Raw genomic sequence first — 338,494 nt, 5'->3', positions numbered from 1 at the left:
GTTGAGCGAGCAGATTTCCCAACGGACCTGTTCAGCTGGCTACGGACGCTTTAGGCCCAATAATATCGGCCATCACTCGGGCTGCCGGTGTTACCGCGGCGGCTGGCACCGGTCTTGCCCAGCCCTTATTCTTGTACCTCCCTACGGTACAGAAAAGCGAGGACGATATGCCCTCGCACTCGGAGTTCCCTTATCGCACTGTCGTGCAGTGTAAAGTTTTCGCGCCTGCTGCGCCCCGTAGGGCCCGGTATCTTGTCTCAGATACCGTCTCCGGGCTCTTGCTCTCACAACCCGTACCGATTATGGGCACGGTGAGCCGTTACCTCACCGTCTACCTAATCGGCCGCAGCCACATCCTATGGCGCCGTAACGTTTGGTGCTTCCCCCTATTCCAGGTGGGAAGCGGTATCAGGAATTGGCCTCAGTTTCCCGAGGTTATGCCTGTCCATAGGGTAGTTTGGCCACGTGTCACTGAGCTATCTGCCACGGGTCTAAACCCGTGCGACTAGCATGGCTAAATCGAACTCCGATAGCAATGGCCTCCGGCAGGATCAACCGGAATGGTCCCGAGCTCAAGGCTCGGGGGGTGGCGGGACACACCCGAATGGGTGTGTTCCTTATCTCATTGCAAATGGATCTGGTTCGACGCATCCGATCGGATGTCGCCGAACCGTCGAGGCTAACATCAGATTCCGTCTTGACGGCGGACCGCAGGGGCGGAATCCTCATACGTTGGCATCCCGGGCGTCCCGGGGCGCCGTTCACATTATTTTGAAATGGCTGGTCCATACTTAACCCCGTTGTTTCGGTCGTCCGCCTGCTACGGGTTCCCACCATCTTGGATGGTTAACCCCGTCGGTTTGAGTACATAGTCTGCGTCCTTTGGGCTCGTTTTCTCGGTGGAGAACGTATCTTCCGGGGTAGGTATATATCTAGAAGCTGCCGAGGCTCGCCTGGACGTCGCGCGTTGCTGGTTCGGGCGTGACGTCGTGGCCGACGAGGTCGCGGAGGTCGGTGACGTAGGTGGTGTCGTTGTGGTCGAGGACGAGGAGTCGGCCTTTGGTGCCGCGGACGGCGCCGGTTGCGAGGGCCTCGGCGATGGGTTCGGTGTCGAGGGCGATGCCGTGGTCGTAGGTGTAGGTGTCGAGTGCGTGGTGTTCGTCGAGGAGCGTGTTCCAGGCGTGTTCGTCGACGGTGGTGGCGAGGCTGCGTCGTTTGGTGGGGACGCGGACGCGGTCGGTGAGGGTTTCGGCGATCTCGGCTTCGAGCTGCCGTGCGATGCGGCCGTCTGGGACGGTGTTGATGTGGGCGCCGCGGTCGGCGCCTTGTTCGTAGAGGCGTGTCTGGAGGCGCCAGCTGCGGGTGACGCCGACCTTGAACGTGTCTGGGGCGAAGGCGGCGAGGTAGATGGCGTGTTCTTCGGTGCACGTGCCGAGTGGGAGGTCGCAGGTGCCGGTGCAGCGCGCGCAGGCCCACGTGCGGGTGTGTTGGGGACAGTGAGGTGCGTCGTCGTTGGGGCAGGGGTGGTGGCCGGTGTCGTCGTGGTGTCCGGCGCAGTGTCGTTCGCGGAGGGTGTAGGCGAGTTCGGTCCCGGGTGTCAGTTCGACGTGTTCGACGTTGCCGTCGTCGGCGACGTGGAGGGTTGCAGGTCGAGCGGGCTGGTCGGTGGGTGGTCGTGCGGGGTCGTAGCCGACGATTTGCACGTGAGTCGGTTGGGGCGGATGTCGTTTAGCGGTACCGTTCGGGTGGGCTGATTGCGTTGAGGCTGGGGCAACTCCGATGTGCTGCCGATGGAACAGTCTTTTAGCATAATCCGGCCCAGCGGACAGCTTTTTTCCAGCACGCTGCGTGAAACATGGATATTTTTAAATACCATTGGTTATCACCGTTGATGTGCATGTCTGGTAAGGGCAAGCATACCTCGCGACGGGACGTACTGAAGGCGGCAACTGGAGCACTCGCGGCGACGGGCATCGTCGGGATGGCCGAGGCCCGACCTACGGACAAGGTCGAGGTGAACGTCGGGTTCGACGACGCGCGTGGGAAGGCTGCGGTGGAGCGGAAGGCGGACGCCGTCGTCCGAGAGTTCAACTTCGAAGCGATGACGGTGCGGCTCCCGAAGAAGGCGGCCGATGCACTCCAGCGGAACCCGAGCGTCCGGTACGTCGAGGAGAACGGCCAGATGCACGCGCTCGCGCAGACGACACCGTGGGGCATCGATCGCACGGACTCGGAGGTGGCTCACGCGAACGGCGACACGGGGTCGGGCGCGGACGTCGCCATCATCGACACGGGTATCGACAGCGACCACCCCGACCTCCAGTCGAACCTCGGGACGGGCAAGTCGTTCGTCCAGTGCTCGACGAAGGGCGGGTGTCGCTACGGCGCGAAGCCCGCAGACAACACGTGTTACTCGTCGTGGGACGACGATAACAACCACGGCACGCACTGCGCGGGTATCGCCGGTGGCGTCGACAACACGGAGGGCGTCGTCGGTGTGGCGCCGGACGTGACGCTGCACGCGGTGAAGGTGCTGGACAAGTGCGGGTCGGGGTCGTTCAGCGACATCGCGGCGGGCGTCCAGTGGGTCGCGGACCAGGGGTACGACGTCGGGTCGATGAGCCTGGGCGGTTCGTCCGGGTCGTCGGCGCTGAAGGACGCGGTCCAGTACGCGGCGGACAAGGGCGTGTTCCTGGTCGCGGCGGCGGGGAACTCCGGGCCGTGTAGCGACTGTGTCGGCTATCCGGCGGCGTACTCGGAGGTCGTCGCGGTCTCCTCGACGGCCAGCGACGACTCGCTCTCGGACTTCTCGTCGACGGGACCGGAGGTCGAGCTCGCGGCGCCGGGAACGGACATCTACTCGTCGGTGGCGAGCAACGGCAGCTACGACACGTTCTCGGGGACGTCGATGGCGTGTCCGCACGTCGCGGGTGCGGCCGGCCAGTTGATGGCCGATGGGGCGACGGCGTCCGACGCGCGGAGTACGCTGAAATCGAGCGCCGAGAACATCGGCCTGGCGAGCAACGAATCGGGCGCGGGCCTGCTGGACGTCGCGAGCGCGCTCGGGCTGGATTCGAGCGATAACTGACCGCGTAGCGCGGTCGAGTACCCTCTCGCGTGTCCGCTGGGCGCGGGCACGGTCGGTCCGAGGGCGTCAGTGAGGCACCCAAACTCGTCTTGTTTCGTTGGACTTCTCGGCGTTATTTTCTTCGAAGACGATTGTTTTTCGCCCTTTTCGACGAAAGCTTTAATTGCCGTCCGCTATCACCGTTGGTTGCATGGCAGACAATGGCACTCAACTGAGTCGGCGACAGGCACTCAAAGGCGCGGGGACGGCACTCGTCGGGGCATCTGCGGCGGGCATCGCGAGCGGGGAACCGGCGGAGAAGGTCGAGGTGAACATCGGGTTCACCGGCACGCGAGGGCGAGCGGCGGCGGAGAAGGCGGCCGATTCGGTGAGTCGACGGTTCGGTTTCGACGCGATCACGGCCGAGCTCCCGCGGAAGGCCGCGAAGGGGCTCCGGAACAATCCCAACATCCGGTACGTCGAGAAGAACGCTCTGATGCACGCCATCGACCCCGTGGAGTCCAACGGTGGCCCGCCGGGGTCGTGCGACCCGTGGCCGGACTGCAAGGGCAGCGACGGCGGCGGCGGCGGTGACACGAGCCAGTCCCTCGAGTGGGGTGTCGACCGCGTGGACGCGGAGGTTGCCCACGCCAACGGCGACACGGGTGCGGGCGCGGACGTCGCCATCCTCGACACGGGAATCGACAGCGACCATCCGGACCTCCAGGCGAACCTGGGCGCGGGGAAGGCGTACGCGACGTGTAGCGGCTGTAACCAGTCGTGGGACGACGACAACGACCACGGCACGCACTGCGCGGGTATCGCGGGCGCGGACGACAACACGGAGGGCGTCGTCGGCGTGTCCACGGAGGCGACCCTGCACGCGGTGAAGGTCCTGGACAGCCAGGGCTCTGGGTCGTTCAGCGACATCGCGGCGGGCGTGGAGTACGTCGCGAACCAGGGCTGGGACGTCGCGAGCATGAGCCTCGGTGCGTCCTCCGGCTCGTCGGCGTTGCAGGACGCGGTCCAGTACGCGGCGAACAACGGCGTGTTCCTGGTCGCGGCGGCGGGGAACTCCGGGCCGTGTAGCGACTGTGTCGGCTATCCGGCGGCGTACTCGGAGGTCGTCGCGGTCTCCTCCACCGCGAGCGACGACTCGCTGTCGTCGTTCTCCTCGACGGGCTCGCAGGTCGAGCTCGCGGCGCCGGGGTCGGACATCCGGTCGACGGTTCCCGGCGGCTACGACACGTTCTCGGGGACGTCGATGGCGTGCCCGCACGTCGCGGGCGCGGCCGGGCAGTTGATGGCCGGCGGGATGTCCGCGTCGAACGTCCGGAGTACGCTCAAATCCAACGCGGAGGACATCGGGCTGGGTAGCAACGAGTCGGGCTCGGGCCTGCTGGACGTCGCGAGCGCGCTCGGCTACGACTCCAGCAACAACTGAGTCGCGACCGGGGCGTCGAGAGTCCGTGTTCCGCGAGCACGCAGCGGCTCCGGCGCGCTCGCGTGCACGCGGAATCGGGATATTTTTCGTCGAGTTACGTTCGAGGTCTCGGTGCGCGATCGCGAGGGACGTGTGGCGTGATGCGTACGGTACAGTGCGGTGAGGACGCCGCGGGGAAAGGGTTACGTCGCGTCCGGGGGTACGGCTGGACATGACGCTCTCCGGGTCCTTGTCGGCGACTGTGGCGGACGGGACGGTCGAGTTCAGGTACGAGGTCACGAACGACGGCGACGAGCCGGTCGAACTCCAGTTCTCGGACTCCCAGACCCACGACGTGGTGGTGTTCGAGGACGGCGAGGAGGTGTGGTCGTTCGCGGCTGGTCGGATGTTCGCGCAGATGCTGCAGTCGGAGGCGTGGCCGGCCGGTGAGTCGTTGTCCTATGGGGCGACGTGGGAGGGTGCGCCGTCGGGCGAGTACGAGGCGCGGGCGTGGCTCGCGTCGAACGACGTGGACGCGGAGGCGGCGACGTCGTTCTCCGTGTGAGGTGGTCGACGGCTCGGTCGGCCCGGTTACGTCTCGCTGAGTTCGGCTGCGAGCTGGCGCGTGGCCTTCTCGACGGAACCGTCGCTGGAGCGCGGTGGCTCCCAGCCGAGTGCGCCGAGTTTCTCGATGGAGAGGCGCATCTTCGGGACGTCGCCGGTCCAGCCGCGGTCGCCGCCGGTGTACTCGTAGTCGGGGTCGCAGTCGAGTTCGTCGGCGACGATGTCGGCGATGCGGTTGACGCTCGTCGTCGTGCGCGTCCCGAGGTTGTACGTGTTGAGGTCGGCGTCGGCGTGCTCGACGACGTGGACCATGGCGTCGATGCAGTCCTCGACGTGCATGTAGGACTTCTCCTGGCGGCCGTCCCCGAGTATCTCGAGGGTGTCGGGGTCGTCGAGCAGCTTCTCGATGAAGTCGGGGATGACGTTCCCGCGCTGGTTCGGGCCGACGATGTTCGCGAACCGGTACACCCACGCCTGGATGCCGTAGGAGTGCGCGTACGTCGAGATGATCGCTTCGTCGGCCAGCTTCGAGGAGCCGTAGATGCTGATGGGTTCGAGCGGCGCGTAGTCCTCGGGCGTGGGCATCGGCGCTTCGCCGTAGATCGTCGAGGACGACGTGAACGCGAGCTTGTCGACGCCGACGTCGTGCATGCGTTCGAGGACGTTGTACGTCATCCCGCCGTTCTCCTCGAAGAGCCGTCGGTCGTCGTCGTAGTTCGTGTCGGTGTACGCGGCGAAGTGGAAGACGACGTCGACGTCGCCGGTGATGGTGTCGGCGACGTCGTCCGCGTCGGTCATGTCTCGCTGTCGGAACTCGACGGTGTCGGGGACGCGTTCGCGCGCGCCCTTGGAGAGGTCGTCGACGGCGAGGACGTCGTTGTCGGCGGCGAGTTCCGCGGCGAGGTGCGAGCCGACGAGACCGGCGGCGCCGGTCACGACGACGCGCTTGTCGGTGAGGTCCATGCCTGGGACGTCGCCGGAGCCGCGTAAGAGATTTCTGGTGTCGTGACGCGGCCGTTGCCGGGGTTCGATGGCCGGGTGGGTGGGTCGCGGTCAGTCGTCGGTCGCTGGCGTGGGTGGGTCGGCGACGAGCGATTCGGTGCGCTCCCAGAGCTCGCGGGCGAGGTCGTCGTCGCGGGCGGTCGCGGACGGCGTCTTCGGCGTGCAGTTCGAGAAGTACTCGCCGGTGACGTCGTAGTCGTCGGCGGCGGCGAGGTAGACGCTCGTCGCGGCGGCGGTCTCGACGGTGTCGGCGATGCGTTCGAGGAGGAACGCGGGGAGGACGCCGAGTGCTGGCATGAGGACGGAGACGGGGAAGGAGGCGTCGCGCCAGAGTTCGCTTCCCGGGACGAACCCGGGATGCAGCGAGTTCACGAGCTTGTCGGGGTTCCGTGCGGCGAGTTCGCGCGAGAAGAGGACGTTCGCGAGCTTCGAGCGCGCGTACGCCTGGAAGCCGTCGTAGTCGTCGACCGTGGTGACGGCGTCGGTCGTGAGGTCGCCGGCCCCCGCGCGACCGTGGACGCCGCTGGCGACGGTGACGACGCGGCCGCCGTCGGCGAGGTCGTCGAGGAGTTCGCGCGTGAGTTCGAACGGCGACAGGTGGTTGACGCGGAACGTGCGTTCGACGCCCGCGGCGAGGGTCGGGCCGTCGAAGTGCGCGCCGGCGTTGTTGACGAGGACGTCGAGTTCGTCGACGCGGTCGGCGACGGCGGCCGCGAGTTCGCTCGGGGCGTCGGGGTCCGCGAAGTCCGCGCGGACGAAGACGGGGTCGGCGTCGAGTTCGCGGAGTTCGTTCGCGAGTGCGCGTCCGGCGGTACGGTCGCGACCGTGGACGAGGACGCGCGCGCCGAGACGGCCGAGCGCGAGCGCGGTCTCCCGGCCGACGCCGTGCGTGGCGCCCGTCACGAAGACGGTCCGCCCGTCGAGGTCGGCGTCGGCGACGCCGGCGACGGCTTCGGGTCGTGTCATGCCGGGGGATTCAGTCGCTCGCGGGATAAGTCCCCGGTCGTGCGTCGACGGCCTCGCTCGCGACGACGCGCCATGGTGAGCGGCCGTAGCGTGACCGCTGGTGCGGGCGTTCCCGAGAAGCGTAACCCGCTTACGCGCGCCAGCCGAATCCCGCGGCATGCAGGGTACACACGAGGTCGTCGTCTGTCGGCTGGAGCACCGGCCGGGGCGCGACGACCGGATGACGACGCACGTCGGGCTCACGGCGCGCGCGCTCGGCGCGGACCGCGTCGTCCTTCCCGATAACGCGACGCAGGCGGCGGAGACCGTCGCCGACATCACGACTCGCTTCGGCGGCCCGTTCGACGTCGAATGCACCGACAGCACGGTGGCGCTCGTCCGGAACTTCGAGGGGACCGTCGTCCACCTCACCATGTACGGCGAGCGCGTCCAAGACGTCGAAGGCGACGTCCGGAAAGCCCACGCCGACGAACCGGTGCTCGTCGTCGTCGGCAGCGAGAAGGTCCCGTTCGACGTCTACGAGCACGCGGACTTCAACGTCGGCGTCACGAACCAACCCCACAGCGAGGTCGCCGGCCTCGCGGTCTTCCTCGACCGCCTGTTCGACGGCCGCGAACTCGACCGCGAATGGGCAGACCCGGAGGCGGTCGTCCTCCCAGAGGACACCGGGAAACGCGTCGTCGACCCCGAAGACGCCCCCGCGGACCGCATCGCGGACACCGACGAAGACTAGCGACCGCGGATCCGAGGTCGTCGCGGACGCCGTATGCCGGTGCGGCCGGAAGTACATCCGGAAACGGCGTCCTGACGGACGCCGTATGCCGGTGCGGGCAGTAGTACTCGTGCGGGCGGGGCGTTCGGTAGTTTTAAACTCACGAAAGCCCCGGTTTCGTACAAGATGGCTTTTGAGGATCTCCTCGAAGACCCCGTAATCCAGAAGTACCTCCACGAGTTGGTCGGGCCGAAGGGGATGCCGGTCGCGGCGGCACCCCCGGACGGCGAAGTGACCGACGAGGAGCTCGCCGAGGAGTTGGACCTCGAACTGAACGACGTCCGACGCGCGCTGTTCATCCTCTACGAGAACGACCTCGCGGAGTACCGGCGCCTGCGCGACGAGGACTCCGGGTGGCTCACGTACCTGTGGACGTTCCACTACGAGAACATCCCGGAGAACCTCGAGGAGGAGATGCATCGGCTCCTGGAGGCGCTTGAGGACCGCGAGGAGTACGAGCGCAACCACGAGTTCTACCTCTGCGAAGTGTGCTCGATCCGCTTCGAGTTCGGTGAGGCGATGGACTTCGGGTTCGAGTGCCCCGAGTGCGGGTCGCCCCTGGAGTCGATGGACAACGACCGCCTGGTCACGGCGATGGACGACCGGCTCGCGGCGCTCCGCGAGGAACTGAACGTGGAGTCGGGCGCATAATGGTCGTCCTTGCGACGAAAGTCTACGTCTCCGGGGATGCGCGCGACCGCGTCGTCGACAGCCTCACGAGTCTCGTCGGGAACGAGCTCGCGGACCTCGACGTCGACTTCGAGGTCGGCGTCCGCCAGGACGGCTTCCCGTCCGTGACGGTCACCGGCGAGGACGAGGTCGTGGCGCGGAACGTCCTCGCCGAGGAGTTCGGCGAGATCGACGCGCATATGGACGCCGGCGAGACGTACGTCGGAACCTTCGACTCCTGGAGCGAGGAAGGGTTTGTGCTCGACGCCGGGCAGGACGTGTACGTCCCCGCCGAGGACATCGGCCTCGGTCGAGGGTCGCCCTCGCAGGTCCGTGAGCGGTTCGGGCTCGTCCAGCACATGCCCATGGAGTTCGTGTACGGCGGCGACGGCGAACCCAGTCGGTTGAGTGACGCGCAACGCGACGAGATCTACGAGTGGACGCGCGGCGACGGGCGCGTGAACGTGAACTCGGCGACGCGCGCGGAGGTCCGCGCGACCGTGAACCGCGCGGGGCACGCTCGTGACATCGTGACCGTGGAACGCATCGGCCTCCTCGAGCAGAGCATCGTCTGCAAGGAAGGCACGGACCCGCCGGGCTTGCTCGCGGCGATCGGCGAGTACCTGCCGGCCGAGATCCGCTGCGTCATCCCCTGAGGTATGACTCGGAAACGACTCGTCCTCGCGGTGCTGTCGCTCGCAGTGCTCGCCGCTCTAGCGGGGTGTACGTCACCGTTCGGCGGCGGCGTCGATCAGGACCGCTTGAACGAGAACGCGACGTACGAGTGGAACGACTCCGCGGACGTCTACGTGAACGCCACCGGCGGGCAATTAAAGGCGGTGTACGACGTCTCCGGGTTCGAAGGGACCGAGTTCGAGCTGTGGCGGCCGGGTATCGAATCGCGGAATCCGCGCCCGATAGCGGCACTTGAGTACCGGTATCCGAACGGGACGACGGTGACGGCGGAGAATCTCTCCGTGGAACGCAGCGGCGGGGCGACGGTGGTGACGCTCCCGCAGTCGTCGGGGAAGGTGGCGTTCACGACGGCCACCGACGACAAGTCGCTGCTCCTCCCGTCGTACATGGAGGGGTCGTATCACGTGGTGCTCCCGGAGAACATGCGCGTCGGGTTCCCGCTGTTCGGGCAGGTGTCGCCGGGTGCCGACGACCGGTCGCTCGACGAGGCGACGAGCCGCGTGCACCTCCGGTGGGAGGAGCTGTCGCGGACGCTGTCGCTCCAGTGGTATCTGGCGCGGGACATCTGGCTGTTCGCGGGACTCGTGCTCGTGCTCGCGGCGATCGGCGCGGTCGGCGTGTCGTACTACGTCTACCAGATTCGGCAGTTGGAGCAGCAACGCGAGGACCTCGGGTTGGACATGAGCGACCAGGACGACGGCCGCGACCCGCCGCCGGGGATGGGGTGACCGGCTCGCTCCCTGTCGGTCCGCGGACCCGGCCGGTCGGGGTCGGCTCGGGCCGGTTGGCGTCGCACTCGTTTTGAACCTCGACCGCCCAGTCTCCGGTATGGACGTTGCCGTGGTCACCGTCGGTGACGAGTTGCTCTCCGGCGAGACCGAGAACACGAACGCGACGTGGTTGTGTCGTCGACTCACCGAGCGCGGTACGCGCGTGCGACGCGTGACGACGCTCCCGGACGACGAGGCCGCTATCGCGCGGGTCGTCAACGAGTTCCACGCCGAGTACGACGCGACGGTCGTGACGGGCGGGCTCGGACCGACGCACGACGACCGGACGATGGCGGGGGTCGCCGCGGCGTTCGGCCGCGAGCTCGCGCACAGCCAGGTCGCGGAGGACTGGCTCGTCGAGCACGGCGGGTACGCCGCGGACGACCTCGCGGACGGTACCACGGCGGTTCCGGCGAACGCGCGCGTGCTGCACAACGACCCAGGCGTCGCGCCGGGCGCGGTCGTGGAGTCGACGTACGTCCTCCCGGGCGTGCCGACGGAGATGCAAGCGATGTTCGAGCGCGTCGCCGACGAGTTCGAGGGCGAACGCCAGCACGTCGAGACGGTGTTCGCGGCGGAACCGGAGTCCGAACTCGTCGGGCGCTTCGAGCGAGTGCAGACCGAGTTCGACGTGACCGTCGGGAGTTATCCGGGCGACGGCGTCCGGATCCGCGTCTCGGCTACGGACGCCGAGGAGGTGGCGGCGGCGGCCGCGTGGCTCCGCGAACGCGTCGACGAGGGCGACGAAGGAGCGCGTCGCGACGAGTAGGTGGCCGTAGCTGTCGGGGTTTCTGCGGTGACTCGGGAGAGCCGCGACGACCCGGTCAGGAGTAGATGCGGTACAGCCAGGCGCCCGTGATGGCGAGCGAGAGGACGAGGACGACCGTTCCGAGTGGCGTGTTCCCGATGAGGTCCGCTGTCAGAGGCACTGGATTCATAATCTGGCGTAGTCACCGCCGTGGCTTAAGGATTGATACGTCGAGCGAGCATCGTTGGCCCCACGCATCGTCCGCCTGCGGGTCGTTCGGCGCTGACGGCTCGTTCGCCTTCTGCGCGGCACGCGCCGCGCGCTCGTCTCGGACCGGCCAGTAGGAACCGACTCCTTTTCCCGGCGACGGGCGTACGAGTCCGTATGCGAGTCGGGTTCGTCGTGAATCCCATCGCGGGGATGGGTGGACGCGTCGGGTTGAAGGGGACCGACGGGCTGGTCGAGGAGGCCCGCGAGCGGGGTGCGCAGCCGCGGGCGCCGGAGCGCGCCAGAACGGCGCTGTCGGCGCTTCGTGCTCGGAGCGACGACGTGACGGTCGTGACGGCGGCCGGCGAACTGGGCGCGGACGCCGCGGTCGACGCGGGGTTCGACCCGGAGGTCGTCTACGAGTTCGAGCGCGAAGAGGACGAGCCGGCGGCGACGTCGGCGGCGGACACGCGCGCGGCGGTGCGCGCGTTCGTCGACGCCGGCGTCGACCTCGTCCTGTTCGTGGGCGGGGACGGGACGGCGGTGGACGTGGCGCGTGCGCTCGAGGACGTCGGCGGTGGGTCGGCGGCGGTGCCGATGCTCGGCGTGCCCGCGGGCGTGAAGATATACTCGTCGGTGTTCGGGGTGACGCCGAGCGACGCCGGCCGCGTCGTGGCGTCGTTCGACACCGTCGAGGACCGGGAGGTGAACGACATCGACGAGGCGGCCTACCGGGAGGGCGAGGTCCGGACGACGCTCCGCGCGGTCGTGCCGGTGCCGGTCGCGGAGGCGGTGCAGTCATCGAAGCAGGTCGCTGGCGGGAGCGTCGACGGGGTCGCCGCGGGGTTCGCGGGCGACGTCCGCGAGGACGTGACGTACGTCCTGGGCCCGGGGAGTACGGTCGGGGCGATCAAGCGCGAGCTCGGGTTCGAGCCGTCGCCGCTCGGCGTCGACGTGTACCGGAACGGCGAGGCGCTGGTACGGGACGGCACGGAGGACGAGATCCTGGCGGCGCTCGGCGAGGAGAACGTCGTCGTGGTGTCGCCGATCGGCGGCCAGGGGTTCGTGTTCGGCCGCGGGAACCACCAGATCTCGCCGCGGGTCATCGAGCGGTCGACCGTCGAGGTGGTGGCGTCGCCGAGCAAGCTCGACGACGTCGGCGTGCTCCGCGTCGACACCGACGACGAAGCCGTCAACGAGGCCCTGCGGGGCTGGCAGAAGGTCCGCGTCGGTCGGTACGAGCATCGGCTCCTGAAGGTCGTCTGATCGCCGGACGCCCCCAGTACGAAACATGACTTGACTGTCAGTAGTGTCCGGATTCGCCCGCCGAAGAGACCTAGAGGACAGGTGAAGGTATATTATGAAGCGAGGGGCAAATATAAGGTATACCGTTGCCTAGGCGGGGGCATGGAAACGCGTAAAGTGCAGCGGCTCGGGCCGTCCACGCTGGCGATGACGCTCCCGGCCGAGTGGGCGAAGGAACAGGACGTGGAGAAGGGCGACGAGGTGTCCCTGCGGATGGGTGGCAAGGGCACGCTGACGGTGATGCCGGAGTCGGCGAACAGCGAGGAGACGGAGGCGGTCATCCACGCTGACGACCTGGACGCCGACGCCGTCGAGCGCGCGATCGTCGCACAGTACGTGCTTGGCCGTCGCGTCATCCGCATCGAGAACGAGTCGGGCGCGCTCGACAGCGAGCAGATAAACGCCGTCTACCGTGCGGAGACCCAACTCATGGGTCTGGGCGTCATCGAGGAGACCCCGGAGAGCATCGCCATCCGGTGCTCTGTCGACCCGGAGGACTTCACGCTCGACAACCTCCTCGAGCGCCTCGAGTCGACCGGGTCGACGATGCGCGGCGAGGCAGTGAAGGCGCTCGCGCACGGGAACCCGGACCTCGCGCAGCGCGCACTCAACCGCGAACGGCAGGCGAACAAGATCTTCGTCCTCCTCCTGCGCCTCATCTTCACGGCGTACCAGAACCCGAACCTCGCTCGCGCGGTCGGGCTCGCGGACGGCTTCCCGCTCATCGGCTATCGCTCCATCGCGAAGAACCTCGAACTGACGGCCGACAACGCCGAGGACATCGCGGAGATCGTGCTCGAAGCCGAGGGGCACACGTTGAACGTCGACCAGTCGACGATGCGTCGTATCCGGGAGTTCACCGAGCAGGTCGACGACCTCACGGCGCTCGCAGTGGAGTCCGCGGTGATGCGCGACTACGACAAGACCATCGAGGCCCGCGAGCTCTTCCACGAGATCAGCGACCGGGAGCGCGAGATACTCAACGACCTCCCGGAGATGGACAACCAGGACCTCCTGCAGGTCCGCGAGGTGCTCGTGAGCCTCCAGCAGACCGCGCAGTACGCGATGCGGAACGCGGAGATCGCGGTGAACCTCGCGCTGAACGAGGAGTCCGACCACACCACGATCAACTGACCGCACGAGACGACCGGCCGTTCACGGTCAGTGATTGCGTCAGTCGCTCGCGATTACCTCCTCTCGCCCGTCGTCGTCGGGGCCACGAGCGTCCTCGTCGGTCTTCGCGACGCGGAGCGGACTGCGACTGGTTATCTCGCAGTCGAACGCGGGGTGTTCGGCGAAGTGACGGACGAGCATGTGGCGTCGCGACCCCGTGATGCCGGTGCGGGAGACGTCGTCGGCGTCGAACGTCGCGGGCAGCCGCTCGTAGAGCCGTTCGACGGCGTCGAAGTCGCGGAACACCTTCGCGTTCCCCGTGGAGTCGGCGCCGCGACGGCGGACCTCGTAGGTCCCGTCCTCGCGGTGGCGGCCGGCGGTCCGGAAGAACTCGCGGTCGGCGACGACGGCCTCGCCGAGGCGTTCCTTGAGCGCGACGGCGTCGGCTCTGGACAGTTCCACGCACGCGCCGTCGACGGTGATCTGGATGCGCTCGCTCGATTCGTCGGTACGTACCTCGGGGTCACCCGAGAAGAACTCGATCCGGAGAGTGAGTACTCCGTTCCATACGACACCGCAGCGCCGCCATCGACTAAACGCTTCCGCCGACCCGTCACCGCGTCCGACGCGCCACGGCAACCAAGCGTCACCGCGTCCGTGGCGTCACCACATCCATGGCGTCACCGCACTCGCCGCGTCGACTGTGACGTCGTCGACGCCGTGCCGGTCGAGGCGAGCGTGCGGGCGAGCGCGGGGAGGACGCCGCCGTCGTCGGTCGTCGTTCCATCGTCGTCGTTCGTCGTCGAACCGTCGTCGTCGGTCGTCGCGTCCTCGCCCGCGGTGGTGGTGTCTTCGCCGCCAGTCGCCTCGTCGTTCGAGCCGTCGTCGCTCCCGTCGGCGTCGCTCCCGTCATCGTCGGTTTCGTTCCCGGGAGCGCCCCCGCCTTTCGTGCCGAAGACGTCCGTCTCGATGGTCTCGCGGTGCGTCATCCCCTCGAGCGGGATGTCGAGCTCGGTGCCGGCGACCTCGACGCTCGCCGCGAAGTCGATGACGACCTCGGTGCGCTGGTTGCGCTCGACGTGCGTGACCCACCAGTCGTCGAGGTTCTCGTTCCGGATGTACGTCACCGTCCGCACCCGCGTGAGCGAGTTCGGTTCGAGTACCTTCTCGTCGGTGTTCTCGCCCGCGCCGACGCGCACCTCGTTCATCTCGATGGTGTAGTTCAGTTTCGAGACCGGGACCGCGTAGTCCTTCGGGTTGTAGATGTAGAAGTCGACGACGATACCCGTCCGCTCCTGCGTGACCTCGCCCCACTGTGCGCGCGTCTCGTTCACGTACAGGACCGGGTCGCTGACGAGCGGACTGCTCGAGTTCACCGACCGGGTCTCCGTGGAGTTGAACGACGAGAGCATGTCCGTCTCGATGGACCGCGTCTGCGTGACCGGAACGGACCGACCGAGGAGGTCGGAGTCGACGGTCGCGTTCACGTTCACGGTCGTCTGCTCGCCGTTCGGGACGTGACTCACCCACCAGTCCGGGATGCGGTCGTTGTCGAGGGCGGTCTCCAGGTCGATCGTCGAGTTCCCGGGCGCCATCGCGATGGCGCCCGTCGACCCGTTCGCCATCCGGACGTCGTTCATCGCTATCGCGTACTCGCCGGAGACGCCGAGGAAGCTCGCGCCGACCGGGTTCGGGTTCGTCACCTCGATCGTCGACCCGATGGTCGTCGTGGAGTCGTTCACGTCCGTGAACTCGTTCTGGAACTCGTTCACCGCGGGAACGCCGAGGAACCCGGCGGCGAACGCCACGCCGACGGCGACGACGAGCGCGAGCGCGCCCGTGCCGACGACCCGGGGGACGCTCCCGAGGAGGAGAGACCTGAGTGTCGCGGCGAATGACGAACCTGTACCACCGCCGCCCGTGGAGTCGGTGCCCATCTCGTCCTCGCTTCAATCGGCGAGCGCTAAAGGTCTTGTCGCAAGGTGATTCGGTGGTCGCTGACCGGAGACGGTGGTACTAAGTCGGCCGCGTGGATACGGGCGAGTATGACTGCAACGGACACCGGTGGGTCGGACAAGGGCGTGGGGTTCACGATGCTGTTCGGCATCGGGACTGCCCTGGGCGCTATCGTCATGGCGGCCGCGGGTTTCGTCGCGACGGCGTCGCTACGCGGCGGACTCGACGTCTCGGAGGCGGCGACGAGTGGGATGGAGACGAACGCGTCGATCGGGTTCGCGCTCGCGATGGTGTTCGCGATTCTGGCGGTCGTCGCCGTTCAGGTGTACGACGCCTGAGAGAGCGGGAAACCGTTAATACGCTAAGTCACGTACTTCAAGCATATCGATGAGTGAGTATTCCGAAGAGGAACAGCGCATTCTCGCGTATCTCCGCGATAGCGTCTCGCGCGGACAGCAGTACTTCCGCTCGAAGAACATCGGGGATGCGCTGGGGCTCTCTTCGAAGCAGGTGGGCGTTCGACTCCCGAACTTGGACGAGAAGTCCGAGGAGGTCGATATCGAGAAGTGGGGGCGCGCTCGCTCGACGACGTGGAAGGTCACGGTGAGTTAGTTCTCGATGACTGTTACCGTCGAGCGAACGTTCACGTTCGATGCCGCACCGGAGGACGTCTGGGCGTTCATCTCGGATGCGGGGCGCCGTGCGGAGGCGATCAGCGTCGTCGAGTCGTACGACATCGACGAGAGTTCGGGGGGCGACCGGGCGACGTGGCACGTGAGCCTCCCGATTCCGGTCATCTCGCGGACGGCGGCGGTCCAGACGCGGGACGTGGACCGTCGGGACGGGGAGTACGTGAAGTTCGTGGGGCGGTCGAAGGTGATGCGCGTGGTCGGTGAGCACGAGGTCGTGCCGACCGAGGGCGGCTGCGAGCTGGTGAACCGGTTCCGCGTGGAGGGGAAGCTCCCCGGCGTGGAGCGCTACTTCAAGAAGAACCTGGACGGGGAGCTCGACAACCTGGAGGCGGCGTTGCGCGCCGACCTCGGGCTTCCGGCATGACCGCGACCGTGAACGACCGCGAGAGCGATGCGGGCGGCCTCCGCGTCGCGCTCGTGCAGTTCGCTCCCGACGCGGGGAAGGTGGCTGCGAACGTCGAGCGGGCGCTCTCGGAACTCGAGGTGGCCGTGGACGCGGGTGCGGACCTGGTGGCGTTCCCGGAGCTGTTCGACGTCGGGTACTTCGCGTTCGATTCGTACGCCCGCCACGCGACGGGGCTGGACGGGGAGCGGTTCGAGCGGTTCGCTGCGGCGGCGCGCGAGCACGACGTGTGGGTGCTCGCGGGGACGATGATGGAGGACCTCGCGGCGACGGCGGCGAGCGACGTGGACGTCCCGGTCCCGGCTGCCGAGGGGCTGGCGAACACGGCGGTCGTGTTCTCGCCGGCCGGCGAGCGCGAACTCGTCTACCGCAAGCATCACCTGTTCGGGTACGATTCCGCGGAGGCGGAGTTGCTCGTCCCCGGTGAGCGGCGGCCGACGGTCGACGTCGGCGGGTTCTCGCTCGCGGTGTCGACGTGCTACGACCTGCGGTTCCCCGAACTCTACCGCGAGTACCTGGACGCGGGCGCGGACCTGGTGCTCGTGCCGTCGGCGTGGCCGTACCCGCGCGTCGAGCACTGGAAGACGCTGCCGTCGACGCGCGCGGTCGAGAACCTGAGTTACGTCGCGACGATCAACGGCGCTGGAACCGTCGGCGGGACGGACCTCGTCGGTCGGTCGACGGTGTTCGACCCGTGGGGGACGCCCGTCGCGACGACGGACGACCGCGAGACGACCGTCTACGCGGACGTCGACCCCGAGCGCGTCGCTGCGGTCCGCGAGGAGTTCCCGGCGCTCGACGACCGTCGGCTCTGACTCGCGGCCGCCTATAGCGACCGCGCGTAGTCGTCCCATACCGACGTATGCGATGGCGTCGCAGACGTTGTCGTGGAACCAACCATTTATAAGGTAGGCGGCAGTATGTACGGTTGCCGGACGCAGACGCTTTTCACGTCTATTCCGGCACTAACGCCCGTCGCACCTACGCCCGCGCCCAACTGCGGCACCTCGGGGCTACCCGGGAGCCTATTCGAGGTGTCGCATCTCTCGTCCTCACGCTCGCCAGTGTCGCCGATTCTCGTCCGTAGCCGGTGCTTTCACTTGCGTGACCGCTGAAGACCGGGCGTGCGCTTCCGGAAGGCCACGCTCCCCGTTGGGTTCCTCGTACTCTCGGCCGCGTGGCCCGCCACGCTGTACGTCGTCGCCTTCTCGTGGCGGACCCTCATCGAGGGCGGCCTGTTCTTCGGTACCGTCGGTGCGGGGGCGTGTACGCTCGCGTGGCTGAGCGTCGCCGAGGAGACGCCATCCCCGCGGAGAGGTGCGGTGGTGGGAGCGTTCGCGTCCCTCTTCGGTGCGGTCGTCGTCCTCCCCGCGCTCACGACCGGCATCTGGCTGGTCGACGTCGTCGTCCTCCGGAGCGACGCGGGCCCGGAGGTCGTGCTCGGCTCCGTCCTCGCCGGGGTCGTCGCGCTCGCGCTGTCGCCCCTCGCCGCGGCCCTGGGGTACGCGGTCGCGGCCGACCGGTCGCGCTCGCTCCCCGGGGTCGAGCGCCTCGAGCGGTTCCATCCCGGTCGCGTCGTCCCAACGCCAGCGACGCGAACGCTCGCCGTCGCGTTCGCGGTCCTCGCGGTCGCCGTCGTCGCGGGCGCCGGCGTCCAGTACGTGGACCCGGTCACCCCGAAGACGGACGACGGGCCGGCGTACGCTGGCCCCGACGCGCCCGCCGCCGCCCAGGTCGAGCAAGCCCAGGCTCGCACGCGGTCGGTGTCGCACACCGTCGTCTGGACGGTGCCCGCCGAGAGCGCGGACGCGCCGCCACGGATGGACGACCGGCTCGTGCTCCGACACGACATGCGACGGGACGCCCTCGTGTTCACGACGCGATTGGCCGGCGAGTACCAGACGAACCTCGTCACCGTCGACGGCCACTGGTACTGGCCGGGCAACGAGACGACCCCACCGCCGGACGTCGAGCTGACGCGGCGAACGACCGGGAGCGGGACGTTCCCCTACTTCACGCAGGTCGCGCTGGATGCACCGGCGACGGTCACCGACCGGAGCGACGGCCACGTCGAGGTCACGTACGAGGCGGCAGGTGGACCCTGGACCAGCCGCGCCCCGAGGCCGAACGGGACCAGAACGGTCAGGATCGACGCGACGACCGGTCGAGTCGTCGCCGTTACCGACCGCACCGCGAACGGGACGGTCTTCGCGCGCATCCGCTTCGAGGACTACCGCGCGACGAACGTGGACCCGCCGCGGACGCCGGTCGGACCGATAGCCCACGTCGTCGAGGACCTCTTCCACGGCCCACTCAACGGCGAAGGGACGCTCTACTGAGTCCGAAAGCAGGAGCGATATCCGAGGGAGAAGAACCCGCAGGCTACGGGCGCTTCAGTCGTCTTCGGTCTTGATGTCCGCGGAGAGGCCCTGTGCCATCTCGATGTCCTTCGAGTTGTTGAGCGTCCACGCGGTACGCTCGGTGACGGCTTCGATCGCCTCGCGCGCGCTCGGTGCGCCCTTCCCGGACTTCTTCATGCCGCCGAAGGGCAGCTGAACCTCCGCGCCGATGCACGGGAGGTTGCCGTACGCGAGGCCGACCTCGGCCTTGTCGCGGTAGTAGTTGATCTGCCGGTAATCCTCGCTGATGACGGCGCCCGCCAGGCCGTAGGGGACGTCGTTGTGGATATCGACCGCGTCCTCGATCGACCCGCTGTACTTCACGAGCGCGACGTGCGGCCCGAAGCACTCCTCCTTGAGGCAACGCAGGTCGGTGTCGTAGTCGATCTCGTACACGAACGGCCCGACCCAGTTCCCGTCCTCGTGGCCCTCCGGAATCTCGTCGTCGTCGAGCTCGAAGCGGTCGACGAGGACGTTCGCGCCTTCCTTGCGCGCCATCTCGTTGTGGCGCGCGATCTTCTCGACGTGCCCTTCCTCGATGGCGGGCCCCATGAACGTGTCCTCGTCGAGCGGGTCGCCGACGGCGACGTTCTTGGCGATCTCGACGTAGCGCTCCTTGAACTCGTCGTAGACGTCCTCGTGAACGATGAGGCGCTCGCTGGAGACGCAGCGCTGCCCGGTCGTCTTGAAGCTCGACATCACCGCGGAGTGAACGGCGGTGTCGAGGTCCGCCTTCTCCGTGACGACGATGCCGTTCTTCCCGCCCATCTCGCACGCACGGTTCTTCCCGGGCATGCCGCCGACCTTCGAGGAGATCTCGTGGCCGACCTCGGCGCTGCCCGTGAAGAGGACGGTGTCGGTGATGTCGTTCTCGACGATCTCGTTCCCGGCGTCGCCGAAGCCCTGCACCATGTTGAAGACGCCTTCGGGGACGCCCGCGTCCTCGAGCATCTCCGCGATGATCTGCCCGCACCACGGCGTCTGCTCGGCGGGCTTCCAGACGACCGTGTTCCCTTCGACGAGCGCGATGGCCATGTGCCAGAACGGGATAGCGACCGGGAAGTTCCACGGCGTGATGCAGCCGACGACGCCGTTGGGCTTCCGCCGCATGTACGCGTCCTTGCTCGGAATCTCGCTCGGGACGATGTCGCCGTGGGGGTGGCGGGCGTTCCCGGCGGCCCACTCGACCATGTGCCACGCCTCGGTGACGTCGGCTTTCCCTTCGCTGATTTCCTTCCCGCACTCCTTGGTCACGATCTCGCCGAGTTCCTGGTGTCGGTCCTTGAGCTCGTGGTAGACGTCCCAGAGGTACTCGGCGCGGTCGATGTGCGAGAGGTCGCGCCATTCCTCGAAGGCGTCCTCGGCGGCGTCGAGCGCTCGCTGTACGTCCTCGGGTGTTCCGCGGTGGAATTCGCCGAGGGTCTCTCCTGTCGCTGGATTCTCGCTGGTGAACGTCTCGTCGCCCGAGCCGCTTGTCCACTCACCGTCGATGTAGTGCTGGAAGGTGTCGGTCATGGTGTTCGGCAAAATTTTCGCGGGACGGCTTCAAAAAGCCACCCCTTCCGTGGTCGGGTTCCGGCGAGTACCGCACGACCTTGGTCGGGTCTCGACGCCCGACGGCAGTCCGTGCTAACATGCGGCAAGGGATTTGCGTGAGCGACACGTACGTTCGACTAGGTCGATGACCGTGACCAGACGAGACCTCCTCGCGGCGGCGGCCGGCGGTGGCGGCGCGCTCGCGGGATGTCTCAGCGACGGCGGTGGCACCGACGGGACGACCACGGACGAGGTGACGACCACTGCGTCGACGACGGCCGTGGCGGAACCGACGACGGCGGACGGCGAGTCGACGACGGCGGAGACGACGACGACCGGCGGCGCGACGGTCGTCATGCAGGACCGGTCGTTCACGCCGCGGACGGTCGAGGTCGAGGCGGGCGCGACGGTGACGTGGTCGAACGCGGACAGCTACGCACACGACGTCACGAGCGCACGGTTCCGCGACGACGCGACGGCGTGGGACTACGAGTCCGAGAGCGTCGAGTCCGGCGGGACCGCGACGTACACGTTCGAGGAGGCGGGCGTCTACGAGTACTACTGCAGCATCCACGGCCAGTCCAACATGTGCGGTGCGGTGCTCGTCGGCGGGACGACGCTCCCGAGCGACCTGCCGTGCTCGGGCGGATACGGCTGATTCGAGGAGCGCCGGCTCGACCGAGCGCTCCCTTCGAGAGGCACGACGCACGCGGTCAGGTCGCTGCCTTCTCTATCTCGCCCTTGAGCGCGTTCGCGTCGAAGTCGTGGTCGGGGCGGAGGGCGACGAAGTCGAGGAACTCGCGGGCCGCGAGGACGTCCGCGACGCTGTAGGCGGTCGTGGCGGCGGCCACGGCGTCGCGCGCGCCGATCCGCGGGGCGAGTTCGGCGAGCGCGCACGCGAGGTCGTACGAGCGCGCGCCGACGAACCCCTCCTCGCGGACGGTGGTGGCGTCGATGACGTACAGCTCGTCGTCCTGGAGGAGGACGTTCTCGCCGCGGACGTCGCCGTGCGCGATCTTCCGGTCGTGCATCCGCGCGAGGAGCGCGAACAGGTCGGTCGCGTGCACGCGAGCCTCGGCGTCGGTGAGGTCGTCGAACGTCCGGAACTCGGGGAGGTACTCGAGGACGAGGACGCCGAGGCCGTCCACCTCGAACGCGTCCAGGGGACGCGGGACGTTCAGCCCGACGGCGTGCATCCGGTCGACGGCCTCGAGTTCGCGTTCGGCGAGCGCGAGCGGCGTCCCGACGTGGTCGAAGAACCCCTCGGTGCCGGCGGTGAACGCGCCGAGGTTCCGGCCGGCGGTGAACAGCGCGTGCACGACGGAGTTCTGCGGGGTGACGACCTTCACGAACCATTCGTCGTCGACGACCATCGGCGTGGACAGCCAGTTGTCGGCGTCGAGGAACTCCACGCGGACGCTGTCGCGGTCGTTCCGTTCGGCGACCGCTCGCGCGACCGCCTCCAGTCGCGTCCAGTCGACGGTCCCCCTGAGGAACTCGCGGATGGCCACGGTCGAACGTCGGTCCCCCGCGTCAAAACTCCCTCGCCGTCCCGCCCCGTTATGGTGGGACCGTCGGCGCCGGAACCGAGAAGGAGCGGTCAGGTCCGTCCGGGTGTCCGCGAGCGTCAGGCGACGGCGAGCGTCAGGCGCCCGTCTCGGTGACGGTGAGCGTGTACTCGCCGCTCCCGCTGTAGGCGTCGACGAGGATGCCGAGTTCGCCCTCGGGCGTGACCGCGTCGACGACGACGGTCTCGGTGCTGGATTCGCCCGTCCCGGCCGCGTCGTATTGCGCGGTCGTGGGGCGATGCCCCGACCGCGTGACGTAGAGGTCGAAGTCGGCGTTCGAGGGGCCGTCGAGTGCGATTTCGACCTGGCAGGGGTCGCTCAGGTCGGTCGTGTACGTGAACGACTCGTCGTCGTGCCAGCCCGCGAGCTCGCCGCTGATGCTGTCGGTGGTGGTGACGCGCCCGCAGCCCATGTCGCCGTTCGCGTGGAACGGCTCGCGGAGGTTCCACGGGTCGGGTCCGAAGTTCGTGGTCGTCGGGAGCGACTCGTCGCCCGCGAGGTTGTTCGTCCCGTCGGTGACGGCCGTATCGGAGAGGCGGAGCGAGCTCCCGAACGCGCTCGCGATGGCGTTCAGGCGCTCGCGCGCCTCGCTCGACGCGTTCGACCCGGAGGCGAGGACGACCGCGCCGCCGTCCGCGGCGAACGCGTACAGGGCTTCGAGTTCCGCGTCCGTGAACTCGGCGAGGGGCGTGGTGACGAGAATCGCGCGCGCGTCGTCGAGCGCGTCGCCCGTGACGTCGTTCACGCCCGCGAGGTCGATATCGAACCCTTCGAGGTACCGCTGGAAGTACGCGACGTCCTCCGCCGACAGGCCGCCGCTCGCGTTGAACTGGCCGTGTCCGCCCTCGACGAGCACGCGCCCTTCGAGGCGGTCGCCGAGGCCGTCCAGGAGGTTCGCGACGAACGCGAAGTTGTCGTACGCGCTCGTGTCCTCGTCGAACCCTTCGGCTCGCTCGTAGCCCTCGTCGAGGACGAGGCCGCCGAGGACCGCGAGGTTGTGGTTCGGGTCGATGCCGGCGAGCGGCGCGCGCGGCGTCGACGCGTCACGGCTCGCCCGTATCGGCGCGAACGGCCCGTTCAGGCGTCCGCGCGTCGTCTCGACCGCGGTCGCCTTCGGGACGTACACCTCCTCGACGCCGTCGTTCCGGATCGGCCGCGTGAGGTTCGGGTTGCTGTTCGCCCAGATACCCTTCGCGGCGTCGCGAGCAGCGTCCTCCGCGGTCTGGAACGCGTCGAGCTTCGAGAGACTGGAGGCGTACGAGCGCGCGTACCCCTCCTCGACGAGCCGCTCGTTGTAGAGCGTGTCGCGGCTCCCGGAGCCGTCGTCGTAGTCGATGTACGCGAGGACGCGACCGAACGGGTCCTTCACGCCGTCGTTGAACTCGCTGCCCGCGGGGTCGAAGGAGATGTCGACGGTCTCGCCGGCGAGCTTCTCCGTGGCGAACCGCGTCGCGAGTTCGGCGTGGTACGCGAGGTAGGGGTACTCGGCGTCCCAGAAGTCCTGGACGTCGTCGACGCCCCGGCGCTTCGCGAACCAGGGGCCGAACCCGCTCGCGTTCAGGTTCGTGGTCGCGGGCGCGAACGGCGCGCCGGCGTTGTTCTCCTCGTCGACGACCTGCGCGTCGCCGAACCGGAAGCTGAGGCCGAGTGCGTCCGCGATGGCGTTCAGGTTCCCGGTCTCGTCGTAGTCGTTGTAGTCGTCCTGGTCGTGCAGGAAGACCGCACCGCCCGCGTCGACGAACGACGAGAGCGCGGCCAGTTCGCTCTCGCTGAACGACCCCGGTGAGGTGACGACGAGCGCGTCCGCGTCGCTCGTGTCGCTGGGAATCGACGAGCCGGCTTCGACCTCGAACCCGGCGTCCTCGGCGTACGCGGCGAACTCGCCGAACTTGTCGAGCGAGTAGAACTGGTCGTGGCTCTCGTCCCAGCGGACGGTCCCGGAGCCGACGACGTCGCTCCAGACGTTCAGGAGGAACTCCTCGTTGTCGGCCGCGGCGTCGTAGCCGTCGGCGACGAGCGGCGAGGGGAACCCGACGACGTTCCCGTCGCGCGCGACGAGCGGGACGTCGGTTCCCTCGGGGTACGTGACGGCGTCGCCGTTCCCGTCACCGTCCTGGACGACCGCGGACGACTCGGCCCAGACGGCGACGGTGCCCGCGTCCGCGAGCAGTTCGCCGTTCGCGGAAAGCAGCGGCGCGGCGCCCTCGCCGAAGACGAGGCGGGAGACGGGGTCGCCCTCGCCGCCGACGACGAGGTCCGCGCCAACGCCCTCGCGGGGCGCGAACACGTCGAAGTCGGGGTTGAAGCGGCGCGTCACGGGGCGGAACGGCGCGCCCGTGTTCGAGGACTCGTCGACGACCTGGTCGTCGTTGAACCGGAACGGCGCGTCGAGTGCGCTCGCGACCGCGTTCAGGTCGCTCGTCGCGTCGTAGTCGTCGTAGTCCGCGCGGTCGTGGAGGAACACGGACCCGCCGTTCGCGGCGAACTCGGCAAGCGCGGACAGCTCCGCGTCCGCGTAGGACTCGCTCGTCGACGGGACGACGACCGCGTCCGCGTTCGAGAGGTCGCTGGCGACGTCGGTCGTCGACTCGACCGTGTAGCCGTTCGAGCCGGCGTAGTCCACGAACGTCGAGAACCCGCCGAGGCCGTTGTACTCGTTGTGCGTCTCGTCCCAGAGGACGGTCCCCGACCCACCGAGTTGCTGGTCCCAGACGTTCAGCAGCAGTTCCTCGTTGTGGAGGTCGGCGTTGTAGTCGAGAGTGTCGTCGTCGACGAGCATCGAGCCGACGGCGACGACGCTGCCGTCGACGGCGAGCAGCGGGATGTCGCCGTGATCGCCGTAGTCGACGGCGTCGCCGTTCCCGTCGGCGTCCGTGTTCGTCGCGGACTCCTCGGCCCAGACGGCGACGACGGAGTCGTCGGTGAGGCGGCCGCCGTCGGCGTTCAGGAGGCTACAGGCCGTCCCGAACTGGACGTCAGTGAGGCCGACGCGGTCCGAGAGCCCCTCCCACTCCTCGGGGCGTTCGGCGTCCGCGGCCGTGCGCTTCTCGGATGTGTCGACGCCGAGCACGCGGATGGACTCCACGCGCCCGTCGTCGAACTGGACGTCGACCGTGTCGCCGTCGGAGACGCCGACGACGTCGACGGTGTACGTCTTCGAGGGGTCGAGCTCGTTCGCCTCGTCGATACCCGGTCGGTTCTCGAAGTACGCCGCGAACTCCGCGGTGTTGAAGTTCGCGGTCTTCGGGACGAACTCCGCGCCGGCGTTGTTCTCCTCGTCGACGACCTGGTCGTCGTTGAACCGGAAGCCGGCGTCGACGGCCGCGGCGAGCGCGTTCGAGTTCGCGGTCTGGTCGAAGTCCCGGAAGTCCGACTGCGAGACGAGGAAGACGACGCCGCCGTCGGCGACGAACTCCGCGAGCGCGGCCTCCTCGGCGTCCGTGAACGCCTCGCTGGGTGGCGTGACGACGAGCGCGTCCGCGTCCGGGAGGTCCGCGGCGACGTCCGTCGTCGACTCCAGGCTGTAGCCGTTGCGTTCGGCGTACGCCTCGAACTGCGCGAACCCGGGACCGTTCCCCCCGTTCCCGCTGGAGTCGAGCTGGTAGAACTGGCCGTGGCCGTCGTCCCAGAGGACGGTGCCCGAGCCGACGGTCTCGTCGAGGGCGTTCAGGAGGAACTCCTCGTTCCCGGCGCCGAAGTCCGTGTCGTTCGGGACGAACGGACAACCGAGGCCGACGACCGTCCCGGCGCTCGACGCGTCGACGGCGACGAGCGGCACGTCGGTGCCCTCGGGGTACGTCGTCGCGTCACCGTTCCCGTCCGAGTCCGCGTTCGACGCGGTCGGTTCCGCCCACACGGGAACCAGGGACGCGTCGGTGAGCGGTTCGCCGTCGGCGTTCAGGAGACTCGCCGTGGAGTCGAACGCGAGCGGGTCGACGGTCGCGGCGAGCGCTCTCGCCTGGTCTGTGCCCAGTACCCCGAGTCCGCTGGCGACCCCTGCGCCAGCGACCCCCGAGAGGAAGTTTCGTCGTTGCACACGGTGAAGCCACGGACACAATCTAATAAAACAAGCGGAACGGTACTGAAAATTTATACCATCTCTGCCGATAGATACTGTGATATCCGTTCGCATCGACAGCTCGGGCGCCAGCGACCACGGGGACGCGACCGTCGACGGCGACGAGTGGAAGGTCCGAGTGTAGAAGCCTTTATTTTCGGTCTGTGCAAGTTTCGCGTATGGACTTCGACCTGCCGACCGAGCACCAGATGATACAGGAGGAGGTACGGCGGTTCTGCGACGAGGAGATCGAACCGATCGCTCAGGAGATCGAGGACGAGCATCGGTTCCCCGAGGAGGTCTTCGACCAGCTCGCGGACCTCGACGTGATGGGCGTCCCCATCAGCGAGGAGTACGGCGGGCTCGGCGGCGACACGCTCATGTACGCGGTCGTCGCGGAGGAGCTCGGGCGCGTCTCCGGGTCGGTCGCGCTGTCCTACGTCGCACACACCTCGCTCGCGAGCAAGCCCCTGGAGCTGTTCGGGACGGACGCGCAGAAGGAGGAGTGGCTGGAGCCGCTCGCGTCCGGCGACGAGATGGGCGCGTGGGCGCTCACCGAGCCCTCCAGTGGGAGCGACGCGAGCGACATGGACACGATGGCTGAGAAGGACGGCGACGAGTACGTCCTGAACGGCACGAAGCAGTTCATCACGAACGCGAACGTCGCGAACTCCGTGCTCGTGAAGGCCGTCACGGACCCCGGTGCGGGCTACGACGGTATCTCGACGTTCATCGTGGACCCCGAGAACGACGACGGGTTCGAGGTGTCGACGGTCTGGGACAAGATGGGGTTGAACGCGAGCCCGACGTGCGAGATCCAGCTGGACGACGTCCGCGTGCCGGAGGACCGCCTGCTCGGCGAGGAGGGGGAGGGCTGGAAGCAGACGATGAAGACGCTCGACGGCGGCCGCATCTCCATCGCGGCCATCTCGACGGGGCTCGCGCAGGGCGCGTACGAGGCCGCGAAGTCCTACAGCAAGGAACGCGAGCAGTTCGGGAAGCCCATCAGCAAGTTCGACGCCATCCGCGACAAGGTCGTGCACATGGAGCGCCAGGTCGAGCGCGCGCGCCTCCTGACGCACAAGTCGGCGTGGCAGTACGACCAGGGCGAGTCCGTGACGAAGTCGAGTTCGCTCGCGAAGCTCGACGCGAGCGAGGCGGCGCGGAAGGTCGCCGAGGAGGCCGTGCAGGTGCTTGGCGGCTACGGCTACACGGAGGACTTCGCGCCCCAGCGGTTCATGCGGGACGCGAAGCTCATGGAGATCGGTGAGGGAACGAGCGAGATCCAGCATCTCGTCATCGGTCGCGAACTCGGGCTCTGAGGTCGCTCCGCGACCGGCTCTCTCAGAAGGCGCGGCGCTCGTCGCCGTGACCGACTTTTCTCAGAAGCCGCGGCGCTCGTCGCCGTGACCGACTTTTCTCAGAAGCCGCGGCGCTCGTCGTTCTGGACGTTCTCGCGGGCGGCCTGCGCGTTCGCGACGGTGACGAGGATGACGCCGCCGAGCATCGCGACGCCGCCCGCGAGCCCGAAGCCCTCGTAGCCGTTGTCGTAGAGCCACGGCATCACGAGGAACCCGTACAGGAGGACCGCCGCCGTGAACACGCGCTTGTGCTCGACGAGCACGGCGGTTATCCGGTCGACGAGCGCCGGTTCCTCGTCGCCGTCCGGGGCGTTCGCGCGCGCCTGCGCTGCTGCCTCGTCCGCTCGCGGCGGCGGGCCACCGTCACCGTCGCCGCTCCCGCCCCACGCGGCGTCCAGTCCGTCGCCCGCGTCGGCGTCGTCGTCCCGGTCCGCTGGCATACTGCACGCTCACGGCCGGACGGTGATAAATCCACGCGGACGAACCGGGGGCGTCCCGCGCCGCGAGCCGACGGCTGGGGGGCTTCGGCGTGGAGGGGTCGAAACGGCGAGACCCAGAAGCGAGCCGCGAGTCAGGGCCAGTTGCCGGCGTCGTCGTAGGCGCTGAGGACGCGCTGGATGGCGTTGACGTAGCACGCCGTTCGGAGGTTCGGCGTGTCGAAGGACTCGTAGGCGTCGGTCATGCGGTCGAACGCGTCGACGATGATGGTCTCCAGTTCGTCGTTGACGCGGTCCTCGTCCCAGTAGAAGCGCTGGCGGTTCTGGACCCACTCGAAGTAGCTGACGGTGACGCCGCCGGCGTTCGCGAGGATGTCCGGGACGACGTGGACGTCGCGCTCGGTGAGGACGTCGTCGGCGTCAGGCGTCAGCGGGCCGTTCGCGGCCTCGACGATGACGTCCGCGGAGACGTCGCGGGCGAGGTCCTCGTCGATGGCGTTCTCGAGGGCGGCGGGGACGAGGAGGTCGACGTCCATCGTCAGGAGGTCCTCGTTCGTGAACTCCTCGTCGGCGTCCTCGTACCCCGATACCGAGCCGGTCTCGCGCTTGAAGTCCTTGACTGCGACGGGGTCGAAGCCATCGGCCTTGTGGATGGCGCCCGAGGAGTCGGAGACGGCGACGACGTCAGCGCCGAGGTCGTCGATGAGGTTCGCGGCGATCCAGCCGGCGTTCCCGTACCCCTGCACGGCGACGGTCGCTTCGCTGATGTCGCGGTCGAGGTAGTCGAAGACCTCGCGCGCCGCGAGCATCGTCGAGCGCCCGGTCGCCTCGACGCGGCCCTCGCTCCCGCCGGACTCGATGGCCTTCCCGGTGACGACGCCCGGTTCGGTCTTCCCTTCGAGCGTCTCGTACGTGTCCTTGATCCAGTTCATCTCGCGCTGGCCCGTGTTCACGTCGGGCGCGGGGATGTCCTCGTCCTCGCCGACGAAGGGGCGGAGTTCCTTCGCGAACGCTCGCGTGACGCGCTCGACCTCGTCCGCGGAGTACTCGCTCGGGTCGATGACGATACCGCCCTTCCCGCCACCGTAGGGGATGCCGACGGTCGCGCACTTGTAGACCATCCAGCCGGAGAGCGCCTTGACCTCGTCGCGGTTGACGCCCGGGTGGTAGCGGATACCGCCCTTGTACGGGCCGCGGTCGCCGTTGAACTGCGACCGGAACGCTTTGAAGCGTCCCGTCGTCCCGTCGTCCATGTCGATGGTGAGGTTCGTCTCGAGGACGCGTTCCGGGTGCTTCAGGCGGTCGATGACGTCGTCGTCGGCGTCGATGTACGCCGCCGCGTCGTCGATCTGCTCCTGCAGGCTCTCGAAGGGGTTCGCTTCTTGGGACATCGTTTGAAGAAACTCGCAGCCTCGGGTTAAGCGTGGCGGAATTATAGGACTAGATATTCCCTATAGCTGACCAAGGTCCCTTATATGTATCGTGCTAGCATGGGCCGGTCTGATGGTGGGTGGCGAGCGGTTCGCCTTCAGGTGTCGTCTGCCGCGCGTGCGCGGTCGACGATACGTTTCGCTTGGGCGACGAGCGGGGCGTCGATCATCTCGCCGTCGACCTGGAAGACGCCGCGGCCGTCGGCGTCCGCGTCGGCTTTCGCGTCCAGGACGCGCTCGGCCCAGTCGACGTCCTCGGGGGCGGGCGAGAACGCGTCGTTGATGGGGTCGACCTGCGAGGGATGGATGGCCATCTTCCCGTCGTAGCCGAGCTGGATTGCGAAGTCGGTCTCCTCGCGGAGTCCGCTCGCGTCCGAGAAGTCCGTGTAGACGGTGTCGATGGCGTCCACGTCCGCGCTCGCGGCGGCGAGGACGACGTGCTCGCGAGCGTACAGTACCTCGGTTCCCTCGCTGGTGCGGGTGGCGCCCACGTCGGCGGAGAGGTCCTCGGCACCGAAGACGAGCGCGTCCGTCGCGTCCGCGAGACCGATGGATTCGGCGTGCAGCACGCCGCTGGCGCTCTCGACGAGCGCGAGCACGGGCGGCGTCTGCCGCGGGAACAGGTAGTCGAAGCTCCGGACGTCGTCGCCGCTCGCGCACTTCGGGAGCATGAACGCGTCCAACCGCATGTCGTCGAGGTGGCTTTCGAGCGCGTCGACGTCGGCCTCGGCGGTCGCGCCGTCGGCGTCTGGCTCGTCGCCCGCGACGGGGTTGACGCGCACGCAGACCTCGCAGTCGGGGTCGAAGTCGTCGTCGGTGAGGACGTCCACGACCGCGTCCCGTGCCTCGGCCTTCCGAGCGGGCGCGACGGCGTCCTCGAGGTCGAAGACGACGACGTCCGCGCCCGTCGCGGGCGCCTTCCGCATCAGTTCCGGTCGGTCCCCCGGCGAGAACAGCACGCTACGTCGAGCCATACGACCGCCTGGGTGCCGGACCGCCGTAAGTGTCGGCGGTTCCACGCGGGCCGAGCGGAGCCGAAGGCCTCGGACCGACCGCGTTCACCGGACCGAGCAAGCAGATATATCCGTCCGCTGGTACAAGAGGTGGTCGTGCTGGACAGTTCTCGCCGCGAGGTCCTGAAGAACGCGCTCCTCAGTCGACCGCGGGACTTCCTCGTCGGCGCCGCGACCGCGCTCGTCGTCCGCCTCACGGGCGTCGAGGCGCTCGAGGACGACGACTCGACCGACGAGTAACGGGCTCCCGGCGACGAGTCGCCTGGGTCTCATCGCGACCTCCGTCCTGTTCTCGGCCGGGCGTCGACCGGTGTCTCGACCGCGGTCAGCCACCGACGGCGCCCGGGTTACGGCCAGAGGCCGCGGGCCTCGTGCGCGTCGGCGACGCGGGAGAGCGCGACGACGTACGCGGCGTCGCGCCACGTGCAGTCCCGCGCCTCGACCTCCTCGCGGACGGCGTCCCACGCCTTCAGCATCTCGGTCTCCAGTTCCTCGTTGACGCGTTCGAGGCTCCACTTCCGGCGGTTGATGTCCTGCAGCCACTCGAAGTAGCTGACGGTGACGCCGCCGGCGTTCGCGAGGATGTCCGGGATGACCTCGACGCCGCGTTCCTCCAGCACGCGGTCGGCGGCGCTCGTCGTCGGGCCGTTCGCGCCCTCGACGACGATGTCCGCCTCGATGTCGTTGACGTTGTCGGCGGTGATGACGTTCCCGACGGCGGCGGGGATGAGGACGTCGACGTCGAGCTCGAGCAGTTCGTCGTTCGAGAGGGCGTCGGCGTCGGCGTACCCCGAGACCATGCCCGGGCGTTCGTCGTGGTCCTGGACGTCACGGGTGTCGAGGCCGTCGGGGTCGTAGATGGCGCCGTCGACGTCGCTGACGGCGACGACGTCCGCGCCGCGGTCGTCGAGGTAGCGCGCGGCGTTCGCGCCGACGCTCCCGAAGCCCTGGACGGCGACGGTGACGTCGTCGAGGTCGTAGTCGTAGTACTCGACGGCCTCCTTCGCGACGATGCCGACGGAGCGACCCGGCGCCTTCTCGCGACCGTAGCTCCCGCCGACGACCGGCGGTTTGCCGGTGACGACGCCGGGCGTCGTCTCGCCCTCCTGCATCGAGTACGCGTCCATGAACCACGCCATCTCCTGCGGGCCGGTCCCCATGTCGGGCGCGGGGATGTCGTGGTTCGGCCCGATGGAGTCACGCAGTTCCTCCGCAAATCGGCGCGTGAGGCGTTCGACCTCGCCCTCGCTGAGGTCCTTCGGGTCGACGACGATGCCGCCCTTCCCGCCGCCGAACGGGAGGTCCATGACGGCGCACTTCCAGGTCATCCACATCGAGAGGCCGATGCACTCGTCCTCGCTGACCTCGGGGTGGAAGCGCAGCCCGCCCTTGAACGGCCCGCGGACGCTGTCGTGCTGGGCGCGGTAGCCCGTGTACACCTCCCACGACCCGTCGTCGCGTTCGAGCGGGACGCTCACGCGCTGGACGCGGTCGGGGTGTTCGAGTCGCTCGATGACGCCCTCGTCCACGTCGAGGTGGGCGGCGGCGCGTGCGAGCTGACGGCGTGCTGTTTCGAGGGCGGTCTCTTCGTCGGTGTCGTCGGGTTTGTTATCGGTGGCTGTGGCCATGTGATCACCTCTGGCGCGGCGTGCGTGCTCCCGGCCCGTAACCGATTGACCTGCCGTGCGAGGAGTTAGCACACGTCGCGCCGAGAACTGCCGACGTCGGATACGCGTCTGGTGCGACGCCGGGCATCGCGTCCCGATACCTCGTTCTCCGAGTTAACCCTTGTGATAAGGATTCGGGTCGTGCCAGTATCTGCCAACGGGAAGCGATAACACGCCACCATCGACGCCCGCCCGCGGATGGGACGGATACGCATGGACAAGTCGGCCGGAACCGTTCGAGACGGGGCGGACCGCGAACGTCCACGGCGTCCCCACCGCTGTCGTCACCGTCCTCCATCTCTCTGGACCCGCCATCTCCCTAGAGTCGTCTATCGCCGTGGAATCCGAACCGTCGCCGTCCATCGCGGTCGTCCCCGAAACCGAACCGTACTTGGGATTCGTGGGCGCCAGTTCTCGTATGCCGGGACTGTACTACGAGGGGTTCGAGGAGGGACAGACCATCGAGCATCGACGCCGCCGCACGGTCTCCGAGAGCGACAACCAGCGGTTCTGCGACATGACGATGAACCAGCAGCCGCTGCACCTCGACGAGGACTTCACCGCCGACACCCAGTTCGGGCAACGACTCGTGAACGGCCTCTACACGATGAGCCTCGCGGTCGGCATCACCATCCCCGAGACCACCGACGGGACCATCGTCGCGAACCTCAGCTACGACGACGTCTCCCACCCGAACCCGGTGTTCCACGGCGACACCATCCGCGTGCAGTCGACGGTCACGGACAAGCGCGAGACCAGCAGCGGCGAACGCGGACTCGTCACGATGCGCGTCGAAGCGTTCGTCGTCGACGCCGACGACGACCGACTCGAGCACGCCGGCGACGACGAGACCGACGCTGCGAGCGGTGCCGACGACGAACTGCTCGTCTGCGAGTTCGAACGCACCGTGCTCTCCCTGAAGCGCGAGAACGAAGACTAGGCGGTCCATCCCATCGGCGCCGCCGCCCCCGAAGACGCCAGCATCCGTCGTTTTCGATAAAAAGGGGGAACGGTTATGTCGAATCCATCTGAACGCCAACGTCAGGTGCGAGAAACGACGTGGCACCGGTCGACGGGCTTCGTCCTCGTCCTCGGAGCGACGCTGTTCCTGATCGCGGTCGCCCACCACGCTCGCGAGTACGTCGCTCTGGGCGGCGGCGTCGGCCCGGTCGTCGCGCTACTGCTAGACGGCCTTCCCGCACTCGCCCTCGCGTACGGCGGATACCGGCTCGCTGGCAGCGGCCTCTCAGCGCGACAACGACGGCTGGCGGCCACCTGGTGCGCCCTCGGCGGGGCCCTGTTCGGCAGCGTCATGATCGCGACGTTCGTCGTCCGGTCGCTGGAGGGAAGACCCCTCATCGAACCGGTGTTTCCGCTCCTCATCGCGTTCGAGGCCGGCGCCACCGCGGGGCTGATAGCGGGGTACAGCAGGGCGAGTGCACGGGCGGAAGCCCAGCGCGCGAGGACGGTCAGCGACGCTCTGACGTTCGTCAACAGGCTCATGCGCCACGACCTCCGCAACGACCTGGCCACGATCCAGATGTACGCGAACCTGGAAGACGGCGACGACGCGGAGGCTCCAGCGGGGCACGGACGCGCGGCCGTCGTTGGAGAGAAGGCCGAGGAGGCCCTCGACCGCATCGAGACGAGTCGCTCGATAACGGAGACGTTCGTCGGCGACCCGGAGTTCGACGCCGTGGACCTCGTACCGATGGTCGAAGCGCTCGCTGCTCGCGTCGAGGACTCCTTCGGCGTGTCCGTAGAGACCGAGTTCGCCGGGAGCGGGCTGGTGCGCGCGAACGCCGGCTTACAGTCCGTGGTCGACAACCTCCTGGAGAACGCCGCCGAGCACAACGACGCTGCGGAACCCGTCGTTCGCGTCCGCGTGGAGTCCGACGGGGACACCGTCCGACTGCTGGTCTCGGACAACGGACCGGGAATCCCGGACGAACGGAAGCGGACGCTCTTCGAGCGGGACGACGGCGAGCCCGGTAGCGGGCTGTCGCTCGTGAACCGGTTGCTCGGGCAGTACGGAGGCGACGTTCGGGTCTCGGACAACGACCCGCAGGGAACGACGTTCGTGGTGACCCTCCCACGAGCGACGCGGGGGCCGTCGTGACTGGACGGACCGACGGGAACGACGGCGACGGCCGCCTCGGCGTCCGCGGTATCGCGGCTCGTGCGCCCGCGAGCGAGACCTTCGCCCGCTGGGGACTGGGCGCGATGCTCGTCGCCGCGGGCGCACACAAGCTCGTCGACCCCGCGGGCTGGACGGTGTACGTCACCGACTGGCTCGCGCCGTGGCTCGTCGTCTCCCCGACCGCGTTCATGCTCGCGAACGGCTACCTCGAACTGGCGTTCGCGGGCGCGCTCCTCGCGGACCGCTACGTCGCGTTCGCGTCGTTCGTCGCGACCGCCTCGCTCGCCGCGACGACGCTCTACCTCGCGGTCGTCTGGGCGACGACGGGCGCGTTCGGGGACGTCGTCGCGCGCGACGTCGGTCTCACCGCGCTCGCCGCTGCGGTGCTCGTCGACGAACTCCGTCCGCCCGCGGAGTAGCACCCGCTCGTCGGGTTCGAGATGTCGCACGCGAACGCGCTCCGGGGACGCCGGCGGTCGAGGTCAGATGACGGTGCCGTGCTTCTTGTCCGGGAGGTCCTTCTCGACGGTCTCGTAGAACGCGAACCGGTTCTCGAGCTCCTCGCGGAGCGTGCTCGGCGGCACGATCTCGTCGATGACGACCTCGCTCGCCATCCGATGCACGTCGATGTCCTCGCGGTACTCCTCGCGGAGCTCGGCCTCGCGCTCGGCGCGCTCCTCCGGGTCCTCGATGTCGTTGAGCTTGTTCGCGTACACCGCGTTGATGGCGGCCTCCGGCCCCATGATCGCGATCTCGCCCGACGGCAGCGCGATGGTGCTATCGGGGTCGTACGCCGGCCCCGACATCGCGTAGATGCCCGCACCGTACGCCTTCCGGACGACCACGCACTGCTTGGGGACCGTCGCGCTACTCGTCGCGTAGATCATCTTCTTGCCCTTCTCCAGGATGGCGTCCTTCTCCACGCCACTCCCCGCCATGAACCCGGGCGTGTCCGCGAGGTACAACAGCGGGACGTTGAACGCGTCGCTCTTCCAGATGAACTCCGCCGCCTTCTCCGCGGCGTCCGGGAAGATGGCGCCCGCTCGCTGCGCGGGGTTGTTCGCGACGATACCCACCGGACGGCCGTCGATGCGCGCGTACCCCGTGACGATCTCCTTCCCGTAGTCCGGCTGGAGTTCGAAGAACGACTCCGCGTCGACGACGCGGTCGATGAGGTCGCGGATGTCGTACCCGCGATTCGGTTCCTGCGGGATGACGGAGTCGATGCCCTCGGGGGACCGCTTGGGCGGCTTGCCCTCCGTCTTCGGCGGGTCCTCGTCGCTGTTGTTCGGGAGGTAGCTGACGAGGTCTGCGACGAGTTCGCGCGCGTGCTCCTCGTCCTCGGCGACGAGGTCCGCGCTCCCGGACTCCTCCGCGTGCATCGCGGGCCCGCCGAGGTCCTGCATGCTGATGTCCTCGCCGGTCACCATCTGCACCATCCGCGGGCTCGCGATCGCCATCGCGCTCATCTCCTCGACCATCACGGTGAAGTCCGCGAACACCGGCGTGTACGCCGCACCGGCGATACACGGGCCGTACAGCACGCAGACCTGCGGGACGCGCCCGGAGAGCATCGAGTGGTTGTAGTAGTACTTCCCGATGCCCTCGCGGTTCGCGAAGAACCCCGTCTGCTGGTCGATGCGGCCGCCCGAGGAGTCCATCAGGTACAGGACGGGTTTGGCGGTCTTGAGCGCGCGCTGTTGCATGCGCAGGAACTTCTCGACGCCCTTCCCCGCCATCGACCCCGCCTTCACGGTGAAGTCGTTCGCCATGAAGTGGACGTCCCGTCCGTCGAAGTCCGCGGCGCCCGTGATGAGGCCGTCCGCGGGAATCTGGTCCTCGTTGTCGAACTCCGCGAACTTCCCGTCCTCGAACAGCATCCCGTCCTCGCCGAACCAGAGGTCGATGCGGTCCCGGACGAACAGCTTCCCCTGCTCGGAGAGTCGGTCCTTGTACTTCTCGGGGCCGCCCTCGAGTATCTCCTCGATCTCCGTCCATAGAGCGTCCTCGCGCTCGGTCGGGCCGAGTTCGTCCTCGACGGCGGCGGCGACCTCGCCGACGTCCTCGGGCGTCTCCGCGGTGGCGTCCTCGGGTGCCTCCTCGACTGCGGCGGGCTCGTCGGCGTTCCCGACGAACACCTCGACGTCGTCGCCGAAGCGTTCGGCGAGCGCGCCAGCGATCGCCGACGCCTCCGCCTCGGTCGCCCCGTCGCTGATTCGGACCTTCATGCACGGGGATGCTCGCGGCGGCGAGAGAAAGGTTTCCCTTTCGGTCGCGGCGACTCTCGCCGCGCAGCCGCGAGGGAGCCGTCTCGGCTATCGGTCGTAGAGCGCTCAGCGAGTGCTTTCTCGGAGCGTTCGTCGCGCTCGCCGGACGCCCATCCGGAGACAGATGGCGGCGGTGCCGACGGCCGCGACGGCCGCGAGCGAGAGCAGCATCCCGAACGCGACGTAGTGGAACGCCGATTCGCCGAGGAAGGGGATGACGCCCGCGAGCGAGAGCAGTATCGCCTCGAACGCGAGGAATCGGGCCGCCCACGGGTGCCGGACGAGCAGCGTCCCGAGGGTCTCCCGGTCGAGGGACAGGTCGAGGGAATCCGTTGAGTCCTGATGCTCGTGTATCTGAGCCATCGTGTACGACGACGTCCCGACGCCAACCGGGTATGAATCCGGCCAAGACTATGCTCCGTGAAGCTCCCTCCCGGCCCTCTCGGGGAGGCTCGTGGCCGTCGCGGACGTTCACCCCGGCGAACGGGCCGGTTCGACGCTCGACCGCGTTCTCGCTCCGTGAAACTGCCGCGAATCGACGGACAGCGCCCACGTCTCTTGGCCCAGGGTTTTTACCGCCGGAGGCGATGGCTCCCGACGTGCCCGGTGACTGGGACGCAGACACGCTGTTCGACGTGTTCGAACGCGAGACCGCCCGCGAGATACTGGCGTTGACGTCCGTCGAGCCGATGGCAGCCCAGGAGCTCGCCGAACGCACCGACGAGTCCGAACCGACGGTCTACCGTCGACTGGACGCGCTCGAGGAGTACGACCTCGTCGAGGAACGCACGCACATCGACGCCGACGGCAACCACTACAGCGAGTACGAGACGAACCTCGAGGCGGTCTGCTTCCAGCTCGAGGACGGCGGCTTCACCATCGACGTGACCTACCGGAAGGAACTCGTCGACTGACCGGCGCGACGCGGCTTCCGGCCGGCGGTCAGTCCAGCGCGGCTTCGAGCCGGTCGATGAGCGCTTCGTTCCCGACGTGCAGCGGGACGCGCTGGTGGACGTCGCCGTCGGGTTCGACGTCGAGGAGCGACCGCGTACCGTCGCTGGACGCGCCACCGGCGGTCTCGACGATGTGCCCGATGGGGTTGCCCTCGAACTGTAGACGGAGCTTCCCGTCGGGCGCCGATTCGAGGCTCGGGTACGCGAACACGCCACCGTACTCGACGACCTGGTTGACGTCGGCGATCATCGCGCCGCCGTACCGGAGCTTCAGCTCCTGTTCGATCTCGCGGACGTACGCCTCGAAGTCGTCGTGCCAGTCCGGCACGCGTCCACCGAACCCGTAGACGACGGGGTCGTCGGGAATCGTGACGTCGGCGTCCCGGACGCGACGGTCGCCGTCGACGACCTCGTACTCGACGACCTCGCCGTCCCGCGCGACCGTCATCGTCGTGATGGGGCCGTAGAGGACGAACGCGCTCGCGACGAGGTCGCGGCCGCGCGCCGGAATCGAGGCGTCGTACACCGCGAGGATGGTCCCCATCGCGTTGTTCGACTTCAGGTTCGACGACCCGTCGAGCGGGTCGACCGCGACCGCGAGCGCACCGTCGACGTCCGCGTCACCTTCGCCGACGTCGACGACGCCCTCGCGCTCCTCGCTCGCGTACTCGGCGACGCCGTCGATGGCGCCGAGGCGCTCCTCGAGGAGCCGGTCGGCGTAGACGTCGGCGGCGAGCTGGCGCTCGCCGCTCTCGTTCTCGGTGTCCTGGTAGCTGCGTCGGCCGACGAGCCCACCGCGGATGTCGGGCGTGGCGCTGGCGACGGCGTCGAGCACGGCGTCGACGGTGTCCTCCATCTGCACGGACATCTACTGGACGGCGTCGAGTGCGTGCTCCGCGGACTCTTCCTCGAAGATGACCTTCTCGAGCGCGTCGAGGATCTGGACGGGGTTGTCGCGCTGGAAGACGTTCCGGCCGACAGCGAGGCCCTTCCCGCCGGCGGCGATGCACTCCTCGACCTGCTTGAGGAACGCGTAGTCGTCGCTCTTCGAGCCGCCGCTCATCACGACCTTCGTCTTCCCGGCGGCGTCGACCGCCCACTCCATCGCCTCGACCGAGCCGGGGTACTTGACCTTCGCGACGTCAGCGCCGAGTTCGAGCGCGAGACGCGCGGCGTACGCGATGGTCTCGGGGTCCCGGTCGCTGCGGAGGCCCTGACCGCGCGGGTACGACCACATCACCGTCGGGAGGTCGTGCTCGCGCGCCTTCTCCTGGGCTCGCCGGAACTCCTCGGCCATCTCTATCTCGTTGTTCGAGCCACCGTAGAGCGTGAATCCGACGGCGTCCGCGTCGAGCTCCTCGGCGGCGTAGTCGACCGAGCAGTTCACCGCGCTGTCGGGTTCGCCGCGCCAGAGGTTCGAGGTGCCGTTGAGCTTCGCGAGCAGGTTGACGTCGTCCGCGTAGCTCGGGTAGTACGCCTCGGCGACGCCCTTCTGGACGGCCATCGCGGTGACGGCGTCGTGGGTGCCGACCTCGAAGACGGTCTCGGGGTCGATGGTCTCCGGAACGGGCTCGAAGTCGACGGGGCCGTGTTCGAGGCCGTGGTCCATCGCGAGGATGAGTATCTTGCCGTCGCGCACGAGCGGGGTGTCGTCGATGGGTCGCATTCTACCCGAGAATCCGCAAACTGACTACTAAGGTTTGACGGTCGTTCCGGACCGCGTCGATGGTTCCCAGACCGGTAGGAGCCGGCTTCTTCGGGCGGGAATCACTGGAATCCGCTTCCGAGAAACTGACTACGAGTGTAGTTAATCGTACTTAAACGTGGGTGGGTGTGGTCAGTCGGCGAGTTCGCGCGCCTGGAACCGCCACGTCCGCACCGCCATCACGTTCATGCCGAGGAGGTCGGCGACGGTGCTCGCGGACGCGAACCCGAGCTGCCGGACCGAGGTGATGCCGACGGCGGCGAGGCGGTCGGCGTCGTCGGGCCCGACGCCGGGGACGGCGGTGACGGGCGTCGGTCGGTCGCGGTCGGCCCAGACGTCCGCGGCCTCGCGCTCGACGGGGTCGTACTCGGGGACGCCCATCGCCTCCCAGTCGCTCGCGCTCGCCGCCACCCACTCGCGCTCGCCGTCCTGCAGCCCGGAGACCTCCGCCGAGCGGTCCTCGATACCCTCGCCGAACGTCGCCGAGTACGGGAGCGAGAACTCGCGACGGAGCGCGGTCGCCGTCTCCGCGTCGACGCCCGCCGACAGGAGGTCCCTGTAGCTCACCGCGCGTTCGCGGACGTCGACGGTCGCGATGTCGGCCTCGGCCATCGCGCTCGCGTTCGACTCCTCCACCCCGGGGAGCGCGGTCCGGTCCACCACGGCCTCACCCACCCCGCGCTCTGTCTCCTCGCTTGCCACGTTGCCCTACCCAAGACCGCACGTGGCTTGAATCTTGTTCAGCGCAACCAACTGGTCTCCTCGCGTATGATATCGAGAACCAGCCCGCGACATCGGGTGCGGATTCGCCGACTGCACGGTCGCGTCGGTGGGCGCGCGGTCGCCAGTGCACGGGGACCGGCAGGCTTACGCCGAATCCGCGAGACGCGCCGAACATGGTTCACGCACTCGACGAGATAGAGCGCGTCGGCGTCGTCGGCGCGGGCACGATGGGTAGTGGCATCGCGCAGGTCGCGGCGCAGGCGGGGTACGACGTGACGATGCGGGACATCGAGCAGGAGTTCGTCGACTCCGGATTCGGGACCATCGAGGACAGCCTCGACCGGTTCGTCGCCCGGGACAGCATCGACGCCGACGAGAAGACGGCGATACTCGACCGCGTCTCGGGCACCACCGCGCTCGACGACCTCGCGGACTGCGACGTCGTCGTCGAGGCGGCACTCGAGGACATGGACGTCAAACAGGATATCTTCGCCGACCTCGAGAACGTCGTGGACGACGAGTGCCTGCTCGCGACGAACACGAGCACGCTCTCGATCACGACCATCGCGAGCGCCATCGACAGCGAGGAGCGCGTCGTCGGCCTCCACTTCATGAACCCCGTTCCCGTCATGGAGGGCGTCGAGATCGTCGAGGGCGAGAAGACGGGGCAGTCGGTGCTCGACGTCGCACACGAGTTCGCCGAGGACCTCGGGAAGACGACGTGGGAGTCAGACGACAAGCCGGGGTTCGTCGCGAACCGCATCCTGATGCCGTGGATCAACGAGGGCATCCGCGCGTTCGACGAGGGCGTCGCGACGAAGGAGGACATCGACACGGGGATGGAGCTCGGGACGAACGTCCCGATGGGGCCGCTGACGCTCGCGGACCACATCGGCCTCGACATCTGCCTACACGCGAGCGAGACGCTCCACGAGGAGCTCGGCGACCGGTACAAGCCCGCGTACCTCCTGAAGCGGAAGGTCGACGCCGGCGACCTCGGGAAGAAGACCGGCGAAGGGTTCTACGAGTACGAGTGAGTCGCCGCCGGTGAAGCGGTGGTCGGTGGAACGGCAGTCGGTGAAGTGGCAGTCGGTGAAGTCGGCGTTTCACTCTCGGATGGTTTCTTGTCCGTGCGGTGAGACGATGGAGTCGTGACTCGCAGGTTGGTCCCCGTGGTCGCAGCGCTCGCGGTCCTCGCGCTCGTCGTCGCGCCGACTCTCGCGGTCGGCGCGCATCCGCCGGTCCCGCTCTGTGGCGGATGCACGGGCGGGTTCGAGGACGCGGCCGCGGCCCACGACGCGAACGCGACCGTCCAGCATAGCGAACTCGACCTCCGGTTCCACGAGAACGGGACGGCGACCGGCGAAGCACGGCTCCGCGTCGACGAGCGCGCCGCGGACCGCTTCCGCGAGAACGCGTCGCTGCTCGACGCTATCGCGCACGATGCGTTCGTCACGCCCGAGCGGAGCGAGGGCTCGCACTGGGCGAGTGACGCCGTCGTCCGCGACGTCGAGCGCGTCCGTGCCAGCGTCTACGCTCGGACGGTGACGGTCCGGTTCGTCCATCCCGACGCCGCTCGCGGCGGGTACGGTGACGTCGTGTACACCGACATGTTCCTGCGGAACGGCACCGTCGGCGGTATCGAGCTCCAGGTCGACCGGGCGACGGTCCGCGGACCGGACGGCTATCGGATCGTGCGTGCCCCCGACGGCTGGGGTGGCGACGCGATCAACTTCGAGGCGACCGACGAGTCGTGGTTCCTCGGATACGGCGGGTACGTCGCGTGGGCGCCCGACGCCGGCGCGGCGAGCTACGTGAGCGCGGCGGCGAGCATCTGGACGGCGGAGGCGACCACGGAGGTCCCGAACGTCCTGTCCACGTCGTGGCTCGCGGCGGTGCTCGCGGGCGCACTCGCGGGGGTGCTCTCCCTCCTGTCCTGGCGGTTCGACGACGCCGACTGGGCGTCACCGGGACGGCTCGCGGTCGGGTACGCCGCGACCGCGGTGGCGCTGCTGGGCGGAACGTACGCGGCGCTGGCGTGGGCGGGCCTGGGCGGGCTCGGGATGACGCTGCTCGCCGCGGTTCCCGGCGTGGTGGTGGCCGCCGTCGCGGCGGCGGCGCTCGCGGTCGTCGACAGTAATTCCGGATCGCCGCTCGCGCGCCTCCCGACCGCCGCGTTGTACGCGCTACCCGTCCTCGCGGTCGGGTCGTTCGCGACGGCGGTTGCCGCGCCGGGGACGGGCGTGCTCTGGGCGACGGCGGCGGGCGTCGTCCTCGTCGGCACGCTCGGCGTGGCGACGACCCGCGGGACGCTCCCGACGATAGCGGTCGCACTCGCGCTCGCGCTCGCCCCGGTGTGTCTGGCGTTCCCGTCGTTATCTCCGGCCAACTTCGCGCCACCGTTCGGGATGGGGTGGGTCGTCCTCGTGACCGTCCTCGGCGTCCCCCTGTTCGCCCTCGGTCGACGCACGGGCAGACCCGGCGGCCGGCGGCCGACAGCGGACGCCCCGGCGTCGGCTGGCGCAGCGGGCGAGGACTAGACGGCGAGCGAGGACTGGACGGCGAGAGATGGCTAGAGGTAGCCGGCGCGTTCGGCGAGCAGGAGCGGTGTGAGCGTCCACCCGGTCGCGTCCCCGGTGGTCGCGACCCGCATCGCCTCTGCGGGGTCGACGACGTGCACGTCGAGGAACTCGTCGGCGTCCGGGTCCGCGCCCGCGGCGCTGGGTTCGACGTCCGTCGCAACTACGATGGCCCGCCTGACCCTCGCGACGCCCATCGGCCGGTACGTCTGAAGTACCTCGACGCCGTCAACGGGGGCGTCGTACCCGGTCTCCTCGCGGAGTTCCCGGCGCGCCGCGGACTCGAACGACTCGTTCTCGCGGACGCCGCCGGCGGGGCACTCGACGCACGCCTCGCCGAACGTCGGCCGGTACTGCTCGACGACCACCACGTCGCCCGCCGGCGTGAGCGCGACCACCGCGACCGCTTCCGGGGTGTCCTCGTCGCCCGCGTCGACGTACGCGTGCTCGTCCCGGACGCCGTCCGGTCGCCGCACGCCCTCGCGGACGAGCGCGAGCGACCCCGCCGTCGCGACGCGCTCGCGGTCGTCGTCGTGGACCCACTCGTCGACCATGGTCGAGCGCTGGTGGTGCCCGGACAAGACACTTACCGTCCGCGGACGCATCGACGACCCATGAGCGCCCTCCATCGCGCTGCAGCCGTCGCGTTCGCGGTCCTCGCGGTCGCGGCCGTGCTCGCGCCCCTCGGGGTTGTCTCCGTCGCGGCGAGCACGCCCCCGGACCCGGTCTGTCCGGTTTGTGCTCGGCACGTCGAGTACGCGAGCGAGGACGCGGGCGTGGAACTGGACGTCGTCGAGAGCACCGTCACGATGCGGGTCCGGGACGACGAGAGCGCGCGGTTCAGCGCTCGCGTCCGCGTCACGAACGACACCGCCGCGGCGCTCCGCGGAAACGAGAGCGCGGTCGACGCGGTCGTCGCGCAGTCCTTCGAGTACGGGTACGTCGGCGACGACCGCGGCGCGCGCGAGGTCACGGCGTCGTTCGCGGACGACCGACTCGTCGTCGAGTGGACCATCCCGGACGCCGCACGCGACGGCCCCGGTGGGACGACTATCGTCACGCTGTTCGGCGAGTCCAGGTACGGCGTCCGCCTCGACGCGGACCGACTCGTCCTGTACGGCGACGACGACGGGCGCGTGGTGAACGCACCGCGTAGTGGCGTCGTCGAGGACCTCGCGGCGACCGGGAACGGGTCGCTCGACGGCGAGCGCGTCGTCTGGAACGGGAGCGCGGACTACGACGCAGCGAGCCATCTCCAGACCGGGACGTACGTCGCGTTCGCACCCCGCGAGGGCGTCGTCGCGAGCGCCGCCGGCGAGCTCGGGGTGGCGCTCGCGGTCGGCCCGTCGATGGTGTCGGACGCGGTCGTCGCTGGCGGTCCGAGCGCGCTCGTGCTCGCGGTGACGCTGGCCGGCTGCCTGTTCGCGCTCGGCGGCAGCCCGAACCCGGGACGGGCCGCGCGCTGGCTCGCCGCCGTCGGCGGCGTCGTCACCGTCGGCGGCCTCGCGTACGCGCTCCTCGCCGGGTACGGGCCGCTCGCCGACAGGAACCTCGAACTGCTCGCGCTTCCCGCCGGCATCGCCGCGTTCGGCGTCCTCACGGCTCGCGCGCCAGCGGTCGCGAACCTCCGCGAGGCCGCGCTCCGCGTCGCCGGGACGGTCGGCGTCGGCGGCGCCGTCGCCGTCGCGCTCTCGCCCGCGTTCCTGACCGTCGTCGTCGCGACGTTCACGGTCACCGTCGGCGGGTTCTACCTCGTCGGGGTCTACGACCAGCGCGTCGGCTGGCCGGTCGCACTCGTCACCGCCGTCGTGCTCGCGACCCCCGTCCTCGGCGTCCTCCCCACGACGCCCGTCGGCGGATTCGGTCCCAGATTCGTCGCGTTCATCGTGACGCCGGTCGCGCTCGTCGCCGCGGTCGTCGGCGTCGCCGCCTACCGCATCGGCGCCGGGAAACCAGTCACTGGTGAACGCGTCGTCGAACGCGCACAGACGGCGTGACGACGCCGTCGGGCGCCACGCCCGCCGCTCCGGGGAGAATCAGTACTTCCGTGCGAACATCAGGTAGCCGGTGTGGCCGACGCCGCCCGTGGCCGGGCGGCTCCCGCGGTCGTCGAAGTCCATCGGCCGCTGGATGGTCTCCTGCGTTCGAACGTCCTGGAGGCCGGCGTCGCGCGCCGCCTCGACCGCCTCGCGAGTCTGTTCGACGAACGGCGAGTACACCGCGACGAACCCGCCGTACCGAAGGACCTCGGGGGCTCGCGCGACGACGTCGGCGGCGTCGCCCGTGTCGAGCGTGAGCACGTCGTAGGACTCGTCGGCGTGCGCGTCCAGTTCCGCGGTGAGGTCGCCAGTGCGGACGTCGACGGTGTCGTCGACGCCCGCCAGTCGCATGTTCTCCCTGGCGACGTCCGCGAACTCGGGGTCGCGCTCGTACGTCGTCACCTCGGCCCCCATCCGGCCGAGGTACGCCGACAGCACGCCCGTCCCGGTGCCGGCGTCGAGCACGCGGTCGCCCTCGGCGATACCCGTCCGGCCGACGACGAGGCCGACGTCTCGCGGCATCATCGGCGCGCCGGTGCGCTCGAAGTGCTCGAAGAGGTCCGGGCCGCGGAGCGGCCGAACCGTGAACGCCTCGCCGAGATGCGTCTCGAGGACGTCGCCGTGTTCGACGTCCTCGGGGACGTCGAGGACGCCGAGGTCCGTGTGGAGTTCGTCCCCGGGAGCGCGGAGGTACTCGCGGTCCTCGTGGACGAGGAGGACGCTCACTCTTCGAGCTCGGAGACGGCGGCGGCGAGGTCGCCGTCGTTCGCCTCCAGAGCCTCGCGGGCCTGGTCCTCGGGGACGCCGGCGCGCATCGCGACGAGTTCGACGTCGTCGTCCGGGATGCCCGCGTCGTCGGAACCGCTAGCTCCTGCATCGCCGTCGCCGGACTCGACCGCAGGCGCGTCGCCGCTGCCTTTCTCGCGCGTGTCGGGCGACCCGACGACCTGGTAGGTCTCCTGGCCGCGGGCGTCCATCTTCGTCACCTGCGCGTCCGAGAAGTACATCTCCTCGTCCGCGGTCCGGATGATGACCTCCTCGACGTCGAGTTCGTCGACGTCGATACCCATCTGCTTCATCATCTGCTGCATCTTGCGCGGGTTCATCCCGCCGCCGCCTCCTCCAAACATACCTCTGAATCCTGCGTCGACGAGCAAAAGGGTGACGAACGCTCGCGTGACGCCCGAAGCGGACGCGCGCCGGGCGGACCCGCTACTCGTCGGCGCCTTCGCGGACCTGGACGGCCATCCCGGCGTCGAAGTCGAGCATTGCGTCGGCGGGGAGTTCGGCGCGGCCGACGGCGAGGACGTCGCCGCTGTCCTCGTGGACGACGGTGACCTCGTCGTAGGGGCGGATCTGGGGGTCGGCGTCGGCGACGAACTTCGCGAAGACGTTCTCGCCGTCGCGGACGAACGGCTCGCTCTCGTCGCCGACGACGACCTGGTAGGCGTCGTCGTCGAGGCCGGCGACGAGGCGGCGGCCGGCTTCGATGCCGAGCGTGTACCGGCCGTCGGTCCCGAGCGTGACGAGGCGGCCGTCGTCGACGGCGACCTGCTCGATGCGGCCGCTGGACGTTCGTTTGACGTCGTATCGTTCGTCGCCGGGGAACAGTGCGTCGCCGGCGCCGGCACCGAACTGGTACGTGGCGACGGTTCGGGCGCGGACGGCGTCCGCGAAGGCGTCCGTGGTCATGACCCCGGGTTCGGGACGCGGTGGTGAAAGCGTGTCGAACCCCGGCCGTCGCGTCGACCGTGCTGGAGTGCACCGGGGGAGCGCGCCCGAGAATCAACCACGGTCTTGCATGACACACGTTACCATATTTCTCAGGTGTCTCGAGAGAGAAAGATATAACCTTGGAGAACCGCGCTAGAACTGTACGCATGGACACAACGAAAGTCGCACTCGGTGCGCTCCTGCTCGTCGCGAGCACGGCAGCGCTCTTCGCACTCAGCCCGACGGACAGCGCCCTCCCGATGGTCGTCGGCGGCGTCGCCTCACTGACCATGGCAGCTGGCGCACTCCTCGTCGGAACGTCCGGCGAAGGCCGTCCGGTCTGAGCGCTCTTCCTTCTCGCCGCACGCGGCACGCTCGATAGCTTCGCGTCCGGTTCCTCGACGGTACCGCCTCCGCTCCCGTGGTAGTCTCACGTCCGCTCCGGTCGCGGGTGTCGACCGCGGTATCGACGACTCGCGGCCCCGGCTACCCGGACGACGTCGACCGCTTCGCGGTCAGAGCAGGAACGTCTCGTGACGCTCCTCGAGGTCGATGAACTCGTCGACGGCGTCGACGAGGTCCTCGCTCGTCGACGTCTGGAACCCCATCGCCTCGACGCGCACGCCCTCGTGACGGAGGTGACTGCAGAGCCGCGAGAAGTCGCCGTCGCCCGTGCAGAGGACGACCGTGTCGACGTGGTCCGCGAGCGTGACGGCGTCGAGACTCATCCCGACGTCCCAGTCGGCCTTCTTCGAGCCGTCCGCGAACGTCTTGATGTCCTTGATTTTCGTCTCGAACCCGATGTCGACGAGCGCGTCGAAGAACGACTCCTCCTCCTCGTGGTCCGCGCGGATGACGTACGCGATGGCGCGCGTCAGCGTCCGGTCCTGCACTGCCTTCTCGAGGAGCGACGAGTAGTCGATGTTCCGCGTGTACTTCGACTGCGCCGTATGGTAGAGGTTCTGCGAGTCGGCGAGCACCGCGACGCGCTGACCCGGATGGATGTCGGTCATACCTCGAACTGCGGCCGTCTCCCTGAAGGGTCTTGCTACCGACCCGGTACCAGCGGTCGACCTGGGCCCTCGACCCGCCCCGTACAGCGCCCCATGTGAGCACGAACCACGGTATCGGCGGCGGACGCGGGCAGGTTCTGCGGTCGGCACAAACATTATGCCGTTCGGCCCCCCTCGACCTGATGATGCGGCGTGACACCTCGCGACCGGTTCGCTCCCGGCCCGAGAGTGCCACAGCTCGTTTTACATTCGGCAAACGGACGCGATAGCCGCTCGCAGCGGGCGTAGCACCCCCGTTCCGGGCGATTCTGATTGTTCGACTCGCGTTCCACCATCCGACAGCCGACGTTCCCGACCCGACAGCCGACATCAACGTAATGACAGCTCACATCGACCTGCGCGGCGTCTATCCCGCGCTCACCACGCCGTTCGCCACGGACGGCAGTATCGACTTCGAGACACTCCGCGCGAACGCCCGACGCGTCGAAGCCGCGGGCGTCGACGGCGTCGTCCCCGTCGGTTCGACGGGCGAGTCCGCGACGCTCACGCACGACGAGCACGTCGCGGTCGTCGAGGCCGTCGTTGACGCCGTCGACGACGTCCCCGTCATCGCCGGCGCCGGCTCGAACAACACCCGCGAGGCGCTCGCCCTCGGCGAACGCTCCATCGAGGCGGGCGCCGACGCACTCCTCCTCATCTCGCCGTACTACAACAAGCCCGAGCAGCGCGGGCTCGTCTCGCACTACGAGACGCTCGCCGCCGAGATCGACGCGCCACAGATCGTGTACAACGTCCCCTCGCGGACGGGGCGGAACATCGACCCCGACACCGCGGTCGCGCTCGCCGAGCGCGAGAACGTCGTCGGGTTCAAGGCCGCGTCGGGCGACCTCGCGCAGATCGCGGAGATAATCGAGCGGACGCGAGACGAGGCGTTCGCGGTGCTCTCGGGCGACGACGCGCTCACGCTCCCCATCTGCTCGATGGGCGGCCGGGGCACCATCTCGGTGGTTGCGAACGTCGAGCCCGAGCGAACGACCGCGATGGTCGGTGCGGCGCTCGCGGGCGACTACGAGACCGCGCGCGCCATCCATCACGAACTCGGCGAGCTGAATCGCGCGCTGTTCTGGGAGACGAACCCGATTCCGGTGAAGGAGGCGATGCACGTCCGCGGCCACCACGCCCCCACGTTGCGGTCGCCGCTCGGCCGACTCGCGCCGGAGTACCGCGACGACCTCGCGGCGGTGCTCGACGACCTCGACGACTTCGAGCGCGAACGATACGACGACCCAGGCGACGACGCGGGCCGAGTACCGGAGGTGGACCCCTGATGCGCGTGGCCGTCACGGGCGCGACCGGCCGGACGGGTGGCGAGACCCTCGCGGCGGCGGTCGACCGCGGGTGCGACGTGGCGTTCGCGACGGCGCGCGACCCGCCGGCGTCGCCGGTCGCGGGCGTCGACGTCGACGCGAGCGAGGAGTTCGCGGCGCTCCTCGACGCGCACGAGCCGACCGTCGTCGTGGACTTCACGGGCCCGGAGTCCTGCGTCGAGTACGTCGACGCGTGCGCCGACGCGGGCGTGGCGTTCGTCACCGGAACGACGGGACTGACCGACGACCAGCAGGCCGCGGTCGAGGCGGCGAGCGAGGAGGTTCCGGTCCTGCAGGCCGCGAACTTCGCGCGCGGCGTCCAGGCGTTGCTCGGTCTCGTCGGCGACGCGGTCGCCGCACTCCCCGGGTACGACGTCGAGCTCGTCGAAGCCCACCACGACGGGAAGCGCGACGCGCCCAGCGGGACCGCGGAGGCGATGCTCGACGCGGTCGACGACGCCCGCGAGACTCACGGGGTCGACGCGGGCGAGGCTGCGGGCGAGCGCGTCCACGGTCGCGAGGGCGAGGCGACCCGCGCGCCCGGCGAGGTCGGCGTGCACTCGCTGCGCGCCGGCGACGTCCCGGGGGAGCACGAGCTCGTCGTCGCGGACAACCACGAGGAGCTTCGGCTCCAGCATCGCGCGACCGACCGCGGCGTGTTCGCCGCCGGCGCGCTCGACGCCGCCGAGTGGCTCTCGGGGCGAGCGCCGGGCTGGTACGACTTCGCGGACGTCGTCGGTGCCGACGGCGCGGGAGCGGCAGCATTGGGCGGTACCGGCGACGGTCAAGTAGCCGCGGACGCTGGAGGCGAGCAATGAGTCTGGAAGCGGACGTCGCCGACCTCTGGGCGCGACACGAGGCCGGTGACCTCGACGCGGACGCCCAGCACGTCCACGACGTCCTGCACGCGTTCCTCGACGCGCTCGAAGTCGGGGACGTGCGTGCCGCGGAACCGACCGGAGACGACGCGGGCGCGGACCGCTGGGAGGCCAACGAGTGGGTGAAGCGAGGCATCCTCCTCACCTTCGCGACGCACGACATCGAGGGGTACGAGTACGGCGGCGTGACGTACAACGACGTCCTCCCCCTGCAGGACACGAGCGAGTACGGCGCGCGCGGCTCGCGGAACACCCCGGACGGCACGGTCGTCCGGACGGGCGCGCACGTCGGGAGCGATTGCATCCTGATGAGCCCGAGCTTCGTGAACGTCGGCGCGTACGTCGACGACGGGACGCTCGTCGACTCCTGCGACACCGTCGGTTCGTGCGCGCAGATCGGTGCGGACGTGAAGCTCGGCGCGAACACCCTCGTCGGTGGCGTCCTCGAACCCGTCGAGGGGACGCCGGTCGTGGTCGAGGACGGCGTGAGCCTGGGCGCGGGCTGTCGCGTCACCTCCGGGTTCGTCGTCGGCGAGAACTCGGTGGTCGGCGAGAACACGCTCCTGACGCCGCGCATCCCCGTGTACGACCTCGTCGACGACGAGGTGCACTACGGCGAGCTCCCGCCGGAGCGACGGGCGTTCCAGCGGTACGTCGAGTCGAGCGTGAGCGACGAGGACCTGATACCCGGCAGCGCGTACAAGCCCGCGGTCGTCGCCACGGACCTGAGCGAGGACACCCTGGAGGCGACCGAGCGCGAGGAGGTGCTCCGGGAATGACCGAGGAGTCCGCGAGCCACACCGACGGCGCGACCGACGACCGGGGCGGCGGTGCCGCCAGCGACGGCGGCCCGGACGTCCGACGGCTCGCGGACTGGGACGCCGAGGCCCTCCTCGACGTGCGCCGCCGGTACGGCAGTCCGTGCTACGTCCTCGACCTCGACCGCGTCCGCGAGAACTACCGGCGGCTCGACGCGGCGTTCGCGGACGCGGACGTCCACTACGCCGCGAAGGCGAACGCGCTCGGCCGCGTGCTCGACGCGCTGCACGACGAGGGCGCCGGCGTGGAGTGCGCGAGCGCCGGCGAGGTCGTGCGTGCGCTCGACGCCGGCGTCGACAGCGCTCGCGTGCACTACACCGCGGTGAACCCGCCCGCGGTCGACCTGGACACGGTCGTCGAGCTCTGGAACGACGGCGTCGCCGCCGACGTCACCGTCACCGTCGGCGCCGAGGACACCGTCGCGCGCCTCGCGACCCGGGGCTACGACGGCCGGTGCTGCGTTCGCGTCAACCCGGGCGTCGGTGCCGGCCACCACGAGAAGGTCCGGACGGGCGCGAACGCGAAGTTCGGCGTCCCGCTCGACCGCGCGGGCGCGGTGGCTCGAACCGCCGCCCAGGCGGGCATGGACGTCGTCGGCGTGCACGCCCACGCCGGCTCGGGCATCCACGACGCCGACGACCTGGACGCTCACCGCGAGATGGTCGCGCGCGTCGGCGACGTCGCTCGCGACCTCGACGCCGCGCACGACGTCGAGTTCGTCGACGTCGGCGGCGGCCTCGGCGTGCCCTACCGCGAGGCCGACGACCCACTGGACCTCGACGCCGTCGCGGACGCGACCCGCGACGCACTCGGCGACGTCGACGCCACCCTCGTCCTCGAACCCGGGCGGTACCTCGTCGCCGACGCCGGCGTCCTCCTCACCGACGTCAACACCGTCAAGGACACGCCCGAGACCCTCGTCGTCGGCGTCGACGCCGGCATGACGACGCTCGCCCGCCCCGCCATCTACGGCTCCTCTCACGCCCTCCGCAACGTCTCCGCGGACGCGGTCGACGACGCGGCCCGCGAGGCCGACGCGACGCGAGGGGGTGACGGTCGCGGCGAGGTGCGTGCGACCGTCACCGGCCCCATCTGCGAGAGCAGCGACGTGTTCGCCGAGGACCGCCCGCTCGCCGAACCCGTCCGCGGCGACGTCCTCGCGGTCGGGAACGCCGGCGCGTACGGGTACGAGATGGCGAGCACGTACAACTCCCGGCCGCGACCCGCGACCGCCGTCCTCGAGGACGGCGCGGCGACGCTCGCACGTCGCCGCGAGACCCTCAGCGACATCACGACTCTGGAACTATGAACGTACAGCGACACATCCACCATCGACGCAGTCACGCGCCGCTTCGAGCCGAACAGCCAGCAGCCGGACGCTCCGGGACCGGAACCACCGCCGGCGAACGTGGAGGTGGCCGATGAGCGTCCACGACGAGGTCGGGTTCGAGAAGTACCACGGCACCGGGAACGACTTCCTGGTCGTCGACGCCGACGAGTACGTCCCGGACCGTGCGGCGTTCGCGACCAGGCACTGCGACCGGAGCGACGGCGTCGGCGCCGACGGCGTGCTCTTCCTCGCGCTCGAGGACCGCTTCGACCCGCCGCGGGTCGTCATGACGCTCGTCCAGCCCGACGGGTCGACCGCGGCGATGTGCGGGAACGGGGCGCGCGTCGCCGCCGAGTGGGCGATGGAGCGCACGGGCGCGTCCGAGGTCATGATCGACACGCAGGCCGGGACGCGGCACGCGTGTCGCGAAGGCGGGGACGTCGCCATCGAGATGGGGGAACCGCGGTTCGAGCCCGAGGTGGTCCCGCTCGCGGACGAGTACGACGAGCCGATGCTCGGCGCGGAGCTCGAAGGGTACGCGGTGACCGCGTTGAACACGGGCGTCCCGCACGCGGTCGTGTTCGTCGACGACGTCGACGCGGTGGACGTCGACGCGGTCGCCCCGCCGATCAGGAGTCACGACGCGTTTCCAGAGGGCGCGAACGTGACGTTCGCCTCGCGGCGCGACGACGGCGGGTTCGACCAGCGGACGTACGAGCGCGGCGTCGAGGGCGAGACCGCGTCCTGCGGGACGGGCGCTGTCGCCATCGCCGCGGCGGCGCGCGTCCGCGACCGCGTCGCGGTGGACGTCGTTCACGTCTCGCCGCCGGGCGGGGACCTCGTCGTGTCGTTCCCCGAGGACGGCGCGGCGACGCTGACGGGGCCGGTCGTCCACGAGTTCGACGGTGAGGCCGCGGCGACCGTCGAGCGCGTGCCCTCGCAGCCGTGACCGAGCACGACGGCACGTCCGGTCCGGCGGCGTTCGACCCGGTCTCCTTCCTGGAGTCGCTCGCGGCGTTCGAGACCCACGAGCGCGTCGACGACGCCCGCGAGTACCTCGTCGAGACGGTTGACGAGCACGCGGCGTCGGGCGTGGCGGCGTCGGTCGACGACGCCGGGAACGTGCTCGCGACGACCGGCGACCCGTCCGCTGGCGCGCACGTCGTCCTGAACACGCACGTCGACACGGTCCCGCCGGACGTCCCATTCGAGCGCGACGGCGACGTCCTCCGCGGTCGCGGGACCTGCGACGCCGGTGGGCCGCTCGCCGCGCTCCTGGCGGGGTTCCTCGCGGTCGACCGCACGGTCGCGTCCCGGGACGACGACGCGGTCTCGGGTGCGGTGACGCTCGCGGTGACGCCCGACGAGGAGACGCTGAGCGAGGGCGCACACCACCTCGTCACCGCCGGCGGGACCGACGCGGCGCCCGCACCGGTGGCGGCCATCGAGGACGCGGACGCGTTCGTCGTCGGCGAACCGACCGGGCTCGCAGCGTGCACGGCCGCGAAAGGCCGATTCCAGGGGACGCTGACGCTCGCCGGCGAGAACGCGCACGCGGCCGAACCGGCGTCGGGGACGAACGCCGTGGCGGCGCTCGAGGACGCTCTGGGGGGAGTCAGGGCGTTCGACGACCGCGCGGACGCCCCGCCCGTCCACGACCGGCTCGGCGCGGCGACGCTCACGCCGACGGTCGTCGACGGCGGCACGGCGACGAACCAGGTGCCTGCGAGCGCGAGCGTCGTGCTCGACCGACGGTCGGTTCCGCCGGAGACCGCCGACGGGTTCCGGGACGCACTCCTCGCGCAGGTCCGCGAGGCCGTCCCGGGCGACGTCGGCGTCGAGTTCGCGTTCACCGAGCGCGAGACGCCGTTCCTGGAGGCGTGGGCGACCGACGAGACGGCGCCCGTCGTCGACGCGCTCGTCGACGCCGGTGCGGCGCCGCCGCGGCCGTTCGGTGCCGCCACCGAGGCGTCGTACTTCGCCGCGCTCGCGCCGACGGTCGTCTTCGGGCCCGGCGTCCTCGCGGACGACGACGGCGCGGTCGCGCACTCCCCGCGCGAGTACGTCCGAGCGACCGACGTCGAACGCGGCGCCACCGTCGTCGCGGACGCGCTCCATTCGCTCCTCGACTGACCGGAATCACGGACACCTCTTCGCCGAACTGGTACCACCGAAAGCAGGCCCGAGACGCGAGAATACGCCCGCTCCGGCGGCTCAAGAACAGCTGAACGGTACGTTCATGGGTTCTTGCGTCGTAGGTGTCGTATGAGTGCGATATCCATAGCGGGGCTGACCAAGGACTACGGGGACGTCCGCGCGAACGACGACGTCACCCTCGACATCCGCGATGGCGAGATATTCGGGTACCTCGGGCCGAACGGCGCGGGGAAGACCACGACCATCCGCACCCTCATGGGGTTCCAGTCGCCGACCAGCGGCACCGCGACCGTCCTCGGCGCGGACATCGCCGACGAGGCGGCGCTCGCCGACGCCCGCGAGCGAATCGGGTACCTCCCCTCGAACCCGGCGTTCGACGAGGAGGCGACCGGTCGCGAGGTCCTCGACCTCCACGCGAGCCTCAAGGGCGACTCGCGACGGGCGGAACTCCTCGACCTGTTCGACGTCCCCGTCGACCGCGAGGTACGCGGGTACTCGACCGGGCAACGCCAGAAGCTCGGGCTCGTACAGGCGTTCATGCACGACCCCGAGCTCCTCGTGATGGACGAACCGACGGGCGGCCTGGACCCGCTCGTCCAGCGGACGTTCAACGACTTCGTGCGCTCGGAGAAGGCCGCCGGGAAGACGATATTCCTGTCCTCGCACGTCCTGAGCGAGGTCCGTCGGGTCTGCGACCGCATCGGAATCATCCGCGAGGGCGAGATCGTCGAGGTCGCGTCCGTCGCCGACGTCCTCCAGCGTGCCGGGAAGTTCGTGCGCGCTCGCGTCGCCGCCGACGTCTCCCGGGAGGACGTCGCGCTCGACGGCGTCCACGAACTCACCGTCGAGTCGGTGGACGGCGGCTACGCCGACCTCCCGATGGCGACCGCCGGCGAGACCGAGAGTGGCGGCGGTCGCCGTCGAGTTGCGGACGACAACGCCCTCACCGGGTTGACGTTCACGTACACCGGGTCGTTCGACGCGCTCGTCGACTACCTCGCTTGCTTCCACGTGCTCGAACTCGACGTCGAGGAGGCGCCGCTCGAACAGGTCTTCATGCGGTTCTACGACGGCGAGACGCCCGACGTCGTCGAGACGCCGGGCGACGACCCCGAGTCGACCGCGCCGTCGTCAGCCGGGACGGCGAACGACGAGGACGCGATGCCAGCGGGAACGGACCCCGGACGAGGGGGTGAGGACTGATGCTGGAGTTCGCGCGATACTACGGGCGACGCCGCGTGAAGGGGTCGGTCGCGATGACGGCCGGTTTCACCGTGCTCGTCGGGCTCTACGTGTGGATGTACCCGACCGTGAGCGAGGGCGTCGACCTCGACGAGTACGTGCAGTCGTTCCCGCCCGCGCTTCGGCAAGCGTTCGGCATCGAAGCGCTCGGCACCATCGAGGGGTTCCTCGCCGCCGAGCTGTACGCGTTCGGATGGGTGCTCCTGCTCGGTATCTACTTCGCGTACGCCGCCGCGAGCCTCGTCGCCGACGACGTCGACCGCGGCCGCATGGACATGCTCCTGTCCCTGCCGGTGTCGCGCTCGAAAGTCCTCCTCGAGAAGTTCGCGAGCGTCCTCGTCCCGCTCGCCCTCGTGAACGTCGTCACGCCGGTCGTCGTCTCCCTCGCATTACTGGGAATCGACGAGTCGATCTCGGTCGCGGACCTCGTGGCCGTGCACGCGCTCTCGGTCCCGTACCTCCTCGTTGCGGCGGCCGTCGGGCTCCTCGCATCCGTGGTGTTCGACCGCGCGAGCGTCGCGCAGCGCGTCGCCGCAGGCGGGTTCTTCGGGTTGTTCCTGCTGGATTCCGTCACGGCCGAGACGGACCTCGCGTGGCTCGGGTCGCTCTCCCCGTCGCGGTACTACGACCCGACCGCGATACTCGTCTCGAGCGAGTGGGACCTCCAGGGCGCCGGCGTCCTGCTCGCCGCGACCGTCGTCCTCCTGCTCGCCAGCCGCGCGTACTGGCAGCGGAAGGACATCGCATGAGCGGCGGGTTCAGCGACGCGGACCGAAAACGCATCCGCGAGGACCTCGTCGCCACGGGACGCGAGCTCTTCGAGCGGTACGGACTCTCGAAGACGACCATCGCGGACCTCACCGCCCCCGTCGGCATCGCGAACGGGACGTTCTACCAGTTCTTCGACTCGAAGGAGACGCTGTTCCTGGAGGTGCTCGACCGCGAGGGCGAACGCCTCCTCCCGGAACTCCTCGCGCCGTTCGAGGACGGCGCGCACGACGACCCCGAGGCGGTCATCGTCGCGTTCCTCACGCGACTGATGGACGAGATCGAGACGAACCCCCTCGTCAGGCAGTTGCTCGTCGACGTCGACGACCTCCAGCGACTCCGGGACGTCCACACGGACACGGAACTGGAGGCTGAACGGCAGGAATCGCTCGCGTACTTCCTCCCCTACGTCGAGGCGTGGTACGAGACCGGCGACGTCGACGGCCCGGACGCGGAGACGGTCGCGAACGCCATCCGCGCGGTCTCGCTCCTGACGCTTCACATCGAGGACCTCGGCGGTGGCGAGACGTACCGGGAGACGCGCGACCTCGTCGTCGAGGCGGTCGCGAAGGGATTGACGACCGACTGAACCGCCGGCCTGCCGCGGCGACGAGGTCAGCTGTCGGCGTCGACGTCGTCGACGAGGTCGCTCGCCACGCCGACGTACCCCGTCGGCGTCAGGGCTTTGAGTTCCTCGCGGACGTCGTCGTCGACGTCGAGGTCGTCGAACAGGTCGTGGAAGTCCTCGACCGTCACGCGCTTCCCTCTGGTGAGGGCCTTCACGCGCTCGTAGGCATCGGTGTCGCCCTCGCGGCGGAGGATGGTCTGGATGGCTTCGCCGAGAATCTCGGGCGTGGACTTGAGGTCCTCGCGCATCACGTGCTCGTTCGGGACGACCTTCGCGAGCCCGTTCTGGGTCTTGTCGTACGCGATGAGGCAGTGGGCGAACGCCCCGCCGATGTTGCGTTTCACGGTGGAGTCCGAGAGGTCGCGCTGGAGGCGGCTCGTGGTGACGTACTCGGCGAGGAAGCGGAGGTCAGAGTTCGCCTTCGAGAGGTTCCCCTCGGAGTTCTCGAAGTCGATGGGGTTGACCTTGTGCGGCATCGTCGAACTCCCGGTCTCGCCCTCGGCGGCCTCCTGGCCGAGGTAGCGCTGGCTGACGTAGAGCCAGACGTCCCGGTCGAGGTCGAGGAGCACCTGGTTCGCGCCGCGGAGCGCGTCGAAGAGCGCGGCGATGTCGTCGCAGGGGTTGACCTGCGTGGTCAGCGGCGTGAACTCGAGGCCGAGGGCGGTGACGAACTCGCGGGCGAACGCCCGCCAGTCCACGTCGGGGTACGCGGCGTCGTGGGCGGCGTACGTTCCGGAGGCCCCGGCGAGCTTCCCGCTGAGCGCGTCCGTGGCGTCGGTCACCCGGGCGCTCGTCCGGCCGAGTCGCGCGGCGTACACCGCCATCTCCTTCCCGAAGGTGGTCGGCGTCGCGGGCTGGCCGTGCGTGCGCGCGAGCATCGGGACGTCGCGGTGCTCGCGCGCCATCTCGGCGAGCGTGTCGCGTAGCTCGCGGAGCTCGGGGAGGAGGACGTCCTCGACGGCGCCCGTCGCGAGCAGGCGGTGCGCGAGGTTGTTCACGTCCTCGCTCGTCAACCCGAAGTGGATCCAGTTCGCCGCGTCGAGGTCATCGGGCTGGTTCAGACGGACGTAGTACTCGACGGCCTTCACGTCGTGGTTCGTCGCGGCGAACTCGCCGTAGCCCTCGGTCTCGATCTGCTTGACGAGTTCGGCGTCCGCGGTCGTCCAGTCCTCGTAGCACGCGCGCAACTCGGCGGTCTGTGCGTCCGTGATCTCGAGGGGCGTGGCGTCGAGGTCGCTCAGGGCGAGGAGGTACTCGACCTCGACCTGGACGCGAGCGCGCATCAGCGCGGACTCGCTCGCGTGGTCGGCGAGCGGACTGGTCCGCGAGGCGTACCGGCCGTCGAGCGGTGACACGGCCAGCAGGGGGTCTGTCATGGCCGGAACTGCCACCGGTGTCGGCAAAAGGGTGTCGGAACGCAACCACACGGGCGTGCATACTCGGGAGGCTCCCACGCTGATTCGAGCCATAGTTATCCGTGCTCATGCATACTTCTGCGGTCTGGACCGGAACTACTAACCCGCCGGCGGAAGCCGCTCTAGATATGACACGCATCGCGGGCCTCGCCTCGAACCGCGGCCGGAACCTCATGCACGTCCAGGACCTCGCGCCCGGCGGCGCTCAACTCGCCGTCGTCGCGAGCAACCACGCGGACGCGCCCGTCCTCGAGAAGGCCGAGGACCGGGGTCTCCCGACCGTCGCCGTCGAACGCGGCGACGACGAGTCCCGACGCGAGCACGAGCAGCGCCTCGTCGACGCGCTCGCCGACTACGACGTCGACCTCGTCTGCCTCGACGGCTACATGCGCATCCTCTCCGACACGTTCCTCTCGGCGATGCCGACGACGCTCAACGTCCACCCGAGCCTCCTTCCCGCCTTCCCGGGCATGGACGCGTGGGGCGACGCGCTCGACGCCGGCGCGAAGACCACGGGCTGTACGGTGCACGTCGTCACGGACGCCACCGACGACGAGGGCGAGGTCGTCGAGGGCGCGGTCGACGGCGGCCCCATCGTCACGCAGGAACCCGTCCCCGTCTACGACGGCGACGACGACGAGTCGCTCGCCGAGCGCGTGCTCTACGAGGGCGAGTTCAAGGCGTACCCGCGCGCCGTGAAGTGGTTCGCCGAGGACCGCGTCGACGTCGACCGCGACGCGAACGCGGTCTCCGTCGCGGGCGACGAAGCGGGCGACCTCCCCGAGCGCCGCGTCGTCACCGAGGACCGCCACGCGGACCTCCGGTACGGCGAGAACCCGCATCAGGACGCCGCGCTCTACGCCGACAACACGACCGAGGAGGCGAGCGTCGTCCACGCCGACCAGTTGAACGAGGGCGCGAAGGCGCTCAGCTACAACAACTACAACGACGCGGACGGTGCGCTGAACCTCATCAAAGAGTTCGACGAGCCCGCGGCCGCGGTCATCAAGCACACGAACCCCGCCGGGTGCGCGGTCGCGGACACCCTCAGCGAGGCGTACGCCGACGCGCTCGCGACGGACGCGAAGTCCGCGTTCGGCGGTATCGTCGGCCTGAACCGCGAGTGCGACGTCGAGACCGCGGAGCTCGTCGCGGACTCGTTCAAGGAGGTCGTCGTCGCGCCCGGCTACACCGACGACGCGCTCGACGTCCTCACCGACAAGAAGAACCTCCGAATCCTCGACGTGGGCGAGCTGGGCGAGGTCACGGAGACGTTCACGAGCAAGGAGCTCGTCGGCGGCCGCCTCGTCCAGGAGCGCGACCTCGAACCCGTCACGCGCGAGGACCTGGAGGTCGTCACGGAGCGCGAACCGACCGAGGACGAGCTCGAGTCGCTGCTGTTCGCGTGGAAGGTCCAGAAGCACGTGAAGTCGAACGGTATCGTGTTCGCGACGGGCACGGAGACGGTCGGCCTCGGCGTCGGCCAGGTGAGCCGCGTGGACGCGGTCGAGATCGCGGCGATGAAGGCCGAGCGCGACGCCGAGGGCAAGACCGCTGAGGGTGCGGTGATGGGGTCGGACGCGTTCTTCCCGTTCCCGGACGCCGTCGAGAAGGCCGCCGACGCCGGTATCGAGGCCGTCATCCAGCCCGGCGGGTCGAAGAACGACGACGAGGTGATCGAGGCGGCGGACGAGCTCGGGATGACGATGGTCATGACCGACCAGCGGTGTTTCAGACACGACTGAGCGAAGCGAAGGAGTGTCTGGAGTCAGTGGACGAGCGGACAGCGCGTCTGGAGCCAGTGGACGAGGAGAGCGCGTCTGGAGGCGGTGAACGACGCTCAGTCCGTGGTGGTCCCCTCGTCGTTTTCGATGGTGACGGTTCGCGTGACGCTGTCGAGTCCCCAGTCGAGGACGATCTCGAGCTCGTAGCCGTCGCCCTCGGTGGGGGCGTATGGTTCGAACGTGAGGGACGCGGTATCGCCGGGGGCGACGGTCTCGCCGCGCGTCCACCACTTGTCGTGGATGGCGTCGTGCGTGCTGGTCGCGACGAGCGTGCCCGGGCCGTCGCCGGTGTTCTCGACGACGAGTTCGTACTGGAGCGGCCCATCGGTGACGACGTCGGGAACGTCGGGGGTCACGGTGAGTTCCGGCGGGGCGCGGAGCGTCGCGAGGAGGTCGTCGTCGAGCGGATACCGTGCGTCACCCGTCGTCGTGCGGAGGACGAGTGCGGCGCTGTCGACGTCGTCGCCGGTCGGTATCGTCGCCGCGAACTCGACCGGGCGTCCGCCGTCCGTGCGACTGTACGCGTCCGAGTCGTCGTAGCGCTCGCCGTCGACGCGGACGCCGACCGGTGGGTCGCGAGCGAGGGCGCGGGCGCGGTCGGCACCGGAGAGTCGGACGACGACGAACGCGTGGTCGTCGCGACCGTGGGCGTCCCACATCGGCCACTGGCGCTCGACGAACGTCGACTGGAGGGAAAGCGACCCGAGTTCGGCGGTCGTCGCGCCCAGGTCGACCGCGTCACCGACCTCGACCGTTCGCGGACCGTCGTCGGTCGGTGCCGTCGACGCCGTCGCGTCGCGGCCGCTGGTCCCGTCGGTGGCGCGGGGCTGGTCGGTGTCGGTCGCCTCGGTGTCGACGCACCCGGCGGTACTGGTTCCGAGGGCGACGACCGCGGTGGACGCGAGGAGGGCGCGGCGGCGCATGCGAGAGGCTGCCGGCGCCGTCGGTAAGTGTCTTCGGCACGGTGGCGACGACCGGTCGTCCCGAGTGTGGGGTCAGTCGTCGACGACCGCGACCTCGAAGTCCTCGTCGCCGATGCCGTAGTCGACGTCGACGTAGATGGAGTCGTAGCTCCCATCGCCGACGCGCGTGTCGTGGACGTGGGTGGCGCGGACGGTCTCGCCGGCGGGGACGGTGGTGCGGTGGGTCCACCAGGCGTCCGCGATGACGCCGTGCGTGGTGGTCCACGCGACCGTGCCGGGGTTCGAACCGTCGTTCGTGAGGACGAACTCGACGGGGACCGTCGCGCCGCCGGTCTCGGCGGGGACGTCGAGGGCGGTCGAGTACCGCGGCGGGTCCGCGAGGACGTCGAGGTGGGCGTCGGTCAGCGGGTAGCGCACGGGCCCGCCGTTCTCGAGGACGACGGCGCCGTCCTGGACGGTGTCGCGGTCGGGGACGCTCGCGGCGAGACGGTAGCCGTCCTGGTCGCTCTCGTTCACGAGCGCGCCGGTGCTGGCCTCGCCGCCGTCGAACTCGGTGCGGACGGTGGCGTTCCGGACGGCGTCCGCAGCGTTCGACGACTCCCCGCCGGTCGGTGCCAGCGGGAGGACCGCGAACCGACCGCGGGGGTTCGCCTGAGCGTCCCAGTGCCAGAACGGCTGGCCTTGCTCGACGAACGTCGTCTGGAGTCGGAGGTCGCCGACCTCGAAGTCGACGCCGTCGAGCGTGACGACCTCGCCCGATGCGAGCTCTCGCGAACCTCGGACCGGGCCGGCGAGGCAGCCGGCGGTCCCGAACGCGAGGCCTGCGATGGCGGTGGAAGCGGCGGTCGAGAGGAGGGCGCGGCGGCGCATGCGAGTTGCTTCAGCGACGTCCGGTAAGTGTCTTCGGCCGGTGGAGTGCGTGGGTTTTTCCACCCCGTCCCGCTAGGTCGGTGAGTATGAGCGTGCTCTCGGACCGACGCCTGCGGTGGCTGTCGGTCGCGCTGGTGCTGGTGGCGCTCGCGGCGGTCGGCCTCCTGGGCGTCGGGACGCTGGCGGTGGTGTCCGCGATCACGGCCGCGTCCGCCGGCGACGCGCTCCTCCTGGTCGTGCTGCGCGCGGCGCTCCCGTTCCTGCTCGGGCTCGCGGCGCTGTCGGTCGTCGGAGCGGGATTGCTGGCGTGGCTGCTCGTGCGCGCGCTCCGGCTCGCGGAGCTCCCGCGGAGCGAACGCCTGGAACGTGTCGCCCGGGGCGTGGAGGGACAGGTGCCGTGGCTGGCCGAGGTGAACGTCTCCGACCGCGTCGCGCCCACGGTCGAGGACCGCCGCGAGGCACTGGTGGAGCGGTACGCGTCCGGGGAGCTCACCGAGCGCGAGTTCGAGCGCGAGATGGAGGGCTTGCTCGCCGAGGAGGACGCCGCGACGGACTGGTCGGCGACGAACCTCGACGACGAGTTCGACCGCGGGTTCGCCGCGGACCTCCGACGCGAGGACGCGGACGATGACGCTGCCGGCGGCGCAGGTAGCGACGCGGACGCGAGTACCGGCGCCGAGGGCGCTAGCGGCGACAGCACGAGCGCGCGCGCCGACGCCGGGAGCGCCGACGTCGAGCACGACCGCCGGTAGCGGTCGGGTCGTCGCGGCCGACGAACCGACCCGGTGGTCCCTCGCAGGTTTCTTCTCTCGGCGGCCCGTCGACGGTCGCATGGGGTTGTTCGACGCGATGCGTCGCGCGGTCGGTCGCGGCGCCGACGCGGACGCGACAGACGACGACGCGGGCGACGCGGAGAGCGCTCGCCGGGCGGACGACGACGGGGCGTGGGGGCTGGACGCGGACGCCGCCGCGGTCGACCCCCAGCCGGGGCCGCGGCGTCGCGGCGGCGGGCACGGCCGGCACTGGGACACCGCGGTCGACTCAGACGAGGCGCTCCAGCGGGTCGTCGAGACGACGCTCGAGGACGGCCGTGTCCGCGAGAGCCGCGTCGAAGGCGTGGACGCCGTCGAGTACGGCGCCGGGACCCTGCGTTGCCGGGTCGTCCGCGAGGACGGCGACGTCCTGACGGCGTACCCGGTCGGCGACGGCGTCGTCCACGAGACGACCGTGACGGACGTGACGCCGTGGGAGACCGACCTGGAGGCGGACGCCACGATAGTCCTCGGACCGGAGGAGTTCGCGACGTACGGCGCGAGCGCGTGGGGCGTCGGCGGCGTCCCGCTCGGCGACGCCGACGTCGAGCTCGCGGCGCTCGCGTACGCCGTCGAACTGGCCGAGGAGGAGACGTACGAGACGGAGGACGGCGGCGAGTTCTCGACCCGCGGGATGGCGGGGTTCGCGCCCGTCGACGGCGGCGGAGTCGCTGACTACGCGTTCCAGACGACCGTGCGGGAGGTCCAGCGCGTCCCGTTCTTCGAGGCGAACGGCTACCGGTTCCGCGTCCCCCTCACGCGGGACGGCGACGGCACCGACTACGAGACGTGGATCTACGCGGGAGCGCATGCCATCGACGGGCGCATTCCCGAAGCCGGCGAGGACATTTCGGGCGCGTTCTGGGTGCAGTCGCACGTGCGCTGAAGCCGAGGCTGCAACTCAGCCCCTGAGAACCTGGTCGTAGACCAGCAGCCGGGAGAGTCGATGGTACTCGTCGGCGACCCGGACGCAGAGGTATTCGGGTGGTTCGTCGTGGGCTTCGCGGTACCGCTGCTTCGCGGCGCCGAGGTCCGAGAGCAGCGACTGGAACGGCGTCGGGTCGTCGCCCTCGCACGCGACGGCGCTCCCGCGGTCGAGATAGTAGCGGACGAGGAGCTTGGAGGGGTCAGCGAGTTCGCGGTACGGGACGACCGCCGCCTCGTCGTCAACGTCGTCGAGCGGGCCGGCGAACGAGACGGACGCCAGCACCCAGTCCTCGTCGCACGCGCCACGCTCACGGAGCGACGACGGCGGGTCCGAGACCGTGAACGTCTCGGTACCGGCACCCGGAAGGCCATCGAGACAGCCGCCGGTTCCAGCGGCGAGACCGACGGCGGCGGCGAGCAGGGGTCGTCGACGCACGCTCCCGGATTCGACCGCGCCGTTCAAGAACCCCGGCTTTGGGTGAAACGCCGGTCTCGGTGACCCGCCTTCGACACCACTAAGCGCTGCCGTCCGGTGACTACAGGCATGCAGTATCACGAGGCGGCGAACTTCCTGTTCGACCTGCGGCGGTACCGTCCGAGCCCGGGGACGGCGTCGACCGCACGCCTCCTCGAACACCTCGGGAATCCACACGAGGACGTCGAGTTCGTGCAGGTCGCGGGGTCGAACGGGAAGGGGAGTACGGCGCGGATGGTCGAGTCCGTGCTGCGGGAGACCGACCGGACGGTCGGGTTGTTCACGAGCCCGCACCTGGAGGACGTCCGGGAGCGCGTGCGGGTCGACGGGCGGAAGGTCACCAGGGGCGCGCTCGGGGCGTTCGTCGAGCGCGCGAAGCCCCACATCACGGAGCGCGCTGGGGCGGGGGAGTCGCCGACGTTCTTCGAGACGATGACGGCGCTCGCCCTGTGGTACTTCGGGGAGCGCGACGTCGACGTGGCGGTGCTCGAGGTCGGTATCGGCGGGAAGTTCGACGCGACGAGCGTCGTCGACCCGGCGGCGAGCGCGGTGACGAGCGTGACCCTGGAGCACACGGGCGTGCTCGGGGACACCATCACGGAGATCGCGACTGACAAGGCGCACGTCGCGCCGGCGGACGCGCCGCTCGTCACGGGCGCGAGCGGTGACGCGCTCGCGGCGGTCCGCGAGCAGGCCGGCGACGTCGTGACGGTTGGAGCCGACGAGGATGCGGACGTGCGTGTGGACTACGGCGGGCGGACGAATCACGCGGAGGCGGCGGTCGACATCGAGACCGACGCCGGCGGTGCTCTCGACGCACGGATTCCGCTCCTGGGCGAGTACCAGGCGGTGAACGCGGGTATCGCGGCGACGCTCGCGCGCCAGGTCGCGGCCGTGGACGACGACACGCTCGCTCGCGGGCTGCGGTCGGCGCACTGGCCGGGGCGGTTCGAGGTCGTCTCGCGGGACCCGCTGACGGTGCTCGACGGCGCGCACAACCCGGGTGCGTTCGAGGGACTCGCGGCGACGCTATCGACGTTCGAGTACGACGACCTCCACCTCGTCGTCGGCGCGATGCACGACAAGGACCACCGCGGGATGGCCGACGCAATCCCGGCGCCTGCGTGCTGTTATCCCTGCGAGCCGGACCTCGACCGGAGCGAGGACGCGGACGTCCTCGGGCGCGTCTTCGGCGCGAACGCCGGATCGGTGACGCCGCACGACTCGGTCGCGAGCGCGCTCGACGCCGCGCTCGACGCGGCCGACGCCGAGGACTGCGTGCTCGTCACCGGGTCGCTGTTCACCGTCGCCGAGGCGCGCGAGCGCTGGACGCGCATCGAGGTCCCGAAGACGGTCCGCGACCTCGACGACGCCCGGCGAGCGCTCGCGGACGCGAACGTCGCAGACGTCGGCGTCGCGGAGCGACGCGCCAGCGGCGTCCACCGAGTGCTCCGGACTCGACTCCAGGAACGCCAGGCGGACGTGGTCGAGGACGAGCTGTTGCGGCTCGGCGGCGAGTGCGCGGTCTCGGGACTGGACGGGAACGACGAACGGCTCGACGTCGTCCTCATGGGGACGCTCGCGCAGTTCGAACGCCTCGCGGACGTGCTCGACGACCGACCGTACGGGCTCGGCCGGCTCGCCGCGGAACTCCGGGACGCGCTCGACGTCGACGCGACCGACGCCGAGGGACGAGCGGCCAGGGAGGACGACGACGAGCAGGACGGAGCCGTGGAGCGTGACGACAGCGACCGCGGCGAAGTCGACGGCCGCGACGGGGTCGACGGCCGTGACGACGACCCGCGCTGGCCGTGGAGCGACGGGACGGCCGTGATGGGGATCCTGAACGTGACGCCGGACTCGTTCTTCGACGGCGGCGAGTACGAGCGCCTGGAGGACGCCGTCGCGCGCGCCGAGGAGCTGGTCGCGAACGGCGCGGACGTCGTCGACGTCGGCGGGGAGTCGACCCGTCCGGGCGCCGACCCCGTGAGCGTCGCCGACGAGATCGACCGGGTCGTGCCGGTCGTCGAGGCGATCCGCGACGCCGGCATCGACGTCCCGATCAGCGTGGACACGCGGAAGGCCGCGGTCGCGGACGCCGCGCTCGATGCCGGCGCGGACGTCGTGAACGACGTCTCCGGACTCGACGACCCCGAGATGCGGTTCGTCGCCGCCGAGCACGACGCCGGCCTCTGCGTGATGCACTCCATCGACACGCCCGTCGACCCCGAGACGGACGTGGCGTACGACGACGTCGTCGAGGACGTCATCGACCAGCTCCGCGAGCAGGTCCTGCTCGCGGAGAAGGCCGGCGTCGCGCGCGAGGACGTCGTCGTGGACCCCGGACTCGGGTTCGGGAAGACCCCTGCGGAGTCGTTCGAACTCCTCGGGCGCGTCGACGAGTTCGCCGCGCTCGACTGCGCGGTGCTCGTCGGGCACTCCCACAAGTCGATGTTCGGCGCCGTCGACCGCGACGACGACGAACGCCTGTCCGCGACGGTCGCTGCGACCGCCATCGCTGCCGACCGCGGCGCGGACATCGTTCGCGTGCACGACGTCGACGAGAACGTCGCCGCGGTCGACGCCGCACGCGCCGCTCGCCGCCCCGACGAACTCGAAGAGGAGTGACGGTCGACGCGTCGGCCGCGTCCGACGCCCCCCGAACTACGCCGCTCTGACTGCAAGCAACTCGTCCGCGACCCCTTGGTCCGGGGCGAGGAGCGCCGTCACCGAGTCCCCGGAGCTACCGCCGGTGGGTGCGATGCGCTCGCTCGCGTTCTCGTCGGTCTCGTGCTGGATGCCTTCGAGCATCGCGAGTATCTCCTGTTCGCCCGCGGGGAGCTTCGTCGGATGGCCGCCGATGGCGAGCACGACGTCGTCGCCGTGGCGGACGCGGGTGACGTACAGCTTCACCTCGACCTCCTCGCCGCCGAACGTGGTGTTCGTGGCGAACACGCCGACGCGCGCGTCCGTGCCGAGGACGGACGCGGTCTCGTTCTCGACGAACTGCGCGTTCTCCAGGTTCCCGAACGCGGTGTCGTAGTCCGCGGTGAGGTTCGCGAGGATGCCGCCGTAGCTCATGTTCGCGTACGGGTTCGTCGTGTGCCCGAACACGTCGACGCGGTGCGTCGCCACGACCGCGAGCACGCCGGTGGTCTCCTCGGCGATGTCGTCGTACTTCTCGTAGCGCGCGTACCAGTTGTTGACCTCGATCCGTCGGTCGGAGACGGTCTGGTTCACGACCAGTTCCTCGCGTAGTTGCCGTTCGTAGCCGGTCGCCGTCTTCGCGTCCGCGTCGACGCTCACCTCGTTCGCCTGGTAGACGAGGGCCTCCTCGCCCGTGACGAACCCGATGCAGCCGCTCGTCACCACCACGAGGACGAGCGCGACGACACCCACGCTCCGCGTCGAATCCATGCACCAGTGGTGTCGGTAAGCGCCAATCAACCTTCCGGCTGTTCGGGTCGGTCACCGGCCGACGTTCCGGTCGTCTCGTTCGGTCGCTCCGGTCGGGGTGGAACCACGGAACGCCCGCATTGGTGTGCTAAGACGTGCCACAACGCGCGCTGAGTCGTCCAAAAGACCCTTAACCCACGCCGTAATTACATCTCATTACAGATGGCCGACTTCCCGGACTACCTCGACGTGGATTACACGGACGGCGAAGGCGAGAACCCCGAGGACTACCCCTCGGTCGAGCACAAGATCGAGAAAGCCATCGAGGTCACGAAGAAGGGCCTCGAGGAGTACGAGAACCCCGTCGTCATGTGGACCGGCGGCAAGGACTCGACGCTCACGCTGTACTTCGTCAAGGAGGTCGCCGACCGCTTCGACCTCGAAGTTCCGCCGGTCGTGTTCATCGACCACTTCCAGCACTTCGAGGAGCTCATCGACTTCGCGAAGCACTGGGCCGACGAGTGGGACCTCGACGTCATCTGGGCGCGTAACGAGGACATCGGCTCCATCGTCGACGAGCGCGACCTCGAACCCGGTGACGACATCGAGATCGACGAGCTCGGCGAGCACAACCAGCACCACGTCCGGAACATCCTCGAGTACGAGGAGGACTCGTTCCCGTTCCTGCTCGACACGTACGTCGGGAACCACCTCCTGAAGACGGTGGCGCTCAACGACGCCATCGAGGAGCACGACGTCGACGGCATCCTCTCCGGCGTCCGCTGGGACGAGCAGGAAGCGCGCGCCGACGAGACGTTCTTCAGTCCGCGCCACGACCCCGACATCTACCCGCCCCACGACCGCATCCAGCCCATCCTGCACTTCGACGAACGCGCCGTCTGGGACACCTTCTGGCACTTCACCATCCCGGACGTCGTCGAGGGATACCCCGAGGAGGGCTACGTCCCCGAGAGCGACACCGACCTGCCCGAGGGCATCGAGCAGGAGGACATCCCCGTGAGCCCGAAGTACTTCGCCGGGTTCCGTTCGCTGGGGAGCGAGGTGTCGACCGACAAGTCCGCCGAGGAGCCCGCGTGGCTCCAGGACCTCGACAACACGACCGAGCGCGCCGGCCGCGCCCAGGACAAGGAGGACCTGATGGAGCGCCTGCGCGACCTCGGCTACATGTGACGACGGGCGAGTGACTCGCTAGCTCTCGACGCGTTCGACGGCTGCGACGCACCGTTCGCGTTCGACGGCTGCGACGCACCGTTCGCGTTCGACTCCTCGACGCGTCGTTCACCTTCGATTCTCCGTCTCTCGGTCGCGTAGCACGTGGCTACTCGAACGCGGTGCGGGTAGCCGGTCCCTGTGCGAGTGGATGTCGGCATACGACCAAGACCACCGGCCGCGTCCCGGTCGCTATGAGTTCTTTCCCCGAATACGTCACAGTCGACCACGAGCGCGGCGCGGGGGAGACGCCAGAGGACTACCCGTCGCTCGAATCGAAGTTCGCGGTCGCCGCCGACGTCGTCCGAACGGCGCTCGAACAGTACCGCGACCCGGCCGTGCTGTTCACGGGCGGAAAGGATTACATCATGGCGCGGTTGCGAGACCTCGGGTACACGTGACGGCGTGTCGCCGCCACGGACCGACCGCCCCGCTATCCGCCGAACTGCCGCGACCCGCCGCCGCCGCCGCCCGCGCGGTACTCGCCGTGCTTCACGCCGAGGAACAGACAGAGCCCGCCGAACACGAGGACGGATGGCGCGACCATCATCAGGACCGTCGACGCCGCCATCACGCCCGCGCCGAGCAGGCCGCCGACGCCGACGACGACGACGAGCAGGAAGAGACCGATCGTGGTGCCTTGAGTGAACTCCATACGTCGAGATACGAGCGGGACGACGAGAAGATGACGGTCGCGGAACCACGAGCGGACGGACGCTCCGGACCCGCCACGCGGTCGCTACGCGGTCGGGCGGGCGGCGTTCGCGAGCGACACCAGGACGCCGACGAGCCACCCGAGCGGGACCGACACCGCGAGCCACATCGCGACGTACGCCAGCCCCGTGAGGTCGTACTCGGTACGGAGGTAGTCGTTCACGCCGCCGAGCGCCAGGACGTTGTCGAGGAACCACGCCGCGATGCTCTCGCTCCCGCCGAACACGACGTCGCCGAGCGCCGGCGAGTAGAACGCCGCGACGACCGGCGGGAGGAACAGCGCGGTCACCGCCGCCGGATACGCCGCGAGGACGGTCGTCCCACGGCCGCCGACCTGCGAGAACAGGAACGCCAACGCCGCGCACGCCGTTGCGACGACCGCCGCGGCGACCATCGCGAGGAACCCACTGAACGTGAACCGGAAGTACGACGCCGCCGCGAGCACGCCCCACGCAAGGAGCGCGAGGAACACCGTCCCGAGCAACCCCAGGCGCGTTGACGTCGAGTCCGCGCTCCACACGAGATACCGGAGGACGACGCCCGCGAGCGCGAGCGGGTAGCCGACGAGCACGAACAACGCACCGAGGACGCCCCACGCGCGGTACGCGACCATCCCGCCCGTCGTCTCCGGCGTCCACTTCCCGAGCACTCGCGACTCCTCGGAGCGCTGGCGCGGGAAGAACAACGCCATCCACGACTCGTGGAGCCGCCGCACGTCGACCGCCACTCCCTCGACGAGACCACTCATATCCTATCGCAGTACCCCCACGGTCTGAACGCTTACGGCTCTCGACGCGACGAGGCCGCTCGCGAGCGCGGGCACGCTACCAGGGCGCGAACCCGGGGTCGACCTCGCGGTCACCGCGGTCGAGGCGCGCGATGCGCTCCAGGTCGCCGTCGTCGAGGTCGACGCCGAGACTCAGCCAGTTGTCCTCGATGTGCGCGTGCCCCGTCGCCTTCGGAATCGCCGTGATGCCGTGCTCGCGGAGCCACGCGAGACTCACCTGCGCCTCGCTCACGTCGTGCTTCTGCGCGATCTCAGAGAGCACGGGTTCGTCGAAGACGGTCCCGCGGGCGAGCGGCGAGTACGCGACGAGTTCGACGTCGCGCTCGTCGCACGCCGCCCGGAGCTCCTCCTGCTGGAGGAACGGATGGCACTCGACCTGGTTCGCGAACACGTCCGCCGCGAGCACCTCCTCGGCTTCCGCGAGGTTCTCGGGCTCGAAGTTCGACACGCCGACGCGCTCGATGGTCCCGTCCTCCGCGAGCGCGTCGAACGCCGCGAGCGTGTCCGCGGGGTCGTACGTCCGCGACGGCCAGTGCACGTAGAGGAGGTCGACGTAGTCCACGCCGAGGCGGTCGAGGCTCGCCTCGGTCGTCGCGAGGACGTCGTCGTGACTGAGGTTGTCGATCCAGACCTTCGTCGCGAGGAAGACGTCGTCCCGGTCGACGTCGGCCGCCTCGATGCCGTCGCCGACGCCAGCCTCGTTCCCGTACGCCTGCGCGGTGTCGATGTGCCGGTACCCCATGTCGAGCGCGGTCCGGACGGACTCCGCGCACTGGTCGAGGTCCTCGTTCTGCCACGTCCCCAGGCCGAGCATCGGCATGTCCTTCGCGTGCGGCACGTCGCTCGCCGTTCGCGGTGGTGTCGTCATGGTGAGTGCGAGACCCTTCGGCCTGAAAGCGATTGGGGTGCCGGCCAAGAGACGTTGGCAGCGACCGCTACCGAGGAGTTCCCGCGACTGAGCGCTCGGAGGTCGATGGCGAGTCGCCCGGTTTAACTCGGTCGCGGCCGAGCGCTCCACCATGCAGTACGCGTACGTCGTCGGCGCCGCCGCCATCGCCATCGCGGGCGTGGCGTTCGCGCTCTTGGTCCTCCAGAAGGGGAAGAACGCCGAAGCCAGGAAGTCCGAGCGAGCGCACGCCGACGCGCAGGACCGCGACCCGCCCGTCGACCTCGGCGGGACCTACGAGTTCGGCGTCCACGAGTTCACGACGCATCACTCCGGCGAGTCCATCGCCGTCGGGAAGGTCGAGGGGTTCGTGCTGTTCGTCGAGGACGTCCCCGGTGACGTCCAGGTAGGGGACGTCATCGAGGCGACCGTCCTCTCGTGGAACGACGGCCGGACGTCCGCCGACGCGACGTTCGAACGCGAACGCTGACCGCGCGCTCGAACGCGACGAAGTCGGTCGCGTCGAGATATTGCGGGCATCGTTTTATGCGTCACCCCGGCGACGCTCTCACCATGGCAACCACGACCTCCAGCGTCATCGTGTTCCTCGTATCGCTCCTCGTCGGCGGTGCCGCGATCCACGTCGGCGCGACGTTCGCACTCAAAGGCAGGGACTACACGCACGCCGTCGTCACCGCGCTCCTCGGGTCGCTCGCGTGGACCGGCGTCGAGGTCGCGTTCTCGCTCGCGGAGGTCTCGCTCGGGTCGCTCGCGAGCGTCCTCGCGCTCCTCGTCTGGGTGGGCGTCGTCAAGTGGCGGTACCGGGCGGGCTGGCTGCGCGCCGGCCTCATCGGCGTCTTCGCGTGGATCGCCGCCCTCCTCGTCCTCTCCGTGCTCTCGATAGTCGGCGTCACCGCCGTCGACGCCTACGGCGTCCCCGGCATCTGAAACCTCGACGGCCATCGACTCCCATCGCCCGGGCTCACCGAGACGCCCGTAGCCAGCGGACGACACGGCGCTATCGCTGCGAGCGCGCGCCGTCGAGAGAACCGCCCGCATCGACCGGGACCGCACCGAGAATCCAGACTACTTAGCTGATGAACTTGTTATCGCGCCAGTTGACGCCGTTCTTGCCCTCCTCGTTCTCGCCGGGGCCTTCGACGACCTCGAGCTTCGCCGGGCGTTCCTCGCCGTCGACGATGCGGTGCGCGGTCAGCTCGCCGTCCTGGCTCGTGATGGCGGTGAGCGTGCCCTTGTCAGCGAGCTTCGCGATCTCGCGCAGCACTTGGAACATCTCGAACTGGAGGAGCGAGTTCTGGAGGACGGTCTCGCGGTCGCCCTTGAACGCCGCGAACTCCACGAGCTCGCTCTCGATCTCCTCCTCCTCCTCGTCGCCCCACGTCGGGCCGTTGTTCACCTCGTCGGGGTCCTCCTCGTACACGCGGACCTCGGTGACGCTCGCCTTCAGCTGGGCGGTCGGCGTGTACTTGCTGACCTTGTCCTCGGCGATGGCCTTGAGAATGAGGGTGTTGTTTCGACGCGTGATGTCCACGTCGTCGACGTTGGTGGGGAGTTCCGGGTCGGTGTCGAAGTACTCCCGGACGTCTTCGAGTGGCAGTTCGAGTGTCGAATGCAGTCGGTAGACGTGACCTGTTTCGTCTGATGACATGGTAAGAGTTTACGGCGCCGCCTGGTGGCCCTGCCGCTTACGCTATAGTAGGGCTGGCGAGTTTATATGACCTGCTGTTTGTTCCGCGCGTTCGTTCGTGGAATATCGGCTCTCAGCCCGCGAGCCGGACGAACGTGTGATAACTGATACCACGGGAGAAGCAGCTCTGCGGGCGCGGTCCGTGGCGATTCAGGCGCGCGTCGTCACTCGTCGTTCCCGACGCGCAACACCTGCAGCAGCGAGTAGACGGGGACGCCGTCTATCTCGTCGTGGCCCTGTTTGTCGACGAGGACGCACGCGGCGACGGGCTTCCCGCCCTGTTCCTTGACGGCCTCGATGGTCTCCGTGAGCGTCGTCCCGCTCGTGATGATGTCGTCGACGACGTAGCACTCGCGGCCTCGAATCTGCGCGAAGTTCCGCGAGAACGAGCCGCCGAGGTCGTCGAGGTCGCCCTCGTCCCACTGGTGCTTCCGGGGTGCGTACGTCGCCAGGTCCGTGTCCAGTTCCCGCGCGATGCTGGTCGCGATGGGCGCACCGGCCTTCTCGATGCCGATGGTGAGGTCCACGGACTCGCCTTCCTTCTCGAGGAGGTCGGCCATCGCGGCGGACATCGTCGACAGCCGCCAGGAGTCCCGGCCGATGGCGGACCAGTCGACGTGGATGTCGTGCGGGCCGCTCGGGCCGTCGGTCGAGTCGGTGTCGGCGGCGGGCGACGCGCCCGAGCGTTCCACGAGCCAGCTCGCGGTCTCGCGTGACACGTTCAGTTCGTCCGCGATCTCGCCCTTGCTCAGGCCGCGGTCGGCGAGTTCGGCTGCACTCTCGATGAGGTCGTCGACGTTCTTCATCTACGCCCGAATTCGACGGCCGTTTTTATAGTGCTGTCGTCGGTGGCGAACGCCGCGTCGAGTTCGTCGAGGCCGTACACGCCGGTGACGAGGTCGTCGAGGAACGCGTCGTCGAGGGAGAGGAGGCTGTCGACGCCGGCCTCGAAGTCGCTGACGCCGGAGTTGACGCTCCCGACGAGCGCCTTGTTGTGGAGGACGAGTTCGCGATGCACCCGACCGCCGTCGACCTCGAACTCCCAGTCGCCGGGGACGCCGAGGAGGGCGCCGACGCCGTTCGGCGCGAGCGCGTCGACGGTCTGGAACGCGTGCTTCGCGAACCCCGTGGCCTCGTACACGAAGTCGAGGGGTTCGTGCGCGTCGGGTATCTCGTCGACGGGCGTCTCGCGCGAGTCGACGTACGTCCCGCCGAGGTCGTCGATGAGGTCGATGGTGGGGTCCGGGCGGTCGCGGCGACCGAGACAGTAGAGGCGGTCGAAGCGGTCGCTCGCGTCGAGCATCGCGAGCGTGAGGAGCCCGAGACTCCCGTTGCCGAGGACGGCGGCGGTATCTGGCTGCCAGTCGAACGCCGAGCGGGAGGCGAACGCGAGGTCGAACGCCTTCTCGCTGATGCTCGCGGGTTCGACGAGGAACCCGAGGTCGACGAGTTCGTCGGGGATCTCGACGAGGTACTCGGCGGGGCTCGTGAAGTACTCGCTCATGAAGCCGTGCGCGCCGACGATGCCGCGTTCGACGTACTGGCCGTCGGGGGCGTAGTCGGGTTCGCCGCGTGCGAAGTACTCGTTCTCCCCGTTCGGACGTCGGCGGACGGTCGGGACGACGACGTCGCCGCTCTCCAGGTCGGTGCCGTTCGGGTCCTCGACGACGCCGACCGCCTCGTGGCCGAGGACGAGGTGGTCCTCGCCCTCGGGGAACCCGCCGTGACTTCCCTCGATGACCTCGTGGTCGGTACCGTCGATGCCGACGCGGAGCGTTCGGACCAGGGCCTCGCCGGGTCCTGGTTCGGGCCGTGGTTTCTCGAGGACGACGGGCTCGTCCTCGCCGCGGCGAACTGCGATTGCGTGCATACCGTTCCCAATGCAGCCCACCGTCAAAAGATTTATTCTCCCCCGAGTAAAGTTGTGAACGCCGGTGGGTGTCCACCTGTCGACGCCGAGCGAACCCGTGCCACAGTCCGCTCGGCAGGCCCAGCAAGATTCCGTGCCAGCCACCACCCACCGCAACTCTCCCCTCTCTCCGGGGACGCCACTCCCCGGACTCTCCCACGGACACCCAGCATCGCCGCAGTCGACGGTCGGCCGTCTCGGCACGGATGCTGCGTCGGTGATACGCTTACCGTCACGGACGGGGTCGGGGCCACGCTTAACCCGACGGCGGGCGCGCTTCCGGTATGGAACTGTACGACGAACTGTACGCCCTCTACGAGGAGTTCGAGACCGGGACGCTCCGGGACTACCAGGAGTTCGTCGACGTCTTCCCCGCCGTCGACTCCCGCGTCGCACTCGACCACTGGCAGACCGCGAACGACGAACTCGACCGCCGGAAGGCCGAGGTCCGCGAGCGCTTCAGTGCCGGTGAGACGTTCGCCGAGGTCGCGTCCGTCGCCAGCCGCGACCAGGCGTTCACCGCCCTCGACCTCCTGCGTCGGTACGACCGCGCGCCGAACGTCCTCGTCCTCGACGTCGACGAGACCCTGCGGTCCGCGGGGAACACGGACAACGAGATCCCGCGCGACACCCTGCACGTCCTGACGGAGTTCCACGAGGCCGGCATCCCCATCGTCATCTGCACGGGCCAGACCCTCGAGAACGTGAAGGGCTTCATCACGCAGGGGCTCGGGAGCGAACTCGTGCACTCGGGCGACCTCTCCGTGGTCTACGAGGCCGGGACGGGCGTGTTCACGCCCGGGCACGGCGCGGACACCAAGCAACTCCTCTACGAGGACCTCGGCGACGACATCCGTGCGGTGTTCGACGACGTGCGCTCGCGGGTCCTCTCCGAAGCGCCCGACCACCTGCGGCGGGGCACGCACCTCCAGGGGAACGAGTTCAACGTCACGCTCAAGCCGAACTTCGAGACGGGGAGCAAGCGCGCTCGCGAGGTCATCGACGACGCGCTCGTGTACGAGCTCGACCTCCTCGGCGACGTCGTCGCGGACGTCGTCGACGGCCACCCGACCCCCGAGGACGACGTCGAGTCCTACGAGAACTGGACCGCGGACGCAGACGACCTCGCGCCCGCCGCGGCGTGGGCACGCCGGTTCTACGCGGCCGCGGACCCCGAGATACGGAGCGTCCTCGAGACCGTCGGCGGGTTCCCGGACATCGACGTCGACGACGTCCCCGACGCCGTCGTGGCGGTCTTCGAACGCATCGACGTTGCGTACTACGAGGCCGACGCCGCCGAGATCGGGAGTCTCGAACTGAACAAGGTCGTCGGCGTCGAGGCCGCGCTCGACGTCCTCGACGTCGCGGACCCGTTCTCGCTCGTCATGGGAGACTCGAAGAGCGACCTCCGGGTCATGCAGTGGGTCGCCGAGCACGACGCCGGGATTGCCGCCGCCCCCGAACACGCCTCCGGCGACGTCCTGGAGCACGTCCTCGAGACCGACGAGCTCGTGTTCGACCGCGGCGCGAGCGCGACGATGCTCCGCACCGTGTACGTGATGGCGTTGCTCGCGCGACTCGACGACTGACCGGGACCCCGGGGTCGGTCGCCGACCGACCGGAACGCACCCCTTTTCCGTGGGAGCGCCCAAGTTCGACGCATGCGATGCTCGCGGTGCGGTATGGAGCTCGAGAAGCCCGGAGACTTCTGTCTCGAGTGCCGGACCGCGAACGCGGACGGCGTCGTCCTCGACGCGGCGCGTGACCGCGCGGAGGTCGTGATGCTCGACGAGGAGGCGGTCGTGGGGCGGACGACGGTGACGACGACGCCCGAGGACGGTGCGGAGACGGGCGTCGTCGAGTTGCGGAACTTCGCGGGTCGGGTCGCCGACGAGATACGGCGCAAGCGCCCGGAGGCGGTGTACGCGGCGGGCGACCGCGACGTCATCCAGTCGGTGCGCGCGCAGAGTCACTTCGAGTTCTTCCGCGTCGACGGCGACGACCCCGTCGAAGCCGCCATCGGGAGTCGCGGCGAGACGGCGCTGGAGACGGTGGACGCGGCACCCCTGGAGAAGATCGGCGGGTCGCACTCGACGCTCGTCGGCGGCCGCACGGGGATGCGCGCCATCCAGACGGTCGCCGCGTACCCGCACGTGAAGAAGGTCATCCCCGGCCCCATCGACGCGAGCGGCCGGGGGTCCCAAGCGAGCATCACCGCGAAGGTGACGCGCGCGGACGAGCACGGGAACGTCCGCCTGCTGGTGCGGGACGGTTCGAGCGTCCAGGAGAACCGCATCGTCACGACCGCGGGCGACCGCGACACCGGCGAGCGCGTGCGCGACGACCTGAACGCCGCGCTCGACGACGAAGAGCTGCGTTGACGTCGATTTGGCGCGGGCGACCGCCTGCACGATTCGTGTCGTCCACAAGACCTTTGAAGGGTAATTACATCTAATTAGACGTGATGCGTCGAGCAGACATCGTGCTCGCGGCCATCCCCGGCATCGTCGTCACGGGCCTGTTCGCGGACCGCGCGACCGCCGCCGTCGCCGAGTCCGGCGGCCGGGCCGCCGACGCCCTCGCGACCCTCCCCCTGTTCGCCGTCGCGCTCGTCGGCGCCCTCGCCCTCATCTGCTACGAGGTCCTCACCGCGAACGCCATCGAGGCGTGACCGCCACCGGGCACCGCAACCGATGCGCCAACCCGCCGCCGCCGGCGCCGCAGGCGACGCGCCTATCGGTCGCCATCGGACGCAGCGACCGACAGCAGTTCGGCGCTTGCGGGCGGTTCCCACGCCGGTCGTCGCCGGTTCGACTCAACAGGTTTAACTGTGCCGTAGCGGTATCAGCGAGTAACATGGCCAAGAAACAGGGACGCACCGGTAGTGCGGGCCGATTCGGCGCCCGGTACGGGCGCGTGGCCCGCCGCCGCGTCATGGAGATCGAAGCGGACATGAACGACGACCACGCCTGCCCGGACTGCGGCACCGACGCCGTCGACCGGCAGGGCACCGGCATCTGGCAGTGCCAGCGCTGCGGGCACAAGTTCGCCGGCGGCACGTACAGCCCCGAGACGCCCGGCGGGAAGGGCGTCCGTCGCTCCATCCGCGCCGCGCTCGAGGAGCAGGGCGAATGAGCTACAAGTGCTCGCGGTGCAAGCGCGACGTGTCGCTCGACGGCTACGGTGGCGTGCGCTGTCCGTACTGCGGGCACCGCGTGCTGCTGAAGGAACGCAGTCAGGACGTCAAGACCGTCCCCGTCCAGTAACGCGGATGGTCGCGGCGGCCAGCGACGGGCGATGACCGCGTTCCCTCACGAGACCGTTCTCGAACTCTCCTACGACGACGAGTCCCTGGCTCGACTCGTCGAGCGCAGCGTCGGACGCGAGGTCGGCGAGATCGACGACGAGCGCTCCGAGACGGCCGTCTCCCGGGACGGGCGGACGGTCGCGTTCACGGTCGAAGCGCGTGACATGACCGCGCTCCGTGCGGCGACGAACACGTGGTTGCGGCTCGCGATGGTCGCCGAGCGGACGGCCGCGCTCGCCTGACGGCTGCTTCGAGGCGTCCCGCGAAAGCGACGGGTTTTCCGTGGCGGGTCGTGCCGTTCGAGGTATGTCGATCGAGCCGCGGGTGGTGTTCCAGGACGGTATCGACGCGTTCCTCTCGCGGAAGGCGCTCGTGCTCGGCGCGCTGTTCGTGGTCGTCGGCTCGCTCGCGTCCGTGGCGGTGGACTCGCTGGGGTTGGCGCTCGCCGAGTCGGTACTGGCTGCGGCGCGACAGCAGGGGACGGTGCCGGCGGACGTCCAGGCGGAGTTCGACCGGTTGCGCGAACAGCTGGCGTGGGCCGCGGACGTGTCGGTCGCGGACGCCGTCTGGGTGTTCGTCGCCTCCGTCGTCGCGGGCGAAGCGACCCGCATCGGCGCCATCCGCGCGTTCGCCGACGACGACGCGGACGACCTCTCCGTCGAGCACTTCGCGCGACGGTTCCTGCCGGTGTTCGCGAACCGCGTCGTCGTCGCGGTCCTCACCGCGCTCGTGCTCGCCGCCACCGCGATACCGACGCTGTTCCTGCCGTCGCTGGTCTCGGAGTTCCTCGCGCTCGTCGGCCTCGTCCCGTTCTGTTACGTGCTCGTCGGCGTGTACTTCGCGTCGTACGCGGTGACGCTCGACGAAGACGGCCCGGTCGAGGCGTTCACGCGGTCGTGGTCGCTCGCCGCCGGGAACCGGACCCCGCTCGTCCTCGTCGCCGTCGGCGTGCTCGCGGTCACGCTCGCGTTCTCGCTCCCGACCGTCGTCGCGCTCCCGCTCCCGACGGGGACCGGGTCGCTCGCCGCGGCCGTCGCCGAGCGCCCCGGCGGATTCGCCGTCGCCGCCCTCGCGGGCGCCGTCGCGGCCGTCTTCCGTATCGCCATCGCCACGCACGCCTACCGGCACCTCGTCGAGCGAACGGGCCCGACGTTCGACGACCGACCCGACCCCACGACGCGCACCGACCCGGACGACGCACCCTGAGTGTCTCGACCATCGGTCGATGCGGAGAGCGCTGGCCGCCTCGCACGACTGTCGGCTCGGAGCGGCTGACCGATTCCACCACCGACCCCGAACGACGTCGGTTCCCGATTCGGACGTTCGTAGCCGTCTCGTGCCTGGAAGCGCCGGATTCGGCGTCGACCACCTCCGAAGCTCGAAAGCGGGGGTTTTTCAATCCGGACGTACTGCCTCTGGGTATGCAAGGCAATCTGCCGCCCGAGGCACAGGAGAAGATTGAGGAACTGCAGGACCTTCAGGAGACAGCCGAGCAGGTCGCCCGCCAGAAGCAGCAGGCGGAGTCCTCGCTCACCGAGGCACAGACCGCGCTCGACGAGCTCGACGACATCGACGAGGACACGACGATGTACCGCGAGGTCGGCGAGCTCCTCGTCCAGACCGAGTACGACGACGCCGCCGACTCGCTCGACGAGAAGGTCTCCAGTCTCGAGATCCGCGTCGAGACCCTCGAGAAGCAGGAGGAGCGCGTCCAGACGCAGTTCGAGGAGCTCCAGAGCGAGCTGCAGGAGATGCTCGGTGGCGCCGGCGGCGGCGGCCCGATGGGCGGCGCTGGCGGCGCGTAAGCGCATGCCCAGCGACGAGGAGGTCGTGCAGGCGGCCGCGGAAGCGGCGGAGGGACTGGTTTTCTCCCGGTTCAAGCGCTCGGCAGTCCAGGACTTCGACGTCCAGGTGACGTTCGAGGACGGCGTGCTCGAGGTCGACGTGTGGATTCACGCGCCCGAGAGCGACGTCGACGAGGAGACCGTCGCGGAGGACGCGACGCTCGCCGCGCGGAGCGCTGTCGACGACCTGTTCGAGGACGCGGACGACGAGCAGTAGTCGCCGTCGGCCGCTCTCGCACTCGTTTCGAACCGGATAGGCGCGGGTCCGCGACCGGTAGCGGGCCTCGAAAGTGTTCACTGGTGGTGTCGGACGTGCGACCGATGCGTTCTCGCCGTGACGTGACCTCGACGAGCGTCGCGACCGTTGGCGTCGCGGCGGCGGGGTGCGTCGCCGGTGGCGTGTTCGGATGCAACTCGAACCGGGTGATGGTGGAGGCGAAAGTGGTCCCGAGCCCGGTCGGCGTCAGCGTCAAGGACCAGGTGGCCGTCTCGCTGCTCGACGAGGACGCGACGGGTGGCGGGTAGCGTCGGTCAGAGGATGGCGCCGAGCGTCCCGCTGGTGACGAGGAAGACGAGGAGGCTGAGGGCGACGGTGCCGGCGGTGACGAGGAGCGCGAGCGCGCCGCCGAGACTCACCATGACGTTCGCGTGACTGGCGAGGGTCTCAGTGCGGTCGTTCCCGAAGACGGTGACGGTCGCGCGCTCGGTTGCCATTCCGGCCTCGACAGGTTCGAGGTCGTCGACGGCGTCGTCGACGAGCCCCCGGATGACGCGAACGAGCGCGTCCTGGTCGATGGATTCGCCGACCTGGTTCGACGCCTCGACCTGGTTCACGATGTGGGTGTCCGTCGTCATCACCTCGGCGTCCTCGACGCGGTCGCCGAGCGCCTTCAGGATGCGTTCGCGGAGTCCGGGCTCCATGTTGTTCCCGTCGACGAGGACGTACGCCGTCAGTTGGTCGTCGACCTCGGTGACGGCGACGCGGACGCCGAGCGGACCGATGCCGTCGAGGGGCCCCCACTCGGTCTCGTCCCACGCGGTGCCGAGACGGAGCGGGTGCTGGTCGGCGTCCGCGAGCGCCGCCGCGGCGCCCTTCGACGCCTGCATCATGTCGAACGACCGCTCGCTCCCAGGCGTGACGTGCCCGAGGTCCTCGCCCTGGAGGCCGTTGTTGCAGTTGTGCGCGTCGACGAGCAGGACGTTCTCGAACCCGCCGGCGCGCGCCTCCGACGCGCACGACAACCCGACGGCGTAGTCCACGTCGTCGGCGTACTCCGGGCTGTGCGTGGAGACGAGGAGCGCGCCGTCGTCGAACGCCTGCCCGAGGATCTTCGCGTTCCCCTCGACCGCGCGGACGCTCTCGGTCGCGTCGCGCTGGTACTCGATCGCGTCGTACGCGTCGGCGGCGCGGTCGACGATGGTGTCGACCTCGCGGCTCGTGACGAGGTTGAAGTCGTGGCCGGCGGTCGCGTGCGGCGGGAACGCGAGCCCGTCGGATTCCCGCGCGACGCGCTCGGGGAGGTTCCCGCCACCGATCTCGCCCATCGGTCCCGGGTGTATCATCGGGAGCACCCAGCGCGCCTTCTCGGTGCCGTCCATGCGGCGGAACGACGTGACGGTGACGGGGACGACCGCCTCCTCGCCGACCTGCTCGAAGAAGTCCTCGAGTTCGGTGGACCCTTCCGCGATGTGCCCGATGAAGCCGGCGACGAAGTCGAGGACGGAGACGCCCATGTTCGCCCGCCACGGCCGGTCGATGGCGTACAGGAAGCCGACGACGGCGACGCCGTGGAGGAGACAGACCGCGGCGAGGAGGACGAAGTCCGCGGGGACGACCGCGTACGAGAGTTCGACGGGCGCGTGCTCGGGGCGGAAGAGGAACGACTGCGCGAGCGTCCGCTCGGGGAACCCGCCGTCGGGCGTGCTGAGGTAGTAGAGCGTCCCGGAGTACACGAACAGGAGGCCGGCGGCGGCGACGGTCTGGATGCTCGCGGGGATGGCGGCGACGAGCGGTCGATGCCGCGAGATGGCGGTGATGACGAACAGCCGGAGCGCGAAGATGCTCGCCAGCCCGAGGAAGAGGACGTCGAAGACGAAGCCGGCGCCGAGGGTCTCGGAGGCGAGCGCGATGGCGCCGCCGACGACGAGGAACCCGACGACGATGACCTCGCAGAGGAGTGCGAGGAGGGCGGCGCGATTGTGGCTGAGTTGCCCGCCGAGGCACTGGTCCACCCACGCCGTCCCGGCGCTCGCGAGGATGGTCGGGATGCCGATGAAGAACACGCCCTCGAACGCGTCGTTGAGCGCGACCAGGAGTCCCGCGTCCGTGACGAAGTTCGAGCCGGCCGGGTCGATGCCGAACGCCCCGAACCCGATGAGTGCGCCGACGACGATGGCGAACGTCCAGCTGGTGTACCAGCGCGGTGCCCGGAAGATGAACCGGGACATGCTCGCGAGGTCGCCCTGCGACGCGGTCATGTGTTCCCTTGGAAACGTCAGAACGGGATAAGCCTAACTAACCACCGACGAACGCCCACAAGCGACGCGTTCGCGTCGTTACGGCGCGTTCGAGCCGTTATTCCGCCTCGCAGATGGCGACGAAGTTCTCGAACACTTCCTCGCCCTCCTCGGTGTGCGCGACCTCGGGATGCCACTGGACGCCGTAGAGGCCGCGGTCGGGGTCGCTCATCGCTTCGACGCCACACACGTCGCTCTCGGCGGTGCGCTCGAAGCCGTCGGGGACCTGCTTCACCTCGTCGGCGTGACTCGCCCACGTCCGCGTGTCCGGGTGGAGGCTGCCGACGAGCGGGTCGTCGACGTCGAGGACGTCGACGGTGACGTCCGCGTACCCGCCGTACTCGCCGCTGCCGACGCGACCGCCGTCGAGCGCGTGCGCCATCACCTGCATCCCGAGACAGATGCCGAGGACGGGCCGGTCGTCGTCGAGGTAGTCGTCCGAGTGCCCGCGCCGGTCCATGTCGGGGCCGCCCGAGAGCACGATGCCGTCCGCGTCGACCTCCGACGGCGGCGTCTCGTTGGCGACGATCTCCGTGTCCACGCCCATGTCGCGGAGGGCGCGGTGCTCGAGGTGCGTGAACTGTCCGTGGTTGTCGACCACGACGATCCGAGTCATATCGGCCGAAAGGAGACCCCCGGGCAAAAGCCGTCCGGAACGCGCCAGCGACCAGACGGCGAGCATCGCGTTCCGACGAGGAACGGTTTGGAACGCACGTGCTGACCGTAACGACAACGGCTAAGTCGGCCGCGCCACACCGATGCCGTATGAACGTCGACCTCTCGGAGTTCGACCACCCGACGTGGTTCACCGCGGGCGCGACCGCCGCGGGCTACCTCGTCCTGCTCGCCGTCATGACCGTCCTACTGTTCGGGGTCCCGTTCGGTCTCTTCTACGTGCTCGGGTGACCGGCTGACCGGCTGACCGTCCTCGGCTCTGTCACGCGACCGTCGACGGTCGACGACTCAGTCCGCTATCGGCCAGCGGCGGCGTCGAGCGCGTCGCCGGCGTGCTCGAGGACGAGTTCGAGGTGGTCGACGGGCTCGCGATGCAGGTGGGTGTCCGGGAGGACGCGGTCGAGGTACGCGCCGGCGTCAGGGTGGACGTTCCCGTCCTCGCTGCCATGGAAGACGTGGACGGTCGGGCCGACCGCATACTCGTCGAACCCCCAGTCGGTCGCCAGCGCGCGGTAGTCGTCGACGAGCGCGCGATGGCCGCGTTCCAGCGCCAGCTCGAGTTCCGTCTCGAGGACGTCGGGAACGGTGGCATCGCCGACGACGACGTCGTCCGCGACGGGCGCGGCCGTGAACAGGTCCAGTACCGCGTCGGCGTCCTGGCGGCCGACGACCGCCGCCTGGAGGCGGCACGCGACCGACAGCCCGAGCGTCGTGTGGCGAGCGAGCGCGTGCGTCGCGCGGATCATCGGTTCCTGTGGGACGTCCGCACTCGGCGGTGCGGGACTCGCGAGCAGCGCCGTCCCGTGGACGCGCTCGGGCACGAGCGCGGGACAGGCGAGCGCGTGCGGGCCGCCGCCGGAGAACCCGAGGACGCCCGCCGCGTCGAGGTCGAGCGCGTCGAGGAACCCCGCGACGAACGACGCGCCGTCGGCGACGGAACGACCCGGCGCACGCGCCGACCCGCCGACGCCCGGTCGGTCCGGTGCGAGCACGCGAACGCCGCGTTCGCGCGCCGGCGCGTCGAGGAACGCACCGAACGCTCTCGACCCCGGCGTCCCGTGAAGCGCGACCACCGGCGTCCCATCAGGGTCGCCGAACGACGCGAACGTCACCGCTCGACCGTCCACGGTCACCCTCTCCCCGGGACACGAGAACGCACCATCACCCGTCGCCGGGACAGCCGTCGTCGTGCGCGAAGTCATGACTGGACGTGTCGCACCGGCAATCAAATAACCGGGTGAAGTGTCCCAACAGACGAAACGCCCGAACCGTCAGACGAAACCCGACACGTGAACGAGCGAGCTCCGAGACAGCGAAGAACAGCGTGAACCGCTTCGGGCCGTCTCAGGCGAACGTCTTCGAGATCTCCTCGTCCTCGTCCTCGGCCTGGATCTTCGCCCACGCCTCCTCGAAGTCGCTGCGCTGGACCGTGGTGCGGTCGTCGCGAATCGCGAACATCCCCGCCTCCGTACAGATCGCCTTGATGTCCGCACCGGAGGCGTTCTCGGTGTCCTCCGCGAGCGCCGAGAAGTCGAGGTCGTCGGCGACGTTCATGTTCCGCGTGTGGATCTGGAAGATGAGCTCGCGACCCTCGGCGTCCGGCTTGGGCACCTCGATGAGGCGGTCGAAGCGACCGGGGCGGAGGATGGCGCGGTCGAGCATGTCGAAGCGATTGGTGGCGGCGATGATGCGGATCTCGCCGCGGTCCTCGAACCCGTCCATCTCGCTGAGGAGCTGCATCATCGTCCGCTGGACCTCCGCGTCACCGCTGGTCTTCGACTCCGTCCGCTTGGCGGCGATGGCGTCGATCTCGTCGATGAAGATGACGGCGGGCTCGTGCTCGCGAGCGACCTCGAAGAGGTCGCGGACGAGCTTCGCGCCCTCACCGATGAACTTGTGGACGAGTTCGCTCCCGGCCATCTTGATGAACGTCGCGTCCGTCTCGTTCGCCACCGCCTTCGCGAGCATCGTCTTCCCCGTCCCCGGCGGCCCGTACAGCAGCACGCCGCTGGGCGGTTCGATGCCGACGTCCACGAACATGTCGGGGTGTTCGAGCGGCATCTCGACGGTCTCGCGGACCTCCTGCATCTGCTCTTCGAGCCCGCCGATGTCCTCGTACGCGACCTCCGGGCTCTTCGTGACCTCCATGACGCGCGCCCGGACGTCCGTCTCGCTGGAGAGTTCCTTGACGATGGAGAGAGAGTTGTTGACCGCGACGCGGTCGTCCGGTTCGAGGTCGGCCTTCATCTCGTCGGTGACCTCGGTGAGGGCCTCCTGATTGTTCCCGTGTTGCTTGATGATGACGCCGTCGTCGTTCACCTCCTGGATGGTGGCGACGAACAGCGGGGACTGCTTGAGTTTCTTGTTCTCGTGCGTGAGTCGCTCGAGCTTCTGCTGGTACTTGTTGTTCTCGGCGTTGGCGTCGAGGAGTTTGTCGCGCATCTCCTCGTTCTGCGCCTCAAGGACTTCGAGGCGCTCCTGCAGGGCGCTTATCTTCTCCTGCTTGGACGCGTCTTCCGCGTACGGGAAGTCCACGTCGTCCACGGTGTCGGTCATCACCCACTCGTAAGGCACTGATTCTTAAGAGGCTTCGGGTGCACTGAGAAAGGCGGTTCGCGACGGTGCTATGAGAGGGTCGTCGCCGCGAAGACGGGACAGATGGAGTGAGTCGACGCGAGAGCGTGGCAGGCGGTGGGGGACAGGCAGTTCCACCGCGGTCGGAGGGTCGGTCGACTCCGAGATAAACAACCGTCAGACCGTGCTCGATATTACTCAAGAGAATAATACGACATGGTTAGTATTATTAGGGAGTATGGGCTATGATGTGCTACGATGAGCACGAACGTCTACGACCATCGCGAGGACGACGCCGACGAAGAACCGACGGGCACGTGGGACGACGTGACCGACCTGCCACCGAGCGCGAAGCTCGTCGCCAAGGTCCTCGAGTACGAGGACTCCCTGACCCAGAGCCAGCTCGCCGAGGAGACGCTCCTGCCCGCGCGCACCGTCCGCTACGCGCTCAACCGGCTCGAGGACGAGCACGTCGTCGACTCGCGGTTCTCCTTCTCCGACGCCCGCAAGCGCATCTACACGCTCAAGCTCGAATAGGCGCGCGGACCCGGAGCGCACCTCGTCCCCCGCGCGACGCCCCGTTCACTTCCGCCGCGCTCTGCAAACCCCTTTAGGCGATGACGGCAAAGGCCGGGGTATGACACGGGTGATTCACACGGGCGACACCCACGTCGGCTACCGCCAGTACCACTCGCCCGAGCGCCAGCGGGACTTCCTCGCTGCGTTCGAGGGGGTGGTGGCCGACGCCGTCGACGGCGACGTCGACGCGGTCGTCCACGCCGGAGACCTCTTCCACGACCGACGCCCCGGGCTCAGGGACCTCCAGGGGACCGTCGCGGCGCTACGAGACCTTCGAGACGCCGACATCCCGTTCCTCGCCGTCGTCGGGAACCACGAGGGGAAGCGCGACGGCCAGTGGCTCGACCTCTTCGAGGACCTCGGGCTCGCCGAACGCCTGGACGCCACGCCGCGCGTCGTCGGCGACACCGCGTTCTACGGCCTGGACTTCGTCCCGCGGTCCCGCCGCGAGGACCTCGACTACGACTTCGAGAGCACCGACGCGACGCACGCCGCGCTCGTCTCGCACGGCCTCTTTGAGCCGTTCGCGCACGCCGACTGGGACACCGAACGCCTCCTCGACGAGTCGACGGTCTCCTTCGACGCTGTGCTCCTCGGCGACAACCACACCCCCGGAACCGAGCGGCTGCAGGACGCGTGGGTGACGTACTGTGGGTCGACCGAGCGTGCGAGCGCGAGCGAGCGCGACGACCGCGGCTACAACATCGTCACGTTCGATGCCGACGAGAAGGGAGACGCCGCCGACGCGACCGGGGAGGGCGTCGCGATCTCGCGGCGCGGCCTGGACACGCGCGAGTTCGTGTTCGTCGACGTCGACCTCGAGCCCGGCGAGGGCGCCGAGCGCGTCCGCGAGGCCGTCCGCCAGTACGACGCGACCGACGCCGTTGTCGTCGTCACCATCCGGGGCGACGGCGAGCCCGTGACGCCCGCACCGGTTGAGGAGCTGGCGCTGGACGACGGCGCGCTCGTCGTCCGCGTGAACGACCGCCGGGACGTCACCGTCGACACCGAGACGAGCGTGTCGTTCGCGGACCCCGACGAGGCGGTCCGCGAGCGCGTCCGCGACCTCGGGTTGAGCGAGGCCGCTCGCGGCATCGACGAGACCGTCCGCGAGGGCGCGGTCGCGGACTCGAACGTCCGCGACACCGTCGAAGCCCGCGTCCGTGACATCGTCGAGGACGCCGACATGGACGCGTTCGCGTCCGCCGACGACGCCAGCGACGGAGACGACGTCGACCATCGAGAAGACGACACCGCTGCAGACGACGGAGACGACGACACCGCTCCGGACCGCGAGTCCGCGGCGAGCGAGGAGCCCGCGACCGTCGACGCGGCGGCCGTGGACGGTGGCGACGGCGAGGACCAGTCCTCGATGGGTGAGTTCCTGTGAGGTTCCAGCGCGTCGCCCTCGAGAACTTCAAGTGCTACGCGGACGCCGACCTGTCGCTCGAAGCGGGCGTGACCGTCGTGCACGGCGTCAACGGGAGCGGGAAGTCGTCGCTCCTGGAGGCGTGCTTCTTCGCGCTGTACGGGAGTGCCGCCATCGACGGCACCCGGGAGAGCGTCATCCGCACCGGCGAGGACGAGACCGTCGTCGAGCTCTGGTTCCGGCACGCCGGCGGCGAGTACCACCTCGAACGGTCGCTGAAGGACTACGGCGACCGCGTCAGTCACGACTGCCTGCTGGAGGGACCGGACGACGAGCAGTGGGAGGGGGCGACCGCGGTCGACGGCGCCGTCGCGGACCTCCTGCGGATGGACGCGGACGCGTTCGTGAACTGCGCGTACGTCCAGCAGGGCGAGGTGAACAAGCTCATCCACGCGACGCCGAGCGAGCGTCAGGACATGCTCGACGACCTCCTCCAGCTCGGGAAGCTCGAGGAGTACCGGGAGCGCGCGAGCGACGCGCGCCTCGGCGTGAACGACGTCCTGACGGAGGTCCGTGGGACGCTCAAGAACTACGAGGAACAGGTCGAGGAGAAGGAGGCGAAGGGGCTCCACGAGCGGTTGAACGAGCTGGAGTCCGAACGCAACGAGACGGTCGCCGAGATAGAACGCCTCGAGGCCCAGGTGGAGACGGCCCGGGGGACGCGCGACGACGCGCAGGCGGTTCTGGACGAACACGAGGCGAAACGCGAGGAGCTCGCGGCAATCGAAGCGGACGTCGAGGAACTGCAGGCGAAGATCAGCGAGGCCGAGCGCGAGCGCGACGACCTGAAGGAGCGCGTCGCGGAGCGTCGCGAGACCGTCGAGACGCGAGCGAGCGAGGTCGCCGACCTCCTCGACGCGTCAGCGCTCGACGCCGACGCCGTCGGGAACGACGACGGGACCGTCGACGTGGACGCGGTCGAAGCGGAGCGAGCCGACCTGGAGACGCAGGTGGACGAACTCCAGGAGCGCATCAACCAGCTGTCCGTCGACATCGGGTCGAAGACCGACGAGGCGGACCGGCTCGAAGAGCGCGCGGACGAACTGGAGGCGGCGGCGGCGGAGAAGCGCGCGGAAGCGGAGTCCCTCGCCGACGCCGTCGAAGACGCCGAGTCAGAGCTCGAATCGCGGAGGGCGAAGGTCGACGGCCTGGAGGACGACATCGCGGCGGAACGGGCTGCGTTCGAGGACGCGCCCGTCGAGTTCGGCGACGCCGAGTCCCTCGTCGCGGAGCGCGAGGCCGAGCGCGACGACCTGCGCGAGGAGCGCGACGACCTGCGGGCCGAGGTGGAGTCGCTCCGCGACCGCGTCGAGGAGGGCGAGCGCCTGCTCGAGGAGGGCAAGTGCCCGGAGTGCGGACAGTCCGTCGACGGGTCGCCGCACGTCGACTCGCTCGACGAGGACCGGGAGCGACTCGCCGAGCAGGAGCGCGCGCTCGAGGCGGTCCGTGAGGACCTCGAGGACGTCCGCGAGCGTGTCGAGGCCGCGGAGGCGCTCCGAGAGCGCGAGCGCGAGGTCGAGACGCTCACGGATCGCCTCGAGAACCTCCGGCAGTTGCTCGCGGAGAAGGAGGAATCGGTCGCGGACAAGCGCGAGCGCCGCGAGTCGCTGCTCGAAGCGGCCGACGAGCGCGAGACCGAAGCCGCCGAGAAACGCGAGGCCGCGACGGCCGCTCGCGAGGCCGCCGACGACCTGCGGAGCGACCTCGGGGAGGCCAACGGCGAGAAGACCGCGGCGAAGGACCGCATCGAGACCCTGGCGTCGCTCGCCGAGGCGAGCGAGGCGCTCGCGGACGCCCGAGAGGACGTCGAGCGCTTCCGCGAGGACCGCGCGACGCTCGCCGAGTCGAACGAGGAGCGCCGCGAGTGGCTCGCGGAGAAACGCGAGCGCAAGGCCGAGCTGGAGGCCGCGGTCGACGACGCCGTCGTCGAGGAGGCGCGTGCGGAGAGGTCTCGCGCCGAGACGTACATCGAGAAGGCCGAAGCCGAACTCGAGTCGCTACGCGACGAGCGAGACCGCCTCCAGAACGACATCGGTGGCGTCCGCGGCGAGCTGGACGAACTGGAGACGCTCCGCGAGAAGCGCGACGCCGCGGCCGAGCGCGTCGACGCCCTGGAGTCGCTGTACGACGAGACCCAGGCGCTCCAAGAGATGTACGGCGAGTTACGTGCGGACCTCCGCCAGCAGAACGTGGAGACGCTGGAGCGGATGCTGAACGAGACGTTCGACCTCGTGTACCAGAACGACTCGTACAGCCACATCGAGCTGTCCGGCGATTACGAGCTGACGGTCTACCAGAAGGACGGGGAGACCCTCGACCCCGACCAGCTATCCGGCGGGGAGCGCGCCTTGTTCAACCTGAGCTTGCGGTGTGCCATCTATCGGTTGCTCGCGGAGGGCGTCGAGGGCGCGGCGCCGATGCCGCCGCTCATCCTCGACGAACCGACGGTGTTCCTCGACTCGGGGCACGTCACGCAGCTGTTGACGCTCGTGGAGACGATGCGCGTGGACTACGGCGTCGAGCAGATACTCGTCGTGAGTCACGACGAGGAACTCGTCGGTGCGGCCGACGAGCTCGTGCACGTCCGGAAGGACTCGACGACGAACCGCTCGACGGTCGAGGTCGGAGAGACGCCGACCGCTGAGTTGCTCGCCGACGACTGAGCGGCTGTCAGTCGTTCGACCGGAGTGGTTCGAGCCCGTCGCGAGCGACCGTGGTGGCGTCGTAGCCGCGTTCGCCGTGGACGCGCGCCTCGTCGACGAGGCCGGCGGCGCGGAACTCGGTGAGGAGGCCGTGGAGGTCGCTCTCGCAGCGGTCGTAGTCGTCGAGGAGGGCGACGGCCGGAAGCGGGCCGCGGTCCGCGATCTCGAGGAGGAGGCCGAGCGACTCGTCGTCGTGGACGGCGCTGAGGACGCGACGGGTCGCGGCGGGGACGGCGTTCGCCGCCGTCGCGAGCGCGGACTCGCCGTCGAGTTCGGTGACGTCGGCGCGCGCGACGTAGCGCTCCTCGCCGGTCTCCGGGTCAGCGACGAGCAGCGAATCGCCCGACGTCTTCCTGACGAGTAGCGAGGCGCCGTCCGGGCCTTCGACGGTACGCATGTGCTCCGGTCTTCGCCGGCGGTGCGGTTAGGCGTCACGGTCCCGGGAGGCCCCGCGGTGGTGGCAGGTCAGGGCGTATGGCTGCGGTTCCGGTAGCGGTGGACGAGGAAGACGCTCGCGAGTGCGCCGACGAGCAGGGAGAGCGCGCCGAGGGAGACGTTCTCTTGGAAGCCGACGAGCATCGCGCCGAGCGAGAGCCCGAAGAGTGCGACGTTCGCGGCGAACACGAGCTCCCAGAACTCGGCGCGCAGGCCTTCGGGGACGTCGTCGGTCGACGGTGCCTCGGGAGCGTCCGGCGCGACGTCCGGGACCTCGGGCCGGGGGACGTTCTCAGCGGGGTTCTGGAGGCCGTCGCGCGGGTCGGCGAGCTCGTCCGGGCCGCCGGCGAGACGCGACTCGATGCCGTCCGCGTTCGCGTCCGCTCGCGCCGCCGACGCCGCTTCGCTCCCGTCGTCCGTCGCACGAGCGTCGCTGGCGGTCGAATCCGCGTCGCCGTCGCCCGTCGACTCCTCCTCGGTCGTCACTGCCGAACGTTCGATGCTGAGCAGGAAAAGCGTGTTCGTTGGCGTCCGCGCGGTGTCAGGCTCGCTCGCGGAGCGAGCACGTCTCGTTGGCTTCCACCCACGCGAGCGGGTTCTCCGCGTCGTAGAATACGACGCCGTCGTTCGTCTCGTATGTCTCGATGGACCCCATCTCGTCTGCCGCGGGCTCACGGTCGTCGGCCTGCTGTTCGTCACCGTCTGATGCGTGGTTGGTCAAGCCCGTTCACCTCTACCTGTGCCAAGAACTCACATACATAAAGGTCTTGTTGCCACGCCATCGCCGCGACCCGCAAGACGGCGTCGGGATTAATCCGCTGCTACCGGCGCGGACGAGCGCTCGCGAACGCATCCAATCAGGGTCCTTTTTACCGGTGACCCCGAGGGTGTGGACATGACAGATTCGGACGCCGGACAGATGTCGCTGACCGACGCGTTCCCCGGCGGCGACGACGGCGACCGCCCCGCCGAAGAGGCACGGGCGGTCGCCGACGACGTCTCCTCGGAGGCCTCGGTCGTCGACACCGACCGAGAGGGTCTCCCGGACGCCGATAGCTACCTCGACGTCGCCGTCACGCAGGTCGACTACACCGTCGAGGGTCGCGGCGACGACGAGGAACCCGTCATCCACGTCTTCGGTCGCCGCCCCGACGACCGGACCGCCGTCCACGTGAAGGTCTACGGGCTCCAGCCGTACTTCTACGCGCCCGTCGAGAACGTCTCCGACGAACGCATCGCGGACTTCGACGGCCTCACCGGGTACGTGCTCGAAGACGACGACGGCGAGCCGTTCCGGAGCATCCGTGGCGACGAACTCGCGAAGATATTCGGACGGACGCCGCGGGACGTCGGGAACGTCCGCGACCACTTCGAGCACTACGAGGCGGACATCCTCTTCCCGAACCGGTTCCTCATCGACAAGGACGTCAATAGCGGACTGCGCGTCCCGAACGCCTGGAACGACGACGACTCCGCCATCCGCGTCCATCACGAGGACGTCGCGGCGACCGACGCGACCGTCACCCCGCGCGTGAACACGTTCGACATCGAGGTCGACGACCGGAACGGCTTTCCCGAGGACGGCGAGGAGGAGATCGTCTGCCTCACGAGCCACGACTCCTACCGCGACGAGTACGTCTGCTGGCTCCAGACCCCCGACGCCACCGGGACCACCACGAGCACCGAGGAGCTCGACTACGACCCCATCCCCGACGAGATGGACTACCGCGTCGAGGTCTTCGAGACCGAGGAGGCGATGCTCGCGGCGTTCCTCGACTACGTGACGGAGACGGACCCCGACGTCATGACGGGCTGGAACTTCGAGGACTTCGACGCCCCGTACTTCCTCGACCGCCTCGACGTCCTCCAGTCGCCGGCGCACGACCACGACCTCGATGCCAACCGGCTCTCGCGCGTTAACGAGGTCTGGCGCTCCGGGTGGGGCGGCCCCGACGTCAAGGGCCGGGTCGTCTTCGACCTCCTCTACGCGTACAAGAGTCGACAGTTCACCGAACTCGACTCCTACCGGCTGGACGCCGTCGGCGAGACCGAACTCGACGTCGGGAAGGAGCGCTACAGCGGCGACATCGGCGACCTCTGGGAGCAGGAGCCCGACCGCCTCCTCGAGTACAACCTCCGGGACGTCGAGCTCTGCGTCGAACTCGACCGCAAGCAGGACATCATCGCGTTCTACGACGAGGTCCGCACCTTCGTCGGGTGTAAACTCGAGGACGCCCCGACGGCGGGCGACACGGTCGACATGTACGTCCTCCACAAGGTCCACGGCGAGTTCGCGCTCCCCTCGAAGGGCCAGCAGGAGTCGGAGGACTACGAGGGCGGTGCGGTCTTCGACCCCATCACCGGCGTCAAGGAGAACGTGACGGTCCTGGACCTGAAGAGCCTCTACCCGATGTGCATGGTGACGGTGAACGCCAGCCCGGAGACGAAGGTCGACCCCGACGCGTACGACGGCGACACGTTCGTCGCACCGAACGGGACGCACTTCCGCAAGGAACCGGACGGCATGATTCGGGAGATGGTCGACGAACTGCTGGGCGAACGCGAGGACAAGAAGGCGCTGCGCAACGAGCACGAACCCGGGACCGTCGAGTACGAGACCTACGACCAGCAGCAAGCGGCTGTCAAGGTCATCATGAACTGCTTCTCGTCGGACACAGACGTGCTGACGCCGGACGGCGTCAGGAACATTCGCGACCTCGAGGTCGGTGACGACGTGTACTCGCTCGACCCGGACTCGATGGAGATGGAGGTGAAACCTGTCGTCGAGACTCAGGAGTATCCGGACTATCGGGACGAGATGGTCGACATCGAGACGAGCAAGGTGGACTTCAGTGTCACGCCGAACCACCGGATGCTCGTCCGGAAGGACGACAAGAACGGCGCGTCGTGGGACGACTTCCGGTTCGTCGAAGCCGGTGAGCTGAACGACGCATCACACTACGAGCTCCCGCACGACTGGGACGGCCCGGACGGCGACCCGTTGGAGCGCGTCGATCTCACAGAACTGCTCGACGGCGGCTACGAGGTCTGGTGCGACAACGACGTCCACGGACACACGCTCAAAGCCGAGGTCGGGTACTATTCCGACAAGATGCAGAAGCAGGGTGAGGAAGCGACCGGCTACGTCTTCGACGCCGACAAGTTCGAGGAACACCGCGAATATCTGGACGAACACTGTTCGAGCTTCTACGTCCACGCGGAACGCGGGCGGAAGTGGATTCCGCGATTCTACGACGGCGACGACTTCCTCGAGCTGCTCGCGTGGTACATCACGGAGGGGTCGGTTTACGTATCCGACGAGAAGCAGTTCGGTGAGAACCTCCGTGGCAGCGCGACGTCGGTGAACATCGCACAGGACGCAATCAAGAGCGATACGATCGCCGACGGCGGTGAAACTGACGACCATTCGGCGATTGGAGCGCTGCTCGACCGGATGGGCTTCGATGCGTACACTGACGACCGCGGCTATCAGTTCACGTCGAAGCTACTGGGCGACTGGCTCACGACAACTTGCGGTGGGGACAGCTTCGAGAAGCGCATCCCCGAGTTCGTGTTCGAGCTGAGCCAGGAACAGAAGAACCTGTTCTTGCAGACCCTCATCGCTGGCGATGGCGACCGACAGACGAACAGCTGGCGGTACACGACGTCCAGCGAACGCCTCCGTGACGACGTGTTGCGGCTCTGTACCCACCTCGGTCTGACCGCGAGCGTCAACCGCGACAGTGGATCGTGGCGAATCTACTGTACCAAGAACGCGAAGAACAGCTTCCGGATGCATCGGTCCGGGCGCTCCAGTACCGCCGACGACGGAGCGTACTGCGTGACGGTCGAGGACAACCACACCTTGCTCGCCGGCCGGAACGGGAAGTTCCAGTTCGTTGGCCAGTCGCTGTACGGCGTCCTCGGCTGGGACCGGTTCCGCCTGTACGACAAGGAGATGGGCGCTGCGGTCACGGCGACCGGCCGCGACGTCATCGAGTTCACCGAAGAGTCCGCGAACGAACTCGGGCACGAGGTGGCATACGGGGACACGGACTCCGTGATGATAGAACTCGGGCCAGATATATCGACGAAGGAGACTATCGAGACGTCGTTCGAGATAGAGGAGCACATCAACGCGTCCTACGACGAGTTCGCGCGCGAGAAGCTGAACGCGGAGTTCCACCGCTTCCAGATCGAGTTCGAGAAGCTGTATCGGCGGTTCTTCCAGGCGGGGAAGAAGAAGCGGTACGCGGGCCACATCGTCTGGAAGGAGGGGAAGGACGTGGACGACGTGGACATCACGGGGTTCGAGTACAAGCGCAGCGACATCGCGGCGGTGACGAAGGAGGTCCAGAAGGACGTCATCGAGCGCATCGTCTACGGCGAGGCTCAGGAGAACATCCGGTCGTACGTGAGCGACGTCATCGACGAGTTCCTCGCGGGCGAGTACTCCTACGACGAGATCGCGATTCCCGGCGGAATCGGGAAGAAGCTCGACAACTACGAGACGGATACGGCGCAGGTTCGTGGGGCGAAGTACGCGAACCTCCTGTTCGGGACGAACTTCTCGAGCGGGTCCAAGCCCAAGCGGTTGTACCTCGAGAGCGTGCATCCGTCCTACTTCGAGCGCGTGGAGGAGGAGCTCGACTTGGACCCCCGCGAGAATCCGCTCTACGGCGAGTTCAAGCGCGATCCGGACGTCATCTGTTTCGAGTACGACGACCAGATTCCCGAGGAGTTCGACGTGGACTACGAGAAGATGCTGGACAAGACCCTGAAGGGGCCGATCGCGCGCGTCATCGAGGCGCTCGGGATGTCGTGGGACGAGGTGAAGACCGGTCAGGAGCAGACCGGGCTCGGGTCGTTCATGTAGGCCGTGGCGGATCGAGTCGACCCTATCGACCGGTAGCGCGGTGCTTCTTTTGAGGCTGTTCGCCGTGAAAATCACGGCGAGCGCGGGTCTACGGTCTCCGTACGCGGACATAGTTTGCATTTCGGGAAAGAATATTTCTCGTAGACAAAGCAGAACTGGTGGCGTTACGAAAGCTTGATGGGGCGGACACCCCTGGCTAGAGACGATAAGAGGTTCTACAAATGGCACGACTCGAACTCAGCAACCTCCACGCGAAAGTGGCGGAGGACGACGGCGAGAAGATTCTCGACGGTGTCGACCTGGAAGTGTACTCCGGCGAGATTCACGCGCTCATGGGACCGAACGGCTCCGGGAAGTCCACGACAGCGAAGGTCATCGCGGGCCACCCGGCCTACGAGGTGACAGACGGCGAAGTACTCCTGCACCTCGAAGAGGATGACTTCGGCGAGGACTTCGAGATTCCCGAGGACAAGCGGACGTGGAACCTCCTCGACCTCGAACCGAACGAGCGCGCCGCGCTCGGTATCTTCCTCGGGTTCCAGTACCCCGCGGAGATCGAGGGCGTCACGATGACGAACTTCCTTCGCACCGCACTCAACGCGAAGCTCGAGGAGCGCGAGGAGCTCTTCGAGGACGACGAGGAAGCCGACGAAGCCGAGGAAGCCGAGGAAGACGTCGGCTACGAGACGTCGCCGATGGAAGGGAACATGGACGAGGGCGAGGTCGGCGTCGCCGAGTTCCAGGGTCTCCTCCAGGAGAAGATGGAGCAGCTCGACATGGACGAGAAGTTCGCACAGCGGTACCTGAACGCAGGCTTCTCGGGCGGGGAGAAGAAGCAGAACGAGGTCCTGCAGGCCGCCATCCTCGAGCCGTCGATCGCGGTGCTCGACGAGATCGACTCCGGGCTCGACATCGACCGGCTTCAGGACGTCTCGAAGGGCATCAACGCGCTCCGTGACGAGCAGGGCACGGGCGTCCTCCAGATCACGCACTACCAGCGCATCCTCGACTACGTGGAGCCGGACAAGGTTCACGTCATGCTCGACGGACAGGTCGTGATGAGCGAGGGCCCCGAGCTCGCGGAGAAGCTCGAGGACGAGGGCTACGATTGGGTCCGCGAGCAGGTCTACGAGACTGCTTAACCGTCTGGCCCACCAAACACGGATACATCAATCATGAGTTCAGATCAAGACCACCTGAAGGAGACCGACACCGAGAAGCGTTTCGAGTTCAAGAAGGAGGAGAGCTCGGCGTTCAAGGCGGAGAAGGGCCTCACGGAGGAGACCATCCGCGTCATTTCCGAGGACAAGGACGAGCCACAGTGGATGCTCGACCGGCGTCTTCGCGCACTGGAGCAGTACCACGAGATGCCGATGCCCGACGACTGGCCGGGCGCGCCCGACCTGTCCGAGGTCGACGTCGACGAGATCGTACCGTACATCCGTCCGGACATCGAGACGCGTGGCGGCGTCGACGACTGGAACGATCTCCCCGACGAGATCAAGGACACGTTCGACAAGCTCGGCATCCCGGAAGCGGAGAAGAACGCGCTCTCGGGCGTCGGCGCGCAGTACGAGTCCGAGATCGTCTACCAGAACATGCAGGAGCGCTGGGAGGAGAAGGGCGTCATCTTCTGTGACATGGACAAGGCGGTCCGTGAGCACCCCGAGATCCTCAAGGAGTACTTCATGACGAAGGCCGTGCCGCCGAGCGACAACAAGTTCGCGGCGCTGCACGGCGCTATCTGGTCGGGCGGGTCGTTCGTTTACGTCCCCGAGGACACGACGGTCGACATGCCGGTCCAGGCGTACTTCCGGATGAACTCCGACGGGATGGGCCAGTTCGAGCACACGCTCATCATCGCCGAGGAGAACTCCGAGGTGCACTACATCGAAGGGTGTTCCGCGCCGAAGTACTCGGAGTTCAACCTGCACTCGGGCGGCGTCGAGGTGTTCGTGAAGGAGAACGCGCACGTCCAGTACTCGACGGTCCAGAACTGGTCGAAGAACACGTACAACCTGAACACGAAGCGCGCGATCGCGGAGGAGAACGCGACGATGGAGTGGGTGTCGGGCTCGATGGGGTCGAAGGCGACGATGCTGTACCCGTCGACGATCCTGAAGGGCCGCGGTGCGACGGACAACCACATCACGATCGCGTTCGCTGGCGAGGGCCAGAACATCGACACGGGCGCGAAGGTCTACCACAACGCGCCGGACACGAAGTCGACGATCGAGTCGAAGTCCATCAGTAAGGACGGTGGCCGCACGAACTACCGTGGGCTCGTCCACATCGCCGACGGTGCCGAGAACTCGTCGACGAGCGTCGAGTGCGACGCGCTGATGTTCGACAACGAGTCGACGTCGGACACGATGCCGTACATGGAGATCCAGGAGTCGAAGGTCGACGTCGCGCACGAGGCCACGGTCGGCAAGATCGGCGACGAGGACGTCTTCTACCTCCAGTCGCGTGGGCTGGACGACGACGACGCGAAGCAGATGATCGTCGCCGGGTTCATCGAACCGATCACGGAGGAACTGCCGATCGAGTACGCGGTCGAACTGAACCGCCTCATCGAACTCGAGATGGAGGGTAGCCTCGGGTAACTCCCGGGAGGAGACAATGAGTACGCAGGTACACGCGAACCTCACACGAGAGCAGGTGGAACAGATCTCCGCGGACCTCGACGAGCCGGAGTGGCTCACCGAGACCCGCGTCGAAGCGCTCGAGGCGCTCGAGGACCTCGACATGCCGGACGTCATCCGGACGCCGGGACGCGATTGGACGAACCTCGACGCGCTCGACTTCGAGACGCTCGTCGACCCGTTGAACGCGGCGCAGGACAAGGACCGCGTGAGCGACGAGGGTATCGAGGTCCTGGAGTGGTCGGAGGCGCTCGCCGAGCACGAGGACCTCGTGAAGGAGCACTTCGCGAGCGTCGTCGACCCCGAGGAGAACTACCTGACGGCGCTGTCGACGGCGCTGTTCTCCGCGGGCACCGTGATCTACGTCCCGGAGGGCGTGGACGCGGAGGACGTGAAGGTCCGCACCGCGATGAACTCGCGGTCGTTGTTCAACTACACGCTCGTCGTCACCGAGGCGTCGTCGTCGGTGACGATTCTCGAACGGCAGAGTACCGGTGACGCGCTCGAGGGCGAGCGCTACTACAGTGGTGTCGTCGAGGTCGTCGCGGGCGAGAACTCGCGTGTGCAGTACGGGGCGCTCCAGAACCTCGACGAGGAGACGTACAACTACACGCTGAAGCGCGGCCACGCCGATACGTACGCGACGGTCGACTGGATCGAGGGGAACGTTGGCTCTCGGTTGACGAAGTCAAGCGTCGAGACGTACCTGCAGGGCGATTCCTCGGAGACGAAGACGGTCGGGGCGTTCTTCGGGCACGAGGACCAGCACTTCGACGTCGCGGCGCGCGTCTGGCACGAGGGCGAGCACACGACCGCGGACCTCGTGACGCGTGGCGTGCTCGACGACCATTCGCGCTCGGTGTACGAGGGCGTGCAGGACGTCGGGACCGATGCGTGGGACACGAGCTCGTACCAGCGCGAGAACACGCTGATGCTCTCGGACGAGAGCGAGGCGGACGCGTCCCCGAAGCTCATCATCAACAACCACGACACGGAAGCGTCTCACAGCGCGACCGTGGGGCAGGTCGACGAGCAGGACCTGTTCTACATGACCTCGCGGGGCGTGCACCCGCAGGTCGCGAAGAACATGCTCGTCGAGGGCTTCTTCGTGCCGGTGCTCGACGAGGTCGACGTGGACGAACTCCGCGACGACCTCGAGGAGCTCGTCGCCGAACGGCTCCGCGAGTAACGACGCTCGCGACCCGACTGAGCGTTCTTCTTTGCAGTTCTTTCGCATACGTCCGCAGCGTTAGGTGGCGCTCTCGTCCGCTTGCGTATGACCGACGCCGATTGCGTGTTCTGTGCTATCGTCGCGGGCGAGGCAGAGGCACTCGTCGTGGACGACCGAGACGGCGACCGCGAGGACGCGTCCGCTGCCGTCACCGCCGCACTCGGCGACGAGTGACCGAAGCGGCCCGGTCTCGGCGACGCGAGAGGGAGAGCGTTAAGTGACCGGCTCCCGGACGTGAGCGTATGAGTTTGGGACAGCGCGTCACCGACGACCACCAGCTCGCGCGCCTCCTCCAGATCGGCGTCGTGCTGGAGGAGGTCGTCGAGTCCCGCGCACACCACCACCTCGACTCTTTCGACGCCGGTGACCGCGACCCCGCGGTCGCGGCGTTACTCGAGGACGCCGCCGAGGAATCCGCCGAGCATCGGGACCGACTGGAGGCACTCGTCGCGGACCTGAACGCGGAGACGGTGCCCTACGAGGAGATCAACGCGCTCGTCGAAGCCCAGTACGCTCAGACCGCGCCCGAGGACTTCGACGACCTGCTCTACGACCAGCTGTGTAACGAGGAGACGGCGTACAAGTTCTACGACGACCTCATCGAGGCGATCGAGGCGAGCGACACGGACTTCAGTATCGACCGCGAGCGCGTGCTCTCGGTGCTCGCCGGTATCCGCGAGGAGGAGGCCGAGGGCGTCGAGGAGGTCACCGAGCTGATGGAGGGCAATCGATGAACACCGCAGAACAGTACCTGAAAGCGATCTATCTGGCGCAACGTATCGAGGATGGCCCGGCGGCGACGGGGATGCTCGCGGACATGCTCGAGGTGTCGCCGGCGAGCGTCAACGAGATGATCGGGAAGCTCGAGGACCGCGATCTCGTCGACCACGAGAAGTACAAGGGGGCGACGCTGACCGACGAAGGGATCCGGCGTGCCGAGGATGCGCTCCAGACGTACTGTATCATCGAGCGGTTCCTCGCGAACGTCCTCGAGGTCGAGGACTTCCGCGGGGAGGCGACGGCGCTGGAGGCGGTCATCGACGATACGGTCGCGGAACGCCTCGACACCATCATCGACCGACGCAGCGAGTGCCCGGACTGCTTCGACGCGAACGCGGACAAGTGCGAGTTCCTCGAGGTTCCCGCGGACGCCGCGGACTGACCGCCGGCCGCTGGTCTCCTCACGTCGACTGGACGTGCTCGACGAGCCAGTCGACGTGCGCTTCGAGCATCCGGCGACCGCCCGGGGTGAGGTCGTAGACGTCGTGGACGCCCTCGGGTTCGACCTGGACGTGACCGGCGTCGACGAGCGCGTCGAGCGCGCCGTAGAACGTCTTCGGTTCGATGTGTTCGTCGTAGTGCGCTTCGAGCGACGTCTTCAGCTGTTGGCCGCGGCGTGGTTCGGCGGCGAGGAGCGCGAGGACGTCGCGACGCATCCCGCTCCGGACGTACTTCGTCATGGCGCTCGCTACGACGGCCCCGGCCGTGGGCGTTGCGGTCCGCGGACCGACCCAGTGCCGGACCGATGCTGTCCGGGCCCGGGACCGCTGGGGTTTCGTACCCGTGGTTCGAAGCCTGTGGCATGACCGACGACGCTGCCGTCGACGAGGAGACCGAAGCGAGCGCGAACGGTATCACGGCACGGTACTCGCTGACCGACAGCGAGCGCGTGCTCGCGTTCGAGCGCGACGGCCGGACGGTGGTGGTCGCACAGAACCGCGACGGGTACGCGATGCTGAAGGTCCGGACGGGCGTCGACGGCGACGAACTGGAGCGGTACTACGGGTTCGACATGGCGCTCGACCACGTCGCCGAACGCCTCGGTGTGCGCGAGCACGACCTCCCGGTCCCCGAGGCGAGCGCCGACATGGGCATGTGACGACGAGAGGTCGCGCCCGTCGACCGCATCTGGCGCTCGGTCAGGCGGCGACGGCGTACACCATCAGGAGCCCGAAGTAGAGGACGATGAGCGTCGCGGCCGCCTTCAGGCGGTAGCGGCGTATCTCTTCGTTCTCCGCGAGATACGCTTTCTCGAACGCCTCCTCCTCGGTGGGCGTGCAGACGTCGTAGTGCTGGAGGCCGACGTGGAGCGCGACGTGGTCCGGGGCGGTGAACGGTCGCTCGCAGTACGGGCACTCGTGGACGGTCGCGTCCGCCGGGACGGCCGTCGCCACGGTGTCGCTGTCGGCTGCGTCGGTCGCGTCGACGTCGGACTGTGGTGTCGTCATGATCAGAGGAACGGTGGCGTGATAGTCGGTTGGGAGACGATCCAGAGGCTCAGCGTGGTGTACGCGATCATCACGGCGACGAACCCGTACTGGGCGCGGACCGCCTGGAGGCGTTCGGGGAACACCTCGAACCCGATGGCGTGCGCGACCCAGACCGCGAGCAGGTGCCCGACGAGGATGGCGGTGATCGCGATGCCACCGAAGAACGACGGGAGGACGAACAGCTGCGGTGGCGGTGGCGCGGTCGGCGCGGCGAGCGCGCTCGCGAGCGGGAGCGAGAGCGACACGAAGAACCCGAGGTAGTGCGCGAGGTGGTAGCCCGCGGCAATCGCGAGCAGCGGCGGCGCGAAGCGGCGGGCGAGCTCGTCGACGGCGACGAACGTGTCGCCGGTCCGCCGGCCGCTCCGGGCCGCCCACCGGTACACCGCGACGAACGCGACGAAGCCGAGGGCGTACGCGACCGCGTAGACGACGATGCCGGGGACGCCCGGCGAGTGAACGGCCTCGGCGACCGCCTTCCAGGCGGGCGTGGCGACGAACCCGTCGTACGTCGTCGCGAACACGAGCGCGACAACGAACGCGACACCGCCCGCGTCCGCGAGCGGCCCGCGGTCGTTCGCTCGCTCGGCGCTCGCTCCGTCTTCGGCGGGGCGACCGCTCTCGCTCGCGGCGTCCACGAGCCCGGCGCCCGGGAGTCGGAGGACGACGCCGTCCGCGGTGCGTTCGAGCGGGGCGACGCGACCGTAGTGGTCGAACGCTCGCGCGACCGGGTCGGCCTTCGAGAACCACTCCTCGACGCCGAAGACGACCGCGCCGAGCACCGTCACCGTCCCGTAGGCACTGACGGCGCCCGCGAGCACCACCGGGTCCTCTGCGAGCGGGAGGGTCACCTCGACGAACACGAGCGCGAGCAACCCGAGGACCGCGGGCCACGCCCCCAGCCCCGCTGGGTAGTCGCGGTCGAGCGACGGGAGCGCGCTCGCGACCGTACGGAACGGGTCCAGGGCCGGCCACGTGTTCCCGGCGAGGTAGAGCGTCATGACGTACCCGGCCCACCAGCCGACCCAGACGATGAGGACGGCGAGGTTCTGTTGCGGGTCCGTCGGCGCGACGTCGAACGCGGCCCCGAACCCGAACGCGAGCACCGCGAGCAACCCGAGGAGGCCGACGAGCGGTGCGAGAATCGTTCGCAGCCTCCGTGGGACGGCGGCGAGCGTCCTGGCGTGGTCGTGACTCCAGCGGACGAAGGACCGGTCGGTCGCGAACGTCGCCAGGAGGAACGACGCGCCGACGACGCCACCGCCGGTCGCGAGGAACAGCCACGTCGGAATCGACAGCGACTCCGCCGACCCACGCAGCGCGGCGCCGTGTGCGCTGACCGTGCCGGTGGCGAGAACGAGGGCGCCGACTATCGAAGCGAGACGACCAAGGCGGTTCATGACGGAGCGACTCAGAACGCGGTCGCGCCGATGTAGATCGCTGCGACGAGGAAGATCCAGACCGCGTCCACGAAGTGCCAGTAGAGCGCCGCGGTCTTCACGGACACGTGTCGGTCCGCGGAGTACTGCCCGCGGAGCCCGCGGACGAACACGATACCGAGCAGGACCGCGCCGAGGGTCACGTGCAGCCCGTGCAGCCCCGTCAGCGCGTAGAACGCGCTCGCGAACGGATTACTGAACTCGACCGCGCCCTCACCGATGAGCGCCGCCGGCTTGAAGCCCTCGACGACGAGGAACTCGTAGTACTCGTAGACCTGCCCGCCGATGAACACCACGCCCATCAGGAGCGTGGCGCCGAGCAGCGAGACGAAGCGCTTGCGGTTCCCGTTCCGGAGCGCGACCTCCGAGAAGTGCAGGACGAAACTGCTCGCGATCAGGATGAGCGTGTTCACGATGACGAGACTCCCGAAGATCTCCGGGACCTCGCCGAGGCCACCTGCTTTGATGAAGAAGAAGTAGATGAACCCGGCGCTGAACGTCGCGATCTCGCTCCCGAGGAACGCGTACATCCCCCAGACCAGCTTGGATTCGCTCTGCTCGGACTTGTGGCGCTCCCAGAAGCTCGCGACGAACCCGTGGTAGAGCCAGCCGAACAGTCCGAACACGAACAGTCCGATGCTCCCGATGGAGACCGCCGCGGCGGTCCCCATTCCGATTCCGAAGCCGCCGCGGGCGGCGAGGAGGAACAGTGCTGCCCCGACGTAGATACCGGAGCCGCCGATGGCGGTGACGAACGGCCACCAGGAGGCCTCCCCGAACCCGCGCGGGAAGTCCTCCACGGCCGGCAGGTGGCCGCCGTGCCCGTGGTCGCCTGCGTCTTCCGTTGCTGTCATAGACGACGCTTGCAAGTCCACTACTAAAAATCCATCCAAGCGCCCGCGCCAGACGCCGTCGCCTCGGCGTGGCTGGTGCGACGTCGGTCAGTCGCTCGGTTCTCCGTTCGGGCGGTGGATTGAAGCGCTCGCGTCCGGAACTCGCGGTCGGTGACGGCTCCGGACGACAGCGGGACCGACGATGCGGGTGACCGAGACTCACGCGGCACCTGGCGCGAGGACGCGCTCCGGCCGCGGCCGTGGACCCATGGCGACGTCGTCGTCCGCCCGTTCGCGTACGTCCACGACGGCCCCGTGCTCGTTCGAGTACCTGGACGAGACGCGTGGCTCGGGAACGTTCACGCTGCCGACCCGTCCCAGCACGACGAGTCGTTCGCGCACGTGCTCTCGCTCACGCGCGACGTCCAGCCCGCGACGACGCGGCATCGACCGTTCGCGGACGACCTCGACCACGACCCGGTCGCGTTCCGCACGGCGGTCGACGACGCGCGACGACTGCTCGCGGCCGACGGCGACGTCCTCGTCCACTGCAAGGCCGGGGTGTCCCGGAGCGCCGCCGTGCTCGCGACCGCACTCGCCGCCGACGAAGACCACTCGTTCCGGGACGCACTGGGCGTCGTCCAGCGCGCGCGCCCCGTCGCCACCCCGAACCCCGCGCTCGTCGAGTCCGCCGTCGCGTACCTCGCAGCGACCGACGCCCACCCCTGACGGCCGACGCCTCATCCCCGTCCGTAGCGACCGTCAGCGCTACCGCTCGCCGGTCGAAGCCGAGTCAGAGAGAGAAACAGCGACGCCGAAACCCGTTCAGACCGCGCGAGCGACGAGTATGCTATCGGACTCGACAGCGGGGCCCGCGATGGACGCGCTCCCGTCACCATCGTCGCTCGCGGACGTCGACGCACTCGAATCGCCTTCCGGCGACCACTCGCAGGTCTCCTCCTGGGCGTTCCAGGTCTTGTTCGCCGCGGATGCGCAGAGGGACTCCATCTCGTCGAGGAGCGCCTCGCGGTCCTCCACGACCTGCACCTCGAACATCATCCCGGAGTGCCCGGTCCCACAGTACTCGGCGCAGTAGCCCTGGTAGGTCCCCGTCTGGCTCGGCGTCGTCTTCAACCACGCTATCTTCCCCGGGACCGCGTCGTGTTTGAGGCCGAGCGACGGCACGTGGAACGCGTGCAGCCAGTCCTGTGTGGTGAGACTGAAGTACGTCGCCTGTCCCTTCGCGAGGTAGAGGGGCTGCTGGGCCGATCCGGCCGAGACGTTGTACTCGGGGTAGTTGAACGTCCACCCGTACCGGAACGCGGTGACGTTCACCTGCTCCTCGGTGTCCGACGATATCTGGGGGTCGTCGGGCGTGATGACCGAGTCGTCGGCCATCGTGATGCTCGCGGAGACCCCGACGAACAGCAGGATCGCGGCGGTCGCGATCGTCCACGTGATCTCCAGTCGGCGGTTCTCTCGCGTCGGCTTCGCCTCGTCCTGGTCCTTGTACTTGAACACCGTGTAGATGAGGACCGCTTCGACGAGGACGGTGATGGGGATGGCGACGACGAGGAGTTTCTCGTTGAGGCCCGAGATCGCCGCGTCCGAACTCGACGCCTGCGCCGCGACGGGCTGGGCGGCGAGCGCGAGGCCGGCGAGGGCGGCGAGCAGCGTCGACGTGATCCGCTCTCTATCCATGTATACCGGTGCTTTGGATTTCGGGGTTAAATATGTGGCTAATGCCCGTCGAGGGGGCGAAAGCGGCGGGTTGAAATACGCGGAGTCCGACTGTTCGGCTAGTGACTCGACGGTACCCGACACCGGTCGGTTCGCACGGCCGCTTCAGTGGGTTGCTCGCCGCGACGGCGGTGGGCGTGTACCTACTGGTCGTCGTCGGCGCGACGACGACGCTGACGGACGCTGCGGCGTCGTGCCAGACGTGGCCGGCGTGCAACGGCCAGTTCCTGCCGTCGCTCTCGGACCCGCTGTTGATCGTGGCGTGGGGGCATCGCGTGGTCGCGCTGCTCGTCGCGGGGCTGGTTCTCGCGTCGGCCGTGGTGGCGTGGGCCGGCGAGGCGACGACGCGCGTCAGGGCGCTCCTGAGCGTCGCGGCCGGGACGTACCTCGTACAGGTCGGTCTGGGTGCGGTCGCGGCGACGTCGGGGACGCCGACGACGCTGTCGGCGATCCACCTCGTGCTGGGCGTGTTCATCTTCGGGCTCGTCATGCTCGCGCTCTCGTGGACCCTGGAGACGGAGACGGCGACCGACGGGGACTGGGAGGCGATGGACGAGCCCGAGCCCGTCGACGTCGACGTGGGCGACCGCCCGCCGGTGCCGTCGGCGTTCGTGCCGCGTGCGAAGGCGACGGTGCTCGCGTACGTCCGGATGACGAAACCGCGGTTGATGTGGTTGCTGTGTCTCGTCGCGGCGGCGGGGATGGCGCTCGGGTCGACGGTCGGTGAGGCGGTGACGGTGAAGACGGCGCTGTTCACGCTCGGCGGTGGCGTGCTCTCCATCGGGTCGTCGGGGACGTTCAATCACGTGCTCGAGCGGGACGTCGACGAGAAGATGGAGCGGACCGCTGACCGGCCGCTCGCGTCGGACCTCGTCCCGGTGAGCCACGCGCTCGCGTTCGGTGTCGCCCTCGGAGTGGCGTCGCTCGCGTTGTTCGCGAGCGTGAACCTCCTCGTCACCGTCCTCGGGTTGACCGCGATCGTGTTCTACAGCGTCGTGTACACGCTCGTCCTGAAACCGAACTTCGTGTCGAACACGGTCATCGGTGGGGCGGCGGGCGCGCTGCCGGCACTCATCGGGTGGGCGGCGGTAACGGGCGGGCTCGGGATTCCGGGCGTGATGCTCGCGGTCGTCATCTTCCTGTGGACGCCCGCGCACTTCTACAACCTCGCGTTGGCGTACAAGGAGGATTACGCGCGCGGCGGGTTCCCGATGATGCCCGTCGTCGAGGGGGAGGCGCCGACGCGCAAGCACATCCTCTGGTACATCGCGGCGACGCTCGTGAGCGCGGGCGTGCTCGCGGTCGTCGCGGACCTCGGAATCCTGTACGCGGTGACGAGCGCGACGCTCGGCGGCGTGTTCGTGTACTTCGCGGTCCAGTTGCACTACGAGCAGACGGAGGCGGCGGCGTTCCGGGCGTTCCACGCGTCGAACGCGTACCTCGGTGCGCTCCTGCTCGCCGTGGTCGTGGACGCGCTGGTGCTGTAGGATGACGCGGATTCGTCCGGAAACCGACGGTCCGCGGCGCCGATGCGAGCGATGAACGCCGAGCGCGTCGCTCGTCGACTCCCGGGCGTCCGTGGGTTGTCGCTCGGGCTGGCGGTCCTCACCGCGGAGGTGCTCGTGCTCGGCCTGCATCTCGCGGAGTCGACGGCGTCGTACACGGACCCGTTCGCGCTCGCGTACCCGTTCGTCTGGGTGAACGCGGCACTGGTGGCGATGTGGGTCGCGGACGTCCCGGACGCCGTCGGTCGTCGACGCGCGACCGCTGGGGTGGTGGCGGGTGGGTACCTGCTCGTGCTCGCGTACTTCGGTGGCGTGTTCTCGCCGGGGTACGGCCTCGTGGGGGGTGCGAGCACGGCGTCGCCGGGGTGGTACGTCTCGTCGGGGCTGCCGCCGGGGTACGGGCCGGCGGCGGTGTACGAGTCCGCGCTCGCGACGGTCGTCCTCGTGCCGTACAAGCTCGTGGGGTACGCGACGCTCGCGTACCTCGTGTACGGGACCGTCGTCGACGCGGCGCGCACCGGCGTCGCGGGCGTCCTCGGCCTGCTGTCGTGCGTGTCGTGCTCGTGGCCGGTGCTCGCGGCGCTCGTCTCCGGAGTCGCGGGGGGTGGCTCGGCGGTCGCGGCCGCGACGATGGACCAGTCGCTCGGGCTGTCGACGGTCGTGTTCGTCGTCACGGTCGCGCTCCTCGCGTGGCGGCCGACGTTCGGGTGACCCGGCTGATCCGCGAGGCGTTCGGGTGACTGCCCGCGACCGGTCCGCGAGACGCTCGGGCGTGCTGGCGAATGTTGACGGCGTCCGTCACGCTTACGTAGTGGAGTCGCTTTCGGTGAGGTACATGGTCGCACAGACGATGGATCGAGTTCCACACGAGCAGTTCTAGAACGATTCTCCGGACCGGAGGTGTGCGGACGTGTCGGTGACCGAGACGACCGCGGAGCGGCGGCTGTCTCGGACCGGCGTGGACGCGCTGGCGGTCAAGCCCGCGGAGTGCGACGTCTCGCGCGCACTCGACGTGGACGTGGACGTCGTGACGGTAGATTACGAGGGTCGCGAGCACGTGCCCGACGCGAGCGTGCTCCGCGAGCTCGCCGCGGAGCGGACGCTCCGCGTGACGACGCCGGTTCGCGCGAGCGGGTTCGACCCGACGGGCGATAGCTCGCTCGACGACGGGCTTCCCGCGGACGCGGGGCGCGTGCTCGTCGCGGGCCACGGCGCGTACCTGGACGACGAGGAGCAGTCCCGGAGCGTCGCCGACCGGTTGGGGGCGGCGGTCGCGAAGCACCCGGAGGCGTGGGTCGGGACGGAGTCGGTGGAGCGCGTGGCGCTCGCGACGGGCGCGACGCAGTTCGAGCTCCTCTCCCGGTCGACGCACCGCGACGTCCGGGCGCTCCGCGACGCGGGGTTCGACGGGGAGGTCGCGGTGTACGCGCCGACGGTCCTGACCGAGGACGAGGACGCGGTCCTGGACGCGGTGGGTGCGTACGCCGCGCGTCGCGGCCCGGTCCGGCGTGCGCTCCCGGACGCCGCTGACGGCGGGTCGGTGGCGACCGACGCCGCGGCGACGGGGCGCGCTCGCGACGTCCTCTCGAAGGCGGTCCGGGATTACGCGCTCGTCGGTGACGTCGCGACGGTCCGCGAGCGCGTCGAGGCGCTGCACGACGTCGGCGTCGACCACGTCGTCGCGTATCCCGCTCGCGGCCTCGCGCACGTCAGCTGACTCCCTGCGGCCCACGCGAGATGAGGTTCGCGGGTGCCGCCGCCGGCGGTTCGAGGCGACACCGAGCGTTTTTCGGCACCGCCACTCGCAGTCGTGGGTATGGAACTCGCGACGCACACGACGACGACGGCCGCGGACGCGTTCGAGGACGTCGAGGTGGCGGTCGTGCCGACGGGGAGCGTCGAACAGCACGGGCCGGCGCTCCCGCTCGGGACGGACCTGTACGCCGCGACGCACGTCGCCGAGGCGGTCGGCGACCGCGACGACGTCGCGCTCCTCCCACCGATCCCCGTGGGTGTGAGCGCGCATCACCGACAGTTCCACGGGACGCTGTCGGTCACGCCGGAGACGTTCGAGGACTACGCGTACGACGTCGTCGCGAGTCTGGCCGAGCACGGCGTCCGGAAGGCGGTGTTCGCGAACGGACACGGCGGGAACACCGACGCGTTGACGCGGGCGGCGCGACGGCTCCGCGAGCGCGACGTGGCGTTCGCGACGCCGTGGAACTGGTGGTCGAACCTCGACGGCCTCGAGGGCGAGCTGTTCGACGCGGACGGAATCACGCACGCGGACGCGATGGAGACGAGCATGATGCTGTACCTCACCGAGCACGTCCGCGAGGACGCGCTCGACGAGGCTGAGGCGGGCGCGTCGGACGCGTGGGGCGAGACGGTTCACGGCGCGCCGGTCGGGTTCGACACCGTGGACTTCTCTGAGTCGGGCGCGGTCGGGCGGCCGACCCGAGGGAGCGTCGAGGCGGGCGAGGCGCTGTTCGAGAAGGCGGCCGAGGCGCTCGGCGCGCTCGTCGACTGGCTCGGCGCGCAGGACGACGCGGCCCTGCGACCGGAGGCGCACCGATGACGCGCGAGGTCGCGGTCTTGGGTGCGGGCGCGCTCGGCGCGACGGTCGCGTTCGACCTCGCGTTCGCCGACGAGGACGCCGACGGCGAGCCCGTCGAGGTGACGTTGTTCGAGGCCGGGAGCGTGGCGGACGGGTCAACGGGACGCGCCGCTGGCGTGTGTTACAACGCGTTCGCGGAGGACGTCGACGCGGAGATCGGTGCGCGAGCCGTCGAGCGCTTTCGGACGTTCGACGAGGTCGGCGAGTTCGAGTTCCACGAGTCGCCGTACGTGTGGTTGGCGCGCGAGGGCGACGACGACCGCGAGCACGCCATCCGCGAGCAGCTCCCGCGGATGCAGCAACACGGCGTCGCGGCGGTGCGGATGGAGCGCGACGAGGTCGCCGAGCGGTTCCCGAGCCTCGCGAGCGACGACGTCGCGGTCGCCGCGGTGGCCGGCGCCGCGGGCTACACCACGCCGGCGTCGTACGCGCGGACGCTCGCGGTGCTCGCGAAACGCCAGGGCGCCGAGTTGCGCCAGCACGAGCCCGCGAGCGTGGACGTCGACCCGCTGCGGGTGAACGGCGAGACGTTCGACGACGTCGTCGTCGCCACCGGCGCGCACACGAAGCGGGTGCTCGCCGACGCGGGCTACGCGGTCGCGATGAAACCGTACCGCGTGCAGGCGGCGACGTACGCGACCGAGTACGACGGCCCGATGGTCTACGACGCCACCGACGGGTTCTACCTGCGGCCGCACGCCGACGGCGTGCTCGTCGGGAACGGGACCGAGGAGCGCGAGGCCGACCCGGACGAGTACGACCGCGACGCGAACGACGGGTTCGCCGAGTCGCTCCAGGCACGCGCGAGCGACCGTGCTCCGGCCGTCGCGGACGCTCGCGTCACGGACGCGTGGGCCGGGCTCTGTACGGCGACGCCGGACCGCGACCCACTCGTGGGCGCGCTCGACGACGGCCTCTACGTGGGGACCGGCTTCCAGGGCCACGGCTTCATGCGCGCACCGGCCATCGGGGAATCGCTCGCAGAACAGGTCCTCGGCGAGGACGACGGCGTCGACGCGTTCGACCCGACGCGCTTCTCGGGCGACGAGACGTTCGACGTCGTCGAGGGGATGCTCGTCGACGACCGCTAGGACCAGCGGCGCGTCACTCCTCGTCGGCTTCCGCGTCCGTCCCAGCGGCTGCGTCGTCGTCGGCTTCCGCATCGTTCGCTTCGTCCGCACCGTTCTCGTCGTCGTCGGGCGTCGCTATCTCGACGGTGCCGGCGCTCGCGTCGCGCTCGCCGCTCTCGGGTTCGCGTTTCGGGACGCGGACCTCGAGCGTGCCGTTCGCGCGGAGCGTGGCGCTCGACGCGTCGGCGTCCACGAGGGCGTCCGCGGGGAGGTCGGCGCGACCGTCGAGACTCATGCCGCGCCCGGGGACGCGCATCTCGTGGTCGTCGTAGAACTCGCGGAACCGGTCTATCTGGACCTCGACCGCGCCGTCGACGTACCGGACCTGGACGTCGGTCTGGGCGACGCCGGGGGCGTCGAACACGACGAGGTAGGCGTCGTCGCTCTCGAGGACGTCCGCGGGCAGCGGTCGTCGTTCCTGGACGCGGCTGGCGGCGCGCCCGACCGTCTCGAGGACGCGGTTGCCGACGGAACGGGAGACCTCGCCGAGGTTCATACCTCGATCTCCTCCAGGCACGCCGTGCCACCGCAGAGCGGGCACGCCAGGTCCGCGACGGCGTGGTCGTCGGCGACGTCGTACGTGTAGTGGTTCTCGAACATGTCGAGTTCGCAACCATCGCTCGTGCAGCGGACCTCCTTCGTGGCGGGCATACGCGACCCTTCGCAGGCGACGGGAAAGACCCTTTTGGAGGGGGAAGCGCGCCGCGCCAGCACCGTCGCCGGTCGAGCCAGCGCCCCTCGCGGGTCGTTCCGCACGCGTTTTACCGTTCGGGCGTCAACCACGTCCTATGACCGACCCTGCTGACGTCGACGTGACCCTCGTCGACGGCTACGTCGACGAACCGGCGCACTTCGGGGTGCCGCCGTACGTGTCGACGTACCCGCGGTACACGGCTGGCGCGCTCGTCGACGCCGGGGTCCCCGAGGAGAACGTCACGTACCACACCATCGACGAACTCCGCGAGGACCGCTCGAAGTGGCTGGACGTCGAGCGGGCGGACCTCATGATATACATCGGCGGGATGACGGTGCCCGGGAAGTACGTCGGCGGGACGCCCGCGGAGCCCGACGAGGTCCGCGAGCTCGCGTGGACGGCGAACGGGACGAGCGTCATGGGTGGCCCGGTTCGGTTCGGCGTCGGCGAGGAGAACGCGGGAGCGACCGAGACCGAACGGAAGAACCTCGACTTCGACTTCCTCGCGATGGCGGACGTCGAGGCGGCCGCGTACGACCTCGTCGAGAGCGGGATGGAGGGGTTCAACGACCGGTACCGAGACGTCGCGGAGGTCGACCGCTGGGCGAGCGCGGGCGCGTTCGTCGTCGAACAGCACCCGAACCACCCGCACTACCTCATCGCGGAACTGGAGACGTCCCGCGGGTGCGCGTACCGGTGTTCGTTCTGCACGGAGCCGATGTACGGCGACCCGGACTTCCGGACGCCCCCCTCGGTCGTCGGCGAGGTCGACGCGCTCAGTGACCGCGGCGTGAAGCACTTCCGTATCGGCCGGCAGGCGGACATCCTCGCGTACGGCGGCGACGGCGAGAAGCCCAATCCCGATGCGTTGCGGCAGCTCTACGGCGGCATCCGCGAGGTCGCGCCCGACCTGGAGACGCTGCACCTGGACAACATGAACCCGATAACGGTCGTGAAGTGGCCGGAGCTGTCACGCGAGGGCATCCGCGTCATCGCGAGACACAACACGCCCGGGGACACGGCCGCGTTCGGGCTCGAGTCCGCGGACCCCGTCGTCCAGGAGCAGAACGAGTTGAACGTCACCGCCGACGAGTGCTTCGAGGCGGTCCGCATCGTGAACGAGGAGGCCGGGTGGCGGCCCGGCGAGGAGCCCGGGACGGGGCCGTCGACGGACGTGGCGACTGGCGCGGACGCGACCGCGTACGGCGACGGAAGTGCGCCCTCGAGTCCGCGTCTCCCGAAGCTCCTCCCGGGTATCAACCTCCTGCACGGGCTCGACGGCGAGACCGAGGAGACCTACGAGTTGAACAAGCAGTTCCTGGAGCGCGTGCTCGACGCGGGCCTGATGCTCCGGCGCGTGAACATCCGGCAGGTGATGGCGTTCGAGGGCACGGACATGGCGAAGACGGGTGCGAGCATCGCGCTCGACCACAAGCGCCAGTTCAAGGCGTACAAGCGCGAGGTCCGCGAGACCGTCGACAACCCGATGCTCCAGCGGGTCGCGCCCGTCGGCACGGTGCTGCCGGACGTCCACTACGAGTACCATCAGGACGGGCGGACGTTCGGCCGACAGCTCGGCACGTACCCGCTCCTCGTCGGCATCCCCGGCGAGCGCGAGCTCGGCGCGGTCCGCGACGTCGCGATCGTCGACCACGGCTATCGGTCGGTCACGGGCGTCCCGTACCCGCTCGACGTGAACGCCGCGAGCATGGACGAGCTGACCGCGATTCCGGGCATCGGGTCCGGAACCGCGGGCGACGTCGTCGTGAACCGCCCCTACGAGTCGACCGCGGACCTCCCCGTGGACGCCGACGTCGGCCTGGAGGGGTTCGCGACGGTCGACGACCGGCGGCCGCAGGGCCAGCCCTCCCCCTGACGCGGACGCAGGTCGACGCGACCGCCCGGTGACCGCGTCCATGCGTGGGCACGTGCGTGGCTGGTCTCGGGGAAAGTTACGCTGGCGTTGGCGGTAGTTCTAAGGTGCGCCGCCGACACGTAGGGGTGAGGGTTAACTGTGGAAATATCTGAAAAGCTCTTGTGTCTGTTCAGCGCCGAAGTGACCGACGACGGCGACTCCTATACGGTCGAGATTCCGAAGCGAGAGGTCGAACGCGGGACCGTCGACCCCGGCGGGACGTATCGCGTCGCGCTCATCGAGCGCGAACGGTCGACGTCGAGCGACGACGGCTCCGAGCCGTCGCCGTCCGAACCCCAGCCGCCGGTCGAGCGCGGCGAGACCCGGTACGTCGAGATCGAGGACATCGGGAAGCAAGGTGACGGAATCGCTCGCGTCGAACGCGGGTACGTCATCATCGTCCCGGGGGCCGACGTCGGCGAGCGCGTCAAGGTCGAGATCACGGAGGTCAAGTCGAACTTCGCGGTCGGCGAGATACTCGACGAGGACATCTGACCGTCCCACCGCTCGTTTCGCGACCGACTCTTTTTTGCGTTAGACGCGTCTAAATCCGTTCGAGCGAATGTTGAGTGACGTGATGGAGGACTACCTGAAGGCAATCTACGAGCTGCAGGACGAGCAGGAGCCGCCGGTCGCGACCTCCGCGATCGCCGAGCACCTCGACGTCACCTCGCCGACGGTGACGAGCATGGTCGAGAAGCTCGCCGAGCGCGGGCTCGTCGACCGCGAGAAGTACAAGGGCGTGGAGCTGACCGAGGAGGGGCGGACGGTCGCGCTCGAGGTCCTCCGCCATCATCGGTTGCTGGAGACGTACCTCACCGAGCACCTCGAGTACGACTGGACGGAGGTCCACGACGAGGCGGACGTCCTCGAGCACCACATCAGCGAGGAGTTCGAGCGCCGGCTCGCGGCCGCGCTCGGCGAACCGACGGTGGACCCGCACGGCGACCCCATCCCGGGCGCGGACCTGAGCGAACCGGAGGCGACCGGTCACACGCGGCTCGCGGAGCGCGAACCGGGGGACGTCGTGGAGGTCGCGCGCGTGAGCGACCGGAACGACGAGGAGCTCCGGTACCTCAAGGACGCCGGTATCACGCCGGGCACGGTCCTGGAGGTGGTGTCGGTCGCACCGTTCGGGATGGTGACGGTCGCGGTCGGTGACGCCGAGCAGAGCCTCCCGGAGGCGATCGCTGCGTCGATCGAGGTCCGCGACCTCGACGGCGACGCGCCCGAGGGCAGCGGTGACGACGAGGGACGCGAGGCGGACGCGCCGGACGACGATGACGACGTCGAGGAGGTGTCGGAAGCGTGACCGACGTCCCGTTCTGGGAGCTCGTCGTCATCGCGGCGCTCGCGCAGTTGACCGTCCTCCCCGGCGAGAAGGTCCAGTTCATCATCGCGGGCCTGTCCACGCGGTACAACCCGCTCGTGGTGGTTGCGGCCGCGGGGAGCGCGTTCGCGCTCTGGACGGTCGCCGAGATACAGGCCGGGAGCGTCATCCAGCAGGTCCTGCCGGGGTTCTGGCTGGACGTGTTCACGGGAGCGATGTTCCTCGTGTTCGCGGTCCTGCTCGTGCGGTCCGCGCCCGAGAGAGGCGAGTCCGGCGCGGAGAGCGCGTCCGGCGCGGAGACCGACGGCGGGCTCACCGCCGCCGACGCGGGCGGGATGCTCTCGGGCGACGTGGACGACGTCACCGTCTTCGGGCGACAGGTCCCGAACGTCCTCGGCGGGTTCGTCCCCATCTTCGCGATGATGTTCACCGGCGAGTTCGGCGACAAGACCCAGATCATCACCATCACGCTCGCCGCCGACTACGGCGCGCGCGCCGGCATCTGGGTCGGCGAGATGCTCGCCATCGTCCCGGTGAGCCTCGCGAACGCGTACTTCTTCTACACGTTCAGTCACCGCTTCGACGTCCGGAAGGCGCACTACGTCGGCGCGGGCGTGTTCGCGTTCTTCGCGTTCGACACCGCGCTCTCGCTGGTCGTCGGCGTCTCCCTCTGGGAGCGCTTCGTCACCGCCCTGACGGGTGCGCTCGCGCCGGTCCTCGACGCCGTCGCGAACGTCGTCCCGACCGCGCTCGTGGTCGTCCTCTGACCTCGACGCATCGACGGCGACTCGCGTCGGGTCGGCGACGGCTCGCGTCCGCGTCGACGACGATTCGCGAACAGGTCGCCGATGACGACGGACTTTTCGGGTACTCGGTCGTAGGCTATCGAGAATGGTCTCACTCGCCGCGACGCTCGCCCTCGGTGCCGTGTTCGGGCTCGCACTCGCCGCCCCGCCGGGACCGATGAACGCCGTCATCGCCCAGGAGAGCGTCGTCCGCGGCTGGCGAGCCGGTGCGAGCGCCGGCCTCGGCGCGTTCACCGCCGACGCCGCGTTCTTCGTGCTCGCCGCGGTCGGCGTCGTCGAGTTCGTCGAGACCGCGCCGACGCTGAAGGCCGCGATGGTCGCCGGCGGCGGCGTCCTCATGCTGTACTTCGCGTACGGCGCCGTCGAGGACGTCCGGAACGGCGCCGCGTTCGGCGTCGAACCCGCGACGGCCGGCGGTGACGCGACCGGGGGGTCGACGACCGACCTCGCCGGCGAAACCGAGCCGTCGGCCTCGCGCACCGACGCGGACAAGCGCGGGTTCACGAAGGCGTTCGCGCTCGCGATCACGAACCCCTACCAGATCGTGTTCTGGCTGACCGTCGGCGTCAGGATGCTCCGCCCGGGCACCGTCGACGTCCTCTCGCACGCACCCTACGTCGGCGAGTCGCTCGGCGGCGTGCTCGTCGTCACCACCGGCAGTCCCGCGCTCCTCGTCGGGTTCTTCCTCGGCATCCTCTGCTGGGTCGCGGGCTTCCCCGCGACGCTCGTCGCCGCCGGCAGACGCGTCGACGACTTCGCGCCCGCCGTCGCCGCCGTCAGCGCCTTGGTTCTCGCGGGATTCGGCGTCGTGTTCCTCTACGACGCCGCCGGCAGCCTCCTCTGACCGACGCACGAACCGGACCTTCGGGAGTCGCTTCTCGACGAACGCACGCGACGGTACGCTCGGCGAGCGTCCGCGCCGCTGCGCTCGGCGCACGCACCGGTCGCTGCGCTCGACGACCGGATCGGGCGTTCTCGTGGCAGGGGTCGCTCGTCAGCGCAGGTCGATGTCGGTGTCCTCGACGTCCATCTCCGCGACCTCGCCCTGGAGCCACTCGCGGAACCACTTCACGCGCTTCAACCGCTGGTGCGCGATGGACTCCGCGGTATCGGACTCGATGCGTTCCACGGCGTCCTCGCCGCGGTCGAGCACGCGCTCGACCATCTCCGCGCTATCCATGTGCGTCCGCGCCTCGTACCCCATCCGGAGGAGCATCAGCGCCGTCCCGTTCGCGCCGACCTTGTCGAGGATGTCCGCCTCGACGAGACTCTGGGTCTCCATCGGGAGGTCCGAGAGGTCGTCTTGGTAGGAGTGGAGTTCGATGCTCCGACAGACCTCGTCGACGAACGACGCCGGGAACGACCCGCGCGTCTCCAGGTACTCGCGAGCGACGCGCGCACCTTCCTCGGCGTGCACGTCCTGGTCCGCGTCGAGCTTCGCGATGTCGTGGAACAGCGCCGCGACCTTCGTCACGTCCACGTCCGCGCCCTCGCGTTCCGCGATCTTCCCGGCGAGCTCGACGACGTTCAGGATGTGGTTGTAGCGGTACTCGGCGGAATGCCACGGGTACCACCGCATCCGGCCGCCCTCCTCCTCGTTCTCGACGCTCGCCGCGAGGTAGTCGTACACGAACTGCTTCATGTCCGCGAACGCCTCGTCGGTCACGCGCCCTTCCTTTATCTCGACGCCCACGCCTTCCCACCTCGAAGAAGAACCGCAATCGAACTGTGCTTGGTCATTGTTGTCTCTAAAAACGCCCGTTCAACTCTTAGGCGTTTCGACACCCTACACTTACCTTTCACCGCATCCTCCGAGCGACCGTGACCGAGCGACGATACCTCGACGATTCGAGCGTCCGCGAGTTCACCGCGACCGTCACCGACGTCCGCGGCGACCGCGTGGTGCTGGACGCGACGCGGTTCTATCCGACCGGCGGCGGGCAACCCCACGACACGGGCGTCCTCCGGACGGACGACGACGAGTTCGACGTCGTCGACGTCCAGCTGACGGACGAACTCGAACACCACCTCGACCTGGATCTGGACGGGGACGGCGCCGTGGACGCCGACGAGGCGCTGAACCTCGACGTCGGCGACGACGTCGTCGGCGTGGTCGACGACGCTCGCCGGACCGCGCACTCGCGGTACCACACCGCCCAGCACCTCCTCTCGGCCGTCCTCCTCGACGAGTACGGTGCGCGGACGACCGGGAACCAGCTCTACGAGGACCGCGCGCGCCTGGACTGCGAGTACGACCGCTTCGACGACGACGACCTCGACGGCATCGAGTCCCGGCTCCGCCACCTCGTCGACGCGGACGAGCCCGTCCGCTGGTACACGATGGATCGCGACAGCGCCGAACGCGAGCTCGACACCGACCGGACGCGCATCGACCTGCTCCCCGACAGCATCACCGAACTCCGCACCGTCGAGATCGGTGGTTCGGGGCCGCGCGGCCACTGCGAGCGGACGGACGCGGCCAGCGACCCCATCGACCGGACGGCGTGCGCCGGGACGCACGTCACCGGCACCGGCGAGGTCGGCGAGGTGACCGTGACTGGACGCGAGACTGCGGGGAAGGGCGAGGAACGCGTCCGGTTCGAGCTCGACTGAACAACCAACCATCGTACTTATCATACAGGAGTTCTGACGTATTCTCGAATGGCCCTGTGTGACGCCTGTGGCGAGGAATCAGACGGGCTCCTCTACACCTGCAACGAATGCGGAAAGACGCTCTGTTCTGACCATCGACTCCCCGAGAAACATCGTTGCGGCCTCCGCGAACGTGCGACTGGAGGAATCGTACACGAACGGAATGTCGACCTGAACACCGAAGAATCGTCGACATCGCCCTCCAGTGACGGGGACGAGGAGAGCTGTGCTGCCGAAAGCTGTACGAATCGGTCGGATTACGACGAGGCGTACTGTCCGAACTGCTTGAACGAACGCGATCGGAGTGGAGGAACCCAGCGACGACAGTTCGGAAAGACGGATTGTCGATCTCCGGGATGCAACAACGTCGCTGGCCACGGTTCGACGTACTGTCTCGACTGTCGGCGTGCAGAACAGAACGAATCCAGCGGCCCACCGGTCAAAACCACGAAAGGGACCCGAGACGCCGGAGACGCGTCCAACGCCAGGCAGAAGGACTCCTTTCTATCGAGTATCCTGAATCGAACGCGCGACTCCCTCGCTCGAATCTCGTCCGCGTTGAGTGGACTTTTCAGATCTTCGTAGCCCGCGACGCAGATGCGAGTAGCAGTGCCGTCGAACTGACACGCGGTTCCGTTTTCGACTTTCGGTCGTAATCGCTCACGTGCGGCGCGCTCGCACATCCGAACGTTTTCACGGGCGCCCCGAGCACGGCCGGGTATGGACGTCAAATCGGTCCTCCCGCGGGACGCCATCCCGAGCGTGGACGACCCGTCGTACGAACCGGTGAGCGAGTACGCGGGCGACCCGGGCGACGAGGTCGTCGTCGTCGACAGCGTCGCGTCGCCGACGCGACGAGCAGACGGAACCGCGAGCGGCGGTTCCGTCGACGGTGACCCGGCGCGCGCGTTCCCCATCCGGTACCTGCACTATCACGAGGTCTGTAACGCGGTCGTCGACGAGGCGCCGGTGGCGGTGACGTGGTGTCCGCTCTGCGGGAGCGCCGTCGTCTACGAGCGGACGGTCCGGACGCCGGACGGCGAGCGCGTCCTCGAGTTCGGCGTGAGCGGGAAGCTCGCGGACGACGACCTCGTGATGTACGACCGCGAGACCGAGAGCGAGTGGAAGCAGTCGCTCGGGACCGCCATCGCCGGGTCGCTCGAAGGCACCGACCTCGATGTGGTTCCGGCGGCGATGACGACCGTCGGCGCGTTCCGTGACTCGACCCCCGACGGCGAGGTGCTCGTCGCTCCCGGTGGCGAGAGCGAGGCGGCGAGCGACACGGACGAGCCCGCGCCCATCGAGTACGACGACGTGCCGTACGAGGCGTACTTCGAGACGGCGGGCTTCGGGCTCGACGCGCACCGCGGCACGGGCGACGGTCGCGACTGGAATCGCGACGACCTCGCACCGAAGACCGTGGTCCTCGGCGTCGAACGCGACGGCGAGGCGCTCGGGTTCCCGCTCGACCGGCTGGAGGCGAACGGGAGCGTCGCGCACGCGACCGTCGGCGACCGCGACGTGGTCGCGTTCGCCACGCCCGACGGCGTGCACGCCTACGAGAACCCCGGGTTCGCGTTCGAGCGCACCGTCGAACCCGGCACGTACGTCGCCGACGGCGCCCGCTGGAGCGGCACGACCGGGGAGAGCGACGACGGCCGTCGGCTCGAACGCCTCCCGGCCCGCCGCCTGTTCGCGTTCGCGTGGCAGGACGACCACGGCCCCGACGCCTTCTGGGCGCCGTAACCGACGCACCACCGGGCCGTCGACCGCGACGGACAGAGAGGAGAAAGCAGATGCGGGAAATCCAGCGCGGCGGCGCGATGACCGCGGACGATCGCCGAGTCAGTCGTCGTCGCCGTCCTTCATGTGGGACAGCTGATCCACGAGCTCCTCGTTGGACATCTCGGACTCGAAGGAGACGTCGCCGTCGTGCTCGGACTCGTGCACGTTCACCGCATCGTCGTCGTCGAAGTCTGTGTCGTCGTCCTTCTGTTCGGACTCGTCGTAGCTACCAAAACCCATACCCGCAACGTGGGGGAACGGTGCGGAAAAGCGACCCGGTCTCCGCGCCGCCACGACACGCGCTCACGCCCCACCCAGTCTCGCCGGCCAGTCATCGTCCGGTCGCTACCCAGCCTCGCCGGGCGGTCGACGCCATCGCAGTCACGCGACTCCCCGGGAACGCAGGAGGTATTCACCACCATCGCCTAGCTGACGCATGGACGAGTGGGTCTGCCGGACGTGCGGCGCAACCTACCGCGAGGAGACGACGCCGTGCCTGCAGTGCGCGAGCGACGACGTCCGGCACGTCGACGACGACGACGCCGAGGACTACAGCATCGACGCGGTCGCGTTCCGCTGCACGAGCTGCGGGAAGACCGTCCCGAAGCACACGCCACCGTGTGACCGCTGCGGGAACATGCAGCTGGAGACCGTCCGCGGCGACGACGTCAACGACAGCACGAGCGCCCTCCCAGACAGTTGGTTCGACCCCCAGGGACCGCTGTACGGGGTCCGGCAGACGCTCTGGACGCTCGCGACGTACACGCTCGGCGCGAGCGCCGTCGCCGCGTTCTTCACGGTCGCCGGTGGCGGGAACGCCGCGAGCTTCGGGAGCGGCCTGCTGCGGCTCACGCTCGCGCTCTTCGCGGTCGAGGTGCTCCTCATCGCCGGCAGCGTCGCGTACGACCACCTCAGTACGCGCGCCGAGCGCTGACCGACCGCGACGCTCTCACTCGCCCGCAACGACCACGACGTCACCGACTCCGTCGACCGAGACGAGCGTCTCGGGCGCGAGCGTGAACGTAGCGATGGAAGCCATACCGCCCCAGTGCGTCGCAGCCAGCCTAAACGCTCCGCTGGTGCCAGGGAGAGAACGGAGAACCGCGCGTCGACCCGTTCAGGTCGACATCGTATCGTACTGCCAGCCAGGGTCACGTCCCGTCTCCTGGAGGAGCGCGGACCGGCACGCCGGACAGATCTCCGGTTCCTCGCTCGCCGTTCGCGGGACGTACACCGCGCCGCCGCACTCGCCGCACGCATCGGCTACCACTGTCACGCAGTCCGCACAGACGTTGAAGTCGTCGACCGTGAGGTCACGCAGCCCTTCGAGTTGTTTGTCCAACAGGTACTCGTCGATGGTCGCCTGACAGTTCTGGCACGATTGGAACACGGTACACCACAACGCATGACACACCCTCGTATAGGCCTTCCGGCCACGGCAGAACCGCCCCACAGCACCAACGCACCCCAGAACGAGTACGGTCCCCCACGCCACAACGAGTACGGCCCCCACGTCACAACGAGTACGGACTCACGCCACAGGACTCCGAGCAGTTCCACGCCGACGAGAAGCCACCCCAAACGGCAGGGGACGCCGCCGCTTACGAGGGCGGCCTGTCGTCGGGTTCGGCCCGCTGTCACCGCAAACGCCAGATAATCGCTGCCGGGTCGATAGCTACCCTCTCGGTCGGTCCGCTCTCGAGCGGAGCGTTCCGCCGCGTCCGAGCGCCGACTGCCGACGGCGCTCGAATCCGCTCTCGGTCGGCGGATGGAGTCGAATCCCGCAGTCGGCACCCCTGCGTCTGCTGGGTTGACCGCCGTGGCGGTCGCTGGGACGCTTCCCGCAAGGGGACAGACCGCCAGAGCGACCGAGGTAATCCACCGACCCGTGATGGCCCACCCGGCTCACACGGTGAGCAGGCAGTGTTCAGATAAGGACGAAGAACGAGGCGGCACGATTTCCAAGTGTTCGGTGCCCGAAACCGACCGCCTCAACGAACGTAACGGCTCTCTACCCTGCGAATCGAGACGCCCGGGTAGCGCCCCTACTTACCACCGGGCGTTCCTTTCCCAGTGCTGCCGTTGCCGTTCCCGCCATCGCCGTTGCCGTCCCCGCCAGCGTCGTTCCCGTTCCCGCCATCGCCGCTCCCCGTCACGACCTTGAACGACCGCATCATGTCGTACTCCTCGTGCTCGAGGATGTGGCAGTGGAACGGGAATCGCCCGGTGAAGTCCCCGAACTGCATGGCGATCCGAACCGTCTCTCCGGGGTCGACGCGAACGACGTCCTTGCCGCCTCGTTCGTTCGGCAGCGGCCCGCGTGGGCCGTGGTGCTCGTCGCCGCGGTCGCGCTCGAGCACCTCGAACTCGACCATGTGGAGGTGGATCGGGTGCGTGTGCATGGTGTTGTTCTCCAGCTCCCAGATCTCCGTCGAGCCGCGCTGTGGTTTGACGTCGATGCCGTCGCCCCACTCCTTCCCGTTCAGGTTGTGGACCATGAGGCCGTGCTCGTCCATGCTCATCCCCATGGTCACCTTCCGGGTCGTCCGGGCCGCCTCGGGATTCACGCGATTCCGGGTCGGAAGTCGCAACTCGGTCGGGTCCGCGGTGTCGTCGGGCTCGCTCACCTCGTCGGCGACCCTGAACTGCATGAGCTCGCCGATCTGCGGGTGACCGCCGTCGTCGCCGTGTCCACCGTCGTCCTCGCCCATGCCACTCATGCCGTCGTCGTGGCTCGTCCCGCCGCCGTACGGGAACGCGGCGTCGTTCGTCACCGTGAACGTCTCGCCAGCGTGCTCGGAGAAGTCCACGATCACGTCCGCGCGCTCGAACGGCGCGACGACGAGCGACTCCATGTCGCCACCGTGACCGATGGACACGACCTCGTCCAGGAACCCGTGCCCGGGCGAAATCTGGTGCAGGGTCGGGACGTCGTGGGCGTCGTCGTGACTACCGCCCTCGGTCTCGAGCCCGATGTCGTACGTCCGGCCGTTGGAGACGTTGAGGAACCGGAACCGGTACCGTCGCGGTTCGACCTCGACGTACGGCCACGCGGCGCCGTTGACCGTCGGCACGTCGCCCGCGAAGTTCGGCACGAACTCCTCGGGGTAGTGCAGCGACCCGTCGTCCTCGAACGCGCGGTCGGCCAACACCAGCGGCACGTCGTACTCGCCGTCCGGGAGCGCGAGTTGCTCCTCCTGCGGACTCCGGATGTAGTACGCGCCGACCAGGCCGGCGTAGTTGTTCAGGCGACTGACGCCGCGCGTGTGGTCGTGATACGACGACGTCAGCCGAGACTGGCGGTTCGGGAGCTCTTGGACGTCGTCGACGAACCGGGGGCCGGTCACGCCGTCCGGGGACGTCCACATCTCCGCCTGGCCGTCGTTCGCCGGGTCGACGTTCAACCCGTGGACGTGCGTCACCGTCCGCACCTCCGGCACCGGGCCGTCGTACCCGACGTAGTTCTCGGTCGTCGTCCCGGGGATGCGCTCGTCGACCTCGAACAGGTGCTCGTCCGGGAGGTCGCCGTTGTCGAACCGCAGTGCGAGACGCTGCCCGCGTCGCCCCGCGATGATCGGCCCGGGGAACTGCCCGTCGAACCCCCAGATGGTCGTCTCCCCGAGGTCCGGGTGGAACGAGTGCGTGGCCTCCTCCACGGCGACCTCGTGATAGTCGGCGCCCCGGTAAGTCCCGTCCGGCGACCGCTCACCGGGACGCGGGAGCGCCTGCACGTACTTCTCGAGGTCCGGCGACGAATGCCCCACGCCGGACTCGTCGTCGCCTTCGTCCGCGACGACGCCCTGCGAGGCGAACCCGGCCACACCAAGGCCCGCGCTCAGTTTCAGTAACAGGCGTCTCGACGGGTTACGCATCGTCGAACCACCCGTTCGATTGCAGCTCGGTCCGGCACCCGTCCACAGCGGGGCCGGCCACCACCGTATGGTCCCAAATACCCATACTGGACCACATCAGCAAAGACAACAAAAAACCTATTGCCGATTGAAAGTGCCAATCGTTTGAGCGTTACCTCTCCGACCGGTCGATTACCCACCCTCAAGACGAGCTCGTCCCGGGTGGATATCGAACCACCGCCGGACATGGTCGCGCGACTGGCAGGGTTCGAATCACGCGATGGGCGACCCGCTGGTCACCTTCGTTCCTCGCGAGTAGTCCCGGGCGGATTCGAACCGCCGTCAATGGCTCCAAAGGCCATTATGATTGGCCACTACACCACGGGACTGCAGTCGGACGTTCCGCGTCGACGGTTAAGAGGGTTACCTTCCGTCGTTACTGCTGGAGGTGGTCGCCGATGGTGTTCCGGAGGATCTCGCTCGTCCCCTCGTAGATCTCGTTGAGTTTCGCGTCCCGGTAGAAGCGCTCGGCGGGGAAGTCCTTCGTGTACCCGTAGCCGCCGTGGATCTGGATGCCTTCGTTCGCGACCTCGCGACTGATCTCGCTCCCGTAGAGCTTCGCCTGTGCGGCGTCCTTGATGTAGTCCTCGCCGCGGATCTTCTTGTCGGCGGCCTTGTGCATGAGCATCTCCGCGGCCTGGACCTTCGTGTCCATGTCCGCGAGCTTGTGCTTGATGCTCTGGAACTCGCCGATGGGTTGCTCGAACTGCTCGCGCTGCTGCGCGTAGTCGAGCGCCTGGTCGAGTGCGGCGCGAGCGATACCGACCGAGCGTGCGGCGATGGTGATGCGGCCGCCGTTCAGGGTCTTCAGTGCCTGCACGAACCCGCGGCCTTCGTCGCCGAGCAGTCGGTCCTCGGGGACGTAGCAGTCGTCGAATCGGAGTTCGGCGGTCGGACAGCCCTTGTCGCCGAGTTTGTCCTCGGTGCCTTCGACGATGAACCCGTCGTCCTCTTCGGGGCGGACGACGAAGCTCGAGATGCCCTTGTTACCGGCGTCGGGGTCGGTCTTCGCGAACACCGTGATGGTGTCTGCGACCGAGCCGTTCGAGATCCAGAGTTTCCCGCCGTCGATGACGTAGCCGTCACCGTCCTTCTCGGCGGTGGTGTCCATCGCGGGAACGTCGCTGCCTGCCTGCGGTTCGCTGAGTGCGAACGCGCCGACGTCCTCGCCTTCCGCGAGCGGCGTCAGGTACTCCTCCTTCTGGGCCTCGTCGCCGAACTCGTAGATCATGTTCCCGGCGAGGCTGATGTGCGCGGCGACGACCGTGCCCAGGCCGCCGCTCCCTCGCGAGATCTCCTCGATACCGATGGCGTAGCTGTGGTAGTCGAGGCCGGCGCCGCCGTACTCCTCGGGGAACGGCATCCCCATCAGGCCGAGGTCGGCCATCTCGTCGACGAGGTCGCGCGGGAACTCGTCGTGCTCGTCGATCTCGGCGGCCTGGGGCACGACCTCCTCGTCGACGAACTCCGAGACCATGTCCCGGATCTGTTTCTGTTCGGCAGAGAGACTGAAGTCCATACGCGAACGGTAGGAGGGGCGTTCCTTTACTTTTCCCTTCGCGGAGCGCGGAACCCGAGACAACCGGGACTGCTGGCGGAGGGTGACCGCGTGGGCGACACGACGACCGGTGAGTGCCGTGGTGACGTGCCACGTGTGGGATAACTTCTATTGTCGCCGACAGCGTAGGGGTCCGTATGTACGTCCGGGACGCGAAGAACAGGGACGAGGTCTGGTTGCTCGACCGCATCGACGAGATGGGGCTTGACGGCACGGCGTTCCGGTCGCGCGACTACGTCATCGCGGTCGACGAGGCGTCGAGCGCGAGGGCGGGGTTCGGTCGCATCCGCGTGCACAAGGCCGCGGAGCGCGAGCGCACGCAGAGCGGCCGCACCGACCGGGTGCCCGAGGACGTCTGCGAGATGACGAGCATCGGTGTCCTAGATGGCTGGCGCGAGCAGGGCGTGGGGGCGCACGTCGTGGAGCGCCTCGTGGAGTACGCGAGCGACGAGGGGTTCGACGTCGTCTATGCGCTGACCGACGAGGCGACCTACCTCGCACAGTTCGGGTTCGAGACGACGTCGGCCGAGGAGCTCCCGGACGCGCTCGCGGAACGCCTGGAGGAGAAACGCGAGGGCGTGGCGCCGGACGCGACGCCGATGCGGCTCGCGGTCGAGTCGTTCTCGGTGCCGCCGCGGTTCCGCGAACGCTTCAAGACGGCGGCGGAGAGCGAGGAGCCGCCGGACGCGGAGGACTCCGCGGAGGACTTCGGTATCGACGAGGACTCGGCGACGTACAAGTACGACACGGGCCGGTAGCGACGTCGGCGTGCCGTCTGCGGTCACGAGGCGGTCGTCGCGGACCCGACGCGACGGGTCGCTCGGAGGTCGCCGAGGCTCGCCTGCCCGGCGTCAGGGAACGCCGGGTCGAGGACGAACGCGGGAACGACGTCGCTGCCGGCGGCCGCGACCGCCGGATTGTCGGGGACACGTCGGCGCGATGCCGGACGAGCGTCGGCATCCGTTCAGAACTGGGTGTCTCGGTGTGGTTCGTCGTCCTCGTCGCCGTACCGGTCCTCGCCGACGTCGCGGATGAACCCGTGCCGGAACCCGATGTAGCCGAGGATGGATATCGCGAGGATGGGTGGGAGTATCATGAACCCCCAGAGCGGGTCCAGTCCCCAGCCGAGCAGGAGGACGACGTCGAAGAGCCCGATGGCGACGAACGGCGAGATGTAGAGCGCGGCTCGCGCGCGACTGCTGCCGGCGTCGTCGTCGTTCGTCGGGAGCGCGTCCATACGGGACCCTCAGGGAGGGAGTTTCAAAAGCACGCTGGTCGGCGCGTCGAACGCGACGACGATTACGGGGGTGGCACCGTGAACGTTCGGGAACTGGCCGGCGTCGCGTAATCGCGGTGATTTATGGCGTGGGTGACCGACGGTTCTGGTATGTTCGACCAGGACGACCTCGAAGCGATCCGGGAGGGACGCGAGGACTGGGAGGCCGAGGAGGTCGAGCCGGTCCTGGAGCGTTTCGGCGAGCGCAAGGACGAGTTCACGACCGACACCGGGGGGCACGAGGTACAGCGGCTCTACACGCCGGACGACGTCGCTGACCTCGACCACGACGACGACCTCGGGTTCCCCGGCGAGGACCCGTACACGCGCGGCGTGTACTCGACGGGGTACCGCGGTCGGTTGTGGACGATGCGCCAGTACGCGGGGATGGGGACGCCCGCGGAGACGAACGAGCGCTTCAACTACCTGATGGACGAGGGGCAGACGGGGTTGTCGATGGCGTTCGACCTGCCGACGCAGATGGGGCGGGACAGCGACCACGCGATGTCCGCGGGCGAGGTCGGGAAGTCCGGCGTCGCAATCGACACGCTCGCGGACATGGAGACGGTGTTCGAGGGCATCCCGCTCGACGAGGTGTCGACATCGATGACGATAAACGCGCCCGCGAGCGTGCTGCTGGCGATGTACATCGCGGTCGGCGACCAGCAGGGCGTCGACCGCGAGGAGCTGCGGGGCACCATCCAGAACGACGTCCTGAAGGAGTACATCGCGCGGAACACGTACATCTATCCGCCGGCGCCGTCGATGCGCATCATCACGGACATCTTCGAGTTCTGCGCGGACGAGACGCCGAAGTTCAACACGATATCCATCTCGGGCTATCACATCCGGGAGGCGGGGTCGACGGCGGCGCAGGAGCTCGCGTTCACGCTCGGCGACGGCATCGAGTACGTGGAGGCGGCGCTGGACGCCGGGTTGGACGTGGACGAGTTCGCGCCCCAGTTGTCGTTCTTCTTCAACGGTCACAACAACATCTTCGAGGAGGTCGCGAAGTTCCGGGCGGCCCGCCGGATGTGGGCGAAAATCATGGAGGAGCGGTTCGACGCGGAGAGCGAGAAGTCGAAGCAGTTGAAGTTCCACACGCAGACCGCGGGGTCGATGCTGACCGCACAGCAGGTGGAGAACAACGTCGTTCGCGTCGCGTACCAGGCGCTCGCGGCGGTGCTCGGTGGAACCCAGTCGCTGCACACGAACGGGAAGGACGAGGCGCTGTCGCTCCCGACGGAGAAGTCGGTGCGGACCGCGCTCCGCACGCAGCAGATTCTCGCGCACGAGTCGGGGGCGGCGGACACCATCGACCCGCTCGCGGGCAGCTACTACGTGGAGAGTCTCACGGACGAGGTCGAGGAGGACGCGTTCGCGATACTGGACGAGGTCGACGAGCGCGGCGGGATGCGCGAGGCCATCGAGTCCCAGTGGGTGCAGCGCCAGATCCAGGACGTCGCGTTCGACCGCCAGCAGGAGATCGAGGACGGCGAGCGCGTCATCGTCGGCGTGAACGAGTTCCAGGTGGACGAGGAACCCGAGATGGACATCGAGGAGGTCGCTGCGGAGGAGGAGGAGAAGCAGGTTCGGAACCTCGAAGCCGTGAAGGCCGACCGCGACGACGAGGCGGTCGACGCGGCGCTCGCGGCGCTTTCCGATGCGGCCGCTGGCGACGAGAACGTGATGCCGTACATCGTCGACGCCGTGAAGGCGTACGCGACCGTCGGCGAGATCTGCGACGTGATGCGTGACGTCTTCGGGGAATATCAGCCCGGGAGCGCGCTCTGACTGACTTTTCTAGCATACGGCGACCGCCGGGTCGCCGTTTCAACCACCGGTTGTAGGAGGGGACTGCGACTTCATCGTCGCCGTTCCGGTGTTCGGTCGTCGTTGTCTCAGCGACCTGCGTTCCGCGTGGCGGTCGCGACGCGCACTGCGTCGCCGTCGGCGTCGCGGTGATGGACGGCGACGCGGTCTGGGAGGTCGTGGTCGAAGTCGACGGTCGCGCGGTAATAGAGCGCGCCGACGCAGTCCTGGCACGCCTGGTCCTCGGGGTGGGTGGCGTCGAGGACGACGTGAGCGGTGTTCGTCTCGTCGTCGTACGACGATTCCCCAACTGCGAGGTCGTGGCACGGGTTCGAGGCGACGAAGGTGCCGTCGACGGTGACGCGCTCGCCGTCGTACCGGACTGTCGCATCGCCGCCGGCGTCGTTCGCGCACCCGCGGTCGTCGACGTCGACGCTCGTGGCGGCGACCGCGGGGCGCGTGCAGTAGACGAGCGTGCTCTCGGTGCCGTAGTCCACGACGTCGGTGTCGCCGAGCGCGTAGCTCGTGCCCGAGTGGTTGCAGTCGAAGTGCTCGCGGCCGACGATGACGGTGCCGAACGCGTCGGCGTCGACGGAGATACCGAGCGCGTACCGCGTCGGTACCCGGAGGGAGACCTCGAACGTGTAGCCGGCGGGAACGGCGACGGGCCCGAGCGTCTCGGTGACGTCGGTCGCGCCTGAGGCGACCTCGACGCTGACCTCGCGCTCGCGGTCGACGCGATTCCAGAACGTGAGGCCGTGCGGCCGGTTCGCGTTCGGGAACGCGACCGCGTCGCGGTCGCCGACCGCGAACGATTCGACGGGGCCGCCCGCGGGGTCCCACTCCGGGTCGAGCGCGTTCGTGTCCCGCGCGTCGTCCGACCCCGTCGTCGTGGACTCGCTGGGACGCTCAGACGGCGGGCGCTTTGTCGGTCCCCTCCCCGGCTTCGTTCCGGGGTCTGAGCCGAAGCTCTGGAGGCAGCCCGCGGTTCCAATCGCGGCGGTCGTTCCGGCGAGCGATGCGAGGAGCGTGCGTCGCTTCATGGGCGTCGGTCCTCAGATGTCATCGTTCCAGGTGGTGGTGGCGACGCGGCGGTCCTCGTCCCAACTCCGGTGGTAGACCTCGACGCGGTCGGGGAAGTCGTGGTCGTACCGTATCGTGGCCGTGTAGTCGATGGCGCCGACGCACTGCACGCAGCCCTCGTCGTTCGTCGTGGCTTCGACGACGACCCGGGCGGTCCGCGTCTTCCCGTCGTAGCTGACGTCCGCGATGGCGAGGTCGTGGCACGGGTCGGGTGCGGGAACGGTCCCCTCGACGGTGACGGCGCGGTCGCCGTAGCCCGCGACCGCGGTCTCGCCGTCGCGACTCCCGCAGTCGCCGTCGCCGGCGGTCAGCGACGCCTCGGCGACCGTCGGCGCCGGACAGCCCGCGGCCGTGCTCACGACGCCGTAGTCCTCGAGGTCGGACTCGCGGAGCGCGTACCGGCCCGCGGACGCGTTGCAGTCGAACTGGCCGCGATCGACGCGGACCTCGCCGAGCGCCGCGTCGTCGGCGCGGACGGTGACGACGTACCGCGTCGGCACCTGGAGGTCGACCTGGAGGAGGCCGTCCGCGGGCACGGTCACGGCGTCCGAACGCTCCAGCTCGTCGGTGCGGCCGTCCACCCACTCGACGCGGACGTCGCGCTCGCGGTCCACTGCGTTCCAGAGCGCCAGCGAGTGCGGGCGGTTGGCGTCCGGGAACGAGAGCTCCGAGCGGTCGTTCACCGACAGCGTCGCCACCGGGTCGCCCGCGGGGTCGAACTCGCCGTCCGGTGGCTGTTCCGTGCCGTCGTCGGTGCGCTCGCGGTCCGTGGTCGAGTTCTCGGTGGTCGAGCTCTCGCGCGTCGTCGTGTCGCTCCGCGTCGCGGACGGTTCGGTCGTCGTGTCGCCGGGTGCGTCGGTCGTCGTGGTCGGACTGCCGGTGCCCTGGAGGCAGCCGGCCGTGCCGAGGGTACCGCCCGCCGCACCGAGCGAGGCGAGGAGCGCGCGTCGCTTCATACGTGAGCGTCGACGGCCACGGGTGACTTTCTTCGGGTAGCTGAAACGCCAGTTTCAGCGGGTTTCGGGCGACCGGGGAGCTGACGCGGGGGCTACAGGACGGCGAGGAGCTCGTCGACGTCCTCGCGGGTGTTGTAGACGTGGACGCTCGCGCGGACGACGCCGGCGGTCGGGATGGAGCGGATCTGGACGTCGGCGTCGGCGGCGCGTTCGACGGTCGCCTCGGGGTCGGGGTCCGAGAAGGAGACGAGTCCCGAGTGGTGCTCGCGCGGCGAGACGAGGCGGTCGTCGTCGATGTGCTCCTTGAGGTAGTCCGTGAGGTCGGCGTTGTGCGCTTCGACGGCGTCCATCCCGAGTTCCTCCATCGTCTCGACGGCCTCTCGGAGGCCCGCGTAGGGCGCGGGGGCGACGGTCCCGAACTCGAAGCGCTTCGCGCCCGCCTCGTACTCGTAGGGGTCGCTGTAGGGGTCGGCGAGGTTCCGGTACCCGAGCTGGGCGGGTTCGAGCGTCTCGGCGAACGCCTCGTCGACGTACATGTAGCCGGCGCCCCACGGGCCGAGCAGCCACTTGTGCGCGCTCCCGGCGACGACGTCGGCGCCCCACTCCGAGACGTCGAACGCGTGCTGGCCGGTGGACTGCACGGCGTCGACGAGCACCCTCGCGCCGGCGTCGTGCGCTATCTCGGTGAGTTCCCGGACGGGCGCGAGGACGCCGGTCGTCCAGCAGATGGAGGAGAACGTCGCGAGCGTCGCGTCCCGGACGGCGTCGGCCCACTCGTCGGGGTCGATGCGGCCGCGGTCGGTCTCGACGACGCGGACCTCGACGCCGTACTCGTCGCGGAGGCGTCGCCACGGCAGGATGCCGGCGGCGTGCTCGGCGTCGGTGCGGACGACCACGTCGTCGCTGTCCCAGTCCATCGCGAGCGGGAGTCGACTGATGCCGTCGGTCGTGCTCCCGGTGAGTGCGACCTCGATCGGGTCGGCGCCGACGTGGGCCGCGACGGTCTCGCGGACGTCCTCGAACAGCTCGAACGCGGGCTCGTACATCCCGGTGGTCGCGGGCGTCTCGTACTCGTGGTGCTCGTACCAGCCCTCGACGGCGTCGACGACGCGTCGCGGGCTCGGGCCGCTCGCGCCGGTGTTCAGGTACGTCGTCTCCCGGAGTGCGGGCGTGTCCGCGCGGATGTCGGCGGGGTCCATGCCCGCAGCGTTGTACGCATCGTACAAATCCCTGTGGGTCGGTTCTCCATCCGCGGGTTCGGCCGACGACACGGCCCTTCTGGGGCGGGCGCGACCGCCGGGACTTAACCCGCCACCGACCGCACCGTCGCGTATGCACTTCGATCACGCCGGCATCGCCACGACCGACGCGGACGACCTCGCCAGCCTCTACGTCGACCTCCTCGACGCCGAGCGCGTCCACCGCGAGGAGTTCGACGGGATGCTCGTCGTCTTCCTCGAGACCGGCGACGGCTACCTCGAACTCCTCGAACCGCTCGCGGAGGACGGCGCCATCGCTCGATACCTCGAGGACCGCGAGGGCGGTATCCATCACGTCGCGTACGCCACCGACGACATCGAGGGCGCGCTCGCGAACGCTCGCGACCTCGGCGTCGACCTCATCGACGAGGACCCCCGCCCGGGCGCGTGGGGGCACGACGTCGCGTTCTGTCACCCAAAATCGACGGGCGGCGTGCTCGTCGAGTTCGTCGAGCACTGACCGACCAGAGTCGAAGCCTCGAACGACGGCCGTCGGCGACCTACCGCTGGCCGTTCCGCTTCGGGTCCGCCGGGCGCGTGTCGAGCGCGTAGTCGTCCGGGTCGACGGGCACGAGCCCGGTGTCCCGACGGACGTCGGCGTCATCGGGGTCGACGAGCACGAAGTCGGTCGGCTCCGCGTCCTCGGTCTCGACGAGCACGAAGTCCGTCTCGACGTCCTCGATGACCGCCGGATAGTTCGCGGTCGGGTCCCCGACGGGGACGAGGTCGGTGTCGCGGACGATGACGAACCCCGTCTCCGCGTCCGCCTCGGTCCCGTCGTCGGCGTCGTCCGGTTCGACGAGCACGAAGTCGACGTCCCGCTCGTCGTCTGCTGCATCTGGCATACGGTAGATTACAGCGGCACGGAACTTGAATCGTTCCCCGGCGACGCTCACCGCGATCGCCGGGGTCAGTGGTCGTCGAGTTCGTCGAGTGCGAGCGCGAGGAGGTCGTCGACGTCGGCGGGTCGGTCGGTCCGCCACGCGACCCGGGCGAGTTCCTCGTGCTGGACGTCGAGCGCGCGCGGGTCGGCGACGGTCGCGAGGAATCGCACCCAGACGCCCGTGACGGCCCGGTCGCCGTCGTCGAACGTCAACCGGTAGGCCGCCAGCACGTCGACGGGGTCGACGGCGAGGCCGACCTCCTCGTGGACCTCGCGGACCGCCGTGGTCTCCGGCCGCTCCCCGGGTTCGCGCCCGCCGCCGGGGACGTCCCAAGCCGCGACCGCCCAGTCGGCGTCGTCCTCGCGGACGTCCGCGTACAGGACCGCGCCGTCGCGCTCGCGGCGGACGACGACGGCCGCACCACCGAGTGCGTCCCGTCCCTTCGCCTCGACGAGCGCGCTCGCGTCCCCCTTCTCGTACGTCCTGTCGTACGCCGGGAACGGGCCGTACGCCTCCCGGAGCACGTCCACGTCGTACGCGGTCTCCCGCGGCGGCGTCGGAACCCCGTCAGTCATCGTCGCGCTCGCCGGTCGACCCGCCACCGGTCGCGTCGAGACCCGCGAGCGTCTCCCGCACCCACTCGCGGCAGTGGTCGTGGAGCGCCTCCGGATCGGGGGCGGTCTCGAACCACCTGGCTTCGAGTATCTCGTCGTCGCCGACGTCGAGACCGGGTTCGGCGGCGTCGACCTCGCCCTCGAAGTGCACGGTGAGCATCGTGAACGTCCGTTCGACGTCGTCCTCGTGGCGGACCTCGGTCCGCACCGCCTCGTGGACGTCCGTGAGCGCCGGGTCGACGCCGGTCTCCTCGCGGACCTCGCGCCGCGCGGTCTCCGCGAAGTCCTCGCCGGTCTCGTGCCCGCCGCCGGGCGTCCCCCACCGCTCGGGGGCGTCGGCGTGCCGGACGAGGAGCACGCGCCCGTCGACGTCGCGGACGAGGACGCCGGCGTCGCCGCGCCACCCCGAGAGCGCGCGGTCGACGCCCGCGTCGAAGTGGCCGGGGGCGTTCTCGCGTTCGGCTTCGCGGAGCGGGAACTCGCCGAAGCGCTCGCGGAGTGCGGCGAGTCGCGTCGCGACGTCCGCCGCGGAGACGACGCCGCCGAGGAGTTCGTCGCCGCCGACGCCCGTCACGCCGACCACCGCCACGCGAACGGACGGACGTACGGATGCCGGTTCGCCGGCAGGTCGTCGAACCACGCCGCACCGGCGACCTCGGTCTCCTGAACGTCGATGCTGCCGTGGTCGTACGCGGCCTCGAACACGACGTACGCCAGGTGTATCTCGTCGCCGGAGTCGGGGTCGACGACGGTGACGCGGCGGACGAGGAGGACGTCCGTGACCGAACAGTCGACGCCGACCTCCTCGCGGACCTCCCGCTCCGCCGCCGCCTCGAACGTCTCCCCGGCCTCGCGTCCACCCCCAGCCGGCCCCCACGATTCCCCGTAGCGGCCGAGCGCGAGCAGCGCCCGCGGTCCCTCGGTGTTCGCGTCCTCCGGCATCGTCTCCGAGAACCCCGGATGGTCGGCCTCCTCGCGGACGACGACGCAGTAGCCGCCGCCGAGGTAGCCGTCCTCCGCGTACCCACGCAGCGTCTCGAAGTCCTCCTCGGGCGGTTCGCGCGCCGTCGTCACCGCGACGCCCTCGCGGCCGTACTCGTCGAGCAACCTCGCCACGCGCTCGCGGACCGCCTCGCGGTTCACGTACTCGGGGGCCATGGACTCCGAATCGACACGAGCGCGGGACTAAGCCGCTTCGATATCCCCTCCGCGCGTCCACGACCCGGCTTGACCCGCTCGCACTTCCCGCCCCGTTCACCCCGCTCGACCTGCTCGACCCGCTCGACCCGGCCGGCGTCGAAGTTACCCGAAGCTCTCGACGTGGATGGCGTCGTCGTCGAGGCCCGCGTCGCGCAGGGCGTCCCTGACGGTCCTGCAGAACTCGCTGAACCCGAAGACGAACGCATTCCCGAGGTCAGTGCGTGCGGCAGCGGCGTCCGAGAGCGCGCGCTCGCGGTCGGCGGCGGTCTCGTCGAGCAACTCGACAGCCACGCCGGCGTCCGCGAGCGCGTCGAGACGCTCCCGGTGCGCGAACCCGTCGTCCTCGTAGACGAGCGCGGCCTCGTGGCCGTGGTCGACCGCCCGCTCCGCGATCGCGAGCGCCGGCCCGATACCCGGTCCGCCAGCGACCGCGAGCACGTCCCCCTCGTCGTCGTAGCACGTCTCACCGAGCGGCCCCTTCAACGCGAGCGCATCGCCCGCAGCCAGGTCCGCGAGCCACGGCGTCACGTCGCCCTCGGGGTCTATCTCGACCGTCATCTCGAACGTCCCCTCGGTGTCCGGCGACGATATCGTGTAATAGCGGTCCACGAGCTCGCCGTCCACCGGCGCCTGTACGACGACGAACTGTCCCGGGAGCGCCGAGAATCCCGCTGGCGTCTCCACATCTATCGCGATCGTCTCCTCGCCGACGTCGCGGACGCCCGCGACGACGACCTCGTACTCGTCCATACCCGAACGTTCCATGGTCGGACCAAAGGCCTTCTCACTCGCACCCAAACTCCCCGAATCGGCGCAATCACCCCGACGCAGGTCCACCGACCATCACCGTCCGGCCCCGGATTATCCAGCGGGTTGCCCGGTGTTTCAGAAGCCTTTTGCCAACTCCCACGGTAGCCCTACCACAACATGGCTGAGGACTTCAACTGGGCTATCGGAGGCGAAGCCGGCGACGGCATCAACTCCACAGGCAAGATATTCGCCCAGGCGCTCTCGAGAGCAGGGCGCCACGTATTCACCTCGAAGGACTTCGCGTCGCGCATCCGCGGTGGGTACACGGCGTACAAGGTTCGAACGAGCGTCGACGACGTCCAGAGCGTCGTCGACCGACTCGACCTCCTCGTCGCGCTCACGCAGCGAACGATCGACGAGAACCTCGACGAACTGCACGACGACTCCGCGATCATCTACGACGGTGAACGCTCCTGGGAGGCCGAGATTCCCGACGAGATGTTCGCCATCGACGTTCCCCTGAAGAGCCTCGCCGAGGACGCCGGCGGCGCCATCATGCGGAACATCGTCGCGCTCGGCGCGGCGTGCGAGCTCGCGGACTTCCCGATCGAGAACCTCGACGAGGCGCTCGAGAAGCGCTTCGGTGGGAAGGGCGAGAAGATCGTCGAGAACAACAAGGAAGCGGCGCGCCTCGGGAAGGAGTACGTCGAGGAGAACTACGGGAACGTCTCCACCGACGACTTCGACTACGAGCTCGAGACCACGGACGCGGACTACGTCCTCCTGAACGGCGACGAAGCCATCGGGATGGGCGCCATCGCGGCCGGCTGCCGGTTCTACGCCGGATACCCGATCACGCCCGCGACGGACGTGATGGAGTACCTCAAGGGCCGCATCGAGCACTTCGGCGGGCAGGTCGTGCAGGCCGAGGACGAGCTCTCCGCGATCAACATGGCACTTGGTGCGGCGCGCGCCGGCGCGCGGTCGATGACCGCGACGTCCGGTCCCGGTATCGACCTGATGACGGAGACGTTCGGGCTGGTCGCCACCTCGGAGACGCCGCTGGTCATCGCGGACGTCATGCGGAGCGGCCCGTCGACGGGGATGCCGACGAAGCAGGAACAGGGCGACCTCAACATGGCGCTGTACGGCGGGCACGGCGAGATTCCGCGGTTCGTCGTCGCGCCGACGACGATCGACGAGTGCTTCTGGAAGACCGTCGAGGCGTTCAACCTCGCGGAGAAGTACCAGGTGCCCGTCTACCTGCTCGCGGACCTCGCGCTCGCGGTCACCGAGCAGACGTTCTCCCCGGAGGCGTTCGACATGGACGCGGTCGAGGTCGACCGCGGGAAGGTCGTCGACGAGGCCGAGATCGAGCAGTGGCTCGACGCCGAAGGCCGCTTCCAGCCCCACGCCGCCACCGAGGACGGCATCAGTCCGCGCGCGTTCCCCGGCACCGAGCAGGGCGCGCACATGAGCACGGGCCTGGAGCACAACGCGCTCGGCCGCCGCACCGAGGACACGGACGTCCGCCTGGAGCAGGTCGAGAAACGCCAGCGGAAGGTCGAGACCGCGAAGGAACGCGAGGACTGGGACGTCCGCGAGTACGGCGACCCGGACGCGGACAACCTCGTCATCTCGTGGGGTTCGAACGAAGGTGCGCTCGTCGAAGCCCTCGACCTCATGGGCGACGACGTGGACGTGCGCGTGCTCTCGGTGCCGTACATCTTCCCGCGCCCGGACCTCACCGAGGACGTGCAGGCCGCGGAGGAGACCATCGTCGTGGAGTGTAACGCCACCGGACAGTTCGCGGACCTCATCGAGCACGACGTCCTCGAACGCGTCCAGCGCGTGAACAAGTACGACGGCGTGCGGTACAAGGCGGACGAGCTGGCTGCGGATATCACGGAGCGACTGGAGGCACAAGCATGAGTAGCGACGTCAGATTCACGGACTTCAAGTCCGACAAGCAACCGACGTGGTGTCCCGGCTGCGGTGACTTCGGGACGATGAACGGCATGATGAAAGCGCTCGCGGAGACCGGGAACTCGCCTGACGACACGTTCCTCGTCGCCGGCATCGGGTGCTCGGGGAAGATCGGGACGTACATGCACGCCTACGCGCTGCACGGCGTGCACGGACGTGCGCTCCCGGTCGGCACCGGCGCGAAGCTCGCGAACCCGAACCTCGAAGTGATGGTCGCCGGCGGCGACGGCGACGGCTACTCGATCGGCGCGGGCCACTTCGTGCACGCCGTCCGCCGGAACGTCGACATGACGTACGTCGTCATGGACAACCGCATCTACGGCCTCACGAAGGGGCAGGCGTCGCCCACCAGCCGCGAGGACTTCGAGACGAGCACGACCCCGGAAGGCCCCCAGCAGCCCCCGGTCAACCCGCTCGCGCTCGCGTTCGCCTCCGGCGCATCCTTCATCGCGCAGTCGTTCAGTAGCGACGCACTCCGCCACCAGGAGATCGTCCAGAAGGCCATCGAGCACGACGGGTTCGGGTTCGTGAACGTCTTCAGCCCCTGCGTGACGTTCAACGACGTCGACACCTACGACTACTTCCGCGACTCGCTCGTCGACCTCCAGGAGGAGGGCCACGACCCCACCGACCGCGAAGCCGCCAAGGAGAAGATCCTCGAAGCGGACAAGGAGTACATGGGCGTCATCTGGCAGGACGAAGACGCAACGTCCTACGAGGACACCCACGGCGTCGACACCGACATGAGCGAGATCCCCGACGGCGCACCCGAAGACGGCATGGACCTCGTCCGCGAGTTCTACTAACAACCTTTTTTCTGCGTCGGGTGCGCCTGCGGCGCACCTCTCCTCGAAAAAACGTTGATGAAAAAAGGCCGCGAGCGCCGTCGGCGCTCGCGGTGAGTGCGCTGGACTCGACCGCACCGCGGCCGCACCGCAACCGCACCGCGGCCGTACCGCGACCGCTCCGCAACCGCACAGCGACCGCGGCCGCGACGGGGCCGGCGTTCGGTCCGACCGGACTCGGGGGTTGTTCGTTAGTCTTTAACCACCGCGAACCGAATCCGAGCGTAATGAGTGCGCAGAGTGCGGAGAGCGCGGACCTGACGACGGTCATCGGGCTGGAGGTCCACGTCCAGTTGGAGACGGACACGAAGATATTCTGTGGGTGTCCGACGGAGCCGACCGAGGAACCGAACACGCACACGTGCCCGGTGTGTCTCGGATTGCCGGGTGCGCTCCCGGTGCTGAACGAGGCGGCGGTGGAGGCGGCGGTGAAGGTGGGGAAGGCGATCGACGCGGACATCCCCGAGGAGACGCGGTTCCACCGGAAGAACTACTTCTATCCCGACCTCCCGAAGAACTTCCAGATCACGCAGTACGACGAACCGGTGTGTGCGGACGGTGAACTCGAGATAAGCGTCGGTGGCGAGCGCCGCGCCGTCGGCATCCGGCGCGCGCACCTGGAGGAGGACCCGGGGAGCCTCCAGCACGTCGGGGGGAACATCGACAACGCCGACTACACGCTCGTGAACTACAACCGTGCGGGGACGCCGCTCATGGAGATCGTGACGAAACCGGACTTCCGCGAGCCCGAGGAGACGCGCGCATTCCTCGAGAAGCTCGAGGAGGTCCTCGAGTACCTCGGCGTGTTCGACGCGAGCCGCGACGGAAGCCTGCGCATCGACGCGAACCTCTCGCTCGTCCCCAGCGACGCCGTCGCCGAGGACGGCACCATCGACGAGGACGCGCTCGACGAGGTGAACCGCACGGAGGTGAAGAACATCTCCAGTCACAAGGGCGCCGAGACCGCGCTGCAGTACGAGGAGGGGCGCCAGAAGGACCTGATGCGTCGCGGGAAGGCCGTCGAGCAGGAGACCCGGCACTTCAACGAGACCCACGGGTCGACGGTGTCGATGCGGTCGAAGGAGGAGGAGAAGGACTACCGGTACTTCGAGGAGGCGGACCTGCCGCCGCTCCAGGTCTCTCACTGGAAGGACGAGATCGCTATCCCGGAGCTGCCGGACGCGCGACGGGAACGCTTCCAGGACGAGTACGGGTTGAGCGACGAGGCGGCGTCGAAGCTGACGTCGACGAAGCAGGTCGCGGACTTCTACGAGGACGTCGCCGCGGCGTTCGACGCGGACCTGGCGGCGACGTGGGTCGCCGACGAACTCCTCGGCGAGCTCAACTATCGGGACATGGCGGTGACGGACGTCGAGGACCGCCTCGGCGAGGTGAAGCGACTCGTCGAGCTGGTGGCGGCGGACGAGATTACGGCGAAGAACGCGAAGGAGGTCGTGCTCCGCGGGATGCTCGACGACGGCGACGACCCGGACGCGATCGTGGAGCGCGAGGACCTCGGAAAGACGGACGACGACGCGGTCGCGACGGCGGTCGCGGAAGCCATCGAGGAGAACCCCGACGCGGTCGCGGACTACGAGGACGGCGACGACGGGGCGATCAACTTCCTGGTCGGCCAGGTGATGGGGAAGACCGGGGGGAGCGCGGACCCGGGGACGGTGAACCAGAAGCTGCGGGTGGCCCTGGACGAGTAGGACGACGCGCCGGCGAGGGGGGCAGTCTCCGAAGCCGGTATCGGGTCGCTGCCAACAACGCTTTCTCGTTCGCTCTCGTGAGATGACGTAATGACCGGGGGGTTCGCGTTCGAGGTGGCAGACGAGTCGGTCGACGCGCCTCTCGCAGTCCTGGTCGTCGGTGAGGACGACGGGTTGGCGGGACGGCTGGAGTCGCGGCTGTCGTCGACGACGAGGACGACGGTTCGAGTGGTGGAGGGCCGAGCGGCGGCGTTGGACGCGCTCGGCGACGTCGATTGCGTGGTCCGGTCCGGGACGGTGAACGGCGCGGACGCCGACGAGTTCCTGGAGGCCGTGCGGGCCCGCGACGAGTTACTGCCGTGTCTCGCGTACGGCCCGGTCGAGGAGACGTGCACGGTCCTGGATGCGCTCGCCACCGGGTACACGGACGTGGTTCCGGCAGGTGACGCGGACGCGGTTGACGTGCTCGGTGACCGCGTCCTGCGGGCGGTCGAGGCGGCGTGGACGCGGACGCGAGCGAACGAGCAGGCGGCGGCGCTGCGCGCGGAACGCGACCGGTTCGCGGCGCTGTTCGAGAACATCCCCGAGCCGACGGTGTTCTACGAGCTCGAGGACGACGAGCCGGTCGCGTTGGACGTCAACCCGGCGTTCGAGGACGTGTTCGGGTACGACGCGCGGACGGTCCGCGGGGACCTCGTGGACGAGTACATCGTCCCGGACGACCTCCGGGACGAGGCGACGACGTTGAACGACCGGATCGCGGACGGCGAGCACCTCGACACGGAGGTTCGTCGGTCGACGGCCGAGGGCGACCGCGAGTTCCTGCTGCGGGACGTGCCGCTGGTCGAGGACGACCGGATGCGGGGGTACGCGATCTACACGGACATCACGCTCCAGCGCGAGCGCGAGGCGCGCTTGCGGGAGGCGACCGACCGCCTGGAGGCGCAGAACGAGCGGTTGGAGGCGTTCACGGGCGTGGTCAGTCACGACCTCCGGCATCCGCTCTCGGTCGCGATGACGTACACGGAGTTGCTGTCCGAGCGCTACGACGACGAGGATCTGGAGGCGGTCGAGAACGCGCTGGAGCGGATGGACGACCTCATCCAGGACCTGCTCGCGCTCGCCCAGCAGGGAGCGGCCGCGCAGGACCGGACACTCCTCGACCTCGAGGTGATGGCGCGCGAAGCGTGGGCGAGCGTCGACACCGGGAGTGCGACGCTGACCGTGACGACCGACGGCGCGGCGGTGCGTGCGGACGAGAGCCGACTCAGGCAGTTGTTCGTGAACCTGTTCGCGAACAGCGTCGAACACGGTTCGACTGGCTCCCGGACGGAGTCCGAGAACAGCGTCGAACACGGTGACGGCGAGGGAGTGGCGGACGCCGCCGAGCCGGTCGGGGACTCGGACGGCGGCGTCGACGATGACGGGTTGCACGTGCGCGTCGGGTGCCTCACGGCCGACGACAGGGGGTTCTTCGTCGCGGACGACGGCGCCGGGATTCCCGTGAGCGAGCGCGAGAAGGTGTTCGAGCAGGGCTACTCGGGCGACGGCGGCACCGGGTTCGGGCTCGCCATCGTGAAGGCGGTCGCGGACGCACACGACTGGTCGATAGCGGTGACCGAGAGCGACGGCGGCGGTGCCCGGTTCGCGTTCACCGGTGTCGACCTCGTCATGTAGCACTCGTCGGGACCGTCGTCGCTCCTCGTGGCGTGCGTCGCTCGCCGTGGCGCGGGTCGGGAGTCATGTGGTCGTTCCCGCGCGTGCGGTGGCCCGCGGTCGGGCGCGCCGCACAGTTGCGAGGGCACGCCCCCGCGTTGGGGCGGTGCTTGCTTGCGATTTCGCCGCCCCGAAACGTTGAAACGGGCCTCCACCGTATCCACGCTCAATGACAGCGACCCGGATCTCTGGGGGTGAGGTATGGAGCTGATCGTCACCGAGAAGGACAACGCCGCGAGACGCATCGCGGACATACTCAGCGGCGAGAGCGCCACCGCGACGCGAGAGAACGACGTGAACGTCTACGAGTGGGGCGGCAAGCGATGCGTGGGCCTAAGCGGGCACGTCGTCGGCGTGGACTTCCCGCCCGAGTACAGCGACTGGCGGGACGTCGAACCGCACGAGCTCATCGACGCGAGCGTCGAGAAGACGCCGACGAAGCAGAACATCGTCGCGACCCTGCGGTTGCTCGCGCGGCGCGCGGACGTCGTCACCATCGCGACCGACTACGACCGCGAGGGCGAACTCATCGGGAAGGAGGCCTACGAGATCGTCCGGGACGTCAACGACGACGTCCCCATCAAACGCGTGCGGTTCTCCTCGATCACCGAGCGCGAGGTCACCGACGCGTTCGCCGAGCCCGACGACATCGACTTCGACCTCGCCGCCGCCGGCGAGGCCCGCCAGATAATCGACCTCGTGTGGGGGGCGGCGCTCACGCGCTTCCTGTCCCTGTCCGCGCGCCAGCTCGGCGAGGACTTCATCAGCGTCGGCCGCGTCCAGAGTCCGACGCTGCGCCTCATCGTCGACCGCGAGCGCGAGATCGAGGCGTTCGACCCGGAGGACTACTGGGAGCTGTTCGCGGACCTCGCGACCGACGACGAGTCGTTCGAAGCCCAGTACTACTACCTGAACGAGGACGGGAACGAGGCCGAGCGCGTCCTCGACGAGGACGAAGCGGACGCCGTCCTGGAGGCGCTCCAGTCCGCGGCGTCGGCGACCGTCACGGACGTCGACCGACGGACGCGCGTCGACGACCCGCCCGCGCCGTTCAACACCACGCAGTTCATCCGTGCCGCCGGCAGCCTCGGGTACTCCGCGAAGCGCGCGATGAGTGTCGCCGAGGACCTCTACACCGCCGGCTACATCACGTATCCGCGAACGGACAACACCGTGTATCCGGAGGACCTCGACCCCGAGGAGCTCCTCGGCGAGTTCGTCGACCACGGCGAACTCGGTGAGAGCGCCGAGAGCCTCCTCGAAGCGGAGGCGTTGACGCCGACGGAGGGCGACGAGGAGACGACCGACCACCCGCCCATCCATCCGACGGGTGAGATTCCGGTTCGCGGGAGCGACGTGGACGACGACGAGTGGGAGGTCTACGAGCTCGTCGTCCGTCGGTTCTACGCGACCGTCGCCGAACCCGCGGAGTGGGAGCACCTGAAGGTCGTCGCCGAGGCCGCAGACCGCCGCCTGAAGGCGAACGGGAAGCGCCTCGCCGAACCCGGCTATCACGACGTCTATCCGTACTACTCGACGAGCGAGAACTACGTCCCGGACGTGAGCGTCGACGACGAGCTCGCGCTCACCGACCCGCGGTTGGAGGCCAAGCAGACGCAGCCGCCGCGGCGCTATGGTCAGTCTCGCCTCATCGAGACGATGGAGGACATGGGTATCGGGACGAAGGCGACGCGCCACGAGACCATCGAGAAGCTCTACGACCGCGGGTACGTCGAGAACGACCCGCCGGTCCCGACCGCGCTCGCGAAGGCGGTCGTGGAAGCGGCTGAGGAGTACGCGGACCGCGTCGTCAGCGAGGAGATGACCGCGCAGCTCGAACAGGACATGGACGCCATCGCCGCGGGCGAGGCGACGCTCGCGGACGTCACCGACGAGTCCCGCGAGATGCTCGACTCGGTGTTCGAGAACCTCCGGGACAGACAGGAGGAGATCGGCACGCACCTCCAGGAGTCCCTGAAGGCGGACAAGACCCTCGGCGAGTGCCCGGAGAGCGGGCACGCGCTCCTCCTCCGGCGGTCGCGTCGCGGCAGCTACTTCGTCGGCTGCGACGGCTACCCGGAGTGCGAGTACACGCTCCCGCTCCCCAGTACGGGCAAACCGCTCCTGATGGACCGCGAGTGCGACGAGCACGGGCTCCGCGAGGTGAAGATGCTCGCGGGACGCCAGACGTTCGTCCACGGCTGCCCGCTCTGCGCGAGCGAAGCCGCCGGCGAAGGCCCCATCATCGGCCCCTGTCCGGACTGTGGCGAGGAACACGGTGGAGAGCTGGCCGTGAAGACGCTCGAAGCCGGGTCGCGCCTCGTCGGCTGCACGCGCTACCCGGACTGCGAGTACTCGCTCCCGCTCCCGCGCCGCGGCGACATCCAGATCACCGACGAGACCTGCGACGAGCACGACCTCCCGCATGTCGAGATCCACGACGACGAGGACGACGACGACCCCTGGGAGCTCGGCTGCCCGATCTGTAACTACCGCGAGTACCAGGAACGCGAGAGCGAGACCGGCACCGGCCTGGAAGCCGTCGACGGTATCGGCGCGAAGACCGCGGAGAAGCTCGCCGCCGCCGGCATCGAGAGCCTCGACGCGCTCGCCGACGCCGACCCCGACCAGATCGCGGGGAGCGTCGACGGCGTCAGCCCCGACCAGGTCCGCACCTGGCAAGCGAAGGCCTGAATCGGTCGCGGCGGCGTTCGGTTCGTCGTTCCGAAGGTGCTTTACCCTCGCGCGGGGGTTCTGGGGGTATGAGCGAGCCGTGGGCGGACTGGGATCACGTCTTGAAGTTGGATCCGGACAAGGAGTTGTACGAGGACGATACGTTCGCTGACGTGGCGGCGTGTGGGACCGACGCGTTGGAGATCGGTGGGACGCTCGGGATGACCGAGGAGAAGATGGTGTCGTACATCGAGGCGGCCGCGGAGCACGACATCCCGATCTATCAGGAGCCGTCGAACCCGAGCGTCGTGGTGGATACGCCGGCGCTCGACGGCTATCTGGTGCCTGTGGTGTTCAACGCGGGGGACGTGTTCTGGGTGACGGGCGCGCACAAGGAGTGGGTGCGTATCGACAACGGACTGGATTGGGAGCGGACGACGACGGAGGCGTACATCGTGATGAATCCGGAGGCGTCGGTCGCGGAGTACACGGACGCGGACTGCGACCTCGCCGCGGACGACGTGGCGGCGTACGCGGAGGTCGCGGAGCAGATGTTCGGGCAGGACGTCGTGTACGTCGAGTACTCGGGGATGCTCGGTGACCCCGAGAAGGTGCGTGCGGCGGGGGAGGCGCTCGACGACGCCACGCTCTTCTACGGCGGCGGAATCCACGACTACGAGAGCGCGAACATCATGGGCGAGCACGCGGACGTCGTCGTCGTCGGCGACCTCGTCCACGACCACGGCGTCGACGCGGTGACCGAGACGGTCAACGGCGCGAAGGACTGACAACCTTTTTTCTTCGTCGGGTGACCCTCCGGGTCACCGCTCTCTGCTCGCGGGCGCGAAGCGCCCGTTCGCACGGTCAGCGGGACCGGAGGTCCCGCTCGACTTGAAAAAACGTTGCTGGAAAAAGCCGCTCGCGCTCAACGAGCGCTCGCGGTGAGTGTAGTGGACGACACCGGACCGCGACCGCACGGCGACCACGACCACACCGCGCCCTGGCCCTCCCCTGCTCGCGGCGCGCTTGCCCGCTGGTGGCGCGCGCCGCTCGCGGCCCGGTCGGTGGGTCGGGCCGAACTTGGTTTATGTCTCGTGTAAACTCGCGTGCTCGTAGGCGGGTGGGGTGTGAGCGTGAAACCACCGTGCGAAGCAGTTGCACGCCGGCAAAAGACTGTTTTTATCAAGGTTCCTCGGGAACGGGTAGGTATGAGTTTCGAGAACCGGACGTACACCGCGGACGTCACACCCGGCGAATCGGCGACGATTGCGGGCTGGGTGCACGAGGTCCGCGACCTCGGTGGTATCGCGTTCCTCATCGTTCGCGACAAGACGGGGAAGCTCCAGGTGAAGATCGAGAAGGACGAGATGGACGAGGACCTCGTCGAGAGCTCGCTGGACGTCGCGCGCGAGAGCGTGGTGTCGTTCTCGGGTGACGTGAAGGAGGAGCCGCGCGCGCCGACGGACGTGGAGCTCGTGCCCGAGGAGTTCGAGCTCGTCGCGCCCGCGGACACCGAACTGCCGCTGGACCCGAGCGGGAAGGTCGACGCGGAGCTGCCGACGCGACTCGACAACCGGACGCTCGACCTCCGCAAGCCGGAAGTGAAGGCCATCTTCGAGATCCGCGCCGAGATCCTGCGTGCGGCGCGCGAGTACTTCCGCTCGGTCGGCTGCACGGAGATCAACACGCCGAAGATCGTCGCGACGGGGACCGAGGGCGGGACGGAGCTGTTCCCGGTCTCGTACTTCGGCGAGGAGGCGTTCATGAACCAGAGCCCGCAGCTGTTCAAGCAGCTGATGGCGGGCAGTGGCCTGGAGCGCGTGTTCGAGATCGGTCCGATCTTCCGCGCCGAGGAGCACAACACGCCGCGGCACCTGAACGAGGCGATGAGTATCGACTTCGAGGGTGCGTTCTGCGACCACGAGGACGCGATGGACGTCGTCGAGGGCATCGTCGTCGCCGCGTACGAGGCCGTCAGCGAGAACTGCGCGGAACAGCTCGAGGCGCTCGACATGCAGGACACCTTCGAGGTGCCCGATGACGGGTTCCCGCGGCTCACGTACGAGGAGGCGCTGGACCGCATCAACGCGACGGGCGAGCTCGACGAGCGCCTGGTCTACGGTGACGACCTGTCGACCGAAGCGGAGCGCGCGCTCGGCGACGAGATCGGCAGTCACTACTTCATCATGGACTGGCCGAGCGAAATCAAGCCGTTCTACATCAAGGACTACGACGGGGACGCGGAGACGTCGACGGGGTTCGACCTCATGCATCCGTCGATGGAGCTCGTCTCGGGCGGGCAGCGCGAGCACCGCTACGACGCGCTCGTCGAAGGGTTCGAGCAGCAGGGTCTCGACCCCGAGGAGTTCGAGTACTACACGAAGATGTTCAAGTACGGCATGCCGCCGCACGCCGGCTGGGGGCTCGGCGCCGAGCGTCTCGTCATGACGATGCTCGGCCTCGGGAACATCCGCGAAGCGGTGTTGTTCCCGCGAGACCGGCAGCGTCTGTCGCCCTAGGCGACGACGCTGACAAGCGTAGGCGGGGTTCCGGACGGTTGTGCTGCTTGATGGTTCGCTTCCGTTCGTTGTGAACTCTGAGTTACGCGCAAGTAAGTTTATTTTACCGGTGTTTTTGTGGAACTAGCGTGTCCGTGGTGGTATGGGACTCGTTACTGTGTTGTTCGTGCTGGCGGTGGTCGTCGTCGTCGCATGGACGGGAATCGCGGCGTGGGTTGTTCGGGACGCGGCGGCGGCCGGAGCGGGGTCGGCCGCGAAGTGGGGGATGACGGTGCTGTGTACGGGGCCGGCGGGACTGGTGGCGTATCTGGCGGTCGGGAGTCCGGGGACGGCCGCGAGACGATAGGTCCTTGAACCGCGGGCGAGGTGTCGGTGGTATGGGCGAGGAAGCGACGTCGTTCGTCCCGGGGCACGTCACGGGGTTCTTCAGTTCGCATCCGGACGAGGACCCGACGAAGGCCGGGTCTCGCGGCGCCGGGGTGACGCTCGCGGAGGGCGTTGAGGTGTCGGTGCGGCCGGCGTCGGAGACGTCCGTGTACCTGAACGACAGTTCGATAGACGTCGAGCCGGTCGGGCGCGTGCTCGAAGCGCTCCAGGTGGAGGCGTCGGTGTCGGCGGAGACCGACCTCCCGCTCGGCGCGGGGTTCGGCGTGTCGGGCGCGATGGCGCTCGGGGCGGCGCTCGCCGCGAACCGCGCGTTCGACCGGCGGCTCTCGGAGAACGAACTGGTGACGATTGCCCACGGTGCGGAGGTGCAGTCCGGGACGGGACTCGGGGACGTGGTCGCGCAGGCGAAGGGCGGCGTGCCCATCCGCCTGGAGCCGGGTGGCCCTCAGCACAACCTCCTCGATGCGATTCCGGCGCGAGCGCGCGTCGAGTACGTGTCCTTCGGTGAGGTGTCGACGGAGGAGGTGCTGGCGGGGAACACCGACCAGTTGAGTCAGGCGGGGAAGACGGCGTTGTCGCGCGTCGTCGGCGAGCCGACGCTGCGGTCGTTCGTGTACGCGTCGCGAGCGTTCGCTCGCGAAGCCGACCTGCTCACCGACCGGGTTCGGGAGGCGATACTGGACGTGAACGACTTCGACGGGGAGGCGTCGATGGCGATGCTCGGCGACACTGTGTTCGCCCTCGGGACGGGGTTGTCGGACGCTGGCTACGACCCCGTGGTGACGCGCACGCATCCTGCGGGCGCGACGGTGCGCTGAGGTCGACGGTGACGTGCGTTCCGGTATTTTTTCACGCGCTGACCGACGAGGAGGTGGTATGAGCGAGGTGGACGTGCCGGAGGATCATCCGCGGTACGAGTCGTTGTTGACCCGGCACCGGATTGAGGACGGGGTGGAGAAGGGCATCACGAGCCAGCAGGGTCTCATCGCGCAGGGGCGCGGCGAGGCGTTCGACTACCTGCTCGGGGAGGAGACGACGCCGAGTGCGGACGAGGCCGAGCGCGTCGCGGCCGCGCACCTCCTGCTCGCCGACCACGCGGTGCTGTCGGTGAACGGGAACGTCGCGGCGCTGTGCCCGGGTGAACTCGTCGAGCTCGCCGAGGTCGTGGACGCGGACCTGGAGGTGAACCTGTTCAATCGCACCGAGGAGCGGATGCGTGCCATCGTTGAGCATCTGGAAGCGCACGGCGCCGAGGGCGTGAAGGGGCTGGCGGCGGACGAACGCATCCCGGGGTTGTCCCACGAGCGCGCGAAGGTGGACGCGGACGGCATCTACGACGCGGACGTGGTGCTCGTGCCGTTGGAGGACGGCGACCGGGCGGCGGCGCTGTCGGAGATGGGGAAGACGAACGTCGTCGTGGACCTGAATCCGATGTCGCGGTCGCCACAGACCGCGAGCGTCCCGATCGTCGACAACGTCGTCCGCGCGATACCGAACGTGACCCGACACGCGCGCGAGCTGGTGGACGAGACCGACGACGAGCTGCGCGCCATCGTCGACGAGTTCGACCCCGAGGCCGCCCTGGCGGCCGCCGAAGCGCGCATCCGCGACGGCGGCGACGGCAGCATCGACTGACCGAGCTCCGGGCGATGACGGCGGCGTCGGCCGCTGCGTGGAGCAGGTGGTGGTGGGTGCGCGCGTTCGGTGGCGTGACCGGACCCGAAAGACGTTAGTTTCGAGACAGTAGTTCGGTGGATAGAGATGCATCTCGAATCGAGCGAACGGGAGGTGCGGTCGCGGTGACGGACCTGGCGGCGGACGCCGTGGACCGACGGCTCGACGACCCCGGGCGGGCGTACGACGCGCTCACGGGGCTGGATTCGTGGTTCGAGGACAAGCGCGTGCGGCGACTGCGGCGCGTCCTCTATCCCGCGTACCGCGTCGAGTACGGATACGGGCGCGCCGACGGAGGTGGGTCGGAGCGCGCGGACGGCGACGGGCAGCGGACGGCGGTCGCGGTCCTCGACGGCCGCGAGGGAGATAGCGAGCGCGAACTGGCGCGGTACCGCGAGACCGTCCGCGACACGGAGCCCCTCGACGCGTCGCGACTCGACCTCGGGACGAGCGGTCGTGCCGGCACGGCGATGCCGCTCGACTACGAGGTGAGCGACGAGGACGCCGAACGGGCGTTCCGCGAGCGCGCCGACGAGTGGACCCGACGCGCGAGTGCGGACGACGAGACGAGCGAGCGCGTCGCCGACGCCATCGCGGAGCGACTCGGGTTCCCGGACGACCTCGCCCCGGACGGGTTCGAGGGTGTCGTGGACGTCTCCCGGGTCTACCTTCCGTTCTGGTGCGTCGAGTACACGGCGAAGGGCGAGGACGAGACGTGGCTGCTCGGCGTGCGCGTCGACGACCGCAGGGTCACGCGTCACCCGTGGGTCGCGCACCGCGTCGTCGACGAGCACGGCGACGCGTACCGGCGCGTCGACCCGCTCGGCCACGGCGAGAGCGGCGATACCGGAGGCGACGACTCGCTCGCGGACGTCGTCGAGGGGGCCGGCGACGGTGACGCGGCCGGCGAGGGCGCGGCCTCCAGCGGTGCAGGCGCTCGCGGAGACGACGGCAGTGGGTCGTCCGGCGACGGCGTGCGGACGCCCGATGGCGTGAGCGACGCGGCGGCGGCGGCGTTCGAGGCGGCACCGGACCGCGGCTTCGACGACGTCGGCGGGATGCACGACCTGAAAGCCGAACTCGAGGAGGGCGTGCTCGCGCCGCTCACGACCCCGGAACGCTACGAGCAGTACGGGCTCGGGGCGGTGAATGGCGTGCTCCTGCACGGCCCACCGGGCTGCGGGAAGACGTATCTCGCGAGAGCGCTCGCCGGCGAGCTCGGGCGAGCGTTCGGTGCGGTGACGCCCGCGGACCTCTCCAGCAAGTGGGTCGGGGAGGCCGCGGACAACGTCGCGGACGTGTTCGCGGTCGCGAAGGCGAACGACCCCTGCGTCCTCTTCGTCGACGAACTGGACGCGGTCGCGGGCGACCGGGACCGCCAGATGACGAACACCGAACAGCAGATGGTCAACCAGCTACTCGTCGAACTGGAGGCGGCGGCGGACCAGGACGTCGTCGTGGTCGCGGCGACGAACCACGTGCAGGACGTCGACGACGCCATCCTCCGGTCCGGGCGGTTCGACAAGCACGTCGAGGTCGGGCCGCCGGACGCGGACGCGCGCCGCGAGATACTCGACGTCCACCTCCGCGGGCGACCGACCGTGGACGACCTCGACCTCGGGTCGGTCGTCAGACGGTCGGCGGGGTTCGCGGCGAGCGACCTCGAACTCGCCGTCGAGGAGGCGGCACGCGCCGCGCTCGACGACGACGCCCCGATCGGGACCGCCCACCTGCTCGCGGCCGTCGACGACCTCGACTCGAGCATCGGCGGCTGGCTCGGCGAGTACGACGTCGGGACGCCGCCGTCGCGCGCGGGCGACCTCTCGGTGCCCGGGAGCGTGGCGCTCGACGCGACCGAGGTCGTCGAGACCGACGTCGCGCGGGACTTCGCGACGGTCTCCGGGATGACGGCGACGACGCGCGAGCTCGACGACCGCGTCGTCCATCCGGTCGCGAGCGCGGACGTCTACGACCGCCACGGCATCCCGGGACTGGACGGCGCGCTCCTGTTCGGCCCGCCGGGGTGCGGGAAGACGTATCTCGCGCGAGCGGTCGCGGGGGAGCTCGACGTGCCGTTCCTCTCGGTGACGCCCGCTGCGCTCGTGACGGACTGGCCGGGGTCGCCGGCGGAGGACGTCGCTGACGCGTTCGCGCTCGCGAAGGCGAACGCGCCGAGCGTGCTCTTCCTCGACGACCTCGACACGCTCGCGGCCGCGGACCGCGGTCGCGGGAGCGCGGCGGAGCGTCGGCTCCACGACCAGTTGACGATGGAGCTCCGGACGATAGTCGACCACGACGTGCTCGTCCTCGGTGCAACGCACCTGCTGAGCGACGTGGACGACGCAGTCCTGCACGCCGCGGCGTTCGACGAGCGCGTCGAGGTGCCGCCGCCGGACGTGGAGACGCGTGCGGCGGCACTCGAGGCGGCGGTCGACGACGCGCTCGCCGCGCCGACCCTCGACTTCGAGCGGGTCGCGGCCGACGCGACCGGGTACGCCATCGCGGACCTGAAGCTCGCGGCGGGGAACGCCTCGCGCGCCGCGCTCCGCGAGGACGCTCGCGTCACGGCACCCAGACTCCGGGCGGCCTTGGAGGCGACGCCGTCGACGCTCGCGAACTGGCCGGACCGCGAGCGGTACAGCGAGAGCGAGCACGGGTCGACGCTACGGTACATCGCCTAGTCGACCGTACCGCTCATCGCTTGGGCTGTACTGCCGCTCCGTCGGTGGCGGTCGGCTGTCCGTCCGCGTGCTGCGTCGCTGTCGGCGTATCGTTTTGATGCAGGCGCTCGTACGTGGTGGTATGTCCGAGAACCGTGGCGGTGTACCCGAGCGGCCGACGCTGTCGCTGTCGGGGAACTGGCGGGCGGTGAACGACGAGGAGTCGGTGGTGTTCTCGCTGCCGACGATGCGCGTCCGCGGGCATACGGTCGTGTACGAGGACGTCGAGCTGCGGGAGTCGGTGCGTGCGGCGACCGAGGGAGCGGTCGACCAGCCGGTGCGGTTCACGTTCGCGACGAACCTGGCGTTCGAACCGCCGCTGCCGCCGGGCGCGGGCGTCGCGTCGGTGTTCCCGACGGTACGGGAGTCCGCGGAGCGCGAGTTCGCGTCCGACCTCCGCGAGCGCGGGTTCGAGACGGTGTCTCGCGGACGTCGGGACCGAACGCGGACCGACGAGGGCGTGCGGGTGGCGCTCCGACAGTACGATGCGACGGTTCCGGTGGACGGTGCGCGCGTGGACTGCGAGGGCTGGCTCGGCGTCTGGCACGACGCGGGCGACGTCTCGCTCGCGGGGGGCGCGTACGTCACGGACTCGGTCGGTGGCGTCGACGTCGAACCCGGTCGGTACCGACGCGAGCTCCTGGAAGCCATCCGGACGGTCGAGTGAGGGCCGGTTCCGGTGGGTCCGTCGCCTCGATTCGAGAGCCGCGCGTACCGAAACCCATTTCTACCACTTGGATGTATCACTAGGTGGTATGAAGGACTTCGACTCGTTCAGCGACGTCGGCGAAGCACAGGTAACCCAGGCCATCGGCCAGGAGTGGAGCGACGAGTTCCTCGACTACTCCGACACCGACGTCATCGTCGTCGGCGGCGGGCCCTCCGGTCTCATGGCCGCGAAGGAGCTCGCGGAGCGCGACGTGGACGTGATGGTCGTCGAGAAGAACAACTACCTCGGCGGCGGGTTCTGGCTCGGCGGCTTCCTCATGAACAAGGTCACCGTCCGCGACCCCGCCCAGAAGGTCTTCGACGAACTCGACGTGCCCTACGACGCCGCACGAGACACGGACGACCTCTTCGTCGCGAACGGCCCGCACGCCGCGTCCTCGCTCATCAAGGCGACGTGTGACGCCGGCGCGAAGATCCAGAACATGACGGAGTTCACGGACATCGTCGTCCGCGAGGACCACCGCGTCGCCGGCATCGTCATGAACTACACGCCCGTCCACGCTCTCCCCCGCGAGATCACGTGCGTCGACCCCGTCGCCGTCGAAGCGGACCTCGTCATCGACTCCACGGGCCACGACGCCATGGCGATCAACAAGCTCGACGAACGCGGCGTCCTCGACGCGCCCGGCATCGAAGCCGCGAACGAACGCGGCGACGTCATGGACTCCTCCGGTGACGACTCCTACGGCGCCCCCGGCCACGACTCGCCCGGCCACGACTCGATGTGGGTCGGCCGCAGCGAGGACGAGGTCGTCGAACACACCGGCCTCGTCCACGACGGCCTCGTCGCCTCCGGGATGGCCGTCGCCACCGCCTACGGCCTCCCCCGCATGGGCCCGACGTTCGGCGCCATGCTGGTCTCCGGCAAGAAGGCCGCCGAGGTCGCACTCGACGAACTCGACGTCGACGCTCCCGACGTCGAACTCGACGGCAGCGACACCGCCGTCGCACCCGCCACCGACGACGACTAACCACCTTTTTCCTGCGGCGGGTGCGCCACAGGCGCGCCCCCTGGAAAAACGTGGGCGAAAGACCTCCCGAGCGCTCCCTTCGTCGCCGGCGCTACGCGGCGGCTGCCAGCGGGACCTTTGGTCCCACCATGGTCGCGCTCGGTACAGGTGTCCTGGGAACCACCGCGGCCGCACAGCACCCGCGACCACACCGCGACCGCACCGCCACTGCGACCGCACCGTCCACCACGCCGACGCGACTGCACCGCATCGGCGACGGTGTCGGTAGCGCCGTCGTCCCCGCTGACGCCTCCACGCGCCGGTTCGATGCCCACCTCGTGACGACGTGACACGCCACCGTCATCTATTTGTCGGGCGGCGTGCTCGGTTCGAGTGCTATGTGTCGAACGCTGAGCGTTTGCGGTGGCAACCGCGGGTCCGGCGTGGCTCGCGGCTGGGTTCCGCGAACGCACTGAGAACCTGCTGTTCTGGACGGTGGAATCGCTATCCAGCGGCCGCTATCGCGGTCGCACGAGTCATCGAGCACGGTCGGGTCCCGCTCAGACGTGCTCAAGTCGCGGTCGGGCGTGGTCGGGTCGCGGTCGAACGTGGACGGTTCTCGGAGGTGGTCGGGGTGCGTCGTAGCGACGCGTTCCTCGCGACGAGTCGCGAGGACCGCGGCGAGGCGCGCGACGACGTCCGGCTCGCGGTCCGCGCGGGGCTCGTCCGTCAGTTCGGGAGCGGCCTCTACGGGTTCGCGCCCACGGGCGAGCGCGTCCGGCGGAACGTCATCGAGGTCGTCGCCGGCGAGATGGACGCCATCGGCGGGCAGCGCGTCAGTCTCCCCCAGCTCAGCTATCGCGACGTCTGGGAGGCGAGCGGACGCTGGGGGAGCTTCGAGGGCGAGATGTTCACGCTGGAGAACCGCGACGGCGCCGACATGTGTCTCGCGCCCAGTCACGAGGAGGGCGTCGTGGCCCTCGTCGACGGGCACGTGCGGTCGTACGACGACCTCCCCCTCCTCCTCTACCAGGTCGAGTCCAAGCACCGCGACGACCACGCGCGCAACGGCCTGCTGCGGACGAAGGAGTTCACGATGAAGGACGCGTACAGCCTGCACGCGACCGAGCGCGACCTCCGGGAGACGTACCGCGAGGTCCGCGCGGCGTACTGCCGGATCTTCGACGCGCTCGGCCTCGACGTCGCGGTCTGCGCGGCGGACAACTCGGTGATGGGCGGGGCCGCGAGCGAGGAGTTCGTCGCGCCCGTGGACGCGGGGGGACGCTCGACGTCGTCGCCTGCGAGCGCGCCGACTGTCGGTTTGGCGTCACCGACGAGCACCCCGAGTTCGGCGCGTACCGGCGCGAGGATGGGAACGGCGTCGACGAGTGCCCCGACTGCGGTGGCCGGCTCCGTGCGAGCGAGGGCGTGGAGGTCGGGCACGTCTTCCAGCTCGGCCGACGGTACTCCGAGGCGATGGACCTCAGCGTCGACACCGCCGACGGCGGGTCGCGCCCCGTCCAGATGGGGAGCTACGGGATCGGCGTCACGCGCGTCGTGCAGACGCTGCTCCTCCAGCACGCGGACGCGGACGGCTGCCGGTGGCCCGTCACCGACCGCGGGACGGTCGCGCCCTACGCGGTCGCGGTCGTCCCCCTCGCGTACGAGGACGACGTGAAGGACGCCGCGGACCGCATCCACGACGAGCTCGCGGCGGCGGACGTCGACTGCCTGCTGTTCGACGACCGCGACCAGACCATCGGCGAGCGGTTCGCGGAGAGCGACCTCCTCGGGATACCCACGAAGGTCGTGCTGGGCAACCACTACGCCGAGACCGGCGAGGTGGAACTCGAATCGCGGGACGGCGACACGTGCTATCGCGACCTCGACGCCGCCATCGCGGAACTCGGTGGGTGAGCGGCCGCCGTCGTCGACCGGGCACCCGTGGCGGTCGCGTTCGACCGTTCGACGACGACGGTCCCGTCGCGCATCGAGACGGTCGCCGCGTCGACGAACGCGCCGTCGCCGGCGAGCAGGAGCGTCACGCTCTCGTTCACGCGAACGAGACTGAACGAGGCGTTCGCGTCTCGTGCGCTCCGCCAGTCGTCGAACGCGGCCGCGAACTCGTCCGCGTCGCCGGCGGTGTCCCAGCGCATCGCCCACGTCAGGTTCCGGGTCTCCCCGCCCGGGCCGGCGACCATCCGGAGTTCGTCACCGCCCCAGCCCGCAGCGGCGGGCTCGGACCGGTTCGCGGTGAGTTCCCCGCGGAGCGTCGCCCACACGTACGCCTCGCCCATGCGGTCGCCCGCGCTCTCGACCCAGCTGTCCGCGTCGACCGCGACCGATATCGGCCGCACGGGCGCCTCGCTCGCGGTCAGGTTGTGCATGAGCTGTTCGGTTGTCTCCGGCGGGTTCGCGTACACCCACGAGACGTTCGCCGGGTCGTCGAGGTGGTGTTCGGTCCAGCGCGCGCCGAAGTAGTACGGCGCGCGGAACACCCGCCAGCCGTCCGGCCCGTTCACGACGGCGTCCCGCACCATCCGCACCTGCCGCGGGACGTCCTCGCGCTGGTAGCGTTCGGTGTACTCGCCGGCGACCCACACCGACGCGCCCTCGACCGCCCCGCCGACGGCGAGCCGGCCGTCGGTCGTCGTCGGCTGCCGCGGCGCGGTCCACCCCCGCTGGAACTGGACGCTGTGGAACTGCTCGTGGACGACCACCTTCTCGACCACCGTCGGGGACGCGCCCGCGGGTTGGACGTAGATGCGGCCGTTCCCCGTCGCCAGCCCGTGCGGGTCGTCCTCGGGATGCTGCACGTACTCCTCGAGCCCGAGCAGGACCTTCCGCGTGGTCTCGCGCGACCGGAAGTACTGGCTGAGGTTCCGCGTCCCGAGCGTCGGCCTGTCGGCGTCCACACCGAGCATCTCGGTGAGGTTCCGGAACGTCGCCGTGTCGTTCACGGGCAGGGACTCGGGCTCCGGGACGCCGTCGTCATCGGTTCCCTCGTCGGCGGTCGTCGCGGGGGCGGTCGACGTCGGGTCGTCGGTCGTGGCGCGCTCGGTGGTCGGCTGGTCGGTACTCGGTGTGGTTGCGTCGTCGGTCGCGGTCGGCGACTCCGTCGGCGTCGTCGGCGCGGCACAGCCGGCGACGACGAGGAGGAGGGCGACCGCGAGCGCGGGGAGAGCTCGCATGATTACGGTTCGCTATCCCGCGCACAAAAATCCCGCGGGGTCGTCCGTCCTCACCCCGCTTCGGTCGTGGCGGGGACGCGCCCGCCGGTGACGCGGACGACGCCGAGCAGGTGCTCGCGGTGGTGGGTCGCGCTCGCTCGCTCCCGGAGGGCGTCGCGGGCCGCCGCGACGCGGTCGCGGAGGACGTCGTGGGGCGACGGGTCGTACCGGAACTTGAACGTCGGTGGCGTGGAGACGACCGTGAGCGCGCGGAACGCCGCGTTCACGGGGCGGGCTATCGCGCGGTCCGAGAGCGCGCCGTCGACGAGCACGACGTGCCCGGCGTCGACCGCTGTCCCTGCAGCGCCGTCGTCGGGAGCGACGAGGTCGCACCAGTCCGCGACCGAGCTCGCGGGGTCGTCGAGCATCCCGACGACGAACGACGCGAGCACGCCGTCGACCGGTCCCTCGACGGGTGGTCGCGTCGCGTCGCCCTGGACGACGTGGACGTTCCGCCAGTCGTTCGCGTCCACGAGTCGCTGCGCTCGCGCGAGCATCCCGCGAGTGAGGTCGACGCCGACCACGGTCCCGGTCGGCCCGACGGCGTCGCGGAGGTACGGGAGGTTCGCGCCCGTCCCACACCCGAGGTCGACGACGGTGTCGCCACGGGAGCACTCGAGCGCCGCGACCGCCTCCCGCCGGAGCCGGCCGATACCGGGCGTGAATCGCGCCAGGGCGTCGTACAGCGTCGCCCAGCGCCCGTAGAACGACTGGACCGACGCCGCGCGCTCGGCGCGCACGTCGCCGCGACCGTCGGCCCGCGCGCCGCCGTCGCCGCCGCGGGCCGTCATCGCACGACGTCCCGGACCGCCTCCGCCGCGCTCACCGAGTCCTCGGCGAGCACGTACACGATGGGTTCCACGCCGTAGCTCCCCGTCTGGTAGAGCACCGTCGCGTCGGGACTGTCCGCGAGCGCGTCCGCGACCGCCGTCTCGATGTTGTCCTCGTCCTCGAACTCGACCGCCTCGCGGCCCTGCGCTTCGAGCGCCGCGAGCACGTCCGCGTCGTACCGGACGTTGATCGCCGCCGTCACGTCAGCACCCGCTGCGCGCGCCGCGAGCAGGACGCTCGCCACGTACTCGCTCACGCCGAACTCGGGTTCCGCGGGCACCGTCGCCCGCCCCTTCACGTCCACGATACGGCCGGGGACGCCGGCGACGTCGTCGATGGAGTCCGCGTCCGGCGTGCACGCGACCAGGTTCGTCCCGACGTTCGGGATGAGGCGCGCGAACCCGCTCGCGTTCTCCAGGACGCGCAGCCCGCGACGGAGCGAGGAGAGCACGCGCTCGGCGGTCCGCAGGTCGCTCTCCGGGTCGTGGATGGCGAAGTCGCTCCCGTACTCCGAGAGCTCCGGGACGACGTCCCGGTGGATGCTCGCCAGGAGGTCGCCGCGCTCCAGCCGCCGGATGAGGACCTCCGCCTCGACGAGCGCCTGCACCGGACTCATGTCGCCCGACGCCAGCCCCTCGCCGACGGTCTCGACCAGTTCGCGGACGCGGTCGTCGTCGAGGATGGCGTCGTTCCGGGCGACGTCGCCGTGGGCGTACTTCGACACCGCCGACTGCGAGATGCCCAGAGCCTTCGCGACCTCGCTCTGCGTGAACCCGCGGTCGCGGAGGGCCGCGGCGAGCATCGACCGGTACGTCGGGAGGAACTCGTCGACGACGACCTCCTCGAGGAACTTCATCGCGCGTCACCTCCGGGTTCGTCGTCGGCGAGCTGGTCGCCGCCGAACTCGCTGTCGGACCCGATACGCGACGCCTGCGGGCCGTCTTGGTCCTGGTACTTCGAGCCGCGTTCGCTCCCGTACGGGCGCTCGGCGGGCGTCTTCAGCTCCGTGAAGATGAGCTGACTGATGCGCATCCCCGGTGTGAGCGCGACGGGTGCGGTGCCGAGGTTCGACAGTTCGAGCGTTATCTGCCCGCGGTAGCCGGGGTCGACGACGCCCGCGGTGGCGTGCACGACGACCGCGAGCCGCCCCAGCGAGGAGCGGCCCTGGACGTGCGCGATGAGGTCGTCGGGGACCTCCACGCGCTCGTAGGTCGTCCCGAGCACGAAGTCGCCGGGGTGGAGGATGAACTCCTCGTCGGGGTCGACGACCGTCTCGCTGACGTAGTCGTCGACCTCCTGTTCGGCGTTCGGGTGGATGCAGGGGATGTTCGCGTGCTGGAACTCGAGGAACTGCGCGCCCAGGCGGAGGTCGACGCTCGCGGGCTGTACCTGGAGCTCGGGGTCGTCGAGCGGTTCGACGACGAGGTCGCCCCGGTCGAGGCGCGCCGTGAGGTCCGCGTCCGACAGTATCATGCGTGAGACGACGACGGCGCGCTCCTAAAACCACCCGGTCGTGCCAGCCGGTCATGAGTACCCGTGTCACGCACGTCCGCCGGGGGGAGTGGCCACGGCTCTCCGGCCGTCGAAGGGGAGCCTTTTGTCCGCCGGGCGCGTCGCGGCGAGCATGAAACAGGTCATCGCCGCACGCACGGACCTCGACATGGGCCGCGGGAAGCTCGCGGCGCAGGTCGCGCACGCGTCGCTGTCGGCGTACGAGGACGCCGACTCGCGGACGCGCAAGGCATGGAAGGGCGAGGGACAGAAGAAGATCGTCGTGAAGGTCAGCGGCGAGGACGAACTGTTCGACGTCGCGAGCCGCGCGGAGCGAGAGGGCCTCCCGCACGCCGTCATCCGGGACGCCGGGCACACGCAACTGGACCCGGGGACGCCGACGACGTGCGCGGTCGGCCCCGGCCGTGACGACGTCGTCGACAACGCGACCGGACACCTCTCGCTATACTGATGACGGCGACCGATTCGCCGCGCGTCCTCGTCGCCGGGGAGACGCTCGTCGACCTCGTCGCGCCGGACGCGCCGATGGCGACCGCGGACGCGTTCGACGCGCGCGTCGGCGGGGCGCCCGCGAACGTCGCCGCCGGCCTCGCAGCGCTCGACGAACCGGCGTGGCTGTGGACGCGTCTCGGCGACGACGGGTTCGGGGAGCGCTGTCGACGCGCGCTCGACGCGCACGGCGTCCCCGACCGGTTCGTCGAGGTCGACGCCGAGCGCGCGACGACCGTCGCGTTCGCCGCACGCGAGCGCGGCGACGCACCGGACCTCGCGTTCACGTTCCACCGGGGCGCCGACCGCCACCTCGGGCAGGGCCCCGTCGCCGCATCACCGACGGACGCGTTCGCCGACGTGGACGTCGTCGTCGTCGGCGGCATCTCCCTCGCCGCCGACCCGGCGCGCTCGGCGGTCCTCGACCTCGCGCGAGCGGCCGCGGACGCCGACTGCACGCTCGTGTTCGACCCGAACGCCCGCCCGGCCGCGTGGCCCGACGACGAGTTCCGGACGGTCACCGAGCAGGTGCTCGCGCTCGCGGACGTCGTGAAGGCGACGCCCGCGGACCTCGCCGCCGTCGGCTTTGACGTCGCGAGCATCACGCCCGGCAGCGAGCGCGGAGCGCCCAGTCCCAGCGACGCGCCGGCGCTCGCGGAGGCGGTCTGCGAGCGCGGCCCGCACACGACGTTCCTCACGCTCGGGAGCGACGGCGCGGCCGCCGCGAGCACGCACCGGTCGCCGTTCGGCCGCGGCGGCGCGACCCACCACGGGTACGACGTCGACGCGGTCGACCCGACCGGCGCCGGCGACGCGTTCCTCGCGGCGGTCGTCGCCGAACTCGCCGACGGCGCGACCGACCCCTACAGCGTCCTCGACGTCGCCACCGCCGCGGGCGCGCTCGCCACCACCGCCCGCGGCGCGATGCCCGCCCTCCCCGGCCGGGACGCCGTCGACGCGCTCGTCGCCGACGACGTCCACGCCATCGGATTCGGCGCCCACGACGCACCCAGGGGCGACGACGAGCGCGGTGGCAACGACGGAGGTGCGGCATGACTCGCGACGCCCACCCCCGCGAGCGAGCGGTCGGCATGGAGGTCTACGCGAGCGACGTCGACGGCGTCGGCGGCCGCCTCCGCGACCGCGACGAGGGCTTCCGGGTCGTCGAACGCGAGGCGTTCGCGACCGAGCCCGTCGACGCGCCCACCGGCGACTACCCCTACCTCGTCTGCCGCGTCACGCTCCACGGCTGGGACACGAACGACTACGCGCGCCGGCTCAGCGACGCGATGGGCATCAGTCGCGAACGCGTCTCCTGGGCGGGCACGAAGGACAAGCACGCCGTCACCACCCAGCTGTTCAGCGTCCAGGGCGTCGACCCCGACGACCTCCCCGACGTCGACGGCGCGGACCTCGAGGTCGTCGGGCGCGCCGGCCGGGACATCTACTTCGGTGACCTCGCCGGGAACGAGTTCCAGATCCGCATCAGCGACGTCGACGCCCCGGAGAACGCGAGCGCCGTGACCGACGCGCTCCGCGAGTGGGGTGACGTCGAGGAGGCGGGGGAGTCGACCGTCGCCGTTCCGAACTTCTTCGGCCAGCAGCGCTTCGGGAGCCAGCGGCCGGTCACGCACGAGGTCGGCCTCGCCATCGCGCGCGGCGACTGGAAGGGCGCGGTGCTCGCGTACGTCGCGAACCCGAACGACGCCGAGCGCGAGGGGACCCGCGAGGCCCGCGAGGTCGCCGCGAGCGGGGACTGGCAGGCGGCGCTCGACGCGTACCCGCGACGGCTCCGGTACGAGCGCACGATGCTGCACACGCTCGTCGAGCGCGACGCGAGCGACCCAGCGGACTACCGCGCGGCGCTCGAAGCGCTTCCCTCGAACCTCCAGGCGCTGTTCGTGCACGCCGCGCAGTCGTACGTCTTCAATCGCGTCCTCAGCGAGCGCCTCCGCCGCGGTATCCCGTTCCATCGACCCGTCGCGGGCGACGTCGTCTGCTTCGCCGACGGCGACGCGCCCGACGACCTCCCCGTCCCCGACCCCGACCGCGCGCAGCGCGTGAGCGAGCGCCGCGTCGACACCATCGCCCGGCACTGCGAGCGCGGTCGCGCGTTCGTCACCGCACCGCTCGTCGGCACTGACACCGACCTCGCCGACGGCGAACCCGGCGAGATAGAACGAAGCGTCCTCGACGACTGCGGGCTCGAACCCGGCGACTTCGACCTCCCCGGCGAGTTCGAGAGCACCGGCACCAGGCGCGCCATCCGGATCACCACGCCCGTCGACGTCGACGCCGTCGACGGCGAGGACGCACTCGACGTCGCGTTCGCACTCCCCTCCGGGAGCTACGCCACCACCGTCCTCCGCGAGTACTGCAAGGTCGACCCGCTCCAGTTGACCTGAACGAGGCGACCTAGGACGCCGTGCTCACTATCTTCACGACGTCGCCCTCCTCGAGTTCGTGGTCCTCGCCGATGTCGCGGCCGCTCCGCGCGTCGACCGCGTGCAGGTAGCCGTCGCCGATGTCCGAGTGCACCGCGTACGCGAGGTCGACGGGCGTCGCGTCGCGTCCGAGCAGGAAGGCGTCCGGGAGGACGTTCCCCTTCGCGTCCGTCCACTTGCTCTGGTCCTGGACGGGGAAGAGCGTGATGCGGTCGAGCAGGTCGTAGACCGCGTAGTCGATGGCCGACTGGACGCCCGTGCCATCGTACTCGGTCATCGCGTCCCGGAGCCCCTGGAGGCGCTCGCGTTGCGCGTCCGTGACGTCCCCGAGTATGTCGAAGTCCGCGTCGCCAGGGTCGTAGTCGACGACCCCGGCCTCCGCGCCCTTCCGCAGCGCGAGCTCGCCCTCCGCGGTCGCCGGGACGACGGGCTTGTCCAGGTCCATGAGCGCCTGGACGTTCTCCGCGGGGGCGACGTCCATCTTGTTCGCGACGACGACAATCGGTTTCGTGCGTTCGCGGACGAGCCTGGCGAGGGTCTCCCGGTCGTCGTCGGTCCAGTTCTTCGGGTCGTCCGGGTACGTCATCTCGCGGAGGACCGCCTGGACGTCCGCCGGGCCCGCGCCGAACCCGGTGAGCATGTCGCTGAGGGCGTCGTCCATGTCGAAGTCCGGCGAGCGGGACTTGCGTTCGATGCCCTCCCAGTTCCGAGAGACGATCCCCGCGAGCCAGAGGTCCATCTCCTCCTCGATGAAGTCCACGTCCTCGATCGGGTCGTGCGTCCCGATGTCGACGGGTTCGCCCTCGGCGTTCGTGCCACCGGAGGCGTCGACGACGTTCACGATGACGTCCGCGTTCGTCAACTCGTCGAGGAACTGGTTCCCCAGGCCCTTCCCCTCGTGCGCACCGGGGACGAGGCCGGCGACGTCCAGCAGCTCCACGGGGACGTACCGCTTCCCGTCGTGACAGTTCTCGTTCCCGCAGCGCTCCTCGCGGTCCAGGCACGGACAGTCGGTGCGAGCGTGCGTGACGCCGCGGTTCGGGTCGATGGTCGTGAACGGGTAGTTCCCCACGTCGACGTCCGCCATCGTCGCCGCCTTGTAGAACGTAGACTTGCCCGCGTTCGGCTTCCCGGCGAGCGCGATAGACAGCATACCCCACGGTAGCCGCGGGCGGCGAAAGGCGCTTTCGGTCGTCGCCGTCCAGAACCGTTTTGTCCGACCCGCGAGGGCACGCGAGCATGGAACGAACCGGGGTCGACGCTGAGGGCGCGACGGGCGGCACGGGCGTCGGCGACGCGCTCGGGACCACCGACCTCGCCGTCGTCCGCTATCGGCTCGCGCCCGGCGAGGGGTTCCCGAGCGGCCTGCACGCCCACCTCGACCAGGAGGAGGTGTTCGTCGTCCTCGCCGGCGAGGCGGTCTTCGAGGTCCTTCCGCCCGCGGCCGATTGGCCAGAGAGCAGTGCGGAATCGCCGGGAGACGCGGAATCGCCGAGCGGCGCACGCCCGAGGGGCCGCGAGGTCACCGTCGCTGCAAGTGAAGCGGTGCGGTTCGCGCCCGGCGAGTTCCAGACCGGGCGGAACCCCGCGAGCGCCGACCGCGACCTCGTCGCGCTCGCCCTCGGCGCGCCGAAGGAGACCGACGACGTCCGCATCCCGGCGCGCTGTCCGGGCTGCGGCGCACCAGCGCTCCGGCTCGGCACCGGCGGCGACGCGTTCACGCTCGACTGCTCGGAGTGCGAGTCGTCGTTCGACCCCGGACCCTGTCCGGACTGCGGGAGCCCCGACCTCGCGATGGGTCTCGACGCCGACCGCCATCCGGTCAGTCGCTGCGCGGACTGCGAGAGCGAACACGAGACCGCTCCGCTCGTCCACTGACGAACACCCCACAGGAGACCGACCACCGGCTCGCGATTACTCGACGCCGCGACCGCTGAGGCCGAGGAGTCGTTTCACTCGACGCTGCGACCGCTGAGGCCGAGCATCTGGACCTCGCCGCGGGCGCGCATCCGGCCGTCGACCTCGGCGTTCTTCGACAGCTCGAGGTCCTTGCAGCCGATGTCGCCCAGTACCTTCGCGCCCGGCGCGATCTTCACCTTCCCGTTCCGCGTGGTGACGTCGCCGTGGATGCGCGTCCCTTCGCCGACGACGATGTCGCCCTTCGCACGGAGGCTCCCGAAGACGTTGTTTCGCTCGCCGACGTCGATGGACTCCGCGCGAACGTTCCCGTGGATACGGCAGTCGTCGCCGATGGTCGCCGGCGTCGACACCCGCCACGCGTCGTCGTTCACCGTCGCAGACCGCGGGATGACGAGCGGCTCCTCCTCGACCGCCTCGGTGTCGAACGCCTCGTCCGCGAACGCCTCCGCGGCCTCGTCCTCGCCCATCAACATCAGCTGCTTGAGGTACATGAACAGGAAGACGACGGTCGGCATCGGGTTCCGGATGACGATCCAGCCGTTCGCCTCGAACCCCTCCTCGATGTCGACGTCGTCGCCGACGTCCAGGTCGCCCGCGACCCGGAGCTGGCCGGCGACGTGCACGCGCTCGCCGACGTACGCGTCCCGGCCGACGAGCACGTTCCCGGAGACGTCGCTCCACATGTCGAGGCGGAGGTCGCCCTCGGCCTCGACGTTCCCGCCGATCGTCACGCCCTCACCACAGAGAACGTTGTGCCCACGGAGCCCGAACTCCACTGTGGAACGACCGCCGACGACGACGTCGCCGTCCGCGACGAGGTCGTGTTCCTCCACGGTCGTCCCGCTCGGAATCTGGAGTTCGTCGAGTGGATCCGTGTGCAGTGACACGCGTGTACGTACGACCCTCGGGGGTCTTAAACCTCGCGCGAGCGTCAGACGCAAGTCAGACGGACGGCGTCTGGCGGTTCGCGCCGCGGCGTTCGACGGCCGCCTGGGCCGTGTCGACAAACGAGACACATAACTGCGTTCGCGGCCAGTTCCCAGGTATGACGACGCTCTCCTTCGACGAAGACGGGGTCGACGTGGTGTACGAGGGAACGGAGTTCCGGATGGAACGCGACCTCATCGAGGAAGCGACCGAGAAGGACTACTACGACGTCACCGACCACGAGGTCATGAAGCTCGTCGCCGAACAGCCGAACCTGACGGGCGAACCGCGACTCGTCCGCGACATCGTCCGCGACTGACGCCGCGGGTCACTCGCCGCGGAGCGACCGCGGGTCGAACCGCTCGTTGACGCCCTCCCACTCGTACTGGTCGCGGTCCGCGCGGGTGTCGAGGTACACCTCCACGCCGTTCCCGTCGGGGTCGTCGAAGTACAGCGCCTTGCTGATGCCGTGGTCGACCGGTGCCGTGGAGACGCCGCGTTCCTGGAGGCGGTCGTAGACCACGGCGAGCGCGTCGCCCGTCTCCACCTCGAACGCGGTGTGGTAGAGGCCGACGCCGGCCCCGGGCGGGTCGGCGTCCGCGCCGACGCCTTGGAGCGCGACGTCGTGGTGGCGGTCGCCGAAGCTCAGGAACGCGAACGACCCGTGGCGTTCGGTCACGTCGAGCGCGAGGACGGTCGTGTAGAACGCGACGGCGCGGTCGACGTCGCGGACCTTCAGGTGGACGTGACCCACCAGGTGCGGGCCGTCGCCGACGGCCGATGGAGTGTCGCTCATGGATCGGCTACGCGACGCGGCCGTTTAGCGACCGCGGCCACGGCGACGGCGTCCGCGACCGCGTCGCTAGGAGTCGTCCCCTTCGTCGTCGCGGTCGTAGCGTTCGCTCGCAGCGGCGAACCCGGTCTCGTCGAGTTCGCGACTTCGGCGGTCCTCGGCGACCGCGAGCGCCGCCGCGCTCGGGTTCGCGTCGTCCGTGATGCGCGCCCACGAGTCGTGGACCTTCGAGTGACACCACCGGCAGAGCGCGACCGTTATCTCGTGACTCGGTCCGTCGCTTTCTTCGGCCACGTCGCCGCCCTCGGACGCCTCGTCATCGGTCTCCAGTGGCGCGCCCGTCGCGTCCGCGGCGCGTCTGGCGGCGTCGTCGGCGTACGACAGGTGGTGTTCCTCGACGAGCGGGCGCTCGTCGTCGTGCGCCATCCGGCGTTCCTCGAGCCCGCAGCGCGCGCACTCGCGGCCGCTCGTCGTCGAGCGGAAGTGCGGGCAGTCGCGCCAGTCCCAGTCCGGGCCGACGTCCGCGACGACCGGGCACGCGAGGTCGTCGCGGCGACGAGCGCGCGCGAACGCCGGGTCGTGCTGGGGGTGTTCGAACGCGTACCGGCACGTCCCCTCGCTCGTCAGGTGGTCGCAGACGTCGACGTGCTCGTAGGGGTCGTCCACGCCGACGCCCGTGCCCTTCGGCGTCTTCTCCATGGTATCGAGAGCGGTTCGAGTCGTCGCGTGCGTCGGTTATTGGACGGCCTCGGTCGCCTCGCGCATCGCCGCGAGGGCCTCCTTCAGCGTCTCCACGTCCGTCGCGTACGAGATGCGCGCGTACCCTTCGCCGTGCGAGCCGAACGCCTCCCCGGGGACGACCACGACGTCGCGCTCCAGGACCGCGTCCACCCAGCCGTCGGGGACCTTCGGCATCGCGTAGAACGCCCCCGACGGCGTCGGGACGTCGAGCCCCATGTCCTCCAGGCCGTCGAGGACGACGTCGCGGCGCTCCTCGAACTGCGCGACCATGTCGTCGACGACGTTCTGCGGGCCGCTGAGTGCGGCCTCCGCGGCGTACTGCGCCGGGGCGCTCGCACACGCCTGGATGTACTGGTGGACTCGCAGCATGCGCTCGATGCGCGGCGTCGACGACGTCACCCAGCCCAGGCGCCAGCCCGTCATCGAGTACGTCTTCGAGCACGCGCTCACGACCGCGACGTTGTCGGACTCGGCGAACGCGAGCGGCGTGTGGTGCTCGCCGTCGAACAGGATGTGCTCGTAGACCTCGTCGCTGATGCAGAGGACGTCGTGCTCGTCCGCGATGCGCGCGAACTCCATCACGTCCGCCTTCGACTGCACTGCGCCCGTGGGGTTCGCGGGCGAGTTCACGATGAACGCGGCGGTGTCCTCGGTGATGGCGTCCTCGACCGCTCCGGGGTCCATCGTCAGGTCGTCGCGGAGCGGGACCGGGGCCGGCTCGCCGCCCGCGACGTGCGTGAGGTTCTCGTACGCGACGAACCCCGGGTCGGGGTAGATGACCTCGTCGCCGGGGTCGACGTGCGCCTGCATCGCGAGATGCAGTGCCTCCGACCCGCCCGCGGTCGCGATGACGTCCTCGGGGTCGACGTCCAGGTTCTGGTCGTCGCTGTACCGGCCCGCGATGGCTTCGCGGAGCGCCAGCGTCCCCTTGTTCGACGTGTACGCGTCCGCCTGGCCGGACTGGATGGCGTCCACGGCAGCCTGGCGCGCGTGCTCTGGCGTCGGGAAGTCGGGCTGGCCGAGACCGAGGTTGATCGCGTCCTCGCTCGCCGCCTCGAAAACCTCCCGGATGCCGCTTATCGAGACCTTCGTCGCTCGTTCTGCGAACTCCGTCATACCAGAACCCGCGAGCGCCGCCACCGTAATCCTACCGTGAGAACGAGTACCGAACGCGGCGGCGCGAGCGGACCGTACGCTGCCCCCGACCGCGGGGGTGACGACCGCTACTGGTACATCCGGAGGGGTTGAGCCTGCGAGCTCTCCTCCTTCTGCACTTGCTGCATCTTCGCGGCGAGTTGCTCCTTCTTCTCGCGGATGTCCTCCGCGTGCTCGACGAGGTCGGAGACGTCCACGTCGACGTTCGCGAGCGGCGCGATACCGTGTTCGATGAGGACGCGACTCGCCTCCGGGTCCGGGAACTGCGGGTCGCTCTCGACGACCAGCGCCACGCTCTCCAGGTCCTGTTCGGCCGCGCGGTTCACGAGCGCGCCGGTCGGCCCCGAGATGACGCCGCTCTCGCTCGGCCGGTCCACGCCGAGTTCGTCGAGGAGCGCACCGCCGCCGGCGGTCCCGACGCCGTGCATCGCGGGCGGCGCGTCGTCCTTCTCCGCTCCCATCCCGCTCAGGTAGACCGGCGTCACGTTCGCGTCGACGAGCCAGGACGTGAAGCAGTCCGCGAACTCGCGGACCGCCTCCTTGTTCACCGGGATGTCGCTCTGGAGGACGAGGAGGTCCGCGTCCGCCGCCGCGTAGATGCGGACCGGTGGTCGGACGTCGCGCTCGCCGTCGTGATAGACCGCGACCGGCGCGAGCGACTCGCAGTGCACGGTCGCGTACAGGTCCATCTCGAGCGTCTCGACGAGGTGATCCGCTGCGATCTTCCCGACGAGTCCCACACCCGGGAGACCCTCCACGAGCACGGGGTCGTCGAGGCTGACGTCCAGTCGTTCCTTGACGTGTGCCATGCGCGAACCCACGCCGGGCGGCCCGATAAAACCGAGGGCGGTTCGACGCCTCCCGGGTCCGGTCGCGTCCGCAGCGTCTCCCGGGGCCAGGCGCATCCGTCCCGTCAGCGAACGCGCGCTCGACACCTCACTCCTGCATCGCGTCGTAGAGTGCCTCGGCGCCGGCGGCGTCGACGCTCCCGCGGTAGAGCCGGAGGTCGTCGACCGCGCCGTCGAGGTGCGCGTCGTACGCGCCGTCGTCACCCGACGGGACGAAGCCGACGCGTGCAGCGTCGATGCCCGACGCCTGCTTGGGCTGGTAGCCCTGGTCCGCGTCGACGCCGGTCGCCGTCACCCCGGCGCCGTCGACGAACAGCCGTGCCTCCGCGCCGGGTTCGACTGTCGCGACGACGTGATGCCACACGCCAGGGTCGAACGCGCGGCTCGCGGCGACCGCCGCCTGGTAGTCGTTCCGGCGAGTCTCCGTGTTGAACCGCGAGACGCGGACGTTTCCGCCGCGGAGACTGACCGTGACGCCGACCCCGGAGAGGAGCACGTACCAGTCGTCGAGTGCCGCCGGTCGCATCCAGAACGCGACCGTGACGGGGTCCCCCACGTCGAAGTGGCGGTCGAGTGCGTCGTAAGGGAGGTCGTAGAAGCCGCCCTGAGAGCCCGACCCGCGCCCGCGGAAGTCCAGTACCGTCCCCCGCTCGTCGTCGACGAACGCCAGCCCACTCCCGACCGGTCGCCCGTCGACGTCGTTCACCGAATCCGCGAACGAACCATCCAACGCGTGCCGGAGCACACCCTCGAGGCCCGCGACCCCAGCCCCCGAGTCCGTCTCCGTCTCGGTGTCCGTCTCGGTCGTGGTCTCCGTCTCGGTCTCGGCCGCGGTGTCCGTCTCGGTCGCCGTATCCGTCTCGGTCGCGGTCGTCGTCCTCGTCGTTCGTCCAGTCGTCGCCGCGCCCGTCGTCGTCCCGTCCTCTCCACCGGTTAGTCGAAGACACCCCCCAGTCAGTAGCGGTGCGAGCACGCCACCGGCCCGAAGGAGCCGGCGCCGCGTCCGCCCGGTCGAATCGTTCGTCACGCCCCGAACGTCACCCCCCGACGTACTTGCTATCATCGAATGACGCAGTCGGTCACACCGCGAACGCCATCGACCTGTCGCCCCCGTCGCGCCCGGTTCGCGGCGACGACCCGAAACCGACAAGCGACCGCCCGCGCTACGGCGGGGCATGGAACCCTTCGAGCGGTACCGGGACGTGGTCGACGACTACGACGCGTTCCTCGCTGCGTGCCAGCGCGGCCTCCCGATGGCGGTGCGCGTGAACACGCTCCGCGCCACGCCCGACGAGGTCGTCGCGGCGTTCGAGGCCGAGGGCGTCGACGTCGAACGCGTCGACTGGCACCCGCACGTCCTCGTCCCCGACACCGACAAACCCGGCACGACGTGGCCGGCGTACCACGGCTGGGCGCACGGCCAGGAGGAGGTGTCGGCGATCCCGGCGACCGTCCTCGACCCACAGCCAGGCGAGCGCGTCTGGGACGCCTGCGCCGCCCCCGGCAGCAAGACCACGCAGCTCTCCGCGATGATGGACGACGAGGGGACCGTGGTCGCGAACGACAACAACCTCGGGCGGCTCTCCGCGCTCCGGTTCAACACCGAGCGCCTCGGCGTCACGAACACCGTGGTGACGAACCGCGACGCGCGGAACTTCTCCCTGAAGCCGTTCCAGCGCGAGGACGAGGACGACGAGGCGGTCGCGTTCGACCGCGTCCTCGTCGACGCACCCTGCTCGTGCGAGGGCACCATCCGGAAGAACCCCGACGCGCTCGACGACTGGAACCTCGGTCACGTCGAGCAGGTCGCGAGCGTCCAGAAGGGCATCCTCCGCCGTGCCGCGCAGGTCACGAAGCCCGGCGGGACCATCGTGTACTCCACGTGCACGTTCGCCCCGGAGGAGAACGAGGCCGTCCTCGACCACGTCCTCGCCAGGGAACCCATCGAGGTCGTCGACTACGACCTCCCCCTGGAGCACGTCGACGGCCTCACCGAGTTCGACGGCGAGACGTACGACCCACAGGTCGGGAACGCCAAGCGCGTGTACCCACATCACAACGACACTGGCGGGTTCTTCACCGCGAAACTCGAGGTGACCGCCGAATGACCGACGACACTGGACCGAACGGCGACACCGGCTCGAACGACGACGCCGGTCCGAACGACGACGACGGACCGAACGACGACGCGACGATGGCGTCCAACGACGGCCAGCAGTTCGACCGCCTCCCCGAAACCGCTGCGGACCGCGAGGTCGAAGGGCGCGCCACGCGCGAAGCGGTCCTGGAGTGGTGGGAGGACCGTTTCGGTGTCGACCCGGCGGTCTTCGAGAACCACTCGTTCTGGGAGAAAGGCGCCGGGAAGGTCTGGGCGTTCGCGGGCGACCTCCCGGACCCGACGCGGGACGTCGAAGCGGCCGGGATGACGTTCCTGCGGACGCGCCAGGAGCACTGGAAGCCGACCACGGACGCCGCGCAGCGCTTCGGGCGGCACGCGACGCGGAACACCATCGAACTCGACGACGCCGAGGCGAAGCGGTTCGTCGCCGGCGACGACCAGGACCTCGACTGGGACGGCGACTGGGGGTACGTCATCCCCGTGCACGACGTCGCCGACCGTGCGGAACCGCTCGGCGTCGGCCTCTACGTGTACGACGAACTGAAGTCGATGGTCCCGAAAGGCCGCCAGCGCGACGTCTGACCGCCCCGGGCCGCCAGCGCGACGTCTAGCCGTCACGTCATCGTGGACGATTCCAGGGCGTAGCAACTGGTTACAACCCTTCTTGAGCGGTTCCGCGGTACTAGCACTCGTGGGTCCAACGACCCGCGTCCACCAATGACTCTCGACCAGATCGCACGCGACAAAGGAACGCTCGTGACAGCAACGCCAGACCACTCCATCGAGGACGCCGCGAAACTGATGGCCGAACACGAGGTCGGATCGCTCGTCGTCGAACGCGACGACGAGCCCATCGGGATCATCACCGACCGCGACGTCGCCCTCGGCGTCGTCGCCGCCGAGAAGGACCCCGCGGGGACGACCGTCGCGGACGTCATGACGCGCGAGCCCGTGACCGTCCACGTCGACGACGGCGTCTACGAGCTCACGGAGACGATGCGCGACAACAGCATCCGCCGGATGCCCGTCGTCGACGACGACGGGATGCTCGCCGGCATCGCTACGCTCGACGACGTGTTCGTGCTCGTCGCCGACGAGATGCACGGGCTCTCGGAGGTCATCCGCGCCGAATCACCACCGTACTGACCGACCCAGGGGTTCATCCGTGATAGCGCGGCCACGGTCGACGTGACCTGACAGTCGCCGGGGCGCGCCCACCCGTCGCACGATGCCAGCGCGCCTCGACCTCACTCCGCCATCCCAGTCGCGAACGGCACCCGGATGGGTCGACGCGGCATCGTCAGTCAGCCCCGAGACAGTCGCTCCCGTCCCGACACGAGGGCCGTACTTCGACGAACGCCGTCACTTCTCGCGGACCGTCCCACCCGAGAGTCCGGTCCACTCGACGCGGTACCCGAGCGTCGACAGCGCCGCGCTCGCGTCGTCGACCCCGTACTCGTCGAGCACCGCCTCCGCGTCCGCGTACGCCATCCCGTCCGCGAGCTCGCCGTCGACGTCGTCGAGGACCGAGGGACGGACGAGCGTCCGCCCCACCAGCTCGTGGTCGGGGAACGCGACGTCGGCGAGCGCGTCCTCGCTGACGCCTTCGCGCTCGGCGAGCGACGCGAGCGTCACCACGTCGTCCACGGGCGTCAGCGACGCCGGGAGCGACGCCGCCGCGTCCGCGACCAGGTCCGCCTCGTACCCGCGGAGGACGTCCACGACGTCCTTCACGCGTACCGACCCCGAGTACGGCACCACTGCCGCGTTCGTCGCCGCGACGTCCTCGCCGACGCCGAGGGACTCGTCCACCGCGACCACCATCTCGACGTCCTCGACGGTCGCGAGCTGACCGAGCTTCTTCTCGACGTACTCGGGCGTCCAGAACCCCATCACCTCGAAGAACGCCCTGAAATCGGGGCCCACGTCGGGGTCGCCGCCGGGCGCGTAGTCGAACGCGAAGTCCGGGATCATCACGCGATGCCCGGTCGCGAGCGGTTCGGGCTCCCGCGACAGCACCCAGTCCAGGTCCAGTCCCTGGAACCGTGCGGCGAAGTCCGCTTCGACGCCCGAGTCGAACTCGACGTCCGCAACGGGGTCAGCGTCCGGGACGCGGACCGGGTCGTCGGCCGACAGCACGAGTTCGCGTTCGGTCCCGTGGTCGTCTACCGTCGCCTCGACCCGCCAGTCGGAGGCCTTCGCGACCGTCCGGAGAAGTCGCGCGAACCGCGTCCCGTACCGACGCGACCGCGAGAACAACGCGTCCGGGCCCGTGACCACGACCTCCCGGATACTGGCCGTCCCCTCGCCCGCCTCCGGGCCGTCGTCGGTCCGCCGGATCTCGTACATGAGCCGCAGGCGCTTGACCGCGGAGACGAGCGCCTTCGGGTCCGACGACCGCACGCGCACCTCGACGGCGTCGAACAGCGCCGTCTGTGCGAGCGAGAGGTTGTACTGCGCGAGCAATCCCTCGGGGTCCCAGGGTGCGTCGAAGGCGGCGAGCACCTGGCGTTCATCGAGGTCCGCGAACAGCGACGCGTCCACGTCATCGACGTCGACCGCGAGCGAGTCCGCGGCCCGAGCGAGTGCGCGTTCGCGCTCCGCCGGCGTGACGACGCCACCGCGTTCCTCCGCCGCGACGAACGCCGCCCGTCGCGCGCTCGACGGCACCACGGGGGCTCGCGTCTCGAACGACGCCGTGCGCTCGCAGCACTTCGCGAGTCCGCGTACGAGCTTGAAGTCCTCGGCGTCCCCTTCGAGCGCCCGGAGCGCGTCGTCGAGGTCGAGTCGCGGTTCGCCGACGTGCCCCTGGAACGTCCCGACGACGCGCGCCGCCAACGGTCGACTCGCCCGGTCAGCGAACACCGGCCGGTAGCCGCCGCCACGGCGCGACACCCGGAGGAGGTCCTTCGTCAGCACGTGCCGGACTCCGGTCCACGCCGACAAGGGTGTGACGCCTCGCCGGTCACACGACGGGCATGCGGCGTGGAGACGATTCAGAGCACAAAGGTTTCATGCGGCGTGGCGCTCACTGGCGAGTATGCGCCGTCGTCGCGTCCTCGCCGCGCTGTCGTTCACCGCCACCGCGCTCGCGGGCTGCACCACCGGTCCGGCGAAGTCCGGGCCGAAGTGGGGGGCGCCGGAGACCGAACCCGGGACACCGACTCAGGACGATTCCACGACCACGCCGACGACGGGTCCCGGGGTCGGCCTGCAAGCGGGCTTCGAGTATCGGACCGGTACCGCGACCGACGGGTTCGCGATCACGGTGACCGTCCGGAACACCGTCGACGAACCACGAGAGGCGGTGCTCGTGGTGACCTGGAGTGCCAGCGACGACTCGCGGACAGAGGAGCGGCGCGTGTCGCTCGACGCCGGCGCGTCGACGACCTACGAGATGACGTTCCCCGAGGTCGGCGACCTCTCGTTCGACTGGCGGGAGCCCTGAGTCTCGCCGGGTTCGACCGGTCGCGTGGACTCAGCGCCGCCGGCTGGCGACGCGCTCCTCCGCGGTGTCTCGACTGACTATCTCGTAGAGACGCGCGGTCTTCCCGTCCCGTGGGCGGAGGATGCGGCCGAGGCGCTGCGTGAACTCGCGTTCGCTCCCGCTCCCCGAGCAGACGACGCCGACGTTCGCCGCCGGGACGTCCACGCCCTCGTCGAGGACGTTCGAGGAGACGACACGCGAGTATCGACCGTCCCGGAACCGCTCCAGTATCTCCTTGCGTTCGCTCGCGCTCGTCTGATGCGTGATGACGGGGACGAGGAAGCGTTCGGCGACCCGGTACGCGAAGTCGTTGTGCGCCGTGAAGACGATGACGCGGTCGTCGCGGTGCCGGTCGAGGACGTCGCCGAGCGCGTCGACCTTCGCGTCGCTCCCGAGCATGATGCGGCGCGCGCGCTCCTTCGCTAGGAGCGCCTCGCGCGCCGCGGGGTCGTTCCCGGAGCGCTTGACGAGTTCCTGATAGTCGCTCCCGGACCGCATCTGGATGCCGGACCGTGCGAGGTAGTCCGTGAACGTCTCCTGGTTCGCCTCGTAGCGCTCGCGTTCGTCGGGCGTCAGATCGACCTGGACGCGCTTGACGTCGTACGGCGCGAGGTGCTCGCCCGCGAGGTCGTCGACGGAGAGGCGGTGGACGAGCGGGCCGACGAGGTCCGCGACCACCTCGTGCGCGTCGTCCGGCCGCTCGAACGTCGCGGTGAGTCCGAGACGAGCGGGTGCGGCGAGGAGGCGCGCGACGTCGCGGTAGCCTTCGCCACCGAGGTGGTGGACCTCGTCGAACACGACGAACCCGAACCGGTCGCCGACGTCCTCCGCTTTCAGGTACGCGGAGTCGTACGTCGACACGGTGATTGGTTCGAAGCGCTGCTCGCCGCCGCCGAACTGACCGATCGGGACGTCGAACTCGGCGTCGAGCTCGCGCCGCCACTGTTCGAGGAGGTCGATGGTCGGGACGACGACGAGCGTCGGCGTCGACAGCGCCGCCATCGCCGCGATGGCGACGACGGTCTTCCCGCTCCCCGTCGGGAGTTCGAGGTTCCCGCGACGGCCGGCGTCCGTCCACGCGTCGAGCGCGTCCCGCTGGTACGACCGGAGTTCGTACGTCGTCTCCAGCGACGGAAGGGCGTCGAGGTCGAGCACGTCGTCGTCCACGTCGACGGATGCCGCCGCGAGCGCGTCTCGGAGGGTCGCGTACGCGACGGCCGGTGCACGGTACCCGCCGCTACGCGGGTCGGCCTCAAGGTCGGGGACGGCGTCGACGACGGCGTCGGGGACGTCGCCGTCGAGCCGCACGGAGCCGTTCTCGAACCGAAGCGCGACGGTCACGACAGGACGTCCGAGTGCACGTCAGTTAAGCGAGTCGCTCCGGTGACCCCACGGGCCGCCAACGGGGCCCGACGGTGCGGCGGTCCGTCCAGTCGCCGCAGCCGGTGGACGGGCGTTCGCGGCCACGGCAGGCGTACCTGAATCCTTTTATCCGAAGGGAGGTTTTGTTTCGACCATGAGCGAAGACGAGGGGTCAGTGGACTCCACGGCGGACGCCGAGGAGACCGACGACGCGGCATCCGTCGACGATGCCGGTTCGGGGGACGAACAGGCCGCGACGACCGGTGGGGCTACCGACGGGGAACCGAACGCGACCGACGACGACGCATCGGAACCGGTGGACGACGACGGGTTCGTGACCGCCGAGCCGGAGGCAGCGGGAGCGCAACCGTCGGACGACGAGGGCGGCGACGGCAGCCCGGTGAGCGAGGACATCGTCGATCGCGTCGCCGAGTACGACGACGACGCCGCTGCCGAGGTACGCGCGCTCGTCGAACGGGCGTTCGAACTGAAGACCGAAACGCAGCGCGTCCCCGAACTCGAGGCGCGAGTGGCCGACCTCGAGGACGACGTCGAGACGCTCCGCGAGGAGCGCGAGGACCTCAAGTCGAAGCTCAGACGGAAGCAAGCGGACTTCAAGAACTACAAGGAGCGACAGAAGCGCAAGCAAGAGCAGCTGAAGGAGCGCGCGACCGAGGACCTCGTCGAGCGACTCGTCGGCGTTCGCGACAACCTGAAGCGCGCGCTCGACCAGGACGTCGACGACGACGAGAGCATCCGCGGGGGCGTCGAGATGACGTTGAAGGAGTTCGACCGCGTGCTCGACGAGGAGAACGTCGAGGAGATCGCGCCCGACGCCGGCGAGGACGTCGACCCGCAGCGTCACGAGGTGATGGTGCGCGTCGACAGCGACCTCCCCGAAGGAACCATCGCGGAGGTGTTCAACCCCGGCTACGAGATGGCGGGACGCGTCATCCAGGCCGCGCAGGTGACGGTGAGTAACGGCGCTGACCACGAACCAGAGGCGGGCGACGATACCGAGGACGTGACCGCCGAGACCGACGGTTCGGGCGCGAACGGCGACGACGGCGAGGAAGCCGTCGCGCTCGGTGGCGAGGTCGACGCCGAGAACGCCGAATCGGGCGAAGACGTCGACCAGGCGAGCGACGACGACATTAGTGCAGCGCTCGACGACGAGTAGTATCCAGCACCCATTCCGTAATTTACCCTTTTCAGGCGTTTGAACGCCCCTAGGCAATTTTATTCGAGTGAACGTTCTGTAAAGCAACTTTTAAAACGGTCAGGCGTGTATGGTAGCGTAACATGGCGAGCAACAAGATTCTCGGTATCGACCTCGGTACCACAAACAGCGCGTTCGCGGTGATGGAAGGGGGCGACCCGGAGATCATCGTGAACAACGAAGGCGACCGAACGACGCCGAGCGTCGTCGCGTTCACCGAGGACGGTGAGCGCCTCGTCGGCAAACCCGCGAAGAACCAGGCGATCCAGAACCCCGACCGCACGATCTCCTCCATCAAGCGCCACATGGGCGAGGAGGACTACACGGTCGACATCGACGGCGAGGAGTACACGCCCGAGCAGATCTCGGCGATGACCCTCCAGAAGATCAAGCGCGACGCCGAGGACTACCTCGGCGACGACGTCGAGAAGGCCGTCATCACGGTTCCCGCGTACTTCAGCGACCGGCAGCGCCAGGCGACGAAGGACGCCGGCGAGATAGCCGGGTTCGACGTCGAACGCATCATCAACGAGCCGACGGCCGCGGCGATGGCGTACGGTCTGGACGACGATTCCGACCAGACCGTGCTCGTGTACGACCTCGGTGGCGGGACGTTCGACGTCTCCATCCTCGACCTCGGTGGCGGCGTGTACGAGGTCGTCGCGACGAACGGTGACAACGACCTCGGTGGTGACGACTGGGACCACGCGATCATCGACTGGCTCGCCGCGGAGTTCGAGGACGAGCACGGCATCGACCTGCGCGACGACCGGCAGGCGCTCCAGCGCCTGAAGGACGCCGCGGAGGAGGCGAAGATCGAGCTCTCCAGCCGGAAGGAGACGGAGATCAACCTGCCGTTCATCACGGCGACGGACGACGGCCCGATCCACCTGGAGAAGAGCCTGACGCGCGCGAAGTTCGAGTCCTTGACCGCGGACCTCATCGAGCGCACGCAGCCGCCGACCGAGCAGGCGCTCGACGACGCCGGCTACGAGAAGGGCGACATCGACGACGTCATCCTCGTGGGTGGGTCGACGCGCATGCCGCAGGTGAAGGAGCAGGTCGAGGCCATGCTCGACATCGCGCCGAAGGGGAACGTCAACCCGGACGAGGCCGTCGCGCTCGGCGCGGCGATTCAGGGGGGCGTGCTCGGCGGCGAGGTCGACGACATCGTCCTGCTGGACGTCACGCCCCTCAGTCTCGGTATCGAGGTGAAGGGCGGGCTGTTCGAGCGCCTCATCGAGAAGAACACGACAATCCCGACCGAGGAGTCGAAGATCTTCACGACGGCGGCGGACAACCAGACGACGGTGCAGGTTCGCGTGTTCCAGGGTGAGCGCGAGATCGCCGACGAGAACGAGATGCTCGGCGAGTTCCACCTGACGGGGATTCCGCCGGCGCCCGCTGGGACGCCCCAGATCGAGGTGGCGTTCAGTATCGACGAGAACGGTATCGTGAACGTCACCGCGGAGGACAAGGGCAGCGGGAACAAGGAGGACATCACCATCGAGGGTGGTGCTGGCCTGTCGGACGCGGAGATCGACCAGATGCAGTCGGAGGCGAAGGAGCACGCCGAGGAGGACAAGCGCCGCCGCGAGCGCATCGAAGCGCGGAACAACGCGGAGGCGACGCTCCAGCGCGCGGAGAAGCTTCTCGACGAGAACGCCGACGAGGTCGACGACGCGCTCATCGAGGACATCGAGGCGGAGATGGACGAGCTCGAGGCGACGCTCGACGACGAGGACGCGTCGAAGGAGGATATCGAGGACGCGTCGAAGGCGCTCTCGGACGAACTCCAAGAGATCGGGAAGCAGATGTACGACGGTGCCGCGGCCCAGGGCGGCCCGCAGGGCGGTCCCGAGGGCGGCATGGGCGGCGGTATGGGTGACATGGGTGGTGCCGGCCCCGAAGGCGCTGCTGCGGACGGCGACGACGAGGAGTACGTCGACGCCGACTTCGAGGACGTCGAAGAGGACGAAGAGGCCTGACGGCCTCTTCGTCCTCTTCTGCCCGCCAGAAATCTACGGTTTCTGGGGACGTCGAAGAGGACGAAGAGGCGTAAGCGGACGGGCCGGATTCGGTCGCGGTCTTCTGTTTTCGTGCGTTTGTGGGTTCTTCGGTGAGTCGCCGGTTCTGTGTGTGTGGGTGGTTCTGGGTGGCGAGCCGAACCCGTTCTGTTGAAGTGTGCGAGTCGTGTATGGGTGTGTAACGAGATGACGGAGGACTTCTACGACGCGCTCGGTGTGAGTCGGGATGCGTCCGAGGACGAGATCAAGCAGGCCTATCGGAAGAAGGCCGCGGAGTATCACCCGGACGTGTCCGATGCGGAGGACGCTGAGGAGAAGTTCAAGCGGGTGAAGAAGGCGAAGGAGGTGTTGACCGACGAGGAGAAACGACAGGCGTACGACCGGATGGGTCACGAGCGGTTCGAGCAGGCGGAGAAGCGCGGTGGGTTCGACGGCCGTGGTGGCGCTGGTGGTGCTGGCGGTGCCGGTGGACCGTTCGGTGGTGCCGGCGGTGCCGGTGGGCCGTTCGGTGGTGCCGGTGGTGGCGGTGGTATCAACGATATCTTCGAGCAGTTCTTCGGTGGCGGTGGTGCGGGTGGCGGACGGCGTGGGCCGCGACCGGGCCGGGACCTCCGGATGGAGATCGGGCTCGACCTCGAGGAGGCGTTCGAGGGCGTGACGAAGGAGGTCTCCATCACGCGACCGTCGCGGTGCGACGTCTGCGAGGGCGAGGGACATCCGCCGGAGGCCGAGGCGGAGCGGTGCCCGGAGTGTAACGGGGACGGGCGCGTGACACGCGTCCAGCAGACGCCGTTCGGGCGGATGCAGCAGACCGGCGAGTGCCCGCGATGTGACGGCGCTGGCGAGCTGTACGACGAGACGTGTAGCGAGTGTCGTGGGGACGGAATCGTCCGCGACGACGTGACGATGCGCGTCGACATCCCCGCGGGCATCAAGACCGGGCAGACGATCCCTCGCGAAGGCGAGGGCGCACCCGGCGAGCCGGGTGCGCCCAACGGCGACCTCCTCATCGACGTTCGCGTCCGCGAGCACGACGAGTTCGAGCGCGACGGCGACGACCTCTACTACAATCTCGCGGTCTCGTTCCCGCAGGCGACGTTCGGGGACGACGTCACCGTGGACGTGTTCGGGGAGGAGGTCGAGGTGGAGATTCCCGCGGGGACCCAGAGCGGCGAGCAGTTCCGCGAGCGTGGTGCCGGGATGCCGCGCACGAACCGTCGCGGGCGAGGGAGTCTCGTCGTGCAAGTACAGGTCGTGACGCCCGAGCCGAGCGAGTTGAACGAGGAGCAGCGCGAGGCCCTGGAGGCGTTCGCGGAAGCGGGTGGTGAGGAGATCGAGCTCGACGAAGGGTTCTGGCAGAAGATCAAGAACTCGTTCTGATCGCCGAGATTTGTTGGGGTCGTTCCTCGCCGATGCGTCGGCGAGTACCGTTCTGTGTCAGTCGCGAGCGTCCGGTTCGGCGGTCTCGGGCGAGTTCTCGTTCCCGGAGACGGGGCGCCGCGACTCGGTGTTCCCGTCCGCGGGACGACCGTGGTCGTCTGGTCCGTCCGCGTTCGCGGGCGGTGCAGTGGCGTCGTTCGGACGGGTCGCGGCCGGTTCGGTCGACTGCTGCGAGTTCCGTGGGGCGTCTCGGTGACGGCCGCGTCGCTGCGAGGGCGTGGCGTCCGTCGCGCCGTCGGACGACTCTTCGGTCGCTTGCTCGCGTTGGGTCTCGAGGAGTTCGAGCACGGCTTGTTGCAGGCGTTCGGGTTCGGCCGCGTTGTCGAACTCGACGTAGCCGATACCGCGGTTGTTGCCCACCGAGAGGAACGAGATGGTCGCGAACCCGAGGAGTGCCTGCAGGCGGCTCTTGGAGAGTTCCACGCCCCGGATCATGTGGAGTGGGAGTTCGCGGGATTCCTCGCGGTACGCCAGGTGGTACTGGCGGCGGACGCTGTCGGTCGTGACGACGTACTTCGTCCGGTAGAGAACGATGTACCGTATCAGGAGCCGGACCGCGCCGATGCCCGTCAGCCCGAGGACGACGAGCCCGGCGATGCGTGCGTTCTCTCCGTCACCGAACAGCGTCGGATTCTGGTAGAGGAACGCGCCGAGGACCCCGCCGACGAGTATCGTCAGGACGAGGTAGCCGAGCACGAGCAGGGTCGCTGGTGATGCGACGGTGACGACGTCGCCGCCGAAGGTGTCTTCGTCTCGATTCGCCACGAACCGTTCGTCTGTGTCTTCTGTCATGGATCAGCCGACGATGTTGAGCGAGTACGCGAGGATGGTTCCGACGATGTACAGTGCCGGTGCGGCGGCGACCGCGAGGAGGACGAGGAAGCCCGTGAAGCGCGAGGCGCCGTGGTTGATGCGTGCACCGAGGTACATCGAGTACAGGTAGTAGAGCACGCAGCCGACGAGTGCGGCGAGCACGAACTGGCCTTCCTGGGAGACGGCGGCGACGTTGACGGGGTCGGGGCGGCCGGACGCGAGCGTGAACTCGCTTCCGAGGGTGTCGATGAAGAAGTAGATGAACTCCTTCTGGATGGCGATGACGAACGCGGCCGCGACCTCGGTCGTCGTCGACTGCGAGAGGTACCAGACGAGACTGAACAGGCCGGCGAGGTACGCGCTCGTCGAGTACGTTATGGTGTGTGCCGTCTGGAGGACGCCCTTCGAGTTGAGTGTCAGGAGGACGGCGGCGTGATAGTTCACGAGCGTGAGGAGTGCCGCGACGGTGAGGAACGCCGAGTTCTGGGTGAGTGCGGAGAGGAACTGCCAGAGCGCCGTCGGGTTCGCGAGGCCGCCCGCGAGTTCCGCGAACCACCCTGGTGCGTCGGCCGTGCTCTGCACGCCGATGCCGGCGAGCGTCAGCGGGACGGCGTACAGCGCGAGGTTCACGACGTACACGACCGCCAGTCGATTCAGCTCGAGCGCTCTCCACGTCCAGCCCGCGGCGTAGTTGTCGGTCCGCGATTGGACGAACCGCCGCGGTTGGAAGACGGCGTTGAACAATCCCCGAACCACCCCTGCAACGTATCCAGTTCCCATCGAGTGACACGCCTACGTTTAGATACCACCTGTATAACGATTGCGGCACTTCCGCTCCCGGATCGCTCGCAGGCACCGTGTCAACCGCTCCCGTCACCGGATTCCGGGCGCGTGGACCGCGGTCGTGTCGTGTTCGGCGAACGAGGGCTTCGTGGCGCGATGGCGGCGGTCGCTCGGGGACCGTCGGGTCTTTCCCCACTCGTCGGTTACGGCCGCGTATGGAGACGCTCGTCGACCTCGTCGCGCGCTCGCGGCGCTCGGACCGCCCGGCGCTTCGAGCGCCCGCGCACGGCCAGTTCTACGACTATCAACGACTCTGTACGACGACGTGGAAGACCTCAAACCTCCTGCACGCCCGCGGCGTCCGTGCACGGTCGACCGTCGGCGTCGGCGACGACCCGCGCGCGCAACCGGTGCTCGCGGTCCTCGGCACCGCACTCCTCGGCGCGAAGGCGTACGTCGGCGCGCCACGGGACGTCGACGCTCGCGCCGTCGTCGCCCACGTCGACGACGTCGACGACTACGACCTGGAACCGGGCACGCAACGCGTCGCCTACGGCGGGGAACCGACCGACCCCGAGGTCTATCACTTCGAGGGCGACGTCTGGAGCGAGAACCCGACGACGCCACCCGAGGCCGACGCTCGCGCGGCCGTGAACGTCGCGCTCGTCACCGGCGCCGAGGCGCTCACGCACGGCGAACTCCTCGCCGCTGCCGCGGACGTCGCCGACCGCCTCTCGGTCACCGAGGAGACGGAGGTCGCCGTCCGCGCCCCACTCAGCGACCCGCGTGCGTTCGCCGGCGGCGTCCTCGCGGCACTGTACACCGGCGCCACCGCCGTCTTCCCCGACGACGACACCGTCGCCGACGTCGCCGTCCTCGCTCCGGACCGCGACGCCCCCGAGGACCGCGTCCTCGGCGTCCGCGACATCGACATCTGAACGAGAACCGCGGACTCACCGACCCTGCGACGGCTCGACAACAGAAACGCCGACCTCGGGGCTGCTCGACAACAGAAACGCCGACCTGGCGGTCGGCGTATGCAGGTCGAGTCGGTTACCTCGCGTTCTCGACCTTCTCGAGTGCCTCGGGGTTCTCGATGCTGCTCATGTCGCCGAGTTCCTCGCCCGTGTAGACGCCCTCGATGGCGCGACGGATGATCTTCCCGCTCTGGGTCTTCGGGAACTCGTCGACGAACAGGACCTCTCTCGGCCTGAAGGGCTTCCCGAGTTCCTCGCCGACGACCGCGCGGAGTTCCTCGCGGAGGTCGTCGGACTCCTCGACGCCGCCCTCGAGGACGACGTACGTGACGACGGCGGTCCCGGTGGTGTCGTCGGGTGCGCCGACCGCCGCGGCCTGGTTGACGGCGTCGTGCTCCATGAGCGCGCCCTCGACCTCCGCAGGGCCGACCTTCCGGCCGGCGACGTTGAGCGCGTCGTCCGCGCGACCGTGCAGGAACCAGAAGCCGTCGGGGTCCTTCTGCGCCCAGTCGCCGTGGTCCCAGAGGTCATCCCAGTTGCTCCAGTACTCATCGAGGTAGCGTTCGTCGCCGCTCCACAGGCTCTTCGTCATGCTCGGACAGGAGTCGCGGGCGACGAGGAACCCGCGCTCGTTCGTGTCCGCGATGGACTCGCCGTCCGAGTCGACGACGTCGATGTCCATCCCGAGGCCGGGGCCGCCGAGCGTACACGGCTTCAGGTCGTTGATCGGCATCGGCATCAGGAAACAGCCACAAATCTCGGTGCCGCCCGAGATGTTGATGATCGGTGCGTCGCCGCCGCCGACCTCGTCGAGGAACCACTGCCAGCTCTCCGGGTCCCACGGCTCGCCCGTCGACCCGAGCAGGCGGAGGCTGGAGAGGTCGTGCCCCTCGAGCCACTCGTCGCCGTGCTTGCGGAGCGCGCGGATCGCCGTCGGCGAGATACCGAACTGCGTGAGCGAGTGGCGGTCGGTCATCTCCCAGAACCGATCCGGCTCGGGGTGGTCGGGCGCGCCCTCGTACATGAACATCGTGTTCCCGAACGAGTGATTCCCGATGAGCGTCCACGGCCCCATCATCCACCCGATGTCGCTCACCCAGAAGAAGCGGTCGCTGGGCTTGAGGTCGAACCCGAAGTAGAGCTCCTTCGCGCACTGCAGCTGGACGCCGGCGTGCGTGTGCACGATGCCCTTCGGTTTCCCCGTGGTCCCCGAGGAGTACAGGAGCATCGACTCCTGGTCGCTATCCAGGGACTTCGTGTCGTACGCGTCGTCCCGGGTCTCGACGGCGTCGCTCCACGTCTCGTCGCGGCTCGTCCACGGGACCGCCTCGTCGTCGCTCTCGACGCGCCCGAGGCGCTCGAAGACGACGGTGTGCTCGACGTGCCCGGCCTCGTCGATGGCGTCGTCCGCGGCGCCTTTCAGCGTCACCTCGCTGCCGCGACGATAGAAGCCGTCGCCCGTGAACAGCACCGAGCACTCCGAGTCCGCGATACGGGTCGCGGTCGCGTCGACGCCGAACCCGCTGAAGATCGGGACCGCGATAGCGCCGACCTTGAAACACCCGTAGAGGATGCTCACGACCTCCGGAACCATCGGCATGTACAGCCCGACGGTGTCACCGGTCTCGATACCGACCGACTCCAGGTAGTTCGCGACCTTGTTCGACTGCCGGTGGAGCTCGTGGTACGTGACCTCGCGGACGTCCCCGGGTTCGCCCTCCCAGATGCACGCGACCTTGTTCCGGCGCTCGGAGTCGGGTGCGGCCCACCGGTCGACCGTGTTGTGCGCGATGTTCAACTCGCCGCCGGGATACCAGTCAGTGAACTGCGGGCCCTCGGAGTCGTCGCGGACGGCATCGTACTCCTCGTAGAACTCGACGTCGAGGTAGTCGACGAGCTCGTCCCAGAACCAGTCGACGCCGCTCTCGGGCTCCCCGTCGACCTCGGTCGTCGTCCGCTCGATCAGTTCGTCGTAGTCGCTCATGCCGTACGCCTGCATGAACTCGTAGACGTTCGTCGATTCGACGAACTCGCGGTCGGGCTCGAACGCGACCTCTGACACGTCTTCGAGGGAATCCATCTCGTTTCGCAAGTCTTGCAGGGACGACAAAGAAGTTTCTCTCCGGCCGGCGGTCGAAACGAGGGCAGCCGGGACGTCGTCGTGCTAGTTGTCGTCCTCGCGCCACTTGTGCTCGCACTCGGTGCAGATGAAGAACCGCGTCTCGGATTCGTCGGCTGAACGGATCTGCTGGGTGTAGTAGTACGCGCGGTCGTTGTCGCACTTCGGGCAGTGCGCGGTCATCTGCGGCAGCCCCCGTTCCTCGGCGCCGCTGATGTCGATGACCTCCGAGACCTCCTGGCCTTCGGTCGTCACCATCTCGGCCTCCTTCGCCTCGTCACGACCCTGCTCGTGCCCACAGCTCCCGCACACCCAGTGGTCGCCCTCGGTCTTCATCATCGAACCGCATTCGTCACAGAACTCCATTGTTAGCCCGGGCTACGACCGTCCGCCCTGTTAAGTCGTCCGCTTCCCGGCTGGGAGGTCGACGCATCCGGGACGGGCGTGTCGGGCTGGGTCACTGCTCGATACCGGCGGTGACGACGGCGTCGAGTTCCTCGCGGAGGTCGGCGACGGCGTCGAACGCGTCGCTGTCGGTCTCGGAGACGAGCGCGCCGAGGTTCGCCTCGGTACCCCCCTCGAAGGTGACGGTGACGTCCGCGAGTTCGGCGGCGGCGTCGTCCCGCACGAGCGGATACGAGAAGTCCGCGAGCGCGGTCTCGACGTGCTCGTACGTCAGCGTTCGCCCCATGTGACAGATTGACAACCGTCGGGGTCTTAGTGGTACCGCCAATTCCGGAGAGTATCGACCACCACCACCACGCAGCGCCGTCGGCGCCTCGCGCCGACTCCAGAAGCGGGAAATACGGGCCGACTGTACCGGTACCTGATGACGCTCTCGGAGGAGGCACGCGAGCGGCTGGCGGACATCGTCGAACTCCAGCCGACGAAGAACGGGGAGCTACAGGAACGATGGGGGATGGACAGCGGCAGTGACGTCCACGGCTACCTGGAGAACGAGCTGAAGGAGCACTACTATCGCGACGACGACAGCCTCATCCGGGCGACCGCGGACGCCGCGGAACTCGTCGACGTGGACCCGGGCGTCGAGTCGAACGACGACGGGACGACGACCGCGGTCCGCGTGCCACGCCTCCAGGCGCAGCTCGTGGAGGTCGTGCCCGCGGCCGACGAGGACGGGAAGAGCGTGGTCGCGACGCTGCACGCGCTCCGGGACGCGTACGACGTGGACCCGTCCACGGACGACGTCCGCGAAGCCCTCCAGGCGCTGAAGCGCAAGGGCGTCGTCGAGGTCGTGTACACGACGGTGCCGACGTTCCGGCTCGCGGTCGACCGCGACGAGCTCGACGTCGCGGTGTCCGAGGACTGATTCCGGGACCGAGACCACTCGGTCACTCGTTCGGCGTCGGCCGCTGGCGGTCCGTTCTCCGGTCGAGCACGCGTCGTGCGCCCCGCCCGGGACCACCGTCGATCGGCCACCCGCGTTGCCGCCACGCTGGCGGTTCGGGTTCGAACGCCGCGCACGCGCCGCGGCACTCCGCGCTCGTCTGACAGCGCTCCTTCGCCGCGCACCACGGGACGAGGCCGTCCCCAGCCGACCGGAGTTCGAAGTGCCGACAGTCCGGCCGCATCGCGTCGACGTACGACCGCCAGCCGCGCTCGTACGCGCGCTCGGCGATGGCGAGGCGCTTCCGGCGCTTCCAGTCGACGTCGACGTACTCGAACCGCGCCGCGGACGCGTCGTACCCGCTCGCGGAGTCCGCGGGGTCGGGGTTCTCAATGATGCGCGTCCCGGGGTCGTCGACGGCGAGCGTCCGCGGATGCCAGACGACCTCGGCCGCGGTCGCGTCGGCGGCCGTCCCGACCGCGTCCTCGACCGCCAGGATGCCCGCCTCGACGGGAAGCCCCTCCAACAGGAGGCGTTCGTCGACGTCGTCGCTCGCGCGCACCGCAACCCACGCCTCGTCGGCGAGCGAGAGCGCGACGTCCGTCTCCAGTTGGTCCGCGAGCGCGCGCGCCGCGGTCCGGTCCAGATCGGGCTTGTTCTCGACCGCGACGATCCGCCGCACCCACCCCTCGGGGTACGGACCGATGCGACGGATCTCGATGCGCCCGGAGCGCTTGCGGTGCTCGAGCGCGCCGCGCGCGGACAGCGCGTGGATGCTCTCGCGGACGTACCGCCACGGGTACCCTGGGTCCGGGAGCGCGTCCCGGTAGTACGCCCACTCGGCGGGCGCGTGCCGGACGACGTGCAGCTGGTTCGACGACAGCGCACTCCGGCCGAACGCGGCCCGCGCCGTCAACGCGGCGAGGTCGCACTCCAGGACGACGGTATCCCAGCGTCGCGACCGCGTGCCGAGTTGGCGCGCGACGAGCACCGCGCTCTCGCGCTCGCGACCCGGCGGCCACTCGCGCTCCGCCCACCGACACACCGCCAGCTCGAACGGGAACTCCGCGTCCGACCCCGGAAGACTCACGCGACCGACTCCGTGCCCGACGGGCGAATCCCTTTCGGTAGCTTGACCTGGCATCCGCGAGACGACGCGCCCGTGTCCACCGCGAAAGGCCTCCGGTCCGTCCGTCGACTGCTCGCGTTCGCCTGCCTGCTGCTGTCGTTCCTCCTGATAGGCGTCGGCGACCTGGCGGCCGAGGTCGCGTACGGCGGGTTCGGCCCGCTCCTCACGTTCGCGGGTGCCGCCGGCGTGCTCGTCAGCGGCGTCTGGTTGCTGGTGACGCTGTCCGCCACGGCGACGCCGGGCGACGACGGAGACGGAAGCGCCGCGACCGACGGCGAGACGGGAAACGCCGCGGGCGACGGCGAGACGGGGAACGCCGCGGACGACGGCGGGAACGACTCGAACGATTGAGACGGCCAGAACGAGGAGCGCAGCGACGGAGACCACGCCATAGCAGTGTCGACCGGTCAGCGCACGGGGGTCTCCGGGGATTCCGAGCCGTCGCTATCCACCCACCGCGGACCGTCGGCGTCGAGCGGCTCGATGCGGCCGCCGTCGCGCTATATCTCGTCGTCCTCCTGCAGTTCGTCCAGGTACTCGTGGGCCTGTTCGAGTATCTCGCGCGGACCGTCCTGCGTGACGGTGTTCACGGCCTGATCGTAGTCGCGCCACTGGAGGTCGCGGTGCTCCGTGGAGAGCTCCGCGCTCGCCTCGTAGGACTTCGCGATGAACAGGTGCACGGTCTTGTGGATGGTCTTGCCACCGGCCTCGAAGACGTAGTCGTAGTCCTCGCGGAACCCGTCGAGCAGGCGGAAATCGTGGATTCCGGCCTCCTCCTTCACCTCTCGGATGGCGGTCTGCTGTAGCTCCTCGTCACCCTCAACGCCGCCCTTCGGGAACTCCCAGTCCCCGGGACGGCTCTTGAGGAGAAGGTACTCGCGCTGGCCCCGAGTGTCCCGGAAGAGGATGGCACCCGCGCTCGTAGCTTCGACTGTCATTGCAGGTACGTAATTCACCCCGATTTAAGAGAATATCGGAGAGCGTTCCGTTGTGCTTTAGGTCGTCGCCCGAGAGTGCTCGTACAGGAATGAGCTTCGTCACACGCCTCACGCTCTCGAGCGGGGACCGCGCCGCGCTCGATGGCGTGGTCGACGACATCAAGCAGACAGCGTCCCGGAAGGGCGCGCAACTGAAGGGTCCGCACTCGAACCCGCCGACGGAACTCCGCGTACCCCTGGAGAAGTCCGTCGCGGGCGACGACGCCTTCGGGAACTGGGAGTACACCGTCTACGAGCGAACCGTCGAGGTCGTCGGTCACGACGGGCTCGCGCGCTCGATCGCCGACTGGGACTTCCCGTCGTCGGTGCACGTCGCGGTCGAGGTCGAGAACGTCCGCTCCCAGGGCCAGCAACCGCTGTAACCGGTCGACTTCTCTTCGAGCCGCCTGCTCCGGTCGGTCGCGGCCGGTGCCGCCGAGGCGACGCCAGTTAAGTGCGGGGCGCTCCTGGGAGCGACCATGTCTCGAGTCGACCGCGACCGCCTGGTCGCATTGCGACGCGAACTCCACCGGCACCCCGAGCCCGCGTGGCGCGAGTTCTGGACGACCGCACGCATCGTCGAGGAGCTGGAATCGATCGGCGTCGACGAGCTGTACGTGGGGCGGGACGCGCTCGCCGGCGACAGCAGGATGGCGGTCCCCGAGGACGCCGAAGTCGCGGACTGGCAGGAGCGCGCCCGCGAGCGAGGCGTCGACGAGGACACGCTCGCGACGATGGACGGCGGGTACACGGGCTGCGTCGCCGTCGTCGACTGCGGGCCGGGGCCGACGGTCGGGCTGCGCGTCGACGTCGACGGATTGCCGCGCGCGGAATCGACCGACGACGACCACGTCCCGGCGAGCGAGGGGTTCCGGTCGGAGACGGGTGCGATGCACGCCTGCGGACACGACGGGCACGCGACCATCGGCCTCGGCGTCGTCGAGGCCATCCGCGACAGCGACTTCGCGGGGACGCTGAAGGTGTTCTTCCAGCCCGCGGAGGAGGTCATCGGCGGAGGGAAGGCGATGGCGGCGAGCGAGCACGTCGACGACGTCGACTACCTGTACGCCGTCCACCTCGGCCTCGACCACCCGACGGGCGAGGTCGTCGCCGGCATCGACGGGTTCCTCGCGGTCGAGCACCTCGACGTCGAGTTCCACGGTGCGCCCGGGCACGCCGGCGCGAAGCCCGAGGAGGGCCGGAACGCGATGCAGGCGATGGCCGCGGCGGTCCAGAACATGTACGGCATCAGCCGGCACTCCGACGGGGCGACGCGCGTGAACGCCGGCGTGGTCGAAGGTGGGACGGCGTCGAACATCATCCCGGAGGCCGTTCGCGCGCAGGTCGAGGTCCGCGGTGAGACCACCGAACTGAAGGACTACATGAGCGAGCGCGTCCGCGACGTCGTCGCGGGTGCCGCGCGGATGCACGACTGCGAGTTCGACGTGTCGCTCGGCGGGCAGGCACCGAGCGCGACGAGCGACCAGGCGCTCGTCGACTTCGTGATGGACACCGCGGACGGCCTCGGCGACGTCACGTCCGTCGTCGAACGCGACGCCCTCGGCGGCAGCGAGGACGCGACGTTCCTCATGCAGTCCGTCCAGGACCGCGGCGGGCTCGCGTGCTACGTCGGCGTCGGCACCGACCACCCCGGCGGCCACCACACCGCGACGTTCGACGTCGACGAGGACTCCCTCCCCGTCGGCGTCGACGTCCTCGTCGGTGCCATCGAACGCGTCGCCGAACGCCGCCCCTGACGCGCCTCGAACGCCGTTCCCCGACCATCGTCCTCGATACGTCCCAATCGCCGTTGTACCGCACCAGCGTCTGCTCCTGAACGAACAACCACCCAAGTAGATAATTCAATAAACTACTGCAGAAATTTTATTGTGTTTCGCCGTGTCGATGTGTGTATGGTAAAGCGAAAAGAGCGTGCGACCGGCACCGCGGTCGCAGCCATCTGCGGACTCCTCACCGGCGGGTTCGGGCTCTCTGTCGGGCTGCTGGAGCTCCTCATCGGCCTGCACTTCGCGCCCGGATCGATGCTGGCTCTCGTCGGGTACTTCGCCGGGGGATTCCTCGTCGTGGGGACGTCGACCGGCGTGTTCGTGATGCGTCCGGCCGCGCGAAAGCTCGCCATCCCCGTCTATATCGGGGCGGCGGTCGCGTTCGGCATGATGATAGCGACCAACGTCGGTTCCACTCCCACCGCGCTCGTGGGTGGCGTCATGGCCGGCATCAACGCCATCGGCGTCGTCGCGCTGCTCGCCTCCGAGGACGTCGAGGTCAGCGGGCGGACGGATACCAGCGACGACCACGCGACCGACATCGGGACGGGTTTCCGCTGAGAGTCCGCGTCAGTTTCCGCTGGCACCCCGCGTTGGTCTTCCGCTGGCACCCCGCGTCGGTTTTCGCTGTGACTCCGCACTGGCCTCCGGTCGCGCGCTGTTGAATCCTGTCGAGACGCATCTATATCGGGGAGCGTGTGGACCAGGAAGGGTTCCCGAGAATCGTCGAATCCCGGGACGTGTGCGTCGGTGGCGGTTCGAGTCGTGCGTCGCGGTCGGGTAGTCGGTGAACTGTCAGGCCATCGTTTTTTGTTACTCTACTGACTCAACGACGGTATGCCACGTCGCCCGCTCGTCCTGACGCTCCTGTCGTGCTGGTCGGTGCAGCCCTCCTCGTCGCACTCGTCACCGTCCTGACCGACTACGCGACCACCGGACAGGTCCCCACCATCGTCGCAGGCCTCGGCGCTCTGGTAGCGGCCGTCCTGCTCGTCGTCGCCGCCGGACTCTGGCGGACGAGCACGTGGGCGCGGCCACTGGGCGTCCTCGCGTACGCCCTCGCGGGACTGGTAGGGGTCACGGTCGCCGCGAGCGTCGACGCGTGGATCGCTGCTGCCCCGACGCTCGCCGGGAACGCGCTCGCTCGCCACACCACGGGCTTCGAGGAAGGCGATAGACGGCCCGAGGAGGTCAACGCCCACGTCGGCCGGTGACGGACTCGACTCGCCCCGGCGCGGCCTCCCGCTCGCGACGGCCCCTCAGTACTTCGGGTCGGCGCCCGTCGTCGCGTACACGTCCTCCATGATGTCGTCGCGACGACTCTGCCACAGCTCGAAGGACTCGGGCGAACTCGGGTAGTTCTCGTAGTGGGCGAGCAGTTCGTCGGCCACGTTCTTCGTCTTGTAGAAGTTGTAGATCTGCCCCCAGTACCCGAAGCTCTTGATGGCGGCCTTGAGCTTCAGGCGGAGTCCGAAGCTCGTCGACCCCTCGTAGAGCGCCTCCGCGAGGTTCTCACCGGGCAGTGCCGCCATCAGCCCCATCAGGTCGTCGACGTCGACGGCCGTCGACAGGATGTTGTACACGTCGAGCGCCGCGTACCGACCGCCGAAGTGCTCCATGACGCGCTCGTTGTACTCCCAGAGCGCCGCCTCGCCGACGTCACCGTCCTCGATAGCGCCGATGGCTTGCTCGGCGGCGTACTTCCCCGCGTACGCCGCACCCGCGATACCGCCGCCGGTCGTCGGGTTCACGTGCCCCGCGGCGTCGCCGACCGCGACGAACCCGGGCGCGACCGCCGAATCGTACGGCCGGCGCGTCGGGAGCGCCGCCCCGAGCTTGTCCGTGACCTCCGCGCCCTGAAACTCGGGGCGAGCACGAAGGTCTTGCTTCAGGTCCTCGACGAGCTGCATCGGCTCCTCGGTCATCTGGAACCCGAGGCCGGCGTTGATCTCCGTCTCCGTCCGCGGGAAGTACCACAGGTAGCCGGACGCTCGATCCGTGGGCTTGAACACCAGCGCGTCCGACCACTCCACGGGCTCGTCCACCTCGACGACCTCGCGGTACGCCGAACAGAACTGCGAGTAGTTCACGTTCGTGTCGAACGTCGCGTTCTCCAGGTTCGCCTTGTCCTGGAGGATGCTCAGCGACCCCGCGGCGTCGACGACGACGTCCGCGTCGTACGTCACGACGTCACCGCTTCGGTTCCCGCGGACGCCGGCGACCCGGCCGTCGTCGGCCTGCATGACGTCCTGGACGACGGTATCGTAGTGGAACGTCGCCCCGGCCTCGTTCGCGCCCTCGATGATGAGGCGCCCGTACTCCCAGCGGTCGATGACCGCCAGCTCGCCCGGCACGGGGATGTTGAGAACCGTGTCCTCCTGAGGTATCTCGAATCGACCGTGGTCGACGTCGGTGTTCGTGAACGCCGCCTCGATCTTCGACTTCGGGATGGCTTCCGGGAACGCGTCCGCGCCCTTCAGGGCGTCGCCGCACGCGATGTGTCCGGCTTCCGCCTCGGTCTTGCGTTCGACGACGACGACGTCGTAGCCCGCGCGGGCGACCGTCGCTGCGGCGTAACAGCCCGATGTGCCGGCGCCGACGACGACGACGTCGTACTCGTGCGTGGTCATACGCCGGGAGAATCGCGCCATTATCAAGAAACTTTACGTGCGATTCCGTCGACTCGCGGGCGCCAGAATAGGCATAAAGAGTTTTCTTCGCGCTGGCAGAAGGCGCCAGTATGACCGAATACACCGTGGAGTTCGTCGGGACGGGCGAGTCCATCACCGTCTCCGACAAGCAGACCATCCTGAAGCGATGCATCGAGGAGGGCATCGCGCAGGAGTACTCGTGCCGCGTCGGGATGTGTCTCGCGTGCTCGGCGGAGATCGTCGAGGGCGAGGTCACCCAGCCCGCAGCGCGCGGCCTCACGGACGAGGAGAAGGAGGAGTACGCGTTGACGTGCATGGCGCGCCCGAACTCGGACCTGAAGCTCGACCGCGGGAAGTACCCGCCGAGCATCGAGGGTGACGTCGAGGCGATGACCGAGGAAACCGCCGCCGCCGACGACTGACACCACCGACTCCGCGCGACCGCGTTCGAGTCGACTCCGCACGGCTTTTATAACGAGACGTCTTTCCGTGGGATATGGCCGGTATCGTCACCACGCTGTTCGCCTCGCTCCTCGCGTTCGTGGCCGGTGGACTGTTCGCAACGCCGTTCACGACGTTCGACGAGGACACCACCAACCAGGGTCTCGCCGCGGTGAACGGCCTCGTGTTCGTGCTCGTCGCGTTCTACGTCCAACTGGACGTCCTGCTGCTCATCGCGTCGCTGTTCGCGGGCGTCATCCTGATCGGGACCGTGACCGAGTTCGTCCGCGACTGATACCGCGAACCGCCGTCGCCGTCTCCCCTCGCGTTCGTCGCGACCGGTCTCCTCTCGGTTCAGTCGACCGCGCAGTTGTTCGGGCCGAGCTCCAGCTCGAACGCCGTCTCGTCGTCGACGGCTTCTCGCCCGAGGTTCACGTCGATGATCCGCTCGTAGTTCTGGGGCGGCGGCGACCCGGCGGTGACGGCGTCGACGAACGCGTCTCGGTCCCGTCCGAGGACGTCGAGGAGGCGATGCACGCCTTCGACCGTCGTCGAGAACGTCCCGTCGTCGGCGCGCGCGACACCGGGTTCGCGGTGGCCTGGGAACAGCCGCGTTCCGGGTGCGAGCGAAGCGAGGGTGTCGGTGACCGTCCGATGGAGGCGTTCGGCGAGCGCCTCCGTGGCTGCGTCGGTATCCGCGGCGAGTTGCGCTTCGAGGTCCGGGCGCGCGACGCCGTCGACGAACACGGAGTCGCCGACGAGGACGACGTCCCCGAACTCGACGCCCGTCATCTCCGAGGTGTGCCCTGGGAGGCCGACCGCCCGTAGCTCGGCATCACCGAACTGGAGGGTCTCACCGGCTGCGAGCGGACGAGCGCCGTACGTCAGGCCGCGTTCGCGGGCGCCTTCCGGGAGCACCGGCTGGGCGTCGGTGCCGCGAGCGACCGCCCGGACGCCCGACACGTGGTCCGCGTGAACGTGCGTGTCGATGGCGTACACGATGCTCGCGCCGCGTTCGCTGGCGTCGCGCGCGTACCGGTCCGTGAACGCCCGGAGCGGGTCGACGACGACCGCCTCGTCGCCCGCGACGAGGAGGTAACTCAGGCATCCCGAAGACGGTCGGTCGTACTGGACGAGCGTTCCCGCGTCCGTCGTCGCCTCCACGGCAGTGATGAGCCGCGCCCAGCCTTCCATCCCGTCCGCCAGGTGGGTTGCGTCCACGCCGGCGTCCGCGAGCGCGTTCGCGACCTCCGCGCTCGCCTCGCCGACCGCGCACACGACGACGACGGGCTCGTCGACGTCCGCGACCAGGTCGGCGACGTCACCCGTCACTTGCGCTTGCACGAACCGCGCGTACGGCACCTGCTCGACGGCGACGTTCGGCCCGGCGATACGCCACGCCTCGACCTCGTCGCGGTCCCTGAGGTCCAGGACGGTGACGTCGTCCCCGCGGGCGACGCGGTCCGCGAGCACCCGCGGCGTCACCGTCGGCGCGTCCGAGACGTCCTGAGGGGGCATGCTCGCCCGTACGAGACGAACCGAGATAAAGTTCAAGCCCCCGCGCTCGAATCCACCGTGCATGGACGCCCCGGCACTCCGCGAGACGGTCGAACGCGAGAAGAAATCCCAGCTGGACCGCCTCGGGTCTTCGAAGTACCTCATCGCACTCACCGACGCGGACCTCTCGGAGTCGACGATACTGTCGGCCGTCGCCGAGAGCGAGTACCTGGCTCGCGAGACGTTCGAGACGCTCGCCGCGGCGGAGGACGACGACCGCGCTCGCGAGGCGTTCGAGCGGGTCGCGGCACAGGAGGCCGAGCACTACGACCGCGTCTGCGAGCGCCTCGACGGTCGCCCGACCCCAGACCACGCGGGCGCGGTCCACGGCTACCTCCGCGGGCGCGACGACACCGTCTCCCGCGTCGCCGGCGCGCTCGTCGGTCGGCCGCTCGTCAGTCTCCGTGCGCACACGCAGGTCGTCGGCTTCTACGTGAACGAGGCGGACCAGGCGGGCGCGGACCTCTTCCGGGACCTCAAGGCGGACACAGAGGCGGAACTCGACCTCGGGGTCGACGTCCTCGGAGACTGCTGCGTGACCGACGACGACGTCGAGCGCGCGCAGGCGACCGCCGAGTACGTCGTCCAGCTCGCGTACGACGAGTACGCGGACTCCCTCACGGAGATGGGCGTCAACCCGAAGTCCACGTGCTGAGGGCGCCGTCGTCAGACCCGCGACCGCGACATCCTGGGGGTCGCCCGGCACGCGAACCCGTGTTTTCAAGAGACGGACACGAGAACCGTCGCGCATGAACCACCGTTGCCCCGACTGTGGTGTCACGCTCGAAGCCGTCGACTTCGGGATGCAGGACGCGTGGAAACCACACGTGCGAACCGGCGAGAAGAAGGCAGGCCTCCTCGGGAAACTCGGGGTGGACGAGACCGTCCCCGTCGACGCCGGCATGTGCCCCGAGTGCGGACTCGTCCGCCTCTACGCCGACGTCGAGGAGTGAGCGGACCTACCGCGTCGACTGGCACGTGAGCGACGCGCGGACGCGACACTCGTACCCCACGGTTCAAGTACGAAGCCGCGGCCAGGACTCCCATCACGTAACCACACGCGTCCGGCGGCCACGGCAGGAGCGCGACGCACCGTCGGACGACCAGCGACGCGTCGCCTGCACGCCCTAGCACTCACCCCGACGCAAATCCAGCGACAGCACACCACACCTCGTCGAACGACGCGAATCCATCGTTCGCTGGCTCGAACTCGCTCCGCTCAGTCGAACACGGAAAATCCGAGATTTTCCTGCTCGACGAGCCCGTTCAGACCTCGTCGAACAACGTCTCGCCGTCGACCATGTGCTCCTCGACGGCGTCCATGTCAAGCGTCACGCCGAGCCCGGGCTTCTCGGGGACGGTGATGTAGCCGTCCACGATGACGTCCTCCTGGACGAGGTCCTCCCACCAGTCGAGCTCGTAGCTGTGGTACTCGACGGCGAGCGCGTTCGGGATGGCGGACGCGACGTGCGCGCTCGCCATCGTCGCGACCGGCGAGGACACGTTGTGCATCGCGACCGGGACGTAGTACTGGTTCGCGACGTCCGCGACCTTCCGCGTCTCCCGCATCCCACCGACCTTCGGCATGTCGGGCGCGACGATGTCGACCGCCTGGTTCTCGATGAGGCGGCGCTCCTCGGTGACGCGATACCGGTTCTCGCCGACCGTGATCGGCGTGGTCGTCGACTTCGTGACCTCCTCCTGCACGTCGAGGTTCTCCGGCGGCACGGGGTCCTCCAGCCACCAGACGTCGTACTCCTCGATGGCGCTCGCGAGTCGCTTCGCCGACCCGCCCGAGAACGTCCAGTGACAGTCGAACGCGACGTCCGCGCGGTCCTTCACGCGCTCCGTGACCTTCTCGACGATCTCGGCCTTGTGACGGATCTCGCCGGGGCGGAGGTGTCGGTTCGCGCGGTCCTTCTCGAGCCCGCTCGGGACGTCCAGGTCGAACTTGAGCGCGTCGTACCCGAGCTCCTCGACGACGCGTTCGGCCTCGTCCGCGCACGCCTCGGGGTCGGCCTCCGCTTCCGTGTGGCAGTCGCAGTAGACGCGAACCTCGTCGCGGTACTTCCCGCCGAGCAATTGGTACGCCGGAACGTCGAGGATCTTCCCGGCGAGGTCGTGGAGCGCGACCTCGATGCCGGAGATGGCGGTGACGGTGACGCCTTCGACGCTCCCTTCGCCGCTCATCTTCTGGACGAGGTGCTCGAAGAGGCGGTCGATGTCGAGGGGGTTCTCGCCGACGAGCATCGGCTTCATGCGTTCGATGAGTTCCGGGACGCCCGCGCCCCAGTACGCTTCGCCGGTGCCGGTGACCCCGGCGTCGGTGTAGACGCGGACGAGCGTCCACGGGAAGTTCCCGTCGACCATCGTCGTCTGGACGTCGGTTATCTCGACGTCGCGGCCGCCGCCGCGGTCTCGTGTGACGCCCATCGTCTCACCCGAGAGTTCGCGCATGGTGTACTCCGCGTTCGGGTCGTGCAGGTCGGCGTAGTCGACTCCCATAGCACATAGTTTACTCGCAATCCAGTAAAGTTTTCGACGGCGGTCACTCGTCCTCGGCGCCGCGGTCGCGCTCCCAGCCCGGCGGCGGCGAGTTCATGTCCGCCACCTGCTTACGGATCCATCGGACGTACGCCCCCAGCACGCCGATCGCGACCACGGAGAACGCGAGCGTCACGAACGCCACGAGCGTCCCCGCACTCCCGAGGTCGAGGAACGCGATAGCGCTCGCCGCCGTCACCACGTACAGTCCGAGAACCACGAACAGCGTCCGCACGGTCAACAATCGCCGCACAAACCCCCACATGGTTCCATCACCGACCGCCAGCGTCTTGGGATTTGCGACGGCCGCGAGCGTCCGACGATAGCAGTCCGTCGGAACGGCCGGCACCACTCGTCGTCGAGTGATGGAACCGCACTGGGGTCGCGAACGTCGCCGTGGTGCGTGGGTTTATGTCGCCGCCGAGTGGACTGGGCGACATGAACGAGACGATCTCGCGGATGCGCGAGAGCGGCGTGGTGGCGGTGCTTCGAGGTGTCGACGCGTCGGACGTCGAAGCGGTCGGGGACGCGCTCCGCGAGGGTGGCGTGACGGCGATGGAGGTGACGATGGGGAGCGACGACTCCCTGGCGGCCCTCGACGCGCTCGTCGAGCACTACCGCGGCGAGCCCGTCGTGGTGGGTGCGGGGACGGTCCTGGACGCGGAGACGGCGCGACAGGTCCAGCTCACCGGTGCGTCGTTCGTCGTCAGTCCGACGTTCGACGAGGGCGTCGTCGAGACCTGTAACCGGTACGGGATTCCGGTCGCGCCCGGCGTGGCGACGCCGACGGAGGCGCTGTCGGCGTACGAGGCGGGCGCGGACCTCTGCAAGGTGTTCCCGGCCTCGACGTACGGTCCCGGGCATCTGTCGAGCATCAGGGGACCGCTCCCGCAGATTCCGTTGATGCCGACGGGCGGCGTCGGCCCGGACAACGCCGGCGCGTACGTCGAGGCGGGCGCGGAGATGGTCGGCGCCGGTGGCGCGCTCGTTCCCGACGACGCGCTCGAACGCCAGGATTGGGACGAGATTACCGCGCGCGCCGAGGAGCTCGTCGGTGTCGTCGAGGACGCACGATAGTCCGCGATGCTCGGTTCCCCGCTCGCGTACGGGCTGTTGGCGATGGTGGCGTGGGGCGTCTGGTCGGTCGTCGCGGAGGTAGCGACCGACCACGTGTCGCCGGAGGTCGCGATGGTGGTGTCGTACGCGACGGGGGCGGCTATCGCGTTCGGGTACGTGCTGACGCGGCCGGCGTCGGTCGAGTTCTCGGTGCGTGGACTCGGTATCGCGGCGATTGCCGGCGTGTTCGCTGGCGTCGGCGCGGTCGCGTTCTACGTCGGTCTGGACCGCGGGAGTGCGGGCGTCGTGACGACGGTGTCGGCGCTCTACTTCGTGGTCGCGGCGGTGCTCGCGGTCCTCTTCCTGAACGAGTCCGCGTCGCTCCGGACGGTCGCCGGTATCGCGACCGCGAGCGTCGCGGTCTGGTTGCTCGCCGGGTGACGGCGAAGCGGTCGCGAACGGTCAGGTGTCCGCTTTCGCGAGGTGCAGTTCGACGCGCGTCCCATCGTCGTCGGTGTCGACGCGGACGTGACCGCCACCCGTGCTCGTGATCCAGTTGACGAGCCAGACGCCGAGCCCACTCCCGTGTTCGAGCGGGGACTCCTCCGCGCCTTCGAGCACGCGACGGTCCTGTTCGGGGAGGCCGTCGCCGTCGTCGACGACCGCGACGGTCACGAACGCGTCGTGCGGTTCGACCGCGACGGCTGTGACCTCGCCGGCGTGCTCGACGGCGTTCGCGAGGAGTTCGTGGACGGCGAACTCGAGTTCGCCGCCGACGGTCACGGCCGCGGTCCCGCCGACGGTCAGCTTCTCCGGGTCGAGCCCGCGGCGGGAGACGGCGCTCCGGACGGCGGTCGCGGCGTCGACGCTCGCGGTCCCGTCGTCGTTCCGTGCGGCGCGTCGGAGTCGCGCGGACTTCTCGCCGAGAGCGACGAGGTCCGTGCTCGTCTCGCGGATGGCGTCGACGTGCGACCGGGCGTCCGGGTCGAGGTCGGCGCTCGCGAGCGCGTCGCCGTGCCCGGTGAGGACCGTCGCGGCGTTCCTGACGTTGTGCCTGAGCACGCGGTTCAGCACCGACAGCAGTCGCTCGCGCTGGTACTGGCGGGTGACGTCGCGCGCCGCGCCTTCGAGCCCGCGGACCTCGCCGTCGACGACGACCGGGACGAGGTTCACCTCGACGCGTCGACGACGCTGGTCGGCGGCGACGACCGCCAGTTGGAGCTCGGAGACGCGTTTCCCGTCGCGAGCGCGAGCGAACGCGTCGAGCGCTCGCTGCCCGTCGCTGTCGGCGACGACCGCCGAGAACGGTTCGCCCGCGAGTTCGCCCGGTTCGTACCCGAGGACGGCCTCGACGGTCCCGGAGACGCGCTCGAACAGCCCGTCCGCGTCGAGCCGGAACACGATGTCGAACGCCGCGTCGGTGACGTTCCGGAGGCGGCGTTCGGTGCGTTCGAGCGCTTCGATGCGTTCGCGTTCGTCGCTGACGTCCCGGAAGACGGCGACGACGAGCGTGCGGCCGTCGACCGTGACGGTGTCGGCGCGGAGGGCGACCGGGACGGTCTCGCCGCGGCGCGTCTGGAGTTCGAGGCCGTCGAGCGCGTCGAACCGCGGGTCGACGGCGCGATCGCTGTCGTCGAGGAACCCGTCGACGTGCGCCATGAGTTCCGCGGCGTCCCCGGGATGGAGTTCGGTGACGTGGACGCCGCGGAGCGTCTCGGGCGCGTACCCGAGCGCGTCCGCGGCGGCCTGGTTGACGTCCAGGACGGCCTGGGTCTCGATGTCGGCGACGAACATCGCGTCCGGGGCGAGCTCGACGAGTCGGTTCGCGACCGGTGCGGCGTCGACGAGGTCGCTCGGCTCGTCCGGGACGCCTGGCCTGTGGTCGAACGGATCGTCTGCGGTCGGAAGCGGTGCCGTGGTCCGGCCGCCGTCCGCGGTCGTCCCGGGTCGTCCGCAGGTTCCCGCATCGGCCGCCGCGGCCGCGTCCTCGCCGTCGGGGAGGGCGCCCGAGAGAGGAAGGACGTCGACGACCGCGTCCGCGAGCTCCGACGGGGGCTCGTCGACGGTGTCGGCCGGAAGGTACGCGTCGACGCCGTGGCTGACCGCATCGGTCGCGACGCCCTGCGTCGGGTCGGTCGGCACGAAGACGACCGGGACGTCGGGGCGGACGTCGCGGATGGCGGCGAGGCGGTCGACGGCGTCCACGGTTCCGTCGTCGTCGCCGAGGACGACGCAGTCGACGCCGATGGCCGCGTCCCGGTCGACGGTCGCGGCGTCGCTGGTCCGGACCGTGACGGCCGCCGTCGGGAGTGCGTCGCGGACGCTGGTCGTCGCGATATCGGAGACCCCGGCGGCGAGCACGGTCGTGGAGCGACCACCCGTGGTCATTCACTCGTGCTAACAACTCCGCAAGTATCAAGTCACCGGCGAACCGACTTCGGCGCTCGACTCGCAACCGACCGGGATATCCATGTCTGTCGTCTCCCGGGCGAGCGCGAAGTCCACGCCCGTCGCGCTCGCGACTACGCGTCGCTGGGGTCCTCGACCTCACCCGTCTCCGGGTACACCCCGACCTGATCGCAGGCGTCGGCGAGCGGGCACGCGTCCGGGTCGTCCAGACACGCGGGCTTGCGCGCCGAGCAGTACTCGCGGCCGAACTGGATGGTCGCCGTATGCCCGAACCCGCACTTCTCGGCGGGGACGTCCCGTTCCAGGACCTCGCGGACGCCCTCGTGGTCCGCGTCCGCCGGCGCGAGACCCATCCGCCGATAGATGCGATGGACGTGCGTGTCCACGGGGAACACGCCGCCCCGTCCGCCCGCGAACAGGAGCACGCAGTCCGCGGTCTTCGGGCCGACGCCCTTCACGTCGAGGAGCCGGTCGCGGACCTCGTCCGGGTCGCCGTCGCGGACGAACGCGTCGAACTCGCCCGTCGAACCGAACTCCTCGAGCACCCACGCGGCGGCGCGATGGATGCTCGCCGCCTTCTGGTTGTAGAGCCCCGCCGACGAGATGGTCTCTGCGAGCTCGTCGTGGGGCGCCGCGTCCAGGTTCGTCGCGAGCGCACTCACCGGGCCGTACCGGTCGACGAGCGCGTCGTGGGCGGGCTGGCTCGCGACGTCGCTCGTGTTCTGACTGAGGATGGTTCGGACGAGGCACTCGAAGCCGTCCCGTCCGCCGTAGGCCTTCTGCCAGTACAGTTCGCCGAGTCGGTCGACGACCGCTTCGGCGCGCGTCCCCGCGGCCTCCGGGTCGAACGACGTCTCGACCCCGCCGCCCGCGGTTCCGCCGGAGATGTTCACGTCCGGTTCCGCGTCGTCGGTCATGGTCGGGCGTTCTCGCGGGAGCGGCAAGTACCGTTCGCTCGACCACCCGGGGAGTCACGCACGTTCGTCCAAGCGATTACGGCCCCGGGGCGAGTCGACCCCGGTATGAGCGAATCGGGCGACGACGGGGACGAGCGCCGGGGCAGGACCGTTGACCGCGACGACGACCCGCCGGATATGGGCGACCTCTACGACGAACTGGAGTCGCTCGCGGACGCCGTCGACGACCCCGCCGAGCGCGAGCGCGTCGCCGCGGCGATGCGGACCGCGGCAGCCGTCGAACCGGTCGGCGTGTTCGGGCGCATCGTCAGGGAGTTCGACCGCGGGGACGCCGCCGAAGCACTCCTCGGGAGCGCGCTCTTCGGCATCCCGATGCTCGTCGAAGGCGGCACCGGCGAGGTCGGTGAATTCCTCGCGACCCACCCGCTCTCGGTGGCGGCCACGTACGCGTTCACGGTCGCCGCGGTCGTCGGCATCCTCTACGTGAGCGACATCCAGGACGTCCGAGTCACGCACCGCCTGTTCGGTATCGTTCCGCGGCGGCTCGCGGGCGTCCTCGGTATCTCGCTCGCGTTCGCGGTCGTCTCGATGACGGCGTGGGGGCGCGTCGACTGGACGACGCCGGTCGTCGCCATCGCCGCCATCTCCGTCGCGTGGGTTCCCATGGCGATCGGCGCCGCCCTCGGCGACATCCTCCCCGGAACCTGACCGCGCACTCCGGCCGCCCCAGCACACATCTCGCGCCGGTCAGAGCGTGGCTTCGAGGACGACGCGGACGTCCGCGCCGTCGGCGAGCGCGTCGACGACGTCCCGGTCGACGGACTCGGCGGCGCCGTCGGCTTCGAGCATTATCGTGCGGTCGTCGACGTGCGTCGACGTGCGTCCGACCATGCTCCGGTCGTCGGTGAGCGCGAGCCCCGGGTGCCCCCGGCCCTCGAACGTCGCCGTCGAGTCGTCGACCTCGAGCGTCATCGTGACGGTCGCGTCCGCGTCCTGGACGGCGTCGCGGAAGGCGTCGGAGAAGTCCGCCGGCGCCCGGTCGGCGTCGACCGCGAGGATGCAGTCCCCCGCCGGCGTCAACCAGTCGTCGGTCGTCACCTCGAAGGTGCTCGCGTGCTCGGCGCTGACGTGCTCGTGGCCGGTGGCGTGCACGACCTCGCGGTGCGTGGTCGCGGCGTCGTCGGTCATACGCGCCGGTTCCCGGCGAGCGGACTTATGGCTCGCGGACCGCGGCCGCTAGCGGTCGCGGACAACGGTCACGGTGACGGCCCCGCAGCCGCATTCGTAGAGGCGGCGTTCGCCGTCGCCGAGGTCCATCGCCAGCCCGAACGCGGCGTCGTTCAGGTCGGCGTCGCAGTCCTCGCACGTCGCGGTCAGTTCTTCCAGCATGGAATCGGATAGACGCCACACCCACTTGACGGTGAGCCGTACCCGGAGTGAAAGTGAAACGGGTCGATGGACGCAACGCCTATGGGTTCGGCCCGCGCCACTTTCACCGAATGGGTGGCGAGTGGCGCGCCGGCGAGGTCGAGGACGCCGCGGGAGCGGGGCCGCCGTCGGTCGCGTCCTGGAAGCCCGTGACGGTGCCCGGGCGACCGAAGCGGTTCGCTGGCGCGGACGCGGTCGCGTACCGCAAGCGCTTCCCGGACCCGCGTCTCGACCCCGGTCAGCGCGCGGTCCTCGACTGCCGCGGCCTGTACGGCGACGCGACCGTGTACCTCGACGGGGACGTCCTCGGCACGCACGACACGTACTTCCGTCCCGCTCGCTTCGAGTTCGAGCCCGACGACGAGAACGAGCTCGTCGTCGTCTGTCGACGCCCGACCGACGGCTACGCCGGCGCGTACGCGTCAGACGACGTCCCCGATAGCCTCTCCGTCCCCGGCATCTGGTGGGGCGTCCACCTGCGACTGCGGCCGCGGACGTACCTCGCGGACCTCGCGGTGAACGCGCGCCGCCCCGACCCCGACCGCGGCGTCGTCGACGTCGCCGTCACCGTCGACGCCGCCGACCCGGTGGACGACACCGTGACGGTGTCCGTCCGCCCCGAGAACTTCCGGGGGAGCGGCGGTTCGATGGAGCGCATCCCCGTCGAGGCCGACGCGGGCGAACGCGTGACGGTCACGCACTCGGTCGCGGTCCGAGACCCGGCGTCGTGGTGGCCCGCGGACCGCGGCGACCCGAACCGGTACGCGGTCCGGGCGCGCTTCGCCGACCACGAGCGCACCGTCGCCACCGGCTTCCGTACCGTCACGTACGACCACGAGGACGGTCTGCGCGTGAACGGCGACCGCGTCCGCGCTCGCGGCGTGAACGTCCTTCCGACGACCGACCCGGAAGCCGACCTGGAGCGCGCCCGGGAACTGAACGCCACGCTCGTCCGCCTTCACGGCCACGTCCTCCCGTCGTCGTTCTACGACGCCGCGGACGACGCCGGCGTGTTCGTCGCTCAGGACCTCCCGCTCTCCGGGCCCGACCGCGACGCCGGCCGGTCCGTCGAGCGCGGGCGGACGCTCGCCCGTCGACTCGCATCGCACGTCGACCACCACCCGAGCGTCGCGTGCTACGGCGTCCACGACGACCCCGTGCAGCCGTTCGCCGAGCGCGTCGGGACGGGCCGCACGAGCCGGTACCGCATCAGGACGCGTGCCGCGCGAGCGGCCGTCGACCGCGGACTCGCAGACGCCGTCGCCGACGCCCTCCCCGCGGACGCGGTCACGTTCCCCGTCTGCGGTCCGCTCGGTTCACGGCCCGACGCCGCCCACCTCTACCCGGGCTGGCGGTACGGGCGCGCCGCCGACGTCGACTGGCTCGTCGACACCTATCCCGACGCGACGCGAGTCGTGACCGAGTTCGGCGCCGGGTCGCTCGCCGACGCGAGCGCCGGGACGGACGCGCCGGTCGGCCTGGACCGAGCGACCCACGACGCCGTACTCGGGGACGTCGACGCCGGCACCTGGAGCGGACGGGGCGCGAACGACGGCGGTGCGAACGACCTCGTCGCTCGCTCGCAGGGCACGCAGGCGCGAATCGTCTCGCGTGTCGCGAGCGGATTCCGTCGGCACGGCAGCGACGTCCTCGCGGCGTTCTGTCTCCGGGACGTCGCCGCCGGCGGTGGCATGGGCGTTTACGCGGCCGACGGCACCGAGAAGCCCGCCGCGAGGGCGCTCGGTGACGCGCTCGCACCCGTCCAGGCGTTCCTCGCCGCCGACCCACCGGGAACCGTTCCGGTCGCGCTCGTGAACGACGCCCCCGCGGCGGTCTCGGGGACCCTCACCGTCACCGGGAGAGACGTCGACGCCGCGTTCCAGGTGGACGCGCCAGCGCTCGGCACCGCCACCGCGGGCACCGTCTCGATCCCCGCCGCCGCCGACGCCGTCGACCTCGCGTTCGAGACCCCCGCCGGCGAGGTCACCCGAACGGTCCATTTATGAACACGAGCCACCGGTATGCGAACCGTTCACGCCCGTCGTGGGCGCGCCTTCGTCCGATTTCCCCGACTCAGAGGACCGGCAGATTTAAATTACATGACGCGGTATGTACTGGTACCAGAACGCCGCCGGGTGTTCCGGTAGCATCGCTCGCAGACCAGAATGACACGGAATCTTATCGCCGTAGCGTCAACCCAGGTCTCGAGCACACGCTATCCCCCCGGCGCGGGACGGAATAGAGGGTTGACTAACCCATGGTAGATTCGATAGACACATCCAAGAACGTAGAGCTTACCGAGGACGACCTCGAGAACAAGAGCAAGGGCCAGCTCATCAAAGTCGCCGGCCAGCTGCGAGACCGACGGAACGATCTCAACCAGATGGCGAGCGAGCGCGCGTCCTCCCGCGACGACCTGAACGCGGAGACGCGCGAGAAGGTCGACGAAGCCCAAGAGCACCGCGAGAAGCGCGACGAACTCAACGAGCTCGTCCAGGAGCACAAGGAGAAGCGTAACGAGCTCAACGCGGACGCGAACGAGCTGTTCGACAAGGTCGAGCGGATGAAGTCCGACATGAACCTCGACGACGGCACGGACCTCGAGAAGCTCGAGTCCGAGATCGAGGACCTTGAGTTCAAGCAGCAGACCGAAGTGCTCTCCAGCGAGGAGGAGAAGGAGCTCATCGAGAAGATCGAGTCCAAGCGCGAGGAGTACGCCGAGCGCCAGGAGAAGATGGGCCAGAACGAGGATCTCGACGAGCTCGTCGAGGAAGCCGAGGAGGTTCGCTCCGAGGCCTCGAAGCACCACCAGAAGGTGACGGAGCTCGCTGACAAGGCGCAGGAGCACCACAACCAGATGATCGAGGCCTACCGCGAGGCCGACGACATCCGCGACGAGGCCGACGAGATGCACGAGAAGTTCGTGCAGGCTCAGGAGGCCGCGGACCGTCACCACGAGGACTTCGTGCGCGTCCAGAAGCGGCTGCGCGAGCTGGACAAGCAGGAGGAGGAGGAGGAGCAGGCCGAGCGCGAGAAGAAGAAGGAGGAGGTCCAGGAGGAAGCCGAGGAGATCTACGAGCGCTTCAAGGACGGGGAGACGCTCGACACCGAGGACCTCATGAAGCTGCAGAAGGCCGGACGCCTCTAAGCGCGGTTCTCTATCCCGTTCTGTCTCGGTCGACGCACGCGAGCAGCGGCGGCGTCGTCATCGGCACCGGCGGCGGGGTTGCGAGCGGGTGGCCGCCAGCGGTCGATTTTTGAGTGGTCGTTCGTACTGTGTGGTATGGTAGACGCTCGCGGACTGACTCGGTTGGGTATCGTGGTGCTCGCAGCGGTGGTCGGCGTGGTGGCTGGCTGGTTCCTGTTCGTCGAGTGGGGGCCGGACCCGTTGCGGGTCGTCCTCCTGCTCGTGACCGCTGGCGTGGTCGTGTACGTCGGCGGGAACGCCGCGGGGAGCCTCCTGCCGGAGTACAACGTCGCGGAAGTCGAAGTGAACGGCGCGATCACGCGCGACGGCGGCGGTGGGCCCCTCCCGACGTCACCGACGTCGCCGGGCGCGGACGACGTCGTCGAACAGATGGAGCGCGCCGACGACGACTCGAACGTCGACGCGTTGCTCGTCAAACTGAACACGCCCGGCGGCGCCGTCCTCCCGAGCGACGACATCCGGAACGCGGCCGAGGCGTTCGACGGACCGACGATCGCGTACGCAACCGACCTCTGTGCGAGCGGCGGCTACTGGATCGCCTCCGGCTGCGACGAACTCTGGGCGCGCGAGCTCTCTATCATCGGGAGCATCGGCGTCATCGGCACGCAAGTGGACGCCACCGGACTCGCCGAGAGACTCGGCGTCGACTTCGAGTACATCACCGCCGGCGAGTACAAGGACGCCGGACAGCCGTTCGCCGAGACGACGGACGCCGACCGCGAGTACCTCCAGGACCGCGTCGACGAGCAGTACGAGGCGTTCGTCGAACGCGCCGCAGCGGGCCGCGGTCTCGACCCCGATGTCGTCCGCGACACCGAAGCCCGCGTCTACACGGGCGAACACGCCGAGGAGATGGGGCTCGTCGACGAGCTCGGCGACCGCGACGCCATCGAGGCTCACCTCGAAGACGAACTCCGGACCGACGTCGACGTCAGGCAATTCACGCCGCAGCAGGGCGTCGGCCGACGCCTCCGCGGCGGCGCCGCAACCGTCGCGTACGCCGCCGGCGCCGGCCTCGCCAGCGTCGTCGACGCTGACGACGACATCCAGTTCGAACTCCGGTAACCGCCAGCCGCCTCCGCACACCCCTTCCCTACCGCAGCACAACCGACCGCAGCGCAGAAACGCCGTCCTGGCGGACGGCGTATGCCGGTGCGGTCAGTCCACGGCAGATTTATACGCCCGGTCCTGTTCGATTACGCCAGTGGCTACGCTGGTCGTGTGCGTCGACCGCGCGGACGATATCGGCCGGAAGACCGGGCTGGAGACGCCCGTCGTCGGCTGGGAGGCCGTGCGGTCGCTCGTGACGGACGTCGGACTCGCGGACCCGGAGGATTCGAGCGTGAACTCGCTCCTGGAGACCCTCCGGGTCGCCCGAGACCTCCGGGACGACGACGAGGAGGCGGTCGTCGCGGTCGTCTCGGGGGCGAGCGACAGCGTCGTCGGCGCGGACCGCGCGGTCGCGCTCCAGCTCGACGACCTGATCGCGGAGCACGAACTCGACCGCGCCGTCGTCGTCATCGACAGCGCCGAAGACGAACGCCTCGTCCCCGTCGTCGAGAGCCGACTGAACGTCGACAGCGTCGACCGCGTCGTCGTCCGGCAGGCCAGGGACATCGAGTCGACGTACTACCTCCTCAAGCAGTTCCTCGCCGACGAGGAGCTACGGCAGACCATCCTCGTCCCCGTCGGGCTGGCGTTCGTCGCGTTCCCGGCGCTCGCGCTCATGTACAGTCCCGCCATCGGCGCGGCGACGATCACCGCCGTCATCGGGATATTCCTCCTCTACAAGGGCTTCAGTATCGACGACGTCCTCACCGACGTCGCCGGCCAGACGCGGGATGCGCTGTACTCCGGGAACGTCTCCGTCGTCACGTACGTCGTCGCCGTCGGCCTCACGTTCGTCGGTCTCTTCGTCGGCGCGCTCGCCGCCTCGAACCTCACCGACGTCGAAGGCGTCGTCCTACCAGCGATGCGGTTCGCGTACGACGCCGTCCCGTGGCTGACGGGCGCGGGCGTCACCGCGAGCGCCGGCCGCATCCTCGACGAGTACCTCACCGACGACCGGACGCTGTCGTCGTCGAGCCTGAACATTCCCTTCGTGCTCACGTCCGTCGCACTCGTCGTCCGTGGCTTCAGCGGGTACTTCCTCGAACGCGCCGGCGTCTTCGACCGCTTCACCGTCCCGACGACGCAACTCGGCGCCGTCCGCATCGAATCGTTCACGCTCGGCACCGGTGAACGCCTCGCCGTGTTCGTCGTCGCCGCCGTCCTCCTCGCCATCGCCGGCGTCCAGGTCGCCGCGTTCCTCACCGAACCGACCATCGACGACGAGGTCGAGGAGGACGGCGACGAGCTCGAGACCGGGTCGTAGCCCCGTCCAGGCGCGTCCGCGAAACCGCGGGAGGTTTGTGCGCGGCTTCCCACCGTCCCGATATGACAGCCGACGGCTCGTGGGTGAGCCTGTTCTCGGGCGGGAAGGACTCGTCGTGGGCGCTCCATCAGGCGCTCGAACGCGGCCTGGACGTCTCCCGGCTCGTGACCGTCCACCCCGAGAACGACTCGTACATGTACCACGTTCCGGCGACCCACCTCACCGGGCTCGCCGCGGAGAGCATCGGTATCGACCTCGTCGACGTCCACCCCGCGGACTTCGAAGCCGAGACCGCGACCGACTCGGGCGCGCAAGGTGACGCGGAGCTCGAACCGCTGGAAGCCGCGCTCGCGGACCTCGACGCGACCCTCCCGGGAGGTATCGCGGGCGTGACCGCGGGCGCCGTCGAGAGCGAGTACCAGACGAGCCGCATCGAAGCGATGTGCGAACGCCTGGACTGCGAGCTGTTCGCACCGCTCTGGCGGGAGGACCCGCGAGCGCTCGGTGACGCGATGCTCGACGCCGGCTTCGAGATCGTCGTCCTCCAGGTCGCCGCGGGCGGCCTCGACGAGTCCTGGCTCGGCCGGACGCTCGACCGCGACGCACTAGACGAACTCGAAGCGCTCCACGACGAGTACGGCGTGCACGTCCTCGGCGAAGGCGGCGAGTTCGAGACGTTCGTCCTCGACGGCCCACACATGGACCACCGCATCGACGTCGAGTACGACACCGTCTGGGAGGGCACTCGCGGTCACGTCGAGATAACGAACGCAGAACTCGAATAGGGCGTCACCCCGTCCGGACCCCCGAACCAGTACGAACGACAGCAGCGGCGCCCGTACGCTTGTGCAATCCGAGCGTCAGAAACGGCGTCCACCGGACGCCGTACGCTCGTGCGACCGGTTACTCCCCGTTCGAGATCTGGGTGTGTGCGCCGATGAGCGCGCCGGCGAGGTCGAGGTTGTCGAGGTGCGTGTGCTCGTCGATGATGGAGTTCCGGAGGTCGCACGCGGTGATGGTGGCGTCCGAGAACACGACGGAGTGATCGAGGTGGCTGTCGGTGACGGTCGCGTCCCCCATGACGTGGACGTTCTCGCCGAGCGTCGTGTCCTGCAACGTGGCCGCCTCCGAGATGTGGTTGTCGCCGTTCAGATACCAGGCGACCGCTTCGAGGTACGACTCGGGCGTGCCGATGTCGAACCACGCACCGTCGAACGTGAACGCGTACGTGTCCTCGCGAGCCTGCAGCCACTGCACGAACCACCCGGGTTCGTCGGGGTTGTTATCGCCGGAGAGGTACGTCTCGAGGAGCCCGACGGTCTCCGCGGTGAACGCGTAGCACGCGATGGAGACGAGCGTGCTGTTCGGGTCGTCGGGTTTCTCCTGGAAGTCGACGACCTGCTCGCCGTCGAGTTCCACGAGCCCGTAGGACTTCGCGCGTTCCTTCGACCCGACGTCGTACGCGGCGAGCGACGGCGCGTCCTTCGCTTCGAAGAAGTCGATGAACTCGGAGACGTCGAAACTGATGAGGTTGTCGCCGGCGACGACGACGAGGTCGTCGTCGATCCCCTCGCGGTCGACGAGCTGGGCGAGCGCGCCGATGACGCCGAACTTCTCGTCCTCGCCGGTCGTGTCCTCGACGGAGAGCACGGGCTTCTCGAAGTCGCTCTCGGCGAGGTACGACTCGAAGTCGCCCGCGAAGCGTTCGTTCGTGGAGACGTAGACGTCAGAGATGCGGTCGTCCTCCTCGAGTTCCGCGAATATCTGGTCGATGACCGTCGACTCGCCGACCGGGAGGAACATCTTCGGTCGGTGTTTCGTAATCGGCCACATGCGGGTGGCGTAGCCGCCTGCGAGCACGACTGCTTTCATATCCCCGAGTTCTCCGTCCCCTTTCAAGACCTTTGTCCTTCGCTGTCGAGCGATTGGCACGTCCGGTCGAGATTGCCGACGGCTACAGCCCTTCGAGGTGAGTGAACGTGGAGCGCGTCGACCGTGGTCGCGGCGAGCGAGGGTGCGCCGTCGTTCGCCCCGTGGTCGCGCGCTCGATGTCTCGGAGTCCCCCGAGCGCAACAAGACGTTTATCGCTCGACTGCGAACTCGTTCGCATGCGCGAGGCCGAGGCGACCACGCGGCAGCGCATGACCGACCGACTCCGCGACGACCCCGCCACGCCGAGCGCGCTGGCGACGGAGTTCGAAGTGACAGCCGGCGCCGCGCTCCGGCACGTCGAGCACATCTCTCGAACGGTTGCGGGGAGCGACGACGACGAGGAACTCCTGGTCGCACCGCCGGAGTGCGTCGAGTGCGGGTTCAGCGACTTCGACGACCTCCTCAACCGGCCGTCGCGCTGCCCGGAGTGCAAGCACGAGGGCGTCGAGGAGCCGGCGTTCGTCATCGAATCGGACCCCTGACCGGGGCCCGTGCTCGCCCCGACCGCCCCGTCGTCGCCGCGACGACGGAGTGGCGGTCGTGAGCGACCGTAAGCCCGATACCGACGCGCTCCTCTACCTCGAGTCGATGACCGAGGGGACGCGGGTGGCGAGCGTCGATGAGGTTCCCGTCGAGTCGACGCACCTGTTCAGGGTGCGTGACGGCGACGGCGAGGTGGACGAGGCGATGCTGACGCGACAGAGCGACGGCGTCGTCGCGTACCTGAACCGCTGCATGCACTTCCGGCACATCCGGATCGACAAGGGCGATGGCGCGCCGATGCGCGACGGCGAACTCGTCTGCCGGAATCACGCGGCGATGTTCGAGGCGGACTCGGGCGTCTGCACGTACGGCCCCTGCGAGGGCGCGGTGCTCGACGACGTCGAGACCGCGACGCGCGACGGCGACGTCTTCCTCGTCGACGACGACTTCGAGTACGTCGGCGACGGCCCCATCGAGACCGACGGCGAGGCGAGCACGTCCGAGTCGAACGTCGAGTGGTGACGGCTCCGTCAGGACCGTCGTCTCGGCCGTGCGTTCGCGACGTACAGCGTCTCGCGGACGCCGGGGAGCGGTTCGGGCGTCGCGGGAACGACGACCGGGTCGGCGCCGAGCGTCGTGAACGCGGCGACGGCGTCCGCGGCCCGCGCGACGTCGACGAGCGGGCGCTGGAGTTCCGGTGGACAGTTCAGCGCGTACACGACGTCCGCGTCGGCGTACACCGCCAGGTCGGGGTTCGTGACGTCGTCGCGGACGAACGCGACGCGCTCCGGGAACGACCCGTCCGCGACGCTCCGCGGTTCCGTGACGTCGGTCGCGGTGACGGACCGTCCGCGAGCGGCGAGCGCGCTCGCGACCGCGGGCCGATTCCCGACGCCGACCTCGACGAGGGCGTCGAACTCGTCGAGGCGATCGGCGAGCGCCACGTGGACTTCCTCTCGTGTTCCCACGCCGGGATGTTTATACGTGGAGGTATCTAACGATAGCGCATGCTCGTCGACATCGTCCCTGTCGGGGAGGTGCCGGCGCACGTCAAGCGCGCCGCCTCCGAGGGACTCAGGTCGGTATATGGGTGCGACGTGAGCGTCCACGAACCCCAGCCGTCGCCGAAGGAAGCCTACGACACGCAACGCAAGCAGTACGCCGCCGAGGAGTTCATCCAGCTTGCCGAACGAGAAGGGTCTGGCGAGAAGAACATCGCCATCACCGCCGAGGACCTCTTCTACCGTCGACGGAACTACGTGTTCGGGCTCGCGTACCTCGACGGAAGCGGGAGCGTCGTCTCCACGTACCGGCTGCAGACGTCGAGCGACGGCGGTATCGCGGAGACTGACGACGGCGACGTCTTCCAGCGTCGCATCCGGAAGGAGATCGTGCACGAGATCGGGCACACGCTCGGGCTCGAGCACTGCGACAACAAGCGCTGCGTCATGAACTTCTCCCCGACGGTTCGCGAGGTTGACGTGAAGGAGGAGACGCTCTGCGGGACGTGCCAGCGACAAGTCCTCTGAGATGGAACTGCCCGCTGGCTGGCATCGAGAGTACGAGGGACGTCACGGCGCGGAGTACTTCTACGACCGACGGAACCTCACGGTGAGCGTGCTCCCGCGGTACGAGCGCGCGTACGGGCGAGCGAGCCAGAAGGAGCCCGTGGCGTACGTGGTTCGCGTGCATCGCATCCTCGACCCGGAGCCGGCCGTCCCGATGACGCTCGGGGAACGCGAGACGTTCGCGGCCGCCAATGAACTGGCGCGGAAGTACATGCGGCGAGTGGATACGCGGAGTCTGCGTGCGGCGAACGACGACGCGTTCGCGGCGTTCACGGACGTCGCGAGCTACGACGACGACGTCCTCGTCGAGCTCTGTCGCTCGCTCGCCCGGTCAGCGATCGAGGTCGTCGTGCACGTCGACGACGGGCGAGTCAGCGTCGCGCACGCGTCGAACGAGTCACCGGCGGCGGTCCGCGACCGCCTCACGGCGCGCGTTCGACAGTTCGGTGACCTCACGGGCCCCGGTGACAGCGCGTGCTATCTCGCTCGTGCGACGACCGACCTCGCGTGGGTCTCGCGTGGCGGGACGAACGGCACGCTCGTCGAGTTCGCGGACGCGCACGACGACGTCGGCGCGTTCCTCGACGAGGTCGGCTCGTTCGTCCGTCGACGAGACGTCGACACGGACGCGACGTGAGGGACCGACGCCCGACGTCGACACGGACCCTGCGTGACGACAGCGATGTCTGACGCAGACACGGATGCGAAGAGAACAGAGACCGACGCGGCGAGCTAGTTCGCGTAGTAGTACTCGCCGTCCTTACGCTGCTGCTTGTCCTTCTGACTGCCGGGTTTGTTGACGCGCGGGCGCTTCGTGCGTTCGTCGCGTCGGAACGTCACGCCGAGGTTCGAGAGGAACTCGTTCATCCCCGACCGCATCTCCTGGGGCGGCGTCGCGTGCCCGTGCTTCGCGGGTTCGCCCTCGAACACCTGCAGGCGGTCCGCGAGCAGGTCGATCATGTAGATGTCGTGGTCGATGACCATCACGGTCGCGTCCTGGCGTTCGGCGTACCGGCGGATCGCGCGCGTCGCCTGCACGCGCTGCTCGACGTCCAGGTGCGCCGACGGTTCGTCGAGGAGGTAGAGGTCCGCGTTCTCCGAGAGGCAGGCCGCGATGGCGACGCGTTGTCGCTCCCCACCGGAGAGGTCCTCGAGGTTCTGCTCCATGATGCGGTTCAACTGGAGGGGTTGAGCGATCTCGGTGTTCCAGTAACTCGACCCGAACTGGTCGGTGATGGACTGCAGGAAGACGTCGACGCGCATCGGCTGCCCGATGTCGATGTACTGGGGCTTGTAGGAGATGTCGAGGTCGACGTCGACGGCGCCGCTCGTCGGCTCCAGGTTCCCCGCGAGCATCTTCGCGAACGTCGACTTCCCGATACCGTTCGGGCCGACGATGCCCAGCACCTCGTTCTCCCGGATGGCGCCACCGTCGACGGCGAGGCTGAACTCGCCGTCGCCGTAGCTCATCTCCATATCCGGGTACTCCGCGAGCACCTGTCCCTTCTCGACGGGGCGGGGCGCGTGCTCCTCGAACTTGATCGCGTTCGGGCGAACGCGCATGTTCTCGTTCTCCAGGTAGCCCTTGAGGTACTCGTTGATGCCGTTCCGGACGCTCTTGGGGTCCGTGACGACGCCGTACGCGCCGGGTTCCCCGTACGCGATGTTGAGGTTGTCCGCGAGCAGGTCGAGGATGGCGAGGTCGTGCTCGACGACGAGCATCGACTTCTCGCCCTCGTCTGCGAGTTCGCGGATGATGCGCGCCGCGGTGACGCGCTGCCCGATGTCGAGGTACGGCGTGATCTCGTCGAGGAAGTAGAAGTCCGCGTCGCGAGCGAGACACGCGATGATGGCGACGCGCTGCAGTTCCCCGCCGGAGAGGCTGTCGATGGACTGGTCCATCACGGGCGCGATCTCCATGCGTTCGACGAGCTCGTCGAGGACGCCGCGTTCGTCCGTGGCCTCGAGGAGGTCGCGGGTGACGCCGTCGAACTGCGAGGGAATCTCGTCCACGTACTGCGGTTTCCGCGATACCGACAGCTCGCCCTCGTCGAGGCGCTCGAGGTACGTCTGCTTCTCGGTCCCGCGGTACTCGTCGAGCACCGCCTCGAAGTCCGGCGGGTTCGCGTACTCGCCGAGGTTCGGCTGGAGTTCGCCCGCGAGGATGCGGACCGCGGTCGTCTTCCCGATGCCGTTCGGGCCGAGGATGCCCGTCACCTGCCCGCGCTGGGGCGTCGGCAGTCCGTACAGCGAGAACGCGTTCTCGCCGTAGCGATGCGCGGGATGCTCCTCGAGCTCGCTCGGGAGGTTGATAATCTCGATCGCGTCGAACGGGCACTTCTCGACGCAGATACCGCAGGTCTCCCCGAGACAGATCTCCTCGCTGATGCGGACCTGGTCCGGTTTCCCGTCCTCGGCGTCCTCGCCGCGGACGGTGATGCACTCCTTGCCCGTGCGGTTCGGCGGACAGAAGTTCTTGCACTCGTAGTTACATCGGTCGGGCTGGCAGCGTTCCAGGTCCACGACCGCGATGCTGTCGTCGGCCATGTCAGTTCCAGAGGCCGGCGAGCGCGTGCTTCGCTCCGGACGCGAGCGCCTCGTTGGCGGCCGCGGCGCTGTGTGCGTCGGAGGTGAGGATGATCGTCCACGTCACGAACCACATGGAGAACGTGATGAAGAGGATGAACAGGAAGTCCTTCGCGCCGAAGTCGTCCTTGTAGATGCCCAGGACCTGCTGGAGGATGGGCTGGACGGCGACGGCCGCGAGGACGATGAGCTGCGCCGTCTGGTCCTTCGAGGCGGCGGCGGCGCTCATGTCCTGCGTGAGGAACCACGACCCGAACGCGGCGGCGACGCCGAGGGCGGCGGCGATACCGGTACGGGTCACGGAGAGGACGTGCGCTTGTCGTTGGCTCTGCGTCTCTGTCGCCATACCGTCTTGTCCGTGACGTCGCCCCAAAAGCCGTTCGCTCTCCGTGCGCCCCAGCGGTCCACTGTGTTGGCCACAGGGGTGTTCGCGGCGTCCGGGAACCGGCGATTCCCTCTGGTTCGGGTCAAGCTTTAAGAGCGATGGGCGTTTCGATTCGTAACGATGAGTGACTCAGGGGAGGACCTCGACGAGCTACCGCCGAGCGCGAAACTCGTCTACAAGGTACTCGAGTACGACGGCCCGCTCACCCAGAAACAGATAGTCGAGGAGTCGATGCTCTCGGCGCGGACGGTCCGGTACGCGCTGGAGCGACTACAGGACATCGACCTCGTCAGCCAGGACGTCTACTTCGCGGACGCCCGGCAGAGCCTCTACGAGCTGACGGGCGAACCCATCGCGGCGGACGGCGGGGAGACCGACGGCGACGTCGAGACCTGCTGCGCCGAGTAAGACCGGCTCGCGTCGATCTCCCGCCGTCTCAGTCCGTGTGAACAAGGTTCGTGAGTTCCTGCGAACCAGCCGTCTCAGCCCGATGGACAGCCGTCTCAGTCCGTGTGGACCGTTATCGGTGCCTTCCGGTCGATGGCGCGCTCCAGTTCCTCGGCGATCGCGCTCCCTCGCGAGACCTGGACCTCGCCGCCGCGACCGACGGTCGCCGTGAACAGGTACTCGTCCTCCGCACGGATCTCGACGGTCTCGCCGACGTGGCCGTCCACGGGAACGACGATGTGACGACTCGTGATCTCGGGCTCGGTGAGTTGCCCAGTCGAACCGCCGCCGGCACTGGCACCGCTTCCGCCGGTACTGCCGCCGCTCGACCCCGTCTCGTAGTGCGGGTTCTCGTCGTGCGTGCGGACGTCGATGTCGATACCCAGGCGGTTCTCGACGTCCTGGATGCGTCCGCCGCCCTTCCCGATGACGCTCGAGATATCGTCGTCGTCGACGTACACGACCGCGGTGTTCTGCCCCTTCAACTGGACGCTGACGTGTCCGCGAGCAATCGAGCGAATTTCGCGTTCGATCTCCTGTTTCGCGATCCGGTTCACGCCGGTCTCGCTCCCGCCGTCCTCGGCGTCGTCGAGCGGGACGGTGACGACCTGGCGGTTGAACGTGTAGATCTCGTACTTCGGCTCGTCGGTCTCGAAGTCGTTGATCGTGATGACGGGGCGCGCCAGGTCCTCCTCGGTGAGGCCGTGGGGTACCTTCACCTCGGTGTTCACGTCGTACACGGTGTCGACCTCGCCGGCTTCGATGTAGACGACGGTGTCGACGACCTGTGGAATCATGCCGAGTTCGACGCGACCGACGAGGCGCTGGAGGGCGTCGATGGCGCGGGTGGCGTGCACGACGCCGAGCATCCCGACGCCCGCGAGCCGCATGTCCGCGAACACCTCGAAGTCGTCGGTCTTCCGGACCTCGTCGTAGATCGTGTAGTCCGGCCGCACCATCAGCAGCGAGTCGGCGGTGTTCGCCATCGACCCGTCGAGTTCGGTGTACTGCGTGATGTCCGCGTCCACCTGGAGGTCGCGGGGTTTCTCCATCGTCTTCACGGAGAAGTCGTGGTCGTTCAGGTAGTTCGCGACCGCCTGCGCGAACGTCGACTTCCCCGCCCCGGGACTCCCGGAGATGAGGACGCCGCGCTGGCGCTCCAGCAGCCGTTCCTTGAGTTCGTCGGCGAAGTCGTAGTCGTCGATGTCCGTGAGCGCGATCGGGCGAACGGCCGTGATCTCGACGCCGTCGCTGAACGGCGGCCGTGCGACCGCGATCCGGTAGTCCCGGAACTGCACGATGTCCATCCCGGTCTTCGAGAGCTCGAGGAATCCCTCTGACTCCTCCTTGGCGGCGTTGATGATCTCGTTCGCGTACTCGTCCATCGTCGCCTCGTCGAGCGGATCGTCGGCGATCTCGACGTAATGCATGTCGCCGATCTCGCCGCGTTTGGCCTTCGGGACCGCGCCCGCCTTGAGGTGGACGCTCATCGTGTCCTCGGTGAAGTAGGTCTCGACGTTGAGCGTGCCGAGCTCCTCGACCTCGGGGGAGACGACGTCCACGTCGATACCTTTCGCCTTCGCGACCTCGCCCTGAACGACGTCGCTCGTCAGGAAGACGGCGTCGCGCTCCTCGGCGAGTTCGCGGATGAGCGCGTCGATCTCGCCTTCGCTCGCCGCGTCGATGGCGACGTCGTCGGGACGCGTCCCGATGTACGCGAGTTCGACGACGCCGTCGTCCGCGCGCTCGGCGAGGCGCTGTAACTCCTCGAGGCCCGCCCAGCCGGTGTCGTGGCCGGCGTTCGCCTGCGCTTCGAGCTCAGCGACGACGGCCTCGGGCACCATGATGGTGGCGCCGTCGTACGTGCCGTCGTCGACCTTCGCGGACACGCGGCCGTCGACGACCACGCTCGTGTCCGGGACTACGTTCATGCACGACCCTACGGGCCTCGCCGTTTAAAAGGGTGGTCTGTTGGTCGATGCCATAGATTCCAGCGTCGTGGGAACGAGCGGGGGACTGTCGTTCGTCGACGGCGTGCCCTCGGTCATGGATCCGTCGATGGAGTTCGGCCTGGGTGGACTGAATCGGTTCGTCGAGGCGGACTCGCTCACAGGGCAAATCGGATTGGACGACGAGGACATCGCGTGGCGGAAGACGTTCATCGGGTTCGACGAGGCGGACGTGCGTCGGCTCGAGGACCTGGAACCGCTCCTGCGCGAGAACCAGGACGCGATAGCGGACGCGTTCTACGACAACCTCACCGACCACGAGCAGACGACGCGCGTCATCGAGCGGTCGCCGAAGAGCGTCGAGGACCTCAAGCGCACGCAGAAGGCGTACCTCGTGTCGCTCGCGACCGGCGACTACGACGAGGAGTACTTCAAGAACCGGGCGCGCATCGGGAAGCTCCACGAGATAATGGACATGCCCCTGAAGCACTACGTCGGCCAGTACGGTCTGTACTACGACCTCATCCTGTCCCGGGTCGACGAGCGCGTTCAGGGGCAGGTGGTGGACGCCATCGAGGAGTGGGTGGCCGAGCGCGAGGCCGACGAGGGCGGGCTTGAGCGCGTCGTCGGCGCGCTCCGCGGCCTCGGTGGTGACGACGACCCGGACGGGCTCGACGCGTCCCTGGAGGAGACGGTGCGTGATTCGATCCACGACGGGATGCAGGACGTGCTCGCGGTGCTGCGCATCCTGAACCTCGACCTCCAGGTGGCCAGCGACACGTACGTCGACTCGTACAGTCAGCGCCTGGAGCGCGCGATCGACCGACAGCGGGCGCTCGCCGCGGAGGTCGAGGAGGCGGTGCAGCCGCCGGTCGAGCAACTGGAGGCGTCGTCGTCGTCGGTCGCGGACAGCGCGACGACCATCCAGGACCACACCGAAGCGCAGGCCGATGGCGTCGCCGATGCGGCGGCGGACCTGGAGGAGGTGAGTGCGGCCGCGGAGGAGGTGGCGTCGGTCGCGGCCGACGTCCGGGAGACGAGCGAGCGCGCGACCGACGTCGCCGACGACGGCGTGACGGCCGCCGAGGAGGCGATGACGGCGCTCGAGGAGGTGTCGACGGCGACCGACCGACTGCTCGACGCGGCGGAGACCGTCGAGGCGCGCGCCGAGGACATCGAGACGGTCGTCGACCGCGTCGACGGTGTCGTCGACCGGACCGCGGTGCTGGCGACGAACGCGAAGGTCGAGGCCGAGCGCGAGCAGGGGACCGGGCCGGTCGCGACGATCGCGTCGGAACTTGAGACGTTCGTCTCGCAGACGCGCGGGGACCTCGCGGACGTCGACGAGGCGGCGACGGCGGTCCGCGAGGAGGCAGCCGACACGCGTGATGTCGTCGAGACGGCGAGCGACCGCGTCGACGAGAGCCACGAGCGGGTCGCGGCGGCGCTCGAGTCGCTGGACGACGTCGAGGGCGCGGTCACGGAGTCGGCGGCGGGCATGCAGGAGGTCGCGGCGGCGGCCGACCAGCAGGCGCGGTCGGTGACGGCGGTGTCGGAGACTGTCGAGGACCTCGCGGACGCGGCGGACGCGGTCGCCGCGGAGGCGGCGTCGGTCGCGACCGCGAGCGAGCAGCAGGCCGAGAGCGCGCGCCACGTCGCCGCGGCGGTCGAGAAGCTGTCGACGGACGCGGTCGGCGAGGAGGAGCGCGTGTACGAGAAGGTCTGAAGGGGGTCTCGGTCGGGCCGGGTCCGGGCGAGGGCCCGGTGGTGGTCAGGGTGCGTCGTCGACGGCGACGTCGACGTCGGCGCCGTCGTCGATGTCGATGTCGACGGCGTACCGGTCGAGCGCGAACAGGAGGACGGCGCCGATGGCGGCGACGACCGCGAACTGGACGAGGACGTCGTTCGTCCACGCGAGACTGTCGCGCGTGGACACCTCGTTGACGGGGGCGCGGAGTGCGCCGGCGACGAGCGCGACGAGGAACGCCATGGTGGTCCGGCGGTCCGCTTCGAGCGCGCGGTCGACGAGGCGCGCGACGGTGAAGAGGCCGACAGCGGCGCCGACGAGGAACGCGAACACGGTCGCTGCGGGTTCGAGCGCGCGGTCGAGCGCGCCGCCGGTTGCGAGCGCGAGGAGGGCGTCGGTGAACGTCGACAGCGATTCGGTGAGGTACGTGTACTGGCCGAGGACGACGAGGATGAGCGCGCCGGAGATACCGGGGAGTATCATCGCGCTGATGGCGACGGTGCCGGCGACGAACGTGAGGAGGAGGCTCCGGCCGGCGAGCAGTTCGATGTTCCCGGAGAGCGCGAACGCGACGACGAACCCGCCGGCGGCGGCGGTGGCGTGCCGAGCGGTGTCGAGGTCGAGCTGGCGTAGGAGGACGATGGCGCTCGCGAGGATGAGCCCGAAGAAGAACCCGAAGAGGGCGACGGGATGGTTCACCTCGGCGAAGTGGACGACCCTGGAGACGAGGACGAGCGCGGCGGCGATGCCGACGCCGAGGGTGCCGAGGAACAGCGCGTCGGTCTCCTCGACGACCGTCCAGAGGCCGTCGGCGTCCAGGGTGCCGACGGCGCGAAGCGCGCGCACGCCGGCGTCGGGCGTGAGATCGGTGATGCCGTCGATGAGTCGGTCGTAGATGCCGGCCAGGAGCGCGATGGTGCCGCCGGAGACGCCGGGGACGGCGTCGGCAGTCCCCATGCAGAGGCCGATGAGGAGCACGCGGATGGAGAGTCCGTCTGCGTCGTCGGTCATTCGACCGGTGGTTGCGAGAGCGCGGAGAAACCTCTTGTGGAGTCGCCTCACACGCCAAGGCATGAGCGACGCGAACGACGACGAGGACGGCGGCGCCGCTCGCGACCACGAGCACTCCGAGGTCGTCGAGTTGACACGGGCGCTCGTCTCGGTCCCGGTCGCCGACGCCGAGTCGGCCGCTGGCGACCGCATCGAGGCGTGGCTGCGCGAGCACGCACCCGGCGCCGTGCTGCGGGACGACCACGGGAACGTCTTCGCGCGCCGGACGCCCGGCGACTCCTCGGAGACGGGCGACAGCGAGGACCTCTCTGACGCCGGCGACGTGACAGGAGGCGACAGGGCGACGCTCGCGCTCGTCGGCCATCACGACGTCGTCGACCCGGCGGACTCGCAGGTCGACGACGACGGGACGATGACGGTCGCCGTCGACGAGGATGCCGCGGCGGAGGGAGTACGCGTCCGCGGTCGCGGGACGGCGGACATGAAGGGTGCGGTCGCGGCGGCGATGCTCGCGTTCCGGGACGCCGACCTTGGCTCGTCAGAGACGCGGTCACGGGACCTCGTGTTCGCGTCGTTCGTCGGCGAGGAGGTCGGCGGTGAGGGGTGTCGGGCGGCCATCGCCGACGGGTTCGCGCCGACGTGGGCGGTCGTCGGCGAGGGGTCGACGGGGTACTCGGCGCCGGGCGTGACCGACGTCGCTATCGCGCACAAGGGCCGGCGGGCGGTGACCGTCGAGGCGACGGGTGCGGCGGCGCACGCGAGCGAACCGGAGGCGGGCGAGAACGCAATCTATCGCGCGACGGACGCCGTGGACGGCCTCCGTGACCTCGCGTGGCCGACGGTCGACGTCGCGGGCGAGCGGCTTGCGGGGAGCGTCGTCGTCACGGAGGTCGACGGCGGGAGCGCGTGGAACGTCGTCCCGGATCGCTGCGAGGTGACCGTCGACGAGCGGACGGTGCCCGGCGAGCGCGCCGACGTCGAACGCGTCGAGGACGTCCCGGGGGTCTCCGTGCGCGTCGACCAGGACCTCCCGCCGATGCGATGCCGCGACGACGCGTTCGCGGCCGCGGTCCTCGCGGCCGCCGACGCCGTCCAGGACGGGACGCCCGAGCGCGTGTCGAAGCCGCACGCGACGGACGCCGGCTGGCTCGACGACCGCGCCGGCGCCGCGTGCGTCGTCTGCGGCGCCGCCGAACCCGGCGAGGCGCACACCGACGCCGAGAGCGCGAGCGTCGCCGTCCTCGAACGCTGCCGGCGGCTCTACGAGCGACTCGCCGCGTCGTCGCTCGACTGAGACGCGCGGTCCTCGCGAGCGCCGTCCGCGCCGACGACCGCCGGGAGGACGTGGAGGCCGGCGGCGACCGCGAGCATCGCGAGACTCATCGCGAGCAGGAGGGGCTCGGTGCGGTGGACGCCCAGCCAGAGGAGCGCGCCGAGGAAGTACAGGTGCGTGCAGAGGACCGCGAGCGACGGGAGCACGGCAGGTCTGCGGAGCACGGCGTCGGTCCTGGCGACGGCGACCGCTGCCAGGGTTATGCACGCGCCGAGCACGACCGCCTTCCGGGTCGTCGATTCGAGCGTCACGAGATCCCACGCGAACATCGCCGCGTAGATGAGCGCGGACGCGGCGACGAGCGTCACCACAGCGGCGACGGCTCGCGCGCGGACCGCGTCGACGCCTGCGGACCACGTGACGTCACCGAACCGGTCGAGTGCGGCGTCGTACACGGCGACGAACAGGAACCCGACCGCGAACCACCCGAAGAAGTTCCCGAGCGGCACGCCGAAGTACTCGCCGGCGGGCGTCCACGTCCAGAACCCGACGGGCTGGAAGCGGATGGCGATCGCGTCGAGCGCCAGGTCGACGTGCAGCACGAACAGCGCGACGAACGCCGCACGCGTCGGTGGCGCTATCTCCCAGCGTCGCGCGGTCTCGTAGCCCGCGTACAGGACGACGCTCCATCCGAGACCGATGGCGACCGGGATGCCCGCGACGTCGAGGAAGCGCGCGGCCGGGTACGTGTAGTCCTCGAACCCGAGGACGACGAGCTTCTCCAAGACGAGCCCGTAGACGACCGACGTCGCGAAGAACGGCACGTCCGCGGTCCGGTACGCGTGCACGCCACAGAGGCTGGCGGTGACGAGCGCGAGCATCTCGAAGCTCGCGTACGGCGAGACCATACCGGGGAGCACGACGGAGTGACTGATAAGTCACGGGGTGGCGAACGCGGCGGACCGGCCACCGCGGCCGACTCCGGAAACCATGGTTTCTTGACCGGACGACGGCAACTATTGCCCGATGGCTACAGACGCTTCCGCAGCGACGGAGACGCCGGCGGTGTACGACGAGTTCCTCGCGACGGTCGAGCGATACAAGAACCTCGGGTACGCGCAGGGCGTGCTCTCGTGGGACCAGGAGGTCATGATGCCCGAGGCCGGGACGCCCGCTCGCTCCCGGCAGACCGCGGCGCTGTCGGCGGTGAGCCACGAGATACTGACGGGCGACGAGCTCGGCGAGCAACTCGACGCGCTCGCGGACGTCGACCTGACCGACGAACAGCAGGCGGTCGTCCGCGAGATCTCGCGGGAGCGCGACCGGGCGACGAGCGTCCCGACCGAGCTCGTCGAGGAGATCTCCCAGAAGACCAGCGAGGCGCATCCGACGTGGAAGGAGGCGAAGGAGGCCGACGACTTCTCGACGTTCGCGCCGGCGCTCGAGGAGCTCGTGGAGCTCAAGCGCGAGTACGCCGAGCACATCGCGCCCGACCAGGACCCCTACGAGACGCTGTTCGAGGAGTACGAGCCGTCGCTCGGCCTCGACACCGCGGAACGCGTCTTGGAGCGCCTCAAGGAGGAGCTGCCGCCGCTCATCGAGGCGGTCCGGGAGAGCGACGCCGACCTGGCGCTCGACTCGTTCGACGGCACCTACGACGCGGACGACCAGATGGACTTCGTGCGCGCGGTGCTGGACGAACTCGGGTACGACTGGGAGCGCGGTCGGCTCGACGAGGCCCCGCATCCGTTCTCGTCGGGGACGCAGTTCGACGCGCGCGTCACGACGCGGTTCGACGAGGAGGACCCGCTCGGGGCGACGTACTCGACCGTGCACGAGTTCGGGCACGCGACGTACACGCTCGGGCTCCCCGACGAGCACTACGGGACGCCGCTCGGCGAAGCGCGTGACCTCACCGTCCACGAGTCCCAGAGTCGGCTCTGGGAGAACCACGTCGGGCGCTCGAAGGCGTTCTGGCAGTACTTCCTCCCGGAACTGAAGGACCACTTCGACGGCCTGGACGACGTCACCGTCGACGACGCCTACGAGGCCGCGAACCAGGTGTACGAGGACAACCTCATCCGCGTGGAGGCGGACGAGCTCACGTACCACATGCACATCGTCGTGCGGTTCGAGATCGAGCGCGACCTCATCGCGGGCAACCTCGACGTCGAGGACGTCCCCGAGGCGTGGAACGACAAGTACGAGCAGTACCTCGGAATCCGCCCGGACACCGACGCCGAGGGCTGCCTGCAGGACATCCACTGGAGTCACGGGAGCTTCGGGTACTTCTCGACGTACTCGCTCGGGTCGGTGCTCGCCAGCCAGCTGTACGCCGCCGCCGAGGACGACGTCGAGGACCTAGACGCGAAGCTCCGCGAGGGCGAGTTCGACCCGCTCATGGACTGGCTGAACGAGAACGTCCACGGACACGGGAAGCGCTACGAGACCGACGACCTCGTCCGCGAGGCGACCGGCGAGTCCTACAGCGCGGACTACTTCCTCGACTACGTCACCGAGAAGTACGGCGACCTCTACGACCTGGACTGACGACGTCGCAGCCACGCAGTCGCTGCCGCTCTACATCTCGCCGTCGACCGATTCCGTACTCGTGGGCCTGCAGTCGAGCAAGAGAGCCGTCCCAGAAGTGAGAACGGCGAGCGAGGCCGCTATTCGAGGTCGAAGCGGTCGTTCGTCATGACCTTGTGCCAGGCGTCGACGAAGTCCTGGACGAACTTCTCTTCGGCGTCGTCGGCGCCGTAGACCTCGGCGATGGCGCGGAGTCGCGAGTTCGACCCGAAGACGAGGTCGAAGCGCGTTCCGGTCCACTCGACCTCGCCGGTGTCGCGGTCCACCATCTCGTAGACGCCGTCCTCGTCGGTCTCCTCCCACTCGTAGTCCATCGTGAGGAGGGTCTCGAAGAAGTCGTTCGTGAGCGTCCCCGGCGAGTCCGTGAAGACGCCGTGGTCGGAGTCGTCGTAGTTCGCGTCGAGCGCACGCATCCCACCGACGAGGGCCGTCATCTCGTCCGCGGTCAGGTTCAGGAGTTCGGCCTTGTCGACGAGGAGTTCCTCCGCGCGGCGGTCGGTGTCCTCGCCGAGGTAGTTCCGGAAGCCGTCGGCCTTCGGCTGCAGGGCCTCGAAGGACTCGACGTCCGTCTGTTCCTCGGTGGCGTCGGTGCGACCGGGTTCGAACGGCACCTCGACGTCGTACCCGGCGTCGGCCGCGGCCTCCTCGACGGCGGCGTTCCCGCCGAGGACGACGAGGTCCGCGAGCGACACGCGAACGCCGTCCGAGCGCGAGTCGTTGAACTCGCTCTGGATGCCCTCGAGCGTGTCGAGGACGCGGTCGAGCTGCGCGGGGTCGTTGACCGCCCACTCGTTCTGGGGGGCCAGGCGGATGCGCGCGCCGTTCGCGCCGCCGCGCTTGTCGCTATCGCGGTACGAGTACGCGGCCGCCCACGCCGTCTCGACGAGCTCGGAGCGCGAGAGGTCGGCGTCGAGTATCTCCGACTTGAGGTCGGCGACGTCGTCGTCGTCGACGAGCTCGTGGTCGCGGTCGGGGAGCGGGTCCTGCCAGATCATCTCCTCGTCGGGGACCTCGGGACCGAGGAACCGCTCCGGCGGCCCCATGTCGCGGTGCGTGAGCTTGTACCACGCCTTCGCGAACGCCATCCCGAACGCCATCGGGTTGTCCTGGAACTCCTCGAGGGCCTCCCGGTAGTCGGGGTCGCGCTTCAGCGCGATGTCCGTCGTCAGCATCATCGGCGACTCCGGCTCGTCGCCGTGCGACGGCTCAGCGGCGTCGCGGAGCTCCTCGTCGACCGGCAGCCACTGCCAGGCGCCGCCCGGACCCTTCTGGGCCGCCCACTCGTGGTCGAGGAGGTTGTCGACGTACTCGAGGTCCCAGTCGGTGGGCGACTGCGTCCACGGGCCCTCGATACCGCTCGTGATGGTGTCTTTGCCCTTCCCCGAGCCGTAGTCGCTCTCCCAGCCCAGGCCCTGTTCCTCGATGGGTGCGGCCTCCGGCTCCGGGCCGACGTGCTCGTCGGGGTCCGCGGCACCGTGGACCTTCCCGAACGTGTGCCCACCGGCGATGAGTGCCGCCGTCTCCTCGTCGTTCATCGCCATCCGGCTGAACGACTCGCGGATGTTCTTCGCCGACAGCTCCGGGTCCGGGTTCCCGTCGGGACCCTCAGGGTTCACGTAGATGAGACCCATGACGGTCGCACCGAGGTCGCCCTCGATCTGCCCGGGTTCGGGGACGCGCTCGGACGCCTCCATCTCCGTCTCCGGCCCCCAGTCGGTGGCTTCGTCGGGAGCGAACGCGTCCTCGCGGCCGCCCGCGAACCCGAACGTCTTCGCGCCCATCGACTCGATGGCGACGTTCCCCGCGAGGATCATCAGGTCCGCCCACGACAGCTTCCGTCCGTACTTCTTCTTCACGGGCCACAGCAGGCGACGGGCCTTGTCGAGGTTCGCGTTGTCCGGCCACGAGTTCAGTGGCGCCAGTCGCTGCATGCCCTCGGCCGCGCCACCGCGCCCGTCGCTCGTCCGGTACGTGCCGGCGCTATGCCACGCCATCCGGATGAACAGCGGCCCGTAGTGCCCGTAGTCCGCCGGCCACCAGTCCTGCGAGGTCGTCATGACGTCCTCGATGTCGTCCTTGACGGCGTCGAGGTCGAGGGACTGGAATGCCTCGGCGTAGTCGAAGTCCTCGCCTTTCGGGTCGATCTGTCGCGCGTTCTGGTCGAGGAGGTCGACGTTCAACTGCTCCGGCCACCAATCCTGATTTGTCCTTCTCATCAACGCACACTACTGGCCTTACCCTATTAACAGTGTTCAACCCACAAGGAATCTTCGCGCAGGACGAACCGAATGCGAGGACTCGGGAACTTTTGTTCCGGGAGCAGGGGGCGACCGTGGAGGGTCGCGATACGGGTCGGTCGGCCGGCGCGACCCGGAATAAATCCGAATGCCGGCGTTCGCGGGTTCACGTAGAATTTTAGGCGCCGGGCGTGGAGTGAGGTGACATGGCTCGGAACGTCCTCGTCTACGGCTCTTATGGCTACACCGGCGCGTTGATAGCGAAGCAGGCGGCGGCGTCGTCGGACCTCGACCCCGTGGTGGCGGGGCGGAACGGCGAGAAGGTCCGCGAGCAGGCCGCCGAACTCGCGTTGGAGAGCGAGGTGTTCAGCGTCGACGGCGACGTCGCGAGTCACGTCGCGGACTTCGACGCCGTCCTGAACTGCGCGGGCCCGTTCTCGAAGACGGCAGAACCGATGGTTGACGCGTGCGTGGAGACGGGCACGCACTACCTCGACATCACGGGCGAGTGGCAGGTGTTCGACGCGCTCGCGGCCCGGAGCGACGAGGCGGCCGAAGCCGGTATCATGCTCCTGCCCGGGACGGGGTTCGACGTCGTTCCGTCCGACTGTCTCGCCGCGCACCTCCACGACCGGCTTCCGGACGCGGAGTCGCTCACGCTCGCTCTCGGTGGGATGGGTGGGTTGTCGCCGGGGACGGCGACGACGATGGTGGAGAACTTCGGCGACGACGGCGTCATCCGCGAGGACGGCACGTTGAAGCGCGTCCCGCAGGCGTTCGACGACCGCGAGTTCGAGTTCTCTCACGGCACCAGAAGCGGGATGACGATCCCGTGGGGTGACGTGGTGACGGCGTACCACTCGACGGGTATCGGGAACGTCCGCGTGTACTCGGAGACGCACCCGGACACCATCGACCGCATGCGGACGTTCCGGAAGCTCGCGCCCGTCGTCCAGTCCGCGCCCGCCCAGAAGCTCCTGAAGTGGCTCGTCGACCGCCGCATCGACGGGCCGGACGACGAGGCGCTCCGCGAGGGCAAGGGCGAGATATACGGCGAGGCCGAGACCGCGGACGGCGACACGGTCGTGTCTCGGCTGGAGACCCCGAACGGGTACGCGCTCACCCGCGACACCGCACTCCTGTGCACCCGGAAGGTCCTCGACGGCGACGCACCCGTCGGCTACCAGACGCCGTCCTCGGCGTACGGGAAGGACCTCGTCCTCGAAATCGACGGTGTCGAACGGGTCGACGTCCGCTGACTCACCGAGCATACGGCGACCGCCAGGTCGTCGCTTTCCGCCTCATTGATTCCGCGAGCGTCCGATGGCGTCGTCGTGTGTTGGGTGGGTGACGCGAGCGCTTAGGGTGGTGCCGCCCGGAGCGTGTGGTATGCGCGAGGGAGCGACGTTGGCGCGCTGGCGGCCGGCGGTGGCGGTCGCGCTGGTCGTCGCCGGCGCGTGGGTCGCGGTGGGGTTCGTCCCGCACGCCGTCGGTGGGTTCGGCGACGACCCGGTCGTCACCGACCCGGGGCCGCCGCCGTCGGTGGACGCGTTCCGTGACGACCCGCGCAAGCGATACCGGAACCGGGTCGCGGATCGGGTGGTAGCGTTCGCGCCCGTGGCGGTGCCGGTCGTGGGAGCGTTCGCGGGGGCCGTCGCCGTCCGTCGACGTCGCGGGGACGGTGCCGCGCGTACGACGCTGGCTGCTGCCTGTCGCGTCGGCGCAGGTGCGTTCCTCGGTGGTGTGGTCGGGTACCTGATGTTCCTCGCGGTGGTGACGCAGGCGTACGCGGCCGTTCCCGGCGGGTACCTCGTGGCGTCGTATCCACCGACGGTATCGGCCGCGGCCGTCGCCGCGAACGCGCTCGGGACGAGCGTTCCGACGGCGGTCGGTGCGTTCCTCGGCTCGTTCGTCGCGACGTACCGCCGCGGATAGGGCGGCGCAGGTGCTCGCACGGAGAAAGCTTTTGCCGGGGCCCCCGTAGGACCGGATATGAGCGGACGCGACGACGACCTGTTCGACGTCGACGACCTCCGGGCCGCCGGCGGGCGCGCTGCGAACGAACTCCGTGAACGGCCCGTGGTGGTCGGCGTGGCGCTCGCGGTCGTGGCGGTCTGCGTGGCGGTCGCACTCGTCCCGCACGTCCTGGGCGCGGTCGGTGCGGACGCCGTCGACACCGGCAGCGGGCCGACGCCGGACCCCGAGTCGACGGACGGCGCGCGCCAGCGCTACCAGAACTACCTGACGAACGTGACGTTCCTGTTCGCGCCGACGCTCCTCCCGGTCGTCGCGGTCGGGGTGGCGTTCGCGGGCGCGATCCGCGTTCGCGGCCGTCGACGGACCCGGGTCGGGTCCGTGGTCGTCGGTGCGTCGGTAGGGATGGCCATCGGCTACCTGGCGTTCGTCGCCGTCGGCCACCTCGCGTACAGCGAGGCGGCGGAGGGGTACATCGTCGAGGAGTTCCCGGTGTCGCTCCGACTGGGCGCCGTCGCGGTGAACGCCCTCGCGCTCGCCGCGGTCACCGCCGTCGGGAGCGCGGTCGTCGGCGTCGCCGGGACGCTCGTCGAACCGGACCCCGGCCGCGGACGCGTCGCGACGGCCGTCGGGGCGAGCGACCCGAGACGCGGCGAGGTCGGAGAGGCCGTCGGCGCGGCGGACGCGGACGACGCCGCCGCGGCCGAGGGCGCGACCGTCGGGAACGACGACGACGACTCCGGGGGCGCGGACCGGTCGCGCGAGCGACCGGAGCGCGTCCGCGCCGACGACGCGGACGGAGACGGGAGCGGGCCGGCGAGCGACTACCGCGACACCGGCCCGCAGCGACGCGGCGGGTCCCGGACGCCGACGTACGACCCGGACGGACGGAACTGGGACGGGACCGACGACGGCGACTGACCGACGGCTTCAATTGACCGACGCGGAAAACTTTTGCCGGTTGGTGTCGCGTGGTCTGACATGTCCACGGAACCGGACGACGAGACGCTGGTCGACCTCCACGACATCGTCCGCGACCTACCCGCGGTCGCGCTCGCGACGCTCGCCGCCGGCGTCACCGTCCTCATCGTCCCCTTCACGTACGCCATCGCCTACGCGCCGCCCGTCGAGACTCTGGGCCTCCTCGGGTCGGCCCTGCCGGACAGCGAGGCGGCGACCCGCACTCACTTCTACCAGCACGCGTTCGCGCACGACGGCGTCGAACTGGCACCGCTGTTCCTCGCGGCGTTCGCGCTGGTCGCCGTCCTCTGCGTCCGCGCGGACGACCGCCGCCGCCGGCCGGTCGTGCTCGCGCTCGCGGCCGGGGCCGCCGTCGCGGTCGGGTACGCGCTCGTCGGGACCGTCGGCGTCTGGGTGCTCCCACCGCTCGACCTCGACGGCCCTGGCACCGCGGCCCTCCACAGCAACGTGGCTGCCGCGGCCGTGGGCTCGCTCGTGCTCGCAGTCGTCGCCGCCGCCGGAACGGCACTCGGCGTCCTCGCCGTCGACGCGACGACCGGAGGTGCGTCCTGATGCCGGACGGTGCTCGCGGTCGACGGCTGCGTCGCGCCAGCGAGACCGTCGACGACGTCGTCGCCTGGCGGCTCTCGGCCCGCCTCGTCGCGGTCCTCGTCGTCACCGCACTCGTCGGCGGCGCGCTCCCGCACGCGCTCGGTGCCGTCGGCGCCGACCCCGTCGACACCGGCGACAGATCCTACCAGGACCCGGTCGAGGACCCACGGCAGCGCCACCAGAACGCGATGGCGTCCAACGCCATCCACATGGGGCCCTGGGTGCTGCTGTTCGTCGCGCTCGCGGGCAGCTTCGTCGCCGCGACCCGCTCGCGCGAGCCCCGGCGTCGAACGGCCGCGTCGGCGGCGCTCGGCGTCGGCGCGGGAACCGCCGTCGGGTACGTCGCGCTCGTCGCCGTCGGCCACCTCGCGTACGCACCGACCGCGAACGGCTACCTCGTCCAGTCCACTCCCGTCGTCTTCCGGGCGTGGGCGACCGTGGGGAACGCCGTCGGGATCGCCGTCCCCGCGACGGTCGGGAGCGCGCTCGTCGCCGCGTCCGGGACGCTCCCCGCCCGGAACGACGCCGCGCCCGAGAACACCGACGGCGAGGCCGGCGGCCGCGACAACGACGCCGAGACGACCGACGACACCGAGGACTCGACCGCCGGGGAACGACCGGATTCGGTCGCCGCCGACGCGACCGGTCCCTCGGGCGCGCCGGCGTACGACCCGGCGGAGCGCGACTGGGAAGGGGCGGACGGCGAGGACTGACCCGGAAGGAGCGACGCGGGGCCACGTCGCCCCCGGTAGCCCGGACCGCTCGCCGGGGTCGCGTTGACGCATCCGCCACGTTCAAGCGACCGCCACGAGGAGAGTCGGGCATGACACGCGAAGTCTGGCTGAAGGCCGACGACGAGGTCGGCGACTGGGACGCGCGACGGCGTCGCATCACCGCCGGTCTGGAAGCCGGCGTCGACTGGGTGGTCGTCGACGAGGCGGACGTGGAGCGCGTCCGCGAACTCGGCGAGGTGAACGTCGCGGCGTTCAGCGCCGCCGGCGACAGCACGCTCGTCGACGACGCCGAGGACAACGGCGTCGACCGCATCGAGGACGCCGAAGGCGACGCCGACGAGGACGACGATCCGGACGCCATCGACGTCGAGCCCGCGGACGCGTACCTCGTCGGGAAGGGCGGCGAGGGCGACGGCACCGTGTCGCTCCCACCGGACCTCTCCGGGTCCGCGGACCTGTCGACGGTCCGCCGCGGCGCGGCCGACGGCTCGTACGTCGAGATCCGCGGGAAGGAGTACGAGGCGTTCGCGGAGGCCGCGGCCGACGCCGGCGAGTACACGCTTGTCGTCGGCGAGGACTGGACGATCATTCCCCTGGAGAACCTCATCGCGCGCATCGGGGACGAGACCACGCTCGTCGCGGGCGTGACGACCGCCGAGGAAGCACGGACGGCGTTCGAGACGCTTGAACTCGGCGCGGACGCGGTCCTCCTCGACTCGGACGACCCGGACGTCATCCGGGAGACCGTCGAGGAGCGCGACGCGACCGAACGCGAACAACTCGACCTCGCGTGGGCCGAGGTCACGGGCATCGAGCAGACCGGGAGCGCGGACCGCGTGTGCGTCGACACCGCGTCGCTGATGGACGACGACGAGGGGATGCTCGTCGGGTCGATGAGCCGCGGGCTCGTGTTCGTGCACGCCGAGACCGCCGAGTCGCCGTACGTCGCGAGTCGCCCGTTCCGCGTGAACGCGGGCGCGGTCCACGCGTACGTCCGGACGCCCGACGGCGGCACGAAGTACCTGAGCGAGCTCGGGTCCGGCGACGAGGTCCAGCTCGTGGACGCGAGCGGGGACACGCGCGAGGCGGTCGTCGGGCGCGCGAAGATCGAGCGCCGCCCGATGTTCCGCGTGGAGCTCGAACGGGACGGCGACCGGTTCGAGACCCTCCTCCAGAACGCCGAGACCATCAAGGTCCACACGCGAGAGGGCCGGACCGCGGTCACCGACCTGGAACCCGGCGACGAACTGCTCGTGTACTACGAGGACACCGCGCGCCACTTCGGCGAGGCGGTCGACGAACGCATCATCGAGAAGTAGGTCGCCTATCCCGGCGTCGACCCGTTCAGTTGTCGGCCGGGTCCTCGAACTCGTACGTGCACCACTGACAGAAGCCGTGCGCGGGTTCGACCTCGCGCCCGCAGCGCGGGCACGTCGGTCCCTCCGTGGTCTGCGTGGGGCGCTGGAGCGCCTGGACGTACGCGTCCATCATCGCGCCGAACTGGACGACCGTGATGGCGATACCGCCCCAGTCAGACATCTCTTCGCTGACCTGCTGGGCGTGCGCGAAGAGCCCGTCGAGCGGGACGTCGGCGGCGAACGCGGACTCCGGAACGAACACCGCGACCGTGGTGACGAAGAGGCCGGCGAAGAAGAGCGCGCGCACCCATCGGCGGATGAGCGCCTGGCCGAGCCCCGGCAGGAGCAGCGAGCAGATGCCGACGACGACGGCGCGCACTCGAGTACCGAGCATGCGCCGGCGTTTTCCCGCCGGGGACTTTACCGTTCGGTTTCGTCCGCTCCGGTCGACCGCCCGAGGACGGCGTCGCGGGTCAGGAGAGCGATTCGACGAGGCCGGCGAGCGTCGCCAGGTCGTACTGGCCGGGCGCGGTCGCGTCCGCCGCGTCGACGGGCGCGTACCCGATCTTCGAGCCGTAGACGGGAGCCACTGCGCGCGTGTGCCGGCCGACCTCGCCCATCGCCATCGTCGCAACCGGCTCGCCGCGCGCCGCGAACTCTCGGGTGACCGCGAGCACGTCGAGCGCGTCCGCGCGGCTCTCCGCGGTCACCGCGAGCTTCGCGACGTCCCCGTACTCGAGGCCCCCCTCGAGCGCGTCCCGCATCGCGGCCCGCGACGGCGTCCCCTCGAAGTCGTGCGTCGACGCGACGACCGCGACGTCGTGCGCCGCCGCCTCACTCACGACGACGTCCACGCCCGATGCGTCGGCCGCGAGACTCGCCAGTTCCACGTCGACCGCCTCGACCCCGTCGACGCTCGCCGCCGCCGCGAGCGACTCCAGGCGATTCCGGTCCTCGCTCGCGGTGACCGCATCCTGCTCGCTCGGCGGGACCGCCGGCCCCGCCGCACCGCCCTCCCACGCCGCACGATTCGTCGCGACCACCGGCAGCGGCCCGTCGTACTCGGCGAGCGCGGTCACCGACGGCGACACCGCACCCGCGTCCGCCGCCGCATCGACCGCATCCATCCGATACTCCACCGCATCCGCGTACTCCCGCGCCACCGCCGTCTCCGCGTCCGCGAGGTCGTCGGTCGCAGCACACAGCACGAACGACTCGAAGTCCATACACCGCCCTCCGACGAGTACGCGGGAGAAACTTCCGGTCGCGACGACACTCGCAGACCACCACACCGAACGACCGACCGCGTGGCCGATAGCTCATCGAGAAACAGCTACTGGACTCGTCGAGGAACAACTACCGGACTCGTCGAGAAACGGCCGCCTAGCGGCGGCCGTATGCTCGTGCGGGCAGTTACACCCCAGAAACGGCCGCCTAGCGGCGGCCGTATGCTCGTGCAGGCAGTTACGCTAGCCCGAGGGTATCCTCGGCTTCGAGGAGTTCGTGGTAGCGATTGCGGATGGTGACTTCGCTGATGTCCGCGACCTCGCTGACCGCGGCCTGCGTCGTCTTCTCGTTCGTGAGGAGGCTGGCGGCGTAGACGGCGGCGGCGGCGAGGCCGACGGGGGACTTCCCGGAGTGAACGCCCTTCTCCTTCGCGGTCTTCAGGAGCGAGCGCGCGCGGTGCTCGGCCTCGTCGCTGAGCTCCAGGCCGCTCGCGAACCGCGGCACGTAGCTCTCGGGGTCGGCGGGCTTCACCTGCAGGCCGAGCTCGCGGACGACGTACCGGTACGTGCGCGCGACCTCGTTCTTCTCGACGCGGGAGACCTCGCTGATCTCGTCGAGGCTCCGCGGGACGCCGGCCTGACGCGCGGCGGCGTACACCGAGGACGTCGCGACGCCCTCGATGGAGCGCCCGGGGAGGAGGTCCTCGTCGAGCGCGCGCCGGTAGATGACCGACGCGGTCTCGCGGACGTTGTCCGGGAGGCCCAGCGCGGAAGCCATGCGGTCGATCTCGCCGAGGGCCTGCTTGAGGTTGCGCTCCTTGCTGTCGCGGGTGCGGAAGCGCTCGTTCCACTTGCGGAGGCGCTGCATCTTCTCGCGCTGGCGGGAGTCCAGCGAGTTCCCGTAGGCGTCCTTGTCGCGCCAGTCGATGTTCGTCGACAGGCCCTTGTCGTGCATCGTGTTCGTCGTCGGGGCGCCGACGCGGGACTTCTCGTTCTTCTCCTGGGCGTCGAACGCGCGCCACTCGGGGCCGCGGTCGACCTCGTCGGTGTCGACGACGAGCCCGCACATGTTACAGACCGTCTCCTGGCCGTCCTGGACGACGTCGCCGTTGCATTCCGGGCAGGTGACCTGCTCGTCGTCCTGTTTCTCGTCCTCTGTGCTCGCTACTCGCGTTCGGGTTCGTGTTCGTGCGTCGGTCATGGTTGGTGCGAAGGCGGGGGCTACCGGGGGTGGGAGCGGCCGAAGGTGAAAACCCGGGCGCCCGCAGTTCCGTAACACCTTGATGCCACACGCCAGTACAAAAGGGTTTCGGAATTTTGTTCCAGAACCGGAGTAATCGTCATCGAGACCGCCGCGTGTGAACGAACAACAAAACACATAAATATCACCACGTGGTCGCCAGCGCGTCGGAACGCGGCCACCAGACCGAGCGTTCGGACGCCTCGGATTCCACCGCCGGCACCGCCCCGGGACGGGTGAGTAACGCCTATACCCACGGCGGTCCCTTTCCTCGCGTATGTTCGTCGGCGTCGGCTCAACGAACCCGGTGAAGCGCTCCGCGACAGAATCCGCGATCGGTGGGATGCCCGGCCTCAACGTCGACGCGGTCGACGTCGACAGCGGCGTCCCCGAACAGCCCCGCGGACACGCCCAGACAATCGAAGGCGCCGTCACGCGAGCGCGCCGCGCCTACGACCACGGCGGGTTCGACCTCGGCGTCGGCATCGAAGGCGGCGTCGCCGGTTTCGACGGCACCGACGGCACCTACCTCGTGATGTGGGCGGCCGTCACCGACGGCGACCGCGTCGAGACCGCGAGCGGGCCCGCGCTCAGACTCCCCGACGACGTCGCCGCACGCATCGACGCCGGCGAGGAGCTCGGCCCCGTCATGGACGACGTCTACGGCCGCGAGAGCGTCGCCACCCAGGAAGGCGCCGCCGGCGTCCTCACCGGGAACGCCGTCACGCGCACGCAGGCACTCGAGACCGCCGTCGCCGGCGCACTCGGCCCGTTCGTCACCGACGCGTACTGACCCGTCGTCGACTCCACTCGTCGCCGACCGGACTCGACACTGACCGCGGACCGACCTCCGCGCGTCTGCCTCACTGGTTCACCGTCTCCGACTCGGCCGCGTCCGGCGAGTCCGCGCTCTCCGCGACCGCCTCCGTGAGCGAGACGTTCAGGACCAGCATCGACGCGAGCCCGCCCACGACCGTGACCGCGTTCTTCACGAAGTGGTCGACGACCGCCACCGCGAGCGCGACCTCGGCCGTGATCGGCGCGGGCGTCAGTCCGACGACGAGGAGCGTGAACGCGCCCTCGTAGAGCCCGACGCCGCCGGGCGTGAGCGGGAGGACCTTCGCGAGGTTCCCGACGCTCACCGCGAAGAACGCCACGCTCAGGAGCGTCGGGACCGCGAGCGCGTCGAACGCGCCGAACGCACGCATCACGACGACCGCCGTCACGACGTCCAGCGACCAGATGAGGACCGAGTTCGCCGCGATGCTGGCGAACGCCCGCTCGTCGCTCGCGACCCGCTGGATGTCCCCGACGAACTGCTCGAGGACGCCCGCGACCATCGACACGTACGAGTCCGACGACACCCGCGAGAGCGCCGCCTGGATGCGGTTCCCGTCGCTACGCGCGGACGCGAAGATGGCGAGCACGCTCCCGACGGCGAGCACCCCCACCACGGCCGCGAGCACGACGGCGGTCCGCCCGGACCGACCCGCGTCGCCCGCGGCCGTCGCGTCACCGCCGACGACCGCCGCGAGGTCCGCCGCGTTCCCCGTGGCGACGAGCCCGACGAGGACCGCGCCGGCGAGCATCGTGATCGTGAGGAGGTCGAACACGCGCTCGACGGCGAGGGACGCGAACCCCGACGGATAGGGGACCTTCCGTCGAGCCTTCACGACGTACGCTCGCACCGCGTCACCGGCGCGAGCGGGGAACACGAGGTTCCCGGTCTGACTGATGAATATCGCGCCCGTCAGGAACCCGACGTCGCTATCGTACCCGATCTCCGCGAGGATGTCCCGGTACCGGACCCCGCGCAACGGCCACGAGAGCACGTACACGACCGCGGACGCGGCGACGAGCGTCGCGTTCGCGTTCGCCATCTTCGCGATGACCTCCGACGGGTCGAGGTAGAGGGGCATCAGGAGGAGGGCGACCAGCGTCAGTAGCGTACCGGCGACGATGCCGACGCGACGGTTCACGCGCGGCGACACCGAGAGCTCCCACCACGTCCGCAGTATCTGGCTGCCCATCCCGAAGACGTCCCTGACGAGGTCGACCTTCGTGTCGCCCTTCGGCGCCCAGTCCACGGGGAACTCCTTGACGGCCATGCCACGGCGCTGTGCTTTCACGAGCACCTCCGTGTCCCAGAACCAGTGCTGGTCCTGGACCTCGGGCATGAGCGTCGCGAGCGCGTCCCGGTCGAACGCCTTGAACCCGCACTGGTGGTCGCGCAGGTCCGAGCGGAGGAACAGCCGCGTGAGTCCGTTGAACGCGCGGCTCGGGACGCCGCGTTTCGCCGGCCGGTCGGCCTCCCGACCACTGATCCATCGGGACCCGGTGGCGACGTCGTACCCCTCGCTCCGGACCGACTCGACGAGGTCCTCCAGGTGACGCATGTCCGTCGCGAGGTCCGTGTCGAAGTACACGAGCGTGTCGCCGTCGGCCGCCTCGAACGCGCGTTCGAGCGCGCCGCCGCGACCGAGGCGTTCGTCGGCGTGGAAGTGCCGGACGCGGTCGTCGGCCGCTGCCATCTCGTCGGCGATCTCGGGCGTGGCGTCGTCGCAGCCGTCCTCCGCGACGATGACCTCGTAGGCGCCCTCGGGGAGGAACTCTGCGAGCGTCGCGAGCGTCGTCTCGACCGTGTTCCGGATGGTCGCCGCCTCGTTGTAGGCGGGGAGGACGACGCTCACCTCGACCGACACGCTACTCATTGGGTTCGTATCGGCAAGCCGCCGGTAAGAAGTTTCTGAACCGACACGGGGCCGCGAACGACGCGGCCCTCACGGGTGCTCGCGCTCGGTACGACCGCGTTAACCGGTCGTACCAACGGGCCGCGGCGAGGGGTTCGAGAGCGGTCCTTGCCGCTCGAGAACCGCAAGCAAGCGTCGGATTAACCACCCGTACCAAACCCCCTAAGGGCGAACGAGCCGTCGGTGGATGTATGAGCACGAGTGCCGCGGCGACGACCGACCTCTCGGACAAGCAGTGCCGGATACTCGAGTACCTCCGCGAGAAAGCTGAGATGAAGACGTACTTCAAGTCCCGCCTCATCGGGCAGGACCTCGACATGACCGCGAAGGAGGTGGGGACGAACATGACCGCCATCGCCGGCGGCGACTTCGACGTGGACGTCGAGAAGTGGGGGTACTCCTCGTCGACGACGTGGAAGGTGACCGTCTGAGACGGTCGGGTCCTCCATCGGGTCGACGCTATCGACCCCTGCCGCCATCGACCTGTCATCCGCCGTGGTCTCGTCGGGCCGTGACACCCCGACGAGGCCGACCGGGCCGTTCGCGCCCGCTTGCGACCCCTTCTGGCCCCTTCGCCGGGGCATCGCTCCGTTCTTCGGTCACACAGTCCCTATTTGAACGCGCCGAATCGTGCCAAACGTTGCCACGCACCGAACGGTTTATGATGAATGTTGATGAAAGACTACTCGTCATGACCGCGACCCTTCGGGTGTACCACAGAGCGTACACGCCCATCTCCAAGCCCCTGAACGAGATCGTCGCCGCGGCACGCACGCTCGACACGACCGGGAAGGTCGACGCCTGCACGTTCACCGAATGGCCCACCACCGTCGCCCTCGACAGCGACTGCGAACCCGTCCGCCTCTACGAGACGCTCACCGACTGGGCCGAGTCCGAACCCGTCGACCCCACCACGCCGTTCCGCATCCACACCCGAACCAATCCCGTCACCGACACCGAGCAAGCGATTCTCCACACGCCCGTCGTCTACCTCACGCTCGAACGCGACGGCGACCTCGCCGGCGTCGCCCCGTGCACGCTCCCCGACGGCACCCACGTCACCGCCCGGGACTTCCTCGACGCCATCCAGGACGGCGACGACCCGCTCGACGACCGCAGCATCGACGCCATCCCCGCCTGAATCCCAGCGAACCACAGTCGACGGCATCCCCCGCCGGTTCCGCATCGCAGCATCGACGCCATCACCCCCCGGACCCAGCGACCGCTACGCATCACCGACCACAGACGTCACCGCGAGAACGAGTTCTCAGCCGTCGAACGTCACCAGGTCCGCCGCCTCCCGCGCCAGCTGGACCGCGCGCTCGTCGAAACTATCCGCGTACCCGACGACGAGCATCAGGACCGTCTCCGGCGTCGCGACCGCGTACCCGTCCTCGCGCGACAACAACCCCGCCGCCTCCAGCTCGCCCGCGTACTTGCTGACCGTCGGCCGCGACACCCCGAGTTCGGTCGCCAGCTCCGACGCCGACGCCGACGGATCCGCGAGCAACGTCACGAGCATCCCACGGGGCGTCTCCCGACGCAGGTACCCGAGCGCTCGCATCTCGAACTCCGAGAACTGCCCGCCGGGATACAACCGCTTGTAATCCCCGTCACGATACACCGTCACCCGCCCCTCGTCGACGAGCTGGCGGACGTGATGCTGCGTCTCGCCCGTCCCCAACTGGAGGTCGTCCCGGACCTTCGAGAAGTGCGCACCGGGCGTCGTCGACAGGTAGCCCGTGATGGCATCGCGAACGTCGCTCTCCGTGGCGTCCGCCGACGAGTCCGCGTCGGAGAACTTCGCGAGCGGACTCGCCGCCCCGAGCGCAGCGAACCGCTTGAGGGTCGCGCGCTTGCGCTCGTCGACGCCATCCTGATCGGTCATCTATCGGATGCACGTATCACGTCGAAGAATAAAACCGCTTCGCCTGGAAGTGCGGCCGGTTCCGGCACCGCCGAACCGACGTCAGTCCGACTGCGAGTCGCTCCCGTCCTCCATCTGCTCGTCCGCGGGATTGAACTCGTCTTCCATCTCCGCGATGACCTCGTCGGGGTCGGATATCTGCGCGGGATCCTCGCCCTCCTTGATCGCTTGCGCTTGCTCCTCCATCGCCTCGACGTCCGGCTCGCCTTCCTTCTCGATCTGCCCGATGATCTCGTCGATGTCGTCGAGTCCGAGGATCTCGCGCGTCTCCGAGTCGAAGTCCTGAGTCTCGAGCTTCTCGTCGCCGACCTTCACGTCGCTCCCGGTGAGGTGCTTGCCGTACCGGCCGAGCATGCTCGACAGCTCCTGGGGGAGGATGAACGTCGTCGACTCGCTCTGCCCGATGTTCTCGAGGGATTCGAGGCCCTTGTCGATGATGGCGCGTTCGCCCATCGCTTCCGCGGACTTCGCGCGGAGGACGGTCGAGATCGCGTCACCCTGCGCTTCGAGGATCTGGCTCTGCTTCTGCCCTTGCGCGCGGATGATGTCGGACTGCTTCTCACCCTGCGCTTCCTCGATCGCACTGCGGCGCTCACCCTGCGCTTCGAGAATCATCGCACGGCGACGGCGCTCGGCGGACGTCTGCTGCTCCATCGCCTGCTGGACGTCCTTCGAGGGGTTGACCTCGCGGACCTCGACGGATTCGACGCGGACACCCCACTCGTCGGTGGGTTCGTCGAGTTCCTTCCGGATGCGCGCGTTGATCTCCTGGCGCTTGTTGAGCGTGTCGTCGAGCTCCATGTCGCCGATGACGGCGCGGAGCGTGGTCTGTGCGAGGTTCGAGACGGCCTTCTTGTAGTCGTCGACCTCGAGGAACGCCTTCTTGGCGTCCATGACCTTGATGTAGACGACGGCGTCGGCGGTCACGGGCGAGTTGTCGCGCGTGATCGCTTCCTGGCGCGGGACGTCGAGCGTCTCCGTCCGCATGTCGAACGTGTACGTCTTCGACACGAACGGCGTGACGAAGTTGACACCCGGGTCCAGGAGCTTCTGGTACTTCCCGAATCGGGTGTACGCTCGCTTCTCGTATGCCTGTACGATCTGCACGGAGCTTGCGAGGGCCGCGATCGCCAGTACGAGGACGATGACGACGAGCAGCAGCACTATCGTGCCGCCGACACCCTGCAGTGGTATCAGTACCATAGTTCGACGTTAGATGGACGAGCAAAAAGCCTTCCTGTTTGTTAAATAACTAAACGAGGCTGATATTGGCTACGCGCGTTCCGTCTCTGTCTCCGTCTCGGAGTCGTCTCGGTCGCGAGACGACTCCGAATCCGACACGTCGCCCGACGACTCTTCCGCCTCCGCAGGGTCGTCGTCGCGTCCCCCGTCGCTCGACTCCGCAGTCTCCTCGTTCGTCGACCCAGCAGCTTCCTCGCGGCCGCGAGCGAGCTCGCGGTCGATGCTGTCCTCACGGACCGCGTCCAGGGACTCCACCGTCAGGACGTTCCCACCGCCGGGGTCGGTGACGATGACCTCGGTCCCCTCCTCGATGTCGCCGTGCCGCGACCGCGCTCGATAGTTCGGGTCGAACCCACCGCCCTCGGCCAGTCGAACCGCACCGCCGCGCGCCGTGATCTTCTCGGTGACGACCGCCGTGACGCCAGACAGGTCGTCGGAGTCGCTCGTCTGCCCGCGGTCCGGGCCGTTGTAGAGGTCCATCTCGCGGAACGCGAAGTACGCGAACACCCCGAACGCGACCGTCATCAAGGTCAGTACGATGACGCTCGTGAACGCACCGCCGAGGAGGACACCGACGAGTCCCGAGAGGAACAGCGCCACGCCGACGACGACGAACTGCGCACCCGGGATCACCGCCTCGGCGAGCATCAGTCCCGCACCCGCGAGTACCAGCAGCAGCGGTAATCCCAGTCCCAGCAGAGGGTCAGCCATACCCGAACGTTGGCAGGCGCGCCGATTAAACCTTGTGCGCTCCCGGGGGACGCCCGTCCGTCGCCGTCAGATGCTGAGAACGAGGACGACGACGAGTGCGAGCACCGAGACGACGCCGAGGACGACGAACGCGGCGTTCTCGGCGTCCACGTGCTGGGGTTCTATCGGGTCGTCGCCCGACGGATAGTCGGGTTCGTCGTCGGTGACCTCCGCCAGGTCGTCCGCGACCGCCTGCCGGAGTTCGTCGTCGACGGCGCCCTCTCGCTCGGGCGCGTCCGGCGGCACGGGCTCGTTCAGGTCGCGGGGCACGCCGACCGTCGAGTCATCGTCGTCATCGCCCGTTCGCCCCCAGGAATCGCCGTCGTCCTCGCGCGACTGGCCGCTGGCGTCCGCGTTCCGGTCGCCCGTGGACGTCTCGTCGGTCATGTCCGACTATAGCGCGCCGAGGTGCAAAAACCGACGGGTCCGTACGCGGGTCGTCAGCTCTCCGGCAGGTCACGTCGCTCGCGGCGGATCTCGCCCTCGTAGACGACGCCGCGTTCGGCGTCGAGCGTGACCATCGCTCCCTCGAACGCTCGACCGACGGCCGCACCGCTCACCATCGGGATGCCGACCTCGCGAGCGACCATCGCGGGGTAGCCGGTCATCCCGGAGCGCGCGTCGACGATGCCCGCGAGCTTCGAGATGTCGCCGTCGAACTCGTCGTCGAAGTCCGCGTCGAGCGCGACGATGGCGCCCTCGGGGACGGCCGCGAGGTCGCCGTCCTCGACGTGATGGAGCGGCCCGACGCCGTACCCGGAGACGACGCCGCGACCGGCCGCGAGCGTCTCCGCGGCGATGTGCACCTTCAGGACGTTCGTCGTCCCCATCCCCTCGACCTCGGTCATCATCCCGGAGAGGACCACGACCGTGTCACCGCTCTCGGCGACGCCCGCGTCGAGCGCCGCCTGCACGGCGTTCCCGATGACGTCGTCCGCGCCCTTCACGCCGAGCGGCGCGTACTCCGCGTGCACGCCCCACGAGAGCGCGAGCTGGCGTCGCACGTCGTCGGTCGTCGTCGCCGCGACGATTGGGACGTTCGGCCGGTACTTCGCGGTCTTCAACGCCGTGTACCCGGACTCGGTCCCGGCGACGATGGCGGTCGCACCGAGGTCTCGTGCGAGGTATCGCGCGGACCGCGCCAGCGCGTCCGTCCGGGACTCCTCGGCACCCGGGACGCGACGCTCGTTCGTCTCGTCGTACTCGGCGTCGCCCTCGACCTGCCGGATGATACTGTCCATCGCCGACACCACCTCCACGGGGTGGTCGCCGATCGCGGTCTCCGCGGAGAGCATCACCGCATCGGTGCCGTCGAGGACGGCGTTCGCGACGTCGCTCGCCTCCGCGCGCGTCGGCCGGCGCTCGTGGACCATCGAGTCGAGCATCTCCGTCGCGGTGATGACGGGCGTGCCCGTCTGCTGGCAGCGCCGGATGATGCGCTTCTGGATCATCGGGACCTTCTCCATCGGGAGCTCCACGCCGAGGTCGCCGCGCGCGACCATGATACCGTAGGCGGTGTCGATTATCTCCTCCAGGTTGTCGACGGCACCTGCCCGTTCGATCTTCGCGACGATGGGGATGTCCGCGCCGAACTCCTCGAGGACCTGCGAGACCTCGAGGACGTCCGCGGCGTCGCGGACGAACGACGCGGCGACGAAGTCGACGTCGTGCTCGGCGGCGAGCCGGAGGTCCTCGCGGTCCTTGTCGGTGACGACGTCGAGGTCGAGGTCGACGCCGGGCGTGTTCACGCCCTTCCGGCTCGCGAGCTCCCCGCCGTCGTCCACGTGGGCGTGCACGCCGTCCGCGTCGACGCGCGTGACCGTCGTCTCGATGCGACCGTCGTCGAGCAGGACCTTGTCGCCGACCGCGACGCCCTCCAGGTCGTAGGAGAGCCCGACGACGTCGGGCGTGGCGGTGTCGCCTTCGACGAACGTGACCTCGCTGTCGGTGTCGAGGTGGATGGGGTCGTCCAGCGGCGCGGTTCGTACTTCGGGGCCCTGCATGTCGACCATCGTCGCGAGCGGGACGTCGGTCTCCTCGTCGACCGCTCGCACCGTCTCGACGATCTCCGCGCGCGACTCGAGCGTGCCGTGACTGGAGTTGACGCGCGCGACCGACATGCCGGCCTCGCAGAGGTCGCGTACCGTCCGTCGGTCGGCCGACGCCGGGCCGAGCGTGCAGACGATCTTGGCTCTTCGCATACCTGCCGGTTCTGTGGCACCGGCCAAAAGCCTTCGCGATTAACTAACTTTCGAGTAGTTACGTTCGCGGCCGCGGTCGCCCGAACCCCGGCGTTCGTAAGGCTCCGGGCCGGCGCTTGGAGTATGAACGGTTCACCGACGGTCCTCGTCGTCGGCGGTGGCGCGACCGGAACCGGGGCCGCACGCGACCTCGCGAACCGCGGCGTCGACGTCGCGCTCGTCGACCGCGGCGGCCTCGGGAGCGGGACGTCCGGTCGCTCGCACGGCCTCCTGCATAGCGGCGCCCGGTACGCCGAATCCGACCCGGTCGGCGCCGAGGAGTGCATCGAGGAGAACCGCGTCCTCCGCGAGATAGCCGGCGCGTGCGTCCGCGACACCGGCGGGCTGTTCGTCGAGCTCGCCGCTGACGACCCGACGTACTTCGACGCGAAGCGCGCGGCCTGCGAGGACGTCGGCATCCCCACGACGGTCCTCGACGCCGACGAAGCCCGCGAACGCGTCCCCGGCCTGAGCGCGGACGTCGAGCGAGCGATGGCGGTCCCGGACGGCGTCGTCTATCCGTCGCGACTCGTCGCCGCGAACGCCGCCGCCGTCGAAGCGGCAGGCGGCAGCGTCCACCCGCACGCCCCCCTCGATGCCCTCGCAGTCGAGGACGGCCGCGTGGTCGCCGCCGACCTCGGCGGGCGCGTCGACGCGACCGTCGAGCCCGAGTTCGTCGTGAACGCCACCGGCGCGTGGGCCGGCGACGTCGCCGCGATGGCGGGCGTGGACGTCGCGATGGCGCCCTCGCGCGGCGCGATGCTCGCCGTCGACCACGGCGACCTCGGCCCCGTCCTGAACCGCTGTCGGGACCCCGACGACGGCGACATCGTCCTCCCCCACGGCGACGAGGTCGTGCTCGGCACGACGAGCGTGCCCGTGGACGACCCGGACGAGTACGAGCACGCGGACTGGGAGCTCGACCGGTGCATCGAGGAGTGCGCGGCGATGCTCCCCGCGGTCGCGGACGCCGACGTCACCCGCACGTGGTGGGGCGTCCGCCCGCTGTACGCGCCCGACGAGGCCGACAGCGACCGGAGAGGCATCTCGCGCGGGTTCTTCGCGCTCGACCACGCCGACGACGGCGTCGCGAACCTCGCGACCATCGTCGGCGGGAAGCTCACCACGTACCGGCGGATGGCCGAGGCGACCGCTGACATGGTCGCCGACCGCCTCGGCGTCGACGAACCGTCGATGACCGCGAGCGTCCCCCTCCCCGGCGCGGACGACCCCGACCGCCTCGACGCGTTCGTCGACCGGTACGACGCCCGGAACCCCGCGGACGCGAACCTCGACCCCGCGCGGTAACGACTCCATCCGACGGGCCCCGTCTCTCGTGCGGACGCGGGGAGCCCGGATTGGCCGCTCGGTCGACCGCCGCCCGTCCGCCGTCGCTCCCATCGGTTGCTACGAGCACGACGTCGTACAGTCTAACACGAACCACGACCACGCGCAAAAAAGCGACCCTCGACGCGGCCCGGGGGACGACCTCAGCGGACCGTCGTCCCCGGGACCGAGTCGCCGTGGGTCGTCAAGAGGTCCGCGTCCTCGCCCGCGGCGAGCACCATCCCGTTCGACTCGACGCCGAACAGCTCGTTCTTCTCCATGTTCGCCACGACGACGACCTTCGTGCCGGGAAGCTCGTCGAGGTCGTGGAGTTGCTTGATGCCCGCGACGACCGTCCGGGTCTCCGCGCCCAGGTCGACGTCGAGCTTCGCGAGCTTGTCCGCGCCCTCGATGCCCGCAGCCGACTCGATGCGGCCGACTCGGAGGTCCATCGCCTGGAAGTCCTCGAAGCTGATACGGTCCTCGTTCAGGGGTTCGATGTCGTCGCTCACGTCCCCAGCGTCGTCCCCCGTGGAGTCGTCGCTTTCGGTTGCGGCCGCATCGTCATCGTCGGCAGCGTCGTCCCCGTCGGCGTCAGCGTCCCCGTCGTCCGCGCCAGCGTCCCCGTCGTCGGCCGCGGCGACCTTCTCCGCGAGCTTCGCCTCCAGCTCCTCGACGCGCTCGTCCTCGACCTGCTCGAAGAGCTCGTCCGGTTCGCCGAACGAACCCGGGGGGTCCTGCGCAGCGTCCAGCTCGACCGCGTGGACGTCCGCGTCGGCGCCGAGCTGGGCGAACGCGCGCTCGGCCTTCTCCGGCATGAACGGCTCCGAGAGCACCGCGACCGCCTTCGCGACCTGCACGCAGTCTCGGATGACCTGCGCCTGCTCGTCGCCGCCGTCCTCGAGCTTCCAAGGCTCGTGCCGCTGGATGTACTCGTTCCCGAAGCGCGCCAGGCGAACGCCAGCCTCGCTCGCTCCGCGGAGGTCGTACTCGTTCACCGCGGTCCGGAACTCGTCGACGGCCTCGTCGATGCGCGCCGCGACGTCCTCGCTCACGTCCGCGTCCGGCGTCCCGTCGAAGTTCCGCGCCGCGAACAGGAGGCTCCGGTAGAAGAAGTTCCCGACCGTCCCGACGAGCTCGCCGTTCACGCGCTCCGCGAACCGCTCCCACGAGAAGTCGAGGTCCTGCTGGAAGCCACCCATCGTCGTCAGGTAGTACCGGAGCAGGTCCGGATGGAACCCCTCGTCGAGGTACTCGTGCGCCCAGATCGCGCGATTCCGACTCGTCGACAGCCCCTTCCCGTTTATCGTGACGAACCCGGTCGCACACACCGCTCGCGGCGTCGTGTACCCCGCGACGCGGAGCATCGCCGGCCAGAAGATGGTGTGATGCTGGATGATGTCCCGCCCGATGACGTGGATTATCTCGCCGTTCCCCGCCGCACCGGCGGCCGCGTCCGGTTCGCCGTCATCGTCGACCGCCTGGGGCTTCCACACCTCCTCCCAGTCGTACTCGTCCGCACCGACGCGCTCCGAGTACTGCTTCGTCGACGAGACGTACTCGATGGGCGCGTCCACCCACACGTACAGGACGAGTTCCTCCTCGGCGCCCGGGTAGTCGATACCCCAGTCCATGTCCCGCGTGATACACCAGTCCTGGAGGCCGTTCTCGATCCACTCCCGGGGCTGGTTCCGGGCGTTGCTCGTCCCTTCGAGCCCGTCGAGGAACTCCGTGAGGTAGTCGCTGAGTTCGCTCACCGCGAAGAACTTGTGCTCGCGGTCGCGGTACTCCGCGGCGTTCCCCGTGATCGTGCTCGTCGGCTCCTCGATCTCGCCGGGTTCGAGGTGTCGGCCACAGCCCTCGTCGCACTCGTCCCCTCGCGCCGTCTCCCCGCAGTACGGGCAGGTGCCGCGGACGTAGCGGTCCGGGAGCGGCTGGTCCTCTGCCGGGTCCCACGCGACCTTGATCTCCTTCTCGTACACGTACCCCTCGTCCTCGAGGGTGGCGACGATGTCCCGCGTGATCTCGGCGTTCGTCGCGTCGTGCGTATGCCCGTAGTTGTCGAAGTCGACGTTGAACCGCGGGAACGTCTCCTCGTACTGCTCGTGGTACTCCATCGCGAAGTCCTCGGGGTCGATACCCTGCTTCTCGGCACCCACCGCGATGGGCGTGCCGTGCATGTCGCTCCCGCAGACGTACGCGGTCTGCTGGCCGAGCTTACGGAGCGCTCGATTGTACGCGTCCGCGGCCGTGTAGCCCCGCAGGTGGCCGATGTGGAGGTCGCCGTTCGCGTACGGCAACCCGCACGTCACCACCGCCGGCTCGTCGGTCGGATACTCGTCGCTACTCATACATCTGCCTCCGGTCGGTGCGGGCCTAAAACCCGCCGGTTCGTCCGTGCGTGCATGCGTGCTGGTCGCTTCGCTTGGCGGTCGTCGTGGAGTCGTCGAGCGGGACGTGGTCGAGGTGGCCGGGTTTCCGGGCGCGGGAGAACGAGACCCCGGTTCGGGGCGAGTCGCCCTATGACGGGCGAGCCGCGGCCGTCCGCGCCGGCGCTGTCGCTCGGGGCGAGCGCATACGCCGGTTGTCGGGGACGACCGCAATCACGGTTGGCCGTACTACGCTGGTGAATAAAAAGCACGCGGTTGCACGAGACGGGTTCCCACGACGTGAACCGTGCACGCGACCGATTCCCACGTCGTGAACCGTGTGGACTACTTGACGCTGATGCCGCCGAACGCGACGGCGCCGGTGACGACGAGGTCGGGCGTCTGGCCGTCGCGAGCGAGCGGTGCGCGCGGCCGTTCGTCGGTGACGGCTCCGAACAGCGGGAGGGCGTCGACCTCGACCACCCAGTCCTCGGGGACGTACACCTCGGCGCCGCCGAAGACGACGAGCGCGTCGACCTCGCTGGGTTTCGCGCTCGCGACGTCGCGGAGGTCGAGTTCCGCGCCGCCGAACGCGACCGCGAGGGCCGCGGACCGGAACCGCTCGCCGACGGGACGACGCTCGACGCCACCGAACACCGCGACGAGGTCGAGGTTCTCCTTCAGCACCGACGGGTCGGGGCGACGCGTCCGCGACAGGAGGATGGTCAGGCCGCCGACGACGACGAGCACGGGCCAGTACGTCTCGGCGAACGCGTCGGTGATGACGTCGAGGGCGAGCAGCTGGACGCTCCCAGCGACGAGGATCAGGAGCACGGGCCCGGTGAGGTTCCGGAACCCGCTCTTCACGACGGCGTACGCGCCGACGAGGACGAACAGCGACGGAACGAACTGGACGAGCGACTCGGTCTCGAACGTGCCCGTGGTGCCGAGGAGGAGGAGCACGCCGAGGACGACGACGACGCCGCCCAGTACCGACCGGTTGGTGACACGAAGGTTCATGCTAGACAGACGACGTTCGACACGATAAAGCGAGACCCCGGACGCCAGCCGGCGAGAATCGGCAGCCGTCGTTCGGATACGACGCGCGAATCGACCGCTCGCCGGGCGCCGTGACCCGTCGCCTCACACGACTGCCAGGACCGCTTCCGCACCGGCGGCCCACAGCACCAGACGACCGACGCTCCCCGCGAACGTCGCGAGCGCGAACTTCAGGTAGTCCTCCTCCAGCACCGAGAACGCGTAGATGGAGAGCGTGTCCGGGAACCCCGGCACGCACAACGCCATCGCCAGCCCGATGTAGCCGTACGTCTGGGCGAGTTCGACGGTCTTGTTCTCGCTCCACTCGACGACGTTGAACCGCGACCGTCGGAGCGCGGAGATGACCGGGCCGGATTCCTTGGCTTCCTGCCCGAGGTGGAACGCGAAGAGACTCCCGGCAGCCTTCCCGAGGCCGCTCACGACGATGATCGCGGAGAGCTCGCCCCAGTACCCGACGCCGAGCTGGAGCGGAGCCGCGAGCACGACCTCGCTCGGGAGCGGGAGGACGAACGCGATGAGAAAGGAGTACACCGCGATGATGCCGAGGCCCACCCAGCCCGTCGCCGTCTCCACGAGCACCCGCAGCCAGTGGAAGTCAAGCAACCCACCGGACCCGCCGTCGCCCGCTGTCGTCCCCGTGGACGTCGCGTTCGCCGCCGCCTCCTGGCCACCGAACGACGCGACCGCGTCCGGACCGACCGACCCGACCGCGTCCGTACCGACCGACCCGAGCGCATCCATCCCGGTCGCGCGACTCGCGCCCGCGACCACGTCGACCAGCGCGTCGACGCCCACTCCAGGCGCGCTCGCCGGCATCGACGCTATCGAGGGAAGCGTTTGGAGGGTGCGAGCGGCGTGAACCGACGCATCGGCGACTGCAAGCGCGGGGTCTACCACGACTTGTCCCGACGGTCGCGCGGGACGAAACCTAAGCCTTGTCCTCTCGACCGACCACCCGCGAGCGACCACGTCCACGCCGTACGCGGGGCATCAGAAAGACGCCGTTCTCAGCCGCCGTCGGCCGCGAGCGTCGCCGTCACCGCCTCCACGTCCGCGGCGAACGACGTCAGCATCTCCCGCGTGACGTGGGGCATGCAGACGACGCGAAGCTCGTCGTCGCTCGTCCGGGAGAGCCGCCAGCCCCGGTCCCGGAGCGCCTCGAACGCGGCGTCGTCGATCGCCGCGGCGACCAGCGGGAGCTCGGGGTCGACGACGTCCAGCCCCGCGTCGTCGAGCGCGTCCGCGAGCCACTCCGCGTTCGCCTGCTGACGCTCGTACTCCTCGCGGTACCCGTCGGGCCAGAGTTCCGTCATCGCAGCGTGCGCGCTCGCCACGCCGGCACCCGACCGCGTGCCCGTCAACGTCGCCTGCGACGTCGACTCCAGGTAGGGCGTGTCCACCGCGAGCGCGTCGAACAACGCCGGGTCGCGAGCGAGCAACCCGCCAGCGGGAATCGCGGCCTGCCCCACCTTGTGCGGGTCGATCGTCATCGTGTCCAGTGACGCGTCCGCGAAACTCCACTCGTGGTCGGCGAACGGTAACACGAACCCACCCCACGCCGCGTCGACGTGCATGAGCGCGCCGTACTCCGACGCCACCGCCGCCAGCTCCGGGATGGGGTCGACGCGCCCGTACTCCGTCGACCCGGCGACCCCCACCACGAGCACGGTATCCTCGTCGCAGAACCGCTCGACAGCACCGACGTTCGCCCGCAGGTCCTCGCGCAGTGGCGTCACTCGGAGTTCGACGCCGAGGACGTCGGCCGCCTTCTTGAACGAGAAGTGCGCGCTCTCGGGCACGACGACGTTCGGCGTCTGCGTCACGCACCGGTTCCGCGCCATCCGTACCGCCTGAATGTTCGCCTCCGTCCCACCCGACGCGACGTATCCGGCGGGGTCCTCGATCTCCGCGACCTCGCCGAGCATCCGCACGACCTCGTCTTCGAGGTCGGAGACGGTCTGGTACGTCGCCGGGTCACCGGGGTTCGTCGCCAGGAACTCGTCTGCGGCCTCGCGAGCGACGGGGTGCGGTTCGGTACACATCGACGACAGCACCCGGTCGAACTCCTGTGGCTGGCCGCGCATACCAACACGTTCGTCGTGGAGAGTTTATCTGTTGTGTTTCGAGAAATCGCCACCGCGACGTCGCTTCGAGCACGAGCCACAGCGCCACGCAATCACCAGCGGTCGTGAAGAAGGAACGGACGCCGCGGCGCTGTCCGTAATCGAGTCGCTGCCGCGGACTAGACGAGTGGGACGCCCGCGTATCCGACCGTCGCGACGTCTCCCACGGGTACGATCGCGCTGGTGTTGGCGTTGGCGGTCGGTCCGAGCGTGGTCCGCATCACGACCTCGCCGTTCGAGCCGTACATCGCGAGGTTGATCGCGCCACCGATACCGGTCTCGGGCTTCGGAACCGGCTCGTAGGAGACGTTGAGCTCCCGGCCGCCGCTCGCGGTGACGTAGATGCTCTCGCCCGCGCTGAAGTTCGCCGGGAGCGTCGTGTACGCGACACCGCGCCCGGCCTGGGGGGAGAGGACGACCTGCGTCCCCGCGGCGACCGTGTCACCGCCCTCGTGCGTTACCTTCAGGACGCTGCCGTTGTACTCGTAGTCGAGGTCGACGGTCGTCGCCTGCTGGCGGGCGGTCGACACCCACGCGGGCGTCGACGCGTCCACGCCACCGACCTTCGCGAGTTCGAACTCGAACGAGCTGGTCGCGTTCCCGTACTGCGCCTCCTGGACCGCCGAGACGGAGAGTTCGTGGAGCCGGCCGTCCGGGTTCACGACGAACCGGCCGTCGAAGGACGTGATAGCCTGTGCACCGCGGACGCTTGCCGGCTCGGACGCGACGTACTCGATGCGCGTCTCGCCGTTCTCCTGGAACGTCCGGTTGACGGTGAAGTTCCCGAGGCGGACGTACTGGATGAGTTGCTGCGTGTAGTTCAGCGACTGCGGGCTACCGTCGACGCGGTAGTCGCTGTAGACGGTCCGGGTCTCGTTCCCGCTCTCCGTGAGCACCCACGTGTCGTTGACGAACGCGCGCGTCGTCGAGTTCCCGCGGCTCGTCCGCGTGTCGTACTCGTAGATGGTGTCGCCGTTCTCCGCGACGCGCTGGACGCCGTCGCGCTGGAGCGACAGCAGTCCCGAGGAGTTCTGCGTGGTCTCGACGCGGTAGCTCGTCCCCGAGAGCGACCCGAAGTGCGCGGAGAGCAGTCGAGTGGCGTTGACGCCGTTCGCGGACATCCACGGTTCCGTGTCGATGCCTTCGAGGGCGTCGCCGCCGTCGCCACCGTCACCGCCGTCGCCGCCGTCGGTGGTCGTCACCGGGTCGGTCGTCCCGTTCGTCGTCGGTGCCGTCGACGTGGTCTGCCCGCCGCTACACCCGGCGAGCGCGACCATCGCGACGACCGCGACGACGAGGAGGGTTCTCGATGTATCCATGTATGCTACGGTCCCCTCGGTAGGTAAGTATCTCTTGGTTCGGCGCAGGAATCGGGGGAGGTGTCGACCGCGGCCGGCCCCGACTCCGGACGTGGTCGCCCCTCTCTTTCCGGACGACCTGCCGGTAGAATCAACTGGCCGGGGAGGCTACTCGAAGCGAACGATGGGAATCTTCGGACGCGCGAAGCGACGGGTCGACGCCGTCGAGTCACGGGTGAACGAGCGCCTGCCGTCGTCCCTGAAGGTCGGCTTCCTGACGCTGTACCTCCACACGGACCGCGGGAACGCGCTCGTGGACGCGATCGCCGCGCGCGGGCCGTGGCGGCGCTGGCACGACGTCGGCGTCGCGGTCCTCGCGCTCGTGATGGCGAGTGGACTCGGAGCCATCGGCTGGGTCGCGGTCGCGGTGGCGACGCGAGACGTGCAGGCGACGGCGGCGAACCAGGCGAACAACGTCCTCGCGATCCCGGGCGTGAACGACTTCATGCCGGTCGCCGCGACCGGGTACGTCGTCCTCGCGCTCCTCGTCGCGACCGTCGTCCACGAGGGCGGGCACGCCATCGGATTCCGGACCGAGGGCGTCGACCTCGACGAGCTCGGGGTCGCACTCCTCTTCGGTGTCCTCCCGATCGCCGCGTACGCGAAGCCCGCGACGGACCTGGACGGCGTCTCGCCGCGCGGTCGACTCCGTGTGTTCGCCGCGGGCGTCGCGAACAACGTCGCCGTCACCGCGCTCGTCGGCGTCGGCTTCCTCGTCGTCGGCGTCGACGCCATCGCGGAGGCGTACCTGACGTACTTCGGGTGGCTGTACACGACCGCGGCCGCGCCGACGGCCGCCGACGTCGCGAGCCTCGGCGTCGCCGCGAACGCGCTCTTCTGGACGGGGTTCCTGAACGCGAACCTCGCGGTCCTGAACGCCCTCCCGATCTGGCCGTTCGACGGCGGGCAGGTCGGTCGCGTCGTCGTCGAAGGCGCCGCGGACGCGCTCGGCGTCGACGACCTCCGCGCGGTCTGGGTCGGGGCGAGCGCCCTCACCGCGAGCGTCGTCGCGTTCGTCGTCGTCGGCCCCGTCCTCCTCTGAGGCGAGCCTCGCCGTTCGACGACGAAGCGAGGGACCGGTGGTCGAACGCGAGCGCTCGGAAGGAAGCGGGCGACTGTCGGGTCAGCGGACGTCGTCGAGGAGGAGCTTCTGTTCGACGCGCTTGACCTCGTGCTGGACGTCGCGGACGGCGTCGATGTTCGCGGAGATGCTCGACACGCCCTCGTTCACGAGGAACTGCACCATCTCGGGCTTCGAGCCGGCCTGCCCGCAGATGGAGGTGGCGACGTCGTACTCGCGGCACGTCTCGATCGTCGACCCGATGAGCTCCAGGACCGCGGGGTGGAGTTCGTCGAAGCGACTGGCGACGCGACCGTTGTTCCGGTCGACCGCGAGCGTGTACTGCGTGAGGTCGTTCGTCCCGAAGCTCGCGAAGTCGATGCCTTGCTGAGCCATCTCCTCGACGCACAGCGCGGAACTCGGCGTCTCGATCATCACGCCCCACTTGCGCTTGCTCGGGTCGATACCGGCTTCGACCATGAGCTGTTTCGCGCGGACGACGTCCTCGGCGTCGTTCACGAGCGGCAGCATGAGCTCGACGTTGTCGTACCCCATCGACCAGAGGCGTCGGAACGCCTCGAGTTCGTGCTTGAACGTCTCGGGGTTCTCGATGCTCCGCCGGATGCCACGGTAGCCGAGCATCGGGTTGTGCTCCTCGGGTTCGTCACCGCCGCCCTGGAGCTGTCGGAACTCGTCGGTCGGTGCGTCCAAGGTGCGGACGCGGACGGGTCGCGGGTAGAACTCCTCGGCGACGCGCTGGATGCCGTCGATTATCTCGTCGACGTACGCTTCGACGCCGTGGTCGGCCACGTATCGCTCCGGCGTCTTGTTCGTCGACATGATCATGTGCTCCATCCGCAGGAGGCCGACGCCGTCCGCGCCGGTCGCGGCGGCGCGTTCCCCGGCTTCCGGGATGGAGACGTTCACCTTGACCTCGGTCGCGGTCATCGGTTTGACCGGCGACTGCGGGCGGACCTCCTCGACGGGTTCGCGCTGCTCGTCGTCGGTCTCGACCGTGCCGGCGCGGATGGTGCCCTTGTCGCCGTCGATGGTGACGAGCTGGCCGTCGGAGAGCGTCGTGGACGCGTCGCCCGCGCCGACGACCGCCGGGACGCCGAGCTCCCGCGAGACGATGGCGGCGTGACTCGTCATCCCGCCCTCGTCGGTGACGATACCGCCGGCGCGCTTCATCGCCGGCACCATGTCCGGCGTCGTCATCTCCGTGACGATGATGTCGCCCTCCTCGACCTTGTCGAGCTGGTCGAGCTTCTTCACGATGCGGGCCGCACCGCTCGCGATACCGGGACTGGAGCCGAGGCCGGAGACGAGCACGTCGCCGCTCCCGCCGTCGGCCGTCGTCCCGTTCGGACTGCCGTCGTCGGCGCTCACGCTCACGTCCGCGTCGACGCGCGTGTCGCCCACGTCCTCCGCGTCGTCCGCGATGGTGGTGATTGGCCGGGACTGCAGCATGTAGACGTCGTCGTCGATGATCGCCCACTCGACGTCCTGTGGCGTGTCGTAGTGCGATTCGACGGTCTCGCCGAGGTCGCGGAGCGCGTCGAGCTCCTCGTCGGTGAGGACGCGTCGTTCGCGGTCGCCCTCGGGGACCTCGCGCTCGACGGTCTCGCCGGTCGCCTCGTCCTTCTCCATCATCACCTTCTTGTCCGCGACCGTCACCTCCTCGACGGTCCCGGTCTGGCGGTCGAGGACGTAGTTGTCCGGCGACACGGACCCGGAGACGACCGCTTCGCCGAGCCCCCACGCGGACTCGACTATCATCTTCGGTTCGCCCGTCGAGGGGTGACTGGTGAACATCACGCCGGACTTCTCCGCGTCGACCATCTGCTGGACGACGACCGCGATGTTGACGTCCGAGTGCTCGAACCCCTGCTGTTTCCGGTAGTAGATCGCGCGTTGCGTGAAGAGACTCGCCCAGCACTCTCGCACGCGCTCCAGGAGGTCGTCCGCGGTGATGTTGAGGAACGTCTCCTGTTGCCCGGCGAAGGAGGCGTCGGGGAGGTCCTCAGCGGTCGCGGACGACCGGACGGCGACGAACTCTTCGCCGTCGCCGAGGTCGGCGTACGCGCCGAGGATCTCCTCGCGGAGCTCGTCGGGGAACGGCGAGTTCAGGATGAGTTCGCTCGCGCGCTCCTGGGCGGCGGCGAGTGCTTCGGTGTCGTCGACGTCGACGTCAACGGCTTCGAAGAGGTCGTCGGCGATGCCGGCCTCCTCGATGAACCGACGGTACGTGCCCGCGGTCACGACGAACCCTGGCGGGACGGGGAGTCCGGCGGCGGTCAGTTCACCGAGTGAGGCGCCTTTCCCGCCGACGCGTTCGAGGTCGCTGGCTCTGATGTCGTCCAGCCACAGTACTGCCATCTGTGTGCGGTCGTCCGACGGAGACCATCATGAAGGTTCCGACACCAGCGAGTGTACGTTCACTCGGCGTCGCGTTAACGCGTCGTCGTGCGGCCCGGTCGACGGCGGGTCGGTTGGCTGGCACGTCGGGCCCCAGAGTTAATACGACTGTCCCGCGAGCGTTGTCGCATGGACGCAAAGCAGACCGTCAAGTACGTCGCGTTCCATCAGGTGCTCGCGACGCTCGCGGCCGTGGTGGGGCTCGGCATCGTCGGCGTCGGAGCGTGGCTCGGGCTCGGCGACGCGGCACAGATCGTGTTGAACGACGCGCCACAGAACTGGGGCGATGCGGTGGCGGCGGCGAACCCGACGACGTTCCTCGCGCTCGCGGTCGTCGGCGTGGTCGTCTGGCAGGTCGGGAAGACCGTCGCGCTCGTCGTGACGGTCGGGAGGGTCGCCGACACCGGCGGTGGCGGCGGTGGCGCTGACGCGGCGGCGGTGAAGCGCGCGGTGTTGAGCGACGTGGACGACCGCATCTCGAGCGTCGAGTCGGACGTGAAGCGCCACGAGGAGGCGCTCACGGCGGACGACGCGTCCGGCGGCGGGAGCGCGGGTCGGGCGTCGAGTCAGAGCGCGTCCGCGGGCGGCGAGAACGGTCGGCGGTCGCGTCGCCGCGGCGCCGCCGGCAGCGACGCGAGCGACGACGGCGGCGCGAGCACGAGCGGCGAGGAGTCCGCGAGCGCGAGCGGCGGCCGGGAGTCGAACCGGAAGAGCAACCGGCGCGCGTCGCGGTCGACCGAGAGCGGGTCGGGCGACGGCGACGACGAGCGCGCGAACTGACCGACGTTCCGCGGACCTATACTTCGAGGATGTCGTCGCTCTCGTACTCGGGGACCCGTAGTTCGCCGTCGAGCGCGAGGACCGCTCGGCCGCCGACGCGGACGTCGCCGCCGTCGACGCGGACGCGGACCGTCCCGGGCCGGTCGAGGTAGTGCCCTTGCTCGCAGACGACCTCGTCCGGGAAGTCCGTGAACGCACCCGCCTGTCGGAGGTACGCGCCGACGGCGCCGCTCGCGGTCCCGGTGACGGGGTCCTCGCTGACGCCGAGTCCCGGGCAGAACGCGCGAGCGTGCAGCGTGCTGTCGGCGTCGAGCGCGTCGAACGTGAACAGGTACACGCCCGCGGCGTCGTGCTCGTCCGCGAGCGCCTCGACGGCCGCGTCGTCCGGGTCGGCGTTCCCGACGTGCTCGAGGAAGTTCACCGGAACGACGAGGAACGGGAGGCCGGTGGACGCGACCGCCGCCTGGAGGTCGGCGCCGACGTCCTGGAACGCGGCCGGGTCGACGCCGAGGGCGTCCCCGACGCGCTCGTAGTCCACGTCGACGGGCTGGACCGACGGGGTGTCCTGAGTCATCCACACCGTCCCGTCCTCGACGACCTCGACGTCGAGCACGCCGACGTTCGTCTCGATGGTGTGCGTCCCGGCGTCGAGCGCGCCGTCGTCGTGGAGGAACCCGTGCGCGGCTATCGTCGCGTGCCCGCAGAGGTCGACCTCCTGCGTCGGCGAGTAGTACGTCAGTCGGCGGTCCGCGTCGTCGCTCTCTTCGAGGAACGCGGTCTCGCTCACCGAGAGCTCGCGCGCGATCGCCTGCTGCTGGTCCGGTTCGAGGTCGTCCGCGTCGGGGACGACGCCGGCGGCGTTCCCCGCGAGCGGTTCGGTCGTGAACGCGTCGACGAGCGCTACCCGTCGCGTGTCGTGGTCGGTCACGACTACGGGGACGGACGGCCGCCCCAAGAAGCTACAGGTCGTCCGTCCACGCGGCGAGGTCGTCGACGAGCGCCTCGACGACGTTCTCGCGCTGGAGGTACTCGCCGGGCGTGGACGGTCCCTCGCCGGGGAGGAACAGGTGGTTCGCGCTCTCGTACGTCCGGAGGGTCGCGTTCGCGGCGTCCGCGAGGGCGTCCGCCCACGGCGGGCGTTCGCGCTCGACGGGCACCTGATAGTCGCGCCCGCCGAACGCGACGTATCGCGGCACGGACAGGTCGGCGGCGACCGCGGTCTGGTCGTACGCGGCGAGGTCCCGCCAGAAGTCGGCGTGGTAGCCGAGCACGACCTCGTCGTCGCCGAGGTCGCCGGCCTGGATGCGGTCGACCGCGTCGCGGACCGAGTCGAGTTGCTCGCGTTCGGCGTCGCTGACGGCGCCGTCGACGTTCGCGAGGTACTCGACCTGGACCGCGACGAGCTCGGCGAGCGACCCGCCGGAGCCGGCGAGCGACGCCATCCCGTCGACGTCGGCGCGCGCCGCGATGCGTGGTGCAGCCATCCCGCCCTGGCTGTGGCCCACGACCGCGACCGACCCCACCGCGTCCTCGCCGCGGAGGACGTCCAGCGCCGTGACGGCGTCGTCGACGGTCAGCGCGTCCAACCCGAGACCGTCCTCGCGAGCCCTGTCGCACGCGAACGTCCGCTTGTCGTACCGGAGGACCGCGACGCCGCGCGAGGCGAGTCCCCACGCGAGGTCCTGGAACGGCCGGTTCGGGCCGAAGCTCTCGTTCCGGTCGTTCGGGCCCGACCCGTGAACGAGGACGACACCGGGGACGGTCGAATCGCCGTCCGCGGCCGCGGTCGGGAGCGTGAGCGTCGCGCCGAGGTCGCACGCCGGCGACGCCAGCGTCCGCGCTCGCTCGACGAACGCGTCCTCGTCGGCGTACGCCGGCGGCTGGTAGGACTGCTGGACGGGCTGAATCTGGAGGCCGCTCAGTCGCTCACCGTCGAAGACCGTGACGACGCGCAGGACCCCGCGCTCGAACGTCGCGCGGAGCACCACCAGCGGCTGACCCCGCGTCTCGGCGACCTGTTCGACGGTCGCCCCCCGGAACGCGCCGAGCGGTTCGCCGTACGTCGCCCACGCCTGCGCGAGCTGGTCGACCGAGAGCTGCCCGGCCGCGGTGTCGGTGAGGCGGTCGTGGACCGCCTGGAAGTCGCCGTCGGCGAGTTCCATGGTGACGCGTTTCGCGAGCGCGACGCGCTCCTCGTCGGTGAGCGCCACCGGCTCCTCGGTCGTTGCGTCCGTCGTCGACGACGCGGTCGTCCCCGTCGTCGGTTCGGTCGTCGTCGACCCGGCGGTCGTGGGTTCGGTCTCGGTGTCCGTCCCGCCCGCGCAGCCGGCGACGCCGACCGCGGTTCCGGTTGCGAGCACCTGCAGGACGCGGCGTCTGGAGGACGAATCCATGCGAGACCCAACGGTCGTTCGGTCCTTGACCGTTCCGTCCGCGATGACCCGCGCGAGGAGTGAACGCTATACGGGTCGCGCTCGTAGCACGACCCGGATACCCGATGGACCTCGCTCGCGTTCGCGCGTTCGACCCGATAACCGTCACGGACCAGCCGCGGGACGCCGGCGTCCTCATCCCCATCGTCGAGCGCGCCGACGGCGACCACCTCCTCTTCACGAAACGCAGCGACGAGCTCGGCAAGCACCCCGGCCAGATGAGCTTCCCGGGCGGCGGCCGCGAACCCGAGGACGCCGACATCGAGGCGACCGCGCTCCGCGAGGCCCACGAGGAGATCGGGCTCGCGCCCGAGGAGGTCGAGGTCGTCGCACGCATCGACGACATCCGCACCATCACCGAGTACGCCGTCACTCCCGTCGTCGCCCGCATCCCCGACCGCGAGTACCTGCCCGACGAGCGCGAGGTCGCCGAGGTCGTCGTCGTCGCCGTCAGCGACCTCCTCGACGCCGAGAACTACGAGGTCGAACGCCGCGAGCATCCCGAGTACGGCGACGTCGTCGTCCACTACTTCCACGTCGACGACTACACCATCTGGGGGGCGACAGCGCGCATCCTCGTCCAGTTCCTCGAACTGACGACGGACTGGCGCGCGCCGGAGAAGATGGACCGCGAAGACCGCCTGGCGTAGGGGCGTCCGCGCAGGGTCCGTCGCGGACGACCGTCAGAAGACGACGCGTTCGAGCACCCGCCGGAGGAACCCGGGCTGGCGCTCCTGGCGCGGGAACACGGTCACCGTCGTGCAGTCCGGTGCGGGCAACGCCGGCCGCTCGTCGAACAGCGCCGCGCGGAGTCGATGGTCGGGGCCACCGCGAACGACCAGGTCGGGGCGGGACAGTCGCCCGCCGTCCGAACGGTAGGACTCGACGTGCACCGGAGCCGAGAGCATCGCCGACAGCTCGGACTCGTAGTCGACGGCAGGCCCGGGGCCGTCGCCGCTCGCCGCATCCCGGCTGGCCGGACTCCGCAGCGAGAGGCGGGCGTCGTTCGCGGTCGTGATCGCGTCCGCGACGTTCACCGAGGTCGGCTCGTACGTCCCGCCGTCGCCGACGAGGACGACGTCCTCGAGGCGGTCGTAGCCGAGGTTATCAACGAGCAGGACGTCGCAGTGCGCGTGGCGAACGACCCAGTCGACGGGGTCGCCGAGCAGTCGGGACCGCAGACGGAGCGGCTCGTGCTCCGCGATGATCGAGTCCACTCCGCGGCTCTCCGAGAAGTTCACGATGGCGTGCTTCGTGTCGTGACTGACGATCTCGTCGGCCTCGACGTCGACGTCGAGGTCCTCGCCGAGCCGCTCGACGCGTGCCTCGAACGAGCGGTCCTGGGAGGACTGGACGGTCGCGTGCTCGGTGAGCGGCGCCTGGTCCGGGATCTCTTGGAACCGGACCGCGACGACGCGCCCGTCGTCCGCCCGGACGAGGTCCGCGGCGAGCGAGAGGAGCGCGCGCTCGCGGTCCTCCCCGACCGCCTTCGTGAACGCGACGAGGACGTTCCCGGCGTCGCCCTCGGTGTCGGCGACGTCCGTCAGCGCGTCCTCGCCGAGTTGCTGGCGGACGGCCTTCGTCGCCTCGCCCTCGCGGGTCACGCGCGACCGGACGTACAGGAGGTACCACGCGACGCTCGCGACGATGATGACGGCCGCGCCGACGAGCGCGACCGTCCCCATCTGCGTGAGCAGCAGCGCGCCCGTTATCACGCCGAACATCTGTATCCACGGGTACAGCGGCGACTCGAACTCGGGCTCGTACGTCGTCGAGCCGTTCCGGAACGCGACGACAGCGAGGTTGACGAGCGCGAACACCATGATCTGGAACGCGCTCGCGAGCTTCGCGATATCGAGGATGGGGACGAACGCGATGAGCGCGAGCAGGACCGCGCCCGTGAGCGTGATGGAGGCGACGGGCGTCCCGAACCGGTCGCTGACCGCGGAGAGCGACGGCGGCGCGAGCTTGTCTCGACTCATCGCGAAGGGATACCGCGACGAGGAGAGGATGCCGGCGTTCGCCGTCGAGATGAGCGCGAGGATGGCGGCGAGGATGACGGCGTACACGCCCGCCTCGCCGAGCGTCTGCTCGGCGGCGACGGCGACCGGCGTGAGCGACCCCGCGACGCTCCCGGGGTCGGTGACGCCGACGAGGACGGCGACGATACCCACGTACAGGAGCGTGGTGAACGCGAGCGACCCGAGGATGCCCAGCGGGATGTTCCGCCCGGGGTCCTCGACCTCCTCGGCGACGCTCGCGACCTTCGTGACGCCGGCGTACGAGACGAAGACGAGGCCGGTCGCGGCGAGCACGCCCGTGAGACCGTCGCCGAAGAAGTTCGCGTAGTTCGCGGACTCGACGCTCCCCGCGCTTCCCGCGGCGAACCACCCGAGTGCCGCGAGCATGACGACGACGATGACCGTCTGAAGTCGCCCGGTCTGCTTCGCGCCGACGACGTTCACGAGGACGAGGAACCCCGCGAGGCCGAGCGCGACGGGCTTGAGTGGCAGGTCGAACAGCAGGAGGAGGTAGGGGACGCCGCCGACGAGCGCGAGCGCGCCCTTGAACGACAGCGAGAACCACGTCCCGACGCCGGCGATCGTGCCGAGCAGCGGCCCCATGCCGCGTTCGATGTAGATGTACGTGCCGCCGGCTTCGGGCATCGCGGTCGCCATCTCGGACTTCGAGAGCGCGGCGGGGATCACGAGGAGGCCGGCGAGGAGGTACGCGACGATGACCGCGGGGCCGGCTATCTCGAGGGCGAGCGCCGGCAGGATGAAGATGCCGCTGCCGATCATCGCGCCGATGCTGATGGCGAGGACGGACGGCAGCCCGAGGTCCCGTTCGAGCTCCTTCATAGGTCCCCCACGATCGCGTCGGCGATGGCGTTCGTCGCGCAGACCGGGTCGTGTCCGGCGTCGTCGATCGACGCCATCCGGTCCGGGTGGTTCGTCAGGACGACGACTCGGGGGACGTCGAACTGCGTGCGGACGAGCTGGGCGACGAGGAGGTTCCGGGCGTCGGTTCGCGTCGCCACGACGACGGTGGACGCGTCGGCGACACCGGCTGCCTCGAGCGTCGACAGGTCCGACGCGTCGCCGTCGACGCCGGTGAGGTCGGCCTCGGTCGCCGAGCCGGTGAGGTCGGTCTCGGTCGACGATTCGGTGACGACGGTGACGTCGTGGCCGTTCGCAAGCAGTCGCTCGGCGACGGCCTCGCCGACGTGGTTGCCGCCCAGGACGTAGTAGTCAGCGGCCTCGTCGCTGGTCTCGGTGCTCGAGAACGGGTTCGTTGGTGGTTTGAGTGACATCGTTGTGGGTCGCAGTTCGGTGGACCGAACCACGCGTTCGTACCCACTGTAGAAGACGGAACAGCATAAATTAGCTGGTTCTGGAACTAACCCGTCAATATAATCTGTTTTATTCGCGGTTCCGTCATTATACGGGTCGGCGGGCGCTCGGTGGCTTCCAGCCGGGACCCCTGGAGTCGGGCGGCGTCCGACGCGAGCGTCGGTCGGGGGAGTGAGAAGACTGAATAACGGCCTTCCAGAACCGTGAATCCATGAAGGACGGCGAACTGGATTCCGTCGACAGACGCATCCTCTACCACCTCCAGCAGGACGCACGACGGACCTCCTCCAGCGACATCGGCGACCGCATCGGCGTCTCCGCGAGCACGGTCCGCACGCGCCTGAACAAGCTCGAGGAGAGCGGGATCGTCCGCGGCTACAGCGTCGAGATCGACTACGACCTGGCGGGGTATCCGCTCTACACGAAGATCATCTGTACGGCGCCGGTCCCCGAGCGGGGGGACATGACCCAGCGTGCGCGCGACGTTCGCGGCGTCACGGCCGTCCGCGAGATCATGACGGGCAAGCGCAACGTCTACGTGAACGCGATCGGCGAGGACCACGACGACCTCAACCGCATCACGGAGCGCCTCGACGAGCTCGGGCTCGAGATCGTCGACGAGCAGCTCATCCGCGACGAGTACGTCTGCCAGTACCACGGCTTCCTCGACGCCGAGGACGACGAAGCGCTCGACGAGCGGGTCGTGGACGAGACCACGTCAGAGGAGTAAACGACTCCGGTGAGGGGGCCAGCGTCGCCACGGCTCGACGGGAATGGTGTCGAGCGACAGCTATCCGAGGTCGAGACGGTGAGTCGTGCGCTCGGCGTTCGGTGTACTGGGTGGCTCGGAGAACGGAATGGTGGCCCGCGAGAGCCACTGCGTCGAGCGCGCGAACGCGCCGGGGGTGGTCTCGCGTGACGCCGTGGTCGCGGCGTCGTGGCCCACAGGGTATGACTGCCGTGGATTCTCGCCGCGTGCGCGGCGACGGTCCTGGGCCGACTCAGCTCGCGACCTCCGCGAGACGGTCGGGCTCGACGTCCGTCGGTTCGGTTCGAGTGCGTTCCATGCACGCGAAGCGAGTTCCCCGCCACCTAAAGTGCTTCTGGACAAACACACCCGAAGTCCTAGAAGAACGTAATACACGAGCTATTTGTACGAATATACCCACTCAAACAATCACTTCTGAATCAAAAAGCCGTACGTTCGCTTGGCGGAACGTGGTTACTGGAGGCAGTGCGCGACGACGCGGAGCATGCGGTCGCCGTGGACCTCGTCGGCGAACAGCGGCACGCGCTTGACGTCGTGGCCGCGGAAGACGTCCTGTGCGCGACCGAGCGCGCCCTGCTGGACCGACCAGCGCTGCTGGCAGAACTCGCAGTCGTCGAGGTCCGGCGTGACGAACTCCGTCGCGTCCACGTTGTTGGTGACGTCCGCGAGGTCCTCCATGACCTTGTTCACGACGACGGTGTCGTTCGGAATCGAGTAGTCCTGGAGCTGGCGGATGAGGCGCTCGCTCTCGATGACGCTCATCTCCTCGGGGATCATGACGACCCGGAAGTCCGTCCGCGTCGGGTCCTGGAGGACCGCGCGGAGGTCCTCGATGCGGTCCGCGAGCTCGCGGAGGTCACCCATCGCCGCCTCCTGGTCGTCGTCGTCTCCGAACATCCCCATCATGCCGTCCATGAGGCCGCTGAGGCGTTCGCGGAGCGAGAGCATCCGGCCGACCATCGAGTCCATGACCTCCGGGAGTTCGAGCAGGCGGAGCGTGTGTCCGGTCGGTGCGGTGTCGACGACGACGCGCTCGAACCGCGGGTCGTCGATGTACTCGAGGAGCAGTTGGAGCGCCGCCGCCTCGTCCGCGCCCGGCATCGCCCCACCCATCAGCGACCCCATCGGGTCGTCGCCGCCGAGCAGTTCGCCGAGCCCACCCATCGGACCGCCGGCGCCGCCGTCGTCCCCGAACGGCCCGCCGGCGTTCGCGCCGCCGGCCCCCGGCGCATCGTCGCCGCCGAACGGGTCCTCGCCTCCCTGACCGCTCCCGCCGGCGACGCCGAACGCGTCGATACCCTCCTCGGCGGCGACCTCCGGGTCGATCTCGGCGCCCCAGAGCGGGACGTCCTCGCGAACGCGCCCGGGCTTGGCCGGGACGTCCACGCCGAGGGTGTCCGAGAGCGAGTGCGCCGGGTCCGTGGAGACGACGAGCGTCTTCGTGCCGTCGCTCGCGCTCGCGAGCGCGGTCGCCGCCGCCATCGTCGTCTTCCCGACACCACCCTTCCCGCCGTAGAGCACGTACTCCGGGGCGTCGACGCCGTCGAGCGCCACGTCGTCCGTCGTCTCCGTTACCGGCTCGTCGCCGGCGTCCTCGACGACGTCCACGTCGATGCTCGACGACCCGTCACCGTTTCCGTCCTCCTCCGCGACGTCCTCGTCCGCGACCTCGTCGACCGGCGAGACGTCGATGTCACTCATACGCGGCCGTTCGCCACTCGGACTTGTGTACTTCCCGGTCCACGGCCGATGTTCGATAGCCGACACGTACGGCCATATTCAAGGGACGACAGGACGATGGTACGAGCCGACCGATGGTCGACGTCACGACGACGGTCGGGTTCGCGTACCTCCTGACCGGGACGTCGCTCCTCGTCCTCCTCCGCGAACCCCTCCAGCACCCACAGAAACCCGGGAGCGTCGGGTTCGCGGTCGCCATCGTCGGCGTCGCACTCTGGCCGCTCGCGCTCGGCGCGAACTACTTCGTCGCCGCACTCGACGTCTCGATGGCGCTCTGGAACCTCCGACTGCTCGCCGCCGCCGTCATCTCCGTCGGTTGGTTCCACCTCGCCGTCTCCCTCACCACCGGCGAACGCCTCGCCGCACGACTCCGCGCCCCGTTCCTCGCGTACGTCCTCGTCGGGCAGGCCGTCGCGTGGACGAACCCCTGGCATCACCTCGTGCTCGACCCCGCGACGACCGTCGACGGGACCCTCCTCGTCCCCGTCGACGGCCCCTGGTTCTGGGTGCAGGCGGCGGTCAACTACGGCCTCATCGTCGGTAGCACCATGCTCCTCGCCGGCGAGTGGCTCCGGTCCACGGGCGTCCGGCGGAAACAGGCCGGCATCCTCGCGGTCGCCGTCGTCCCGCCGGTCGCCGCGAACCTCGTAACCATCTTCGGCGTCGTCGACGTCACCCACGACCTCACGCCGTTCGGTCTCGTCGGTAGCGGCGTCCTCCTCTCGTGGGCGCTCTACCGCGTCGGCTTCCTCGACGTCGTCCCCATCGCTCGCGACATCGCCATGGCGGACATGCGAGACGCCGTCGTCACGCTCGACCGCGAGGACCGCGTCCTCGACTCGAACCGTGCCGCCAAACGCCTGTTCGACCCGCCCGCGGACCACGTCGGCCGACCCGCCGAGGAGTTCTTCCGGAACGTCACGCCCGCGACCCGCGAGCGGTTCGCGGACGTCACCGACGTCGACACCGAACTCACGACCGAGGTCGACGGGCACGCCCGGCACTTCTCGATGTCCATCTCGCCGGTCGCCGACGGCGACACGACCCTCGGCCGCGTCCTCGTCCTCCACGACATCACCGAGATGAAACACCGCGAGCGCGAACTCGAGGAACGAGAGAACCAACTGAACCTCCTCCGCAAGGTGCTGTCCCGGGTCCTCCGCCACAACATCCGGAACAAGCTCGTCACCATCAGGGGGAACGCCGCGGACATCCACGAGCGGTCCGACGACGCGTTCGCACGCGAACGCAGCGAGTGGATAGCCGACGCCGGCGACAGCCTCCTCGCCATCAGCGAGAAGGCACGCACCGTCGAATCGATCGTCGACGACGCCGACGACGCGGTCCGGCTCGACCTCGCGGACGTCGCGGCGCGCGCGGTCGACGAGTACCGCGAGGACTACCCCGAGACGACGTTCGCGGTCGACGCCACGGCCGCACCGACCGTCCGCGCCATCCCGGGACTCGAGACCGCGGTCGGTTACCTCGTCGAGAACGCCGCCGAACACAACGACCCCCCGGATCCGCGAGTGACGGTTCGCGTCGCCGCGACCGACGACGGGCCGGCGCTCGCAGTCGTCGACAACGGCCCCGGTATCCCCGACCACGAACTGGACGTCCTCGGCGAGAACGAGGAGACCGCACTCGCGCACAGCGACGGCATCGGCCTCTGGGTCGTCAAGTGGTCCGTCGACGCCTCGAACGCGACCCTGACGTTCGACGTCGACGACGGCGGCACCACCGTCACCGTCGCGTTCGACGCCACCGCCGCTGGCGGCTGACCGACCACCGCCACGGACCACTGACCGACCGCTACGGACCACTGACCGACCGCCGCGGACCACTGACCGACCGCCGCGGACCACTGACCGACCGCCGCCGGCGATTGACCGACTCCACTTCTCTCGACCGGGTTCGCGTGGACTCGAAGCGGTCCGCGAGCCGTTCGGCCGCGGTCAGTCGAAGTACGCGGCGAGTCGTTCGGCGGCCTGCTCGACGCGAGGCGTGACGAGCGCGAACCGCAGCCAGTCGTCGTACGCGTCCCCGAACGCCTCGCCCGGCATCCCGGCGACGCCGGCCTCGTCGACGAGCCGTTCGACGTTCTCCAGGGTCCCCGGGAAGCCATCGAACCGCGCGAGGACGTAGAACGCACCGTCGGGGACGGTGTACTCGGCGCCGGCGGACTCCAGCGCGCTCGTGAACGCGTCGACGCGCTCGCGGAGCAGCTCGCGGTTCGCCTCGTGGTACGCCGGGTCGGTGTCCCGGAGCGCGCGGTACGCGGCGTGCTGGCCGGGCCGCGTCGTGGCGACGTTCACGAGCATGTGCCGGCTCTTGGCGTCCTCGACGAGGTCCTCGGGGAATATCGCGTACCCGACGCGGAGGCCGGTCGCTGCGAACGTCTTCGAGAACGAGTTCGTCACCACGCGGTGGTCGCTGTCCACCGAGAGCGCGCTCACGAACGACCCCGAGAGGTCGTAGTGGTCGTACACCTCGTCGCTCACGAGGACGGCGTCGTACGCCTCGGCGATGGCGACGAGTGCCTCGACGGTCTCTCGCGGATACACCGCACCGGTCGGGTTGTTCGGCGAGTTCACGACGATAGCCGCGAGGTCCTCGCTGGCGGCCTCGCGGACGCGCTCGGGGTCGAGCTGGCCGTCCGCTTCGGCGGGCACGAACACCTGCTCGCCGCCGAGCATCGTCGTCTTCCCCGGATAGTACGGGTACACCGGGTCGGTGAGTAGCACGTCGCCACCGGGGTCGCGTTCGAGCGCCCGCGCCATCGCGAGGTAGTTCGCCTCACCGCCGCCGTTCGTCACGACGACCTGTCCGGGGTCGACGCCGCGCCTGTCGGCGATCTCCTCGCGGAGCCGCGCGAGGCCCTCGCTCGGCGCGTACTGGAACCGGTCGGCGTCGAAGTCAGCGTACTCGCGGAGGCCGTCCCGGAGCGCTTCGGGCGGCTCCCAGTCGGGGTTCCCACTCACCATGTCCACGACGTCGCGGTCCGCGTCGCTCGCGTACGACATGACGTGGAAGAAGAGCGGCGTCTCGTACTCCATACGTTGCCCTGCGAGCGCCCGTGGCCTGTAGCTTTCGGCGCGACCGAGGACTCGTCGTGGCACCCAACCCCAACGAGAACCGGTCGGGTCGCCCGCCGCCATCGAACGCCAAACCGGGACCGCTCCGGCCGCGTTCGTGGAGAGCGTTCAAAACCCCCGCGGCCGAACGCTCGGGTATGACCGGAGACGAGGACGCGGCCGGGTCGACTCCCCACCCGCTGTCGGCGCGCGTCGGCGAGACGCTCCGCGAGCGCGACGCGACGGTCGCGGTCGCGGAGTCCTGCACGGGCGGGCTCGTCGGCGCGCGCGTGACCGCGGTCCCCGGCGCCTCGGACTACTTCGAGCAGGGCGTCGTCGCGTACGCGTACGGCGCGAAGGAGCAACGTCTCGGCGTGAATCGAGAGGCGCTCGACGAACACGGCGCGGTCAGCGCGCCCGTCGCCCGCCAGATGGCCCGCGGCGTCCGCGACACGGCGGACGCGACCTGGGGCGTCGCCACGACCGGCGTCGCAGGCCCCAGCGGCGGCACCCCGGAGACGCCGGTCGGCACCGTCTACGTCGCCGTCGCGTACGCCGCACCGTGGGGGAGCCACGAGTCGTTCGCGACCGCGACCCGCCACGAGTTCGACGGCGACCGCGCCACCGTCCGCGAGCGGACCGTCGACGCCGCGCTCGACGCCCTCCTCGACGCCATCGCCGACGTCGGCGACTAGCCCCCGACCACGGCGAGCGCCGGACGAACGTCCGACAGACTCGGCACCGAGGATGCAGACTTAAGCCACAGCAGTCGACACTGAACGCGTATCGAATGAACAAGAAGGGTCACCTCATCAACGGCGCGCTCCTCGGCATCGGACTGCCGTTCATCACCGCGCCACTCGGCGACCAGGCGAGCGTGCAAGCCGACCTCCTCACGCTCGGCATCGAGATCGCGAAGTTCTTCCCACCCATCGTCCTCGGGGCACTGCTCCCCGACATCGACACCGAGTTCGGCAAACACCGGAAGACGCTTCACAACCTCCCGCTGCTCGCAGTCGCCATCCTGTACGCCCGACAGTTCGGGAACCTCGAGTTCGTCTGGATCGGCATCGCCACCCACTACGTCCTCGACGTCCTCGGGAGCAAGCGCGGCATCGCGCTGTTCTACCCGTTCTCCTCGAACGAGACCGGGTTCCCCATCGGCGTGACGACGACGAGCGACTGGGCGGACCTCATGACGGTCGTCATCACCGCGTTCGAACTCGCCGTGTTCGCGCTGTTCGCACTCGTCATCTTCCCGAACTTCGACTTCCAGCTCTCCGCCGTCGAACAGGCAATCGGCACCCTCCGGTAGCCGACGGCGACCGCTCGCTCGAACGCGAGTTCAGTAGACCGCGACGTCGTCGAACCGACCGCCGTACAACAGATGCCGGGGGTGCGTCGGCTCGGTGCCCTGCAGGAATATCCGGTCGACCTTCTCCCACGTGTTCTCGAACCCGAGGTGCGCGAACTCCACGAGCTTCCGGGCGCGGTGAGCGAGCGACGACCGGCGGCCGACGCGCCGCGGGACGTCCGCCGCGAACGCCGAGACGACCGCCGCCGCGTCCGAGAGCTCGTCGTCGAACGCCGTCCACACCTCGCCGACGCTCCCGGGGACGTGCGCGTACGACGACCCGAATGGCGCGACGTCGAAGTCCGCGACCAGCTGCTTCGCGCGGCCGGCCCACCCGCCGAGTAGCTTCGGGTTGTACGCCTCGACGGCCGCGACCTGGTCGCTGTACCGCTGGATCTCCTCGTACCCGAGACTGACGTTCAGGAACGTCGGATGCGGAACGAGCACGACGGCGTCCTGCCGGTCGAACTCCCGCATCGCGCCCTCGAGCGTGATGAAGTCCGGGACCGGCTCGGAGAGCCCGAGCGCGAGCACGTGCCGACGATGCCGCCAGTCCCCAGTGAACACCTCTCGAGCGGGCACCACGAGCAGTTCGTCGTCACTGAACCGCGCCGCTTTCTCCCGGATCGTCGGCAGCTGCTCGAAGTGCGGCGCGTACACGATCGCGTCCAACCCACGGCGCTTCGCGCGCTCGACCACGTCCTCGTCGAGCACCTTGACGTGCGCGTCCACCCGGAACTCGTCGACCCCCATATCACTCGGTCGAACCCGCGCCGGTAGCATAAGCGCGACGAAACCGCGAGCGGACGCCACCGAGGTTTTTGTCGGCGTCGGGTGAACCCGGAACCGATGTCGACGAACGATCCGTCGCCGCTCGGCCTCGCCGTCCTCTGGCTGGCCGCGACCACGGCCCTCGCCGCGCCACTCGCGCCGACGGACGCCGTCTCGGTCCCGCTCGGTTCACGCTCCGCACCCGCGCTCGTCGTCATCGCCGCGACCGTCGGCGTCGGCACGCTCGCGGTCGTCCTCGGCGTCTCCCGTCTCGGCGCGCCCATCGAACGCTGGAGCGACCGCGTCACCACCGCCGCGGTCGTCGGCGTCCTCGCAGCCTTCCTCGGCGCCAGCGCGCTCGCCCCACCCGACCCGCTCACGCAACTGCTCGTCGGCACGCCACTCGTCGGCCTCTCGCTGCTCGCCGCCCACGCAGCCGTCGCGTTCGACGTCGACGAGCGCGTCCGCTCGCTCACCTGACGACGTCGCTCGGACAACCTTCAAGACGACCACCGTCCAAGGGAGAACCAACGAATGGCCTGGGAATGCGGAATCGACGACTGTGGTGCCGTCTACGACACGCCCGAGGACGCCATCGTCCACCAGACCAACGACCACGAACGCCGCGAGTGCAAGGTCTGCGGGACCGTCGTCCCCGACGGCTACCTCGCCATCCGGCACGCGTTCAGCGAGCACACCCGCGCCGAGTACGTCCGCGCCTACGGCGCGAGCGCCCAAGAGGTCCGCGACCGCGAGGAGATCAGGAAGCAGATAGAGGCGCAAGCGGACCTGAACGACGTCGTCGAACGCCTCAACGGCGACGCCCACCCGTAGCGATCGGAGCGTCGACGCCCACGCAGACAACGACGACGGCCACCGCTCACGGCGCGATTCGCACGGGAGAGAACGAGTGCGCGTCGACGGAACCGACTACCGTTCTTCGCTGCTCGCGGGTCACGCCGCTCCCCGCTCGCCGCTACGAGGAACGGTTCGCTACGCTCACCGCTCCTCGCTGTCGAGCACCCGGATCTGGTCGCCACGCACCGTGACCGGGATCGGGACGGTCGCCTCGTACAGCTCGACGGTGACCTGGTCCTTGCCCTCGTCGATACGCTGCACCTGCGCCTTCTCGCCCTTGAACGGGCCCGCGATGAGCTCCACGATGTCGCTCTCCGCGATCCCCTCGACGTCCGGCGTCGGCGAGAGGAAGTGCTCGACCTCGCTGATGTCGGACTCCCCCGGGATGATGCCTCTGGCGTGGGGAATCTCCTCGAGCGTGCGCTCGATGATACCGGAGTCCTCGGCCTCCACCATCACGTAGCTCGTCAGCGAGTCCGGCGCGAGCGCCGCGTGGATGTCCTCCATCTCGCGGTTCATTATCATGTCAGCGACCGTTCGTTCCTGGCTCGCCGTGGTCTTGACAGCGTAGATCGGCATGTGAGATCACCAGGGGGCGAGCGCGGCGCTCGAAGCGGCGTCTTGGATGAACGAGACGACGAGGAAACCCATGAGCTGTGCGATGATGAACCCGAGGATGCCGACGATGACGATGCCGGCGCCCGCGATCTTCGCGATCTGGGAGAACTCGGTGTAGGACGGGGTGCTCGCCAACTTGAGCACGCGAACGTACGACGAGAGCTCCGTCGGTAATTCCATGCGGGTCGATTCGACACGCTCGCTTTTCTATCTATTGCATTGCCCCGGCGCGGCCGCCCGGACCGGCGGTCCGCGCGGTCGAACCCGACGGACGAACGGCGTCGCCGTCGTCGACCGAGCGGTCGCTAGACGGCCGACCGACGAGGAGGAATGGAGTCGTCGACGCGAGCAGACGAGTCGATCACTCGATGAAGTCGATGTCGCTCCCGCCCTGCTGCATCTGCTCGCGCTGCGCGCTCGGCTGCGAGGACACCTGAGTCTCGCTCTCGTCGCCGTTCCCGTAGATCTGCGGCGAGTCCACGCCCGTGACGACGATCATCGTCCGCATGCGGCCTTCGAGGGACTCGTCGACGCTCGTCCCCCAGATGATGCGGGCGTCCGGGTCGATGCGGTCGTATATCTCCTCGACGACGCCCTCGGCCTCCTCGATGCTCATGTCGTTCCCGCCGGTGACGTTCACGAGCGCGCTGGAGGCACCGGAGATGTCGACGTCGAGGAGCGGCGACCGGAGCGCGGACGTGACGGAGTCCTTGGACTTCGCGTCGGAATCGGATTCCCCGAGGCCGATCATCGCGACGCCGCCGCGTTCCATGACGGTGCGGACGTCGGCGAAGTCGAGGTTCACGAGCCCGGGCTTCGTGATGAGTTCCGTGATGCCCTTCACGGAGCGCATGAGGACCTCGTCGCTGACCTTGAACGCCTGCTTGACGGGGAGCTTCCCGACGGAGTCGAGCAGGCGGTCGTTCGGCACGACGATGACGGTGTCGGAGACGTCCCGGAGTCGCTCCAGGCCGGCTTCGGCGTTCGTCCGCCGGACCTCGCCTTCCGCGGTGAACGGCGTCGTGACGATACTGATGGTGAGCGCACCGGCTTCGCGTGCGGCCTTCGCGACCACGGGCGCGGAGCCGGTGCCGGTGCCACCGCCGAGGCCGGCGGTGACGAACACCATGTCCGAGCCCTCGATTGACTCGTATATCTCGCTCTGGGATTCGAGCGCCGCCTCCTCGCCGACCTGCGGGAGCGACCCGGCGCCGCGACCGCCGGTCTTGTCCTCGCCCATGAGGATCTTCGTGTCCGCCTCGATTTCGTAGAGGTGCTGGACGTCCGTGTTCGCGGCGACGAGCTTCGCGCCCGTGATGCCCTCCTCGTGGATGCGGTTGATGGTGTTCCCGCCGGCACCACCGCATCCGACGACCGTGATGTTCGTCTGCAGGTCCTCGAGGACGTCCTCGAGCTGGTCGTCCGTCATGGTCCCCGACTCCCGCGACGGGGTCGCGTCGCGGGTCTCGTCTCCACCCTGTCGACGCCCGGGGTCCTCCCCGCCTTCGGCCTCGTCTATCGCGTCTTCGACAATCGAATCCATCCTTGACCCTCATTATTCTATGGAGGGTAATTACGTTTCCCCTCTCTGTCAGACGCCCGCATGACGGAAAATTCGCGGGGAACGCGAGCGCGGTAATCGCCGCTTACCGACCGAGACCTTAGATATCGAACACGTCCTCCTGGTAGGTTGTGACGTCGTCGGGCCGGACGCGCTCGCCGTCGACCTCGACGGCGTCGCCGTTCGCGAGCCGCCCGAACTTCGGGCCTTCCGGGACGCCCTCCTGGCGTGCGCGCCGCGGGTCGAACGCCTCCTTCGTCGCGACCACGCGCCCGTCCGCTTGGCGAACGTCGTCGTAGTCCTCCTCGAGCGCGTCGACGAGCGCGTCGACGAGCGCGTCGTACGCGCCGTCGTCGGGGAACGCGGCGCGTCCACGGACCTGCGACCCGCCGTTGCGCGTCCCGAACGCCACGGTCTCGCGTTCGACGAGCGACCGCGTGCGCTCGGCGTCGACCGTCCGCGCGACCTCCAGGAGGTCGTCCGGGAGCGCTCGTGCGACCCAGTCGTCGCCGTCGGCGACGCGCCGGTCCCCGAACCGGACGCCGTCGGCGACCGCCCCGAGTTCCGCCTCGACCGCGGCGACGGCGTCCAGGTCGCGATCGTCGACCTCGCGCAGCCACGTCTCGCTCACGACGCGGTACCCGAGGGCCTCGACGACCGCCTCGAGCGCCGGTCGCGTCCCCTCGACGAGCGCGTGCTCGGCGTCACTCGCCGCGAACGCCGCCTCGACGACGTCCCGGTGCGCGCCGGGGTCACCCATCGCGTCCAGCCCCCAGTCCGCGGCGACGTGCCCGACCGTCCACGCCGTCTCGCGGACGACGCGCTCGAACCGCGGGACGTAATGCCCGCCACCGAACCCGACGACCGACCGGTCGCCCATCACCGACCGGTCGTCGGCGTCCGCCGCCTCGGTCCCGTCGTCGACGAGCTCGCCGAGGTCGAGGGTTGCTCGCGCCACCGCCTCGGCGCCCGCCGGGTCCCCCCACTCGTCCTCCCCGCTCCCGAGTTCCACGAACAGCGACGGACAGCCGACGTCGGTCGGCCCGTGATGCGTGCACTCCATCCCGACCTCGTACCCGTCGGGCGCGTACTCGTCGAACGACGAGAGGAGCGCCGCCTGCGCGCCCGGCGCCGCCCGCGCCACCGCGTTCGACTCACCGCCGTACTCCGCCGGCCCGAAGTTCCCCGTGAAATGCGCCGTGAGGAGCGGCCCGGTCTCGCCCGAATGCCGCGACGCGAACGCGAGCAGCTCGGGCGACGACGAGAACGCACCCGCAACCGCATCGAGCTCGAGATGCAGGCCATCGAACTCCCGCAGCTCGAACGGCCCGTGACGGTACACCACCCCACCACCAGCGCCATCCGACCGCGACTCATCCACCGACGACTCCCACTCGACGAGCCCCCGCAACTGCTCGCCGACGTGCGCCGACGCCTCGTCAGCCCGACTGACGACGATTGCGATCACGACACCACGTACCCGACTCACGGCCAAGAAGGAGTCGATTCGCCACCACCAACCGGCGTCCTCGCGGACGCCGGATGCTCGTGCGAGCAGAACAATCACACTGGAACCGGCGTCCTGGCGGACGCCGGATGCTCGTGCAGGCAGTCAGTCCGCCCCTTCTGCGGGCGCACTGCTCGAACCGAACGCGTCCCGGGCGGTGGTCGCGCTCTGGACGAAGATGGCCCGGACGTCGCGGCGGCGGCTCCAGAACAGGCCGAGCGCGAGCGCGAGGTAGACGACCGTGTACGCGTGGAGGATGAGCATACTGAGTTCGGTCTCCGCGGCGTGACTCGTCGTCGTGAGGATGACCGCGTACTCGGCGACGACCTGCGAGACGAACAGGACGAGCAGCACCATGGCCTCCCGGACCGAGATCTGGAAGTTCGTGATGATCGCGATGGCGAACAGGCTCTGGGCGGCCGTGATCCAGATCTCCGCGGTCTGCTTCGAGTCGAACGGCAGCGTCCCGACGTCCCCCGCGGCGATGGAGTAGACGACCGAGAGCGTGCCGATGAGGAGCGTCCACTGGTTGAGCTTCGAGGAGATGAGCGCGTTGAACCCGGCCGTCGACCGCGCCTTGTTCACGAGGTACGCCACGACGATGAGTTCCGGGCTCTCCGAGGCCAGTGGCGCGACCCACTGAATCATGAAGAACTTCGGGATGCCGTAGTCCACGCCGATGAGCTCCAGACCGTGCGCGAACGGATGGACCGCAGTGTAGATCATCACGCCGGAGTACACGAACAGCGTGATGGAAGCGGCCGTTCGGACCGGGAACGACCGTTTCTGGAGGTACGCGGGCACGCCGACCTGTTCCTCGTGGTCCTCGACGTCGCCGCGGACGATTATCGCGATGTACGCGACGTAGAGCCCGACGAGAACGAGCGTGTCGACGATGTCGATGCCGCCGAACAGTGGGACGGCGAACGCGAACGCAGTGGCGAGCAGGAGGAACACGATCTCGAGGCCGAGGTCGCGGTCCAGATGGACCTTGTTCGCGAGGAAGCCGTCGCCCTCCTTGACGGACGGGTCCTTGCCGCTGCCGGCGCGGTAGACGGTGAACAGCGCGATCCCGGACCAGCCGAGGCCGATGAGGATGCGGTTCGCGCCCGTCATGTTCGCGACGGCGAGGTTCGCGTCGTTGCAGGCGGCCGCGAGGCCGCTCTCCGCGTTCGAGATGGTCTCCGCGCTGAACTGCGCGCAGGCCTCGGCCGTCGCGCCGCCGGACCCGGCGCCCCACGCGTAGAGCGCGTCGACGGCGTACTCGGGGGCGACCGCGAGCACCGCCAGCACGGCGATCGCGAACGCTCGCGGGACGTCCTTCTCGGCGGTCTCGGCGCCCCACGCGAGCATGAACGACGCGCCGAGCACGGCGACGCCGCTCACCGCGACTGTCGTGAGGTTCCCGAGGCCGATCGTCTCTGGGCCGCCCAGGAGTTCCACGCTCACCCAAGGGACGGTGAGGAGCGCGGCGAAGGCGAGGGCGACCAGCGGGTGACGGAGCCGGTCTTTGAGCATACCTGAACGTCCGTGAAAGTACAAGTAACCCTTGCGGTTTCGGGAGACAGGCACGCGAGGGCGTCGCACGGAGCGTGCCGGAGGAGTCGCGCGTTGTCGGCGTCGGCTCGGGGTGTGCGCTCGCGGTCGGGTGCCCGGGTCGGCGGGCTTTTTGTGGTGGGTGCGCGAACGCTCCCCCTAAGGCATGTTCGAGCACGTACTCATCGCGACCGATGGGAGTGACTGCGGGACGCGAGCGGCGCGCGCCGGCGTGGAGCTCGCGGGGACGTACGACGCGACGGCGACGGTGGTCGTCGCAGCGGCTGGCGAGTTGTCGACCGCGGACGCGGAGTCGGTCGTGGAGGACGTCGCGGAGATCGGCGCCGCGTCGCGGGTGACGGTGCAGACGCGCGTGGCGAGCGAGCAGCCGCGTGCGGCGATACTCGAGGCGGCCGAGGACGTGGACGCGGACGTCATCGCGATGGGGCGACACGGACACACGAACCTCGAGGAGCGGCTCCTCGGGAGCGTCACAGAGCGCGTGCTCCGGGCGACCGACCGCGCGGTCCTGACCGTTCCGGGGCGAGGGAGCGGACTCGGGGACTACGAGGACGTCCTGATGACGTCCGACGGGAGCGACGCCGCTCGCGCCGCCGTTCGCCCAGGTACGGATATCGCGTCGACGTACGGCGCGGTCCTGCACCTGCTCTCGGTGGTCGACGTCGCTCGCGAGGCGGGGCCGTTCAGCGCCGGTGGCGTCGGCGAGGCGTACGTCGACGACCTCGTCGCCGACGCCGAGCAGGAACTCGACGTGTTCGCGGCGGCGTGCGAGGAGTCCGCGCGCGACGCTTCGGTCGACGTCGAGCAGGCGGTCCGTACGGGCACGCCGTCCGCGGAGATCGCGGCGTACGTCGAGGACGCGGGCGTTGACCTGGTCGCGATGGCGTCGACGGGCGAGGGGTCGCTCGCGGGCCAGTTGCTCGGGAGTACGACCGACCGCGTCCTTCGCACCGTCACGGTCCCGGTGCTCGTGGTCCCCGGCGGCGACTGACCTCCCGACCGCATCACTCCCCCGGCGAGGGACGTCTCGACCGACTCGTCCGTCGACTGGTTCATCCGTCGACATCTTCAGCCATCGACCGAGTCGTCCTGGCGGGTGCGGTGACTCGCGCGGAACCAGACCGTTTTTTGACGCGCGTTCCTTCCCTCGGCGCGTGCAGAGTGGGACGCCCGACCCGGACACGCCACGCGACCTCCTTTCGTACGCTCGCATCTACGCCGAGAGCGTGGGTCTCGACGTCGACCACGACGCCATCGAGTGGGAGATATCGAAGCGAGCGCGACGACGCGCCGGTGCGTGCTCGTACGACGCCGACTCCGGGACGGTCACGATCCGGTTGACGTGGGACGCCTACGAGCAGTACGGCTGGCGGCAGTTCACGGCCACCATCCGGCACGAGCTCGTGCACGCCTGGGAGTTCCAGACCTACGGCGAGGCCGGGCACGGCGAGCGGTTCCGCGAGAAGGCGGCGGCGGTCGACGCGCCGCGGCACTGCGAGTCGTTCAGCGATCCGCGACTGGAGCTCGCGTGTACCGCGGACTGCGAGTGGCGCGCCGGTCGGCATCGCGCCTCCAAGCCCGTCAAGCAACCCGGCGGCTACCGGTGTCCGGACTGCGGCGCGACCGTCGAGGTCGAGCACGTCACGTCCGGCGTGACGTGGACGGACGCCGCGGGCTACGAGCGCGCACGGGGCGTCGTCGACGAGTGGTGAGTCGAACAGCCGGTCGGTCGTTCGACGCGCCCGCCTACCAGGTGCCGCGAGCGAGACGCACGAGGCCGTCGCCGGCGACGAACGCGACCATCCCAGCGAGCCCGACGACGAGGAAGAACGCGGAGACGAGCGCCGCCGGGTCGAACTCGGCGTTCGCCGGCGCCGTGTCCTGGAGCAGGACCTTGACCCCGAGTGCGAACGTCGCGGCGCTCGCGGACTGGAGGCCGCGCACGACGGCTCGCCCCAACGACGTCACCTCGCCGTCGGCGAGCGCGACCCGGTAGGCGTCGACGACGGCGTGCACGAGCAGGCTCGCTGCGAGCGACGGCACGGCGAGGAGGACGGTCGTCCAGAACACGGTCCGAGCGGCCTCGGGGACGCCCTCCTCCGGGCCCAGCACGAGCCCGCCGAGGCCGAACACGAGCGCGAGGCCGACGGCGCCGACGGCGAGCCAGCAGACGAGCAGGAACTCGACGCGATGGAACGACGCCCACGATGGCACGCCGTCGACCGCACCGTCGCCGCTCCTACGGGCCGCGTCGTCGCGCTCGTCGTCGTGGCGCGTGTCGAACTGGCCGCGAGACCGCGTCATACGTGCACGGTCAGGCGGTCCGAACAAATGCTTTCTCCTCGTTCGGCGGACGTCACGGGGCTCGTCCGGACCGTCACGTGCGGCCGCTCAGTGCTCGTCCCCGTCGCGTTCGGCGTCGACCCCACCGTAGTGACGGCTCTCGACGAGCCGGTCGAACAGCCGCGAGAGGAGGTCGGTGACTGGGCCGCCGCCGACGTCGATGCCGTCGACGGACGCGACCGGCCGGAGCTCCCACGTCGAGTTCGTCAGGAAGCACTCGTCGGCGTCCCTGACCGCCGCCGGTGCGTACTCGCCGGTGTGAACGGGGACGCCCGCCTGCTCGCGGGCGAGGTCGAGGACGTACGCTCGCGTGATGCCGGGGAGGAGGTCGAGGTCGGCGGCCGGCGTGTGGAGGCCGTCGTCGTCCACCCAGAAGACGTTCGACGTCGCGCCCTCGGCGACGTTCCCGGCCTGGTCCCGAAGCAGCGCCTCGTCGGCGCCCGCGACGAGTTCCTCACGAGCGAGGATGGAGTTCAGGTAATTGTGGGTCTTCGCGCCCGGCGGGAGCGCGTTCCGCGGTGGTTTCCGGGCCTTCACGGTCTGGAGGACCGCCGGGTCCGCCCAGACCGGGTCGCCGTCGAGCCCGCCCCTGGGGAGCGGTTTCGCGTACACGACGACCGTCGGGTCCACGTCCGGCCGTGGGGTGACGGTCCCGGGCTGGCTGCCGCGCGTGACGGAGAGCTTCGCGTACGCGTCGTCGAGGTCGTTCGCGGCGAGCGTCTCGTGGACGCGCGTCGCGAGGTCCCGGCGGTCGAGGCCGTGGTCCAACCCGAGCGCGTCGCACGAGCGTTCGAGGCGGTCCATGTGCGCGTCGAGCGCGAACACCGTCCCGCCGTAGACGCGCATCGTCTCGAAGACGCCGTCGCCGTACTGGAACCCGCGGTCGTCGACGCTCACGGTCGCCTCGCTCCGCTCGACGAGTTCGCCGTCTACGTGGTACTGCACAGGAAGTTCCTCACGAGTCGCTTGCCGACGCGCAGGCTCGGGCGCGCGCCGACTGGGTCGTCTTCAGATTCGGTCGGTTCAGTTGGCTCGGCCGGGTCGTCGGCGTCGCCGGTCAGGATGCTCTCCGGGTGGAACTGCACGCCGACGTGGGGTTTCTCGCGGTGGCGGACCGCCATCAGGACCGCGCGGTCGTCGCTCGTCGACGCCGTCTCCGCGAGCGCCGCCGGCAGGTCCGCGCGGTCGACCGCGAGCGAGTGATACCGGCCGACGCGGATGCGCTCCGGGAGGCCCTCGAACACGCCGCGGCCGTCGTGCGTCACGACGGACGGCTTCCCGTGGACGACCTCGGGCGCGTGCCCGACTGCCGCACCGTTCGCCGCACAGAGCGCCTGATGACCGAGACACACGCCGAGCGTCGGTATCGACAACTCGTCGAATATCGGCATCGAGACGCCGGCGTCCTGCGGCGTCCCGGGCCCCGGGGAGACGACGATTCCGTCCACGTCGAGCGCCCGGACGTCGTCGACGTCGACCGCGTCGTTCCGTCGGACGACCACGTCGCCCGCGAACTCGCCGACGTACTGCACGAGGTTGTACGCGAACGAGTCGTAGTTGTCGACGACGAGCACGCGCGGCGACCCCGGGACCGGGTCGAGCGACGCCGGCGGGTTCCCGGTCGTCATCGGTCGCCCTCCGGTGCTGTTCGGTCCGTCGAGACGGTGAGGTCCGCGTCCGCTGCGACCGCGTCGTCGACAGCGTGCAGGAGCGCTCGGGCCTTGTCGAGCGTCTCGTCGTACTCGCGCTCCGGGTCGGAGTCGTGCACGATGCCGGCGCCGACGCGGAGGTGGTACTCGTCGTCGTACCGGACGAGCGTCCGGATGACGATGTTCAGCGTCGCACGGTCGTCGAACCCGAAGGCCGCCATCGCGCCCGTGTACGGCCCCCGTCTGGTCGATTCGAGCTCATCGATCAGCTCCATCGTCCGCGGCTTCGGCGCGCCCGTGATGGTGCCGCCGGGGAACATCGCGCCGACCGCGTCCGCGAGCCCGACGCCGTCGCGCAGCTCGCCCGTGACGTCGGAGACGAGGTGCATCACCTCGCTGTACCGGTCGACGCGGCGGTACTGGGCGACGTCCACCGTCCCGTACGCGGAGACCTTCCCGAGGTCGTTGCGTTCCAGGTCGACGAGCATCGCGTGCTCCGCGCGCTCCTTCTCGTCGCTCGACAGCTCCGCTTCGAGCGCGTCGTCCGCGGCGGCGTCGTCGCCGCGCGGTCGCGTCCCCGCGATGGGTTCGGTGCGGACGAAGTCGCCGTCGCGCTCCAGGAGCAGCTCCGGGCTCGCGGACACGAGGTCGACGCCGGGGAACTCGACGAGGCCCGAGTACGGCGCCGGGTTCACGCGCCGGAGCGCGTCGTACGCCGCCACCGGATGCACCGCCGCGGGCGCTCGCAGGCGATGCGAGACGTTCGCTTGGAACGTGTCGCCCTCGCGGACGGCCGTCTTCACGGCGCGAACCCGGTCGGCGTACGCCGCCCGTCCCGCGTCGCTCTCGAACGCCGCCGCCTCGGCGTCCGCGGCCGGCGCCGGCCCGTGCCCGGCGTCGCCGGCGGTCGCTCGCTCCACGAGCGCCGCGGCCCGCTCGACCGCCTCGGCGTACGCGTCGTCAAGCGCAGCGTCGGTCGGGGCACGCTCCTCGACACCATCGGCAGGCGCGTCGGGCCGTTCCGGACAGACGGTCACGTGCAGCGTCGTCTCGTCGCCGGACGCGGCGTCGGTCCCTCGCCACGCGACGACCGCGTCGTACACGCCAACCTGGACGTGCGGGAGTCCGCGGTCGTCGACCGCGTCCGCCGGCAGGGACTCCAGTTCCCGCGCCAGGTCGTACGACACCCACCCGAACGCCCCGCACGGATACGGCACCTCGCAGTCCCCGCGAACCAGCGTCTCCGCGTCCAGCACGCCCTCCAGCGCGCGCAGCGACGGCGACCCCGACCCGGGATGCGCGTCCGCGGTCGGGTCCTCGCACAGCACCGCCTCCGGCCGTGCGGTGAACCGCTCCACGGGGTCGACCGCGAAGTACCCCCACCCGGCGTCAGCACCGTCGCCCGGTCCGACGTCCGAATCGGCCGCGGGGGCGTCGACGCCCGTGGTCTCGAGGAACACGCTCCACTGGCCGTCGCCGCGGCGAGCGCGCCGGTACGCCGTCCAGGGGTCCGCGACCGTCGCACGCACCTCGACCGGTACGCGAGCGCCCGGCGGCGCATCCCGCATGGTCTCGCGGAACGCCGCGGCGTCGGTCGCGACCCGATACGAATCCATACCCGGACCGACGGCACCGCCGCTAAACGGTGTTACGGTGTCGGGGAAGCGGACCGCGAGCGAACCGCCCTACTGCCGGGCGTTCGCGCGGTCGACCCACTGCTCGACGCGCCCCGGCGCCAGGTCGGCCGCCTCGGCGATGGCCTCGTGGTCCACGTCGGCCAGCTCGGCGACCGACGTCACGTCGACCTCGACCAGCCGCTCGGCGTACGCCGGCCCGATACCCTTGATCTCCTGCAGCTCCTCGACGCCACCCTCGTCGTCGGCCTCGTCGGCTTCCTCGACGCCGCCCTCGTCGTCCGTCCCCGCTTCGTCGGTCGCGTCGGCGTCCTCGTCGACCGCTTCGGTTCCCTCGTCGTCGGATTCGTCAGCGTCCTCGTCGTCGGACTCGTCGGCTTCTTCGACGTCGCCCTCGTCGTCCGTCTCCGCTTCGTCGGCCGCGTCGGCGTCCTCGTCGTCCGCTTCGGTTTCCGCGTCGCCCGCGGTTTCTCCGTCGGTCGCCGAATCCTCGTCGACGGCCCCCTCGTCGACGCCCTTCACGGCGGCTTCGTTCGCCGCGTCGGCTTCGTTCCGTTCGCGCTCGACGGTGACGCCGACGTCGTCGGAGCGTCGACCGGTTCGTTCGTCGTCGCCCCCGAGACCGAGTACAGACTTCAGTTTCGATAGGAGTCCCATTGGGTGATAGTGGTACCCCAGCGGACTTAAAAGCGACTCACGCCGTTGGGCTTGCCCCACGTGCGACCGGCGTCCGCTTGCGGTAAGCCGGTGTTACCGGGGTCGACGGGGCGTCGGCCTACTCGTCGAGGTGCGAGCGGAGCGCGTCGTTCATCGCGTCGACCGGCGCGTCCTCGCCGGTCCAGTGCTCGAACGCCGCGGCGCCCTGATGGAGGAGCATCCACGCGCCGTCGACGGTCCTCGCCCCCGCCGCCGCGGCGTCGCGGAGCAAGCGCGTCTCCAGCGGCGCGTACACCGCGTCGAGCACCACCAGGTCGCCGTGGAGGGCGGTCGCCGGAACGGGCGTCTCGTCGGTCTCCATGCCGACGCTCGTCGCGTTCACGAGCACGTCCGCGTCCACCAGTCGGTCGTCGAGCGCGTCGAGGCCGCCGCCGGTCGCGGTCGCGCCGTCGACCTCGCGCTCGACCGCGGCCGCGAGCTCGGTCGCTCGACTCGCCGTCCGGTTCGCGACCCGCACCGACGCCCCGGCGTCCGCGAGCCCGAACGCCACGGCCCGCCCGGCGCCGCCAGCACCGACGACCACAGCGGTCGCGCCCGACAGCGACGCGTCGCCCCGCTCGCGGAGCGCTCGAACCGCCCCCTCGACGTCCGTGTTGTGCCCCGTCACCGCGCCTCCCGAGAAGTCGAGCGTGTTCGCCGCACCGACCGCGGACGCCAGGTCGTCCGTCGCGACCGTCGGGAGCGCCGCGACGTCGCGCTTGAACGGCACCGTCACGTTCAGGCCCGCCACGCCGAGCGCACTCGCACCCTCGACGGCCGCCGCCACCGCGTCCTCGGCGGGTTCGAACGTCACGTAGCGCGCGTTCACTCCCAGTGCGTCGTACGCCGCCTCGTGCATCGGCGGCGACAGCGAGTGCCCGACGGGATTCCCGATTAGGCCGTACACGTCCATACCGCGAACCGTCGCGACCGCCGACCAAAAGCGATGCGGGCGCGGCGAGAACCGACGCGACCCCCGTCGCCGCGTGACCGACTCGGTCTGGGTCTCACTCGGTCGAGGATGGTGACGTTCCCGAAGACGGCGGTGACGGGCCGGTCGCTCGCGCCGTTCCGGTCCCGCGACTGGGCGTCGAATCGAGCGACGAGAACACGGAACGTCGAGGGGCGCCAGGTGTCAGGCTTCGACGACGAGGCCGGCGCGCTTCAGGGCGTCGTCGACGGTGGCGTCGTCGTGGATGACGGCGCTGATCGCGGTGGCGATGGCTTCGGGGTCGTCGTGCTGGAAGATGGAGCGCCCCATCGAGACGCCCGCACCGCCGGCATCCATGACGCCGCGGACGGCCTCGACGGTCTCGCGGTCCGTGCCCTTCGCGCCGCCGGCGATGACGACCGGGAGACGGGTCGACTCGACGACGTGCTGGAAGGTCTCGGCGTCCCCCGAGTAGCCGGTCTTGACGACGTCCGCGCCGAGTTCCTCTGCGAGCCGGACGGCGTGCCCCAGGCTCTCGGGGTCCGTGGAGTCGACGCCCTCGCCGCGAGCGTACGCCATCGCGAGCACGGGCATCCCGAGGCGGTCGGCGTCCCTCGTGAGCTCGGCGAGGTCCTCGATCTGCTCCGGTTCGTGCTCCCCGCCGACGTTGATGTGGAACGAGACGGCGTCCGCGCCGGCGCGAACGGCCTCCTCGACGGTGCCGGTGACGCGCTTGTCCGCCTCGTCCGGGCCGATGGTCGTCGAGCCGTTCAGGTGCACGACGTACCCGGCGCCGTTCTTGTTGTCGTGGACGCGCGGCGCGATCCCCTTCTGGGTGAGGACGGCGTCCGCGCCGCCGCGCGTCACGCCGTCGATGGTCGATTCGATGTCCTTCAGTCCCGTGACGGCGCCCATGGTGATGCCGTGGTCCATCGGGACGACGAGGTAGTTGCCGTCGGTCGAGATGCGGTCCAGTCGTGTGCGTTTCCCCGGGCCTACGTGTGGTGTGTCGCGTGTCATGTGCGTGAGTCGAACTGCGTTAGTGTGTCATCGTGTGCCACGTCGGGTTATGTCGGTTCCGATTCCGCCAAACTTTCCGCGTCCGTCTCTCCTTCGTTCGCCGCCCCCGCGACCGCGCCCCGCTTCAGTTCGCGCGCCTTCGACTCCAGTTCCTCCGCGGTCGCCGCCACCTCGCGGTCGCTCTCGTCTCCTTCGGCAACGATGTCGACGAGCGCGCTCCCGACGATGACGCCGTCCGCTCCGGCGGCCACGACCGCTCGCGCGTGCTCGCCGCTCTTGATACCGAACCCGACCGCCTTCGGCACGTCCCACTCGCGCAGCCGGGAGAGGCTCGCTCCCGTCTGGTCGCTCACGTCGTCCTTCGCGCCCGTGACGCCCAACCGCGCCTGGACGTACACGTAGCCCGACACCTGGTCCATGATGCGCTCCAGGCGGTCGCCCGCGGTCGTCGGCGCGACGATGAACACGAGGTCGAGCCCGAACTCGTCGCACGCCTCGCGGAGCGGGCCGGCCTCCTCGGCGGGCAGGTCCGGGACGACGAACCCGGACAGCCCCAGGGACGCCGCCTGCTCAACGAACGGCCGCGGCCCCTCCTCGTCGCCGTACTGGTAGATGAGGTTGTAGTACGTCATGCAGACCAGCGGGACGTCCACGTCGAGGTCGTCGACGAACTCGAAGAACCGCTCGGGCGTCATCCCGCCCGCGAGCGAACGCACGACCGCCTCCTGGATGGTCGACCCCTCCGCGATGGGCTCGCTGAAGGGGAGGCCGAGTTCGATGACGTCCGCGCCACCGCGCTCGAGCGCCTCGACGTACTCGAGGCTCGCCTCGTAGTCCGGGTCGCCCGCGGCGAGGTACGGGACGAACGCCGGCTCGCCCGCGAACGCCTCGGCGAGCGCCTCGTTCTGGGTCGCCCCCGCGCCTTCGTCCGTCATCAGTGGAACACCTCCCCCACGTCGACCGCGCCCTCGACGTCGCGCTCCTCGGTCTCCTGCACGACGGACTCCAGGTCCTTGTCGCCGCGCCCGGAGACGTTGATGACCGTCACGTCGCCGAGTTCGTCCCGGTTCTCGTCCGCCCACGCGAACGCGTGCGCCGTCTCCAACGCCGGGATGACGCCCTCCAGCCGCGAGAGACGGTGGAACGCCGCAAGCGCCGCGTCGTCGCCGACGTTCGCCGCCCGCACGCGGTCCTCGTCGACGAGGTGCGCGAGCTCCGGGCCGACGCCCGCGTAGTCCAGTCCCGAGGAGACGCTGTGGGACTCCAGGATCTGGCCGTCTCGGTCCTGGAGCAGCTTCGTCCGCGCCCCGTGCAGGACGCCCTCGTCGCCCGTCGACAGCGACGCCGAATTGGGCGCGACGCCCGCGTCCTCGTCGACGGCGAGCGAGGAGCCACCGGCCTCGACCGCCACGAGGTCGGTGTCGGTATCGTCCACGAAGTTCGCGAACGCGCCCATCGTGTTCGACCCGCCGCCAGCGCACGCGACGACGGTGTCAGGGAGGCCGCCGGTCCGCTCGATGGCCTGCTCGCGCGCCTCCTCGCTGATGACCGCCTGGAAGTCCCGGACCATCGCCGGGAACGGCGCCGGCCCGACGACGCTCCCGATGACGTAGTGCGTGTCCTCGACGTTCGTCGCCCAGTCCCGCATCGTCTCCGAGATCGCCTCCTTCAGCGTCCCGCGGCCCGTCGTCACCGGGTTCACCTCGCTCCCGTTGAGCTTCATCCGGAAGACGTTCGGGCGCTGCCGGTTGATGTCGCGCTCGCCCATGTAGATCTCGCAGGGCAGCCCGAGGTGAGCGGCCGCCATCGCGGTCGCGGTCCCGTGCTGGCCGGCGCCGGTCTCCGCGACGATGCGCTCCTTCCCCATGTACTTCGCGAGGAGGACCTGCCCGAGCGCGTTGTTGAGCTTGTGCGCGCCACCGTGCAGGAGGTCCTCGCGTTTCAGGTACACCTCGCTGTCGTAGCGCTCGCTCAGGTGCTCGGCGTGCTGGAGCGGCGTCGGCCGCCCGCCGAAGTCCCGCAGTCGCTCCCGGAACTCGTCCACGAACCCGTCCTCGTTCTCGAGCACGTACCGCTCGTACGCCTCGGTCAGTTCCTCGATGGCCGGCATGAGCGCCTCCGGCACGTACTGTCCACCGTAATCGCCGAACTTGACGTCCGTCGCTGTCATTGTGTTGTCTCCGTCGTGTCGCTCGCGTCCGTGGTCGCCGCGGTCAGTCGCTCGGTGTTCTCGCGGACGTCGCCGTCCATGATGGCGCTCCCGACGAGGAGCGCGTCCGCGCCCGCCGCTCGCATCCGCGAGACGTCGTCGGTCGTGGCTACGCCGCTCTCCGCAATGAGGGTGACGTCCCCCCGAGCGTCCGCCGGGACCGCGTCGGCGACGCGCTCGAACGTCCCCAGGTCGACCTCGAGCCTCGCGAGGTCGCGGTTGTTCACGCCGACGATTCGCGCACCGGCGTCGAGCGCGCGTTCGAGCTCGCGCTCGGTGTGGACCTCGACGAGCGCCTGGAAGCCGCGGTCGCGGGCGGCCGCGAGCATCGATTCGAGCGTGTCGGCGCCGTCGACGCCCGCGTCCGGGTCGCCGTCGCTCCCGAGGAACCGCGCGATGAGGAGGACGACGTCGGCCTCGACGGCGTCGAGTTGGGCTTCGCGCAGCAGGAAGTCCTTCCGGAGGACCGGCACGTCGACGGCGGCGCGGACCCGTTGGAGGTTCTCGGTGCTGCCGTCGAAGTGCGCGGGTTCGGTGAGCACGCTGAGTGCGGCGGCGCCGCCGTCGACCATCGCGGTCGCGAGGTCGACGGGGTCGTCGTCGCGCGTGCCGTCGGTCGTGGGACTGGTCGGTTTGACCTCCGCGACGAGCGGGGCTCGACCGTCGGCGCTCGCGGCCTGGAACGCGGCGGGGAGGTCGCGCGCGTCGACGTCGACGCGGCCGCCGGTCGGCGGGTCTCGGGTGCGTGCGGCGTCGAGGATCGCCTCGACGGCCGGCGCGAGCCCCTGCCCAGAGCTAGTGTTCATCCTTGTACATTGTCCGACTGATTCGTACATAAGGCTTGCGTCCACGCCCACCGAGAGACCAGATACCGTGGTCGATGCCGTCGTCGCTTGGACCGGAAGGCTCATTCCACCTCTTCGACACATTCGAGTATGGTTCCGACGCCCGAGGCCGCCCCCAGCGACGAGACTGCACCCACGCCGGACCCGTTCCGCGGCGAGGAGGGCGACCCGGTCGTCCCCGACCGCTGGACGCACAACGTCGTCGTCGCGAACGACATCGAGGTCTCGTACTACCGCGCTGGCCGGGACGCCGCGGACGCCGCCGCGACCGTCATCGTCGCCCACGGGTTCTTCGAGGACGCCCGCTGCAAGCGCCGGGTCGTGAACGCCCTCGCCGACGACGGCTACGACGTCGTGGCGTACGACGCCCGCGGGCACGGCCACACCGACGCCCCCGAATCCGGCTACGCGCCCGCCGACCGCGTCGCCGACCTCGTCGGCGTCCTCGACGCCCTCGACCTCGAGAACCCGGTACTCTACGGGCACTCGATGGGCGGGTCGACGGTCGCGAAGACCGCCGCCGAGCATCCCGAGCGCGTCGCGGGCGTCGTCACGGAGGACCCCGCGGGTCTGCGATCGATGGCGGACCTCGACCTCGACGAGATCGCGACCGAGATGCGCGAGGACGTCCGCGAGGACCTCGCGAAGTCCTTCGACGAACTGCTAGCGGCGTACGAGGACCCGGACGACGACCCCGCGTCCGCGGTCGACGAGATTCCGCCCGAGCTGTACGCGACGTTCGCGCGCTCCGACCAGCGGACCAGCGAACACGTCGCGGCGGTTCCCCGGGCGGGCTACCCGGCGCTCGCGGACGTCTTCCCGGAGGTCGAGGTCCCGGCGCTCGTCCTCCGGCGCGACCACGCGACCGTCCCCGGCTCCATACGGGACGGTTCGCCAGTCGAGGAGCGCGCGACCGACCTGGACCTCGCCGCGTCGCTCCCGGACGGCCGCCTCGTGCACGTTCCCGGCGCCGGCCACCACGTTGTCCTCACTGCCGAAGACGCAGCGCTCGCCGAGATTCACGCGTTCCTCGCGCGTCTCGACGAGAGCGACGACCGCGACTGACCGAGAGCGATTGCCCGCGACGACTCGCGGGCAGCCGTCGCCGCCGCACGCCCGAGGTGGTCGTTCGGCACGCCGGTCTGGAGGGCGGCCTTCACGCTCACGTTGTACACGCCGACCGGTATCCTCGGCCGCGTCCACGTCGTCGGCCGGCGTCCGCTCGCGTCTCGTCGGCGAGGAAGCTTCAAGGGCGTGGTGGGCCTCGGTTCGTGCATGGACGCCGCCGAGACAGCCGGCATCTACGCGAGGGAGATCGAGTATCTGGACCGGTACGTGCAGTTCGGCGTCGCCAGCGGGCGCGTCATCTCCGTGTCGTTCCCCGACTTCCCGGACGACGGCGCGAGCGACGAGTACGACCTCCTCGACCGCTTCGAGCGGTACTGCGAGGGCATCAGCGAGGACGACTTCGCGGACGTCGAGGTCGGACTGACGGTCCCGACCGGCGAGCGGAAGGTACTGGAGACGCTCCGGCAGGTCGGGTACGGCGAGCAGGTGAGCGTCGAACAGCTCGCGAAGATGACGCCGACGCTCTCCGCGGACGACGACCAGGACGTCGTCACGGTCCGGGAGGCGCTCGCGGAGAACCCGCTGCCCGTCGTCTTCCCCGACCACCGCGTGCGGGACGGCCCGAGCGCGCTCCCGCCGCAGGTCGAGCAGAAGCTCCGGTCGCTCGAGGACCTCTGACGGCTGGCCGCCGAGCACGTGGGGGCGTCGTAGAGCAGTCGGTTCCGATATATCTTCGTCGAGTTCGTCGCGTCGGTGACGCCCGTTCGTCGCCACCTCGGGACGGATCCCGGCGACGTCGCGGCGCATAGATGACGTCTTCTCTACAAAAACGCGGTTACGGAAGCTCGCTTACAAAAGTCAGTTTCCGGAAACTTTCACGGGCGTTCCGGCCCGACCTAGAGACATGAGACGACCGAACTCGCTCGTCGCGCGGTTCTACGCGTTCAAGCTCACGAACGCGTCGGGGTTCTACCTCCCCATCTACTTCGCGTTCCTCCAGGACAAGGGGTTCGACCTCGCGTTCCTCGGCGTGCTGTCCGCGACGTTCTCGTTCGCGCTCGTCGCCGCCGAGATACCGACCGGCTACCTCGGTGACCGCCTCGGCCGTCGCGGGAGCCTCGCCGTCGGCGCCACCGTCCGCGCCGGCATCATGATGGCGTTCCCGTTCGTCCCGAACCGCGCGGGGTACGTCGTCCTGTTCGGCGTCTGGGCGACCGGCTGGGCGTTCCGCTCGGGCACCCAGGACGCCTGGCTCTACGAGGTCCTCCAGTCGACGTGCGACGAGGACGAGTACGCTCGCGTCGACGGCCGCGCGAACGCCATCGTCCTGGGCACGAGCGCCGTCGCCGCCGTCCTCGGCGGCGTCCTCTACACCGTCGAGCCCGCCGCGCCGTTCCTCGCGAACGCCGCGCTCGCGCTCGTCGGCCTCCCCATCCTCTACTCGTTCCCCGCCGTCGAGACCGCCGGCGACGACGAGCGCTTCGGGCTCCGGGACGCCGTGGCGCTCCTCCGCGCCCAGGCGCACCGACCGGCGGTCCGCTGGTTCGTCGCGTACGCCGCCGTGTTCGCGACCGCGTTCGCCGCCACCCGGCCGTTCGAGCAACCGATGCTGCGCGCCGTCGGCGTCCCCGTCGCCGGCCTCGGCGTCCTCTACGCCGGCTTCAAGCTCGTGTCCGCGGGCGCCGCGTCGCTCTCCGGGACCGTCGAGGACCGGTTCGGCGTCCGCGGCGCGTTCGCCGCCCTCCCCGCGGTCTACGGCGTCGCGTTCGCCGCGATCGCTGTCGTCCCCGTCGCGGCCGTCCCCGTGGTGTTCCTGAACCGCGCCATCAGGACGATGACGCGCCCGCTACAGAACCAGTACCTGAACGACCGGCTCGACGACGTCGGCCGCGCGACCGTCCTCTCGGGCGCGTCGATGGCGCTCTCGCTCGTCTCCGGTGCCGGGAAGCTCGTCGCCGGGCGCGTCACCGACGTCGCCGGCGCTCTCGACGGCGTCGCCGCCTTCGGCGTCGCGCTCGCCGTCCTCGGCGCCGTCATCTGGCTCGCGGTCGACCCCGTCCGCGCGAGTCCGGGGGCCGACGCGGCCGACAGTGGCGTCGACGCGACCGCAACCTCGGACTGAACCGGGGTCAGTCGCGAGCGACGAGGAGCATCGCTCCCGCACCGACCACCAGCCCGAGGAGGCTCGCGGCCTCCAGGAGCGTGCTCGGGAACAGGAGCGCGACGAAGCGCGCGATGGCCGCACCGACGAACGCGACCGACCCGACGAGGCGGACCGTCGGCCGGCCCTCCATCCGGAAGCCGACGTACGCCGCGGCGAGCAACCACGCGAACCCGATACCGAGGTCGGTCGTCTCGGTCGCCACCGGCGCCTCCAGGAGCGCGCCCACGAGCAGCATCGAGAGCACGCCGACGACCAGGACCGCGAGCAACAGCCAGCCACCCGTCGGTTCCGCGGCGCTCACCTCGTCGGTCGTCTCACCGTCGCCATCACTCATTGCTCGCCTCAAGAACCGGCGAGCGCGTGAAGGCGTCGATTCGGCCCTGGCGGCGTCGAGCCGTCACTCCGCGCCGAGGACGCTCTCGTGGACGACGAACTCGAGCGCGTTCACGAGGTAGTGCGCGACGACGACGACCACGAGGCTGCCCGAGAGGACGAACGCGGCCGCGAGCACGACGCCGAGCGTGCCCGTGACGAGCACGCCCAGGCGCCCCTGCGCACCGTGCCCGAGCCCGAACAGGACCGACGACACGAGCACGAGCAGCCACGGCGACACGCCGAAACCGGTAGCCAAGGCACCGACGAGCACGCCACGGAAGAGCAGTTCCTCGAACGCGGCGACGATGGGGAGGACGCCACCGAGCAGGACGACCCACCCGCGTCGCGACGTCGGCGCGAGAAGTTCGCGCAACTCCTCGCTCTGCCCGAGGCCCGCCGCGTCAGCGAGCGAACCACCCACCTCGTTCGCCGCGTACAACCCGACGCCGAGCGCCGCGCCGACCGCGACGAACCACCACGTGACGTGGTCACCACCGAGTCCGAGCGCCCCACGCGGCACGTCCGCGAGCACCGCCGCCGCGACGAGAACCACCGCGAACACCCCCTGCGAGAACGCCACGTTCAGCAACAGCATCGGCTGCGAGAGCGCCGGCGGCCTCGCCGCCCCCCGCTCGCGAACCCCCGGCACCTCGACGGCGTCAGCCGCCTCGACGTCTGCCCCGAACTCGCGGGGTGCAACCGCATCTCTCGGGTTCGAATCGACCGCGTCCGCGTCGACCCGCCCGCCGCGCGGTCCCGCGTCCTCGTCGTCGTCGAACCGCCGGCTGGTCGTATGCGACGCCAACAGCAAGAGAACGGTGACGACGCCCGCGACCGACGCGAACGTCGTCCACGCCGTCACGGCGCGTTACTGCGGGCTCGGCGACCCGCCGCTCGCACCGGACCGACCGACCTTCTGCTCCAAGGCCTTCCCGGTGATGTTCTTCAGACGGTCGACGAGCGAGTCCTTCTCCGTCTCACCCGTCAGCGCGATCTCGAGGACCTCGCTGATGTGGTTCACGGGGATGACCTCGATCATCTCCTCGTACTCGTCCTCGATCATCACGTCCTGGCTGTTCGCCGCCGGGATGATGACCGTGTCGAGGCCCGCCTTCGCCGCCGCCTCGATCTTGTGCGTGACGCCACCGACGGGGAGCACGTCGCCGCGCACGGAGAGCGACCCCGTCATCGCGAGACTCTGATTCACCGGCACGTCCTCCAGCGCCGAGATGACCGCGGTCGCGACCGTGATGGACGCGGAGTCACCGTCCACGCCCTGCTGGCCGGCCTGCACGAACTGGATGTGGATGTCCTTCTCGCTGATGTCCTCGTCGCTGAACTTCTTGATGATCGCGGAGACGTTCTGCACCGCCTCCTCCGCCATCTCCTGGAGCTTCCCGGTCGCGATGACCTGCCCCGGCCCCTGCGACGGTGCGACCTCGGCCATCACGGGCAGGACGATACCGGAGTCCTCGCCCATGACCGCCAGGCCGTTCACGCGCCCGACCACGTCGCCCTCCGAGACGGTGAGCTCGTAGTCCTTCCGGCGCTCGATGTAGTCGTCGGCGAGCTGCTGCTCGATGGAGCGACTGCGGCGCTTCGCACGAAGCACGTCCTCCCGGGTCGTGTGCTCGCGGTCCTCCGCGCGAGCGATGTCGCCGGAGACGCGAACGAGCCCGCCGAGGTCGCGGAGCTTCAGCGTCAGGTGCTCCTTTCGGCCCGCACGACGCCGGGCCTCGAGGATGATCTCCTCGATCGCCGACCGCGTGAAGTGCGGGAGCCGCCCGTCCTTCTCGACCTCCTGCGCGATGAACCGCGCGTACTTCCGCCGCATCTCCGGGGTGTCCTCGATGGTGTCGTCCATGTACACCTCGTACCCGTACCCCTTGATGCGGGAGCGGAGCGCCGGGTGCATGTTCTCCATCGCGTCGAGGTTCCCCGCCGCGACCATGATGAAGTCACACGGCACGGGCTCGGTCTGCACCATCGCGCCGGACGACCGCTCGCTCTGACCGGTGATGGAGAACTTCCCCTCCTGGATGGCCGTCATGAGCTTCTGCTGGCTGCGGATGTCGAGCGTGTTTATCTCGTCGAGGAAGAGCACGCCCTTGTTGGCCTTGTGGATGGCGCCGGGCTCGACGCGGTCGTGGCTCGGCGTCTCCATCCCGCCGCTCTGGAACGGGTCGTGGCGGACGTCGCCCAGCAGCGCACCGGCGTGCGCGCCCGTCGCGTCCTCGAACGGCGCGGTCTGCTGGTCGGAGTTGTTCACGACGAGGTTCGGGATCATCGAGTCGGTGGAGCGACTCGAGTACCGGAACGCGAGGAAGACGACCCCCGCCGCGAGGATGCCGAGCAGGAGACTGCCCTGGATGAGCGCGTACCCGAGCACGACCGCGACGATGATGTACATCAGGAACTGGCGCATCTGGTTGCGCTTCCGCGCGTCCTCCTTGTGCGCCTCGATGATCTGGTCGCCCTTCCCGGCGGGCACGGTGCGGACCTTCGGTGCGTTCCCGTCGTCGGGGTTGTGGTAGACGAGGATGTCTTGGAGGTCCTCCTTCGGGAGGAGCTGGCTCATCGCCTTCGCCAGCATCGACTTCCCCGTCCCCGGGGAGCCGATCATCATGACGTGCCGGCGCTGCTTCGCCGCCTTCTTGACGATGTCGCGCGCCTCGTCCTGGCCGATGACCTGGTCCACGAGCCGCTCCGGGACCTCGATTTCGTCGGTGCTCTCGATCTGGAGGCCGCCGAGGAGGTCGTCTTCAGCGACCTCCTCGTCTATCTCTGCGTCGACTTCGACGTCGCTCCCGAGCCGGTCGATGTCCGGGCCGGTCGCCTCGTCGGAGCCAGCGTCGGACTCGCCGGAGTCATCGACTCCGGTCTCGGGGCCGCCGGGGACGCCCAGGTCCGGATGCTCGTCCCGGGGGACGTCCGTGTCCGGCTGACCGCTCCCCTCCTCGACCTCGTCGGGCGATTCGGGGCGTCCGTCGGTGGTGTCGCTGTCTTTGCTCATAGAAGTGATTCGCTATCGAAACGGAAGGGATTCGGACTGATATACTTTCCTCCTACTCGCCTCGACACCCGCATGGACTTTTCGCCGCCGAGACGGCTTCTGTGGCCGGTTTGTGCCTCGGGCGGCTTCCAGCACCGTTATAAATCAGCGTCGTGCAGGGTGAGACATGACGCGGGGTTTCTACATCGGTCGCTTCCAGCCCTACCACAACGGGCACCACAGCATGGTCGCCGAGATCGCGGCGGACGTCGACGAACTCGTTCTCGGCATCGGGAGCGCCGGTGATTCCCACACGACCCACGACCCGTTCACCGCCGGGGAGCGCATCATGATGCTCACGAAGTCCCTGCGCGAGTTCGACGTGACGACGTACGCGGTCCCCATCGAGGACCTCGACCGGAACTCGGTGTGGGTGAGTCACGTCCAGTCCATGTCGCCGACGTTCGACGTCGCGTACTCGAACAACCCCCTGGTCATCCGGTTGTTCACCGAAGCCGGTATCGAGGTCCGGCAGTCCCCGATGTTCAACCGGGACGTCCTCGAGGGCACGGAGGTCCGCGACCGCATGATCGCGGGCGAGGACTGGCGGTCGCTCGTCCCGGACCCGGCCGCGGACGTCATCGACGAGATCGGCGGCGTGGACCGCATCCAGCAGGTCGCGGAGACGGATTCGAACGGCGCGACCAGCGAGAAGGCCGACCGGGACTGACCGCGATGGCGTTGGCCGGTGACGAGGATAAACCGATAAGCGGCGCGTTCGTGAACGCCCGTGTATGATCACGTTGTCCTCTGACTTCGGGTCGCCGTATCCGGCGGCGATGCGGGGGGTGCTGTTGGGGCACGACCCGGACGCGCGACTGGTGGACGTGAGTCACGAGTTCCCGCGGCAGGACGTGCGTGCGGCGGCGTTCTGGCTGCGCGAGCTCCTGCCGTGCTTCCCGCCGGCGGTGCACCTGGTCGTGGTCGACCCCGGGGTGGGGACGGACCGGGCGGCGCTCGCGGTGCGGGCGGGCGAGCACGCGTTCGTCGCGCCGGACAACGGCGTGGTGGTGCCGGCGGCGCGCGCGCTGCTCGAGGACGACGAGTCGCTTCGCGCGTGGCGTCTCGACGACGAGGACGCGGCGTCGTCGACGTTCCACGGGCGGGACGTGTTCGCGCCGGCGGCCGGGGAACTCCATCGACTCGGGTTCGGTGAGTTCGTCGACCGCGTCGGTGCGACGCGCGTCGACGAGTTCGTCGACCGCGAACTCCCCGAGGCGACGTCGACCGAGTCGGGCGCGGTCGGCGAGGTGCTGACGGTGGACGACTTCGGGAACGTCATCACGAACGTCCCGGGGCGCGTGCTCGATAGCGTGGACGCGGTGCGCGTGAACGACCGCGAGGTCCCCGCGGTCGAGACGTTCGCCGCGGTCCCCGCCGGCCAGTGGCTCGCGACCGTCGGCAGTCACGGCTACGTGGAGTGCGACGTCAACCAGGGCCGGGGCGACCGCGCGTTCGACCTCGAACCCGGCGACGAGGTCCGGGTGGACCGCGTCGAATGACGGGCGTTCCGTGGATTCCGGTCAGTGCGTTCGACCTCCTGAACTGGCTGGGGTTGCTCGCGTTCGCGCTCGCCGGCGCGCTCGACGGCGCCGACGAGGGCCTGGACGTCCTCGGCGTCGCCGTCCTCGGCGTCGTCACCGCGCTCGGTGGCGGCATCACGCGCGACCTCCTCGTCGACCGGACGCCCGTCGCGCTCACCGCGACCGCGGACGTCCTCCTCGTCCTCGTCGGCGTCCTCGTCGCGGTCGCGCTCGTCCGGAACGGCCGGAAGCTGTCGACGGACTCGCTCGCCGTCCAGGTTCCCGACGCCGTCGGCCTGTCCGCGTTCGCGGCGACCGGTGCGATCGTCGCGGCCGAGGCCGGACTGTCCGCGTTCGGCGTGCTCGTGTGCGCGATGCTCACCGGAACCGGCGGTGGCGCGATACGGGACCTCCTCGTCGGTCGCACGCCCGGCATCCTCGTCGAGGACTTCTACGCGACGTGCACGCTCGCCGGCGCCACCGCGTTCTGGGTACTGCGCTCTGCCGGCGCACCACGGCCGAGCGGCGTCGCGGCGTGCGTCGGTCTCGCGTTCGCCCTCCGCGTGCTCGCTATCCGCTACGACTGGCACCTCCCGACCGTCGGCTGATGCGGCCGCACGGAAGCCGGCGCCGATGGCGACACTCCACTCGGGGAGACGACCGAGAAAGCGACGCGTCAGTCGCCCGAGAGGCCGTCCTCGACGACGTTCTCGACGTGCTCGGCCTCGCGTTCGACGACGTCGCGCTCGAAGTACAGGAGTTCGACGGCGATGACGACGCCGGCGACGGCGAGCACGAGCCAGAACGTCTCCCGTTGCGCCGCGTAGAGGTGGAGGAACATCAGCGGGAAGAACGCGAACGCGCCGACCGCGCCGACTGCGGGCAGCACGGGGTCGACGGCGTCGCGGTCGCGCTGGGCGAACGCGAGCGCGCTGACGCCGCCGAAGACGAGGATGAACGCGAGCGACGCGAACGACGTGATCGCGTCCAGGCTCCCCCACGCGGCGAGCGCGGCGGTGATCGCACCGAGGACGAGGACGGTCCGCGTCGGCAGGCCCTCGGCCGCCGCGTCCCCGACCTGGTCGGGGAGGAGGTCCGCGGAGAGCAGGCCCTTCGCGAAGTGCGCGCTCGAGAACAGCGTCGCGTTGATCGCGCTCCCCGTCGAGAACAGCGCTGACGCGGAGACGACGACCGCCGCGAGACCCCCGACGCCCCACGGCGACACCATCGTCCGCGCCGCGTCGACGAGCGCGGTGTGGGGATGCTGCTCCAGGGCTTGCGGGACGAGGTTCGTCGTGACGACCGCGACGAGGACGTAGATACCGACCGCGACCGGGATGGAGACGTACACCGCCGTCTTGATGGTCGAGACGGGGTCCGCGATGGACTCCTGGTCGTAGAACAGGAGCTGCCAGCCCTGGAACGCGACGAACGATATCGCGGCGCCCATCAGTGGCGTCACCGCGCCGAGGTCCGCGAGCCCGGACTGGAGCGACACCTCTGGCGCGTACCCGACCGCGTACGCAACGCCGACGACGCCGAACGCGAGGAGGATGCCGACCTTGAGCGCGACCAAGACCGCCTCCGCGACCCCGGTCGTCTGCGCGCCGAGGAGGTTCAGCGCGACGAACCCGGCGACCGCAAGCACCGAGATCGCCGGGCGGAGCCCGACGCCCATCGCGTGCTCGGGCACGGCGTCGAACCAGAGCGCGAACTCAGCGAACGCGAACGCGTACATCGCCATCGACCCGACGTACCCGACGAGGAGCGTCCACCCGACCATCCCCGCCATGGTCCCGGTATCGACGCGGCCGCCGAGCGCGTCGTCCGCGAAGGACTGTACGAACGTCACGCCCCCACCGCTTCCGTCGTCCAGCCTGTTCAGCGCGTTGAACGAGTAGCCGGCGGCGAGGGCGACCACGCCAGCGAGCGCGAACGCGACCCACGTCGCCGTCCCCGCGATGCCCGCGACGACGCCGAGGACCGCGTAGATGCCGCCGCCGATCATGCCGCCGAGCGCCATCGAGACCGCGCCGACGAGCCCCAGGTTCTCCGAGGTCATCGTTCGACCCGAACTCCGACGCGCACGCAGGAAGGAATCCGTTCAAAGAAGCTAGGCCGCTCGCTGCGGCCCCCGGCCCACGCTCGGTTCTCGACCCGGTCGCGTCCCCGATACTCGGCTCGGTCGTGTGTTCGGTGTTCGGTTCAGTCGCGACCGCGTCTCCGGGTCGGTTCCCCCGCTTCGAAGACGACGTCGAGGACGCCGCGCTGGGCCTTCCGGAGGTGCTGGTGGAACGTCGACGGCGCCAGGTCCAGCGACGCGGCGACCGTCTCCGCGTCCGCGTTCCGCGGCCACTCGAAGTACCCGGCGTGGTACGCCGCGTCGAGCGCGCTCCACTGGCGGTCCGTCAGCTCGGTCTCGAGCAGCCGACGGACGGTCGTCGCGTCCTCGCGCGACCGCGTCACCTGGACGTGTCGAAGCATCTGCGCGTCCGCGTACGCCGATTCGACCTCGTCGATGACGCGACGTGCGTCGACCGACGGCGACAGGTGGACCGTCAACCGGAGGTCGCCGTCGTCGAGGACCGCCTCGTCCACCTCGCCGCCGATCGCCGCGACCGTGGACAGCACCGGCGGGCTCGCGACGCGCAGTTCGAACGCGACGCCGTCCGCTCGCTCCCGGAACGTCAGCTCGCTCGAGTTCGGTGAGGCGTCCGCGAACGCCGCTATCGCATCGTGCGTCCCGGACGTCCCGCGACCGTAGAGGAGGAACTCCTCGTCGTCGACGGGAACGACGCTCTCGAAGACGACCGACGCGTCCGCGGGCGCGCTCCAGGCCTCCGCGGGCACGATGTCGGGTATCTGGAAGCCGAGTTCGACGACGTCGTCGCTCATGAGCGCGCGCTTCCGTTCGGCCGCCGCGATGGCGTGCCCGACGATCTCGCCGAGTCGCCCGAGGACCTCGCGTTCCTGCTCGTCGAACGCGTACCGGCGTTCGCTGTACACGTTCAGGACGCCGTACGTGGCGTCCTCGTGGACGACGGGGATGGCGGCCGACGACCGGAACCCGGCGGTCTCGGTCGCCGCCCGCCACGGCTCGTGCCGGGGGTCGGACGGGATGTCCCGCGAGGCGTGGACGTCCTCGGTGCGGAACGCGCGACCGGTCGGCCCGCCGCTGCGCTCGTCGTCCGGGTCGACCGTTATCGTCACCGAGTCGAGGTAGTCGTCGACGCCCGCCGACGCCCGGACGTTCACCGTCTGGGACGCGTCGGCGTCGCCGACCCACGCGAACGCGTACGAGTCCGCGGCGACCAGTCGCTCGCAGACCGCGGCCTCGATCTCCTCGCGCGTGGACTGGTCGACGACCGCGTCCGTGACGTCCGAGACGACCTCGTGGAGCGCGTTCAGCGCGGCGACGTCCTTCCGGCGTCTGACGAGTTCCGCCTCGTACCCGGCGCGGTCGATGGCGCCGGCGAGCGTGTTCGCGACCGACTGGACGAACGTGACGTCGTGGTCGGCGTACTCGCGTCGCTCCGTCGCGTGCGTCCCGAGGATACCCCAGGGGTCTTCGAACGGTCCGATGATCGTGCTGATACCGCTCTCAACGTCGTGACTCGTCAGGAGCTCCGGCCCCGAAATAGCCTCGTGCGCGTCGAGGTCCTCGACGACCACCGGGCGTTCGGTCGAGAGCGTGTGCGCGGCCTGGGATTCGCTCTCGACGGCGGAGACGGTGGCGGTGCCGACGACGCCGTCGTCCCACCCGACGCCCTCGCGTAACAGGAGCGACTCCCCGGGGGCGTCGAGTTCGAGTATCTTGCAGTAGTCCGTGCCGAGCGTCTCGGTGACGACCCGGCAGGCGTCCCGGAGGAGGTCGTCGAGCGAGTCGGCGGCGAGCGCGCGCTGCCCGAGGTCGGCGACGACGGACTGCTGTTGCATCCGCACCTCGAGTTCGCGCTCCCGCGCCCGGCGTTCGGTGACGTCGCGGACCGCACCGATGCGTTCGTGGCCGTCGCCCACGTCCATGAGCGCGAACGTCGCCTCCCCCACCCACGTCTCGCCGTCGGGGCGCCGGAGTTCGCTCTCGACGACCGCGGTCGACCGGTCGGCGGCGGCCAGCTCCGCCTCCAGTCGCTTCGCGCGCTCGACCACGTCCTCGTTCACGACCGTGGAGACGTGCGAGCCGACGAGGTCCTCGCGAGGCGCGCCGATCAGCTCCGCGTACGCGCCGTTGACGAGCGTGAGATAGCCGTCCTCGTCGACGGCGTAGATGCCGTGGTCGACGGTCTCCAGGACGGTCTCGTACCGGTCGACGGCTCGGTCGTCGGACGCCCGTCGCTCGGGGCCGTCGGCGACGCCGGTGGCGTCGGTGCGGCCAGGTGCGTCGTCGAGGCCGGGTGCGTCGGGCGGTTGCCACCAGACGCGGGCGTTCGCGCCGACCTTCTTCGTGTCGAGGTGGCCGCCGTCGACGAGTCGCTGCAGTCGGGTGTACGTGCTCCGTCGCCCGACGTCGAGCGCGTCCGTCACCTCCGGCGTCGTCCGTGGGACACCGGGTTCGAAGACGGACAGCGTCCGATGGAGTGCGTCGGTCAGTGTCGCGTTCGTCACGTCGTTCGCCTCGTGCTCCACCCGGACAACTCCATCGACGGAGGCCAGTACCTGGTCGCTATCTCGACGGATACGTCGGCAGTTGAGGGGGAGAACGAGACCGATTCGACTGCGGACGTCGGTATCGCGTCAGTATCGCCGTCGGCGCGGACCGAAGTAGTTCTAGGCGAGGGTTTCCCGCGTGGGTCCGTTCGCATACAGTGTCCGCGGACAGTCGCGGTCACCCCACCACCATGATCCCGATGACAAGCGACCACACGACTAAGCAGTCGTCGAGGGTGTCGTTCGACGAGAACACCCGACACCAATTGCTTGCCGACGAACGCCGACGGACGGCGTGCGACGTCCTCGTCGGGCGAGAACCGGACGTCCACCTCAGCGAGTTGGCGGACGCGGTCTCGCGTCGCGAAGCGAGCGACACGGGGACCGCGTCCGCGGAGGAGGTCGGCCTGACACTGCACCACGTCCACCTGCCGCTCCTCGACGACGCTGACGTCGTCGACTACGAGGCCAGCACGAACTGCGTGACGCCCCACGACGCGCCGCTCGACGAACTCGTCGACTGACCCACAGCGTAGTCACCCCCACCGAACACCCATCACCCCCATCGAGCGCTCACCACCCGCTGACGCCGAACCCCACCACCCGCTGAAACCGGACGCCCACCACCCACTAACCGTTCGTCGTCTCTCGTTCTCCAGTACAATCGCGGCGAGCAGACGGGACGCCGTCGACGCAGTCAGAACGCGAACCGAGTGGAAGCCGTCAGTTCGCGGCGATGATGTCGTCGATGCGGACGATCATCGTCGCCGCTTCGGTCGCCGCGGCGATGGCGCGACCGGCGGCGATGTTCGACCGCTGTGCGTCGCTGCCGCGCGTTCGCGTACTGTCCTCGTCGAGGACGAACGGCGGCTGACCGCTCGTGGTGCGTCGTGCGTAGGATGCCTGAGACACGTGTAAGACCCACTACCTATTGGCTCGATGTCGTATATCTACTTTACCGCAGAATACCGACGCTTGCATGCGATTAGCACGCCGTCTCCGTCCCCGACCGACGACCTGTCGCATCGCGTTCCCGTGGCCGGTAACGACTTACGGACGGCCGAGGAACTCCGGGACAGATGCTGGAGCTGGAACACCGGTTCCGCGTGGTCGACGTCCACGCCACCCTCGCGCCGGATCGAGACGACGGCGGCCGCGCACGCGCCGTCGACCCGGAACGACTGGAGCGCGAGATGCGGCAGGCCGGAATCGTCCGAAGCGTCGTCTTCCCGGAGACCCAGGACGCCGACACCGACTACCTCACCGCGAACAACGGCGTCGCACGTCGAAGCGTCGACCGACCGTTCGTCGCGTTCGCTCGCCTCACCGGCCCACGCGACCCCGGGACCGCCGCGACCAGTCGCCTGAAGAACCTCGCCGCACGCCGCCGCGACCACCACACCGACCCCGAGACCGTCGAGCAGTACGCGTACGACGACCGTTTCCACGGGTTCGTGCTCGACCCCGCGACCGACGGCCTCCCCGACGACGCCGTGCTCGACGCGCTCGAAGCCGTCGACCTCCCCGTCGTCGTCCAGGGCGGCAGCGGCTTCCCGCCGGCGGACGTCGCCGACACCCTCCTCTCGCGGTCGTTCACCGTCGTCCTCGCCGGCTTCGGCGGCTACCCGCTGCAGCGCGAGCTGATGCACGACGCCATCTCCCTGCTCGATCGCTACGACGACTGCTACCTCGACACGAGCCACGTCCGGTTCCGCGACCCCCTCGAACGCGCGCTCATGGAGCACCCCGACCGCGTCCTGTTCGGGAGCGGCGTCCCCGACGCACACCCGAACGTCGCCATCATGGAGGTCCTGACGCTCGACGTCAGCGAGGACAAGATGCGTCGCACGTTCTCGAAGAACGCCACCAGGATCGTCCCGGAACTCGCGTCCGACGGCCGCTGAGGTCGCCGCCGCCGTCGACGCGAGCGCCCGTCAGAGCTCGTACCGGGTGACCGCGCGGTCCGCACGCGAGGAGATACCGTTCGGGTTCCGCGAGTCCGAAGGCATCCGTTTCCGCGCCGCGAGCCCGTCCTTCGCGCCGACGGCGATCCCTTCGAAGACGCCCTTGCCGTTCGCGAGCCACGCCGACGGCGTGCTCCCGCCGCCGACGACGTCCCGGAGCGCTCGCGCCCCGTCTATCGTCGCGGTCTTCGCGACGTGTGCGAGCGCACCGTGATGGACGCCGTAGTTCTTCGCGAGCCGGTACGCGAGCGACCGATACCTCGCCCCCCAGTCCGCCGGCTCGCGACCGCCGTCGGTCTGGAACTCGCCACGCACGCACACGTCGCCGTTCCACGTGACGTCGAAGTCGAGCGCCGCGATGCGATGCGAGACGTCCCGCGACCCACCCGTCTCGAGGTACTCGTCGAACCCGTCCACCGCGTCCAGCGCTTCGCGCGTGAACGCGCCGTTGTCGCCGTTGACGAACGTCACGTCCCGGCCCGCGACCGTCCGCGTCTCCCGGGACTCCGTCGTCACGCCCGCTCGAACCGTCCGATGGGTCGGGCCCGTGACGACGTCCGCGCCAGCCTCGACGCTCTCTACGATCGCGTCCGCCCACCCGTCCTCGACCGCGAGGTCGTACCGGACGAACGCGACGACGTCACCGCTCGCCGCCTGCACGCCCGCGTTCCGCGCGACGTTCAGGTTCCGCTCGGAGAGCTCCACGAGAACGTCCACGTCCTCGCGGTCGCGGACCATCCCCGTCGTGCCGTCCGAGGACGGGCCGTTCACGACCACGACCTCGGCGTCCGGGGCGTCGGCCGCGAGCGCGTCGAGAGCCCGGCCAAGTTGCTCCCGGCCGTTCAGCGTCGACACGACAACCGAGAGGTGCATAGCCCATCGAAGGGCGGACTCGTATAAAAATCGTCTCCTCTCGACCGCACGACCACAGGAACCGAGAGAATCCGCGCCGATAAGCCCATTTTGTGAACCTGGGTCCGGATGGCTATGCGTTCTCCGGAAGCGAAAGCGCCAGAGAGTACGCGACCGCTCGACTCGAAGGTCGGCGTCGCTGGCCGATTACGGCTCGAAGGTCGGTGTCGGCGGCCGACGAGAGGTCGGACGTCGGGGAGAGGAGGCCGGGGAGCGGCTAGACGCGCGTGTCCCAGTACGAGACCGATGCGAGCCGGTCGAACCCGGGGACGGACAGGAGCTTCGTGTCGAGCGACCGGAACGCGCTCGCGACGTCGTCGGGTATCTGGCGGTAGAAGCCGTACGGGAACACGAAGTCGTGTTCGGCGTTCACGAGTTCGAGGTCCGACTTCTCCAGGAGCGAGTCGACCTCGTATCGAGAGTAGAGCCGCGACCCCATCGGGAGCGCCCAGTTGTATATCGAGCGCGCCGAGAATCGGTTGAACGTGTCGAAGAACACCTGGTCCTTCGAGACGCGTCGGAGTTCCGCGAGGAACGACTTCGGGGTGTCCGCCAGATGGAAGAACCGCATGGCGACGACGCTGTCGAAGTGGTCGTCGGGGAACGGCAGGCGGGCGGCGTCCCCGCGCATGAACTCCAGGGTGTCGGACACGCCCGCGGCCTGCGCCTTCTCACGGCCCTCTTCGAGCATCGCCGCGGAGATGTCCATCCCGACGATGTCCGCGCCGCGTTCGGCGAGCATCACGGTGAAGCGGCCGGTCCCGCACGCGACCTCCAGCACGCGCTTGTCCTCGAGCGGGCCGAGGGCGTCCAGTACCGCCTCCTTCTCGCGGCGGTCGATGAGTCGACCCCCTCTCGAGAAGCGCTTGTCGTCGTACTCCGCGGCCACGTCGTCGGCCTGATACCACTCCTGTCCCTTCACTGTATCCCTCGGTAGGCCACTGCTGGGATAAAACGGTACTGAACTTTCGCCACGCACGTATTTGTGCCACGATACCATACCACAGCGTATGGCGCACTGTAGACACTGCGACGCCGACGTCGACGTCGAGGCGCTCGTCCGCCACGAGCGAGACGACCTGCTCCGCGTTCACTGCCCCGAATGCAACGGGCTGCTCGGTGCGTACCGCGACCCCTCCACGCCGCGGTCGACGTAGCGAACCCACTCGCGGTCGGCGTGACGACGCCCGCCGCGGAGGGGAGCGCGGTCACCCGCTCGTGACGACGCGGTCCGGTTCGATGCGGACGACGACCCGTGGCCCGCCCTCCTCGCCCTTGTGCGGGTACTCGTCCTGCTCGAAGTACCGCTGGGTCAGCGAGTCGATGTGCTCGAAGGACTCGTCCTCGTCGACCGCGACGACGCTCCCGCGTACCGACACGTATCGGTACGGGTCCTCGGGGTCGCTCACCTCGATGCCGACCTTCGGGTCGCGCTCCACGTTCCGCTCCTTCCGTCGGCCGCGAGCGGTGTTCACGAGGACGTGCCCGCGCTCGACGTCGTAGTCCACCCAGACGGGCGTCACCTGCGGCGTCCCGTCCGGCATCAGCGTCGCGAAGTGCGCGAAGGACTTGCGCTCGAACAGGTCGTGGAACTCCGGCGGAATCTCGGCCATGCCCGAGGGCTCGCGCGCCGGCGACAAAAGCCGTCGCCCCCGGGCAACGCCGACCGGCTCGCGACGCCCGGCGTGACACGTGCTCGCACAGCGGACCCGACCCCTGTTCCGAGCACCGAACCATCTTAAACACTTCCCCTTCCTTGGTAATAATACACCTTATATTGTTCGTACAGTTTGTATCCCACTGTAGCCAACCTTTAACACTACCGTCGGCTGTCTCGGTGGTATGAGCATGAGTGCCGCGGACGACCGCTCGCAGAACGACGACGTACTCTCAGACGCCGAATACCGCGACCGCCTCCGCGAACTCCCGCCGAGCGCGAAGCTCGTCTCCAAGGTCCTCGAGAGCGACTCGCCGCTCTCGCAGGGCCAGCTCGCCGAGGAATCGCTCCTCCCCGACCGCACCGTCCGGTACGCCCTCAACCGCCTCGAGGACGAGGACCTCGTGAACTCGCGGTACTCCTTCCAGGACGCACGCAAGCAGGTCTACTACCTCAACGTCTGACTGGCGACCCGACGAATAGCTCACGACCGACGTACCCGACCACAGCCACCCTCGCCGCCGACCGTCCTCACTCCCGTCAGGTCCACTCCGTTCCGCGGTCAGGCTCTCCGGTCAACCGTTCTCCACGCCGCCCGACCCGTCGTCGAGCGCCATCACTATCAGCGACCGCACCGTTCGCTCGCGCATGAACGTCACGCGCGTCCCCGTCGACGTCGCGACGCGAGCACCGACCGGGTCGACGAACGCGTACGTCGTCGGCGAGGACCCAGCGGTCCTCGTCGACCCGGCCGCCCGCACCGACGCGCTCGACGACGCCGTCGCCGACCGCGGCGTCGAACACGTCGTCGTCACGCACACGCATCCCGACCACGTCGGCGCGGTCGCACACTACGCGGACGCACTCGACGCGACCACGCACGCCCGCTACGGTCGCACCGACCTGTTCGCGGACGCGACCGGCGTCCACCCCGACGAGACGTTCCGCGAAGGCACCACGTTCGCGGACCTGACCGTCGTGGACACGCCCGGGCACGCCGTCGACCACGTCGCGTTCCGCGCGGGCGACGCGGTCCTCTGCGGCGACCTCGCGGTCGCCGCCGGGAGCGTCGTCGTCGGCCATCCCGAAGGCGACCTCCGCGCGTACCTCACCGCGCTCCGTCGGCTCCACGCCATGGACCCGGGCGTCCTCCACCCGGGTCACGGCCCGACCGTCGAGCAGCCGCGCGAGACGTGCGAGCGACTTCTCGCACATCGACTCGACCGCGAGCGGACGGTCCTCGACGCCGTCGCGGACGGTGCCGACACCATCTCCGCGATCACCGACGCCGCGTACGAGAAGGACGTCAGCGACGTCCGCGACCTCGCCGAAGCGACCGTGCACGCGCACGTCCAGAAGCTCGTCCACGAAGGCCGCGTCCGCTGGGAGCGCGGGCGCATCCACGCCACGAGCTGACCCGACGCGGAGCCACCGCTATCGCCGACCGGCTTCGCGACCGCGGCCGGCGCTCGTCGTCGCGGGGACGACGAGCGCCTTTTGTCCGTGGGTCTCGTCGACGACGACGTGGACTCCCTGGAGACCGAACTCGACCGCGCTCACGACCTCAACGAGTCCGAGCTCGCCGACGCCATCGAGACCATCGGGTTCGAGTGCACGCGCTGTGGCGCGTGCTGCAAGAGCGAGGCCGACGACCCCCATACGGCGACCGTGTTCCCCGACGAGGTACGGACGCTCCAGGCGTCGAACGACCGCGCAGTCGACGACGGCGACGTGGACGACGACGCGGGGGGAGACGGGACCGCCGACGAGGAGTCGTATGATTGGCGTGACGTCGCACGCCCGATGCCGTACGGACTGACGGAGACGACGGACGGCACGGTCAGCGGCGAGACGTTCGAGTGGGCGCTCCAGACGGACGCGTGCGGCGACTGCGCGTTCTACGAGGAGGCCGCCGACGGCACCGGCGCGTGCTCGGTCCACGAGGACCGACCGCTCATCTGCGAGACGTATCCGTTCAGCGTCGCTCTCGGCGGCACCAGTCAGCCGATGGGCGACGCCGTGGACGAGGCCGGCGTGGTCCGCGCCCACGAGTGCGAGGGCCTCGGTCGTGACATCGCGCGCGAGGACGCCGAAGCGCTCGCCGCGGCACTCAAGGAGCGCGCCGTCCGCGAGCTCGAGGAAGCGATCGGCGTCCGCGACAACTACGAACCCGTCGACGCCGATGACGACGTCGTCGTCCACGACTCCGAAGGCGCGAAGCGCGAGGACGGCACGCCACTCGCGGACGAGACGCCCGCCGAGGACACCTGAACGCATCCGTCCCGGCGCGTTCTCACGCACCCTCAAATGATGGGTGTCTTTTATTGTGGCGTGGCGGTGTACGTACAGACGAGATGAGTCAGTCAGTCGAGTACCGGTTCGAGTGCCCGGAATGCGCCGAATCCATCGACGTCAACGAGTCGATGAAGGAGGCCATCCAGGCGCACGGCTGCGTCGTCTGCGGGACGCCCGCTCCGGACGGCGCGTTCAACTCGCCGTGACCGCTCGAACCGCCGTCACCGCTCGAACCCCCACCGGTTCGCCCGTCGTTCGCTCCGTCACTTAGACACGTTCCGTCGCCCCGTGATGGTGTCCGGAACGAGCTTGTTCACCGTGAACTCGATGTCCTCCTTCGCCTGCTCCCACACCTCGAACTCGGGGGTGCGCGCCTTCCCGAGTCGCTCCACGTCCGTCGGCGTCAGCTCTGCCTTCGGGATGCGAACGAGCTCACCGGCCGCCACGACGCTCTTGATGTCGAGCGAGCCGTCCGCCGTCGCCGCCTCCTCGTACACCACGAGCTGCGCCGGACAGGGCTCGTCGACGAACGCCGCTTTGGTGCTGTCGTCGTCGTACCCGAGGCGGAGGTAGAACTCGCCGTCGTCGGTCGCGTACCCGTACGAGACCGGGAACGAGTAGGGGACGTCGTCGCGAGCGAGCGAGAGCACGCCGGTCCCCGCGTCACCGAGGAACGCCTCGATCTCCGTCGTCGTCAGCGATACGCTACGTACGTCGGCCATCACGAGGTACTCCGGACCTGGCACACGTAAAACCCGTGGGGTTGCGATGACCGCGACCGACGGTCATTCGAGGATGGCGTCGAGGAGCTTGCTCTGTGCGGCGGCGAGGTGTTCGCTGAACGTCGACCGCGTGATGTCGAGTTCGGTGGCGACCTCGCCGGCGTTCGCGCCCTTCGGGTGCTGGAAGTACCCCATCCGGTGCGCGGTCTCGAGCACCTCGAGCTGTCGTTCGGTGAGGCGACTGCGGTCGACGAACACGAGGTTGTGCGCGCCGGCGTCGCCCGTGGACCGGAGGAGGCGCTTGACGTCGAGCGACGGGAACTGTTCGCGGAGGTCGGCGACGAGCGCCTGCAGCGCGGTCATGTCGGGGACGTGGAACGTGACGTGCACGCCGTCGGTCCGGATGGCGACGTCGGCGGTCGGACAGTCGTGCGCTTCGACGACCTCGCAGGGACAGGCGACGTCGCGGTCGCGTTCGAACCGGTAGGTCGCGTGGTCGCCGTAGTCGAACACGAGTCGCGGGGTGACGTCGGGGTCGGTGCCCGCGGGTCCGTCGGCGGTCTCGCCGTCCGATTCCTCGTCGGTACCGCCCGTCTCGGCGTCGGTTGCGTCAGTGCCCGCCGTCTCGGCGTCGGCTGCGTCGGTACCGCCGACGTCGACGCCGACGGGGTCGGCGAGCAGGAACTCCTCGACGACGCGCTCGCCATCGCGCGAGACCGCGCGCGTGACGTCCTCGGCTGTCGTCCCGGTGTCGTCGACGACGCGCGTCGCCGGACAGCCGGTGGGGCCGTCCACGCGTATCTCCGCTCGGATGCCGTCGCTCATGTCGGTGGCGTCTCGACGCACTCCCGTAATTCCTTCCCCGAACTGACTTAAACCCCCATCGTTCTATGGGTGTCAAGACGAGGGGCACCCGTCAGTATGTTGTAGTAAGAACGACCCCATGTCCGCACAGCGTGCTCCCGACCAGATTGGTATCGAGCAGACGACCGAAGTCGACACCGACGCGCTCCTCACGGCGCTCCAGGACGAGGACTGCCGCGCCATCGTCCAGGCGGTCGAGGACGAGGCGCTGTCAGCGAGCGAACTCGCGGAGACGTGCGACCTCCCGACGTCGACGACGTACCGGAAGCTCGACACGCTCACCGACGCCGCGTTGCTCGACGAACGCCTCCGGCTGTCGTCGTCCGGGTCGCACGAACGCGAGTATATCGCGGGACACGTCGACCTCACGATCTCCGTCGGCTCCGGTGCGACCGTCGACGTTGAGGCGGAGTCGAACGCGGCGGACCAGTTGCGCGCGCACTCGATGGCGGACTGACCACCGTCGTCCATCGAACGCCCCAACACGTCCATCCGCGGCAGGAACCGACGCTCGACGCTTCGTAGCCGCTTTGCGGTCCGTACCGCGCCTGCGCCGACCACGCAGTCGCGCGGTGGTACGAGCCGACCGTCGGGTCAGATACCCTTGCCCATGAGGTGACTGCGGAGGACGTCGGCCTCCTTGTTCCCGGTCCCGGTGTTGACGATGACGACGGTGTCGTCGTCGTCGAACGCGTCGTCCTCGGCGAGCGCCCACGCGCCCGAGGCGGCCGCGGCGCACGTCGGCGCCATCTCGACGCCCTCGTTCTGCGCGACCGAGACGGCGGCGTCGAGTATCTCCTCGTCGCTCGTCGCGACCGCGCGCCCGCCGGATTCGCGGACCGCGTCCAGCACGAGATGGCTCGCGCCCGGGTCCGGAATCTCGATACCGCCACAGATTGTGTCCGGGACGTCCCACGGCTCGTGGCGCTCCGTCCCGTCGTCGAACGCCTTCACGATCGGCGCGCAGCCCTCGGCCTGTGCGACGTGGAACGCCGGCTCGTCGTCGACGAGGTCGAGGTCGCGGAACTCGCCGGCGGCCTTGTGCATCCCGACGAGGCCGACGCCGCCGCCGGTCGGGTAGACGACGTGGTCGGGCGCCTCGAAGTCGAGCTGTTCGGCTATCTCGCAGTACATCGTCTTCTTGCCCTCGTGGCGGTACGGCGTGACGAACGTCTTCACCGAGTACCAGTCGTCGTGCTCGTCCATCGCCTCGGCGTACGCCTCCCCGGCGTCGTCGATGCGGCCGCCGACGACCGTCATGTCGCCGCCGTGGACGTTCACCATCGCCTTGTTCGTGAACCCGGACCGAGCGGGGAGGAACACGTGCGAGTCGAGGCCGGCGCGGCCCGCGTACGCGCTCGCCGCCTGCCCCGCGTTCCCCGCGGAGGCGAGCGCGACGTCGGTCGCGCCGTGCTCGACCGCGGCGGTCACGGCCGGCGACTGCCCGCGGTCCTTGAACGTCCCCGTCGGGTTCCGGCCCTCGTCCTTGACGTACACCGACCCGACGCCGAGTTCGTCCGCGAGCGACGGGCACTCGACGAGCGGCGTCGCGCCCTCGTCCATCGACACCGCGGTCTCGCGCGAGAACGGGAGGAGCTCCTCGTACCGCCACATCGAGTCGAACGGGCGTTCGCGGAGCGTCTCGCGCGTGAGGTCGACGGCGTCGTAGTCGTACGCCGGGTCGAGGATGCCGTCGCAGTCCGGGCAGCGATGCGTCGCGGTCGCCGCGTCGAAGCGTTCGCCGCAGTCGACGCACTCCAGGCCGACGAAGCCGTCCGTCGTATCCATGGTCGGGCGTTCGGACGGCCGGGACTAATCCCTGTCCATCGCGGCGGCCGGCGAGGAGCGAACGGATTCCCCGGGTCGTTATGCCGTCGACGCTCCAACGGCCGGGTATGGACGACGCAGACGTGGTCGTGGTCGGGAGCGGACTGGCGGGGTTGGTCGCCGCGCGACGGCTCGCGGCTCGCGGCGCGGACGTCACCGTTTTCGAGCGCGAGCACGACGTCGGCGGGCGCGTTCGCTCGCGTCGCGAGGACGGGTACACGTTCGACCGCGGGTTCCAGGTCATGTTCACCGCGTACCCCGCGGTCCGGAGAGAGCTCGACCTGGACGCGCTCGACCTCCGGGACTTCCGGCCGGGCGCCATCATCGCTCGGGACGGCCAGCGGTCGGTGCTCGCGGACCCGTTCGGTGACCCCGAAGCCATCGTCGAGTCGGCGCTGAACCGCGAGGTGACGATCGGTGACAAGCTCCGGACGCTCGCGCTGCGCCGGGACCTCTCCGGCGAGGACCCCGCGACCCTTCTCGCTGACGGCGACCGGACGACCCGCGAGTACCTCGAGGACCGCGGGTTCAGCGACCGGTTCGTCGAGCACTTCGCCGCGCCGTTCTACGGCGGCATCACGCTCGACCGGTCGCTGTCGACGAGTTGCGGCGTGTTCGAGTACACGTTCGCGATGCTCTCGCGCGGCCGCACCGTCGTCCCGGCAGACGGCATGGGCGCCGTCACCGCACAGCTCGCCGAGCGCGCCGACGCCGCCGGCGTGGACGTCATCCACGATACGCCCGTCCAGACGGTCGACGGGCGCGCGGACGGGGCGAGCGTCTCCGTCGACAGCGAGACCGTGGACGCGGACGCGGTTGTCGTCGCGACCGACCCGACCGCCGCGCACGCGTTGACGGGCGTCGACGTCCCGACGACCGGGAAGGCGTGCGTGACGCTGTGGTTCGCCGCACCGGACGGCCTCGACCTCGGAACGAAGGGTCGCATCCTCCTGAACGCCGCGGACGACCGCCCGAACCAGATCGTCCACCACACCGAGGTCGCGCGAGAGTACGCGCCGGAGGGCGCCGACGTGCTCTCCGCGACCTTCCTCGGCGAGCAGGACGCGAGCGACGACGCGCTCGCCGAGGAGGTCCGGTCGACGCTCTCGTCGTGGTACCCGGAACGGCACGTCGACGGCCTGGAGTGCCGGCACGTCGACCGACTCTCGTTCGCGCAGTTCGCTCAGCCACCGGGCTTCCAGGACGACCTGGCGGACGTCCGCGACCCCGACGGTCGCGTGTACCTCGCCGGCGACCACACGCGCTGGTCGAGCATCCAGGGTGCGCTCGAGAGCGGGCGCGTCGCCGCGGAGGCCGTCGCCGCGGACACCTGAGGACGCCAGTAGCGGTCGTCGACACCCGTCCGTCCGTTCAGAGGTGCGCGCGCAGGTCGCCGAGCGGCGGGAACCACAGCGGTTCGCGCGCGTCAGCGTCGTACACCACCGGCCGGAGCGCGTTCGCGTCCGTCACCAGCGGCGACGAGAAGTCGTCGGTCCACATCCCGTTCACCTCGACGCCCGCTGCCAGTTCTGTGAAGCTCGGGAGCAGCAGGACGTCGCTCCCGCGGTACGTCCCGGGACCGTAGAGGTACGTCGGGCGTCGCTGGCCCTCGATGTCGATGGTCGGATGGTCGTGGCCGACGACGTAGAGCGCGACGTCGCTCGCGGACGCGGCATCCTCCGCGGGTGGCTCGTGCCCGTGGCAGACGACGACGTCGTCGAACCGATGACAGTCGGGCGTGGGCGCGTCGAGAACCCCTGGGAGTTGCGGGTCGTGGTTCCCCGGCGTCGCGACGAGGTCCGCGCCCGCAGCGGCGACGCTCGCGACGAGTTCGTCGAGCGTCTCGCGAGCGACCGCGGGAACGTACTCGAACCGATGGAGCACGTCACCCGCGAAGACGACCGTCTCGGGCGCGAACGCGTCGAGGAGCGCCTCCAAGCGGTCCCGGAGGTGCGCTCGCTCCCCGACCGGGAAGTCGACGTCGCTCGCGTCCGCTCGCCCGACGTGGAGGTCCGCGAGCACGAGCACGTCGCTCCCGGAGACGTAGACGGCGCGGTCGCGGAACGCGAGGTCGTCGCGACCCGGCGTCGACGTCGCCCCGGCACCCGTCATCGGCGCGGTGACGGACTCGTGGTCATTCCCCGCCGTCGGCACGCACCGCCGAGTCCTCGACGTCCAGCGCGCTCTCCAGGTCGTACTCGCTCCCCGTCGCGACGAACAGCACCTCCTCGAGGACGCCCAGCATCTCCGGGAGTTCCTGGACAACGATCCACGTGATGCCGACGAGCGCGAACACCGACCCCGTCTGCGCGAGGACGCTATGCGCGAACCAGAACGACGCGTGCGACGCCTCGACGCCCGCCAGCGCCGCCAGATCGAGGACCGCCCCGTGCTGGAACCAGCCCTTCCCCGCCGCGATCGCGACGAACACGTTCCGGAACAGGTTCAGCACCCAGATGATGCCGATGGCGAGCGCGAACGACTTCACCTTCCGGCGGACGGGTGCGTCCACCGCGGCGATGAGGCCCGCGAAGATCGCCATCGACCCGATACCGGTACACGCGTAGACGATGTACGTCGCGAACTCGCTGAACACGATCATGTTCTGGTACCCGAACTCCGGACCGTTCGTGTACCCCGGGCTGTACCCGAGCAACTGGACGCCCCAGTACGTCTGGTCGGCGACCAGTTCGATGAGGAACCGCCGGACCGCCGGTATCGCCTGCGTCGGATAGTAGATGACGCCCATCAGGAAGACCGCCCGCGAGAGCGTGTACAGACCGTCGCGACCGTTCCACAGCAGATACCCCGTGTAGAGACAGGCCGGGACGGCGACGATGGCGAGCACGCCCTCGATCGCGGACGCCTTCGTGAACAGGAAGTGCGGCGCGACGACGCCCCAGAACGCGGCGAACAACGCCCACGCCCCGGCGTACGCGTACCGGGCGCCGTCGCGGCGGCGAGCGATGTCGAGGACGGCACCGAGGAGGAACGCGGCGAGGACGAGCCACCCGAGGAGGTCAGAGCCGACGGTGACACCGCCAACGCTGACGGACTCGACGGACAGCGGAATCGACATACAGGAATGGAGGTCGCGTCGCCATATAGACTTGTTGCCCTCGCGTCGAGGGCGGTCACGACCGCGCACGCACCGCGCGACCGCCGGTCGGCCTACGGGGCCCGTGAACGCGTCGTCGACGGCGTCGACGTCGCTCCCTCGGGGTCGACGTCCGGGTCGGCGTGCGCCTCCGCGGTCGCGTACGCCTCGCGGACGCGCGCGAACGCGTCCTCGCTCCCGCCGTGGTCCGGATGCGCCTCCTTCACGCGGTCGCGGTACGCCGCCCGGACCGCGTCCACGTCCGCCGACGGCGACAGCCCGAGCACGTCGAACGCGTCCCGGACGACGTCCTCCGGGTCGGCATCCTCGTCGTACCACTCGACGACCGGCACCTCGAACGGCAACCGGCCACCGAGATGATGCCCGTGCATCTCGTGCTCGCACAGCACCGCCGTCGTGCTCGTCGCCCGCAGCCGGAAGTACGCCTGCGCGTCGAACGTCACCGCCACGTCGCGCTCGGGCAGGTAGAACGCCACCTCCTCCCCGTCGAGCTTGTGGTCCTCCACGAACGCCTCCTCGATGGCGTCGAGGTACTCGCGGATCTCGACGCGACGGCGACCCTCGCTCGAGACCGACGCTCCCGATGCCGAACCGTGCGCTCGCCCGAGGTCGTCGAACACCCACTCAGCGACCGCGAACGTGCACGCGGCGACGACCGTGAACGCACCCGCCAGCGACACGCCCGTCAGTACCCACGGCGGCAGGCTCGCCACCCACTCGAAGAGGTCGACCCCGTACACGACTGTTCGCCAGGTGGTACGGGACGCGCGCACAAATGTGCCACGCCGACAGCAGTCGATGCGGCGACATCCACGTCGACGGCAGCGGACCCGACGACACCCCGCTCGCTGACCGCGGCCTCGCACCGACGAACGCGAGAGTGTCGACAGCCGTACATCCCACGGTTTTTGACCCCACGCGCGTCAACGAACACGACATGAAGGTCCCGAGACGCCACCTCCTCCGTGCGGCCGCCGCCAGCAGCGCCGTCGCCGGCAGCCTCGGCCTCGCAGGCTGCCAGACGCTCACCGAGACGCCACACCTCCTCGTCGTCGAGAACGAGACCGATACCGCCCACGCCGTCACCATCGTCGTTCGACGCGCGACCGACGGCACGACCAGCGACCCGCGAGCCGAGACCACCGGAACGAGCCCGCGGTTCGTCGTCGACTTCACGTACGACGTCTCCGCGGGCGGGCGACAGGAAGGCCCCGGCGTCCTCCCGACCGAGGACACCTACGAGGTCGTCGCCACCGCCCCCGACATCGGCACCGCCCGCACCACGTACATCGACCGCGAGAGCGTCCGCATCACGCTCACCGACGGTGACATCGCCGTCGAGACGTTCAGCCCCAGCTGACTCGACACGACACCTCAACGCAGCGCCGCCGCTCTCCCCCGTCGCTCGACGGAAGAACACCGAACCGCGACACTCCCTACCCGATGTACCGGAGGTCGTCGTCCGCGACCTGCGGCGACTGCTGTTGCTCCATCTGCTGAATCTTCTCGATGACGTCCTCCATCTCGTCCGCGCGCTCCTCCAGGGACTCGTACTCGACCTCGATCTCGAACAACTCCACGAGCACCTCCAGGACCGCACGCGCGCTCTTCGGGTCGACGAGATACCCCGACGTCTCGCCCATCAGGCACGCCGCGTCCATCCCACGGCGCCCGCCGAGCCCGAGCACGAGCCCGGACACACCGACGATACCGCCCGCGGGCTCGTCCTCGCGGAACTCCACGCCGACGTCCTCCAATGCCTCGACGCGCGCCTCGCTGGACGCCGCACCGAGCACGTCGTACTCCTCGATGAGTTCGCCCGTCGGCACGCCACCGAGCGCGTACGCCGACTCGCACCCGAACGCCTCGGCGATGTCGAGGAACGCGTTCGCCATCCGATAATGCCCCTCGTTGCTCTGCGCCTGATGGTCGCCGGTCAGCACGAGCAAGTCCCGCCCGTCCGTCTCGACCGCGTGGAACTCCGCGTGCGTCAACTCCGCGACGCCGTCGTCGCCCACGTCCACCTGCGGCGGCAGGTCGTTCGAGTACACGCGCCGCACGAGCGTCGACTCCAACTCCTCCAGCAGGTGCTCGGCGGCGAGCTTCCCGACGTGCCCAACACCGGGCAGTCCTTCGAGGAACACCGGCTCGTCGAGTTCGACGTCCGCGACCACCTCGATGTCGAGTGCATCCATACGCGCTACTCGCGGGCGCGTCGCTTAAGTTTGCGTCGGTACTCGCCCCAGCGGTCCTCGGGCGAGAACGGCGCCGGCGCCGAGTTCACCGCGTCCGCACCGCACTCCGGGCACGTCTCGGCGAACGTGTACACCGGTCGGTCGTGCGCGGACGCCCACGCCGAACAGACGCGGATGTCCGAATGCATCTACTCGTCGTCGGTGTGGCGCTCGCGGTGATAATCGCCTTCGCCACCGACCGCCTCGATGGCCTCGCGAGCGCGCGCCGCACTCGCCTCCAGCTCGGACTCCGCGGTCTTGTAGTTCGGCGCCTGCACCTTGATGCGGTACTCGGGCGCGCCGACGTACGTCACCGACAGGTCGACCTCGTCGGGGACCTCGTCGTCGCCCTCGCCCGCCTGCATCGCCTCCTTCACGTCGTCCACGCCGTCCGGGTTCGAGGACTCCAGGTCGACGTAGCCCGTGACGTTCACGTACGGAACCGAGACGTTCTCTCGGGCCGTCTCCACGAGCGACGCGACCTCGTCCTCGTCGAGATCGGTCTTCTCCAGGGCGCTCTCGCCGTGAATCGCCGCTTCCTCGAACCCGTCGTACAGACTCCCGAACTGGCCGAGGAGTTCGTTCGCCACGCTCGCGTACTGGTCGTCGCTGACGTCCTCACCGAACGCGAGCAGCATCCAGTTGTCCGCCTTCCGCTCGTTCTTCCAGTCCTGGATCTTGTCCGAACGCTGGTGGTCGTTGACGTCCTTCAGCGACAGGTCGATCTGCTGTGAGGACTCGTCCACGTCGAGGACCTTGCAGACGACGGTCTGACCGACGTTCACGTGGTCGCGGACGTTCTTAATCCAGCCGCTCGCGACCTCGCTGATGTGGATGAGCCCGCGCTTGTCCTCGTACTCCTCGAGGTCGACGAAGACGCCGAAGTCCTCGATCTCGTCGATCTTGCCGACGACGAGCTCGCCGTTCTCGGGCCACCCGCTGTACTTCATCGTGCCTCTACGACGCCCGTGACCTCACCTTCGAGGTCGGCTTTCCCGCCGGTCGGGTGGGCGAGCGTGTGCCCACAGACGGCGCAAGCGACCTCGCTCGAGGCCTTCTCGAAGACGCTCTGTTCGCTCTCACAATCCGGACACGTGACGGTGATGAAACTTCCTGCCATTGATCTACTCCTGGAATTCGAGACGCCCGGTACGCCATCCTTCGCGGAGGTGGGCCTTCCCGCAGTCGCTGCAGCGGTACTTGAGGTCGGTCTTCTTCGTCGGCTTCTCGCCGGACGGCACCTTCGAGAACTTCCCGGAGTTACCGATGGAGGAGATGGCGCGCTTGCGCTGTCGGCCCTGGACCTTCGTCATGCCTGTGGGTCGACCGCCACGGACCTTCTCCACTTCGTGCTCGTGGTGCTCGTTGCAGTGCGGACAGTACGTGTTGAACCGGCGTGGCATCTTCATAGATATCTACCTTGACGTGGGTTTGTTCGCGGGCGCTTAAAACCGGTACGGTTCACGGCGAAGGCGGGTCTCCGGGGAATCCACCGGCAGGGGCGGTCTTGCGGGAGTGCGTCGGGGTGGCGGTCGGTGCGCGTCAGTGCTCGTCGTCGACGTCGAGGGGTCGGCTGCCGTCTGCCTCCGCGCTGTCGGCGCGTCCCGCGTCGACCGCGGAGCCGGCGGCCGCCGCAGAATCGGCGTCGAGTCGTGCGTCGACCCTCGCGTGGCCGCCGCTGGCGTCGTCGAGCGTCGCTTCGAGCGCGTTCACGTCGGCGGTTGCGGCGTCGACGTCCCGACGGAGCCCGTCGACGAGTTCGGTCGCGGTCCCGTGCTCGTCGATGATGGCTTCGAGCGCGTCGGCGTACGCGGCGAAGTCCTCGAGTCGCGCGTGCTCGTAATCCGGTAGTGGACCCGTATGTGGTTGTCGTCCGACTCGATACCCTTGTCGACGCGAACCCCGTCCTTCCGCGTCGTCGTGTTGCTGAGACTGCCTGTGATTGCCATTGACTCCCCCCCTCCGTGCGTTCCTATCGGACCCCGACACCATTAAGTTCACTTCCGAAAGTGCGGAACCTTGTCCAGGGGTGGGGTGAGCGCCAACCGTACCGCGCGGTGGTTCGACACGCTTAATGGCGGCGTATCCGAACCGCGAGCCATGAAGCGACTCATCATCGACGGGGACCCCGGCCTTCGGAAGGACGCGACCATCGCCTACGACGACGAGGAGTCGGTGCACGTCTTCAACGTGAACAGGCAGGGCGACTGGCACGGCCCCGAGCGCGTCCAGCTGTGGTGCGTCGTCGGCAGCGAGGACGAGCTCGAGGCGTTCCAGACCCGGGACTACATCCCGCATCACCTCGAGGTCGACCGCGTCGAGGCCGAGGCGGTCGAAGTGCTCTCCGAGAAGAACCCGCTCAACGTCTGAGGTCGACTTCTCCCCGTCTCGCCGCGCTCTCGACCCGTAGCGACGCGACCGTCTCGTTCTCGGCGTCGTCGCCGGCGAGGGCGTCCCGGTCGACGGCGTACACGACGACGTCGCCCCAGCGTTGCACGCGCTCGACACCGGGGTCGGCCGCGAGGTCGGCGGCGTCGTACCGCGAGCGTTCGTTCGGTCCGACGTAGACGTAGGAGACGTCGTACTCGCGGAGGACGGCGGCCCGCTCGCTCGCGTTCCCAGTCTCGTAGATGGTCTCGACGTGGGCGACGCGAGCGTCCCACTCCGCTTGCGTGTGGTAGTTAGCCGCGTGCGCCCAGCCCGCGATCGTCGGCAGGCCGGTGTGACTGGAGACGCCACTGACGAGCCCGGACGCCGGCGAGTTATCCGCGTAGAGGTACCGGCCGGTCGTCGGCGCCTCCACGACGACGGGACGGCCCTCGCGGTCGTTCAGCCACTCGATGGCGGCGGCCTGATCGGGGTAGCACTCCTCGCTCCAGTCCTTCGCGTTCAGCGTCCAGTCGCCGGCACCGCTCTCGCCGCTCCGCGAACACACCCAGTGTTCGCTCGGGTTCGCGTTGAAGTGCCCGACGAGCGCGAACCCGCCGTACAGCGACAGCGAGACGAGGAGGAGGGCCGCGCCGACGGTCGACCCGACCCGGAGGACCCGCCCCCAGTCGACGCCGGCGTCGTCACGGCCGCCGTCCGCGCTCGTCGACCGCGCGCTCGCCGTCGGTGCTCGCGCGAGCGCTGGACGGGCGAGCCAGCGCGGCCACGCTCGCGACGCGACGTCCGCGAGCATCACGCCGCCGGCGACGCCCCACATCACCCAGACCTGCCAGTAGAGCTTGAACACCGTGTTGAAGCGGCCGGGGCCGGCACGTTCGGCGACGTACAGGAACTCGACGAGCGTCACGAGCCCGGTCGCGCCGAGGACGAGCACCACTTCGAACCCGACGTCGCGCCGCAACCGCAACAGCACCATTCCGGCGAGCAGCACCGGGACGACGGCGACGAGGACGGTCGCGTTCAGCACCCACGCGACGCCACCGAGGACGGCGACCGCGACCGCGACGCCGACAGCCGCGCGTCGCTCCGGGGACTCGTCCGCGAACGCCGCCGCCGCGACCGCGAACAGCGCCGTGCCGCCCGCGGCGACGAACGCCACCTGCGACCCGTGGTAGGCGGCGAACGCGACGAGCGCGAGCACGCCGAGTGCGACGAACGCGCGGTCCCGGACCGGGTCGTCGAGTGCGAGCGCGCCGACGACGCCAGCGATGGCGACGACGACGAGGTTCGCGCCGACCCAGCCGACGACGAGGTTCGCGACCACGACGACGGCGAGCACGGCGACGAGCAGCCCCGTCTCGAGCGCGTCTCGGTCGACGCGCGACCGGTCGAGGAGGTACGCGACGGTCACGAGGAGGAACGCGCCGTGCACGAGGAGGAGGCCGACGAGCGACGACCGGTCGGGGAGGAGCGCGGGGTACTGGCCGCTCGTCGCGCCCGAGAAGAACGGGAGCGCGAACGCGACCGAGAGCGCGCCGACGACCCCCGCGAGGCCGACCGCGACGACGAGCCGCGAGACCTCCTCGTGGACGCGGGACGCGTCCGCTATCGCACGCACCCGGTCCGCGACCGGAGCCGGGAGGACGGTCGCCGGATGAGCCGCCGCGAACGCCGTCGTGAGCGCGACGATTCCCGCGACCGACGGGAAGCTCCAGGTGTTCACGACGGCGAGCAGGCCGCCGAGCGCGGGTGCGGCCGCGAACAGGTACGCGCGCTTCCGCCAGACCGCCGCCGCGGGCGCCTGCCAGTACGCGAACGCGACCGCCGCCGCCACGAGCAGGAGCGGCGGACTCATCATGTGCGCGTGGAGGTCGCCGTTCAGGTACGCGAACAGCGGGAACTCGTTTATCGTCCACGGGATGACGCGGCTCGCTGCCCAGTACCCGAACGCGTCCGCGGACACCGCGAGCCCCGAGAACTGGTAGCCCAGCACCTCGACGAACCGACCACCGCCTTCGCGCGTGACGACCTGCACGGTGTCGTTCGGGACGACGAGGAAGAGGACGCGGAGCGGTGCCAGCAGGACGTCCACGGGCCCATTGAACGTGATGGGTCGCTGGAGGTGCTGGACGAGGAGGATGAGACCCCGCGCGGGCGTGGACAGGTTGCTCGCGATACCGACGAGGACGGCGCCGAGCGCACCGGCGCGGCGCGGGGAGATACCGCGTGCCATCGCGATAGAGCGGGCGAGGCCGTACGACGCGGCGACGGTGAACCCGTAGTACGCGGCCAGAGCAAGGTTGTACGCGTACGCGGGCGCGGTCCCGGTGAGTCGCCCGAGCTGGGCGGCGATCATGTGACCGCCGTAGTAGTACTGGAGGCGCTCGCCAGCGAACCACATGTCCTCCGGCGGGAGCGCCGGCGCCCGGTAGAGCGTGGCGAGCAGTCCGAAGTCGAGCAGCTTCTCGCCCGCGTACGGGTCCGCTGCCGCGTCCGCGGCGCGGATGGCGACGACGAGCAGGAAGCCGACGACGAACACGACGAACGCCTCCACGGCCGGGCCGCGCTCGGGGACGTGCCCGCGGGAGAGCGCGTACGCCGACCCGGCGAGGACGACGAGGGCGGCGACGACGATGCCGGGCCACCCGAACGCGACCTGCCCGACCCAGTAGCTCGCGACGCCGAGGACGGCGATTGCGACGGGGAGCCCGAGGCCGCTCCCGCGGTCCGGGAGCGGCGAGAGGAGGAGTGTCGCGAACGGCGTGGCGACGGCGGTCACGGCGGCGAGGGCCGCCAGCCAGACGAGGACCAGCGTGTACTCCATCTATCACCACTTAGGCGAGCGCGGTGGCTAAACGCTTTCTGCTCGCGAACACGTCCGCGCGGCGGGGCGACGGTCGGGGACGGCCGCCGCGGACGGTGGTCTGTCGCGAAGCGAACGATTTTACACCACGCGGTGTCCGACGTAGGGTAGATGTCGAAGTCCCTCGGCGTCGTCGTGCCCGCGTACGATCCAGCGGTCGACACGCTCGCCGCGTACGTCGACGCCCTCCACGACGCGCTCGCGCCGGACGTCGTCCGCATCGAGCTAGACGCGCCGGACGAGGCGACCCGTACCGCACTCGAAGCCGTGGACGCGACGGTGCACGCGGTGGCCGCACGCCGCGGGAAGGGCGCCGCCATCACCGCCGGGTTCGAGGCGCTCGCGGACGACGTGGACGTGCTCGCGTTCGCGGACGCGGACGGCGCGACGCCCGCGCACTCCATCGCGGACGTCGTCGACGCGGTCCGCGACGACGGCGCCACGCTCGCGGTCGGGTCACGGCGTCATCCCGACGCCGACGTCCGGAGCCATCAGACGTTCGCGCGCCGGTACCTCGGCGACGGCTTCGCGTTCCTCGCTCGCACCCTCCTCGGAATCGACCTCTACGACTTCCAGTGTGGCGCGAAGGCCATCACGGCCGACGGCTGGCGGACGGTGCGCGCGCACCTCTACGAGCCGGGGTTCGCGTGGGACGTCGAGTTGCTCGCGGTCGCGGCCGCGCACTCGCTCCCCATCCAGGAGGTACCCGTGACGTGGGAGGACCAACCGGAGTCGACGGTGTCGCCGATGTCGACCGCGTACGAACTCGGCCGCTGTCTGCTCCGGAGTCGACATCGCGCGAAGGAACTCGGTGGGAGTAGCGTGCACGAGGCGATAGCGGACCGCCGGACCGCCCGGCGCGCGCTCGTCGACCGACGCCACGGCGACGTCGAGGACCAGTGATGGACGACGCCGCGAGCGACGACCAATCGGCGGACGCAACCGACGACCCCGCGACCGACGACCTTTCGACGCAGGCGGCCGACCGGACCGCGAGCGAGGAGCCAGACGGCGTCCTCGACTGGGTTCGGGCGCTCGCGTCCGGGACGCGGTTCGGGAAGTTCGCGTCCGTCGGCGTCGTCGGCGCCGCGTTCGACGTCACCACCGCGACCGTGCTCGAGTCCCTCGGCGTGTTCCCCGAACTCGCCGTGTTCGCCGGGATCGAGGTCGCCGTCGTCGTCATGTTCCTCCTCAACGACAACTGGACGTTCTCCACGGAAGGCCACGGCAGCCTGCCCGCGACCCTCCGCCGACTCCTCCGGTCGAACCTCGTTCGCGCCGGCGGCATCACCGTCCAACTCCTCGCGTTCCGGCTGCTCTACCGCGTGTTCTTCGTCGACGCTACCGTCCTCGGCATCGACGCGTGGTTCGTCGCCGCGAAAGTCACCGGCATCGCCGCCGGCCTGCTCGTGAACTACGTCGCGGAGAGCATCTTCACCTGGCGCGTCCACGAGTGACTAATTGCCATACGGCGCTGTAATCACAACCCTTAACTAGCGGAGCGCGATACGTGATAGTAGCGGGATGGGATAGCCAGGAGATTCCGGCGGGCTCATAACCCGCAGATCGGTAGTTCAAATCTACCTCCCGCTACTTCTCTCGGTCACGTTGCGAACGAAGAACGAACCTTTCACCTGTCACTAAGCGTCGCTCGTCGTCGGTTTTTCCCCTCGTTAATGTGCTCTACCGACGGGTGAGTGCTCACCGCCGTCAGCAGCAGGGACATAGTCGTCAGCGAGAGACTCTCGCGACTACCTGTATCGAGGGCTGGAGCCGAAGGCGTCGTGACGGATGTCTCGCATCCGTCCGGAGGTAGTCAGGGGAGGAGACACATCCTGGAACCCGGTCGGCCGATGACGTCGTGGGGCTCGGTTTCCTGGTGACGTCGCGGGATTCAGTCGCCGCTCGCCTCTCGCGCGGCGCTCATGCGGTCGTCGGCGACGTCGTGGTCGTCGAGGAGGAGGCACGCGGCGTCGTGGTCGTCGCCGACCGCGCGCGTCTTCGGCGCGTCCCGCTCGCACGGGGTCGTGAACGCGTCCCCGAGAATGGACGTGGCGCCGTCCGCGTTCCCGTTCGCGAGGTACTCGATGGCGTCGGCGAGCACTGCCTCCGCCTCGTCGTCGCCGAGCGCGTCCGGGAGGTCGTACTCGGCGCGAACCGCGTCGTCGACGGCGTCCGACGGGAGCCGACCCGAGTCCTCGACGTCCGCGTGCGTGCGAGCGAGGTCCGTCGCCGCGTCGCCGTCGAGCTCGCCCGTCTCGACGTCGTGCCGGAGGTCGAGGACGCGCCGCCACACCGACTGCTCGAAGTCGAACGCGTCCGGCTGGATGACCTTCGGGCAGCGCGTGTGGAACCGACACCCGCTCGGCGGGTTCTCCGGGCTCGGGACGTCGCCGGTGAGTTCGACGCCGAGGCCGCGCTGGCGCGGGTCCGGGTTCGGGATGGAGGAGAGGAGCGCCTGCGTGTACGGATGCTGGGGGTCCGCGAACAGCTCTTCCGTCGGCGCGACCTCGACGATCTCGCCGAGGTACATCACGGCGACGCGGTCGCAGACCTCCTTGACGACGCCGAGGTCGTGACTGATGAACAGCATCGACAGCCCGAATCGCTCCTGGAGGTCGTTGATGAGGCTGAGGATCTCCGCTTGGATGGAGACGTCGAGCGCGGAGACGGGTTCGTCCGCGACGACGAGTTCGGGGTTGACGACGAGCGCGCGAGCGAGCGCGATGCGTTGCTTCTGGCCGCCGGAGAACTCGTGGGGATAGCGGTCCGCGTCCGCGGCCTCCAGGCCGACGCGCTCCAGGAGGTCCGAGACGATCTCGTTCTGGCGCGCCGGGTCGGTGAGGCCGTGTATCTCGAGGGGTTCGGCGACGCTCTCGCCGACGGTCATCCGCGGGTCGAAGCTGCTCGTCGGGTCCTGGAACACCATCTGGGCCTGCCGGCGGAAGCGCTTGAGTTGCGCGTCCGAGAACCCGGCGACGTCCCGCGGGTCGCGCGACTCGTCGTCGCCGCGCAGCCCGCCGCGTAGCCGGTCGAGGAGCGACGTCGAGTCGTCGTCCGAGGGAAGCGCGCCGTGGTACCGGATCTCGCCGCCCGTCGGCTCTTCGAGGCGGAGGAGGGACGTCGCGGCCGTGGACTTCCCGCACCCGGACTCGCCGACGAGGCCGAGCGTCTCGCCGCGATGCAACGTGAAGTCGATACCGTCGACGGCCTTCACCGTCCCGACCTGCCGACGCAGGAGCCCCTTCGTGATCGGGTAGTGCTTCTTCAGGCCGTCGACGGTGACGAGCGGGTCGCCGTCGGTACCACGGTTCCCTGCTGGTGACCGGTCAGTCATCCACCTCACCTCTGTCGGTACGCGCGGCGTCGTCCTCGGCGTCGTCCGTCGCGACCGCGACGCCGGCGTTCTGCACGACGCTCGCGTCGTATCCGGCCTGGTAGTACACGCACGACGCGACGTGGTCGTCGGCGCCTTCGACGTTCACGGCCGGTGGGTGGTCGCCCTCGCGGCACGCGTCGACCGCGTGCGGGCATCGCGGTGCGAACCGACAGCCGTCCGGCGGGTCGGTCGGGTCCGGGAGCGTCCCGCCGATGCCCTCCGCGGCGTTCCGGCGACCGGGCAGGCACTCCAAGAGCGCCTTCGTGTACGGATGCGACGGGTTCTCGAACACGTCGAAGACGCTCCCCTGCTCCATCACCTTCCCGGCGTACATCACGACGACGCGGTCCGCGACCTCCGCGACGACCCCGAGGTCGTGCGTGATGAGGAGGATACCCATCCCGAACTCGTCCTGGATGTCACGGAGGAGCCGGAGGATCTGGGCCTGGATGGTGACGTCGAGCGCGGTCGTCGGCTCGTCCGCGATGAGGAGGTCCGGTTCGCCGGCGATAGCGATGGCGATGACGACGCGCTGGGTCTGCCCGCCGGAGAACTCGTGGGGGTAGTCGTCGAACCGCTCGGCGGCCTTCGGGATACCGACGCGGTCGAGCAGGTCGACCGCGATCTCGCGGGACTCGGCCTTCGAGACGTCCCGGTGGAGTCGCACGGTCTCCGCGACCTGCCGTCCGACCGTGTACACCGGGTTCAGCGCGCTCTGGGGGTTCTGGAAGACGTGCCCGATGCTGCCGCCGCGGAGCTTCCGCAGACGCTTCTCGGGCATCGTCAGGAGGTCCTCGCCCTGGAAGTCGACGGTCTCGGCGTCTATCTCGCCCGGTGGCTGCGGGACGAGGCGCGTGATGGCTTCGCTCGTCACGGTCTTCCCGCTCCCGGACTCGCCGACGATGCAGACCGTCTCGCCGCGGTCGACGTCGAACGAGACGTCGCTCGCCGCGTGCACGGTCCCGGCTTCGGTGTTGAATCGAACGCTCAGCTCTCGGACGGACAGGAGTGATTGGTCTTGCATCAGGCATCACCTCGGGGGTCGAGGACGTCGCGGAGGGCGTCGCCGAGCAGGCTGAAGGCGAGCACGACGAGCGCGAGCGCGAGCGTCAGTTCGCTCGACACCCACCACGCGTTCGGGAAGTTGTTCAGGCCGTTCGCGATGCTCTCGCCGAGCGAGATGACCATGATGTCGTTCAGACTCAGGTACGCGATCGCGGCTTCGGCGAGGATGAGCATCGGGATGCGGCGCGTGACGCTCGTCAGGACCGTGTTCGAGACGTTCGGGAGGATGTGCTTGCGCATGATGCGGCGGTCGTCCGCGCCCGCGGCGCGCGCCGCGGTGACGAACTCGGCCTCGCGGCGCTGCACGACCTCCGACCGCACCAGTCGAGCCGCCCCGCCCCACGAGAGCAGGCCGAACACGAGGATGAGCAGGAAGAGGCTGCGGCCGAACACGTAACTCAGGACGATGTACGCGACGAACGCGGGGATCGTCTGCTGGATGTCGATGTAGCCCGTGATGGTGTCGTCGACGAGCCCGCCCGTGTAGCCGGCGAACGTCCCGACGAGCGTCGCGATGGGGAGCATGATCATCGACGTGACGAGTGCGACCTCCAGGCTCACGCGGAACCCGACGAACAGGACCGCGAGCACGCTCTTCCCGACGTAGTTCGTCCCGAGCGGGTTCTCCCACGTCCCGAGGCACCCGCTGTCCGTCAGCTGGCCCGCACAGGACGTGGCGGAACCCACGCCGATCGTCGGCCCGAACTCGAGGAACTCGTACATCGCGAACCGGACGGCGAACAGCGTCCCCAGTCCGACGCCGGCGACGGTCACGGCGAGCCCCAGCGGTTCGCGGACGCGCTCGACCCGGTTGTAGAGCGCGAGGACGAGACCGAACGCGATGGCGAGCGCGAGCACGACCGTGAACAGGTCCGTCGTCCCGAACGGCGTCGAGACGGGCGCGGGGGGTTGATGCGAGAACGTCTCGTAGCTTCCTCCGGCCTTCTTGAACGTCGTCGGCATCCCCACGACCGCGTTCCCGAACGCGCCACCGAGGACGAAGAACGCGACGTACGCGAACGCGACGGCGCCCGTCGGATGGTCCTTCAGTCGGCGAAGATACAGTCGCGTCCGGTCGAGGTCGTCGAACAGCCGCCCGAGCACGAAGCAGACGAACACGAGCAGCGAGAACACGAACACCCACTCGACGCCGTACACGTCCCAGTAGAGGTAGCCGTAGTACGGGATGTCGACGCTATCGAACGTCGGCGACGGCGCGAGATAGTAGTAGTCGTACGCGAACGCGACCGCGAGCACCGTCGACAGCACCGCGAAGGCCTTCGTCCGGACGGCGACGCGACGCCAGTTCTCCACCACCGGGAGCACGAACAGGAACGCGAAACAGGCGGCGAGCACGAGGTACGCGAGGTCCAGGGTCGTCGGCTCGACCCATCGGACCGTGCCCGCGAGGACGTCGACGGTCGGGACGCGCACCCCCGAACCGGCGATCGACGTGTACGCGAACAGTCCGAGGGCCGCGAGGAGGACCGTCGCGAACGCGCCCGTCCGGACGCTGACGTCGTCGGGTTCCTCGATGCGGTCCCAGTCCACGCGCTCGAACGCCGCGAGCTCGCGGCGCTCACCTGTCGCCATCGGCGCTCACCTCGTCGCACGACGCAGCCCAACGTTGCGGCATCGACCCAACGATTCACCCCCACATCTAAAAAGATGACATAGTGTCAAACGCCGGCTTTAGTATCTATCCCACTCGCGTCTTGCGATTTCCAGTCTGAAGACCGGGACCCGCACCCGATTTTAATACCGAGCCTCGGAGAGTGTGGTTCGATGACCGACACTCGCCGCCGTGACCTCCGACGCCGACGCCGTCACCTCGTCGTGGAGGTCGACCCGTGAGCTTCCAGTTGAAGGTGGCGCGACGCGCCGCGTTCGCGGTCCTGTCGATGTTCCTCATCGTGACGGTCGCGTTCGCGTTCGTCACCCTCACCGAGGACCCGAACGTCGGCGCCGTCGCGTACGAGGCGTCGAACACCGGCGGGAACGCCACCGAGGCCGTACAGGCGTATCGCGAAGCCAGGAACCTGAACGACCCGTTCGTCCAGCGCTACACGAAGTGGATGGTGAACGTCGCGACGTTCGACTGGGGGTTCTCCTACAGTACCGGCCAGCCGGTGCTCGCCGTCCTCGGGAACAGCCTCCCGTTCACGCTCCTCTACCTCGTCCCGTCGATGATCCTGTCGCTCGTCATCGGCGTCAGCGTCGGCCTCTACTCCGCGCTGAACCAGCACTCGCTGAGCGACAAGCTCGCGACCGCAACCGCGTATTTCAGTCTCGGCACGCCGAACTTCTGGCTCGCGCAGATACTGTTCGTCGTCGCCATCACGCAGATGGACTGGGTTCCCTACCTCTACATCGCCCCCAGCTACGAGATGTGGGGTGGCACCGTCCCCATCCCGCTGCTTCCGGACGTCCCGCTCCTCAAGGGCGACCTCGTGAAGTACTACCTGCTCCCCGTCATCACGCTCACGACGGTCCTCCTCGCCGGACAGCTCCGGTACGCACGCGCCGAGAGCCTCGAGTACGTCGACGCCGACTTCGTGAAGATCGCGAAGGCAAAGGGCGCGGGGCCCGTCCGGATCGCGACGCACATCCTCCGGAACGCCGCCATCCCACTCGTCGCGCTTTTCTTCACGGACATGCTCTCCGTCCTCGTCCTGAACATCTTCGTCATCGAGTTCGCGTTCAACATCCCCGGGTTCGCGCAGGTGAGCATGAACGCGATCACCGCGCGCGACCTCCCGCTCATCCTCGGGATGACGATGGTCATCGCGCTCGTCGGCGTGTTCGGGAACTTCCTCCAGGACATGGCGTACACCGTCCTCGACCCGCGCGTCGGCAGCGACGCCGAGTGACGCCGGCGACCTCGCGGTAGCGTCCTCGCGTCGAATCACTTCCGTTCACACGAACGCCACGGCAAGCGTCACGTGGACCCGCCGAAGGCGACCGGCTCGACCCGGTCAGTCGTCGCCGTCCGCGTCGACGATGACGACCTCGCCGTCGACGACGTCCACGTTCACGAGCGTCTTCACGTCGTAGCCGGCGTCGGCGACCTCGTTGTCGCCGCCGACCTTCTTGATGACGGCGACGGTGTCGACGACGTCAGCGCCGATGTCGTCGAGCGCACCCAGGACCGCGGCGAGCGTCCCGCCCGTCGAGAGCACGTCGTCGAGGACGAGCACGCGGTCGCCCTCGCGGACGTCGTTGATGTACATCTCGTTCTCCGAGTACCCCGTCGCCTGATGGAGCGCGGTCTCGCCGTCGAGCCCGTACTCGCGCTTCCGGATGACGGTCAGCGGGATGTCCGTCATCAGCGAGACCGCCGTGGAGATGTGGATACCCATCGCGGCCGGTGTCACGATCTTGTCGACCTCGTCGAGCTCCGCTTTCCGGATGATGCGGATGACGATCTCGCGCAGCAGCCCCGGGTCGAGCTGGGGAACGCCGTCCGAGATCGGGTGGACGAAGTAATGATAGCCGTCTTTCTCGATGATCGGGCACTCGAGCAGGGACTCCTGCAGTCGGTCCATGGCGGAACTACTCCATGCGAAGCAAAAAGGTGGCGGTCGACGCGTCCGAGTCGCCACCGGCCGTCCACGCCCGCTCGGTCCCGGAGTCCGTTCCGGCCGGGGTCGCGGCCGCTGCGTCCGCGTTCCAGGACGCGAGCACGACGTACTCGCCGTCGCCGGTCACCCAGAGCACGTAGACGGTGTCGTCCGCGTCGACGCCACCGACGGTCACGGACTCGCCCGCCGAGACCGTCGAGCCGACCGAGAAGGCGGCGACGGACTCGAACCCCTGGTTCACGACGCGGAGGCGGTCCGCGTCCAGGTTGTCGCCGCCGTAGTGCGTGACGACCAGGGTCTCCGTCGAGGCGTCGTGCGCGAACCTGAACGACGCCTCCGGCCTCGAATCCGTCGGGAGGACCGTCGCCTCTAGGTCGAAGACGACGTACCCGACGACGAGTGCGGTCGCGACGACGAGCGCAGCCATCACCATGGCGTGCAGCGCGTTCGTCCCACCTGCTCGACGCCCCATCATGTCCGAGTGGCACGTCGGGCGACGACTACGAGAAGCTTCTGGCAGGCGAGCGCAGACGGACTCTCAGTCGTCGGAACTCGCGAGAACCGACGAGCGCTGGCCCTCCTGCCAGACGAGTTGGACCGAAGACGACGCCTCGATGTCCGCACCGTCCTCCTCGATACGGAGCTCATCACCGCTCGTGACGCCGTCGTCCCACTCGCCGCCGCCGCCGGTCGCGAAGTCGTCCGTTGACGACTTATCCTCCCACGCGACGGTCCCGTCGACGGTCACGCGGAGCGTGCTCGTCGCCAGCTCGTCGCCACCGTTGTGTCTGAGTACCACCGCGTTCGGCGTCCCGCTGCCGGTCGAGATGTCGTACTCGAACTCGATGACAGCAGTGGGCGACTGCTCGGTGACGGCGTTCCCGATGTCGAGGACGAACGCGCCGACGGCCGCGGAGAGGACGACGGTCACTGCGACCATGAGGATGACGCCGATGACGGGCGAGACGGCGTCGTCGTCGGTCAGCAACCCGCGGATGTCGGTCATCTACCGAGCGTTGGCCGTGGACTTGGTTAAAACGTGCGGCCGTGACGTTCCAGGGGCGGAGCGGAGAGCCGACCCCAGTGGCTGCTCCGGTCACCCCTCCTCGAGGTCGATCTCGGGCGGCGAGTCCAGGTCCGCGAGCCGCATGTTCCGCTCGTGGTAGACGTGTACCGCGGCGGTGACCGTGAACGCGATGGCGATGACGAACGCCCAGCCGAGGCCGTCCAGCACGTCCGAGTACGGGACCTCCGCCCAGACCGCGACGCAGAGCGCGCACGCGACCGCGCCCATGGAGAGGTAGAGTTCGCGCCACGGCAGTTCGTGCCCGGGAACGATCTCGAGGTAGATCGAGAGGTCGTTCGCGCGGTCGGTCGCCTCGATGACGCCCTCGTCCGCGTCGTAATGCACGATGTTCACCTCCGAGAGCCGCGGAAGGTGCGTCTGCTGGAGCGTCGTGTACACCCGTTTGCGCTGTTCCGCCGAGACGTCCTCGCACGTCGTGTCGTACTCCCACGCCGCGACCTGCGTCGCGAGTTCACCCAGTTCCACGGGCTCGTCGCGCCGCTTCAGGTACTGGAGCACGAACCGTCTGCGCTGGTTGCGAAGCACGTCGAATATCTCGCCCTTGGAGAGGTCCTTCGAGGACCGTGCCGAGGACGCTAGCACGCCCACGCTTCGCCCTCCGTCGGTACAGGGACCACCTGACCACCAGTCATGCTTGCCCCCAAGTCACGCGTCGACGACCATAACTATTCTGTGGCGTCGCTGCGACCGAACCGTCCTGTCGCCGCCCCGGCCCGTCATCGGCATCGGCCCGAAGCTCCCCGACACCTGAGGCGTCGGGTTTGAGAAGTATTAAGTCCGGTACGTGCCGGGTTGGGAGTAGACATGGCTGTGAATCTCGCGACGCTGATTGCCGTCGTGGGGTTGCCGTTCCTCGCCGCCGCACTCACCCCGTTCGTCTACCGGCTGTTGGGCGAACGGACCGCGTACTACGCGGCGGCGGTCGCGCTCGCGTGCCTCGGTCTGGTCGCGAGCCTCTTCGGCACCCACGGTGCGGCGAGCGTCCAGTGGATCCCCGAACTCGGCGTGTCGCTCCGGTTCTACGTCGACGGGCTCTCGCTGCTCATCGCGACGCTCGCGAGCGGCGTGGGCGTCCTCATCCTCACCTACTCCGGCGCGTACATGCACGACGAGCCGGGGCAGGCGAAGTACTACGCCGCGCTGCTGGCGTTCATGGGGTCGATGCTCGGTGTGGCGTTCGCAGCTGACATGGTCGTCCTCTTCCTGTTCTGGGAGTTGACGAGCCTCTCGTCGTACGTCCTCATCGGGCACTACCAGCGCGCTGGTCCGTCGCTGTACGCGAGCCGGAAGTCGATGCTCATCACGGTCGCCGGCGGGTTGTTCATGCTCGCGGGCTTCCTCGTCCTGCACGCGGTGTCGGCGGACGCGCTCGGGTCGGCGACGTGGGCGTTGTTCGGCGACGGCGGCATCCTCGCGGGCGAGAACGCCGCGGCGATGCAGACGGCGCTCGCCGAGCAGGGCCTGCTCGTGCCGGTGCTCGCGCTCGTCGGTATCGGTGCGGCCGCGAAGTCCGCGCAGGTCCCGCTCCACATCTGGCTGCCGAACGCGATGGAGGCGCCGACGCCGGTGTCGGCGTTCCTGCACTCCGCGACGATGGTGAAGGCGGGCGTGTACCTCGTCGGTCGCCTCCGGCCGCTGCTCGGCGGCGAGGAGTGGACGGCCGCGTTCGTCGCACTCGGGCTGCTGACGATGACGGTCACCGCCATCCTCGCGGTCGCGGCGACGGACATCAAGGAACTGCTCGCGTACTCCACGGCCTCCCATCTCGGCCTCATCGTCGCCGGGTTCGGGTTCACGTCGTTCTACGGCGCGGAGACGGGCGCGTTCCACATCGTGAACCACGCGCTGTTCAAGGCCGCGCTCTTCCTCGTCGCGGGTATCGTCGCACACGAGGCGGGGACGCGCGCGCTGAACGAGCTCGGCGGGCTCCGCGAGGACCTGCCGATCACGGCCGCGATCGCGGTCATCGCCGGCCTCGGGATGGCTGGCGTGCCGCCGTTCAACGGGTTCTACTCGAAGGAGTTCCTGTTCAAGGCGGCGTGGGAGTACGGGACCGTCCACGGCGGCGTCGCGTTCCTCGTCCCGGTCGTCGCGGTGTTCGGGAGCATCTTCACGTTCCTGTACTCCATCCGGTTCGTCTCGATGTTCTTCGGCGAGAAACCCGACTCGCTCGGGCACGTGCACAGTCCGCCAGCGCTCATGGTCGGGCCGCCCGCGTTGCTCGCGGCGCTCGCCGCGGTCGTCGGCATCGGCGGTGTCACCGCGACGTTCGGCGTGCACCTAGAGCCGCTCGAAGCGTTCGTCGCGAGCGTCATCGAGGCGACCGGTGGGGCACTCGGTGGGGGATCGCACGCGGTCGCCGCGAGCGGTGCGGCGGGCGCGGTCGCGAAAGGCAGCGAGTTCACGTACCACCTGCCGACGTCCGGCGAGTCGCTGCCCGCGGCGACGATGAGCGCGATAACCATCGTCGTCGGCGCGGTCGCGTACACCGAGTACGACCGGCTCCACGACCGCCTCGACGCACTCGTCTCCGGGCCACTGACGGCGAACTACTACTACGACGCCCTCACCGAGGGCGCGAACCCGTTCAGCGACCGCGTGCGGAACACCGCACAGACGCGACTCCTGCGGACGTACGCGACGTGGACGCTCGCCGCGTTCGTCGTCCTCACGCTCGGCGCGTACGCCGCCGCCGAGGTCGCGGTGACGCTCCCCCTCGGCGAGCTGTTCCCCGTGAGACCGCCGAAGCTCGCGGTCTGGCTCGTGCTCGCGCTCGCCGGCGTCGGCGCGGCGATGGTCGTGCGAGCGAACTCGCACGTCTCGGGCGTCCTCACGCTCTCCATCCTCGGGTTCATGGTCGCCATCTTCTACATCCTCTCGAAGGCGCCCGACCTCGCGCTCACCCAGCTCGTCGTGGAGACGCTCGTGCTCGTCATCTTCCTGCTCGTCCTCGACAGACTCCCGGCGTTCTACGGGAAGGTGAAGCGCTCGACCGCCATTCAGGACAGCGTGCTCTCGGTCGCCGTCGGCGCGACCGTCGCGACCACGGTCCTGCTCGCGACCGCCGGGAGCCCGGACTCCATCGCGCAGTACTTCGTCGAGGTCGCGTACCCGGAAGGTGGCGGAAGCAACATCGTCAACATCATCCTCGTCGACTTCCGAGCGTTCGACACCATGGGCGAGATCGCCGTCGTCTCGATGGCCGCGCTGTCCATCATCACGCTCGTCGCGCTCCGCGAGCGAGGTGAGACGCAATGAGCCGTCGCACGCGACGGACAGCGGGGGGTGAGCGGCGATGAGTCGATACGGCGACGACACGACCGTCATCTCGCGGACCGCGACGCGCATCGTGTCACCCATCATCTTCGTGACCGCGTTCGCGCTCCTCCTCCAGGGACACAACCTCCCCGGCGGCGGGTTCATCGCGGGCGTCCTGACCGCGGCCGGGTTCGCGCTCATCTACATCATCTTCGGGCTGGACTACGTGCAGGACACGCTCCTGCAGCGGGACGTCGAACCCGCGTTCGGCCTGGAGAAACCGGCGATCGCCGCGGACTACCGCGCGATGTTCGCGCTCGGACTGCTGATCGCCGCGGGCGCCGGCGTCGTCGCGATGGCGTACCCCGAGACCGGGAACGCCTTCCTCGGCCAGCACGACTGGCTGTACCACGTCGAACCGCTCTGGGACTTCCACTTCGCGAGCGCGTTCGCGTTCGACCTCGGCGTGTACCTCGTCGTCGTCGGCGGCCTGCTCGCGATCGTCTCGGTGGTGGGGGCAGAATGACCGAGGTCGTGCTCGCGGCCGTGCTCGGGTTCCTGTTCGCCGTCGGGACGTTCCTCGTCCTTCGACGGGACGTGGTGCGCGTCGTCTGGGGCGTGAGCATCATCTCGCAGGCCGCGAACGTCTACCTCGTCACGATGAGTTCCCTGCCCGGGTCCGCGGTCCCGTTCGTGTCCGCTGGCGGTTCGGACGCGCCGGCGACCGTCGACCCGCTCGTGCAGGCGCTCGTCCTGACCGCCATCGTCATCGGGTTCGGGACGACCGCGTTCGCGCTCGTCCTCACGTACCGGACGTACGAGGAGCACGGGACCATCGACATGTTCGAGCTCGCGGACGGAACGGAGGAGGCCGAGACCAACGGAGCGGTCCCGGCCGACGGAGGTGACGGCGAATGAGTCCGCCGGTCGCGGTCATCGCACCGCTGCTCGTCGTCCTCGCCACCGCCATCCTCACCGCGGTCGCGCACCGGTCGCTGCGCGTCCAGCGCGCGCTCTCGCTCGTCGGCGGTGTCGGGTACCTCGGCGCGGTCGCCGTCCTCTTCGCTCGCGTCAAAGCCGACGGCACGCTCGTCTACCAGCTATCGGACTGGCGGGCGCCCTACGGTATCTCCCTCGTCGCGGACGACCTGTCCGTGTTCATGCTCGCGTTCGGCTCGTTCGTCGGCGTCGCAGCGCTCGTGTTCGCGATCGCGTACGTCGACGAGGTCGGCCAGCGCGTGAGCTTCCATCCGCTCTATCACTTCATGCTCGTCGGCGTCACCGGCTCGTTCCTCACGGGCGACATCTTCAACCTCTTCGTGTGGTTCGAGGTGATGCTGATGTCGAGCTACGTCCTCGTCGTGTTCTACTCGGGGCCCGAGCACACGCGTGCGGCGCTCCAGTACGTCGTCCTGAACCTCGTCGGGAGCGCGCTCATGCTCGTCGCCATCGGCGGCCTGTACGCGACCACTGGCACGCTGAACATGGCGGACCTGGCGCGACGGCTCGCGGACCCGTCCGCGTTCGGTATCACGACGCTCGCACCCGTCCTCGGGCTCTCCGTCGTCCTGTTCGTCGTGTTCGCGTTGAAGGCCGGCATCGTCCCGTTCCACTGGTGGGTGCCCGCGGCGTACCGCGCCGCGCCCGCGCCGGTGTCCGCCGCGCTCGCCGGCGTCGTCAAGAAGGTCGGCATCTACGCCATCATCCGCCTCTACTTCACCGTGTTCGCACCCGCCGACCTCGGCGAGCTGGCGCTCCCCGGGTTCAGTGGCTCCGGGCCACTCGCGTACTTCGGGCCGGTCCTGCTCGTGATGGCGACCGCGAGCATCCTCCTCGGTGGCGTCGCAGCGGTGAACCGCGAGGACATCGACGACCTGCTGGCGTACTCGAGCGTCGGGCAGGTCGGGTTCATCGTCCTCCCGCTCGCACTCGCCGCGTTCGGCGTCGTCGCCGGCGTCGACGCCCCAGCACCGTACGGTGACGTCGTCGGCGCGAGCGGCCTCGCCGTGCTCGGCGTCACCGCCGCGCTCGTGTACTCGCTGAACCATGGTCTCGCGAAGAGCGCGCTGTTCCTCGCGAGCGGCGTCATCCACGACGCCACCGGGACCACGAAACTCGACCGGCTCGGCGGGCTCGCCGAGCGCGCACCCGTCCTCTCCGGCGGGTTCTTCGTCGCCGCCATCGGCCTCGTCGGCATCCCGCCGCTCGTCGGGTTCTTCGGGAAGTTCCTCGTGTTCGACGCCGCCGTCGTCGCCGGGAGCGAGATCGCGCTCGGCGGTGCACTCGCCGGCGCAGTTCTCACGATAACGTACGTCACGCGGGCGTGGAACCGCGGGTTCTGGGGAACGCCGACGGAGGTCGTCGACGCGGCCCGCACGAACCGCACGCAGGTCGCGGTCGTTGTCGTGCTCGCGGTCGCCGTCGTCGGCGTCGGTATCGCGTTCGACCCCGTGCTCGAAGCCGCCATCGAGGGCGCGGAGGCGGCACTCGACACGCAGGGCTACGTCGACGCCGTGAACCCAGATACCACCATCGGCGCGACCGGCGGAGGTGGGCACGCATGAGCGGCGACGTCCCCGACGAACCCGCGAACGCCGCACCGCGCGAGGACCTGAGCGAGGACGCACCGCGACGCTGGCCGCTGCTCGGGTTCGCGTTCGCCGTCCTCTGGCTGTTCGTCCGCGGCGTCGACATCGCCGAAGGCGGGGAGCTCCTGCTCGGACTGGCGCTCGGCGAGTTCCTCATCGGGCTCGCCATCGGCGTCCCGATCGCGTTCATCTTCCGTCGGTTCTACAGTCCGACGCCCGTGGTCGTGCGAACACCGCGAGCCGTCGTCGCGACCCTGAAGTACGCGACGGTGTTCCTCTGGGAGCTCGTCACCGCGAACGTGGACGTCGCCCGGCGCGTCCTCGCACCGTCGATGCCGATCGACCCGGACGTCATCGAAGTACCCTTGCGAGTCGAGACCGACCTCGCCATCACGACCATCGCGAACTCCATCACGCTCACACCGGGAACTCTCACCATGGACTACGACGCCGAACGGAACAGCCTCTACGTGCACGCCATCGCCGCCGAGGACCCCGAGAGCGTCGTCGACCCGATCCGGACGTGGGAGGACCTCGCGCTCGTGATGTTCGCCGAACGACGCGAGCCAGGCAGTCCGGTTCCGGAGCCGGACGCTGCCACGTCCATCGAACACGAGGGCGTCGACGACGGGCCGGCCGACGACGCTGGCGACGAGACCGACAGCGGAGGTGAGACCGATGCGTGACCTGGGCGTCGTGCTCGCCGCGAACGAACCGCTCGGCGGCCTCGCTCACGACGCCATCGGCGTCGGCCTCGTCGTCGCCGCGGCCGTGACGCTGTTCTCGGCGTACCGCGTCGTCGCGGGCCCGTCGACCCCCGACCGCGTCGTCGCGCTCGACACCATCGGGACGAACGTCGTCGCCATCGCCGCCCTGTACGCGATGTGGACGAGCAAGGGCCTGTTCGTGGACGTCGCACTCGTCCTCGCCATCATCGGGTTCATCAGCACCATCGCAGTCGCGCGGTTCGTCACCGAAGGAGACATCATCGAATGACAATGCTCGCCTCACTCACCGACGCGAACGACGGAATCGCATCCGCGACCGAGAGCATCGACGCGGTCGCACTCGCAGCCGGCGGGTCCGCAGGCCTCACGAGCCCGCTCCAGGCCGCGCTCGTCGTCGCACTCGTCGCCGTCGGAACCTTCTTCCTCGTCGTCGGCGTCGTCGGCCTCGTCCGACTCCCGACCGTGTACAACCGGATGCACGCGACGAGCAAGGCGACGACGCTCGGTGCGTCGTCGATGCTCCTCGCCGGCTTCCTGTACTTCGGCGGTGACGGGTCCGGGCTCGCGGCGCTCGTCGCCGTCGCGTTCCTGTTCATCACCGCACCGACCGGCGCGCACATGATCTCTCGCGCCGCGCAGAAGATGGGAATCCCATTCGAGGACACCGTCACCTGGCCGCGCGACGACTGACCGCGGCTCGCAGCGCCCGCCTCGCGACGCGGCTGTCGACGCCCGTCTTACGAACGACCGCTACGCCAGGACCTCCGCAAGCGCCGCCGCGATCTCTCGCCCGAGCGCCGACTTCGACCCCTCGAACGCCGCGTATCCCTCCGCGTGGACGAGGAGCGCGCGCGTCTCGTCGGCGCCCATCACGCTCGCGTCGTTCGCCACCACGAACGCCAGCCCGGCGCGCTCGAGCGTCGACCGCGCCTGTTCGACCATCGCCTCGTCCTCCCCACTCGTCTCCGCCTTGAACCCGACGATAGGGAGCGCCGGATGCGCGTCGCGCACGGTATCGATGAGCTTCCGCGTCGGCTCCAGCTCGAGGGTCAGGTCCTCGCGCCCGCTCCGGAGCTTCTCGTCCGCCCCCGCGACCGTGTAGTCCGATATCGCGGCGACCGACGCGAGCGCGTCCGCATCCCCCGCCACGTCGAGGACCGCGTCCGTCATCTCCGCCGCCGTCTCCACGTCCACCACGGTCGCGTACGGCACGTCGCCGTCCGGATGCACGAGCGTCACGTCCGCACCCGCGACGTACAGCGCTCTCGCCAGCGCCCGCCCCGTCTTCCCCGACGACCGGTTCGTGAGGACGCGCACCGGGTCCACGCGCTCGCTCGTCGCACCCGACGTCACGGCGACGTGCTCGCCCGCGAGCGGGCGACTCCCGGTCGCACGCGCGGTCGCGAGGACGATGGCCTCCTCCGTCGCGATCTTCGCCTTCCCTTCCTCGACGCGCGGGTCGACGAACGACACGCCCCACGACTCGAGCGTCTCGATGGCCGAGAGCACGCCGGGATGGTCGTACATCGGTTCGTGCATCGCGGGCGCCACCACGACCGGCAGCCCCGTGCCGAGCGCGGTCGTCGCGCACGTCGTCACCGTCGAATCGTCGATGGCACTCGCGAGCTTCCCGACGGTGTTCGCGGTCGACGGCGCGATCAGCAGGACGTCCGCCCACTCGTCGCGCCCGCAGAGCGCGACGTGCTCGACGCTCCCCGTGATCTCCGTGACGACGTCGTGCTCGGTCGCGAACTCGAGCGCCCACGGATGCACGATCCCCGTCGCACTCTCGGTCATCACCGCGCGAACGCTCGCCCCCTCCCGACGGAGTTCGTGCGCGAGCTCGACCGTCTTCACCGCCGCGATAGAACCCGTCACGCCGAGCGCCACGTTCACACCAGCGAGCACCCCATCGTCTCGTCGCTCCGGTTCATCCGACTCCGCAGTCATACCACGCGATTGGAGTGCCCCACACAAGAGCGTACCCGAAACCGACCACGGCACCGAACGACCGATACCGACCACGGCACCGAACGACGAGCGTTCGCGCCGTCAGCAGGCTGCGAAGTCCCGGGTGCGTCTCCGGTTCGTCGTCGAGCGAGTCGTCCCGCGCCGCGTTCACCTCGTATCGAGAAGCACGTAGGGTCTCGCATCACCGGGTGTGGCGGTCGTCGAGAGTAAAGGAGAAGGAAGGTCTGGCGCGCGGTCAGCGGAATCGACGCGAGATGAGGACGCCGATGGAGCCGACCGACAACAGCGAGAACACGCCGTCGAAGTGCTGCCGTCTCGGGTCCTCGATGGGCTTCGAGATGGGGTCGAGCACCGAGAGCGGGTCGAAGCCGCCGTCACTGCCACCGACGCCGAGCGCCTGGTTCACGCTCTGCCCCGTCGACTCACCGCCGGACCCTTCGTCCGGGGATGTCTCGCTCGAAGCACCACGGTCGTCGCCCGCCTCGTTCGGACGCTCCTCGTCGGCTTCGTCGTTCGTGGCCGAGTCACTCGACGAACCGTCGTCCACTGACGCCGAGTCACCGCCAGAGTCGGCATCACCGTCATCGCCGCCGGACAGACCGTCGTCGTCGTCACCCTCGCTCCCGGACGCCCCGTCCGACCCCGACTCGTCTCCGGACTTCGAGTCATCGCCGGACTTCGAGTCATCGCCGGACTTCGAGTCATCGCCGGACTTCGAGTCATCGCCGGACTTCGAGTCATCGCCGGAC

General features: G+C 69.4%; 349 protein-coding genes, 2 tRNA genes, 1 rRNA gene and 2 pseudogenes. 186 read left to right on the top strand and 168 right to left on the bottom strand.

All coding sequences use genetic code 11. From position 1 onward, the window contains the following. A 16S ribosomal RNA gene (locus tag SM754_RS05675) occupies nt 1-562 on the bottom strand; the annotation flags it as partial. Nucleotides 563-932: 370 nt separating this feature from the next. Then, on the bottom strand, nt 933-1,703 hold the full coding sequence (locus SM754_RS05670; RefSeq protein WP_323675230.1) for a DUF2797 domain-containing protein: 771 nt from the start codon (nt 1,701-1,703) through the stop codon (nt 933-935). A gap of 194 nt (nt 1,704-1,897) precedes the next feature. Between SM754_RS05670 and SM754_RS05665 the strand changes: the two genes are divergently transcribed. From SM754_RS05665 to SM754_RS05655, 3 genes are all read left to right on the top strand, one after another. Next, nucleotides 1,898-3,088 (top strand): S8 family serine peptidase, encoded by a 1,191-nt coding sequence (locus SM754_RS05665; RefSeq protein WP_501993758.1) that lies wholly within the window; start codon nt 1,898-1,900, stop codon nt 3,086-3,088. A 190-nt stretch (nt 3,089-3,278) separates the two neighbouring features. Next, entirely contained in the window at nt 3,279-4,511 is a 1,233-nt protein-coding gene (locus SM754_RS05660) for a S8 family serine peptidase (protein WP_323675228.1), read from the top strand. Nucleotides 4,512-4,722: 211 nt separating this feature from the next. After that, on the top strand, nt 4,723-5,055 hold the full coding sequence (locus tag SM754_RS05655) for a BsuPI-related putative proteinase inhibitor (RefSeq protein WP_323675227.1): 333 nt from the start codon (nt 4,723-4,725) through the stop codon (nt 5,053-5,055). A 26-nt stretch (nt 5,056-5,081) separates the two neighbouring features. Here SM754_RS05655 and SM754_RS05650 read toward each other — a convergent pair whose 3' ends face one another. Together SM754_RS05650 and SM754_RS05645 are read right to left on the bottom strand one after the other, a co-directional pair. After that, complete coding sequence (locus SM754_RS05650; protein WP_323675226.1) at nt 5,082-6,017, bottom strand: NAD-dependent epimerase/dehydratase family protein; 936 nt, start codon at nt 6,015-6,017, stop codon at nt 5,082-5,084. Between the two features lie 90 nt (nt 6,018-6,107). Further along, entirely contained in the window at nt 6,108-7,022 is a 915-nt protein-coding gene (locus tag SM754_RS05645) for an SDR family NAD(P)-dependent oxidoreductase (RefSeq protein WP_323675225.1), read from the bottom strand. Nucleotides 7,023-7,179: 157 nt separating this feature from the next. Between SM754_RS05645 and SM754_RS05640 the strand changes: the two genes are divergently transcribed. The 7 genes from SM754_RS05640 to SM754_RS05610 all read left to right on the top strand — a co-directional run bounded on the left by SM754_RS05640 (nt 7,180) and on the right by SM754_RS05610 (nt 13,323). Continuing rightward, nucleotides 7,180-7,755 carry a tRNA (cytidine(56)-2'-O)-methyltransferase gene (locus SM754_RS05640; protein ID WP_323675224.1) on the top strand — a complete coding sequence of 192 codons (576 nt, stop codon included), beginning with the start codon at nt 7,180-7,182 and terminating at the stop codon, nt 7,753-7,755. 165 nt (nt 7,756-7,920) lie between these two features. Then, nucleotides 7,921-8,445, top strand: a complete 525-nt coding sequence (gene tfe / locus SM754_RS05635; protein WP_323675223.1) for a transcription factor E — start codon at nt 7,921-7,923, stop codon at nt 8,443-8,445. Further along, nucleotides 8,445-9,119, top strand: coding sequence for a DUF2110 family protein (locus tag SM754_RS05630; protein ID WP_323675222.1), 675 nt, complete (start codon nt 8,445-8,447; stop codon nt 9,117-9,119). The genes tfe and SM754_RS05630 overlap by 1 nt, the downstream gene beginning before the upstream one ends. 3 nt (nt 9,120-9,122) lie before the next feature. Further along, nucleotides 9,123-9,887: a DUF5803 family protein gene (locus tag SM754_RS05625; protein WP_323675221.1), complete on the top strand. Its 765-nt coding sequence runs from the start codon at nt 9,123-9,125 to the stop codon at nt 9,885-9,887. A 100-nt stretch (nt 9,888-9,987) separates the two neighbouring features. Next, nucleotides 9,988-10,698, top strand: a complete 711-nt coding sequence (locus tag SM754_RS05620) for a competence/damage-inducible protein A (RefSeq protein WP_323675220.1) — start codon at nt 9,988-9,990, stop codon at nt 10,696-10,698. A 363-nt stretch (nt 10,699-11,061) separates the two neighbouring features. Continuing rightward, nucleotides 11,062-12,150 carry an ATP-NAD kinase family protein gene (locus SM754_RS05615; RefSeq protein ID WP_323675219.1) on the top strand — a complete coding sequence of 363 codons (1,089 nt, stop codon included), beginning with the start codon at nt 11,062-11,064 and terminating at the stop codon, nt 12,148-12,150. Between the two features lie 141 nt (nt 12,151-12,291). Then, nucleotides 12,292-13,323 carry a PhoU domain-containing protein gene (locus SM754_RS05610; protein ID WP_323675218.1) on the top strand — a complete coding sequence of 344 codons (1,032 nt, stop codon included), beginning with the start codon at nt 12,292-12,294 and terminating at the stop codon, nt 13,321-13,323. Nucleotides 13,324-13,362: 39 nt separating this feature from the next. On the opposite strand, the gene SM754_RS05605 is transcribed toward SM754_RS05610, so the two are convergent. Then, nucleotides 13,363-13,758: a DUF7528 family protein gene (locus SM754_RS05605; protein WP_501993757.1), complete on the bottom strand. Its 396-nt coding sequence runs from the start codon at nt 13,756-13,758 to the stop codon at nt 13,363-13,365. A gap of 224 nt (nt 13,759-13,982) precedes the next feature. After that, on the bottom strand, nt 13,983-15,239 hold the full coding sequence (locus SM754_RS05600; RefSeq protein WP_323675216.1) for an LEA/WHy family protein: 1,257 nt from the start codon (nt 15,237-15,239) through the stop codon (nt 13,983-13,985). 108 nt (nt 15,240-15,347) lie between these two features. Between SM754_RS05600 and SM754_RS05595 the strand changes: the two genes are divergently transcribed. The 5 genes from SM754_RS05595 (at nt 15,348) to SM754_RS05575 (ending at nt 18,692) form a co-directional block, all read left to right on the top strand. Beyond that, nucleotides 15,348-15,596 (top strand): DUF7525 family protein, encoded by a 249-nt coding sequence (locus SM754_RS05595; protein WP_323675215.1) that lies wholly within the window; start codon nt 15,348-15,350, stop codon nt 15,594-15,596. Between the two features lie 49 nt (nt 15,597-15,645). Continuing rightward, nucleotides 15,646-15,870, top strand: coding sequence for a DUF7123 family protein (locus SM754_RS05590; RefSeq protein WP_227134887.1), 225 nt, complete (start codon nt 15,646-15,648; stop codon nt 15,868-15,870). Nucleotides 15,871-15,876: 6 nt separating this feature from the next. Continuing rightward, nucleotides 15,877-16,314, top strand: coding sequence for an SRPBCC family protein (locus SM754_RS05585; RefSeq protein WP_323675214.1), 438 nt, complete (start codon nt 15,877-15,879; stop codon nt 16,312-16,314). Then, nucleotides 16,311-17,168, top strand: coding sequence for a nitrilase-related carbon-nitrogen hydrolase (locus tag SM754_RS05580; protein ID WP_323675213.1), 858 nt, complete (start codon nt 16,311-16,313; stop codon nt 17,166-17,168). Before SM754_RS05585 ends, SM754_RS05580 begins: the two co-directional genes overlap by 4 nt. 309 nt (nt 17,169-17,477) lie before the next feature. Next, complete coding sequence (locus SM754_RS05575) at nt 17,478-18,692, top strand: hypothetical protein (protein WP_323675212.1); 1,215 nt, start codon at nt 17,478-17,480, stop codon at nt 18,690-18,692. Nucleotides 18,693-18,746: 54 nt separating this feature from the next. Here the strand turns inward: SM754_RS05575 and SM754_RS05570 are convergent, their stop codons facing one another. Then, nucleotides 18,747-20,267: an aldehyde dehydrogenase family protein gene (locus tag SM754_RS05570; protein ID WP_323675211.1), complete on the bottom strand. Its 1,521-nt coding sequence runs from the start codon at nt 20,265-20,267 to the stop codon at nt 18,747-18,749. Nucleotides 20,268-20,433: 166 nt separating this feature from the next. Between SM754_RS05570 and SM754_RS05565 the strand changes: the two genes are divergently transcribed. Then, nucleotides 20,434-20,946, top strand: a complete 513-nt coding sequence (locus SM754_RS05565) for a cupredoxin domain-containing protein (RefSeq protein ID WP_323675210.1) — start codon at nt 20,434-20,436, stop codon at nt 20,944-20,946. Nucleotides 20,947-21,001: 55 nt separating this feature from the next. Here SM754_RS05565 and SM754_RS05560 read toward each other — a convergent pair whose 3' ends face one another. Both SM754_RS05560 and SM754_RS05555 read right to left on the bottom strand, forming a co-directional pair. Then, a complete protein-coding gene (locus SM754_RS05560) occupies nt 21,002-21,799 on the bottom strand; it encodes an RIO1 family regulatory kinase/ATPase domain-containing protein (RefSeq protein WP_323675209.1) in 798 nt (265 codons plus the stop codon). Between the two features lie 133 nt (nt 21,800-21,932). After that, nucleotides 21,933-25,892, bottom strand: a complete 3,960-nt coding sequence (locus SM754_RS05555; RefSeq protein ID WP_323675208.1) for a DUF4350 domain-containing protein — start codon at nt 25,890-25,892, stop codon at nt 21,933-21,935. A gap of 200 nt (nt 25,893-26,092) precedes the next feature. Here SM754_RS05555 and SM754_RS05550 point away from each other — a divergent pair, with 200 nt between their 5' ends. Continuing rightward, a complete protein-coding gene (locus tag SM754_RS05550; protein ID WP_323675207.1) occupies nt 26,093-27,235 on the top strand; it encodes an acyl-CoA dehydrogenase family protein in 1,143 nt (380 codons plus the stop codon). A gap of 98 nt (nt 27,236-27,333) precedes the next feature. On the opposite strand, the gene SM754_RS05545 is transcribed toward SM754_RS05550, so the two are convergent. The 3 genes from SM754_RS05545 to SM754_RS05535 form a co-directional block, all read right to left on the bottom strand. Further along, on the bottom strand, nt 27,334-27,714 hold the full coding sequence (locus SM754_RS05545) for a hypothetical protein (RefSeq protein WP_323675206.1): 381 nt from the start codon (nt 27,712-27,714) through the stop codon (nt 27,334-27,336). A 131-nt stretch (nt 27,715-27,845) separates the two neighbouring features. Continuing rightward, nucleotides 27,846-29,102 (bottom strand): Glu/Leu/Phe/Val family dehydrogenase, encoded by a 1,257-nt coding sequence (locus SM754_RS05540; RefSeq protein ID WP_323675205.1) that lies wholly within the window; start codon nt 29,100-29,102, stop codon nt 27,846-27,848. 137 nt (nt 29,103-29,239) lie between these two features. Next, a complete protein-coding gene (locus tag SM754_RS05535; RefSeq protein WP_323675204.1) occupies nt 29,240-30,115 on the bottom strand; it encodes an HpcH/HpaI aldolase/citrate lyase family protein in 876 nt (291 codons plus the stop codon). A gap of 135 nt (nt 30,116-30,250) precedes the next feature. Between SM754_RS05535 and SM754_RS05530 the strand changes: the two genes are divergently transcribed. Next, on the top strand, nt 30,251-30,394 hold the full coding sequence (locus tag SM754_RS05530) for a hypothetical protein (RefSeq protein WP_323675203.1): 144 nt from the start codon (nt 30,251-30,253) through the stop codon (nt 30,392-30,394). 107 nt (nt 30,395-30,501) lie between these two features. On the opposite strand, the gene gdhB is transcribed toward SM754_RS05530, so the two are convergent. Continuing rightward, entirely contained in the window at nt 30,502-31,782 is a 1,281-nt protein-coding gene (gene gdhB, locus SM754_RS05525; RefSeq protein WP_323675202.1) for a glutamate dehydrogenase GdhB, read from the bottom strand. A gap of 457 nt (nt 31,783-32,239) precedes the next feature. Between gdhB and SM754_RS05520 the strand changes: the two genes are divergently transcribed. The 3 genes from SM754_RS05520 to SM754_RS05510 all read left to right on the top strand — a co-directional run bounded on the left by SM754_RS05520 (nt 32,240) and on the right by SM754_RS05510 (nt 34,380). Then, nucleotides 32,240-32,761 carry a MaoC family dehydratase gene (locus tag SM754_RS05520; protein WP_323675201.1) on the top strand — a complete coding sequence of 174 codons (522 nt, stop codon included), beginning with the start codon at nt 32,240-32,242 and terminating at the stop codon, nt 32,759-32,761. A 105-nt stretch (nt 32,762-32,866) separates the two neighbouring features. Continuing rightward, nucleotides 32,867-33,940, top strand: coding sequence for an ATP-binding protein (locus SM754_RS05515; RefSeq protein ID WP_323675200.1), 1,074 nt, complete (start codon nt 32,867-32,869; stop codon nt 33,938-33,940). Beyond that, the gene (locus SM754_RS05510) at nt 33,937-34,380 is read left to right on the top strand and encodes a DoxX family membrane protein (protein ID WP_323675199.1); all 444 of its coding nucleotides are present in this window, start codon (nt 33,937-33,939) and stop codon (nt 34,378-34,380) included. Before SM754_RS05515 ends, SM754_RS05510 begins: the two co-directional genes overlap by 4 nt. A 63-nt stretch (nt 34,381-34,443) precedes the next feature. Here the strand turns inward: SM754_RS05510 and SM754_RS05505 are convergent, their stop codons facing one another. Further along, a complete protein-coding gene (locus tag SM754_RS05505; RefSeq protein ID WP_323675198.1) occupies nt 34,444-36,189 on the bottom strand; it encodes an acyl-CoA carboxylase subunit beta in 1,746 nt (581 codons plus the stop codon). Nucleotides 36,190-36,294: 105 nt separating this feature from the next. Beyond that, nucleotides 36,295-36,591, bottom strand: a complete 297-nt coding sequence (locus SM754_RS05500; RefSeq protein WP_323675197.1) for a hypothetical protein — start codon at nt 36,589-36,591, stop codon at nt 36,295-36,297. Nucleotides 36,592-36,827: 236 nt separating this feature from the next. Here SM754_RS05500 and SM754_RS05495 point away from each other — a divergent pair, with 236 nt between their 5' ends. Beyond that, nucleotides 36,828-37,142, top strand: coding sequence for an ArsR/SmtB family transcription factor (locus tag SM754_RS05495; protein ID WP_323675196.1), 315 nt, complete (start codon nt 36,828-36,830; stop codon nt 37,140-37,142). A gap of 28 nt (nt 37,143-37,170) precedes the next feature. Here the strand turns inward: SM754_RS05495 and SM754_RS05490 are convergent, their stop codons facing one another. The 3 genes from SM754_RS05490 to SM754_RS05480 form a co-directional block, all read right to left on the bottom strand. Continuing rightward, complete coding sequence (locus SM754_RS05490) at nt 37,171-38,037, bottom strand: class 1 fructose-bisphosphatase (RefSeq protein WP_501993756.1); 867 nt, start codon at nt 38,035-38,037, stop codon at nt 37,171-37,173. A gap of 12 nt (nt 38,038-38,049) precedes the next feature. Then, entirely contained in the window at nt 38,050-38,847 is a 798-nt protein-coding gene (locus SM754_RS05485; RefSeq protein ID WP_323675194.1) for a class I fructose-bisphosphate aldolase, read from the bottom strand. A 171-nt stretch (nt 38,848-39,018) separates the two neighbouring features. Next, the gene (locus SM754_RS05480) at nt 39,019-39,588 is read right to left on the bottom strand and encodes a DUF7409 domain-containing protein (protein WP_323675193.1); all 570 of its coding nucleotides are present in this window, start codon (nt 39,586-39,588) and stop codon (nt 39,019-39,021) included. A gap of 194 nt (nt 39,589-39,782) precedes the next feature. On the opposite strand from SM754_RS05480, the gene SM754_RS05475 reads away from it, so the two are divergent. Together SM754_RS05475 and SM754_RS05470 are read left to right on the top strand one after the other, a co-directional pair. Then, a complete protein-coding gene (locus tag SM754_RS05475; RefSeq protein ID WP_323675192.1) occupies nt 39,783-40,646 on the top strand; it encodes a 3-hydroxyacyl-CoA dehydrogenase family protein in 864 nt (287 codons plus the stop codon). A 114-nt stretch (nt 40,647-40,760) separates the two neighbouring features. Further along, a complete protein-coding gene (locus SM754_RS05470) occupies nt 40,761-42,149 on the top strand; it encodes a hypothetical protein (protein ID WP_323675191.1) in 1,389 nt (462 codons plus the stop codon). A 32-nt stretch (nt 42,150-42,181) separates the two neighbouring features. Here the strand turns inward: SM754_RS05470 and SM754_RS05465 are convergent, their stop codons facing one another. Beyond that, complete coding sequence (locus SM754_RS05465) at nt 42,182-42,742, bottom strand: NUDIX hydrolase (RefSeq protein ID WP_323675190.1); 561 nt, start codon at nt 42,740-42,742, stop codon at nt 42,182-42,184. A 60-nt stretch (nt 42,743-42,802) separates the two neighbouring features. Here SM754_RS05465 and SM754_RS05460 point away from each other — a divergent pair, with 60 nt between their 5' ends. Then, nucleotides 42,803-44,185 (top strand): hypothetical protein, encoded by a 1,383-nt coding sequence (locus SM754_RS05460; protein ID WP_323675189.1) that lies wholly within the window; start codon nt 42,803-42,805, stop codon nt 44,183-44,185. 39 nt (nt 44,186-44,224) lie between these two features. On the opposite strand, the gene SM754_RS05455 is transcribed toward SM754_RS05460, so the two are convergent. The 3 genes from SM754_RS05455 to SM754_RS05445 form a co-directional block, all read right to left on the bottom strand. Next, on the bottom strand, nt 44,225-44,953 hold the full coding sequence (locus SM754_RS05455; protein ID WP_323675188.1) for a methyltransferase domain-containing protein: 729 nt from the start codon (nt 44,951-44,953) through the stop codon (nt 44,225-44,227). Further along, nucleotides 44,950-45,357 (bottom strand): nascent polypeptide-associated complex protein, encoded by a 408-nt coding sequence (locus tag SM754_RS05450; RefSeq protein ID WP_323675187.1) that lies wholly within the window; start codon nt 45,355-45,357, stop codon nt 44,950-44,952. Before SM754_RS05450 ends, SM754_RS05455 begins: the two co-directional genes overlap by 4 nt. Before the next feature lie 82 nt (nt 45,358-45,439). After that, a complete protein-coding gene (locus SM754_RS05445; protein WP_323675186.1) occupies nt 45,440-45,919 on the bottom strand; it encodes a PUA domain-containing protein in 480 nt (159 codons plus the stop codon). 188 nt (nt 45,920-46,107) lie between these two features. Between SM754_RS05445 and SM754_RS05440 the strand changes: the two genes are divergently transcribed. Beyond that, on the top strand, nt 46,108-46,284 hold the full coding sequence (locus SM754_RS05440; protein WP_323675185.1) for a hypothetical protein: 177 nt from the start codon (nt 46,108-46,110) through the stop codon (nt 46,282-46,284). A 171-nt stretch (nt 46,285-46,455) separates the two neighbouring features. Here SM754_RS05440 and SM754_RS05435 read toward each other — a convergent pair whose 3' ends face one another. After that, a complete protein-coding gene (locus SM754_RS05435) occupies nt 46,456-46,953 on the bottom strand; it encodes a LabA-like NYN domain-containing protein (RefSeq protein ID WP_323675184.1) in 498 nt (165 codons plus the stop codon). A gap of 377 nt (nt 46,954-47,330) precedes the next feature. Here SM754_RS05435 and dapA point away from each other — a divergent pair, with 377 nt between their 5' ends. The 9 genes from dapA to SM754_RS05390 all read left to right on the top strand — a co-directional run bounded on the left by dapA (nt 47,331) and on the right by SM754_RS05390 (nt 56,103). Then, nucleotides 47,331-48,281 (top strand): 4-hydroxy-tetrahydrodipicolinate synthase, encoded by a 951-nt coding sequence (dapA, locus tag SM754_RS05430; RefSeq protein WP_323675183.1) that lies wholly within the window; start codon nt 47,331-47,333, stop codon nt 48,279-48,281. Next, a complete protein-coding gene (gene dapB / locus SM754_RS05425) occupies nt 48,281-49,138 on the top strand; it encodes a 4-hydroxy-tetrahydrodipicolinate reductase (protein ID WP_323675182.1) in 858 nt (285 codons plus the stop codon). The genes dapA and dapB overlap by 1 nt, the downstream gene beginning before the upstream one ends. Then, nucleotides 49,135-49,977 carry a 2,3,4,5-tetrahydropyridine-2,6-dicarboxylate N-succinyltransferase gene (locus tag SM754_RS05420; RefSeq protein ID WP_323675181.1) on the top strand — a complete coding sequence of 281 codons (843 nt, stop codon included), beginning with the start codon at nt 49,135-49,137 and terminating at the stop codon, nt 49,975-49,977. Before dapB ends, SM754_RS05420 begins: the two co-directional genes overlap by 4 nt. Beyond that, on the top strand, nt 49,974-51,326 hold the full coding sequence (gene lysA, locus SM754_RS05415; RefSeq protein ID WP_323675180.1) for a diaminopimelate decarboxylase: 1,353 nt from the start codon (nt 49,974-49,976) through the stop codon (nt 51,324-51,326). The genes SM754_RS05420 and lysA overlap by 4 nt, the downstream gene beginning before the upstream one ends. A 112-nt stretch (nt 51,327-51,438) precedes the next feature. Beyond that, nucleotides 51,439-52,296: a diaminopimelate epimerase gene (dapF, locus tag SM754_RS05410; RefSeq protein ID WP_323675179.1), complete on the top strand. Its 858-nt coding sequence runs from the start codon at nt 51,439-51,441 to the stop codon at nt 52,294-52,296. Beyond that, the gene (locus tag SM754_RS05405; protein ID WP_323675178.1) at nt 52,293-53,480 is read left to right on the top strand and encodes a M20/M25/M40 family metallo-hydrolase; all 1,188 of its coding nucleotides are present in this window, start codon (nt 52,293-52,295) and stop codon (nt 53,478-53,480) included. The genes dapF and SM754_RS05405 overlap by 4 nt, the downstream gene beginning before the upstream one ends. A gap of 132 nt (nt 53,481-53,612) precedes the next feature. Continuing rightward, complete coding sequence (locus SM754_RS05400) at nt 53,613-54,707, top strand: ABC transporter ATP-binding protein (RefSeq protein WP_323675177.1); 1,095 nt, start codon at nt 53,613-53,615, stop codon at nt 54,705-54,707. After that, nucleotides 54,707-55,495: an ABC transporter permease gene (locus tag SM754_RS05395; RefSeq protein WP_323675176.1), complete on the top strand. Its 789-nt coding sequence runs from the start codon at nt 54,707-54,709 to the stop codon at nt 55,493-55,495. The genes SM754_RS05400 and SM754_RS05395 overlap by 1 nt, the downstream gene beginning before the upstream one ends. After that, nucleotides 55,492-56,103, top strand: a complete 612-nt coding sequence (locus tag SM754_RS05390; protein WP_323675175.1) for a TetR/AcrR family transcriptional regulator — start codon at nt 55,492-55,494, stop codon at nt 56,101-56,103. The genes SM754_RS05395 and SM754_RS05390 overlap by 4 nt, the downstream gene beginning before the upstream one ends. Nucleotides 56,104-56,129: 26 nt before the next feature. On the opposite strand, the gene purB is transcribed toward SM754_RS05390, so the two are convergent. After that, nucleotides 56,130-57,518, bottom strand: a complete 1,389-nt coding sequence (gene purB, locus SM754_RS05385) for an adenylosuccinate lyase (RefSeq protein WP_323675174.1) — start codon at nt 57,516-57,518, stop codon at nt 56,130-56,132. Nucleotides 57,519-57,685: 167 nt separating this feature from the next. Here purB and purH point away from each other — a divergent pair, with 167 nt between their 5' ends. Beyond that, complete coding sequence (gene purH / locus SM754_RS05380) at nt 57,686-59,302, top strand: bifunctional phosphoribosylaminoimidazolecarboxamide formyltransferase/IMP cyclohydrolase (RefSeq protein ID WP_323675173.1); 1,617 nt, start codon at nt 57,686-57,688, stop codon at nt 59,300-59,302. Between the two features lie 95 nt (nt 59,303-59,397). On the opposite strand, the gene SM754_RS05375 is transcribed toward purH, so the two are convergent. Both SM754_RS05375 and SM754_RS05370 read right to left on the bottom strand, forming a co-directional pair. Further along, the gene (locus SM754_RS05375) at nt 59,398-60,264 is read right to left on the bottom strand and encodes a hypothetical protein (protein ID WP_323675172.1); all 867 of its coding nucleotides are present in this window, start codon (nt 60,262-60,264) and stop codon (nt 59,398-59,400) included. A gap of 72 nt (nt 60,265-60,336) precedes the next feature. After that, nucleotides 60,337-61,134, bottom strand: a complete 798-nt coding sequence (locus tag SM754_RS05370; protein WP_323675171.1) for a hypothetical protein — start codon at nt 61,132-61,134, stop codon at nt 60,337-60,339. An 86-nt stretch (nt 61,135-61,220) separates the two neighbouring features. Here SM754_RS05370 and SM754_RS05365 point away from each other — a divergent pair, with 86 nt between their 5' ends. Both SM754_RS05365 and SM754_RS05360 read left to right on the top strand, forming a co-directional pair. Then, a complete protein-coding gene (locus SM754_RS05365; protein WP_323675170.1) occupies nt 61,221-61,886 on the top strand; it encodes a hypothetical protein in 666 nt (221 codons plus the stop codon). Between the two features lie 79 nt (nt 61,887-61,965). Beyond that, nucleotides 61,966-62,832, top strand: a complete 867-nt coding sequence (locus SM754_RS05360; RefSeq protein ID WP_323675169.1) for a hypothetical protein — start codon at nt 61,966-61,968, stop codon at nt 62,830-62,832. Nucleotides 62,833-62,847: 15 nt separating this feature from the next. Here the strand turns inward: SM754_RS05360 and SM754_RS05355 are convergent, their stop codons facing one another. Continuing rightward, the gene (locus SM754_RS05355) at nt 62,848-63,309 is read right to left on the bottom strand and encodes a hypothetical protein (RefSeq protein WP_323675168.1); all 462 of its coding nucleotides are present in this window, start codon (nt 63,307-63,309) and stop codon (nt 62,848-62,850) included. A gap of 108 nt (nt 63,310-63,417) precedes the next feature. Here SM754_RS05355 and folP point away from each other — a divergent pair, with 108 nt between their 5' ends. Further along, nucleotides 63,418-65,976 (top strand): dihydropteroate synthase, encoded by a 2,559-nt coding sequence (gene folP, locus SM754_RS05350; protein WP_323675167.1) that lies wholly within the window; start codon nt 63,418-63,420, stop codon nt 65,974-65,976. 36 nt (nt 65,977-66,012) lie between these two features. Here folP and SM754_RS05345 read toward each other — a convergent pair whose 3' ends face one another. Beyond that, the gene (locus SM754_RS05345) at nt 66,013-66,765 is read right to left on the bottom strand and encodes a DUF6517 family protein (RefSeq protein ID WP_323675166.1); all 753 of its coding nucleotides are present in this window, start codon (nt 66,763-66,765) and stop codon (nt 66,013-66,015) included. Between the two features lie 201 nt (nt 66,766-66,966). On the opposite strand from SM754_RS05345, the gene SM754_RS05340 reads away from it, so the two are divergent. Both SM754_RS05340 and SM754_RS05335 read left to right on the top strand, forming a co-directional pair. After that, the gene (locus SM754_RS05340) at nt 66,967-67,935 is read left to right on the top strand and encodes a phosphoadenosine phosphosulfate reductase family protein (protein ID WP_323675165.1); all 969 of its coding nucleotides are present in this window, start codon (nt 66,967-66,969) and stop codon (nt 67,933-67,935) included. Between the two features lie 233 nt (nt 67,936-68,168). Beyond that, nucleotides 68,169-68,375 (top strand): hypothetical protein, encoded by a 207-nt coding sequence (locus SM754_RS05335; RefSeq protein ID WP_323675164.1) that lies wholly within the window; start codon nt 68,169-68,171, stop codon nt 68,373-68,375. Nucleotides 68,376-68,407: 32 nt separating this feature from the next. Here the strand turns inward: SM754_RS05335 and SM754_RS05330 are convergent, their stop codons facing one another. The 3 genes from SM754_RS05330 to SM754_RS05320 form a co-directional block, all read right to left on the bottom strand. After that, entirely contained in the window at nt 68,408-68,629 is a 222-nt protein-coding gene (locus SM754_RS05330) for a DUF7333 family protein (RefSeq protein ID WP_323675163.1), read from the bottom strand. A gap of 84 nt (nt 68,630-68,713) precedes the next feature. Further along, on the bottom strand, nt 68,714-69,436 hold the full coding sequence (locus SM754_RS05325; protein ID WP_323675162.1) for a hypothetical protein: 723 nt from the start codon (nt 69,434-69,436) through the stop codon (nt 68,714-68,716). A 76-nt stretch (nt 69,437-69,512) separates the two neighbouring features. Then, complete coding sequence (locus tag SM754_RS05320; RefSeq protein ID WP_323675257.1) at nt 69,513-70,295, bottom strand: aldo/keto reductase; 783 nt, start codon at nt 70,293-70,295, stop codon at nt 69,513-69,515. Nucleotides 70,296-70,494: 199 nt separating this feature from the next. Here SM754_RS05320 and SM754_RS05315 point away from each other — a divergent pair, with 199 nt between their 5' ends. Both SM754_RS05315 and SM754_RS05310 read left to right on the top strand, forming a co-directional pair. Next, nucleotides 70,495-70,851 carry a hypothetical protein gene (locus SM754_RS05315; protein ID WP_323675161.1) on the top strand — a complete coding sequence of 119 codons (357 nt, stop codon included), beginning with the start codon at nt 70,495-70,497 and terminating at the stop codon, nt 70,849-70,851. An 83-nt stretch (nt 70,852-70,934) separates the two neighbouring features. After that, nucleotides 70,935-71,309 (top strand): hypothetical protein, encoded by a 375-nt coding sequence (locus SM754_RS05310; RefSeq protein ID WP_323675160.1) that lies wholly within the window; start codon nt 70,935-70,937, stop codon nt 71,307-71,309. Nucleotides 71,310-71,451: 142 nt separating this feature from the next. On the opposite strand, the gene SM754_RS05305 is transcribed toward SM754_RS05310, so the two are convergent. From SM754_RS05305 to SM754_RS05295, 3 genes are all read right to left on the bottom strand, one after another. Beyond that, nucleotides 71,452-72,030 carry a DUF7110 family protein gene (locus SM754_RS05305; protein ID WP_323675159.1) on the bottom strand — a complete coding sequence of 193 codons (579 nt, stop codon included), beginning with the start codon at nt 72,028-72,030 and terminating at the stop codon, nt 71,452-71,454. 203 nt (nt 72,031-72,233) lie between these two features. Then, entirely contained in the window at nt 72,234-72,875 is a 642-nt protein-coding gene (gene gfcR / locus SM754_RS05300) for a transcriptional regulator GfcR (RefSeq protein WP_323675158.1), read from the bottom strand. Continuing rightward, nucleotides 72,872-73,939, bottom strand: coding sequence for a glucose 1-dehydrogenase (locus tag SM754_RS05295; protein WP_323675157.1), 1,068 nt, complete (start codon nt 73,937-73,939; stop codon nt 72,872-72,874). The genes gfcR and SM754_RS05295 overlap by 4 nt, the downstream gene beginning before the upstream one ends. Nucleotides 73,940-74,262: 323 nt before the next feature. Here SM754_RS05295 and SM754_RS05290 point away from each other — a divergent pair, with 323 nt between their 5' ends. From SM754_RS05290 to SM754_RS05245, 10 genes are all read left to right on the top strand, one after another. After that, the gene (locus SM754_RS05290) at nt 74,263-75,567 is read left to right on the top strand and encodes an HAD family hydrolase (RefSeq protein ID WP_323675156.1); all 1,305 of its coding nucleotides are present in this window, start codon (nt 74,263-74,265) and stop codon (nt 75,565-75,567) included. Nucleotides 75,568-75,639: 72 nt separating this feature from the next. Next, complete coding sequence (locus tag SM754_RS05285; RefSeq protein ID WP_323675155.1) at nt 75,640-76,359, top strand: DUF2103 domain-containing protein; 720 nt, start codon at nt 75,640-75,642, stop codon at nt 76,357-76,359. Between the two features lie 80 nt (nt 76,360-76,439). After that, entirely contained in the window at nt 76,440-76,649 is a 210-nt protein-coding gene (locus SM754_RS05280; protein ID WP_323675154.1) for a hypothetical protein, read from the top strand. Nucleotides 76,650-76,834: 185 nt separating this feature from the next. Continuing rightward, nucleotides 76,835-77,113, top strand: a complete 279-nt coding sequence (locus tag SM754_RS05275) for a 50S ribosomal protein L37ae (protein ID WP_323675153.1) — start codon at nt 76,835-76,837, stop codon at nt 77,111-77,113. Beyond that, nucleotides 77,110-77,244, top strand: a complete 135-nt coding sequence (locus SM754_RS05270) for a DNA-directed RNA polymerase subunit P (RefSeq protein WP_227134824.1) — start codon at nt 77,110-77,112, stop codon at nt 77,242-77,244. Before SM754_RS05275 ends, SM754_RS05270 begins: the two co-directional genes overlap by 4 nt. A 31-nt stretch (nt 77,245-77,275) precedes the next feature. Then, nucleotides 77,276-77,527, top strand: coding sequence for a KEOPS complex subunit Pcc1 (locus SM754_RS05265; RefSeq protein WP_323675152.1), 252 nt, complete (start codon nt 77,276-77,278; stop codon nt 77,525-77,527). A 64-nt stretch (nt 77,528-77,591) separates the two neighbouring features. After that, a complete protein-coding gene (locus SM754_RS05260) occupies nt 77,592-78,491 on the top strand; it encodes a DUF7847 domain-containing protein (protein ID WP_323675151.1) in 900 nt (299 codons plus the stop codon). 215 nt (nt 78,492-78,706) lie between these two features. Then, nucleotides 78,707-79,090, top strand: a complete 384-nt coding sequence (locus tag SM754_RS05255) for a prefoldin subunit beta (RefSeq protein ID WP_323675150.1) — start codon at nt 78,707-78,709, stop codon at nt 79,088-79,090. Between the two features lie 4 nt (nt 79,091-79,094). After that, the gene (locus SM754_RS05250) at nt 79,095-79,346 is read left to right on the top strand and encodes a DUF3194 domain-containing protein (RefSeq protein WP_323675149.1); all 252 of its coding nucleotides are present in this window, start codon (nt 79,095-79,097) and stop codon (nt 79,344-79,346) included. 104 nt (nt 79,347-79,450) lie between these two features. Then, complete coding sequence (locus tag SM754_RS05245; protein ID WP_323675148.1) at nt 79,451-79,654, top strand: hypothetical protein; 204 nt, start codon at nt 79,451-79,453, stop codon at nt 79,652-79,654. A 6-nt stretch (nt 79,655-79,660) separates the two neighbouring features. Here SM754_RS05245 and SM754_RS05240 read toward each other — a convergent pair whose 3' ends face one another. Then, nucleotides 79,661-81,607, bottom strand: a complete 1,947-nt coding sequence (locus tag SM754_RS05240) for a DUF2070 family protein (protein ID WP_323675147.1) — start codon at nt 81,605-81,607, stop codon at nt 79,661-79,663. Between the two features lie 97 nt (nt 81,608-81,704). Then, a complete protein-coding gene (locus SM754_RS05235) occupies nt 81,705-82,262 on the bottom strand; it encodes a GMP synthase subunit A (RefSeq protein WP_323675146.1) in 558 nt (185 codons plus the stop codon). A gap of 149 nt (nt 82,263-82,411) precedes the next feature. Between SM754_RS05235 and SM754_RS05230 the strand changes: the two genes are divergently transcribed. Next, on the top strand, nt 82,412-82,552 hold the full coding sequence (locus tag SM754_RS05230) for a hypothetical protein (RefSeq protein WP_323675145.1): 141 nt from the start codon (nt 82,412-82,414) through the stop codon (nt 82,550-82,552). A 65-nt stretch (nt 82,553-82,617) separates the two neighbouring features. On the opposite strand, the gene SM754_RS05225 is transcribed toward SM754_RS05230, so the two are convergent. Then, complete coding sequence (locus SM754_RS05225) at nt 82,618-83,523, bottom strand: alpha/beta hydrolase (protein ID WP_323675144.1); 906 nt, start codon at nt 83,521-83,523, stop codon at nt 82,618-82,620. Nucleotides 83,524-83,665: 142 nt separating this feature from the next. Next, on the bottom strand, nt 83,666-84,877 hold the full coding sequence (pan1, locus tag SM754_RS05220) for a proteasome-activating nucleotidase Pan1 (RefSeq protein ID WP_323675143.1): 1,212 nt from the start codon (nt 84,875-84,877) through the stop codon (nt 83,666-83,668). A 276-nt stretch (nt 84,878-85,153) separates the two neighbouring features. Between pan1 and SM754_RS05215 the strand changes: the two genes are divergently transcribed. The 3 genes from SM754_RS05215 to rad50 all read left to right on the top strand — a co-directional run bounded on the left by SM754_RS05215 (nt 85,154) and on the right by rad50 (nt 89,566). Then, nucleotides 85,154-85,432, top strand: a complete 279-nt coding sequence (locus tag SM754_RS05215) for a MarR family transcriptional regulator (protein ID WP_323675142.1) — start codon at nt 85,154-85,156, stop codon at nt 85,430-85,432. Between the two features lie 100 nt (nt 85,433-85,532). After that, nucleotides 85,533-86,864: a DNA double-strand break repair protein Mre11 gene (gene mre11 / locus SM754_RS05210; protein ID WP_323675141.1), complete on the top strand. Its 1,332-nt coding sequence runs from the start codon at nt 85,533-85,535 to the stop codon at nt 86,862-86,864. Further along, nucleotides 86,861-89,566: a DNA double-strand break repair ATPase Rad50 gene (rad50, locus tag SM754_RS05205; protein ID WP_323675140.1), complete on the top strand. Its 2,706-nt coding sequence runs from the start codon at nt 86,861-86,863 to the stop codon at nt 89,564-89,566. Before mre11 ends, rad50 begins: the two co-directional genes overlap by 4 nt. A gap of 7 nt (nt 89,567-89,573) precedes the next feature. Here the strand turns inward: rad50 and SM754_RS05200 are convergent, their stop codons facing one another. The 3 genes from SM754_RS05200 to SM754_RS05190 form a co-directional block, all read right to left on the bottom strand. Beyond that, entirely contained in the window at nt 89,574-90,002 is a 429-nt protein-coding gene (locus tag SM754_RS05200) for a DUF7346 family protein (protein WP_323675139.1), read from the bottom strand. Nucleotides 90,003-90,070: 68 nt separating this feature from the next. Next, nucleotides 90,071-90,526 carry a DUF7322 domain-containing protein gene (locus SM754_RS05195; protein ID WP_323675138.1) on the bottom strand — a complete coding sequence of 152 codons (456 nt, stop codon included), beginning with the start codon at nt 90,524-90,526 and terminating at the stop codon, nt 90,071-90,073. A gap of 55 nt (nt 90,527-90,581) precedes the next feature. Then, the gene (locus tag SM754_RS05190) at nt 90,582-90,761 is read right to left on the bottom strand and encodes a DUF7331 family protein (protein ID WP_323675137.1); all 180 of its coding nucleotides are present in this window, start codon (nt 90,759-90,761) and stop codon (nt 90,582-90,584) included. A 174-nt stretch (nt 90,762-90,935) separates the two neighbouring features. Between SM754_RS05190 and SM754_RS05185 the strand changes: the two genes are divergently transcribed. The 7 genes from SM754_RS05185 (at nt 90,936) to SM754_RS05155 (ending at nt 99,954) form a co-directional block, all read left to right on the top strand. Further along, the gene (locus tag SM754_RS05185) at nt 90,936-94,916 is read left to right on the top strand and encodes a DNA polymerase domain-containing protein (RefSeq protein ID WP_501993740.1); all 3,981 of its coding nucleotides are present in this window, start codon (nt 90,936-90,938) and stop codon (nt 94,914-94,916) included. 221 nt (nt 94,917-95,137) lie between these two features. Then, nucleotides 95,138-96,058: an ABC transporter ATP-binding protein gene (locus SM754_RS05180; RefSeq protein WP_323675136.1), complete on the top strand. Its 921-nt coding sequence runs from the start codon at nt 95,138-95,140 to the stop codon at nt 96,056-96,058. Between the two features lie 33 nt (nt 96,059-96,091). After that, nucleotides 96,092-97,522, top strand: a complete 1,431-nt coding sequence (sufB, locus tag SM754_RS05175) for a Fe-S cluster assembly protein SufB (RefSeq protein ID WP_323675135.1) — start codon at nt 96,092-96,094, stop codon at nt 97,520-97,522. A 16-nt stretch (nt 97,523-97,538) separates the two neighbouring features. Continuing rightward, nucleotides 97,539-98,750 (top strand): Fe-S cluster assembly protein SufD, encoded by a 1,212-nt coding sequence (sufD, locus tag SM754_RS05170; RefSeq protein ID WP_323675134.1) that lies wholly within the window; start codon nt 97,539-97,541, stop codon nt 98,748-98,750. Between the two features lie 87 nt (nt 98,751-98,837). Then, nucleotides 98,838-98,966 (top strand): hypothetical protein, encoded by a 129-nt coding sequence (locus tag SM754_RS05165; protein WP_323675133.1) that lies wholly within the window; start codon nt 98,838-98,840, stop codon nt 98,964-98,966. 68 nt (nt 98,967-99,034) lie between these two features. Then, on the top strand, nt 99,035-99,526 hold the full coding sequence (locus SM754_RS05160) for a ferritin-like domain-containing protein (RefSeq protein ID WP_323675132.1): 492 nt from the start codon (nt 99,035-99,037) through the stop codon (nt 99,524-99,526). Then, nucleotides 99,523-99,954, top strand: a complete 432-nt coding sequence (locus tag SM754_RS05155) for a metal-dependent transcriptional regulator (RefSeq protein ID WP_323675131.1) — start codon at nt 99,523-99,525, stop codon at nt 99,952-99,954. The genes SM754_RS05160 and SM754_RS05155 overlap by 4 nt, the downstream gene beginning before the upstream one ends. 19 nt (nt 99,955-99,973) lie before the next feature. On the opposite strand, the gene SM754_RS05150 is transcribed toward SM754_RS05155, so the two are convergent. Then, nucleotides 99,974-100,252, bottom strand: coding sequence for a PadR family transcriptional regulator (locus tag SM754_RS05150; RefSeq protein ID WP_323675130.1), 279 nt, complete (start codon nt 100,250-100,252; stop codon nt 99,974-99,976). Between the two features lie 122 nt (nt 100,253-100,374). Here SM754_RS05150 and SM754_RS05145 point away from each other — a divergent pair, with 122 nt between their 5' ends. After that, nucleotides 100,375-100,671, top strand: a complete 297-nt coding sequence (locus SM754_RS05145; RefSeq protein WP_323675129.1) for a DUF7111 family protein — start codon at nt 100,375-100,377, stop codon at nt 100,669-100,671. Between the two features lie 40 nt (nt 100,672-100,711). Here the strand turns inward: SM754_RS05145 and SM754_RS05140 are convergent, their stop codons facing one another. Genes SM754_RS05140 through SM754_RS05130 form a run of 3 tightly spaced genes read right to left on the bottom strand, consistent with a single transcriptional unit; the run spans nt 100,712 to nt 103,352 of the window. After that, nucleotides 100,712-101,020 (bottom strand): DUF7410 domain-containing protein, encoded by a 309-nt coding sequence (locus SM754_RS05140; protein WP_323675128.1) that lies wholly within the window; start codon nt 101,018-101,020, stop codon nt 100,712-100,714. Between the two features lie 2 nt (nt 101,021-101,022). Further along, complete coding sequence (locus tag SM754_RS05135; RefSeq protein ID WP_323675127.1) at nt 101,023-102,459, bottom strand: hypothetical protein; 1,437 nt, start codon at nt 102,457-102,459, stop codon at nt 101,023-101,025. A gap of 11 nt (nt 102,460-102,470) precedes the next feature. Beyond that, on the bottom strand, nt 102,471-103,352 hold the full coding sequence (locus tag SM754_RS05130; RefSeq protein WP_323675126.1) for a cytochrome c oxidase subunit 3: 882 nt from the start codon (nt 103,350-103,352) through the stop codon (nt 102,471-102,473). A gap of 150 nt (nt 103,353-103,502) precedes the next feature. On the opposite strand from SM754_RS05130, the gene SM754_RS05125 reads away from it, so the two are divergent. Further along, nucleotides 103,503-104,060, top strand: coding sequence for a dual specificity protein phosphatase family protein (locus SM754_RS05125; protein ID WP_323675125.1), 558 nt, complete (start codon nt 103,503-103,505; stop codon nt 104,058-104,060). Between the two features lie 96 nt (nt 104,061-104,156). Here the strand turns inward: SM754_RS05125 and coxB are convergent, their stop codons facing one another. Further along, complete coding sequence (gene coxB, locus SM754_RS05120) at nt 104,157-105,032, bottom strand: cytochrome c oxidase subunit II (protein ID WP_323675124.1); 876 nt, start codon at nt 105,030-105,032, stop codon at nt 104,157-104,159. A 101-nt stretch (nt 105,033-105,133) separates the two neighbouring features. Here coxB and cyoE point away from each other — a divergent pair, with 101 nt between their 5' ends. The 5 genes from cyoE (at nt 105,134) to SM754_RS05095 (ending at nt 110,284) form a co-directional block, all read left to right on the top strand. Further along, a complete protein-coding gene (gene cyoE / locus SM754_RS05115; protein ID WP_323675123.1) occupies nt 105,134-106,558 on the top strand; it encodes a heme o synthase in 1,425 nt (474 codons plus the stop codon). Between the two features lie 42 nt (nt 106,559-106,600). Further along, nucleotides 106,601-107,287 carry a DUF7546 family protein gene (locus SM754_RS05110; RefSeq protein WP_323675122.1) on the top strand — a complete coding sequence of 229 codons (687 nt, stop codon included), beginning with the start codon at nt 106,601-106,603 and terminating at the stop codon, nt 107,285-107,287. A gap of 205 nt (nt 107,288-107,492) precedes the next feature. Further along, nucleotides 107,493-108,293, top strand: a complete 801-nt coding sequence (locus SM754_RS05105) for a DUF7388 family protein (RefSeq protein ID WP_323675121.1) — start codon at nt 107,493-107,495, stop codon at nt 108,291-108,293. 99 nt (nt 108,294-108,392) lie between these two features. Continuing rightward, nucleotides 108,393-109,154 carry a creatininase family protein gene (locus SM754_RS05100; protein ID WP_323675120.1) on the top strand — a complete coding sequence of 254 codons (762 nt, stop codon included), beginning with the start codon at nt 108,393-108,395 and terminating at the stop codon, nt 109,152-109,154. Continuing rightward, nucleotides 109,151-110,284, top strand: coding sequence for an NAD(P)/FAD-dependent oxidoreductase (locus tag SM754_RS05095; protein WP_323675119.1), 1,134 nt, complete (start codon nt 109,151-109,153; stop codon nt 110,282-110,284). Before SM754_RS05100 ends, SM754_RS05095 begins: the two co-directional genes overlap by 4 nt. A gap of 13 nt (nt 110,285-110,297) precedes the next feature. Here SM754_RS05095 and SM754_RS05090 read toward each other — a convergent pair whose 3' ends face one another. Both SM754_RS05090 and SM754_RS05085 read right to left on the bottom strand, forming a co-directional pair. Beyond that, nucleotides 110,298-110,819, bottom strand: a complete 522-nt coding sequence (locus SM754_RS05090) for an Hsp20/alpha crystallin family protein (protein ID WP_323675118.1) — start codon at nt 110,817-110,819, stop codon at nt 110,298-110,300. Continuing rightward, on the bottom strand, nt 110,816-110,974 hold the full coding sequence (locus tag SM754_RS05085) for a DUF7559 family protein (RefSeq protein ID WP_323675117.1): 159 nt from the start codon (nt 110,972-110,974) through the stop codon (nt 110,816-110,818). Before SM754_RS05085 ends, SM754_RS05090 begins: the two co-directional genes overlap by 4 nt. Nucleotides 110,975-111,111: 137 nt before the next feature. Between SM754_RS05085 and SM754_RS05080 the strand changes: the two genes are divergently transcribed. The 5 genes from SM754_RS05080 to SM754_RS05060 all read left to right on the top strand — a co-directional run bounded on the left by SM754_RS05080 (nt 111,112) and on the right by SM754_RS05060 (nt 115,912). Then, on the top strand, nt 111,112-112,893 hold the full coding sequence (locus SM754_RS05080) for a radical SAM protein (protein ID WP_323675116.1): 1,782 nt from the start codon (nt 111,112-111,114) through the stop codon (nt 112,891-112,893). Nucleotides 112,894-113,031: 138 nt separating this feature from the next. Next, entirely contained in the window at nt 113,032-113,427 is a 396-nt protein-coding gene (locus SM754_RS05075; protein WP_323675115.1) for a TRAM domain-containing protein, read from the top strand. A 67-nt stretch (nt 113,428-113,494) separates the two neighbouring features. Then, nucleotides 113,495-114,244 (top strand): metal-dependent transcriptional regulator, encoded by a 750-nt coding sequence (locus SM754_RS05070; protein WP_323675114.1) that lies wholly within the window; start codon nt 113,495-113,497, stop codon nt 114,242-114,244. Beyond that, nucleotides 114,241-115,029: a TMEM165/GDT1 family protein gene (locus SM754_RS05065; protein WP_323675113.1), complete on the top strand. Its 789-nt coding sequence runs from the start codon at nt 114,241-114,243 to the stop codon at nt 115,027-115,029. The genes SM754_RS05070 and SM754_RS05065 overlap by 4 nt, the downstream gene beginning before the upstream one ends. A gap of 160 nt (nt 115,030-115,189) precedes the next feature. Continuing rightward, the gene (locus SM754_RS05060) at nt 115,190-115,912 is read left to right on the top strand and encodes a LysE family translocator (protein WP_501993755.1); all 723 of its coding nucleotides are present in this window, start codon (nt 115,190-115,192) and stop codon (nt 115,910-115,912) included. A gap of 150 nt (nt 115,913-116,062) precedes the next feature. Here the strand turns inward: SM754_RS05060 and SM754_RS05055 are convergent, their stop codons facing one another. Next, nucleotides 116,063-116,761: an HD domain-containing protein gene (locus SM754_RS05055; protein ID WP_323675111.1), complete on the bottom strand. Its 699-nt coding sequence runs from the start codon at nt 116,759-116,761 to the stop codon at nt 116,063-116,065. 128 nt (nt 116,762-116,889) lie between these two features. Here SM754_RS05055 and SM754_RS05050 point away from each other — a divergent pair, with 128 nt between their 5' ends. The 3 genes from SM754_RS05050 to SM754_RS05040 all read left to right on the top strand — a co-directional run bounded on the left by SM754_RS05050 (nt 116,890) and on the right by SM754_RS05040 (nt 119,466). Continuing rightward, nucleotides 116,890-117,681: an alanyl-tRNA editing protein gene (locus SM754_RS05050; RefSeq protein WP_323675110.1), complete on the top strand. Its 792-nt coding sequence runs from the start codon at nt 116,890-116,892 to the stop codon at nt 117,679-117,681. A 48-nt stretch (nt 117,682-117,729) separates the two neighbouring features. After that, nucleotides 117,730-118,305, top strand: a complete 576-nt coding sequence (locus SM754_RS05045; RefSeq protein WP_323675109.1) for an AN1-type zinc finger domain-containing protein — start codon at nt 117,730-117,732, stop codon at nt 118,303-118,305. A 135-nt stretch (nt 118,306-118,440) separates the two neighbouring features. Continuing rightward, nucleotides 118,441-119,466, top strand: coding sequence for a DUF3179 domain-containing protein (locus SM754_RS05040; protein ID WP_323675108.1), 1,026 nt, complete (start codon nt 118,441-118,443; stop codon nt 119,464-119,466). 99 nt (nt 119,467-119,565) lie between these two features. On the opposite strand, the gene SM754_RS05035 is transcribed toward SM754_RS05040, so the two are convergent. Continuing rightward, the gene (locus tag SM754_RS05035) at nt 119,566-119,745 is read right to left on the bottom strand and encodes a DUF5786 family protein (RefSeq protein WP_323675107.1); all 180 of its coding nucleotides are present in this window, start codon (nt 119,743-119,745) and stop codon (nt 119,566-119,568) included. A 196-nt stretch (nt 119,746-119,941) separates the two neighbouring features. Here SM754_RS05035 and SM754_RS05030 point away from each other — a divergent pair, with 196 nt between their 5' ends. Next, nucleotides 119,942-120,439, top strand: a complete 498-nt coding sequence (locus SM754_RS05030) for a hypothetical protein (RefSeq protein ID WP_323675106.1) — start codon at nt 119,942-119,944, stop codon at nt 120,437-120,439. 183 nt (nt 120,440-120,622) lie between these two features. On the opposite strand, the gene SM754_RS05025 is transcribed toward SM754_RS05030, so the two are convergent. The 4 genes from SM754_RS05025 to SM754_RS05010 form a co-directional block, all read right to left on the bottom strand. Next, nucleotides 120,623-120,895: a DUF7571 family protein gene (locus SM754_RS05025; RefSeq protein ID WP_323675105.1), complete on the bottom strand. Its 273-nt coding sequence runs from the start codon at nt 120,893-120,895 to the stop codon at nt 120,623-120,625. A 655-nt stretch (nt 120,896-121,550) separates the two neighbouring features. After that, on the bottom strand, nt 121,551-123,377 hold the full coding sequence (locus tag SM754_RS05020) for a multicopper oxidase family protein (protein WP_501993739.1): 1,827 nt from the start codon (nt 123,375-123,377) through the stop codon (nt 121,551-121,553). A gap of 295 nt (nt 123,378-123,672) precedes the next feature. After that, nucleotides 123,673-123,745: transfer RNA gene (locus SM754_RS05015), tRNA-Gln, on the bottom strand. A 47-nt stretch (nt 123,746-123,792) separates the two neighbouring features. Further along, the gene (locus tag SM754_RS05010; RefSeq protein ID WP_323675103.1) at nt 123,793-124,935 is read right to left on the bottom strand and encodes an acyl-CoA dehydrogenase; all 1,143 of its coding nucleotides are present in this window, start codon (nt 124,933-124,935) and stop codon (nt 123,793-123,795) included. A gap of 176 nt (nt 124,936-125,111) precedes the next feature. Between SM754_RS05010 and SM754_RS05005 the strand changes: the two genes are divergently transcribed. Next, nucleotides 125,112-125,732, top strand: coding sequence for a GNAT family N-acetyltransferase (locus SM754_RS05005; protein ID WP_323675102.1), 621 nt, complete (start codon nt 125,112-125,114; stop codon nt 125,730-125,732). Nucleotides 125,733-125,938: 206 nt separating this feature from the next. On the opposite strand, the gene SM754_RS05000 is transcribed toward SM754_RS05005, so the two are convergent. Continuing rightward, entirely contained in the window at nt 125,939-126,211 is a 273-nt protein-coding gene (locus SM754_RS05000; protein WP_323675101.1) for a DUF8142 family protein, read from the bottom strand. Between the two features lie 150 nt (nt 126,212-126,361). Between SM754_RS05000 and SM754_RS04995 the strand changes: the two genes are divergently transcribed. Then, nucleotides 126,362-128,044, top strand: coding sequence for an acyl-CoA mutase large subunit family protein (locus tag SM754_RS04995; RefSeq protein ID WP_323675100.1), 1,683 nt, complete (start codon nt 126,362-126,364; stop codon nt 128,042-128,044). A 107-nt stretch (nt 128,045-128,151) separates the two neighbouring features. Here the strand turns inward: SM754_RS04995 and SM754_RS04990 are convergent, their stop codons facing one another. The 3 genes from SM754_RS04990 to SM754_RS04980 all read right to left on the bottom strand — a co-directional run bounded on the left by SM754_RS04990 (nt 128,152) and on the right by SM754_RS04980 (nt 131,300). Then, entirely contained in the window at nt 128,152-129,105 is a 954-nt protein-coding gene (locus SM754_RS04990; protein WP_323675099.1) for a hypothetical protein, read from the bottom strand. A 12-nt stretch (nt 129,106-129,117) separates the two neighbouring features. Continuing rightward, a complete protein-coding gene (locus tag SM754_RS04985; RefSeq protein WP_323675098.1) occupies nt 129,118-130,101 on the bottom strand; it encodes a hypothetical protein in 984 nt (327 codons plus the stop codon). A gap of 92 nt (nt 130,102-130,193) precedes the next feature. Further along, a complete protein-coding gene (locus SM754_RS04980) occupies nt 130,194-131,300 on the bottom strand; it encodes an aminotransferase class V-fold PLP-dependent enzyme (RefSeq protein WP_323675097.1) in 1,107 nt (368 codons plus the stop codon). 133 nt (nt 131,301-131,433) lie between these two features. Between SM754_RS04980 and mce the strand changes: the two genes are divergently transcribed. Continuing rightward, on the top strand, nt 131,434-131,820 hold the full coding sequence (mce, locus tag SM754_RS04975) for a methylmalonyl-CoA epimerase (RefSeq protein ID WP_323675096.1): 387 nt from the start codon (nt 131,434-131,436) through the stop codon (nt 131,818-131,820). 40 nt (nt 131,821-131,860) lie between these two features. Here mce and SM754_RS04970 read toward each other — a convergent pair whose 3' ends face one another. From SM754_RS04970 to SM754_RS04950, 5 genes are all read right to left on the bottom strand, one after another. Then, nucleotides 131,861-132,205 carry a hypothetical protein gene (locus tag SM754_RS04970; RefSeq protein WP_323675095.1) on the bottom strand — a complete coding sequence of 115 codons (345 nt, stop codon included), beginning with the start codon at nt 132,203-132,205 and terminating at the stop codon, nt 131,861-131,863. Between the two features lie 65 nt (nt 132,206-132,270). Then, entirely contained in the window at nt 132,271-132,819 is a 549-nt protein-coding gene (locus SM754_RS04965) for an NUDIX hydrolase (RefSeq protein ID WP_323675094.1), read from the bottom strand. Then, nucleotides 132,812-133,441 carry an NUDIX hydrolase gene (locus SM754_RS04960; RefSeq protein WP_323675093.1) on the bottom strand — a complete coding sequence of 210 codons (630 nt, stop codon included), beginning with the start codon at nt 133,439-133,441 and terminating at the stop codon, nt 132,812-132,814. The genes SM754_RS04965 and SM754_RS04960 overlap by 8 nt, the downstream gene beginning before the upstream one ends. Further along, a complete protein-coding gene (locus SM754_RS04955) occupies nt 133,429-134,016 on the bottom strand; it encodes an NUDIX hydrolase (protein ID WP_323675092.1) in 588 nt (195 codons plus the stop codon). The genes SM754_RS04960 and SM754_RS04955 overlap by 13 nt, the downstream gene beginning before the upstream one ends. Nucleotides 134,017-134,160: 144 nt before the next feature. Continuing rightward, nucleotides 134,161-134,808: an FAD-dependent oxidoreductase gene (locus SM754_RS04950; RefSeq protein WP_323675091.1), complete on the bottom strand. Its 648-nt coding sequence runs from the start codon at nt 134,806-134,808 to the stop codon at nt 134,161-134,163. Between the two features lie 177 nt (nt 134,809-134,985). On the opposite strand from SM754_RS04950, the gene SM754_RS04945 reads away from it, so the two are divergent. The 13 genes from SM754_RS04945 (at nt 134,986) to SM754_RS04885 (ending at nt 152,740) form a co-directional block, all read left to right on the top strand. Then, nucleotides 134,986-136,740, top strand: coding sequence for a 2-oxoacid:acceptor oxidoreductase subunit alpha (locus SM754_RS04945; RefSeq protein ID WP_323675090.1), 1,755 nt, complete (start codon nt 134,986-134,988; stop codon nt 136,738-136,740). Then, on the top strand, nt 136,737-137,600 hold the full coding sequence (locus SM754_RS04940; protein WP_323675089.1) for a 2-oxoacid:ferredoxin oxidoreductase subunit beta: 864 nt from the start codon (nt 136,737-136,739) through the stop codon (nt 137,598-137,600). Before SM754_RS04945 ends, SM754_RS04940 begins: the two co-directional genes overlap by 4 nt. 266 nt (nt 137,601-137,866) lie before the next feature. Then, a complete protein-coding gene (gene gatB / locus SM754_RS04935) occupies nt 137,867-139,351 on the top strand; it encodes an Asp-tRNA(Asn)/Glu-tRNA(Gln) amidotransferase subunit GatB (RefSeq protein WP_323675088.1) in 1,485 nt (494 codons plus the stop codon). Between the two features lie 90 nt (nt 139,352-139,441). Then, nucleotides 139,442-141,028, top strand: a complete 1,587-nt coding sequence (locus tag SM754_RS04930; RefSeq protein WP_323675087.1) for a receiver/sensor box histidine kinase — start codon at nt 139,442-139,444, stop codon at nt 141,026-141,028. A 240-nt stretch (nt 141,029-141,268) separates the two neighbouring features. Further along, entirely contained in the window at nt 141,269-143,761 is a 2,493-nt protein-coding gene (locus tag SM754_RS04925; RefSeq protein ID WP_323675086.1) for a DNA topoisomerase I, read from the top strand. A gap of 68 nt (nt 143,762-143,829) precedes the next feature. Then, on the top strand, nt 143,830-144,528 hold the full coding sequence (locus SM754_RS04920) for a phosphoglycerol geranylgeranyltransferase (protein WP_323675085.1): 699 nt from the start codon (nt 143,830-143,832) through the stop codon (nt 144,526-144,528). A gap of 420 nt (nt 144,529-144,948) precedes the next feature. Then, nucleotides 144,949-146,259 carry an aspartate--tRNA(Asn) ligase gene (gene aspS / locus SM754_RS04915; RefSeq protein WP_323675084.1) on the top strand — a complete coding sequence of 437 codons (1,311 nt, stop codon included), beginning with the start codon at nt 144,949-144,951 and terminating at the stop codon, nt 146,257-146,259. Between the two features lie 142 nt (nt 146,260-146,401). After that, nucleotides 146,402-146,605 (top strand): hypothetical protein, encoded by a 204-nt coding sequence (locus tag SM754_RS04910; RefSeq protein WP_323675083.1) that lies wholly within the window; start codon nt 146,402-146,404, stop codon nt 146,603-146,605. A 31-nt stretch (nt 146,606-146,636) separates the two neighbouring features. After that, nucleotides 146,637-147,464 (top strand): pantoate kinase, encoded by an 828-nt coding sequence (locus SM754_RS04905; protein ID WP_323675082.1) that lies wholly within the window; start codon nt 146,637-146,639, stop codon nt 147,462-147,464. A 58-nt stretch (nt 147,465-147,522) separates the two neighbouring features. Then, nucleotides 147,523-148,281 carry a 4-phosphopantoate--beta-alanine ligase gene (locus tag SM754_RS04900; protein WP_323675081.1) on the top strand — a complete coding sequence of 253 codons (759 nt, stop codon included), beginning with the start codon at nt 147,523-147,525 and terminating at the stop codon, nt 148,279-148,281. Nucleotides 148,282-148,445: 164 nt separating this feature from the next. After that, nucleotides 148,446-151,001: an AAA family ATPase gene (locus tag SM754_RS04895; RefSeq protein ID WP_323675080.1), complete on the top strand. Its 2,556-nt coding sequence runs from the start codon at nt 148,446-148,448 to the stop codon at nt 150,999-151,001. Between the two features lie 121 nt (nt 151,002-151,122). Beyond that, the gene (locus SM754_RS04890) at nt 151,123-151,707 is read left to right on the top strand and encodes a DUF6517 family protein (protein WP_323675079.1); all 585 of its coding nucleotides are present in this window, start codon (nt 151,123-151,125) and stop codon (nt 151,705-151,707) included. 88 nt (nt 151,708-151,795) lie between these two features. Further along, nucleotides 151,796-152,740, top strand: coding sequence for a thiazole biosynthesis protein (locus SM754_RS04885; protein ID WP_323675078.1), 945 nt, complete (start codon nt 151,796-151,798; stop codon nt 152,738-152,740). A 343-nt stretch (nt 152,741-153,083) separates the two neighbouring features. On the opposite strand, the gene SM754_RS04880 is transcribed toward SM754_RS04885, so the two are convergent. Further along, nucleotides 153,084-153,767, bottom strand: coding sequence for a hypothetical protein (locus tag SM754_RS04880; RefSeq protein ID WP_323675077.1), 684 nt, complete (start codon nt 153,765-153,767; stop codon nt 153,084-153,086). Here SM754_RS04880 and SM754_RS20495 point away from each other — a divergent pair. Both SM754_RS20495 and SM754_RS04870 read left to right on the top strand, forming a co-directional pair. After that, nucleotides 153,660-153,920 (top strand): annotated as a pseudogene (locus SM754_RS20495) (aminoacyl--tRNA ligase-related protein); the annotation flags it as partial. The gene SM754_RS04880 and the pseudogene SM754_RS20495 sit on opposite strands and share 108 nt — an antisense overlap. Nucleotides 153,921-154,147: 227 nt before the next feature. Beyond that, a complete protein-coding gene (locus SM754_RS04870; protein WP_323675075.1) occupies nt 154,148-154,636 on the top strand; it encodes a His/Gly/Thr/Pro-type tRNA ligase C-terminal domain-containing protein in 489 nt (162 codons plus the stop codon). On the opposite strand, the gene SM754_RS04865 is transcribed toward SM754_RS04870, so the two are convergent. The 4 genes from SM754_RS04865 to dcd are packed head-to-tail and all read right to left on the bottom strand — an operon-like array spanning nt 154,594 to nt 158,253. Further along, nucleotides 154,594-155,910: a hypothetical protein gene (locus tag SM754_RS04865; RefSeq protein WP_323675074.1), complete on the bottom strand. Its 1,317-nt coding sequence runs from the start codon at nt 155,908-155,910 to the stop codon at nt 154,594-154,596. The genes SM754_RS04870 and SM754_RS04865 overlap by 43 nt on opposite strands. Before the next feature lie 50 nt (nt 155,911-155,960). Next, on the bottom strand, nt 155,961-156,740 hold the full coding sequence (locus SM754_RS04860) for a class I SAM-dependent methyltransferase (RefSeq protein ID WP_323675073.1): 780 nt from the start codon (nt 156,738-156,740) through the stop codon (nt 155,961-155,963). After that, complete coding sequence (locus SM754_RS04855; RefSeq protein ID WP_323675072.1) at nt 156,737-157,636, bottom strand: thiamine-phosphate synthase family protein; 900 nt, start codon at nt 157,634-157,636, stop codon at nt 156,737-156,739. The genes SM754_RS04860 and SM754_RS04855 overlap by 4 nt, the downstream gene beginning before the upstream one ends. After that, nucleotides 157,633-158,253: a dCTP deaminase gene (dcd, locus tag SM754_RS04850; protein WP_323675071.1), complete on the bottom strand. Its 621-nt coding sequence runs from the start codon at nt 158,251-158,253 to the stop codon at nt 157,633-157,635. Before dcd ends, SM754_RS04855 begins: the two co-directional genes overlap by 4 nt. A 151-nt stretch (nt 158,254-158,404) precedes the next feature. On the opposite strand from dcd, the gene pth2 reads away from it, so the two are divergent. From pth2 to truD, 3 genes are read left to right on the top strand one after another with little or no spacing between them, the layout of a single operon-like run. After that, nucleotides 158,405-158,743 (top strand): peptidyl-tRNA hydrolase Pth2, encoded by a 339-nt coding sequence (pth2, locus tag SM754_RS04845; RefSeq protein ID WP_323675070.1) that lies wholly within the window; start codon nt 158,405-158,407, stop codon nt 158,741-158,743. Further along, nucleotides 158,743-159,837 carry a carbohydrate kinase family protein gene (locus tag SM754_RS04840; protein ID WP_323675069.1) on the top strand — a complete coding sequence of 365 codons (1,095 nt, stop codon included), beginning with the start codon at nt 158,743-158,745 and terminating at the stop codon, nt 159,835-159,837. Before pth2 ends, SM754_RS04840 begins: the two co-directional genes overlap by 1 nt. Continuing rightward, on the top strand, nt 159,834-161,186 hold the full coding sequence (gene truD / locus SM754_RS04835; protein ID WP_323675068.1) for a tRNA pseudouridine(13) synthase TruD: 1,353 nt from the start codon (nt 159,834-159,836) through the stop codon (nt 161,184-161,186). Before SM754_RS04840 ends, truD begins: the two co-directional genes overlap by 4 nt. Before the next feature lie 10 nt (nt 161,187-161,196). Here truD and SM754_RS04830 read toward each other — a convergent pair whose 3' ends face one another. Beyond that, nucleotides 161,197-162,378, bottom strand: a complete 1,182-nt coding sequence (locus tag SM754_RS04830) for a redox-regulated ATPase YchF (RefSeq protein ID WP_323675067.1) — start codon at nt 162,376-162,378, stop codon at nt 161,197-161,199. 86 nt (nt 162,379-162,464) lie between these two features. Here SM754_RS04830 and SM754_RS04825 point away from each other — a divergent pair, with 86 nt between their 5' ends. Then, nucleotides 162,465-163,103: a cupin domain-containing protein gene (locus SM754_RS04825; protein ID WP_323675066.1), complete on the top strand. Its 639-nt coding sequence runs from the start codon at nt 162,465-162,467 to the stop codon at nt 163,101-163,103. A 74-nt stretch (nt 163,104-163,177) separates the two neighbouring features. On the opposite strand, the gene SM754_RS04820 is transcribed toward SM754_RS04825, so the two are convergent. Then, nucleotides 163,178-164,032 (bottom strand): polymer-forming cytoskeletal protein, encoded by an 855-nt coding sequence (locus SM754_RS04820; RefSeq protein ID WP_501993738.1) that lies wholly within the window; start codon nt 164,030-164,032, stop codon nt 163,178-163,180. Between the two features lie 158 nt (nt 164,033-164,190). Between SM754_RS04820 and SM754_RS04815 the strand changes: the two genes are divergently transcribed. Then, entirely contained in the window at nt 164,191-164,391 is a 201-nt protein-coding gene (locus tag SM754_RS04815) for a DUF5800 family protein (RefSeq protein WP_323675065.1), read from the top strand. A 9-nt stretch (nt 164,392-164,400) separates the two neighbouring features. Here the strand turns inward: SM754_RS04815 and SM754_RS04810 are convergent, their stop codons facing one another. The 5 genes from SM754_RS04810 to SM754_RS04790 all read right to left on the bottom strand — a co-directional run bounded on the left by SM754_RS04810 (nt 164,401) and on the right by SM754_RS04790 (nt 168,672). Next, the gene (locus SM754_RS04810) at nt 164,401-164,868 is read right to left on the bottom strand and encodes a VOC family protein (RefSeq protein ID WP_323675064.1); all 468 of its coding nucleotides are present in this window, start codon (nt 164,866-164,868) and stop codon (nt 164,401-164,403) included. Nucleotides 164,869-164,934: 66 nt separating this feature from the next. After that, the gene (locus tag SM754_RS04805; protein ID WP_323675063.1) at nt 164,935-165,564 is read right to left on the bottom strand and encodes a DUF7097 family protein; all 630 of its coding nucleotides are present in this window, start codon (nt 165,562-165,564) and stop codon (nt 164,935-164,937) included. Nucleotides 165,565-165,600: 36 nt separating this feature from the next. Continuing rightward, entirely contained in the window at nt 165,601-166,722 is a 1,122-nt protein-coding gene (locus tag SM754_RS04800; protein ID WP_323675062.1) for a pyridoxal phosphate-dependent aminotransferase, read from the bottom strand. 107 nt (nt 166,723-166,829) lie between these two features. Continuing rightward, a complete protein-coding gene (locus tag SM754_RS04795; protein ID WP_323675061.1) occupies nt 166,830-167,570 on the bottom strand; it encodes a proteasome assembly chaperone family protein in 741 nt (246 codons plus the stop codon). A gap of 127 nt (nt 167,571-167,697) precedes the next feature. Continuing rightward, complete coding sequence (locus tag SM754_RS04790; RefSeq protein WP_323675060.1) at nt 167,698-168,672, bottom strand: LamG-like jellyroll fold domain-containing protein; 975 nt, start codon at nt 168,670-168,672, stop codon at nt 167,698-167,700. A 112-nt stretch (nt 168,673-168,784) separates the two neighbouring features. On the opposite strand from SM754_RS04790, the gene SM754_RS04785 reads away from it, so the two are divergent. The 3 genes from SM754_RS04785 (at nt 168,785) to SM754_RS04775 (ending at nt 170,874) form a co-directional block, all read left to right on the top strand. Continuing rightward, nucleotides 168,785-169,717, top strand: a complete 933-nt coding sequence (locus SM754_RS04785) for an RsmB/NOP family class I SAM-dependent RNA methyltransferase (RefSeq protein ID WP_323675059.1) — start codon at nt 168,785-168,787, stop codon at nt 169,715-169,717. Between the two features lie 86 nt (nt 169,718-169,803). Beyond that, nucleotides 169,804-170,310: a DUF7122 family protein gene (locus SM754_RS04780; RefSeq protein ID WP_323675255.1), complete on the top strand. Its 507-nt coding sequence runs from the start codon at nt 169,804-169,806 to the stop codon at nt 170,308-170,310. A 135-nt stretch (nt 170,311-170,445) separates the two neighbouring features. Then, nucleotides 170,446-170,874 (top strand): CBS domain-containing protein, encoded by a 429-nt coding sequence (locus tag SM754_RS04775; protein WP_323675058.1) that lies wholly within the window; start codon nt 170,446-170,448, stop codon nt 170,872-170,874. A gap of 216 nt (nt 170,875-171,090) precedes the next feature. Here the strand turns inward: SM754_RS04775 and SM754_RS04770 are convergent, their stop codons facing one another. After that, nucleotides 171,091-172,647 (bottom strand): DUF790 family protein, encoded by a 1,557-nt coding sequence (locus SM754_RS04770; RefSeq protein ID WP_323675057.1) that lies wholly within the window; start codon nt 172,645-172,647, stop codon nt 171,091-171,093. A 121-nt stretch (nt 172,648-172,768) separates the two neighbouring features. Here SM754_RS04770 and SM754_RS04765 point away from each other — a divergent pair, with 121 nt between their 5' ends. Continuing rightward, a complete protein-coding gene (locus SM754_RS04765) occupies nt 172,769-173,176 on the top strand; it encodes a hypothetical protein (protein ID WP_323675056.1) in 408 nt (135 codons plus the stop codon). 30 nt (nt 173,177-173,206) lie between these two features. On the opposite strand, the gene SM754_RS04760 is transcribed toward SM754_RS04765, so the two are convergent. Then, nucleotides 173,207-174,556: a DEAD/DEAH box helicase family protein gene (locus SM754_RS04760; RefSeq protein ID WP_323675055.1), complete on the bottom strand. Its 1,350-nt coding sequence runs from the start codon at nt 174,554-174,556 to the stop codon at nt 173,207-173,209. Between the two features lie 175 nt (nt 174,557-174,731). On the opposite strand from SM754_RS04760, the gene grpE reads away from it, so the two are divergent. The 3 genes from grpE to dnaJ all read left to right on the top strand — a co-directional run bounded on the left by grpE (nt 174,732) and on the right by dnaJ (nt 179,203). After that, on the top strand, nt 174,732-175,757 hold the full coding sequence (gene grpE, locus SM754_RS20485; RefSeq protein WP_501993737.1) for a nucleotide exchange factor GrpE: 1,026 nt from the start codon (nt 174,732-174,734) through the stop codon (nt 175,755-175,757). Between the two features lie 122 nt (nt 175,758-175,879). Next, complete coding sequence (gene dnaK / locus SM754_RS04750) at nt 175,880-177,784, top strand: molecular chaperone DnaK (protein WP_323675054.1); 1,905 nt, start codon at nt 175,880-175,882, stop codon at nt 177,782-177,784. Between the two features lie 225 nt (nt 177,785-178,009). Next, nucleotides 178,010-179,203, top strand: a complete 1,194-nt coding sequence (gene dnaJ / locus SM754_RS04745) for a molecular chaperone DnaJ (protein ID WP_323675053.1) — start codon at nt 178,010-178,012, stop codon at nt 179,201-179,203. Between the two features lie 57 nt (nt 179,204-179,260). Here the strand turns inward: dnaJ and SM754_RS04740 are convergent, their stop codons facing one another. Both SM754_RS04740 and SM754_RS04735 read right to left on the bottom strand, forming a co-directional pair. Beyond that, entirely contained in the window at nt 179,261-180,055 is a 795-nt protein-coding gene (locus SM754_RS04740) for a PH domain-containing protein (protein WP_323675052.1), read from the bottom strand. A 3-nt stretch (nt 180,056-180,058) separates the two neighbouring features. Further along, complete coding sequence (locus SM754_RS04735) at nt 180,059-180,856, bottom strand: hypothetical protein (RefSeq protein ID WP_323675051.1); 798 nt, start codon at nt 180,854-180,856, stop codon at nt 180,059-180,061. Nucleotides 180,857-181,074: 218 nt separating this feature from the next. On the opposite strand from SM754_RS04735, the gene SM754_RS04730 reads away from it, so the two are divergent. Next, complete coding sequence (locus SM754_RS04730) at nt 181,075-181,797, top strand: hypothetical protein (RefSeq protein ID WP_323675050.1); 723 nt, start codon at nt 181,075-181,077, stop codon at nt 181,795-181,797. A 115-nt stretch (nt 181,798-181,912) separates the two neighbouring features. Here the strand turns inward: SM754_RS04730 and SM754_RS04725 are convergent, their stop codons facing one another. From SM754_RS04725 to SM754_RS04715, 3 genes are all read right to left on the bottom strand, one after another. Beyond that, complete coding sequence (locus SM754_RS04725) at nt 181,913-183,916, bottom strand: AMP-binding protein (RefSeq protein WP_323675049.1); 2,004 nt, start codon at nt 183,914-183,916, stop codon at nt 181,913-181,915. 84 nt (nt 183,917-184,000) lie between these two features. After that, nucleotides 184,001-184,321 carry a transcription factor S gene (locus SM754_RS04720; RefSeq protein ID WP_323675048.1) on the bottom strand — a complete coding sequence of 107 codons (321 nt, stop codon included), beginning with the start codon at nt 184,319-184,321 and terminating at the stop codon, nt 184,001-184,003. A 91-nt stretch (nt 184,322-184,412) separates the two neighbouring features. Beyond that, a complete protein-coding gene (locus SM754_RS04715) occupies nt 184,413-184,646 on the bottom strand; it encodes a DUF5789 family protein (RefSeq protein ID WP_323675047.1) in 234 nt (77 codons plus the stop codon). 138 nt (nt 184,647-184,784) lie between these two features. Here SM754_RS04715 and SM754_RS04710 point away from each other — a divergent pair, with 138 nt between their 5' ends. After that, nucleotides 184,785-185,285: a DUF5797 family protein gene (locus SM754_RS04710; protein WP_323675046.1), complete on the top strand. Its 501-nt coding sequence runs from the start codon at nt 184,785-184,787 to the stop codon at nt 185,283-185,285. A 22-nt stretch (nt 185,286-185,307) separates the two neighbouring features. Here SM754_RS04710 and SM754_RS04705 read toward each other — a convergent pair whose 3' ends face one another. Further along, nucleotides 185,308-186,447: a DUF5787 family protein gene (locus SM754_RS04705; RefSeq protein WP_501993736.1), complete on the bottom strand. Its 1,140-nt coding sequence runs from the start codon at nt 186,445-186,447 to the stop codon at nt 185,308-185,310. 18 nt (nt 186,448-186,465) lie between these two features. Between SM754_RS04705 and SM754_RS04700 the strand changes: the two genes are divergently transcribed. Next, nucleotides 186,466-186,783 (top strand): hypothetical protein, encoded by a 318-nt coding sequence (locus tag SM754_RS04700; protein ID WP_323675044.1) that lies wholly within the window; start codon nt 186,466-186,468, stop codon nt 186,781-186,783. Between the two features lie 149 nt (nt 186,784-186,932). On the opposite strand, the gene SM754_RS04695 is transcribed toward SM754_RS04700, so the two are convergent. Then, the gene (locus SM754_RS04695; protein WP_323675043.1) at nt 186,933-187,370 is read right to left on the bottom strand and encodes a bis(5'-nucleosyl)-tetraphosphatase; all 438 of its coding nucleotides are present in this window, start codon (nt 187,368-187,370) and stop codon (nt 186,933-186,935) included. An 89-nt stretch (nt 187,371-187,459) separates the two neighbouring features. Here SM754_RS04695 and SM754_RS04690 point away from each other — a divergent pair, with 89 nt between their 5' ends. The 4 genes from SM754_RS04690 (at nt 187,460) to SM754_RS04675 (ending at nt 190,410) form a co-directional block, all read left to right on the top strand. Next, nucleotides 187,460-187,792 (top strand): 30S ribosomal protein S10, encoded by a 333-nt coding sequence (locus SM754_RS04690; RefSeq protein ID WP_323675042.1) that lies wholly within the window; start codon nt 187,460-187,462, stop codon nt 187,790-187,792. Nucleotides 187,793-187,888: 96 nt separating this feature from the next. Next, on the top strand, nt 187,889-189,166 hold the full coding sequence (locus SM754_RS04685) for an amidohydrolase (RefSeq protein WP_323675041.1): 1,278 nt from the start codon (nt 187,889-187,891) through the stop codon (nt 189,164-189,166). A gap of 156 nt (nt 189,167-189,322) precedes the next feature. Then, a complete protein-coding gene (locus tag SM754_RS04680; protein ID WP_323675040.1) occupies nt 189,323-189,757 on the top strand; it encodes a hypothetical protein in 435 nt (144 codons plus the stop codon). A 311-nt stretch (nt 189,758-190,068) separates the two neighbouring features. Further along, nucleotides 190,069-190,410 carry a hypothetical protein gene (locus SM754_RS04675; protein WP_323675039.1) on the top strand — a complete coding sequence of 114 codons (342 nt, stop codon included), beginning with the start codon at nt 190,069-190,071 and terminating at the stop codon, nt 190,408-190,410. A gap of 45 nt (nt 190,411-190,455) precedes the next feature. Here the strand turns inward: SM754_RS04675 and SM754_RS04670 are convergent, their stop codons facing one another. Further along, entirely contained in the window at nt 190,456-191,826 is a 1,371-nt protein-coding gene (locus SM754_RS04670) for a geranylgeranyl reductase family protein (protein WP_323675038.1), read from the bottom strand. Nucleotides 191,827-191,936: 110 nt separating this feature from the next. Between SM754_RS04670 and SM754_RS04665 the strand changes: the two genes are divergently transcribed. Both SM754_RS04665 and SM754_RS04660 read left to right on the top strand, forming a co-directional pair. After that, on the top strand, nt 191,937-192,269 hold the full coding sequence (locus tag SM754_RS04665; RefSeq protein WP_323675037.1) for a 2Fe-2S iron-sulfur cluster-binding protein: 333 nt from the start codon (nt 191,937-191,939) through the stop codon (nt 192,267-192,269). 74 nt (nt 192,270-192,343) lie between these two features. Further along, nucleotides 192,344-192,583 (top strand): hypothetical protein, encoded by a 240-nt coding sequence (locus SM754_RS04660; RefSeq protein ID WP_323675036.1) that lies wholly within the window; start codon nt 192,344-192,346, stop codon nt 192,581-192,583. Between the two features lie 59 nt (nt 192,584-192,642). On the opposite strand, the gene SM754_RS04655 is transcribed toward SM754_RS04660, so the two are convergent. Beyond that, the gene (locus tag SM754_RS04655; protein WP_323675035.1) at nt 192,643-193,806 is read right to left on the bottom strand and encodes an MBL fold metallo-hydrolase; all 1,164 of its coding nucleotides are present in this window, start codon (nt 193,804-193,806) and stop codon (nt 192,643-192,645) included. Nucleotides 193,807-193,867: 61 nt separating this feature from the next. On the opposite strand from SM754_RS04655, the gene SM754_RS04650 reads away from it, so the two are divergent. Both SM754_RS04650 and SM754_RS04645 read left to right on the top strand, forming a co-directional pair. After that, nucleotides 193,868-194,500: a rubrerythrin family protein gene (locus SM754_RS04650; protein ID WP_323675034.1), complete on the top strand. Its 633-nt coding sequence runs from the start codon at nt 193,868-193,870 to the stop codon at nt 194,498-194,500. A gap of 94 nt (nt 194,501-194,594) precedes the next feature. Further along, nucleotides 194,595-194,798: a hypothetical protein gene (locus tag SM754_RS04645; protein ID WP_323675033.1), complete on the top strand. Its 204-nt coding sequence runs from the start codon at nt 194,595-194,597 to the stop codon at nt 194,796-194,798. A 313-nt stretch (nt 194,799-195,111) separates the two neighbouring features. Here SM754_RS04645 and SM754_RS04640 read toward each other — a convergent pair whose 3' ends face one another. Together SM754_RS04640 and SM754_RS04635 are read right to left on the bottom strand one after the other, a co-directional pair. Further along, complete coding sequence (locus SM754_RS04640; RefSeq protein WP_323675032.1) at nt 195,112-196,350, bottom strand: mandelate racemase/muconate lactonizing enzyme family protein; 1,239 nt, start codon at nt 196,348-196,350, stop codon at nt 195,112-195,114. Nucleotides 196,351-196,393: 43 nt separating this feature from the next. Further along, the gene (locus tag SM754_RS04635) at nt 196,394-196,738 is read right to left on the bottom strand and encodes a hypothetical protein (RefSeq protein ID WP_323675031.1); all 345 of its coding nucleotides are present in this window, start codon (nt 196,736-196,738) and stop codon (nt 196,394-196,396) included. An 89-nt stretch (nt 196,739-196,827) separates the two neighbouring features. On the opposite strand from SM754_RS04635, the gene SM754_RS04630 reads away from it, so the two are divergent. Both SM754_RS04630 and SM754_RS04625 read left to right on the top strand, forming a co-directional pair. Beyond that, nucleotides 196,828-197,466, top strand: coding sequence for a bifunctional 4-hydroxy-2-oxoglutarate aldolase/2-dehydro-3-deoxy-phosphogluconate aldolase (locus SM754_RS04630; protein ID WP_323675030.1), 639 nt, complete (start codon nt 196,828-196,830; stop codon nt 197,464-197,466). Between the two features lie 6 nt (nt 197,467-197,472). Continuing rightward, the gene (locus SM754_RS04625) at nt 197,473-197,886 is read left to right on the top strand and encodes an EamA family transporter (protein ID WP_323675029.1); all 414 of its coding nucleotides are present in this window, start codon (nt 197,473-197,475) and stop codon (nt 197,884-197,886) included. Between the two features lie 21 nt (nt 197,887-197,907). Here SM754_RS04625 and SM754_RS04620 read toward each other — a convergent pair whose 3' ends face one another. Together SM754_RS04620 and SM754_RS04615 are read right to left on the bottom strand one after the other, a co-directional pair. Beyond that, nucleotides 197,908-199,833, bottom strand: coding sequence for a PAS domain S-box protein (locus SM754_RS04620; protein WP_323675028.1), 1,926 nt, complete (start codon nt 199,831-199,833; stop codon nt 197,908-197,910). Between the two features lie 134 nt (nt 199,834-199,967). Next, nucleotides 199,968-200,771, bottom strand: coding sequence for an endonuclease III domain-containing protein (locus SM754_RS04615; protein ID WP_323675027.1), 804 nt, complete (start codon nt 200,769-200,771; stop codon nt 199,968-199,970). A 105-nt stretch (nt 200,772-200,876) separates the two neighbouring features. On the opposite strand from SM754_RS04615, the gene SM754_RS04610 reads away from it, so the two are divergent. Further along, nucleotides 200,877-201,479, top strand: coding sequence for a DUF2391 domain-containing protein (locus tag SM754_RS04610; protein ID WP_323675026.1), 603 nt, complete (start codon nt 200,877-200,879; stop codon nt 201,477-201,479). Between the two features lie 39 nt (nt 201,480-201,518). Here the strand turns inward: SM754_RS04610 and SM754_RS04605 are convergent, their stop codons facing one another. Beyond that, nucleotides 201,519-201,959 carry a DUF371 domain-containing protein gene (locus tag SM754_RS04605; RefSeq protein WP_323675025.1) on the bottom strand — a complete coding sequence of 147 codons (441 nt, stop codon included), beginning with the start codon at nt 201,957-201,959 and terminating at the stop codon, nt 201,519-201,521. Between the two features lie 48 nt (nt 201,960-202,007). Then, complete coding sequence (locus SM754_RS04600; protein WP_323675024.1) at nt 202,008-202,160, bottom strand: hypothetical protein; 153 nt, start codon at nt 202,158-202,160, stop codon at nt 202,008-202,010. A gap of 110 nt (nt 202,161-202,270) precedes the next feature. On the opposite strand from SM754_RS04600, the gene SM754_RS04595 reads away from it, so the two are divergent. From SM754_RS04595 to SM754_RS04575, 5 genes are all read left to right on the top strand, one after another. Then, complete coding sequence (locus SM754_RS04595) at nt 202,271-204,205, top strand: glycoside hydrolase family 2 protein (protein WP_323675023.1); 1,935 nt, start codon at nt 202,271-202,273, stop codon at nt 204,203-204,205. Between the two features lie 251 nt (nt 204,206-204,456). Further along, nucleotides 204,457-205,347: a coiled-coil protein gene (locus SM754_RS04590; RefSeq protein ID WP_323675022.1), complete on the top strand. Its 891-nt coding sequence runs from the start codon at nt 204,457-204,459 to the stop codon at nt 205,345-205,347. A gap of 135 nt (nt 205,348-205,482) precedes the next feature. After that, a complete protein-coding gene (gene sppA / locus SM754_RS04585) occupies nt 205,483-206,472 on the top strand; it encodes a signal peptide peptidase SppA (protein WP_323675021.1) in 990 nt (329 codons plus the stop codon). Nucleotides 206,473-206,611: 139 nt separating this feature from the next. Continuing rightward, entirely contained in the window at nt 206,612-207,781 is a 1,170-nt protein-coding gene (locus tag SM754_RS04580) for a DUF373 family protein (RefSeq protein ID WP_501993735.1), read from the top strand. Between the two features lie 62 nt (nt 207,782-207,843). Beyond that, nucleotides 207,844-208,566, top strand: coding sequence for a diphthine--ammonia ligase (locus tag SM754_RS04575; protein WP_323675020.1), 723 nt, complete (start codon nt 207,844-207,846; stop codon nt 208,564-208,566). Between the two features lie 118 nt (nt 208,567-208,684). On the opposite strand, the gene SM754_RS04570 is transcribed toward SM754_RS04575, so the two are convergent. Next, on the bottom strand, nt 208,685-209,653 hold the full coding sequence (locus SM754_RS04570; protein WP_323675019.1) for a nucleotidyltransferase family protein: 969 nt from the start codon (nt 209,651-209,653) through the stop codon (nt 208,685-208,687). A gap of 236 nt (nt 209,654-209,889) precedes the next feature. On the opposite strand from SM754_RS04570, the gene SM754_RS04565 reads away from it, so the two are divergent. Then, entirely contained in the window at nt 209,890-210,195 is a 306-nt protein-coding gene (locus SM754_RS04565) for a transcriptional regulator (RefSeq protein ID WP_323675018.1), read from the top strand. A 106-nt stretch (nt 210,196-210,301) separates the two neighbouring features. Then, a complete protein-coding gene (locus SM754_RS04560; protein ID WP_501993754.1) occupies nt 210,302-210,718 on the top strand; it encodes a Rieske (2Fe-2S) protein in 417 nt (138 codons plus the stop codon). A gap of 8 nt (nt 210,719-210,726) precedes the next feature. Here the strand turns inward: SM754_RS04560 and SM754_RS04555 are convergent, their stop codons facing one another. Further along, nucleotides 210,727-211,164 (bottom strand): UPF0146 family protein, encoded by a 438-nt coding sequence (locus tag SM754_RS04555; RefSeq protein WP_323675016.1) that lies wholly within the window; start codon nt 211,162-211,164, stop codon nt 210,727-210,729. 39 nt (nt 211,165-211,203) lie between these two features. Between SM754_RS04555 and SM754_RS04550 the strand changes: the two genes are divergently transcribed. Further along, a complete protein-coding gene (locus SM754_RS04550; RefSeq protein WP_323675015.1) occupies nt 211,204-211,725 on the top strand; it encodes an archaemetzincin family Zn-dependent metalloprotease in 522 nt (173 codons plus the stop codon). Between the two features lies 1 nt (nt 211,726). Beyond that, nucleotides 211,727-212,401 carry a hypothetical protein gene (locus tag SM754_RS04545; protein ID WP_323675014.1) on the top strand — a complete coding sequence of 225 codons (675 nt, stop codon included), beginning with the start codon at nt 211,727-211,729 and terminating at the stop codon, nt 212,399-212,401. A gap of 95 nt (nt 212,402-212,496) precedes the next feature. Here the strand turns inward: SM754_RS04545 and SM754_RS04540 are convergent, their stop codons facing one another. Continuing rightward, nucleotides 212,497-214,311: a ribosome biogenesis/translation initiation ATPase RLI gene (locus SM754_RS04540; protein ID WP_323675013.1), complete on the bottom strand. Its 1,815-nt coding sequence runs from the start codon at nt 214,309-214,311 to the stop codon at nt 212,497-212,499. A 1-nt stretch (nt 214,312) separates the two neighbouring features. Beyond that, nucleotides 214,313-214,696, bottom strand: a complete 384-nt coding sequence (locus SM754_RS04535) for an EMC6-like membrane protein (RefSeq protein WP_323675012.1) — start codon at nt 214,694-214,696, stop codon at nt 214,313-214,315. A gap of 159 nt (nt 214,697-214,855) precedes the next feature. Here SM754_RS04535 and SM754_RS04530 point away from each other — a divergent pair, with 159 nt between their 5' ends. Beyond that, nucleotides 214,856-215,143: a winged helix-turn-helix transcriptional regulator gene (locus SM754_RS04530; RefSeq protein ID WP_323675011.1), complete on the top strand. Its 288-nt coding sequence runs from the start codon at nt 214,856-214,858 to the stop codon at nt 215,141-215,143. Nucleotides 215,144-215,238: 95 nt separating this feature from the next. Here the strand turns inward: SM754_RS04530 and SM754_RS04525 are convergent, their stop codons facing one another. Beyond that, nucleotides 215,239-217,113 carry a PINc/VapC family ATPase gene (locus SM754_RS04525; protein ID WP_323675010.1) on the bottom strand — a complete coding sequence of 625 codons (1,875 nt, stop codon included), beginning with the start codon at nt 217,111-217,113 and terminating at the stop codon, nt 215,239-215,241. A 115-nt stretch (nt 217,114-217,228) separates the two neighbouring features. Here SM754_RS04525 and SM754_RS04520 point away from each other — a divergent pair, with 115 nt between their 5' ends. Next, complete coding sequence (locus SM754_RS04520; RefSeq protein WP_501993753.1) at nt 217,229-218,857, top strand: protoglobin domain-containing protein; 1,629 nt, start codon at nt 217,229-217,231, stop codon at nt 218,855-218,857. Nucleotides 218,858-218,902: 45 nt separating this feature from the next. Here the strand turns inward: SM754_RS04520 and SM754_RS04515 are convergent, their stop codons facing one another. Next, nucleotides 218,903-219,889: a DUF368 domain-containing protein gene (locus tag SM754_RS04515; protein WP_323675008.1), complete on the bottom strand. Its 987-nt coding sequence runs from the start codon at nt 219,887-219,889 to the stop codon at nt 218,903-218,905. Nucleotides 219,890-219,950: 61 nt separating this feature from the next. Between SM754_RS04515 and SM754_RS04510 the strand changes: the two genes are divergently transcribed. After that, complete coding sequence (locus SM754_RS04510) at nt 219,951-221,183, top strand: M20 family metallopeptidase (RefSeq protein WP_323675007.1); 1,233 nt, start codon at nt 219,951-219,953, stop codon at nt 221,181-221,183. Here the strand turns inward: SM754_RS04510 and SM754_RS04505 are convergent. Continuing rightward, nucleotides 221,150-222,070, bottom strand: a complete 921-nt coding sequence (locus SM754_RS04505) for a carotenoid biosynthesis protein (RefSeq protein WP_323675006.1) — start codon at nt 222,068-222,070, stop codon at nt 221,150-221,152. The two genes, SM754_RS04510 and SM754_RS04505, sit on opposite strands and share 34 nt — an antisense overlap. A gap of 118 nt (nt 222,071-222,188) precedes the next feature. Here SM754_RS04505 and SM754_RS04500 point away from each other — a divergent pair, with 118 nt between their 5' ends. Next, nucleotides 222,189-223,712, top strand: a complete 1,524-nt coding sequence (locus SM754_RS04500; protein WP_323675005.1) for a carboxypeptidase M32 — start codon at nt 222,189-222,191, stop codon at nt 223,710-223,712. A gap of 119 nt (nt 223,713-223,831) precedes the next feature. On the opposite strand, the gene katG is transcribed toward SM754_RS04500, so the two are convergent. Beyond that, nucleotides 223,832-225,967 (bottom strand): catalase/peroxidase HPI, encoded by a 2,136-nt coding sequence (gene katG / locus SM754_RS04495; protein ID WP_323675004.1) that lies wholly within the window; start codon nt 225,965-225,967, stop codon nt 223,832-223,834. Nucleotides 225,968-226,194: 227 nt separating this feature from the next. On the opposite strand from katG, the gene SM754_RS04490 reads away from it, so the two are divergent. The 6 genes from SM754_RS04490 (at nt 226,195) to SM754_RS04465 (ending at nt 231,587) form a co-directional block, all read left to right on the top strand. Further along, entirely contained in the window at nt 226,195-227,247 is a 1,053-nt protein-coding gene (locus SM754_RS04490) for a saccharopine dehydrogenase family protein (RefSeq protein WP_323675003.1), read from the top strand. 130 nt (nt 227,248-227,377) lie between these two features. Further along, nucleotides 227,378-227,923: a hypothetical protein gene (locus SM754_RS04485; RefSeq protein ID WP_323675002.1), complete on the top strand. Its 546-nt coding sequence runs from the start codon at nt 227,378-227,380 to the stop codon at nt 227,921-227,923. Between the two features lie 57 nt (nt 227,924-227,980). After that, nucleotides 227,981-228,883: a hypothetical protein gene (locus SM754_RS04480; protein ID WP_323675001.1), complete on the top strand. Its 903-nt coding sequence runs from the start codon at nt 227,981-227,983 to the stop codon at nt 228,881-228,883. Nucleotides 228,884-228,943: 60 nt separating this feature from the next. Continuing rightward, a complete protein-coding gene (locus SM754_RS04475; RefSeq protein WP_323675000.1) occupies nt 228,944-229,495 on the top strand; it encodes a hypothetical protein in 552 nt (183 codons plus the stop codon). After that, on the top strand, nt 229,495-230,247 hold the full coding sequence (locus SM754_RS04470; protein WP_323674999.1) for a hypothetical protein: 753 nt from the start codon (nt 229,495-229,497) through the stop codon (nt 230,245-230,247). Before SM754_RS04475 ends, SM754_RS04470 begins: the two co-directional genes overlap by 1 nt. Before the next feature lie 110 nt (nt 230,248-230,357). Further along, on the top strand, nt 230,358-231,587 hold the full coding sequence (locus SM754_RS04465; RefSeq protein ID WP_323674998.1) for a 3-dehydroquinate synthase II: 1,230 nt from the start codon (nt 230,358-230,360) through the stop codon (nt 231,585-231,587). Nucleotides 231,588-231,612: 25 nt separating this feature from the next. Here SM754_RS04465 and SM754_RS04460 read toward each other — a convergent pair whose 3' ends face one another. The 3 genes from SM754_RS04460 to SM754_RS04450 form a co-directional block, all read right to left on the bottom strand. Further along, nucleotides 231,613-232,020 carry a DUF7575 domain-containing protein gene (locus SM754_RS04460; RefSeq protein ID WP_323674997.1) on the bottom strand — a complete coding sequence of 136 codons (408 nt, stop codon included), beginning with the start codon at nt 232,018-232,020 and terminating at the stop codon, nt 231,613-231,615. A 79-nt stretch (nt 232,021-232,099) separates the two neighbouring features. After that, nucleotides 232,100-232,852: a type I 3-dehydroquinate dehydratase gene (locus tag SM754_RS04455; protein WP_323674996.1), complete on the bottom strand. Its 753-nt coding sequence runs from the start codon at nt 232,850-232,852 to the stop codon at nt 232,100-232,102. Between the two features lie 238 nt (nt 232,853-233,090). Next, complete coding sequence (locus SM754_RS04450; protein ID WP_323674995.1) at nt 233,091-234,053, bottom strand: transcription initiation factor IIB; 963 nt, start codon at nt 234,051-234,053, stop codon at nt 233,091-233,093. A 316-nt stretch (nt 234,054-234,369) separates the two neighbouring features. On the opposite strand from SM754_RS04450, the gene yjjX reads away from it, so the two are divergent. Next, complete coding sequence (gene yjjX / locus SM754_RS04445) at nt 234,370-234,885, top strand: inosine/xanthosine triphosphatase (protein WP_323674994.1); 516 nt, start codon at nt 234,370-234,372, stop codon at nt 234,883-234,885. Nucleotides 234,886-234,955: 70 nt separating this feature from the next. On the opposite strand, the gene SM754_RS04440 is transcribed toward yjjX, so the two are convergent. Continuing rightward, entirely contained in the window at nt 234,956-236,803 is a 1,848-nt protein-coding gene (locus tag SM754_RS04440; RefSeq protein WP_323674993.1) for a flippase-like domain-containing protein, read from the bottom strand. A gap of 230 nt (nt 236,804-237,033) precedes the next feature. Here SM754_RS04440 and SM754_RS04435 point away from each other — a divergent pair, with 230 nt between their 5' ends. Both SM754_RS04435 and SM754_RS04430 read left to right on the top strand, forming a co-directional pair. After that, complete coding sequence (locus SM754_RS04435) at nt 237,034-237,273, top strand: DUF7123 family protein (RefSeq protein WP_227131592.1); 240 nt, start codon at nt 237,034-237,036, stop codon at nt 237,271-237,273. 260 nt (nt 237,274-237,533) lie between these two features. Next, on the top strand, nt 237,534-237,983 hold the full coding sequence (locus SM754_RS04430; RefSeq protein ID WP_323674992.1) for an HTH domain-containing protein: 450 nt from the start codon (nt 237,534-237,536) through the stop codon (nt 237,981-237,983). Nucleotides 237,984-238,109: 126 nt separating this feature from the next. On the opposite strand, the gene SM754_RS04425 is transcribed toward SM754_RS04430, so the two are convergent. From SM754_RS04425 to pyk, 5 genes are all read right to left on the bottom strand, one after another. Continuing rightward, on the bottom strand, nt 238,110-238,730 hold the full coding sequence (locus SM754_RS04425) for a winged helix-turn-helix transcriptional regulator (RefSeq protein ID WP_323674991.1): 621 nt from the start codon (nt 238,728-238,730) through the stop codon (nt 238,110-238,112). An 81-nt stretch (nt 238,731-238,811) separates the two neighbouring features. After that, entirely contained in the window at nt 238,812-239,972 is a 1,161-nt protein-coding gene (locus SM754_RS04420) for an SPFH domain-containing protein (protein ID WP_323674990.1), read from the bottom strand. Between the two features lie 69 nt (nt 239,973-240,041). Beyond that, the gene (locus SM754_RS04415; protein WP_323674989.1) at nt 240,042-240,722 is read right to left on the bottom strand and encodes an NfeD family protein; all 681 of its coding nucleotides are present in this window, start codon (nt 240,720-240,722) and stop codon (nt 240,042-240,044) included. Nucleotides 240,723-240,788: 66 nt separating this feature from the next. After that, complete coding sequence (locus tag SM754_RS04410; RefSeq protein WP_323674988.1) at nt 240,789-241,148, bottom strand: DUF7312 domain-containing protein; 360 nt, start codon at nt 241,146-241,148, stop codon at nt 240,789-240,791. Between the two features lie 53 nt (nt 241,149-241,201). After that, entirely contained in the window at nt 241,202-242,962 is a 1,761-nt protein-coding gene (gene pyk, locus SM754_RS04405) for a pyruvate kinase (protein ID WP_323674987.1), read from the bottom strand. A 123-nt stretch (nt 242,963-243,085) separates the two neighbouring features. On the opposite strand from pyk, the gene SM754_RS04400 reads away from it, so the two are divergent. Continuing rightward, nucleotides 243,086-244,309: an FAD-dependent oxidoreductase gene (locus tag SM754_RS04400; protein ID WP_323674986.1), complete on the top strand. Its 1,224-nt coding sequence runs from the start codon at nt 243,086-243,088 to the stop codon at nt 244,307-244,309. 182 nt (nt 244,310-244,491) lie between these two features. Here the strand turns inward: SM754_RS04400 and metG are convergent, their stop codons facing one another. From metG to SM754_RS04375, 5 genes are all read right to left on the bottom strand, one after another. Next, nucleotides 244,492-246,678, bottom strand: coding sequence for a methionine--tRNA ligase (gene metG, locus SM754_RS04395; protein WP_323674985.1), 2,187 nt, complete (start codon nt 246,676-246,678; stop codon nt 244,492-244,494). Between the two features lie 363 nt (nt 246,679-247,041). Then, nucleotides 247,042-247,716 (bottom strand): LiaF transmembrane domain-containing protein, encoded by a 675-nt coding sequence (locus SM754_RS04390; RefSeq protein WP_323674984.1) that lies wholly within the window; start codon nt 247,714-247,716, stop codon nt 247,042-247,044. Nucleotides 247,717-247,839: 123 nt separating this feature from the next. Further along, complete coding sequence (locus SM754_RS04385; protein WP_323675253.1) at nt 247,840-248,358, bottom strand: YqaA family protein; 519 nt, start codon at nt 248,356-248,358, stop codon at nt 247,840-247,842. 404 nt (nt 248,359-248,762) lie between these two features. Beyond that, nucleotides 248,763-249,839, bottom strand: a complete 1,077-nt coding sequence (mfnA, locus tag SM754_RS04380; protein ID WP_323674983.1) for a tyrosine decarboxylase MfnA — start codon at nt 249,837-249,839, stop codon at nt 248,763-248,765. Nucleotides 249,840-249,997: 158 nt separating this feature from the next. Continuing rightward, on the bottom strand, nt 249,998-251,197 hold the full coding sequence (locus tag SM754_RS04375) for a DUF7537 family lipoprotein (RefSeq protein WP_323674982.1): 1,200 nt from the start codon (nt 251,195-251,197) through the stop codon (nt 249,998-250,000). Between the two features lie 163 nt (nt 251,198-251,360). Between SM754_RS04375 and SM754_RS04370 the strand changes: the two genes are divergently transcribed. Beyond that, nucleotides 251,361-252,278, top strand: a complete 918-nt coding sequence (locus SM754_RS04370; RefSeq protein WP_323674981.1) for a site-2 protease family protein — start codon at nt 251,361-251,363, stop codon at nt 252,276-252,278. Nucleotides 252,279-252,359: 81 nt separating this feature from the next. Here the strand turns inward: SM754_RS04370 and ppsA are convergent, their stop codons facing one another. Next, the gene (gene ppsA, locus SM754_RS04365; RefSeq protein ID WP_323674980.1) at nt 252,360-254,675 is read right to left on the bottom strand and encodes a phosphoenolpyruvate synthase; all 2,316 of its coding nucleotides are present in this window, start codon (nt 254,673-254,675) and stop codon (nt 252,360-252,362) included. Nucleotides 254,676-254,843: 168 nt separating this feature from the next. Between ppsA and SM754_RS04360 the strand changes: the two genes are divergently transcribed. Beyond that, on the top strand, nt 254,844-255,494 hold the full coding sequence (locus tag SM754_RS04360) for a hypothetical protein (protein ID WP_323674979.1): 651 nt from the start codon (nt 254,844-254,846) through the stop codon (nt 255,492-255,494). A gap of 16 nt (nt 255,495-255,510) precedes the next feature. Here SM754_RS04360 and SM754_RS04355 read toward each other — a convergent pair whose 3' ends face one another. Continuing rightward, nucleotides 255,511-256,422, bottom strand: coding sequence for a PhzF family phenazine biosynthesis protein (locus SM754_RS04355; RefSeq protein WP_323674978.1), 912 nt, complete (start codon nt 256,420-256,422; stop codon nt 255,511-255,513). 31 nt (nt 256,423-256,453) lie between these two features. Then, entirely contained in the window at nt 256,454-257,887 is a 1,434-nt protein-coding gene (locus SM754_RS04350; RefSeq protein WP_323674977.1) for an alpha/beta hydrolase, read from the bottom strand. Nucleotides 257,888-257,991: 104 nt separating this feature from the next. Between SM754_RS04350 and SM754_RS04345 the strand changes: the two genes are divergently transcribed. After that, a complete protein-coding gene (locus tag SM754_RS04345; RefSeq protein WP_323675252.1) occupies nt 257,992-258,576 on the top strand; it encodes an NUDIX hydrolase in 585 nt (194 codons plus the stop codon). 33 nt (nt 258,577-258,609) lie between these two features. Here the strand turns inward: SM754_RS04345 and SM754_RS04340 are convergent, their stop codons facing one another. Next, a complete protein-coding gene (locus tag SM754_RS04340; protein ID WP_323674976.1) occupies nt 258,610-260,787 on the bottom strand; it encodes an amino acid permease in 2,178 nt (725 codons plus the stop codon). Further along, on the bottom strand, nt 260,784-261,239 hold the full coding sequence (locus tag SM754_RS04335) for an NAD-binding protein (protein WP_323674975.1): 456 nt from the start codon (nt 261,237-261,239) through the stop codon (nt 260,784-260,786). The genes SM754_RS04340 and SM754_RS04335 overlap by 4 nt, the downstream gene beginning before the upstream one ends. A 251-nt stretch (nt 261,240-261,490) precedes the next feature. Between SM754_RS04335 and SM754_RS04330 the strand changes: the two genes are divergently transcribed. Next, nucleotides 261,491-262,009: an Lrp/AsnC family transcriptional regulator gene (locus SM754_RS04330; protein ID WP_323674974.1), complete on the top strand. Its 519-nt coding sequence runs from the start codon at nt 261,491-261,493 to the stop codon at nt 262,007-262,009. 492 nt (nt 262,010-262,501) lie between these two features. Here the strand turns inward: SM754_RS04330 and SM754_RS04325 are convergent, their stop codons facing one another. After that, the gene (locus SM754_RS04325; RefSeq protein ID WP_323674973.1) at nt 262,502-263,749 is read right to left on the bottom strand and encodes an ArsA family ATPase; all 1,248 of its coding nucleotides are present in this window, start codon (nt 263,747-263,749) and stop codon (nt 262,502-262,504) included. Between the two features lie 113 nt (nt 263,750-263,862). Between SM754_RS04325 and SM754_RS04320 the strand changes: the two genes are divergently transcribed. After that, nucleotides 263,863-265,569, top strand: coding sequence for a sensor histidine kinase (locus SM754_RS04320; protein ID WP_323674972.1), 1,707 nt, complete (start codon nt 263,863-263,865; stop codon nt 265,567-265,569). Nucleotides 265,570-265,743: 174 nt separating this feature from the next. Here the strand turns inward: SM754_RS04320 and SM754_RS04315 are convergent, their stop codons facing one another. Next, nucleotides 265,744-266,844 carry a pyridoxal phosphate-dependent aminotransferase gene (locus SM754_RS04315; RefSeq protein WP_323674971.1) on the bottom strand — a complete coding sequence of 367 codons (1,101 nt, stop codon included), beginning with the start codon at nt 266,842-266,844 and terminating at the stop codon, nt 265,744-265,746. 176 nt (nt 266,845-267,020) lie between these two features. On the opposite strand from SM754_RS04315, the gene SM754_RS04310 reads away from it, so the two are divergent. Beyond that, complete coding sequence (locus SM754_RS04310) at nt 267,021-267,557, top strand: CinA family protein (RefSeq protein WP_323674970.1); 537 nt, start codon at nt 267,021-267,023, stop codon at nt 267,555-267,557. 95 nt (nt 267,558-267,652) lie between these two features. Continuing rightward, complete coding sequence (locus SM754_RS04305; protein ID WP_323674969.1) at nt 267,653-268,177, top strand: metal-dependent hydrolase; 525 nt, start codon at nt 267,653-267,655, stop codon at nt 268,175-268,177. A 30-nt stretch (nt 268,178-268,207) separates the two neighbouring features. On the opposite strand, the gene SM754_RS04300 is transcribed toward SM754_RS04305, so the two are convergent. Next, a complete protein-coding gene (locus SM754_RS04300; RefSeq protein ID WP_323674968.1) occupies nt 268,208-268,969 on the bottom strand; it encodes a PHP domain-containing protein in 762 nt (253 codons plus the stop codon). Between the two features lie 96 nt (nt 268,970-269,065). Between SM754_RS04300 and SM754_RS04295 the strand changes: the two genes are divergently transcribed. Together SM754_RS04295 and SM754_RS04290 are read left to right on the top strand one after the other, a co-directional pair. Continuing rightward, on the top strand, nt 269,066-269,467 hold the full coding sequence (locus SM754_RS04295; RefSeq protein ID WP_323674967.1) for a hypothetical protein: 402 nt from the start codon (nt 269,066-269,068) through the stop codon (nt 269,465-269,467). 54 nt (nt 269,468-269,521) lie between these two features. Continuing rightward, the gene (locus SM754_RS04290) at nt 269,522-269,821 is read left to right on the top strand and encodes a DUF7565 family protein (RefSeq protein WP_323674966.1); all 300 of its coding nucleotides are present in this window, start codon (nt 269,522-269,524) and stop codon (nt 269,819-269,821) included. A 165-nt stretch (nt 269,822-269,986) separates the two neighbouring features. On the opposite strand, the gene SM754_RS04285 is transcribed toward SM754_RS04290, so the two are convergent. From SM754_RS04285 to SM754_RS04265, 5 genes are all read right to left on the bottom strand, one after another. Further along, a complete protein-coding gene (locus SM754_RS04285; RefSeq protein WP_227131645.1) occupies nt 269,987-270,424 on the bottom strand; it encodes a transcription elongation factor Spt5 in 438 nt (145 codons plus the stop codon). 6 nt (nt 270,425-270,430) lie between these two features. Further along, nucleotides 270,431-270,643 carry a protein translocase SEC61 complex subunit gamma gene (locus SM754_RS04280; RefSeq protein ID WP_227131647.1) on the bottom strand — a complete coding sequence of 71 codons (213 nt, stop codon included), beginning with the start codon at nt 270,641-270,643 and terminating at the stop codon, nt 270,431-270,433. Nucleotides 270,644-270,824: 181 nt separating this feature from the next. Continuing rightward, a complete protein-coding gene (ftsZ, locus tag SM754_RS04275; RefSeq protein ID WP_323674965.1) occupies nt 270,825-272,006 on the bottom strand; it encodes a cell division protein FtsZ in 1,182 nt (393 codons plus the stop codon). 118 nt (nt 272,007-272,124) lie between these two features. Then, nucleotides 272,125-273,492: a D-aminoacyl-tRNA deacylase gene (locus SM754_RS04270; RefSeq protein ID WP_323674964.1), complete on the bottom strand. Its 1,368-nt coding sequence runs from the start codon at nt 273,490-273,492 to the stop codon at nt 272,125-272,127. 144 nt (nt 273,493-273,636) lie between these two features. Next, nucleotides 273,637-275,049, bottom strand: coding sequence for a calcium:cation antiporter family protein (locus tag SM754_RS04265; protein ID WP_323674963.1), 1,413 nt, complete (start codon nt 275,047-275,049; stop codon nt 273,637-273,639). Nucleotides 275,050-275,233: 184 nt separating this feature from the next. Between SM754_RS04265 and SM754_RS04260 the strand changes: the two genes are divergently transcribed. Both SM754_RS04260 and SM754_RS04255 read left to right on the top strand, forming a co-directional pair. After that, nucleotides 275,234-276,079: a universal stress protein gene (locus SM754_RS04260; RefSeq protein ID WP_323674962.1), complete on the top strand. Its 846-nt coding sequence runs from the start codon at nt 275,234-275,236 to the stop codon at nt 276,077-276,079. Between the two features lie 163 nt (nt 276,080-276,242). Further along, entirely contained in the window at nt 276,243-276,800 is a 558-nt protein-coding gene (locus SM754_RS04255) for a SprT-like domain-containing protein (RefSeq protein ID WP_323674961.1), read from the top strand. Nucleotides 276,801-276,834: 34 nt separating this feature from the next. Here SM754_RS04255 and SM754_RS04250 read toward each other — a convergent pair whose 3' ends face one another. The 10 genes from SM754_RS04250 to trpC form a co-directional block, all read right to left on the bottom strand. Then, nucleotides 276,835-277,392: a hypothetical protein gene (locus SM754_RS04250; RefSeq protein ID WP_323674960.1), complete on the bottom strand. Its 558-nt coding sequence runs from the start codon at nt 277,390-277,392 to the stop codon at nt 276,835-276,837. An 87-nt stretch (nt 277,393-277,479) separates the two neighbouring features. After that, nucleotides 277,480-278,376 carry an aminotransferase class IV gene (locus SM754_RS04245; RefSeq protein ID WP_323674959.1) on the bottom strand — a complete coding sequence of 299 codons (897 nt, stop codon included), beginning with the start codon at nt 278,374-278,376 and terminating at the stop codon, nt 277,480-277,482. Further along, complete coding sequence (locus SM754_RS04240) at nt 278,361-279,059, bottom strand: anthranilate synthase component II (protein WP_323674958.1); 699 nt, start codon at nt 279,057-279,059, stop codon at nt 278,361-278,363. The genes SM754_RS04245 and SM754_RS04240 overlap by 16 nt, the downstream gene beginning before the upstream one ends. Further along, nucleotides 279,056-280,696 carry an anthranilate synthase component I family protein gene (locus tag SM754_RS04235; RefSeq protein ID WP_323674957.1) on the bottom strand — a complete coding sequence of 547 codons (1,641 nt, stop codon included), beginning with the start codon at nt 280,694-280,696 and terminating at the stop codon, nt 279,056-279,058. The genes SM754_RS04240 and SM754_RS04235 overlap by 4 nt, the downstream gene beginning before the upstream one ends. 69 nt (nt 280,697-280,765) lie before the next feature. Then, nucleotides 280,766-281,371: a helix-hairpin-helix domain-containing protein gene (locus SM754_RS04230; protein WP_323674956.1), complete on the bottom strand. Its 606-nt coding sequence runs from the start codon at nt 281,369-281,371 to the stop codon at nt 280,766-280,768. 118 nt (nt 281,372-281,489) lie between these two features. Continuing rightward, entirely contained in the window at nt 281,490-282,323 is an 834-nt protein-coding gene (locus SM754_RS04225; RefSeq protein ID WP_323674955.1) for a shikimate dehydrogenase, read from the bottom strand. Between the two features lie 222 nt (nt 282,324-282,545). Next, a complete protein-coding gene (locus SM754_RS04220; RefSeq protein WP_323674954.1) occupies nt 282,546-283,361 on the bottom strand; it encodes a 2-amino-3,7-dideoxy-D-threo-hept-6-ulosonate synthase in 816 nt (271 codons plus the stop codon). A 47-nt stretch (nt 283,362-283,408) separates the two neighbouring features. After that, entirely contained in the window at nt 283,409-284,296 is an 888-nt protein-coding gene (gene trpA / locus SM754_RS04215) for a tryptophan synthase subunit alpha (protein ID WP_323674953.1), read from the bottom strand. Beyond that, nucleotides 284,296-285,531 (bottom strand): tryptophan synthase subunit beta, encoded by a 1,236-nt coding sequence (gene trpB / locus SM754_RS04210; protein WP_323674952.1) that lies wholly within the window; start codon nt 285,529-285,531, stop codon nt 284,296-284,298. The genes trpA and trpB overlap by 1 nt, the downstream gene beginning before the upstream one ends. Then, nucleotides 285,528-286,376 (bottom strand): indole-3-glycerol phosphate synthase, encoded by an 849-nt coding sequence (gene trpC, locus SM754_RS04205; protein ID WP_323674951.1) that lies wholly within the window; start codon nt 286,374-286,376, stop codon nt 285,528-285,530. The genes trpB and trpC overlap by 4 nt, the downstream gene beginning before the upstream one ends. Before the next feature lie 129 nt (nt 286,377-286,505). Between trpC and SM754_RS04200 the strand changes: the two genes are divergently transcribed. The 3 genes from SM754_RS04200 to SM754_RS04190 all read left to right on the top strand — a co-directional run bounded on the left by SM754_RS04200 (nt 286,506) and on the right by SM754_RS04190 (nt 289,605). Continuing rightward, nucleotides 286,506-287,480 carry an alpha/beta fold hydrolase gene (locus SM754_RS04200; RefSeq protein ID WP_323674950.1) on the top strand — a complete coding sequence of 325 codons (975 nt, stop codon included), beginning with the start codon at nt 286,506-286,508 and terminating at the stop codon, nt 287,478-287,480. Between the two features lie 210 nt (nt 287,481-287,690). Then, complete coding sequence (locus SM754_RS04195; protein WP_323674949.1) at nt 287,691-288,161, top strand: MGMT family protein; 471 nt, start codon at nt 287,691-287,693, stop codon at nt 288,159-288,161. 226 nt (nt 288,162-288,387) lie between these two features. Further along, nucleotides 288,388-289,605, top strand: coding sequence for an MFS transporter (locus SM754_RS04190; RefSeq protein WP_323674948.1), 1,218 nt, complete (start codon nt 288,388-288,390; stop codon nt 289,603-289,605). 7 nt (nt 289,606-289,612) lie between these two features. Here SM754_RS04190 and SM754_RS04185 read toward each other — a convergent pair whose 3' ends face one another. From SM754_RS04185 to lonB, 3 genes are all read right to left on the bottom strand, one after another. Beyond that, nucleotides 289,613-289,981: a hypothetical protein gene (locus tag SM754_RS04185; protein ID WP_323674947.1), complete on the bottom strand. Its 369-nt coding sequence runs from the start codon at nt 289,979-289,981 to the stop codon at nt 289,613-289,615. Nucleotides 289,982-290,044: 63 nt separating this feature from the next. Continuing rightward, complete coding sequence (locus tag SM754_RS04180) at nt 290,045-290,884, bottom strand: CPBP family intramembrane glutamic endopeptidase (RefSeq protein WP_323674946.1); 840 nt, start codon at nt 290,882-290,884, stop codon at nt 290,045-290,047. 6 nt (nt 290,885-290,890) lie between these two features. After that, nucleotides 290,891-293,035: an ATP-dependent protease LonB gene (gene lonB, locus SM754_RS04175; RefSeq protein WP_323674945.1), complete on the bottom strand. Its 2,145-nt coding sequence runs from the start codon at nt 293,033-293,035 to the stop codon at nt 290,891-290,893. A 166-nt stretch (nt 293,036-293,201) separates the two neighbouring features. Between lonB and SM754_RS04170 the strand changes: the two genes are divergently transcribed. From SM754_RS04170 to SM754_RS04160, 3 genes are all read left to right on the top strand, one after another. After that, nucleotides 293,202-293,744 carry a nicotinamide-nucleotide adenylyltransferase gene (locus tag SM754_RS04170; protein WP_323674944.1) on the top strand — a complete coding sequence of 181 codons (543 nt, stop codon included), beginning with the start codon at nt 293,202-293,204 and terminating at the stop codon, nt 293,742-293,744. A gap of 64 nt (nt 293,745-293,808) precedes the next feature. Further along, nucleotides 293,809-294,576, top strand: a complete 768-nt coding sequence (locus SM754_RS04165) for an SAM hydrolase/SAM-dependent halogenase family protein (protein WP_323674943.1) — start codon at nt 293,809-293,811, stop codon at nt 294,574-294,576. After that, nucleotides 294,573-295,205 (top strand): trimeric intracellular cation channel family protein, encoded by a 633-nt coding sequence (locus SM754_RS04160; protein ID WP_323674942.1) that lies wholly within the window; start codon nt 294,573-294,575, stop codon nt 295,203-295,205. Before SM754_RS04165 ends, SM754_RS04160 begins: the two co-directional genes overlap by 4 nt. A 68-nt stretch (nt 295,206-295,273) precedes the next feature. Here the strand turns inward: SM754_RS04160 and SM754_RS04155 are convergent, their stop codons facing one another. Both SM754_RS04155 and SM754_RS04150 read right to left on the bottom strand, forming a co-directional pair. Continuing rightward, a complete protein-coding gene (locus SM754_RS04155) occupies nt 295,274-296,659 on the bottom strand; it encodes an APC family permease (RefSeq protein WP_323674941.1) in 1,386 nt (461 codons plus the stop codon). A gap of 143 nt (nt 296,660-296,802) precedes the next feature. Continuing rightward, nucleotides 296,803-299,223 (bottom strand): GAF domain-containing protein, encoded by a 2,421-nt coding sequence (locus SM754_RS04150; protein WP_323674940.1) that lies wholly within the window; start codon nt 299,221-299,223, stop codon nt 296,803-296,805. Between the two features lie 212 nt (nt 299,224-299,435). Here SM754_RS04150 and SM754_RS04145 point away from each other — a divergent pair, with 212 nt between their 5' ends. After that, nucleotides 299,436-299,768, top strand: coding sequence for a DUF7344 domain-containing protein (locus SM754_RS04145; protein ID WP_323674939.1), 333 nt, complete (start codon nt 299,436-299,438; stop codon nt 299,766-299,768). A gap of 199 nt (nt 299,769-299,967) precedes the next feature. Here the strand turns inward: SM754_RS04145 and SM754_RS04140 are convergent, their stop codons facing one another. Beyond that, nucleotides 299,968-300,156 carry a hypothetical protein gene (locus SM754_RS04140; RefSeq protein WP_323675259.1) on the bottom strand — a complete coding sequence of 63 codons (189 nt, stop codon included), beginning with the start codon at nt 300,154-300,156 and terminating at the stop codon, nt 299,968-299,970. 167 nt (nt 300,157-300,323) lie between these two features. On the opposite strand from SM754_RS04140, the gene SM754_RS04135 reads away from it, so the two are divergent. Then, nucleotides 300,324-301,148: an amidohydrolase family protein gene (locus tag SM754_RS04135; protein WP_323674938.1), complete on the top strand. Its 825-nt coding sequence runs from the start codon at nt 300,324-300,326 to the stop codon at nt 301,146-301,148. Nucleotides 301,149-301,178: 30 nt separating this feature from the next. Here the strand turns inward: SM754_RS04135 and SM754_RS04130 are convergent, their stop codons facing one another. Then, nucleotides 301,179-302,081 carry a glycosyltransferase family 2 protein gene (locus tag SM754_RS04130; protein ID WP_323674937.1) on the bottom strand — a complete coding sequence of 301 codons (903 nt, stop codon included), beginning with the start codon at nt 302,079-302,081 and terminating at the stop codon, nt 301,179-301,181. Between the two features lie 256 nt (nt 302,082-302,337). Beyond that, nucleotides 302,338-303,042: a class I SAM-dependent methyltransferase gene (locus tag SM754_RS04125; protein WP_323674936.1), complete on the bottom strand. Its 705-nt coding sequence runs from the start codon at nt 303,040-303,042 to the stop codon at nt 302,338-302,340. An 88-nt stretch (nt 303,043-303,130) separates the two neighbouring features. On the opposite strand from SM754_RS04125, the gene SM754_RS04120 reads away from it, so the two are divergent. Next, complete coding sequence (locus SM754_RS04120) at nt 303,131-303,277, top strand: hypothetical protein (RefSeq protein WP_323674935.1); 147 nt, start codon at nt 303,131-303,133, stop codon at nt 303,275-303,277. Nucleotides 303,278-303,328: 51 nt separating this feature from the next. On the opposite strand, the gene SM754_RS04115 is transcribed toward SM754_RS04120, so the two are convergent. Further along, nucleotides 303,329-303,733, bottom strand: a complete 405-nt coding sequence (locus tag SM754_RS04115; protein ID WP_323674934.1) for a pyridoxamine 5'-phosphate oxidase family protein — start codon at nt 303,731-303,733, stop codon at nt 303,329-303,331. 229 nt (nt 303,734-303,962) lie between these two features. Between SM754_RS04115 and SM754_RS04110 the strand changes: the two genes are divergently transcribed. From SM754_RS04110 to SM754_RS04095, 4 genes are all read left to right on the top strand, one after another. Beyond that, nucleotides 303,963-304,241, top strand: coding sequence for a helix-turn-helix domain-containing protein (locus SM754_RS04110; protein ID WP_379761780.1), 279 nt, complete (start codon nt 303,963-303,965; stop codon nt 304,239-304,241). A gap of 184 nt (nt 304,242-304,425) precedes the next feature. Beyond that, nucleotides 304,426-305,193, top strand: coding sequence for an MBL fold metallo-hydrolase (locus SM754_RS04105; RefSeq protein WP_323674933.1), 768 nt, complete (start codon nt 304,426-304,428; stop codon nt 305,191-305,193). Nucleotides 305,194-305,301: 108 nt separating this feature from the next. Further along, nucleotides 305,302-306,048: a YkgJ family cysteine cluster protein gene (locus SM754_RS04100; protein WP_323675250.1), complete on the top strand. Its 747-nt coding sequence runs from the start codon at nt 305,302-305,304 to the stop codon at nt 306,046-306,048. Nucleotides 306,049-306,131: 83 nt separating this feature from the next. Then, nucleotides 306,132-306,278 carry a DUF7560 family zinc ribbon protein gene (locus SM754_RS04095; protein ID WP_323674932.1) on the top strand — a complete coding sequence of 49 codons (147 nt, stop codon included), beginning with the start codon at nt 306,132-306,134 and terminating at the stop codon, nt 306,276-306,278. A 57-nt stretch (nt 306,279-306,335) separates the two neighbouring features. Here SM754_RS04095 and SM754_RS04090 read toward each other — a convergent pair whose 3' ends face one another. Both SM754_RS04090 and SM754_RS04085 read right to left on the bottom strand, forming a co-directional pair. Beyond that, complete coding sequence (locus SM754_RS04090) at nt 306,336-306,794, bottom strand: pyridoxamine 5'-phosphate oxidase family protein (protein WP_323674931.1); 459 nt, start codon at nt 306,792-306,794, stop codon at nt 306,336-306,338. 63 nt (nt 306,795-306,857) lie between these two features. After that, a complete protein-coding gene (locus SM754_RS04085) occupies nt 306,858-307,619 on the bottom strand; it encodes a helix-turn-helix domain-containing protein (RefSeq protein WP_323674930.1) in 762 nt (253 codons plus the stop codon). Nucleotides 307,620-307,737: 118 nt separating this feature from the next. Here SM754_RS04085 and SM754_RS04080 point away from each other — a divergent pair, with 118 nt between their 5' ends. Then, nucleotides 307,738-308,115, top strand: coding sequence for a helix-turn-helix domain-containing protein (locus SM754_RS04080; RefSeq protein ID WP_323674929.1), 378 nt, complete (start codon nt 307,738-307,740; stop codon nt 308,113-308,115). Between the two features lie 137 nt (nt 308,116-308,252). Here SM754_RS04080 and SM754_RS04075 read toward each other — a convergent pair whose 3' ends face one another. After that, nucleotides 308,253-309,446, bottom strand: a complete 1,194-nt coding sequence (locus tag SM754_RS04075) for a threonine synthase (RefSeq protein ID WP_323674928.1) — start codon at nt 309,444-309,446, stop codon at nt 308,253-308,255. 107 nt (nt 309,447-309,553) lie between these two features. On the opposite strand from SM754_RS04075, the gene SM754_RS04070 reads away from it, so the two are divergent. Further along, nucleotides 309,554-310,819 carry an NAD(P)/FAD-dependent oxidoreductase gene (locus tag SM754_RS04070; protein ID WP_323674927.1) on the top strand — a complete coding sequence of 422 codons (1,266 nt, stop codon included), beginning with the start codon at nt 309,554-309,556 and terminating at the stop codon, nt 310,817-310,819. A gap of 37 nt (nt 310,820-310,856) precedes the next feature. On the opposite strand, the gene SM754_RS04065 is transcribed toward SM754_RS04070, so the two are convergent. The 3 genes from SM754_RS04065 to SM754_RS04055 form a co-directional block, all read right to left on the bottom strand. Then, on the bottom strand, nt 310,857-311,597 hold the full coding sequence (locus SM754_RS04065; protein ID WP_323674926.1) for a metallophosphoesterase: 741 nt from the start codon (nt 311,595-311,597) through the stop codon (nt 310,857-310,859). A gap of 22 nt (nt 311,598-311,619) precedes the next feature. Further along, on the bottom strand, nt 311,620-312,564 hold the full coding sequence (gene artA / locus SM754_RS04060) for an archaeosortase A (protein WP_323674925.1): 945 nt from the start codon (nt 312,562-312,564) through the stop codon (nt 311,620-311,622). A 92-nt stretch (nt 312,565-312,656) separates the two neighbouring features. Then, on the bottom strand, nt 312,657-313,343 hold the full coding sequence (locus SM754_RS04055; RefSeq protein ID WP_323674924.1) for a J domain-containing protein: 687 nt from the start codon (nt 313,341-313,343) through the stop codon (nt 312,657-312,659). Between the two features lie 197 nt (nt 313,344-313,540). On the opposite strand from SM754_RS04055, the gene SM754_RS04050 reads away from it, so the two are divergent. Then, a complete protein-coding gene (locus tag SM754_RS04050) occupies nt 313,541-313,963 on the top strand; it encodes a hypothetical protein (RefSeq protein ID WP_323674923.1) in 423 nt (140 codons plus the stop codon). A 76-nt stretch (nt 313,964-314,039) separates the two neighbouring features. Here the strand turns inward: SM754_RS04050 and SM754_RS04045 are convergent, their stop codons facing one another. The 6 genes from SM754_RS04045 to SM754_RS04020 form a co-directional block, all read right to left on the bottom strand. Next, nucleotides 314,040-314,798 (bottom strand): proteasome assembly chaperone family protein, encoded by a 759-nt coding sequence (locus SM754_RS04045; RefSeq protein WP_323674922.1) that lies wholly within the window; start codon nt 314,796-314,798, stop codon nt 314,040-314,042. A gap of 5 nt (nt 314,799-314,803) precedes the next feature. Further along, nucleotides 314,804-314,986, bottom strand: coding sequence for an RNA-protein complex protein Nop10 (locus SM754_RS04040; protein ID WP_323674921.1), 183 nt, complete (start codon nt 314,984-314,986; stop codon nt 314,804-314,806). Next, complete coding sequence (locus SM754_RS04035; RefSeq protein WP_323674920.1) at nt 314,987-315,787, bottom strand: translation initiation factor IF-2 subunit alpha; 801 nt, start codon at nt 315,785-315,787, stop codon at nt 314,987-314,989. It abuts the gene before it with no gap. Continuing rightward, nucleotides 315,784-315,957: a 30S ribosomal protein S27e gene (locus SM754_RS04030; RefSeq protein ID WP_323674919.1), complete on the bottom strand. Its 174-nt coding sequence runs from the start codon at nt 315,955-315,957 to the stop codon at nt 315,784-315,786. The genes SM754_RS04035 and SM754_RS04030 overlap by 4 nt, the downstream gene beginning before the upstream one ends. Nucleotides 315,958-315,961: 4 nt before the next feature. Continuing rightward, complete coding sequence (locus tag SM754_RS04025) at nt 315,962-316,246, bottom strand: 50S ribosomal protein L44e (RefSeq protein WP_227131739.1); 285 nt, start codon at nt 316,244-316,246, stop codon at nt 315,962-315,964. A gap of 133 nt (nt 316,247-316,379) precedes the next feature. Beyond that, the gene (locus SM754_RS04020; RefSeq protein WP_323674918.1) at nt 316,380-316,829 is read right to left on the bottom strand and encodes a hypothetical protein; all 450 of its coding nucleotides are present in this window, start codon (nt 316,827-316,829) and stop codon (nt 316,380-316,382) included. A 108-nt stretch (nt 316,830-316,937) separates the two neighbouring features. Between SM754_RS04020 and SM754_RS04015 the strand changes: the two genes are divergently transcribed. After that, entirely contained in the window at nt 316,938-317,207 is a 270-nt protein-coding gene (locus tag SM754_RS04015; protein WP_323674917.1) for an HAH_0734 family protein, read from the top strand. On the opposite strand, the gene SM754_RS04010 is transcribed toward SM754_RS04015, so the two are convergent. Continuing rightward, nucleotides 317,197-320,049 carry a DUF2298 domain-containing protein gene (locus tag SM754_RS04010; RefSeq protein ID WP_323674916.1) on the bottom strand — a complete coding sequence of 951 codons (2,853 nt, stop codon included), beginning with the start codon at nt 320,047-320,049 and terminating at the stop codon, nt 317,197-317,199. The two genes, SM754_RS04015 and SM754_RS04010, sit on opposite strands and share 11 nt — an antisense overlap. Nucleotides 320,050-320,199: 150 nt before the next feature. On the opposite strand from SM754_RS04010, the gene SM754_RS04005 reads away from it, so the two are divergent. The 3 genes from SM754_RS04005 to SM754_RS03995 all read left to right on the top strand — a co-directional run bounded on the left by SM754_RS04005 (nt 320,200) and on the right by SM754_RS03995 (nt 321,681). After that, entirely contained in the window at nt 320,200-320,991 is a 792-nt protein-coding gene (locus SM754_RS04005; RefSeq protein ID WP_323674915.1) for a glycosyltransferase, read from the top strand. Next, nucleotides 320,991-321,545 carry a GtrA family protein gene (locus SM754_RS04000; RefSeq protein WP_323674914.1) on the top strand — a complete coding sequence of 185 codons (555 nt, stop codon included), beginning with the start codon at nt 320,991-320,993 and terminating at the stop codon, nt 321,543-321,545. The genes SM754_RS04005 and SM754_RS04000 overlap by 1 nt, the downstream gene beginning before the upstream one ends. A 61-nt stretch (nt 321,546-321,606) precedes the next feature. Beyond that, a tRNA-Met gene (locus SM754_RS03995) sits at nt 321,607-321,681 on the top strand. Between the two features lie 301 nt (nt 321,682-321,982). Here the strand turns inward: SM754_RS03995 and SM754_RS03990 are convergent. The 3 genes from SM754_RS03990 to SM754_RS03980 are packed head-to-tail and all read right to left on the bottom strand — an operon-like array spanning nt 321,983 to nt 326,125. Beyond that, entirely contained in the window at nt 321,983-323,425 is a 1,443-nt protein-coding gene (locus tag SM754_RS03990; protein ID WP_323674913.1) for an ABC transporter ATP-binding protein, read from the bottom strand. Beyond that, nucleotides 323,418-324,491 (bottom strand): ABC transporter ATP-binding protein, encoded by a 1,074-nt coding sequence (locus SM754_RS03985; protein ID WP_323674912.1) that lies wholly within the window; start codon nt 324,489-324,491, stop codon nt 323,418-323,420. The genes SM754_RS03990 and SM754_RS03985 overlap by 8 nt, the downstream gene beginning before the upstream one ends. Next, nucleotides 324,491-326,125 carry an ABC transporter permease subunit gene (locus SM754_RS03980; protein WP_323674911.1) on the bottom strand — a complete coding sequence of 545 codons (1,635 nt, stop codon included), beginning with the start codon at nt 326,123-326,125 and terminating at the stop codon, nt 324,491-324,493. Before SM754_RS03980 ends, SM754_RS03985 begins: the two co-directional genes overlap by 1 nt. 257 nt (nt 326,126-326,382) lie before the next feature. On the opposite strand from SM754_RS03980, the gene SM754_RS03975 reads away from it, so the two are divergent. Beyond that, entirely contained in the window at nt 326,383-327,402 is a 1,020-nt protein-coding gene (locus SM754_RS03975) for an ABC transporter permease (protein WP_323674910.1), read from the top strand. Nucleotides 327,403-327,507: 105 nt separating this feature from the next. Here SM754_RS03975 and hpt read toward each other — a convergent pair whose 3' ends face one another. The 4 genes from hpt to SM754_RS03955 form a co-directional block, all read right to left on the bottom strand. Next, entirely contained in the window at nt 327,508-328,077 is a 570-nt protein-coding gene (hpt, locus tag SM754_RS03970; RefSeq protein ID WP_323674909.1) for a hypoxanthine/guanine phosphoribosyltransferase, read from the bottom strand. 7 nt (nt 328,078-328,084) lie between these two features. Then, on the bottom strand, nt 328,085-328,588 hold the full coding sequence (locus SM754_RS03965; protein WP_323674908.1) for a type IV pilin domain-containing protein: 504 nt from the start codon (nt 328,586-328,588) through the stop codon (nt 328,085-328,087). A gap of 63 nt (nt 328,589-328,651) precedes the next feature. Then, on the bottom strand, nt 328,652-329,119 hold the full coding sequence (locus SM754_RS03960; protein WP_323674907.1) for an archaellin/type IV pilin N-terminal domain-containing protein: 468 nt from the start codon (nt 329,117-329,119) through the stop codon (nt 328,652-328,654). Between the two features lie 90 nt (nt 329,120-329,209). After that, nucleotides 329,210-329,788, bottom strand: a complete 579-nt coding sequence (locus SM754_RS03955; protein ID WP_323674906.1) for a DUF7344 domain-containing protein — start codon at nt 329,786-329,788, stop codon at nt 329,210-329,212. Nucleotides 329,789-330,004: 216 nt separating this feature from the next. Here SM754_RS03955 and mbhE point away from each other — a divergent pair, with 216 nt between their 5' ends. The 7 genes from mbhE to mnhG are packed head-to-tail and all read left to right on the top strand — an operon-like array spanning nt 330,005 to nt 336,464. After that, nucleotides 330,005-332,458 carry a hydrogen gas-evolving membrane-bound hydrogenase subunit E gene (mbhE, locus tag SM754_RS03950; RefSeq protein WP_323674905.1) on the top strand — a complete coding sequence of 818 codons (2,454 nt, stop codon included), beginning with the start codon at nt 330,005-330,007 and terminating at the stop codon, nt 332,456-332,458. Between the two features lie 37 nt (nt 332,459-332,495). Continuing rightward, nucleotides 332,496-332,984, top strand: coding sequence for an MnhB domain-containing protein (locus SM754_RS03945; RefSeq protein ID WP_323674904.1), 489 nt, complete (start codon nt 332,496-332,498; stop codon nt 332,982-332,984). After that, nucleotides 332,981-333,376 (top strand): sodium:proton antiporter, encoded by a 396-nt coding sequence (locus SM754_RS03940; RefSeq protein WP_323674903.1) that lies wholly within the window; start codon nt 332,981-332,983, stop codon nt 333,374-333,376. Before SM754_RS03945 ends, SM754_RS03940 begins: the two co-directional genes overlap by 4 nt. Further along, a complete protein-coding gene (locus tag SM754_RS03935) occupies nt 333,373-335,022 on the top strand; it encodes a complex I subunit 5 family protein (RefSeq protein ID WP_323674902.1) in 1,650 nt (549 codons plus the stop codon). The genes SM754_RS03940 and SM754_RS03935 overlap by 4 nt, the downstream gene beginning before the upstream one ends. After that, nucleotides 335,019-335,732: a Na+/H+ antiporter subunit E gene (locus SM754_RS03930; protein ID WP_323674901.1), complete on the top strand. Its 714-nt coding sequence runs from the start codon at nt 335,019-335,021 to the stop codon at nt 335,730-335,732. Before SM754_RS03935 ends, SM754_RS03930 begins: the two co-directional genes overlap by 4 nt. Next, nucleotides 335,725-336,042 (top strand): MrpF/PhaF family protein, encoded by a 318-nt coding sequence (locus tag SM754_RS03925; protein WP_323674900.1) that lies wholly within the window; start codon nt 335,725-335,727, stop codon nt 336,040-336,042. The genes SM754_RS03930 and SM754_RS03925 overlap by 8 nt, the downstream gene beginning before the upstream one ends. A gap of 2 nt (nt 336,043-336,044) precedes the next feature. Then, nucleotides 336,045-336,464: a monovalent cation/H(+) antiporter subunit G gene (gene mnhG / locus SM754_RS03920; protein WP_501993752.1), complete on the top strand. Its 420-nt coding sequence runs from the start codon at nt 336,045-336,047 to the stop codon at nt 336,462-336,464. A 60-nt stretch (nt 336,465-336,524) separates the two neighbouring features. Here mnhG and coaBC read toward each other — a convergent pair whose 3' ends face one another. Together coaBC and SM754_RS03910 are read right to left on the bottom strand one after the other, a co-directional pair. Beyond that, complete coding sequence (gene coaBC / locus SM754_RS03915; protein WP_323675248.1) at nt 336,525-337,682, bottom strand: bifunctional phosphopantothenoylcysteine decarboxylase/phosphopantothenate--cysteine ligase CoaBC; 1,158 nt, start codon at nt 337,680-337,682, stop codon at nt 336,525-336,527. Nucleotides 337,683-337,980: 298 nt separating this feature from the next. Continuing rightward, a pseudogene (locus SM754_RS03910) lies at nt 337,981-338,494 on the bottom strand (hypothetical protein); the annotation flags it as partial.

The organism is Halorubellus amylolyticus (assembly GCF_034808145.1).
In the GTDB taxonomy this organism is placed as follows: Archaea; Halobacteriota; Halobacteria; order Halobacteriales; family Natrialbaceae; genus Halorubellus.
The sequence above is the reverse complement of the archived record's forward strand: the minus strand, read 5'-3'. Positions and strand labels throughout refer to the sequence as shown.

What these genes read in the sequence shown, in the direction of transcription:
- SM754_RS04805 (WP_323675063.1), bottom strand. Translation starts at nt 165,564, where the DNA reads ATGGAGAAGACGCCGAAGGGCACGGGCGTCGGCGTGGACGACCCCTAC.
- SM754_RS04095 (WP_323674932.1), top strand. Translation starts at nt 306,132, where the DNA reads ATGAGTCAGTCAGTCGAGTACCGGTTCGAGTGCCCGGAATGCGCCGAA.
- SM754_RS04435 (WP_227131592.1), top strand. Translation starts at nt 237,034, where the DNA reads ATGAGCACGAGTGCCGCGGCGACGACCGACCTCTCGGACAAGCAGTGC.
- SM754_RS05400 (WP_323675177.1), top strand. Translation starts at nt 53,613, where the DNA reads ATGAGTGCGATATCCATAGCGGGGCTGACCAAGGACTACGGGGACGTC.
- SM754_RS04510 (WP_323675007.1), top strand. Translation starts at nt 219,951, where the DNA reads ATGAGCGACGCGAACGACGACGAGGACGGCGGCGCCGCTCGCGACCAC.
- SM754_RS04520 (WP_501993753.1), top strand. Translation starts at nt 217,229, where the DNA reads ATGGATCCGTCGATGGAGTTCGGCCTGGGTGGACTGAATCGGTTCGTC.
- SM754_RS05230 (WP_323675145.1), top strand. Translation starts at nt 82,412, where the DNA reads ATGAACGTCGACCTCTCGGAGTTCGACCACCCGACGTGGTTCACCGCG.
- SM754_RS04530 (WP_323675011.1), top strand. Translation starts at nt 214,856, where the DNA reads ATGAGTGACTCAGGGGAGGACCTCGACGAGCTACCGCCGAGCGCGAAA.
- sufB (WP_323675135.1), top strand. Translation starts at nt 96,092, where the DNA reads ATGAGTTCAGATCAAGACCACCTGAAGGAGACCGACACCGAGAAGCGT.
- SM754_RS04390 (WP_323674984.1), bottom strand. Translation starts at nt 247,716, where the DNA reads ATGAACCTTCGTGTCACCAACCGGTCGGTACTGGGCGGCGTCGTCGTC.
- SM754_RS05535 (WP_323675204.1), bottom strand. Translation starts at nt 30,115, where the DNA reads ATGGCTCGACGTAGCGTGCTGTTCTCGCCGGGGGACCGACCGGAACTG.
- SM754_RS04070 (WP_323674927.1), top strand. Translation starts at nt 309,554, where the DNA reads ATGGACGACGCAGACGTGGTCGTGGTCGGGAGCGGACTGGCGGGGTTG.
- SM754_RS05000 (WP_323675101.1), bottom strand. Translation starts at nt 126,211, where the DNA reads ATGGACGCGCTCCCGACGAACGACGACGACGCCGGCAGCAGTCGCGCG.
- SM754_RS04535 (WP_323675012.1), bottom strand. Translation starts at nt 214,696, where the DNA reads ATGGCGACAGAGACGCAGAGCCAACGACAAGCGCACGTCCTCTCCGTG.
- SM754_RS04400 (WP_323674986.1), top strand. Translation starts at nt 243,086, where the DNA reads ATGAACGGTTCACCGACGGTCCTCGTCGTCGGCGGTGGCGCGACCGGA.
- SM754_RS04865 (WP_323675074.1), bottom strand. Translation starts at nt 155,910, where the DNA reads ATGCGAGCTCTCCCCGCGCTCGCGGTCGCCCTCCTCCTCGTCGTCGCC.
- SM754_RS05390 (WP_323675175.1), top strand. Translation starts at nt 55,492, where the DNA reads ATGAGCGGCGGGTTCAGCGACGCGGACCGAAAACGCATCCGCGAGGAC.
- SM754_RS05215 (WP_323675142.1), top strand. Translation starts at nt 85,154, where the DNA reads ATGAGCACGAACGTCTACGACCATCGCGAGGACGACGCCGACGAAGAA.
- SM754_RS05255 (WP_323675150.1), top strand. Translation starts at nt 78,707, where the DNA reads ATGCAAGGCAATCTGCCGCCCGAGGCACAGGAGAAGATTGAGGAACTG.
- SM754_RS04645 (WP_323675033.1), top strand. Translation starts at nt 194,595, where the DNA reads ATGAACCACCGTTGCCCCGACTGTGGTGTCACGCTCGAAGCCGTCGAC.
- SM754_RS04320 (WP_323674972.1), top strand. Translation starts at nt 263,863, where the DNA reads ATGGTCGACGTCACGACGACGGTCGGGTTCGCGTACCTCCTGACCGGG.
- SM754_RS04375 (WP_323674982.1), bottom strand. Translation starts at nt 251,197, where the DNA reads ATGGATACATCGAGAACCCTCCTCGTCGTCGCGGTCGTCGCGATGGTC.
- artA (WP_323674925.1), bottom strand. Translation starts at nt 312,564, where the DNA reads ATGTCGATTCCGCTGTCCGTCGAGTCCGTCAGCGTTGGCGGTGTCACC.
- SM754_RS04570 (WP_323675019.1), bottom strand. Translation starts at nt 209,653, where the DNA reads ATGAAAGCAGTCGTGCTCGCAGGCGGCTACGCCACCCGCATGTGGCCG.
- SM754_RS04885 (WP_323675078.1), top strand. Translation starts at nt 151,796, where the DNA reads ATGAAGGACTTCGACTCGTTCAGCGACGTCGGCGAAGCACAGGTAACC.
- SM754_RS04300 (WP_323674968.1), bottom strand. Translation starts at nt 268,969, where the DNA reads ATGGGGGTCGACGAGTTCCGGGTGGACGCGCACGTCAAGGTGCTCGAC.
- SM754_RS05570 (WP_323675211.1), bottom strand. Translation starts at nt 20,267, where the DNA reads ATGACCGACACCTTCCAGCACTACATCGACGGTGAGTGGACAAGCGGC.
- SM754_RS04620 (WP_323675028.1), bottom strand. Translation starts at nt 199,833, where the DNA reads ATGACCACGGGTGGTCGCTCCACGACCGTGCTCGCCGCCGGGGTCTCC.
- katG (WP_323675004.1), bottom strand. Translation starts at nt 225,967, where the DNA reads ATGAGAAGGACAAATCAGGATTGGTGGCCGGAGCAGTTGAACGTCGAC.
- SM754_RS05610 (WP_323675218.1), top strand. Translation starts at nt 12,292, where the DNA reads ATGGAAACGCGTAAAGTGCAGCGGCTCGGGCCGTCCACGCTGGCGATG.
- SM754_RS04165 (WP_323674943.1), top strand. Translation starts at nt 293,809, where the DNA reads ATGATCACGTTGTCCTCTGACTTCGGGTCGCCGTATCCGGCGGCGATG.
- SM754_RS05550 (WP_323675207.1), top strand. Translation starts at nt 26,093, where the DNA reads ATGGACTTCGACCTGCCGACCGAGCACCAGATGATACAGGAGGAGGTA.
- SM754_RS05020 (WP_501993739.1), bottom strand. Translation starts at nt 123,377, where the DNA reads ATGCGTAACCCGTCGAGACGCCTGTTACTGAAACTGAGCGCGGGCCTT.
- SM754_RS03945 (WP_323674904.1), top strand. Translation starts at nt 332,496, where the DNA reads ATGAGTCGATACGGCGACGACACGACCGTCATCTCGCGGACCGCGACG.
- SM754_RS05520 (WP_323675201.1), top strand. Translation starts at nt 32,240, where the DNA reads ATGCCGGGACTGTACTACGAGGGGTTCGAGGAGGGACAGACCATCGAG.
- SM754_RS04710 (WP_323675046.1), top strand. Translation starts at nt 184,785, where the DNA reads ATGACGCTCTCGGAGGAGGCACGCGAGCGGCTGGCGGACATCGTCGAA.
- SM754_RS05235 (WP_323675146.1), bottom strand. Translation starts at nt 82,262, where the DNA reads ATGACTCGGATCGTCGTGGTCGACAACCACGGACAGTTCACGCACCTC.
- SM754_RS04685 (WP_323675041.1), top strand. Translation starts at nt 187,889, where the DNA reads ATGTCTCGAGTCGACCGCGACCGCCTGGTCGCATTGCGACGCGAACTC.
- SM754_RS04550 (WP_323675015.1), top strand. Translation starts at nt 211,204, where the DNA reads ATGCTCGTCGACATCGTCCCTGTCGGGGAGGTGCCGGCGCACGTCAAG.
- SM754_RS05505 (WP_323675198.1), bottom strand. Translation starts at nt 36,189, where the DNA reads ATGAAGGTCCGAATCAGCGACGGGGCGACCGAGGCGGAGGCGTCGGCG.
- SM754_RS04515 (WP_323675008.1), bottom strand. Translation starts at nt 219,889, where the DNA reads ATGACCGACGACGCAGACGGACTCTCCATCCGCGTGCTCCTCATCGGC.
- SM754_RS04575 (WP_323675020.1), top strand. Translation starts at nt 207,844, where the DNA reads ATGACAGCCGACGGCTCGTGGGTGAGCCTGTTCTCGGGCGGGAAGGAC.
- SM754_RS04310 (WP_323674970.1), top strand. Translation starts at nt 267,021, where the DNA reads ATGACCGGAGACGAGGACGCGGCCGGGTCGACTCCCCACCCGCTGTCG.
- SM754_RS03965 (WP_323674908.1), bottom strand. Translation starts at nt 328,588, where the DNA reads ATGATGGGGCGTCGAGCAGGTGGGACGAACGCGCTGCACGCCATGGTG.
- SM754_RS05305 (WP_323675159.1), bottom strand. Translation starts at nt 72,030, where the DNA reads ATGTCATCAGACGAAACAGGTCACGTCTACCGACTGCATTCGACACTC.
- dnaK (WP_323675054.1), top strand. Translation starts at nt 175,880, where the DNA reads ATGGCGAGCAACAAGATTCTCGGTATCGACCTCGGTACCACAAACAGC.
- SM754_RS04785 (WP_323675059.1), top strand. Translation starts at nt 168,785, where the DNA reads ATGGAACCCTTCGAGCGGTACCGGGACGTGGTCGACGACTACGACGCG.
- SM754_RS03925 (WP_323674900.1), top strand. Translation starts at nt 335,725, where the DNA reads ATGCGTGACCTGGGCGTCGTGCTCGCCGCGAACGAACCGCTCGGCGGC.
- SM754_RS05315 (WP_323675161.1), top strand. Translation starts at nt 70,495, where the DNA reads ATGCAGTACGCGTACGTCGTCGGCGCCGCCGCCATCGCCATCGCGGGC.
- ftsZ (WP_323674965.1), bottom strand. Translation starts at nt 272,006, where the DNA reads ATGGATTCGATTGTCGAAGACGCGATAGACGAGGCCGAAGGCGGGGAG.
- SM754_RS04065 (WP_323674926.1), bottom strand. Translation starts at nt 311,597, where the DNA reads ATGACGGGTGCCGGGGCGACGTCGACGCCGGGTCGCGACGACCTCGCG.
- SM754_RS05485 (WP_323675194.1), bottom strand. Translation starts at nt 38,847, where the DNA reads ATGCGACCCATCGACGACACCCCGCTCGTGCGCGACGGCAAGATACTC.
- SM754_RS03990 (WP_323674913.1), bottom strand. Translation starts at nt 323,425, where the DNA reads ATGACTGACCGGTCACCAGCAGGGAACCGTGGTACCGACGGCGACCCG.
- trpC (WP_323674951.1), bottom strand. Translation starts at nt 286,376, where the DNA reads ATGAACACTAGCTCTGGGCAGGGGCTCGCGCCGGCCGTCGAGGCGATC.
- SM754_RS04615 (WP_323675027.1), bottom strand. Translation starts at nt 200,771, where the DNA reads ATGACCGACGACGCGGAACCGGACGTGAACATCTCCGGCGGAACCGCG.
- SM754_RS04740 (WP_323675052.1), bottom strand. Translation starts at nt 180,055, where the DNA reads ATGACAGAAGACACAGACGAACGGTTCGTGGCGAATCGAGACGAAGAC.
- SM754_RS04105 (WP_323674933.1), top strand. Translation starts at nt 304,426, where the DNA reads ATGAACGTCACGCGCGTCCCCGTCGACGTCGCGACGCGAGCACCGACC.
- SM754_RS05565 (WP_323675210.1), top strand. Translation starts at nt 20,434, where the DNA reads ATGACCGTGACCAGACGAGACCTCCTCGCGGCGGCGGCCGGCGGTGGC.
- SM754_RS04815 (WP_323675065.1), top strand. Translation starts at nt 164,191, where the DNA reads ATGACGACGCTCTCCTTCGACGAAGACGGGGTCGACGTGGTGTACGAG.
- SM754_RS05245 (WP_323675148.1), top strand. Translation starts at nt 79,451, where the DNA reads ATGCGTTCTCGCCGTGACGTGACCTCGACGAGCGTCGCGACCGTTGGC.
- SM754_RS04360 (WP_323674979.1), top strand. Translation starts at nt 254,844, where the DNA reads ATGGACGCAAAGCAGACCGTCAAGTACGTCGCGTTCCATCAGGTGCTC.
- SM754_RS04830 (WP_323675067.1), bottom strand. Translation starts at nt 162,378, where the DNA reads ATGCTGTCTATCGCGCTCGCCGGGAAGCCGAACGCGGGCAAGTCTACG.
- SM754_RS04045 (WP_323674922.1), bottom strand. Translation starts at nt 314,798, where the DNA reads ATGGATGCACTCGACATCGAGGTGGTCGCGGACGTCGAACTCGACGAG.
- SM754_RS04075 (WP_323674928.1), bottom strand. Translation starts at nt 309,446, where the DNA reads ATGGATACGACGGACGGCTTCGTCGGCCTGGAGTGCGTCGACTGCGGC.
- SM754_RS05035 (WP_323675107.1), bottom strand. Translation starts at nt 119,745, where the DNA reads ATGGGTTTTGGTAGCTACGACGAGTCCGAACAGAAGGACGACGACACA.
- SM754_RS05145 (WP_323675129.1), top strand. Translation starts at nt 100,375, where the DNA reads ATGACCGACGACGCTGCCGTCGACGAGGAGACCGAAGCGAGCGCGAAC.
- SM754_RS04195 (WP_323674949.1), top strand. Translation starts at nt 287,691, where the DNA reads ATGGACGCCGCCGAGACAGCCGGCATCTACGCGAGGGAGATCGAGTAT.
- SM754_RS04235 (WP_323674957.1), bottom strand. Translation starts at nt 280,696, where the DNA reads ATGGATTCGTATCGGGTCGCGACCGACGCCGCGGCGTTCCGCGAGACC.
- SM754_RS04695 (WP_323675043.1), bottom strand. Translation starts at nt 187,370, where the DNA reads ATGACAGTCGAAGCTACGAGCGCGGGTGCCATCCTCTTCCGGGACACT.
- SM754_RS04160 (WP_323674942.1), top strand. Translation starts at nt 294,573, where the DNA reads ATGACGGGCGTTCCGTGGATTCCGGTCAGTGCGTTCGACCTCCTGAAC.
- SM754_RS04630 (WP_323675030.1), top strand. Translation starts at nt 196,828, where the DNA reads ATGAACGAGACGATCTCGCGGATGCGCGAGAGCGGCGTGGTGGCGGTG.
- SM754_RS04090 (WP_323674931.1), bottom strand. Translation starts at nt 306,794, where the DNA reads ATGGCCGACGTACGTAGCGTATCGCTGACGACGACGGAGATCGAGGCG.
- SM754_RS04050 (WP_323674923.1), top strand. Translation starts at nt 313,541, where the DNA reads ATGAAGGTCCCGAGACGCCACCTCCTCCGTGCGGCCGCCGCCAGCAGC.
- SM754_RS04905 (WP_323675082.1), top strand. Translation starts at nt 146,637, where the DNA reads ATGGGCGAGGAAGCGACGTCGTTCGTCCCGGGGCACGTCACGGGGTTC.
- truD (WP_323675068.1), top strand. Translation starts at nt 159,834, where the DNA reads ATGACTCGCGACGCCCACCCCCGCGAGCGAGCGGTCGGCATGGAGGTC.
- mre11 (WP_323675141.1), top strand. Translation starts at nt 85,533, where the DNA reads ATGACACGGGTGATTCACACGGGCGACACCCACGTCGGCTACCGCCAG.
- SM754_RS05490 (WP_501993756.1), bottom strand. Translation starts at nt 38,037, where the DNA reads ATGGAGGACACCGTCGACGCCGTGCTCGACGCCGTCGCCAGCGCCACG.
- coxB (WP_323675124.1), bottom strand. Translation starts at nt 105,032, where the DNA reads ATGGATAGAGAGCGGATCACGTCGACGCTGCTCGCCGCCCTCGCCGGC.
- SM754_RS04725 (WP_323675049.1), bottom strand. Translation starts at nt 183,916, where the DNA reads ATGGATTCCCTCGAAGACGTGTCAGAGGTCGCGTTCGAGCCCGACCGC.
- SM754_RS04035 (WP_323674920.1), bottom strand. Translation starts at nt 315,787, where the DNA reads ATGAAGTACAGCGGGTGGCCCGAGAACGGCGAGCTCGTCGTCGGCAAG.
- SM754_RS04840 (WP_323675069.1), top strand. Translation starts at nt 158,743, where the DNA reads ATGACGGCGACCGATTCGCCGCGCGTCCTCGTCGCCGGGGAGACGCTC.
- dcd (WP_323675071.1), bottom strand. Translation starts at nt 158,253, where the DNA reads ATGATACTGTCGGACGCGGACCTCACGGCGCGCCTCGACCGGGGCGAC.
- SM754_RS03935 (WP_323674902.1), top strand. Translation starts at nt 333,373, where the DNA reads ATGAGTCCGCCGGTCGCGGTCATCGCACCGCTGCTCGTCGTCCTCGCC.
- SM754_RS04415 (WP_323674989.1), bottom strand. Translation starts at nt 240,722, where the DNA reads ATGGCTGACCCTCTGCTGGGACTGGGATTACCGCTGCTGCTGGTACTC.
- SM754_RS04800 (WP_323675062.1), bottom strand. Translation starts at nt 166,722, where the DNA reads ATGACGGAGTTCGCAGAACGAGCGACGAAGGTCTCGATAAGCGGCATC.
- SM754_RS05655 (WP_323675227.1), top strand. Translation starts at nt 4,723, where the DNA reads ATGACGCTCTCCGGGTCCTTGTCGGCGACTGTGGCGGACGGGACGGTC.
- SM754_RS04340 (WP_323674976.1), bottom strand. Translation starts at nt 260,787, where the DNA reads ATGAAGGAGCTCGAACGGGACCTCGGGCTGCCGTCCGTCCTCGCCATC.
- SM754_RS04335 (WP_323674975.1), bottom strand. Translation starts at nt 261,239, where the DNA reads ATGTCACTCAAACCACCAACGAACCCGTTCTCGAGCACCGAGACCAGC.
- SM754_RS05435 (WP_323675184.1), bottom strand. Translation starts at nt 46,953, where the DNA reads ATGACCGACATCCATCCGGGTCAGCGCGTCGCGGTGCTCGCCGACTCG.
- SM754_RS05650 (WP_323675226.1), bottom strand. Translation starts at nt 6,017, where the DNA reads ATGGACCTCACCGACAAGCGCGTCGTCGTGACCGGCGCCGCCGGTCTC.
- pyk (WP_323674987.1), bottom strand. Translation starts at nt 242,962, where the DNA reads ATGCGAAGAGCCAAGATCGTCTGCACGCTCGGCCCGGCGTCGGCCGAC.
- SM754_RS04350 (WP_323674977.1), bottom strand. Translation starts at nt 257,887, where the DNA reads ATGGATTCGTCCTCCAGACGCCGCGTCCTGCAGGTGCTCGCAACCGGA.
- SM754_RS05330 (WP_323675163.1), bottom strand. Translation starts at nt 68,629, where the DNA reads ATGGAGTTCACTCAAGGCACCACGATCGGTCTCTTCCTGCTCGTCGTC.
- SM754_RS05100 (WP_323675120.1), top strand. Translation starts at nt 108,393, where the DNA reads ATGGAACTCGCGACGCACACGACGACGACGGCCGCGGACGCGTTCGAG.
- SM754_RS04790 (WP_323675060.1), bottom strand. Translation starts at nt 168,672, where the DNA reads ATGATAGCAAGTACGTCGGGGGGTGACGTTCGGGGCGTGACGAACGAT.
- trpA (WP_323674953.1), bottom strand. Translation starts at nt 284,296, where the DNA reads ATGACGGACGAAGGCGCGGGGGCGACCCAGAACGAGGCGCTCGCCGAG.
- SM754_RS04250 (WP_323674960.1), bottom strand. Translation starts at nt 277,392, where the DNA reads ATGACGCGGTCTCGCGGCCAGTTCGACACGCGCCACGACGACGAGCGC.
- SM754_RS04485 (WP_323675002.1), top strand. Translation starts at nt 227,378, where the DNA reads ATGCGCGAGGGAGCGACGTTGGCGCGCTGGCGGCCGGCGGTGGCGGTC.
- SM754_RS05265 (WP_323675152.1), top strand. Translation starts at nt 77,276, where the DNA reads ATGACCGCGTTCCCTCACGAGACCGTTCTCGAACTCTCCTACGACGAC.
- SM754_RS05200 (WP_323675139.1), bottom strand. Translation starts at nt 90,002, where the DNA reads ATGCGTACCGTCGAAGGCCCGGACGGCGCCTCGCTACTCGTCAGGAAG.
- SM754_RS05140 (WP_323675128.1), bottom strand. Translation starts at nt 101,020, where the DNA reads ATGACGACACCACAGTCCGACGTCGACGCGACCGACGCAGCCGACAGC.
- SM754_RS04965 (WP_323675094.1), bottom strand. Translation starts at nt 132,819, where the DNA reads ATGACTGACGGGGTTCCGACGCCGCCGCGGGAGACCGCGTACGACGTG.
- SM754_RS04040 (WP_323674921.1), bottom strand. Translation starts at nt 314,986, where the DNA reads ATGCATTCGGACATCCGCGTCTGTTCGGCGTGGGCGTCCGCGCACGAC.
- SM754_RS04565 (WP_323675018.1), top strand. Translation starts at nt 209,890, where the DNA reads ATGCGCGAGGCCGAGGCGACCACGCGGCAGCGCATGACCGACCGACTC.
- SM754_RS04590 (WP_323675022.1), top strand. Translation starts at nt 204,457, where the DNA reads ATGGTAGATTCGATAGACACATCCAAGAACGTAGAGCTTACCGAGGAC.
- pth2 (WP_323675070.1), top strand. Translation starts at nt 158,405, where the DNA reads ATGAAACAGGTCATCGCCGCACGCACGGACCTCGACATGGGCCGCGGG.
- SM754_RS04325 (WP_323674973.1), bottom strand. Translation starts at nt 263,749, where the DNA reads ATGAGTGACATCGACGTCTCGCCGGTCGACGAGGTCGCGGACGAGGAC.
- SM754_RS04765 (WP_323675056.1), top strand. Translation starts at nt 172,769, where the DNA reads ATGCGCCGTCGTCGCGTCCTCGCCGCGCTGTCGTTCACCGCCACCGCG.
- SM754_RS04920 (WP_323675085.1), top strand. Translation starts at nt 143,830, where the DNA reads ATGAGCGAGCCGTGGGCGGACTGGGATCACGTCTTGAAGTTGGATCCG.
- SM754_RS05345 (WP_323675166.1), bottom strand. Translation starts at nt 66,765, where the DNA reads ATGGATTCGACGCGGAGCGTGGGTGTCGTCGCGCTCGTCCTCGTGGTG.
- SM754_RS04730 (WP_323675050.1), top strand. Translation starts at nt 181,075, where the DNA reads ATGGAGACGCTCGTCGACCTCGTCGCGCGCTCGCGGCGCTCGGACCGC.
- SM754_RS04460 (WP_323674997.1), bottom strand. Translation starts at nt 232,020, where the DNA reads ATGCTCGGTACTCGAGTGCGCGCCGTCGTCGTCGGCATCTGCTCGCTG.
- SM754_RS04665 (WP_323675037.1), top strand. Translation starts at nt 191,937, where the DNA reads ATGACCGAATACACCGTGGAGTTCGTCGGGACGGGCGAGTCCATCACC.
- SM754_RS04200 (WP_323674950.1), top strand. Translation starts at nt 286,506, where the DNA reads ATGGTTCCGACGCCCGAGGCCGCCCCCAGCGACGAGACTGCACCCACG.
- SM754_RS04285 (WP_227131645.1), bottom strand. Translation starts at nt 270,424, where the DNA reads ATGCCGATCTACGCTGTCAAGACCACGGCGAGCCAGGAACGAACGGTC.
- SM754_RS05440 (WP_323675185.1), top strand. Translation starts at nt 46,108, where the DNA reads ATGGACACAACGAAAGTCGCACTCGGTGCGCTCCTGCTCGTCGCGAGC.
- SM754_RS04950 (WP_323675091.1), bottom strand. Translation starts at nt 134,808, where the DNA reads ATGGACGAGTACGAGGTCGTCGTCGCGGGCGTCCGCGACGTCGGCGAG.
- SM754_RS04000 (WP_323674914.1), top strand. Translation starts at nt 320,991, where the DNA reads ATGGACGACGCCGCGAGCGACGACCAATCGGCGGACGCAACCGACGAC.
- SM754_RS04190 (WP_323674948.1), top strand. Translation starts at nt 288,388, where the DNA reads ATGAGACGACCGAACTCGCTCGTCGCGCGGTTCTACGCGTTCAAGCTC.
- SM754_RS04030 (WP_323674919.1), bottom strand. Translation starts at nt 315,957, where the DNA reads ATGGCAGGAAGTTTCATCACCGTCACGTGTCCGGATTGTGAGAGCGAA.
- SM754_RS04490 (WP_323675003.1), top strand. Translation starts at nt 226,195, where the DNA reads ATGGCTCGGAACGTCCTCGTCTACGGCTCTTATGGCTACACCGGCGCG.
- SM754_RS04220 (WP_323674954.1), bottom strand. Translation starts at nt 283,361, where the DNA reads ATGACACGCGACACACCACACGTAGGCCCGGGGAAACGCACACGACTG.
- SM754_RS05600 (WP_323675216.1), bottom strand. Translation starts at nt 15,239, where the DNA reads ATGGGCACCGACTCCACGGGCGGCGGTGGTACAGGTTCGTCATTCGCC.
- SM754_RS04810 (WP_323675064.1), bottom strand. Translation starts at nt 164,868, where the DNA reads ATGAGCGACACTCCATCGGCCGTCGGCGACGGCCCGCACCTGGTGGGT.
- SM754_RS05540 (WP_323675205.1), bottom strand. Translation starts at nt 29,102, where the DNA reads ATGTCCCAAGAAGCGAACCCCTTCGAGAGCCTGCAGGAGCAGATCGAC.
- SM754_RS05500 (WP_323675197.1), bottom strand. Translation starts at nt 36,591, where the DNA reads ATGGCTCAGATACACGAGCATCAGGACTCAACGGATTCCCTCGACCTG.
- SM754_RS05135 (WP_323675127.1), bottom strand. Translation starts at nt 102,459, where the DNA reads ATGAACCGCCTTGGTCGTCTCGCTTCGATAGTCGGCGCCCTCGTTCTC.
- pan1 (WP_323675143.1), bottom strand. Translation starts at nt 84,877, where the DNA reads ATGACCGACACCGTGGACGACGTGGACTTCCCGTACGCGGAAGACGCG.
- SM754_RS04860 (WP_323675073.1), bottom strand. Translation starts at nt 156,740, where the DNA reads ATGACGGCCCGCGGCGGCGACGGCGGCGCGCGGGCCGACGGTCGCGGC.
- SM754_RS05005 (WP_323675102.1), top strand. Translation starts at nt 125,112, where the DNA reads ATGTACGTCCGGGACGCGAAGAACAGGGACGAGGTCTGGTTGCTCGAC.
- SM754_RS04130 (WP_323674937.1), bottom strand. Translation starts at nt 302,081, where the DNA reads ATGCACCTCTCGGTTGTCGTGTCGACGCTGAACGGCCGGGAGCAACTT.
- SM754_RS05420 (WP_323675181.1), top strand. Translation starts at nt 49,135, where the DNA reads ATGAGTCTGGAAGCGGACGTCGCCGACCTCTGGGCGCGACACGAGGCC.
- folP (WP_323675167.1), top strand. Translation starts at nt 63,418, where the DNA reads ATGCAGTATCACGAGGCGGCGAACTTCCTGTTCGACCTGCGGCGGTAC.
- SM754_RS05045 (WP_323675109.1), top strand. Translation starts at nt 117,730, where the DNA reads ATGGCCCTGTGTGACGCCTGTGGCGAGGAATCAGACGGGCTCCTCTAC.
- gfcR (WP_323675158.1), bottom strand. Translation starts at nt 72,875, where the DNA reads ATGAAGAACGTCGACGACCTCATCGAGAGTGCAGCCGAACTCGCCGAC.
- mbhE (WP_323674905.1), top strand. Translation starts at nt 330,005, where the DNA reads ATGGCTGTGAATCTCGCGACGCTGATTGCCGTCGTGGGGTTGCCGTTC.
- SM754_RS04305 (WP_323674969.1), top strand. Translation starts at nt 267,653, where the DNA reads ATGAACAAGAAGGGTCACCTCATCAACGGCGCGCTCCTCGGCATCGGA.
- SM754_RS05445 (WP_323675186.1), bottom strand. Translation starts at nt 45,919, where the DNA reads ATGACCACGGACGCCTTCGCGGACGCCGTCCGCGCCCGAACCGTCGCC.
- SM754_RS04655 (WP_323675035.1), bottom strand. Translation starts at nt 193,806, where the DNA reads ATGCCCCCTCAGGACGTCTCGGACGCGCCGACGGTGACGCCGCGGGTG.
- SM754_RS04110 (WP_379761780.1), top strand. Translation starts at nt 303,963, where the DNA reads ATGAGCATGAGTGCCGCGGACGACCGCTCGCAGAACGACGACGTACTC.
- SM754_RS05160 (WP_323675132.1), top strand. Translation starts at nt 99,035, where the DNA reads ATGAGTTTGGGACAGCGCGTCACCGACGACCACCAGCTCGCGCGCCTC.
- SM754_RS04135 (WP_323674938.1), top strand. Translation starts at nt 300,324, where the DNA reads ATGCTGGAGCTGGAACACCGGTTCCGCGTGGTCGACGTCCACGCCACC.
- SM754_RS04680 (WP_323675040.1), top strand. Translation starts at nt 189,323, where the DNA reads ATGGTAAAGCGAAAAGAGCGTGCGACCGGCACCGCGGTCGCAGCCATC.
- SM754_RS05625 (WP_323675221.1), top strand. Translation starts at nt 9,123, where the DNA reads ATGACTCGGAAACGACTCGTCCTCGCGGTGCTGTCGCTCGCAGTGCTC.
- SM754_RS04610 (WP_323675026.1), top strand. Translation starts at nt 200,877, where the DNA reads ATGAGCGAATCGGGCGACGACGGGGACGAGCGCCGGGGCAGGACCGTT.
- dapF (WP_323675179.1), top strand. Translation starts at nt 51,439, where the DNA reads ATGAGCGTCCACGACGAGGTCGGGTTCGAGAAGTACCACGGCACCGGG.
- hpt (WP_323674909.1), bottom strand. Translation starts at nt 328,077, where the DNA reads ATGGACCGACTGCAGGAGTCCCTGCTCGAGTGCCCGATCATCGAGAAA.
- SM754_RS04720 (WP_323675048.1), bottom strand. Translation starts at nt 184,321, where the DNA reads ATGGAGTTCTGTGACGAATGCGGTTCGATGATGAAGACCGAGGGCGAC.
- SM754_RS05260 (WP_323675151.1), top strand. Translation starts at nt 77,592, where the DNA reads ATGTCGATCGAGCCGCGGGTGGTGTTCCAGGACGGTATCGACGCGTTC.
- dapB (WP_323675182.1), top strand. Translation starts at nt 48,281, where the DNA reads ATGCGCGTGGCCGTCACGGGCGCGACCGGCCGGACGGGTGGCGAGACC.
- SM754_RS04925 (WP_323675086.1), top strand. Translation starts at nt 141,269, where the DNA reads ATGGAGCTGATCGTCACCGAGAAGGACAACGCCGCGAGACGCATCGCG.
- SM754_RS05640 (WP_323675224.1), top strand. Translation starts at nt 7,180, where the DNA reads ATGCAGGGTACACACGAGGTCGTCGTCTGTCGGCTGGAGCACCGGCCG.
- SM754_RS05450 (WP_323675187.1), bottom strand. Translation starts at nt 45,357, where the DNA reads ATGTTTGGAGGAGGCGGCGGCGGGATGAACCCGCGCAAGATGCAGCAG.
- mce (WP_323675096.1), top strand. Translation starts at nt 131,434, where the DNA reads ATGCACTTCGATCACGCCGGCATCGCCACGACCGACGCGGACGACCTC.
- SM754_RS05085 (WP_323675117.1), bottom strand. Translation starts at nt 110,974, where the DNA reads ATGCCCGCCACGAAGGAGGTCCGCTGCACGAGCGATGGTTGCGAACTC.
- lysA (WP_323675180.1), top strand. Translation starts at nt 49,974, where the DNA reads ATGACCGAGGAGTCCGCGAGCCACACCGACGGCGCGACCGACGACCGG.
- SM754_RS04470 (WP_323674999.1), top strand. Translation starts at nt 229,495, where the DNA reads ATGCCGGACGGTGCTCGCGGTCGACGGCTGCGTCGCGCCAGCGAGACC.
- lonB (WP_323674945.1), bottom strand. Translation starts at nt 293,035, where the DNA reads ATGAGCAAAGACAGCGACACCACCGACGGACGCCCCGAATCGCCCGAC.
- SM754_RS05030 (WP_323675106.1), top strand. Translation starts at nt 119,942, where the DNA reads ATGGACGAGTGGGTCTGCCGGACGTGCGGCGCAACCTACCGCGAGGAG.
- SM754_RS05240 (WP_323675147.1), bottom strand. Translation starts at nt 81,607, where the DNA reads ATGACCGCGTCGCAGGGCGACCTCGCGAGCATGTCCCGGTTCATCTTC.
- SM754_RS04890 (WP_323675079.1), top strand. Translation starts at nt 151,123, where the DNA reads ATGTCCGAGAACCGTGGCGGTGTACCCGAGCGGCCGACGCTGTCGCTG.
- SM754_RS05150 (WP_323675130.1), bottom strand. Translation starts at nt 100,252, where the DNA reads ATGACGAAGTACGTCCGGAGCGGGATGCGTCGCGACGTCCTCGCGCTC.
- SM754_RS04440 (WP_323674993.1), bottom strand. Translation starts at nt 236,803, where the DNA reads ATGAGTAGCGTGTCGGTCGAGGTGAGCGTCGTCCTCCCCGCCTACAAC.
- trpB (WP_323674952.1), bottom strand. Translation starts at nt 285,531, where the DNA reads ATGACAGCGACGGACGTCAAGTTCGGCGATTACGGTGGACAGTACGTG.
- SM754_RS05545 (WP_323675206.1), bottom strand. Translation starts at nt 27,714, where the DNA reads ATGCCAGCGGACCGGGACGACGACGCCGACGCGGGCGACGGACTGGAC.
- SM754_RS04660 (WP_323675036.1), top strand. Translation starts at nt 192,344, where the DNA reads ATGGCCGGTATCGTCACCACGCTGTTCGCCTCGCTCCTCGCGTTCGTG.
- gdhB (WP_323675202.1), bottom strand. Translation starts at nt 31,782, where the DNA reads ATGGCCACAGCCACCGATAACAAACCCGACGACACCGACGAAGAGACC.
- SM754_RS05185 (WP_501993740.1), top strand. Translation starts at nt 90,936, where the DNA reads ATGACAGATTCGGACGCCGGACAGATGTCGCTGACCGACGCGTTCCCC.
- SM754_RS04795 (WP_323675061.1), bottom strand. Translation starts at nt 167,570, where the DNA reads ATGGCACACGTCAAGGAACGACTGGACGTCAGCCTCGACGACCCCGTG.
- SM754_RS04155 (WP_323674941.1), bottom strand. Translation starts at nt 296,659, where the DNA reads ATGACCTCGGAGAACCTGGGGCTCGTCGGCGCGGTCTCGATGGCGCTC.
- SM754_RS05375 (WP_323675172.1), bottom strand. Translation starts at nt 60,264, where the DNA reads ATGCGCCGCCGCGCCCTCCTCGCGTCCACCGCGGTCGTCGCCCTCGGA.
- SM754_RS04985 (WP_323675098.1), bottom strand. Translation starts at nt 130,101, where the DNA reads ATGAAGCGACGCGCGCTCCTCGCCTCGCTCGGTGCGGCGGGCGGTACC.
- SM754_RS04290 (WP_323674966.1), top strand. Translation starts at nt 269,522, where the DNA reads ATGGCCTGGGAATGCGGAATCGACGACTGTGGTGCCGTCTACGACACG.
- mnhG (WP_501993752.1), top strand. Translation starts at nt 336,045, where the DNA reads ATGCTCGCCTCACTCACCGACGCGAACGACGGAATCGCATCCGCGACC.
- SM754_RS04735 (WP_323675051.1), bottom strand. Translation starts at nt 180,856, where the DNA reads ATGGGAACTGGATACGTTGCAGGGGTGGTTCGGGGATTGTTCAACGCC.
- SM754_RS04955 (WP_323675092.1), bottom strand. Translation starts at nt 134,016, where the DNA reads ATGGCCCCCGAGTACGTGAACCGCGAGGCGGTCCGCGAGCGCGTGGCG.
- SM754_RS03960 (WP_323674907.1), bottom strand. Translation starts at nt 329,119, where the DNA reads ATGACCGACATCCGCGGGTTGCTGACCGACGACGACGCCGTCTCGCCC.
- SM754_RS04410 (WP_323674988.1), bottom strand. Translation starts at nt 241,148, where the DNA reads ATGACCGACGAGACGTCCACGGGCGACCGGAACGCGGACGCCAGCGGC.
- SM754_RS04170 (WP_323674944.1), top strand. Translation starts at nt 293,202, where the DNA reads ATGACGCGGGGTTTCTACATCGGTCGCTTCCAGCCCTACCACAACGGG.
- SM754_RS05340 (WP_323675165.1), top strand. Translation starts at nt 66,967, where the DNA reads ATGGCCGACTTCCCGGACTACCTCGACGTGGATTACACGGACGGCGAA.
- SM754_RS04500 (WP_323675005.1), top strand. Translation starts at nt 222,189, where the DNA reads ATGGCTACAGACGCTTCCGCAGCGACGGAGACGCCGGCGGTGTACGAC.
- dapA (WP_323675183.1), top strand. Translation starts at nt 47,331, where the DNA reads ATGACAGCTCACATCGACCTGCGCGGCGTCTATCCCGCGCTCACCACG.
- SM754_RS05325 (WP_323675162.1), bottom strand. Translation starts at nt 69,436, where the DNA reads ATGAGTGGTCTCGTCGAGGGAGTGGCGGTCGACGTGCGGCGGCTCCAC.
- SM754_RS05225 (WP_323675144.1), bottom strand. Translation starts at nt 83,523, where the DNA reads ATGACTTCGCGCACGACGACGGCTGTCCCGGCGACGGGTGATGGTGCG.
- SM754_RS04085 (WP_323674930.1), bottom strand. Translation starts at nt 307,619, where the DNA reads ATGAGCGACGGCATCCGAGCGGAGATACGCGTGGACGGCCCCACCGGC.
- SM754_RS04650 (WP_323675034.1), top strand. Translation starts at nt 193,868, where the DNA reads ATGGACGCCCCGGCACTCCGCGAGACGGTCGAACGCGAGAAGAAATCC.
- SM754_RS05290 (WP_323675156.1), top strand. Translation starts at nt 74,263, where the DNA reads ATGGAACTGTACGACGAACTGTACGCCCTCTACGAGGAGTTCGAGACC.
- SM754_RS05595 (WP_323675215.1), top strand. Translation starts at nt 15,348, where the DNA reads ATGACTGCAACGGACACCGGTGGGTCGGACAAGGGCGTGGGGTTCACG.
- SM754_RS04670 (WP_323675038.1), bottom strand. Translation starts at nt 191,826, where the DNA reads ATGACCACGCACGAGTACGACGTCGTCGTCGTCGGCGCCGGCACATCG.
- SM754_RS05590 (WP_227134887.1), top strand. Translation starts at nt 15,646, where the DNA reads ATGAGTGAGTATTCCGAAGAGGAACAGCGCATTCTCGCGTATCTCCGC.
- SM754_RS05270 (WP_227134824.1), top strand. Translation starts at nt 77,110, where the DNA reads ATGAGCTACAAGTGCTCGCGGTGCAAGCGCGACGTGTCGCTCGACGGC.
- SM754_RS04025 (WP_227131739.1), bottom strand. Translation starts at nt 316,246, where the DNA reads ATGAAGATGCCACGCCGGTTCAACACGTACTGTCCGCACTGCAACGAG.
- SM754_RS05295 (WP_323675157.1), bottom strand. Translation starts at nt 73,939, where the DNA reads ATGCACGCAATCGCAGTTCGCCGCGGCGAGGACGAGCCCGTCGTCCTC.
- SM754_RS04465 (WP_323674998.1), top strand. Translation starts at nt 230,358, where the DNA reads ATGACACGCGAAGTCTGGCTGAAGGCCGACGACGAGGTCGGCGACTGG.
- SM754_RS04855 (WP_323675072.1), bottom strand. Translation starts at nt 157,636, where the DNA reads ATGAAGTTCCTCGAGGAGGTCGTCGTCGACGAGTTCCTCCCGACGTAC.
- SM754_RS05630 (WP_323675222.1), top strand. Translation starts at nt 8,445, where the DNA reads ATGGTCGTCCTTGCGACGAAAGTCTACGTCTCCGGGGATGCGCGCGAC.
- SM754_RS05110 (WP_323675122.1), top strand. Translation starts at nt 106,601, where the DNA reads ATGCGAGCGATGAACGCCGAGCGCGTCGCTCGTCGACTCCCGGGCGTC.
- SM754_RS04605 (WP_323675025.1), bottom strand. Translation starts at nt 201,959, where the DNA reads ATGACCGACGACGCCGCGACCACGCACCGCGAGGTCGTGCACGCCACC.
- SM754_RS04940 (WP_323675089.1), top strand. Translation starts at nt 136,737, where the DNA reads ATGAGTAGCGACGTCAGATTCACGGACTTCAAGTCCGACAAGCAACCG.
- SM754_RS04600 (WP_323675024.1), bottom strand. Translation starts at nt 202,160, where the DNA reads ATGCTGGAAGAACTGACCGCGACGTGCGAGGACTGCGACGCCGACCTG.
- SM754_RS05095 (WP_323675119.1), top strand. Translation starts at nt 109,151, where the DNA reads ATGACGCGCGAGGTCGCGGTCTTGGGTGCGGGCGCGCTCGGCGCGACG.
- SM754_RS04295 (WP_323674967.1), top strand. Translation starts at nt 269,066, where the DNA reads ATGTCGACGAACGATCCGTCGCCGCTCGGCCTCGCCGTCCTCTGGCTG.
- SM754_RS04780 (WP_323675255.1), top strand. Translation starts at nt 169,804, where the DNA reads ATGGCGTCCAACGACGGCCAGCAGTTCGACCGCCTCCCCGAAACCGCT.
- SM754_RS05310 (WP_323675160.1), top strand. Translation starts at nt 70,935, where the DNA reads ATGGCAACCACGACCTCCAGCGTCATCGTGTTCCTCGTATCGCTCCTC.
- SM754_RS05165 (WP_323675133.1), top strand. Translation starts at nt 98,838, where the DNA reads ATGACCGACGCCGATTGCGTGTTCTGTGCTATCGTCGCGGGCGAGGCA.
- SM754_RS04690 (WP_323675042.1), top strand. Translation starts at nt 187,460, where the DNA reads ATGAGCTTCGTCACACGCCTCACGCTCTCGAGCGGGGACCGCGCCGCG.
- SM754_RS05615 (WP_323675219.1), top strand. Translation starts at nt 11,062, where the DNA reads ATGCGAGTCGGGTTCGTCGTGAATCCCATCGCGGGGATGGGTGGACGC.
- SM754_RS04430 (WP_323674992.1), top strand. Translation starts at nt 237,534, where the DNA reads ATGACCGCGACCCTTCGGGTGTACCACAGAGCGTACACGCCCATCTCC.
- SM754_RS04475 (WP_323675000.1), top strand. Translation starts at nt 228,944, where the DNA reads ATGTCCACGGAACCGGACGACGAGACGCTGGTCGACCTCCACGACATC.
- SM754_RS05365 (WP_323675170.1), top strand. Translation starts at nt 61,221, where the DNA reads ATGAGCGTGCTCTCGGACCGACGCCTGCGGTGGCTGTCGGTCGCGCTG.
- ppsA (WP_323674980.1), bottom strand. Translation starts at nt 254,675, where the DNA reads ATGGCAGTACTGTGGCTGGACGACATCAGAGCCAGCGACCTCGAACGC.
- SM754_RS04945 (WP_323675090.1), top strand. Translation starts at nt 134,986, where the DNA reads ATGGCTGAGGACTTCAACTGGGCTATCGGAGGCGAAGCCGGCGACGGC.
- SM754_RS04265 (WP_323674963.1), bottom strand. Translation starts at nt 275,049, where the DNA reads ATGCTCAAAGACCGGCTCCGTCACCCGCTGGTCGCCCTCGCCTTCGCC.
- SM754_RS04185 (WP_323674947.1), bottom strand. Translation starts at nt 289,981, where the DNA reads ATGAGTGATGGCGACGGTGAGACGACCGACGAGGTGAGCGCCGCGGAA.
- SM754_RS04560 (WP_501993754.1), top strand. Translation starts at nt 210,302, where the DNA reads ATGACCGAGGGGACGCGGGTGGCGAGCGTCGATGAGGTTCCCGTCGAG.
- SM754_RS05180 (WP_323675136.1), top strand. Translation starts at nt 95,138, where the DNA reads ATGGCACGACTCGAACTCAGCAACCTCCACGCGAAAGTGGCGGAGGAC.
- SM754_RS05465 (WP_323675190.1), bottom strand. Translation starts at nt 42,742, where the DNA reads ATGGTCGACGAGTGGGTCCACGACGACGACCGCGAGCGCGTCGCGACG.
- SM754_RS05335 (WP_323675164.1), top strand. Translation starts at nt 68,169, where the DNA reads ATGAGTTCTTTCCCCGAATACGTCACAGTCGACCACGAGCGCGGCGCG.
- SM754_RS05090 (WP_323675118.1), bottom strand. Translation starts at nt 110,819, where the DNA reads ATGAACCTCGGCGAGGTCTCCCGTTCCGTCGGCAACCGCGTCCTCGAG.
- SM754_RS04930 (WP_323675087.1), top strand. Translation starts at nt 139,442, where the DNA reads ATGACCGGGGGGTTCGCGTTCGAGGTGGCAGACGAGTCGGTCGACGCG.
- SM754_RS04910 (WP_323675083.1), top strand. Translation starts at nt 146,402, where the DNA reads ATGGGACTCGTTACTGTGTTGTTCGTGCTGGCGGTGGTCGTCGTCGTC.
- SM754_RS05360 (WP_323675169.1), top strand. Translation starts at nt 61,966, where the DNA reads ATGGGGTTGTTCGACGCGATGCGTCGCGCGGTCGGTCGCGGCGCCGAC.
- SM754_RS04640 (WP_323675032.1), bottom strand. Translation starts at nt 196,350, where the DNA reads ATGGGAGTCGACTACGCCGACCTGCACGACCCGAACGCGGAGTACACC.
- SM754_RS04595 (WP_323675023.1), top strand. Translation starts at nt 202,271, where the DNA reads ATGGGTGGCGAGTGGCGCGCCGGCGAGGTCGAGGACGCCGCGGGAGCG.
- SM754_RS04145 (WP_323674939.1), top strand. Translation starts at nt 299,436, where the DNA reads ATGATCCCGATGACAAGCGACCACACGACTAAGCAGTCGTCGAGGGTG.
- SM754_RS04280 (WP_227131647.1), bottom strand. Translation starts at nt 270,643, where the DNA reads ATGGAATTACCGACGGAGCTCTCGTCGTACGTTCGCGTGCTCAAGTTG.
- SM754_RS05250 (WP_323675149.1), top strand. Translation starts at nt 79,095, where the DNA reads ATGCCCAGCGACGAGGAGGTCGTGCAGGCGGCCGCGGAAGCGGCGGAG.
- SM754_RS04120 (WP_323674935.1), top strand. Translation starts at nt 303,131, where the DNA reads ATGGCGCACTGTAGACACTGCGACGCCGACGTCGACGTCGAGGCGCTC.
- sppA (WP_323675021.1), top strand. Translation starts at nt 205,483, where the DNA reads ATGGTAGACGCTCGCGGACTGACTCGGTTGGGTATCGTGGTGCTCGCA.
- SM754_RS03930 (WP_323674901.1), top strand. Translation starts at nt 335,019, where the DNA reads ATGAGCGGCGACGTCCCCGACGAACCCGCGAACGCCGCACCGCGCGAG.
- SM754_RS05580 (WP_323675213.1), top strand. Translation starts at nt 16,311, where the DNA reads ATGACCGCGACCGTGAACGACCGCGAGAGCGATGCGGGCGGCCTCCGC.
- SM754_RS05070 (WP_323675114.1), top strand. Translation starts at nt 113,495, where the DNA reads ATGTTGAGTGACGTGATGGAGGACTACCTGAAGGCAATCTACGAGCTG.
- SM754_RS04315 (WP_323674971.1), bottom strand. Translation starts at nt 266,844, where the DNA reads ATGGAGTACGAGACGCCGCTCTTCTTCCACGTCATGTCGTACGCGAGC.
- mfnA (WP_323674983.1), bottom strand. Translation starts at nt 249,839, where the DNA reads ATGCGCGGCCAGCCACAGGAGTTCGACCGGGTGCTGTCGTCGATGTGT.
- SM754_RS05620 (WP_323675220.1), top strand. Translation starts at nt 9,988, where the DNA reads ATGGACGTTGCCGTGGTCACCGTCGGTGACGAGTTGCTCTCCGGCGAG.
- SM754_RS04540 (WP_323675013.1), bottom strand. Translation starts at nt 214,311, where the DNA reads ATGGCCGACGACAGCATCGCGGTCGTGGACCTGGAACGCTGCCAGCCC.
- SM754_RS04715 (WP_323675047.1), bottom strand. Translation starts at nt 184,646, where the DNA reads ATGGGGCGAACGCTGACGTACGAGCACGTCGAGACCGCGCTCGCGGAC.
- SM754_RS04010 (WP_323674916.1), bottom strand. Translation starts at nt 320,049, where the DNA reads ATGGAGTACACGCTGGTCCTCGTCTGGCTGGCGGCCCTCGCCGCCGTG.
- SM754_RS05275 (WP_323675153.1), top strand. Translation starts at nt 76,835, where the DNA reads ATGGCCAAGAAACAGGGACGCACCGGTAGTGCGGGCCGATTCGGCGCC.
- tfe (WP_323675223.1), top strand. Translation starts at nt 7,921, where the DNA reads ATGGCTTTTGAGGATCTCCTCGAAGACCCCGTAATCCAGAAGTACCTC.
- SM754_RS05040 (WP_323675108.1), top strand. Translation starts at nt 118,441, where the DNA reads ATGGACGTCAAATCGGTCCTCCCGCGGGACGCCATCCCGAGCGTGGAC.
- SM754_RS04545 (WP_323675014.1), top strand. Translation starts at nt 211,727, where the DNA reads ATGGAACTGCCCGCTGGCTGGCATCGAGAGTACGAGGGACGTCACGGC.
- SM754_RS05665 (WP_501993758.1), top strand. Translation starts at nt 1,898, where the DNA reads ATGTCTGGTAAGGGCAAGCATACCTCGCGACGGGACGTACTGAAGGCG.
- SM754_RS04825 (WP_323675066.1), top strand. Translation starts at nt 162,465, where the DNA reads ATGGAACGAACCGGGGTCGACGCTGAGGGCGCGACGGGCGGCACGGGC.
- SM754_RS04225 (WP_323674955.1), bottom strand. Translation starts at nt 282,323, where the DNA reads ATGGACGTGTACGGCCTAATCGGGAATCCCGTCGGGCACTCGCTGTCG.
- SM754_RS05285 (WP_323675155.1), top strand. Translation starts at nt 75,640, where the DNA reads ATGCGATGCTCGCGGTGCGGTATGGAGCTCGAGAAGCCCGGAGACTTC.
- SM754_RS03985 (WP_323674912.1), bottom strand. Translation starts at nt 324,491, where the DNA reads ATGCAAGACCAATCACTCCTGTCCGTCCGAGAGCTGAGCGTTCGATTC.
- SM754_RS04020 (WP_323674918.1), bottom strand. Translation starts at nt 316,829, where the DNA reads ATGGTGTCGGGGTCCGATAGGAACGCACGGAGGGGGGGAGTCAATGGC.
- sufD (WP_323675134.1), top strand. Translation starts at nt 97,539, where the DNA reads ATGAGTACGCAGGTACACGCGAACCTCACACGAGAGCAGGTGGAACAG.
- SM754_RS04995 (WP_323675100.1), top strand. Translation starts at nt 126,362, where the DNA reads ATGTTCGACCAGGACGACCTCGAAGCGATCCGGGAGGGACGCGAGGAC.
- SM754_RS04970 (WP_323675095.1), bottom strand. Translation starts at nt 132,205, where the DNA reads ATGCCAGATGCAGCAGACGACGAGCGGGACGTCGACTTCGTGCTCGTC.
- SM754_RS05660 (WP_323675228.1), top strand. Translation starts at nt 3,279, where the DNA reads ATGGCAGACAATGGCACTCAACTGAGTCGGCGACAGGCACTCAAAGGC.
- SM754_RS04005 (WP_323674915.1), top strand. Translation starts at nt 320,200, where the DNA reads ATGTCGAAGTCCCTCGGCGTCGTCGTGCCCGCGTACGATCCAGCGGTC.
- SM754_RS04625 (WP_323675029.1), top strand. Translation starts at nt 197,473, where the DNA reads ATGCTCGGTTCCCCGCTCGCGTACGGGCTGTTGGCGATGGTGGCGTGG.
- SM754_RS05080 (WP_323675116.1), top strand. Translation starts at nt 111,112, where the DNA reads ATGACCGACCCTGCTGACGTCGACGTGACCCTCGTCGACGGCTACGTC.
- purH (WP_323675173.1), top strand. Translation starts at nt 57,686, where the DNA reads ATGACACGCATCGCGGGCCTCGCCTCGAACCGCGGCCGGAACCTCATG.
- SM754_RS05320 (WP_323675257.1), bottom strand. Translation starts at nt 70,295, where the DNA reads ATGCCGATGCTCGGCCTGGGGACGTGGCAGAACGAGGACCTCGACCAG.
- SM754_RS05370 (WP_323675171.1), bottom strand. Translation starts at nt 61,134, where the DNA reads ATGCGCCGCCGCGCCCTCCTCTCGACCGCCGCTTCCACCGCCATCGCA.
- SM754_RS04230 (WP_323674956.1), bottom strand. Translation starts at nt 281,371, where the DNA reads ATGGGACTCCTATCGAAACTGAAGTCTGTACTCGGTCTCGGGGGCGAC.
- SM754_RS04980 (WP_323675097.1), bottom strand. Translation starts at nt 131,300, where the DNA reads ATGGACCCCGCCGACATCCGCGCGGACACGCCCGCACTCCGGGAGACG.
- SM754_RS03940 (WP_323674903.1), top strand. Translation starts at nt 332,981, where the DNA reads ATGACCGAGGTCGTGCTCGCGGCCGTGCTCGGGTTCCTGTTCGCCGTC.
- SM754_RS03980 (WP_323674911.1), bottom strand. Translation starts at nt 326,125, where the DNA reads ATGGCGACAGGTGAGCGCCGCGAGCTCGCGGCGTTCGAGCGCGTGGAC.
- SM754_RS05130 (WP_323675126.1), bottom strand. Translation starts at nt 103,352, where the DNA reads ATGACAGCAACGGAAGACGCAGGCGACCACGGGCACGGCGGCCACCTG.
- SM754_RS05010 (WP_323675103.1), bottom strand. Translation starts at nt 124,935, where the DNA reads ATGGACTTCAGTCTCTCTGCCGAACAGAAACAGATCCGGGACATGGTC.
- gatB (WP_323675088.1), top strand. Translation starts at nt 137,867, where the DNA reads ATGAGTGCGCAGAGTGCGGAGAGCGCGGACCTGACGACGGTCATCGGG.
- yjjX (WP_323674994.1), top strand. Translation starts at nt 234,370, where the DNA reads ATGTTCGTCGGCGTCGGCTCAACGAACCCGGTGAAGCGCTCCGCGACA.
- metG (WP_323674985.1), bottom strand. Translation starts at nt 246,678, where the DNA reads ATGAGTAGCGACGAGTATCCGACCGACGAGCCGGCGGTGGTGACGTGC.
- SM754_RS04425 (WP_323674991.1), bottom strand. Translation starts at nt 238,730, where the DNA reads ATGACCGATCAGGATGGCGTCGACGAGCGCAAGCGCGCGACCCTCAAG.
- SM754_RS04260 (WP_323674962.1), top strand. Translation starts at nt 275,234, where the DNA reads ATGTTCGAGCACGTACTCATCGCGACCGATGGGAGTGACTGCGGGACG.
- SM754_RS05475 (WP_323675192.1), top strand. Translation starts at nt 39,783, where the DNA reads ATGGTTCACGCACTCGACGAGATAGAGCGCGTCGGCGTCGTCGGCGCG.
- SM754_RS04015 (WP_323674917.1), top strand. Translation starts at nt 316,938, where the DNA reads ATGAAGCGACTCATCATCGACGGGGACCCCGGCCTTCGGAAGGACGCG.
- purB (WP_323675174.1), bottom strand. Translation starts at nt 57,518, where the DNA reads ATGACAGACCCCCTGCTGGCCGTGTCACCGCTCGACGGCCGGTACGCC.
- grpE (WP_501993737.1), top strand. Translation starts at nt 174,732, where the DNA reads ATGAGCGAAGACGAGGGGTCAGTGGACTCCACGGCGGACGCCGAGGAG.
- SM754_RS05585 (WP_323675214.1), top strand. Translation starts at nt 15,877, where the DNA reads ATGACTGTTACCGTCGAGCGAACGTTCACGTTCGATGCCGCACCGGAG.
- SM754_RS04370 (WP_323674981.1), top strand. Translation starts at nt 251,361, where the DNA reads ATGGGAATCTTCGGACGCGCGAAGCGACGGGTCGACGCCGTCGAGTCA.
- SM754_RS04345 (WP_323675252.1), top strand. Translation starts at nt 257,992, where the DNA reads ATGGACCTCGCTCGCGTTCGCGCGTTCGACCCGATAACCGTCACGGAC.
- SM754_RS04900 (WP_323675081.1), top strand. Translation starts at nt 147,523, where the DNA reads ATGAGCGAGGTGGACGTGCCGGAGGATCATCCGCGGTACGAGTCGTTG.
- SM754_RS04775 (WP_323675058.1), top strand. Translation starts at nt 170,446, where the DNA reads ATGACTCTCGACCAGATCGCACGCGACAAAGGAACGCTCGTGACAGCA.
- SM754_RS05645 (WP_323675225.1), bottom strand. Translation starts at nt 7,022, where the DNA reads ATGACACGACCCGAAGCCGTCGCCGGCGTCGCCGACGCCGACCTCGAC.
- SM754_RS04525 (WP_323675010.1), bottom strand. Translation starts at nt 217,113, where the DNA reads ATGAACGTAGTCCCGGACACGAGCGTGGTCGTCGACGGCCGCGTGTCC.
- SM754_RS05395 (WP_323675176.1), top strand. Translation starts at nt 54,707, where the DNA reads ATGCTGGAGTTCGCGCGATACTACGGGCGACGCCGCGTGAAGGGGTCG.
- dnaJ (WP_323675053.1), top strand. Translation starts at nt 178,010, where the DNA reads ATGACGGAGGACTTCTACGACGCGCTCGGTGTGAGTCGGGATGCGTCC.
- SM754_RS05155 (WP_323675131.1), top strand. Translation starts at nt 99,523, where the DNA reads ATGAACACCGCAGAACAGTACCTGAAAGCGATCTATCTGGCGCAACGT.
- SM754_RS04480 (WP_323675001.1), top strand. Translation starts at nt 227,981, where the DNA reads ATGAGCGGACGCGACGACGACCTGTTCGACGTCGACGACCTCCGGGCC.
- SM754_RS04450 (WP_323674995.1), bottom strand. Translation starts at nt 234,053, where the DNA reads ATGACCGACGCACGAACACGAACCCGAACGCGAGTAGCGAGCACAGAG.
- aspS (WP_323675084.1), top strand. Translation starts at nt 144,949, where the DNA reads ATGAGTTTCGAGAACCGGACGTACACCGCGGACGTCACACCCGGCGAA.
- SM754_RS04990 (WP_323675099.1), bottom strand. Translation starts at nt 129,105, where the DNA reads ATGAAGCGACGCACGCTCCTCGCATCGCTCGCCGGAACGACCGCCGCG.
- SM754_RS04705 (WP_501993736.1), bottom strand. Translation starts at nt 186,447, where the DNA reads ATGCCAGGTCAAGCTACCGAAAGGGATTCGCCCGTCGGGCACGGAGTC.
- SM754_RS04420 (WP_323674990.1), bottom strand. Translation starts at nt 239,972, where the DNA reads ATGGTACTGATACCACTGCAGGGTGTCGGCGGCACGATAGTGCTGCTG.
- SM754_RS04240 (WP_323674958.1), bottom strand. Translation starts at nt 279,059, where the DNA reads ATGACGACCGGGAACCCGCCGGCGTCGCTCGACCCGGTCCCGGGGTCG.
- SM754_RS04505 (WP_323675006.1), bottom strand. Translation starts at nt 222,070, where the DNA reads ATGGTCTCGCCGTACGCGAGCTTCGAGATGCTCGCGCTCGTCACCGCC.
- SM754_RS04455 (WP_323674996.1), bottom strand. Translation starts at nt 232,852, where the DNA reads ATGGACTTCGAGTCGTTCGTGCTGTGTGCTGCGACCGACGACCTCGCG.
- SM754_RS04330 (WP_323674974.1), top strand. Translation starts at nt 261,491, where the DNA reads ATGAAGGACGGCGAACTGGATTCCGTCGACAGACGCATCCTCTACCAC.
- SM754_RS04080 (WP_323674929.1), top strand. Translation starts at nt 307,738, where the DNA reads ATGTCCGCACAGCGTGCTCCCGACCAGATTGGTATCGAGCAGACGACC.
- SM754_RS05460 (WP_323675189.1), top strand. Translation starts at nt 42,803, where the DNA reads ATGAGCGCCCTCCATCGCGCTGCAGCCGTCGCGTTCGCGGTCCTCGCG.
- SM754_RS04115 (WP_323674934.1), bottom strand. Translation starts at nt 303,733, where the DNA reads ATGGCCGAGATTCCGCCGGAGTTCCACGACCTGTTCGAGCGCAAGTCC.